The organism is Nonomuraea sp. NPDC001831 (genome assembly GCF_042892035.1).
Lineage (GTDB): Bacteria > Actinomycetota > Actinomycetes > Streptosporangiales > Streptosporangiaceae > Nonomuraea.
Genome location: NZ_JBIATU010000008.1, coordinates 55,411 through 425,633, shown reverse-complemented (window position 1 = coordinate 425,633; position 370,223 = coordinate 55,411). Strand labels below are relative to the sequence as shown.

346 protein-coding genes, 4 tRNA genes and 1 pseudogene (1 of these 351 running past the window's edge) are annotated in these 370,223 nt (G+C 72.0%); 140 read left to right on the top strand and 211 right to left on the bottom strand.

Translation table 11 applies throughout. The features are described from left to right. Positions 1 to 396: 396 nt before the first annotated feature. A complete protein-coding gene (locus tag ACFYYW_RS27295) occupies positions 397 to 816 on the top strand; it encodes a hypothetical protein (RefSeq protein ID WP_387652576.1) in 420 nt (139 codons plus the stop codon). Between the two features lie 115 nt (positions 817 to 931). Then, positions 932 to 1,126: a hypothetical protein gene (locus ACFYYW_RS27290; RefSeq protein WP_358010213.1), complete on the top strand. Its 195-nt coding sequence runs from the start codon at positions 932 to 934 to the stop codon at positions 1,124 to 1,126. On the opposite strand, the gene ACFYYW_RS27285 is transcribed toward ACFYYW_RS27290, so the two are convergent. The 9 genes from ACFYYW_RS27285 to ACFYYW_RS27245 all read right to left on the bottom strand — a co-directional run bounded on the left by ACFYYW_RS27285 (position 1,114) and on the right by ACFYYW_RS27245 (position 11,118). Continuing rightward, positions 1,114 to 1,785 carry a response regulator gene (locus ACFYYW_RS27285; RefSeq protein ID WP_352330137.1) on the bottom strand — a complete coding sequence of 224 codons (672 nt, stop codon included), beginning with the start codon at positions 1,783 to 1,785 and terminating at the stop codon, positions 1,114 to 1,116. The two genes, ACFYYW_RS27290 and ACFYYW_RS27285, sit on opposite strands and share 13 nt — an antisense overlap. Further along, positions 1,782 to 4,316, bottom strand: a complete 2,535-nt coding sequence (locus ACFYYW_RS27280; RefSeq protein WP_387652573.1) for a DUF4118 domain-containing protein — start codon at positions 4,314 to 4,316, stop codon at positions 1,782 to 1,784. Before ACFYYW_RS27280 ends, ACFYYW_RS27285 begins: the two co-directional genes overlap by 4 nt. Positions 4,317 to 4,325: 9 nt before the next feature. Beyond that, positions 4,326 to 4,793 (bottom strand): group II truncated hemoglobin, encoded by a 468-nt coding sequence (locus ACFYYW_RS27275; protein WP_387652571.1) that lies wholly within the window; start codon positions 4,791 to 4,793, stop codon positions 4,326 to 4,328. Positions 4,794 to 4,898: 105 nt separating this feature from the next. After that, positions 4,899 to 4,975, bottom strand: a tRNA-Met gene (locus tag ACFYYW_RS27270). A gap of 345 nt (positions 4,976 to 5,320) precedes the next feature. Further along, a tRNA-Met gene (locus tag ACFYYW_RS27265) sits at positions 5,321 to 5,397 on the bottom strand. 57 nt (positions 5,398 to 5,454) lie between these two features. Further along, on the bottom strand, positions 5,455 to 8,409 hold the full coding sequence (locus ACFYYW_RS27260; protein WP_387652569.1) for a UPF0182 family protein: 2,955 nt from the start codon (positions 8,407 to 8,409) through the stop codon (positions 5,455 to 5,457). Between the two features lie 129 nt (positions 8,410 to 8,538). After that, on the bottom strand, positions 8,539 to 9,585 hold the full coding sequence (locus ACFYYW_RS27255; protein WP_352319330.1) for a PDZ domain-containing protein: 1,047 nt from the start codon (positions 9,583 to 9,585) through the stop codon (positions 8,539 to 8,541). A 10-nt stretch (positions 9,586 to 9,595) separates the two neighbouring features. Continuing rightward, the gene (locus tag ACFYYW_RS27250; protein ID WP_352319328.1) at positions 9,596 to 10,021 is read right to left on the bottom strand and encodes a molybdenum cofactor biosynthesis protein MoaE; all 426 of its coding nucleotides are present in this window, start codon (positions 10,019 to 10,021) and stop codon (positions 9,596 to 9,598) included. A gap of 23 nt (positions 10,022 to 10,044) precedes the next feature. Continuing rightward, positions 10,045 to 11,118 (bottom strand): NAD-dependent epimerase/dehydratase family protein, encoded by a 1,074-nt coding sequence (locus ACFYYW_RS27245; protein WP_352319339.1) that lies wholly within the window; start codon positions 11,116 to 11,118, stop codon positions 10,045 to 10,047. Positions 11,119 to 11,248: 130 nt separating this feature from the next. Here ACFYYW_RS27245 and ACFYYW_RS27240 point away from each other — a divergent pair, with 130 nt between their 5' ends. Genes ACFYYW_RS27240 through ACFYYW_RS27230 form a run of 3 tightly spaced genes read left to right on the top strand, consistent with a single transcriptional unit; the run spans position 11,249 to position 14,052 of the window. Then, on the top strand, positions 11,249 to 12,478 hold the full coding sequence (locus tag ACFYYW_RS27240) for a zinc-dependent metalloprotease (protein ID WP_387652567.1): 1,230 nt from the start codon (positions 11,249 to 11,251) through the stop codon (positions 12,476 to 12,478). Next, entirely contained in the window at positions 12,475 to 13,035 is a 561-nt protein-coding gene (locus ACFYYW_RS27235; RefSeq protein WP_387652565.1) for an NUDIX hydrolase, read from the top strand. The genes ACFYYW_RS27240 and ACFYYW_RS27235 overlap by 4 nt, the downstream gene beginning before the upstream one ends. 30 nt (positions 13,036 to 13,065) lie before the next feature. Next, the gene (locus ACFYYW_RS27230) at positions 13,066 to 14,052 is read left to right on the top strand and encodes an endonuclease/exonuclease/phosphatase family protein (protein WP_387652563.1); all 987 of its coding nucleotides are present in this window, start codon (positions 13,066 to 13,068) and stop codon (positions 14,050 to 14,052) included. 7 nt (positions 14,053 to 14,059) lie between these two features. Here ACFYYW_RS27230 and ACFYYW_RS27225 read toward each other — a convergent pair whose 3' ends face one another. From ACFYYW_RS27225 to ACFYYW_RS27215, 3 genes are all read right to left on the bottom strand, one after another. Then, the gene (locus tag ACFYYW_RS27225) at positions 14,060 to 14,644 is read right to left on the bottom strand and encodes a DUF2064 domain-containing protein (RefSeq protein ID WP_387652561.1); all 585 of its coding nucleotides are present in this window, start codon (positions 14,642 to 14,644) and stop codon (positions 14,060 to 14,062) included. After that, a complete protein-coding gene (locus ACFYYW_RS27220) occupies positions 14,641 to 15,156 on the bottom strand; it encodes a M48 family metallopeptidase (protein ID WP_352319320.1) in 516 nt (171 codons plus the stop codon). The genes ACFYYW_RS27225 and ACFYYW_RS27220 overlap by 4 nt, the downstream gene beginning before the upstream one ends. Positions 15,157 to 15,223: 67 nt before the next feature. Further along, complete coding sequence (locus ACFYYW_RS27215) at positions 15,224 to 16,006, bottom strand: enoyl-CoA hydratase/isomerase family protein (RefSeq protein WP_387652559.1); 783 nt, start codon at positions 16,004 to 16,006, stop codon at positions 15,224 to 15,226. Between the two features lie 329 nt (positions 16,007 to 16,335). On the opposite strand from ACFYYW_RS27215, the gene ACFYYW_RS27210 reads away from it, so the two are divergent. Further along, positions 16,336 to 17,802, top strand: a complete 1,467-nt coding sequence (locus ACFYYW_RS27210; RefSeq protein ID WP_387652557.1) for a thiamine biosynthesis protein ThiF — start codon at positions 16,336 to 16,338, stop codon at positions 17,800 to 17,802. 63 nt (positions 17,803 to 17,865) lie between these two features. Further along, the gene (locus ACFYYW_RS27205; protein WP_352319338.1) at positions 17,866 to 19,200 is read left to right on the top strand and encodes an AarF/UbiB family protein; all 1,335 of its coding nucleotides are present in this window, start codon (positions 17,866 to 17,868) and stop codon (positions 19,198 to 19,200) included. A gap of 116 nt (positions 19,201 to 19,316) precedes the next feature. Here the strand turns inward: ACFYYW_RS27205 and ACFYYW_RS27200 are convergent, their stop codons facing one another. From ACFYYW_RS27200 to ACFYYW_RS27175, 6 genes are all read right to left on the bottom strand, one after another. Next, the gene (locus ACFYYW_RS27200; RefSeq protein ID WP_352352819.1) at positions 19,317 to 19,733 is read right to left on the bottom strand and encodes a VOC family protein; all 417 of its coding nucleotides are present in this window, start codon (positions 19,731 to 19,733) and stop codon (positions 19,317 to 19,319) included. A 20-nt stretch (positions 19,734 to 19,753) separates the two neighbouring features. Continuing rightward, a complete protein-coding gene (locus ACFYYW_RS27195; protein ID WP_352319313.1) occupies positions 19,754 to 20,197 on the bottom strand; it encodes a helix-turn-helix transcriptional regulator in 444 nt (147 codons plus the stop codon). A 609-nt stretch (positions 20,198 to 20,806) separates the two neighbouring features. Then, the gene (locus ACFYYW_RS27190) at positions 20,807 to 21,001 is read right to left on the bottom strand and encodes a hypothetical protein (RefSeq protein WP_352319311.1); all 195 of its coding nucleotides are present in this window, start codon (positions 20,999 to 21,001) and stop codon (positions 20,807 to 20,809) included. A 41-nt stretch (positions 21,002 to 21,042) separates the two neighbouring features. Further along, a complete protein-coding gene (locus tag ACFYYW_RS27185; RefSeq protein ID WP_352319337.1) occupies positions 21,043 to 21,312 on the bottom strand; it encodes a WhiB family transcriptional regulator in 270 nt (89 codons plus the stop codon). Positions 21,313 to 21,859: 547 nt separating this feature from the next. Further along, on the bottom strand, positions 21,860 to 22,729 hold the full coding sequence (locus ACFYYW_RS27180) for an acyl-CoA thioesterase II (RefSeq protein ID WP_189652464.1): 870 nt from the start codon (positions 22,727 to 22,729) through the stop codon (positions 21,860 to 21,862). A gap of 156 nt (positions 22,730 to 22,885) precedes the next feature. Then, positions 22,886 to 24,919, bottom strand: coding sequence for an ATP-dependent DNA helicase UvrD2 (locus tag ACFYYW_RS27175; protein ID WP_352319335.1), 2,034 nt, complete (start codon positions 24,917 to 24,919; stop codon positions 22,886 to 22,888). A gap of 154 nt (positions 24,920 to 25,073) precedes the next feature. Here ACFYYW_RS27175 and ACFYYW_RS27170 point away from each other — a divergent pair, with 154 nt between their 5' ends. Then, positions 25,074 to 25,970 carry an alpha/beta hydrolase gene (locus ACFYYW_RS27170; RefSeq protein WP_387652553.1) on the top strand — a complete coding sequence of 299 codons (897 nt, stop codon included), beginning with the start codon at positions 25,074 to 25,076 and terminating at the stop codon, positions 25,968 to 25,970. An 84-nt stretch (positions 25,971 to 26,054) separates the two neighbouring features. Then, positions 26,055 to 26,300, top strand: a complete 246-nt coding sequence (locus tag ACFYYW_RS27165; protein WP_352319307.1) for a mycoredoxin — start codon at positions 26,055 to 26,057, stop codon at positions 26,298 to 26,300. On the opposite strand, the gene nudC is transcribed toward ACFYYW_RS27165, so the two are convergent. Continuing rightward, entirely contained in the window at positions 26,301 to 27,275 is a 975-nt protein-coding gene (gene nudC / locus ACFYYW_RS27160) for an NAD(+) diphosphatase (protein WP_387652551.1), read from the bottom strand. A 146-nt stretch (positions 27,276 to 27,421) separates the two neighbouring features. On the opposite strand from nudC, the gene ACFYYW_RS27155 reads away from it, so the two are divergent. Genes ACFYYW_RS27155 through ACFYYW_RS27140 form a run of 4 tightly spaced genes read left to right on the top strand, consistent with a single transcriptional unit; the run spans position 27,422 to position 32,720 of the window. Then, entirely contained in the window at positions 27,422 to 28,555 is a 1,134-nt protein-coding gene (locus ACFYYW_RS27155) for a siderophore biosynthesis protein (RefSeq protein ID WP_387652549.1), read from the top strand. Beyond that, positions 28,552 to 30,033, top strand: coding sequence for an IucA/IucC family protein (locus ACFYYW_RS27150; protein ID WP_387652547.1), 1,482 nt, complete (start codon positions 28,552 to 28,554; stop codon positions 30,031 to 30,033). The genes ACFYYW_RS27155 and ACFYYW_RS27150 overlap by 4 nt, the downstream gene beginning before the upstream one ends. Beyond that, positions 30,034 to 31,611, top strand: coding sequence for an IucA/IucC family protein (locus ACFYYW_RS27145; protein WP_387652545.1), 1,578 nt, complete (start codon positions 30,034 to 30,036; stop codon positions 31,609 to 31,611). After that, the gene (locus tag ACFYYW_RS27140; protein WP_387652543.1) at positions 31,608 to 32,720 is read left to right on the top strand and encodes a type III PLP-dependent enzyme; all 1,113 of its coding nucleotides are present in this window, start codon (positions 31,608 to 31,610) and stop codon (positions 32,718 to 32,720) included. Before ACFYYW_RS27145 ends, ACFYYW_RS27140 begins: the two co-directional genes overlap by 4 nt. On the opposite strand, the gene ACFYYW_RS27135 is transcribed toward ACFYYW_RS27140, so the two are convergent. Continuing rightward, a complete protein-coding gene (locus tag ACFYYW_RS27135) occupies positions 32,709 to 35,969 on the bottom strand; it encodes an ATP-dependent helicase (RefSeq protein ID WP_387652541.1) in 3,261 nt (1,086 codons plus the stop codon). The genes ACFYYW_RS27140 and ACFYYW_RS27135 overlap by 12 nt on opposite strands. Then, entirely contained in the window at positions 35,963 to 39,325 is a 3,363-nt protein-coding gene (locus ACFYYW_RS27130; RefSeq protein WP_387652539.1) for an ATP-dependent helicase, read from the bottom strand. Before ACFYYW_RS27130 ends, ACFYYW_RS27135 begins: the two co-directional genes overlap by 7 nt. A gap of 301 nt (positions 39,326 to 39,626) precedes the next feature. Between ACFYYW_RS27130 and ACFYYW_RS27125 the strand changes: the two genes are divergently transcribed. Further along, positions 39,627 to 40,226: an NUDIX domain-containing protein gene (locus tag ACFYYW_RS27125; protein ID WP_352319294.1), complete on the top strand. Its 600-nt coding sequence runs from the start codon at positions 39,627 to 39,629 to the stop codon at positions 40,224 to 40,226. A 10-nt stretch (positions 40,227 to 40,236) separates the two neighbouring features. On the opposite strand, the gene ACFYYW_RS27120 is transcribed toward ACFYYW_RS27125, so the two are convergent. From ACFYYW_RS27120 to ACFYYW_RS27075, 10 genes are all read right to left on the bottom strand, one after another. After that, positions 40,237 to 43,089, bottom strand: a complete 2,853-nt coding sequence (locus ACFYYW_RS27120) for a CDP-glycerol glycerophosphotransferase family protein (protein WP_387652537.1) — start codon at positions 43,087 to 43,089, stop codon at positions 40,237 to 40,239. A 101-nt stretch (positions 43,090 to 43,190) separates the two neighbouring features. Next, positions 43,191 to 43,505: an MGMT family protein gene (locus tag ACFYYW_RS27115; protein ID WP_352319290.1), complete on the bottom strand. Its 315-nt coding sequence runs from the start codon at positions 43,503 to 43,505 to the stop codon at positions 43,191 to 43,193. Further along, the gene (locus ACFYYW_RS27110) at positions 43,493 to 43,852 is read right to left on the bottom strand and encodes a hypothetical protein (protein ID WP_352319288.1); all 360 of its coding nucleotides are present in this window, start codon (positions 43,850 to 43,852) and stop codon (positions 43,493 to 43,495) included. The genes ACFYYW_RS27115 and ACFYYW_RS27110 overlap by 13 nt, the downstream gene beginning before the upstream one ends. Before the next feature lie 56 nt (positions 43,853 to 43,908). After that, positions 43,909 to 45,078, bottom strand: a complete 1,170-nt coding sequence (locus ACFYYW_RS27105; RefSeq protein ID WP_387652534.1) for a S8 family serine peptidase — start codon at positions 45,076 to 45,078, stop codon at positions 43,909 to 43,911. Then, positions 45,054 to 45,854, bottom strand: a complete 801-nt coding sequence (locus ACFYYW_RS27100) for a hypothetical protein (protein WP_352319285.1) — start codon at positions 45,852 to 45,854, stop codon at positions 45,054 to 45,056. Before ACFYYW_RS27100 ends, ACFYYW_RS27105 begins: the two co-directional genes overlap by 25 nt. A gap of 158 nt (positions 45,855 to 46,012) precedes the next feature. Then, positions 46,013 to 47,242: a S8 family serine peptidase gene (locus ACFYYW_RS27095; RefSeq protein ID WP_387652532.1), complete on the bottom strand. Its 1,230-nt coding sequence runs from the start codon at positions 47,240 to 47,242 to the stop codon at positions 46,013 to 46,015. Beyond that, complete coding sequence (locus tag ACFYYW_RS27090) at positions 47,236 to 47,958, bottom strand: hypothetical protein (protein WP_352319281.1); 723 nt, start codon at positions 47,956 to 47,958, stop codon at positions 47,236 to 47,238. The genes ACFYYW_RS27095 and ACFYYW_RS27090 overlap by 7 nt, the downstream gene beginning before the upstream one ends. Positions 47,959 to 48,004: 46 nt before the next feature. Beyond that, positions 48,005 to 49,186, bottom strand: a complete 1,182-nt coding sequence (gene moeZ / locus ACFYYW_RS27085; protein WP_352319280.1) for an adenylyltransferase/sulfurtransferase MoeZ — start codon at positions 49,184 to 49,186, stop codon at positions 48,005 to 48,007. A gap of 43 nt (positions 49,187 to 49,229) precedes the next feature. After that, a complete protein-coding gene (locus tag ACFYYW_RS27080; protein WP_352319278.1) occupies positions 49,230 to 50,135 on the bottom strand; it encodes an alpha/beta hydrolase in 906 nt (301 codons plus the stop codon). 311 nt (positions 50,136 to 50,446) lie between these two features. Next, entirely contained in the window at positions 50,447 to 50,614 is a 168-nt protein-coding gene (locus ACFYYW_RS27075; RefSeq protein ID WP_387652529.1) for a hypothetical protein, read from the bottom strand. A gap of 280 nt (positions 50,615 to 50,894) precedes the next feature. Between ACFYYW_RS27075 and ACFYYW_RS27070 the strand changes: the two genes are divergently transcribed. Further along, a complete protein-coding gene (locus ACFYYW_RS27070) occupies positions 50,895 to 51,287 on the top strand; it encodes a hypothetical protein (RefSeq protein WP_387652527.1) in 393 nt (130 codons plus the stop codon). A 529-nt stretch (positions 51,288 to 51,816) separates the two neighbouring features. Next, on the top strand, positions 51,817 to 52,224 hold the full coding sequence (locus tag ACFYYW_RS27065) for a hypothetical protein (RefSeq protein WP_352319273.1): 408 nt from the start codon (positions 51,817 to 51,819) through the stop codon (positions 52,222 to 52,224). A 352-nt stretch (positions 52,225 to 52,576) separates the two neighbouring features. On the opposite strand, the gene ACFYYW_RS27060 is transcribed toward ACFYYW_RS27065, so the two are convergent. The 3 genes from ACFYYW_RS27060 to ACFYYW_RS27050 form a co-directional block, all read right to left on the bottom strand. Next, positions 52,577 to 52,897, bottom strand: coding sequence for a hypothetical protein (locus tag ACFYYW_RS27060; protein ID WP_387652524.1), 321 nt, complete (start codon positions 52,895 to 52,897; stop codon positions 52,577 to 52,579). Positions 52,898 to 53,263: 366 nt separating this feature from the next. Further along, positions 53,264 to 53,629 (bottom strand): hypothetical protein, encoded by a 366-nt coding sequence (locus ACFYYW_RS27055; protein ID WP_352319269.1) that lies wholly within the window; start codon positions 53,627 to 53,629, stop codon positions 53,264 to 53,266. 1,200 nt (positions 53,630 to 54,829) lie between these two features. Continuing rightward, positions 54,830 to 55,741, bottom strand: coding sequence for a Ku protein (locus ACFYYW_RS27050; RefSeq protein ID WP_387652522.1), 912 nt, complete (start codon positions 55,739 to 55,741; stop codon positions 54,830 to 54,832). Between the two features lie 81 nt (positions 55,742 to 55,822). Between ACFYYW_RS27050 and ligD (ACFYYW_RS27045) the strand changes: the two genes are divergently transcribed. The 5 genes from ligD (ACFYYW_RS27045) (at position 55,823) to ACFYYW_RS27025 (ending at position 58,880) form a co-directional block, all read left to right on the top strand. Beyond that, positions 55,823 to 56,704: a non-homologous end-joining DNA ligase gene (gene ligD / locus ACFYYW_RS27045; protein WP_387652520.1), complete on the top strand. Its 882-nt coding sequence runs from the start codon at positions 55,823 to 55,825 to the stop codon at positions 56,702 to 56,704. Beyond that, entirely contained in the window at positions 56,701 to 57,576 is an 876-nt protein-coding gene (gene ligD / locus ACFYYW_RS27040; protein ID WP_387652518.1) for a non-homologous end-joining DNA ligase, read from the top strand. Before ligD (ACFYYW_RS27045) ends, ligD (ACFYYW_RS27040) begins: the two co-directional genes overlap by 4 nt. Positions 57,577 to 57,619: 43 nt before the next feature. Beyond that, positions 57,620 to 57,829: a hypothetical protein gene (locus ACFYYW_RS27035; RefSeq protein WP_352319261.1), complete on the top strand. Its 210-nt coding sequence runs from the start codon at positions 57,620 to 57,622 to the stop codon at positions 57,827 to 57,829. 108 nt (positions 57,830 to 57,937) lie between these two features. Continuing rightward, on the top strand, positions 57,938 to 58,558 hold the full coding sequence (locus ACFYYW_RS27030) for a TetR/AcrR family transcriptional regulator (protein ID WP_352319259.1): 621 nt from the start codon (positions 57,938 to 57,940) through the stop codon (positions 58,556 to 58,558). A gap of 91 nt (positions 58,559 to 58,649) precedes the next feature. Beyond that, positions 58,650 to 58,880: a DUF3107 domain-containing protein gene (locus tag ACFYYW_RS27025; RefSeq protein ID WP_352319257.1), complete on the top strand. Its 231-nt coding sequence runs from the start codon at positions 58,650 to 58,652 to the stop codon at positions 58,878 to 58,880. Positions 58,881 to 59,403: 523 nt separating this feature from the next. On the opposite strand, the gene ACFYYW_RS27020 is transcribed toward ACFYYW_RS27025, so the two are convergent. Next, positions 59,404 to 60,057: a ferritin-like fold-containing protein gene (locus ACFYYW_RS27020; RefSeq protein ID WP_387652515.1), complete on the bottom strand. Its 654-nt coding sequence runs from the start codon at positions 60,055 to 60,057 to the stop codon at positions 59,404 to 59,406. A 350-nt stretch (positions 60,058 to 60,407) separates the two neighbouring features. On the opposite strand from ACFYYW_RS27020, the gene ACFYYW_RS27015 reads away from it, so the two are divergent. From ACFYYW_RS27015 to ACFYYW_RS27005, 3 genes are all read left to right on the top strand, one after another. After that, positions 60,408 to 62,249: a DEAD/DEAH box helicase gene (locus ACFYYW_RS27015; RefSeq protein WP_387652513.1), complete on the top strand. Its 1,842-nt coding sequence runs from the start codon at positions 60,408 to 60,410 to the stop codon at positions 62,247 to 62,249. Between the two features lie 310 nt (positions 62,250 to 62,559). Further along, positions 62,560 to 63,450, top strand: coding sequence for an alpha/beta fold hydrolase (locus ACFYYW_RS27010; protein WP_387652511.1), 891 nt, complete (start codon positions 62,560 to 62,562; stop codon positions 63,448 to 63,450). 13 nt (positions 63,451 to 63,463) lie between these two features. Beyond that, entirely contained in the window at positions 63,464 to 64,369 is a 906-nt protein-coding gene (locus tag ACFYYW_RS27005) for an oxygenase MpaB family protein (RefSeq protein ID WP_387652509.1), read from the top strand. Between the two features lie 14 nt (positions 64,370 to 64,383). Here ACFYYW_RS27005 and ACFYYW_RS27000 read toward each other — a convergent pair whose 3' ends face one another. From ACFYYW_RS27000 to ACFYYW_RS26985, 4 genes are all read right to left on the bottom strand, one after another. Next, positions 64,384 to 65,301, bottom strand: coding sequence for a RecB family exonuclease (locus ACFYYW_RS27000; RefSeq protein WP_387652507.1), 918 nt, complete (start codon positions 65,299 to 65,301; stop codon positions 64,384 to 64,386). Beyond that, on the bottom strand, positions 65,302 to 66,021 hold the full coding sequence (locus ACFYYW_RS26995) for an MBL fold metallo-hydrolase (protein ID WP_352319246.1): 720 nt from the start codon (positions 66,019 to 66,021) through the stop codon (positions 65,302 to 65,304). Positions 66,022 to 66,032: 11 nt separating this feature from the next. After that, the gene (locus ACFYYW_RS26990; RefSeq protein WP_352319244.1) at positions 66,033 to 66,647 is read right to left on the bottom strand and encodes a MarC family protein; all 615 of its coding nucleotides are present in this window, start codon (positions 66,645 to 66,647) and stop codon (positions 66,033 to 66,035) included. 81 nt (positions 66,648 to 66,728) lie between these two features. Further along, entirely contained in the window at positions 66,729 to 67,355 is a 627-nt protein-coding gene (locus ACFYYW_RS26985) for a DUF6758 family protein (RefSeq protein ID WP_352319242.1), read from the bottom strand. Positions 67,356 to 67,429: 74 nt separating this feature from the next. Between ACFYYW_RS26985 and ACFYYW_RS26980 the strand changes: the two genes are divergently transcribed. Next, positions 67,430 to 67,831, top strand: coding sequence for an NUDIX hydrolase (locus ACFYYW_RS26980; RefSeq protein ID WP_352319240.1), 402 nt, complete (start codon positions 67,430 to 67,432; stop codon positions 67,829 to 67,831). On the opposite strand, the gene ACFYYW_RS26975 is transcribed toward ACFYYW_RS26980, so the two are convergent. Further along, positions 67,815 to 70,694: a hypothetical protein gene (locus ACFYYW_RS26975; protein WP_387652504.1), complete on the bottom strand. Its 2,880-nt coding sequence runs from the start codon at positions 70,692 to 70,694 to the stop codon at positions 67,815 to 67,817. The two genes, ACFYYW_RS26980 and ACFYYW_RS26975, sit on opposite strands and share 17 nt — an antisense overlap. Positions 70,695 to 71,259: 565 nt before the next feature. Beyond that, positions 71,260 to 72,186 carry a CPBP family intramembrane glutamic endopeptidase gene (locus ACFYYW_RS26970; RefSeq protein ID WP_387652502.1) on the bottom strand — a complete coding sequence of 309 codons (927 nt, stop codon included), beginning with the start codon at positions 72,184 to 72,186 and terminating at the stop codon, positions 71,260 to 71,262. Positions 72,187 to 72,376: 190 nt separating this feature from the next. Between ACFYYW_RS26970 and ACFYYW_RS26965 the strand changes: the two genes are divergently transcribed. Together ACFYYW_RS26965 and ACFYYW_RS26960 are read left to right on the top strand one after the other, a co-directional pair. Then, positions 72,377 to 73,087, top strand: coding sequence for a hypothetical protein (locus ACFYYW_RS26965; protein WP_387652500.1), 711 nt, complete (start codon positions 72,377 to 72,379; stop codon positions 73,085 to 73,087). Then, the gene (locus ACFYYW_RS26960) at positions 73,084 to 73,641 is read left to right on the top strand and encodes a DUF6529 family protein (RefSeq protein ID WP_387652498.1); all 558 of its coding nucleotides are present in this window, start codon (positions 73,084 to 73,086) and stop codon (positions 73,639 to 73,641) included. Before ACFYYW_RS26965 ends, ACFYYW_RS26960 begins: the two co-directional genes overlap by 4 nt. On the opposite strand, the gene ACFYYW_RS26955 is transcribed toward ACFYYW_RS26960, so the two are convergent. Genes ACFYYW_RS26955 through ACFYYW_RS26930 form a run of 6 tightly spaced genes read right to left on the bottom strand, consistent with a single transcriptional unit; the run spans position 73,631 to position 77,506 of the window. Beyond that, positions 73,631 to 74,563: an HpcH/HpaI aldolase/citrate lyase family protein gene (locus ACFYYW_RS26955; protein ID WP_387652496.1), complete on the bottom strand. Its 933-nt coding sequence runs from the start codon at positions 74,561 to 74,563 to the stop codon at positions 73,631 to 73,633. The genes ACFYYW_RS26960 and ACFYYW_RS26955 overlap by 11 nt on opposite strands. A 60-nt stretch (positions 74,564 to 74,623) precedes the next feature. Further along, positions 74,624 to 75,220 carry a sulfite oxidase-like oxidoreductase gene (locus tag ACFYYW_RS26950; RefSeq protein WP_352319229.1) on the bottom strand — a complete coding sequence of 199 codons (597 nt, stop codon included), beginning with the start codon at positions 75,218 to 75,220 and terminating at the stop codon, positions 74,624 to 74,626. Between the two features lie 2 nt (positions 75,221 to 75,222). Further along, positions 75,223 to 75,492 carry a DUF6510 family protein gene (locus ACFYYW_RS26945; RefSeq protein ID WP_352319227.1) on the bottom strand — a complete coding sequence of 90 codons (270 nt, stop codon included), beginning with the start codon at positions 75,490 to 75,492 and terminating at the stop codon, positions 75,223 to 75,225. Between the two features lie 10 nt (positions 75,493 to 75,502). Then, positions 75,503 to 76,228, bottom strand: a complete 726-nt coding sequence (locus ACFYYW_RS26940) for a ferredoxin reductase (protein ID WP_352319225.1) — start codon at positions 76,226 to 76,228, stop codon at positions 75,503 to 75,505. Beyond that, positions 76,198 to 76,809, bottom strand: a complete 612-nt coding sequence (locus ACFYYW_RS26935; protein ID WP_352319223.1) for a molybdopterin-dependent oxidoreductase — start codon at positions 76,807 to 76,809, stop codon at positions 76,198 to 76,200. The genes ACFYYW_RS26940 and ACFYYW_RS26935 overlap by 31 nt, the downstream gene beginning before the upstream one ends. Positions 76,810 to 76,864: 55 nt before the next feature. Next, positions 76,865 to 77,506, bottom strand: a complete 642-nt coding sequence (locus ACFYYW_RS26930) for a hypothetical protein (protein ID WP_387652493.1) — start codon at positions 77,504 to 77,506, stop codon at positions 76,865 to 76,867. A 51-nt stretch (positions 77,507 to 77,557) separates the two neighbouring features. Here ACFYYW_RS26930 and ACFYYW_RS26925 point away from each other — a divergent pair, with 51 nt between their 5' ends. Beyond that, on the top strand, positions 77,558 to 77,926 hold the full coding sequence (locus tag ACFYYW_RS26925) for a hypothetical protein (RefSeq protein ID WP_352319219.1): 369 nt from the start codon (positions 77,558 to 77,560) through the stop codon (positions 77,924 to 77,926). 62 nt (positions 77,927 to 77,988) lie between these two features. Here the strand turns inward: ACFYYW_RS26925 and ACFYYW_RS26920 are convergent, their stop codons facing one another. Then, positions 77,989 to 78,939 (bottom strand): EamA family transporter, encoded by a 951-nt coding sequence (locus tag ACFYYW_RS26920; protein WP_352319217.1) that lies wholly within the window; start codon positions 78,937 to 78,939, stop codon positions 77,989 to 77,991. A gap of 99 nt (positions 78,940 to 79,038) precedes the next feature. Here ACFYYW_RS26920 and ACFYYW_RS26915 point away from each other — a divergent pair, with 99 nt between their 5' ends. Then, on the top strand, positions 79,039 to 80,247 hold the full coding sequence (locus ACFYYW_RS26915; protein WP_387652490.1) for a magnesium transporter MgtE N-terminal domain-containing protein: 1,209 nt from the start codon (positions 79,039 to 79,041) through the stop codon (positions 80,245 to 80,247). Next, a complete protein-coding gene (locus tag ACFYYW_RS26910; protein ID WP_352319215.1) occupies positions 80,237 to 80,704 on the top strand; it encodes a DUF1003 domain-containing protein in 468 nt (155 codons plus the stop codon). Before ACFYYW_RS26915 ends, ACFYYW_RS26910 begins: the two co-directional genes overlap by 11 nt. Here the strand turns inward: ACFYYW_RS26910 and ACFYYW_RS26905 are convergent. Next, positions 80,688 to 81,149, bottom strand: a complete 462-nt coding sequence (locus ACFYYW_RS26905) for a MarR family transcriptional regulator (RefSeq protein ID WP_352319213.1) — start codon at positions 81,147 to 81,149, stop codon at positions 80,688 to 80,690. The genes ACFYYW_RS26910 and ACFYYW_RS26905 overlap by 17 nt on opposite strands. A gap of 160 nt (positions 81,150 to 81,309) precedes the next feature. Between ACFYYW_RS26905 and ACFYYW_RS26900 the strand changes: the two genes are divergently transcribed. Continuing rightward, positions 81,310 to 82,449 carry an Mrp/NBP35 family ATP-binding protein gene (locus ACFYYW_RS26900; RefSeq protein WP_352319211.1) on the top strand — a complete coding sequence of 380 codons (1,140 nt, stop codon included), beginning with the start codon at positions 81,310 to 81,312 and terminating at the stop codon, positions 82,447 to 82,449. Positions 82,450 to 82,517: 68 nt separating this feature from the next. Here the strand turns inward: ACFYYW_RS26900 and ACFYYW_RS26895 are convergent, their stop codons facing one another. The 4 genes from ACFYYW_RS26895 to sigE form a co-directional block, all read right to left on the bottom strand. Then, a complete protein-coding gene (locus tag ACFYYW_RS26895; RefSeq protein WP_352325385.1) occupies positions 82,518 to 82,883 on the bottom strand; it encodes a sec-independent translocase in 366 nt (121 codons plus the stop codon). Positions 82,884 to 82,970: 87 nt separating this feature from the next. Continuing rightward, positions 82,971 to 84,644, bottom strand: a complete 1,674-nt coding sequence (locus ACFYYW_RS26890; RefSeq protein ID WP_387652487.1) for a trypsin-like peptidase domain-containing protein — start codon at positions 84,642 to 84,644, stop codon at positions 82,971 to 82,973. Between the two features lie 156 nt (positions 84,645 to 84,800). Beyond that, on the bottom strand, positions 84,801 to 85,325 hold the full coding sequence (locus tag ACFYYW_RS26885) for an anti-sigma factor (RefSeq protein ID WP_352325383.1): 525 nt from the start codon (positions 85,323 to 85,325) through the stop codon (positions 84,801 to 84,803). A 1-nt stretch (position 85,326) separates the two neighbouring features. Then, positions 85,327 to 85,959, bottom strand: a complete 633-nt coding sequence (gene sigE, locus ACFYYW_RS26880; RefSeq protein WP_352325382.1) for an RNA polymerase sigma factor SigE — start codon at positions 85,957 to 85,959, stop codon at positions 85,327 to 85,329. A gap of 161 nt (positions 85,960 to 86,120) precedes the next feature. On the opposite strand from sigE, the gene ACFYYW_RS26875 reads away from it, so the two are divergent. Continuing rightward, the gene (locus ACFYYW_RS26875; protein WP_352325381.1) at positions 86,121 to 86,759 is read left to right on the top strand and encodes an O-methyltransferase; all 639 of its coding nucleotides are present in this window, start codon (positions 86,121 to 86,123) and stop codon (positions 86,757 to 86,759) included. 26 nt (positions 86,760 to 86,785) lie between these two features. Here ACFYYW_RS26875 and ACFYYW_RS26870 read toward each other — a convergent pair whose 3' ends face one another. Further along, complete coding sequence (locus tag ACFYYW_RS26870; protein ID WP_387652484.1) at positions 86,786 to 88,201, bottom strand: leucyl aminopeptidase; 1,416 nt, start codon at positions 88,199 to 88,201, stop codon at positions 86,786 to 86,788. 75 nt (positions 88,202 to 88,276) lie between these two features. Continuing rightward, positions 88,277 to 88,444: a DUF3117 domain-containing protein gene (locus ACFYYW_RS26865; protein ID WP_020545024.1), complete on the bottom strand. Its 168-nt coding sequence runs from the start codon at positions 88,442 to 88,444 to the stop codon at positions 88,277 to 88,279. Between the two features lie 159 nt (positions 88,445 to 88,603). On the opposite strand from ACFYYW_RS26865, the gene ACFYYW_RS26860 reads away from it, so the two are divergent. Both ACFYYW_RS26860 and ACFYYW_RS26855 read left to right on the top strand, forming a co-directional pair. Continuing rightward, on the top strand, positions 88,604 to 89,401 hold the full coding sequence (locus tag ACFYYW_RS26860; RefSeq protein ID WP_387652482.1) for a PaaX family transcriptional regulator C-terminal domain-containing protein: 798 nt from the start codon (positions 88,604 to 88,606) through the stop codon (positions 89,399 to 89,401). An 11-nt stretch (positions 89,402 to 89,412) separates the two neighbouring features. Then, entirely contained in the window at positions 89,413 to 90,174 is a 762-nt protein-coding gene (locus tag ACFYYW_RS26855; RefSeq protein WP_352325386.1) for an enoyl-CoA hydratase-related protein, read from the top strand. A 22-nt stretch (positions 90,175 to 90,196) separates the two neighbouring features. Here the strand turns inward: ACFYYW_RS26855 and ACFYYW_RS26850 are convergent, their stop codons facing one another. The 6 genes from ACFYYW_RS26850 to ACFYYW_RS26825 form a co-directional block, all read right to left on the bottom strand. Then, entirely contained in the window at positions 90,197 to 90,742 is a 546-nt protein-coding gene (locus ACFYYW_RS26850; RefSeq protein WP_357974337.1) for a DNA-3-methyladenine glycosylase I, read from the bottom strand. Beyond that, positions 90,739 to 91,389, bottom strand: a complete 651-nt coding sequence (locus ACFYYW_RS26845) for a hypothetical protein (protein ID WP_387652480.1) — start codon at positions 91,387 to 91,389, stop codon at positions 90,739 to 90,741. The genes ACFYYW_RS26850 and ACFYYW_RS26845 overlap by 4 nt, the downstream gene beginning before the upstream one ends. Positions 91,390 to 91,461: 72 nt before the next feature. Then, positions 91,462 to 92,046: a TIGR00730 family Rossman fold protein gene (locus tag ACFYYW_RS26840; RefSeq protein ID WP_352325375.1), complete on the bottom strand. Its 585-nt coding sequence runs from the start codon at positions 92,044 to 92,046 to the stop codon at positions 91,462 to 91,464. Between the two features lie 11 nt (positions 92,047 to 92,057). Beyond that, on the bottom strand, positions 92,058 to 92,858 hold the full coding sequence (locus ACFYYW_RS26835) for a TIGR00730 family Rossman fold protein (protein ID WP_352352877.1): 801 nt from the start codon (positions 92,856 to 92,858) through the stop codon (positions 92,058 to 92,060). A 238-nt stretch (positions 92,859 to 93,096) separates the two neighbouring features. Continuing rightward, positions 93,097 to 94,152 (bottom strand): succinyl-diaminopimelate desuccinylase, encoded by a 1,056-nt coding sequence (gene dapE / locus ACFYYW_RS26830; protein ID WP_352325372.1) that lies wholly within the window; start codon positions 94,150 to 94,152, stop codon positions 93,097 to 93,099. Further along, on the bottom strand, positions 94,152 to 94,970 hold the full coding sequence (locus ACFYYW_RS26825) for a 2,3,4,5-tetrahydropyridine-2,6-dicarboxylate N-succinyltransferase (protein ID WP_352325370.1): 819 nt from the start codon (positions 94,968 to 94,970) through the stop codon (positions 94,152 to 94,154). Before ACFYYW_RS26825 ends, dapE begins: the two co-directional genes overlap by 1 nt. Between ACFYYW_RS26825 and ACFYYW_RS26820 the strand changes: the two genes are divergently transcribed. Next, a complete protein-coding gene (locus tag ACFYYW_RS26820; protein ID WP_352325369.1) occupies positions 94,969 to 95,826 on the top strand; it encodes a hypothetical protein in 858 nt (285 codons plus the stop codon). The two genes, ACFYYW_RS26825 and ACFYYW_RS26820, sit on opposite strands and share 2 nt — an antisense overlap. Before the next feature lie 28 nt (positions 95,827 to 95,854). Here the strand turns inward: ACFYYW_RS26820 and ACFYYW_RS26815 are convergent, their stop codons facing one another. From ACFYYW_RS26815 to fdxA, 3 genes are all read right to left on the bottom strand, one after another. Further along, positions 95,855 to 96,529 carry a DUF4178 domain-containing protein gene (locus tag ACFYYW_RS26815; RefSeq protein WP_387652476.1) on the bottom strand — a complete coding sequence of 225 codons (675 nt, stop codon included), beginning with the start codon at positions 96,527 to 96,529 and terminating at the stop codon, positions 95,855 to 95,857. Positions 96,530 to 96,605: 76 nt separating this feature from the next. Further along, the gene (gene dapC / locus ACFYYW_RS26810) at positions 96,606 to 97,676 is read right to left on the bottom strand and encodes a succinyldiaminopimelate transaminase (protein ID WP_352325367.1); all 1,071 of its coding nucleotides are present in this window, start codon (positions 97,674 to 97,676) and stop codon (positions 96,606 to 96,608) included. Positions 97,677 to 97,770: 94 nt separating this feature from the next. Beyond that, on the bottom strand, positions 97,771 to 98,097 hold the full coding sequence (gene fdxA, locus ACFYYW_RS26805) for a ferredoxin (protein ID WP_106240826.1): 327 nt from the start codon (positions 98,095 to 98,097) through the stop codon (positions 97,771 to 97,773). 105 nt (positions 98,098 to 98,202) lie between these two features. Here fdxA and ACFYYW_RS26800 point away from each other — a divergent pair, with 105 nt between their 5' ends. The 9 genes from ACFYYW_RS26800 (at position 98,203) to ACFYYW_RS26760 (ending at position 111,566) form a co-directional block, all read left to right on the top strand. Further along, a complete protein-coding gene (locus tag ACFYYW_RS26800; protein WP_352325366.1) occupies positions 98,203 to 98,433 on the top strand; it encodes a hypothetical protein in 231 nt (76 codons plus the stop codon). Positions 98,434 to 98,552: 119 nt separating this feature from the next. Continuing rightward, positions 98,553 to 99,524, top strand: coding sequence for an ABC transporter substrate-binding protein (locus ACFYYW_RS26795; protein WP_352325365.1), 972 nt, complete (start codon positions 98,553 to 98,555; stop codon positions 99,522 to 99,524). Between the two features lie 101 nt (positions 99,525 to 99,625). Continuing rightward, entirely contained in the window at positions 99,626 to 100,402 is a 777-nt protein-coding gene (locus ACFYYW_RS26790; RefSeq protein ID WP_352325364.1) for a methyltransferase domain-containing protein, read from the top strand. 226 nt (positions 100,403 to 100,628) lie between these two features. Beyond that, positions 100,629 to 102,818, top strand: coding sequence for a hypothetical protein (locus ACFYYW_RS26785; RefSeq protein ID WP_387652472.1), 2,190 nt, complete (start codon positions 100,629 to 100,631; stop codon positions 102,816 to 102,818). Between the two features lie 6 nt (positions 102,819 to 102,824). Continuing rightward, positions 102,825 to 104,645 carry a UvrD-helicase domain-containing protein gene (locus ACFYYW_RS26780; RefSeq protein ID WP_387652470.1) on the top strand — a complete coding sequence of 607 codons (1,821 nt, stop codon included), beginning with the start codon at positions 102,825 to 102,827 and terminating at the stop codon, positions 104,643 to 104,645. 48 nt (positions 104,646 to 104,693) lie between these two features. After that, positions 104,694 to 106,538, top strand: a complete 1,845-nt coding sequence (locus ACFYYW_RS26775; protein ID WP_387652468.1) for a sigma factor-like helix-turn-helix DNA-binding protein — start codon at positions 104,694 to 104,696, stop codon at positions 106,536 to 106,538. Between the two features lie 16 nt (positions 106,539 to 106,554). Beyond that, positions 106,555 to 107,868 carry a cysteine--tRNA ligase gene (locus ACFYYW_RS26770; RefSeq protein WP_387652466.1) on the top strand — a complete coding sequence of 438 codons (1,314 nt, stop codon included), beginning with the start codon at positions 106,555 to 106,557 and terminating at the stop codon, positions 107,866 to 107,868. 119 nt (positions 107,869 to 107,987) lie between these two features. After that, positions 107,988 to 110,474 carry a penicillin acylase family protein gene (locus ACFYYW_RS26765; protein ID WP_387652464.1) on the top strand — a complete coding sequence of 829 codons (2,487 nt, stop codon included), beginning with the start codon at positions 107,988 to 107,990 and terminating at the stop codon, positions 110,472 to 110,474. A gap of 240 nt (positions 110,475 to 110,714) precedes the next feature. Further along, positions 110,715 to 111,566, top strand: coding sequence for a hypothetical protein (locus ACFYYW_RS26760; protein WP_387652462.1), 852 nt, complete (start codon positions 110,715 to 110,717; stop codon positions 111,564 to 111,566). A 15-nt stretch (positions 111,567 to 111,581) separates the two neighbouring features. Here the strand turns inward: ACFYYW_RS26760 and ACFYYW_RS26755 are convergent, their stop codons facing one another. Continuing rightward, positions 111,582 to 112,004 (bottom strand): hypothetical protein, encoded by a 423-nt coding sequence (locus ACFYYW_RS26755; RefSeq protein WP_352325594.1) that lies wholly within the window; start codon positions 112,002 to 112,004, stop codon positions 111,582 to 111,584. Between the two features lie 75 nt (positions 112,005 to 112,079). On the opposite strand from ACFYYW_RS26755, the gene ACFYYW_RS26750 reads away from it, so the two are divergent. Next, positions 112,080 to 113,051: a hypothetical protein gene (locus ACFYYW_RS26750; RefSeq protein WP_387652460.1), complete on the top strand. Its 972-nt coding sequence runs from the start codon at positions 112,080 to 112,082 to the stop codon at positions 113,049 to 113,051. A 220-nt stretch (positions 113,052 to 113,271) separates the two neighbouring features. On the opposite strand, the gene ACFYYW_RS26745 is transcribed toward ACFYYW_RS26750, so the two are convergent. The 3 genes from ACFYYW_RS26745 to mshB are packed head-to-tail and all read right to left on the bottom strand — an operon-like array spanning position 113,272 to position 115,144. Next, positions 113,272 to 113,766 carry a flavin reductase family protein gene (locus ACFYYW_RS26745; protein WP_352325598.1) on the bottom strand — a complete coding sequence of 165 codons (495 nt, stop codon included), beginning with the start codon at positions 113,764 to 113,766 and terminating at the stop codon, positions 113,272 to 113,274. Between the two features lie 17 nt (positions 113,767 to 113,783). Then, a complete protein-coding gene (locus ACFYYW_RS26740; RefSeq protein WP_352325599.1) occupies positions 113,784 to 114,203 on the bottom strand; it encodes a DUF6113 family protein in 420 nt (139 codons plus the stop codon). 11 nt (positions 114,204 to 114,214) lie between these two features. Further along, a complete protein-coding gene (gene mshB / locus ACFYYW_RS26735) occupies positions 114,215 to 115,144 on the bottom strand; it encodes an N-acetyl-1-D-myo-inositol-2-amino-2-deoxy-alpha-D-glucopyranoside deacetylase (protein ID WP_387652457.1) in 930 nt (309 codons plus the stop codon). Between the two features lie 44 nt (positions 115,145 to 115,188). Between mshB and ACFYYW_RS26730 the strand changes: the two genes are divergently transcribed. Continuing rightward, entirely contained in the window at positions 115,189 to 117,255 is a 2,067-nt protein-coding gene (locus ACFYYW_RS26730; RefSeq protein WP_387652455.1) for a prolyl oligopeptidase family serine peptidase, read from the top strand. Here the strand turns inward: ACFYYW_RS26730 and ACFYYW_RS26725 are convergent. Together ACFYYW_RS26725 and ACFYYW_RS26720 are read right to left on the bottom strand one after the other, a co-directional pair. Then, positions 117,252 to 118,115: a hypothetical protein gene (locus ACFYYW_RS26725; protein WP_387652453.1), complete on the bottom strand. Its 864-nt coding sequence runs from the start codon at positions 118,113 to 118,115 to the stop codon at positions 117,252 to 117,254. The two genes, ACFYYW_RS26730 and ACFYYW_RS26725, sit on opposite strands and share 4 nt — an antisense overlap. Positions 118,116 to 118,163: 48 nt before the next feature. After that, positions 118,164 to 118,592 carry a MarR family winged helix-turn-helix transcriptional regulator gene (locus ACFYYW_RS26720; RefSeq protein WP_387652451.1) on the bottom strand — a complete coding sequence of 143 codons (429 nt, stop codon included), beginning with the start codon at positions 118,590 to 118,592 and terminating at the stop codon, positions 118,164 to 118,166. A gap of 64 nt (positions 118,593 to 118,656) precedes the next feature. On the opposite strand from ACFYYW_RS26720, the gene ACFYYW_RS26715 reads away from it, so the two are divergent. Then, positions 118,657 to 119,532, top strand: coding sequence for an MBL fold metallo-hydrolase (locus tag ACFYYW_RS26715; RefSeq protein ID WP_387652449.1), 876 nt, complete (start codon positions 118,657 to 118,659; stop codon positions 119,530 to 119,532). On the opposite strand, the gene ACFYYW_RS26710 is transcribed toward ACFYYW_RS26715, so the two are convergent. Genes ACFYYW_RS26710 through ACFYYW_RS26700 form a run of 3 tightly spaced genes read right to left on the bottom strand, consistent with a single transcriptional unit; the run spans position 119,529 to position 124,205 of the window. Continuing rightward, entirely contained in the window at positions 119,529 to 121,283 is a 1,755-nt protein-coding gene (locus ACFYYW_RS26710) for an ABC transporter ATP-binding protein (RefSeq protein WP_387652447.1), read from the bottom strand. The genes ACFYYW_RS26715 and ACFYYW_RS26710 overlap by 4 nt on opposite strands. A 2-nt stretch (positions 121,284 to 121,285) precedes the next feature. Then, positions 121,286 to 122,974, bottom strand: a complete 1,689-nt coding sequence (locus ACFYYW_RS26705) for an ABC transporter ATP-binding protein (protein WP_387652445.1) — start codon at positions 122,972 to 122,974, stop codon at positions 121,286 to 121,288. 55 nt (positions 122,975 to 123,029) lie between these two features. Continuing rightward, positions 123,030 to 124,205: a nitrate/nitrite transporter gene (locus ACFYYW_RS26700; RefSeq protein ID WP_387652443.1), complete on the bottom strand. Its 1,176-nt coding sequence runs from the start codon at positions 124,203 to 124,205 to the stop codon at positions 123,030 to 123,032. A 45-nt stretch (positions 124,206 to 124,250) separates the two neighbouring features. Here ACFYYW_RS26700 and ACFYYW_RS26695 point away from each other — a divergent pair, with 45 nt between their 5' ends. The 5 genes from ACFYYW_RS26695 to ACFYYW_RS26675 are packed head-to-tail and all read left to right on the top strand — an operon-like array spanning position 124,251 to position 131,261. Then, positions 124,251 to 127,763: a nitrate reductase subunit alpha gene (locus ACFYYW_RS26695; protein ID WP_387652441.1), complete on the top strand. Its 3,513-nt coding sequence runs from the start codon at positions 124,251 to 124,253 to the stop codon at positions 127,761 to 127,763. After that, positions 127,763 to 129,364, top strand: a complete 1,602-nt coding sequence (narH, locus tag ACFYYW_RS26690; RefSeq protein WP_387652439.1) for a nitrate reductase subunit beta — start codon at positions 127,763 to 127,765, stop codon at positions 129,362 to 129,364. Before ACFYYW_RS26695 ends, narH begins: the two co-directional genes overlap by 1 nt. Beyond that, on the top strand, positions 129,361 to 129,915 hold the full coding sequence (gene narJ / locus ACFYYW_RS26685; protein WP_387652437.1) for a nitrate reductase molybdenum cofactor assembly chaperone: 555 nt from the start codon (positions 129,361 to 129,363) through the stop codon (positions 129,913 to 129,915). Before narH ends, narJ begins: the two co-directional genes overlap by 4 nt. Next, positions 129,912 to 130,592: a respiratory nitrate reductase subunit gamma gene (gene narI / locus ACFYYW_RS26680; RefSeq protein ID WP_387652435.1), complete on the top strand. Its 681-nt coding sequence runs from the start codon at positions 129,912 to 129,914 to the stop codon at positions 130,590 to 130,592. The genes narJ and narI overlap by 4 nt, the downstream gene beginning before the upstream one ends. 48 nt (positions 130,593 to 130,640) lie before the next feature. Continuing rightward, entirely contained in the window at positions 130,641 to 131,261 is a 621-nt protein-coding gene (locus ACFYYW_RS26675) for a phosphotransferase (protein ID WP_387652433.1), read from the top strand. A gap of 56 nt (positions 131,262 to 131,317) precedes the next feature. Here ACFYYW_RS26675 and ACFYYW_RS26670 read toward each other — a convergent pair whose 3' ends face one another. Continuing rightward, positions 131,318 to 131,737, bottom strand: coding sequence for a spore-associated protein A (locus ACFYYW_RS26670; RefSeq protein WP_352324146.1), 420 nt, complete (start codon positions 131,735 to 131,737; stop codon positions 131,318 to 131,320). A 200-nt stretch (positions 131,738 to 131,937) separates the two neighbouring features. Between ACFYYW_RS26670 and ACFYYW_RS26665 the strand changes: the two genes are divergently transcribed. Then, a complete protein-coding gene (locus ACFYYW_RS26665) occupies positions 131,938 to 132,327 on the top strand; it encodes a VOC family protein (protein ID WP_387652431.1) in 390 nt (129 codons plus the stop codon). Between the two features lie 52 nt (positions 132,328 to 132,379). Here the strand turns inward: ACFYYW_RS26665 and ACFYYW_RS26660 are convergent, their stop codons facing one another. Beyond that, a complete protein-coding gene (locus ACFYYW_RS26660) occupies positions 132,380 to 133,567 on the bottom strand; it encodes an RtcB family protein (protein ID WP_387652429.1) in 1,188 nt (395 codons plus the stop codon). A 266-nt stretch (positions 133,568 to 133,833) separates the two neighbouring features. Here ACFYYW_RS26660 and ACFYYW_RS26655 point away from each other — a divergent pair, with 266 nt between their 5' ends. Continuing rightward, the gene (locus ACFYYW_RS26655; protein ID WP_387652427.1) at positions 133,834 to 134,772 is read left to right on the top strand and encodes an anti-sigma factor RsbA family regulatory protein; all 939 of its coding nucleotides are present in this window, start codon (positions 133,834 to 133,836) and stop codon (positions 134,770 to 134,772) included. 21 nt (positions 134,773 to 134,793) lie between these two features. Here ACFYYW_RS26655 and ACFYYW_RS26650 read toward each other — a convergent pair whose 3' ends face one another. From ACFYYW_RS26650 to ACFYYW_RS26630, 5 genes are all read right to left on the bottom strand, one after another. Next, positions 134,794 to 135,930 carry a CU044_5270 family protein gene (locus ACFYYW_RS26650; protein ID WP_387652425.1) on the bottom strand — a complete coding sequence of 379 codons (1,137 nt, stop codon included), beginning with the start codon at positions 135,928 to 135,930 and terminating at the stop codon, positions 134,794 to 134,796. Next, the gene (locus ACFYYW_RS26645; protein WP_352324151.1) at positions 135,927 to 136,457 is read right to left on the bottom strand and encodes an RNA polymerase sigma factor; all 531 of its coding nucleotides are present in this window, start codon (positions 136,455 to 136,457) and stop codon (positions 135,927 to 135,929) included. Before ACFYYW_RS26645 ends, ACFYYW_RS26650 begins: the two co-directional genes overlap by 4 nt. Before the next feature lie 162 nt (positions 136,458 to 136,619). Next, positions 136,620 to 137,360, bottom strand: coding sequence for a succinate dehydrogenase/fumarate reductase iron-sulfur subunit (locus ACFYYW_RS26640; protein ID WP_352324152.1), 741 nt, complete (start codon positions 137,358 to 137,360; stop codon positions 136,620 to 136,622). After that, entirely contained in the window at positions 137,357 to 139,282 is a 1,926-nt protein-coding gene (locus ACFYYW_RS26635) for a fumarate reductase/succinate dehydrogenase flavoprotein subunit (protein WP_352324153.1), read from the bottom strand. The genes ACFYYW_RS26640 and ACFYYW_RS26635 overlap by 4 nt, the downstream gene beginning before the upstream one ends. Then, positions 139,279 to 140,037: a succinate dehydrogenase cytochrome b subunit gene (locus tag ACFYYW_RS26630; RefSeq protein ID WP_352324154.1), complete on the bottom strand. Its 759-nt coding sequence runs from the start codon at positions 140,035 to 140,037 to the stop codon at positions 139,279 to 139,281. The genes ACFYYW_RS26635 and ACFYYW_RS26630 overlap by 4 nt, the downstream gene beginning before the upstream one ends. Before the next feature lie 132 nt (positions 140,038 to 140,169). On the opposite strand from ACFYYW_RS26630, the gene ACFYYW_RS26625 reads away from it, so the two are divergent. The 7 genes from ACFYYW_RS26625 to ACFYYW_RS26595 all read left to right on the top strand — a co-directional run bounded on the left by ACFYYW_RS26625 (position 140,170) and on the right by ACFYYW_RS26595 (position 147,486). Continuing rightward, on the top strand, positions 140,170 to 141,099 hold the full coding sequence (locus ACFYYW_RS26625; RefSeq protein WP_352324155.1) for a LysR substrate-binding domain-containing protein: 930 nt from the start codon (positions 140,170 to 140,172) through the stop codon (positions 141,097 to 141,099). Between the two features lie 35 nt (positions 141,100 to 141,134). Further along, the gene (locus ACFYYW_RS26620; protein ID WP_387652421.1) at positions 141,135 to 142,271 is read left to right on the top strand and encodes a PP2C family protein-serine/threonine phosphatase; all 1,137 of its coding nucleotides are present in this window, start codon (positions 141,135 to 141,137) and stop codon (positions 142,269 to 142,271) included. Further along, complete coding sequence (locus tag ACFYYW_RS26615) at positions 142,268 to 143,410, top strand: ATP-binding protein (protein ID WP_387652419.1); 1,143 nt, start codon at positions 142,268 to 142,270, stop codon at positions 143,408 to 143,410. Before ACFYYW_RS26620 ends, ACFYYW_RS26615 begins: the two co-directional genes overlap by 4 nt. Then, positions 143,407 to 143,856 (top strand): response regulator, encoded by a 450-nt coding sequence (locus ACFYYW_RS26610; protein WP_387652417.1) that lies wholly within the window; start codon positions 143,407 to 143,409, stop codon positions 143,854 to 143,856. Before ACFYYW_RS26615 ends, ACFYYW_RS26610 begins: the two co-directional genes overlap by 4 nt. A 195-nt stretch (positions 143,857 to 144,051) precedes the next feature. Continuing rightward, complete coding sequence (locus tag ACFYYW_RS26605) at positions 144,052 to 144,837, top strand: hypothetical protein (protein ID WP_352324159.1); 786 nt, start codon at positions 144,052 to 144,054, stop codon at positions 144,835 to 144,837. Positions 144,838 to 144,850: 13 nt separating this feature from the next. Continuing rightward, positions 144,851 to 146,737 (top strand): fumarate reductase/succinate dehydrogenase flavoprotein subunit, encoded by a 1,887-nt coding sequence (locus tag ACFYYW_RS26600; protein WP_364414599.1) that lies wholly within the window; start codon positions 144,851 to 144,853, stop codon positions 146,735 to 146,737. Continuing rightward, complete coding sequence (locus ACFYYW_RS26595) at positions 146,734 to 147,486, top strand: succinate dehydrogenase/fumarate reductase iron-sulfur subunit (RefSeq protein WP_352324162.1); 753 nt, start codon at positions 146,734 to 146,736, stop codon at positions 147,484 to 147,486. The genes ACFYYW_RS26600 and ACFYYW_RS26595 overlap by 4 nt, the downstream gene beginning before the upstream one ends. A 54-nt stretch (positions 147,487 to 147,540) precedes the next feature. On the opposite strand, the gene ACFYYW_RS26590 is transcribed toward ACFYYW_RS26595, so the two are convergent. After that, positions 147,541 to 148,500 carry a hypothetical protein gene (locus tag ACFYYW_RS26590; protein ID WP_364414597.1) on the bottom strand — a complete coding sequence of 320 codons (960 nt, stop codon included), beginning with the start codon at positions 148,498 to 148,500 and terminating at the stop codon, positions 147,541 to 147,543. On the opposite strand from ACFYYW_RS26590, the gene ACFYYW_RS26585 reads away from it, so the two are divergent. After that, positions 148,475 to 148,846, top strand: coding sequence for a hypothetical protein (locus tag ACFYYW_RS26585; RefSeq protein ID WP_387652414.1), 372 nt, complete (start codon positions 148,475 to 148,477; stop codon positions 148,844 to 148,846). The genes ACFYYW_RS26590 and ACFYYW_RS26585 overlap by 26 nt on opposite strands. A 1,400-nt stretch (positions 148,847 to 150,246) precedes the next feature. Beyond that, the gene (locus tag ACFYYW_RS26580; protein WP_387652412.1) at positions 150,247 to 150,384 is read left to right on the top strand and encodes a hypothetical protein; all 138 of its coding nucleotides are present in this window, start codon (positions 150,247 to 150,249) and stop codon (positions 150,382 to 150,384) included. A gap of 968 nt (positions 150,385 to 151,352) precedes the next feature. Here the strand turns inward: ACFYYW_RS26580 and ACFYYW_RS26575 are convergent. The 9 genes from ACFYYW_RS26575 to ACFYYW_RS26535 all read right to left on the bottom strand — a co-directional run bounded on the left by ACFYYW_RS26575 (position 151,353) and on the right by ACFYYW_RS26535 (position 163,331). Further along, on the bottom strand, positions 151,353 to 151,745 hold the full coding sequence (locus tag ACFYYW_RS26575) for a (deoxy)nucleoside triphosphate pyrophosphohydrolase (RefSeq protein ID WP_352327913.1): 393 nt from the start codon (positions 151,743 to 151,745) through the stop codon (positions 151,353 to 151,355). Between the two features lie 13 nt (positions 151,746 to 151,758). Next, positions 151,759 to 152,856, bottom strand: a complete 1,098-nt coding sequence (locus ACFYYW_RS26570) for an NlpC/P60 family protein (protein WP_387652410.1) — start codon at positions 152,854 to 152,856, stop codon at positions 151,759 to 151,761. 2 nt (positions 152,857 to 152,858) lie between these two features. After that, entirely contained in the window at positions 152,859 to 153,482 is a 624-nt protein-coding gene (locus ACFYYW_RS26565) for a hypothetical protein (protein ID WP_387652408.1), read from the bottom strand. A 2-nt stretch (positions 153,483 to 153,484) separates the two neighbouring features. Beyond that, on the bottom strand, positions 153,485 to 155,809 hold the full coding sequence (locus ACFYYW_RS26560) for a type IV secretion system protein (RefSeq protein ID WP_387652406.1): 2,325 nt from the start codon (positions 155,807 to 155,809) through the stop codon (positions 153,485 to 153,487). Continuing rightward, on the bottom strand, positions 155,806 to 158,283 hold the full coding sequence (locus ACFYYW_RS26555; RefSeq protein WP_352327917.1) for an ATP-binding protein: 2,478 nt from the start codon (positions 158,281 to 158,283) through the stop codon (positions 155,806 to 155,808). The genes ACFYYW_RS26560 and ACFYYW_RS26555 overlap by 4 nt, the downstream gene beginning before the upstream one ends. A 47-nt stretch (positions 158,284 to 158,330) precedes the next feature. After that, positions 158,331 to 161,273 carry a TcpE family conjugal transfer membrane protein gene (locus tag ACFYYW_RS26550; protein WP_387652404.1) on the bottom strand — a complete coding sequence of 981 codons (2,943 nt, stop codon included), beginning with the start codon at positions 161,271 to 161,273 and terminating at the stop codon, positions 158,331 to 158,333. Between the two features lie 55 nt (positions 161,274 to 161,328). After that, positions 161,329 to 161,574, bottom strand: coding sequence for a hypothetical protein (locus tag ACFYYW_RS26545; RefSeq protein WP_352325464.1), 246 nt, complete (start codon positions 161,572 to 161,574; stop codon positions 161,329 to 161,331). 81 nt (positions 161,575 to 161,655) lie between these two features. Further along, complete coding sequence (locus ACFYYW_RS26540) at positions 161,656 to 162,408, bottom strand: conjugal transfer protein (protein WP_352325460.1); 753 nt, start codon at positions 162,406 to 162,408, stop codon at positions 161,656 to 161,658. A 623-nt stretch (positions 162,409 to 163,031) separates the two neighbouring features. Then, positions 163,032 to 163,331 carry a hypothetical protein gene (locus tag ACFYYW_RS26535; protein WP_352325459.1) on the bottom strand — a complete coding sequence of 100 codons (300 nt, stop codon included), beginning with the start codon at positions 163,329 to 163,331 and terminating at the stop codon, positions 163,032 to 163,034. A gap of 197 nt (positions 163,332 to 163,528) precedes the next feature. On the opposite strand from ACFYYW_RS26535, the gene ACFYYW_RS26530 reads away from it, so the two are divergent. Beyond that, positions 163,529 to 163,825, top strand: a complete 297-nt coding sequence (locus tag ACFYYW_RS26530) for a hypothetical protein (protein WP_352325458.1) — start codon at positions 163,529 to 163,531, stop codon at positions 163,823 to 163,825. Between the two features lie 14 nt (positions 163,826 to 163,839). On the opposite strand, the gene ychF is transcribed toward ACFYYW_RS26530, so the two are convergent. Together ychF and ACFYYW_RS26520 are read right to left on the bottom strand one after the other, a co-directional pair. After that, positions 163,840 to 164,916 carry a redox-regulated ATPase YchF gene (gene ychF / locus ACFYYW_RS26525; RefSeq protein ID WP_352325457.1) on the bottom strand — a complete coding sequence of 359 codons (1,077 nt, stop codon included), beginning with the start codon at positions 164,914 to 164,916 and terminating at the stop codon, positions 163,840 to 163,842. An 11-nt stretch (positions 164,917 to 164,927) separates the two neighbouring features. Continuing rightward, entirely contained in the window at positions 164,928 to 165,653 is a 726-nt protein-coding gene (locus tag ACFYYW_RS26520) for a hypothetical protein (RefSeq protein ID WP_387652401.1), read from the bottom strand. 95 nt (positions 165,654 to 165,748) lie between these two features. On the opposite strand from ACFYYW_RS26520, the gene ACFYYW_RS26515 reads away from it, so the two are divergent. Both ACFYYW_RS26515 and ACFYYW_RS26510 read left to right on the top strand, forming a co-directional pair. Further along, entirely contained in the window at positions 165,749 to 167,005 is a 1,257-nt protein-coding gene (locus tag ACFYYW_RS26515) for a DNA recombination protein RmuC (protein WP_387652399.1), read from the top strand. 14 nt (positions 167,006 to 167,019) lie between these two features. Then, on the top strand, positions 167,020 to 167,529 hold the full coding sequence (locus ACFYYW_RS26510) for a DUF6542 domain-containing protein (RefSeq protein WP_352325454.1): 510 nt from the start codon (positions 167,020 to 167,022) through the stop codon (positions 167,527 to 167,529). On the opposite strand, the gene ACFYYW_RS26505 is transcribed toward ACFYYW_RS26510, so the two are convergent. Continuing rightward, positions 167,526 to 168,491, bottom strand: coding sequence for a 4-hydroxy-3-methylbut-2-enyl diphosphate reductase (locus ACFYYW_RS26505; protein ID WP_352325453.1), 966 nt, complete (start codon positions 168,489 to 168,491; stop codon positions 167,526 to 167,528). The genes ACFYYW_RS26510 and ACFYYW_RS26505 overlap by 4 nt on opposite strands. 100 nt (positions 168,492 to 168,591) lie before the next feature. On the opposite strand from ACFYYW_RS26505, the gene ACFYYW_RS26500 reads away from it, so the two are divergent. Then, positions 168,592 to 169,668: a hypothetical protein gene (locus ACFYYW_RS26500; protein WP_387652396.1), complete on the top strand. Its 1,077-nt coding sequence runs from the start codon at positions 168,592 to 168,594 to the stop codon at positions 169,666 to 169,668. Positions 169,669 to 169,694: 26 nt separating this feature from the next. After that, positions 169,695 to 170,897 (top strand): exodeoxyribonuclease VII large subunit, encoded by a 1,203-nt coding sequence (xseA, locus tag ACFYYW_RS26495; RefSeq protein ID WP_357974535.1) that lies wholly within the window; start codon positions 169,695 to 169,697, stop codon positions 170,895 to 170,897. Here xseA and ACFYYW_RS26490 read toward each other — a convergent pair. Beyond that, positions 170,894 to 171,499, bottom strand: coding sequence for a TetR/AcrR family transcriptional regulator (locus ACFYYW_RS26490; protein WP_387652394.1), 606 nt, complete (start codon positions 171,497 to 171,499; stop codon positions 170,894 to 170,896). The two genes, xseA and ACFYYW_RS26490, sit on opposite strands and share 4 nt — an antisense overlap. Positions 171,500 to 171,581: 82 nt before the next feature. On the opposite strand from ACFYYW_RS26490, the gene ACFYYW_RS26485 reads away from it, so the two are divergent. Beyond that, positions 171,582 to 171,995 (top strand): nitroreductase family deazaflavin-dependent oxidoreductase, encoded by a 414-nt coding sequence (locus ACFYYW_RS26485; RefSeq protein ID WP_352325449.1) that lies wholly within the window; start codon positions 171,582 to 171,584, stop codon positions 171,993 to 171,995. Between the two features lie 4 nt (positions 171,996 to 171,999). Here ACFYYW_RS26485 and ACFYYW_RS26480 read toward each other — a convergent pair whose 3' ends face one another. The 3 genes from ACFYYW_RS26480 to ACFYYW_RS26470 are packed head-to-tail and all read right to left on the bottom strand — an operon-like array spanning position 172,000 to position 173,414. Next, positions 172,000 to 172,227, bottom strand: coding sequence for an exodeoxyribonuclease VII small subunit (locus ACFYYW_RS26480; protein WP_352325447.1), 228 nt, complete (start codon positions 172,225 to 172,227; stop codon positions 172,000 to 172,002). 36 nt (positions 172,228 to 172,263) lie between these two features. Further along, the gene (locus ACFYYW_RS26475; RefSeq protein ID WP_352325446.1) at positions 172,264 to 172,794 is read right to left on the bottom strand and encodes a DUF4245 domain-containing protein; all 531 of its coding nucleotides are present in this window, start codon (positions 172,792 to 172,794) and stop codon (positions 172,264 to 172,266) included. An 11-nt stretch (positions 172,795 to 172,805) separates the two neighbouring features. Then, a complete protein-coding gene (locus ACFYYW_RS26470; protein WP_352325445.1) occupies positions 172,806 to 173,414 on the bottom strand; it encodes a TetR/AcrR family transcriptional regulator in 609 nt (202 codons plus the stop codon). A 248-nt stretch (positions 173,415 to 173,662) separates the two neighbouring features. Between ACFYYW_RS26470 and glpX the strand changes: the two genes are divergently transcribed. Next, a complete protein-coding gene (gene glpX, locus ACFYYW_RS26465) occupies positions 173,663 to 174,697 on the top strand; it encodes a class II fructose-bisphosphatase (protein ID WP_352325444.1) in 1,035 nt (344 codons plus the stop codon). A gap of 6 nt (positions 174,698 to 174,703) precedes the next feature. Here the strand turns inward: glpX and ACFYYW_RS26460 are convergent, their stop codons facing one another. Next, on the bottom strand, positions 174,704 to 175,354 hold the full coding sequence (locus ACFYYW_RS26460) for a DUF1707 domain-containing protein (protein ID WP_352325443.1): 651 nt from the start codon (positions 175,352 to 175,354) through the stop codon (positions 174,704 to 174,706). 214 nt (positions 175,355 to 175,568) lie between these two features. Here ACFYYW_RS26460 and ACFYYW_RS26455 point away from each other — a divergent pair, with 214 nt between their 5' ends. Continuing rightward, positions 175,569 to 176,231, top strand: a complete 663-nt coding sequence (locus ACFYYW_RS26455) for a DUF998 domain-containing protein (RefSeq protein WP_387652390.1) — start codon at positions 175,569 to 175,571, stop codon at positions 176,229 to 176,231. On the opposite strand, the gene ACFYYW_RS26450 is transcribed toward ACFYYW_RS26455, so the two are convergent. Further along, complete coding sequence (locus ACFYYW_RS26450; protein ID WP_387652388.1) at positions 176,206 to 176,823, bottom strand: TetR/AcrR family transcriptional regulator; 618 nt, start codon at positions 176,821 to 176,823, stop codon at positions 176,206 to 176,208. The genes ACFYYW_RS26455 and ACFYYW_RS26450 overlap by 26 nt on opposite strands. 105 nt (positions 176,824 to 176,928) lie before the next feature. Here ACFYYW_RS26450 and ACFYYW_RS26445 point away from each other — a divergent pair, with 105 nt between their 5' ends. Then, positions 176,929 to 178,092: an MFS transporter gene (locus tag ACFYYW_RS26445; RefSeq protein ID WP_387652386.1), complete on the top strand. Its 1,164-nt coding sequence runs from the start codon at positions 176,929 to 176,931 to the stop codon at positions 178,090 to 178,092. 13 nt (positions 178,093 to 178,105) lie between these two features. Here the strand turns inward: ACFYYW_RS26445 and ACFYYW_RS26440 are convergent, their stop codons facing one another. Then, entirely contained in the window at positions 178,106 to 179,044 is a 939-nt protein-coding gene (locus tag ACFYYW_RS26440; protein ID WP_387652384.1) for a Gfo/Idh/MocA family oxidoreductase, read from the bottom strand. Positions 179,045 to 179,069: 25 nt separating this feature from the next. Next, complete coding sequence (locus ACFYYW_RS26435; protein WP_387652382.1) at positions 179,070 to 180,446, bottom strand: PLP-dependent aminotransferase family protein; 1,377 nt, start codon at positions 180,444 to 180,446, stop codon at positions 179,070 to 179,072. A 68-nt stretch (positions 180,447 to 180,514) separates the two neighbouring features. Between ACFYYW_RS26435 and ACFYYW_RS26430 the strand changes: the two genes are divergently transcribed. Continuing rightward, the gene (locus ACFYYW_RS26430; RefSeq protein ID WP_387652380.1) at positions 180,515 to 181,381 is read left to right on the top strand and encodes a DMT family transporter; all 867 of its coding nucleotides are present in this window, start codon (positions 180,515 to 180,517) and stop codon (positions 181,379 to 181,381) included. Between the two features lie 31 nt (positions 181,382 to 181,412). Further along, positions 181,413 to 183,062 (top strand): fumarate hydratase, encoded by a 1,650-nt coding sequence (locus tag ACFYYW_RS26425; RefSeq protein WP_352327890.1) that lies wholly within the window; start codon positions 181,413 to 181,415, stop codon positions 183,060 to 183,062. A gap of 97 nt (positions 183,063 to 183,159) precedes the next feature. Here the strand turns inward: ACFYYW_RS26425 and ACFYYW_RS26420 are convergent, their stop codons facing one another. Both ACFYYW_RS26420 and ACFYYW_RS26415 read right to left on the bottom strand, forming a co-directional pair. After that, complete coding sequence (locus ACFYYW_RS26420; protein ID WP_352327892.1) at positions 183,160 to 183,348, bottom strand: DUF5999 family protein; 189 nt, start codon at positions 183,346 to 183,348, stop codon at positions 183,160 to 183,162. 463 nt (positions 183,349 to 183,811) lie between these two features. Continuing rightward, positions 183,812 to 184,483, bottom strand: coding sequence for a CHAP domain-containing protein (locus tag ACFYYW_RS26415; protein WP_364392561.1), 672 nt, complete (start codon positions 184,481 to 184,483; stop codon positions 183,812 to 183,814). Between the two features lie 340 nt (positions 184,484 to 184,823). Here ACFYYW_RS26415 and ACFYYW_RS26410 point away from each other — a divergent pair, with 340 nt between their 5' ends. The 9 genes from ACFYYW_RS26410 to ACFYYW_RS26370 all read left to right on the top strand — a co-directional run bounded on the left by ACFYYW_RS26410 (position 184,824) and on the right by ACFYYW_RS26370 (position 195,963). Further along, positions 184,824 to 185,432 carry a superoxide dismutase gene (locus ACFYYW_RS26410; RefSeq protein ID WP_352330694.1) on the top strand — a complete coding sequence of 203 codons (609 nt, stop codon included), beginning with the start codon at positions 184,824 to 184,826 and terminating at the stop codon, positions 185,430 to 185,432. 70 nt (positions 185,433 to 185,502) lie between these two features. After that, positions 185,503 to 186,612, top strand: coding sequence for a serine/threonine-protein kinase (locus ACFYYW_RS26405; protein WP_352330692.1), 1,110 nt, complete (start codon positions 185,503 to 185,505; stop codon positions 186,610 to 186,612). A 35-nt stretch (positions 186,613 to 186,647) separates the two neighbouring features. Next, positions 186,648 to 188,297 (top strand): protein kinase, encoded by a 1,650-nt coding sequence (locus tag ACFYYW_RS26400; protein ID WP_387652377.1) that lies wholly within the window; start codon positions 186,648 to 186,650, stop codon positions 188,295 to 188,297. Between the two features lie 87 nt (positions 188,298 to 188,384). Then, the gene (locus ACFYYW_RS26395) at positions 188,385 to 189,782 is read left to right on the top strand and encodes a class II fumarate hydratase (protein ID WP_387652375.1); all 1,398 of its coding nucleotides are present in this window, start codon (positions 188,385 to 188,387) and stop codon (positions 189,780 to 189,782) included. Between the two features lie 75 nt (positions 189,783 to 189,857). Then, positions 189,858 to 190,610, top strand: coding sequence for a 3-hydroxybutyrate dehydrogenase (locus ACFYYW_RS26390; RefSeq protein ID WP_387652373.1), 753 nt, complete (start codon positions 189,858 to 189,860; stop codon positions 190,608 to 190,610). Beyond that, complete coding sequence (locus ACFYYW_RS26385) at positions 190,610 to 192,508, top strand: helix-turn-helix domain-containing protein (protein WP_387652371.1); 1,899 nt, start codon at positions 190,610 to 190,612, stop codon at positions 192,506 to 192,508. The genes ACFYYW_RS26390 and ACFYYW_RS26385 overlap by 1 nt, the downstream gene beginning before the upstream one ends. Before the next feature lie 31 nt (positions 192,509 to 192,539). Continuing rightward, on the top strand, positions 192,540 to 193,814 hold the full coding sequence (locus tag ACFYYW_RS26380) for an MFS transporter (RefSeq protein WP_387652369.1): 1,275 nt from the start codon (positions 192,540 to 192,542) through the stop codon (positions 193,812 to 193,814). Beyond that, positions 193,811 to 194,812 carry an alpha/beta fold hydrolase gene (locus tag ACFYYW_RS26375; protein ID WP_387652367.1) on the top strand — a complete coding sequence of 334 codons (1,002 nt, stop codon included), beginning with the start codon at positions 193,811 to 193,813 and terminating at the stop codon, positions 194,810 to 194,812. The genes ACFYYW_RS26380 and ACFYYW_RS26375 overlap by 4 nt, the downstream gene beginning before the upstream one ends. Then, entirely contained in the window at positions 194,812 to 195,963 is a 1,152-nt protein-coding gene (locus tag ACFYYW_RS26370) for a tannase/feruloyl esterase family alpha/beta hydrolase (protein ID WP_352323273.1), read from the top strand. The genes ACFYYW_RS26375 and ACFYYW_RS26370 overlap by 1 nt, the downstream gene beginning before the upstream one ends. On the opposite strand, the gene ACFYYW_RS26365 is transcribed toward ACFYYW_RS26370, so the two are convergent. After that, entirely contained in the window at positions 195,953 to 197,953 is a 2,001-nt protein-coding gene (locus ACFYYW_RS26365) for a glycosyltransferase family 2 protein (RefSeq protein WP_387652365.1), read from the bottom strand. The two genes, ACFYYW_RS26370 and ACFYYW_RS26365, sit on opposite strands and share 11 nt — an antisense overlap. A gap of 72 nt (positions 197,954 to 198,025) precedes the next feature. Next, positions 198,026 to 198,628, bottom strand: a complete 603-nt coding sequence (locus ACFYYW_RS26360) for a lytic transglycosylase domain-containing protein (protein WP_352323279.1) — start codon at positions 198,626 to 198,628, stop codon at positions 198,026 to 198,028. A gap of 378 nt (positions 198,629 to 199,006) precedes the next feature. Between ACFYYW_RS26360 and ACFYYW_RS26355 the strand changes: the two genes are divergently transcribed. Genes ACFYYW_RS26355 through ACFYYW_RS26345 form a run of 3 tightly spaced genes read left to right on the top strand, consistent with a single transcriptional unit; the run spans position 199,007 to position 201,617 of the window. Next, positions 199,007 to 199,681, top strand: a complete 675-nt coding sequence (locus ACFYYW_RS26355) for a response regulator transcription factor (protein WP_125636689.1) — start codon at positions 199,007 to 199,009, stop codon at positions 199,679 to 199,681. Further along, positions 199,678 to 201,093, top strand: a complete 1,416-nt coding sequence (locus tag ACFYYW_RS26350; protein WP_352323271.1) for a HAMP domain-containing sensor histidine kinase — start codon at positions 199,678 to 199,680, stop codon at positions 201,091 to 201,093. Before ACFYYW_RS26355 ends, ACFYYW_RS26350 begins: the two co-directional genes overlap by 4 nt. Positions 201,094 to 201,101: 8 nt before the next feature. After that, positions 201,102 to 201,617, top strand: coding sequence for a hypothetical protein (locus ACFYYW_RS26345; RefSeq protein WP_352323270.1), 516 nt, complete (start codon positions 201,102 to 201,104; stop codon positions 201,615 to 201,617). Between the two features lie 12 nt (positions 201,618 to 201,629). On the opposite strand, the gene ACFYYW_RS26340 is transcribed toward ACFYYW_RS26345, so the two are convergent. From ACFYYW_RS26340 to ACFYYW_RS26280, 13 genes are all read right to left on the bottom strand, one after another. Next, positions 201,630 to 202,949: a PhoH family protein gene (locus tag ACFYYW_RS26340; protein ID WP_387652362.1), complete on the bottom strand. Its 1,320-nt coding sequence runs from the start codon at positions 202,947 to 202,949 to the stop codon at positions 201,630 to 201,632. 207 nt (positions 202,950 to 203,156) lie between these two features. Next, on the bottom strand, positions 203,157 to 203,918 hold the full coding sequence (locus ACFYYW_RS26335; protein ID WP_352323268.1) for an isoprenyl transferase: 762 nt from the start codon (positions 203,916 to 203,918) through the stop codon (positions 203,157 to 203,159). 55 nt (positions 203,919 to 203,973) lie between these two features. Beyond that, positions 203,974 to 204,522: a hypothetical protein gene (locus ACFYYW_RS26330; RefSeq protein ID WP_352323267.1), complete on the bottom strand. Its 549-nt coding sequence runs from the start codon at positions 204,520 to 204,522 to the stop codon at positions 203,974 to 203,976. 25 nt (positions 204,523 to 204,547) lie between these two features. After that, complete coding sequence (locus ACFYYW_RS26325) at positions 204,548 to 205,375, bottom strand: amidohydrolase family protein (protein WP_387652359.1); 828 nt, start codon at positions 205,373 to 205,375, stop codon at positions 204,548 to 204,550. A 27-nt stretch (positions 205,376 to 205,402) separates the two neighbouring features. Further along, complete coding sequence (locus ACFYYW_RS26320) at positions 205,403 to 206,281, bottom strand: hypothetical protein (RefSeq protein ID WP_387652357.1); 879 nt, start codon at positions 206,279 to 206,281, stop codon at positions 205,403 to 205,405. 36 nt (positions 206,282 to 206,317) lie between these two features. After that, positions 206,318 to 206,716, bottom strand: a complete 399-nt coding sequence (locus ACFYYW_RS26315; protein ID WP_387652355.1) for a hypothetical protein — start codon at positions 206,714 to 206,716, stop codon at positions 206,318 to 206,320. Between the two features lie 28 nt (positions 206,717 to 206,744). Further along, positions 206,745 to 207,626, bottom strand: a complete 882-nt coding sequence (locus ACFYYW_RS26310) for a DUF692 family multinuclear iron-containing protein (protein ID WP_387652353.1) — start codon at positions 207,624 to 207,626, stop codon at positions 206,745 to 206,747. Between the two features lies 1 nt (position 207,627). Continuing rightward, entirely contained in the window at positions 207,628 to 208,527 is a 900-nt protein-coding gene (locus ACFYYW_RS26305) for a TIGR04222 domain-containing membrane protein (RefSeq protein ID WP_387652351.1), read from the bottom strand. A gap of 130 nt (positions 208,528 to 208,657) precedes the next feature. Then, the gene (locus ACFYYW_RS26300; protein WP_387652349.1) at positions 208,658 to 210,451 is read right to left on the bottom strand and encodes a phosphoenolpyruvate carboxykinase (GTP); all 1,794 of its coding nucleotides are present in this window, start codon (positions 210,449 to 210,451) and stop codon (positions 208,658 to 208,660) included. A gap of 248 nt (positions 210,452 to 210,699) precedes the next feature. After that, positions 210,700 to 211,221, bottom strand: coding sequence for a hypothetical protein (locus tag ACFYYW_RS26295; RefSeq protein ID WP_364414557.1), 522 nt, complete (start codon positions 211,219 to 211,221; stop codon positions 210,700 to 210,702). Positions 211,222 to 211,287: 66 nt separating this feature from the next. Further along, positions 211,288 to 212,451 (bottom strand): C40 family peptidase, encoded by a 1,164-nt coding sequence (locus tag ACFYYW_RS26290; RefSeq protein ID WP_364414555.1) that lies wholly within the window; start codon positions 212,449 to 212,451, stop codon positions 211,288 to 211,290. 86 nt (positions 212,452 to 212,537) lie between these two features. Then, positions 212,538 to 213,038 (bottom strand): transcription elongation factor GreA, encoded by a 501-nt coding sequence (greA, locus tag ACFYYW_RS26285; RefSeq protein ID WP_352323258.1) that lies wholly within the window; start codon positions 213,036 to 213,038, stop codon positions 212,538 to 212,540. Between the two features lie 108 nt (positions 213,039 to 213,146). After that, positions 213,147 to 213,569 carry a DUF4307 domain-containing protein gene (locus ACFYYW_RS26280; RefSeq protein WP_352323257.1) on the bottom strand — a complete coding sequence of 141 codons (423 nt, stop codon included), beginning with the start codon at positions 213,567 to 213,569 and terminating at the stop codon, positions 213,147 to 213,149. 147 nt (positions 213,570 to 213,716) lie between these two features. Here ACFYYW_RS26280 and mca point away from each other — a divergent pair, with 147 nt between their 5' ends. The 3 genes from mca to ACFYYW_RS26265 are packed head-to-tail and all read left to right on the top strand — an operon-like array spanning position 213,717 to position 215,091. Next, the gene (gene mca / locus ACFYYW_RS26275; RefSeq protein WP_352323256.1) at positions 213,717 to 214,601 is read left to right on the top strand and encodes a mycothiol conjugate amidase Mca; all 885 of its coding nucleotides are present in this window, start codon (positions 213,717 to 213,719) and stop codon (positions 214,599 to 214,601) included. Positions 214,602 to 214,635: 34 nt separating this feature from the next. After that, positions 214,636 to 214,797, top strand: coding sequence for a hypothetical protein (locus tag ACFYYW_RS26270; protein ID WP_352323255.1), 162 nt, complete (start codon positions 214,636 to 214,638; stop codon positions 214,795 to 214,797). Then, positions 214,798 to 215,091: a GNAT family N-acetyltransferase gene (locus ACFYYW_RS26265; protein ID WP_352323254.1), complete on the top strand. Its 294-nt coding sequence runs from the start codon at positions 214,798 to 214,800 to the stop codon at positions 215,089 to 215,091. On the opposite strand, the gene ACFYYW_RS26260 is transcribed toward ACFYYW_RS26265, so the two are convergent. Continuing rightward, on the bottom strand, positions 215,077 to 216,228 hold the full coding sequence (locus ACFYYW_RS26260; protein ID WP_387652345.1) for a hypothetical protein: 1,152 nt from the start codon (positions 216,226 to 216,228) through the stop codon (positions 215,077 to 215,079). The genes ACFYYW_RS26265 and ACFYYW_RS26260 overlap by 15 nt on opposite strands. A 95-nt stretch (positions 216,229 to 216,323) precedes the next feature. Between ACFYYW_RS26260 and ACFYYW_RS26255 the strand changes: the two genes are divergently transcribed. After that, positions 216,324 to 218,288 carry a thioredoxin domain-containing protein gene (locus tag ACFYYW_RS26255; RefSeq protein ID WP_352323252.1) on the top strand — a complete coding sequence of 655 codons (1,965 nt, stop codon included), beginning with the start codon at positions 216,324 to 216,326 and terminating at the stop codon, positions 218,286 to 218,288. Here the strand turns inward: ACFYYW_RS26255 and ACFYYW_RS26250 are convergent. After that, positions 218,274 to 220,352, bottom strand: a complete 2,079-nt coding sequence (locus ACFYYW_RS26250) for a transglycosylase domain-containing protein (RefSeq protein ID WP_387652343.1) — start codon at positions 220,350 to 220,352, stop codon at positions 218,274 to 218,276. The two genes, ACFYYW_RS26255 and ACFYYW_RS26250, sit on opposite strands and share 15 nt — an antisense overlap. 217 nt (positions 220,353 to 220,569) lie before the next feature. Then, positions 220,570 to 221,049, bottom strand: a complete 480-nt coding sequence (locus tag ACFYYW_RS26245) for an Lrp/AsnC family transcriptional regulator (protein ID WP_352323250.1) — start codon at positions 221,047 to 221,049, stop codon at positions 220,570 to 220,572. A gap of 103 nt (positions 221,050 to 221,152) precedes the next feature. Between ACFYYW_RS26245 and hppD the strand changes: the two genes are divergently transcribed. From hppD to ACFYYW_RS26225, 4 genes are all read left to right on the top strand, one after another. Further along, positions 221,153 to 222,262 carry a 4-hydroxyphenylpyruvate dioxygenase gene (gene hppD, locus ACFYYW_RS26240; RefSeq protein ID WP_387652337.1) on the top strand — a complete coding sequence of 370 codons (1,110 nt, stop codon included), beginning with the start codon at positions 221,153 to 221,155 and terminating at the stop codon, positions 222,260 to 222,262. A 186-nt stretch (positions 222,263 to 222,448) separates the two neighbouring features. Beyond that, the gene (locus ACFYYW_RS26235) at positions 222,449 to 223,855 is read left to right on the top strand and encodes a M1 family metallopeptidase (RefSeq protein WP_352326132.1); all 1,407 of its coding nucleotides are present in this window, start codon (positions 222,449 to 222,451) and stop codon (positions 223,853 to 223,855) included. Between the two features lie 73 nt (positions 223,856 to 223,928). Then, a complete protein-coding gene (locus tag ACFYYW_RS26230) occupies positions 223,929 to 224,474 on the top strand; it encodes an RNA polymerase sigma factor (RefSeq protein ID WP_387652335.1) in 546 nt (181 codons plus the stop codon). Continuing rightward, positions 224,471 to 225,118, top strand: a complete 648-nt coding sequence (locus ACFYYW_RS26225) for a hypothetical protein (protein WP_387652333.1) — start codon at positions 224,471 to 224,473, stop codon at positions 225,116 to 225,118. The genes ACFYYW_RS26230 and ACFYYW_RS26225 overlap by 4 nt, the downstream gene beginning before the upstream one ends. A gap of 265 nt (positions 225,119 to 225,383) precedes the next feature. Here ACFYYW_RS26225 and ACFYYW_RS26220 read toward each other — a convergent pair whose 3' ends face one another. Both ACFYYW_RS26220 and ACFYYW_RS26215 read right to left on the bottom strand, forming a co-directional pair. Next, on the bottom strand, positions 225,384 to 226,379 hold the full coding sequence (locus ACFYYW_RS26220; protein ID WP_387652331.1) for an ROK family protein: 996 nt from the start codon (positions 226,377 to 226,379) through the stop codon (positions 225,384 to 225,386). Beyond that, positions 226,376 to 227,557: an FIST N-terminal domain-containing protein gene (locus tag ACFYYW_RS26215; RefSeq protein WP_352326134.1), complete on the bottom strand. Its 1,182-nt coding sequence runs from the start codon at positions 227,555 to 227,557 to the stop codon at positions 226,376 to 226,378. Before ACFYYW_RS26215 ends, ACFYYW_RS26220 begins: the two co-directional genes overlap by 4 nt. Before the next feature lie 172 nt (positions 227,558 to 227,729). Between ACFYYW_RS26215 and ACFYYW_RS26210 the strand changes: the two genes are divergently transcribed. The 3 genes from ACFYYW_RS26210 (at position 227,730) to ACFYYW_RS26200 (ending at position 231,947) form a co-directional block, all read left to right on the top strand. Continuing rightward, positions 227,730 to 229,121: a sigma 54-interacting transcriptional regulator gene (locus ACFYYW_RS26210; RefSeq protein WP_352326127.1), complete on the top strand. Its 1,392-nt coding sequence runs from the start codon at positions 227,730 to 227,732 to the stop codon at positions 229,119 to 229,121. Positions 229,122 to 229,183: 62 nt separating this feature from the next. Next, positions 229,184 to 229,942 (top strand): hypothetical protein, encoded by a 759-nt coding sequence (locus tag ACFYYW_RS26205; protein WP_387652328.1) that lies wholly within the window; start codon positions 229,184 to 229,186, stop codon positions 229,940 to 229,942. Between the two features lie 37 nt (positions 229,943 to 229,979). Further along, complete coding sequence (locus ACFYYW_RS26200) at positions 229,980 to 231,947, top strand: hypothetical protein (protein WP_352326133.1); 1,968 nt, start codon at positions 229,980 to 229,982, stop codon at positions 231,945 to 231,947. Between the two features lie 26 nt (positions 231,948 to 231,973). Here ACFYYW_RS26200 and ACFYYW_RS26195 read toward each other — a convergent pair whose 3' ends face one another. Continuing rightward, a complete protein-coding gene (locus tag ACFYYW_RS26195; RefSeq protein ID WP_387652326.1) occupies positions 231,974 to 233,116 on the bottom strand; it encodes a helix-turn-helix domain-containing protein in 1,143 nt (380 codons plus the stop codon). A gap of 336 nt (positions 233,117 to 233,452) precedes the next feature. On the opposite strand from ACFYYW_RS26195, the gene ACFYYW_RS26190 reads away from it, so the two are divergent. After that, complete coding sequence (locus ACFYYW_RS26190; RefSeq protein WP_387652324.1) at positions 233,453 to 233,659, top strand: hypothetical protein; 207 nt, start codon at positions 233,453 to 233,455, stop codon at positions 233,657 to 233,659. Continuing rightward, positions 233,656 to 233,916: a hypothetical protein gene (locus tag ACFYYW_RS26185; protein WP_387652322.1), complete on the top strand. Its 261-nt coding sequence runs from the start codon at positions 233,656 to 233,658 to the stop codon at positions 233,914 to 233,916. The genes ACFYYW_RS26190 and ACFYYW_RS26185 overlap by 4 nt, the downstream gene beginning before the upstream one ends. Before the next feature lie 282 nt (positions 233,917 to 234,198). Here the strand turns inward: ACFYYW_RS26185 and ACFYYW_RS26180 are convergent, their stop codons facing one another. Continuing rightward, positions 234,199 to 234,621, bottom strand: coding sequence for a DUF6292 family protein (locus ACFYYW_RS26180; protein WP_387652320.1), 423 nt, complete (start codon positions 234,619 to 234,621; stop codon positions 234,199 to 234,201). Positions 234,622 to 234,760: 139 nt separating this feature from the next. Here ACFYYW_RS26180 and ACFYYW_RS26175 point away from each other — a divergent pair, with 139 nt between their 5' ends. Together ACFYYW_RS26175 and ACFYYW_RS26170 are read left to right on the top strand one after the other, a co-directional pair. Next, complete coding sequence (locus ACFYYW_RS26175; RefSeq protein ID WP_352326121.1) at positions 234,761 to 234,886, top strand: hypothetical protein; 126 nt, start codon at positions 234,761 to 234,763, stop codon at positions 234,884 to 234,886. A 10-nt stretch (positions 234,887 to 234,896) separates the two neighbouring features. After that, on the top strand, positions 234,897 to 235,328 hold the full coding sequence (locus ACFYYW_RS26170; RefSeq protein ID WP_364392534.1) for a DUF2269 family protein: 432 nt from the start codon (positions 234,897 to 234,899) through the stop codon (positions 235,326 to 235,328). Here the strand turns inward: ACFYYW_RS26170 and ACFYYW_RS26165 are convergent. Together ACFYYW_RS26165 and ACFYYW_RS26160 are read right to left on the bottom strand one after the other, a co-directional pair. Then, entirely contained in the window at positions 235,325 to 236,464 is a 1,140-nt protein-coding gene (locus tag ACFYYW_RS26165; protein WP_352331437.1) for a cystathionine gamma-synthase, read from the bottom strand. The two genes, ACFYYW_RS26170 and ACFYYW_RS26165, sit on opposite strands and share 4 nt — an antisense overlap. A 133-nt stretch (positions 236,465 to 236,597) precedes the next feature. Then, a complete protein-coding gene (locus ACFYYW_RS26160) occupies positions 236,598 to 236,816 on the bottom strand; it encodes a hypothetical protein (protein WP_387652317.1) in 219 nt (72 codons plus the stop codon). A 192-nt stretch (positions 236,817 to 237,008) separates the two neighbouring features. Here ACFYYW_RS26160 and ACFYYW_RS26155 point away from each other — a divergent pair. Further along, positions 237,009 to 237,671: pseudogene (locus tag ACFYYW_RS26155) on the top strand (histidine kinase dimerization/phosphoacceptor domain-containing protein); the annotation flags it as partial. 285 nt (positions 237,672 to 237,956) lie between these two features. Here the strand turns inward: ACFYYW_RS26155 and ACFYYW_RS26150 are convergent. Continuing rightward, on the bottom strand, positions 237,957 to 241,172 hold the full coding sequence (locus ACFYYW_RS26150; RefSeq protein WP_387652315.1) for a BTAD domain-containing putative transcriptional regulator: 3,216 nt from the start codon (positions 241,170 to 241,172) through the stop codon (positions 237,957 to 237,959). A gap of 72 nt (positions 241,173 to 241,244) precedes the next feature. Here ACFYYW_RS26150 and ACFYYW_RS26145 point away from each other — a divergent pair, with 72 nt between their 5' ends. After that, positions 241,245 to 242,093 (top strand): NAD(P)-binding domain-containing protein, encoded by an 849-nt coding sequence (locus ACFYYW_RS26145; protein ID WP_364414539.1) that lies wholly within the window; start codon positions 241,245 to 241,247, stop codon positions 242,091 to 242,093. Here the strand turns inward: ACFYYW_RS26145 and ACFYYW_RS26140 are convergent, their stop codons facing one another. Continuing rightward, a complete protein-coding gene (locus tag ACFYYW_RS26140; RefSeq protein WP_387652313.1) occupies positions 242,094 to 243,464 on the bottom strand; it encodes a cystathionine beta-synthase in 1,371 nt (456 codons plus the stop codon). A 126-nt stretch (positions 243,465 to 243,590) separates the two neighbouring features. Between ACFYYW_RS26140 and ACFYYW_RS26135 the strand changes: the two genes are divergently transcribed. From ACFYYW_RS26135 to ACFYYW_RS26125, 3 genes are all read left to right on the top strand, one after another. After that, on the top strand, positions 243,591 to 244,574 hold the full coding sequence (locus ACFYYW_RS26135) for an SGNH/GDSL hydrolase family protein (RefSeq protein WP_352323552.1): 984 nt from the start codon (positions 243,591 to 243,593) through the stop codon (positions 244,572 to 244,574). Positions 244,575 to 244,721: 147 nt separating this feature from the next. Next, positions 244,722 to 246,050 carry a PQQ-binding-like beta-propeller repeat protein gene (locus tag ACFYYW_RS26130; protein WP_352323553.1) on the top strand — a complete coding sequence of 443 codons (1,329 nt, stop codon included), beginning with the start codon at positions 244,722 to 244,724 and terminating at the stop codon, positions 246,048 to 246,050. Positions 246,051 to 246,124: 74 nt separating this feature from the next. Continuing rightward, on the top strand, positions 246,125 to 247,342 hold the full coding sequence (locus tag ACFYYW_RS26125) for an acetyl-CoA C-acetyltransferase (protein ID WP_387652310.1): 1,218 nt from the start codon (positions 246,125 to 246,127) through the stop codon (positions 247,340 to 247,342). A 63-nt stretch (positions 247,343 to 247,405) separates the two neighbouring features. Here ACFYYW_RS26125 and ACFYYW_RS26120 read toward each other — a convergent pair whose 3' ends face one another. The 20 genes from ACFYYW_RS26120 to ACFYYW_RS26025 form a co-directional block, all read right to left on the bottom strand. Continuing rightward, the gene (locus ACFYYW_RS26120; protein WP_352323555.1) at positions 247,406 to 247,813 is read right to left on the bottom strand and encodes a PPOX class F420-dependent oxidoreductase; all 408 of its coding nucleotides are present in this window, start codon (positions 247,811 to 247,813) and stop codon (positions 247,406 to 247,408) included. Positions 247,814 to 247,869: 56 nt separating this feature from the next. Further along, positions 247,870 to 248,103: a DUF4287 domain-containing protein gene (locus tag ACFYYW_RS26115; protein ID WP_352323556.1), complete on the bottom strand. Its 234-nt coding sequence runs from the start codon at positions 248,101 to 248,103 to the stop codon at positions 247,870 to 247,872. A 159-nt stretch (positions 248,104 to 248,262) separates the two neighbouring features. Then, entirely contained in the window at positions 248,263 to 249,054 is a 792-nt protein-coding gene (locus tag ACFYYW_RS26110; RefSeq protein ID WP_387652308.1) for a Bax inhibitor-1/YccA family protein, read from the bottom strand. A gap of 366 nt (positions 249,055 to 249,420) precedes the next feature. Then, positions 249,421 to 249,496: transfer RNA gene (locus ACFYYW_RS26105), tRNA-Leu, on the bottom strand. A 49-nt stretch (positions 249,497 to 249,545) separates the two neighbouring features. Beyond that, positions 249,546 to 250,070 (bottom strand): peptide deformylase, encoded by a 525-nt coding sequence (locus ACFYYW_RS26100; RefSeq protein WP_387652306.1) that lies wholly within the window; start codon positions 250,068 to 250,070, stop codon positions 249,546 to 249,548. Next, on the bottom strand, positions 250,067 to 250,579 hold the full coding sequence (locus ACFYYW_RS26095) for an ACT domain-containing protein (protein ID WP_352323560.1): 513 nt from the start codon (positions 250,577 to 250,579) through the stop codon (positions 250,067 to 250,069). The genes ACFYYW_RS26100 and ACFYYW_RS26095 overlap by 4 nt, the downstream gene beginning before the upstream one ends. Before the next feature lie 80 nt (positions 250,580 to 250,659). Then, the gene (locus tag ACFYYW_RS26090) at positions 250,660 to 251,976 is read right to left on the bottom strand and encodes an NAD(P)/FAD-dependent oxidoreductase (protein ID WP_364414535.1); all 1,317 of its coding nucleotides are present in this window, start codon (positions 251,974 to 251,976) and stop codon (positions 250,660 to 250,662) included. 95 nt (positions 251,977 to 252,071) lie between these two features. Beyond that, positions 252,072 to 252,866: a uracil-DNA glycosylase gene (locus ACFYYW_RS26085; RefSeq protein ID WP_387652303.1), complete on the bottom strand. Its 795-nt coding sequence runs from the start codon at positions 252,864 to 252,866 to the stop codon at positions 252,072 to 252,074. An 18-nt stretch (positions 252,867 to 252,884) separates the two neighbouring features. Then, positions 252,885 to 253,829 carry a hypothetical protein gene (locus tag ACFYYW_RS26080; RefSeq protein WP_387652301.1) on the bottom strand — a complete coding sequence of 315 codons (945 nt, stop codon included), beginning with the start codon at positions 253,827 to 253,829 and terminating at the stop codon, positions 252,885 to 252,887. Beyond that, the gene (locus ACFYYW_RS26075) at positions 253,826 to 254,152 is read right to left on the bottom strand and encodes a PadR family transcriptional regulator (protein WP_352323564.1); all 327 of its coding nucleotides are present in this window, start codon (positions 254,150 to 254,152) and stop codon (positions 253,826 to 253,828) included. The genes ACFYYW_RS26080 and ACFYYW_RS26075 overlap by 4 nt, the downstream gene beginning before the upstream one ends. Positions 254,153 to 254,240: 88 nt before the next feature. Next, complete coding sequence (locus ACFYYW_RS26070) at positions 254,241 to 255,698, bottom strand: hypothetical protein (protein ID WP_387652299.1); 1,458 nt, start codon at positions 255,696 to 255,698, stop codon at positions 254,241 to 254,243. A gap of 188 nt (positions 255,699 to 255,886) precedes the next feature. After that, complete coding sequence (locus tag ACFYYW_RS26065; RefSeq protein ID WP_352323566.1) at positions 255,887 to 256,834, bottom strand: Ppx/GppA phosphatase family protein; 948 nt, start codon at positions 256,832 to 256,834, stop codon at positions 255,887 to 255,889. Continuing rightward, the gene (locus ACFYYW_RS26060) at positions 256,825 to 257,313 is read right to left on the bottom strand and encodes a DUF501 domain-containing protein (protein ID WP_352323567.1); all 489 of its coding nucleotides are present in this window, start codon (positions 257,311 to 257,313) and stop codon (positions 256,825 to 256,827) included. Before ACFYYW_RS26060 ends, ACFYYW_RS26065 begins: the two co-directional genes overlap by 10 nt. After that, positions 257,303 to 257,713, bottom strand: a complete 411-nt coding sequence (locus tag ACFYYW_RS26055; protein WP_352323568.1) for a septum formation initiator family protein — start codon at positions 257,711 to 257,713, stop codon at positions 257,303 to 257,305. The genes ACFYYW_RS26060 and ACFYYW_RS26055 overlap by 11 nt, the downstream gene beginning before the upstream one ends. Before the next feature lie 71 nt (positions 257,714 to 257,784). Further along, the gene (gene eno / locus ACFYYW_RS26050) at positions 257,785 to 259,062 is read right to left on the bottom strand and encodes a phosphopyruvate hydratase (RefSeq protein WP_387652296.1); all 1,278 of its coding nucleotides are present in this window, start codon (positions 259,060 to 259,062) and stop codon (positions 257,785 to 257,787) included. 211 nt (positions 259,063 to 259,273) lie between these two features. Continuing rightward, a complete protein-coding gene (locus ACFYYW_RS26045; protein WP_387652294.1) occupies positions 259,274 to 261,310 on the bottom strand; it encodes a WD40 repeat domain-containing serine/threonine protein kinase in 2,037 nt (678 codons plus the stop codon). A gap of 75 nt (positions 261,311 to 261,385) precedes the next feature. Continuing rightward, positions 261,386 to 262,318, bottom strand: coding sequence for a MazG family protein (locus tag ACFYYW_RS26040; protein ID WP_387652292.1), 933 nt, complete (start codon positions 262,316 to 262,318; stop codon positions 261,386 to 261,388). Between the two features lie 4 nt (positions 262,319 to 262,322). Further along, positions 262,323 to 262,946, bottom strand: coding sequence for a SurA N-terminal domain-containing protein (locus ACFYYW_RS26035; RefSeq protein ID WP_387652584.1), 624 nt, complete (start codon positions 262,944 to 262,946; stop codon positions 262,323 to 262,325). Then, positions 262,943 to 266,443, bottom strand: a complete 3,501-nt coding sequence (gene mfd, locus ACFYYW_RS26030; RefSeq protein WP_387652290.1) for a transcription-repair coupling factor — start codon at positions 266,441 to 266,443, stop codon at positions 262,943 to 262,945. Before mfd ends, ACFYYW_RS26035 begins: the two co-directional genes overlap by 4 nt. 75 nt (positions 266,444 to 266,518) lie before the next feature. After that, the gene (locus ACFYYW_RS26025; protein WP_352323573.1) at positions 266,519 to 266,890 is read right to left on the bottom strand and encodes a signal peptidase I; all 372 of its coding nucleotides are present in this window, start codon (positions 266,888 to 266,890) and stop codon (positions 266,519 to 266,521) included. Between the two features lie 62 nt (positions 266,891 to 266,952). On the opposite strand from ACFYYW_RS26025, the gene ACFYYW_RS26020 reads away from it, so the two are divergent. The 3 genes from ACFYYW_RS26020 (at position 266,953) to ACFYYW_RS26010 (ending at position 269,846) form a co-directional block, all read left to right on the top strand. After that, a complete protein-coding gene (locus tag ACFYYW_RS26020; protein ID WP_352323574.1) occupies positions 266,953 to 267,672 on the top strand; it encodes a methyltransferase domain-containing protein in 720 nt (239 codons plus the stop codon). 69 nt (positions 267,673 to 267,741) lie between these two features. Then, a complete protein-coding gene (gene cysC / locus ACFYYW_RS26015; RefSeq protein ID WP_364414523.1) occupies positions 267,742 to 268,956 on the top strand; it encodes an adenylyl-sulfate kinase in 1,215 nt (404 codons plus the stop codon). Continuing rightward, positions 268,953 to 269,846 (top strand): sulfite exporter TauE/SafE family protein, encoded by an 894-nt coding sequence (locus tag ACFYYW_RS26010; RefSeq protein WP_387652287.1) that lies wholly within the window; start codon positions 268,953 to 268,955, stop codon positions 269,844 to 269,846. Before cysC ends, ACFYYW_RS26010 begins: the two co-directional genes overlap by 4 nt. Here ACFYYW_RS26010 and ACFYYW_RS26005 read toward each other — a convergent pair. After that, on the bottom strand, positions 269,843 to 270,862 hold the full coding sequence (locus tag ACFYYW_RS26005) for a glycoside hydrolase family 26 protein (RefSeq protein ID WP_387652285.1): 1,020 nt from the start codon (positions 270,860 to 270,862) through the stop codon (positions 269,843 to 269,845). The two genes, ACFYYW_RS26010 and ACFYYW_RS26005, sit on opposite strands and share 4 nt — an antisense overlap. A gap of 385 nt (positions 270,863 to 271,247) precedes the next feature. Here ACFYYW_RS26005 and ACFYYW_RS26000 point away from each other — a divergent pair, with 385 nt between their 5' ends. The 6 genes from ACFYYW_RS26000 to ACFYYW_RS25975 are packed head-to-tail and all read left to right on the top strand — an operon-like array spanning position 271,248 to position 277,695. Then, positions 271,248 to 272,561 (top strand): Wzz/FepE/Etk N-terminal domain-containing protein, encoded by a 1,314-nt coding sequence (locus ACFYYW_RS26000; RefSeq protein WP_387652283.1) that lies wholly within the window; start codon positions 271,248 to 271,250, stop codon positions 272,559 to 272,561. Beyond that, positions 272,558 to 273,823: a hypothetical protein gene (locus ACFYYW_RS25995; protein ID WP_387652281.1), complete on the top strand. Its 1,266-nt coding sequence runs from the start codon at positions 272,558 to 272,560 to the stop codon at positions 273,821 to 273,823. Before ACFYYW_RS26000 ends, ACFYYW_RS25995 begins: the two co-directional genes overlap by 4 nt. Then, the gene (locus ACFYYW_RS25990; RefSeq protein ID WP_387652279.1) at positions 273,820 to 274,716 is read left to right on the top strand and encodes a hypothetical protein; all 897 of its coding nucleotides are present in this window, start codon (positions 273,820 to 273,822) and stop codon (positions 274,714 to 274,716) included. The genes ACFYYW_RS25995 and ACFYYW_RS25990 overlap by 4 nt, the downstream gene beginning before the upstream one ends. Next, positions 274,713 to 275,567 (top strand): sulfotransferase domain-containing protein, encoded by an 855-nt coding sequence (locus ACFYYW_RS25985; protein ID WP_387652277.1) that lies wholly within the window; start codon positions 274,713 to 274,715, stop codon positions 275,565 to 275,567. Before ACFYYW_RS25990 ends, ACFYYW_RS25985 begins: the two co-directional genes overlap by 4 nt. Beyond that, positions 275,555 to 276,808: a lipopolysaccharide biosynthesis protein gene (locus ACFYYW_RS25980; protein WP_387652275.1), complete on the top strand. Its 1,254-nt coding sequence runs from the start codon at positions 275,555 to 275,557 to the stop codon at positions 276,806 to 276,808. Before ACFYYW_RS25985 ends, ACFYYW_RS25980 begins: the two co-directional genes overlap by 13 nt. Further along, the gene (locus tag ACFYYW_RS25975) at positions 276,805 to 277,695 is read left to right on the top strand and encodes a sulfotransferase (protein WP_387652273.1); all 891 of its coding nucleotides are present in this window, start codon (positions 276,805 to 276,807) and stop codon (positions 277,693 to 277,695) included. The genes ACFYYW_RS25980 and ACFYYW_RS25975 overlap by 4 nt, the downstream gene beginning before the upstream one ends. Here the strand turns inward: ACFYYW_RS25975 and ACFYYW_RS25970 are convergent. From ACFYYW_RS25970 to ACFYYW_RS25915, 12 genes are all read right to left on the bottom strand, one after another. Next, the gene (locus ACFYYW_RS25970; RefSeq protein WP_387652271.1) at positions 277,685 to 278,728 is read right to left on the bottom strand and encodes a WecB/TagA/CpsF family glycosyltransferase; all 1,044 of its coding nucleotides are present in this window, start codon (positions 278,726 to 278,728) and stop codon (positions 277,685 to 277,687) included. The two genes, ACFYYW_RS25975 and ACFYYW_RS25970, sit on opposite strands and share 11 nt — an antisense overlap. Then, the gene (locus ACFYYW_RS25965) at positions 278,725 to 279,612 is read right to left on the bottom strand and encodes a glycosyltransferase family 2 protein (protein ID WP_387652269.1); all 888 of its coding nucleotides are present in this window, start codon (positions 279,610 to 279,612) and stop codon (positions 278,725 to 278,727) included. Before ACFYYW_RS25965 ends, ACFYYW_RS25970 begins: the two co-directional genes overlap by 4 nt. Continuing rightward, the gene (locus tag ACFYYW_RS25960; protein ID WP_387652267.1) at positions 279,609 to 280,508 is read right to left on the bottom strand and encodes a sulfotransferase; all 900 of its coding nucleotides are present in this window, start codon (positions 280,506 to 280,508) and stop codon (positions 279,609 to 279,611) included. The genes ACFYYW_RS25965 and ACFYYW_RS25960 overlap by 4 nt, the downstream gene beginning before the upstream one ends. A 139-nt stretch (positions 280,509 to 280,647) precedes the next feature. Beyond that, the gene (gene cysN, locus ACFYYW_RS25955) at positions 280,648 to 281,910 is read right to left on the bottom strand and encodes a sulfate adenylyltransferase subunit CysN (RefSeq protein WP_352321986.1); all 1,263 of its coding nucleotides are present in this window, start codon (positions 281,908 to 281,910) and stop codon (positions 280,648 to 280,650) included. After that, positions 281,910 to 282,824: a sulfate adenylyltransferase subunit CysD gene (cysD, locus tag ACFYYW_RS25950; protein WP_352321984.1), complete on the bottom strand. Its 915-nt coding sequence runs from the start codon at positions 282,822 to 282,824 to the stop codon at positions 281,910 to 281,912. Before cysD ends, cysN begins: the two co-directional genes overlap by 1 nt. A gap of 18 nt (positions 282,825 to 282,842) precedes the next feature. Next, positions 282,843 to 283,607, bottom strand: a complete 765-nt coding sequence (locus tag ACFYYW_RS25945) for a 3'(2'),5'-bisphosphate nucleotidase CysQ (RefSeq protein ID WP_364337696.1) — start codon at positions 283,605 to 283,607, stop codon at positions 282,843 to 282,845. Then, positions 283,607 to 284,983: a sugar transferase gene (locus tag ACFYYW_RS25940; protein WP_387652582.1), complete on the bottom strand. Its 1,377-nt coding sequence runs from the start codon at positions 284,981 to 284,983 to the stop codon at positions 283,607 to 283,609. The genes ACFYYW_RS25945 and ACFYYW_RS25940 overlap by 1 nt, the downstream gene beginning before the upstream one ends. Positions 284,984 to 285,215: 232 nt before the next feature. Beyond that, positions 285,216 to 285,800 (bottom strand): aminoacyl-tRNA hydrolase, encoded by a 585-nt coding sequence (pth, locus tag ACFYYW_RS25935; RefSeq protein WP_352321980.1) that lies wholly within the window; start codon positions 285,798 to 285,800, stop codon positions 285,216 to 285,218. A gap of 63 nt (positions 285,801 to 285,863) precedes the next feature. Further along, the gene (locus tag ACFYYW_RS25930; RefSeq protein WP_352321978.1) at positions 285,864 to 286,493 is read right to left on the bottom strand and encodes a 50S ribosomal protein L25/general stress protein Ctc; all 630 of its coding nucleotides are present in this window, start codon (positions 286,491 to 286,493) and stop codon (positions 285,864 to 285,866) included. Positions 286,494 to 286,590: 97 nt separating this feature from the next. Beyond that, the gene (locus tag ACFYYW_RS25925) at positions 286,591 to 287,568 is read right to left on the bottom strand and encodes a ribose-phosphate diphosphokinase (protein ID WP_352321976.1); all 978 of its coding nucleotides are present in this window, start codon (positions 287,566 to 287,568) and stop codon (positions 286,591 to 286,593) included. Next, positions 287,565 to 289,016 (bottom strand): bifunctional UDP-N-acetylglucosamine diphosphorylase/glucosamine-1-phosphate N-acetyltransferase GlmU, encoded by a 1,452-nt coding sequence (gene glmU / locus ACFYYW_RS25920; protein WP_387652263.1) that lies wholly within the window; start codon positions 289,014 to 289,016, stop codon positions 287,565 to 287,567. Before glmU ends, ACFYYW_RS25925 begins: the two co-directional genes overlap by 4 nt. Before the next feature lie 135 nt (positions 289,017 to 289,151). Then, positions 289,152 to 289,223, bottom strand: a tRNA-Gln gene (locus ACFYYW_RS25915). 303 nt (positions 289,224 to 289,526) lie between these two features. Between ACFYYW_RS25915 and ACFYYW_RS25910 the strand changes: the two genes are divergently transcribed. From ACFYYW_RS25910 to ACFYYW_RS25895, 4 genes are read left to right on the top strand one after another with little or no spacing between them, the layout of a single operon-like run. Next, positions 289,527 to 290,465 carry an acyl-CoA desaturase gene (locus ACFYYW_RS25910; protein ID WP_352321972.1) on the top strand — a complete coding sequence of 313 codons (939 nt, stop codon included), beginning with the start codon at positions 289,527 to 289,529 and terminating at the stop codon, positions 290,463 to 290,465. A 43-nt stretch (positions 290,466 to 290,508) separates the two neighbouring features. After that, on the top strand, positions 290,509 to 291,414 hold the full coding sequence (locus ACFYYW_RS25905; protein ID WP_387652580.1) for a TetR family transcriptional regulator: 906 nt from the start codon (positions 290,509 to 290,511) through the stop codon (positions 291,412 to 291,414). Between the two features lie 55 nt (positions 291,415 to 291,469). Further along, positions 291,470 to 293,530: an RNA degradosome polyphosphate kinase gene (locus tag ACFYYW_RS25900; RefSeq protein ID WP_352321968.1), complete on the top strand. Its 2,061-nt coding sequence runs from the start codon at positions 291,470 to 291,472 to the stop codon at positions 293,528 to 293,530. After that, a complete protein-coding gene (locus ACFYYW_RS25895) occupies positions 293,520 to 294,365 on the top strand; it encodes an NUDIX hydrolase (RefSeq protein WP_352321967.1) in 846 nt (281 codons plus the stop codon). Before ACFYYW_RS25900 ends, ACFYYW_RS25895 begins: the two co-directional genes overlap by 11 nt. Positions 294,366 to 294,401: 36 nt before the next feature. On the opposite strand, the gene ACFYYW_RS25890 is transcribed toward ACFYYW_RS25895, so the two are convergent. From ACFYYW_RS25890 to ACFYYW_RS25875, 4 genes are read right to left on the bottom strand one after another with little or no spacing between them, the layout of a single operon-like run. Further along, positions 294,402 to 295,577, bottom strand: a complete 1,176-nt coding sequence (locus ACFYYW_RS25890) for a cytochrome P450 (protein ID WP_387652260.1) — start codon at positions 295,575 to 295,577, stop codon at positions 294,402 to 294,404. Continuing rightward, on the bottom strand, positions 295,574 to 297,049 hold the full coding sequence (locus ACFYYW_RS25885) for a CHAD domain-containing protein (RefSeq protein ID WP_387652258.1): 1,476 nt from the start codon (positions 297,047 to 297,049) through the stop codon (positions 295,574 to 295,576). Before ACFYYW_RS25885 ends, ACFYYW_RS25890 begins: the two co-directional genes overlap by 4 nt. Positions 297,050 to 297,101: 52 nt before the next feature. Further along, positions 297,102 to 297,452 (bottom strand): VOC family protein, encoded by a 351-nt coding sequence (locus tag ACFYYW_RS25880; protein ID WP_387652256.1) that lies wholly within the window; start codon positions 297,450 to 297,452, stop codon positions 297,102 to 297,104. 36 nt (positions 297,453 to 297,488) lie between these two features. Continuing rightward, positions 297,489 to 298,259: a trans-aconitate 2-methyltransferase gene (locus ACFYYW_RS25875; protein ID WP_352321959.1), complete on the bottom strand. Its 771-nt coding sequence runs from the start codon at positions 298,257 to 298,259 to the stop codon at positions 297,489 to 297,491. Between the two features lie 56 nt (positions 298,260 to 298,315). On the opposite strand from ACFYYW_RS25875, the gene ACFYYW_RS25870 reads away from it, so the two are divergent. Continuing rightward, on the top strand, positions 298,316 to 298,819 hold the full coding sequence (locus ACFYYW_RS25870) for a MarR family transcriptional regulator (protein WP_357974843.1): 504 nt from the start codon (positions 298,316 to 298,318) through the stop codon (positions 298,817 to 298,819). A 411-nt stretch (positions 298,820 to 299,230) separates the two neighbouring features. Here the strand turns inward: ACFYYW_RS25870 and ACFYYW_RS25865 are convergent, their stop codons facing one another. Together ACFYYW_RS25865 and ACFYYW_RS25860 are read right to left on the bottom strand one after the other, a co-directional pair. Then, the gene (locus ACFYYW_RS25865) at positions 299,231 to 301,048 is read right to left on the bottom strand and encodes an ABC-F family ATP-binding cassette domain-containing protein (RefSeq protein ID WP_387652253.1); all 1,818 of its coding nucleotides are present in this window, start codon (positions 301,046 to 301,048) and stop codon (positions 299,231 to 299,233) included. Between the two features lie 562 nt (positions 301,049 to 301,610). Continuing rightward, complete coding sequence (locus ACFYYW_RS25860) at positions 301,611 to 302,513, bottom strand: 4-(cytidine 5'-diphospho)-2-C-methyl-D-erythritol kinase (protein ID WP_352321954.1); 903 nt, start codon at positions 302,511 to 302,513, stop codon at positions 301,611 to 301,613. A 264-nt stretch (positions 302,514 to 302,777) separates the two neighbouring features. Between ACFYYW_RS25860 and ACFYYW_RS25855 the strand changes: the two genes are divergently transcribed. Next, positions 302,778 to 303,584 carry an arginase family protein gene (locus ACFYYW_RS25855; RefSeq protein ID WP_387652251.1) on the top strand — a complete coding sequence of 269 codons (807 nt, stop codon included), beginning with the start codon at positions 302,778 to 302,780 and terminating at the stop codon, positions 303,582 to 303,584. Between the two features lie 217 nt (positions 303,585 to 303,801). Here the strand turns inward: ACFYYW_RS25855 and ACFYYW_RS25850 are convergent, their stop codons facing one another. Both ACFYYW_RS25850 and rsmA read right to left on the bottom strand, forming a co-directional pair. Then, a complete protein-coding gene (locus tag ACFYYW_RS25850; protein WP_387652249.1) occupies positions 303,802 to 304,434 on the bottom strand; it encodes an NlpC/P60 family protein in 633 nt (210 codons plus the stop codon). A 434-nt stretch (positions 304,435 to 304,868) separates the two neighbouring features. Beyond that, positions 304,869 to 305,729, bottom strand: a complete 861-nt coding sequence (gene rsmA, locus ACFYYW_RS25845) for a 16S rRNA (adenine(1518)-N(6)/adenine(1519)-N(6))-dimethyltransferase RsmA (protein WP_387652247.1) — start codon at positions 305,727 to 305,729, stop codon at positions 304,869 to 304,871. A 47-nt stretch (positions 305,730 to 305,776) separates the two neighbouring features. Between rsmA and ACFYYW_RS25840 the strand changes: the two genes are divergently transcribed. Together ACFYYW_RS25840 and ACFYYW_RS25835 are read left to right on the top strand one after the other, a co-directional pair. Continuing rightward, a complete protein-coding gene (locus ACFYYW_RS25840) occupies positions 305,777 to 308,056 on the top strand; it encodes a protein kinase (protein WP_387652245.1) in 2,280 nt (759 codons plus the stop codon). Continuing rightward, complete coding sequence (locus tag ACFYYW_RS25835) at positions 308,053 to 309,282, top strand: FG-GAP-like repeat-containing protein (RefSeq protein WP_387652243.1); 1,230 nt, start codon at positions 308,053 to 308,055, stop codon at positions 309,280 to 309,282. The genes ACFYYW_RS25840 and ACFYYW_RS25835 overlap by 4 nt, the downstream gene beginning before the upstream one ends. Before the next feature lie 145 nt (positions 309,283 to 309,427). Here ACFYYW_RS25835 and ACFYYW_RS25830 read toward each other — a convergent pair whose 3' ends face one another. Together ACFYYW_RS25830 and ACFYYW_RS25825 are read right to left on the bottom strand one after the other, a co-directional pair. Beyond that, complete coding sequence (locus ACFYYW_RS25830) at positions 309,428 to 310,264, bottom strand: ubiquitin-like domain-containing protein (protein ID WP_352321945.1); 837 nt, start codon at positions 310,262 to 310,264, stop codon at positions 309,428 to 309,430. Positions 310,265 to 310,441: 177 nt separating this feature from the next. Next, entirely contained in the window at positions 310,442 to 311,296 is an 855-nt protein-coding gene (locus ACFYYW_RS25825; protein ID WP_387652241.1) for a TatD family hydrolase, read from the bottom strand. An 18-nt stretch (positions 311,297 to 311,314) separates the two neighbouring features. Between ACFYYW_RS25825 and ACFYYW_RS25820 the strand changes: the two genes are divergently transcribed. Together ACFYYW_RS25820 and ACFYYW_RS25815 are read left to right on the top strand one after the other, a co-directional pair. Next, entirely contained in the window at positions 311,315 to 314,605 is a 3,291-nt protein-coding gene (locus ACFYYW_RS25820) for an ATP-binding protein (protein ID WP_387652239.1), read from the top strand. Between the two features lie 90 nt (positions 314,606 to 314,695). Further along, a complete protein-coding gene (locus ACFYYW_RS25815; RefSeq protein ID WP_387652237.1) occupies positions 314,696 to 315,925 on the top strand; it encodes an FAD-dependent monooxygenase in 1,230 nt (409 codons plus the stop codon). Here the strand turns inward: ACFYYW_RS25815 and metG are convergent. Next, positions 315,870 to 317,651 (bottom strand): methionine--tRNA ligase, encoded by a 1,782-nt coding sequence (gene metG / locus ACFYYW_RS25810; protein WP_387652235.1) that lies wholly within the window; start codon positions 317,649 to 317,651, stop codon positions 315,870 to 315,872. The two genes, ACFYYW_RS25815 and metG, sit on opposite strands and share 56 nt — an antisense overlap. Before the next feature lie 119 nt (positions 317,652 to 317,770). Beyond that, a complete protein-coding gene (locus ACFYYW_RS25805) occupies positions 317,771 to 318,991 on the bottom strand; it encodes a glycosyltransferase (RefSeq protein ID WP_352330688.1) in 1,221 nt (406 codons plus the stop codon). A 160-nt stretch (positions 318,992 to 319,151) separates the two neighbouring features. Here ACFYYW_RS25805 and ACFYYW_RS25800 point away from each other — a divergent pair, with 160 nt between their 5' ends. After that, entirely contained in the window at positions 319,152 to 320,639 is a 1,488-nt protein-coding gene (locus ACFYYW_RS25800; RefSeq protein WP_352330687.1) for a hypothetical protein, read from the top strand. Here the strand turns inward: ACFYYW_RS25800 and ACFYYW_RS25795 are convergent. Continuing rightward, a complete protein-coding gene (locus tag ACFYYW_RS25795; protein ID WP_387652232.1) occupies positions 320,575 to 322,152 on the bottom strand; it encodes a dolichyl-phosphate-mannose--protein mannosyltransferase in 1,578 nt (525 codons plus the stop codon). The genes ACFYYW_RS25800 and ACFYYW_RS25795 overlap by 65 nt on opposite strands. A 5-nt stretch (positions 322,153 to 322,157) precedes the next feature. Next, positions 322,158 to 323,000, bottom strand: a complete 843-nt coding sequence (gene rsmI, locus ACFYYW_RS25790) for a 16S rRNA (cytidine(1402)-2'-O)-methyltransferase (RefSeq protein ID WP_387652230.1) — start codon at positions 322,998 to 323,000, stop codon at positions 322,158 to 322,160. A gap of 79 nt (positions 323,001 to 323,079) precedes the next feature. On the opposite strand from rsmI, the gene ACFYYW_RS25785 reads away from it, so the two are divergent. Both ACFYYW_RS25785 and ACFYYW_RS25780 read left to right on the top strand, forming a co-directional pair. Continuing rightward, on the top strand, positions 323,080 to 324,711 hold the full coding sequence (locus ACFYYW_RS25785; RefSeq protein WP_387652228.1) for a dolichyl-phosphate-mannose--protein mannosyltransferase: 1,632 nt from the start codon (positions 323,080 to 323,082) through the stop codon (positions 324,709 to 324,711). 112 nt (positions 324,712 to 324,823) lie between these two features. Further along, the gene (locus ACFYYW_RS25780) at positions 324,824 to 326,023 is read left to right on the top strand and encodes a hypothetical protein (protein ID WP_352326259.1); all 1,200 of its coding nucleotides are present in this window, start codon (positions 324,824 to 324,826) and stop codon (positions 326,021 to 326,023) included. Here ACFYYW_RS25780 and ACFYYW_RS25775 read toward each other — a convergent pair. Next, positions 326,010 to 326,408 carry a MerR family transcriptional regulator gene (locus ACFYYW_RS25775; protein ID WP_352326258.1) on the bottom strand — a complete coding sequence of 133 codons (399 nt, stop codon included), beginning with the start codon at positions 326,406 to 326,408 and terminating at the stop codon, positions 326,010 to 326,012. The genes ACFYYW_RS25780 and ACFYYW_RS25775 overlap by 14 nt on opposite strands. A gap of 91 nt (positions 326,409 to 326,499) precedes the next feature. On the opposite strand from ACFYYW_RS25775, the gene ACFYYW_RS25770 reads away from it, so the two are divergent. Further along, positions 326,500 to 327,441, top strand: a complete 942-nt coding sequence (locus ACFYYW_RS25770) for a DUF5996 family protein (protein ID WP_387652225.1) — start codon at positions 326,500 to 326,502, stop codon at positions 327,439 to 327,441. Positions 327,442 to 327,655: 214 nt separating this feature from the next. Here ACFYYW_RS25770 and ACFYYW_RS25765 read toward each other — a convergent pair whose 3' ends face one another. Together ACFYYW_RS25765 and ACFYYW_RS25760 are read right to left on the bottom strand one after the other, a co-directional pair. After that, positions 327,656 to 329,074, bottom strand: coding sequence for an MFS transporter (locus ACFYYW_RS25765; protein ID WP_387652223.1), 1,419 nt, complete (start codon positions 329,072 to 329,074; stop codon positions 327,656 to 327,658). Further along, positions 329,071 to 329,748, bottom strand: a complete 678-nt coding sequence (locus ACFYYW_RS25760) for a TetR/AcrR family transcriptional regulator (RefSeq protein ID WP_387652221.1) — start codon at positions 329,746 to 329,748, stop codon at positions 329,071 to 329,073. Before ACFYYW_RS25760 ends, ACFYYW_RS25765 begins: the two co-directional genes overlap by 4 nt. A gap of 69 nt (positions 329,749 to 329,817) precedes the next feature. On the opposite strand from ACFYYW_RS25760, the gene ACFYYW_RS25755 reads away from it, so the two are divergent. Then, on the top strand, positions 329,818 to 330,603 hold the full coding sequence (locus tag ACFYYW_RS25755; RefSeq protein WP_387652219.1) for an alpha/beta fold hydrolase: 786 nt from the start codon (positions 329,818 to 329,820) through the stop codon (positions 330,601 to 330,603). Here ACFYYW_RS25755 and ACFYYW_RS25750 read toward each other — a convergent pair. Next, positions 330,512 to 331,519: a helix-turn-helix transcriptional regulator gene (locus tag ACFYYW_RS25750; RefSeq protein WP_387652217.1), complete on the bottom strand. Its 1,008-nt coding sequence runs from the start codon at positions 331,517 to 331,519 to the stop codon at positions 330,512 to 330,514. The genes ACFYYW_RS25755 and ACFYYW_RS25750 overlap by 92 nt on opposite strands. 86 nt (positions 331,520 to 331,605) lie before the next feature. Between ACFYYW_RS25750 and ACFYYW_RS25745 the strand changes: the two genes are divergently transcribed. Further along, on the top strand, positions 331,606 to 332,088 hold the full coding sequence (locus ACFYYW_RS25745) for a VOC family protein (RefSeq protein WP_387652215.1): 483 nt from the start codon (positions 331,606 to 331,608) through the stop codon (positions 332,086 to 332,088). Here the strand turns inward: ACFYYW_RS25745 and ACFYYW_RS25740 are convergent. Both ACFYYW_RS25740 and ACFYYW_RS25735 read right to left on the bottom strand, forming a co-directional pair. Continuing rightward, on the bottom strand, positions 332,039 to 332,458 hold the full coding sequence (locus ACFYYW_RS25740) for a DUF5360 family protein (protein WP_387652213.1): 420 nt from the start codon (positions 332,456 to 332,458) through the stop codon (positions 332,039 to 332,041). The two genes, ACFYYW_RS25745 and ACFYYW_RS25740, sit on opposite strands and share 50 nt — an antisense overlap. Next, positions 332,442 to 332,990 (bottom strand): TetR/AcrR family transcriptional regulator, encoded by a 549-nt coding sequence (locus ACFYYW_RS25735; protein ID WP_352326247.1) that lies wholly within the window; start codon positions 332,988 to 332,990, stop codon positions 332,442 to 332,444. The genes ACFYYW_RS25740 and ACFYYW_RS25735 overlap by 17 nt, the downstream gene beginning before the upstream one ends. A 99-nt stretch (positions 332,991 to 333,089) precedes the next feature. Between ACFYYW_RS25735 and ACFYYW_RS25730 the strand changes: the two genes are divergently transcribed. After that, positions 333,090 to 333,881, top strand: coding sequence for a maleylpyruvate isomerase family mycothiol-dependent enzyme (locus ACFYYW_RS25730; protein ID WP_387652210.1), 792 nt, complete (start codon positions 333,090 to 333,092; stop codon positions 333,879 to 333,881). A 13-nt stretch (positions 333,882 to 333,894) separates the two neighbouring features. Here the strand turns inward: ACFYYW_RS25730 and ACFYYW_RS25725 are convergent, their stop codons facing one another. Next, the gene (locus tag ACFYYW_RS25725) at positions 333,895 to 334,350 is read right to left on the bottom strand and encodes a pyridoxamine 5'-phosphate oxidase family protein (RefSeq protein ID WP_352326245.1); all 456 of its coding nucleotides are present in this window, start codon (positions 334,348 to 334,350) and stop codon (positions 333,895 to 333,897) included. A 4-nt stretch (positions 334,351 to 334,354) separates the two neighbouring features. Then, positions 334,355 to 334,738, bottom strand: a complete 384-nt coding sequence (locus tag ACFYYW_RS25720) for a MerR family transcriptional regulator (RefSeq protein WP_387652208.1) — start codon at positions 334,736 to 334,738, stop codon at positions 334,355 to 334,357. A gap of 89 nt (positions 334,739 to 334,827) precedes the next feature. Here ACFYYW_RS25720 and ACFYYW_RS25715 point away from each other — a divergent pair, with 89 nt between their 5' ends. After that, positions 334,828 to 335,469, top strand: coding sequence for an SDR family NAD(P)-dependent oxidoreductase (locus ACFYYW_RS25715; protein ID WP_387652206.1), 642 nt, complete (start codon positions 334,828 to 334,830; stop codon positions 335,467 to 335,469). Between the two features lie 4 nt (positions 335,470 to 335,473). Here ACFYYW_RS25715 and ACFYYW_RS25710 read toward each other — a convergent pair whose 3' ends face one another. From ACFYYW_RS25710 to ACFYYW_RS25625, 18 genes are all read right to left on the bottom strand, one after another. Beyond that, a complete protein-coding gene (locus tag ACFYYW_RS25710) occupies positions 335,474 to 336,652 on the bottom strand; it encodes a hypothetical protein (protein ID WP_387652204.1) in 1,179 nt (392 codons plus the stop codon). A gap of 37 nt (positions 336,653 to 336,689) precedes the next feature. Next, the gene (locus ACFYYW_RS25705) at positions 336,690 to 337,118 is read right to left on the bottom strand and encodes a carboxymuconolactone decarboxylase family protein (protein ID WP_387652202.1); all 429 of its coding nucleotides are present in this window, start codon (positions 337,116 to 337,118) and stop codon (positions 336,690 to 336,692) included. Next, positions 337,118 to 337,915: a class I SAM-dependent methyltransferase gene (locus ACFYYW_RS25700; RefSeq protein WP_387652200.1), complete on the bottom strand. Its 798-nt coding sequence runs from the start codon at positions 337,913 to 337,915 to the stop codon at positions 337,118 to 337,120. The genes ACFYYW_RS25705 and ACFYYW_RS25700 overlap by 1 nt, the downstream gene beginning before the upstream one ends. Further along, on the bottom strand, positions 337,912 to 339,573 hold the full coding sequence (locus tag ACFYYW_RS25695; protein WP_387652198.1) for a class I adenylate-forming enzyme family protein: 1,662 nt from the start codon (positions 339,571 to 339,573) through the stop codon (positions 337,912 to 337,914). Before ACFYYW_RS25695 ends, ACFYYW_RS25700 begins: the two co-directional genes overlap by 4 nt. Then, positions 339,574 to 341,436, bottom strand: coding sequence for a CoA transferase (locus ACFYYW_RS25690; RefSeq protein ID WP_387652196.1), 1,863 nt, complete (start codon positions 341,434 to 341,436; stop codon positions 339,574 to 339,576). Next, positions 341,427 to 343,034: a class I adenylate-forming enzyme family protein gene (locus tag ACFYYW_RS25685; RefSeq protein WP_387652194.1), complete on the bottom strand. Its 1,608-nt coding sequence runs from the start codon at positions 343,032 to 343,034 to the stop codon at positions 341,427 to 341,429. Before ACFYYW_RS25685 ends, ACFYYW_RS25690 begins: the two co-directional genes overlap by 10 nt. Positions 343,035 to 343,129: 95 nt before the next feature. Then, positions 343,130 to 344,407, bottom strand: coding sequence for a protoporphyrinogen/coproporphyrinogen oxidase (locus ACFYYW_RS25680; RefSeq protein WP_387652192.1), 1,278 nt, complete (start codon positions 344,405 to 344,407; stop codon positions 343,130 to 343,132). Continuing rightward, on the bottom strand, positions 344,404 to 345,330 hold the full coding sequence (locus tag ACFYYW_RS25675) for a UbiA family prenyltransferase (protein WP_352322158.1): 927 nt from the start codon (positions 345,328 to 345,330) through the stop codon (positions 344,404 to 344,406). Before ACFYYW_RS25675 ends, ACFYYW_RS25680 begins: the two co-directional genes overlap by 4 nt. Continuing rightward, positions 345,327 to 346,466 carry a DegT/DnrJ/EryC1/StrS family aminotransferase gene (locus ACFYYW_RS25670; protein WP_387652190.1) on the bottom strand — a complete coding sequence of 380 codons (1,140 nt, stop codon included), beginning with the start codon at positions 346,464 to 346,466 and terminating at the stop codon, positions 345,327 to 345,329. Before ACFYYW_RS25670 ends, ACFYYW_RS25675 begins: the two co-directional genes overlap by 4 nt. Beyond that, complete coding sequence (locus tag ACFYYW_RS25665; protein ID WP_387652188.1) at positions 346,463 to 347,665, bottom strand: DegT/DnrJ/EryC1/StrS family aminotransferase; 1,203 nt, start codon at positions 347,663 to 347,665, stop codon at positions 346,463 to 346,465. Before ACFYYW_RS25665 ends, ACFYYW_RS25670 begins: the two co-directional genes overlap by 4 nt. 169 nt (positions 347,666 to 347,834) lie before the next feature. Continuing rightward, positions 347,835 to 348,362 carry an EF-hand domain-containing protein gene (locus ACFYYW_RS25660; protein ID WP_364419783.1) on the bottom strand — a complete coding sequence of 176 codons (528 nt, stop codon included), beginning with the start codon at positions 348,360 to 348,362 and terminating at the stop codon, positions 347,835 to 347,837. A gap of 171 nt (positions 348,363 to 348,533) precedes the next feature. Continuing rightward, positions 348,534 to 348,992, bottom strand: coding sequence for a DUF6917 domain-containing protein (locus ACFYYW_RS25655; protein WP_352322150.1), 459 nt, complete (start codon positions 348,990 to 348,992; stop codon positions 348,534 to 348,536). Further along, positions 348,989 to 349,909 carry a Gfo/Idh/MocA family protein gene (locus ACFYYW_RS25650; RefSeq protein ID WP_387652185.1) on the bottom strand — a complete coding sequence of 307 codons (921 nt, stop codon included), beginning with the start codon at positions 349,907 to 349,909 and terminating at the stop codon, positions 348,989 to 348,991. Before ACFYYW_RS25650 ends, ACFYYW_RS25655 begins: the two co-directional genes overlap by 4 nt. Then, the gene (locus tag ACFYYW_RS25645) at positions 349,906 to 351,129 is read right to left on the bottom strand and encodes an Ldh family oxidoreductase (protein WP_387652183.1); all 1,224 of its coding nucleotides are present in this window, start codon (positions 351,127 to 351,129) and stop codon (positions 349,906 to 349,908) included. The genes ACFYYW_RS25650 and ACFYYW_RS25645 overlap by 4 nt, the downstream gene beginning before the upstream one ends. Then, the gene (locus tag ACFYYW_RS25640) at positions 351,126 to 352,412 is read right to left on the bottom strand and encodes a M20/M25/M40 family metallo-hydrolase (protein WP_387652181.1); all 1,287 of its coding nucleotides are present in this window, start codon (positions 352,410 to 352,412) and stop codon (positions 351,126 to 351,128) included. The genes ACFYYW_RS25645 and ACFYYW_RS25640 overlap by 4 nt, the downstream gene beginning before the upstream one ends. After that, the gene (locus tag ACFYYW_RS25635; protein ID WP_387652179.1) at positions 352,402 to 353,250 is read right to left on the bottom strand and encodes a sugar phosphate isomerase/epimerase family protein; all 849 of its coding nucleotides are present in this window, start codon (positions 353,248 to 353,250) and stop codon (positions 352,402 to 352,404) included. Before ACFYYW_RS25635 ends, ACFYYW_RS25640 begins: the two co-directional genes overlap by 11 nt. Beyond that, positions 353,231 to 354,253, bottom strand: a complete 1,023-nt coding sequence (locus ACFYYW_RS25630; protein WP_387652177.1) for an oxidoreductase — start codon at positions 354,251 to 354,253, stop codon at positions 353,231 to 353,233. The genes ACFYYW_RS25635 and ACFYYW_RS25630 overlap by 20 nt, the downstream gene beginning before the upstream one ends. A 156-nt stretch (positions 354,254 to 354,409) precedes the next feature. Then, positions 354,410 to 355,282 carry an alpha/beta fold hydrolase gene (locus ACFYYW_RS25625; protein WP_387652175.1) on the bottom strand — a complete coding sequence of 291 codons (873 nt, stop codon included), beginning with the start codon at positions 355,280 to 355,282 and terminating at the stop codon, positions 354,410 to 354,412. 78 nt (positions 355,283 to 355,360) lie between these two features. Between ACFYYW_RS25625 and ACFYYW_RS25620 the strand changes: the two genes are divergently transcribed. Both ACFYYW_RS25620 and ACFYYW_RS25615 read left to right on the top strand, forming a co-directional pair. Then, complete coding sequence (locus tag ACFYYW_RS25620; RefSeq protein ID WP_387652173.1) at positions 355,361 to 357,304, top strand: BTAD domain-containing putative transcriptional regulator; 1,944 nt, start codon at positions 355,361 to 355,363, stop codon at positions 357,302 to 357,304. 51 nt (positions 357,305 to 357,355) lie between these two features. Next, entirely contained in the window at positions 357,356 to 357,799 is a 444-nt protein-coding gene (locus ACFYYW_RS25615) for a PaaI family thioesterase (protein ID WP_387652171.1), read from the top strand. A 56-nt stretch (positions 357,800 to 357,855) separates the two neighbouring features. Here the strand turns inward: ACFYYW_RS25615 and ACFYYW_RS25610 are convergent, their stop codons facing one another. From ACFYYW_RS25610 to ACFYYW_RS25585, 6 genes are all read right to left on the bottom strand, one after another. Then, a complete protein-coding gene (locus ACFYYW_RS25610; RefSeq protein WP_352322135.1) occupies positions 357,856 to 357,987 on the bottom strand; it encodes a bacteriocin in 132 nt (43 codons plus the stop codon). A 168-nt stretch (positions 357,988 to 358,155) separates the two neighbouring features. Beyond that, a complete protein-coding gene (locus ACFYYW_RS25605) occupies positions 358,156 to 359,334 on the bottom strand; it encodes an SMI1/KNR4 family protein (RefSeq protein WP_387652168.1) in 1,179 nt (392 codons plus the stop codon). An 88-nt stretch (positions 359,335 to 359,422) separates the two neighbouring features. Beyond that, entirely contained in the window at positions 359,423 to 360,391 is a 969-nt protein-coding gene (locus ACFYYW_RS25600) for a TIGR04500 family putative peptide maturation system protein (RefSeq protein ID WP_387652166.1), read from the bottom strand. Then, positions 360,388 to 361,365, bottom strand: coding sequence for an MvdC/MvdD family ATP grasp protein (locus ACFYYW_RS25595; RefSeq protein WP_387652164.1), 978 nt, complete (start codon positions 361,363 to 361,365; stop codon positions 360,388 to 360,390). The genes ACFYYW_RS25600 and ACFYYW_RS25595 overlap by 4 nt, the downstream gene beginning before the upstream one ends. Before the next feature lie 64 nt (positions 361,366 to 361,429). Further along, a complete protein-coding gene (locus tag ACFYYW_RS25590; protein WP_352322127.1) occupies positions 361,430 to 361,582 on the bottom strand; it encodes a hypothetical protein in 153 nt (50 codons plus the stop codon). Positions 361,583 to 361,728: 146 nt separating this feature from the next. Then, on the bottom strand, positions 361,729 to 362,439 hold the full coding sequence (locus tag ACFYYW_RS25585; RefSeq protein ID WP_387652161.1) for an aspartate/glutamate racemase family protein: 711 nt from the start codon (positions 362,437 to 362,439) through the stop codon (positions 361,729 to 361,731). 110 nt (positions 362,440 to 362,549) lie between these two features. Here ACFYYW_RS25585 and ACFYYW_RS25580 point away from each other — a divergent pair, with 110 nt between their 5' ends. Further along, on the top strand, positions 362,550 to 363,590 hold the full coding sequence (locus ACFYYW_RS25580; protein WP_387652159.1) for an Lrp/AsnC family transcriptional regulator: 1,041 nt from the start codon (positions 362,550 to 362,552) through the stop codon (positions 363,588 to 363,590). An 82-nt stretch (positions 363,591 to 363,672) separates the two neighbouring features. Here the strand turns inward: ACFYYW_RS25580 and ACFYYW_RS25575 are convergent, their stop codons facing one another. Then, positions 363,673 to 364,848, bottom strand: a complete 1,176-nt coding sequence (locus ACFYYW_RS25575; RefSeq protein WP_387652157.1) for an amidase — start codon at positions 364,846 to 364,848, stop codon at positions 363,673 to 363,675. 113 nt (positions 364,849 to 364,961) lie between these two features. Beyond that, complete coding sequence (locus ACFYYW_RS25570; protein ID WP_352322122.1) at positions 364,962 to 365,837, bottom strand: LysR family transcriptional regulator; 876 nt, start codon at positions 365,835 to 365,837, stop codon at positions 364,962 to 364,964. A 117-nt stretch (positions 365,838 to 365,954) separates the two neighbouring features. On the opposite strand from ACFYYW_RS25570, the gene ACFYYW_RS25565 reads away from it, so the two are divergent. From ACFYYW_RS25565 to ACFYYW_RS25550, 4 genes are read left to right on the top strand one after another with little or no spacing between them, the layout of a single operon-like run. Continuing rightward, complete coding sequence (locus ACFYYW_RS25565) at positions 365,955 to 367,517, top strand: amidohydrolase (protein WP_387652155.1); 1,563 nt, start codon at positions 365,955 to 365,957, stop codon at positions 367,515 to 367,517. 14 nt (positions 367,518 to 367,531) lie between these two features. After that, the gene (locus ACFYYW_RS25560; RefSeq protein ID WP_387652153.1) at positions 367,532 to 368,494 is read left to right on the top strand and encodes an ABC transporter substrate-binding protein; all 963 of its coding nucleotides are present in this window, start codon (positions 367,532 to 367,534) and stop codon (positions 368,492 to 368,494) included. Positions 368,495 to 368,496: 2 nt separating this feature from the next. Beyond that, complete coding sequence (locus tag ACFYYW_RS25555) at positions 368,497 to 369,405, top strand: amino acid ABC transporter permease (protein WP_352322116.1); 909 nt, start codon at positions 368,497 to 368,499, stop codon at positions 369,403 to 369,405. Between the two features lie 29 nt (positions 369,406 to 369,434). Beyond that, positions 369,435 to 370,178, top strand: coding sequence for an amino acid ABC transporter ATP-binding protein (locus ACFYYW_RS25550; protein ID WP_387652578.1), 744 nt, complete (start codon positions 369,435 to 369,437; stop codon positions 370,176 to 370,178). Between the two features lie 39 nt (positions 370,179 to 370,217). Here the strand turns inward: ACFYYW_RS25550 and ACFYYW_RS25545 are convergent, their stop codons facing one another. Then, positions 370,218 to 370,223, bottom strand: the 3' portion of a protein-coding gene (locus ACFYYW_RS25545) for an MATE family efflux transporter (protein WP_387652150.1). 1,278 nt of this gene lie beyond the right edge of the window; only the last 6 of its 1,284 coding nucleotides appear in the window; its start codon lies beyond the right edge, outside the window; it ends in the stop codon at positions 370,218 to 370,220.

The window sequence follows — 370,223 nt, the reverse complement described above, 5'->3', positions numbered from 1 at the left end:
TTTCAGCCGTTCAAGTCTCTGTCAAATTGACCGGACTTGCTCGACCTGCTGGAATTAAGTCGCGCCCCGCTTCCGGGACAACCCCTCTAACTTACCAGCTCATTCAGACCGCTCTGAACCGTCTTGAATGAACCAGAAGGAAGTGGGATTTGCCGGGCTTCTGTTGAGGCTCTTGCGAGCCCCTCGGCCGCCCTGCGCGAAGCAACTCTAGCAGTCTCCCGCGCCTACTTCGCGCCACACAGGTAATCGTAGGGTCCTTCCCTCGCCACAAGATCGTCAAACCTTGGTCATCGCCGCCCGCACGACACCTGAAGTCAAGCCGTCAGCAAGTCATCCGCAATCGCCCCTCGGTACGAAGGTAGCCACGAGCAGACTGCGCTCTCGGAGGTGCCCGCCATGACCCGCTCGGAGTTCGACGACATCCGTGCCTTCCTCGCCGACCCGGCGACCCATGCGGGAGACCTCCTGCGCATCGCCCGGACCCTGATCGACGACCTCGAACAGGCACGGGTGCGCGAGGCCGTCCTGCGTACCCATTACCTGCGGCTGCTCACGGCGGCGCGGACGACCGTGGCCGCGGACATGGTCGACGCGCCCGACCCGCTCGCCTTCCTCACCCGCGAGCTGGCCGAGCGCGGTCAGCTGCCCGAGGACGAGGACGCCGTGCAGCAGATCCTGTCCGACGCCCGTACGGCTGAGACGCTGCTTGCCTGCATGCAGGAGGGGCAGCAGCCACCGCAACAGCCGCCGGTCGTGCGGATGCGCGGAATGCGCCTGCGTCGGTGCGTCGGTGCGCATCGGACCCTTCCCCGCTGAGCCGGCCGGCCCGGCCGCTGATCGCTCAAGGCTGATCCCCCAGGGGCTCAGGCTTCGACCGGATGACGACTGTGGCCATACCCGGCCTTGGCCACCCGACTGTAAGACTGCGCGTATGTGGCAACGTGGGCTGAACTGGTCGGCAATCATCCTGGTCGGGATATTTGGTCTGATGTGGATCGGTGTTGTGATCTATGCGGATCAGACGTCTTCCCTGTGGGTGCGTGCCGCTCAGGTGCTCTTCGGGGCCTTGCTGCTCGGGTGGGCCGTGCTCAAGGCGGTTGTCCTGGTCAGGGATCAGGAGGGCTGAAACCGGTATCCCATTCCGGGCTCGGTCAGCAGGTGCACGGGGTGGGCCGGGTCGCGTTCGAGCTTGCGGCGCAGTTGGGCCATGTACTGGCGCAGGTAGTGCGTCTCCTTCAGGTAGCCGGCGCCCCACACCTCCGTCAGCAGCTGCCGCTGGCTGATCAGTTTGCCGGGATTGCGAAGCAGGATCTCCAGGAAGTGCCACTCCGTCGGCGTCAGCCGTACGCCACCTGAGATCGTCTTGCCGGCTAGGTCGATCACGTGGTCGCCCAGCCGCACCGTCGCGGGTTCCTCTTCGTGCTGGTTCGTGCGGCGGGTCACCGCGCGGATGCGGGCCAGCAGCTCGTCGATGCCGAACGGCTTGGTGACGTAGTCGTCGGCTCCGGCGTCGAGCGCGTCCACCTTGTCCGTGCTGTCGGTACGCCCCGACAAGACGATGATCGGCACCTTCGTCCAGCCGCGCAGGCCCTGGATCACCTCGACGCCGTCGAGATCGGGCAGGCCGAGGTCGAGGACGACCAGGTCCGGGTGCCAGTCGGCGGCCTGGCGCAGCGCCGATGCGCCGTCGGGGGCGACCGCGACCTCGTAGTGCCTGGCCGCCAGGTTGATGCGCAGAGCACGCAGGATCTGGGGCTCATCGTCGACGACGAGCACGCGGGTCAAGGGGCCCTCCTCAGTGAGACCGTCATGGTGAGCCCTCCTCCGGGGGTGTCCTCAAGGAGCAGCGTGCCGCCCATCGCCTCGGTGAGGCCGCGCGAGAGTGCGAGGCCGAGGCCCACGCCGGTGTGGTTGTCGCGGTCGCCGAGTCGTTGGAAGGGCATGAACACCCTTTCATGCGCTTCCGTGGGGATTCCTGGTCCCCTGTCGATGACGCGCAGTTCGACGCGTTCGCCGTGCCAGCTCGCGGTGACGAGCACGGGCTCGCCTTCGGGGCTGTAGCGGACGGCGTTGGCCATCAGGTTCGCCAGGACGCGTTCGAGCAGCGCCGGATCGGCCTGGAACTCCGGCAGGTCGGCCGGGACGTCACTGCTGACCCGGTCACGCAGCGGGCCGAGGTCGTCGATGGCACGCGGCAGCACATCCTCGACGGCGACGGGCCGCAAGGTGACGCCCAGCACGCCGGCCTGGAGGCGGCTCATGTCGAGCAGGTTCGACACGAGCCGGTTCAGTCTGATCAGCGACTCGCCGGCGGTGGCCAGCAGTTCGGCACGGTCGTCGTCGGACCAGATGATGTCGGTGTTGCGCAGGCTCTCCACGGACGCCATGGCCGAGGCGAGCGGGGTGCGCAGGTCGTGGCCGACGGCGGCGAGCAGCGCGGTGCGCATGCGGTCGGCCTCGGCCAGCGGCTCGGCGCGCGCGGCCGCCTCGCGCAGGCGTTCCTGGCGCAGGGCGACGGCTGCCTCGGCGGCGAACGCCTCCAGGACGCGGCGGTCGCTGGCGTCGAGCAGCCGGCCGCGGGTCGCGAGCACCAGCCGGTCGTCGATGGTGACCACGTCGCTCCCGCCGTCCGGTCCGGGGTGGTTCGGGCTGGTGACGGGCGGGGTGGTGATCGGGGGGCCGCCGGACGTGGCGACGATGCGCCAGTCACCCGGCGGATCGTCCCTTTCGAGCAGGGTCACCGCGGTCAGCCCGAATGTCTCCCGCAACCGTCCGAGCAGGGAGGCCAGCGCGGACTCCCCGCGCAGCACGTGTCCGGCCAGTGTGGACAGGACCTCGGCGTCGGCCCTGGACCGGGCCGCTTCTCTGCTGCGCCGGGCGGCCAGGTCCACGACCGTGCTCACCATGACCGCGACCAGGACGAAGATGGCCAGCGACAACACGTTCTCGGGCTCGGCGATGGTCAGGGTGTGCACCGGCGGCGTGAAGAACCAGTTGAGCAGCCCGAACGCGAGCACCGCCGCCGTGAGCGCCGGCCACATCCCGCCCACGAGCGCGACGCCGACGACCAGCAGCAGGAAGAGCAGGATCTCGCTGGGCAGGCTCAGGTCGAGCGGCGCGATCACGGCGGTGAGCGCCGGCATGGCGGCCAGTGTCAGCGCCCATCCGGCCGACTTGCGCCGAGGCGTCAGCGCTCCCCCGGGCCGCGGCCGGCCGGAGCCTCGGGGGACGGCCTCGTGCGGGACCATGTGCACGTCGATCGAGCCGGACAGCGTGGCCGTCGTCACGCCCACGCCGCGGGTGAGCAGTTGCGCGAGCCGTCCCCGCCGGGAGGCGCCGAGGACGAGTTGGGTGGCGTTCACGCCGTCGGCGAACGCGATCAGCGCGCGTGGGATGTCGTCGCCCACGACCTGGTGGTAGGTGCCGCCGAGGTCCTCGACGAGTTTGCGCTGGCGTACCAGGTTGGCCGGGTCGCTCGTGGTGGACAGGGCGTCGGCCCGGGTGACGTGCACGGCGAGCAGGTCGGCGCCCTTGGTCCTGGCCGCGATGCGGGCGGCGCGGCGGACGAGGGTGTCGCCCTCGGAGCCGCCGGTGAGAGCGACGACGACGCGTTCGCGGGCTTCCCAGGTGCCTGCGATGTCATGGTCTGCCCGGTACGCGGTGAGCTGCCGGTCGACCCGGTCCGCCACCCAGAGCAGGGCAAGCTCCCGCAGAGCGGACAGGTTGCCGACGCGGAAGTAATTGGCGAGGGCGGCGTCGACGCGTTCCGGCGGGTAGACGTTGCCGTGGGCGAGGCGGCGGCGCAGCGCCTCGGGTGACATGTCGACGAGTTCGAGCCGGTCGGCCCGCCGGACCAGGTCGTCGGGGACGGTCTCGCGCTGCGGCAGGCCGGTGATCTGCTCGGCCACGTCGCGCAGGGACTCCAGGTGCTGGATGTTGAGCGTGGAGACGACGTCGATGCCGGCGTCGAGGATGTCCTGGACGTCCTGCCAGCGTTTGGCGTGCCGGGAGCCGGGCGTGTTGGTGTGGGCGAGCTCGTCGACCAGCACGGCCGTGGGACGGCGGGCGATGACCGCGTCGGCGTCCAGCTCGGTGAACGTGGCGCCGCGGTGGACGACGGTGCGGCCCGGCACGGTCTCCAGTCCGTCGAGCAGGCGGGCGACCTGGTCACGGCCGTGGGTCTCGACATGGCCCACGACCACGTCACGTCCGCGCTCCTTGGCCCGTCGCGCCTCGCTGAGCATGGCGTACGTCTTGCCGACGCCGGGCGCCGCGCCCAGGTAGACCCGCAGCCGCCCGCGCGACGTACTTCCCATTTCTCCAGGTTACGGCTGGTATGGCGGGGCGACTCCCCAGCCCCAGTGCGGAACCGGCGCCTTCGGGGGCGGGGTCGCGCCGGGCTGGGAGTTGTGCACGGCCAGCCGGGTGCCCCATTCGATGTAGCCGGCGAACGCGGCCCTGAACTCGGGGTCGTCGGGCAGGCCGACCTCGTCGGCGGCGTCCATGAGGAGGTTCACCCAGCGGCGGCGCTGCGGTTCGGTGATGGCCCGGCCCAGGTGGTGGGCCAGCATGTGGGGATATCCGCCGCGTTCGCGGGTGTACCGGTCAGGGCCGCCGAAGACCTCGCTGAGCCACATGGCGACGTATTTGGGGTGCTCGGGGTCCATGTGGGCGAACAGCGGCCCGATGAGGTCGTCCTTGAGGACGGTCCGGTAGAACGCCACGGTCAGCCGTTCGAACGCCTCGGTCCCGCCCGCCCACTCGTAGATCGTCGGGACGTCTTTTTCCGTCATGTAATCATGTAATCAGCACGTGAGTCGGTTCGACAAGGCCCGATAGGACGAGGTCCGGAAACGACGAAGTCCCCGGTCGCCGTGTGGCGACCGGGGACTTCGGCTTGGTAGCGGGGACAGGATTTGAACCTGCGACCTCTGGGTTATGAGCCCAGCGAGCTACCGAACTGCTCCACCCCGCGTCGGTGTGTCGTTATTAACTATACCGCCCTTCCGGACTCCTTCGACCCGGCCGGGCTTTGTCCGGGCGCGTCGGTGGCGTAATCACGGGCCTCACGCTGCTCGAACCCCCTCCACCACGGCGGCGAATCCTCCTGGCGTCACCCGGCGCGCCGGCCCCTGCACGTCATGGTGCCCGAATGGGCCGATGACCTTCGCTTGGCGGAAATGGAGGCAGGGGGTGCTTCCAGAACGGGGAGCCCGGGTTCCCGATGGTTTCGAGGTCCTGGAGACCGACAATGCGGATGGGACCTGCGGTGCCCGTGAAAAGCAACGAGGTCCTGGCCGTCGGCCAGGACCTCGAATCTTGGTAGCGGGGGCAGGATTTGAACCTGCGACCTCTGGGTTATGAGCCCAGCGAGCTACCGAACTGCTCCACCCCGCGTCGCTGTCTTGCTCCTCAAGACTATCGGCGACGGGGGGTGGGCGCAAACCGAAAGGGCTAGGTGGTGCCTCCCGCCTGTGTGCCCGAGGGTGTCGGCGTCGGTGTGGACGTGGCCGGCGGCGAGGCGGACGGCGTCGCCGACGGGGAGGCTGAAGGAGAGGCCGAGGGCGACGGGGTCGCCGCCGGCTTGGCGTTGGCGCTCTCGATCTGCTTCAGCGCCTCCTCCAGTCGCTTCTGGGCCTTGCCGTACTCGTCCCAGTTCGGGGGGCTGGCCTGGAGGGCCTTCTGGGCGTCCTCGTAGGCCTTCTGGGCGTTGGAGATGGCGGTGTTCATCGCCGACGTGTTCGCCTGGTTGGGCGTGGTCTGCTGGGGCTGGGTGTTCGGCTGTTGCTGCTCGCCGCCGAAGACCTGCTCCAGCGCCTGGTCGAGGGTGTCACCCGAGCCGACCTTGTTGCCGAACGCCACCAGCACCCGCCGCAGGATCGGGTACGGCTCCTGGCCGGTGCCGGCCTTGGTCTGCACGTAGACCGGCTCGATGTAGATCAGGCCGTTCGCGTAGGGCAGGGTCAGCAGGTTGCCGTACCTGACGTTGGCCTGGCCGAGGCCGAGGGGGCCCAGCTCGCCCGAGAACTTGTTCTGGAAGTTGTTCTGGGCCTGACCGGGACCGGGGACCGTGGTGTTGGACGGCATGCGCAGGATGCGCAGCTTGCCGTAGTCCTTGCCCACCGTGGAGCCCGCCGCCATGAAGGCCGCCAGGTTGGGCCCTTCCCGCGGGACGAAGGTCGTGGTCAGCGAGAACGACGGCTCGGACTCGTCGGGCATCGTCGCCGTCAGGTAGTACGGCGGCTGCTTGACCGACTGGTTGCCCTGCGAGGGGTCGCTGGGGATGTTCCAGAAGTCCTGGGCGCTGTAGAAGGCGGCCGCGTTGGTGACGTGGTAGCGCGACAACATGTAGCGCTGCACCTTGAACAGGTCCTCCGGGTAGCGGATGTGCGCCTGGAGGTCGGGGCTCATCTGCGAGGCGGGCTTGATCGTGCCGGGGAAGGCGGTGGACCACGTCTTCAGCACCGGGTCGTTGCCGTCCCAGGCGTAGAGCGTGACCGTGCCGTCGTAGGCGTCGACCGTGGCCTTGACCGAGTTGCGGATGTAGTTGATCTCGTCCTGCGGCTGCTGGGCGACCACTCGGCGGTCGGTGGCCAGGTCGCGGGTCATGTCGCCGAGGCTCTCGCTCTGCGAGTACGGGTACGCGTTGGACGTGGTGTACCCGTCGATGATCCAGGTGATGCGGCCGTCGATGATCGCCGGGTAGGCGTTGCCGTCGAGGGTCAGGAACGGCGCGACCTTCTCCACCCGCTCCCGCGGGTTGCGCACGTAGAGGATCTTGGAGTTGTCGTTGATGTCGCCCGACAGCAGGATGTTCATCTCGCCGTACTTGGCGGCGTAGACGAGCCGGTTGAGGGCCGAGCCGATCGGCACGCCGCCCTTGCCGGTGTAGGTGGTGTTCTGCTGGCCGGTCTGGCCGCCGGAGACCGGGTAGTCGAGCTCCTGCGGGGTCTTGGGGTTGCCGCCGGCGATGACGTACTCGGTGGAGCCGGGGTTCTCGCCGAAGTAGACGCGCGACTCCTTGAGCCCGGTCGAGGCCGCGAGGTCGCCGGTGACCGGCATGTCCTTGCTGTCGTAGGCGGGCAGGCCGCCCGCGTCGACCTCGTTGCCCGGCGCGGCGACGAAGCCGTAGCCGTGGGTGTAGACCAGCGCGCGGTTGATCCAGTTGTTCTGGGGCGCGGGCGGGCCGAGCAGCTCGCGGACGCCGACCACGTGGTCGACCAGCTTGCCGTCCTTGCCGGGGTAGCGGTCGACGTCGAGCTGGTCGGGGAAGCCGTAGAAGCCGCGGATGCGCTGGGTCTGCTCGAACGTGGACGACACCAGCGCCGGGTCGAGCAGACGCACGCCGGTCACCGACTCGTCGCCGCCGGCGCTGACCTTGGTCGGGTCGGCCTGGGCGTTGTAGTCGATCACTTCGGCGTTCTGCACGTCGTAGGCTGATCTGGTGGCTTGGATGTTCCGGTCGATGTAGACGGCTTCCTTGCCCTGCTGGTTGGGCTTGACCTGGAACTGCTCGACCAGCGCCGGGTAGACGCCGCCGATCAGGATGGCCGAGAGCACGAGCAGGCCGAACGAGACGCCGGGCAGCATGCCGCCAGGGCGCACGACGCCGGCGAAGAACAGCGCGGCGCAGATCAACGCGATGATCGCGAGGATGTTCTTGGCCGGGAGCACCGCGTTGACGTCGGTGTAGGACGCGCCGTGCACGTAGCCGCGGTCGGAGAAGACCAGACCGAACCGGTCGATGTAGTACGCGACGGCCTTGAGCAGGACGAACACGCCGAGCAGCACGGAAAGGTGGATCCGCGCGGCCCTGGAGGCGTGCACGCCCGGCGACTGCAGCCGGAAGCCGCCGTAGAGGTAGTGGGTGATCGTGGCCAGGACGATCGAGATGATCACGGCGGTGAACAGGAAGTTCAGCACCATCCTGATGAACGGGTAGTCGAACATGAAGAACGAGATGTCCATGCCGAACAGCTCGTCCTTCTTGTCGAAGGAGGCTCCGTTCACGAACTGCAGCCACGTCTTCCACTGCCCCGCGAACGAGGAGCCGGAGAAGAGCGCGAGCAGGCCCATGCCGACGATGAAGATCAGCTTGCGGTGGGGGTCGAGCGCCATGCGATAGCGGTCGGCCCCGCTGCCGCCGCCGAACACGGCGGGGCCGAACATCGGCCGGGTGCGGAAGGCCAGCAGCATGTTGCCGCCCGTGATGCCGACCATGAGCACCGCTCCGACGAGGAACAGCACGATCTCGGTCAGCAGCACCCCGGAGAAGACCGACGTGTAGTTGGTCGTGTCAAACCACAGGTAGTCGGTATAAATCCCAGAAAAGAGAAAAAACAGGGCCACGATCGCGACCAGCGCGATGGCCACAGGCAGAAGCAGCCGCGGCCGGCGTGGCAAGCGCATCGCCCTGCCGGCCCCTGGGGTCCGGAAGCTCAAGGCCAACCCCTCGTCGTGATGAAGAAACGGTCCGTGTCTGGCAACTTACACCGCAGCGCCAGCCGTACGGCTAACGCACGGCGCTCGCCGGAAGTTTCATCCGGCCTCACAAGCGGGCACATTGCCCTTTCCGGTGCGCAGCGCGTCGAGCGCGAGCACCGCGTCGTGCAACGTGTCGGCCTTGACCAGCCGCAAGCCGTCGGGCACGGCCTTCATGGCCTCCGCGCAGTTGTCCGCGGGGGTGAGGAAGATGGTCGCGCCGGAGTCGCGGGCCCCCACCATCTTCTGGGCGATGCCGCCGATGGGCCCGACCTGGCCCTCGGTGTCGATGGTGCCGGTGCCGGCGATGCGCTTGCCGCCGGTGATCTCGCCGGGGGTCAGCTTGTCGAGTATGCCGAGCGAGAACATCAGCCCGGCGCTCGGCCCGCCGACGTCGCCCACGTTGATCTCGACGTCGAAGGGGAACTTGAACTTCTCCTGCATGAGCACGCCGACGAGGGGCTTGCCGTCCTTGCTGGCGATCGGCTGCAGCGACACGTCGAGTTTCTGGCCGCCCCTGGTCACGTTGAAGGTCACGGTCTCGCCTGGCTTGTGCGCCTTGACGGTGTCCCCGACGAACTGCGAGTCGGTGGCCGGTTTGCCGTCGACCGCGTTGATCTGGTCGCCCTTCTGCAGCTTGCCGTCGGCGGGCTTGCCCTTCTCGGTGGACAACACCGTGACGACCCGGTCGTAGTGAATCTTGAGCTCGTTGAGCGCGGCGGCCTTGGCGGAGTCCTGGGAGTTGGTCATCTCGACCGCGTTCTCCTCGTCGACCTTCTTCGCGTCACGGCCGGGCGGGAAGATCGTCTCCTGCGGGACCACCGCGACGGTCGGGTCGAGCCAGCCGCGCAACGCCGTCAGCAGGTCGATCTGGGCGGCCGGGCCACCCTGGTAGGCCACCGTGACCAGGCTCAGCGCACCGCTCGTGGGATAGGTCTGCCGGCCGCTGATCGAGATTACCGGCTTCTTGTCGACCTCGCCGATGGTGTTCTCGGTGGGGCCGGGGCTCAGCACGACGTACGGGACCGGCCGGAACGCGCCCAGGACGCCCAGCGCGAGCACGAAGAACCCCGCGAGCAGCAGGGTGAGGACGCGTCGTGACATGGTGATGAGCTTATTCGCAGGCGCCGACCCACTCGGTCTCGCCATCGGCGAACACCTGGTGTTTCCAGATGGGGACCTCGGCCTTGAGATCGTCGATGAGCCTGCGCGAGGCCCTGAACGCCTCGTCGCGGTGTGGCGCGGCCACGGCGACGATCACCGCCGTGTCGCCGAGCCCCAGGTCGCCGACCCGGTGGACGGCGGCCATCGCGGTGACGGGGAAGTCGGCCGCGACCTTCTCGGCGACCCGGCGCAGCTCGTCCGGCGCCGAGGGATGGGCGGAGTAGGAGAGCCGGGTCACGGGTTTGCCGTGGTCCTGTTCGCGCACCGTGCCGATGAAGATCGCGGTGCCGCCCGCCGCGTGGTCTCCCACCGCGGCCAGCACCTCGTCCACGGACAACGGGGTGTCACGAATGCCGAGCAACCGGATGACGTCCACGGAAAGAGCCTAACCTCACGTTCCTACTGGCGACGCTTTTTGCGGACCTGCCGGACGATCGCCGCGGTGCCGATGACGGCCACCGTCGCGCCGGCCGCGGTGAGCGTGGCCTCCTTGACCGGCAACCGCCTGCCGACCACGGTGGTCCTGTTCTCACGGAGTTCGAGGAGCTGCCGGAAGGCGGCCTCGTTGGTCCACGCGGGCTTCCAGCCCGCCTCGCGCAGCGCCGAGCAGTCGACCACCCACGGATAGACGACATAGTGCAGGTCGGTGGCGGGCGCCGGGGTGATGCCGAGCCGGTGCAGACGCTGCGCGGTGCCGAACGTGAGCCCCGCCGGCAGCTCGAACCGCCGGATCCCGGACAGCTCCTCGACCTGTTCCTGCTCCAGCCAGCCGTCGGAGCCCACGGCCACCACGCCGGTGACGGCCCCCTTGGCGGCCAGCTCCAGCGCCGAGACGAGGTCGTCGATGTGGCAGAACTGCCAGTTGGGGTTGCAGCCCTTGACCGTGAGCAGCCGCGGCGACTCGAAGTGCCGGGTGATGACCGTGTCGACGCCCGGCCCGACGACCGCCGCCGGGCGCAGCACCGTGACGTCGAGGCCCGGGTGGCTGCGCAGCGACCTGCGGACCAGCGACTCGATCTCCAGGTAGTCGCCCACGACGCCGGTGTCGGGCTCGGCGGCCACCGGGGAGTCCTCCGGCAGGGGGACCTCGTTGTCGGGCGCGGCGCCGTAGACCATGGCGCTGGTGACCAGGATCACCCGCCGCACGCGGGCGGCGGCGCAGGCGGTGAGCACCGTCTGCGCGGCTCTGAGGTTGTACGCGCGCCGCTCCCCCGGGTCGGAGTCGACGGCGTAGTCACCGGCCAGATGGACCAGGACGTCGATGTCGGAGATCCGGTTCGCCAAGAGCGGATCCCGTACGTCGATCACTCTCCACGTGGCTTCCTGAACGTCGCCGCGCTCCTCGTCGATGGCCACCACTCTGCGGAAATCCGCGGCGGATGCGAGCCTCACGAGCAACTCGCGGCCGATGCCGGAGGCCGCGCCGGTGACGGCGACGACGGGTTGACGCGGGCGTTTCGAGGTAGGCACCAGGTCCTCACTTTGCACTGATCCGCCGTAGGACGACTAACGTGGCGGATGTGGACTCCTCCATCCTGCACGAGGTAGAGCGGTGACTGACCTGCCAGGTCGCGAAAACGACCCTAACGAGAACCCGTTCGCCATGTTCGGCAACCCTGAGCAAATGGCTCAGGCGATGCGCCAGTTCGCCGACATGTTGTCGGCGCCTCAGGGTTCAGGCCCTGTCAACTGGGACATGGCCAAGAACATCGCACGACACGCCGTGGTCGCCCAGGGCGATCCGAGCGTCATGGAAGGCGAGCGCCGCCAGATCGTCGAGGCGCTGAGCCTGGCCGACCTGTGGCTGAACGAGGCGACGACGCTGCCGAGCGGCGTGTCCAACCCGCAGGCCTGGAGCCGGTCGGAGTGGATCGAGAACACGGTCCCGGTCTGGCGCAAGCTTTGCGAGCCCGTTGCCGAACGCATGGTCGAGACCATGGGCGGCGCGCTCGGCGGCTCCGGGCTGCCGCCCGAGGCCCAGCAGATGGCCGGGCCGCTGATGGGCATGCTCAAGCAGATGGGCGGCATGATGGTCGGTCAGCAGATCGGCCAGGCGCTCGGCTCGCTGGCGCGCGAGGTCATCGGCACGACCGACATCGGCCTGCCGCTGTCCGGCACCGCGGCGCTGCTGCCCGGCGGCATCGCGTCCTTCAGCGAGGGCCTCGAGATCCCCGCCGACGAGATCCGGCTCTATCTGGCGCTGCGCGAGGCCGCGCACCACCGGCTGTTCCAGCACGTCCCGTGGTTGCGCTCGCACCTGCTCGGGGCCGTCGAGGAGTACGCCAGGGGCATCACCGTGGACACCTCCGCGCTGGAGGAGCAGATCCGCGGGCTCGACATCAACAACCCCGAGGCGATCCAGGAGGCGCTGAGCGGCGGCGCGCTGCTCAAGCCCGAGGAGACCGAGCGGCAGAAGGCCGCCCTGGCCCGCCTGGAGACGATGCTCGCCCTGGTCGAGGGGTGGGTGGCCACGGTGGTCGACCGGGCCGCCGACGGCAAGCTGCCCTCGGCGGTCGCGCTGGCCGAGACCGTACGGAGGCGCCGGGCGACCGGTGGGCCCGCGGAGCTGACGTTCGGCACGCTGGTCGGGCTGGAGCTGCGGCCCCGGCGGCTGCGCGAGGCCGCGGCGCTGTGGCGCGCGCTGGAGACCGAGCGCGGCGTCGACGGGCGCGACGCCCTGTGGGGTCACCCCGACCTCATGCCGACGGCCGAGGACCTCGACGACCCCGACGCGTTCGTACGCGGCGAGGCCGCCTGGGACATCTCCCAGCTGGAGGCCAAGCCCGCCGACGAGAACGCCGACGAGGACGGCGACCAGGACGGCGGCCGGTGACCCTGCACGACGACGCGGTGGCGGTGCTGTCCTCCTGGACCGCGCCGACCCCCGAGGAGGAGGCGCTGCGCGCCGAGTTCCTCGGCCACCTGCGGACGTACGACGACGCCATGTGGCGCGTGTGCGCACCCGGCCACCTGACGGCCACCACCGCCGTGCTCAGCCACGACGGCGCCCGGGTGCTGCTGACGCTGCATCCGAAGGCCGGGCAGTGGTTGCCCATGGGCGGCCACTGCGAGGACTTCGACGCCACGCTGGAGGCGGTGGCGCTGCGCGAGGCCACCGAGGAGTCGGGAATCTCCGGACTCGAGCTGCTGCCCGGCCCGCTGGCCGTGGACAAGCACAAGGTCTGGTGCCATCCGCCGTACAGCTGGCACCTCGACGTCGAGTACGCGGCCGTGGCGCCTCCCGGCGCCGAGGCCGTCATGAGCGACGAGTCGCTCGACCTGCGCTGGTTCCCCGTCGACGAGATCCCCGAGCTGTCCGACGAGGCCACGCGCCGGCTGGCCGCACGCGGACGCGCCGCGCTCAGCTCGCGCTCGCGTTCGCTGGGTTAGAGTCCTTCGCATCGTTCCAAGGGGGGCCGCGTGGAGACTTCTGCCGTTGGCGGCACGATCGTGACGCCTGCCCGCAAGCCGCGGAAGTTGCCCGGCAACGTCCTGACCTGGCTGGCCGTGACACCCTTCGCGGCCTGGGCCGTGGCCAGGGTGGCCGGGCTGGAACGAGGTTCGCTGCCCACGCAGCTGATGACGGCGACGCCGTACGCGGCGGCCGGGTCCCTGGTCCCCCTCCTGATCGCCGCGGTCGGGCGCAGGCGGGCCGCGACGGCCGTCGCGCTGCTCACCACGACCGCGCTCGGGTTCAGCGTCCTGCCTCGCGCGCTGGGCACGGCCGAGGCCACGACCGGCAGGCCGTTCAAGGTCATGACCATCAACATGTTGTTCGGCAGGGCCGACCCGCAGGTGATCGTGAACCTGGTGCGCGAGTTCCGGCCCGACGTGCTGAGCACGCAGGAGCTGACCCCCGGCGCCGTGGCCGACATGGACGCGGCCGGCCTGAAGGAGCTCATGCCCCACCGCGTGCTCGAGGACGAATGGGACGCCGGCGGAAGCGGCCTCTACTCCAGGCACCCGCTGCAGACGCTCGACGGCGTGGTGCCGCCGGTGGGGCACAAGATGCCCGCCGCCATGGTGGCGCTGCCGGGCGGGAAGCCGATCGAGTTCGTCGACGTCCACCCCTACCCGCCGCTCGGCCCTAACGTCGTCAACTGGAACGAGGCGCTCTCCAGCCTTCCTTCCGCCGGCGGCGAGACCGTGCGGATCCTCGCCGGCGACTTCAACGCCTCGCTCGACCACGCCTCGCTGCGCAGGCTGCTGGCCCGGGGGTACAAGGACGCGGCCGACCAGGTGGGCGCGGGGCTGATCCCCACGTGGCCGGCCAACAAACGGGTGCCGCCGATCATCACCATCGACCACGTGCTGGTGGACGAGCGGGTTGGCGTCAGGGAGGTCAGCGTGCGCGACGTGCCGGGCACCGACCACCGGGCCGTGCTGGCCGAGCTCACCGTGCCCTGACGCGGGGTCAGCGGCCAGCGATCAGGGCGCGGGTGTTGTCCCAGCCTTCGAGACCCGGGTCGAGGCGTTCGACGTCGTCGAGCGTGCGCAGGCGGTGCCATGCTGAGATGGTGGCGACCCTGCGCGGGCCCGGGGCCTGAGTTCGAAGGACGGCGACGACGTCGGGATGGTCGAGGTCGGGGTCGGCCCAGGCCGGCAGCGGCAGCGAGCAGGCCAGCGCCACCGCGCCGCCGTCCGCCGCGGGGCAGATCGTGATCTCGGCCCGGCCCAGCTCCCTGAACAGCTTGCCGACCAGCAGCGAGGGCAGGTCGGGCGCGTCGGCGTTGATCACCGCGACCTGGTCGCCGGACAGTCGGCCGAGGACGGCTCGCAGCGGCTCGTCCTCGTGGATGGTGACGATCTCCGTGCCGGGCCAGACGATGTCGTCGAGGCCGGGGACGGCCGTGATCAGAACCGGGGTGACGAACTCCAGGCCGGCGACCATCTCGTAGGTGTCCTCGGCCACGGCCTCCAGGAACTGCCGTGGATCGACGCCGGGGGGCGCCGCTTCGGCCATGCGGCCGCGTACCAGGACGGCGACAATGCGCGTCAACACTCCTCCGGTGCCGTGTGGGCCGCCGCGGAGAATCCTTCGAGGAACCCGCGCGCCCGCTCCGCCTTCGGATACTGTTCTACCAGCGCCCAGAACCCCGGGCCATGACTCGGCACGATCAGGTGCGCGAGCTCATGGATGATGACGTAGTTGATGACCCACTCGGGCAGGCCCTTGAGCCGGGTCGAGATCCTGATGGTGCCGTTCTCCGGGGTGCAGGAGCCCCAGCGATGCTGCTGGTTGTCGACCCATCGCACGCTCACCGGGTCGGGCCGGCCGTCGAGGTACTTCACCGACAGCTCCCTCGCCCGTTCGAGCAGGGCCTCGTCGGTCGGCCTTCGTCGTTCTTCCTTGGCGGCCAGCCGGTCGAGCATCCGGCTCACCCATTCATCCGCGTCTTCGCCGCTCAGCCAGGCGGGCAGGAGCACGATCGTCTTGTCGCCGTCGCGGTAGGCGGAGACCGTACGCCGGCGACGAGAACTGCGACGGACCTCGACTGTCTCGGGGGGCACATAAGCACGTTAGCCGAGACTGGCGAAATTCCACAGAGGGTGGACGTTGTTTTCGCTGGTCAGATGATTAAGAGCCGGTGAATTTGGGCATGCGCCTTTCCCGATGCGCCGCCAGGCCCTCCAGCAGGTCGGATGATGCCATGGTCACGGGCTGGGCCAAGGATTCCCACCTCAGAGCGGCTTCCAGGTCTTGATGGTCTTGGTTCAGCGCGACCTTTGTGAGGCGGGTGGCGACTGGAGCCATCTCCGCGATCTTCTTGGCGATGACCGAAACCTCGGAGAGAAGGTCATTCTTCGGGAAAGATTGATTTACCAAGCCTTTATCTGCGGCTTCCGTACCCGTAAGGAGACGGCCGGTCAGGAGCATCTCGCGGGCCAGTGCCGTACCGGCTCTTCTGGGCAGCAGGTAGGTGGCGGCCATGCCCGGGTGCAGCCCCAGCCGGGTGAAGGGGGCCAGCAGTTTGGCGTCGTCCGCGGCGTAGACGAGATCGCAGGCCAGGGCGACGCACAGGCCCGCGCCGACGGCGGGGCCGTTGACCGCGGCGACGGTGGGCACTTCCAGGTCGGCGATCATCAGCCAGGTGCGGTAGAAGGCGAGCATGCGGTCGCGCAGCGGCGGCACGGCCTCGGCGCCGCGCTCGCCGATCCATGACAGGTCACCGCCCGAGGAGAACGCGCTGCCCGCTCCGGTGACGACGACGCAGCGCAGGTCGCGGTCGGCGGCCAGGGTGGTCATGGTTTCGCGCCATTCGGCCGTCATGGTGTCGGTCATGGCGTTGCGCAGTTCCGGGCGGTTGAGGGTGAGGACGACTACTCCGTCGTCTGTGCGGTCGACCAAGAGCTCGCTCATGCGGCGAAGCGTAACGCTCTGCGGGACGCGGATGCGGATGCGGTTCCCGCTTGCCTCGGTGGTTCCCGCTTGCCTCGGTGGTTCCGGCTTGCCTCGGTGGTTCCCGGCTTGCCCCGGTGGTTCCGGCCTGCCCCGGTGGCTCCCGGCTCTCGTCGGTGGTTCCCCGCTCGCCTCAGGTGCGGATGTGGTCTCCGGCCTGTCTCGCGTGCGCTTCGCTGCGGGACGTTGTCCACAGGGTGGGCGTCGTGGTCGGAGGTTGTCCACAGGCGGCGCGGAACCGGCTCGGGATCTTGGTCGGACGTGCGAACCTTCCGGCCATGAGGCCACGTGTGAAGCCGGCCCTCCGGCGCATCCTCCGCGACGAGCACACCCTGCAGTACGGCGTGCATCCCCTCCGGGCCATCACGCTGACCGGCCTGACAAGATCGGTTCGTCAGTGGATCGAGGGGCTCGACGGCACCCGCGACCTGCGCCGGGTGATGCGCGACGCGGCGGCGGCCGGCCTCGACGAGCCGTGCGCCCAGGCTCTGCTCGACTACCTCGCCACGCGGGGCGCCCTGCAGGACGCCGGGCCGTTCCCGGCGCCGCTCCGGGAGCTCTCCCTCGCCGAGCGGGATCGGCTGAAACCCGATCTCGACGCGCTCGACCTGGCCTCGAACGGTCCCCAGGGCGGCGTCGAGCTGCTGCGGCGTCGGCGCGAGGCGAAGGTCAGGGTTTACGGAGCCGGACGCGTGGGGGCGCAGATCGTCGCCTTGCTCGCGGCCGGCGGGGTCGGCGACATCCGCGTGATCGATCCCGGGCCGGTCCGGCCTGGGGACATCACGCCGGGCGGCCTGACATGGGCCGAGGTGGGGCTGTCCCGGGAGGAGGGCGCGGCGGCGGTCGCCCGGCGGCTGCTTGCTCCCCCGCCGAAGAACGCGCCGGCCGTTCCGCCGCCGCGCGATCACGCCTCACCCCCTCGCCATGCGGGCCCGAACGCGACACCCGCTGGCGATGTCGCCGGCCGGCGCGCACGCGGGGCGCCGTCGCCGTCCGGCGGCACGACCGCACAACCCAGGCTGGCGGACATCACGCCGTCCCGCGGCACGACCGCACAACCCAGGCGAGGGGGCATCACGCCGTCCCGCGGCGCGACCGTACAACCCAGGCTGGCGGACATCACGCCGTCCCGCGGCACGACCGCACAGTCCAGGCGGCCAGGCGTCACGCCGTCCGGCATCGCCGCCGCGCAGGCCTCTCCTGATGTGCCACCTACTTCGGCGGAGGTGAGTCAGGACGTCGTTCCGTCGTCCAACGTCCTGGCCGGAGCTCCGCATCTGGGGGACGGCACGGCACGTCCCGACCTTGCCATCCTCGCGCCTGTAGGGCCTTTGGACGGGGTGCTGGTCAACGAGCTGGCCGACTTCGGCATTCCGCATCTGCTGGTGTCGGCCTTCGAGGGGCACGGGTCCGTCGGCCCACTGGTGATTCCCGGGGAGACGACGTGCCTGCACTGTCTCGACCTGACGCGCCGCGACCACGATCCCGCCTGGCCGATCGTCACCGCCAGGCTGGGCGGCTTTCCGCCCGGCGAGATCGCCTGCGACACGACTCTCGCCACGCTCGTCGCCGCCGCGGCGACCGGTCAGGCGCTTGCTCATCTCGAAGGCCGGGCGTCCTCTGTGACGAACGGCACAATGGACGTAATGCCTGATTGGTGCTGGAAAAGACGGTCGTGGAGCGGTCATCCGCAATGTCGTTGTATGCGAAACAATCCATATTCGCTAACAATGGACGTGTCACCTACCAGCGACTGACGTGCTCAGGGGACGACCACGAAGGGGGGAAGCGGCATCTCGGGCGAGGTTCCGCGCATGAGTGTGAGCGATCTTCCGCGCCGGGCAGTCACCCGCTCAGCCAAGTTGGCCACCCTTCCGCTCGGGTTCGCCGGGCGGGCCGCCCTCGGCCTCGGCAAGCGCATCGGCGGCAAATCAGCAGAAATCGTGGCCCAGGAGGTACAGCAGCGCACCGCCGAACAGATCTTCAAGGTGCTCGGCGAGCTCAAGGGCGGGGCGATGAAGCTCGGGCAGGCACTGTCGATCTTCGAGGCGGCGCTTCCGCCGGAGATCGTCGGCCCCTACCGGGCGACCTTGACGAAACTGCAGGACGCCGCTCCTCCGCTGCCGGTCGCCACCGTCCACAAGGTGCTCGCCGAGCAACTGGGGGACGATTGGCGCAAGCACTTCCTCTCGTTCGACGACCGGCCCACGGCCGCCGCCTCGATCGGCCAGGTGCACAAGGCCGTCTGGAACGACGGGCGCGAGGTGGCCGTCAAGATCCAGTATCCGGGGGCGGGCAAGGCGCTGCTCGGCGACTTCACCCAGCTGGCCCGGCTGGGGAAGATGTTCGGGGCGCTGCTGCCCGGCCTCGACATGAAGGCGCTGCTGGCCGAGTTGCGCGAGCGCATCGCCGAGGAGCTCGACTACCTGCGTGAGGCCGAGGCACAGCACGCCTTCGCGCTGGAGTTCAACGGCGATCCCGACTTCCACGTCCCTGATGTGGTGGCGGCCAACGAGATGGTGCTGGTCAGCGAGTGGATGGACGGCACTCCCCTGTCGCGGGTGATCACCGAGGGCAGCAAGGACGAGCGTGATCAGGCGGGGCTGCTGTTCGTCCGGTTCCTGTTCTGCTCGCCTGCCCGGGTCGGCATGCTGCACGCCGATCCCCATCCGGGCAACTTCCGCGTGCTGGCCAACGGCAAGCTGGGCGTCCTCGACTTCGGCGCGGTCAACCGCCTGCCCGGCGGCTATCCGAAGGTCTTCGGGCAGCTCACCCGCATCTTCAACCAGGGCGACATGGAGACCGTGATGACGGGTCTCCGTGACGAGGGCTTCATCCGTCAGGACATCGACATCGACCCCGACGCCCTGCGCGCTTTCCTGGCGCCGTACGTGGAGCCGACGGCCGTGGAGGAGTTCACCTTCAGCCGGGAGTGGCTGCAGGCCCAGGCGGCCAGTGTCGCCGACCTCCGCCCGACGAACGTGGTTCGCCAGCTCAACCTGCCGCCGTCGTACGTGCTCATCCATCGGGTGCACGCGGCCGGCGTCGGGGTCCTCTGCCAGCTCGGCACGACGGCGCGCTTCCGTGACGAGGTGATCCGCTGGGTTCCGGGCTTCGCCGACGACCCGAACGGCGAGGCGCTGGCTATCGGCTGATCGGGCCGGACGCGGGTCAAGGGACGGCCCGAAGGACGCATCCAGGGCGATGGATCCGAGCGCGGGTCAGAGGGCGTTCCTGAACGCGGGTCAGGGATGGCGTTCCCGGACGCCGGTCAGGGGTGGCGTTCCTGGATGCGGATCAGGTTGCCGGAAGGGTCGCGGACGGCGCAGTCGCGGACGCCGTACGGCTGGTCCATCGGCTCCTGGACGATTTCGGCGCCGCTGGCCTTCAGGCGTTCGAAGGTGGCGTCGAGGTCGGTGGTGGCGAGGTTCACGCCGGCGTAGGTGCCCTTGGCCATCATTTCGGTGATGGTGCGGCGTTCGTCGTCGGTGATGCCGTAGCCGTTCGCGACCGGTGGTTGCAGGACGATGGACGTGTCCGGCTGGCCGGCGGGGCCCACCGTGAGCCAGCGCATTCCCTTGTAGCCGACGTCGTTGCGTACCTCGAAGCCGAGGGCGTCACGGTAGAAGGCCAGGGAGGCTTCCGGGTCGGTATGCGGGAGGAAGCTGGAGTGGATGGTGATGTCCATGGAAGTCACGCTAATTGGGGTCAGGTAAGCGCGGTCTCTCGGTTCCTGATGGGTCTGGTCACCTGTTTCGACACGCACGACGGCATCCCCGCGGTCGCGCTCGCCGCGCGGCGACGATAGACGCTGGGCGGCACACCGACCAACTCGGTGAAGCGGGTGCTGAAGCTGCCCAGCGAGGAACAGCCAACCGCGAAGCAGACCTCGGTGACGCTCATGTCGCCGCGGCGCAGGAGCGCCATCGCGCGTTCGATGCGGCGGGTCATCAGGTAGCCGTACGGGGCCTCGCCGTACGCGCGGCGGAACTCGCGGCTGAGGTGGCCGGCTGACATGTTCACGCCGCGGGCCAGGGCTTCGACGTCGAGCGGCTGGGCGTAGTCGCGGTCGATACGGTCGCGGACGCGGCGCAGCAGGGCGAGGTCACGCAGGTGCTGCGCTTCGGCGGGTCTGCTGGTCACATGCGCCATCGTACGTCGGCCCATGGTCGGCCGGGACCGACGGCCACCCAGCTCACACCGCACCCTCCACCCCACGAACCCTTCCCGACCCGAGTCCGACATGCCGGAAAGAGCCAGGCACCGAAGACAAATGCATGGAAGGCCAGCTCCCTGGCCCCGCAAGAAGGCCACCCGAGGTCCGGATCGCGAATCACAGGAAGAGACAGACAGGCCAAGGCCCCCCGGTTGCAGGCTGCGCCGCGCCCCGAAGCGACCGGACCGCAGCTCATCCGGCAGAGCGCAGATGTCCCGCAACTCGCCAGACGCAGCGTAGAGGTCCCGCAGCTCAACTGGTCGAACGCAGAGGCCCGGCGACATACCCGGCAGGGCACAGACGTCCCGCTGCTCCCCAAACGCAGCACGCAGGTCCCACAGCTCACCGCGCCGAACGCAAGATCCCGCACGTCACCCGATCGAGCACAGCGACCCCGCGCTCCCCCGACAGAACGCAGATGTCCCGCATCTCGCCCACAGAGCGCAGAAGTCTGGGCATGGAAAGAGCCGGGCGCTGGGTGCGCCCGGCTCTTCAGATGCAGGTGGGGATCAGGAGATCCTGCGCCGGCGGCAGGACCTCCTTGATCACACCTGCCGGCTCAGCGCCTTCCGCAAGCGGTCGTTGGCCCGCTTGACCTCGCGTCGCGCCCGCTGTACGCGGCTTACGCGCAGGATGAGACGCTGCTCCTCCGCTTCGCGGTGGAGAGTTTGTATTCGGTCGTTGACCAAGTCATGAAACAGATACGGCACGGCCAGGCTCCTGGTGGAAGAAGTGCTCATCGGTGTTCTTGTTCTCTCTCGCTCGTCGGGCTGGTGGATGGTCAGGCAGCGACCGGGTGCTTGCGGGGACGCCCGCGCGGACGCTTGCGGGGAACAACCGTTCCCCTGAGGATCAGTTCGCCGCCCCAGACTCCCCAGGGCTCCTCGCGCTCCAGCGCGCGGGCCAGGCAGGCCTGCTGGATCGGGCAGCCGCTGCAGAGAGCCTTGGCGAACTCGACGTCCTCGGGTGACTCTGCGAACCACAGGTCAGGGTCGGTACGACAGGGGATCTTGGCTTCGTCGATCAGGTCCATGATCGTCTTGGCCCCCATCTGCTTCTCCTTTTGATCGAGCTTTTTGATCTTGGTCGGGCACCTCGGAGGTGGTCGGGGATCGCGGAAAAACAAAGAGGCCGCGGATCCTGTGTGCGGATCCGCGGCCTGGGGGCTGCTATGTGCCGGTCAGGTTATGACCGGAGCATCCCTCCAGGGTTGCGGACCGCACAGTCCACCCTTGGTGAGCTGGTTGGTCGGGGCAGCGATACCTGCGCCATAGACAGGAACGCCTTGCGGAGCGGCGACACCCGCGTGAGCCCTCGCACGGACGGCGGGGGCCTGGATACGGGCAGACTTCTCCTGCCGCAGCTTGGCCGGCCCATCGGCGAGCCTCACCGAGTCACGGCACGCGGAAGCGAGCCACTGCGTGGCCGACATCTGGATGCTCATCACCGGGGCTCACCTCCACTCATCAGATCGTCGGAAACAGGAGTGTCCGACTCGCTTGTCCATGACCCTAAACCGGGAAGCCGGGAAGGGGCAACATATTTTCTACCTGCGATTTTGTGACACAACCACGGTGTCACAACGTGCTGCGAACCGACTACTTCGCCACGCGGATCATCGCCTCCTGGACGACGGAGACCACGAGCTCGCCCGACGCGGTGAACATCTCGCCGCGCGCGAGCCCCCGAGCGCCCGCCGACCAGGGGGCCTCCTGGGCGTACAGGAGCCAGTCGTCGGCGCGGAACGGGCGGTGGAACCACATCGCGTGGTCCAGGGACGCGCCGATCACGTTCGAGGCTCCCCAGGCCATCCCGTGGGCCAGCAGGATCGTGTCCACGAGCGTGAAGTCCGAGGCGTACGCGGCCAGCACGACGTGCAGCAGCGGGTCGTCGGGCAGGTCGGCGTCGTAGCGGAACCACACGTTGGTCTGGGCGCTGCGCAGCTCGGGGTTCAGGTGCGCCTCCCACGTCAGGGGAGAGACGTAGCGGGCGTCCACGGGGCGCGGGCGCGAGAGCCACTCCCGCAGCTCGGGGTGGTCGCCCAGCACCTCCGACATCCTGTTCTGGAACGTCGGCAGCGTCTCGGGGGCGGGCACGACCGGCGCCACCGACGCCTGGTGCTCCACGCCCTCCTCGAAGATGTGGAACGAGGCCGACATCGTGAAGATCGCCTTGCCGTGCTGGACGGCGACGATCCGGCGGGTGGTGAACGACCGGCCGTCGCGCAGGCGCTCGACGTTGTAGACGATGGGGATGGACGGGTCGCCCGGCCTGATGAAGTAGGCGTGCAGCGAGTGGACGTGCCGGTCCTTGGGAACCGTGCGGCCGGCCGCCACGAGGGCCTGCGCGGCCACCTGGCCGCCGAAGACGCGCTGGATGCGCTCCTCCGGGCTTCTGCCCCGGAAGATGTCCAGCTCGATCTGCTCAAGGTCGAGCAGGTCGAGCAGCTCCTTCAGCGCCTCGTTCACAGGGCCCCCTCACGGACGAACATTCCACGGACAAGTCTGACGTGCCACGCCTGTTCCCCCAAACCCGCCCTGCCTTGCCGGGATGCGCCCGTCCTGCCGTTTCGCCCGGTGGGGAAGGGACTCACGCGCGAGGGGGCCGGCCGTACGTGAGGGATCTCACCCGCGGCACAGGCCGAGGACGGCCTCGCCGTAGCGGTCGACCTTGACCCGGCCGATGCCGGCGATCGACAGCAGCTCCTGCTCGGTGGCCGGCGCGCGTTCGGCGATGGCCTGGAGGGTGACGTCGGTGAAAACCACGTACGGCGGGATCTTGGCCTCCTTGGCGGTGGCCGTGCGCCAGACCTTGAGGCGTTCGAGCAGGGCCTCGTCGTAGTCGGCGGGGCAGGTCGCGCAGCGGCCGAGCTTCTGCTCGGCGGCGGCCACCAGCGTCTTGGCGCACACCCGGCAGCTCACCGGCGCGGCGACCGTGCGGCGTTCGCCCGCCGGGGTCGTCATGCGGGGCGGCGTCGAGGCGCGGCCGGTGAGCCCGTCGAGGAAGCGGGAGGGACGGCGGCTCTTGCGCCCGCCGGGCGCGCGGGCCAGCGCCCAGGACAGCGACAGGTGCTCGCGGGCGCGGGTGACGCCGACGTAGAGCAGCCGCCGTTCCTCCTCGATCTGCTCCGGGGTCTCGGCGTAGATGATCGGCAGCATGCCGTCGGTGAGGCCGACCAGGAAGACCGCGTCCCACTCCAGGCCCTTGGCGGCGTGCAGCGAGGCGAGCGTGACGCCCTCCACCGGCGGGGCGTGCTGCTCGGAGGCGCGGCGTTCCAGCTCGGCGACGTACGCGGGCAGGTCGGCGCCCTCGGCGGCCATGTCCTCGGCCAGGTCGGCCAGCGCCTTCAGCGACTCCCACTTCTCCCTGGCCTTGCCGCCGCCGGGCGGGGAGGGGGTCAGGCCGACGCCGGTCAGGATGTGGTGCACCTCCGAGGCCAGCGGCTCGCCGGCGGCCGACCGCGCGGCGCCGCGCAGCAGCACGACCGCCTGCCGCACCTCGGGACGCTCGAAGAACCGCTCGGCGCCGCGCAGCACGTACGGGATCTCGGCCTTGGACAGGGCCTCCTCGTAGGACTCCGACTGGGAGTTGACCCGGAACAGCACGGCGATCTCGCGCGAGGGCACCCCCTTGTCCAGCAGCTTCCTGATGGCCCGCGCGACGCCGGCGGCCTCGGCCGGCTCGTCGTCGTAGTCGGAGAAGACCGGTTTGGGGCCGTCGGGGCGCTGGGCGATGAGTTCGAGGCGGTTGGGGGTCCTGGACTTGGCGATGACCAGGTTGGCCAGGTTCACGACCTGCGGGGTGGAACGGTAGTCGCGGACCAGCCTGATGACGGCGGCCTTCGGGTGCTCGACGGCGAAGTTGGTGAGGTAGCGGGGGCTGGCGCCGGTGAACGAATAGATGGTCTGGTTGGGGTCGCCGACCACGCAGATGTCGTCGCGGCCGCCGAGCCAGGTGTCGAGCAGGAGTTTCTGGAGCGGGTTGACGTCCTGGAACTCGTCCACGACGAAGTAGCGGTACTGCTGGCGGATCTGGGCCGCGACCTCCTGGTGCTCGGTCATCACGGCCGCGGTCAGTTCGAGGATGGTCTCGAAGTCGACCAGGTGGCGTTCGCGGCGGATGCGCTCGTACGACTCGTAGAGCCGGGCCACCTCCTCCGGCGAGCCGGGCGGCGTGCGGTGGTGCTTGGCGGCGGCGGCCACGTAGTCTTCGGGGCCGATCTGGGAGACCTTGGCCCATTCGACCTCGGCCGCGATGTCCCGCAGCTCGGACCGGTCGGGATTTTTCCGGATCTGGCGGCAGGCTTCGACCAGCACCGGCAACTTCGACTCGATGACCGAAGGGGCCTCGCCGCCGATCACCCGCGGCCAGAAGTAGGTGAGCTGGCGCAGAGCGGCCGCGTGGAACGTACGGGCCTGTACGCCCGGCGCCCCCAGCGCCCGCAGCCGCTGCCGCAACTCCCCCGCCGCCCGGGTGGTGAACGTCACCGCGAGCACGCTGGGCGCGTCGACCACCCCGCTGCGCACGGCGTGGGCGATGCGATGGGTGATCGCCCTGGTCTTGCCCGTGCCGGCCCCGGCGAGCACGCACACCGGGCCGCGCACCGCCTCGGCGACCTCCCGCTGTTCCGGGTCGAGGCCGCTGAGGACGTCATCCACGCTGTTCACCCGATCTTCCTCCCCGCAAGTGGCGCCGAAGCACTTTATTCTGGCAACATGCGGCCCGACGTATGTTCATAGTCACCGAGATGCAAAGGAATGGTTGCTTCCCCCACAATGGGGCCGACCATGCCGCATGGGGGAAAGGAAGGCCGTGCGAACAGCGGTTTTCGCGGGCGCGCTGGTGCTCGCTGCCGTGGCGCTCACACCTGCCGTCGCGTTCGCGGCCGAGCCGCCCGTCCCCGTGGTGACCAATCCCACAGACCCCGACGGCCTCGGCGGGCTGGCCACGGAGACCCTTTCCTACGGTTCCCAGCGTCACCAGGACATGGACGTGTGGTGGACGCCCGACGGCCAGAAGCGCCCCGGCGTCTTCCTGATCCACGGCGGCTGGTGGTCCGGCGGCGACAAGAAGTACATGAAGGAGATCACCCGCAGCTACGCCGACCTCGGGTACACGGTCTTCAACCTGAACTACCGCCTCTCCGGCGAGGCTGCCTGGCCGGCGCAGCGCACCGACGCGCTGGCCGCCATCGCCCTGGCCCGCAAGCACGCCGACCGCTGGGCCTTCGACCCGAGCAAGTACGTCGTCGTCGGCTTCTCGGCGGGCGGGCACATCGCCGCCTCGGTCGGCACCTACGGCAACGGCATCGCCGGGCTGAAGGGCGTGGTCGGGCTGTCGCCGATCATCTCGCCGCTGCGCGCGTACGCCGACGGCGAGAAGACCGCGAACCCCGACAAGCGCAAGCTGCGCGAGGCCGCGATCCGGCTGGCCGGCGGCTGCGAGCCCAAGGGCAAGTGCTCGCGCGTGTGGGCGAGCATGGAGGTGGCCTGGCACGCCAGCGCCAAGGACGCCCCGATGCTCACGGTGCACTCCGAGGACGAGTTCGTGCCGCCGACGCAGAGCCAGCTGCTCAAGCAGATGCTCGGCCAGGTGGGCGTGCCGATGACGATCATGACGGCGCCGGGCACCAACCACAGCGCTCCCCTGTACCGGGAGCCCGGCGTGGCCGAGCGGGTGCAGGCCTGGATCGCCGAGCGCATCGGCTAGCGAGCCCCGGGCAGGGATTAAGCGGGCGCCTCCGCGTTGTTGCACCGAGCGCCTGATTTCCTGACCTTGGAGGGACAACCCGACATGGCGCTCACCGTCTACAGCACTACCTGGTGCGGCCCCTGCAAGCGGCTGAAGTCTCAACTCGCCCGCGAAGGCATCGCCTTCAAGGAGGTCGACATCGAGCGCGACCCGGCCGCCGCCGAATTCGTCATGAGCGTCAACAACGGCAACCAGACCGTGCCGACCGTGGTGATCGAGACCGACCACGGCCGGATCGTCCGGACCAACCCCTCCGCCCGGGAGGTCAAGGCCCTGCTCGGGGCCTGATCACCAGTCGCCGACGAGCTCGCCGCCGTACCACGTCTCGATCAGGCGGCGGGCTATCGACACCGGGGGCGGCAGGCGCACCTCGCCCGACCGGAGCGCGGCCACCAGCTCGTCGCGGGTGAACCAGCGCGCCTCGGCGATCTCGTCGGCGTCGGGGGTCAGCGCGGTCGTGGTGGCGTCGGCGAAGAAGCCGAGCATGAGGCTGCGCGGGAACGGCCAGGGCTGGCTGCCCAGGTAACGCGGGTTGACGACGTGGACGCCGACCTCTTCGGCGACCTCGCGGACCACCGCGTACTCCAGGGACTCGCCCGGCTCCACGAAGCCCGCCAGGATCGACAGGCGCCCCTCGGGCCACTGGGGGCCGCGGGCCAGCAGGCAGCGGTCGTCCTCGTCCCTGATCAGCATGATGACCGCGGGGTCGACGCGCGGGAAGTGCTGGCTCGCGTCCTGCGGGCACACCCGGACGTGACCGCCGGCCTGCACCGCCGTACGGGCGCCGCAGCGGGGGCAGAACTGATGGGTGGCGTGCCAGGCCTCCAGCGCCACCGCGTGGACCAGCAGGCCCGCGTCGCGGTCGCCGAGCAGCCCGCCCACCTGGCGCAGGCCCGCCGGCACCGGACTGCCCTCAGGCGTGTCGTTCAGGCTCATCGGCATCGTCACCCGGCCGTTGAGGTCGCCGGCCGACGTGCCGGGCAGCGGCGCGGCCACCGCGAAGTAGGCGGTGCCGCCCTCGACGCCGAGCAGGTAACGCTCGCCCGGCGGCGCCTGCGCGGGGGTGTAGAGCACCGCGTGCACCTCGTCGCCGGCCCGCCGCACCAGGGTGTGGCCGTTGTCGATCACCAGCACCCTGGTCCCGGGGTCGGCCCACGCCTTCTCCAGCCATCTGTCGTCGGCACGCAGCGCCGACGACCTGTCGATGGTCCCCCGTGCCAGGAGCAGTGGGCCGATGAGTTGCTCTTCCGCGGTCTTTTCCACTGGCCGCCCCTCCCCAAGTCGCTTGTCATCCTATGACCTCGCAGTTAGCCGCCGATTAGGGTGTGCGGGCCCCGGAACGATCACCCGCAGGCTAGGATCATCGAGTTAGGTTAGCCTTACCTGATCCTTTCGGGGGTGCCTTCGCGTTGCGGCTCTACCTGACCGCGCTCAAGCCGACGGACTCGGTGACGTACGGCTTCCTGCCCGCGGCGCGGGCCCTCGGGTGCGAGGTCACCGTCCTGACCGACCGGCCGGAGCGGCATCCCGGCTCGGTGCGTTGCGACGTACGCGACCCGCGCGCCCTGATCGACGCGATCGAGCACCTGGGCCGGCCCGACGCGATCTTCTCCAACTCCGACCACCTCCAGGCGGAGACCGCCCTCGCGGCGTCGTACTTCGGACTTCCGGGGAAGGACTGGCGGGCCTGCCTGGCCGCCAAGAACAAGTTCCTGATGCGACGCGGGCTCGCGGCGGCCGGCGTCGAGACGGTGCGTTCGCTGCGGCTCGCGCCCGCCGATCCGGTGCCCGAGCGACTGCCCCGGCCCGTGGTGCTGAAACCCCGCGAGGGGGTGGCCAGCGAGGACGTCGTGCTGGTCGAGGACGACCTTCCCCGGGCCGTGGCCGCGGCCAGGCGGCGGCGTCCGGGCGAGACGCTGGTCGTGGAGGAGTACCTCGAAGGGCCGCTGCGGACCCTGGAGACCCTCGGCGACGGCGCCGCGACGCGGGTGCTGGGCGGCTTCGCCACCACGCTGGGCCCGCTGCCGCACTTCGTGGAGGAGCGGCTCGACTGGGCGCCCGCCGCCGACGCCCACGTGCTGGCCGCGCTGCGGGCCCTCGGGGCGGGCTTCGGCGCCTGCCACACCGAGTACGTCCTGACGCCCGACGGCCCGCGGATCGTCGAGGTGAACTACCGGGCGATCGGCGACCACTGCGACTTCCTGCTGGCCGACGTGCTGGGCGTGCCGCTGTTCGAGTGGATCCTGCGCACCCATCTCGGGGACCCGGCGCCCGAGCCGCCGTCGGCGTCCCGGCACGGCTGCGCGGTCAGCGTGGTCGCCGACCGGCCGGGCGTCGTCAAGGACGGGCCGCCGGAGGAGGACGTCGAGGACGGCGGCGTACGGCTGTGGCACCGGCCGCTGCGGGCTGTTGGGGACGTCATAGAGCTGACCCACACGAACCGGGACTACCTGGGCGTCATCCGGGCCGTGGGACCGGACCGGGCCCGCGTGGACGCCGCCGTCGAGCGGTACCGGGCGGCCCGGCCGTGGGTGGTCGGGTGAGGTCCCGGGAGGCGTACCTGGCCGCCCGGGTGCTGGACGCGCTGGTCCGCGAGGACTACGGCGGGCTGGCCGCCCGGCTCGACCGGACCAGGTCCGGGGCCGGGCTGCTGCTGGCCGACGGGCGGTGGGTCCGGATGGTCGCCGGGTCGCCGTTCCAGGACTTCGTGGTGGCGCCGGACGAGCGGCTGGGCCTGGAGCAGGTGCTGGAGACGCTCGTGGAGGTGTCCGACGCGGCCGACGCCGAAGGGGTGGCGGCCTTCTTCGACGAGTGCCTGACCGCCCTGTCCGCGCTGGAGCTGCACGACGCGCACGCCGAGGAGGTGCTGCGGCGCGGGCCGTCGTACGAGTCGCTGGCGGCCTTCGCCGACCATCCTCTCTACCCCACCTCGCGGGCCAGGATCGGCGCCTCGGACCGCGACCTGCTGGCGTACGCGCCGGAGTTCGCGCCCTCGTTCGCGCTGCGGTGGGCGGTCGTCCCCCACACGGCGGTCGTCCCCCACGCGGCCGCGGAGCTTCCCGCGGACGTGCCGCGGCCGGCGGGCCACGGCGTGCTGTTCCCGGTGCACCCGATGACCGTGGGCGAGGTGCGGAAGATCGACGGGGTCCGGGTGCTGGACGAGGAGGCGGTCACCGTACGGCCCACCCTGTCCATGCGGACCGTCGAGGTGGGGCCGCGTACGCACCTCAAGCTGCCGCTGCCGGTGAGCACGCTCGGCGTGCGCAACCGGCGCTCGATCAGGGCGGGCACCCTGGAGGACGGCGCGCGGGCCGAGCTGCTGCTGCGCCGGCTCGCCGATCCCGGCGTGCTGCTGGCCGACGAGCAGACCTACGCGCACGCGGGCCACGAGTACCTGGCGTGGATGGTCCGGCGGCTGCCGGAGGGCCGGATCGTCCCGGTCGCGGCGCTGGCGGCGCCCGGGGTGCTGGACGGCCTCGGCCCGGACGTGCTGCCCCGCTACCTGCGCCTGCTGCTGCGCTGGAACGTGCGGCTGTTCGTCCGGTACGGCGTCGCGCTGGAGGCCCACCAGCAGAACCTGGCCCTCGTCCTGCGGGACGGCGACCTGCGGCTGCTGGTCAAGGACAACGACGGCCTGCTGGCCTCGCCGTCGCGGCTGGCGGCCGCCGGGTTCGACGTGCCGGCCTTCTCCGACGGGCGCATGCTCACCGACGACCCGCACGCGCTGGCCGACGTGTTCGTCACGATCACGCTGCACCTGGCCGCCGCGGCGGTGGCGTTCGCCGTGCTGCCGCCGGCGCGGGCGGCGGCCCTGGTGCGCGGCACGCTGGCCGAGGCGCTCGACGAGCACGGCGACCACCCCATGGCCCGGCTGCTGCGCGCCAGGACGCTCGACGCGGCCAGGCTCACCGGCAAGTCCATGGTCACCGCCGGGACGCTCGTGGCCAAGGAACGGTCCGGGGCGCGGGACGTGAACAAGTTCTACGGCATCACCGGGCCCAACTACCTGAGGAGAGCGTGAATGGACGTCCTGGCCATCGGGGCGCCGGCCGAGGAGGCGACGCTGGCGGCCCTGCTGCGGTGCTGCGTGCGCGAGGTGGCCGGGCCCAGGGGGCTGGTCTGGCCGGCGCCGCCGTACGTGCTGCTGCGGGTGGCCGGGACGCTGCTGCGCGCCCGTACGCACGGCGGGGCCGCGCTGCGCCTCGACGGGCCACCGGAGCGCCTGGAGGGCGGCTCCTGGCAGCCGCTGACGGTCGCCGAGCTGGTCCGGCTGGCCGAAACCGACCTGGCCGACCTGGCCGACCGGCCGGACGAGCCCGCGCGCCCAGGCAGGGGAGCGGCGCACCTCGGCGTCGAGCCCAACGGCGAGTTCGCCGGCCAGGTGGCCGCCAGCAGGGACGCCATCGCGGCGATCCGGGCGGCCAGGGCGCGGGCCGAGCCGCCCGCCGATCCCTGGCTGGCCTCGGAGCAGGCGCTCGTGTACGGGCACCCGTTCCACCCCACCCCCAAGGCCCGCGACGGCGCGGACTGGCTGCGCTACGCCCCCGAGGCCCATGCCGCCTTCCCGCTGCGGCTGCTCGCGGTACGCGACGACGCGCTGGCCGAGGAGGGCGACCTGACGGCCCTGGACGCGCTCGGCCCGGCGCCCGCCGGACACCGGCTGCTGCCCGCCCATCCGTGGCAGCTCGCCCTGCTGCGTCCCGTTCTCGGCGCCGAGCTGGCCGATCTCGGGCCGGGGCCGCTCGCGGTGCCGACCTCGTCGGTGCGGACCGTGTACGTGCCGGACGCCGAGGTGTGCCTGAAGTTCTCCCTGGACGTGCGGATCACGAACTGCGTGCGCAAGAACGCCTGGTACGAGCTGGCCGGGGCGGTCGAGCTCACCTCCCGGCTGGCCCCGCTGATCGCCGAGGTCGCGGCCCGGCACCCGGCCGTCCGCTGGCTCCCCGAACCGGGCTACCGCACGGCACTCGGGCAGCGCGAGGGCCTGGGCGTGATCGTCCGGGCGAGCCCGTGGACGGCCTGCGACCCCGGCGTCACCCCGGTCCTCGCCGCCGCCCTCGCCCTGGACGCCGCCCCCGCCGACCCCCTGGCCTGGTGGACGGCGTACGTGTCGGCGGTCGCGCTGCCGGTCGTGGACCTGTACGTCAGCCACGGCGTCGTCCTGGAAGCCCACCTGCAGAACGTGCTCGTCGGCCTGGACGCCGCCGGCCGGCCCGTCCAGGCGATCTTCCGCGACCTGGAGGGCGTCAAGCTCGTCGCGGGCCGCCACGACCTGGGCGGGCTGCACCCGGCCGTGGCCGCCGCGCTCACCCACGACCCGGCGCGCGGCTGGGCCCGCGTCGTCTACTGCCTGTTCGTCAACCACCTCACCGAGATCGCCGCCACCCTGGCGGGCCCCGACGACGAATTGCTGCGCGCGTTGTGGCGGGCCGCCCGCGACCTGCTCGCCCGACAGGCCGCCGAGCTCGGGCAGCCGCTCCCGCTGCGCGATCTGCTGGCCGGGGCGCCGCTGCCCGCCAAGGCGAACCTGCGCGTGCGGTGGGCCAGGGCGGCCGACCGCGACGCCGGTTACGTCCCGATCGCGAACCCGCTCGCATGAGCGGCGTGCTGAAGCGCGAACCGGCCCCCGCGCTGGAGCGCGAGCCCGCGGACCGCGTGCTGGAGGCCGCCGCGCGGCTGCCGGCGTTGCCCGCCTACCTCTACGACCTGCCCGCGCTCGACGAGCACGCCGCGTCGGTGCGCGCGGCGCTGGGCGAGGTCGAGCTGTACTACGCGGTCAAGGCCAACCCCGACGCCGAGCTGCTGCGGGTGCTGGCCCGGCACGTGGACGGGTTCGAGGTGTCGTCGGCGGGCGAGCACGCGCACGTCTCCGCGCTGCTCCCGGGCGCGCGGCTGGCGCTCGGCGGGCCCGGCAAGACCGACGCCGAGCTGCGCCTGCCGCACCACCGCCTGCACGTGGAGTCGCCGTACGAGCTGCGCCGCCTGCTCGCGACCGGGCTGGAGGCGGACGTGCTGCTGCGGGCCAACCCGGACCTGCCGGTCGAGGGGGCCGCGCTCACGATGGACGGCCCCTTCGGCATGGACGAGGCGGGGCTGGCCGAGTGCCTGCCGCTGTTCACCCGCCGCGTACGGCTGCGCGGCCTGCACGCCCACCTGGCCAGCGGCCTGGACGCCGCCCAGCTGCTCCGGCTGGCGGGGGCCCTGCTGAGGACCGGGCACCGGGAGGTCAACCTGGGCGGGGGCATGGCGGTGTCGTACACGTCGGGCGAACGCTTCGACTGGGCGGCCTACGGCGCGGGCCTGGCCGCGCTGCGGGCCGGGCGGCGGCTGCGGGTCGAGCCGGGCAGGTCGCTCACCGCCTACTGCGGCCACTACGTCACCGAGGTCGTGGACGTGAAGCGGGTGCGCGGCCGGGCGTACGCGATCGTGCTGGGCGGGACGCACCACCTGCGCACGCCGGTGACCAAGGGCCACGACCAGCCGTTCACGGTCCTGCCCACCGGCGGCGGGCCGGGGGTCGCCGGAGAGCCCGTGACGTTCGCGGGCCAGCTGTGCACCCCCAAGGACGTCTTCGCCCGGAACGTGGTGACCTCGGTGCGGGCAGGGGACCGGGTGGTGTTCGGCATGGCCGGCGCCTATGCCTGGAACATCTCCCACCACGACTTCCTCATGCACCCCCGCCCCGCCTTCCACCACCTAGGACTCTGACGCCGGCACCGCCTCGACGAGCGCGACCAGCCCGTCGGCGTCGAGCAGGTCGACCGGCCGCACGGTCTTGTTGGCCCGGACGTAGTGGAAGGCCGCGCTCACCTTCTCCAGCGGCACCCCGGCCAGGTGCGACCAGGCCAGCCGGTACGCGGCGAGCTGCACCGAGGCCGTGCGGGCCGCCTTCCCCCTGGGCGGGACGCCGGTCTTCCAGTCGACCACCTCGTAGCCGCCGTCGGGCAGCTCGAAGACGGCGTCCATCCGCCCGCGCACCAGCCGGTCGGCGATCATGGTCTCGAACGGCACCTCCAGGTCGACCGGCCGCCGGTCGGCCCACTCGCTCTCCTCGAACCGCTCCTGCAGCTCGGCCAGCCGCACGTCGGCCTCCTCCAGCTCCTCCAGCGGGTCGAGGTCGAAGTCGTCGATCAGCCGCTGCTGGTCCCACCGGCTCTCCAGCCACTTGTGGAACGACGTGCCCCGGCGGGCCAGCGGCGCGGGCTTGCGCGGCACCGGACGGCGGATCCTGCGGGCCAGCTCGGCCGGGTCGGTGGCCAGCGTGACCAGCGACGACACGGTCAGCTTGGCCGGCAGCTCGACGACGGTCGCCGGTCTGCGCCGGTTCAGCTCGCGCTCGCGCAGCAGCAGGTCGGTGTCGCGCTCCCAGGCGCGCAGGCGCTCCTCCTCGAACGGGCGCAGCGGCTCGTCGTCCTCGTCGGCCAGGTTGCCGGCCAGGGCGTCCTCGACCAGCCGGGCGCCGTCGAGCACCGACTCGTAGCGCAGGCCCTCGGGGGTGACCGGCCAGACGGCCTCGGCCGGCTCGGCGAGCAGCGGGTTCGTCGCGCCCTCGGCGAGGTCGCCGGCCCAGTAGGACACCCGGTCGGCCGTGTCGCGGATCTCCAGCAGGAACTCCGACGGCTCCAGCGGCTTGGTGGCGCTGCCCCAGCGGTAGCCGGAGGCGATGAGGTGGTAGTGGGCCCGGGTGACGGCGACGTACGCCAGCCGCCGCTCCTCCATCAGGTCGCGCTCCCGGCACTGCTCGTCGAAGGCGGCCAGCTCCTCCTTGCTCAGCCCGCCCAGCCGGGGCAGGTCGGCGGCGTCGCCGCGCAGCGGGTAGGGCAGCTTGCGCGGATTGTCGGTCCAGCGGCTGTTCATCACCGGCGTGGCCGGGAACACGCTGCCCGTCGCGATCGTGCCCTTCGAGCTGAGCAGCTGCGACAGGCCGGGCACGACCACGATCGGCCACTCCAGCCCCTTGGAGGCGTGCACGGTCATCAGCTTGACGCTGTTGCTCTCGCCGACCCGGCCCGCCTCCAGCCCGAATTCCTCGCTCTCGGCGGCCTGCAGGTAGGCCAGGAACGCGCCCAGCGTCGGGTCCTCGGCGTCGCCGGCGAACCTGGCGGCCGCGTCGATGAAGGCGTCGAGGTCGGCCCGCGCGGCGAACGCGCCGGCCGTGCCGCTGCGGGCGGCCACCTCGATGTCCAGGCCGAGCCGGCGTTCGATCTCGGTGACCAGGTCGGGCAGCGGCTGGGCGGTGTGGCCGCGCAGGTTGCGCAGCTCCTGGGCGAGCGCGACCAGCCGGGTGCGGGCCAGCGGCGAGAACGACTCCAGCCACTCGGGCCGGTCGGGCAGCTCGTCGAGCGCGTCGACCAGGCTGCCGCGCTCCTCGGCCAGGTCGGCGACCACCTGGTCGAGCGGGTCGTCGGCGCGGTGGCTCTCGCTCAGCTCGCGGGCCAGCTCCCTGGCGTGCTCCCCCAGCACCCGCAGGTCGGCCGGCCCGACCCGCCAGCGCGGCCCGGCCAGCAGCCTGGCCAGCGCGTCGCCGGCGGTGGCGTCGTAGAGCACGCGCAGGGTCGCCACGATGTCGCTGACCTCGGGCACGGTCAGCAGGCCGCCCAGCCCGACCACCTCGACCGGGATGTCGCGGTCCTCCAGCGCCTTGCGCAGCGCGGGGAACTGCGAGCGTTTGCGGGCCAGGATCGCGACGTCCTGGGGCTGGACGGCGAGCGTCTTCTTGCGTTCCTTCTCGCCCCAGGGCAGGCCGTCAGGGGCGGTCTCCTGGCCGAGGATCCTGGCCACGCCGTCGGCGATCCACTTCGCCTCGTCCTCGGCGGTCTCGTGGAAGGCGCAGGTGACGCGGCCCCGGTCGACCCGGTTGGGCCCCGGCACCAGCACGGGCACCTCGCGGGCCTCCATGCGCAGCGGTAGCTGGACGCGGGCGGCGACGTCGAGCACCCGGTCGCCGTTGCGGAAGCTGACGCTGAGCTGGCGGACCGGCGCCTCCTCGCCGGCGCGGGTGCGGAAGTCGCGGGGGAAGCGGCGCAGGTTGCCCGCCGAGGCGCCGCGCCAGCCGTAGATGGACTGGCAGGGGTCGCCGACGGCGGTGACCGGATGGCCGCCGCCGTAGAGCGAGCGCAGCAGGACGAGCTGGGCGTGGCTGGTGTCCTGGTATTCGTCGAGCAGGACCACGGAGTAGCGGGACCGTTCGATCTCGCCCACTTCCTTGTGGTTGGCGGCGATCCGGGCGGCCAGTGACATCTGGTCGCCGTAGTCGATGACCTCGCGGCGGCGCTTGAGCCGTTCGTACGCCTCCACCAGCGGCAGCAGCTGCTCCCTGGCCGCGTGCACGCCGACCGGCTTGCGCTGCGCCACGGTCGTGCGGCCGGGCAGCGCGGCCAGCCGGGCCTCCAGCCACTCCCCCACCCGCCGCACGTCGGCGGGCGCGCGCAGGTGCTCCGACAGCTCGCCGGCGAGTTCCAGCAGGGCGGCGGTGACCGAGGGCGGGCCCAGCTCGATCTTGTCCATCGGCCCGTCGTACAGGGCCACCACGCGCGAGGCGAGCTGCCACGACACCGCCGGGGTGACCAGGCGCATGGTGGGTTCGAGCGCCTCGCGCAGGGCGTGGTCGGTGACCAGGCGGGCGGCGTAGGCGTGGTAGGTGGAGACGGTCGGCTCGTTGTCGAGCGCGCCGGGCGCGACCAGGCCCGCCTCGGCGAGCCCGGCCAGGCGTTCCCTGACCCGGACGGCCAGCTCGGCCGCGGCCTTGCGGGTGAACGTCAGCCCCAGCACGTTCTCCGGTTTGACCAGGCCGTTGGCCACCAGCCAGACCACCCGTCCGGCCATCGTCTCGCTCTTGCCCGAGCCCGCGCCCGCCATGACGACCATCGGTTCGAGCGGCGCCTCGATGACCGCGGCCTGCTCGCTCGTCGGCGGCAGGATGCCGAGCTTGTCGGCCAGTTCGACCGGGTTCAGCACACCTGGCCCCCGTTGTCGTTGACCGGGCAGCTCGCCCGCGCCGCGCACGTGCGGCAGCCGTCGTTCACCTTGGCCTGGAAGAACGGGCCCGACATGCCCGTGGCGACGGTGTCGACCAGGTCGGCGGCCCAGCCGGGGTTCTTGTCGTCGGCCAGCGCGCCCTGCCGCTGCTCGGTGGCGGCGTTCTTGCCGGCCGCCTTGCCGAGCTGGACCAGCGCGGCGCCGCCGGGCTCGGTCATGCCGTGCCGGGCGAACGCGCCGAGCAGCGCGGCGAGCTGGTAGACGCCGAGCTGCGGATGGCGGTCGAGCTCGCCCGCCCTGGGCTTGGAGCCGCCGGTCTTCAGGTCGATGATCACCGCGCGGCCGTCGTCGTCGCGCTCGACCCGGTCGACCCGGCCCTTGATCTGCACGCCCTCGGAGACCGTGGCGACGAACGACTCCTCGATGGCGACCAGCTCGCGCGGGTTGTCCTTCTGCCAGCGCAGGAACTTGCCGATCATCTGCTCGGCGACCTGGCGCTGCTTGCGGTTGTACCAGACGCCGCCGAAGTCGAGCTCGTTCCAGACCTGGTCGAGCCGGTCGCCCAGGGCGTCCTCGCCGGGCAGGTCGGTGGCGGCCAGCATGGCCAGCGCGTGGATGACGTTGCCGAGGCCCTGGGCGGTGCTGGTGCCCGCGGCTCCGACCGCCGTCTCCAGGAGCCAGCGCAGGCCGCACTTGGTGAAGCTCTCGACCGCGGACGGGGAGATGTTGACGATGTTGTCCGGCCAGCTCAGCGGGCGGTCGTCGGTGATGGGGGTGAGGGCGTACCAGTCGTTGGGGTGGGCGCCCTGGACCCCGGCGGCGGCCAGGCGGGCGAGCTGCCGCGCGGCGCGCTGCCGGACCTTGGCCGGTTTGGTGGGGTCGGTCACCGCGCTGCGGAGGTCGGCCACCAGCGCCGACATGGTCAGCCAGCGCGCCCGGTCGTCGACCGTGGCCGACTCGACCTCGCCCGGCATCAGCTCCGACAGGAACCGGGAGGGCCGCTCGTCGGTGTCCTCGCCGCCGACCGCCGTGACCACCAGCCGCCGCCTGGCCCGCGTGGCCGCGACGTAGAACAGCCGCCGCTCCTCGGCCAGCAGCTTGGAGGCCAGGGACGCGGCGCTCGGCTCGGCGCCCTCGACCACCTCCACCAGGTCGTCGGCGCCCAGCAACGACCCGCGCAGCCGCAGGTCGGGCCAGACCCCCTCCTGGACGCCCGCCACGACCACGATGTCCCATTCCAGGCCCTTGGAGCGGTGGGCCGTCAGCACCCGCACGGCGTCGCCGTCGGGCGCGCGGTCGGCCAGCGTGTCGCCCGGGATCTCCTGGGCGGCCAGGTTGTCGAGGAACACCTCCGGGCCCGCCTTGGGCATGCGGTCGACGAACTTGGCGGCGTGGTCGAACAGCGCCACCACCGCGTCGAGGTCGCGGTCGGCCTGCGCGCCGCGGGAGCCGCCGGACAGGCTCTGCTCGGTCCAGCGCCCGCCCAGGCCGCTGGCGTGCCACACGGCCCACAGGAGGTCTTCGGCGGTGCCCTCCTGCGCGGCGGCCTCGCGGGCGGCGGCGAGCAGCTTGGCGACGCGTTCGGCGGGGAGGGCGACGTGCGGCTCGACGCGGGTGAGCTCGCGGGCGTCCTGGATCGCCGCCACCAGCAGCTCGCCGGACGACCGCGCCCCGGCCTTCCCGGCGACCGGCTCCTCCTCCGCGACCGGCTCCTCCCCGGGGGCCGGGCCCTCCTCCGCGACCGGATCCTCCCCGGAGGCCGGCCCCTCCTCCGCGACCGGATCCTTCTCGGCGGCCGGCTTCTCCGCGAGGGGTTCCTCCGCGGCCGGCTTCTCCTCCGCGGCCGGCTTCTCCTCGGCGGCGGGCTCCTTCTCGGTGGCCGGCTTCTCCTCGGCGGCGCGCTCCTTCTGGGTGGCCGGCCTCTCCTCGGCCGCGAGCGCCTCGTTCTCGGCTATCTTGAGCGCCCGGCGCAGGCGGCGTACGCCGATCATGTCCGTGCCGCCGAGCGGGCCGGTCAGCAGCTCCTCGGCCACCCCCTCGTCGAGCTGCGCCGGATCGAGCGCCACCCGCAACATCGTGAGCAGCGGCCGCACGCCCGGCTCCTGGGCGATCGGCACCTCGTCGCCGGCGATCATCGTCGGCACCCCGGCGTTGACCAGCGCCCGCCGCAGCAGCGGCACCTGGCGCTTGGCCGAACGCACCAGCACCGCCATGCGGTGCCAGGGCACCCCCTCGATCAGGTGCGCCCGCCGCAGCGTGTCGGCGACGATCGCGGCCTCCTGGCTGGTGCTGTCGGCCAGCAGGACGCGCACGTCGCCGGGCTCGGCGCCGGCCGCCGGGACCAGGTCGCGGTGGCCGTGCCGCTGGTCGTGGTCGGGGGCCGGGGCGATCGGCAGGCGGGCGGCGACCCGGCGCGAGGCCTCCAGCAGGTCGGCCCCGCTCCTGCGGCACACGCGCAGCGCCACCACCGGCGCCTCGCGCCCGTCGAGCGTCCTGAACCGCTCGGGGAACTTCATGATCCCCTGGACGTCGGCGCCCCGGAACCCGTAGATCGACTGGTCGGGGTCGCCCACCGCGACGAGGTCGCGCCCGTCGCCGGCGAGCTGGTCGAGCAGGTACTCCTGGGCCGGGTCGGTGTCCTGGTACTCGTCGACGAACACCACGTCGTGGGCGGCCCGCTCGCGCTCGCGCACCTCGGGCCGGGTCAGCAGCGCCGAGGCGGCCCCGATCAGCTCGGCGTAGTCGTAGGTCTCCTCGGGGTCGAGGTCGAACCGGTCCTGGTAGCGCTCGTAGAACCGGCCGGTGGCGATCCAGTCGCTCCTGCCGTGCAGCCGGCCGAGCGCGACCAGCCGCTCGCCGTCGAGGCCGCGCTCGGCGGCCCTGGACAGGAAGTCGCGCACCTCCTCGGCGAAGCCGCGGGTCTTGAGCGCCTCGCGCAGCGACGGCGGCCAGTCGAGCGCGCCGTTCTCCAGCTCGCCGTGGAGCAGCCGGCGGATCTCCAGAAGCTGCTCGGGGCCGGTCAGCAGGCGCGGCGGCGCCTTGCCCTCCAGCACGGACTCGCGGCGCAGGAGCGCGTAGGCGTAGGAGTGGAAGGTCAGCGCCAGGGGCGAGCGGGTGGTGCGCCGCAGCCGGCCGGTGACGCGCTGGCGCAGCTCCTCGGCGGCCTTGCGGCTGAAGGTGAGGATGAGCACCCGTTCGGGGTCGGCGCCGCGCCGTTCGATGCGCTCGACCACGCTCTCGACGATCGTCGTCGTCTTGCCCGTGCCGGGCCCCGCGAGGACGAGGAGCGGGCCGCTCCGGTGCTCGACCACGGCACGCTGGTGTTCATCCAGCACAGGAGGCTCGACAGGGCCTCCGCTGCCACGCCGCACCAACCGCCAGGTCTGACCACTCACAGCACTAGATTCCACCAGACCACACGGACAGATCGTGCCGACTTGCCCGCTCTCCCGCGCGATCCGCCTACGGTATCGAGGCAAATATCCGAATATCGTGCGACACGCCGAGGCCATGGTTTCGCCCTGGGCGTCGCGCTGCCTGCGGCGATGCGACGATCCGCACGATTGCCCCACACACGCAGCGTTGTCTCTTGTAACGTTGGGTTGATACCCGCGCCTTCGCTAGGGGGTTGGTCACATGCGCTGGCAGGTCCACTCCGAGACGTCGCTCTACGCCGACCAGTGGCTGGACATCCGGATCGCGGATGTGGAGCTGCCCGACGGGCGGCACCTCGATCACCGCCTGGTCCGCACCGCGCCGGCCGCGGGCGCGGTCGTCACCGACGACGCGGACCGGGTGTTGCTGATCTGGCGCCACCGCTTCATCACCGACAGCTGGGGCTGGGAGGTCCCGCTCGGCCAGGTCGACGAGGGCGAGATGCCGATGGCCGCGGCCGCCCGCGAGGTCGAGGAGGAGACCGGCTGGCGTCCGGGGCCGCTGCGCCCGCTGCTGTCGGTCCAGCCCACCAACGGCTTCACCGACAGCCTCAACCACATCTACCGGGCCGACGCGGCCACCCACATCGGCCCGCCCAGCGACCCGTGGGAGGCCGAGCGCATCGAGTGGGTGCACCTGTCGAGCGTCCGGCGCCTGATCGAGGCCGGCGAGATCGTGTGCGCCACCACCCTGTCGGCGCTGCTCCTCCTGCTCGTCGAGCGCCTTCCGGCCGCGCCGCGCCCTCTCGGTCACGCCCCCGGCAAGCCCTTCATGCTCTCGGACCTGCCGATCGACCTGTGAGGCCGCGCCCTCAGGAGAACAGGTGGTCGACCACGCGGGCCGTCGCCTTGCCGTCGTCCTTGGGCGCGTACGTGGCCCGGAAGGCCTCGTAGCGGTCGGCGTACGCGGCGGCCACCTCGTCGATGGAGCGCAGCGCGTCGATCACCTCGGCCGACGTCGGCAGCACCGGGCCGGGCGCCTGCTCGGGCAGGTCGAGGTAGAGCCCCCGCTTGGAGGAGTACTTCGCCAGGTCGTAGCCATAGAAGACGATGGGCCGGCCGGTGGCGGCGAAGTCGAACATGACCGAGGAGTAGTCGGTCACGAGGACGTCGGTGACCAGCAGCAGATCCGCCATGTCCGGATAAGTCGTGACGTCGTGGGCGATGTCGGGGACGGCGGGCATGGCCTGCATCGGATGGGCGCGTACCAGGATCTCGTGGTCGGCGCCCAGGGCCTCGCGGGCCTTGGCCAGGTCGAGCTTGACCATGGCGTTCTTGCGGTCGTAGTCGCGCCACGTCGGCGCGTAGAGCACCACCCGCTTGCCCTCGGCCAGCCCGAGCCGCTCGCGGACCGCGGCGGCCCTGACCTCGCGCTCGGCCGAGTTGAGCACGTCGTTCCTGGGCAGGCCGCTCTCCAGGATCTCGCCCTTGTAGCCGAAGGCCCGGCGCAGCACCGTGGTGGCCCACGGCGACTGCGACAGCAGCAGGTCCCAGCCGCGCACCTCGGCCGCCTGCCGGTACCAGATCGGCGGACGGGGGTCGCGGGCCATGTGCGGCTGGTCGTTGCCGATGCGCTTGGCCGGGGTGCCGTGCCAGGTCTGCAGCACGACCTGGTCCTCGCGGGCGCGGAACCAGGCGGGCAGGAACGAGTTGGTGACGATGTGGCTGGAGCGGGCCAGCGCGGCGTGGTGCTCGCGGCTGCCCGCCCGGACCGCCCGCGCGCCGCCCGGCGGCACGAACGCGGCGTCCTTGACGATCCAGATGTGCTCGCGGTCGTCGCCCCTGCGCAGCCGCTCCTCGTAGATGGCGCGCACGCTGTCGGCGTAGAGCCGGCCGTCGTTGACGACGTAGACGGTCGCGTCGTGCAGCGGCTCGGTGCGCTGGGCCGGGTAGAAGACGCGGCGCAGCACGTGGGTGCCGGCCACGCCCCGCTCGTCGTTGGGACGCCCCTCCTCGACCGTGATCACCGGCACGTCGAACCGGGTGGAGATCATCCGGTACGCCCGGCCGTCGACCGTACGCGGATCCTCGTCGAGCCCCGGCAGGGCGGCGTGGTCCATCCGGAACGGCACGATCTCGCCCGACGGATGCCGGAAGGACATGTTCCAGGTGCCCGAGGCCAGCGGCACGGACTCGCCGAAGCGGTCCATGGACGAGGGCGTCACCCGGACGGAGAAGTCGTCGCCCGACCGCTCCATGGGCAGCGAGTAGGACAGCCCCGACCGGTGGCGCAACGTCAGCACCCGGGGGCCGGGCGCGTCGGGGTAGTCGCCGCGCAGGACCAGCGTGGAGCCCTCCCAGACGGCGGAGGTGATCACCGGGCGGATGCGGTGGGCGGAGACCACGACGCGGTCGCGCCGGTCGCCGAGCACGGTGATCTCCCGGTCGCCCACCGGAGTGCGCGTCTCGACCAGGTCGGCGAGCATGACGGAGGCCGCCGGGTCGCCCTTGGGCTCGACCCACAGCCGCCGGCCGTCCTTCTCCTGGAGCAGCGCGGGCACGGCGAGCCCGATCGACACCTCGGTGCCGCCGCCGGACGGCGTGAAGTCGGCGGCGATGCGGTGGCCGCCCAGCCTGGCGTGGCCCTTGGTCACGCTGCGGCCGGGCAGGAAGATCTTGAGGTCGAGGCGTTCGTCCTGGACGGACACGCCGGTGAGCTCGGCCCTGTTGGGCTGGAGCACGACCTGCAGCGCGCGGTCGGACGTCCAGACCGGACGCACCCACCAGCCGGGCTTCAGCTTGAGGCCGGCAGGACGCTCGGGCCGGCCGATGGCCGAGCCGCGCAGCAGGCCGGTCGCCCGCGCGCCACGGCTCCAGAAGACGATCTCGGCCCGCCACGTCGTCGCGTCGGGCACCCCCGGACGGTGGCGCAACCGCCGCCGCACGGCGTGCACCATGCCGCGCACGGCCCCGCGCCAGCGCAGCGGCCACGGGCTCAGCTCGGCGGTGAAGCCGGACCAGTCGTAGTTGCAGCCGGGCTCGCGCGCGCCGTGGGTGGCCTCGGGGGCGAGCACCCGCTTGGTGCGCATGCGGATCGGCGGCAGCCAGCGCGGCCCGCGCAGCACCACGGTCGCCCAGTTGAACCTGCGGCTGCGCACCGACAGCCCGGCCAGGTAGGCGAAGCCGGTGACGCGCAGCCTGCCGTCGACCCACACGATGTCGTCGATGTGGGTCACCGGCACCATGTCGGCGCGGCGCAGCCGGTAGAGGCCGGGCGGCAGCTCGTCGCGGAAGGGCAGGTCGGCGTACCAGCTCAGGCCCTTGCGGATGCGCTTGGACGGCTCGGCCGCCGCGGTGACGACCTTGACCAGCGTCTCGCCGTCGACCAGCTCGTCGTCGGGACGGTGCTCGATCAGGTGGCAGATGACGCGGCGGGCGACGGGCAGGTCGCGCTTGACCTCCGCGGCCACGCCGGCCAGGTAGGGGCGGATCAGGGTGAGCAGCTCGCGGCGCCGGGCCGGGCCGCGCTTGACCGCGAGGTCGATGCGCGACCCCAGAGGCCCGCTGAGCACCTCGGTGTCGAACGCCGCGTCGCGGCCGCCGGGCCCGACGGCACGCATGACCGCCTCAAGAGGCTCGCCACGATCACAGAGATCCTGGACGACCTTGAGGCGGTCGGCGAGCGTGTCGCCGCTGTGGCGCTGGGCTGTGACGCCGGTGGCCATCGTGGAGGCACCGCCTTTCGGGCCTGTCAGTGTTCAGCCCATGGTAATGGGAGTCACATGTCACAGAATCGCCTCAACAGCGAAACCGCAGGTCAGGACCCTTACTGAAAATCGGCTGAACGCCCGTCCCAGCGCGCCCTGCTCATGTCCACCCGTTCGCCGCGCAGCGGGGTGCCCTCCTCGCGCCAGTGGGCCAGGCATCGTCGCAGGTGGTCGGGGGCGGCGCCGCTGCCGTCGGCGTGCACCACCCGCCACCACGGGACGCCGCCGCCCCAGGTGGACATCACCTTGCCCACCTGGCGGGGGCCGCCCTCGCCCAGGTATTCGGCGATGTCGCCGTAGGCCATGACCTTGCCGGGCGGGATGCGTTCGACCAGGTCGAGCACCCGCTCGGCGAAGGGGTTCAGGGGGTCCATGCGGCCGGGCCCGCGTCGATGATCTCGTCGAACTTGCCGATCTCCATCACCGTGCCGCCGGACAGGACCTCGATCACGCCGTCGCGCAGCGCGTAGAGCTCGCCGTCCTCGCCCACCAGGCGGGCGCCGAGTGCGGCCGACAGCCGCAGGAGCTGGGCCACCTGCCAGTCGGAGCCGGGCTCGCCCACGACCTGGCCCTGCCAGCGCGCCACCGCGTGCCGGCCGCCGTCGTGGCCGGCCACGATCTCCTCAGATCCGCGCAGCTCGAAACCGGCCGGCGCGATGGCCTTCGCGAGCTCCGCGAAGGCGAGTGGCGACTCGCGCACCACCCGCAGCTCGTATCCCATGACGCGCGACCATAGCGGATCTTTACCGTCCACGCGGGCGAAGTACGAGCGGTTCATCACTCCTTGCGCTGATTGAGAACGATGATCGCCCCGCAGAACGTCACCAGCGCGACCAGCACACCCCCTCCGTACAGCCACAACCGCCACGGATCGGCCCCCGGACGGGTCGGCACCGGGGAGTCCTCGCCCCGGCCGAAGTGCTCCTTTCCGGGCGTGGTCACGCTGCGCCGCTGACCGGCCAGGCGCTCGGCGGCGTTGAGCGCGGCCCCGGCGTCCACCACGCCGAACCCGGTGTTGTCGTCGTAGCCCGCGGCCGGACGGCCCCGCGCGCTGGAGGCCAGCGCCTGGGCCACCTGCTCGGGCGGCAGGCCGGGGAAGCGCGACTTGATCAGCGCGGCCACGCCGGCCACGAGCGCGGCGGCCGAGCTGGTGCCGTCGGACAGCTCGTACCCGCTGGGACGCTTGACCACGGGCACCTGCACGCCGGGCGCGCCGACGAGGACCGACAGGTTGTCGCTGCTGAACGTGGCCTTCCTGCCCTGCTTGTCGGTCGCGCCGACGCCGATCACGCCCGAGTAGCCGGCCGGGAAACTCCAGAACGAGGTGCCCTTCTCCTTGGCGTAGGGCGTCTGGCCGTCGTTGCCGACGGCGGCCACCAGCACCACGCCCTTGCTCAGCGCGTACGACACCGCCTCCCGCTCGGACCTGACCGGCCCGTAGGAGCCGATCGACATGCTGACGACCTGGGCGCCGTGGTTGGCGGCGTAGCGCAGGGCGCGGGCCAGGGAGCTCTCGGGCGACTGGAGGTCCGTGGGCGGCAGCAGGTCGAAGGCCGGCTCGTCGTCGGTGGCCAGGGGCAGCGACAGGATGCGCGCCGCGGGCGCGACGCCGATCAGCCCGCCGCCCGCGCCGGAACCGGCGATCAGCGCGGCCATGGCGGTGCCGTGCCGCCCCGGGCTGACCTCGCGGGCCACCGTGCCCGAGCTCATGTCCGGACCTATCGTGACGCGGCCCTTCAGCTCCTTGATCCCGGTGTCCACCGCGCTGTCCACGACGGCGACCGTGACGCCCTCGCCCTTGGTCACGTTCCACGCCTGCTCGACGTTGAGCGCGTCCAGCACCCATTGCTGCTGGTCCCTGACCGGGGCGGCCGTGGGCCCGACGAGGACGAGCAACGTGGCCGCGAGCGCGCGTACGGCGGTCAGCACACGTTCCCCTGGGTGCACGGCGGGACCTTGGGCGGGTCCGCCAGGAAGTAGGCGATCTGGTTGCCGACCGACTTGGCCGCCGGCCACAGCTCGCTGTGCAGGATCTCCTCCGGGGGGATGGCGGCCCTGGTGCGCCCGTCGGCGTACCCGGCGGTGGAGAAGACGATGTACGGCCCGGCGCCCACCCAGCCGGTGCGCTGGCGCTGCTCGGCGCCGAAACGTTCGGTCACGGTGCCGGGGAAGGCCACGGGCAGCACGCCCACCCGGTCGTCCTGGCCCAGCTGCTCGCCCGCCGACACCCTGGACTCCTCGTCCTTCAGCACGGCCACGCCGACGGTGATGACGAAGGTGGAGGTCTGGTCGACGTACGTGGCGCGCAGCAGCGTGACGCACCCGTGGCTGTCGAGGACCCCGGCGACGGAGGCGTCCACGCCCTTGCCGCACTCGGTCTCGGGGGCGATGCCGACCCGCCTGGCGTACTGCTGGGCGCGGTCGAGGCCGAGGTACTTGACCTCCTCGGGGAAGACGCCCGTGGCCGGCCACGCCTGCCAGCGCCGGGCGATCTCCTCCTGCTTGTACTGGTTCTGCTCGGCCGGGGTCAGCGGGCGCGAGCGCGTCTCGTTGAGCAGCCCGATCGTGCCCAGCAGCACCACGAGGGCCGACACGGCCACGACCGCGCCGACCAGCACGACGAAGATGCGCCGAAAGCGCACGCCCTGCTGGAGGGCCGCCAGCTCGGCGCGTTCCCTGGCCGCGGTGCGCGTGCGGGAGTTCGCCGCCGGCCAGGCGCGCACGCGTGAGCGGCGGCCGGTCGACGCCCCGAGCGGGTTGCTGCGTCCCGATGTGGCCTCGCCGGCGCGCGGTAGCCCTGAGGTCGACCTACGTGCCTTCACCACCCTGGCCTCGTTCCCGCGTTCGGTCGGTGTCTCTTTCGTCCCCGTTAGCAGGCGGATCATGCGTCGTGTGTGCCGTGGTCCCGTCGTACGCGTCTGACCAGGAAGAAGATGACCGCCAGCGAGGCCAGCGCCCCGCCGGCGGCGACGGTGGCGACGGCCGCGTAGATCGTCACGCGCCGGTGGTCCCTCGTGGTGACCCTGATGGGCCCGGCCGGGCCGCCCGCCAGGGGCCGGGCGGGGTCCTGGGCCTGCGGGCCGGTCGCGGTCTCGGTGTGGGTGGCCAGGCGGGCGGCCTCGGCCAGAGCCCTGCGGGCGTTGACGACGCCGAAGCCGGTGCCGGTGTCGTAGCCGCCGGGCGGGCGGTCGTCGGCGCTGTCGGCGAGCGCCTGGACGACCAACGGCGGCGACATCCGCGGATATCTCGCCTTGATGAGGGCGGCGACGCCCGAGACGAGCGCGGTCGCCTGCGAGGTGCCCCGGCCGACCCAGTACTCGTCGCCCGGCCCCGCGCCCATGATGTCCACGCCCGGCGCGGCCACCAGCACCGAGGAGTTCCAGTTGGAGAACGTGGCCCGCCGCAGCCGCCGGTCGGTCGCCCCCACCGACACCACGCCGGGGAAGGACGCCGGGTAGGAGTAGGGCGCGAAGTCGCCGGCGGTCTTCCTGTCGCCGTCGTTGCCGGCCGCGGCCACCAGCACGACGCCCCTGGAGATGGCGTACCGGATGGCCGCCCGTTCCTCCCGGGTCGCGAGCTCCTTGGAGATCGACATGTTGACGACGTCCGCGCCCTGGTCGACCGCGTAGCGGATGCCTCTGGCCACGACGTCCTCGAAGCGCTCGGCCGAGTTGAAGGCGCCGAACCCCGGCTCCTCGTCCTCCAGGATGACCCGTACCGACAGGACGCCCGCCTCGGGCGCGACGCCGATGACGCCCTTCCTGCCGCCCGGCCCGTGGCCGTGCCCGGCGATCAGGGAGGCCATGTACGTGCCGTGCAGCCGCGGCGGCGTGACGCCCGGCGGGTTGGCGCCCGCGGTGAAGTCGCGGCCCACGGTCACCGAGCCGGCCAGGTCGCGGTGGGCCGGATCGACCCCGGAGTCGAGCACGGCCACCGTGACCCCCGAGCCCTTGGTGACGCGCCAGGCCGCGGGCAGGTCGAGCGTCTGGATCACGGCCCGCTGGCCGTGGCGCACGTCGTCGTCGGCGTGGGCGGGCAGGGCTGCCGGAAGAATGGCGAGAAGGATCGCGGGGGCGGCGGACAGCGCCTTCGCGGCGCGCCGGCTCAGCACCGCCACCCCTCGGCCGCGCAGTCGGGCATGCGGGGCGTGCTGAGGTCGAGCAGCACGCGTTCGGACAGCTCGGCGGCGAAGGCGAAGATCGCCGGACGGGACTCGCCGGACGTGGTCGCGGGCCGCCCGTCCACCTGGCCCGCCGTGGTCAGCACGACGTACGGCCCCGCCTGGCGCACCGAACCGGCCTGCCGCATGGAAGGGGTGAAGCGTTCGGCGACCGTGCCCGTGAAGCTCAGCGGCCGCAGCCCCGGCACGGGCTTGCCGTTGTCGGCGAACGCGCTCCTGGCCCGGACCGCGCGTGCCTCATCGGGCAGCGCCACCACGCCCACGGTGACGAGCACGCCGCGCAGCGCGTCGATGTAGGTGGCCCGCAGCACGCCCCTGCATCCCGCCTCGCGCAACGTCCTGACCGCCTTCGCGTCGACGGACCCGGCGCCGCAGCCGGTGTGCGGCGAGATGCCGATGCGCTCGGCCCGCTCCTGCCCGCCCTGCTCGGCCGCGTACGGCAGAGCCGCGGGGAAGACGCGCCCGGCGGGCCAGGCGCGCCAGCGTTCGGCGACCTCGCGCGTGGCGGCGGCGCGCAGCTCGGCCGCGCTCGGGCCGCGGGTCAGCTCGGTGCCCGCCGCGCTCCCGGCCACCCCGGCGGCCACCGCGCAGACCAGGGTCAGCGCGGAGGACACCACCAGGGTGGGCCAGGGGCGGGCGTGGTTCACGACACCGACCTTAAGCGCCTCGGCGGGAGGTTCCCCGGAAAACGCCTCAGTAGCTGGGCAGGCTGGGGTCGACCGTCTTGACCCAGCTCAGCACCCCGCCGCCGACGTGCACCGCGTCGGCGAAGCCCGCGTTCTTGACGATCGCGAGGGCCTCGGCCGAGCGCGCGCCCGACTTGCAGTGGAGCACGATGCGCTTGTCCTGGGGCAGCTTCTCCAGGGCCGAGCCGTTGAGGAACTCGCCCTTGGGGATCAGCGTGGCGCCCGGGATGGAGACGATCTCGTACTCGTTGGGCTCGCGGACGTCGACCACGTAGATGTTGTCGCCCTTGTCCATCATGGACTTGAGCTCCTGCGCGGTGATCGTGGAGCCGCTGGCGGCCTGCGCGGCCTCGTCGGAGATCGCGCCGCAGAACGCCTCGTAGTCCTCCAGCAGCTCGGTGACCGTCGGGTTCTTGCCGCACAGCACGCACTCGGGGTCCTTGCGGACCTTGACGTCCCGGTACTTCATCTCCAGGGCGTCGTAGATCATCAGCCGGCCGACGAGCGGGTCGCCGATGCCCGTCAGCAGCTTGATGGCCTCGTTGACCTGGATCGAGCCGATCGACGCGCACAGCACGCCGAGCACGCCGCCCTCGGCGCACGACGGCACCATGCCGGGAGGCGGGGGCTCGGGGTAGAGGCAGCGGTAGCAGGGGCCGTGCTCGGCCCAGAACACGCTGGCCTGGCCGTCGAAGCGGTAGATCGAGCCCCAGACGTACGGCTTGCCGAGCAGCACCGCGGCGTCGTTCACCATGTAGCGGGTGGCGAAGTTGTCCGTGCCGTCGACGATGAGGTCGTAGCCGGAGAAGATCTCCATGACGTTCTCGGTGGTCAGGGCCGCGTTGTGGACGACGACCTCGACCAGGGGGTTGATCTCGCGGACCGACGCCGCGGCGCTCTCGGCCTTCAGCCTGCCCACGTCGGACTGGCCGTGGATGATCTGGCGCTGCAGGTTGGACTCATCGACGACGTCGAAGTCGATGATGCCGAGGGTGCCGACGCCCGCCGCGGCCAGGTACATCAGGGCGGGCGAGCCCAGGCCGCCGGCGCCCACGCACAGCACCTTGGCGTTCTTCAGCCGCTTCTGCCCGGCCATCCCGACATCGGGGATGATCAGGTGGCGCGAGTAGCGGCGCACTTCGTCTACGGTCAGCTCTGTGGCCGGCTCGACCAGCGGTGGCAACGACACGTTCTACGCTCCCGTTTCAGGGGGTCACATCTCTAGCTGAAACCTACTCGGCGAGTGGGGCATTCCCCAATCTCGTCTCACCGATCAGACGGCGCGCCTCCGCCGCCACCACGCGGGGCATCTCCATCATCGCCACGTGCCCCGCCGTCGGCAGCAGCACGAGCCTGACCTGCCGGAACGTACGGGCCGCCTTCGCCGCCATGGCCGGGCGCACCAGGCGGTCGTGCCGGCCGTGGACGATGAGCGTCGGGGCCTCCACCTTGGCCGCCTGGCGCCACAGGTTGTCCTCGCCCCGCCGGAAGTACTCGGCCACGATGCCCCGCGCCGAGCCGATCATGGCCTCCCCCGCGTACGGGACGTCGTCGCGCCGGCGCTGCTCCTCCACGGCGTCGGCCAGGCGTACCGGGTGGACGGCGTTCATGTTCGCCCAGACCATGGCGAAGGAGGCGTTGATGCGCTGCTCGGCGGGGAGCAGGCGCAGCTTGTCGGCGAACCACTCGCCCACCCTCGGGACGGCGGCGGCGGCCACGCGGACCGGGCCGTACCGGGGAAGCAGGTCGGGCAGGGCGGGCGAGACGAGGGTGAGCGAGCGGACCAGGTCGGGCCTGGTCGCGGCGACGCGCACCGCCACCGCGCCGCCCAGCGAGTTGCCGAACAGGTGGGCCGGGCCGGTGTGCTCCATCAGCCCGATCACCGCCGCGGCGTGGCCGGCCACCGTGTAGTCGCCGTCCGGCGGCGCCGGGGAGAAGCCCGCGCCGGGCAGGTCGAGGGCGTGGCCGGTGACGGTGTCCTTGAGCTCGTCCATGAGGTCGGTCCAGTTGGTGGCCGAACCCGCCAGCCCGTGGACGAACACGGCCTGCTCGGCCGGGCCGCCGTCGGGGGTGGATCGCACGTGCACCGGGCCGATCATGCGTCCCGGCCAGTGAGGGACCGGCTCCACCGCTGTCATACGTCCTCCTTGTCGCTCTTCCACGATAACCAGCGCGCTCAGGCCGGGTCTGCATTCCGTACAGACGCCACCTTCGCCGACCTATCAGAGCAGCAGTGGACATACGGGGCGCACAGGGGGGCGCACCGGCGGGCGGACATGGGACAGGCCCGACATTTCCGCTCATAGATGTCTAATGGATCTCTTGGCGGCTTAAGTGTGCGGCAAAAGCTGTCTGTCCCCGTTTACCAGGTTCGATACGGGTAACCATGAGGAACGGATACAGTGCGCAACCTACCGGACACTCCTGGTTAGCGGCCGGAAAGTCGTGGTCACTGGAAATCCATCGGGAAGGCGTAACGGCATTTCCCGAACGATCCCGACGACAGCATCGTCCAGCATTTCTCAGCCTGGCGCACAGGTGTGCCGGCGAGCATTTCCTGCGAGCCGTAAATACCCGCATGGCCGCCGCCTTCCGGCGCATACGGCCATGCCGTCATTTCCCGAGAAAAGCACGGCCGACGCTGTCGGAACCCGATGTGATGGGCACTCCGTCATATGTACATAATCGGACATATCATGGCATTTCATTCGATAGAGCTGTAATGCAAGCAATAAGATTGCTAATGCATAGCAAAATAGGGCCACTCCTGTTTGCTGTAGCTCTGTCTCGGAAATGACATTTCACGGATGGCTCATCAGCTAGTCGTTCAAGACCTGGTTCCCGGCCTCTCGGGAACGTCGAGAACGGGGCAACCAATCCTTTAGGGGGAAAACGCAATGCCCAAGCTCAAAAGTGTTATCGCAGGTCTGGCCGTCAGCACCGCGCTGACCGGCGGCGTGGTCAGCCTGGGCGCGACGACCACCGCCAACGCCAGCACCGCCAACAACGTCACCAGCCCGACGACCCTCAGCTGGGGCGATGGGGACGGCCACGGCTGGTGGCACCGTCGCCACCACCGCTGCAACCGCAACCGCCACGGCTGGGGCGGCGGCTGGGGCGGCGGCGGCTGGGGCTGGGGCGGCGGCTGGGGTGGCGGCTGGCGCCGGCACCACCGCGGCGGCGGCGTCTGCGTCAAGATCTTCAACGAGAACACGAACGACAACACCGAGACGAGGACCAGCAACGAGCTGCGCGAGGACCGCCGGGCGCGCGGCGACCGCGACGACTGATCGCGGGGGAATGGTGCCCGTAATCCATGGATGGTCGCTCTTCACGGCGAAGTGAATCCGACCGGCGAGTACTGGGCTCTCAGGAAGTGACCGCACCCGGACCTTGCGGTCCTGCCTGAGAATCCATTCTCCTCTGTCACCGCGGCAATTCCCGGTGAGGGCTCCACTGGCATTCTGCCAGTGGGGCCCTCACTGCGTTCCACCGGCATTCCGCCGGTGGGCCCTCACTGCATTCCACTGGCATTCTGCCGGTGGAGCCTTCACCGCGTTCTCCCTTGAATGCGGGATCCCTCTTCCCCTGACACCGGACCCATGACCCCTGACAGCCCGAAATGTCAGATTATGCACCATGATGCTCCATAGTGTCGGACAAGAGAGGACAATGTCCGTTTGTGGGGCATTCGGACGGATATATCCCTGGCATGGATGTTCGCTAGCGAGCATCCACGCCGCTCCGCAGAAATTCAGAAGGCTCGGATTACGCGGAGCGTCGAGTACGGGGCAATCAATCCTTTTAGGGGGAAACACAATGCCCAAGCTCAAAAGTGTTATCGCAGGGCTCGCCATGGGCACCGCGCTGACCGGCGGTGTGGTCAGCGCGGGCGCGGCGACCACCGTCACCGGCGCGAACGCCGCCAGCGTCACCGGCTCGGCCACCGCGGCCACCCTGGCCGGCTGCTTCCGGGAGGTCCGGTGCGGCTGGGGCGGCTGGGGCCGCAGCTGGGGCAACCGCTGGGGCGGCGGCTGCCACCGCCGCTGCGGCGGCGGCTGGGGCTGGGCCCGCGGCGGCTGGGGCTGGGGTCGCGGCGGCGGCTGGGGCTGGCGGCGTAACAACGCACCCCGGGTCCGCGTCGTCATCCACAACTCCAACCACAACAGCAACCACAACAACACCAACGTGCAGCGGCACGACGAGCGCGAGCACCACGACGACTAGGCTGCGGCCTCACCCGGGGAAGGCCCGCCCAGCGAGAGCCTGCCTGAGGAGTGAGACCACGCCGACGTAGAGGAGTGCCCGCATCCGGCCGACCGGCTCTCTTGATGGAGAGCGAGGATCGCCTCCCGGATGCGGGCACTCGACGTGTCCCACGTCCTTCCCGAGCCGGCCCGCCCTCTCGGCGCCGCACAGGACCGTCACCCCGCGCCAAGACCGTACGGACAAGAAGGTGAAACGAATGAGTGCCCGCATTCCCTGCCAGGAGCCCGTTCTCGACGAGAACGAGGGTCCGGCGGGATGCGGGCACTCAGTTGCGCGATCGCGGTTCGCGCCCCGGGTTCAGAACCTGCGGTCAGCTCCACTCACGCTCGTCGTCAGCGCGAACCCGCTGGCGAACGTCATGCGCGATCGCGTCGCGGTTCCGGTTCCTGTTGACGATGATGATCTTGATCCTGGGGAGCCGGTGGCGACGCCAGTTGTTGCGCCAGCCCCAGCCGCCGCCGCACCACGAGCGGCGGAAGCAGCCCGACAGAGTGGTGGTGGTCGCCCCGGTGGTGACGTTCGTGGCCGCTTCGGCGCTGGTGGTCGTGGTCGCCGCGCCGAGGGCGATCACTCCGCCGCTCAGGGCCGTGCTCATGGCGAGCCCTGCGACAATACTCTTGAGCTTGGGCATTGCGTTTCCTCCTAAAGGTTTGGATGCCCCGTTTCTCGACGCTTCCGGATTCCCAGGAAACGACGTGGACGGTATGGCTTGCCGGGCCTGCCATCCATGACCTTGATATATCCCCATGAATAGCCAGCAAACCGCAATTGTCCTCTTTTGCCGGTAGGCACAGATTCGCATGGCGACTCGCACGCAAACGCAAGTGAGGGCTCCCCGGCCGATGCCGGTGAAGCCCTCACCAGAATTTCCGAAGGCGCGGAGAGAATGCCCCCTCCGGCGCGCCGGGCCGTAATTCAGACCGTTTTCCGAGCCCGGTACCCGATGGTCGAATTCAGCGCGGCGCCGCCTTCACGAGGATGACGGATCCGTCCGCCGTCAACGCCAGTCGCGGTCGTGGTCGCGGTCGTGGTCGCGGACCGTCGGGCGCGTGGTTTCGTTGTCCGTCACCCGGTTGCGGTTGAAGTTGCGGTTGTGGATGGTGACCTTCACCTTGCCCACGCGGTTGTGGTGACGGCGCCAGCCCCAGCCGCCGCCCCAGCCGCCCCAGTTGTTGCCCCATCCCCAGCCACCGCACCGGGACCTGCGGAAGCAGCCGGCCTGGAAGCTGGTGGACGTGACGACACCGGCGCTGGTGGCGGCGTCGGCGCTGGTCGCGGTGGTCGCCGCACCGAGTGCCACGACACCGCCGCCCATGGCCGTGCTGACGGCGAGGCCTGCGAGAATACTCTTGAGCTTGGGCATTGCGTTTCCCCCTAAAGGATTGGTTGCCCCGTTCTCAACGCTCCCCGGTTGCCAGGGAACTGCCCTTGGACGACCTGTGACGAGCCATCCGTGAAATGTCATTTCCTGGACGCGGGCACGGCAACACAGAACCGCCGCCTTTTTGCTATGCATTAACAGCCTTATTGCTTGCATTAAACATTTATTGACTGATATGCCATGATATGTCCGAATCTATCATGATCGCCTGGCGGGGGCTTCCAGCAAGGATAGGTGGGCCCCGGAAACCCGGGCACCGGCTCTCGACCGACACAGTGTGTCGGTGATCGTCCGATTTACCCGGGGGCAGTTGACATGGCTTATTGTGATTTGAAGACAATGTCCGCTTTATGGCTAATGGCCGTTATGTGAGCCGGAACGCGGACGGCCGTCCCTGGCGCACCGTGAGAGGCCACACCTTCTGTGCCCCTCGGGCCAAGCAGGCAGTGCGACCTGTGCCACTCTCAGGCCGAGCGGAAAGTGCGACTCCTTTGCGACGCTGAGCCCGGCCGGCGGCCCGCGCACGCAGGTGTATACGTTCGCCCACTCCGGCACGTCGGCCCCGGGAACGCCCGTTCACCGCCAACGAGCGCGACCTGCTCGGCCTCACGCTCGCTGCGCCGCCCGGCTGTCGAGCGCGAACCTGACGTTGGCCATCTCACCCGACCAACCGCCTCGCCAACTCCCGCGCAGTGATGACCTCACGCCAGTGCACCTGGCTGGTCCGCCAGGCGTTGTACGCAACCCGATCGGTCACCTTGATCCGGAAGTGGCCAGGCCTCCGCAACGAGATCATCCGGGCCGGGATCGGTGGCTCGTCGCCCTCTCCACCACCGCAACGGTCGCCTTCACCAGCCTTCGTGCGTACCTCGGCGCCGTCCACAGCTGTATCCGGCCATGCGGTTCGTCACCGGCACGATGAGGGGTGCCCTACGTCGCCATGGCGGTCCAGGTCGCCGGTGAACGGCGTCTCCCCCTTGGGTGACGCCGGGCCTCAGCGTGGGGATGGCCGTCGGCACCCCGCTGGATACCCAGCACCAGGACGCACGGGCGCCTGACCGGCGGAGGTGGTCACGCGGGTCGGCGGGCAGCAGGTCTTCGCCACGGTGTCCGGTTCGAACGTCCTGGGAAAGTTCGAACGTCCTGGGTAAGTCGTCGCGCGAACCGCCGTGGCGGAGCGGTTCAGGCGGACTTGCGGGCCTTGCGCTTCGGCGGGGCCTTCTCCTCCTTGGCCTCCTCCTTGGCCTCCTCCGCCCCCTTCGACGCCTTGGCGGACTTGCCGCCGGCCGCCGCCTTCTTCGGTTTGGCCGGTTCCCCGGTCCGCTCCCGTTTCGCGGCCTCGACGCTGGCGCGCAGAGCGGCCATGAGGTCCACCGCCGGCCCCGCCTCTTCCTCCTCCGGCGCCGCGACGACCTCCTTGCCCGCCACCTTCGCCTCGATCACCTGCTGCAACGCCTCGCGGTACGTGTCGTGGTACTCGCTCGGGTCGAAGTCCGACTCCATGGTGGTGATCAGCGACTCGGCCATCTTGAGCTCCTGGGCCCGGACCTCGATGTCCTCCTCCAGGAACTCGAAGTCGGGGGCGCGGATCTCGTCCGGCCACAACATGGTCTCCAGGACGAACACCCCGTCCCGTACGCGCAGGGTGGCCAGCGACTCCCGCTGCCGCAGCGCCACCTTGACCACGGCCACCTGTCCCGAGCTCTCCAGGGCGTCCCGCAACAGCACGTACGGCTTCGCGCCCTGCGCGTCGGGCTCCAGGTAGTACGACTTGGCGAAGTAGATGGGGTCGATCTGCTCAGCCGGGGTGAACTGCAGGACGTCGATCCTGCGCGACGTGCTCAGCGGCAGGTCCTCGAAGTCCTCGTCGGTGAGCACCACCATCTCGCCCGTGGCCAGCTCGTACCCCTTGGCGATGTCCGCGTACGGGACCTCCTCGCCGTCGACCGTGCACACGCGCTTGTAGCGGATGCGGCCGCCGTCGTCCCGGTGGACCTGGTGGAAGCTGACGTCTTTCTGCTCGGTCGCCGAGTAGAGCTTCACGGGGATGGTGACCAGCCCGAAGGAGATCGCACCTTTCCAGATGCTGCGCATGGGCACTCCTCAGCAGTAGCGGGCTCACCATATGGGCACATACCCGTCATGGGGCAACCAATGCCATACCCGATTGAACCAATGCTGGCCGTACCTGGGGAACTACCCTCCGATCGCGACCGGTACGGCCTGGAGGTCAAGTGGGACGGCATCCGCGCGCTCGTGCACCTCGACGGCGTCCTGAGGGTGACGGGACGGCACGGCGTGGAGTACACCCGGCGTTACCCCGAAATTTCGGGATTCGGGGTCAAGAACGCCGTGCTCGACGGCGAGGTCGTGGCGCTGGACCGGCGCGGCAGGCCCAGTTTCGTCCGGCTCCAGCACCGTATGCACCTGACCGACCCGGAACCGGCCGTGCTGGAGCTCTACCCCGTCACGTACATGCCCTTCGACCTGCTCTGCCTGGACGGCCGGCCGCTGTTCGACCTGGCCTACCGCGACCGCCGCGCGCTCCTCGACGAGCTGGACGTCGGCGCGCCCCCGTACTTCCCCGGGGACTCCGACCTGCTCACCGCCACGCGCGAGCAGGGCCTGGAGGGCGTGGTGGCCAAGCGCCTCGACTCCCCGTACCGGCCGGGCGTGCGCTCGCCGTGGTGGATCAAGGTCAAGCACCTCAGCACGCGGGACGTCGTGATCGGCGGCTGGAAGCCCGGCAAAGGCCGCAGGGCCGGCGGGATCGGCTCGCTCGTCATGGGGGTCTTCACCGGTGAAGGACTGACGTACGTCGGCCACGTGGGAACCGGGTTCACCGACGCCATCCTGGACGACCTCCACCAGGCGCTCCGACCTCTGGAGATCCCGCGCAGCCCGTTCACGAACGCCGTCCCGTGGAGAAATCGGTGGGTTAGGCCCGATCTCGTCGGGGAGGTGGGCTACACGATGTGGACCGACGAGCTGCGGCTGAGACATCCGGTGTGGCGCGGGCTGCGCGCCGACAAGCTCCCCGCGGAGGTGACGCTGTGAAGAAGGTGCCGGTCAGGGTCGACGGGCGCGAGCTGACGCTGAGCAACCTGGACAAGGTGCTCTACCCGGAGATCGGCTTCACCAAGGCCGAGGTCATCGACTACTACAGCCGCGTGGCCCCCGTCCTGCTGCCGCACCTCGCCGGCCGGCCGCTGACCGTCAAGCGGTACCCCAACGGCGTCACCGGCCAGTTCTTCTTCGAGAAGAACGCGCCCGAGCACACGCCCGACTGGGTCAGGAAGGTCAACCTGCCCGCCCCCGGCAGCACCAAGAACCGTGAGAGCATCGACTTCGCCGTCGTGGAGGACCTGCCGACGCTCGCCTACTACGCCAACCTGGCCGCGCTCGAACTGCACGTGCCTCAGTGGCGCGTGGACGACGACGGCGCCGCGCTGCCGCCCGACACGCTCGTGTTCGACCTGGACCCGGGCGCGCCGGCGACCATCGTGGAGTGCTGCCGGGTGGCGCTCACGCTGCGCGAGGTGCTGAAGGGCGAGGGGCTCGACGCCAGGCCCAAGACCAGCGGCAACAAGGGCATGCAGCTCTACGCCGACTGGGACTGCCGCGAGGAGCCGTCCGCGTACGCCAAGAGGCTGGCCCAGGTCCTGGAGAAGGAGCACCCGAAGGAGATCGTCAGCGTCATGGCCAAGAAGGCCAGGCCAGGCAAGGTGTTCATCGACTGGAGCCAGAACAATCCGGCCAAGACGACCGTGGCGCCGTACTCGCTGCGGGCCAGGGAGCGGCCGACGGTCTCGACGCCGCTGCTGTGGAAGGAGGTCGAGGACTGTGCACACCCCGAGGATCTGGTGTTCACCGCCCCTGACGTACTCGCCAGAGTGGAGAAGCACGGTGACCTTTTCGGCCGGGCGTAGTCTGGACCCGTCCACACCAAGAGGGGGGCCGAAGATGTCGGAGATGGACACCCGCGGGGACGAGAACGTCTACGACGAGGAGGAGGAAGAGGAGTTGTCGCCGGAGACGCCCGAGGCCGACGCCGCCGAGCAGCATCGCGAGATCCGCCAGGAGACCGCCGGGGCGCGCCGCGAGGTTCCGCTCGACGCCGACCCCGCCGACGCGGCCGACCAGGACCGCGTCGTGGACTACGACGACGACGACTACCGCTGAGCAGGGGCCGCCCGCCAGACCGAGCGTGTATGACGATGACCGCCGAGGTGTCGGCTGCCCGCACGTAGGATGTCGGCACAGTTCGCTGAGAGACCAATGGAGACCCGCGTGACCGCAACCCCGGACGCGAAGCCCCGGGGCACCCGGCTGCCCCGACTGGCCCGACGCCGGCAACTGCTGAGCGCCGCGCAGGAAGTGTTCGTGGAGAACGGCTACCACGCGGCCGCCATGGACGAGATCGCCGATCGGGCCGGGGTCAGCAAGCCGGTGCTCTACCAGCACTTCCCCGGCAAGCTGGAGCTCTACCTCGCGCTGCTCGACCTGCACGTCGACGACATGGTCAACCGCTGCCGCGAGGCCCTTGCCTCCACCCACGAGAACAAGCTGCGGGTGCAGGCCACGTTCAGCGCGTTCTTCGACTTCGTCTCCACGCAGGGGGAGGCGTTCCGGCTGGTCTTCGAGTCCGACCTGCGCAACGTCGCGCCCGTGCGCCAGCGGGTGGAGCGGTCCCTGCAGGAGTGCGCCGAGATGGTCAGCGCGGTCATCCAGGAGGACACCGGCTGCACCAGCGACGAGGCCCACCTGCTCGGCGTCGGCCTGGTCGGCATGGCCGAGGTGAGCGCCCGCTACTGGGTCACCGCGCAGGGCTCGATCCCCAAGGACGCGGCCGAGCAGCTCATGGCGCGGCTCGCCTGGCGCGGGATCAGCGGTTTTCCGCGTACGGCATAACCCGTTCGCTGGGCGCGATCATTCACTGCCTGCGGGCCTTCGAGCGGCGACGATGGAACCGAGCGCTAACCCAGTCGACTAGGGAGCCACGATGGAAGTCAAGATCGGCGTACGCTCGGTACACCGCGAACTCGTTGTCGAGACCGACCTCTCCGCCGAGCAGGTCGAAGAGGAGATCAGGAACGCGCTGTCGGTAGATCGCGGCGTCTTCGCCATCACCGACGTCAAGGGCCGGCGCGTGGTCGTGCCGGTGGCCTCGCTCGGTTTCGTCGAGATCGGTGAGGACGAAGCCCGGCCGGTCGGCTTCGGCGGCACCCTCTAACCACCCTGAAGGCCCACAACGAGGGTACGGCCCAACCAGCCGTACCCTCACCGCCGTGCCCTCGCCAGCCGAGCCGTGCCCTCACCACCAGTGCCCTCACCAGCCGAGCCGTGCCCGCCGCCCAACGCCTCCGCCAGGTCACGCGAGGGAACGCACCACCAGCCGCAACGGCATCACGGGCCACATGGCTCGCGGTCGCCCGGCCGTCCGAGGCGGCAGCCCCGGACGTGGGGGCGGCGGTTCCCGCCGGGGTCTGCATACAGGTGGTCGGCGTGATCCCGTCGCCGGTCGTTCGTCGGGCATCCCGCGCTTCCCCTCCGCAACACGACGCGCGAGGTCCAGCGATTCGGCCCACATCTCGTCCAGGAACTGCCGTAGCGGCGCGAGCCCCTCATGTCTGGGACGGTACATCCGTTTCGTCCCCTCGCACCGCCCCACGGCCAGACCGGTCTCCTTTCAGTCCTGGCAAGATCCAGCCCCGGCAAGATCGCAGATGGCCCGGCTCCCCACGGTCGCGCCGGGGCTAGATGCCGAGGGTGGCCATGCGCTTGTTGTGGGCCTCCGTCAGCGTCGCGAACAGGCGTGAGATGTCAGGCGTCTCGCCCCCCGCCGCCCTGGCCGACTCCACCAGCAGCAACGCCAGCTCCGGCCGCGCCGTCGCCACCTGCTGCCCCTGGCTGAGCGCCTCGCCGACGAGCCGCCGGGCCCACAGCGCCAGCCGCCCGCCCGCCGTCGGGTCGGCCTCGATCCCGGCCCTGACCCGCTCGACGGCGAACTGCGAGCGGGCCTCGTCCACCAGCACCTCGTCCACCAGCTCGACGATCGACGGCTCCAGGTGCCGGGCGGCCTCCCGGTAGAAGTCGAGCGCGATCCCGTCGCCCACGTACGTCTTGACCAGGGCCTGCAGCCAGTCGGCCGGCCGGGTCTGGGCGTGCCAGGCGTCGAGGGCCGCCACGAACGGCGCCATCGCCTCCTCCGGATCGGCCCCCAGCTCGGCCAGGCGGTCGCGCAGCAGGCGGAAGTGGGCGTACTCGGCCACGGCCAGCTCGCTGAGCGCGGCGCGGTCGGCGAGCGAGGGCGCCAGGGTGGCGGCGTCCTCGGTCATCCGGGCGTAGGCGCTGAGCTCGGCGTAAGCTAGAACCCCGAGCAGGTCGACGACTCCAGGAGACTCGTTCATGGAGGCAGCGTACTTCCCGAAATATGCGGGAACATAAGCGAGCTCGGCCAGCGTTGTGGTATCGAGTACACTGCTCTGTGAAAGTGCGACCGCACTGTGTTAGTTCGGGGGATTCCCCCGATAACCCCCGATTCCCCGGGTGCGCGGTCGCTGATGACGCGAGAGGGCTGGCTCTACCGCGAGGACCCACGTAACGGGGGCTGTTTTCCGCCCGTCGGTCCCGGCAGGCCCGCCTTCATTTGAGACTGAGGCAGGCCACGCTGACGACTTTCCGAGACCTCGGAGTCACACCAGAGATCGCCGATGCCCTCGAGACCGAGGGTATCGTCACACCGTTCCCCATCCAGGAGATGGCGCTCCCGCTCGCCCTGAGCGGCCAGGACCTCATCGGCCAGGCGCGCACGGGCACGGGCAAGACCTACGCGTTCGGCATCGCGATGCTCCAGAGCATCGGCAAGCCGCGCAAGAACCGCAAGAAGCCCCGCGGGCTGGTCGTCGTGCCGACCCGCGAGCTGGCCGTCCAGGTCAGTGAGGACCTGGTCACCGCGGCCGGCAAGCTCGGCTCCCGAGTCCTGACCGTCTACGGCGGCCGGGCCTACGAGCCGCAGATCGAGGCGCTCAAGGCCGGGGTCGACGTCATCGTCGGCACCCCGGGCCGGCTGCTCGACCTGGTCAAGCAGAAGCACCTCGACCTGAGCCAGGTCACCTCCCTCGTGCTCGACGAGGCAGACCGGATGATGGACCTGGGCTTCCTGCCCGACATCGAGCGGATCTTCAAGCTGATCCCCGCGGAGCGGCAGACGATGTTGTTCTCGGCCACCATGCCGGGCGAGATCGTCTCGCTGTCCCGCAAATACCTCAACCGTCCCACCCACGTACGCGCGGAGATGGAGAGCGGCGAGGGCGAGACCACCCCGCAGGTGCGCCAGATCGTCTGGCGCGCCCACCGGATGGACAAGATCGAGATCGTCGCCCGGCTGCTCCAGGCCGAGGGCCGCGGGCTCACCATGGTCTTCTGCGAGACCAAGCGGGCCTGCGACATGGTCGCCGAACAGCTCGACACGCGTGGCTTCGCGGTCGCGGCCGTCCACGGCGACCTCGGTCAGGGCCAGCGCGAGCAGGCGCTGCGGGCCTTCCGGGCGGGCAAGATCGACGTGCTGGTGGCCACCGACGTGGCGGCCCGCGGCATCGACATCGACGACGTCACCCACGTGGTCAACTACGACTGCCCCTCCGACGACAAGACCTACGTGCACCGCATCGGCCGTACCGGCCGGGCCGGGCGCACGGGCATCTCGGTCACGTTCGTGGAGTGGGAGGAGCTGACCCGCTGGAAGATGATCAACCAGATGCTCGGGCTCGACTTCGCCGAACCCGAGGAGACCTACTCCACCTCGCCGCACGTCTACACCGAGCTGAACATCCCCGAAGGCACCAAGGGCGTCCTGCCGCACGCGAGCCGTTCGCGCGCCGGGCTGTCCGCGGAGCGCATCGAGGACCTCGGTGAGACCGGCCGCTCCCGCACCCGCGGCGGCAAGGGCCGGCGCGAGGAGCGCGAAGAGCGCGAGCGCCCGGCCCGCGCCCAGCGCCAGCGTCGCCGCACCCGCGGCGGCAGGGAACTGGCCGAAACCGCACCCGCCGAGACGCCGGAGGTCGAGATCGTGGCCGCCAAGACGGAGGAGACTCCCGCCATCTTCACGCCCGACGAGGTCCAGACGGCGGCCGCCGAGCCGAAGCGCACGCGCGTCCGCAGCAGGGGGGCCGCGTCGTCGGCCATCGAGCAGGCGCTGGCCGAGGCGCCGGAGACCCCGGTGAAGCGGACCCGCTCCCGCAAGGCCGACCAGCCCCAGGCCGCCGACCCGCGGCCGCGCGAGGAGGCCGCCGAGGCGCCCGCGCGCAGCCGTGCGGCCGAGGCCGCTCCGGTGGAGCAGCCGGTCCGGAGCGGGGCGGCCGAGGTCGCGCCCGAGCCGGTCGTGGAGTCCGTGCCGCAGCCGAGCTTCCTGGCCACGCCTCCGCCGCCGGCCCGCAAGGAGCCGGAGCGGATCATCCCGCCGAGCCCGTTCGCGGTGATCTTCCAGTCACCCGACCTGGCCACGGACGACGATGACATCGCGCCGTCCGCGGCGACCGAGCGCAAGCAGCAGCGCCGCCAGTCCCGTGGCGGTGGCGGCAACCGCCGTCGCGCGGGCTAGCGACGACGAGAAGAGGGCGCGCATCCCGTTCGCGGGGTGCGCGCCTTTTCGTCGGTACGGCACCGGCGCGCGGAGGGAGCCGTAGGCCCCCCTCACGGCCTCACGGCGGCACCGGCCGACATATGCGCCGTCCGGGCACCGCAGAACCCCAGAGGCCGCCTCAGGGCCCGCCACGGCCCACCGGGGACGAGGAGGCCGCCACCCGCCTCCGAAGCGCGAAAGCCGCAAACATCACAACTCGCCACAACTCGCATCAGGGTCGCAGCTTTGCCGGTGTCGAGGCGCTGACCTCTGGGTATTGTTGCCCCACGTGAGTACGCCGCGATTCCTCGACCTGCCACCCGGTGTGACGCCGCAGAAGCTCGAAACGCCCCATGGCGCGTTCGCGGCTCTGGAGGCGCTTCCGGTCAGCGGTGTGGTCGAGCGCTGGCCCGCCCTCCTGGTCCCCGGCCTGACCGGCAGCAAGGAGGACTTCATCGCGGTCCTGATGACCCTGGCGCAGTCCGGCCGCCGGGTGGTGGCCGTCGACCTGCGCGGCCAGTACGAGACGCCGGGCCCCGACGACCCCGCCGCCTACACCTGCGCCGCCCTCGGGGCCGACGTCGACCTGATGGCCCAGGCCATCGGCGGCGGCGACCCCGTCCACCTGGTGGGCCACTCCTTCGGCGGCCTGGTCGGGCGGGAGGCCGTGATCGACGGGCGCACCCGGTTCGCCTCGTTCACGCTGATGAGCTCGGGCCCGGCGGCCATCGAGGGCAGGCGGGCGCGCAACGGCCGGGAGATCATGGACGAGATCCCGGCCCTGGGGCTCGAACACCTCTGGCACCACCGGATGGAGCCCGAGGCGCTGGCCGCCGACGTCTCCGACGAGATCATGGCGTTCCTGCGCAAGCGGCTGCTGGCCAACTCCCCCACCGGCCTGGCCCGCATGGCCGAGCAGGTGCTGCACGCCCACGACCGCACCGACGAGTTGCGCCAGATCGAGATCCCCACCCTGGTCCTCTACGGCGAGCACGACGACGGCTGGTCGCCCGAGACCCAGTCGGAGACGGCCGCCCGGCTCGGCGCCGACTGCGTGGTCGTGCCCGGCGCGGTCCACTCCCCCGCCGTCGAGGCGCCGGAGACGACGGCCGCCGCGCTGGTCAGGTTCTGGAACGCGGCTGAGAAGCACTATTTGGACACAAGGTCCAATGCCATGTAATCATTCACTTACTATGACGGACGAACTCGTCGTCCAGGTGCCGCGGAGCGCGACCTGGCAGGTGCATCTCGACCGTTCGATGTGGGTGGGCGGCGTGCGCGGCCTCATGTTGCAGGCGTTGCACCCGCTGGCCATGCTCGGCGTCTGGCAGAACTCCACCTTCCAGGACGACCCTTTCGGCCGCCTGCGCCGCACTGCCGACTTCGTGGGCCGGGTGACGTTCGGCAGCCCGGCGGAGGCCGACGAGATCGGCCGGCGGGTGCGCGGCATCCACAAGGCGCTGCGCATCACCGACCCGCGCACCGGGCGCACGCACCGGGTGGACGACCCGGAGCTGCTGCTGTGGGTCCACTGCGCGGAGGTGTCGTCGTACCTGGAGGTGGCCAGGCGCGGCGGGCTCGGGCTGAACGAGCGGCAGGCCGACCGCTACCTGCGCGAGCAGCGCAGGAGCGCCTCCTACGTCGGGCTGCACCCCGAAGACGTCCCGGGCTCGTGCGCCGAGATGGACGCCTACTTCAAGCAGGCCCGGCCCGCCCTGCGGGTGACCGAGGAGGCGGCGGCGACCGTGCGGTTCCTGCTGTGGCCCCGGCTGCCGCGCGAGCTGCGCATGTTGTCGCCGGGCAAACCGGCCTACTTCCCCTTCGGCGCGCTCTGCTACTACACGCTCCCGGAGTGGGCCCGCCGCATGTACGGCGTGCTGCCCGAGGTGCCCCCGGCGACGGTCACCGCGGCGCTGAGGGCGTTCCGGCTGGGCATGAACGCGCTGCCGGAGCCGGTGCACGACCGGGCGTTCATGCCCTCGACGCGGGCGATGCTGGCGGCCGCGCGGGCCCGGCTCGGCGCGGCCGGCTACGACGTGAGCAAGGGGCTCAAGGGCCTGACCGACCCCCGTCGCTGGCCGGCGGCGCGGGCCGCCTGACCGCTTCGCGGGGGTCAGTCGGCCAGGCCGTCCCAGGGGTTGCGGTCGGAGCCGGCGGCCTGGCCCTCCGGGCAGTGGCGGCGGAAGTCGCACCACGAGCAGAGCGGGCCGGGGCTGGGGGCGAACACCGTGTCGAGCTCGGCGGGGACCTGGGCCGGGCCGACGACGGGACGCTCGCCCGCCCCCCGGCCCGCCGCGGAGCGCTTGGTCGCGGTGGGGGCGCCCATCACGGCGCGGTAGCGGTCGTCGGCGGCGGCGGCCTCGACCGCGATCTCCTCGGCGCGGCGCAGGTGCCGGCCCAGCGACTCGTCGGTGTGGCGCCACTCGACGACCTCGCCGGTGGGCAGGTGGTGCAGCTCGACCGCCCGGCACGGCGTGCGCATCATCGTGGAGGCCGCGATGGCGTACGTGGCCAGGGCGAGGGACGAGCGGGCGTCGTCCTGGGTCAGCGGGCGGCGGCCGGTCTTGTAGTCGACCACGACCAGCTCGTCGCCGCGCCGGTCGAGCCGGTCGATGCGCCCGGACAGCGCGACCACCTTGGTACGCGTGGCGACCGTGCGCTCGACGCCGACCGGATCGTCCGCGGGATCTAAGGTCGTGACATATCCGGACACGAGGTCGCGGGCCCGGCCCAGCCACTCGGCCGACTGCTCGGCGTCCCTGAACCCCTCGGTGATCCACCCGTTCGTGAGCAGGACGGCGGCCGTCAGCGGCGTGCGCCGCTCGTACGGCTCACGCCACCACGCCGCCAGCGCGTTGTGCACGCTGGCCCCGACGCTGTTGTGGGCCCAGGCGGGCCCCTTGGAGGGCTGCGGCCGGTCCAGGTAGGTGAACCGGTAGCGGCGGCGGCAGTCGAGCCAGGTGTTCAACCGCGACGGCGTGCACGCGTAGAGCCGCCGCGGCATCCCGTCCAGCGGAAGCTGGTCGTACACCTACTCGTCGCCGGGGCCGAGCTTGATGCCGGAGACCCTGGTGCCGTCGGTCAGCGGGCCCTCGTCGTCGCGGGGGGCGGCCGGGTCGCGGGTCAGCGAGCCCGACACCCAGTCGTCGAAGTGCGGCTCCAGGTCGCCGACGGTGACCTCGTCACCGTGGTTGGCCAGCACCCGCGTGTCGGGCGGCAGCGTGAACAGCCGGCCGCCGATCGAGGTGAGCTGGTCGGCCAGCGCCGGGTACTCGCCGCCGAGCTTGCCCGGCCCGTCGGCCTGCAGGGCCTTGCCGGTGAAGACGGCGCCCAGCGCCTCGCAGTAGAGCGAGATCCCGCCGGGCGTGACGCCGGGCGTCTCCATGACGTCGAGCTGGACGTCGGCGACGCCGAAGACGCCGTCGTCCTCCATGTCGATGTCGGGCCAGGTCTCCCGCCAGGTCTCCCGCCACAGCGGCTTGTCCTTGGGGTGCAGGGCGACGACCGCCTCGTCTCTGCTGGCCACCTCGATGGCCGCGCCGACGTGGTCGGGCAGGCCCGCGGTGCAGATGACGGCCAGCACCTCACGCTCGCCGACCTGCTCAAGGATCTTCTCGGCGTCACGCGCCGCGTCGATGACGATGACTTCGTCGTCGTCACCGATGATCCAGGTGTTGTTCTCGACCTTGTGCTCGGTGCCGTCGATGTCGACGACGCCCTCGGTCACCACTCGCTCGATACGCGCTGTCACGCTTCCGAACTTTAGCCCGTCTGCATGAGAGCGCGAATCGCGTTGATGATGAGTTGCACGGCGAGCGCCGACAGCAGCAGGCCGGCGATCCTGGTGACCAGCTCCACGCCGTTCTCCTTGATGACGCGGATGATGCTGACCGAGAAGCGCATGAACAGCCACAGCAGGATGTGCACGGCCGCGATGGCCAGCATCAGCGCGGCCAGCCCGTCGGCGCGTCCCTCGGCCTGCTGGGCGAAGACGATGGTCGCCACGATCGCGCCGGGCCCGGCCAGCAGCGGCGTGCCGAGCGGCACCAGGGCGACGTTGACGTTCGAGCGCACGGTGTCGGTGCGCGGCTCGGCCGTGCCGCGCAGCAGCTCCAGGGCCACCAGCAGGAGCAGCAGGCCGCCCGCGATCTGCATGGCGGGCACCTCGACGTGCAGGTACGACAGGATGGCCCGCCCGAACACCGCGAACACCACCACCAGGCAGAACGCCGTCACCGCGGCCTGCCAGGCGATGCGCCGCCGCTCGGCCGGGGTGCGGCCGAAGGTGTAGGCGAGGAAGAGCGGGATGACGCCCGGCGGGTCCATGATCACGAACATCGTCACGAACGCCTCGACGAAGAACCTGACCCCGGACACCGCTCCCCCAACCGGCCGCCCGGGGGAGGCGATCCTTGCTCAGCCCCGCGCCCGGCCCGCCGGGCGCTCGATTTCCGGCCCTCAGTCTTCCAGCAGCGGCGAGAACCCGCCGAACGGCACCTCGAACTCGCGGTCGCGGGCGTCCTGGAGGGACAGCTCGGCCAGCGCGATCATGCAGCCCGCCTCGGCGGGCCAGGCGATGGTCCACAACCAGTTGCCCAGCGCCTCACCGGCGTAGACGGCCCGGTCGTCGATGCCGGCCAGGCACCACATCGCCGTAGGATGCCCCAGCACCTCGATCTTCGCGTTGGGCGGCCCGGAGTCGAACCCCTCACCGGGGTCGGGCCCGTCGAGCCCCGCGAACGTCGCGCCGAGCCCGACGCCCGGCTCCTCGGCGATGACCAGCAGGTCGGCCGGCCCCTCGATGGGCGAGGGGCCGCTCAGCGCGACCACGCTGGCCCGCGAGCCGGTGCGTTCGTCGCCGACCTCACCGAACCCGGTCACCGTCCAGCCGGGCGGCAATGGCCAGGGCAGCCACACGGGCACCACCGAGCGTTTCCGCAGGGCCTCCAGCGATTCGCCCGTGGGCGGTCGCGGAGGCTGGTACGGCAGGACGTCGCCGTGCGTGTCGCAATGGAACGCACTGGACAGGGCGCTCGACCCGTGAAGCGGGCCGAAGCACCTTGGGCAGGTAGGAGCCGCTCTCACAGCTACCCACGGTGCTTCCTCCGGCACGGCCGCGTCAAGACCGGGACCCGTTATCCCGTCGTAATCTTGGTCATGTGCGCGTAAATTGTGTCGGCGCGATCATTTTCGACGCCTCTGACCGGCTTCTTCTCATCCGGCGCGGCCGCCCGCCGGGCATGGGCCTGTGGTCGCTCCCGGGCGGCCGGCTGGAGCCCGGCGAGAGCGACGCGGCCGGCCTGCGCCGCGAGGTCATGGAGGAGACCGGGCTGCGCGTCGAGGTGGGCCGCCTGGCCGGCACGGTGGAGCGTCCCGGGCCGGGCGGCGTCACGTACGTGATCCGCGACTACCTGGCCACCTGCGCCGGCGGCGTGCCCGTGGCCGGGGACGACGCCGCCGACGTGCGCTGGTGCGGCCCCGGCGAGCTGGCGCTGCTCCCGCTCACCGAGGGGCTGCTCGGCTGCCTGACCGAGTGGGGCGTGCTCACCGGTTGGCGGTGAGGCTGGAGGTCCACAGGATCAGGTGGTCGGTGTCGTACGTCGTGGACCGGCCGAGCGCCACCACCTCCGTGCCGCTGATCGCCACGGCCGTCAGGGCCTGCATGCCGAGGCCGGAGAGCCGGTCCCTGGTCAGGGCCATGCGGTTCCACGACAGGCCGTCCTGGGACACCCAGGCCGCGCTGTCGCCCTCGCCGGGGACGCCGTGCCAGCCGACCGCCACCAGGCCCTGGTCGCCCGCGGCCAGGTCGTGCACGGCCGCCGCCTGGTCCGCGGGCAGCCAGGCCGTCGTCCAGCTCTCGCCGTCGTCGTCGGAGACGGCGGAGAAGGCGCGGCGTGCGCCGTCCGTCACGGCCGTGCCGATGGCGACGAGCTTGTCGTGGTACGTCGTGACCTGCCGAAGCCCGGCCGACGTGGCGTCCGGCGGGGTGAGCCGTTTGCGGGCGCTCCAGTTGACGCCGTCGTCGGAGAACCAGACCACGCTGTTCTCCCGGTCGCCGCTCCCCGACCCGCCGACCGCGACGTAGCCGCCCTGGGTCGCGATCACGTCGTGGACGCGGACGCCCGAGCCGCCCTGGGGCAGCTTCCTGGACCGCGTGTACTTGCGCAGGTCGGGCGTGAACCACATGGCGGCGGCCACCGAGCCCGCCTGGTCGTGGGACTCGCCGGCCAGCACGTACCCCTTCTTGCCGGCCGCGACGGCGTGGGTGTCCAGGTAGGGCCGGTCGCGATCGCGGGCCAGGTCGCCGGAGACCGGCACCCGCCGCCAGTTCTCGCCGTCGTCGGAGGTGACGAGCAGGGGGTCGGTGACGGCCAGGTTCGTCTGGGTGCTGCCGGCCGCCAGCCAGCCGCGAGCGCCGTGGGCGACGTCCTCCAGGATCTGCCTGCCGGGGCCGCCGAGGCTCATCGACTTCCAGCGCTGCCAGTTGCTGATCGTCCACAGGCCGGCGTCGCCGGAGGCCGCGCCGACCGCGACGTACCGGCCGCCGGCGGCCGCGAGGCGGGTGGTCTCGCGCGACACCCTGGTCAGGCCCTCGACCTGGCCGAGCTGGACGCGGGAGGCGGCGCCGCGCGGCGGCGCGGTCATCAGCACGAGCTGGTTGTCGACGTCGGAGGCGGCCTGGTCGCCGCCGGCGAACAGGGTGCCGCCGTCGGAGATCGTGAAGCCGCGCAGCGTGGCGCCCGCCAGGTCGCCGAGGTCGGCCCGCTTGGTCCAGCCGCGCCCGTCGGCGCTGGTCAGGACCGAGTACTTGCCCAAGGTGGCCTGGCTGATCGCGGCCACGCCGGACCGGTAGGAGACCAGCGACTCCACCCCGGGGCTCTCGCCGCTCAGGCCGCCGATGGAACCGCACTGCGACCACTGGGCGCCCGTGGGCGAGCAGTAGACGCGCACGCCGCCGTCAACCGTACGCTGCCTGGTCGGCACCAGGACGAACCGTTTGGGCAGCACGGCCACCGTGCCCGTGCGCGGCTCGGCCTCGGGCAGCTGGAAGCCGGTCGCCTGCCAGTCGCGTCCGCCGTCGGACGAGCGCAGCACCCGTGAGCCGCTCCCGTCGGCCGGGCGGCCGACGGCCACGACCGTGTCGCCCTGGGCGACGACCGCCCTGATCTCCTGGACGTCCAGCCCCCTGGTCTCCACGCGCTCCCAGGCCCGGCCGTCGGACGAGCGCCAGGCCGCCGGGCCGGGGCCGCCGTCCCCCGGCGTGGCGCCGACGGCGACGAAGCCGGAGGCCGTCCTGGCGATGTCGTAGATCTGGTCGCCGGGCCGGAAGGCGGCCATGCCGGTCGCGTTGACCGTCGTCCAGCTGAAGCCGTCGACGCTGGTCCACAGGCCGCGCTCGCCGGACGGGCCGTCGCCGCCGCTGGCCAGCCAGCGGCCGTCGCCGCCGACCACGCGCTGGACGATGGGCGTGGAGGCGCCGCTCACCTGGCCGAGCTGCCAGTGCTTGCCGGCGTCGGGCGAGAACAGGAAGAGCGGGCGCGGGGTCGGGCTGGTGGTGTCGCTGCCCACCGCGACCACCGCGCGGCCGACGGAGACGATGTCGTTGAGCTTCTGGTTGGTGCCGACGCCGGCGGCCGGGACGGTGAACAGGTCGTCCCCCGAACGGCCGGTGCCGGCCTCCAGGCGCAGTCCGGGGGCGTCGGTGTCGCTCCAGCGCCAGACGAGCACCCCCGCGGCCACCAGGAGCGCCAGGGCCATGGTGAGGGCGATGGGGGCGGCCCTGCTGCCCCGGTGCACGGGGCTGGACCGGCGTACGGCGGCCGGGGCCGGGCCTCTGTGGTGCCTGCCGCCGGCGCCGCCGGGGCGCGGCGGGCCGGTGGCGACCAGCAGGTCCGGTCTCGTGGGACGCCCGCCGGGCGGCCGTCCGACCCGTCTGACCTCGGCGTCCTCCTCACCGGCCACCGCGGCCTCGGCATCCCGGGCCTCGGGGTCGCGGACCTCGGCGTCGCGGACCTCGGGGTCGTGCGGTCCGGAGGTCTGGGATCCGGGGTCGTGCGGTCCGCGGTCGTGCGGTCGGGGGGTTTCGGGCGGCGCGGGCGGGGGCTGGGTGGCGGGGGCCTCGTCGGCGGGGAGCGGCAGGTGGTAGGGCGGCTCGCGGTAGGGGACCGCGGGGGCCGTGCCCTCCTGGGGGCCGGCGGCGGGCGGGGCCGGGGGCTCGGACGGCGGCGCAGTGGGCGGGGGCGCGGCGGGCGGTTCCTGGCGGGGCGGGCCGCCGGCGACGAGCTTGTCCGGGCGGTTGACGATGCGCCGGGGACGGCGGCGCGGCTCGACCTCGGGCTCGGCCGTCGGCGAGCTGTACGGTCTGCGCCCCTTGGGCGGTTCCTGCGGCGACTCCTCCGGGATCGGGGACGCGAACGGCGGCATGCCCCAAGGGGAGGTCAAGGGTAAGCCCCGGGCCCGGTCGTCGGTGGGCCCGGGCGGTGAGTGGCGGATCCTGGGCTCCCCGGAAGAGGCCCTGGCCTCCCCGGAAGAGGGCCCGGACTCCCCGGAAGAGGCTCCGGGCTGCCCGGAAGAGGCCCTGGCCTGCTCGGACGCGGCCCTGGGCCCGGGAGAGGTGCCGGGCTCGTCGGGAGAGGGGGGTTCCGCGGCGTCCTCAGGACGCGGGTCGTCGTCGTCCGGCGGTCGCCGTGGCGGATCGCTGGGGCCGGAGGCCACGCGCCGCACCTCCTAGTCGAACTCGTCGTACAGGTGGAACCCGTCGAATCGGACCTGGTCAACCGGGTTGCGCGGGGAAACGGTGAGCGAACGGGCCGTTTCCTACGGACCGTTCCACAAATCCCGTCCCACCTTATGCGCCTATTTTCTACCCCGTCCCACCAAAACGATCACCTCCGTGACGCCCTCGCCTGTCCCACAGGAACCAGACCAGCATGCCTGAGCCGGATTGGCGAGACCTCTCTAGCGAGATTTCCGGAACCTCTCGCCTGATTTATCCAGAAATAGCACTAATTGCCCGCTTTTTGGATATATAGAACACACCAATCGCATACACCGCGAGCTGCACCACCGTTCCCGACAACGCCTGCCACGGGATGGGCGTCTTGCCCTGGTCCAGCGCGTCCTCCAGGCTGCCGGAGGCCGCGCTGAGCCCGAAGGCCAGCATGTTGTTCATCACGTGCAACGCGATCGGCGCCTCCAGCCCCCCGGTCCGTACGGCCAGCCAGCCCATCACCGCGCCGAAGGCGAACACGTCGAGCAGCCCCACCCACGAGTAGCCGTGCAGCGACGCAAACAGCAGGGACCCGATGAGGATGGCCCACACCGGATTGCGCACGTGCACGCCGACCGCCTGGACGAACCAGCCGCGGAAGATGTACTCCTCGGTCGCCGCCTGGAACGGCACCAGCAGCACGATCACCACGAGGGCGGGCAGGAACCGTCCCCAGCCGACCCAGCCGAACAGGTCGGAGTACCCCTCCCCCGACAACGACAGGGCCGTGACCTGCGCGATCTGGCCCAGCACCAGCGCCAGCACGGCCAGGCCGAGGCAGCGCAGCAACCAGGACCAGCGCAGCCGTCCGGCGACCGACGACAGCGTGCCGGGCCGGCGGCGCTGGACGAGCGCGGCGGTGCCGAAGACGAGCGGCAGCACGGCGGCGATCGACAGCAGCACCATCACCAGCCCGAACACCGGATCGCCGAAGATCTGCCCGGGGTCGGTCGGCGCGGGCAGGCCGAGGATCAACTCGGCGACCTTGCCCACGAGCAGCACACCGGTGCCGACGACGAAGAACCCGACGCCCACGAGGATCGTGCCGACGACGGCCCGCCACGGCTCGTTCGCCGCGGTGCGGGCGAGATGGTCGTAACGAGCCCCCCGCGGCGTCGGTAGGAACCAGGACCGCGGCTGCGGCACGGGCGGCGGCCCATAAGGATAGACGGGCGGCCCAGGCGGCTGACTGCCATATGGCGGATTCGGTCCAGGGTTCTCCTGCATCCATACATTCTGTCTGCCGGGTGAGCATTAGTTCACAGACGACCCACCCCTTTGGGCGGATGCTCGGAGTCGTACGGCATTTCGCCCCTTCGGAGTTCGGGAGCAGTCCATGTCAAGGCTGGGACCTTTCATCACCCTGGCGGCGGGCGCGGTCCTGGCCGCGGGGCTGGGCGTCGCCAGCGTCACCGCGGCACCGGCGGCCGACGATCCCACCGGCACCGTGGCAGCCGGGTCGCCGACCCAGGCCGCCGCCACACCGTCGCCGTCCGGGTCGTCGCCGTCGGTGTCGTCGTCGGCGTCGCCCGCGCCCACCGAGGCCGCGAAGATCCCCAAGGCCGACTACGGCGGGTACGTCAAGGGCAACGGCGGCCTGATAGCGATCTCCGTCCGCGACGGCAAGGCCGTCGGCTACTTCTGCGACGGCAGGTCGGAAGCCTGGTTCAAGGGCGGCGAGGCCGGCGGGAAGGCCGTGCTGAAGGGCCCGGGCACGGCCCGGCTGACCGCCACGCTCGGCGGCGGACGCGCCAGGGGCAGCCTGTCCGTCGGCGGCGGGAGGTGGACCTTCATCGCGCCCGCCGTGGTCCGGCCGTCCGGGCTGTACCGGGCGACCGCGCAGGTCAGAGGCGCGAGGCTGCGAGCGGGCTGGATCCGCGTCCCGCGCCCCGGCGGCGGCTACGACCAGGTCGGCGCCGCGTTCCTGGGCCAGGACCAGGTGGACATCCCCCGGCTGGACGCCGGCCGGCCCACCACCCCCGTCACCGTCGCCGGCGCCACGGTCCTTCCGAAGGACGTGGACGGCTTCATCGAGGAGATGCAATGACCGCCATCCACCGTCCCTCGCACCGGCCCGCCCACCGCACGGCCGCCGTGCTGCTGATCCCGCTGCTGGCCGGCGGCCTGGTGGCGCTGGGGCTCGGCGTGTACGGCCGGGCGCACACGCCCACGGGGTTCGCGATCGGCCCGGCCGGGTTCTCCGGCGCGCTGCCGATGAAGGCGTGGCTGACGACGGGAGCGTTCGCGCTGGCGATCGTCCAGGTGGTCTCGGCGCTGTCGATGTGGGGAAGGCTGGGGATCGAGCTCCCGGAGGGCGTCCACCGCTGGTCGGGGCGGCTGGCCTTCCTCCTCACGATCCCCGTCGCCTTCCACTGCCTGTACGCCCTGGGCCTGCAGTTCGACGTGCCGCGCGTGCTGGCCCACTCGCTGCTCGGCTGCTTCTTCTACGGCGTGTTCACGGCGAAGATGCTGGCGCTGCCCAAGCGCGACGCGCCGGGCTGGACGCTGCCGGTGCTCGGCGGGCTGGCGTTCACGGCGCTGGTCGGGCTCTGGCTGACCTCGTCGTTGTGGTTCTTCACCGCGGTGGGCGTCAAGGTGTGAACGTCTTCGTCCTCGCCAGACCGGCCGCCCTGCCCTTGGCGGCCACGACGAGCGCCATCTTGCGGGACGCCTCGTCGATCATCTCCTCGCCCAGCATGACCGCGCCGCGCCGCTCGACGGTGGTGTAGTGCTCGTACGCCTCCAGGATCAGCTCGGCGTGGTCGTAGTCCTCCTGGCTCGGCGAGAACACCTCGTTGGCCGCCTCCACCTGCAGGGGGTGCAGCACCCACTTGCCGTCGAACCCGAGCGCGGCGGCCCGGCGGGCGACCCGGCGGTAGCCCTCGACGTCCTTGATCTGGAGGTAGGGGCCGTCGATCACCTGGAGGTCGTGCATCCTGGCGGCCATCAGCAGGCGCATGAGGATGTAGTGGTAGGCGTCGCCCTCCTCGTAGCCGGGCGGCTGCTCGCCGACCACGAGGGTGCGCATGTTGATCGAGGCCATGAAGTCGGCCGGCCCGAACACCAGGGCCTCCAGCCTCCTGGACGACCCGGCGATGGCGTCGACGTTGACCAGGCCGCGGGCGTTCTCGATCTGGGCCTCGATGCCGATGCGGCCCACCTCGTAGCCCATCGACCGCTCGATCTGGGTCAGCAGCGTGTCGAGCCAGACGACCTCGGTCGGGTCCTGGACCTTGGGCAGGATCAGGCAGTCGAGGAACTGCCCGGCGCCCTCCACGACCTCGATGACGTCCCGGTACGTCCACATCGTGGTCAGGTCGTTGACCCTGACCGCGCGGGTCCTGCCGGTCCAGTCGCCCTCGCGCAGCGCGGTCACGACGTTCTTGCGGGCCTCGTCCTTGGCCAGCGGCGCGACGGAGTCCTCAAGGTCGAGGAAGACCTCGTCGGCGGGCAGGGTCTGGGCCTTCTCCAGGAAGCGGGGGTTGCTGCCCGGCACGGAGAGCACGGAACGACGTGAGCGCATGCGCCAACGCTAACGGCTGCCGGGCCGCCCGCGGCAGGCGTCCCCCGTCTATGGGCACGATCAGCTGTTCCAGTAGCGCTGCTCGCGCCAGGGGTCGCCGTAGTTGTGGTACCCGGCCCGTTCCCAGAAGCCGGGCCGGTCGCGGTCGAGCAGGCGCAGGCCCTTGACCCATTTGGCGGACTTCCAGAGGTACAGGTGCGGGACCAGCAGCCGGGCCGGGCCGCCGTGCTCGGCGGGCAGCGGGTCGCCGTCGAAGGTGTGGACGATCCACGCCCTGCCGCCGCGCAGGTCGGCCAGCGGCAGGTTGGTCGTGTAGCCGCCGTGGCAGTACGCCTCCGCGAACTCCGCCTGCGTGTCCACGTCGTCGAGCAGGACGTCGATCGACACGCCCTGCCAGTCGGTGTCGAACTTCGACCAGCCGGTGACGCAGTGGAGGTCGGTGTGCGGGGCGCTCTGGGGCAGGTCGAGCAACTCGTCCCAGGTCCAGACGCGTTCCCGGCCGGCCTCGGTGACCAGGGTGAACGTCCAGCCGGCGGTGTCCACCCGGGGTGTCGGGCCCGCGGACAGGACGGGGAAGCCGGGCGTGAGGTACTGGCCGGGCGGCAGACGGTCGTCGTGCCCGCCGCGCCCCTTGAAGCCCTTCGAGACGACGGCCACGGTCAGCCACCTCCCTGCACGGGCGTCTCCAGCAGGCCGAGGCCCGGCATCGCGGCCATCATCCGGCCCGGCGCCTCCACCAGGGTCATGAGCACGTTGTCGCAGTTCGGGCAGCGCAGCACGGTGCCGGGGGCGGGGCCGTACACGGTGGCCTCCCCCAGCGGGCCGTTCATGCCGCACTGCGCGCAGACGCCCTGGGCGGCCGTCATGTCCCGGCCGAAGAACTGGGCCAGCGGGCCTGCCGCGGCGTTGCCGTCCACGGGTTGTTGCATGGTGTCTCTCCTAGCCGTACCGCTCGGTGCGGACGTCGGTGGGCGGGTAGCCCAGGGCGGTGAGGATGGCGGCGACGTGCTCGACGAACGCGGTCGGGCCGCAGACGTAGGCCAGCGGCTCGTGGGCGGGCGGCCAGGCCAGCCGGACCAGTTGCGAGCGGTCCACCCGGCCCACGGGCTCGGGCCAGTCGGTGGGGGCCGAGCGGGTGTAGACGAAGGTCACCTCGGCGCCGGCGGACTCCAGCTCGTCGCGGTAGATCACCTGGCCGGGGTCGCGTACGGAGTAGACGAGCCGGACCGGGGTGCCGTCGCCCAGCCGGGCGCGGTGGCGCAGCATCGAGCGCAGCGGCACCACGCCCGACCCGCCCGCGACCAGCAGCAGCGGCCGCCGCTCCGGCATGGGCTCCCACACGAAGTAGCCGCCGATCGGGCCGCGCACCTCCAGTTGGTCGCCGGCCTCGGCCACCTCCACCAGGTACGGCGACACCTCGCCGCCCGCCACCCTGACCACGGTGATCGAGGGCCGCTCGCCGGGCGCGCCGGCCAGCGAGTACGCCCGGGTCGCCTGGTAGCCGTCGTCGGCCGTCAGCCGCACGTCCACGTGCTGGCCGGCGCGGTGTCCCGGCCAGCCGGGCACGTCGAGCAGCAGCGTACGCGTCTGGTCGGTCTCCGGGACGACCTCGGCGATCGTGGCCGGCTGCCAGGTCAGTCGTCGTAGTACCGCTGTTCCCGCCATGGGTCCCCGAAGTTGTGATAGCCGGACCGCTCCCAGAAGCCGGGGCGGTCTTCGTCCATGAGCCACAGCTCGTGGATCCACTTGGCGCTCTTCCACAGGTAGTGGGCGGGCACCAGCATCCGCACCGGGCCGCCGTGCTCGGGCGGGATCGGCGCGCCCTCGTAGGCGTAGACCAGCCACGCCTTGCCGTCCACGATCTCCTCGACCGGCAGGTTGGTGGCGTAGCCGCCGTAGCTGACGGCCAGGGCGTACCCGGCCGCCCGGTCGGCGCCGGTCAGCAGCCGGTCGAGGGACACGCCCGTCCAGGTGGTGTCGAGCTTGCTCCAGTGGGTGACGCAGTGGATGTCCACGGTGATCTGCTCGGCGGGCAGCGACAGCAGGTCCGTCCACGTCCAGGTGGGCTCGCCCGCGCCGCCCCTGACGGTGAACGACCACCGCTCGGTCCGGATGTGCTGCGTCGCCCCCGCAGTGAGCACCGGGAACCCCTCAGCCAGGTACTGGCCCGGCGGCACCCGCCCGGCCAGCTCCGGCCGCGGCCGCCGGAAGTGTTTCCCGGCGAAGCCGCGAGAGACGATCCCCATGAATGCGGTTCTCCCCGACAGAGCACCCGGCGGACACCAGAAAAGGGCAAAGTGTTCAGCCGGTGAATCCGTGGGCGCGCAGGCGGGCGATCAGGCCGTCGATGCCGCACGGCTGGTTCCAGCCGGTCGAGGAGAAGATCTCGTCCCTGCCGCCGACGGCCCGGCCGCCGGGGTCGTCGGTCACCTCGTGCAGGATCACGCCCTGCGGGGGCGTCGACCAGGCGACCGGGCGTCCCTCGACGACCTTGCCGGTCGCTCTGGCGCGGTTCATGAACAGCAGCACCCGGGTGCCCGGGGGCGCCGCGCGGGCGAAGTCGGCCACGCTGTGGACGGGCGTGCCCGCGTCGTCCACCGCCGCGCCTTGGTGGAACGCGACGTCCGCGACGTCCGCGGCGGCGCCCTTGAGCCGCTCTTCGACCTGGGCGCGCATGAGGACGTAATGGGTGCGGTCCCCCGGGATGCCCTCCTCGACCACGGGCCCGGCGACCCAGCCCGTCAGGTGGCCGGTGACGACGGCCTCCACCGTCCCGGCGAGCGCTTCAGGCGTCGGGGAGGCCGGGTAGTCGTACACGGTCTGCCGCAGGACGCGCGTGTCCAGCGGCCCCGTACGGGCGGAGGACCGGCACGCGGACGGCGGCTCAGGACCGGCGGCGCCGCAGCCCGCGACGAGGACGAGGACGAGGATGAACGACCGCATACCGGTGAAACGCGCGCGGGCCCCGAGCGGTTCGGGGGTTACAGTCTGAACGTGAGCGACGACATCGCGGCCATCGAGGAGGGCGCCAAGAAGTCCGGCATCCTCTGGCTCGCCCTCGACCGCCCGCGCCTGGCCTGGCACGCCTGGCACGACGGCGCCATCTACCTCGTGACCGGCGGCGGCGAGCAGGACCTGCCGGGCCTCGGCGCGCTCGACCGGGTGCGCGTGACGCTGCGCAGCAAGGACAACGGCGCGCGGCTGGTGGAGTTCGACGCGGCGGTCTCGGTCGTCGACCAGGCCGCGGCGGCCGACGCCGTGGCGGTGCTGGCCAAGGAGCGGCTCAACGCCCCCGACAGCGAGCACCTGACCGAGCGCTGGGCCCGCGACTCGACCGTCCTGCGCCTCACGCCGGAACGCTGACCCCCGGCGCGCCCGGCTCCGCGGCGGCCGGGCTCACACCTGAGCGGTGACCTCGGCCGGGCTCACACCTGGGCGGTGACCTCGGCCGGGCGGTCCGGGGCGGGGGCCGGCCCGCCGCCCGAGGTGGCGGTCTGGGCGAGCAGCGCGCCGCCGAGCACGATCAGCCCGCCGACGATCTGGAACACCCCCAGCGTCTCGCCGACCAGCGCCCACGCGACCACCGCGCCGCCGATGACCTCCAGCGAGGCGACCGTCGCCCCCACCGCCGCCGACAGCCGCCGCACCATGTTCATGCTGAGGATGTACGCCAACGCGGTCGCCACCAGCACCAGCCACAGGTACGCCCCCAGCACCGGCAGCGTCGTGCCGCCCTGCGGGGCGACGGAGAGCGTGAAGGCCTCCCAGGGGATGTCCCAGGGCTGCGCGAAGGGGATGAGCACGACGGCCGAGCCGACCATGCCCCAGGCGACCAGGCCGAGCAGGTCGATGTCGGGGCCCATGCTGTCGCCCATCAGGAAGTACCCGGCGCAGCACGCCCCGGCCAGCAGGCCGAGGAGCAGGCCGAGCGCGTCCAGGCGCATGCCCTGCCACGCCTCGACGACGATCGCCAGGCCGACGAACGCGATCACCGCGCCGACGTAGGCGGCCCCGGCCAGGCGTACCTTGCGGACGAGCCTGACCCAGGCCACCACCATCACCGGCGCCATGAACTCCAGCAGCAGCGCGATCCCCACCGGCAGCCGGGTGATGGCGACGAAGTAGAGCGACTGCACGCCCGCGACGGCCATCACGGTGTAGAGCCCGAGGAACGGCAGCCGGGCCCGCGGGATGCGCAGGGCCCGCGGCTTGACCACCGCCAGCACCGCGACCAGCAGCAGCCCGGCGCCCGCCATCCGGGTCCAGACGGCCTCGACCGGCGCGAGCCCGGCGGTGATGAGGTACTTGGCCATCGGCCCGGAGAACGCGAAACAACACGACGACACGAATGCCAGTGCGAGCCCCGCCAGCCTCATGGTGTACCCCTAGTGCCCAGTAATCAGCGTTAAATGCGTTTGATACTGACATGCCAGGCAACCGGGGCGCAACGGCGTCTCACTGTTAGCCTGGCCCACGTGCAGATCTTCGTGGCCCGGCTGGCGGGGACCCCCGTCTTCGACCCCACGGGCGATCAGATCGGCCGCGTCCGCGACGTCGTGGTGGGCCTGCGCATCACCGGCAACCCGCAGGTGCACGGCATGGTCGTCGAGGTGCAGCCGCGCCGCCGGGTGTTCCTCCCGATCACCCGCGTGCGCCGCATCGAGGCGGGCGCGGTCGTCTTCACCGGGCGGCTGAACATGCGCCGGTTCGAGCAGCGCGCCTCGGAGACCCTGGTCATCGGCGAGGTGCTCGACCTGTCCGTACGCGTCGGCGACGAGCCCATGACCGTCTACGACGTCGCCATGGAGGAGACCCTGCCGTCCCGGTGGGAGATCACCAAGGTCGCGCTCTTCAAGGGCCGCCGGCGCGAGCCCAGGACGGTCGGCTGGACCGAGGTGTCCGGCTTCGACACCCTGCAGAAGGACCAGGGCGCGGCCGGGCTGATCGCCGCGTTCGAGTCGCTGCGCGCCGCCGACATGGCCAGCGCCCTGCACGAGCTGCCCGCCAAGCGGCGCATCGAGATCGCCCGCCAGCTCGCCGACGACCGCCTGGCCGACGTGCTGGAGGAGCTGCCGCCCGACGACCAGATCGGCATCCTCGGCACCCTCGAACCCGAGCGGGCCGCCGACGTCCTGGAGGAGATGGGCCCCGACGACGCCGCCGACCTGCTGCACGACCTGCCCGAGGAGCAGGCGGCCAGGCTGCTGGCGCTCATGGAGCCCGGCGAGGCGGCCCCGGTGCGGCGGCTGCTGACCTACGCCGACGACACCGCGGGCGGCGTGATGACCAGCGAGCCGGTCGTCCTGCCGCCCAACGCGACGGTGGCCGAGGCGCTGGCCCACATCCGCCAGCAGGACCTGCCGCCCGCCGTCGCCGCCCAGGTCTACGTGACCAGGCCGCCCACCGAGACGCCGACCGGCACGTACCTGGGGGTCTCGCACTTCCAGCGGCTGCTGCGCGAGCCGCCCTCGACGCTGCTCGGCCGCGTGCTCGACCCCTCGCTCGACCCGATCAGGCCCGACTTCACCCTGCGCCAGGTGCACGCCTTCCTGGCCAACTACAACCTGGTCGCCGCCCCAGTCGTGGACGAGCTGGGCAGGCTGGTCGGCGCGGTGACCGTCGACGACGTCCTCGACCACCTGCTTCCCGACGACTGGCGCGAGGGGGACCACCGTGACCACTGACCGGCTCGACCAGCCGCGGGCGCTGCGCCGCTCGCTGCGCCCGCACTACGACCCCGAGGCGTTCGGCCGCCTGTCCGAGCAGATCGCCCGTTTCCTCGGCACGGCCCGGTTCATCGTCTACATGACGGTGTTCGTGGCGATCTGGGTGATCTGGAACGTCGCCGCTCCCCCGTCGCTCAAGTGGGACCCGTACCCGTTCATCTTCCTCACGCTGATGTTGTCGCTCCAGGCCAGCTACGCCGCGCCGCTCATCCTGCTCGCCCAGAACCGCCAGGACGACCGCGACCGCATCCAGTACGAGCAGGACCGCGAGGCCGCCGACCGCAACCAGGCCGAGATCGAGTACCTCACCCGCGAGATCGCCGGCCTGCGCCTGGCCCTCAACGAGGTCGCCACCCGCGACTACCTGCGCGCCGAGCTCGGCCGGCTGCTGGAGGAGCTCAACAAACGTCAGTGACGTCGAGCCTGGCCAGCAGCGCCCGCACCGCGCCGACGTCGCCCGCGCCCAGCAGGTCGAGGAACTGGTCCTTGACCCCGCGCAGGTAGGTCGGCGTGGCCTCGGCCAGCCGCGCGGCGCCCGGCTCGGTCAGCACCGCGAACAACCCGCGGGCGTCGTCGGAGCACGCCTCCCGCCCGACCAGCCCGTGCCGCTGCAACCGGTCGATCAGCCTGGTCAGCCCGCTGCGCGAGAGCAGCACGCGGTCGGCCAGGTCGTTCATGCGCAGCCGCCGCCCCGGCGCCTCGGCGAGCTGGGCCAGCACCTCGTACGAGGCCAGCGGCAGATCGTGGGCCACCAGCAGCTCGGCCTCCAGGCGGCGGGCGATGCGCACCTGGGCCCGCTGCAACATCCGCCAGACCGCCAGTTCCTCGGCGGTGAGCCCCTCGTCGCGCAGCAGAGTCACGCAGTAACCTTAGACGTTGTTGCACAGACACCTAACAGCGCGGATTAACCGAGCGGCCCCCCGGGTTCATACCATGGAGGGGCATTTCTCACTGGCTTTCAGCGCCTGTCACACATAGACCGACTAAGGAGGGACGGCACTCCCTCGTGCCGAGACTTCGATGGCACCAACCCAGGAACAGGTGACGGCCGCCCTCGCCACCGTCATCGACCCCGAGATCCGTCGCCCGATCACGGACCTCGACATGGTCAAGAACATCGAGATCGCCCCCGACGGCGCGGTCCGGGTGGGCGTCTACCTCACCGTGTCAGGCTGTCCGATGAAGGACACCATCACCCGCGACGTGAAGACGGCGGTCGGCAAGGTCGGCGGCGTGACGGACGTCCAGATCGAGCTCGACGTCATGAGCCCCGAGCAGCGCAAGACCCTGCAGACCAAGCTGCGGGGCGACCGGGGCCCGGAGAAGGAGATCCCCTTCAACCAGCCCGGCTCGCTGACCCGCGTCTTCGCCGTCGCGAGCGGCAAGGGCGGCGTGGGCAAGTCGTCGGTCACCGTCAACCTGGCCGCCGCGATGGCGTCCAACGGCCTGAAGGTCGGCATCGTCGACGCCGACATCTACGGTCACAGCATTCCTCGCATGCTGGGCGCCGCCGAGCGTCCCACCAAGGTCGAGGACATGATCATGCCGCCGTCGGCGCACGACATCAAGGTCATCTCCGTCGGCATGTTCAAGCCCGAGGGCAACACGCCGGTCGTGTGGCGCGGGCCGATGCTCGACCGGGCGCTCCACCAGTTCCTGGCCGACGTCTACTGGGGCGACCTCGACGTCCTGCTGCTCGACCTGCCGCCGGGCACCGGCGACATCGCCATCTCGGTGGCGCAGCGGCTGCCGTCGGCCGAGATCCTGGTCGTGACCACGCCCCAGCAGGCCGCCGCCGAGGTGGCCGAGCGGGCCGGCTCGATCGCCGCCCAGACCCACCAGCAGATCGCCGGCGTCATCGAGAACATGTCCTGGCTGCCCTGCCCCCACTGCGACGAGCGCGTGGCCGTGTTCGGCGAGGGCGGCGGCCAGACCGTCGCCGACGCCCTGACCCGCACGCTGGGCGCCCGCGTCCCGCTGCTCGGCCAGGTGCCGATCGACCTGCGCCTGCGCGAGGGCGGCGACGAGGGCAAGCCGCTGGTGCTGACCGACCCCGACTCGCCGGCCGCCGCGGAGCTGCGGAAGATCGCCGCCGGTCTGAGCAAGCGCTCCTCCAGCATCAAGGGCATGCAGCTCGGCCTGTCGCCCAACCGTTCCTGACCCTCCCACGCGAAGACGGGCCCGCCCAGCGAAAGCTGGGCGGGCCCGTCGCGCGTCTGCAGGGTGTGTCAGGTGGCCTCGGAGTCGTAGGGGGGCAACTCGCCATAGGCGAGCTCCGACGGCGGCTCAGCGGCGTCGTAGGACGCGACGGCGGCCGGCTCCAGACCTCCGGGACGGCCGTTCCAGTCGTCCTCCAGATCGTCGAGGAGGTGCTTGCGGACGAAGTTCTTCGGGTTGAGGTCGGCGGGGTCGAAGTTCTGGAACTCCGGCCCGAGGCCCGCCCGCAGGTCGTCGCGCGCGTTGTTGGCCATGCGCCGCAGGTTGCGCAGCGTCTTGCCCGCCTGCGAGGCGGCCTGCGGCAACTTGTCAGGACCGAAGACCAGGAGCGCGATGACGATCAGCGCTCCGACCTCCATCCACCCGAGTCCGAACACCGTACGCTCCTACCCGCAGTCCGCAATCCTCTCCACAGACTAAAGGCTCCAGCCCGTGGCTGAACCGTCCCCCATGGGTCATATCACTCAGGACGGGCTGGGAGCCGGCTGATCGTCCGCGACGACGGTGAGGGTGGCGGTGCGTTCCGCTCCGGCGCGCTGGTACTTGATGGTGATCTTGGCGCCCGGCGCCTTGCTGCGGATCAGGGCGATCAGCTCGTTGCCGTCCTGCAGCGCCAGCCCGTCGACCTCCAGGATGACGTCGCCCGCCTTCAGCCCGGCCTTGTCGGCGGGGCCGTTGGCGTCGACCGGCTGGCGGCCCTCGGCGGGCTCGGAGGCGATGCGCACGCCCTGGCCCTTGTAGTCCTTGTCCAGCACGATGCCGATCTTCGGACGCTTGGCCTTGCCCGTGGTGATCAGCTCCTCGGCCACGCGCCGCGTCTGGTTCACCGGGATCGCGAAGCCCAGGCCGATGCTGCCGCTCTGGCTGTTCACCGAACGGCTGAGGGTGGCGATGGCCGAGTTCACCCCGACGACCTCGCCCCTGCCGTTGACCAGCGGGCCGCCGGAGTTGCCCGGGTTGATGGCGGCGTCGGTCTGGATGGCGCTGATGTAGGCGGGCTCCTCGGTGGCCGCGCCCGTCTCGTCGCCGGCGATGACCGGACGGTTGAGCGAGCTGACGATGCCCGTGGTGACCGTGCCGCTGAGGCCGAGCGGCGAGCCGATGGCGATCACCGGGTCGCCCACCACGACCTGGTCGGAGTTGCCGAGGGTGATCTCCGGCGTGCCGAAGGTCTCCTCGGGCTTGACCACGGCCAGGTCGGAGCCCGGGTCGCGGCCGACGATGCGGCCCGCGGTGGTCTTGCGGTTGTTGAACATGATCTTGATCTCGCCGCCCTTGGCGGCCATGGCGACCACGTGGTTGTTGGTCACCACGTAGCCGTTCTTGATCAGGAATCCGGAGCCGGAGGCGCCCTCGGTGTTGGTGCCGTTGCCGACCTCCAGCGAGACCACGCTGGGCAGGACCCGCGCGGCCACGCCGGCCACCGAGTCGGGCGCCCTGTTGGTCGCGCCCGTCGGGGCCGGGCCGAGGCTGTAGGACGGGTCGGTGCCGCTGCTGCTCGACCTGGTCAGCAGGTACGTGCCGAGGCTGCCGAGCACGGAGGCCACCAGCGCGATGGCCACGGCGATCGCGATCAGCGCGCCGGCGTTGAGTCCGCGCCTGGGCAGCGCGCCCGCGCCGGGCCCGCCCTGCGGCGGCGGCGCCCATCCCGGGCCCATGCCCAGGGCCTGCCGCGGCGGCGGCGGGTGGTTGCCGCCGTACGCGCCCATGAAGGGCGGCGGCTGCATCGGCCGCGGCCCGGTCTCCGCCGGCCCGAAGGACGGGGTCTCGTACGCCCGCGTGCCGCCAGGGCTCTCGAAGGGGCTCTCGAACCCCCGTGGCCCGGCGGGGCTCTCGAACGACGGACCCTCGTACGCCCGCGTGCCCCCGTCGTGCGGCGGCACGCCGCCGGAACGGCCCGGCGGCTCGTACGGCGACGCCTGGCTCTCGGAACGGCCCGACGGGTCGTACGGCGACACGCCCGGACTGTCGGAGCGGCCCGACGGGTCGCCCCAGGACGCGCCGAACGAGGCGGGCGGGTCGGACCGGCGGTCCGCCTGCTCGCCCTGCTCGTCGGCGGGCAGGAACTCCGGCCGCCCCTGTGGCTCGGGGAAGTCCGACGTCGTGCGTCCTTCGCCCGGGCGCGTCTCGTCGGTCATCTACGTCTCACCACTCCTTGCTCGGCCACCGCAATCTTTGCTCTGGCGGCATACGAGGGTCATAAAAGGCTTTGTTTGCGACAAATCCCGAACCCAGATCGTATGCCCCTGGCATCGTCGACTACGCCACCCGAGTATCCCAGGCGAGCCCCCGGTTCAAGGCGTGGCGGTGGGCGGCGCGCTGGTGGCCGGTGAGTGCTGCACCCGCCAGAGCTCGACCGGCGGCGGCGAGGTCTGGGGTCCTGTGCCCGAGACCGCGAAGAAGGTGCCGAGTGCGACGGCGGCGGACACCACGCCCACCGCGACGTACGCGCCGCGCCGCCTACCGCCCCGCCCAGGGCCCGAGGCCCCAGCGGTGGCGTCCCTGCGCGGGCGGTTGTCCAGGGGCGCGATGCTGTGGGGCCCAGGGATGGGCACCCCCCCGAACGTACGGGTAGGGAAAGGGCGCTCCCTCGGCGGCAGCGGCCCACCCGGCTCCGCCATGCGCAGCAGCGACATGGTCAGATCGGCCGGCATCGCCGGGCCGTCGAGCGAGCGCAGGCGCGACTTCAGCGCCCGCATCGACTCGACCTCCCGCCGGCAGTCAGCACAGAAGGTCAGGTGGGCGAGCGCGCGATCGCGCTCGGTGTGGTTCAGCTCTCCGTCGACGAGCGCCGAAACGCGTTCTCCTAGATGAGCCATATCAGACTTCCTCCCCACTGATCACGGTCGGGGGGAGTTGGGTAGTACGGGGGGCTCGATGGTCGAGCGCCTCCCGCAACTGCGCCCGGCCACGGTGAATACGGCTTCGGACCGTACCCAGCTTGACGCCGAGCGTGGCCGCGATCTCCTCGTAGGACAGGCCCTCGATGTCACACAGCACGATCGCGGCCCGGAACTCCGGGGCGAGCGCGTCGAGGGCGGCTTGGATATCGGGCTCCAGGTGGGCGTCGTCGAACGCCTGCGCCGGCGACGGCTCACGACCGCGCAGCCGCTCGGCGGCGTCGTCGGCCAGCCCCTCGAACCGGATGCGCTGCTTGCGCCGCGCCATGTCGAGGAACAGGTTCGTCGTGATCCGGTGCAGCCAGCCCTCGAACGTGCCGGGGGTGTAGCTCGACAGCGACCTGAAGACCCTGACGAAGACCTCCTGCGTGAGGTCCTCGGCATCGTGGACATTGCCGGTAAGCCGGTACGCCAGCCGGTACACGCGTGCGGAATGAGTCCGCACCACTTCCTCCCACGTGGGAGGCGTCCAATCAGACGACACGGGAGTATCCGCCTGGTGGTCGCTTTCGTCCACCAGCACTCCTCTCTCTGGGACCACCGCTACCGTCATAGTGCCTGGTTTCGTCCCTTCGTGCGCACTGCCTGCCTTCCGGACCGGCAAAGCCCGTTTAAACCTGCAACGCCTTCGGACCGTCCTGAGTTCCCGTCCAGGCGTGACTCCCCTAGGCTGCGATCGGTGACCAATCGCACGAAAGTGGGGGGAGGAGGCCGATGACCAGTCCGGTGGAGGCCACTCTGGCCTATGCGGAGCAGTTCCATCACGAGGATGAGATCCTGCACGCGGCGCGTCAGCGCGGGCTGGAGATGGGTGCGGTGCCCATCCTTCCCGGGGGCGGGGCCGCGCTCTGCTTCCTCGCCACCGTCGTCAACGCCAAGTCGGTCGTCGAGATCGGCACCGGCTGCGGCGTCTCGGGCCTGTGGCTGCTGCGCGGCATGCGCGGCGACGGCACGCTGACCAGCGTCGACGTCGAGCCCGAGCACCAGCGGCTGGCCCGGCAGGCGTTCGCGGAGGCGGGCTTCTCCGGCGGGCGGGTGCGGCTGATCTCGGGCCGGGCGCTCGACGTGCTGCCCCGGCTCTCCGACGGCGGCTACGACATGGTCTTCGCCGACGGCGCCAAGCAGGAGTACGTCGACTACCTGGCCGAGGCGGTGCGCCTGCTGCGCGTCGGCGGCGTGGTGGCCTTCGACAACGCGCTGTGGCACGACCGGGTGGCCGACCCCACGCAGCGCGACCCCGACACGGTCTCGCTGCGCGAGCTGGGCAAGCTGGTGCAGGGCGACGACCGGCTGCGGTCGGTGCTCATGCCCCTGGGCGACGGCCTGCTGGCCGCCGTGAAGATCGCCGACTAGCCCGTCGACTCCGGGCCGGCCCGGTCTCAGCCCCGGGTCAGCCACTCCAGCAGCACGCGCACGCCGAACCCGGTCGCGCCCTTGGTCAGGGTGCCCTCGTCGACCGTGCTGCGGCCGACCCCGGCGATGTCGAGGTGCGCCCACGGGCGCTTGCCCGCGAACTCCCGCAGGAACAGCGCCGCCGTGATGGACCCGGCGCCGTAGCGGGAACCGCTCTCGACGTTGGCCAGGTCGGCGATCGACGACTCCAGGGCCGGGGCGTAGTCGTCGATCAGCGGCATGCGCCAGAGCCGGTCGTCGCTGGCCTGGCCGGCGGCCAGGAGCTGGGCGGCCAGGTCTTCGTCGGAGGCGTAGACGGCGCCGACGTTCCGGCCGAGCGCCACGGAGATGGCCCCGGTGAGGGTGGCGATGTCCACGACCGCGTCGGGGTCGAGCTCGGCGTCGGCGTAGGCCAGCGCGTCGGCCAGCACCAGCCGGCCCTCGGCGTCGGTGTTCAGCACCTCGACCGTGCGACCACCGTAGTGCCTGATGACGTCGCTGGGACGCTGGGCGGTGCCGGACGGCATGTTCTCGGCGGCGGCGATCAGGCCCGTCACGCGTACGGGGGCGCCGAGCCGGGCCAGCGCGGCCAGCACGGCGATCACCACCGCGCCGCCCGCCATGTCGGTCTTCTGCGTCTTCATGTTCTCGGTCGGCTTGAGCGACAGGCCGCCCGAGTCGAACGTGATGCCCTTGCCCACCAGCACGACGTGCCGCTCGGCCGGCTGCTCGGGGACGTAGGAGAGCTGGATCAGCCGGGGCGGCCGGACCGAGCCGCGCCCGACGGCCAGGATGCCGCCGAACCCCTCGGCCTGGAGCTGCTCCTCGTCCCACACCCGCACCGGCAGGCCCTGCTCGGCGGCGCGCTCGGCCAGCCAGGCGGGATGCTTGACCGAGGACGGCATGTTGGCCAGGTCGCGGGCCAGCGCGACGGCCTCCGCCACGACCTCGGCCCGGCGCACCGGCTCGGCGTCGGCGCCGGCCAGCTCGATCGCCCGCACGCCCTTGCGGCCCTCTTTGCCGATCTTGAAGGTGTATCCGGCCAGCAGCGCGGCCTCGGCGAACGCGGCGACGTCGCCCTCGGGCGGCACCACGGTCAGCGTGTCGCGGCCCTTGACCTTGCGCGCCAGCGCCGCGCCGGCCCTGCGCAACGCCCGCGGCGAGCCGTCGCCCACGCCGTACAGGAGCACGCGCCCGACCCCGCCCGCCCGCGCCACCGGGACCTCGACGATCTCGCCCGCCTCGCCCTTGGCCTCGTAGTGGGCCAGCAGGTCGGTGACCGGAAGGTGCAGCTCGACGTACGGCTCCACAGCGGGACGCAGGTCGGAGGCGTAGGGCAGAGCCAGCAGCTCGGCGCCCGCGGGCACCTCGGCGACCGCGGAGACGGTGGTCTCGATGGGCACGGAACCCTCCAAACGTCAGCGACCCTGGCGCCGGACTTACGCCAGGGTCGGAGGATCAGGTTGTCTCGGGAGCGCTCAGCCGACGACGTTCTTCAACGCCTCGCCGAGCGCCTTTGCCTCGTCGGCGGAGATCTCCACGACGAGCCGGCCGCCACCTTCGAGAGGGACCCGCATGACTATGCCGCGCCCTTCCTTGGTGACCTCGAGCGGACCATCGCCGGTCCGCGGCTTCATCGCCGCCATGCGTGCATCCCTTCCTGCCTTGGGCTCCCGCGGCCCGCGATTTCCGACCGCCCGAGGGGGTGGTCGGCGCATTCACGTCTTCTGTGATGTCCTATTCTCCCGCATCGAGAGCCCTCATGGGTAACGATCTCCTCCCAGAATGCGTTGTCGAGCCAGGCGATGGCGTCCAAACTGGACTTCGTGCACGCTCGCGCCGCTCTCTTCGACCTGTACGGAGACCACCTGCGTGCGCGCGGTGGGCAGGCGACCGTGGCCGCGCTCGTACGGCTCATGAACCCCCTGGAAATCGCCGCTCCGGCCGTCCGCACGGCGGTCTCGCGGATGGTCCGGCAGGGCTGGTTGCGCCCGGTGCGGCTGCCTCAGGGAGCCGGCTACGGGCTCACGCCGAAGTGTGTCAGGCGCCTTGATGAGGCAGCGCTGAGAATTTACCGATCAGGGACACTCGCCTGGCACGGCCGCTGGCACGTGATCGTCATCGAGCCGGTCAGGGAGCGCCAGCGCCGGGAGCGGATCAGGGCCGACCTGACCTTCCTCGGCTACGCCTGCCTGTCGGAGACCACGTGGATCGGGCCGCGCTCCTCCATCGAGCTGGACAACCTGCTGGACGGCGAGGGCGTGCGGGCCGACCGGTTCGACGCGGCGCTGGAGGGCGACCCGCGCGAGCTGGTGGCGCGGGCCTGGGACCTGGCGGCCATCGGCGAGGCGTACGAGCACTGGCACGCCGAAGCTGTCACGCTGATCAGCACCCTGCCCGAGGACGCCCCGCCCGACCAGGTGTTCGCCACCAGGAGCAGACTGGTGCACGGTTGGCGCAACTTCCTGTTCCGCGACCCCGGGCTGCCGGCCGAGCTGCTGCCCGCGGGCTGGCCGGGCGAGAAGGCCCGCACGTTCTTCGAGCAGGAGGCCACCAGGCTGCTGCCCGCAGCCGCCGCGTTCGTCGACAGGGAGCTCATGTGATCCGTTACGACATGTCCGACGCCGTCGCCACCGTCACCCTCGACCGGCCGGAGTCGATGAACTCGCTCACGGCCGAGGTCAAGGCCGCGCTGCTGGCGGCGGTCGGCAGGGCGGCGGCCGACCCCGAGGTCAGGGCGGTGCTGCTCACCGGCTCCGGCCGGGCCTTCTGCGCGGGCCAGGACCTGCGCGAGCACGCCGCCAACCTGGCCGCGGGCCGCGGGCTGGCCGACACCGTGCGCGAGCACTACAACCCGATCGTGGAGCTGATCGCGACCATGCCCAAGCCGGTCGTGGCGGCGGTCAACGGCGTCGCCGCGGGCGCGGGCGCGGCCCTCGCCTTCGCCTGCGACCTGCGCGTCGCCTCCGACAAGGCCAAGTTCGCGCTGGCGTTCGCGGGCATCGGGCTGGCCCCCGACTCCGGCGCGTCCTGGACGTTGCAGCGCCTGGTCGGCCGGGGCCGCGCGACCGAGCTGCTGCTGCTCGGCGAGCCGCTCGACGCGGCCGCCGCGCTCGACCTGGGGCTGGTCACGCGCGTGGTGCCCGCCGACGACCTGCCGAAGACCGCTCACGAGCTGGCCGTACGCCTGGCCGCCGGCCCGACCACGGCCTACGCCGCCACCAAGCGCGCGCTGGCCCACTCCGCCACGCACTCGCTGGCCGACTCGCTCGCGCTGGAGGCCGACCTGCAGGACGCGTGCGTGGCCACCGAGGACCACCAGGACGCCACCCGCGCCTTCCTGGCCAAGGAACGACCGGTGTTCAGGGGCCGCTGAACCGGCCGGCGCTGAGGGGCCCTCAGCGGGCCAGGCAGCCCTCGATGTGGTCGTTGACCAGCCCGATCGCCTGCATCAGCGCGTACGCGGTGGTCGGGCCGACGAACCTGAAGCCGTGCTTGCGCAGCTCCTTGGCCAGGGCCTTGGAGCCGGGGGTGATGGCGGGCACGTCGGCCATCGTCCGGGGCACCGGGGCGTCGGGGTCGGCGAACCGCCACACCAGCTCCGACAGGCCCTCGGGCAGGTCGAGCGCGGCCCTGGCGTTGCCGATCACCGCCTCGATCTTGGCCCGGTTGCGGACGATCCCGGCGTCGCCGAGCAGCCGTTCGACGTCGCGCTCGGTGTAGGCGGCCACCTTGACGGTGGAGAAGCCGTCGAAGGCGGCGCGGAAGTTCTCCCGCTTGCGCAGGATCGTCAGCCACGACAGGCCCGACTGGAACGCCTCCAGCGCCACGCGTTCGAAGACCTCGTCGTCGCCCTTGACCGGGCGGCCCCACTCCTCGTCGTGGTAGGTGATGTACAGCGGGTCGCCCATGCCCGGCCAGGTGCACCGGATGAGTTCGGTCACGGGCGCTCGTCCTTGTCCTCGTCCTTGTCCTCGTCCTTGTCCTGTTTGCCCAGGGACGCGCGCACGGAGTCGTCGTCCTTCTCGGGCTGGTCCTTCTCGGGCTGGTCCTGCTCGGGCTCGTCGGGCTTGGGCTCGTCGGGCTTGGGCTCGTCCTGCTCCGGGAGGCGCCAGTCCGGCTCCTCCGCCGGGTCGCGCAGCTCCGGCTCGCCCGCCCACTCCACCGTCGCGCCGCTCGACGTGACCGGGTCGCCGGACTCCGGCAGCTCCCTGGGCGCGGCGGGCGCCTCGGGCTCGTGGTCGGTGCGCAGCCCGGCCCCGGGCGCGGCGTAGATCTCCTGGCGCGCGTGCAGCCGGCTGGACAGCAGCTCCGACACCCGCTGCTCCAGGACGGCGATCCTGGTGTCGCGGGCGCTGATGGCCTGGGCGGCCCGGCGCAGGGTCTCGTCGACGCTCTGCGTGTGGTAGCCGACCAGGTTGACCGGCAGTTGCAGCGCCATGAAGTCGACCGCCGTGAGCTGTCCGGCCTCGGGCAGGTCGAGCGGCGGGACGTCCGGCGGGAACTCGGTCAGCTCCCCGCCTCTGCCGAGGGAGACCAGGACCACGCAGGCCAGGATGGCGATCGCGGCGATGGCGAGTATGACCAGCACATTGGCATCGTACTCATATGGACGAGCACGTTCAGCGATCTACCACAAGTGCGGGCAATCGGGGCAGCCTGCTCAGCCGGTGGCCTCACCCAGCTCGGCGACGCTCGGACGGACCGGCTGCGGACGCGCTTCGAGATGGGCGAACGCCTCCTCGACCGTGGTGGTCCAGGAGATCGCGTCGAAGACGTCGGCCCGGGTGAAGCCCTCGGCGTGCATGCCGGAGACGAGCTGCCGCAGCGGCTCGTACAGACCCCAGGGGTCGAGGATGACCAGCGGGCGGTCGTGGATGCCGAGCACCCGCGCCGTCCAGATCTCGAACAGCTCCTCCAGGGTGCCGATGCCGCCGGGCAGCACGAGGAAGGCGTCGGAGCGGGCGTCCATGACGGCCTTGCGCTCGCGCATGCCGTCGGTGACGATCAGCTCGTCGGACTCGGTGTCGGCCACCTCGATGTCCACCAGCACCTGCGGGATCACGCCGACCGTGAACCCGCCCGCGGCGCGGGCGGCGGAGGTGACCGCGCCCATGCACGAGACCGTGGCGCCGCCGCTCACCAGGGTGTGACCACGCCTGGCGAGCTCGGCGCCCACCTCGTGGGCCAGGTCGACGTACTTCCTGTCGATGCGGAGGCTGGAGGCGCAGAAGACGCAGATGTTCACGGGCCGACAGCCTATTGGGGCTCCGCGGTCTGGGCGGCGGCGGCCTCCAGCTCCTCCTCCCGCTGGCGGGAGCGGGCCCGGTCGGAGTCGGCGATGATCCGCACGGCCTCGTCGGGGTCGTCGGTGACGGAGATCAGGTCGAGGTCCTGGGCGGCGATCTTGCCGGTGCCGAGCAGGGTGTTCTTGATCCAGTCGAGCAGGCCGCCCCAGAACTCCGAGCCCATCAGCACGACCGGGAACGAGGTGACCTTGTGGGTCTGGACCAGCGTCAGGGCCTCGAAGAGCTCGTCGAGCGTGCCGAAACCGCCCGGAAGGGCGATGAAGCCGCGCGAGTACTTGACGAACATCGTCTTGCGCACGAAGAAGTAGCGGAACTCGATGCCGAGGTCGACGTAGTCGTTCATGCGCTGCTCGAAGGGCAGCTCGATGCCGAGCCCGACCGACACCGCGCCCTCGACCTCGGAGGCGCCCCGGTTGGCCGCCTCCATGACGCCGGGGCCGCCGCCGGTGATCACCGCGTAGCCGGACTCGGCCAGCGCCCGGCCGAGCCGCCGGCCCATCTGGTATTCGGGGGTGCCCTCGGGGGTGCGGGCCGAGCCGAAGACCGTGATCGCCGCGGGCAGCTCGGCGAGCTGGCCGAACCCCTCCACGAACTCGGCCTGGATGCGCAGCACCCGCCACGGGTCCATGTGCACCCAGTCGGACGGACCCTGCCGGTCGAGCAGCCGCTGGTCGTGGGTGGAGCTGGGGACGAGACTCCCGCGCACGACCGCCTGCCCCTGACGGCGTTCGGCTCGTTGCTTCTGTTCCATGGTGGTCACGCTAGTCCTCTCCGTACCGGCCCGCGGCGCCGTTCCCGACCGGGGCCGCGCCCGCCGAAGCGGGCACTTCGAGGATGAATGCCCAGGTCGAAGGCCAGATGAAGGCGCCGAAAAAATCTTGGGAAAAGCAGGGAACCGAATTTCGACCCCCCTGCGTCTAACTGCCGAGGGTGCTGCTCGGGACTGAAAGTGGCTTTCCCCGCCAAATGGCCGGCGAGGAAAGCCACTTTCATTTTGTCAGCCAGTTGAGCAGGGCCTGCTCGCTCTCCGTGATTTTCGGCAGCGACACGTACTCGCCCTGCTGGTGCGCCAGGTTGGGGTCGCCGGGGCCGTAGTTCACGGCCGGGACGCCTAGCGCGGAGAAGCGGGAGACGTCCGTCCAGCCCAGCTTGGCGCGCGGGGTGCCGCCGACCGCGGCGGCGAAGGCGGCGGCCACCGGATGCGTCAGGCCGGGCCGCGCCCCGGGCGCCGCGTCGAGGAAGCTCACCTCGTAGCCCTCGAACACCTCGCGCACGTGCTGCTCGGCCTGCTCGACCGTCAGGTCGGGGGCGAAGCGGTAGTTGACGGTGACCACGCACTCGTCGGGGATGACGTTGCCGGCCACGCCGCCGCTCACCGCGACCGCGTTGAGCCCCTCGTGGTACTCCAGGCCGTCGACCACCGGCAGCCGCGCCTCGTAGGCGTTGAGCCTGGCCAGCACCGGCTCGATGCCGTGGACGGCGTTGACCCCGAACCACGACCTCGCGCTGTGGGCCCGCTTGCCGGTCACGGTGACGTCGGCGCGCAGGGTGCCCTGGCAGCCGCCCTCGATCACGCCGTCGGTCGGCTCCATCAGCACCGCGAAGTCGGCCGCCAGCCACTCGGGGTGGTCCCTGGCGACCCTGGTCAGGCCGTTGCGCTCGGCCTCGATCTCCTCGCAGTCGTAGAAGACGTACGTGACGTCGCGGTTGGGGGCCGGGACGGTGGCCGCCAGCCTCAGCGCGACCGCCACGCCCGCCTTCATGTCGGAGGTGCCGCAGCCGTAGAGCAGGTCACCCTCCACCCGGCTGGGCAGGTTGGCCGCGACCGGCACCGTGTCGAGGTGGCCCGCGATCAGCACCCGCTCGGCCCGGCCGAGGTCGGTGCGGGCCACGATCGTCTCGCCGGAGCGGTCGACCTTCAGGTGCGGCAGCGCGGACAGCGCCTGCTCGACCGCGTCGGCCAGGCGCTTCTCGTCGCCGCTCACCGACTCGATGTCCACGATCGCGGCGGTCAGCGCGCGTACGTCCTGTGTCAGGTCCAGCATCAGGTGTTCACTCCATGTTCGCGCAGCACCTCGTTGAGTGCCGCCTTGTCGTGCCGCTGCTCCGGCTCCAGACGTTTGATCACCAGCACGCACGGCAGCCCGAACGTGCCGCCGGGGAACTCCTTCTGCCGCGTGCCGCCGACCGCCACGCACCAGTCGGGCACCCTGCCCCTGGCCAGCTCCTCGCCCGTCTGGACGTCGATCACGGGGATCGTGCCGGACAGGATCGTGCCCGCCCCGATCACCGCGCCCCGGCCGACCCGCGCGCCCTCGACGATCATCGAGCGGCTGCCGATGAACGCGTCGTCCTCCACGACGACCGGCACCGCGCCCGGCGGCTCCAGGACGCCGCCGATGCCCACTCCGCCGGACAGGTGCACGTTCTTCCCGATCTGGGCGCATGAGCCCACCGTGGCCCACGTGTCGACCATGGTGCCCGAGTCCACGTACGCGCCGATGTTCGTGAACGACGGCATCAGCACCACCCCCGGCGCCAGGTACGAGCCCCAGCGCGCGATGGCGCCCGGCACCACCCGCACCCCTTCGAAGGAGGTCTTGAGCGGCACCCTGTCGTGGTGCTGGAAGTCGCCCACCTGGGAACGTGCCATGCCCAGCAGCCGGAAGGCGAGCAGGATCGCGCGCTTGGCCCGCTCGTCCACCACGACCTCGCCGCCGACCAGGCGGGCGACCCTCGCCTCGCCCTTGTCCAGCAGGTCGACGGCGCCGACCACCTGGATGCGCGCCTCCACGTCGGCCGGGGACAGCTCCGCGCGTCGTTCCCACAGCTCGTCCACCACCGGGGACATCACGTGACTCATGGCCACGGAGCTTATCCGGCCGGGTAGGTTCTTCAGGGTGCGCCTGCGCTTCTCCCGTGGAGTCATCACCATCGCGATCATCGTCGTGGTGCTCGCCGTCGGCGTCTCCGTGGGGCTCTATCTCCTGCTCAAGCGGGCGACGCCGCTGGTCCTGCCGGAGGCCTACTGCATGGTGCGCACCCCCGAGGGCGTGCTGACCCTCGATCCGGAGCAGGCGCAGGTCTCCGCGACCATCGCCGCGGTCGCGGCCCGCCGCCGCCTGCCCGAGCGGGCGGTCGTCATCGCGTACGGCACCGCGTTGCAGGAGTCGAAGCTGCGCAACCTGTCCTGGGGCGACCGCGACTCGGTGGGCGTGTTCCAGCAGCGCGAGTCGCAGGGCTGGGGGCGCAAGAAGCAGCTGATGGACCCGGTCTACGCCAGCAACAAGTTCTTCGCCGCCCTGGTGAAGGTCAAGAACTACCGCAAGCTGCCGCTGGCCGAGGCGGCCCAGGAGGTGCAGCGGTCGGCGGGCGGCTACGCGTACGCGCAGCACGAGCAGGACGCCAAGATCCTGGCCGCCGCCTTCACCGGCCGGGTGCCCAAGTCCGTCCACTGCTGGTACCCGCCGCCCAAGCAGACGCCCGCGCCGCAGGCCAGGACCGCTGAGGCGCGCAAGCAGCTGGCCAGGGCGCTGGGCGACCCGGCGATCACGACGAAGAAGCGGGGCTGGCTGGTGGCGTCCTGGTGGGTGGCGTACGCGGAGAAGTACCAGCTGCGGCGCGTCGGCTACAGCGGCGCCACCTGGGTCAACGACGTGGACGCCGACGGCTGGAAGAAGGGCGGCCAGGCCGGCGACGGCGAGGTCGAGCTGTCCTGACCCCGGCGCGGCGCCGGCGGCGCGGACGTCAGGTGGCGCGGGTGACGATGGTGATCGAGCCGGGCGGCAGCGGCTGGGCGTAGCTGGCGCTCCAGGCGTGGCCCTGGATGCGGTCGAAGGAGAGCAGGCGGCCGTCGGAGGCGTGGTAGTCGGCGAAGTCGAGCAGGCCGCGTTCGGGGTTGCCGGTCTCGCCCTCGCTCCTGAAGGCCGCGGTGCCGCGCTGGATCGGGAAGAACTCCACGCCTTCCATGATCAGCATGCTCTTGGCCGGGACCATGCCCTGCGTCGGCACCTCGGTCCAGAGCAGCACCTCGAGATGGGACGCCTCGCCCGCGGCCTTGCCCTCGCGCACCTCGACCGAGAGCCACAGGCGGCGGCGGGCGACGTCGCGCAGCAGGTACTCGACCCACTGCCGGCCCTGCCAGGAGACGTGCATCGCGCCGAGCACCCGGTAGGGCGAGCCGTGCACCTCGATCCGGTCGGCGACCTGGATGGTGCGAGGGTCGGCGTAGTCGGTGCCGGCGTGCCCGGGGGCCTCGACCGGCGCCGGCAGCGGGGTCTCGACCGGAGCGACCTCGGCCGGTGGCGGCGGCGCGCTCGACCGGCCCCTCCTGTCCTGCCGCATGGTGGCCAGGAACGCCCCCAGCAACAACAGGACGGTGGCGATGCTCAGCCCGAGTACGACCATGGAGGTCATGCTCATCCGTCAGCTCGCTCCACTCGCGGTCTGTCTCGGCAGACGCCTTTTTCAATTTGTCCGTGCGCTACGACGGGCGATCCTACTGGAGGCGGCGCACGGCCGCACTGATGCGTTCGTCGGTGGCGGTCATCGCGACGCGGATGTGCCGTCCACCAGCCGATCCGTAGAAGTCTCCCGGCGCGACCAAAATCCCGATTTCGGAAAGCTTACTCACTTGATCCCACGCGTTCTGCCCGTTCGACGCCCATAGGTACAGACCGGCGGTCGAATGGTCGATCGTCCACCCCGCCCGCTCCAGCGCGGGACGCAGCACGGCGCGCCGCGCGGAGTACAGCTCGCGCTGGCGTTCGGCGTGCGCGTCGTCGCCGAGCGCGACCGTCATCGCGTCCTGGACCGGCTTCGGCATGAGCATGCCGGCGTGCTTGCGCGTCTCCAGCAGCCGCTTGACCAGGACGGGATCGCCCGTCACGAACCCGGCCCGGTAGCCGGCCAGGTTGGAGCGCTTGGAGAGCGAGTGGACGGCGAGCAGCCCCTCGTGGGAGCCCCCGCAGACGTCGGGATGGAGGACGGAGACCGGCTGCTCTTCCCAGCCGAGCTCGATGTAGCACTCGTCGGAGGCCACGACCGTGCCGCGCTCGCGCGCCCAGGAGACCACCTTGCGCAGGTGCTCGGCGGGCAGCACGCGCCCGGTCGGGTTGCCCGGGGAGTTGATCCAGAGCAGGTCGACGTGCTCGGGGCCGACCGACAGCGTGCTGTCGGAGGCGGTGGCGGTCGCGCCGGCGAGCCGGGCGCCCACGTCGTAGGTGGGGTAGGCCAGCTCGGGGAAGACCACCCGCCGGGCGCCGAGGTAGGTGGGCAGCCAGGCGACGAACTCCTTGGAGCCGATCAGCGGCAGGACGTCCTGCTGGTCGACGGTGACGCCGTGGCGGCGCCGCAGCCAGCCGGCGGCGGCCTCGCGCAGCGCCTTCGTGCCGTGGGTCAGCGGGTAGCCGGGGCTGTCCGCCGAGTCGCGCAGCGCCTGCTGGACGGCCTCGGGCACCGGGTCGACGGGCGTGCCGACCGAGAGGTCGACGATGCCGTCGGGATGCGCCAGGGCACGTTCCTTGTACGGTTCGAGCCGGTCCCAGGGGAAGTCGGGCAGCTTGTTCACGGTTCTCCAGGGTCGTTCGGGGCCGTACACGCCTGCCGCGGACACGGGCGCGCGGGGCCCGCCCGACGTGGACGGCCCCGGCGCACGCGACTCGCTAGTGGTCCTCGCCCTGCGGCGGCAGCGCGGCCACCACCGGGTGGTCCTTCTCGATCTTGCCGACCTTCGAGGCGCCTCCGGGCGAGCCCAGGTCCTCGAAGAAGTCCACGTTCGCCTTGTAGAAGTCCTTCCACTGCTCGGGAAGGTCGTCCTCGTAGAAGATGGCCTCGACGGGGCACACTGGCTCGCACGCGCCGCAGTCAACGCACTCGTCGGGGTGGATGTAAAGCATGCGCTCGCCCTCGTAGATGCAATCGACGGGGCACTCCTCGATGCACGCCTTGTCCAGGACGTCCACGCAAGGCTGCGCGATGACGTAGGTCACCTCGAGCTCCTTTTTCTCCGCACCATGGCATGACTCTGACCGCGGTTTGCTACGCCCTAGTATTGCCGTGCTTGCCAGCTGGCCGAAACGGAGGGTGGCAAACTCATGGCCGCACGCCTCGTCGTCGCGATCACAACTCAGGACATAGGCGCACGGATCACCACGCGAAGACGCGTCCCAGAAGGCTTCCGGGACGCCGTCGGCGTGCTCGAATCCTGGACGGACGGCGTGTTGCGCGTTCGCAAGCGGGACGGCACATTGGTGGAGATCGACGAGGAATCGCTGGTCGCGGCCAAGGTCGTTCCGGTCGCGCCTCCTCGACCTCGGGCGAAGTAACGGTAAGTATTCGTTGTGTGACCGTACGTATCTGCGCCGCCGTAGCAGCCGTTCTCGCCAGCGCCGGATGCGGCGCGTCAACGTCCCAGACCGCGTCCGAGGGGTCAAAGGACCTTCCGGTGCTCAACGTCCGGGCCGCCTCGCTGAAGCAGGGCTTCGGCACGATGGCGCGCCTGGCCGAGGCCGCCAAGCGCGAGGGCCAGCTCACCGTGATCGGCCTGCCGCACGACTGGGTGAACTACGGCGAGATCATCGACACCTTCGCCGACAAGTACGACATCAAGGTCAACGAGCTGGAACCGGGCGCCAGCAGCAAGCGTGAGCTCGACGCCGCCGCCCAGCTCAAGCCGGACGTGTTCGATCTCACTCTGGACATGGCCGTCTACGGGGCCGACAAGTTCGCGCCGTACAAGGTGACGGGCTGGCAGGACCTGCCCGACTACGTCAAGGACCCCAAGGGGGCCTGGTACGGCGCGTACGGCGGCTACATGTCGATCGGCTACGACCCGCGCGAGGTCAAGGCCCCGGCCTCCTTCGCCGACCTGCTCAAGCCCGGCTACCGCGTCGCCCTCGACGGCGACCCGCTGCGCTCGGCGGCGGCGTTCGGCGGCGTGATGGCGGCGTCCATGAAGGCCGGCGCCAAACCGGACGCCAGGCAGGGGGTGGAGCTGTTCGCCAAGCTCAAGCAGGCCGGGCAGCTCGTCGAGCCGGCCAAGGCGAACGTGATCATCGACTGGGACCACCTCAACGCGACCCGCAGCGCCGACCACGCCGACTCCTGGGAGGTGACGATCCCGCGCGACGCGCCGTTCGGCGCGTACCACGTCCAGGCGATCAGCAAGACCGCCCCGCATCCGGCCGCCGCCCGGCTGTGGCAGGAGTTCCTGTTCTCCGACGAGGGCCAGAACCTGCTGCAGAAGGGCTACGCCCGTCCGGCGCGCGGCGAGGCCATGCTCATGAAGGGCAAGCTCGACACCGAGCAGGCCGCCCGGCTGCCCAAGGCCGCCGGCCCGCCCGTGCTCATGACGATCCCGCAGACGGACGCGGCGAAGGCGTACCTCAGGCGGGAATGGAGCAAGAGCGTGGGATGAGTCCGTTGTGACTTGATATGTCGTAGAGACGATCAGGCTCTAAAGTGAACGGACAGCACGGCCACGGGGGCCCGATGTCTGACGAATGTGAGCTGATCGTCTTGCGATACGACGCACCGAGCTTGGAGCGGTGGAACAGTCGCGCCTACGACAGCAGTTTCGGGTACGTCTCCACCCAGGGCGCGCCGCTGGTCGACCTCCTCGACCCGCAGCCCGGGGAGCGCGTGCTCGACCTCGGGTGCGGCACCGGGGTGCTGACCGCGCAGATCGCCTTCAGGGGCGCGGACGTCCTGGGCATCGACGGTTCCGCCGCGATGATCGAGAAGGCGCTGGCCCAGTACCCGGGGATCGACTTCATCATCGGCGACGGCCACGACTTCACCGTGGTGGACCCGTACGACGCTGTCTTCTCCAACGCGGCGCTCCACTGGATGAGCCGCGACCCCGCCGCCGTGATCGCCAGCGTCCGCGAGGCGCTGAAGCCGGGCGGCCGGTTCGTCGCGGAGATGGGCGGCGCGGGCAACTGCGCCGAGCTGACCGCCGCGATGCTGACCGCCTGGCGCGAGTACGGCCTGCGCGAGCCCGATCTGCCGTGGTACTTCCCCACGCCCGCCGAGTACGCGCGCCGGCTGGAGCAGGAGGGCTTCGTGGTCCGGCTGCTGGAGTACTTCGACCGGCCGACGCCGCTCGACGAGTGCCCCGGCGGGGCCGCCGACTGGGTGCGCATGTTCGCCTCGTCCGTGCTCGAAGGACTGCCGCCGGAGATCGTGGAACCCCTGCTCGGACGGGTCAACGAGCTGGCCGCGCCCGCCCTGCGCAGGGAGACGGGCTGGATGGCCGACTACGTGCGTCTACGCTTTGCCGCTGTTCGGCGCTGATGCGTAGTGCATGATGCGTAGGGCTGTTTTGCCGGACTATGGTCTGTTCCGTGGGCGGCGAGATGTTGGCTGCGCCGCTGCGGCGGCGTGAGGGGCTGGTGAACGGAACGGGATGAACTTCTGCCTGAGCGACCTCGTGCCACCGTTGAGGTGGAGCGACGCGTCGACGATCACGCTACTGACCGGGCAGCCGGATCTGCCGGACGCGTGGTGGCGAAGCCTGCCCATGCCGCTGGTGCTCGCAGCCATCGGCCCGGAGTCGCTGGGCGAGCTGCTGACCGAGATCGCGCTGGAGCACTGGCCGGCCGCCGCCGTCGGTGACGTCCTGCCGGCTCTGCACGTCCTGGACCCGGACGAGGCCGACGAACCCGCCGTCGCCATCGCGCTCGACCGCGCCGGGTCGTGGACGGGGCTGCTCTCGCTGACCGGGCGGGAGCTGGTGGACCAGCCGTTCATCCAGGCCCGGCCGGTGCTCAACACGTTGTTCGGGGCGGTGCTCGTCCGGCTGGCGCATCCGTACGCGGGTGGGCGGCAGGTCGAGGCGCACGCACCGGCGGCTCTCGCGGCCCCCGCGGCCCCCGCGGACGCCGTCGTGGCGGCGGAGCTCGCCCCTGAGCCCGCCGCGTTCCCTGCGGGCGCGGCCGCTGCGGAGGCCGTCGAGGAGACGGCCGGCCGTGACGGCGAGCGGGTGCTGGACGCCGACTCCGAGCCGGTCGTCGAGGAGGTGCCGCGGCCCGAGGCCGAGCCCGTGCTCGACGCCGCCGAGGAGCCCGCGCCCGAACCCGCTGCCGCGGAGGCGTCCGCGCTGGAGGCCGAAGGGGTCGGCGGCGAGCCCTTCTCGCCGGACGACCACGACGAACAGGCTGAACGGCACGAACCCGCCGACGTGCCTGAGGTCCCTGAGGTCGTTGCGGGGCAGGACGAGGATGAGCCGGTCGAGGCCGCACCGCCCGCGGCATCCGCCGATCACGCCGATCACGCCGAGCCCGAGGCGCACGCCAAGCACCCCGAGCACGCCACCGAGCCCGAGCCCGAGGCCGACTTCGAGCACTCTCGGGCCGACGCCGAGCACGCCGAGCCCGACGCCGAGCAGCCCGAGCACGCCGAGCCCGACGCCGAGCAGCCCGAGCACGCCGAGCACCCTGAGCCCGAGCACGCCGCGCCCGACGCCGCGTACCCCGAGCCCGAGGCCGACGCCGGGTACGCTCAGCCTGAGGCCGGCGCCGCGCACGCCGAACCCGACGAGGCGGACGCCGAGCACGCCGAGTCCGCCGAGGCGGGCGGCGAGGAGTTGTCCGAGCTGATCGAGGCCGCGTTCGCCGGGCTCGACGACAAGAGCTGGGCCGTGGCGCAGAACCGGGTCTTCACCGACGAGCCCTCTGCGGTCGACCAGCTGGCCAAGCTGTTCGCCGTCCCCCCGGCCGACATCTCCGCCACCGAGCAGGAGCTGCGCGTCCGTCTCGACCAGTGGCTGGCCAGCGAGGAGGCCGCGCCGTACCGCGCCCACCTGGACGAGCTGCGCAGGACGCTGGGCCCGGCCGCGCCCAAGGAACAGCTGATCGGCGCGGCCGACTGGCACGCCAGGGAGATCCGCGCGCTGGAGGTGCCGGCCTGGCAGTTCGTGCTGGCCACGCTGCCGGCGCAGTCCGCGCAGCCGAATCCGCCGGTGGAGTTCCAGCAGCCGCACTCGGCGTTCGCCGCGATGCAGCCGCCGCCTCCCATGCCCCCACCGCCTGTGCCGTCACCGCCCGTGCCGTCACCGCCCACGCCGTCACCGCCACCGCCTCCCATGCCGCCGCCCCCGGCCGTTCCGGTCGGTCCGCCGCAGTTCCAGGCGTTCACGCCGGTCGCGCCGCCGCCCGCGGAGGGCAACGGCGGGGCGGAGCAGAACAAGCCGTACCAGCCGCTCAAGGACGTCTCCCAGACCAGGCGCTGCTTCCGCCAGCCGGACGGCCGCTGGTGGCTGCGGATCGACGTGACCGCCGAGCAGCTGGCCGGCGGCGAGTGCGCCCTCCCGACGGGCTTCGCGGCCTACCTGGGCCTGTCCCCCGGTGAGAGCCGGGCGGTCAGGAGCGCGGCGGGCGAGCTGACCATGACCTGGCACGGCAGGCCGGTGCTGGAGTCCATCGAGCGCCTGCTCGTGGACGTCGGCGCCAAGGAGGGCGGCCACCTGTTCCTCACGCTGTCGGACGAGGGCGTGCTGCGCGCCCGTCACCTGCCGGTCGCCGCCCAGAACGCCGAGAGCATCACCAAGGCGCTGCGCCTGGTCGGCTACACGGCGCCGGGCGGCACCCGGGACCAGGCGGCCAGGGTGATCGCGACGAGGATCGGGCTCACCGGCCCCGTCGGACTGCCCGACCTGCTCACCAGGCTCCGCGAACGCGGCGACCGCGACCTGCTCGCCCTCTTGGACTGACCTCCCGTGCCGCGGCTCGCGATCGGCCCTGACTTTCCAGGGGAGCTCGGCGCACTGGCTCAGCCGGTGCGCAGGGACGCCGTGGTCGCGCTGCGCCGGTTCCTGCTGAACGTGTCCGGAGCCCCGCACCCCGAGCGGGTGCGGGGCTGCCGGGACGCCAAGGTCGCCACGCTGCGCCTGGCCGACGGGCATCGCGGCGTGGTGGTCCGGCAGCGCGACGTCTACTGGCTGCTCGCCGTGCGGCCCGACCCGGAGGCGTGGTCGTACGCCCAGCGTCACCGGTACGGCGTCAACCCCGTGATCGGCGTCGTCGAGGAGTGGGACGCCGAGACCCTGGAACGGGTCGAGCCCGCCTTACGCAGGTCGGCCCGCCCCACGCGGCTGTTCGACCAGATCTGCGACGGCGACCTGCTCGCCCTCGGCATCGACGTGCACGTGCTGCCCCTGGTCAGGCTGATCTCCACCGAGGCCGACGTGGCCGCGCTCGAACCGCTGCTGCCGCCCACCCAGTACGCGCCGCTGGCCGTCCTGGCCAGGGGCGGCACGCTGTCGGAGGCGTGGCGCGAGCTGGACAACTGGCGCGCCCGCGACGAGGAGACGGGCGCGATCGACCCCGACGACCTGCACGCGGCGCTGCTGCGCAGCCCGGACCGCGCGGTGTTCGCCGCCGACAAGGTGGAGCTCGACCGGGTGCTCGGGGCCCCGGACTGGTGCACGTTCCTGCACCCGACGCAGCACCGGCTGGCCACGGCCGGACGGTACGAGCAGCCGGTCCTGGTCGTGGGCGGCGCGGGCACCGGCAAGACGATCATCGCCCTGCACCGGGCGGCCCACCTGGCGGCGCGGGGCAGCGGCCCGGTGCTGCTGGTGACGTTCTCGCAGAGCCTGGCCGAGGAGCTGGCCGGCCGGCTGGACGTGCTGATCGCCGACGAGAGCGTGCGCAAGCGCGTCGAGGTGGACAACGCCGAGCGCCTGGCCGTGCGGATCGTCGCCGACGCGGAGGGACGCCGTCCCGCCCTGGTCGGCCCGGGGGCCCGGACGCTGGCCCAGCTGACCGACGAGGCGATCAGGCTGCTGTCGATCACGACCGGCGACCTGCTGGACGACGTGGAGCCGGGCCGCAAGCCGTACCGGCACATCGTGGTGGACGAGGCGCAGGACGTCAGCCCGGCGCAGTGGCGGCTGCTGCGGGCGGCGGCGCCGCACGCGCACGACGACCTGTTCGTGGTGGGCGACCCGCACCAGCGGGTGACCGACACGCGGGTGGCGCTCGGCGCGGTGGGCATCCCGGCCGTCCAGCACGACCTGCGCATCTCCTACCGGCTGCCGCAGGAGATCCTGTCCTACGTGGTCCGGCTGCGCGGCGGCGGCCCGGCGAACGGCCTGGTCAAGGGCGTGGCCGAGCTGTTCGGCTACCGCGCCACGCACAACGGCCGGCGGCCCGTGGTCCGGGCGTACGACACCCCCGAGTCCGAACTGGCCGGGCTGCGGGCCACGGTCGGCGGCTGGCTGGCGGACGGCGTGCCGGAGGGCGAGATCGCCGTCGGCGCGCGCACCTCCACGCTGGCGCGCGCCGCCCGGGAGGCCCTGGACGGGCTGGACGTGCGCGTGGCGACCTTCCAGCACCTGAAGGGGCTGGAGTTCGACCGGGTGGCGCTCGTCGGCGTGGCGGAGGGCGTGGTGCCCGGATCGCTGCCCGAGGAGCCGGCCGCGCGGGCTCGAGCGCTGCAACGCGAGCGGAGCATACTGTTCGTCGCCTGCACACGGGCCCGAACGATGCTCTATATCTCGCATTCCGGAAGGGGGAGCCCATTTCTGTCCCCCTGATCACATAGTCTGAACTGCGGATATCTTCCCTTTGCCGGTTGGACCTCAATGAACCTCAGCCTGAGCGACCTCGCGCCACCCCTGCGCTGGACCTCCCCTGGTCAGATCGCGCCGATCGTGGAGGAGCCCCAGCTGCCCGAGGCCTGGTGGCAGGCGATCCCCCTCGACCGCGCGTGCGCGATCGTCGGGACGCAGACCGTGGCGGGTCACCTGGCCGAACTGGCCGTGGCCTGCTGGGGGCACCTGCTGCTCGGCGACATCCTGCCGCTGCTGCGTTTCTCCGACCCCGCCGAGGCCGAGCGCACGCCGGAGTCGCTGGGCAAGGACGTGGTGCAGAAGCTGTTCACCGGTGTGTTCGAGCGGCTGCTCGAACCCGCGCCCGCCGCCCTGCCCGTCCCGGCCCGGCCCGACAAACCCCTTCCCGAGCTGATCGACGCGGTGTTCGCCGCGCTCGACGACCGGCAGCGCGCCATCGCCCGCGACCGGCTCTACGCGGCGCAGCGCGCCACGCTCGACGAGCTGGCGCAGCGTTTCTCGGTCACCCGCGAGCGGATCAGGCAGATCGAACGGGACCTGCGCGACCACGTGGAGGCCTGGCTGGGCTCGCCGGAGGCGGCGGCGCTGGTGGCGCACGTGACGTGGCTGAGGGGCAGGCTGGGATCGGCGGTCCCGGCCGACGACCTCGCGGCCGCCGTGCCATGGCACCGCGGCGAGCTGCGCACGCTGGGCATCCCCGCGTGGCGGTTCGTCCGCACGCTGCTGACCGGCTACGAGCAGGCCGACGGGTGGCTGGTCTCCGGCGGGGCCGACGAGCTGCGGGAGAAGACGCGGCAGTTGTTCACCGACGGGCCGCGACCGCTCGGCGAGGCGGTGTCCATGGTGGCCCAGCTCGGCGTCCGCGAGGACGTCGCCGAGCGGTGGATCCTGGCCGTGCCGCAGCTCCGGGTGCTCGGCCGGCATGTGGTGCCCTGGCCGCGCAGCATCAACGAGAAGGCCGAGGCGGTGCTGGCGGTGGCGGGCACGCCGCTGTCGCCCGAGGAGATCCAGGAACGCATCGGCGAGGACTACAGCCTGGTCGGCATCCGCAACCAGCTCACCGCCGACGAGCGCTTCCGCCGGGTGGACCGGAACAAGTACGGGCTGACCAGGTGGGGCGGCGACGAGTACCTGGGCATCAGGGAGATGATCGCCCGGGAGATCGAGCGGGCCGGCGGCGAGGCCTCGGTGAGCACGATCGTGACGAACCTGACCTCCCGCTACGACGTGAGCGAGAGCTCGGTGCGCGCCTACTCGGGCGGCCCCGGGTTCGAGCGCACGCAGCGCGGCTGGATCAGGGTGGCCGGAACGTCGCCGACCGGCGAGTCGGAGCCGTACCAGCCGCGCAAGGACGTCTCGGAGACGCGGCGCAGCTTCCGCTCCCGCGACGGACGGTGGTGGCACCGCGTGGACGTCAACGCCGAGCACCTGCGCGGGTCGGGCTCGCCCCTGCCGACCGGGTTCGCCGCCTACCTGGGCATGGCCCCCGGCGGGTCGCTGACCGCCTCGACGCCCTCGGGCGACGTGGTGATCAGCTGGCACAACCAGCCGACCATGGGGTCGATCCGCAACGTGCTGGCCGACTTCAAGGCGAGCGAGGGCGACCACGTGTTCCTGACCGTCTCCGACGGCGGCGAGCTGCTGACCCGCTACCTGCCCGCGGCCGCCGTGGCGATGCCGCCGCTGAACCGGGCGCTCTACCTCATCGGCTACACCGCCCCGGTGCACTCCGAGATGGAGGGGCTGCGGCTGATCGGGGCCCGCATCGGGCTGCCCGACACGGCCACCCGCGAGGAGGTGCTGGCCAGGCTGCGCGAGCGCGGGGACCGGGACATCCTCGGCTTCCTCGGCGGGTGAGGGCTAGGCTCGGGTGATGTTGCGGATCCACGACACCCGGGCCAGACAGGTCGAGGAGATCTCGGGCGGGCGGGCGGTGCGCGTGTACACGTGCGGGCCGGCGCCGCACCGCCGCGTCCATCTGGGCGACCTGCGCACGTACGTGCTGTCCGACCTGGTCAGGAGGGTGCTGGAGGGGCGGCGTACCCGGGTGGTGGCCTGCCGGCACGTCGCCGACCTCGCAGGTCCCGGCGGGGAGGCCGGGGGGGCGGCCCGCGCCCACGAGGACGCGTTCGTCCACGACGCGGCCGCGCTCAACCTGCGGCCGCCGGAGCACGCCCCGCGCGCGGGCGAGACGGTCGACCTGATGATCGAGCTGATCGCCGGGCTCGTCGAGCGGGGGCACGCCTACGCGGCGCCGGACGGCTCGGTGTACTTCGACGTACGGACGTTCCCGGCGTACGGCGAGCTCTCCGGCGCCGGCCTGGACGACCTCAAGCCCGCCGGCCCGGCCGGCGCCGCCGATCCGTACAGACGTTTCCACGCCGACTGGGCCCTGTGGCGGCCCGCCGACGGCGACCAGGGCCGGGACGCGCCCTGGGGCCGGGGCCTGCCCGGCCCGCACGTGGCGTGCTCGGCGCTGTCGCTGCGTTTCCTCGGCGAACGGATCGACCTGCACCTCGGCGACGCCGCCCGGCGCTTTCCGCACCACGAGGCCGAGCGCGCCCAGTCGGACGCGGCCGCCGGCCACGAGGTGGTGCGCCACTGGGTGCACGGCGAGCGTCCGCTGTTCGACGGGCGCGAGATGGCGGAGTCCGCGGGCAACGCGGTGCTGCTGTCCGACGTGGTGGCGGCGGGGCTCGACCCGCTGGCGGCGCGCCTGGCCTTCCTCGGGCGCCGCTACCGGGAGCGGCTCGACCTCGGCTGGGACGTCCTGCGGGCGGCCGACCGCACGGTGCGGCGGTGGCGGGCGCGGGTGGCCGAGTGGTCGGAGTCGCCCAGCGCGCCCATGGCCGCGTCGTACGCCGAGCGCGTCGGGGCGGCCCTCGACGACGACCTCGACACCCCGGCGGCGCTGGCGATCCTGCGGGAGCTGGAGCTGGACGAGTCGGTCGCGCCCGGGTCGAAGTTCGAGACGTTCCTGCACCTGGACCAGGTGCTGGCGCTCGACCTGTCCACGGAGATCGGAAAGCCGCGGGTGCCGCCCGCCGGGGCCGCCGAGCTGCTGGCGCAGCGGGAGCGGGCGCTGGCGGCCAACGACTGGGCGGCGGCCGACCGGCTGCGGGACGAGCTGGCCGACCTGGGGGTTCGCGTCACCGACACCCCGGAGGGACAGAGCTGGTCCCTCTGACCGGGAGCCCTGCGCGCGAGGCCGCTCCGGCCACCTGAAACGGCCGGAGCAGTGAGCCGGTACTGCCAGACTTGTTCAAGTTCGGCAAGATGGAGGTATCGGTGAGACCCTTTGCGTGGATGCCGTGGCCTTTGCGGTGGTTCGCCCGGGTGTTGACCGTGCTTCTCGCGCTGGCGCTCGTGCTGGCCGGGGTCCTGGTGTACACGGTACGGAAGTCGTTCCCGCAGGTGGACGGGGCGCTGCGGCTGCCCGGCCTGACCGGGAAAGTCGAGATTTATCGCGATAAATCGGGGATTCCGCACATCTATGCCGACAGTGCGGCCGACCTGTTCATGGCGCAGGGCTTCGTCCACGCCCAGGACCGGTTCTTCGAGATGGACTTCCGCCGCCACACCACCGCCGGACGGCTCTCCGAGCTGTTCGGCAAGACCACGCTCGGCAACGACAAGGCACTGCGGACCATGGGCTGGCGCCGGGTGGCCGAGCAGGAGCTGCCCGGCCTCGACCGGCAGACCCAGGACTTCCTGGCCGCGTACGCCAAGGGCGTGAACGCCTGGCTGGAGGCCAACCCCAACGCCTCCGACCGCAGCCTCGAGTACTCGGTGCTCAAGCTGCAGAACGGCGAGTACCGGCCGGAGCCGTGGACCGCGGTCGACTCCGTCGCCTGGCTCAAGGCCATGGCGTGGGACCTGCGCTCCAACATGGAGGACGAGATCGACCGCGCCCTGGCGCTGACCAAGCTGCCCAAGGAGCGCGTCGAGCAGCTCTACCCCGGCTACCCCTACGACCGCCACACCCCGATCGTCGGCGAGGGCGCGCTCGCCCGGGGCCGCTACGACCAGCAGGCCGAGCCGCGGATCGGCGGCGTCCGCGCGCTCTCCCAGGCCGCCGCGACGCTCGACGCCGTGCCGAGCACGATGAGCAGCGAGGAGCGCGAGGGCATCGGCTCCAACTCGTGGGTGGTCTCCGGCGCGCACACCGCGAGCGGCAAGCCGCTGCTGGCCAACGACCCGCACCTGTCGCCGCAGATGCCGTCCGTCTGGTACCAGGCCGGGCTGCACTGCCGGACGCTGTCCGAGCAGTGCCCGTACGACGTCACCGGGTTCACCTTCTCCGGCGTGCCCGGCGTGATCATCGGGCACAACGACAAGATCGCGTGGGGGTTCACCAACCTCGGGCCGGACGTGGCCGACCTCTTCCTGGAGAAGGTGGACGGCGACACGTACCTGTACAAGGGCGAGCAGGTCAAGCTGGAGACGCGGCAGGAGCAGATCAAGGTCGCCGGCGGCGACCCCGTCACGATCACCGTGAAGAGCACCCGGCACGGCCCGCTGATCAACGAGGTGATGACGGACGCCCGCCCCAGCGGCGAGGCGAACGCCGTGGCCCTGCAATGGACCGCCCTCACCCCCGGCAGGACCGTGGACGCGATCTTCGCGCTCAACAAGGCGGGCGACTGGGCCGAGTTCCGCTCGGCGGCGGCGCTGTTCGAGGTGCCGTCCCAGAACCTGATCTACGCCGACACCAGCGGCAAGATCGGCTACCAGGCGCCCGGGCGCATCCCCGTACGGGAGAAGGGCGACGGCACCTGGCCGGTGCCCGGCTGGACCGGCGAGTACGACTGGAAGGCCGCGCCCATCCCCTACGACCAGCTCCCCACGATGGAGGACCCGGCCGAGGGGTTCATCGTCACGGCCAACAACGCCGTCATCGACCCCCGCCGCTACCAGCCGCTGCTGACCAAGGACTGGTCCTACGGTTACCGCTCCCAGCGCATCCGCGAGCTCGTCGAGTCCGCGATCGCCAAGGGCAAGGTCGACGCCGGGACGATGTCGGACATCCAGCAGGACACCTCCAACGAGTTCGCCGGCACGCTGGTGCCCGCGCTGCTGCGGGTGGACCTGGCCGGGCCCGCCCGCCAGGCCCGCGAGCTGCTGCGGACGTGGAACCACGCCCAGGGGCTCGACTCCGCCCCCGCCGCCTACTACAACGCGGTGTGGCGGCACCTGCTCATGCTCACGTTCGACGACGACCTGCCCGAGCAGGTGTGGCCCGGCGGCGGCGACCGCTGGTACGACGTCGTCGCCAACCTGCTCACCGCCCCCGACGACCCCTTCTGGGACGACGTGACCACCAAGAACCTCACCGAGACCCGCGACGACATGCTGCGGCAGGCGATGGCCTCGGCGTACCAGGAGCTGTCGGAGCTGTTCGGCGCCGACGTCAAGTCCTGGAAGTGGGGCGACCTGCACCAGCTCGAACTGGTCAACGGCACGCTCGGCACCTCGGGCCTCGCACCCGTGGAGGCGCTGTTCAACCGCGGCCCGTTCGCCGTGCCCGGCAACAAGGACGCGGTGAACGCGACCGGCTGGAACGTGCAGAAGGGGTACGGGGTCACGGCGGTGCCGTCGATGCGCATGGTCGTCGACCTGTCGGACCTGGACAAGTCCCGCTGGATCAACCTGACGGGCGCCTCGGGGCACGCCTTCCACGACAACTACTGGGACCAGGCCGAAGCCTGGGCGCGGGGCGATCTGCTCCCGATGTACTCCAAGCCCGAGGCCGTGAAGAACGCCGCCGTCCACACCCTCACCCTCACCCCCTGACCCCCACCCCTGCCCTCGTCCCCGACCCGCCCCCTCCCCTCGGGCCGGTTCGTGACGGAGGCACGGCCCTGCGCCCTCGCCCCCTCTGAGGGCGCCTCCTTGCCCTCTGAGGGCGGGTCCTGGCTGGAGGGTTGCCTGGCCGGGGGTAGGGCGGCGTGCCCGGTGTACGACCGTGGTTGTAGGCGAAGGCCAGACCGTGGTCCGACGCGCCGGGGCCCCGGCCGCTGTCAGCATGGCCGCATGACTCGCCTCCGGTACTCCGATCGCCTCTGGTACTCCGTCGGGATCTTCCTCCTGCTCGTGGGCCTGGCGCACCTGGGCGTGCTCGTCGTGGCCGGCGGCCCGTGGGAGGGGGCCGTGTCCTGGCGCAAGCCGTTCACGTTCGGGGTGTCGTTCGGGTTGAGCGTGCTGACCCTGACGTGGGTGTCCCAGTGGTTACGCCTGCGTGCCCGCGCGTTCGTCCTCGGGGCGTTCGCGGTGGCCTCCACGGTCGAGGTGGCGCTGATCACCCTTCAGGCGTGGCGCGGGGTGCCGTCCCACTTCAACATGGAGACCCCTCTCGACACGGCCATCGCCCGCACGCTGGCCGCGTTCGGCATCACGCTCATCGTCATCGCGATCATCATGACGATCGCCGCCTTCCGCCCGGCGCCGGAGGTCGCCCCGAGCACCCGTCTGGCCGTACGGGCGGGCTTCGCCACGCTGCTGGCGTCCATGGTCTTCGGCGGCGTGATGATCGCCCGTGGCGTCGTGGCGGTGATGACGGGCGACCAGCAGCTCGCCTACACGGTGGCCACCGCCCTCAAACCGGCCCATGCCGTGCTCATGCACGGGGTGCTCCTCCTGCCGGCCCTGTCCTGGCTGCTGTCCCGCACGCTCCCGTCCGAGGGCGCGCGGCTGCGCGCCGTACGCCTGGCCACCTGGGCGTACGTCGCGGTGGCCGCCCTGGTCTCCGGCCTGGCCGTGGCCGGGGTGGCGGTGGTGGGGCCGTCCACGGCTTCGGTGGTGTCGGCCGGGGTGATCTCGGCCCTGGCCATCGCGGCGGTCGTGCTGGGCCGGTTCAGCCCCCGCCTCGGCCAGGCGAAACATTGAGGCCGGGGTAATGGGTCAGCCGTTAAGCCGTCGCCGCCGCCACCACACGGGCGCGCGCGGATAACCACCGTCGTCCAGGTCGGCCAGCCGCTCGAACACGTTGTACGACGCCTGATGCCCGCACACGACCACCGACACGAGCATGGCCAGCAGGTAGAGCGGGAGCATCGGCAGCCCGGCGCAGCAGGCCCACTGGGTGGCGTGCCGTGCTTCGTGCCGGATGAGCCGGTCGTCGAGCGCGTCCTGCCTGGTCAGGACGACATTCCCCACCGTGAACGCGCCCGCGATGGGAAAGCGGTAACGGTAGCCGAAGGCGAGGATGAGCCCGTCGGGGCCGGGCCGGCGGGCCGCGCCGCCGACGATCGAGATGAGGAGGCCGAGCGGAGTGGCGAGGTTCACATAGTTCACCGCCCGCCGGAACCGATGGCGCCTGTTCATGCGTCTCAGTCTTGACCAATCTTGACAAGTCGGAATAATGATCTGCGTCCTGAAATCTCCCACAAGAGCAGGATTATGAGATTCTCCATCCTGGGCGCGCTGCTCGGCGCTGTTGCACTGGCCGGAGCCGGCGGAGTCGCGATCACCCAGACATCAGCCACCGATCCCCTACGTTCTACCGATTCTCCTTCCGGCGCGCAGGTGGCGTTACCCGTCGCCGACACCCCGACGGCGACGCCCACGGCAACGCCCTCGGTCGGGGATTACACCGCCACGACGAAGGTGGTCAAGAAGAAGGGCGTCTCGTACTTGAATGTGTCCGTCAAGTACGACGGAGCGGCCCGCTTCACCGTGAAGCAGAAGGTGTGCAGGAGCAAGTCCTGCAGGAGCGCCACCGCCCAGTTCCCCGTCACCACCGGAACCGGGCAGACCACGAAGAAGCTGGGCAAGGGCACGTACAAGGCGAGGGGCAAGCCGGCCGTCAAGGTCAAGCCGCTCCCCTGGCCGACCCGCACCGTGACGGTCTCGCCGACCGCCACGGCCGCGCCGAGCGCGACGGCGACCGTGACGTCCACGGTGACCGAGCAGGCCACGGTGACCGCCACGGTGACCCAGCCCGGTCCGACCGTGACCGTGCCCGGCCCGACGGTGACCGTGCCGGGGCCGACGGAGACGGTGACGTTCACCTGTCAGCCGGCCCCGCCGACGTCCCCGCTCCCGCCGTCCGAAACGCCGACCGCCACGCCGTCGACCTCGGTCTCGGAGTCCCCGGACGTCCCGGACGCCCCGGCCCAGGCCCCCGCCCCACCGGCGAGCGACACCCCGACCCCCACTCCGACGCCGACGCCGACGCCGACGCCGACCGCGACGGACGTCCCGACCGACAACCCCACCAGCGCCCCGACCGACGTCCCCACGGACGTCCCGACGTGCGCGCCCCCGACGGATGTCCCCTCCGAGACCCCGACCCCGACCCCGACCCCGACCTCCACGGACACCGGCGCCCCCACCGACACTCCCACCCCGCCGGAGCCCCCCACCCAGTAACCGCCGACCGACACCACGCATGACCAAGGGCCAGGCCCCCAACGCCTGGCCCTTGGTCATGCCCGCCTGCCCCCATGACCCACCGCGGCCGCCCTCTCACATCACGGCCCGCCGCCGCCCTCGACCGGCACGACCGCCGCGCCGGCGGCCGGGCATAGCCGCGGGGTCAGAGGTTGTCGCGGGGTCAGAGGTTGCCGCGGGGTCAGAGGTTGCCGCGGGGTCAGAGGTTCTTGTAGCGGCCGTCGTGGTAGAGCAGCGGCGAGCCGTCCGCGGGGGTGCCGAGGGCCGTCACCTGGCCGAGCACGATCGAGTGGTCGCCGCCGTCGTACACCGCCGTCGTGGCGACCTCGACCGTGGCCAGGGCGCCCGTGAACAGGGCCACGCCCGACTCCCCGCGATGGTGCTCCCACCGGGCCAGTTGCCCGTTCAGCGGACGGCCGCGGTGGGCGAAGAAGCGGGAGGCGTCCTCCATCGAGGCGTGCAGCACCGACACGCCCCACACCCCGGCCTCGATCACGGCGTCGTGGAAACGGGCCACCTTCTCGGCGCAGAAGAGCACGAGCAGGGGGTCGAGGGACACCGACGTGAAGGAGTTGACGGTCATCGCGTGGTCCACGCCGCCGAGCCGGGTCGTGACGATCGCGACTCCCGTGGCGAAGCGGCCGACGACCTTACGGTAGTTTCCCGGGTCCACATGCCGCTCTATGGAATGCACGACGTTACTTTATGCCTCTACGTCGGATTCTTTGGAGGTGGGTATCCCCGCAACAACCACGAACCCCCACCGGATGAGGGCGAGCACATGAACGCCACCACGAGAGCCAGCAAACCGCCATACAGGTAGACGTACCCCGCCGCACCCTGAGAGATCACCAGATCTCCGGCATTGAGTTCGAGCGTGAACGGCATCGTCACCAGCAGCCAGCCGAGCCCGACCGCGAACGCGGCGAGCTTCGTCCGCATGAGCCTGGCCGCCCCCAGCGGGAGGAGGAACAGCGCGAGCACCCACCCGATCGCCACCCACGGAACGCCGCCCTGCTGGTCGAGCGCATGCGTGAACCCGCCCACGACGCCGAGCACGACACCCAGCACGAACAGCATGCCGTACGCCGCCCCGCCCAGCGCCGACTCCGCCTGGCTGCGATGTTCCATGGGGAACGAGGTTAGTGGATGCCCGCGAAGAGATCGTTCTCGCGGTTGTGCGGCTCGCCGAGCCCCCCGGCGTCGACCGGCGGCCCGGGCACCGGCCGGCCGGGCACGCCGATGGCCAGAATGAAGTGCTCCACGCCGAGCACCTCCTGCCCGATGTTGTTGGACAGGGCGTACCACGGGCCGTCGACGGTGATCTGGGTGGCGTGGGCGCGCATGGCCTCCCGCTTGTTGCCGACCCAGGGGCGGGCGTCGATCTCGGTGGTGATGTCCTCGTCGGGGCTGCCGAAGGGGATGTCGTCGACGTCCTCGACGAGGAAGCCGGTGCCGGAGCCGGGCAGCGCCTCGGCCGTGCGCCGCATGACGGACCTGGGCACGGCCGTGTGGTAGAACTTCGCGATCTGCCACGGCTCGTCCTGGCGCGGGGCGGGCCGGCCGCCCGGGACGTAGTCGGGTTTGGCGGCCAGCTCGAAGGCCCGGCGGGCCACCCGGTGGGCCTGGATGTGGTCGGGGTGGCCGTAGAAGCCGTTGGCGTCGTAGGTCACCAGCACCTGTGGGCGCACCTCGCGGATGACCTTGACCAGCTCGCCGGCCGCCTCGTCGAGGTCGGCCTGCCAGAAGGCGTTGGGCCGGTCGTTGGTGGCGACGCCCATCATGCCGGAGTCGCGCCAGCGTCCGGGCGAGCCGAGGAAGCGGTGGTCCTCGACGCCGAGCGCCTGGCAGGCCGCCGCCAGCTCCCCGATCCGGTACGGCCCGAGCAGGTCGTCGCGGTCGGCCGCCAGGTGGGCGAGGTCGGCGGGGATGACCTCCCCCTCCTCTCCCAGCGTGCAGGTCACCAGCGTGACGTGGGCGCCTTCCGCGACGTATTTGGCCATGGTCGCGCCGGTGCCGATCGACTCGTCGTCCGGATGGGCGTGCACGAGCAGGAGGCGGCGATCAGTCATAGTCATGAGCGTAACAATGGCTGGATACTGGCAGGATTGAGCCCATGAGTGAGAGCTTCCCGCGACTGTCGGCACGGACCCGCCGGTTCACCCTGGGAGTGCCCAGGGGGTTCACGATCTCCCCCGACGGCGGACGAGTGGTCTTCCTGCGGACGAGGTCCGGCACCGACCCGGTCACCTGCCTGTGGGAGCTCGACACCGAAACCCACGTCGAACGCCTGGTGGTCGATCCCCGCACCCTCCACGCCGACGACGAGGACCTGCCGCCGGAGGAGCGCGCGCGGCGCGAGCGCAGCCGCGAGGCGGCCGGCGGCGTGGTGGCCTACGGCGCCGACGCCGCGCTGACCAGGGCGGCCTTCGCCCTGTCCGGCGCTCTCTACGTCGTCGAGCTGGGCAGCGGCGAGACCCGCAAGTTGGAGACGCCGGGCGCGGTCATCGACCCCCGGCTGTCCCCCGACGGGCGGCAGGTCGCCTACGTCACCGGCGGCGCCCTGCACGTCCAGGACCTCGACTCGGGGCGCGGCGAGGTGCTCGCCACGCCGGAGTCGCCGACCGTCACCTACGGCCTGGCCGAGTTCATCGCCGCCGAGGAGATGGACCGCATGCGCGGCTACTGGTGGTCGCCGTCGGGCGACGCGCTGCTGGTCGAGCGGGCCGACGAGGAGCCGGTCGGCACCTGGTACATCGCCGACCCGGCCAACCCCTCCCGTCCGGCCGTCGCCCAGCGTTACCCGGCGGCCGGCACGCCCAACGCCCGCACCGAGCTGTTCGTGCTCGGGCTCGACGGGTCGCGGGTGGCGGTGCCGTTCGAGGAGGAGTACCTCACGACGGCCGCCTGGGACGACCACGCGCTGTCGATCGTGACGATGACGCGCGACCAGAAGACGCTGCGGCTGTTCTCCGTCGATCCGGCGACCGGCGTGTCCACGCTGGTCCGCGAGGACACCGACCCGGCCTGGGTGGACATCGTCACCGGCGTGCCGGCGCACCTCGACGACGGCTCGCTGGTGTGGGTGGCCACGTCGGAGGGCGGCCACCGGCTGTTCGTCGGCGACCGCGCGGTCACGCCGCCCACCCTCCAGGTGCGGTCGGTGCTCGACGTCGACCACGACAGCGTGTTGTTCAGCGCCAGCGGCGGCGACCCGACCGACATCCACCTGTGGACCTGGGACGGCCACTCGCTGCTGCCGGTCTCGACCCGGTCCGGGGTGTTCTCGGGGCGGATGTCCGGCGGCGTCGGCGTGTTGTCGGAGCAGAGTCTCGACGCCGAGGGCGTCTCGACCACGGTGGTGCGGCGCGACGGCATGGCGGTCCCGATCCCGTCGTACGCCGAGCGTCCGGGGCTCGACCTGCGGGTGTCGCTGGGGCGTTCGGGCCGCCGGGAGCTGGCCACGGCCGTGGTGCTGCCGTCCTGGTACGAGCAGGGCTCGGGCCGGCTGCCGGTCCTGATGGACCCGTACGGCGGCCCGCACGCGCAGCGGGTGCTCAACCGGCGCGGCGCGTTCCTGGAGAGCCAGTGGTTCGCCGAGCAGGGCTTCGCCGTGATCGTGGCCGACGGCCGCGGCACGCCGGGCCGCGGTCCGGCGTTCGAGCGGGCGGTGCTGGGCGACCTGGCGACCCCGGCGCTGGAGGACCAGATCGACGCCCTGCAGGGCGTGGCCGAGCAGTACCCCGACGACCTCGACCTGTCGAGGGTGGCCATCCGCGGCTGGTCGTTCGGCGGCTTCCTGGCCGCGCTCGCCGTGTTGCGGCGTCCCGACGTCTTCCACGCGGCGGTGGCCGGCGCGCCGGTGACCGACTGGCGGCTGTACGACACCTGCTACACCGAGCGCTACCTGGGCCACCCCGACGAGCAGCCCGAGGTCTACGACAACTCCTCGCTGTTCGCCGACGCGCCCAAGCTCGAACGCCCGCTGCTCCTGGTCCACGGCCTGGCCGACGACAACGTGGTGGCCGCCCACACGCTGCGCCTGTCCTCGGCGCTGCTCGCGGCCGGCCGCCAGCACAGCGTGCTGCCGCTGTCGGGCGTGACGCACATGACGCCCCAGGAGGTCGTGGCCGAGAACCTGCTCCTGCTCCAGGTCGACTTCCTGAAGAAGGCGCTGGGCTAGGCGGTCCGCAGGGCGTCGAGCAGTCTCGACGCGCCCAGGCCGATCAGCACGACCAGCCCCATGACCAGCAGGAACACCCACAGGGGGGCGCCGAGGTAGGCGAGCAGGCCCTGCGCCACGGCCAGGATCAGCACGCCGAGCACGGTGCCCGCCACGCCGGCGCGCTCGCCGTACGGACTGGTGCCGCCCAGGAGGACGGCGGCGAGCGCGAACACGGTGCTGTAGAGCCCCTGGTCGCCCTGGGGCGCCGCGCCGAGGCGCAGGAGCAGCGCGATGCCGCCCGCGGCGGCAAGCATGCTCGACCCGGCGAGGCCGAGCACCGCGCCGGGCCATCCGGCGCCGAGCTCCTTGCGCACCTCCTGCCGGTTCCACAGCAGGCCGCCGGCGATCGAGACGACCGCGAACACGGCGAACCCCAGCGGGCCGGGATAGAGCGCGGCGGTCTCCAGCGGGATCGTCCCGTCGCCGAGCAGCGCGATGGCCACGGCCTCGCACACGACGGCGGCGCCGAGCGTGACGGCCCAGGCCGGGGCCGTCAGCAGCATCGTGAACATGCTCATGGCGGCCCCCAGGAGCCCGGCGAGCACGAGCGCGAGCAGCATCGCCAGCGGCAGCGGCAGCCCGGCGCCCGCCGTGGACGCCACGAAGGCGCCGCTCGCGGCGGCGACCGCGCCCACGGCGAGATTGGGCGTGCCGGTGCGCAGCGACAGGCCGAACCCCATGACGATCAGGCCGAGCTGCCCGGCGTGGGCGAGGATGTCGAGCAGGCGGTCACTGACCGTAGTGATCAGGACGAGTGCCAGGCCCAGCAGGGCGAGGAGTCCGAGCACGCCTTCCCAGGCGCGCTGCCAGGTGCTCACTCCGACGATGCTGACAGCGCCGGACGATCATCGCAACCCCCGCCGGCGCTACCGCGGCGCCGCCCGCTCCAGCAGGCCCTGGAGCACGGACTGCTCGTCGGGCGTGAGCGCGGCCAGCGGCGAGCCCTCGGTCAGCAGGCCCAGCAGGCGCTCCCGCAGGCCGGCGCCCTCCTGGGTGAGCATGAGCAGCTTGGCCCGCCGGTCGCTGGGATGCGGGCGGCGCTCCACGACGCCCTGCTGTTCCAGCCGGTCGATGACGAACGTGGCGTTGGAGGGCTCGCAGCCCATGCGCCCCGCCAGGTCGCTCATGGTCATCGGGCCGGTCAGCTCGCGCAGCGCCACCGCCTGGGCGGCGGTGAGGTCGAGCGCGGCCGCGCGTTCCCTGACGTGCCCCTCGATCTGCCTGGCGAGCGCGCCCACCAGGCCGCAGAGGTTCCGCTCGGCCGCGGCCCGCGCTTCGGCTTCGGACGTTGTCATACCGCAAAACTACCTCAAGCTTGGATGTTTGCAACTTGAAAGGTTCTAGCTATAAGTTTCCGCCATGAGCACATCTGAGAGCCTTCGCCTGCGCCGCCCGTCCACCCTTCGCTCGCTGCAGGTGGGCGACCTCAAGGTCACGTTCGTGCCCGACGGGAGCGTGCGGCTCAAGCCGTACGGCTGGCTGCCGGGCACGACCGAGCGCGACTGGGCCGAGCACGCCGACCACCTGGACGAGACCGGCAACCTCGTGGCCGGCATCGGCGGCCTGCTGGTGGAGGCGGGCGAGCGGGCCCTGCTGATCGACGCGGGGGTGGGCCCCGTGCACCAGCCGGACGACCCGGCCGACCCGCTGATCGGCGAGCTGCGCGGCGGCGACCTGCTGGACAACCTCGCCCGGCTGGGCCGCCGTCCCGAGGACGTCGAAGCGGTGGCCTTCACCCACCTGCACATCGACCACATCGGCTGGGCCTGGCACCCGGCCGCCGGCGGGCCCGCGTTCCCGTCCGCCGAGTACCTGTTCGCCGAGCCCGAATGGGCCGAGCGCCACCGGACGCTCGACTTCGGCACGCCGGAGGAGGCCCTGACGGCCATGGCCCCCCGGGTCAGGACGTTCGGCGACGGCGAGGAGATCTTCCCCGGCGTGCGGGCCACGTTCGCGCCCGGTCACACCGCCGGGCACACCGCCTACACGATCACCTCGGGGGGGCAGCGGCTGCTGGCCTTCGGCGACGCCCTGCACTCCCCCGTGCAGGTGCGCCGTCCCGAGTGGCCGGCCGGCTCCGACCTGGACCGCGTGGAGTCGACCGTGCACCGGCGGCGGCTGGTCGAGGAGCTGCTGCGGCCGGACACGATCGGCTTCGGCATCCACTTCGCCGACGTGGTCTTCGGCCGCGCGCGGGACACGGCCGAAGGACCGGTCTGGGAGCCCGTGGCCTAGGGAGTGGCGGCGGGGGTGCCGTGCCAGCTCGCCCACAGGGCCGCGTACGAGCCGCCCTCGGCGACCAGCTCCTCGTGCGGGCCCAGCTCGGTGATCCGGCCGTCCTCCACGACGGCCACCCGGTCGGCGTCGTGCGCGGTGTAGAGCCGGTGGGCGATGGCGATCACCGTACGGCCCTCCAGGACGGCGGCCAGCGAGCGTTCCAGGTGGCGCGCGGCCCGCGGATCGATCAGCGAGGTGGCCTCGTCGAGCACCAGCGTGTGCGGGTCGGCCAGGACCAGCCGGGCCAGCGCGAGCTGCTGGGCCTGCGCGGGCGGCACGGCGGTGCCGCCGGACCCGACCTCGGTCTCCAGCCCCTCGGGCAGCGTCTGCACCCAGTCGAGCGCGTCGACGGCGGCCAGCGCCGCGCGCACCGCCGCGTCGTCCGCGCCGGGGCGGGCGATCAGCAGGTTGTCGCGGACGGTGCCCTTGAACACGTGGTGCTCCTGGGTGACCAGCGCGACGTGCCCGCGCAGGTCGTCGAGCGGCAGGTCGACCAGCGGCACGCCGCCCACGCTGACCTCGCCGGTGCGCGGCCCGTGGATGCCGGCCAGCAGCCGCCCGAGCGTGGACTTGCCGGCCCCCGACGGGCCGACCATGGCCAGCCGCTCGCCCGGCTCGACGGTCAGCGACACGCCGTGCAGCACGTCGCGGCCCTCGCGGTAGGCGTACCTGACGTCGTCGGCGCGCAGCAGCTCGCCGGCCGGGCGGGCGGCGGTGGGCCGGCGGTCGTCGGGCACGTTGGCCACGCCGAGCAGCCGGGCCATGGCCGCGCCGCCCACCTGGAGCTCGTCGATCCACATGAGGAAGCGGTCGAGCGGGTCGATGAGCTGCTGGGCGTAGACCAGGGCGGCGGTGACCTGCTGGACCGTCACCCAGTCGTTGGTGTAGAACAGGCCGCCGACCAGGAGCGTGGAGACCACCGGGATGACGTAGCCGAGCTCGACCGCGGGGAACCAGAGCGTCCGCAGGCCCAGGGTGTAGCGCTCGGCGGCGTAGGAGCGGCGGATGTCGCCGTCGGTGCGCTCGCGCCGGCGTTCCTGGAGGCCGAGCGCCTCCACGGCCCGCGCGCCCTCGACGGTCTCGGCCAGGCCCTCGGTCATGTCGGCGTACGCGGCGTTCTCGCGCAGGTAGCCGTCGCGCGCCCGCTTGAGGTACCAGCGGGTCGCGAACCAGATCAGCGGGCCGGCGACCAGCATCGGCAGCATGAGCTGCGGGCTGACCAGCACCAGCGCGCCCATGGTGATCACGAAGGTGACCAGCGCGATGAGCGTCTCCGGCACGGCGTGCCGGACGGTCCTGGACAACGAGTCGACGTCGCGGGAGGTACGGGTGATCAGGTCGCCGGCGCCCGCCCGCTCGACCGTGGACAGCGGCAGGCCGAGCACCCGGTCGACGAACTCCTCGCGCAGCTCGGCCAGCACCTTCTCGCCCAGCCTGGCCGAGGCCAGCACGGCGAAGCGGACCAGCAGGCCCTGGAGGAACAGGAACGCCCCGATGACGACGGCCACGAGCAGCCCGTCGACCTCGCCGCCGTCCTGGACGGTCTGGACCAGGCTGCCGAGCTGCCACGGCACGACGAGCCCGGCGACGGCGGCCAGGCCGTGCAGGGCCAGGGCGACGATGAGCTGCCGCGGGTACTTCAGCGTCAGCCTGCGCGCGTAGGCGCGCACCTGTCTCCGGTCGGCGACCGGCAGGATCTCGCGGGCCACGGTCAGCCCTCCCCTCGGGTCACGGTCGCGGCGTACTCGGGGGACGCGTCCAGCAGGTGCCGGTGTGTCCCCTCGGCCAGCACCCGGCCGTCGGCCACGTAGACCACGTGGTCGGCCCGGTCGAGCACCAGCGGGCTGGTCGTGCAGATCATGGTGGTGCGGCCGGCGCGCGCCTTGGCCAGCCGCTCGGCGATGCGGGCCTCGCTGTGGGCGTCGACGGCGCTGGTGGGCTCGACCAGGATGAGCACCTCGGGGTCGGCGACCAGGGCCCGCGCCAGGCGCAGCCGCTGCTGCTGGCCGCCGGAGAACTCGCGCCCGGCCTCGGACACCTGGGCGTCGAGGCCGTCGGGCAGCGCCTCGACGATGTCCTCGGCGCAGGCGGCGTGCAGGGCCGCGCGCACGTCCTCGTCGGTGGCCGCGTCGCGGACGTCGAGCTCGTTCCTGAGCGTGCCGGTGAACAGGCGGGCGTCGTTGCCGGCGACCAGGATGCGCGCGCGGATCTCGGCCATGGGCAGCGCGGCCAGCTCGACGGCGCCGAAGGTGACGTCGCCCGGCGCGTACCGGCCGAGGCGGTCGGCGATGGCGGCGGCCTCCTCGGGCGCGTCGGCCGCGACCGCGGTGAGCGTGCCGGGCTGGAGGGTGACGCCGCTGTAGCAGTCGCGCAGCACGCCGCCGGCGCTGGTCTCGGTGCCGCCGGCGACCTCGGGCTCGATCGCCAGGATGCGGATGACGCGGCGGGCCGCGACGTGGCCCTTGGTGAGCTTGTCAGCGGCCTCGGTCAAGGTGCGCAGCGGGCCGATGAGGAAGGCGGCGTAGCCGTAGAGCGCGACGAGGTCGCCGGTGCTGATCTCGCCGCCGACCGCGAACGTGGCGCCGATGCCGGTGACGACCGCGATGAGCAGGCCGGGCAGCAGGATCTGGGCGCCTTCGAGCAGCGACTCGACCCGGGCCACGCCCACTCCGGCGTGCCGCACGCGCTGGGACTCCTCGCCGTAGCGGCCGGCGAACACCTGCTCGCCGCCGATGCCGCGGAGCACCCGCAGGCCGGCCACGATGTCGGCGGCCCTGGTGGACAGCTCGCCGGTCAGCTCGCGCTGCCGCTTCTGCCGCCGGTGCAGCGGCTTGAGCAGCGGCGAGACGGCGACCGCCATGAGCGGCACGCCGAACAGCACGAGCAGCCCGAGCGGGACCGACGTCGTCAGCAGGATGACGGTGACCGCGACGATGGCCACCACGGACCCGGTGCCGCGCAGCAGGATGTCCATGGAGCTGCCGATGTGGGCGATGTCGGAGTTGCCGACGCTGACGACCTCGCCGGTCGAGACCTTCTTGGGCAGCGTGGCCCCGAGCCTGGCGGCCTGCCGCGCGGTCACCTGGACGGTGCGGTAGGCCGCCGACAACCAGTTGAACACCGCCATCCGGTGCCGCATGATCCCGGTGAACGCCTGCAGCAGCCCCAGCCCGAGCAGGATCGACGCCCAGGTCAGCAGCGCGCGGGTGTCCTTGGCGGTGACCGCGTCGATGCCCTTGCCGAGCACCGCGGGCACGAGCGCCTGCACCAGCCACCACAGGGTGGCGAAGCCGATGCCCGCCAGCAGGGAACGCGACTGACGCCGCGCGTTCCACCACAGGTAGCGGAGCGGGCTGCGGATGTCGGGCAGGCCGGGATCGGCCTCAGGAAGGGAGCGCATGACCTGACAAGGTTGACAAGCCGGCGCCCGGCCCGGCAAACGGTTTTTCGCCTGGCTAACGATCGGGCACGTGCCGGAACGTGCGCACGGTGTAGAGCAACGTGACCAGGGCGGTCAGCGCGAGCAGCAGGTAGCCCACGGTGTACGACCCGGACGCGCCGTAGACGGCCCCCATCACCAGCGGCGGGAAGTACCCGCCGAGCCCGCCGGCCGCGCCCACGAGCCCCGTCACCGTCCCGACCTTCGACGCCTCGACGAGCTCGGCCACCAGGGCGAAGACGCCGCCCGTGCCGAGCCCGAGGAAGAAGGCGATGAGCACGAAGCAGGCCCCGGCGGGCACCTCGGCGGGCGGCCGGAACGACAGCGCGACCGCCATCACGACCGTCCCGGCCAGCGAGATGAGCAGCACCCTGACCGGCCCGATCCGGTCGGACAACGTGCCGCCGATCGGCCGGGCGGCGACGGCGGCGATCGAGAAGCCGGCCGTGCGCAGCCCGGCGCCCGTCTGGGCGAAGTGGTAGACGTTCTGCAGCAGGGTCGGCAGGTACGTCGAGAACGCCACGAACCCGCCGAAGGTGACGGCGTACAGGAAGGCGCACTGCCAGGTGGCCCTGAGCTTCGTCGCCTCGCGCATCCTGGGCAGGGCCGGGGCGGTGGCGGGCGACCAGGCGGGCGAGTCGCGGCTGCCGCCGATCATGATCACGCCCATCAGGGCGAGCACCGCGGCCATGAGGAGGTGGGTCGCGAACCGGCCGAACTCCTCCACCAGGCGGGGGGTGAAGAACGCCGACAGCGCGGTGCCGCCCATGCCGGCGCCGAACACGCCGGTGGCGAACCCTCTGCGGGCGGGCTCGTACCAGGCGTTGACGAACGGGATGCCGATGGCGAACGACGTGCCGGGGACGCCCAGCAGGAACCCCCAGAACAGCAGCCACCCGTACGACTCGGACCAGCCCACGAACAGGACGGGCACGATCGACACGAAGCAGATGACCGCGAACATGCGCCGCCCGCCGAGCCGGTCGGCCAGCACGCCCACCGGGATGCGCCCGAGCGAGCCGACCAGCACCGGGATCGCGACCAGCAGCGAGGTCTGTGTCGCGGACAGGTGCAGCTGCCTGCTGTAACTGCCCGACAGGGGGCCGATGAGGTTCCAGGCCCAGAACGTCACGGCGAAGGCCGCCGTGGCCAGCGCCAGGTTCCGCACCTGACCTTTACGAAGCACAGACATACACCCTGTGTAACAGAGGGTCACCTTCTGTGATGAAGTGGGGGTATGAGCGCCGAGGATCTCCTGCTGAAGACCGGTCGGTTCCTCCGCAGATCGGCCACCAGCGGTGACCTGCGGACTCTCTATCTGAAAGGCGGCACGGAAGGCGACGCCTTCTACCGCGACCGGTGGAGCCACGACAAGGTGGTGCGCTCGACGCACGGCGTGAACTGCACCGGTTCGTGCTCGTGGAAGGTGTTCGTCAAGGACGGCATCATCACCTGGGAGACGCAGGAGACCGACTATCCGGGCGTGGGCCCCGACCGGCCGGAGTACGAGCCGCGCGGCTGCCCGCGCGGGGCGGCGTTCTCCTGGTACACCTACTCGCCGACGCGGATCCGCTACCCGTACGCGCGGGGCGTGCTGGTGCAGCTCTACCTGGAGGCGCGGGAGCGGCTGGGCGACCCGGTGGCCGCCTGGGCCGAGGTCACCACCGATCCGGAGAAGCGGGCGAGCTACCAGGGCGCGCGCGGCCGGGGCGGGCTCGTCCGGGTGAGCTGGGACCTGGCCGTCGAGATGATCGCCGCGGCGCACGTGCACACCATCCAGGCGTACGGGCCGGACCGGGTCGCGGGGTTCTCCCCCATCCCGGCGATGTCGATGGTCTCCCACGCCGTCGGCTCCCGGTTCGTGTCGCTGATCGGCGGCACGATGCTCTCCTTCTACGACTGGTACGCCGACCTGCCGGTGGCCTCGCCGCAGGTGTTCGGCGACCAGACCGACGTCCCGGAGTCGGCCGACTGGTGGGACGCCGCGTACCTGATGATGTGGGGCTCCAACGTCCCGGTCACCCGCACGCCGGACGCCCACTGGATGGCCGAGGCGCGCTACCGGGGCCAGAAGGTCGTGGTGGTCTCGCCCGACTACAGCGACGCGGCCAAGTTCGCCGACGAGTTCCTGAGCGTGCGTCCCGGCACGGACGGCGCCCTGGCCATGGCCATGGGCCACGTGCTGCTCAAGGAGTTCTTCGTCGACCGCGAGGTGCCCTACTTCACCGGCTACGTCAAGCGCTGCACCGACCTGCCCTTCCTGGTCACGCTGCGCGAGCACGAGGACGCGTACGTGCCGGACAAGTTCCTCACGGCCAAGGACCTGGGCTCGGCGGAGGAGGCGGCCGAGTGGAAGACCGTGCTCATGGCCGCGTCCGGCGAGCCGGTGGTCCCGAACGGCTCGGTCGGCTTCCGCTGGACCGACTCCGGCGAGGGCCGCTGGAACCTCGACCTGGACGTCGACCCGAAGCTCACCCTGTACGGCGGCGAGTGCGTCCAGCTCCTGCTGCCGCGCTTCGACGGCGAGGGCGCCCTGCGCCGGGGCGTGCCGGTCGCCCGCGTCGGCGGACGGCTGGTGACGACGGTGTTCGACCTGCTGCTCGCCCAGTACGGCGTCCCCAGGCCGGGCCTGCCGGGCGTCTGGCCGGGCGGGTACGACGACGCGGCCGAGCCGTACACGCCGGGCTGGCAGGAGCCGGTCACCGGCGTCCCGGCCGAGCGGGTGGTCAAGATCACCCGCGAGTTCGCCAGGACGGCGGAGACCACCCGCGGCCGCTGCATGATCATCATGGGCGCGGGCGCCACCCAGTGGTTCCACGGCGACACCATCTACCGGGCGTTCCTGTCGCTGCTGCTGCTGACCGGCTGCCAGGGGCGCAACGGCGGCGGCTGGGCCCACTACGTCGGCCAGGAGAAGTGCCGCCCGCAGAGCGGCTGGGCGGTGCTGGCCGGCGCGCTCGACTGGTCGCGCCCGCCGCGGCAGGCGCCCGGCACGCCGTACTGGTACCTGCACACCGACCAGTGGCGGTACGACCGGTTCGACGCCGGCGCGCTGACCTCGCCGCTCGGCCCCGGCGCGTTCCGCGGCAGGCACACGGCCGACCTGGTGGCCGAGGCCGTGCGCAACGGCTGGATGCCGATGTCGCCCGCCTTCGACCGCAACCCGCTGGAGCTGGGCGAGCACGAGGACCCCGTGGCGTACACGCTGGAGGAGCTGCGGCAGGGCAGGCTCCGGCACGCCGCCGAGGACCCCGACGACCCGGCCAACTGGCCGCGGGTGCTGACCCTGTGGCGGTCGAACCTGCTCGGCTCGTCGGCCAAGGGCAACGAGTACTTCCTGCACCACCTGCTCGGCGCCACGTCCAACCTGGAACACCCCGACCCCGAGGCGCCGAGGGGCAAGCTGGATCTGCTGCTCACGCTCGACTTCCGGATGACGTCCTCGACGGTCTACTCCGACATCGTGCTGCCCGCCGCCACCTGGTACGAGAAGTACGACCTGTCCTCGACGGACATGCACCCGTTCGTGCACGCGTTCAACCCGGCCATCTCGCCGCCCTGGGAGACCAGGACGGACTTCGCCGCCTTCCACGCCATCGCCAGGGCCTTCAGCGCGCTGGCCAAGGAGCGGCTGGGGGTGCGCAGGGACGTCGTGGTGGTCCCGTACCAGCACGACACGCCGGGCGAGACCGGGCAGCCGGGCGGGCGCGCGCCCGGCGCGCCGGAGCCGACGCTGAAGGTGGTCGAGCGCGACTACGGCGCGGTCGCGGAGCAGCTGGCCGCGCTCGGCCCGCTCACCGAGCGGCTCGGCCTCCAGGTCAAGGGCGTGACCTTCATGCCGGACGAGGAGGTCGCCTGGCTCGGCCAGCGCTGCGGCCTGGTGCCGCGCGGCGTGGCGAAGGGCCGTCCCGAGCTGGACACCGACGCCAAGGCGTGCGAGACGATCCTCGCGCTGTCCGGGGTGAGCAACGGCAGGCTGGCCGCCCAGGGTTTCCGCCAGCTCGCCCGGCGCACCGGCCGCAGCTTCGACGACCTGATGGACGAGGGCCACCGCATCGTCTTCGCCGACACGCAGGCCCGGCCCACGCACGTCGCGGCCAGCCCGGAGTGGTCGGGCAAGGAGGCGCACGACCGCCGCTACTCGCCGTTCACGATCAACGTCGAGAACGGCAAGCCCTGGCACACGCTCACCGGCCGCATGCACTTCTTCCTCGACCACGACTGGATGCACGAGTACGGCGAGGCCCTGCCGGTCTACCGGCCGCCGCTGGACATGGCCGAGCTCTTCGGCGAGAGCGCCACCCTGCGCTACCTGACCCCGCACTCCAAATGGTCGATCCACTCCGAGTACCAGGACAACCTGCTCATGTTGTCGCTGTCGCGCGGCGGCCCGACCATCTGGATGTCCACCGAGGACGCGACCCGGCTCGGCATCGCCGACAACGACTGGATCGAGGCGGTCAACCGCAACGGCGTCGTGGTGGCCCGGGCCATCGTGTCCCACCGCATGCCGAAGGGCACGGTCTACATGTTCCACGCCCAGGACCGGCTGATCGACGTGCCGAAGTCGGAGGAGACCGGCCGCCGCGGCGGCATCCACAACGCACTGACCAGGGTACTGATCAAGCCTACGCACATGATCGGCGGCTACGCCCAGCTCTCGTACGCCTTCAACTACCTCGGCCCCACGGGCAACCAGCGGGACGAGGTCACCACCATTCGCCGCAGGTCGCAGGAGGTGCGCTACTGATGAAGATCATGGCTCAGATCGCCATGGTGATGAACCTGGACAAGTGCATCGGCTGTCACACCTGTTCCGTCACCTGCAAACAGACCTGGACGAACCGTCCCGGCGTCGAGTACGTCTGGTTCAACAACGTCGAGACCCGCCCCGGCCAGGGCTACCCCCGCCGGTACGAGGACCAGGAACGCTGGCGGGGCGGCTGGAAGCTCGACCGCAGGGGCCGCCTGACACTCCGCGCCGGAGGCCGCTTCCGCAAGCTGGCCACCATCTTCGCCAACCCGCTCATGCCCTCCATCCAGGACTACTACGAGCCCTGGACCTACGACTACGAGAACCTGACCCGCGCCCCGCTCTCCGACGACGTCCCGGTGGCGCCGCCGAGGTCGCTGATCAGCAACGAGCCCATGAAGATCCGCTGGAGCGCCAACTGGGACGACAACCTGGGCGGCGACCCGTCCCCCGACCCGGTGCTGGGCAAGGTGTCGGAGCAGGTCAGGCTGGACTTCGAGCAGGCGTTCATGTTCTACCTGCCGCGCATCTGCGAGCACTGCCTGAACCCGTCCTGCGTGGCCTCGTGCCCGTCGGGGGCCATGTACAAGCGGGCCGAGGACGGGATCGTCCTGGTGGACCAGGACAGCTGCCGGGGCTGGCGGATGTGCGTGACGGGGTGCCCGTACAAGAAGGTCTACTTCAACCACCGGACCGGCAAGGCCGAGAAGTGCACGTTCTGCTATCCGCGGGTCGAGGTGGGGCTGCCGACGGTGTGCTCGGAGACCTGCGTGGGCCGCCTGCGCTACCTCGGGGTGCTGCTCTACGACGCCGACCGGGTGAGCCAGGCCGCCTCGGTGGCCGACGAGCGTGACCTGTACGAGGCCCAGCTCGGCGTCTTCGTCGACCCCGACGATCCGGCCGTGGCCACGGCGGGGCTGCCGGCCGACTGGATCGAGGCGGCCCGCAGATCCCCGGTCTACGACCTGATCATGAAATATCGCATAGCGCTCCCCTTGCACCCGGAGTACCGGACGTTGCCGATGGTCTGGTACGTCCCGCCGCTCTCCCCCGTCGTGGACGCCCTGGCGAACACCGGGCACGACGGCGAGGACGCGGACAACCTGTTCGCCGCCATCGAGTCGCTGCGCATCCCCGTGGAGTACCTGGCCGAGCTGTTCACCGCGGGCGATCCCGTGCCGGTGACGGCCGCGCTGCGCCGGCTGGCCGCGATGCGCTCGTACATGCGGGGGGTCAACCTGGGGCAGGAGCCGGTCCTGCCGGACACCGGCCTGACCGAGGACGACATCAGGGCCATGTACCGCCTGCTGGCCCTGGCCAAGTACGAGGAGCGGTACGTGATCCCGACCGCGTACGGCAACGTGCCCGGCGTGGTCGAGGAGGCCGGCTGCAGCCTCGACTACTACGGCGGCCCCGGCATGCAGGCCCCCTTCGGGGAGGCGTCGGGCAGGCCGCTGCCGGTCTCCGTCGAGTCCTTCCACGGGCTCAAGGACCGCCAGACCAGCGACGAGATCACCCACGACCGGGTGAACCTCCTCAACTGGGACGGCCGGGGCGTCCCAGCAGGACTCTTCCCCCCGAAAAAGGGGAAATCATGAACAAGGCCGTGATCTGGCAGGCCGCCGCGCACCTGCTCGCCTACCCCGACGAACGTTTCCACCGCCGCCTGCCGCTGATCAGGCAGGCCGCCGAGCCGCACTTCGCGGCGTTCCTGGCGCGGATCGCGGACCTGGACGCGGGCGACCTGGCCGCGCACTACGTCGACACGTTCGACCTGCACCGGCGCTGCTGCCTCTACCTGACCTACTACACCGACGGCGACACCCGCCGCCGCGGCGCGTCCCTGGCCGCGCTCAAGCAGCGTTACCGCGTGGCCGGCTGGGAGCTGATGGACGACGAGCTGCCCGACTTCCTGCCGGTCGTGCTGGAGTTCGCGGCGCTCGACCCGTCCGGCGTGGCGCTGCTGAGGGAGCATCGCGTCGGGCTCGATCTGCTGCTGTCCGCCCTGACCGAGCTGGGCTCGCCGTACGCGGAGGTGATCGGGGTGGTGTGCGCGGCGCTGCCGCCGCCCACGGCCGCCGAACGCGCCGCCGCGCACCGCCTGGCCGCCGGGGGGCCGCCGGCCGAGACCGTGGGAGGGTACCGGTGAGCTGGGGCGAGAGCATGTTGTGGGTGGTCACGCCGTACGTCACCCTGGTGATCTTCATCGGCGGCCTGATCTGGCGGTACCGCTACGACAAGTTCGGCTGGACCACCCGGTCGTCGCAGCTCTACGAGAGCCCGCTGCTGCGCGTGGCCAGCCCGGTGTTCCACTACGGCCTGATCTTCGTGATCATCGGGCACGTGACCGGCCTGCTCGTCCCGCTCTCCTGGACGGACGCGATCGGCGTGTCGAACGAGGCGTACCACGCCAACGCCCTGATCTGGGGCGGCCTGGCCGGGCTGGCCACGCTGGTGGCGCTGGCCCTGCTGGTCTACCGCCGCCGCACGAACGGGCCCGTCTTCCTGGCCACGACGAAGAACGACAAGACCATGTACGTGGTGCTCGCCGCGGCGATCGCGGCCGGGGTGGTGACGACGGTGGCGGGGTTCGTGCCGAGCGAGGTGAGCTACCGCACGACCGTCGCCCCCTGGTTCCGCGGCATCTTCGTGCTCGCCCCGGACGCCACCGCGATGGGGCACGCGAGCGTCCTTTACAAGGTGCACACCGTGATCGGGATGGCGTTGTTCGTGCTTTTCCCGTTCAGCCGCCTCGTGCACGCCCTTTCGGCGCCGATCACCTATTTGTTCCGCCCTTACATCGTGTATCGGGCCCGGTCCCGATAGCGCGCCGCGCCGCCCGGAACGGGGGCGGGTGCGTCAGAATCGTTGGCTGTGGAGCACGGGTACACCAACAGCACGGTCGGCGACGGCGCTCTGGTCGTCAAGTGTTACCAGGGCCCGGAGGCCGCCTTCAGGCTGGGCACGGAGAGCAGATACCTGCGCCGGCTGCGCGGCCGGCTGCCGGTGCCGCGCGTGCACCAGATCACCGCCACGAGCCTGACCACCCGCTTCGTGGCCGGCGCCCACGGCCAGGACCTGCTGGACGAGGGCCGCGCCGCCGAGGTGCTGGCCGAGTGCGGCCGGGTCCTGGCCCGCATCCACCGCCTCGGCATCGTGCACGGCGACTACGGTCCCCAGAACCTGCTGTTCGACCCCGCCACGTTCGAGACCACCGCGATCCTCGACTGGGAGTGGGCCCATCCGGGCCGGCCGGTGGAGGACCTCGCCTGGTGCGAGTGGATCGTCCGCAGCCACCACCCCGAGCACGTGCCCCTGCTGCCGCGCTTCTTCGACGCCTACGGCGGGCCGGTGCCGTCCTGGGCCGAGCGGCAGGCGTCGATGGTGGCGCGCTGCCGCGACCTGCTGGAGTTCTGCGGCCGGTGGGAGCCGGGCGGGGGCGGCGAGAAGTTGTGGCGCGAACGCCTCGACCTCACCGCCGCCTGGAGCGCCTGACGCGTCGCGCGATGCCCGAGCCCCGGGGGGCGAGGCCCGGACGTCCTCGACCGGGATCAGCCGCAGTGGCTCCAGCCGCTGGTCCACACGTACGGCGACTCGTCCCAGGCGCCGCCCCACTTGACGCAGGTGTTCACGGCCGACAGGATCACCGGCCCCGCGTACGACTTGAACTCACCGGCGTCGGTCTTGGTCGCGCCGCCCTGCACGCTCAGCGTCGCCCGCATCCATCGCGTGTACGGCGTCTTGTTGACCGTCACCACGCAGTTCTTGCCGGTGCCGGAGTTGTAGGACAGGTAGATCGTGCCCAGCGCCGTGCTGCCGGACTTGAACGGGTGCGAGTCGATGACGCGGAACCCGGACCCGCACACGCCGGCCGGGTCCACGGCGGCGACGGCGGCCTGTGCGGGCAGGGCGCCGGCCAGACCGCAGGCGAGCACGCCCGCGGCGAAGAGCGTCTTGGTGATCGTGCGCATGTTCATCCTTACTGTCGCTCCTGAACGTCCGTCAGCTTCGCGCAGCAAGTGATCAAGAAGGCGAACGGCAGGCGAACAACACACAAATGCGATTTCGGTTCCCCGTAATACACGGCCTTCCGGCCCGGCCGGAGGACGGCCACCCCGGTGCGGGCGGGTCTCCGGCGACATGCGGGCTGCTTTGGGGCAGGATCCCAGCCATGGTGTCGGTATTGCAGAATGTCGCGATCGACTGCGCGGATCCGTACGAGCTCGCCCGGTTCTGGAGCGAGGTGACCGGCTGTCCCGTCCACCCGGAGGACCGCCCGGGCGACGAGGAGGTGCGGGTGATGCTGAAGGAGGGCCCGATCCTGCACTTCAACAAGGTGCCGGAGCCGAAGGCGGCCAAGAACCGGCTGCACCTGTGCCTGCGCCCCGACTCCACGCGCGACGAGGAGGTCGAGCGCCTGGTGCGCCGGGGCGCCACGCTGATCGCCGACCTGCGCGAGCCGGACGGCACGGGCTGGGCGGTGCTCGCCGACCCCGAGGGCAACGAGTTCTGCGTCCTGCGCAGCGCCGCCGAGCGCGCCGGGACGGCCCCGCACCCCTGAGCCGTCCCGCGTGACCGCGCCCCGCACGGCCCGTCCCGGGGCCGTGCGGGCCTCAGCCCTTGATGGAGATGAGCTGCCGCAGGTGCGCCACGACCTCCACCAGGTCCCGCTGCGCGGCCATCACCGACTCCAGGTCCTTGTACGCCCCCGGGATCTCGTCGATCACCCCGGGGTCCTTGCGGCACTCGACCCCGAACGTCTGCTCCTCCAGGTCCTTGACCGTGAACGTCTTCTTGGCCTTGGTCCTGCTCATCTTCCGCCCGGCCCCGTGCGAGGCCGAGTTGAACGCCCGCGGGTTCCCCAGCCCCTTCACGATGTACGTGCCGGTGGCCATCGAGCCCGGGATGATCCCCAGGTCCCCGCTGCCCGCCCGGATCGCCCCCTTACGGGTGACGAGCACGTCCACCCCGTCGTAGCGCTCCTCGGCCACGTAGTTGTGGTGGCAGGAGATGGGCTGGTCGAAGCCGATGCCCGGCAGGTGGCGGCGCAGGACGTCGCAGACCAGGCCCATCATCAGCGCCCGGTTGCGGCGCGCGTAGTCCTGGGCCCAGTACAGGTCGCGGCGGTAGGCGTCCATCTCCGGGGTGTGGCCGAGGAACACCGCCAGGTCCCGGTCCACCAGGCCCTGGTTGTGTGACAGGCCGCGGGCCACCCCGATGTGGTGCTCGGCCAGTTCCTTGCCGATGTTGCGCGACCCCGAGTGCAGGACCACCCACACCCAGCCCTCGTCGTCGGCGCACACCTCCAGGAAGTGGTTGCCGCCGCCCAGCGTGCCCATCTGCGCCTCGGCCCGCTCGCGGCGGGCGTGGACGGCCGGGGCAAGGTCGTCGAACTCGCGCCAGAACTCCGCCCACCCGGCCGTCCGCATCCCGTGCACCTTGGCGGGATCGACGGGCCGCTTGTGGTGCTGGAAGCCGACGGGGACCGCCTGCTCCAGCTTCCCCCGCAGGTAGGCCAGGTTGTCGGGAAGCTGCGAGGCCTTGTACGACGTCTTGACGGCGGTCATCCCGCAGCCGATGTCCACCCCGACGGCCGCCGGCGACACCGCGTCCTTCATCGCGATGACCGACCCGACCGTCGCCCCCTTGCCGTGGTGCACGTCGGGCATGACGGCGACGCCATGGACCCAGGGCAGGTTGGCCACGTTCCGCAGCTGCTGCATCGCCTGCGGGTCGACCGTCTCCGGCTCCGCCCACATCCGCAGCGGATGCCTGGTCCCGCTCACCTCGTTGTACGCCATGTCGCCTCCTCCCGTCCGCCTGAAAGAACATGATCTATCTGGCCAGACACGACATACCCCCTGCAACCGAATTAGCACGGCCACCGCGACCGGAGATCTTGGCAAGGCCGGGCCGGGTCCGCGCTTCATTGGCTATGGTGACCGTGGTGTGCCGACATACACCCTGTATGCGCGCACCCGGGAGATATACCGTTGAGAACGGCCCGACCCCTCCAACCGATCGTGGCCGGGCGCCAGCTCGCCGTCGCGGAGAAAACGGGGCGCACATGATCGCCGTCGCCGACCAGCCGGACGAGCAGCCGCTGGTCCACCAGGCGCTCGTCTACTCCAGCGACGCCGGCTTCCTGGCCGCCGCCGTGCCCTTCTGCCGCGACGGGCTGGCCGCGCGCGACAGGGTGCTCGTGGTGACCACGGCCGCCACCATCGACCTGCTCACGCGGGCCCTCGGCGGCGACGCGGGCGACGTCGAGTTCGCCGAGGCCGGCGGCTGGTACGACGCCCCCGGCCGCACCCTGGCCGCCTACGGCCGCTACCTCGACGCCCATCCCCGGGCCAGGGTGATCGGCGAGCCCGTCTGGCACGGCCGCACCCCGGCCGAGGAGGCCGAGTGGACCCGGTACGAGTCGGTGGTCAACGCCGCCTTCGCCGCCCGCGCGGCCTGGATGGTCTGCGCCTTCGACACGCGCGCGGTGCCGGACCGGGTCGTCGGCGGCGCCCGCCGGACCCATCCGGGGCTGCTGACCGGTGACGGCCCCCGTGCCAGCACCGATTACGTCGAGCCCGAGTCCTTCAGCTTCGCCTCCGACCACGACCCGCTGCCGCCTCCGCCGCCCGGGGTCACCGGGCTGCGCTTCGACGGCGACCTGCACCGCGTGCGCCGGCACGTGCGGGCGACCGCCGAACGGCTCGGCCTGTCCCGCGCCCTGACCGACCGCCTGCTGCTGACCGTCAACGAGGTCGCCGCCAACGCCGTCGAGCACGGCGGCGGGCACGGCGACCTCGCGATCTGGACCGACGGGAACGCCGTCGTGTGCGACGTGACCGACCCGGGCAAGCTGACGGCCGTCCTGCCCGGCTACCTGCCGCCCGCCCCGACCGCACTGCGCGGGCACGGCCTGTGGGTGGTGCGCCAGCTCTGCGACCTGCTCCAGGTGCGCTCGGAGCCGGCCGGGACCCGCTTCCGCCTGCACCTGCTGCGCGACTGACGGCGCGGGCCGCCGCAGGGCTCAGCGCTTGGGGCCGGCGTCCGTCCAGCCGGCCTCCAGGACGGCCTCCGAGCTCGACACCGTGCCCGGCTCGAAGCTCTTCCACAGGCCGCGCGGCTCGACCACGACGCTCTCGGTGCCCAGCGCCCGCCCGGTGGCCTCGTCGAAGAGCAGGCGGCTCTCCCGCACGCCGGTGCGCTCGTCGCTCTGCCGGATGGCCGCGGCCGTGCCGGTACGCCCCTCGGCGTCGGTGACGTTCTCGATGACCTTGACGGAGTCGAGCCCGGCCAGCATGCGGAAGGCGGCGCCGCGCACCTGCGGCGTCACCGGCATGGAGACGATCAGCCCCACGCTGACCGTGAACAGCCAGGTGTCGGCGGCCATCTCCACGCTGGACGACTCGGTCGAATGCCCGTCGTAGGAGTCGAGCAGCCACTTCTTCAGCTTCGCCGGCTCGTCCGGCAGGCCGCGCAGGTCCTTCATCGTGACGTTGCGGCCGAGCCAGAACACCTCGCCGTCGACCAGGGGGCTGTGCGAGGTCGTGGCCTTGTCCGGGGTGGTCCGCAGGGTCAGCGGGGCCACCTTCTTCACCGGCACGACCACCTCGACCCCGGCGGGCGAGCCCGCCTGCTCCCAGGCCAGCCGGTCGGCCTCGCTCGCGGGCAGCGCGCCGAGCCGGCGAGTGCGGCTCCACTGCTCGCCGCCGGTCGCGCGCGGCGTCCACTCCTCGTTGCGCTCCCGGTCCACCATCAGGTACCCGCCCTTGACGGCGGGGTAGGCGTACCTGCTCACCGTCACGGTGTACCACCAGTCGCCGGTACGGTCGGGCTGCCGGTCGGCCTTCTCCGCGGCGGCCAGCAGCACCTCCCTGGCCGACAGCGTGACCTTGCGCGGCGTCGCCGACGCGCTCTGCCCGGCCTGCGGAGCCTGCTTCCGGGGCGCCGGAGCCGCGTTGCCCGCCACCACGACGGCCACCGCGGTGGCCCCCGCCGCGAGGGCCGCGAGCCCCCACACCGGCCGTACGGCCGGGCGCCGGCGCCGGGACCCGCGCGGCCCGGACATGGCGTGCGCGAGCTCGGCGGCCCTGGTGCGCTCGTCCACCGGCCGGTCGCCGAGGTGCGCGGGCCGCGCGGCCCGGAGTTCGTCCATCGGGTTCATGACCACTCCTCGCTGAGGTTGCGCACGTAGGGACGGGACGGTTCGGCGGACTCCATGGCTCGCGCGAGCCGCTTGCGGGCCCGGTGCAGCCGGACGCGGAAGGCCGCCGACGAGCAGCCGACGACCCGGGCGCCCTCCTTGGGCGACAGCCCGTGCCAGGCGACCAGCATGAGCACCTCCCGGTCGTCCTCGTGCAGCTCGGCCAGCGCCCGCAGCACGCCCATGCGCTCGGTCACCTGCTCGGCCACGTCCGGGCGGCCGTCCTCGGTCCACGAGCTCAGCTCGGCGGCCAGCGCGTCCCTGCGCGCCTGCGAGCGGGCGTCGTCGCGCAGGAGGTTGCGCGCCACGCCGAGCAGCCACGGCAGCGGCGGCTCCGGCACGTCGTCCAGCCGCCGCCACGCGATGGCGAACGTCTCGCTCACCACCTCGTCGGCCACCTGCCGGCCCGCACGACTGACCGCGTAGGCCCACACCCGTTGTCGGCATTCGTCGTACATGCCGGTGAAACGGTGGGAATCATCCGTCACCGCGCAGCCCCTTCGTCCCTGATGCGTTCTTCTGACACCGGGAAGTGGGGCGAACGCCCCTGTTGTTACAGCTCGTCCTCCGCGTTGTTACAGCTCGTCCTCCGCGGAACGCGAAAAGCCCCGCCCCGGGTGGCGTTCCGGGACGGGGCTCCGCGACAGGCGCTACTTGGCGTTGGCCTTGAGGTAGTCGCTGTTCATCTGGGCGATCGTGTCCAGCGGGATGCCCTTGGGGCACACCGCCGTGCACTCGCCGGTGTTCGTGCAGCCGCCGAAGCCCTCGGCGTCCATCTGGTCCACCATGGCCTTCGCGCGGCTCAGGCGCTCGGGCTGGCCCTGCGGCAGCAGGCTGAGGTGGGTGATCTTGGCGGCGGTGAACAGGGAGGCCGAGCCGTTCGGGCAGGCGGCCACGCAGGCGCCGCAGCCGATGCAGGTCGCGGCGTCGAACGCGGCGTCGGCGTCCTCCTTGCGCACCGGGACGCTGTGCGCGTCCGGGGCCGAGCCGGCCGGGACCGAGACGAAGCCGCCCGCCTGGATGATGCGGTCGAACGCGCTGCGGTCCACGACCAGGTCCTTGACCACCGGGAACGGCGCGGCGCGCCACGGCTCGATGGTGATCTCGGCGCCGTCCTCGAAGTGGCGCATGTGCAGCTGGCAGGTCGTCGTGGCGCGCTGCTCGCCGTGCGCCACGCCGTTGATCACCATGCCGCACATGCCGCAGATGCCCTCGCGGCAGTCGTGGTCGAAGGCGATCGGGTCGTCGCCCTCCAGGATCAGCCGTTCGTTCAGCACGTCCAGCATCTCCAGGAACGACATGTCCGGGGACACGTCCTCCACCCGGTACGTCACCATGCGCCCGGCGTCCGAGGGGGCGCTCTGACGCCAGACCTTGAGGGTCAGGTTCACTTGTAGCTCCGCTGGGTCATCTTGACGTACTCGTACTCGAGCGGTTCCTTGTGCAGCACCGTCTCGCCGGAGGGCGTGCGCTCCCAGGCCGAGACGTGCGCGAAGTGCTCGTCGTCGCGCAGGGCCTCGCCGTCGGGGTCCTGCGACTCGGCGCGGAAGTGGCCGCCGCAGGACTCGGTGCGGACGAGGGCGTCCAGGCACATGAGCTCGGCCAGGTCGAAGAAGTCGGCGACGCGGCCGGCCTTCTCCAGGACCTGGTTCAGCTCCTCGGCGGTGCCGGACACCTTGACGTTCTTCCAGAACTCCTCGCGCAGCTCGGGGATGCGCTCCAGGGCCTTGCGCAGCGACTCCTCGGTGCGCTCCATGCCGCAGTAGTCCCACATGAGCTTGCCCAGCTCGCGGTGGAAGGAGTCGGGGGTGCGGGTGCCGTTCACCGACATCAGGCGGTCGATCCTGGTCCGGACCTTGATCTCCGCCTCGGCCACGGCCTCCTCGTCCACCTCGCCGTACGGGCCGTTGGCCAGGTAGTCGCCGATCGTGGTGGGCAGCACGAAGTACCCGTCGGCCAGGCCCTGCATCAGCGCCGAGGCGCCGAGCCGGTTCGCGCCGTGGTCGGAGAAGTTGGCCTCGCCGATCACGAACAGGCCGGGGATCGTGGACTGCAGGTCGTAGTCCACCCACAGGCCGCCCATCGTGTAGTGGACGGCGGGGTAGATGCGCATCGGCACGTCGTACGGGTTCTCGCCGGTGATGCGCTCGTACATCTCGAAGAGGTTGCCGTACTTCTTCTCCACGGCGTCGCGGCCGAGCCGGCCGATGGCGTCGCGGAAGTCGAGGTAGACGCCGAGCCCGCCGGGGCCCACGCCGCGGCCCTCGTCGCAGACGTTCTTGGCGGCGCGGGAGGCGATGTCACGCGGGACGAGGTTGCCGAAGGCCGGGTAGATGCGCTCCAGGTAGTAGTCGCGCTCCTCCTCCGGGATGTCGCCGGGGGCCCGGTCGTCGCCCTTGCGCAGCGGCACCCACACGCGGCCGTCGTTGCGCAGCGACTCCGACATCAGCGTCAGCTTCGACTGGTACTCGCCGGAGACCGGGATGCAGGTCGGGTGGATCTGCGTGTAGCACGGGTTCGCGAAGTACGCCCCGCGCTCGTGCGCCCGCCAGATGGCCGTCGTGTTGCAGCCCTTGGCGTTCGTGGACAGGAAGAACACGTTGCCGTAACCGCCGGTGGCCAGCACCACGGCGTCGGCCAGGTGCCGCTCGATCTCGCCGGTCACCATGTCGCGCACGATGACGCCGCGCGCCCGGCCGTCGGAGACGATCAGGTCGAGCATCTCGTGGCGGGTGTGCATCTCCACGGTCCCGGCCGCGATCTGCCGCTCCAGCGCCTGGTAGGCGCCCAGCAGGAGCTGCTGGCCCGTCTGGCCGCGGGCGTAGAACGTGCGGGAGACCTGGGCGCCGCCGAACGAGCGGGTGTCCAGCAGGCCGCCGTACTCGCGGGCGAACGGCACGCCCTGGGCCACGGCCTGGTCGATGATGTTCACCGACACCTGGGCCAGGCGGTAGACGTTCGACTCGCGGGCGCGGAAGTCGCCGCCCTTGACGGTGTCGTAGAACAGCCGGTAGATCGAGTCGCCGTCGCCGCGGTAGTTCTTGGCGGCGTTGATGCCGCCCTGGGCGGCGATGGAGTGGGCGCGCCGGGGCGTGTCCTGGTAGCAGAACGACTTGACGTTGTAGCCCAGCTCGCCCAGGGTCGCCGCGGCCGAGCCGCCCGCCAGCCCGGTGCCGACGACGATCACGTGGAGCTTGCGCTTGTTGGCCGGGTTGACCAGCTTGGCGCTGAACTTCCGCTTCTCCCACCGCTCCTCGATGGGACCGGCGGGCGCCTTGGTGTCCCGGATCTCCGAGCCTTCGGTGTACTTCACTTCACAACTCCGAACGTGATGGCGAGGGGCGGGGCCAGGAAGCCGACGACCAGGACCGCCGAGACGAGGGCGGCCGTCAGGCGCAGGCCCCGGTAGCGGCTGCGGTTGGCCCAGCCCAGCGTCTGGAACGCGCTCCAGATGCCGTGCCGCAGGTGCAGGCCGACCATGACGACGGCCACGAGGTAGATGAGGGTCACCCACCAGCGGGACGGGTCGAAGCCGGCGACCATGCGCTCGGCGGGCTCGGAGTCGAAGCCCTTGGGGTTGACGACGCCGAAGGTCAGGTCGAGCAGGTGCCAGATCACGAACAGCAGGATCGTCAGGCCGCCGAACCGCATGATGTGCGTGGCGTAGCCGTTGGCCTGCGACTTCTTGGCCACGTACTTGACCGGCCGGGCCTTGGCCGCCTTGCGCGCCAGCGAGATCGCGGCCCACATGTGCAGCACGACCGAGACGACGAGCCCGATCTCCAGGATCGTCAGCACCGTCCGGTACGGCGCGATGGGCTCGAGGAGCGTGCGCAGGGCGACGGCGTACTCGTTGAACGAGTCCTTGCCGAGGAAGATCTTGAGGTTGCCCAGCATGTGCAGGACGAGGAAGGACACCATCACGGCGCCCGTGACGGCCATGACGACTTTCTTGCCGTTCGACGAGCTCAGGAACCGGCTCGGCTTCTTGGACGTCGGTGCGGGCGAGGCACCCTTGGGGGCGTTAACAGGCGCGGTGGCGGCGCCGCGCTCTATCGTGGCAGTCACGTTTGAACGCTAGGTATCCAGCAATGATCCGTCCAAGTCATCGCGGATCTGGTTTCCATAGCTTCCGGCTATGATGCTTGGTTTATACGGTCGGCATAAGGAAAAATGCTCGGCCGGTGCGAGGAAAATCACATGCAGTTGCAGCAGCTCGCCTACTTCGTCGCGGTCGCGGAGACGAGGCACTTCACCCAGGCGGCCGAGCGCATGCGGGTCGCCCAGCCCTCGCTCAGCAAGCAGATCAAGGCCCTGGAGAACGACCTCGGCGCCCCGCTGTTCTCCCGCGCACGCGGCAACGTCACGCTGACGGCCGCCGGCGAGGCGCTGCTGCCGCTGGCCCGCCGGATGCTGGCCGACGCCGACACCGCCCGGCAGGAGGTGGCCGAGCTGGCCGGGCTGCGCCGGGGCCGGGTGCGGCTGGGGGCCACGCCGTCGTTGTGCGCGGGCCTGCTGGCCGACGCGCTGGCGCGCTTCCACCGGGCCTACCCGGGGGTGGAGCTGCTGGTGGAGGAGGGCGGCTCGCGTGACCTGGTCAGGGCGCTGGCCAGGGGGCAGCTCGACCTGTCGCTGATCATCATGCCGCTGCAGAGCGACGACCCCTCCCTGGTCACCGAGGAGATCCTGCGGGAGAACCTGGTCGTGGTCGCGCCCTCGCACGAGCGGGCGCGGGGGCCGTACCTGCGGATCGAGGACCTGCGCGGCCGGCAGATGGTGATGTTCCGGCGCGGTTACGACCTGCGCGAGGCCACCCTCGCCGCCTGCCGCCAGGCCGGGTTCGAGCCCAGGTTCTCGGTGCAGGGCGGCGAGATGGACGCCGTGCTGCGGTTCGTGGAGGCGGGGCTGGGCGTGGCCGTGGTGCCGTCGATGGTGCTCGACGGGCGGCCCGGCCTGTCCGGCACGCCGCTGGCCCCGCCCGGCCTGAGCCGGACGATCGCCCTGGCCCACCGCAAGGACGTCGAACCCACCAGGGCCGCGCAGGCGTTCCGGGAGACCCTGCTCGCCTTCGTGGTCGAGGCCGGCCAGGAGGGCACGCTTCCGCAAGGGGTCGAACTCATCGCAGAATGAGCAGCAACAGCCCGACTCCCCGGGAAGGCGTGTGTGTGACGGCAAACCTCAACGAGCCGCTGACACTGCTCCTCATAGAGGACGACGACGGCGACGCCTTCCTCGTCGAAGAACTGCTCAACCAGGCCGAGAGGCCACCGACGATCTTCTGGGCGCGCAGCCTCCAGGAGGCCAAGGCCAAGCTCGACCCGACGATCCAGTGCGTCCTCGTCGACCTCACCCTGCCCGACGCCAGCAGGCTGGAGGCCCTGGAGGAGGTGCTGGCGCTGGCGCCGCACGCGGCCGTGCTGGTCCTCACCGGCCTCAGGGACGTGCACGTCGGCGTGACCGCCGTGCAGGCGGGCGCCCAGGACTACCTGGTCAAGCAGGACATCGACGCCCGCCTGCTGGCCCGGTCGATCAGGTACGCCATGGAGCGCAAGCGCGCCGACCTGGCCCAGCTCAGGCTGTTCGAGGCCGAGCTGACCGCCAAGGAGAACGCCCGCCTGGAGAGCGGCCTGCTGCCCGTGCCCCTGCTGCGCACCGAGGCGATCACGCACCAGATCCGCTACCTGCCGGGCAACCAGGGAACCCTGCTGGGCGGCGACTTCCTCGACATGGTCCAGACCCCCGACGGCGCGGTGCACGTCGTGGTGGGCGACGTCTGCGGCCACGGGCCGGACGAGGCCGCGCTCGGCGTGGCGCTGCGCATCGCCTGGCGCACGCTCGTGCTGGCCGGGCAGACCGACGACACCCTGCTGCGCACGATGGACGCCCTCCTGCGCGCCGAGCGCAAGGCGCCGGAGATCTTCACCACGCTCTGCATGGCCACCCTCACGCCCGACCTGCGGCACGCCCGGATGCGCGTGGTCGGGCACCCGCCGCCGGTGCTGGTCCGCGACGGCGTGCCCGCGGTGGTGGACGGCACGCCCTCGGGGCCGCCGCTCGGCATCTTCCCCGACGCCGAGTGGACGGTCATCGACGTGCCCCTGGGCGAGGAGTGGTCGATCATGCTCTACACCGACGGCCTGATCGAGGCGGCCGTCGGCGGGCGGAGGCAGCTGCTCGGCGTCGAGGGCCTGATCGGGCTGGTGCGCGAGCACGGCGTGATCGACCTCGACCGGCTGATCCGGCACGCCGGCACGCTCAGCGACGATCTCGCGGTGGTCGTGGTGTCGAGGAGGAAGGCATGAGCATCCATCCGCTGCCGCCGCCGAAGCTGCCGACCGGGCTCGGCCGGCTGCCGGCGGCCCGCTGGTTCCTGGCCATCGGCGTGCTGGGCGCGTTCGCGTTCGCGGCCGGCGTGGTGGTCACCATGTCGATGATCGCGCACGCGCGGGCCCTGCGGCCGAGTCCCGAGCTGGCCGCCCAGCTCGACCGGCTCAACGTGGCGCTGATCGTGCTGTTCGGGGTGCTGCTGGCGGGCGGGGCGGGCCTGGCGTTCGTCATCAGGTACGCCGTGCTCAAGCCCATCGACCAGCTCACCGAGCAGGTCCGCACGGTCGCCGCCGGCGACTTCGACCACCGGCTCGGCGTCGACCGGCCGGCCGAGCTGAGCGAGCTGTCCAGCCACGTCGACTCCATGCGCCGCCGCATCGTCTCGGCCTGGCGCGGGGCCGCCGACCAGGCCGACGAGCTGCGCAGGTCCAACGGCGAGCTGGAGCAGTTCGCCTACGTCGCCAGCCACGACCTGCAGGAGCCGCTGCGCAAGGTCGCCAGCTTCACCCAGATGCTGGAGCAGCGGTACGGCCCGCAGCTCGACGACCGCGCCCGCCAGTACATCCACTACGCGGTCGACGGCGCCAAGCGCATGCAGCTCCTGATCAACGACCTGCTCGATTTCTCCCGGGTGGGCCGGGTGAGCGGCGAGCGGGTGCCCACCGACTCGGGCGCGGCCCTGGACCGGGCCCTGGAGAACCTGTCGGCCACGATCGAGGACACCGGCGCCACCGTCACCCGGGAGAGCCTGCCCGTGGTCGAGGGCAACCGGATGCAGCTCACCCAGCTCTTCCAGAACCTCGTCGAGAACGCGGTCAAGTTCCGCTCCGAGGCCCCGCCGCGCGTGCGCCTGACGGCCGAGCGGAAGGGCGACATGTGGGAGTTCAGCTGCTCCGACAACGGCATCGGCGTCGACCCCAAGTACGCCGACCGCATCTTCCTGATCTTCCAGCGGCTCCACCCCCGCGACGTGTACCCCGGCACCGGCATCGGCCTGGCGCTCTGCCGGAAGATCGTCGAGTACCACGGCGGGCAGCTGTGGCTCGACCCCGAACCGGCCGGCCAGGGCACGACGTTCCGCTGGACGCTGCCGGCGGCGGGAGGCGACGCATGACGGACTGGCGCCCGATCGACGTGCTGCTCGTGGAGGACGACCAGGGGGACGTCCTGCTCACCAGGGAGGCGTTCGACCTCAACAAGGTGCGCAACAGGCTCAACGTGGTCAACGACGGCGAGCAGGCGATGGCGTACCTGCGGCGGGAGGGCGCCTACGCCGGCGCGCCGCGGCCCGACCTGATCCTGCTCGACCTCAACCTGCCCCGGATGAACGGCCTGGAGGTGCTGAGCGAGGTCAAGGCCGACGCCGTCCTGCGGACGATCCCCGTGGTGATCCTGACGACGTCGGAGGCGGAGGAGGACATCCTGCACAGCTACCGGCTGCACGCCAACGCCTATGTCGCGAAGCCGGTGGATTTTGAGCAATTTATCCGTGTTGTCCGGCAAATAGATGATTTTTTCGTGACCGTAGTGAAGCTGCCGGCGCCCGGCCCGCGGCCCTGACGCGGATACGTGACAGGAATCACAGTAGGTCATCGAAAAAGTGAGTGACCCCGCTCACAAAATCGTATGCGGTCGTCGTAACGTATCCCCCACCAATACGCGCCCAGAGCGGTACCGCACCCGCCGTACGCGCGCCCAGTGAAACGACCCGGACCCCCCTGTGTGCAGGGTCCGCGGGAGGTGGAGAGGTCCGCGATGACCCAGACGACGCCCGAAGCCCCGCTCAGAAGGCAACGTGCCCAGGTGAGGGTGCGCACGCTGCGCACCGACAGGTGGTGGCTGGTCCCGCTGCTGACCTTCCTCGGGCTCAGCTCGTTCCTCGTCTACGGCGTGTGGGCGATCATCGACGGCAGTTACTTCGTCGATCCGTACATCGCCCCGTTCGCCTCGCCCTGTCTGACCACGGCGTGCCCCGAGGGCGCGCGGCTGTTCGGGTGGGCGCCGATCGGCGACTGGTTCACCCTGCCGCCGGGGCTGCTCATCCTCGGCCTGCCGGGCGGGTTCCGGCTCACGTGTTACTACTACCGCAAGTCGTACTACCGGTCGTTCTGGCTGTCGCCGGCCGCGTGCGCCGTCCAGGAGCCGCACGGCAAGTACACCGGTGAGACCCGGTTCCCGCTGATCCTGCAGAACATCCACCGGTACTTCTTCTACGCGGCCATCGTGATCGGCCTCGTCCTGGCCTACGACGCCGTCCTGGCGCTGGTGCACAAGCCGCAGGGCCTCGGCACCTGGATCCTGGTGGTCAACGCCGTGCTGATCAACACGTACACGTTGTCGTGCCACTCCTGCAGGCACATCACCGCGGGCCGGCTCAACCACTTCTCCCGTCACCCGCTGCGCTACAAGGCCTGGACGTTCGTCTCCAAGCTCAACGCCAAGCACCAGCAGCTTGCCTGGGCCTCGATGTTCTCGGTCATGATCGCCGACTTCTACGTCCGCATGGTCGCCAAGGGCGTCATCGCCTTCCCGTTCGCATAAAGGACTTCTTCCAGTGGAAATCGAGCGTCACGAATACGACGTCGTCGTCATCGGTGCGGGCGGCGCCGGGCTGCGGGCCGCCATCGAGGCCCGTCAGCAGGGCAAGCGCACGGCGATCGTCTGCAAGTCGCTGTTCGGCAAGGCCCACACCGTCATGGCCGAGGGCGGCGCGGCCGCCGCGATGGGGAACGTCAACCCCGACGACAACTGGATGGTGCACTTCCGTGACACCATGCGGGGCGGCAAGTTCCTCAACAACTGGCGCATGGCCGAGCTGCACGCCAAGGAGGCCCCCGACCGCGTCTGGGAGCTGGAGGCCTGGGGCGCGCTGTTCGACCGCACCAAGGACGGCAAGATCAGCCAGCGCAACTTCGGCGGTCACGAGTACCCGCGGCTCGCACACGTGGGCGACCGTACCGGCCTGGAGCTGATCCGCACCCTCCAGCAGCGGGTCGTCGCGCTGCAGCAGGAGGACTTCGAGACGCACGGCGACCACGAGGCCTACATCAAGGTCTTCGCCGAGTGCACGATCACCCGCCTGCTGAAGGACGGCGACCGCATCTCCGGCGCGTTCGGCTACTGGCGCGAGACCGGCAACTTCCTGCTGTTCGACGCCCCCGCCGTGGTCCTGGCCACCGGCGGCATCGGCAAGTCGTACGTCGTCACCTCCAACTCCTGGGAGTACACCGGCGACGGCCACGCCCTGGCCCTGCTGGCCGGCGCCAACCTGATCAACATGGAGTTCATCCAGTTCCACCCCACCGGGATGGTCTGGCCGCCGTCCGTGCGCGGCATCCTCGTCACCGAGTCCGTCCGGGGCGACGGCGGCGTGCTGCGCAACTCCGAGGGCAGGCGCTTCATGTTCGACTACATCCCCGAGGTGTTCAAGGACAAGTACGCCACCACCGAGGAGGAGGGCGACCGCTGGTACACCGACCAGGCCAACAACCGGCGGCCGCCGGAGCTGCTGCCGCGTGACGAGGTGGCCCGCGCGATCAACGCCGAGGTGAAGGCGGGCCGCGGATCCCCCCAGGGCGGCGTCTTCCTCGACGTCTCCACCCGCCTGCCGGCCGAGGAGATCAAGAAGCGGCTGCCGTCGATGCACCACCAGTTCAAGGAGCTGGCCGACGTCGACATCACCGCCGAGCCCATGCAGGTGGGCCCGACCTGCCACTACATCATGGGCGGCGTCGAGGTCGACGCCGACACCGGCGCGGCGGCCGTGCCCGGCCTGTTCGCGGCGGGCGAGGTGTCCGGCGGCATGCACGGGTCCAACCGGCTGGGCGGCAACTCGCTGTCCGACCTGCTGGTGTTCGGGCGGCGCGCGGGCGCGGGCGCGGCGGCCTACGTCGACGGGCTCAAGGCCCGTCCCAAGGTCGTCCAGGAGCTCGTGGACGCGGCCCGCGAGGAGGCCCTGGCGCCCCTCCAGCGCGACGGCGAGAACCCGTACGAGGTGCACCACGAGCTCCAGCGGACGATGAACGAGCTGGTCGGCATCATCCGCAAGGCCGAGGAGGTCTCCGAGGCCATGGAGGTCGTGGAGAAGCTCAAGGAGCGCGTCCGCCAGGTCGGCGCGGCCGGCTCGCGGATCTACAACCCCGGCTGGCACCTGGCCATCGACCTGCGGAACATGGTCCTGGTCTCCGAGTGCGTGGCCCGCGCCGCCCTCCTGCGCGAGGAGAGCCGCGGCGGCCACACCCGCGACGACTTCCCGGGGATGAACCCGGAATGGCGTCGCAAGCTGCTGGTGTGCTCCACCGCAGACGGAAACAGCGTCCAGGTCGTGGAGAAGGTGCAGCCGTCCATGCGCGACGACCTGATCACCCTGTTCGACCGGGACGAGCTGAAGAAGTACCTCACCGACGAAGAGATGGCCGAGTTCGACGGGATTGCCAAATGAGTTACAAGGCGAAGTTCAAGGTCTGGCGTGGTGAGGGCGGCGAGGGCAAGCTCGAGGACTTCACGGTCGAGGTGAACGAGGGCGAGGTCGTCCTCGACATCATCCACAGGCTGCAGGCGACGCAGGCCCCCGACCTGGCGGTGCGCTGGAACTGCAAGGCCGGCAAGTGCGGCTCGTGCAGCATGGAGATCAACGGCAAGCCGCGCCTGGGCTGCATGACCCGGATGTCCACCTTCTCCGAGGACGAGACCATCACGGTCACCCCGATGCGGACCTTCCCCGTCATCAAAGACCTGGTCACCGACGTGTCCTTCAACTACCAGAAGGCCCGCGAGATCCCCTCGTTCACCCCGCCGGCGGGCGTCCGGCCCGGCGAGTACCGCATGCAGCAGGTCGACGTCGAGCGCTCGCAGGAGTTCCGCAAGTGCATCGAGTGCTTCATGTGCAACAACGTCTGCCACGTGATCCGCGACCACGAGGAGAACAAGCCGGCCTTCGCCGGTCCGCGTTTCCTCATGCGGATCGCCGAGCTGGACATGCACCCGTACGACGTGGCCGACCGGCAGGAGTCCGCCCAGGAGGAGCACGGGCTCGGCTACTGCAACATCACCAAGTGCTGCACCGAGGTCTGCCCCGAGCACATCAAGATCACTGATAACGCGCTGATCCCGATGAAGGAGCGCGTGGCCGACCGCAAGTACGACCCGCTGGTCTGGCTGGGCAACAAGATCTTCAAGCGCGCCAAGTAGGCGGGGAAGCGGAAGCGGGGGCCGGATGGATCCGGCCCCCGCTTCCGCTTTGTGCTACTTGCGGCCCCAGCGCTTCTTCCGGTGCTTGGGGTCCTGCATCTCCTTGGTGGCGCCCTCCGGGGGCTGCGGCGGCAGCGGCTGGACGACCGTCGCGGCGTCCCCCTCCGGCGGCAGGTACGGCGACGGCTGGTACCCCTCCGGCGGCCCCGGCTGCTCGGCCTGCGGCTGCACCGGCGGGCGGGGCTGGACCGGCTGCTTCGGCTCGAACAGGGACGGGCCCTGCTGCCAGGGCTCGGAGTCGCCGCTCTCGGCCGCCGCCGCCGGGGCGAGCGGGAACTCGCGCTCGTCCTCGTACGGCTTCCCGCCGCCCGGCGGGATGTCGCCCGGCGGCTGCTCGGCCGGGATCAGCGGCTCGAACGGGTCACGGTAGTCCTGGGCGGGCTGCGGCGGCTCGTTGTAGGAGTCGAACTCGTCCGGGTGCAGGACGACGGGCTCGGGTGCGGTGGCGGGCATGGTGGCGGGCACGGTCGGCGCCGGCTCGTGCGGGTAGCCGCCCTGGGGCCCGTACGGGTCGTGGTAGGCCGGGTCGTGGTGGGCCGGGCCGTAGCCGGGCTGACCGGCCGGGTACGTCTGGATCGGGACGAAGCTGATGATCGGCGCGTACGCCGTGCCGCCGGGGTAGCCGGGGGCGGGGAAGGACGCCGTGGCGTAGCCGGGTCCGGCCGGGTAGCCGGGCGGCGGCGCGTCCGGGCGGCCCATCGGCGAGCCCATCGGGGGGCCCGCCTTGCGCACGGCCGCCGCGTGGGCCATGCGGCGCAGCCGTCCCTCGAAGATGAGCACCGCGAACAGCGCGAGCAGGACCAGCACCAGCGCCGGGATGCTGAGCTTCTGCGTCAGCGACTTCTGGTCGAACTCCGGCGCGGCCGCGCGCACCTCGAGCTGGACCGAGTCGGTGCTCGGGCCGGTGTCGGCCGTCAGCGGGGCGGCCGTGGTGGGCGGGTCCGTCGACGCCACGGACGGCATCTGGACGGACGGCTCCGTCGTCTGCTCCGTGGGCAGCGGCGCGGCCGTGGTCTGCGCGGTGGGCAGGGGCGCCAGCGGCTGCTGCGTCGTCTCCTGGACGGGCGGCGGAGGCGTGGGGGCCGTGGTGGTCTTGGGCGGCTTCGGGGCCTTCGTGGTCTTCGTCGGCTTCGCGGTGACGGTGTGGGTGATCGTCGTCTCCGGAGCCTCCTCCGGCGTGGGCGTGCCCAACGTCGTCGTGACCGTGACGGTGGTCTGCGGATCGCAGGTCTGGCCCGCGTCGCAGGGCTCCACCGCCGGGTCGAACGCCGCGCCACTGACCGAAGCGCTCGCGCTCTGACCGACGAAGGGAGCCACGCCGACGCCCGTGAGCCCGAGCGCTAGGACGATCGCGGACACGGCCGTCGCTCGCGTGCGTGCCACCGGAGCCCTCCGCATAGTCCCGGAACCATGGTCAAGGGAATACTAGTCGGGTCAAAGCAACAGTAAAGACGGAATTACTATACGTTTCGCGGCTTATGGCTGCGTTTTGCTCGCGTCACCAGCCACAAGGCTCCCAGCAGGACGCCGATCGCCCCGATGACCAGCGAGAAACCGCGCGGCCCGTCCAGCGGGCTGGCGTACGCGACCGGACGAACCGGTTTCCGCGCCTCCACGACCTGCACCGGCCACGGCGCCCCGGCCCCCGACTCCGGCGCCAGACTCACCACCCCGCCGCCGGGAACCACTCCCCCTTGCACCCCACCACCGACGCCCCCCGACGCCCCACCCCCGGCGACACCTCCTGGCCCCATGCCCCCGGCGACGCCTCCCGGGGCCACGCCTGCGGCGACACCTCCGGGCATCATGCCGCCGGCGACGCCCCCCGGAGCCACACTCCCGGCAGCGCTCCCCGGCGCCACACCTCCGGCCACACTTCCCGACGACACACCGCCGGGCAGGGTCCCCGACGTCATGCCGCCCGGCGAGCTCTGGTGCGTCATCCCCGGCCCCACGCCCTGCGCCGCCCCTGCCGCCCCGGACAGCCCCTTGTGCGCCGTACCACCGGGCACGCTTCCCGTCGTGCCACCCGGCAGACTCCCGCTCACACCGCCCGGCAGACCGCCCGCGGCACCCCCAGGCAGTCGCCCTGTCAGTCCGCTCGACAGGCTGCCCGCCGCGCCACCCGGCAGGCGTCCGGTCAGCCCGCTCGACAGGCTGCCCGCCGCGCCGCCGGGCAGGCTGCCCGCCGCCAGGCCGCCGGGGAGGCCGTTTCGGGCCGTCCCTCGAGCGCCGGCGGGCGCCCGGCCGGTCCTGCCGGGGGCGACGCCCTGGCCGACGCCTCCCGCACGCGGGAACGCCCCCAGAGTTCCGCCCGTGCCTCCCTGTCGCGGTGCCCGCGCCACGCCCCCGCCGCCGCTGACGCGCGGGAGCGCCCCTTGGGCTCCACCGGTGATCGGCAAGCCTGCGGCTCCTCCGGGGAGGCCGCCCCTTCCCGCCGTCGTACCGGTCAGGCCGGGGCGGCCGCCTCGCGCCTTTCCTCCGGCCCCGGGCACCAGCCCGGCGACACCTCCGCCCGTCCCGGGCACCAGCCCGGCGACGCGTCCGCCCGTCCCCGGCACCGGCCCGGCGGCACCTCTGCCCGTCCCCGCGAGGAGCCCGGCGGAGCCCGGCTGCTGCCCTTGTGCGCCTGCCACCTGCCGGCCCGGCCGCCTCCGCTTGTGGGGGGCCGTGGCCGGAACGGGCACCGCCTGACCGCTGATGGTGGCGGCCTCGCGCGGCATCTCCTCGGCGACCTGCATGGACGCGGTCCTGTTGATGGTGGTCAGCCCACCGGAGGGCGTCCGCATCCTGGCCACCGCCGCGAGCACCACCTCCTTGGCCCCCTCGGGCGCCTGAAAGGTCACGTCCAGCGCCCGCTCCCCGAAGATCGGCCCAAGAGCGCAGACCCGCGCGCCGGGAAACGTACCGCCACCGGAAGCCGTACCCTCCACGCCGGCCAGCGCCCGCGCGGCCAGCACCCCGGCCGCCTGCCGCCCCCCACCGACCTGCCCCCCACCCGGACCACCCTCAGCCGGAAACATCCCTCGACCACCTTCAGCCTGAGAGATCCCTTGACCACCCTCACCCCGAGGCACGCCCTGACCGCCCTCAACCCGGGACATCCCCCGACCGCCCTCAACCAGAGGCACGCCCTGACCGTCCTCGGCCCGTGACACTCCCCGACCGCCCGCAGCCCACGACGCGCCCTGACCGGCCTCAGCCCATGGCGCGCCCTGTCCCGCCTCGGCACGCGGCATCCTCCGGCCGGCCTCGGTCTGCGGGTCGCCGCGACCGGCCTCCGCGCGGGCCAGGCGCCGGCCCGGCGCCGGCCGCCACGTTTCGGATTCCTCCGGGAACGCCCCGGCATCCGGATCCGTCGCACGCCCGGCGCCCCACGACCCCGCCACGGGATCCTCTTCGGACGCCGGAACCCCACCAAAAGCCTCCGAAGCCTCCGAAGCCCCGAAAGCCTCGGAATCCTCAGCCCCGTCGGCCGACAGCCGGGAAGCCCCGGAGGGCGACGGGCAGGCCAACCCCGACAACGCCGCCGCCGGGCTGGTCGCCACCGCGACCTTGGCCCCCTTGCCCATCCCGTTCAGCCGGACCCTGAAACGCTGGACGTCACCCGTCCTGATCCACTGACCCACACCCTCGGGGCCGCTCACGCGTTCGAGCACGAGCGTCACCCCCGCCGCCGCCACGGGCACGGAGGGCAACGCCACCAGGATCAGCGCTCCAGAAAGGATCCAGCCACGCCGCATCACTCCACTCCCCCACTGCGACAAATCACGTGTAGTAATCGTTATGTCACAGAGAGAGACGGTCTAATCCTGCTGGAGCAGACTCTCCACGGTCTTCATGATCGGCAGGTCGGCGCCCAGCCACTCCACGTCGTAGTACTCCCCCGGCCCCAGCCAGCGAAGAGCCAGGTGCTCACGGGCCTCGGGCGTGCCGGAGGTGAGCGTGGCCAGCCAGACACGCATGACGTACCCCTCCGACAACGCCCAGTCCTCGCCCACGCGCGCGCCCACTGCGATCTCCACGCCGAGTTCCTCGCGGCACTCCCGGACCAGCGCGGCGACCTCGCTCTCCCCCGGGTCCACCTTGCCGCCCGGGAACTCCCAGCCCCCGGCCAGCGCGGCGGGCGCGGCGCGCTGCGCGGCCAGCACCCTGCCGCCGGGGGCGACGATCACCGCCGCGACCACGATCGTGCTCATGCGTTCGTCATCCTCATAGTGCGGGATTCTGCAGCTTCTTGAGCTGGTCGAGCACATCGGGGTTCTGCAGCGGACGGGTGAAGCCCACCTTGTTGTCGCGCGCCTGGTAGCTCGTGACCTTGATCGGCCCGCAGAGCGTGCACCGGGCCTCCAGCATCTTGCCCTTCGACACGACCAGCCCGACATGCCCCGGACTGTCGGCCGAGGTGCCCGGACCGGCGTTGAAGAACACCAGGTCACCGGGCTGTTCCTGGCCCGCTGACACCTTCACCCCGAACGGCCACTGCGTGAACGTGGTGCGCGGGATGCTCAGCCCGGCGGCCCGGTAGGCCGCGTAGATGACGCCCGAGCAGTCGAACGCGTCCGGCCCGGTGCCGCCCCACAGGTACGGCTTCCCGCGCTGCGCCAGCGCGTACTGCAGGATCTTGGCCACGACGTCGCTGGGCGCGGCCGCCACCAGGGGGTCGTCGCACTCCTCCGAGGCCTGCGGCGGCACCTCCACCGCACCCGACTTGGCGTACTTCCTGGCGATCTCCTCGACCTGGTCGACGTACCACCAGGCGCGGTTGTAGGTGAACAGGGCCCGCCGGACGTTCTCGGGGGCGCCGTTGCGCTTGAGCATCTTGGCGGCCCCGAGGATGGCGTCGGCGGGGTTGTAGACGTCGCCCACGCCGTCGCCGTCGCCGTCGGAGGCGTATCCGTTGAACGTCGAGGAGATCGGGATCTGCGCCTTGCCGCCCCAGGTCGAGATCAGGAACTGCATCGGGCCGGCCGCGCCCGCGTAGTTGGTGCCGCTCTTGACGCCGGGCAGGTCGGAACGGCCGTGGTCGGTCTCGCGCTTGCCCACGGCGGCCAGGATGGTCCACTGGACGCCGATCTTCTTGCCCCACTTCTTGTACAGGTCGAGGTAGTCGCCCGGGATGTCGGCGGCGCCCGAGTCGGACACCTCCTGCACCTGGGTGCCGCCCTCGCAGTCGACCGAGCCCTCGCCGCCGCCGTTCAGGAAGGACGGCATCGTGACCAGTAACATCGGCGAGACGATGATCGCGGCCAGGAGCAGGATCCCGGCGAGGCCGAGCAGCAGCGCCAGGCGGGTTCGGGAGGGCTTCACCGCTAGCTGTCCCCGTCCTGGCCCTCGGTGGCGGGCAGCACGTCGAAGATCCGCCAGTCGGCGCCGAGCTGGCTCACCGTGACCGCCAGGTCCTCGACGTCCTGCCGGTTGCCGCTCTTCGCGGTGACCTGCCTGGTCTCGGTCACGACGAAGACGATGGAGGTCTTCTCGATCTGCCTGATCTCCTTCAGCCTGGCCGTGGCCTGGGAGACGATCTGGTCGTCGCGGTTCTGCTGAACGGTGCCCGCCGAGGTGAGCGTCCGGGCGAGGATGTTGCCCAGCTCGGCGGTGGTGAACGTCTTGACCCTCGTGGCGTACGCCGCCGGGTCCTCGTCGTACCTGAAGGTGCCGTAGACGGCGGTGAAGCGCTCGGCGAGATCCGCCGCCGCGGCGAGCTGCTCCTTCTTCATCGGCAGGTACGAGTAGACGTCGAACGGCGCGGCGCTGGCGGTGGCCAGCGGCTTGCTCGCCGCCGTGGGCGCGGACGCGGACGTCGAGCCCGCGGCCGGGGCCTGCTCGGGCGGATCGTCCGAGCTCGGCCACATCGTGAGGTAGACGCCGACCGCGGCGATGACCACGACGATGGCGGCGAAGGCCAGCCCGCGCTTGTCACCGGACTGAGCCATGGTCAGTCCTTGCCTCGGTTGGGCTTGAGCCAGAACGGCACCGAAGGATCGTCACCCGACCCGCCGTTGCCGCTGCCGCGCAGCCACAGCGGCGGCGCCTCGGACGAGCGGGACGACGGCTCGTCCGAACCGAAGATCCTGGACCCCGACGACGCGCCGGACGGCCGCGGCGCGGACCCCCCGGACCGGGACCCGCCGCCGTTCCTGGACCCGCCGCCGTTCCCGGATCCGCCGCCGTTCCCGGATCCGCCACCGCCGAACAGCCCGCCGCCGGAGCCACGCGACCGCGACCCCGAGGACGGCGAGCCACCCGACCCGCCGGACGCGCCGAACCGGGAGCCCCGCGAGCCGCCCGACGACCCGTTGCGCGAGCCACCCGAACCACCACCACGCGAGGCCCATCCGCCGCCCGACCGCCCGCCGAACCAGCCACCACCGCCGCCACCGCCGCCGGAGCTCCCGCCGGAGCCGCCGGAGGTCGTGGCTCCGGCGGCCATGCCACCGGACGGGGTGCCGCCCGCCGCCGCGCCGCCGGTGCCGCCGCGGGCGCCGCCCGCCGCCGCGGGGCGCGTCCTGCCGGCCTGGCCGCCGAGGTTGAGCGGGGGCGCGGTGCCCCTGCGGGGTTCGAGCGGAGGCCGGGCGCCCGCCTTCCCGCCGTGCTGGTCGGTGTCGAGCGGCGCGGCCGCCACCGGCATCCGGGTGCCGGCCGAGACGCCCTCGCCCTCCTCGCCGCGCATCCGCGCCTGGGCGACGGCGGCGCCGGCCGCCGCGCCCGCGCCGCTGCCGGCCGCCGCCGCCCTGATGAGCGGCTCTGCCTTGCGCAGCCCCCACCGGCCGAGCTTGGCCCCGGCGACCGGCGGCAACACGTTCGCGGCCCGCTCCAGGACGGGCGAGCTCGCGGCGTCGCCGAGCATGCGGGTGGTGACCGTGTGGCCGCTCAAGGACGCGAACAGGTGCTGGAACGGACGCCGGTAGAAGAACACCGCGATCGTCAGCAGGGCCATGAACAGCACCTGGAGCCCCCAAGGCATGGCCGTGGAGATGATCAGCGCGTACCCGTAGACCAGGACGCTGAGCACGAGCGTCAGCACCGCCTGCCTGAGCAGCGTGCCGACGAGCATCTCCACCCACCGCATGGCGATGATGCGCCCGCTGCCCGGATGCACGCCGACCAGCAGGAACACCGGCCCGAGTATCAGCAGCAGCAGGAAGCCCACCTTGAGCACCAGCAGCGAGACCGCCACCAGGAAGATCAGCAACCCGGCCACCACCGCCGCGATGAGCGCGCCGACGGCCACGCCGAGCCTGCTCGACCAGTCGCGGCCGGAGAAGACGGTGTAGCGGGAGTCGTTCTTGAGCAGCTCGGCGACCTTGGCGTACTCGGCCTGGTGGGCGGCGATGTCGGGGGCGGGCTGGCCGGCCACGGCGGGGGCGATCGACTGGGTCTCCAGCATCTTGCGCCCGAAGTCGCGCACGATCGGCTGCTGCGGGTCGGCGGTGCCGAACATGCCCACCAGCCACGGCTTGCAGACCAGCGTGGACCACAGGGCGTCGGCGTTCTGGTCGACGCCGGCCGTGCCGACCTGGCCGTAACCGCCCGGTTTGACCTGCGGGTTCGTCTGGCCGGGTGGCGGCAGGCAGGACGCGCCGCCGGCGCCCGGCAGGCCGGAGAAGGCGGAGTTGACCACCTCGCCCGTCTTGTCGGTCACGACCTTGCCGAGCCCGGTGAAGTCGCCGGGCCTGCTGAAGAACCACACGGCCACGGTGACCGCGAGGACCATCCAGATCACGCCTTCGGCGGTGGTGGTGGCCCGCTTGCGGATCAGGCCGTACCAGGCGAGCCAGATCGCGCCGAGGATCACGATCGGCCGCAGGAACGGCCAGTACATGGCCTCCGACAGGTTCTGGACGATGTCGTCGACGACGTCCTTGATCGACTGGAGCGGTCCTTCCGTCGCCGCGGCCTGGTACGTCGTGATCGTCAGCCGGTCGATGGCCTTGGCCGCGGTGAAGACGCCGTTGGCCCACATGTTGCCGAGCACGGCGACGTAGTCGGAGCAGCCGAGCCCGTGGGTCTGCCAGAACTGGCCGGCCATGCCGAACTGGCCGTAGTTCGTCGTCGGGGCCTGGACGCCGCCCGCGGGAGGCGGCGGCTGGATCATGCCGTCGGTGCCGCCGCCGATCATCTCGGGGTTGAGCGGCCCCGACAGGTCACAGGGCGCCGCGGCGACGGGCGTGGAGAGACCGCCCACCACCAGCGGAATCACCAGGACGGCACTCACGAGCGCGAGCGCCAGCGCCAGTCGTCGGGATAGTCGGATCTTCATGACCGTACCTCCTGCGCCCTGCCCACGCCCCCTCGAAGATCATCATGCCCGCCACCGTCTGGTTTGTCGTGTGTCGGGTTCGTGTCGAGCCAGCGGAGCAGTTCTTCGGAGATCAGGTCTACTCCGATGCGCCCGGCTCTGCCATCCAGATCACGGAATACGCATTCGCCGTTGCCGAGCGAGCGGAGCACTGCCTTGTGCTCCTCCGACGGCTCCACGCCGAGCAGCGACATGACGTGGTCCACCTCCACCCTTTCGGTGGAACGGAACGCGAACACCGAGGACAGACAGTTGGTCACCTGCTCGTTCAGCAGGTCACCGGCGTTCTGGGAGACCAGGACGAGCGCGGTGTTCCTGGACCGGCCCATGCGGCTGACCTCGGGGACCAGCTTGGCGCCCTCCGGTGTGGAGGTGATCGCCCAGGCCTCGTCCAGGAAGATCGCTTTGGGGGCCCGCCGGTCGAGGCCGTTCATCAGCCTGCGGGCGAACTGCGAGACCAGGTAGAGCAGGGCCACCGACAGCCGCTGCTCGTAGGAGTAGTCGTCCCTGGTCGTGGCGACGTCGGGCAGCGTCAGGCCGCCCAGGGTGAACACGGTGGTCCAGCCCTCGCTGTCGATCTGGTCGCCGCCCGAGGGGTCGAAGCAGAGCCTGGCCAGGTGCATCTCCGACATCGAACGCAGCACCGCGCCCAGGTTCTTGGAGGCCGGGTCGTCGGCCTGCTCCAGGTAGTCGACCACCTTGCCCAGCGACGGGTCGGGACCGTTGGAGACCGCGGCCACGGCCTGGATCATGGCCGACTCGCGCTCCTCCGACATGCGGGGCAGCAGCAGCCGCAGCGTCTCGGTCGCCATGGTCTTCTTCGCCGCGATGTCGTCGCCGAAGGAGAACGGGTCGAGCAGCCCCGGCGCCGCCGAACCCAGCGGGATCACCCGGGCCTTGCGCCCGCGCTTCTCCAGGAGCTGGACCAGCGACTCGGCGTCGCCCTTCGGGTCGATCACCGCGACCGTGACCCCGCGCAACGCCATCTGGTAGATCATCAGCAGCGCGAGCGTGGTCTTGCCGCCGCCCGGCTCCCCGGTGATCGCGATGGCGGTCGGCCGGTTGCGGCTCGCGGCCAGCAGCGGGTCGAAGTGCACGATGCTGCGCGCCCTGCCGACCGTCTCCCCGATGTAGGGCCCGAGCCAGCCCTCGCTGCCGTCGTCGAGCCGGTCGCCGAGGTCGACGGTGGCCGTGGCCATGCCGCCCGCGATCGTCCGCAGCGGCTGGCGCTGGGCGTAGGCGTTGACGCGCACCTTCTCGCCCGGCAGCGCCTCGCAGAACAGCGAGAACTGGTCGCCGGTCGAGTTCACCACGTCGATGCCCATGTCGCGGTAGTGCTCGACGACTGCCTCGACCCGCTGCACGCAGATGTCCTCCGTGGGGGCCGAGACGATCAGGCGGTGCCAGCCGTACACGAAGGGCAGCCGTTCCTTGGTGATGCCGTGTTCGAGCATGCGGGCCGCGTCGATCTGCTCGGCCAGCGCGATCGGCGCCTCGGCGCCCGCCTCGCGGATGTGGTGGTCCATGTCGCGGGCGTGGGCCAGCTTGCGCGCGACGTCCTTCGACGCCTTGACCGGCGGGATCAGCCGCATCCTGGACGAGATCTCCACCGGGAAGGGCAGCTGGTCGGCGAAGTGCATCCACGGCTCGCCGTCGGGGAACGGCATGAGGTCGGGGAAGCGGGCGAACGACAGGTGGGCCACGTACGAGTCGCCCTGCGGCTGCACGATCCGCAGCAGCGACCTGCCGTTGTGGATCTCACCCTCGACCAGCGACTCGATCTCGCCCTTGCCCCAGCGCCGCTTCGGGCTGGCCGAGGGCGGCGGGTCGCCGACCGCTCCGGCGGCGGAGTGCTGGAACAGCCAGGCCACCTCGACGGACGTGGCGTGCCTGGCGTACAGGGCGCTGGAGGCCAGGGCCCGGCCCAGCCGTTCGGCCGACTCCGTCCAGCGGCTGATCTCGCTGTCCGGGACGTGGTCGTCCTCCATGCCGAGCGCCTTCTCGGTCTTCTGGTAGAAGCCGAGGAGCTGGGCGAGCACGCCGCTGCCGAGCTGCTTGCCGCGCGGCCCGAGCCGGACGCCCAGGTAGACCTCCTTCGACCAGAAGTCCTTCGCCCAGACGTGCCGGTACATCTCCTCCAGGTAGTCGCGCCAGCCCGGCCCCTCGTCGGAGGTGGCGTTGAGCGCCATCGCCCACTCGGCCGCCGGGTAGGTGCGGTGCGCGACCCGCAGGTGCACCTCGGCGTCGGGCATCCTGATCGCGGCCAGCGCGATCGTGACGTTGGTGGCCAGCGCCTCGCGCTCCTCCGGCGTGACGAACTCGTAGCTGACCGTCGGAAGCCGGAAGTACGCCCACGCGCAGGTGTCCGTGAGCAGGATGCGGTCGTCGAAGTAGCGGACCGCGAGACGCTGGTGCGCTCGGGACGCCCTGCTCATGCCGCCCCCTCGGCGCATGAACGGGCCAGACCTGCTCGCATGTTCACTTAACGCTCACCGATTCTCGTGCCCGGGGGGTCACTCGCCAACTCCTCTTCGCTCGGTCGGACGGCCTGTCCGTGTGCCTGTACCGCGAAGCCTGCAACCACGACGCCGGCGAGGGCGAGGTAGGCCCGCCGTCCGGCCGCGCGCAACTGACCGGGGTCGACGATCTCCGCGCCGCCGGGCGCCAGTCCGTCCTCCCACGGGACCCTGACGATGGCCCGGCATCTGCCTCTGGCCACCGCCTCCGCCTGCTCGACGTCGGCCATCGACCGCCTGCTCACGCCGTTGACGACCATCACCGCGCGCCTGCGCAGCTCGCCGCAGCCGTGCCCGTCGAGCCATTCGTACGTCATCGCCACCGCCTCGGCCGCCTCCTCGCTCGCCGGGACCACCAGCACGAGCTGGTCGGCGTACGGCAGGATGCGGGCCGCGAGCGCGGCGGCCGGGTCGATGACCGACAGCTTGTAGTGGCGGTCGAGCAGGCGCATCGACTCGCCCAGGCGGTGGTCGGAGAAGAAGCTGCGGTCGGCGAGCCGCTGCTCGGCGCCCGCGTCGGTGTCGGCCGAGATCACCTCAAGGCCGGAGGAGGTGCGGGTGGTGAAGCCCCGCATCGTCAGGTAGCCGCTGACCTGGTCGAGGCCGGACAGCAGCGACGTGAGGGTCTCCGGCGTCTCGGGCTCGATCCTGCTGGTCAGCGTGGTGCCGCCGGTGTTGGCGTCGACGGCGACGATCCGGTCGTCGCGGTAGGTGGCGAAGGTGTGGCCGAGCATGAGCGCCGTCGTGGACTGGCCCGCGCCGCCGGTGCAGCCGAGCACCACGATGCGCCGGCTGCCGCCGAACACGGCCCTGGCCCTGGCCTCGTCGATCTCGGACCCGTCGGTGCGCACGCCGCCGCCGCCCACCACGACCTGGGCGATCCGGCGCCATCCGCCGGAGTCCCGGCCCACCACGGACTCGACCCTGCGCACCCGCCCTTCGGCGGGCCTGCCGCCTTCACCGGGCCTGGGCACCGGCACGGGCGCCACGAACCCACCAACCCTGTCCCCTGGCCGGCCGCCGGACCTGTCCGCCGGCCTGCTGCCGGCCCCGTCCCCAGGCCGGCCGCCGGCGGGGCGCTGCCGCGCGTCACCGGAAACCTCCACGGCAGCCGCCCTCTGCTCGGTGGCGGCATCCTCATCCTCGGCGGGGACTTCGGCGGAGGCTTCGGCGGCGGCCTCATGTGCGGTTTCGAAGGGCCGTTCGGCGTCGGGAGCGGCGGGCGCCGGAGCGTCCGTGCCGGCGGCAGGAGCGGTCTCCTCGACGGGAACGCCTTCGCCTGCCGACTCGCCCTCGGCCTCGGCCGTCGGGACACCTGCGCCGGTCGGCCTCCCCGCGTCCGGAGGCGCGCTTTCTCCTACGTGCGTGCTTTCTTTCAGATGCACGCTTTCTCCCGCGTGCGTGCCCTCGCCCGCATGCCCGGCTTCGCCCCCGTGGCCGGGTTCGGCCGGGGGTGAGGTGTCGGTGGGGGGCTGAGAGGTGGGGATCTGGTCCTCAAGGCGGAGGGACGGGCCGGAGAAGGGCTTGGCGTCGGGGTCGACCGGGGGCCAGGAACGCTGCGCGCCCAGGATCACCGTCCCGGGCGCGACCCGCGGCGGCTGCCCCTTCCTGTGCTGGTCGCGGGCGATCGTGGTGTCGTCCTCGCGGCCCGCGCCTTCGGGACGCCCGGTGACGCCCTGGCGACGCTCGTCGGTGCTCTCACGACGTCCGGTGACGTCGTCGCGGCGCTCTGTGGCGCCGCGCTCGCCTTCCACGCGCGCCGCCTCACCGGGCGCGTCGGCGGTGGCGGCGAGCCGGCGCAGCCGGCGCAGCGCCTCGGTGTCGATCGGCTTGCCGGCCACGGGCTTGAGCCCCTCCGCCGACCGGCTCGGCACGACCGCCCCACGGCCACCCTGCACCTCGCCCACATCGGCGTCCGCACGCTCCCCCGACACCGTGCCGGAGTCCGCAAGCCCACCCGACACCGTGCCGGAGTCCGCACGCTCAGCCACCGCCCTGCTGGAGTCCGTACGCTCTCCCGACGCCCTGCTCGTGGAGCTACGGCGCTCGCTCGGGTGCGCCTCCTCCGAGGCGGCTCGCTCCTCCGGAACGGCGGGCTCGGGAACGGCGGCCTCGTGGCCGGGCGCGTCCCCTGGCTGGGCCGCGGCGTCGCGTTCGGGGCGGTGGTCAGGGGCGGCGCGGCGGGGACGGGCCGGGAGGGCGCCGCCGGTGAGCTCGCGGCTGGCCAGCTCTCCGGCGGCGACGTCGTGCTCGACCGGCGGCAGCGCCGGTCCGTTCTCATCCCCCGGGACCAGGACCATCGGCACGTCCCGGCCGAACGCGGGGGCGGTACGGCGGGCCTGCGGCGCCAGCGCGGGCGCCGTGCCTCGCCTGGTCCGCGACCCCCACCCGGTACGCGCCTCCGCCACCGGCGCCTGCTGGGCGGCCGCCGCCGCGGCGGCCACGGCCGGACGGACCTGGCGCGGACCGGTGATCCGCTGCCCCTCACGCTTGCGCTGCGGCTGGCGGGACTTGCGCGCCGCCTTGGCCTTGACCCGGACCGGAGTGGTACGCCAGATGCGCCCCGAGAACGTGACCGCCTCGGGCTCGGAGGTGGGGGCGAGCCGGTACCAGGCCTTGGGCTGGCCCAGGTAGCGCAGCTGGGACTCCAGAAGCTCGGTGAGCCGCTTCCCCTCGATGACGGGACGCGTGGACAACCACGTCACGATCCCCGGCGGGACCAGGAACAACACGTGCCACGGCATGGCCACCGGCACGCCCACCAGGATCAGCAGGAGCGACCACGGCACGAACACCCCGACGAACACGCCGATCCAGACGATGGGGAGCGGCATCGGGAGGCGAAGGTCGTAGAGCTTGTAGAGCCGCTTCTCGATGCGCCAGATGTTCGTATACGTGGGCAGGTCCACGCAGTCCTCCTCTCCACCCGCTCGTACATGACCGCCCTGGAGCGGTCTCAACCCTTTACTTGATGCCGAGAGCGCCCGCGATCGCCTTCGCCGTCACCTCGATGATGTTGGGAACGTAGAAGATCACTCCGATGGCCACAGCCAGGATGAGGAACTGGACGAAACGCGTGATCTCGCGGGTGAAGAGGAAGAAGAGCGCGACCACGGAGACGACTACCAGGAACAACGGGGCAAAGAAGGCACGCAGGAAGTTGGCGAGCCCTCCAGTGTCAATGCCGGTCGGCGACGGCGACGGCGACATTTCGATCAAGGTGAGCACTACGGTCTTCAACGTCACTTCTTGTCCTCCCGGGGGGTACCGAACAACAGCGCGGTCGTGCGTCTATCCAACGGCCCGACCAGCGCCGCGGATGTCGGCGACGTACCACTTGTCGCCCTGCTTCTCCACGGTGAGGCGGTAGGCCTGCTCCAGCCGCCCGCCGACGGCGGCCGGGTCGGTGGCGCTCGGCGTGGCCGGAGCGTCGCCGTTGGGCACGATCCACACCACGACCGCCTGGATCTCTCGGGTGGCACCCCCCACAGGCACCACGATGTCCTTCAGCTCCGCGAAGGTGAAGGCGCTGCCGAAGCTCGGCAGGTTCTTCCCGGCGGCCACGTAGCGCTGCAACCCGGCGGTGTCGCCGGAGGCGTAGTCCTTGAAGAAGCCCTCCAGTTGCGGCTTGAGCTCGGCCGCCGCCGCGTCGTCGGTCTCCGGCTTGGCCAGCTGCGGCAGGTCGGCGGGGGCCGGCGCGGGAAGGATCGCCGGACGGCCCGCGACGACGAACCGCCTGCCGTTGTCGTCGCCGGAGTAGTAGATCGGGACCGACAGCATGAGCCGGCGAGGCCCGGACTGGAAGGCCACGCTCACCACGGCGTTCTGGGCGTCGGTCGCCTCGATGTCGTACGGCTGGATCGCGACGGCGGCCATCTTGCCGAAGCCGTCCCACCACATCTGCGCGTCCATGCCCTCGGCCAGGAACGCGGCGAGCTTCCTGGTCCGGCTGGCCGCGTCTTCCGGGCTGAAATTCAGATAGACCCCCGCGAACTGGGCGGCGAAAGCCATGCCCTGGTCGGCGGGGAATCCCTTGTGCGCCACGGCGGCGCCATTCGTCGTCGTGGGCTCTTGCTGGGTAAACCGCTCAAATGGGGCACGAATCCCATTCACCACGATAACCACAATAAGCGCCCAGAGAATGATGCGGCCGGCCCAGACCAGCCACCGTCCGCCGCCACCGGACCAGCCGCCCCGACGCGGCCTGCGCGAGGGCGGCGCGTCGAAGTCAGCCATGTCCGGGCGCGCGGAAAGCTCGGGCTCGCCAGCGATCCGAGGATCGTGCTGGACGGTAGACCTACGAGCCATCACGCCTCCGCTCGCGCCGATCCCCCCGGTTGGCGCGGTGTCGTCCGTTGCCGATCCCCATCATCCGCGGTGAAGTAGTCACCCTATCCGGTCCCGCCATTCTTCCAGGAAAGCCACGCCCATGCTGCAGGCATGACCGCCCTGACGGCAAACCGGATCCGTATGGCAGACGTCAGCGCCGCTTCCCGTCACTTACTGGCGGAATCACCATTTGACCAGGCCAGACGCCCATTTCCGCCTAGCGCGGCAGACATGGATTCCTGTCCAAAACAGGCATAGATGCTCACGACCTGCGCATTTGGCATGAGAGGAGGACAGAGGGTGTTACGCACCACTTCTGGGGGTAGGACAGCCTCGGCTCAGGCGGGCTCGGGGTCCTGGCTCGCGCGTGCCCGGCGACGGCTGTGCAGGTCGACGACCGTGGGCGACACCGCGCGCTCCAGCGACCCCCGCAGGTCGGCGAGCATCGAGGCGGCGTCCCGCTCACGCATGCGGCTGGCCAGCTCGTTGCGTTCGTCGACCTTCCTGCGCAGGTACGCCTCACGGTTGACGCGCAGCCCGTACATGAGCTCGACCCTGATCAGGGCCAGCTCCTCCTCCAGGCTGATGCCCGCGAGGGTGGGCGCCGGACGTCGTTTCCGGATGATGCGTCGGATCATGAGGGCCTCCCGAGTCAGCGTGAACGCCGTGACGATTCGACGCGTAGGGACCCAAAGTGGTTGACGCGTCAGTTGTCCCGGAATCACATAATCCCGGCAGGGCCTGCGCGTTCGTCATCCGGACGATGGGCTTTCGACGGCGATCCGCCGGTAACCTAGCGTAGCGAAAGTTAGCCCACCGTGATTGGACTGATGTGATGCGTCGCCTCGCCGCCGCCCTCCTGCCCGCCGCCGCGCTCGCCGCGTTCGCCCTCTGCGCGCCCTCCCCGGCCACCGCCGCGCCCTCCTGGGTCACCGACAGCGAGTGCACCGAGGCGGGCGGCAAGGTCGCCCCCGTCGGCCGCGGCAAGGCCGTGTGCCAGGGCGGCACGTACGCGAACGAGATGATCCACTTCGACAAGAAGCCCGCCGTCAAGGGCGGCGGGGGCCCGCTCAGCGGTGGCGGCCCGCTCAGTGGCGGCCCCGCGGCCCTGCTCGGCGGGCTGCTCGGATAGCGCGGGCCGGCGGATCAGACGTTGAAGCGGAACTCCACCACGTCGCCGTCGCGCATGACGTAGTCCTTGCCCTCGATGCGGGCCTTGCCCGCGGACCGGGCGCTGGCGATGGAGCCCACTTCGACCAGGTCGTCGAAGGAGACCACCTCGGCCTTGATGAAGCCGCGCTGGAAGTCGGTGTGGATCACGCCGGCCGCCTCGGGCGCCGTGGCGCCCTTGCGGATCGTCCAGGCCCTGGTCTCCTTCGGGCCGGCGGTCAGGTAGGTCTGCAGGCCCAGCGTCTCGAAGCCGACCCGGGCGAGCTGACGCAGGCCCGACTCCTCCTGGCCGACCGACTGGAGCAGCTCCAGGGCCTCCTCCTCGTCGAGCTCGACCAGCTCGGACTCGATCTTGGCGTCGAGGAAGACGGCCTCGGCGGGCGCGACGAGGGCCGACAGCTGCTCCTTGAGCGCGGTGTCGGTCAGCTCGTCGGCGTCGAGGTTGAAGACGTAGAGGAAGGGCTTGGCGGTGAGCAGGTGGAGCTCGCGCAGCTCCTCCCGGTCGAGGCCGCTCTCGAAGATGGTCTTGCCGGTCTCCAGGACGGCCAGCGCGGCCTCGGCGGCCTCCAGCGCGGCCTTCTTGTCCTTGTTGTTGCGCGCCTCCTTCTGCAGGCGCGGCACGGCCTTCTCGACCGTCTGCAGGTCGGCCATGATCAGCTCGGTGTTGATGGTCTCGATGTCCCGCTTGGGGGAGATCTCACCGTCGACGTGCGTGACGTCGGGGTCGCCGAAGACGCGGATGACCTGGCAGATCGCGTCGGTGTCGCGGATGTTGGCGAGGAACTGGTTGCCCCTGCCCTGCCCCTCCGAGGCGCCCTTGACCAGGCCCGCGATGTCGACGAACTCCACCTTGGCGGGCAGGATGCGGGCTGAGCCGAAGATCTCGGCCAGCTTGGGCAGGCGGTCGTCGGGCACGCCCACGATCCCCACGTTGGGCTCGATGGTGGCGAACGGGTAGTTCGCCGCGAGTGCGTTGCCGGTCTTGGTCAGCGCGTTGAAGAGCGTGGACTTACCGACGTTGGGCAGGCCGACGATGCCGATGGAAAGGCTCACGGACAGCGAGTTTACTTGCTGAGCAGGTGCAGGCAGGTCACCGGACGATAGGTCCCGGGCGCCGCGCGCAGGTAACGCTGGACGCCGGCCGGGCAGGCCGCGGGCGTGGTCTCGAAGGAGACGACGCGGGCCCAGGCCGCGGACGAGTCGCAGGCGGCCCTGGTCACGGCCGATCTGGCGACGACGTCGGCGGCCGGTCTGGCCACGCACGCGCCCGCGGCGAGCACCTGACCGCCGGGCCCCAGGCAGACGACCTCCGCTCCGCTTTCGAGCGTGTCCAGGGTGGCCGAGGGGCATTCGCCGGCGGTCGAGGCGATCGCGATGGATCTGCCGTACCAGCCGGTGCCCGCGCACGGGCGTTCCCGGCCGTCGAGGGCCACGCAGTCGCCGGGCCTGAGCACGCCGCCGCCACCGCCGGGCACGCCGGCGTGCGGTCCCAGGAAGGTCCGTACGCAGGCGGTGCGGCCCAGGCCGATGCGCAGCACGTCGTCGGTGTCGTCGGGGCAGTCGGCGGGCCGCGGCGGGTCGTGGGCGATGGTCAGCACCTCGAAGTCGCCGCCGTTGCAGGGGATCAGCGCGTAGCGGTCGGTGACGCAGGCGCCGGGCGTCCAGCGCAGGGTCGGGCGGGTGGCCGCCGGCACCTCGGCCCCGGGACCGGTGATCACGGCTCCGGCCAGGGCGATCAGGGCGACCGACGCCGCGGACACGGCGACGGCGAGCCTCGTACCGGTAGCCATTCCAATACTGTGCGTGACGGATCGGTCGGCGCACAAGCGGATTCCGCAAGCGTGTCGGGAAGATCCAGACGCGATGTGCTGCAATCATCGTTGGAGTGGATGTCGTCTCGCTGCTCATCGGACTCGCCCTCGGACTCCTCGTCGGCTTCCTGGTCGCCAGGACCCGCGCGGCGGTGCGGGTGGCCGAGGCCGACGCGCGGGCCAGGTCGGCCGCCGAGAAGCTGGTCTACGTCGAGGAACAGCTCGCCGAACGGTTCCAGGCCCTGTCCACGCGCGCCCTCGACGTCAACAACGTGCGTTTCCTCGAACTGGCCGAGACCCGGCTGTCGGCCAGCCGCGCCGAGGCCGCCGGCGATCTCGACCAGCGCAGGCAGGCCGTCGAGCACCTGGTCGAGCCGCTGAAGGACGCGCTCGCGCGGGTCGAGTCGCAGCTTCGCGACACCGAGGCCGGGCAGCGGGCGGCGCGGGCGGAGCTGGTCAAGCAGATGGAGTTCGTGCAGCAGAGCAACGAGCAGCTGCGCTCGCAGACGACCGCGCTGGTCAGGGCCCTGCAACGGCCCGAGGCGCGCGGACGGTGGGGTGAGCTGCAGCTGCGCCGGGTGGCCGAGATCGCCGGGATGCAGCGCCACTGCGACTTCGAGGAGCAGGTCGTCGAGGGCGCGATGCGTCCCGACATGGTGATCAGGCTGGCCGGCGGCAAGAACATCGTGGTCGACTCCAAGGTCTCGCTCGCGGCCTACCTGGAGGCGGCCGAGGCGGGCGACGAGTCGCTGGCCACCGTCCGGCTCGACGCGCACGCCAGGCATGTGCGCGAGCACGTCGACCGGCTGGCGGCCAAGGCGTACTGGCAGGGGTTCAACCCCTCGCCGGAGTTCGTGGTGCTGTTCATCCCGGGCGAGGCGTTCCTCGCGCCCGCGCTCGAACGCGACCCCTCGCTGCTGGAGTACGCCATGGCGCGGCGGGTGCACATCGCCACCCCGACGACGCTGATCACGATGCTGCGCACCGCCCACTACGCCTGGCAGCAGGCCGCGCTGAGCGAGAACGCGCGGGCGGTGTTCGAGCTGGGCAAGGAGCTGTACGAGCGGCTGTCGTCCCTCGGCAGGAACGTGGAGTCGCTGGGCAAGGCGCTGACGCGGGCGGTGGAGGCGTACAACAAGTCGGTCGGTTCGCTCGAAAGCCGCGTCCTGGTCACCGCACGCAAACTTAACGATCTGGGCGTCGTGGACGGCGACCTGGACGCCCCGGACATGCTCGAAGGGCTGCCGAGACCCCTGGCCTCGCCCGAACTGCTCGAAACCACGTCTCTGATTTCGCACTCGAACGGTAAGTTGGCAGGCGGGTCGCCGTAAACGGGGGTGGGACAGTGGCAGAGAAGGGCAGGCGTTCTGGCGTCAGGCTGACCGCTCGCGGCGCCATCGCGCTCACCTTGGTCGCCACCCTGGCGGGCTATGTCCTGACCGCGGTGCTCGGCCTGTCCTACCTGGTGGGGGCCGCGTTCGTGGCGTCGAGCCTGCTCGGCGTGCTGCTGGTCAACAAGCGCGAGCTGCTGTCGCTGGTGGTCACGCCGCCGCTGGTGTTCTTCTGCGCGACGCTCTTCGTCGAGCTCGGGCGCGCCTTCGGCTCGGTGTCGATCATGCAGTCGCTGGCCCTCGGCCTGTACGGCTCGCTGACCCGCGGCGCCCCCTGGCTGTTCGCCGGCTCGGCGGTCGTGCTGGCCGTCGCCTGGCGGCGCGGCCTGCGCGACAACGTGCGGGAGCTGCGCGAGGAGCTGAAGGCGGGCGCGGAGATGCCGCGCCCGCGCCAGCCGTTCGTGCCCGAGCCGGAGGGCTACTTCGAGCCCAAGGTCTACGGCACCCCGCGCGGCGACGACTAGCCGACGCGAAGGTCCTTGCGCAGCTCGTGCGGGAGCGCGAAGCGCATGCTCTCCTGCACCGACTCGACCTCGCGCACGTCGCCGAAGCCGTGGCCGGCCAGCCGCGCGAGCACCTCGTCGACCAGTTCCTCCGGCACCGACGCGCCGCTGGTCACGCCGACCGTGGTGACGCCGTCGAGCCATTCGTCCTGGATGAAGCCGGCGTTGTCCACCAGGTACGCGGCCTCGGCGCCGTAGTCCTTGGCCACCTCGACCAGGCGCTTGGAGTTGGACGAGTTCTCCGACCCCACCACGATCACGAGCTGGGCCTCGGCGGCGATCTCCTTGACCGCGACCTGCCGGTTCTGGGTGGCGTAGCAGATGTCGTCGCTCGGCGGGTCGAGCAGGGTGGGGAAGCGCTCCTTGAGGCGGGCGACCGTCTCGGTGGTCTCGTCGACCGACAGGGTGGTCTGCGACAGCCACACGAGCTTGTCGGGGTCCTTCACCTGGACCTTCTCCACCGAGTCGAGGCCGTCGACGAGCTGGATGTGGTCGGGGGCCTCGCCCGAGGTGCCCTCGACCTCTTCGTGGCCTTCGTGCCCGATGAGCAGGATGTCGTAGTCCTGGGCGGCGAACCGCTTGGCCTCGTTGTGCACCTTGGTGACCAGCGGGCAGGTGGCGTCGATCGTGCGCAGGCCCCGCTGCCTGGCCTCCTCGTGCACGGCCGGCGAGACGCCGTGGGCCGAGAACACCACGATCTCGCCCTCGGGCACCTCCTCGGTCTCCTCGACGAAGATGGCGCCCCTGGCCTCCAGCGTCCTGACGACGTGGGTGTTGTGCACGATCTGCTTGCGGACGTAGACCGGCGCGCCGTACTGCTCCAAAGCCTTCTCGACCGCTACCACGGCTCGATCGACTCCGGCACAGTAGCCGCGCGGCTTGGCTACGAGTACTCGGCGGGAAGTGGGGGTCTGGGGCTCCATACTTCTTATGCTACGTGGAGCGGCCATCAGGGCTGCGCGTGCGTGGTCGCCCGCCGTTTGCCAGACTGGCCGTCCAATACAGACCTCCCAGGGAGACGTCATGTCCCTCAGCGACGTGATACGCAACATCGCCAGAACCGTTACCAACAAGGACGAACTCAAGGAGAAGGCCAAGGATCTGCCGCTGCTCGTCGTCCAGACCACGCTCAGCGCGGCCGGGCAGGCGCTGCTGGTGGTGGACCGGGTGAAGAACTCCATCAAGGGGCTCGGCACGAAGGAGGAGCAGGAGGAGGAGCAGGAGTCCCGTCCCTCCGCCGCCGCGCAGGTGGCCGCTCCCCCGGCCGAGGAGGAGAAGCCGGCGCGCAAGGAGCCGGTGATCTTCACGCCGCGTCCGGAGGCCGCGCCCAACGGATCGGCCAAGAGCAAGCCGGACCCGGTCATCTTCGCCCCCGCGGGCAAGACCGCCGCCAAGCCGGAGACCGAGCCGAAGACCGAGCCCAAGCCCGAGCCGAAGGCGACGACCGCGCCCGAGCCGTCGACCGGCTCCAAGGCGACGGCCGCGCCCGAGCCGGAAGCCACCGCCAAGACGGAGGCCCCGGCGCAGGCCGACGCGCCCGCCAAGGCCGAGGTCAAGACCGAGGCCCCGACGGAGGCCGAACCCGCCGCCGAGACCAAGGCCGCCGAGGTCGAGCCGGCCGTGGCTGAGGTCGCGCCCGCGGCCGAGCCCGCCGCCGAGCCCCAGCCCGCCGCGAAGCCCGCCAAGCCCGCGAAGGCCGCGAAGCCCGCCAAGAGCGCGAAGGCTGCCGCGACCACCACGGCCGCCAAGCCCGCGAAGGCGACGAAGGCGACGAAGGCCGCCGAGCCCGCCGCCGTCACCGAGGTCACCGAGGAGCCCGCGGCCGCCGCCGCGCCCCAGGACGGCGTGCTCAAGGCCGCCGCGGAGGCCGTCACCGAGCCGGCCGCCCCGGTGGCCGAGCCCAAGGCCGTCCCGGACGACCTGGCCGAGCCGCTGCCCGGCTACTCCGAGCTGACCGTGGCCTCGCTGCGGGCCAGGATGCGCGGCAAGTCCGCCGAGCAGATCGGCGACTACCTCGCCTACGAGCGCGCCACCCAGGCCCGCGACGAGGTCGTGCGCATGTTCGAGAACCGGCTGGCCAAGCTGCAGACCGGGGAGTAGTCGCAGCGAACCCGTAGTCTTCCGCCATGACCTCGAAGACCACACCCGAGTCTCCCTTGCCGATCCGCACGGTCCTGCAGATGGTGGGCGGCTGGATCGGCAGACTCGGCACGGTGTGGGTCGAGGGCCAGATCACCGATCTGAGCGCGCGCGGCGGCACGGTGTTCCTGACCCTGCGTGACCCGGTGGCCAACGTCTCGGCCCGGGTCACGGCTCCGCGCGGCGTCTACGAGGCCGCCGAGCCGCGTCCCTCCGACGGCGCGCGGGTCGTGGTGCACGTCAAGCCGGACTTCTGGGTCAACAAGGGCTCGTTCGCCTTCACGGCGATGGAGATCCGGCCGGTCGGCGTGGGCGAGCTGCTGGCCAGGCTGGAGCGGCTGCGCCGGCTGCTGGCCACCGAGGGGCTGTTCAACGCCGACAGGAAGCGGCGGCTGCCGTTCCTGCCGGGCACGATCGGGCTCGTCTGCGGGCGCGACTCGGCCGCCGAGCGCGACGTGCTGGAGAACGCCCGCCGCCGCTGGCCGGCCGTGCGGTTCAAGGTGGAGGAGGTGGCCGTCCAGGGGCCGTACGCGGTCGGGGAGGTCACCGAGGCGCTGCGCAAGCTCGACGCCGATCCCGAGGTCGAGGTGATCGTGGTGGCCCGGGGCGGGGGTTCGCTGGAGGACCTGCTGCCCTTCTCCGACGAGACGCTCGTGCGCGCCGTGGCCGCCTGCCGCACGCCCGTGGTCAGCGCGATCGGCCACGAGCAGGACAGCCCGCTGCTCGACCTGGTGGCCGACGTACGCGCCTCCACGCCCACCGACGCCGCCAAGAAGGTCGTCCCCGACGTGGGCGAGCAGCTCGCGCTGATCCGCCAGCTGCGCGACCGCGGGCGGCGGGTGCTCAACGGCTGGCTCGACCGCGAGATGTCCTGGCTGACGTCGGTGCGCTCGCGGCCGTCGCTGGCCGATCCGGTGCGCGAGCTCGAACGCCGGGCCGAGCAGGTCGACGCGCTGCGGGAGCGGGCCAGGCGGTCGCTGACCGGCTCGCTCGACCGGGCCGCCGATGACCTCACGCACCTGCGGGCCCGCCTGGTGGCGTTGTCGCCCGCGGCCACGCTGGAGCGCGGCTACGCGATCGTGCAACATCCGTCGGGCGAGGTCGTGCGCCTGGCCAAGGACGTGCCGCCGGGCACCCCGCTGACGATCAGGCTGAGCGACGACCGGCTCACGGTCCGTACGGAGGACTAGGGCCCCCGCACGACGGCGGCGGCCAGGTCGGCGAGGCCGGCCTTGACGCCCTCCACCGTCAGGCCGCGCTCCTCCCGCTGGAACTTGATCAGCCAGGCGGTGGCCGGCGCGAGCAGCGCGTCGGCCAGGTAGGCGGCGTCGGCCCCCGGCCGGGCCGCGGCGAGCAGGCTCGCCAGATGCACCTGGTGCACCTTGTACGGCCCGCTGTAGCGCGCCTTGCCCGGCCCGTTCTCCAGCAGCAGGAACAGGTCCTGCTGCTCGACGATGCGATCGACCAGCGCGTGCAGGAACGCCGTGATCCGCTCGGCCGGCGGCGCGCCGGGCCCGAGCGGCGGCGGGCCGCTCAGGAAGGCCGCCTGGAAACGCCGTTCCCGCTCGTCGATCAGCGCGAGGACGAGCCCCGCGCGGTCGCCGAAGCGCCGGTAGACGGTGCCCACCCCGACGCAGGCGGCCTTGGCCACCTCGTCGAGCGAGAGCTCCTCGGCGCCGCGCTCGGCGATCATCGTGGCGGCCACCTCGATGATCTTCCGGCGGTTGCGCGCGGCGTCGGCCCGCTCGGGCTGGGGCTGCCCGACGACGGGCAGCGATGGACGTGCGCACACGCCTGGAGCATAACTCCGCGGGAACGGAGAGCTCTCCGGTATTCTCCGAATCGGAGAACTCTCCGATTATGAGGAGCTGAGGATGACCAACTCGTTCAACCAGCAGGTCATTGACGAATTCCGGGCCAACGAGGGCCGGGTGGGTGGCCCGTTCGAGGGCGCGTCGCTGGTGCTGCTCACGACGACGGGCGCCAAGAGCGGCCGGCCGACGACCACGCCGGTGATGTACCTGGCCGACGGCGACCGCTACGTGATCATCGCCTCCAACGCGGGCGCCGACAACCACCCGGCCTGGTACCACAACCTGCGCGCCAACCCCACGGCGACCGCCGAGATCGGCACCGAGACGTTCGAGGTGAAGGCGGACTTCATCGAGGGCGACGAGCGCGACCGGCTCTACGCCCGCATGGTCGAGATCGCCCCCGGCTTCGCGGAGTACGAGGCCAAGACCAGCCGCCGCATCCCGGTGGTGGCGCTCAACCGCACCGCCTCCTGACGGATCAGAAGGGGGCGTCGTCGGCGCCCGGCTCCGAGCGCCTCGCCATGGCGGCGGCGAGCTTGACCCGGGCGCCCTGCAGCCACTCCTCGCAGACGGCCGCGAGCCGCTCGCCGCGCTCCCAGAGCTCGATCGACTGCTCCAGGGTGAGCCCGCCCGTCTCCAGGCGGCGCACCACCTCGGTCAGCTCCTCGCGGGCCTGCTCGTACGAAGGTGTCTTCTCGTCTGCCACGGCCACCACCCTAGACGCCGCCGCGCCCGCCCAGGGTCACCCCTTGGCGCGCTGCTGCAGGAGCCCGGCCAGCTCGGTCAGCTCGGGCCAGTCGGCCGTGCCGGTGATCACGAGGGTGACGTCGGGCAGCACCCGCACGAGCGAGCGCTGGTTCTTGTCCTCGCGGAACCGCTTCTCCCACGTCACCCCGCCCACCTGCTGGCTGCCGGACGGCTTCGCGATGCCGGTCATGCGGTTGGCGAACTCGGCGGCCGGCTTCTCGTCGCTCTGGGCGAACATGGCGTGCTGCCGCTTGGCGGTGGCGTAGCCCAGGTAGAGCACCTGCGCGCCGTTCTCGCCCTTGGCGATCCTGTTGCTGTTGGGCACCCAGCCCGCCGGGTCCTGCTGCGGGGACCACACCTGGTAGGGCACGCCGTGCCCGAAGTTGGCGACGGTGATGGAGTAGTCGAGCCGCGGGATGTGCTCCTCGCGGCTCTGCGGGGCGACGAGCATGAAGAGCCCCACGCCCGCCAGGCACACGAAGAGGGCTACCGCGTAGCCGTAGAAACTTTGGCTGAACCGTCGCACACTTGGCGAGGTTACCCGCTGGCGGGCGCGGTCGCCGAAGCGGCGGGCCTGATCTGGCCGATGATCGCCAGCACGTCGTCGACCATCGCGCGGTCGCCGGAGAAGACGATCTCGCTGACGGCCGCGGCCAGGGCGCCGGTGACCACGACGACGAGCGCGGGCTCGTCCTCGAACAGGGCGGCGTTGCGCTGGGCCCAGGTGCGCAGCCGGTCGCGCATGACCACCTCGAAGCCGGGCGGGCCGTCGCCGCGCAGGAACAGGGCGGCCAGCTCGCGTTCCTCCAGGCAGCCTTCGAGGTAGGCGCGGGCGGCGTCGATGAACACCCGCATGGGGTCGCCCTCGGCGGCGGCGCGGGCCGTACGGGCGGCCTGCTTGGTGCGCTGGGCCTGGCGGGCCTGCCATTCCTCCCACAACGTGAGGTAGAGGTCGGCCTTGCCGGAGAAATGGTGGTAGAGGCTGCCCACGCTGGCGTCGGCCCTGGCGACGACGTCCGTCACGCCGGCCTCGGCGAACCCCTTGGAGACGAAGACCTCCCGCGCGGCGGCCAGCAGCGAGCTCCGCGTCGCAGCCCCCCGCTCGGACGTGCGAGGCTGGGTCACCGCGTGTTCCACTTCGCTCATTCGATCTCCTCCACGGCGGGGGCGCATGTCCATGGTGGAGGCGAGATCTCCTACGCGCACGCGATATGGCGCAAAATCCGGTCTCCGTCATGCGGGGCACCCATATAGATATCCCTTTTCGCCGGTCCCTGACCATCGCGTGGCGGCCCTTGCGCAGAGGGCTGAGCCGGACTGGGCAGATTATCCCCCTCTGACCGGGAATAGACCGGCAACTACGATCGAGAGAGTTCTCAACGAGGAGGCTCATCATGTCCGATCAGACGTCGGTACCGGCAGCGCTCGCGACGGGCGAGCACGCCCCCGACCGCAACCTGGCGATGGAGCTGGTACGCGTGACGGAGGCGGCCGCCATGGCCGCGGCCCGCTGGGTGGGCCGCGGCGACAAGAACGGCGCCGACGGCGCGGCGGTCAACGCCATGCGCCAGCTGATCAACACGGTGTCGATGAACGGCGTGGTGGTCATCGGGGAGGGCGAGAAGGACCACGCCCCGATGTTGTACAACGGCGAGCGCGTCGGCGACGGCAGCGGCCCCGACTGCGACGTGGCGGTGGACCCGATCGACGGGACCAGGCTGACGGCGCTCGGCATGCCGGACGCGGTGTCGGTGATCGCGGTGAGCGAGCGCGGCTCGATGTACGACCCGTCCGCGGTGTTCTACATGGAGAAGCTGGTCACCGGGCCGGAGGCGGCCGACGTGGTGAACATCGAGGCGTCGGTGGCCGACAACATCAACGCCGTGGCCAGGGCCAAGCACTGCTCGCCGTCCGACGTCACGGTGGTCGTGCTGGACCGGCCGCGGCACGAGAAGCTGGTCAAGGAGATCAGGGAGACGGGCGCGCGGATCAAGTTCATCGTCGACGGCGACGTGGCCGGCGCGATCATGGCGGCCCGCGCGGGCACCGGCATCGACCTGATGCTGGGCATCGGCGGCACGCCCGAGGGCATCGTGGCCGCGTGCGCGCTCAAGTGCCTGGGCGGCGTGATCCAGGGCCGGCTGTGGCCGCGCGACGACGCCGAGCGCGCCAAGGCCGTCGACGCCGGGCACGACCTCAGCCAGGTGCTCACCACGAACGACCTGGTCAGGTCGGACGACGTGTTCTTCGCCGCGACCGGCATCACCCAGGGCGAGCTGATGCAGGGCGTGCGGTTCAGGTCGGGCGCGGCGGTGACCAGCTCGCTGGTGATGCGCGGCCGGTCGGGGACCATCAGGAAGATCGAGAGCGAGCACCAGCTCTGGAAGCTGCGCGCCTACAGCGCGATCAACTTCGACACGGCCGGCTGACCCGCCTCAGCGGCGGCGTCGGCGTCTGGGCGGTTCCTTGACCTTGATGTCGCCGGCGAAGTTCGTGGTGCGCACCTCGACCACGGGCCCGCCGGGCTCGACCGGCTGCCTGGTGAGGCGGACGGTCTCGCCCTTGGCGACCCTGATCACCTCAAGGTCCTCCGGCACGTGGATCTCCAGGCCGCCGAAGACCAGGGTGGCGTTGATGACGATCCGGCTGTTCTGCAGGATCGCGTCGCGGAAGTCCAGCTTGGTCGTGCCGAACATGGCCGTGACGTCGAGCTCGGCGGGCACCACCCAGCGCCCGCCGCGCTGCTCCTTCTTGAAGATGGCCGACACCGGCCGGCCGTCGAGGTTCAGCGGCTGCTCCTCGGCCGGGAGCAGGTCGGCGGTGAGCCCGGCGAGGTCGCCGAGCGTGCGCGCGGAGTAGACGACGCCGAGCCGCTCCTCCAGCTCGACGAGGTCGAGCCGGCCGTCGGCGTGGGCGTCCTGGAGCACCTGCGCGATGCGTTCGCGGTCGGCGTCGGAGGCGCGCAGCTCGTGCGGCTGCGGCAGGCCGGACGCGGCCGGTGCGCGCCGGGACGTCACGAACTCCTCAGCAAGCCGCTCTCCGACTTCCTGCAGCTTCGGCAACCACGATCCCGCGCGTTCGTTCACACTTCTGACGATATCCGGCGGCCCGGGTATTCGCTCGCCCAAGAACGGACCAACAGGGCGCACATCGGCGAATCCGCCCGAGCAACGCGCCGATCTCCCGACCTGGCTCTCCGTTCGCCTCGGCGTGCCGGTGGCGGTACGCCGGAATCGTCCGGCGTTTTCCGCCGTTGATCCACGCGACAGGCTTCTGACGGCTGATCCTCGGGAGGCGGGCGTGCATCAACCGGCGCGATGGGGGCTCGGGGCGGCGGGGGTGGGCATCGCCGTGATCGTGGGCCTGGAGCTGACCAGCCTCGACGGGACGAACCCGTTCAGGCGCACGATCAGCGAGCACGGTCTCGGCCCCGACGGGTGGATCTTCGGGCTCGCCGTGGGGCTGCTCGCGGCCGGGTCGGCGGCCATCGGCGTCTCGCTGGCGCGCAAGCGGCTGGCCGGGGCGGTCGGCACGGTCGCGCTCATGGCCTGGAGCGTGGGGCTGCTGCTGACGGCCTCGTTCCAGAAGCACGACTGGGCGGTCGGGCCGAGCACGAGCGGCAGCATCCACCGGGTCGGCAGCTTCGTGGCCTTCCTCAGCCTGCCGCTCGCCGCGCTGGTCATCGCCCGGCCCTGGCGGCAGCGGGAGCGCAGCAGGCCGGCGACGGTGGCGTTCGGGCTGGGGGTGTGCTCGGCGCTGTGGGTCGCGGGCATCGGCGCGGCGGTGCTGATCGGCGCCGGCCACGGGCTGCCGTGGTACCGGGTCGTGCCCCTCGGCCTGGTCGAACGGGGGCTGGCGGTGACCGAGGTGGCCGCGTTGCTGGCCCTCGGGGTGTGGGCGGCCGGGCGGCTGGCGGACGCCGAGCCCGTGCGGGCGGTCAGCCGGGCCGTAGAGCGGCGATGAGGTCCTCCACGTAACCGCGGAAGACGGCCGCCATGTCCACCTGGCCGGGGTCGATCAGCCACTGGGTCTGCAGGCCGTCCATCATCGCGATCAGGCGGTCGGCGTGGGCCTCGGCGTCGAGACCGGCCCGGAACTCGCCGCGTTCGGCGCCCGCGCGCAGCGCGGCGGCCACGTCGGCGCGCAGCCGCCGGTAGCGCCGCCTGGCCCACTCGTGGCCGGGGTGGCCCGGGGTCACCGCCTCGCCGCTGATCACCGAGAAGAGCTGGACGAGGCCCGGCACCCGCGCGTTGTGGTCGACGACGTCGGCCAGCGCGCGCAGCGCGGCGACGCCGCCGCCGCCGTCGTGGCCGTCGGGGCCGTCGCGCCCCGGCCCGAACCTGCGGCGGTCGAGCTCGTCGCGGTGGTCGAGCACCGCGAGGAGCAGACGTTCTTTGCTCCGGAAGTGGTGGAGCAGCCCGGCCTGGGAGAGCTCGACCCGCTCGGCGATGCGGGCCAGCGAGGCGCCGCGGTAGCCGTGCTCGGCGAACTCCAGCAGCGCGACCGCCAGGATGCGCTCCTTGCGCGCCTCGCCGGTCGCATAGCCCCGTTTCACCCAGGCACCCTATCCGGCGCCGGATCTGACGCTGGCGTACGGCCCTGACCAGCCGCTAACCTGACTCCGCCTCACGTTTGATTCCCCCCCGATCAGGAGGCCGTCGTGCCGTCCCCGCGTGATCGCCAGGCCCGTACCGCCACGTACGTCGTGTACGGCGTGCAGGGCCTCTCCTTCGCCACCCTGCTCGTCCAGGTGGCCAGCCTCCAGACCGAGCTGGAGCTCACCGACGGGGCGCTCACGCTCCTGCTGCTGATCGTGCCCGTCTTCGCCGGCGTGGGCAGCGTCGGCGCGGGCACGTTCGCCGCCCGGTACGGCAGCAAGCTGCTCCTGCGGGTCGCGCAGCCCGCGGTGGCGCTCGCCGTGGTGCTCACCGGCCTCGCGCCCTCGGTGCCGCTGGCCGTGCCCGCCCTGCTGCTGTTCGGCCTCGCGGTCGGCGCGGTGGACGCGGGCATGAACATGCAGGGCGTGGCCGTCGAACGCCGGTACGGCACCGCCGTGCTGAACGGCTTCCACAGCGTGTGGAGCGTCCTCAGCCTGGCGGGGGCCCTGTGGGCGGTGTTCCTGGCCGGCCGGGTCTCGCTGGCGGTCACGATGGCGATCCCCATGGTCCTGGCGGTGGCCGGCTCGCTCTACGCCGGGCCGAAGCTGTGCACGATCGCCGAGGAGAAGGTCGAGAACGTCGTCGAGGCCGCGACCGGCAAGTTCCCCTGGCGGCCGATCATCCCGCTGTGCCTGGCGATGGGCTTCCTCTACATCGGCGACGCGGCGGTGTCGAACTTCGCGACCGTCTTCATGGGCAAGGCCCTGCTGGCCCAGGACAGCGTGGCGAAGCTGGCCTACAGCGTCTACCAGGGCGCGACGCTGGCCGTGCGGCTCGGCGGCGACGTCGCGGTCCGCCGCTACGGCCCGGCCGCCATCGTCCGGCTCGGCGGCGCGCTGGCCACGCTGGGCTTCCTCGGCGTCGTGGTGGCCCCGAACCAGCCGCTGGCGATCGTCGCGTTCGGGCTGACCGGGCTGGGGTTGTCGGTGGTCGCGCCGCAGTCGTTCTCGGCGGCGGGCAAGCTGGACCCGGCGGGCACCGGGGTGGCCATCGCCCGGGTGAACCTCTTCAACTACGTGGGCTTCATCGTGGGGGCCGCGCTGATCGGCGGCATCGCCGACGCCGCGGACTGGCGGGTGGCGTTCGTCGCGCCGCTGCTGCTGGCGGGCGTGATCATCGCGCTCGCGCCGGGCTTCGCGCCCAGGCGGGCCGCCGCGCAGGCGTGACCCGCGAGCCTCCTCAGCCGCGCACCTCGGCGACCTGGACGGGACGCGACTCGCGCAGCGACAGGTCGGCGGCCTCGGCGACGTACAGGGCGGCCAGGGCGTCCTCGACCGAGCACAGGCCCTCGCCGTCGCGCAGGAAGGCGTCGAGCTCGGCCGCGTAGGCCGGGCCGAACCTGGCGACGAAGTCGGGCCAGGGCGGGCCGGGCGGCTGCAGGCCCTCGGCGCTGCGCAGCGGGGCGCGCGGGCCGAGCCCGGCCACCTGGGTGCCCTTCGTGCCGGCCAGCTCCATGCGCACGTCGTATCCGGCGCCGTTGTAGCGGGAGCCCTGGAGCGTGGCCAGCGTGCCGTCGTCGAGGGTGAGCAGCGCGGCGCTGTTGTCCACGTCGCCGGCCTCCCCGAAGAACGCCGCCCCCCGGTTCGCGCCGACGGCGTGGACGGACACGACCTCGCGCCCGGTCACCCACCGCAGGACGTCGAAGTCGTGGACGTGGCAGTCGCGGAACAGGCCGCCGGACAGCGGGACGTACGCGGCCGGCGGCGGCGCGGGATCGGCCGTCACCAGGTGGACGCGGTGCAGCTCGCCCAGCTCGCCGGCCCGCAGCGCGGCGCGGGCGGCCCGGTAGCCGGGGTCGAACCTGCGCTGGAACCCGACGAACACCCGCCGGCCCGCGCTCGCCTCCAGCACCTTGAGCGTCTCGGCCACCGTGCCCGCCACCGGCTTCTCGCACAGGACGGGGACGCCTCGCTCGCACGCCCTGATCAGCAGCTCGGCGTGCGTGCTCGTCGGCGTGGCGATGACCACGACGTCGGCCTCGAACGGATCCCCCGGCCTGCCGTACGGCGAGGTCCTGACCGGGTCGGCCACGATCAGCTCGTCGACCAGGGGATGCGCGGCCAGGTTCGCCGCGTGGAACGCGCCGATCCGGCCCAGGCCCAGCAGTCCTGCCCGCATGCCGCCTCCAGTGCCGCTTTCCGTCTCAGTGCATGATATGTCCAGACATACGGACTTTTAAGCCTTGTACGGCCTCCGCCGCCTGATGCACCGGCAGCCGGGCGAACCCCACCACGACCGCCGGCGGGCCGGGCGAGAACCGCATCGGCGCGACCGGCTCGGCGGCCAGTCCGACGCCCTCGGCCGCGCGGACGACCGCGAGCTCGTCCCAGCCGTCCGGCAGGTCGAGGTAGACGTGCAGCCCGGCCTGGATGCCCCGGACGCGGATCTCCGGCAGCTCCTCGGCCAGCGCCCTGACCAGGGCGTCCCGGCGGCGGCGGTACTCCCTGCGCATGCGCCGCAGGTGTTTGTCGTAGCCGCCGGTGCGCAGGAAGTGGGCCAGCGCGTACTGCTCGATGACCGGGGAGCCCAGGTCGAGCTCGCTCCGGGCGCGGCGGATCGCCTCGGCCAGGTGGGCGGGCGCGGCGACCCAGCCGAGCCGGAGGCCGGGGGCGAGCGACTTGCTGACGCTGCCGGTCAGGATCACCCGGTCGGGGGCCAGCCCCTGGAGGCAGCCGACCGGGTCGCGGTCGTAGCGGAACTCGGCGTCGTAGTCGTCCTCCAGGACCGTCCGGTCGCCCGCGCAGGCCCACTCCATGAGCGCGGCCCGCCTGGCCGGGGAGAGCACGACGCCCGTCGGGTACTGGTGTGCGGGCGTGACCAGCGCCGCGTCGCCGTCCATGGCCCCGGCGATCAGGCCCTCGCAGCCCACGGGCACCGGCACCAGGCGGGCCCCGGCCCGTTCCAGCAGCGGGACCTGGCGGCGGCTGGTGGGGTCCTCGACGATCAGGCGCAGGCCGCCGCGCCGGGCCAGGACGTGCAGCGCCAGGCTCAGCCCCTGCGCCACGCCGCCCACCACGACCAGGTTGTCGGGATGGACGTCGGCCGCCCTGACCCGCCGCAGGTAACCGGCCAGCTCCTCGCGCAGCTCCGGGACGCCGCCGGGATCGCCGTAGTCGAGCGCGTCGGACGGCACGGTGGCCAGCACGTGCCGCACGGCCGACGACCACCGCTCCCGGGGGAAGTGCCCCAGGTCGGGGGACGTGGCCCGATGCCCGTGGTACGGCCCGCAGACGCCGCCGTCGGCCACCGGCCAGGGACGCGCGGACCGGACGGCGCCCAGCGGGGCCACCTCGGTCCCGGCCCCCACCCGCGAGACCAGGAACCCCTCGGCCACGAGCTGCTCGTACGCCTCCACCACCACGCCCCTGGAGACCTGGAGGTCGGCGGCGAGGTCGCGGGTGGCGGGCAGGCGCGTGCCGGGCGCCAGCCGCCCGAGACGCACGCCCTCGCGCAGCTCGGCCGCGATCTGCCCAGCGATCCCTCCCGCATCCCGATTGATCTGGATGTGCAGGTCAGCCATATTGGTCCTGTCATATAGCGGCCCATTGGTCTGTTTATGCGAACCATTGTCTCCCTACGATCCTGCCCATGAGAAACGGAATCGCCGGAGCCGCCACCGCCATGTTCCTGGTGGGCACCCTGGCCGGAGTGTCCGGCCTGATCGGCTCCTATCCCGTGTACGGCGGCCAGGCCGTGCGCTACCTCGCCGCCGCGGTCATCCTGCTGGTCGTCACCAGGGCGCTCGGCCTGCGGTTCGTCCGGCTGACCGGGCGCGAGACCCTGTACCTGGGCGGGCTCACCCTGCTCGGGCTGGTGGTCTTCAACGTCTGCGTCGTCGAGTCCACCCGGGCCTCGGGGCCGGCGCTGGTGGGCACCGTGCTCGGCACCGTGCCGCTGGCGCTGGCGCTGGCCGGCGGGCGTCCGGCGCCGCGCCTGCTGGTGGGGGCGTCGGTGGTGGTGGCCGGCGCGACGCTGGCGACCGGCCTGGGCAGCGGGAACCCGACCGGCCTGCTGTGGGCGCTCGGGGCGCTGGCAGGCGAGGTGAGCTTCTCCATGCTGGCCATCCCCCTGCTGCCCAAGCTGGGGGCGATCCGGGTGTCGGCGTACTCGACGGCGCTGGCCGTGCCGATGCTGGCCGTGGTCGGCCTGGTCCAGGAGGGCTCCGCCATGTTCAGGACGCCGACCGCGGCCGAGACGCTGGGCTTCGCGTACCTGGCGGTCGTGGTCACGGTCATGGCCTTCTTCCTCTGGTACACCTCGCTGCCCAGGCTCGGCCCAGGGACGGCCGGGCTGTTCGCCGGGCTCATCCCGGTCGGCGCGATCGTGACGGGGCTCGTGCTCGGCATCGCGACGCCGAGCGTCTACGACCTGGCGGGGGCCGGGCTGGTGATCGTCGGCATCCTGGTGGGGCTCACCGCGCGGCGCTCGCCGGAGCCCGTGCCGGCCCCGGGATGACCACCTGACGGGGGGCGTACCCTCTATGGACATGGACTTCGACTACACCGATCTGCTTCCCCTGGGCGCCGATGAGACCGAGTACCGGCTGATCACGTCGGAGGGGGTGCGGAAGGTCGAAGCGGCCGGGCGTACGTTCCTTGAGGTCGACCCCGAGGCCCTGCGGCTGCTCACCGAGACCGCGGTCCACGACATCTCCCACTTCCTGCGCACGTCGCACCTGGCGCAGCTGCGCAAGATCGTCGACGACCCCGAGTCCAGCGGGAACGACCGGTTCGTCGCCCTCGACCTGCTGAAGAACGCCTCGATCTCGGCCGGCGGCGTGCTGCCGATGTGCCAGGACACCGGCACCGCCATCGTCATGGGCAAGCGCGGCCGCCACGTGCTGACCGACGGCCGCGACGCCGAGCACATCTCGAAGGGCGTCTACGACGCCTACACCAAGCTCAACCTGCGCTACTCCCAGATGGCCCCGCTGACCATGTGGGAGGAGAAGAACACCGGCAACAACCTGCCCGCCCAGATCGAGCTCTACGCCGAGGACCCCCACGGCCACGCCGACGAGTACAAGCTGCTGTTCATGGCCAAGGGCGGTGGCTCGGCCAACAAGTCGTTCCTCTACCAGGAGACCAAGGCGGTGCTCAACGAGAAGCGCATGCTGGCCTTCCTGGAGGAGAAGATCCGCTCGCTGGGCACCGCGGCCTGCCCGCCGTACCACCTGGCCGTGGTGGTGGGCGGCACCTCCGCCGAGTTCGCGCTCAAGACCGCCAAGTACGCCAGCGCCCGCTACCTCGACTCCATCCCCACCGAGGGCTCGCCCTCCGGGCACGGCTTCCGCGACCTGGAGCTGGAGGCCAAGGTCTTCGAGCTGACGCAGAAGCTCGGCATCGGCGCCCAGTTCGGCGGCAAGTACTTCTGCCACGACGTGCGCGTGATCCGCCTGCCCCGGCACGGCGCGTCCTGCCCGGTGGCCATCGCGGTGTCGTGCTCGGCCGACCGCCAGGCGCTGGCCAAGATCACGGCCGAGGGCGTGTTCCTGGAGAAGCTGGAGACCGACCCGGCCCGCTTCCTGCCGGAGACCACCGACGAGCACCTGTCCGACGACGTCGTCCGCATCGACCTCAACAGGCCGATGCCGGAGATCCTGGCCGAGCTGACGAAGTACCCCGTCAAGACGCGGCTCTCCCTCAGCGGCCCGCTCGTCGTCGCCCGCGACATCGCGCACGCCAAGATCGCCGAGCTGCTCGACGACGGCGGCGAGATGCCCCAGTACCTCAAGGACCACGCGGTCTACTACGCCGGCCCGGCCAAGACCCCCGAGGGTTACGCCTCCGGCTCGTTCGGCCCCACCACGGCCGGCCGCATGGACTCCTACGTCGAGCGCTTCCAGGCGGCGGGCGGCTCGATGGTCATGCTGGCCAAGGGCAACAGGTCCAGGCAGGTCACCGAGGCGTGCCAGAAGTACGGCGGCTTCTACCTGGGCTCCATCGGCGGCCCGGCCGCGCGGCTGGCCCAGGACTGCATCAGGAAGGTGGAGGTGCTCGAATACCCCGAGCTGGGCATGGAGGCGGTGTGGAAGATCGAGGTCGAGGACTTCCCCGCCTTCATCGTCGTCGACGACAAGGGCGACGACTTCTTCACCGACCGCACCGGGCCGGTGCTGAGCATCGGGCGCAGGTAGGGCCCGAGCGCGTCGAAGGGTGCCGGGCGGCGGTCGAAGCCCCTCGGCACCGGACGACGGGGGGTCGCCCTCGGGCGTCTCGGGCGTCTCGGGCGTCTCAGGCGGCGACGGGGGCTCGGTGGGGGGCGACGACGCTGCCGTCAGGCAGGAGCAGACCCGTGTCCTCGAACAGCACCACGCCGTTGCAGAGGAGGCTCCAGCCCTGGTCAGGATGGGCCGAGATCACGTGCGAACGCTCACGGTCGGGCGAGTCCGCACTGGGGCATACGGGAAAGTGACTGCACATCATCGCGCACCTCTCAGATGGCGCTCCTGCTTCCTGATGGTCAAAAGGGCAACTGTCGCCCCGACGGCGTGCGAAGGTCCAGGGTGGCGCCGACCGGCTTCCTCGGCCGGCGGCGAACCTGTGTCTGGCGCATCTCCATCACGTCCTTCAACTTCTGTCGTCAGTGGTGGAACGTCGGCGTCCTACCCAGTCTCGGGGCCGGCACCGACAGTTTCAGCTGCTCGCGGGTTCTCGCCTGGTCTCATGTCCTAACCATGCCCCCGTCCCCTTTCGGCACCCTTACAACTTGCTGACGGCGTGCCATGGTTCCTGTCAATCAGCCTGCCGTACGCGGGAAAGTGCCCTACTAGGCATCATGCACATTTATCGGGGAGAGAGGTGTGCCGAGCGTCACACTTGCTCTGACGTGCGGTAATACAACAAAGCGCGCATCCCGGACAGGAATGCGCGCTGTGTCGATGTGTCAGGCGGCGTAGGACGGGTAACCGTAGCCGACGACCTGCGAGGTCGGCCGGACGCGCTCCTCGACCTTGCCGTTGCCGGTGTTGCCCTCGATCGTGGAGATCGTGCCGTCGCCGTTGTCCTTGACGACGAAGCCGACGTGCTGGATGTCGTTCAGGCTCTTGCTGCCGCTCCAGGAGAAGAAGACGACGGCGCCCGGCCTGGCCTCGGTGCCCCAGCGGTCGTTGGCGGCGAACCACTTGGCGTGGGTCACGGTGTAGGCGTCCCAGCCGACCTGCGGGCGGGCGCCGGTCTGCTCGCCGACCCAGGAGACGAACATCGAGCACCAGGCGGCGTTCAGGTAGTCCTGGCGGCTGCCGCCGTCGCGGGCGACGGTCTCGGCGGCGCGCTGGGAGTCGGCGTACCACTTCTGGAACTTGGTGCCGCCGCCGTTGGCGTCCTCGGAGGTGCCGACCTGGGCGCGGGCCGTGGCCAGCACCTGGGCGGCGGTGACGTTCACCCGGCCCTGGGCCGAACCCTGCGCGGCCGACTGCTGCGCGGCGGCCTGGGCGTCGGTCCGGTGCGCGGTCGCGGCGCTGACGGCGGCAGTGGCGCCGAGTGCGCTCGCGGCGATGGTCGCGCCGAGGGCGAGCTTGGCGATGTGGGACGTGGTCATCATGGCGTGCTTGGCCATCGGGGGGTGCTCCTTTGCTCACCGTCCGCGCATGAGGCACGGCGGGTCACAGGTGTGAATCCTGCGATGGGTGATGACGACAGATCTGCGGGGGCGCCTCGACACGGCTGCCCTGCCGTCGCGTACAAACAGGTACAACAGCGCCCTGACCTGGGTAATTCCCACCCCAAGAAATCCCCACAGGACGCCTGTGCGCGGACGGCTCATGCCGTCCGCGCACAAACTGGACCTAACTGACTCCCGCCACGATGCCAAGGCGAGACCTAGGTCGCAAGTCTGATGCACTTGCGAACTACTTGCAATAGTGTCCTCCAGAGATCTACTTCGAGAGGACGGCCCCATGGGCGACTACACCCTTCCCGACATGCCGTACGACTACGGCGCGCTGGAGCCCGCCATCACCGGCGAGATCCTGGAGCTGCACCACGCCAAGCACCACGCGGCCTACGTCAAGGGCGCCAACGACACGCTCGACCGCCTGGCCGAGGCCCGCGACGGCGGCGACTTCGCCGGCCTGGTGGGCCTGGAGAAGACCTTCGCCTTCAACCTGTCCGGCCACGTGCTGCACTCGATCTTCTGGGAGAACCTCTCCCCCGACGGCGGCGACCGCCCCGACGGCGCGCTCAGGGCCGCCATCGACGAGCATTTCGGCACGTTCGAGGCGTTCCAGAAGCAGCTCACCACGGCCACGGCGTCGGTCCAGGGCTCGGGGTGGGGCGTGCTGGCCTGGGAGCCGCTGAGCCGCAGGCTGGTGGTCGAGCAGATCTACGACCACCACGGCAACGTCGGAATGAACACCACGCCGCTTCTCGTGTTCGACGCGTGGGAGCACGCTTACTATCTGCAGTACCGCAACGTGCGTCCGGACTACGTCGAGAAACTGTGGGGCCTCGTCAACTGGGCAGATGTGGCCCGGAGGTTCGCTGACGTAACGAGTCAGGCGGGTTGACTTAAGTTCGCAACAATTTATCGGCCCCGCCTCTACTGGTCGGTTTACACAAATAGGTAAGCTGCCTGGCATGCGTGCGCCCTCCGGTTACCTTCTCGCCGCGCGCTATCGGCTTGTGGAGCCGGTTGGTCGCGGCGGCATGGGCACCGTTTGGCGGGCGCATGACGAGTTGCTCGACCGCGACGTGGCGGTGAAGGAAGTACGGCTGCCCACCGTCCTCGACGAGGAGCTGCGCGCGGAGTTGTGCGCCCGCACCGAGCGCGAGGGCAGGGCGACCGCGATGGTGGCCCATCCGTCGGTCATCACCGTGTTCGACGTCGTGACCGAGGACGACCGTCCCTGGATCGTGATGGAGCTGCTCCGGGCCAAGTCCCTGGAGCAGCTCATCCAGGAGCACGGACCGCTCCCTCCGCGCCGGGCCGCCGAGATCGGCCGGCAGATCCTCGGCGCGCTGCGGGCCGTCCACGCCAAGGGCATCCTCCACCGCGACGTGAAGCCCAGCAACGTCCTGGTGACCGAGGACCGCGCGGTGCTCACCGACTTCGGCCTGGCCGCGCTCGAAGGCGACGTCTCCATCACCCAGGCCGGCATCGTGCTCGGCTCGGCCGGTTACATCGCCCCCGAACGGGTTCTCGGCTCCAAGGCCAGCCCCGCGGGCGATCTGTGGTCGCTCGGCGCGACCCTCTACACCGCCGTCGAGGGCCGGGGGCTGCACGGCCGCCGTACGGCCGCCGCCGCGCTGGCCGCGCTGACCAGCGGCGAGCCGATCCCGATGAGCAAGGCGGGCCCGCTGGCGCCCGTGCTCGACGCGCTGCTCAGGATCGATCCACAGACCCGGCTCGACTCCGTACGGGCCTCGCTCATGCTGGCCCGGGTGGCCGCGGGCGGCTCGGCGGAGGAGCCGCTGGCCCCGCGCCGGCCCGTACGCCCGGTTCCCGTGGTCACCTCGCCCCCTTTCGCGCGCAGGTCCGCGCACCGCGGGCTGCACAGGGCGGAGGCCGCCGCCGCCGCGCTGTCGGTCCCGCCGCCGCGCCAGGAGCGCAGGCCGGGTGAGGGCGTCCACCGCAAGCGGGTCGACCCACGTCCGAGCCCGTCTACTTATGTCCGTTTCAAGGCGGCGGTGATAAAGTTGTTCCTTCCTCGGCGGTTCTGGCCAAGAGAACTTCGCAAGCGAGGGTAAAGCACTTCCCAAGCGAGAATCGATATCTTCTTCTCATGCCGGAACAGCAGACACGCCTGCTCGCGGAGCGCTACGAGCTCATCGCCCCGCTCGGCCGGGGCACGATGGGGACCGTGTGGCGCGCCCGCGACCGCGCGCTCGGGCGCGAGGTGGCGGTCAAAGAGATCCGCCAGGACCAGGGGCTCACCGAGGACCAGCGGGCCGAGCTGCGCGAGCGCATGGTCCGCGAGGGCCGCCTCGCCTCGCGGATCAACCACCCGTCCGTCGCCGCCATCCACGACGTGCTCATCCAGGACGACAGCCCCTGGATCATCATGGAGCTCATCGAGGCGCGCTCCCTGGAGCAGGTGATCGAGGAGGAGGGCCCGCTGCCGCCCCGGCTCGTGGCCGAGATCGGCGTCGACCTGCTCGGCGCGCTGCGCGCCGCGCACTCCCAGGGCATCACGCACCGTGACGTCAAGCCGGGCAACGTGCTCATCACCGAGAGCGGCCGGGTGGTCCTGACGGACTTCGGCATCGCCAAGGCCGAGGGCGACTCCCGGCTCACCAAGACGGGCATGGTCATCGGCTCGCCCGGGTACACGGCGCCGGAACGCGCCAGGGGCGAGTACACCGGGCCCGAGTCCGACATCTGGTCGCTGGGCGCGACGCTGTACTTCGCGGTCGAGGGGCGGCCGGCGTACGAGCGGGCCACGATCGCCGAGACGCTGGCGGCGCTGCTCAGCGAGAGCGCCGACCCGCCCACGCAGGCCGGGCGGCTGCGGCCGGTGCTGAACGGGCTGCTCAACAAGGACTACCGGCAGCGGCTCAGCGCCGCCAAGGCGGAGACCCTCATGCGGATGGTCGCCGACACGCCCACGAGCGAGATGCCGGCGCTCACGGCGGAAGCCCTGATGGCCCAGGAGGCCGCGTTGCCCGACCCCTTCACCGACTCCGGCCCACGGCGTCCCGCCGGCCCTCAGGGGCGCCCCTCAGGGGCTCAGGAGGCGTACGGGGCCGGTGCGCCGCCCGTCCCGGGCCCGCAGCCGACGCGTCCCGCCGGGGCGCGGCCCTCAGAGCCGCAGGGGCCTTCCGGGCCGCAGGAGGCCGCGCGGAGCCCGCTGGGGGCGCCGACGATGCCGCAGAGCACCGCACCGGGCCGGCCGCCGCAGGCCGCGCGTCCCGCGCAGCCGCCGCAGGCGGCTGACGCCGGCGACGAGAGCGGCTTCGACCCCGACCAGACCGTCAGCGTCATGCGCCCCAAGGGGCCGTTCCCTCCGGCGCCCGAGCAGGGCGGCGGCCGTCCGCCGCAGCGCCCCGACGACGAGGGGACCGTCACGACCAGGCACATCGCCGCGCCGCGGAGCGGTTCCCCCGGCCACCAGGTCTACCCGCCGGCGCAGCAACCGCCGCACGCCGCGCGGCAGCAGGGCCCGGCACCGCAGGGCGCAGGACAGCAGGGCGCAGGACAGCAGGGCCCGGGACAGGGCGGCCCGCAGCAGGGCGGGCCTGGACAGGGCCGGCCGGTGCCGCCCGCCGGTGGCCCGCACCAGGGCCAGGGCCTCGGGACCGACCTGTTCGCCATCGCGGGGCCGCCCGAGAAGCCGCAGGCGGGCAACCGCAACGGCATGCTCGTGCTGATGGCCGTGGCGGCGGCGGCCGCGGTCGTGATCGCCGTCCTCATCGTGGCGCTCATCTCCAGCTGAGCGAGCCTTTCCCGGTACGACGGCCCGTCCCCGCCCGGGGCGGGCCGGCCCCGGACTGATCGCCCGGCCGTGGGACAGACTGGAGTCATGAGCGAGTTCAGAATCGAACATGACTCGATGGGCGAGGTCCGGGTGCCGGCGGGAGCGCGGTGGCGGGCCCAGACCCAGCGGGCGGTGGAGAACTTCCCGGTCTCGGGGCGGCCGCTCGAACCGTCCCACATCGCCGCGCTCGGCCTGATCAAGGCGGTCGCCGCCGAGGTCAACGGCGAGCTGGGCGTGATCGACAAGGATCTGGCCGAGGCGGTCGCGCAGGCCGCCGCGGACGTCGCCGACAACGAGCACGACGCCCACTTCCCCATCGACGTCTTCCAGACCGGCTCCGGCACCTCGTCCAACATGAACGCCAACGAGGTGATCGCGACGCTGGCCGAGGAGCGACTGGGACGGCCCGTGCACCCCAACGACCACGTGAACGCCTCCCAGTCCTCCAACGACGTCTTCCCGACCTCGATCCACGTGGCCGCCGCGATCGAGGTGACCTTCCACCTGCTGCCCTCGCTCACCCACCTGGCCGACACGCTGCACGCCAAGGAGGCCGAGTTCGCGCAGGTGGTCAAGTCGGGCCGGACCCACCTGATGGACGCCACGCCGGTGACTCTCGGGCAGGAGTTCGGCGGGTACGCCGCCCAGATCGACCACGGCGGCACCCGCGTGCGCACGGCGCTGAACCACGTACTGGAACTGCCCCTGGGCGGGACGGCGGTCGGCACGGGCATCAACACCCCGCCCGGCTTCGCGCAACGGGCGATCACGAAGCTGGCCGAGGCGACCGGCATCCCCTTCCGCGAGGCCGCCGACCACTTCGAGGCCCAGAGCGCCCAGGACTCCATCGTGGAGCTGTCCGGGCAGCTCAAGGTGGTGGCCGTGTCGCTCAACAAGATCGCGAACGACCTGCGCTGGATGGGCTCGGGCCCGCGCGCCGGGCTCGGCGAGATCAACCTGCCGGACCTGCAGCCGGGCTCGTCCATCATGCCGGGCAAGGTCAACCCGGTGGTCCCGGAGGCCACGGCCATGGTCGCGGCCCAGGTCATCGGCAACGACGCGGCGATCACCTTCGCCGGGGCGTCGGGCAGCTTCGAGCTGAACGTGCAGCTGCCGGTCATCGCCCGCAACATCCTGGAGTCGATCAGGCTGCTGGCGAACGTGTCCAGGCTGCTGGCCGACCGCTGCGTGGCCGGCATCACGGCCAACGTCGAGCGCCTGCGCGAGTACGCCGAGTCCTCCCCCTCGATCGTCACCCCGCTCAACAGGCACGTCGGCTACGAGGAGGCGGCCAAGATAGCCAAGCAGGCGCTGGCCGAGCGCAGGACCATTCGGGAGGTCGTCGTCGAACGCGGCCACGTCGCCGACGGCACGCTGACCGAGGAACAGCTCGACGCCGCCCTCGACGTGCTGTCCATGACCCGGCCGCCGGCGGAGGGGTGATCCACATAGGCGGGCTCGGATCTATGTCGGCCGCACCCATGCGTCCCGGCGCGGCCAGCGCCTAGGGTTTCGGGTATGGCGAAGGAGCTTACTGGGCGGACCGCGCTGGTGACGGGGGCTGGGGGCGGCATCGGCGCCGCCTGCGCCCGGCGACTGGCCGCCGCGGGGGCCAAGGTCCTGGTGGTCGACAGGCAGGGCGAGGCGGCCGGGAAGGTGGCCGCGGAGGTCGGCGGGGTCGCGGTGGTGGCCGATCTGAGCGATCCGGCCTTCGCGGCGTCGCTGCCTGACGAGCCGGTGGACATCGTGGTGAACAACGCCGGGTTCCAGCACGTGGCGCCGGTCGAGGACTTCCCGCCGGAGGTGTTCTCCACCATGATGCGGGTGATGGTGGAGGCGCCGTTCCTGATCGCGCGGCGGGTGCTGCCCGGCATGTACGCCCGGGGGTGGGGGCGGTTCGTGAACATGTCGTCGGTGCACGGGTTGCGGGCCTCGCCGTACAAGTCGGCGTACACGACGGCCAAGCACGCGCTGGAGGGGTTCTCCAAGGTGGTCGCGCTGGAGGGGGCGGCCCACGGGGTGACGTCCAACTGCGTGTGCCCGGCGTACGTGCGCACGGCGCTGGTCGAGGCGCAGATCGAGGACCAGGCCCGGGTGCACGGCATCGGCAGCGACGAGGTCGTCGAGAACGTCATGCTCCAGCCGGCCGCCATCAAGCGGCTGATCGAGCCGGAGGAGGTCGCCGAACTGGTCGCCTACCTCTGCGGCCCCCACGGCTCCTTCATCACCGGCACCTCCCTCCCCGTAGACGGCGGCTGGACGGCTCACTAGTGACCACCCACTTTCTGGAGCTTTTGGCGCGGGAGGCGTCGGCGGTCGAGTTCGAGGGGCCGATCGTGGAGGCCAGGGCGCAGGGCGCCGATCCGGCCACGATCGAGGAGCTGGAGCAGGCCAAGATCCAGGCGCTGAAGGTCAGGGCGCTGCTCAGGCGGCGGGCCAGGCGCGAGGCCGAGCTGTCGGCGCTCTACGACACCGCCGGCGACCTGGCCGCGCTGCGCGACCTCGACGCCGTGCTCGAAGCCATCGTCCACCGGGCCAGGCAGTTGCTGGCGACCGACATCGCGTACATGACGTTGCACGACCCCGAGCAGGGCGACACGTACATGCGGGTCACCGACGGGTCGATCTCGGCCAAGTTCCGGGCGCTCAGGCTGGCCATGGGCGCCGGGCTGGGCGGGCTGGTGGCGCAGACGGCCACCCCGTACGCGACCGCCGACTACTTCGCCGACGCCAGGTTCCGGCACAAGGGCCACATCGACGAGGCCGTCAAGGAGGAGGGCCTGGTCGCGATCCTGGGGGTGCCGCTGCGGCTGGGCCAGCGGGTGATCGGCGTGCTGATGGCGGCCAACCGCAGCGCCAGGCCCTTCCACCAGGAGGAGGTCTCGCTGCTGGCGAGCCTGGCCGCGCACGCCGCCGTCGCGATCGACAACGCCCGGCTGCTGCAGGAGACCAGGAACGCCCTGGAGGAGCTGTCCCAGGCCCACCGCACCGCCCGGGCGCACGGCGAGGCCGTCGAGCGGGCCGCGCTGGCCCACGACCGGATGACCTCGCTGGTGCTGCGCGGCGGCGGCATCGAGGACGTCGCCGCCGTGGTGACCGAGGTGCTCGGCGGGTCGCTGGCCGTGCTCGACGACCTGGGCCGCCCGATCACGGGCGACGTGGGCGAGCTGGACGCGGGGGTGTTCGAGGCGGCGCAGGCGTCCAGGGCGCTGGGGCGTACCGTGCGCAGGGGCGACCAGCTGATCGCGTCGGTGGACGTCGGCGGCGAGCCGTTGTGCACGCTCGTCCTGCGCAGCGACGACGCCGACGAGCGCATCCTGGAGCGGGCGGCGCTGGTGTGCGCGCTGCTGCTGCTGTTCAGGCGGAGCGTGGCCGAGGCCGAGGGCCGGGTCAGGGGCGAGCTGCTGGAGGACCTGATCTCGCGGCCGGACTCGCCCGGCCTGGCCGACCGGGCCCGGCGGCTGGGCGTGGACCTGCGGGCGCCGCACGTCGTGGTGGTGGCCAGGCACGGCGGCCAGCGGGAGCGGGCGGCGTTCTGGGCCTCCTCGCACGCCACGGTCCGGCACGGGCTGGCGGCGGGGCGCGGCGACGAGGTGGTGCTGCTGCTGCCGGGCGTGGACGCGGGCGGTCTGGCCCAGCGGGTGGCGGCCGAGCTGAGCGCGTCCCTGCACAGCCCGGCGACGGCGGGCGCCTCCCCGGCCCGCCTCCCCGAAGCCGCGCCCGGCGGCCCGCCGGGCGGCCGGGACGTCGCGGAGGCGTACCAGGAGGCGCGGCGGTGCGCCGAGGCGCTGCTCGCGCTCGGCCGGGCCGGTGACGGCGCGAGCCCCGCCGAGCTGGGCTTCGTCGGGCTGCTCGTGGGCGACGGCCGCGACGTGCGCGGCTTCGTCGGCCGCGTGGTCGGCGCGGTGATCGACTACGACGCCCGCCGCGGCACCGCGCTGACCGACACCCTGTCGGCCTACTTCGGCACGGGCGGCTCACCCTCCCGTACGGCCGAGGCCATGCACATCCACGTCAACACCGTCACCCAGCGCCTCGACCGGATCGGCAAGCTGCTGGGCGACGGCTGGCTGGAGCCCGAGCGCGCGCTGGAGATCCAGCTCGCCCTCCGCCTGCACCGGCTCGGCCACACATCCTCCCCGCAGACTGTGGGTCCCGGCCCCATATAAGTGACGCCGGTCACTCTTTACCGTGACCGGCATGGCCACTTCCATCAAGAGGATCGTCGCCGCGAGCCTGATCGGCACCACCATCGAGTGGTACGACTTCTTCCTGTACGGCTCGGCAGCCGCTCTCGTGTTCAACAAACTCTTCTTCCCCGAGTCCGATCCGCTGACCGGCACGCTGCTGTCGTTCCTCACCTACGCCGTCGGATTCGTCGCCCGCCCGCTCGGCGGCCTGATCTTCGGCCACTTCGGCGACCGGGTGGGCCGCAAGACCCTGCTGGTGGTCAGCCTGCTGATGATGGGCGCCGCCACGTTCCTGATCGGCTGCCTGCCGACGTACGCCACGCTCGGCTCGTCGGCGGCGCTGCTGCTGACCGCGCTGCGGCTCGTACAGGGCTTCGCGCTCGGCGGCGAGTGGGGCGGCGCGGTGCTGATCGTGTCCGAGCACGGCGACACGAAGCGCCGCGGGTTCTGGGCCTCCTGGCCGCAGGCGGGCGCGCCCGGCGGGAACCTGCTGGCCACCGGCGTGCTGGCGGCGCTGGCCGCCTGGCAGTCCGACGCGGCGTTCCTGTCGTGGGGCTGGCGCGTCCCGTTCCTGCTGTCGGGGGTGCTGGTGCTGATCGGGCTGTGGATCCGGCTGACGATCAGCGAGTCGCCGGTGTTCCAGCAGGCCGAGCCGGAGCCGACCGCGCCGATCGTGGGCGTGCTGCGGAACCACTGGAAGGACGTGCTCACCGCCATCGGCGCCCGGCTGGCCGAGAACATCTCGTTCTACCTGCTGACGGTGTTCGTCATCACGTACGCGAAGAACGCCAAGATCGACAACTCGACGGTGCTGACCGCGGTGCTGCTCGCCTCGGCGATCCACTTCGTCACGATCCCGATGTGGGGCGCGTTGTCGGACCGGGTCGGCCGCCGTCCGATCTACCTGGCCGGGGCCGCCGGGATCGGCGTGTGGATCTTCGCCTTCTTCCCGCTGGTGGACACCGGCAACTTCCTGGCGATCACCCTCGCGGTCACCGTCGGCCTGCTCTTCCACGGCATGATGTACGGCCCGCAGGCGGCCTTCTTCTCCGAGCTGTTCGGCACCAGGACGCGCTACACCGGCGTGTCGATCGGCGCCCAGCTCTCGGCGATCGTGGCCGGCGCGCTGGCCCCGCTGATCGCGGTGGCGCTGCTCAAGAGCTACTCCAGCAGCGTGCCCATCTCGGTCTACCTTGGCCTGGCGGCGGTGCTCACGCTGGTCGCCGTCTACACCGCCCGCGAGACCCAGGGACGCGACCTGGCCGAGAGGATCCACGCGCGATGAAGGTCACCACCCCCCGCCTCACGCAGCACGTCCTGACCGTCGAGGGCCGGACGTCCGGCGAGCCCGTGCTGTTCGTGCACGGCAACGTCTCCTCCGGCGCCTTCTGGCGCGACACCATGGCCGCGCTGCCCGCCGGCTACCGCCCGCTCGCCCCCGACCTGCGCGGCTTCGGCGACACCGACCCGGAGCCGGTGGACGCCACCAGGGGCCTGCGCGACTGGTCCGACGACCTGGCCGAGCTGGTCGAGGCGCTCGGGCTCGACGGCGTGCACCTGGTCGGCTGGAGCCTGGGCGGCGGCGTCGTCCTGCAGCTGCTGCGCGACCGTCCTGAGCTGGTCAGGAGCGTCACGCTGGTCAACCCGATCTCCCCGTACGGCTTCGGCGGCACCGAGGGCCCGGACGGCACGCTCACCCACCCCGACGGCGCGGGATCGGGCGCCGGGGCGGCGAACCCGGACTTCGTGGCCCGGCTCAAGGCGGGCGACATGTCCGACGAATCCCCCACGTCCCCCCGCAACGTGCTCCGCACCGGCTACGTCAAGCACCCGCGGATCCCCGACGAGGACTTCTACCTGCGGTCCATGCTCACCACCCGCGTGGGCGAGGCCAACTACCCGGGCGACGCCGCCGGCTCCCCCGCCTGGCCCGGCGTGGCCCCGGGCAAGCACGGCGTGCTCAACGCGTGCGCCCCCACCCACTTCCGCCTGGACGACCTGCACGAGATCGGCCCCAGGCCGCCCGTGCTCTGGATCAGGGGCGCCGACGACGTGATCGTCTCCGACACCTCGCTGTTCGACCTGGCCCATCTGGGCGCGATCGGCGTCGTGCCCGGCTCCCCCGGCACCCCGGCCCAGCCGATGGTGACCCAGACCAGGGCGGTCCTCGACCGCTACGGCCGCTACCGCGAGGTCGTGCTGGACGACTGCGGACACAGCCCGCACCTGGAGCGGCCCGCCGAGTTCGGCCGCCTGCTGGCCGAGCACCTGGAGGAGGTCTGATGCTCGTCGCCCTGACCCTGGTCGCGAGCCTGCTCACCGCCCCCGCCGCGGGCGAGCTGACCGTGCCCGGCGCGGAGAAGCTGATCAGCGCCACCCTCGACGACCTGACCACGGCCGGCACCACCCTGACCGGCCACACCGACCCGGCCGACTGGGCCGGCCTGCACTCCAAGGCCACCGTCAACCCGACCGGCGTGCCCGGCACCCAGCTCGACGGCTACTTCCCCGACACCTCCACCGGCAACGCCACGCACGGCTGGAACCACGACTCCCAGTTCGTGATCAGGCTGCCCGACCGCTGGAACGGCGGCCTGGTGGTCAGCGGCACCCCGGGCAACCGGGAGCAGTACGCCAACGACTACACGATCTCCGACTGGGTGCTGTCCAAGGGCTACGCCTTCGCCGCCACCGACAAGGGCAACGTCGGCGTGACCTTCCACGAGGACGGCCGCCGCCCCGGCGACGCCATCGCCGAGTGGAACGACCGCGTCACCCAGCTCGCCGTGGCCGCCAAGTCCGTGGTCAGGCAGCGGTACGGCCGCCCGCCGGCCCGTACGTTCATGGCCGGCCTGTCCAACGGCGGCTACCTGGTCAGGTGGCAGCTGGAGAACCGCGGCTGGCTCTACGACGGCGGCGTGGACTGGGAGGGCACCCTGTTCCGGGTCAAGGGCGACAACCTGCTGACCTTCCTGCCGCCCGCGCTGAAGGCGTACCCGGACGAGGCGGGCGTGCGGGCGGCCGGGTTCGCGCCGGGGTCGGAGTTCCTGTGGCCCTTCCACCGGCAGTACTACTGGGAGCTCACCCAGCAGCTCTACCAGAAGGAGCTGGACCCGTCGTACCAGGGTGCGGCGGCCGACTACGACTACGACGCGCGCCGGCCGTACGCCGCGATGGCCAGGATCGGGCTGACCGGCCGGATCACCAAGCCGCTGATCACGATCCACGGGACGCTCGACTCGCTGCTGCCGATCTCCCGCGACTCCGACGTCTACGCCAGGATGGTCGGCCCGCACCGCCCGTTCCGCTACCACCGGATCGAGGGCGGCAACCACCTCGACAGCCTCGTGGACGTCTATCCCGACCGCCTGCGGCCCATGCTCCCGGCCTTCAGGGACGCCTTCCAGGAGCTGGAGGGCTGGGTCACTCCTTGAGGTAGCGATGCCTGCCCGCGCGCGCCCAGCGCACGATGTGCCGCGCCCCGGGCAGGCGCCTGCCGAGGCGGTGGAGCGCGGTGTCGCGGCCCATGGGCGAGCGCCGCTGGGGGTTCACCGCGACGGCCGGGCGCGTCTCGACCCGGCCGCGGCGCACCTGGAGGCCGAACCGCAGCCCGATCTCCTCGTCGGCCGAGCGCAGCGACGACAGCCAGGCGCCCGGCCCGAGCTGCTCCTCGCTCGGCATGTGCCGCTTGACCGGGATCTTCGCCACGAGCTGGCCGGCGAGCTTGCCCGGCACGCCGGCCTCGACCAGCGCGGGCGCGCACACCTCGCGTTCCCTGCGGCCGGTGCTGCGCAGCACCAGCTCCAGGGGCGGCCCGCCGCTCGGCGGCACGTACGGGACCGGCAGCACGACGTACACGTGGCCGTCGGCCTGGCGGACGGTCACCCCCGGCGACACCAGCGCGATCGACTCCGGGAACGAGCGCGGCTCGACGGCCAGGCCCAGCTCCCCCTTGTCCGACCAGCACGGCACCACCAGCCGCATCCTGGGCCGCTGGGCCAGCACGCCCAGGCAGTTGAGCGGCCCCTCGGCCCGGCCGACCCGGCTCCTGGCCTGGTTGGCGCCGCTGAACATGCGGACGTGCACCTCCCACTGCCCGGGGCTGAGCGGCCGGCCCATCGCCGCGCTGGTCACGTCCAGGCGGGCCTCGCCCTTGATCTGCACGCGGATGCGGCGGCGGCCGTCGGGCCCGCGCTCGACGTGCTGGGTCATCGGCAGGAAGTGCACCACGCCGGTCTCGCTGTGCCGGACGTAGACGTCCACCCGGGCCCGCTCGACGTCGGCGGTGATGTCGGTGACGTCGTCGGACAGCAGCTTGGTGTCGACCGAGCGCGGCGGGATCCAGTGCAGGCGCTCGCCGTCCACGCGGTACCGGTCGGGCAGGCCGTCGCCGGACATGACCTCCACGGTCAGGCCGAGCACCAGGATGTGGGCGTCCCAGCGCATCTCGGTGAGCTCGGCGCGCAGGCCCGCGCGCCGGGTGGAGTTGGCGAACATGACGATCTGGTCCAGGCGTCCGCGCCGGACGAACGCGGCCACCGCCCGTAGCTGGACCGGCAGGTAGCGGTCGATCCGCTCGGGGAAACGCTCGCCGATGAGCTCCTGGACGACCCGGAAGTGCATGCCCCGGTCCACCGAGGAGTCGGCGAACCTGGCGGTCAGCAGCGGCCTGAGCACGGCGGAGCGGAACCAGTAGGCGTACATGCGATCGCGCTGGCGGCCGGCGCCCACGTAGGTGTCGATGTCGGCGAGCAGCGTCCTCAGCCCGGCCACGATCACCCGGGGGTCCTCCTCGGGCGCCTCGGGCCGCGGCCCGAGCCGGCAGCAGACCTCCTCGGCCAGGACGGCGATCACCTTGGCCTGCAGGTAGGCCCGCATCACGAACGCCTGCTCGGCCAGCCTGCCGCCGGGCATCGCGAAGCCCAGCTCGTTCTCCTCCAGGAAGGCCCGGCGGTAGAGCTGCTGCGGGACGAGCAGCGTCATCAGGCGCTCGCGCAGGATGTCGGCGCGGGCGCTGCTGCGCTCGAACGCCACCATGGGCGGCCCGTAGTCGCGGGCCAGCCGCCCGATCAGCACGTCGGCGTCGGTCTCGACCGCGCGCTCGTGCATGCGGGCCAGCGCGTCGCGGGCCAGCCGGTCGGTCTGGTCCAGGAAGTAGACGTAATCGCCCTCCGCCGCGGCCACGCCCATGTTGCGGCCGCGAGCGGGCGATCCGGTGTGCGGCAGGTGCAGCACGCGGACGTTCTCGCGGAGACCGGCGATGGTGTCCAGCCGTTCCGCGATGCCGTCCGTGGAGCCGTCGTCCACGAAGATCACTTCGTAGTCGGCGGCGGGCAGCGTCTGCTCCAGCGCGGAGCGGATGCACGCGTCCGCGGAGTCACCCGGGTTGTGGACATTGACGATCACACTGACCTTCACACCCATGCGGCCAGCGTGCGCCGCTCATACACGATCGGGTGAGACGGCTTGCCGATTACGGAAGAAGAGTTTGAGCTGTCAGTACCAACCTGTGGACTGCGAGTGCCCCCATGCGCCACAGGGCGTGCCGTAGCGGCCCTTGATGTAGCCGAGGCCCCACGCGATCTGGGTGGCGGCATTGGTCTGCCAGTCGCCGCCCGCGCTGGCCATCTTGCTGCCGGGCAGGGCCTGCGGGATGCCGTACGCGCCGGAGTAGCGGTTCATCGCCCGCTCGTTCCAGCCGCTCTCCTTCTGCCAGAGCAGCTCCAGGCAGCCCCACTGGTCGGCGCCCCAGCCCTTGGCGGCGAGCATCGACTTGGCGACGGCCTTGTTGCTGCCCGGCGAGGGGTTGCTGCCCGGCGGGAAGTTGGCGGGCGGGAAGCCGCTGCCGCCCGGCGCCTTCTTCGGCACGACCCAGTCGAGCTTCTTGGCGCCGCCGCCGCGGCCCTTCTTGAGCTGGTCGGCCCGGTACGCCTGCTCGGCGGCGTTCTTCAGCGCGTCGGTCTCGGGGTCGGGGGCGAACAGGTTGCCTCCGGCGAGCGCGCCGAGCTGCTCGGCCGTGAACGGGTCGACCGGCGGCTTGCTCGCGTTGTCGACGGCGCGGTAGGCGACGTAACCCCCGCCGCCCACGACCACCACCAAGGACACGACGGCGACGGCGATGCGCTTGGGGGTGAAACGCGAAGGCCGGCGACGCGCCGAGCGAAGGTCATCCTTCGGGGGGCGCTCACTCAACTGCGGACCGGGGCTCACGATCCATGAGCTTGCCCTGTCATGGGGGGTGGTCCGCAACCGGAACGCGGGATTCGGTTGACGTTCTCTTGGCCAACCAGCAGGTAACAACCTTTTTCACGAAAAATTGTGAATTTCGTCACAGGCTGTCTGGCGCCTCCCTTCGAGCGCCCGCACCGAAGGGAGGCCGCTTTCAGGCTTCCGCCCCATCTTCAGGATCTGATCCGCACCCGGTCACAGTTTGATGACACAACCCGGGTATAGGGGACATGGAATAATAATGTGCGCGTGGCCGGCATCCTCCTTGTAGAAGACGATCCCTCCGTCCGCACAGCCTTGGAGCTGGCGTTGACGCGGCAGGGACATTCCGTCACGTCCTACGCGACGGGCGAGGAGGCTCTGGACCACATCCGCGCCCGCCGCCCCGAGATCGCGATCCTCGACGTCATGCTGCCCGGCATCGACGGCGTCGAGGTCTGCCGCCGCATCCGCAAGCTCGACCAGCTCCCCGTCATCCTGCTCACCGCCCGCGGCGACGACCTGGACGTGGTGGTCGGCCTGGAGGCGGGCGCCGACGACTACGTGGTCAAACCGGTCGAGCCGCGGGTGCTCGACGCCCGCATCCGGGCCATCCTGCGCAGGGCCGAGTCCGCGACCTCCGACCGCATCACCTTCGGCGACCTCGTGATCGACCGGGGGGCGCTCAAGGTCACGCTGGCCAGCAAGGAGATCCACCTGACGCCGACCGAGCTGCGGCTGCTGCTGGAGCTGGTCCGGCATCCCGGCCAGGTGCTCAACCGCCGCTACCTGCTGCGGGTCGTCTGGGACCACACGCACGTCGCCGACTCGCGGCTGGTGGACGCCTGCGTCCAGCGCGTCCGCGCCAAGATCGAGCCGAGGCCGGCCGAGCCCGTCTTCATCCACACCGTGCGCGGGTTCGGCTACCGGTTCAGCCCTCCGTGATCCCGCTGCCCACCGGGCTGCGGGCGCGCCTGGTCATCACCTTCACCCTCGTCGCGGTCACCGCGTCGACGCTGGTCGCCACCATCGGCTTCGAGCTGGCCAAGACCGCGCTCGTGACCAGGGCCGAGACCACGTCCCTCGACCTGGTGACCCGCGAGCTCGGCCGGATCACCTTCCCCGTGGGCAAGCTCAGGCCGGGCGAGGCGGCGCCGTCCATGAAGGAGCTCGACCAGGTCGTCCGGACGCTGTCCAGCCCCGGCCGCAGCGTCCTGGTCGAGTACGGCAACCTGCTGTCCGCCGACGGCCCGATGACCATGAAGGACGTCCCCAACGAGCTGTACGGCCGGGCCAAGCAGAACGTCGTCACCCAGCGCAAGGTGATCGGCAACGAGCTGTGGCTCATCGTCGGCGCCGAGGTCCACCGCTACGAGCCCGGCGTCGCCCCCGAGGCCACCGGGCTGCGCGCGTTCGTGTTCTTCCCGCTGCACGACGAGGAGAGCCAGCTCACGACGCTGCGCAACACGCTCACCCAGGGCGGCGCGGTGATCGTGCTGATCGCGCTGGTGGTGGCGCTGCTGTCGGCCCGTCAGGTGCTGCTGCCCGTACGGCGGCTCAGCGCGGCGGCGCAGGCGCTCGGCCAGGGCCGGCTGGACACCCGCCTGCCGGTGCACGGCCAGGACGAGCTGGCCGAGCTGACCGCCAGGTTCAACGACGCGGCCGCGGCGCTGGAGCTCAGCGTGTCGGAGCTGCGCTCGCTGGAGGCCATGTCCCGCAGGTTCGTGGCCGACGTCTCGCACGAGCTGCGCACGCCGCTCACCGCCATGACGGCCGTGGCCGACATGCTCTCGGAGGAGGCCGGCCGGCTGCCCGACGCGCCCGCGGAGGCCGTACGGCTGGTGCTGCGCGAGATCGAGCGCCTGCGCGAGCTGGTCGAGCACCTGATCGAGGTCAGCAGGTTCGACGCCGGCACCGCGACGCTCAACGTGGAGCCCGTGAACGTCGCCGACGCCATCCTGGACTGCCTGGAGGTGCGCGGCTGGAGCGACAAGGTGGACGTGACCGCCTCCCAGGGCCTGACCGTCAATCTCGATCCGAGGAGGTTCGACGTCATCGTGGCCAACCTGGTCGGCAACGCGCTCAAGCACGGCCTGCCCCCGGTGGAGGTCACCGCGCGCGGCACCGAGAACGGCCTGGAGGTGAAGGTGCGCGACCACGGCAAGGGCATCCCGGCCGAGGCGCTGCCGCACGTCTTCGACCGGTTCTTCAAGGCGGGCGCGGGCCGGGCCCGCAGCCAGGGCAGCGGCCTCGGCCTGGCCATCGCCCGCGCCAACGTGCACCTGCACGGCGGCACGATCTCCGTACGCGCCCAGCAGCCGGGCACCCTGTTCACGGTCTGGCTGCCGCACCAATGACGGCACCGATGACAGCGCGCCGGGCCTTCGTGGCCGCCGCCGCCGCGGCCCTGCTGGCCGTGGCCGCCTGCGGCATCTCGCCGACCGACGTCCAGACCAAGGGCGCCGCCCCCACCATCAAGCTCCCGCCGCCCTCCAAGACCATCTACCTGATCAGGAACAAGCAGCTCACGCTCGAACCCGCCGACGTCGAGAACGGCACCGTGGGCAGCCTGCTCGGCGCCCTCTTCGCCGCCTCCGACCAGCCGCTCGGCGACCGCACCACCGAGCTGCACGGCCTGGAATACGTCGGCATGAAGGACTCGCTCGACCCCGTGCAGCGCGACGAGATGCAGCTCCCGCGCACCTCCACGCTGACCGTGTACTTCAAGGGCGACCGGCCGCTGAGCAGGCTCGGCAAGGCCCAGATCGTCTGCACCGCGCAGCAGGACGCCGCGTTCGAGCAGGTCAAGATCGTCCGGGAGAACGACGGCCGTCCCCCCAAGGCGGAGGGACGGCCGTACACCTGCCCGGAGCTCAAGTAGGCCCGCCGAGCCTCACATCGTGATGTCCTCCAGCATCTCCGTCACCAGGGCGGCGATCGGGGAACGCTCGGACCTGGTGAGCGTGACGTGCGCGAAGAGCGGGTGGCCCTTCAGCTTCTCCACCACCGCCACCACGCCGTCGTGCCGGCCGACCCGCAGGTTGTCGCGCTGGGCGACGTCGTGCGTGAGCACCACCCGGGAGTTGGCGCCGATCCGGCTCAGCACCGTGAGCAGCACCCCGCGCTCCAGCGACTGGGCCTCGTCCACGATCACGAACGCGTCGTGCAGCGACCGGCCGCGGATGTGCGTCAGCGGGAGCACCTCCAGCATGCCCCGGTCGAGCACCTCCTCGATCACCTCGGGCGAGGTGATCGCGCCGAGCGTGTCGTAGACCGCCTGCGCCCACGGGCCCATCTTCTCGCCCTCGGTGCCCGGCAGGTAGCCGAGCTCCTGGCCGCCGACGGCGTACAGAGGGCGGAAGACGACCACCTTGCGGTGCTGGCGGCGCTCCAGGACGGCCTCCAGGCCCGCGCAGAGCGCCAGCGCCGACTTGCCGGTGCCGGCCCGGCCGCCCAGCGACACGATGCCGATCTCCGGGTCCATCAGCAGGTCCAGCGCGATGCGCTGCTCGGCCGAGCGGCCGTGCAGGCCGAAGACCTCGCGGTCGCCGCGGACCAGGCGGACGGATTTGTCCGGCGCGACCCTGCCCAGCGCCGATCCCTTGGCCGACAGCAGCCGCAGGCCGGTGTGCGCGGGCAGCTGCCTGCCCTCCTCCAGGTCGACCGTGCCCTTGTCGAACAGCGTCTCGACGTCCTCGGCCGTCACCTGCAGCTCGGCCATCCCGGTCCAGCCGGACTCGACCACCAGCTCGGCGCGGTACTCCTCGGCCGCCAGGCCGATCGAGGCCGCCTTGACCCGCATGGGCAGGTCTTTGGAGACCAGCACGACGTCGCAGCCCTCGGCCGCGAGCGAGCGCGCGACGGTCAGGATGCGCGTGTCGTTGTCGCCCAGGCGGAACCCGACGGGCAGGATGGACGGATCGCTGTGGTTGAGCTCAACCCTGATCGTTCCATCCCCTGTCGGCATCGGCTCGTCTAGCCTGCCGTGCTGAACCCGCAGGTCGTCGAGGTAGCGCAGGGCCTTCCTCGCGAAGTAGCCGAGCTCGGGATGGTGCCGCTTACCTTCCAGCTCCGTGATGACCACGATGGGAAGGACGACGTCATGCTCGGCGAAGCGCGTCAATGCCGCCGGGTCGGCCAGCAGGACCGAGGTGTCGAGCACGTACGTGCGCTTGGCCGGCTGGTGAGTAGGGTTGCTCGAGGACACTGCCACACGTTCTCCCCCGGGCGCCCATAGGTGCGGGCACCCTGCAGACGAGGTGGGAACCGGACCGGACCCGCGTCCCCGACCGCAACCTGCCGGCGGAGCCGGACTCCGGCCCCCCTCGGCAGATGTCGGTGCAAAGGCGGGCCCTCTCCGGGATGCCCGGCCTGTGGCCGGACACTTTCAACGTTACGTCCTGGATACCCGAATGTCGCATCAAGAACCGTAACGCCGGTGTCTCGCAGCGTAATCGCGCAGCGCCCGCAGGAAATCGACCCTGCGGAAGTCCGGCCAGTAAGCCTCGTGGAAGTAGAACTCTGAGTGAGCGCTCTGCCACAACATGAATCCGGACAGACGCTGCTCGCCCGACGTACGGATGAGGAGGTCCGGGTCGGGTTGGCCGCGAGTGTAGAGATGCTCCGCGATGTGTTCGACATCGAGGACCTCGACGAGGTCCTCGATGCTGGCGCCCTTACTCGCATGCTCCTGGAGGAGTGAGCGCACCGCATCGGCAATCTCACGTCTTCCTCCATACCCAACTGCAACGTTCACAATCAGGCCCGGACGGTGTGATGACGCTTCTTTTGCATTTTTCAGGACATTGGCCGTGCGGTCGGGGAGGAGGTCGAGCGCGCCCACCGGGCTGATCCGCCAGCCCTCGGCCACGAGCTCCTGGACCACGTCCTCGATGATGCGCAGCAGCGGCTCCAGCTCCTCGCGCGGCCGGTTGAGGTTGTCGTTGGACAACATCCAGACGGTGACGACCTCGACACCCGTCTCCCGGCACCAGCCGAGCAGCTCCGATATCTTGTCCGCGCCCTTGCGGTGGCCGGTGGCCACGTCGCGCATGCCCATGGCGCGCGCCCAGCGGCGGTTGCCGTCGATGATGACCCCGACATGCCGGGGAACGCTGTCCTTGGACAGCTTGGTCTCCAGCCTGTGTTCGTACAGCCGGTAGACCAGGTCGCGCAGGCCCACGGAGTGCCTCCCCAGCGGTGCTGTGCCTTTGGTCGAATGACCCAACAGGCAATTATCACCGCGTTTCGCCCGTGCCTGCTCCCCCAATGGGATTCCTGGCGAGATCTCTTCCACCGAGGCACCCCTCGGCTTCATGGACCAGTTCGCGGACGAACTCGGACAACTCCGCGGACGTCAGGACGGCCCTCATGCCCACGCCGGTGGCCCCCCACGCCTCGACGTAGGCCCTGCGGGTCAGCCGCCACTGACCCGGCGCGGGCTGCCAGATGGGGATGGTGCGCAGCTGGCAGCGCAGCTCGCCGCCGCCCACCAGCCCCGAGCGGGTGCGGTAGCGGAAGGAGAACAGCTCGCTCTCCGGCTCCTCGTCGGGGAAGCGGTCGTCGGGGTCGTTCCACCGCCGGGCCGCCCCCCTTCCCTGCCGCGCCTCGTCGACCCCGCGCGCCAGGCGCGCGAGCAGCCAGCCGCACCGCTCCCCCACGCTGCCGTACGGCGTGCCGTCGCGATGAAGCTCAAGGGTGATCTCGTACGGCGTGCCGACGGTGTCCGTGCACGCGACGGGCGTGACGGTCAGGTACGATCCATCGACACAGCGTAGTCCCCCCACGCCCTTCCCCGTTTCCGGCCCCAAGTCAGCTAAACCCGTAGAAACCCCTGGCTGTGTCCCCGAGCACCCGGTCCCGGTCGGTTCCGCCGAGCAGCGCGCCGGTGACCTCCCAGACCGTCCGGTAGTCGGCCGCCTGCAGCGCCACCGGCCAGTCGCTGCCGGCCATCAGGCGGTCCGGGCCGAACAGCTCGACGGCGTGCTCCACGTACGGCCGCAGGTCCTCCACCGTCCAGTTCCGGTGGTCGGCCTCGGTGACCAGGCCGGAGACCTTGGCGTACACGTTGGGGAAGCGGGCGGCGCGGGCCAGCCCGCCGGCCCACGGCTCCCACTCGTGGTCCTTGATGCGCGGCTTGGACAGATGGTCGATGACGATCTTCAGGGACGGATGCCGCCCGGCCAGCGTGACCACGTGGTCGAGGTGCCTGGGCAGCAGCGAGACCACGTCGAACGTCAGCCCGGCCGCCGCGAGCAGGCCCAGCGACTCCAGCACCTCGTCGCGGACCAGCCAGTCGGGATCGGGCTCCTCGTGGATCAGGTGCCGGACGCCGCGGAACTTCGGACGGGCCGCGTACCGGGCGATCGCCTCGGCGGCCTCGGCCGGGCGCAGCAGCGGGATCCATCCGACCACCGCGCCGACGAAGTCGTGGGCGTCGGCCAGGGCCAGCAGGGCGTCGGTCTCGGCGCATGAGTCGGCGGCCTGCACCAGCACCGTCCGGTCCACGCCGGCCCGTACCAGCTCGGGGGCCAGGTCGTGCGGCGCGTAGGTCCGGTAGAGCACGCCCGCCTCGGGGGTGAGCCAGGGGTAGTCGCCGGTTTCGAGGTCCCAGAAGTGCTGGTGCGCGTCGACAATCACCCCACAAACCTAGGATGTCTCGATATTTCAGAGCAAGGGGTGCCAGCCATGCCGGCGCCAGCCCGGCGGCTGGTGCCACTCGGTCCAGCCGAAGCCGGTGCCGCCGTCGTCGGACTCCAGCTCGCACAGCGCCCTCGGGAACTCGGCCACCGCCCCGTCGGGCGAGACCAGCGTCACGGGGGCGAACGCGACCGGCCGCACGGTCACCGCGCGGCCCGGGAAGCTCAGCAGCGTCTCCGCCGGGCGGTCGCCGTCGAACCGGGTGCCGGCCGCGAAGCCGTCCGCGTGCTCGATCCCGCCGCCGGGCGGCACCGTGAACGCCGGCCACGGCAGCGGCATGCCCAGGTTGACCTGGGTGCCGTGCAGGTGGGTGCCGTCGGAGAGCCGGCCGCTGCTCCACGTCCAGGACAACGACCACCAGTCCCTGACGCCCCAGCTGTGGTCGCGCTCGCCGTGGCCGTGGAAGGGGCGGCCGTCGACCGTCCCGGTCACCTCGCAGGGGATCTCGTAGCGGGGGGTGAGCTGGTAGCCGTACACGCCGCCGCGGGTGTGCCATTCGAGGTCGAGCGACAGGCCGGGGGCGACCAGGCGCAGCCGCGCGGTGCGCAGGGGGCCGGGCGCGGCCAGGTCGGCCTCGTAGCCGTCGGCGGAGATCGTCAGGCCGGTCGGCGGGGCCTCGTGGTCGGTGATCTCCACCAGGCCGCCGCCGCGCCGGACGAGCCGGGCCCAGAACCAGGTGCGCTTCCAGTTCGGATAGAGCCCGATGCGGACGTATCCGCCCAGTTCGCCGTCGTCGGCGACGAAGTCGAGGTAGTAGGACTCGTTCCACAGCGGGTCGTCGCCCGGCGGGTGGAGCTGCTCGTCCTGCTCGCCGAGGGGCCAGTCGCCCATGTTGACGATGCGCATGCCAGACCGCCTCCCAAGCGCTTGCTACGGGCAAGCCTAGCGGCGATCACGGCGGAACACGAAGAGCAGCCGAGCCCACCCGCGCGGCCTGGCGGTCGGCATGAGACCGCGGGCGCGCAACCAGGCGGCGAAGTCCTCGGCGTCGGCCCGGTACCCGGGCGGCGGGACGGCACGGGCCGCCGCGTAGGCGGCGAACTCCGCGGCCAGGGCGGGCCCGGCGGCACGGGCGGCGTCCGGGCGGAGCCTGGCCACCACGCCGCGCCGCTTGGCGAGCAGGGCGGACGCCTGCACGCGCAGCCGTCCGGCGTCGAAGCCGGCCGGCGGGTCCGCCCCGGCCACCAGGCACGCGACGACCCGCCCCTGCGCCTCCGCCAGCCGCGCCCGCGCCTCCTCACTCACCGCGCCCCCGCGCCGCACCCGCGCCCCGTCACTCACCGCGCCCCCGCGACGCTCCCGCGCCTCCTCACTCACCGAGCCCGCCTACGGTCTCCCTGGGCGCGTCCACGGGCTCCCCGCGCCCGCCCACGGTCTGCGCGGCCGGGGACATGGCGGCCCGGATGCGGGCCAGTTCGCCGGCGAGCGCGGCGTCGCCCGGGTAGTCGTCGTCCCACTCCAGCAGCACCCCGGGCGGCCTGGTCCGGGCGCACAGCTCGGTCAGCAGGCCGAGGACGGCCGGCGGCACGGCGGCGGTGTGCGTGTCGTGCCAGATCCCGTGGTGCTCGTGCCCGCCGGCCACGTGCACGTACGCCAGGTGCTCCAGCGGCAGCGCGTCCAGCGCGTCCACGGCCGACAGGCCCAGGTTGACCTGGGCGGCGTACAGGTTGGCGACGTCCACCAGCAGCCCCACCCCGGTACGCTCCACGACCTCGGCCAGGAAGCCGGCCTCGGTCAGCTCGTCGTCCGGCCAGCCGAAGATCGCCGCCACGTTCTCCAGGGCCAGCGGCACGGGCAGCGCCTCCTGGGCCAGCCGCACGTTCTCCACGACGACCTCCAGCGACTCCCGCGTCCGCGGCACAGGAAGCAGGTGCCCCGCCTCCACGCCGCCGCCGCGGACGAACGCCAGGTGCTCGCTGACCAGCGGCGCGTCCAGGGCCCGCGCGCAGGCCGCGAGGTGGGCGAGCCGGGCTGGGTCCGGCGGCTCGGCGCCGCCGACGCCCAGCGAGACGCCGTGCGGGATCACCGGCACGCCCCTGGCCCGCAGCACGCACAACGACTCGGGCAGGTCGCCGGGGTCGATGTTCTCGGCCACCACCTCGACGAACCCGACGCCCGCCATCCGCTCGATCGTCAGGTCGAGCTCGGGCCGCCACCCGATGCCCACTCCCAGGTCCGGCAGGTCCGGCATGTCAGCTCCCCCCGCAACCGCCCCCGCAGCCGCCGCCTCCGCAGCCGCTTCCGCCGCCGCACCCCGCCGCGCCGCAACCACCGGCGCCGGCGCTGTGCGACTGGTCGCCGCCGCGCCGCCGCCGGGTGGCGACCGTACGGGCCGGGGAGCCGTCGAGGGCGAGGACCAGGTTGGCGTCGTTCAGCTCGCCGAGGCCGTACAGCGCGACGGCCACCGGGCCGGCGGACGTGCCCGGCGGGTGGTCCAGCTTGGCCCGGTCGAGCGCGGCCTGCCCGGAAGCGGTGAGATCGGTGGGGAACGTACGCCGGTGTCCGGCGATGGCGCCCGGCGCGCCCACGACCGTCCCGGCCAGGACGCCGAGCGCGGCCAAGGGGAGCGGCGACGTGCCCTCGACCGCCACCGACAGCGCCTCCACGGCCGCTCCGGCGAGCGCCAGCAGCGCCAGCACCCGTAACCGCACGATCAGCCGGTTCACCTGGGTGAAGGAGCCGGTGGGGTGGACGGCGCCGATCCTGCCCAGCCGGTGCCTGAGCCCGTCCAGGGTTTCACCCTGGCTCACGCGCTCCCTGATCGTGCTCGCCCACGCGCCGGGGTTGCGCTCGACCTCGTCCAGGACGGCGTCCTCGACCGGCTCGCCGGTGCGGCGGGCGCCGGCCACCTGGTGCACCCGCCCGTCGCGGGACACGCGTACGGCCCCTGAGGCCGCCAGCAGCCCGACGGCGGTGTCGGCGACGCGCCTGGCCCCGCCCGCCAGGAAGGCCAGCTCGTAGAGGCCGAGACCGTGCGGCCGGAGCTCGACGGCGGCCGCCCGGATGGCGGCGTGCTCACGCCGGACCGCGAGAGCGGTGACCCCGGCCGCCACGGCCAGCGCCACCGCGAGGATGAGAAGGAACAGATCCATACGCCCTCCCCTCGTGCGGCCCGTCGGGCCGCGTACCGGGAAGACGTATAAGCACGGCATAAAGGTTCCGGGCCATCAGAACGCCCCCGCGCGGTGCGGCGGCCAGCACCGTCGCACCGCGCGCGCCCGCTCAGCCGAGCCGGTCGAGCAGGGCGTCGTACTCGTCCCACAGTTCCTTCGGCAGGTGGTCGCCGAACTTCTCGAAGTGGGCCGGGATCAGGGCCGCCTCCTCGCGCCACACGTCGCGGTCGACCGACAGCAGCGTGCGCAGGTCCTCCTCGGACAGGTCGAGGCCGTCGGTGTCGAGCTCGGCGGGCAGCAGGCCGATCGCCGTGGGGTTCGCCTTGGCCTCGCCGTTGAGGCGGTCGACGATCCACTTGAGCACGCGGCTGTTCTCGCCGAAGCCGGGCCAGATGAACTTGCCCTCGTCGTTCTTCCTGAACCAGTTGACGTAGTAGATGCGCGGCAGCTTCGCGCCCTTGACCCGGCCGATCTCGAGCCAGTGGCCGAAGTAGTCGCCCATGTTGTAGCCGCAGAACGGCAGCATGGCGAACGGGTCGTAGCGCAGCTCGCCCACCTTGCCCTCGGCCGCGGCGGTCTTCTCGGAGGCGACGTTGGCTCCGAGGAAGACGCCGTGCTCCCAGCTCAGCGACTCCGTGACCAGAGGCACGGCGGTGGCGCGGCGGCCGCCGAAGAGGATCGCCGAGATGGGCACGCCCTTGGGGTCCTGCCACTCCGGTGCGATGGTCGGGCACTGGGAGGCGGGGGTGGTGAAGCGGGCGTTCGGGTGGGCGGCGGGCTCGTCGCTGTCGGGCGTCCAGGAGCGGCCCTTCCAGTCGGTCAGGTGCGCCGGGGGCTCCTCGGTGAGCCCCTCCCACCACACGTCGCCGTCGTCGGTCAGGGCGACGTTGGTGAAGATGCTGTTGCCCCAGAGGGTCTTGATCGCGTTGGCGTTGGTCACCTGGCCGGTGCCGGGCGCGACGCCGAAGAAGCCGGCCTCCGGGTTGATGGCGTACAGGCGGCCGTCGTCGCCGAAGCGCATCCAGGCGATGTCGTCGCCGATCGTCTCGACCTTCCAGCCCGGGATCGTGGGCTGGAGCATGGCCAGGTTCGTCTTGCCGCACGCGCTCGGGAAGGCGGCGGCGACGTAGCGGGTCTCGCCGTCGGGCGGCGTGAGCTTGAGGATGAGCATGTGCTCGGCCAGCCAGCCCTCGTCGCGGGCCATGACGCTGGCGATGCGCAGCGCGTAGCACTTCTTGCCGAGCAGCGCGTTGCCGCCGTAGCCCGAGCCGTAGGACCAGATCTCGCGGGTCTCAGGGAAGTGGCTGATGTACTTGGTGGAGCTGCACGGCCAGGCCACGTCGGGCTGGCCCGGCCGCAGCGGGGCCCCGACGGAGTGGACGGCCTTGACGAAGCCGCCGCGCTGCTCGATCAGGCGCAGGGCCCGGTCGCCCATGCGCGTCATGATCCGCATCGACACGGCCACGTACGCGGAGTCGGTGATCTCGACGCCGAGCTGCGAGATCTCGCCGCCGAGCGGCCCCATGCAGAACGGGACGACGTACATGGTGCGGCCGCGCATGCAGCCCGCGAAGAGCTTGGAGAAGGTCTCGCGCATCTGCGCCGGAGCGATCCAGTTGTTGGTCGGGCCCGCGTCCTCCTCGCGCTCCGAGCAGATGTAGGTACGGTCCTCGACCCGCGCCACGTCGCTGGGATCGGACTTGGCGTAGAAGCTGTTCGGGCGCGCGGCGAGCCGGGTGAGCGTGCCCTGCTCGACGAGGAGGTTGGTCAGGCGGGTCCACTCCTCCTCCGAGCCGTCGCACCACTCGATCCGGTCGGGCTGGGTCAGGGCTGCGATCTCGTTCACCCACGCGACCAATTCACGATTGCTCGTCGGCGCGGGCACTTCCACGGAAACGGACACGACTGCGACTCCTCCACTCTCTCAGGGCCCAGTCATCATTAACGACGAAGGCGCATGAAAGCCAATTGGCATAGACCTGTTGGCGCGACCGTCGCCGCAGGCAGCGGCCCTGACGATCCGGGGAGCCTACCCAGGTCTCCGAGATTTAAAAGAGGAATTCGCGGGGGTGGTCCAGGCCAATTCGCGTGGTCTAAACCAATTACCGCAGTGGTTTAGTCCAATTTCCCGAGCCGTTTCCGCCGGTGTTCTCAGGAATTGACGTCGGGGCCCGCGTTGCGCACTCTGTCGACGTGCTGGAGGGCGTCGCGCAGCTCGGCCAGCCAGGTGTCGGTGTTCTTGCCGACCAGGCGCACGCACCAGGCGAGCGCGTCGCTGCGACTCCTGGCCACCCCGGCGGCCACCAGCGTGTCGAGCACCTGACGCTCCGACTGACGCAGACGCGTCATCACGGGCACGGAGAGTGTGGTGAACATCACAGTCTCGCCCCCGCACCGCACGCCCCAGGAGACCTTCTGGCGGAACCGGCGCTCCGCCTCGCGGGCGATCTCGATGCGCCGCTCGCGGGTCTCCTCACGGAACCGGCGGGCCAGCCCCTCGATGAGGGCGAGCCGCTCGGCCTCGGGGGTGTCGGCGGGCGGGTCGGGCAGCGTGCCGAGCACCGCGATCTCCTCGCGGTCACGGACGATCTCGGGGGCCCCGGTGAACCACCCCTCGGGGAGCCGGCCGGTGAACCAGCCGCGGACCTGCGCGCTCACATCGTCTGTTGACATGTAATCACGATTACACAGTTGCGCGCGAAATGCACGAGCCGGACCCCGGATCGTGCAAAGGTTCGTTCAGCGGACGCGGGCGGCCGCGACGGGGCTGACCCGGACGACGCCGGCCAGGTTCCGCGTGCTCAGCGGAGAGATCTTGACGACGTCACCGGTGCGCGGCGCCTGCAGCACCTTCCCGTTGCCCCAGTAGATCGCCACGTGCGAGATGTAACCCGGGTTCGTCGGGTCGTTGCGCCAGAAGATCAGGTCGCCCGGCTGGGCCTGCGCCAGCGGCACCTGCGGCCCGGCCACCCACTGCTGGTGGGTCACCCGCGGCATCCGCACGCCCGCCTGCCCGTACGCCCACTGCACCAGCCCCGAGCAGTCGAACGTGTCGGGCCCCTCGGCCCCCCACACGTACGGCCGGCCCAGCTTGGACACCGCGGCCTTCAACGCCGTCGTGAGCTGTTCCACGGTCATGAACGACCCGGACGGCCAGTTCTTCGGGGTGTCGGCCCTGGGCCGCGGCTGGACGGGGTTGACGGTGGCCACCTGCGTGCCCTTGGGCAGCGCGGCCAGGATGGCCCGGCGCAGCGCGTCGGAGTTCGCGCCGGGGGCGCTGACGATGAGCGCGTTGTCGCGCGGGAGGCGCAGCCGGCGCCCGGTCTCCTTGGACACGACCGCGTCGACGGCGCCGAACCCGGTGGTGGCGTACGCGCCGATGCGCAGCGGCCCGGCCGGCCCGCTCACGCGGCTGTGCAGCGCGAGGCCGCCGTCGTTGCCCAGCACGAACGAGACCGCCACGTCGCCGGAGGCCACGTTCTGCCACAGGGCGTCCGACGACGCCGTCACCTTGGGGGTGTAGGCCCGGAACGTTGACGGGTTCACCGCGAGCGTCTGCACCCGCTTGCCGTCGAGCGAGATGGAGGCCGCGTCGGCCAGCTCGAGGGCCCGTACGCCGCGCAGCCCGGCCACCTTGCGCAGCAGGTCGTCGGTGAACGGCTTGCGGGTGAGCACGAAGAGGTTGGGCTTGCGCAGCTTGCCCAGCGGCGCCACGGGCTGGTCGGCACGGGACCGGGCCATGAGCGTCTGCTTCGGCACCGGCCGCGCTCGCACCACCTCGACCGGCGCCTGCTCCTCCCCCGTCTGGACCAGCACCAGCACGTCGGTGGTGAGCACGGCCACCAGCATGACCACGATGAAGGGGACGAGCCTGGATAAGTCTCGCCGTTTCCGCGTCTTCACCAGGAAGCTGAGATCCTGCGCGATTCCCGGCGAACGCGAAAACGCCGCCGGGCCGACGGGGGCCCGGCGGTCAGGATCTGCGGGGGTCAGTTGCCGATGTACGGCACAGCCTCGAGGATCTCGACGGTGTTCTGGCGGCCGTTGGGCATCGAGTACGTCGCCTTCTCACCGATCTTCTTGCCGTTGATCGCCGAGCCGAGCGGCGACTTGGGCGAGTAGACGTCGATCGGCGCTCCGCTCTCCTCGCGGGAGGCGAGCAGGAAGGTGACCTCGTCGTCGTCGCCGACGAACCGGATCGTCACGGTCATGCCGGGGCCGACCACGCCTTCGGTCTTGGGGGCCTCTCCCACCTTGGCGTTGTCGAGGATCTGGCGGAGGTGGAAGATCCGGGCCTCCATCTTGCCCTGCTCGTCCTTGGCGGCGTGGTAGCCGCCGTTCTCCTTCAGGTCGCCCTCCTCACGGGCGGCCTCGATCTTCTTGGCGATGTCGACGCGCCCGGGGCCAGAGAGATATTCGTACTCCGCCTTCAGGCGGTCGTACGCCTCCTGCGTCAGCCATGTGACGTTCTCATCGCGAGAGTCGGCCACGGGTTCTCCTTGCTTGCCTAGGGGGCCCTGAGATCACTTGAGGATGTGGACGGTTGAATTGCGACAGGCTAACAACTCAACCGACCGGACGCTTCCCCAAATGTCTCACTATACGAGATTGCAGTACTGGATGTGGACGGAAGTGGCCTGACCACTGGTGTCGAGGCTCTCCTTGAGCTGCTTACTACCCTCACCAGCCGGGATTCTTACTTCCTTGCTACCGACTTCCGCGTGGTAGACGTCCAGTGCCCTGATCCGGCAGACGGCCACTCTATCGTCGGGCTTGTACACCTCGAAGGTGATCTCCGCGCGCCCGGGCGCGTCGGCGCTGAACGAGACGACCTGCGCCGGGGCCTCCGAGCCGCCGCCGGCCGTCATCGACCACATCACCCATCCCCAGCCACCCGCGACGATGGCCACCAGCACGCCGATCACGACATGCACGACCAGCCGGCCGCCTCTCCTGGGACGGTCGGGGAAGTCGTCGGGTGTGCCGAGAACGGGTCCGTTCCCGACATCTTCGGTGACCATGGCGGAATCTCCCTGCACTCCCTGAGCGTTATCCGAGACAATTGTCGCCCGCGGGGGGCGTGCCCTCGCGACCGCCCAGCAGAAACTAACCTCTCTGGACGAGTGACCGGTCCTCCACCGAGGAGACCCTGTGAGGAGAACGCGCCCGTGAGTGCACCCCTGAGGTTGATGGCAGTCCACGCCCACCCCGACGACGAGTCGAGCAAGGGCGCCGCCACGATGGCGCGTTACGTGCGCGAAGGCGTGGAAGTGCTGGTCTGTACCCTCACGGGCGGTGAGCGGGGTTCCGTGCTCAACCCGAAGATGGACCGGCCCGAGATCGTGGCCAACATCGGCGAGGTGCGCAGGGCCGAGATGGAGCGGGCCCGCGAGATCCTCGGGGTCCAGCAGCGTTTCATGGGCTTTGTCGACTCCGGCCTGCCGGAGAGCGAGGAGGAGGAGCTGCCCGAGGGCTGCTTCGCGCTGCAGAAGCTTGAGGACGCCTCGGCCCCGCTGGTGGCCGCCGTGCGCGAGTTCCGCCCGCACGTGATCATCACGTACGACGACGACGGCGGCTACCCGCACCCCGACCACATCATGACCAACAAGGTCTCCGTCGAGGCGTTCGAGGCGGCCGGCGACCCCGACCGCTACCCCGGCACCGGCGACCCGTGGCAGCCGATGAAGCTCTACTACCAGATGGGCTTCACCAAGGAGCGCTTCGAGGCGCTGCACGAGGCCATGACCGAGCGCGGCCTCGGCTCCCCGTACTCCGACTGGATCTCCCGCTGGGAGGACCGGCCCGCCAAGTGGCCGGTGACGACGCGGGTGCCGTGCGGCGAGTACTTCCAGATCCGCGACGAGGCGCTGCTCGCGCACGCCACCCAGGTCGACCCCGACGGCTTCTGGTTCGTCTGCCCGCGCGAGCTGCAGCAGGAGATCTGGCCGACCGAGGACTACCACCTGGCGCGCTCGCTCGTCGACACCGAGCTGCCCGAGGACGACCTGTTCGCCGGCATCCACGCCGAGGACGTCTCACCCGCCTGCCACTGACCGGACCACGGCATACGGGTGGCAGACTGAAGGTGTGACAGTTCTCGCAGCTGGTGATGTCAGTCCGGGTCTGCTCGGCTTCACCGTCGTCGCCCTCATCGGGCTGGCCCTCTACATCCTCATCAAGTCGATGAACAAGCAGATGTCGAAGATCCAGGTTCCGCACGAGGGCGACACGGACAAGAAGGCCGAATAGATGCCGATCGAAGTAGTCGACAACTCGACGGAGTGCCGCTTCGAGGTCCTCGTCGACGGCAAGGTCGCCGGGTTCGCCGACTATCGACTGCTGCCCACGAAAGTCGTCTTCACGCACACCGAGGTGCTGCCCGCCTACGAGGGCCAGGGCCTGGCGAGCAGGCTGGTGGAGTACGCGCTGCGCACGAGCGTCGACACCGGGCTGCGCATCGTGCCGCTGTGCCCGTACGTGGCCCGCTACATCGAGCGTCACCCCGAGTTCAAGGAGTACAGCGACCCGTCAGTCGCGGGGTGACCAGGCGCGTTCCAGGGCCTTGGGCAGGCCCCACCAGCCGAGCGGGGTCAGCACCTCGTCGGCGTCCACGATGCCCAGGTAGGTCCACAGGCTGACCACCGAGGCGAACAGGCCCTCGGTGGCGTCGAGGTCGTCGTCGTCCTGCTCGCCCGACTCGATGTCGTCGGACTCGGCGATGAGCCTGGCCAGGCGTTCCGGCGAGGCCAGCACCCCGGGGCCCATGCGGGCCAGCGCCGCCACCGCGGCCAGCCAGTCGGCGTGCTGGATCGCGCACAGGTTGGCCAGGGCGGTGTCCTCGTGGCCGAGCTCCCCCTCCAGGTCGGCGAACTCCTCCGGCACGTCGTCGGCCTCCGGCAGGTCGGAGATCGGCCCGGCCACGCCCGCCGCCACCGCCAGCCACAACTCACGGTCGTCGTCCGGCATCGGCCGGTCGTCGAACCCGGCGCAGGCGCGCAGCACGTTCGCGGGGTAGCCGGGCAGGTCCAGCAGCACGCGCAGGCGCGCGGCGGCCAGCTCCAGCTCGACCAGGGGCAGCTCGGGCGCCTTGGGCAGCTCGCCGACGATGCGGCGCAGCTCCGACAGCGCGAACGCCTCCTCCTCGTCGAGGGCGGCGAACAGCTCCTCGTCCTGCTCGTCGCTGACCGCGAAGCCGGGCACCCGGCCGTCGGGCAGCGGCGTGGCCAGCCAGTGCTCCTGGAGCTCCTCGTACGCCCGGCGGGCGGCGTGGTCGCCCTGGGCCAGCGCGTCCGGGTCGATCTCGCCGGAGGCGACGCGCTCCTCCAGGAAGGAGACCATGCGCCCGAACATCTCGGCCGCGACCGGGCCGCGCTCGTCCTCCTCGGGCCAGACGAAGTAGCTGGGCGTCATGAGGATCGGCTCGGTGCCGGTGGACTCGACCCAGCGCTGCACGTCGCCGACGGTGGCCACCCCCGCCTCGATGGAGCTGAGCGTGGCCTTGGCGGAGTCCCAGAACGGCTGCGAGAGCGGGTTGCCCGCCGCCACCATGGCCCGCCGCAGATCGGGCAGCGCCACCAGCGCCACGCCCGAGGGCACGGCCAGCAGCGCGCGGGCGACGTCCCTGCGCGTGACGGCGGCGGGCGGGCGGCCGGCGTGGGCGCAGACGTAGTCGATGTCCACGCCCGTAACCTACGCCGTCCGACCTGCCCGAGTCAGCCGTGGGGGTGGCGGGCCGGCCCCGGCGGCGCGGTTTAGGGTGAGCGGGGGAGGTCCTGATGAACCGGTTGAACGACGCCACGAGCCCTTACCTGCTGCAGCACGCGGGCAATCCCGTCGACTGGCACCCGTGGGGCGAGGAGGCGTTCGCCGAGGCCCGGCGCCGGGACGTGCCGCTGCTGATCAGCGTGGGCTACTCGGCGTGCCACTGGTGCCACGTGATGGCCCACGAGAGCTTCGAGGACGCCGACACGGCCGCCCTCATGAACGAGCACTTCGTCAACGTCAAGGTCGACCGCGAGGAGCGGCCCGACGTCGACGCCGTCTACATGACCGCCACCCAGGCCATGACCCAGCAGGGCGGCTGGCCGATGACGGTGTTCGCCACGCCCGACGGCCATCCGTTCTACTGCGGCACGTACTTCCCGCGGCCCCACTTCCGGCGCCTGCTGGCCGAGATCCACCGGGTGTGGACCGGCGACCGGGAGTCGGTGCTGGCGCAGGGCGCCAAGGTGGTCGAGGCGCTCAACCAGAACACCGCGTTCCCGCGCGGCGGCACGCCGGAGGCGGAGACGCTGGAGCGGGCCGTCGCCAACCTGCGGGAGTCGTTCGACCCGGTCAACGGCGGGTTCGGCGGCGCGCCGAAGTTCCCGCCGTCGATGGTCCTGGAGTTCCTGCTGCGCTCCGGCGAGCGCGAGATGAGCGGCCGGACGCTCGCGGCCATGGCCCGCGGCGGCATCTACGACCAGCTCGGCGGCGGTTTCGCGCGGTACAGCGTCGACGCCGAGTGGGTGGTCCCGCACTTCGAGAAGATGCTCTACGACAACGCCCTGCTGCTGCGGGTGTACACCCACTGGTGGAAGGCGGGCGGCGGCGACCTGGCCCGCCGGGTGGCGCTGGAGACGGCCGGCTGGATGCTGCGCGAGCTGCGCACGCCCGAGGGCGGCTTCGCCTCGGCCCTCGACGCCGACAGCGAGGGCGTGGAGGGCAAGTTCTACGTCTGGACGCCCGAGGAGCTGCGCGAGGTCCTGGGCGACGACGACGGACGCTGGGCCGCCGGGCTGTTCGACGTCACCGGCACGTTCGAGCACGGCACGTCGGTGCTCCAGCTCCCGCGCGACCCCGAGGACCCGGTGCGGTACGCCGGCGTGCGCGGCAGGCTGCTGGCGGCCAGGGAGCTGCGGGTGCGGCCGGGCCGCGACGACAAGGTCGTGGCGTCCTGGAACGGCCTGGCCGTCGCGGCGCTCGCGGAGGCCGGCGTGGTGTTCGAGCGTCCCGACCTGGTCGAGGCCGCCACGGCGGCGGCCGAGCTGCTCGCGGACGTGCACACGACCGGCGGGCGGCTGCTGCGCACCTCCCGCGACGGGCGCGCGGGCGCCAACGCGGGGGTGCTGGAGGACTACGCGAACGTGGCCGAGGGCCTGATCTCCCTCTACGGCGTGACGGGCGCGACGAAATGGCTGCGGCTGGCCGGGACACTGCTCGACACGGTCCTCGACCGCTTCTCCGACGGCTCAGGCGGCTTCTACGACACCGCTGACGACGCCGAACGGCTGTTCCAGCGTCCACAGGACCCCACCGACAACGCGACGCCCTCCGGCCAGTACGCGGCCGCGGGGGCCCTGCTCTCCTACGGCGCGCTGACCGGCTCGGCCAGGCACCGGGAGGCCGCCGCGGCCGCGCTCGCCACGGTGTCGGTGCTGGCCGACCGGCACGCCAGGTTCGCCGGCTGGGGGCTGGCCGTGGCCCGCGCGGCGCTCGACGGGCCGGTGGAGGTGGCGGTCGTCGGCGACCCCGCCGACCCGCGCACGGCCGCCCTGCACCGGGAGGCGCTGCTGGCCGACGTGCCCGGCCTGGTGGTCGCGCCCGGCGACGGCGAGGCCGGCGGCGAGCCCTTCCCCGCGCTGCTGGAGGGGCGCGGGCCCGTCGACGGCGCGCCGGCCGCCTACGTGTGCAGGGGGTTCGCCTGCCGGCTGCCGGTCACCACGGTGGAGGAGCTGCGGGCCGAGCTAGCCGGTGCCTGACGGCCGGCCCAGGTTGTCGCGCTGGGTGTCGCGCTGGGTGTCGCGGCCCTCGTCCGGGGGGCCCTGAGGCTGGTCGGAGGGGGCCGTGGGCGCGTCCTGGGGGCGTTCGTCCTGGCGGTCGCGGCCGGTCCTGCCGTTGTCGCCGGAGCCGTCGTCGGTGGGTGCCTCGGTGACCGCCGGGTCGCCGAACGGCTGCTGGTCGGTGGGGCCCGAGTCGGGGTTGCCCCAGTCGTTCTGGTCGGCGGGCGGCGTCGACTGCTGGTCGCGGACGTCGCGGCCGCGGTCGGGCGGCGAGTAGGAGGACTCGTAGCCGTACTGGGAGGGCTCGGGGAACTCCTCGACCGGCTCGCCGGCCATGGCCTCGGTCATGAACGCCCGCCAGATCTGCGCCGGGAGCTGGCCGCCGAACTGCGTGCCGTAGCCGGGGATGGTGACGGTCTGGTCGTCGCTGCGGAACATGTTCACGGCGACGGCGAGCTGCGGGACGAACCCGTTGAACCAGACGTTCTTGGAGTCGTCGGTGGTGCCGGTCTTGCCGGCGACCGGGCGGTCGTAGAGGCGGGCGGCGGTGCCGGTGCCGTACTTGACGACCTGCTGCATCGCGTAGACGGTGTCGGCGGCGGCCTGCTCGCTGACCACCTTCGTGGCGACGGGCTTGACCGTCTTCTTCTCGCCCTTGCCGTCGGTGACCGACTTCACCACGTGGGCCTCCATGTGCACGCCCTTGTTGGCGAAGGTGGAGAAGCCCGAGGCGTTCTGGACGGCGCTGACCGAGGACACGCCGAGCGGGAAGGTGGCGTACGCCTGCTGCCCCTGCAACTGCTCCTTGGGGATGCCCGCGGCCTCGGCGACCTCCGCGACCTTGTCCAGGCCGACCTTCTGGCCGAGGTCGACGAAGGCCGTGTTGACGGAGTTCTGGGTGGCGCTGACCAGGTTGATCTGGCCGTAGGAGCGGCCGCTGTCGTTGGGGATGGGCTTGTCGGCCGAGGCCACGCGCAGCGGCGAGTTGCCGTCGACCCTGGTGGACAGGTCGAAGCCGTTGTCGAGCGCGGCGGCCAGCGTGTACGGCTTGAACGTCGACCCCGCCATGCGCTTGGCCGAGAACGCGTTGTCGTAGTCGCCGACCTGGTCGTGGCGGCCGCCGTAGAAGGCGACGACCTCGCCGGTGGCCGGATCGACGGCGGCCAGCCCGGTGCGCACCTTCTTCGGCGTCGAGTCCGGGAGCACGTCCTTGACCGCCTGCTCGGCCGCCGTCATGAGCTTCTTGTCGAACGTCGTGACGATCTTCAGGCCGCCGCTGTTGATGGTCTCGTCGGAGTAGCCGCGCCGGTTGAGCTCGGCGGTGACCTGGTCGAGCATGTACTGGCCCTGGCCCTTGAGCTCGAACGGCTTCTTGGGCGCCTTCAGCACCGGGAAACGCTCGGCGGCGACCTGCTGGCGCGACAGCGCGCCCGTCTGGCCCATGGCGTTGATCACGGCCTGCCAGCGGGAGCGGGCCGCGTCGAGGTCGGCGCCCTCGGGGTCGGCGAACCGGCTGGGCTGCTGGATGACCGCCGCCAGGTACGCGCCCTCGGCGACGGTGAGCTTGTCGACGTCCTTGCCGAAGTAGGCGCGCGCGGCCGACTGGACGCCGTTGGCGCCGCGGCCGAAGTAGATCGTGTTGAGGTACTGCTCCAGGACCCAGTCCTTGGACTTGGACTGGTCGACCTTCATCGCGATGAGGATCTCTTTGAACTTGCGGGTGACCGAGCGCTCCTGGCTGAGGCCGCTGTAGTAGTTGCGCACGAGCTGCTGGGTGATCGTGGAGCCGCCCTGGAGCTGCTGCCCGGTGACGGTGGACCAGACGGCCCGCGCGGTGCCCTTGAGCGAGACGCCGCCGTCGTTGTAGAACGAGCGGTTCTCGGCGGCGATGACCGCGTCGCGCACGTGCTTGGGCACCTTGGCCAGCTCGACGTTCCTGCGGTCGACGCCCTGCCGGGCGAGGACCGTCCTGCCGTCGCGGTAATAGATCACCGAGCCTTCGGCGGTGGCCGATTTCTGCGTGCTGTCGGGAATGGGAGTCATCGCCCACGCAATGGCGAAAAGACCGGCGAGCACGGCGATTCCGGCGCCGAAAGAGATCAACACTATTCGGAGTACGCGCCGTTTCCGCATGCCTTTTCCACCACCGCCCCGCATCCGAGACCCCCCTCTGAGACACCCTCGCCCAACCCCCGCAAGCTGGGCGAATGTCAAGGGTAAACGATCGATAACGGTGCCTCGTCCCTAAGCGATGGTACGTCTAGCGCCCGCCGCGGCGCGGAACATCGGCGACCAAAGGCAGCACTCGGTAAGGAACCGGTGTGTCGAGTGCGATGATCGAAGAAGTCCTGAGCACCCCCTGAACATCCACGATTTGGTCGATGACCCTTTGCAGATCGGCATTCGTCCGCGCGACCACCCGGCACAGCAGGTCCGCGCCGCCGGTGATGGTGTGCACCTCCAGCACCTCGGGGATGTGGGCCAGCCGGTGGGCGACCGGGTCGTGCCCGGAGACCTGCCTGATCTCCATGGTGACGAACGCCGTCACGTCGTAGCCGAGCGCCACGGGCGACACGTCGGGCCCGAACCCGGTGATCACCCCCCTGGCCACCAGCCGGTCGAGCCTGGCCTGGACGGTGCCGCGGGCGACGCCGAGCCGGCGGGAGCACTCCAGCACGCCCAGCCGGGGCTCGGCGGTCAGCAGCGAGATCAGGCGGGCGTCCAGTTCGTCGATCGTCATGCTGTACAAGTTCTCCGACTCTGACCCGAGATGGGTGGACAGATTGTGCACTCGTTCAAGTAACTGTTGCACAACTCGTCCAGCTAAATCGAGAGTTAGGGGTATGACTGATGTCTTTCCGGTTAACGGCATGGACGCCGTGGTGTTCGCCGTGGGCAACGCCCGGCAGGCCGCCCACTACTACTCGACCGCTTTCGGCATGCGACTGGTGGCCTACCGCGGGCCGGAGAACGGCAGCCGCGACGAGGTCGCCTACGTCCTGACCTCGGGCAGCGCCACCTTCGAGTTCAGGGCCTCGATCCGGCCCGGCACGGACATCGCCAGGCACGTCGCCGAGCACGGCGACGGGGTGATCGACCTGGCCATCCAGGTGCCCGACGTGGAGGCCGGGTACGCCTACGCGGTCGCCCACGGCGCCACGGGCCTGGTGGAGCCGTACACGCTGGAGGACGAGCACGGCAAGGTGGTGCTCGCGGCCATCGCCACCTACGGCGAGACCCGGCACACGCTCGTGGACAGGTCCAACTACGGGGGCGCGTACCTGCCCGGTTACGTGCCGGCCGAGCCGCTCGTCGCGCCGCCCGCGACGAAGACCGGACGCCTGTTCCAGGCGGTCGACCACTGCGTCGGCAACGTCGAGCTCGGCAAGATGGACGAGTGGGTGGAGTTCTACCGCAAGGTGATGGGCTTCACGAACATGGCCGAGTTCGTCGGCGACGACATCGCGACCGAGTACTCGGCGCTGATGTCCAAGGTCGTGGCCGACGGCACGCGGAAGGTCAAGTTCCCGCTGAACGAGCCGGCGATCAGCCGCAAGAAGTCGCAGATCGACGAGTACCTGGAGTTCTACGGCGGGCCCGGCGTGCAGCACATCGCCCTGGCCACCAACGACATCCTCACCACCGTCGACCACATGCGCGCGGCGGGCGTGCAGTTCCTCGACACGCCCGACTCCTACTACGACGACCCCGAGCTGCGCGAGCGCATCGGGCAGGTCAGGGCGCCGATCGAGGAGCTGAAGAAGCGCAAGATCCTGGTCGACCGCGACGAGGACGGCTACCTGCTGCAGATCTTCACCCAGCCCGTCCAGGACCGTCCCACGGTCTTCTTCGAGCTGATCGAGCGGCACGGCTCGCTCGGGTTCGGCAAGGGCAACTTCAAGGCCCTGTTCGAGGCGATCGAGCGCGAGCAGGAACGAAGGGGCAACCTTTAGTTTGTCCCGACTTAGTGGTGGTGATCTGGATTTTATGGGACCACCACCACTTTCTGGGCTGAAGAGGCGCCGGCGGCGGGAAGCCGCCGGCGCCTCCGGCTGTTCCCTGTCCACCGTGACGGGTCGTCGGGAGCGCGTGACCCAGCGTAAGATTCCGGTCACGGGCTGAAGGGGGCTGGTTCACCTATGCGGATCAGGAGACGCGGCGCGGCCGTGCTGGTGGCGCTGGTCAGCGTGCTCGCGTGCGCGCCCACCGACGGGTCGCCGCCCCGCCCGGCCGCCGGCCGCCACACGGGCGCGCCGGGCATCGGCGACGCCGACTTCCCCCAGGACGGCAACGGCGGCTACGACGTCGCCCACTACTCGCTGACCGTCGACTACACCCCGGCGACCAAGCGGCTCACCGGCCTGACGAAGATCAGCGCCAAGGCCACCCAAGACCTGTCGAGCTTCAACCTCGACCTCACCGGCCTCGACGTCGCCAAGGTCAGCGTCGACGGCTCGCCCGCGCGCTTCTCCCGCAAGGACGGCGAGCTGACCGTGACCCCGGCCGCGCGGCTCACCGCCGGCTCGCCGTTCACCGCCGAGATCTCCTACTCCGGCAGCCCCACGCCCGCCAAGGACACCGCCAACCTGGGCACGTACGGGTTCATCCCCACCGCCGACGGCGCGTTCGTGGCCTCCGAGCCCAACGGCTCCAAGACCTGGTTCCCCAGCAACGACCACCCGGCCGACAAGGCCACGTTCGACTTCACGGTCACCGTGCCCGCCGGCCTGACCGTCGTGGCCAACGGCGAGCAGAGCGCGTCGCCGTCCACCGCGGGCGGGCGCACCACCTACCGGTGGAGCGAGCGGCACCCGATGGCCACCTATCTCGCCACGGCCACGATCGGCAAGTTCGAGGTGCGGCAGGGCCGTTCGCCTGGCGGCATCCCGACGTACGCGGCCGTCGATCCGAAGTTCAAGACCGGCCTCGACCGCGTCTACAACGTCTCGGGCGAGATCACCGACTACTGGAGCACGGTCTTCGGCCCCTACCCGTTCTCCTCGACCGGCGCCATCGTCGACGACTACTCGGCCGGCTACGCCCTGGAGAACCAGACCAAGCCCCTCTACGGCGGCTTCGACCCCGACGAGGGCATCATCGCCCACGAGCTGGCCCACCAGTGGTTCGGCGACAGCCTGACCATCAAGCGGTGGAAGGACCTGTGGCTCAACGAGGGCTTCGCGACGTACGCGGAGTGGCTGTGGTCGGAGCACCGGGGCAAGAAGACCGCCGACACCATCTTCAAGGACTTCTACAACCGCGGCGCCAAAGACCCGATGTGGTCCTACCCGCCGGGCCGGGCCAAGCCCGCCGACCTGTTCAACGAGTCGGTCTACACCCGCGGCGGCATGGCGCTGCACGCCCTGCGCAAGGCGGTCGGCGACCCGACGTTCTTCAAGCTGCTCAAGACCTGGACCGCCGAACACCGCTACGGCAACGTCACCACGCGGCAGTTCGTCGACCTGTCCGAGCGGCTGTCCGGCAAGGACCTCGACCCGCTCTTCGACGCGTGGCTCTTCCAGCCGCGCCGTCCCACCCTCGCCTGACCTGCGCCGAAACGCTTTCCTTCGCCCGGTCCAAGTACAGGTGTAAGGGCGAACGACGAAGGGAGCGAGGCCAGTGCGCCTCAACGAGGATTCGGCGGCCTTCGAGGCCTTCTACCGCCGTCATGTCGACGTCGTCATGCGGTTCGTGGTCCGGCGGGTGAGCGATCCCCACCTGGCCGCCGACCTGACCGCCGACGTCTTCCTGGCGGCCCTCGACTCGGCCCACACCTACGTGCCGGGCCGGGGCAGCCAGACCGCGTGGTTGTACGGCGTGGCCCGCAACGTGGTGTCGGCCCAGCTCCGCAGGTCGGCCAGGGAAGCGCGGGCGGCCGGCCGGATCGCGGGGCGGCGGCTGATGGACGACGACGACCTCGTCCGGATGGAGGAGCGGATCGACGCCGAGCGCGGCATGCGCGGCGCCCTGGAGGCCATGGCGGGCCTGCCGGAGGGCGAACGCGCGGTGCTGGAGCTCGTGGCGATCGACCAGCTCACCGTCTCCGAGGCGGCCGCCGCCCTCGGCATCAGGCAGGTGACCGCGCGGGTCCGCCTGCACCGGGCCAGACGCGCCCTGGAGAACGTCGCTTCGCCGTCGGCCAGGTACGTGGAGGGACAGGCATGAACACTTTCGAGGAGCGGTTGCTCGGCGCGCTCAAGGCGGAGATGGCGGCCGGGACGCAGCCCGTCGCGGCTCCGGTCGTCCGGCGGCCGCGGCGCAGGGTCGTGGGGCTCGCCGCCGCGGCTGCGGGGGTCGCCGTGGTCGCCGCGGTGACGGCCACCGGCCTGTTCGGCGGCGGCCCCGCGTACGCGGTGACCGGCACGGCCGACGGCGGGGTGGCCGTGGAGATCAACGCCTTCCGGGACCCCGGCGGGCTGGCCGACGAGCTGGCGGCGGCAGGGGTCAAGGCGGTGGTGGACTACCTGCCGTACGGCCGGACCTGCAAGGAGCCGCGCGGCCGGAACGGGGGCGGCGAGGGGCGTTTCGAAGCGAGCATCGGCAGGAGCGGGGAGGGCATCTCGTTCCGGATCGCGAAGGGGCAGGTCCCGGCGGGGCAGACCCTGGTGCTGGCGGTCACCCTGGACAGGAGCGGGCCTGAGGCGCCTCCGGTGTCCACCTCGTTGCAGATCGTCCAGGGCGCGGTGGCCCGGTGCGAACCGGTCGCGATGCCCGTCCCGCCGGCGGGCGACCGGAACGACGACCGTTCCGGCACCCGTACGGGCACGGGCGACGACGAGGGCTTCAGCGAGCACACCCAGCAGGGCTGACCTCCGACGAGGACCCCCCTCGTGCACCCCGCGCAGGGCTGACCTCCGACGAGGGCCCCTCGTGAACCCCGCGCAGGGCCGTCCTCTGGCGAGGGCCCCCGTCGTGCACACCCAGCAGGGCCGGGCCTCCGGCGGGGGCGGCCCGGGCAGGACCCGGGCGGGTCGCGGCCTGCGCACCCTCGGCTCGCGCCCGCCCGGCGCCCCTCCCGCGGGGCCCCTTGCGACAGTCGGTCGCGAGGGCCGTTGCGACAGTCGGTCGCGGGGGTCAGTCGCGGGTGGAGGGCCAGTAGGCGCCGCCGGCCAGGAGGAGGGCGGCGGCGCCCACCAGGCCGGCCTCCTGGCCGAGGGCGGCGGGCACGACCTTGACGCGGCGGGCGAAGCCCATGCGGGCGTGGTCCCGCAGCGCCTCCTCCAGGGGGCCGAACAGGGGGTCGCCGGCCTGCGACAGGCCGCCGCCGATCGTCACCAGGTCCAGGTCGCACAGGTGGGTGGCGGAGGCGATCGCGATCCCGAGCGCCCGTCCGGCCCGCCGCATCGCCAGCACCGCCACGGGGTCCCCGGCACGCGCGTCGGCCGCCAGCGCCCGCCCGGTGACCGCCCGATCCTCCCGGTACGCCGCCCCGCCCTCGGACGCCGCCCCGCCCTCGGACGCCGCCAAGGGCTCCGGGCCGGCGCTGGGGGTCCAGCCGTGGGTGAGGGCCCAGGTGGTGAGGGCGGGGCCGCGGGCGACCGCTTCCAGGCAGCCGTGGCCGCCGCAGCCGCAGCGGGGGCCGCCGTCCGGTTCGACCACGACGTGCCCGATGTGGCCGGCGTTGCCCGTGCCGCCGTTGACCAGGCGTCCGCCCAGGATCAGGCCGCCGCCGACGCCGGTGGAGACCACCATGCCCAGCATGTCGGCGCTGCCCCGGCCGGCGCCCTGCCAGTGTTCGGCGATGGCCAGGCAGATGGCGTCGTTGTGGAGGCGTACCGGTAAGCCGGGGAACCGGCCGGCCAGCCGGGCGCGCAGCGGGAAGCCGCGCCAGCCGGGGATGTTGAGCGGCGAGACCTCGCCGTCGGGCCAGGTCATCGGCCCGCCGCAGCCCACGCCCACCCCTTCGGCGCGGGCCGACAAGGGGTCGATGAGGGTGGTGAGGGTGCGCCACAGCGTCTCGGCGTCGGCGTTCTGGGGGGTGGCGGCGCGCCGGGAGGTGATCACGGCGCCGTCAGGGGCCACCAGCCCGGCGGCCATCTTGGTGCCGCCGACGTCGATCGCCAGGATCACGACAGCTCCGGCTCCGCGGCGCTGGAGAAGACCAGCACGGAGGCCGTGAGCCCGTGCACGTGGTTGTGGCCGCCGACCGGCCCGACCTCGCCCGCGGCGAAGAAGCCCGCGACGCCGATCGGTCCCAGCGTGTCGCGCAGGGCGACCGGGTCGTGGTCGGCGGTGCCGAACATCGCCGAGCCCCGGCCGTTGCACGAGAACAGCAGCGCGCCGTCGACCTTGCCGAGCTCCTCGCGGTGGGCGTCGAGCAGGTCGTACAGGTCCTCGTCGGCGGTGGCCGCGTCCCTGACCTGGAAGCGCACGGTACGGCCGATCTCCACGATGTCCCCGATGGCCACGGCCTCGCGTTCGGGGTCGATGCCGATGACGCCTCGGATGAGGAAGTCGCCGCGTTCGTGGCGTTCGGCGTACTCGTCCATGGCCACGCCGATCTGCAGGCCGGCGGCGACCAGTTCGCGGTCGTCCTCGTCGAGCTCGCTGACGATGTCCTCCAGCCGGGCCAGCGCGGGCTGACCGGCCAGTTCGAGCAGCAGGTTCTCCTCCGAGGCCGTGACCACCATGCTGGGGCCGATCGGGCGGCAGCCCTGGCTGACCACCGTACTGATCTTGACCGGCCCGCTGAGCAGGACGCCGATCGCGCCCTCGGTGTAGATCTTGCCGTCCGCGAACAGCCGTACGGACCCCCTGCCCTGCAGCCCGTTGGCCAGGCCGCCGATCAGCGGCAGGTCGCCGAGCACGTCGACCGAACGCTCCACGAACGCGTCGGTCGGGAAGGTGTACGGGTCGGCCAGCAGGATCGCCACGTGGTCGTCGCCGGTGCGCTCGGGCAGCCCGACGACCACGAACCGGTCCTCGGCCGCCAGCGTCTCCAGGGCGAACGTGGTGAGCCCGGCCCCCTCCAGGGTGGCCGCCCACGCGCTCACCGCGGGCGTCAGCTCGACCCCCTGCCCGTCGCCGATCACCCCGGTGGCGCTGCATCCGATCACGTGCGCCTCGGGCGCCAGCTTCATCGCGGCCTGACCGGCTCTGGCGACGTCCTCGGGGTCCTCGCCGCAGATGAAGAAGCAGACCAGGTCGGCTTGGCCGCTGAGCCTCGACAGTGCCTGACCGACGGCGCTCTCCGCGGCCTCCACCAGGTCGGAACCCACGGCGAGGCCGTCGGCGAAGCGGCTTGTCATCAAGGCCACGCGTCTCGCCTCCCTCGACAGGTGTATGTTCCCTAGGCCCGATTCTCCCCACTAAAGGGACAAGCACGCGTACGAACCGTCACGCAATAGGTCAAGATCCGAAATCTCCGCCAGATGCGAAACTCTCTGCCGCATTTCTCGCGGGGGACGTAGTCTCGATCCCGTGCATCAGCCACGTATTCTCCGCGAGTTGCGGGAGAGCGGCCACGTTCATCGCAGCGTCAAGGCCGAGGTCCGGGAAAACCTGCTGGCCAGGCTGCGGGCCGGCGAGCCCCGGTTCCCCGGCATAGTGGGCTTCGACGACTCCGTCCTGCCACACCTGGAGCGGGCGCTGCTCGCCGGGCACGACCTGGTCCTGCTCGGTGAGCGAGGGCAGGGCAAGACGCGGCTCATCCGCACGATCACCGGCCTGCTCGACGAGTGGACCCCGGTGGTCGAGGGCTGCGAGATCAACGACCATCCGTACGCACCCGCCTGCACGCGCTGCAAGACCCTGGCGCGCGAGCTGGGCGACGAGCTGCCGGTGGCGTGGAAGCACCGCGACGAGCGTTACGGCGAGAAGCTCGCCACTCCCGACACCTCCGTCGGCGACCTCATCGGCGACGTCGACCCCATCAAGATCGCAGAGGGGCGCACCCTCGGCGACCCCGAGACCGTCCACTACGGCCTGGTCCCCCGCACCAACCGCGGCGTGTTCTCCGTCAACGAGCTGCCCGACCTGGCCGAGCGCATCCAGGTCTCGCTGCTCAACGTGCTGGAGGAGCGCGACATCCAGGTGCGCGGCTACAACCTGCGGCTGCCCCTCGACATCCTGCTCATCGCCAGCGCCAACCCCGAGGACTACACCAACAGGGGGCGCATCATCACGCCGCTGAAGGACCGCTTCGGCGCCGAGATCCGCACCCACTACCCGCTCACCGTCGAGGACGAGCTCACCCTCATCCGCCAGGAGTCGGTGCCCGACATCGGGGCCGACGTGCCCGAGCACCTGATCGAGGTGATCGCCAGGTTCACCCGGCTGGTCCGCGAGTCCACGGCCGTCGACGCCCGGTCCGGCGTGTCGGCGCGCTTCTCGATCGCCGCCGCCGAGACCGCCGCGGCCTCCGCCGTGCGCAGGTCGGCGATCAAGGGCGAGGACCAGGCCGTCACGCGCGTCTGCGACCTGGCCTGCGTCGTCCACAGCCTGCGCGGCAAGGTGGAGTTCGAGGTCAGCGAGGAGGGCAGGGAGACCGAGATCCTGGCCCACCTGCTGCGCCGGGCCACGGCCGAGACGTTCAGGAACAGGCTGGGCGGCATGGACCTGGCCCCGGTGACTGACAAGTTCGCCGAGGGCAACCAGGTGGAGTCCGGCGACATGGTGGCCGCGGCCGAGTTGCTGCACCGGATCGGTCCGGTCAGTGGCCTGGCCAAGATCATGTCCAGGCTCGGCATGGGCGCCGGCGAGGAGTCCCCGGGGCACGCCGCGGCGGCCCTGGAGTTCGCGCTGGAAGGTCTCTACCTGATGCGGCGGCTGTCAAAGGAAGACCTCGACGGGGTCACGATCTACAGGACGTGAACAAACGGGCGGTTTCCCGCGTCGTAGTGTTTGGTTGATCACGACTCCGGGGGGAACCGCCCATGCGCCTGCTCATCCATGCCACCGCCGTCGGCCTCGCCCTGGGCGGCCTCGCGCTGCCCGCGCAGGCGGCCCCCACGAGGGCAGCCGCCAAGACCGCCTACGGCTATGCCTGGGCCGACGGCAAGGGCAGCCTGCGGATCGTGCCCATGAAGCCGGCCAAGGTGCGGCGCGGCGGCAACGTGCTCTACAAGCTGACGGCGATCCCGGGGGCCGCGGAGCTCAAGCTCGACTACACCCGCGCGGCCTACAGCCGGGTGACGACGGCCTGCGACCTGAAGGAGACCGAGGGCCGCGTCGCGCTGGACCGCGACGGCCTGGGCCGTACGTCGTGCAAGCCCGCCCAGCTGACCGTCGGGCTCCGGGAGGGCGCGGTCCCGCTGCGCGTGGAGTACGAGGGCGGCAGGGCCGTCAAGGCTCAGGAGTTCCTGCTGAACGCCTGGCCGGAGCCGGTCACCGCGCGCGGCACGGTCAAGCGCGTCGACGACGCGACGGTCCTGTTCAGCACCGGCGGCAAGCAGCTCAAGCTGGGCTACACGTACCTGACGTCCTTCTACCGGGCCACCGCCCGCTGCGGCGACCGCTGGGTGTCCGGGAAGCCGGCCGGCGTCGACAAGCGCGGGCTCGGCACGCTGCCTTGCGAGTCGGCCGATCTGACCAGGGCGCTCAAGGGGGCCGGGCGCGCGGTGCAGGTGCAGGTGAGCTATACGCCCGACGCGAACAGCGCGGTCGAGGTGTGGGAAGTGGCCAGGCGTCCGTAGACGGGCGGGGGCGGGTTGGGGTTAGCGTGGAAGCGTGATGGCCTTCCGCTACGGCGAATACCACGACGGCCCCGACCCCCTGGCCCCTCCTTACGACGTACGCGCGGCCCTCGACGAGATGGGCGACGCGATCCTGTCCGGCTCGACGCCGGTCCACGCGCTGCGCGACCTGCTCAAGCGCGGGCTGCCCGGCAGCCAGGACCGGCGCGGGCTCGACGACATGCTCAAGGAGGTCCGCAGGCGGCGCAGGGACCTGCGCGAGCGCGGGCGGCTCGACGGCACCCTCGAACGCGCGCGGGCATTGCTGGACAAGGCGATCGGGCAGGAGCGGGCCGAGCTGTTCCCCGACCCGTCCGACGACGCGCGGCTGCGCGAGGCCGGGCTCGACGGGCTGCCCGAGGACACCGCGAGCGCCATCCAGGAGCTGAGCTCGTACGAGTGGCGTTCCGCGGCGGCCCGCCAGACGTTCGAGGAGCTGCGCGACCTGCTGCGGCGCGAGGTGCTCGACAGCCAGTTCAGAGGGCTGCGCGACGCGCTGGCCAACCCCGACCCCGAGGCCATGGCCCGCGTCCGGCAGATGATGTCCGATCTGAACGACATGCTGGACAGGGACACCCGGGGCGAGCACACCCCAGAAGACTTTGACGCCTTTATGGCGAAATATGGCGATTTGTTCCCAGAAACGCCCCGAAACCTTGAGGAGCTCGTCGACATCCTGGCCCGGCGGGCCGCCGCCACCCAGCGCATGCTGGCCTCGATGACCCCCCGCCAGCGCGAGGAGCTGTCCAGCCTCATCAACCAGACCCTCGACCAGGCCGGCCTGTCCGACCAGATGCGCCGCCTCGGCGAGGCCCTGCACGCCCGCCGTCCCGACCTGGCCTGGAACGCCCCCGAGCGCCTGACCGGCGAGGAGCCCCTGGCCATGGGCGACGCCGTCACCGCCCTGGAGGAGCTGGCCGACCTCACCCAGCTGGAGACCGCCCTGCGCCAGGACTACCCGGGCGCGCGGCTCGACGACATCGACGAGGCCGCCGTCCGCCGCGCCCTGGGCCGGGCGGCGGTCGACGACCTGGAGGCGCTCAAGCGCATCGAACGCGAGCTGGAGGAGCAGGGCTATCTGCTGCGCCGCCGCGGCAAGCTGGAGCTGACCCCGAAGGCGGTCCGGCGGCTCGGCGAGACCGCGCTGCGACGCGTGTTCTCCTCCCTCGACGCGGGCCGGCGCGGCGACCACGACCAGCACGACGCGGGCTCGGCCGGCGAGCTGACCGGCTCCACCCGGCCGTGGCGCTTCGGCGACGAGCAGCCGATCGACGTCGTCCGTACGCTGGTCAACGGCGTGCGCAGCGGCGGCGTGGCGACCGCCCCGCAGGACGGGCGGGCCCGGGTGCGGCTGTCCGTCGACGACTTCGAGGTCTCCGAGACCGAACGCCGCAGCGCGGCGGCGGTGTGCCTGCTGGTCGACCTGTCCTACTCGATGGCCCTGCGCGGCACGTGGGCCGCGGCCAAGCAGACGGCACTGGCCCTCCAGGCGCTGGTGGCCTCCAAGTTCCCGCAGGACGCCGTGCAGATCATCGGCTTCTCCAACTACGCCAGGGTCCTGCAGCCCGACGAGCTGGCCGGCCTCGACTGGGACATGGTCCAGGGCACCAACCTCCACCACGCCCTCCTGATCGCCGGCCGCCACCTCGACCGCCACCCCGACTTCGAGCCGGTGGTGCTGGTGGTCACCGACGGCGAGCCGACCGCCCACCTCATGCGCAACGGCAGATCGGCCTTCGAGTGGCCGCCGTCGCACGAGACGCTGGAGCTGACGCTGGCCGAGGTGGACAAGATGACGCGGCGGCGGGCCACGATCAACGTCTTCATGCTGGCGGCCGACGACCGGCTGAAGGAGTTCGTGGACGAGGTGGCCCGCAGGAACGGCGGCCGGGTGTTCTCACCGAGCGCCGACCGTCTCGGCGAATACGTCGTCAGCGACTTCCTCCGCCTCCGCCGCTCCCGCTGATTCGTGCAATATACGGCCGAGAAACGTCAAACAGAAGGGGATCCGGCCGACGACATCGACCGCAGATGTTCGCGCGCGGTACGCACCTCCGGAATACGGTCCCACTTGGCGGTCGCGGCGATGATTTGTTCCACCCGATTATTCACGCGCGCGCTGCCGACGAACGGCAGCGCGCGGGTGAGAATCTGCATGTGATGCACGGCGAGCGCCGGTTTGCCCGCGCGTACCGCTGTCTGCGCCTGCCTTCCGAGATATTGGGCGCGAAAAAGAGGGGACCATTGCGCCATGGCCTCCGCCGCCTCCCGCAGAAGCCGATCCGCCTGGTTGTAGTGGCCCAGCCTGCTCAGACCGATGGCCACGTCCCCGCCGAGAGCGGCCTCGGCGAACGGGCTCAGACCGGACGCGCCCAAGGCGCGGTCGAGAGCCTCGCGGGCCTCCCGCTGGTTGCCGTCTATGCAGGCCAGAGCCCGGCCTAGCCGCATGTGCAAACTCGCCAGGCGGCTCGGCGGAAGGTCCGGGACGCGCAGCCCCCGCTGGGCGTGCCGCACCGCGCGCAGCGGATCGCCGCGATAGAGGCTGACCCGGCTCAGGGCGTCGTACGCCCGAGCTCGCGCTGACGGGTCCTCGGCCTGGTGGGCGAGGTCGAGGGCCATCGTGCCCGCACGTTCGGACTGGGCGAGCCGGCCGGCGTCGTACAGCGCGATGCCTGCCTGGTACATCAGGTCGGACGCCGCATCTTGGAGCTCGTGGCCCGCAGAGTCCATCCGCAGGTGAGCGACGCGCTTCACGTGCCCGAGGGCGCGGGCCGTGAGAGGCAGTCCACCGAGTTCGTAGCGCCCGCGCGCCAGGCTGTCGGACAGAGCACGCACGTAGTCGGGGTCGAGGTAGGGATCAGAGTCGGCGGCGGACGCGACGAACACGACCGATGCGGCTGCCGACAAGAACTCCCGGCGTTCCACAGGCTCCTCCACGGAGGGTGTAAACCGTACCTCCCACCCCACACGCGCGAGCAGTTCCTTCGCCCGCGCCAGACCCGTGTCGGCGACACCGTTGCAGACGCGCGAGATCCACGCCTGCGACACTCCCAGCTCGCGGCCGAGCTGCTGCTGGGTCCAGCCGCGCTGTTTCATGATCGCCGTAAGGGCTTCGGGCAGTGACCGAACATCCACCAGCCGAGCGTATAGCGGAGAGGTATTGGCCAACAGGGCCTTATTCCTCTGAGGAATACCCCGCCTGGTCTGCCGAAAACGAATGGGGAAACATGGCCACGCACCCAGGGAGACACATCTGAACGGCGACGACCAATGATACGCAAGCTCTTGGAACGGATGCCCGAAAAGCCGGGCTGCGGAGACGTCCCCATCAATGACAGGACAGCAGGCAGGTACATCATCGCCTTGCACGAACTCCGTCGATTGCTGACTAAACGGGGAGTTCGCACTCTGGCCATCGACGAGCGATACAGGCTCACTCTCAAGTCCGCGGGCCGAGGCTGCGGCAGCCGGTTGGAACGGCACCCGCCCGAACTCGTGGTCTACGCCGCCCAAGGCGGGCGCGTCGCGACCGTCCGCATGGCCCCTCGGTCAGGGGAGTACGTGCTGGAACTGGACGTGGGCGGCCTTCCGCTCCCCAACGGACCTCTTCCGCGTCTGGCCGCGCTGCCGGAGGAGGCCGCCGAGCTGATCCTCGGACACATCGCAGGCCCGTCATGAACCTCGCGGACCTCCACCGCCGGTACGGGCACGATTGGCACATCGTGCCCCTGCCCTACGGCGGCGCCGCCTGGAGACGGCAACCGCCCACCCGCGAGCAGTTCAGGCAAGGGCTGCTGCACTCGCTCGTCGGCGTGGACCCTGACCACTTGGGCGGCCAACTCGCCCGTCAGGCGGAGCTCCAGACGCAACGCCCGGGGCCTCTTCCGTCGAGCACGCTCCCTCGTCCGGCGGGAGTCACCGACGACCGGCTGTGATTCGTCAGATTGCCGCGAGGAGCGCCGACAGTCTTCCCGCGGATAGGCGGAGGAGGTTGCCGCAGGCGTCTCGGGCGACGGTCAGAGAAGCCGTCTCAGAGGCGGCAGGAGCACCTTCTCCAACACATGACCAGGAAGGAGGCAGGTGACCTCCGGGGGTCCGGGGGTCGGGAGATCCCCGGACAGGGGGTTCGGGGGAGCTCGGCTCCCCCGATGAAGCAGAGCCCGGAGCCCTCCGGCGCGCAGCGCCCCCAGGGCGGAGGCCCTTGCCTTTGGGGTTGGTCAGGCTTCGATCAGGCGGGCGTAGAAGTCGAGGGCCACGTCGAACCCGTCGCGGCAGTTGCGGTGCGACCGGTAACAGGGCCGCCACGCCGAGCTGGCCCCCACCCCCGCCCGCGCGTCGACAAGAGCCGACGGCACGCGCTCCGGCCGGGGCAGCAGCCCATGGCCCAGGTAGCGGACGCCGGTCAGCTCGGTGTGCGTGCCCGCCCCGCCGGAGACGAAGCGCCCGAGCCGCCACCCGCTCTCCTCGTCCCACACCAGCGCGTAACCGTCGGTCAGCCTGACCGTGGCGTGACGCGGATCGCAGGGGCCTTCCCACCAGTCGGCCACCTCGGCTCCGAGCAGGTCGACGACGCGCTCCACATAGCCCACCGGCTGCTGCAGCCACTCGTCGGTGTACGGCTCGACATGCCTGATGGCCACGGACGGCACCCCCTTGTGCCCTGAAGGTAAGAAAAAAGCGACGGTGACCAACCATACCCGTGGCGAACTTATTCCGTTGCACGTCCGTCTAGTCATTACGGACGATATTTACGCGGGACACGGGGAAGGAGGAGAGCCCATGATTGCCACGATCCTGCTGATCACCCTGATGGCCGTAGCGGTGGCGGCCACGGAGCTCATCATGCGTTGCTCCTCGCAGGTTAAAGAGAGTGTCGAGCCGCCGACCGAGATCGTCGGGGACTAGTCTCAGGCGCATGTCCCTGCTTCTCTGGCTGCACATCGGCTTCGCCATCTTCACGATCGGCCCGCTGACCGCCGCGACGATGGCGGCTCCGCGGGCCATCCGCACCAACAACGTGCCCGTCCTGCGGAACATCCAGCGCACCACGAGGATCTACAGCCTGGCCAGCCTGGGTGTGCTGGTGTTCGGCGTGGCCCTGGGCGTCGTCGTCGGGAACGGCGTGCTCGGCCTGTGGTACATGACGGCGTCGATGACGCTGTTCATCGTGGCGATCGTGTTGCTGGTCATCATCGACCGCGACCTGCGCACCGCCCTCCGCGCGCTCGAGAGCGAGAACGCGGAGGACGACGCGAAGGTGCAGACCGGACGGGTCGCGGCGATCAGCGGCCTGCTGGCCGTGATCTGGCTGGTGATCCTCTTCCTGATGGTCGTCCCGACGCCTTAGCCGAGGGCCTGGGTGAGGTCGGCGAGCAGGTCGTCGACCGTCTCGATGCCGACCGACAGGCGCACCAGGTCGTTCGGCACCTCCAGGGGCGAGCCCGCCGCGGAGGCGTGCGTCATCCGGCCCGGGTGCTCGATGAGCGACTCGACGCCGCCCAGCGACTCGCCGAGCGTGAACAGCTTGGCCCGGTTGCACACCTCCACGGCCTCGGCCTCGCCGCCCGCCACGCGGAAGGACACCATGCCGCCGAAGCGCCGCATCTGCTTGGCGGCGACCTCGTGGCCGGAGTGCTCGGCCAGGCCCGGGTAGAGCACCTGGGTCACGCGCGGGTGCGCGAGCAGCAGGTCGACGACGCGCTCGGCGTTGTCGCAGTGGCGGTCCATGCGCACGCCGAGGGTCTTGAGCCCGCGCAGCGTCAGCCAGGCGTCGAACGGGCCGGCCACCGCGCCCATCGCGTTCTGGTGGTAGGTCAGCTCGTCGCCGAGGCCCTTGTCCCGCGCGATCAGCGCGCCGCCGACCACGTCGGAGTGGCCGCCGACGTACTTGGTGGTGGAGTGGACGACCACGTCGGCCCCGAGCGCCAGGGGCTGCTGCAGGTACGGCGAGGCGAAGGTGTTGTCCACGACCAGCAGCGCGCCGTTCTCGTGGGCCAGCTGCGCCAGGGCGGCGATGTCGGCGATGCCGAGCAGCGGGTTGGTGGGCGTCTCGACCCACACGATCTTGGTCTTCTGCGTCATGGCCGCCGCCACCGCGTCGAGGTCGTGCAGCGGGACCGGGTCGTAGTGCAGGCCCCAGCGCTCGTGCACCTTGGCGAACAGCCGGTACGTGCCCCCGTACGCGTCGTTGGGGATGATCACGTGATCCTGCGGCCGGCACACCGTGCGCAGCAGGGTGTCCTCGGCGGCCAGGCCCGAGGCGAACGCCAGCCCCCGCGCGCCGCCCTCCACGGCGGCCAGCGCCTCTTCCAGCGCCGTCCTCGTGGGGTTGGCCGAGCGGCTGTACTCATATCCCGAACGCAGGCCGCCCACGCCGTCCTGCTTGTAGGTGGACGTGGCGTAGATCGGCGGCACGACCGCGCCGGTCAGCGGGTCGGGCTCCTGACCTGCGTGGATCGCCAGGGTCTCAAAACCGTTGGTCATAGGCCCCACGTTAACGGAAAGCGGCCCGCGATCCGTTCCCCAGCGGATCGCGGGCCGGTGGCGGGGCCCGTCCCCCGACGGCGCCCGCCCGGACCCGCGCGGCCATGCCCGCGCGGGCCACGTTCTCGAAGGCTCAGGCCGCCCGGGGCTCGCGGGCCGTCGCGGCCGTCGCGGCCGTCACGGCCGGGACGGCCGGGGCGCTGAGCCGTACGACCTCCACGTCGATGTGGCGGCCGCTGGCGCCCTCCGCCTCCTCACCGTTGATGCGCGAGAGCAGCACGGGGTCGGCCAGCGCGAGCAGCGCCGTGACGACCAGTCCCAACCCCAGCAGAACGAACCCGATGACAACCATGTCCTGTCCCCCTTCCGACGTGTTCCAGCATCGCCGAGGGGCCGTCGCCGCCGCCTCCGCTGAAGGGCTGGTCCGGCGGCGACCGGGTCGGCCGATCGGTTGATACGAGTTGTCCGACTTCCGGCCTACGCTCGTGGCGTGGGGGATTCGAAAGGCATCGTGTACTGGGTCCGGCGGCTGAGCGAGATCGCGATGCTCGGCTGGCTCGGCCTGATGCTGATGCTCGACCTGGCCATCGCCGTCAGCACCGGGGGGTTGCAGTGGTTCGTGCCGTTCTGCGGCGCGGCCGGGATCGCGGCGGTCGTCCTGCGCCGCCGCCACCGTCTTGAGGGCTTCTGCGCGCTGCTGGGGCTGTCCTTCGCCGTGTCGCTGGTCATCGCGTCGGTCGACGCGCTGGGCGCGCCCGGCATGGCCGAGACGGGGTCGCTGCTGATCCTCCTCATCGGCGTGCTGCGGCACGTCGAGCCGGTACGGCGGGCGGCGGTGCTGTCGCTCGTGGGGCTGGGCGTGCTGATGGCCGAGTCGGCCAGGCGCGACTACCCCACCGCGGGGCTGGCGTTCGCGTTCCTGCTGTTCGCGGGGTGGTCGACGGCCGCGGGCATCGGCGGCTACCTGCGGTTCCAGCAGGAACGCCGGACCGAGGCGGTGCACTCCGTACGCCGGGCCGAACGTCTCGAACTGGCCAGGGAGCTGCACGACCTGGTCGCCCACCACATCACCGGCATCGTCGTCCAGGCCCAGGCCGCGCGTACGGTCGCCGAGCACAAGCCCGAGGCCGTGCTGCCCGCGCTCGACGCGATCGCCTCGGCCGGGTCGGAGGCGCTGACCTCGATGCGGCGCATGGTCACCGTCCTGCGCACCGAGGACGAGGCCGACCGCAGGCCCGGCACGACGCTGGCCGACCTGCGGCTGCTGACCGAGCGGTTCTCGGTCGAGGGGCCGAAGGTGGCGTTCGAGATCGGATCGGGCATCGACGACCGCACGCTGCCGCCCGAGGTGATGACGACGCTGCACCGGGTGCTGCTGGAGTCGCTCACCAACGTGCGCAAGCACGCCACCCGCGCCGCGTGGGTGGAGGCCGATCTGCGGCGGTACGAGCGGGTGGTCGTGCTGCGGGTGCGGAACTTCGGCTCGGTCGCCTCAGACCCGCGGGTGTCCCGGCTGGGCGGCGGGTTCGGGCTGGTCGGCATGGCCGAGCGGGTGGAGGCGCTGGGCGGCAGGCTCTACGCGGGCCCGTCCCCCGAGGGCCCCTGGGAAGTGATCGCCGAGTTCCCGCTCCCCTGACCCGCCCGACCGGCCGGCCGGGCCCTCGGCGGGTTCCCACTGGCCCGAGACCTCAGGATCCCGCTCCCCCGCGGCGAAGGACCCGGCGAACTCCGGCTCGCCCAGGGCGGCGCGCAGGCGGGCGGTGATCCGGTCCACGTCATGGCGTTCGCCGGCGGGAAGGGGCGCGCCGACGGACCGCCGGAGCGCCGCGGCCCGTCCCAGCTTCCGCGCCGCCTCCGCCAGGCGCCCGGGGCCCGCGATCGACAACGCGCCTGCCAGCCCCTCCAGGGCCAGCGCGACGGCCCGCGGGTCGCCCGTCGCGCGGGCGTTCGCGTAGCCCTCGCGCTGACGCGCCAGCGCCGTCTCGGCGTCGCCGCGCTGCTCGGCCACGAACCCCCACTCGGCCATGACGAACGCCGTCCCTGGCGTCCCGCGCACCTGCCGCAGCCAGTCGAGCGCGGACAGCAGGTACGACTCCGCCTCCTCGTACCGCCCCTGCCTGCGAGCGCTCATGGCCAGGCCGAGCAGCGCGTTCTCCTCCGCCGACCGGTACGACTGCGCCACCGCCAGCCGCCTCGCCCGCCCGTGGTAGTCGTCGGACCGCTCGTAGTCGCCCGTGAGCAGCGCGAGCCGGCCGAGCGCGGCCAGCTTGAACGACACGTCGAACCCCAGCCCCTCGGCCAGCCGCAGCGCCTCCTGGCGCAGCCGGGCCGCCCGCTCGTAGTCGCCGCGGATCTCGGCCAGCCGGTCGAGCACGTCCATGGCCTCGACCTGCCCCCATTCGTCCCCCAGCTCGCGGAAGAGGGCCAGGCCGCGCTCGCCGTCGCGTTCCATCGCCGCGAGGTCGCCGCGGCCCACCGCGAGCTTGGCCCGCAGGCACAGCGCCGCCGCCACCCCCCACCGGTCCCCCAGCTCCTCGTACGCCGCCAGCGCCCGGCCCACCGCGTCCCGGTGCGCCGCGTGGTCGCCGTACGCCCAGCGCACGAAGCTGAGGAACCAGTCGGCCAGCGCGGCCCCCGCACGGTCGAGCGCGGCCCGTCGTACCGGCGGGGTGGGCTCGCCGAGCAGCAGCCCGATGCCGGCCAGCCACACCGAGGCCAGGGCGGCGGCGCCGTCCTCGCCGCCCGCCGCCAGCGCCGCCTCGATCGACCGGCGGCCCTCGCGCAGCCTGCCGCGCAGGATCCAGTACCAGGCCAGCGCGTTGGCCAGGCGCAGCGGCTCCGGCCCTGACAGGGCCAGCCGCAGGTTGGCGCTCTCGGCGCCCAGCCGGTCCAGCCATTCGTGCTGGCGCGGGCCGCGCAGCTCGGCGCGGGCGGCCAGGTCGGTGTAGTAGCGGGCGTGCCGCTCCCGCAGCAGGTCGTGCTCACCGGCCTCGCGCAGCCGTTCGAGGCAGTAGGCGGTCACCGACTCCAGCAGCCGGTAGCGGGGTCCGAGGGGGCCGGGCGCCACGGCGACCAGCGACCGGTCCACGAGCCTGGCCAGCACGTCGAGCACGTCCACGCCGGGCTCGGCGCAGACCGCCTCGGCGGCCTCCAGGGTGCAGCCGTCGGCGTGCGCGGCCAGCCGCCGCAGCACCGCGCGTTCCTCGTCCGACAGCAGCTCCCAGCTCCAGTCGATGGTGGCCCGCAGCGTGCGCTGCCGGGCCGGGGCGTCCCGCATCCCGGCGCTGAGCAGCCTGAACCGGTCGTCCAGGCGGGCGGCCAGCTCCTGTACGCCGAGCGCGCGCACCCGCGTCGCCGCCAGCTCCAGGGCCAGCGGGATGCCGTCGAGCCGCCGGCAGATGACGGCCACGGTGGGGCCGGGCTCGACGTCCGCGCGGGCCGCGAAGAGCCGTACGGCGTCGGCCTCGGCCAGCGGGTGGACGACCCGGACCCGTTCGCCGGACACGCCCAGCGGCTCCTGGCTGGTGGCCAGCACGCGCAGGCCGGGCGCGGCCCGCAGCAGCGCCGAGACGAGCCCGGCGACCTGCTCGACCAGGTGCTCGCAGTTGTCCAGGACCAGCAGCGCGCTCCTGTCCGCCAGCACCCCGGCCAGCCTGGACGCCAGCGGCACGGAGTCGTCGTCGCGCACGCCGAGCACCGCCGCCACCGCCTCGGCCACGTCCGCGTCGCCGGCCCCGGCCAGCTCCACCAGCCACACCCCGTCGGCGAACCGAACCTGCCCCGGCTCGGCAGGCCCCTCGGGGAAGGCCAGGCGGCGGGCGGCGGCGAGGGCGAGGCGGGTCTTACCCACGCCGCCCGGCCCGGTCAGGGTCACCAGCCGCGAGTCCGCCAGCAGGGCGGCGACCTCGGCGAGGTCGGCGTCCCGGCCGACCAGCGGGGTGAGCGGCGCGGGCAGGTTGACGGCAGGTGCGGGGTCGGCGGCGGGCGGCGGGGCGGCCAGCGAGGGGTCGTGGCGCAGGATGGCCCGGTGCAGCGCGGCCAGTTCGGGCGAGGGGTCGAGCCCCAGTTCCTCGGCCAGCCTGACGCGCAGCTCCTCGTAGGCGGCCAGCGCCTCGCTCTGCCGGCCGCCCCGGTACAGGGCCTTCATGTGGGAGGCGCGCAGCCGTTCGCGCAGGGGGTGCCGGGCGACCAGGCCGGCGAGGTCGACGTCGTGGCCGAGCGCGAGGCGCACCTCGGCCTGCTCCTCCAGGGCCGACAGGCGCAGCTCGGTCAGCAGGGTGATCTCGGGACGGGCGAAGCCCTCGTCGGCGAAGTCGGCGTAGGCCGCCCCCCGCCACAGGGCGAGCGCCTGCTCCAGCTCGCGGGCGCGCTCACGCGGGGCGGCGCCGCGGCGGGCCACGAGCGCGCGGAACCGGACGGCGTCGCAGTCGTGGGCGGCCAGCCGGTAGCCGGCCGGGCCGTGGACGACCATGGCGGGGTCGCCGAGCGCGCGGCGGAGCTGGGAGACGCGGGCCTGGAGGGTGCCGAGCGGGTTGCGGCCGGGCCGGTCGCCCCACAGGTCGTCGATCAGCCGGTCGGCGGAGACCGGGCCGCCGTCGGCCGCCAGCAGGGCGGCGAGGAGCGCGCGGACCTTGGGCTCGGCGACGTGGATCTCCTCGCCGCCGTCCGTCCGGACGGCCAGCGGGCCGAGCACCCCGAATCGCACCATGCAGAGACTAACCCGTAGCCGGTCAGAAGGATTTCCGTAGCGCGGTGCCGCAGGCTCCCTGGCATGACTCAGGTGACAGTTGCAGGACTCGGCCCGATGGGGTCGAAGATGGCCGAGACGTTCCTCGGCGCGGGTTTCGACGTGGCCGTGTGGAACCGTACGGCGAGCAAGGCAGAACCGCTGGTCGCCCGGGGAGCCCGGCGCGCGGCCTCGGCCGCGGACGGCGACCTGCTGGTGTTCAGCCAGATCGGCTACCAGGCGATGTACGACAGCCTCGGCGAGGCGGGGCTCGACGGGAAGGTGCTGGTCAACCTCAGCTCGGGCACCCCCGAGGAGCTGCGCGCGGCGGCCCGCTGGGTGGCCGGACGCGGCGGCACGCTCATCACCGCCGGGATCATGGTCCCGCCCCCGGGCATCGGGCAGCCGGGCGCGTACTCCTTCTACAGCGGCCCCAAGGACGTGCTCGACCGGCACACGGCCACGCTCGGGGCCCTCGGCGACGTCGTCCACGTCGGCGCGGACGAGGGCCTGGCGATGATGTACTACCAGTCGCTGCTGCTGATCTTCTGGTCGAGCCTGACCAGCCAGATGCACGCCATGGCGATGCTGAGCACGGCCGGGGTCTCCCCGCTGGAGTTCCTGCCGTACGTGCGGGAGACCTTCACCCAGCTCGGCGGCGACGGCGTGATGGGGTTCGCGAAGATCCTGGCCGAGGAGTTCGCCGCCGGCAGCTACCCCGGCGAGCTGAACTCGCTGCACATGCAGGCCGTGGGCCTCGGCCACGTCGTGCACGCGCTGGCCGAGGCCGGCGTGGAGACCACGGTGCCGAACGCGCTGAAGGAGCTGTTCGAGCGCGCCGACGCCGAGGGACGCGGGCACGAGGGCCTCGGCACCGTGATCGAATCGATAAGGAAGCCCTGATCAGTGGTTGGCGAGGAAGGCGAGCAGGTCCTGCCGGGTGAGCAGCCCGGCGGGCTTGCCGTCCTCCAGGACGACGGCCGCGTCGGCCTTCTCCAGCGCCTCGACCGCGCGCGCGACGGGTTCGCCGCTGCCGATCGTGGGTAGCGGCGCCGACATGTGGTCGGAGATCGGGTCGTCGGAGGCGAGCCTGCCGTGGTAGAGCGCCTCCAGCAGGTCGCGCTCGACGATGGAGCCGACCACCTCGGCCGCCATGACCGGCGGCTCCTCCTTCATGACCGGAAGCTGGGACACCGAGTACTCGCGCATGATCGAGATGGCCGTGCCGACCGACTCGTGCGGGTGGGCGTGCACGAACTCCGGCAGGCCCGGCCCCTTGCGCGCCAGCACGTCGCCGACCAGGCCCTCGTCCGAGCTGGTGGTCAGGAAGCCGTAGTCGGCCATCCAGTCGTCGTTGAAGATCTTCGACAGGTAGCCGCGGCCGCCGTCGGGCAGCAGCACGACCACCACGTCGTCGGGCCCCGCCTTGGCCGCCACCTGCAGCGCCGCCACCACGGCCATGCCGCACGAGCCGCCGACCAGCAGCCCCTCCTCGCGAGCCAGGCGGCGGGTCATGGTGAAGGAGTCCTTGTCGGACACCGCGATGATCTCGTCGCAGATCCCGGTGTCGTACGTGGCCGGCCAGATGTCCTCACCCACGCCCTCCACCAGGTAGGGACGGCCGGAGCCGCCGGAGTACACCGAGCCCTCGGGGTCGGCCCCGATGATCTTCACCCGGCCCTCGGAGACCTCCCTGAGGTAGCGGCCGGTGCCGCTGATCGTGCCGCCGGTGCCGATGCCCGCCACGAAGTGCGTGATGCGGCCGTCGGTCTGCTCCCACAGCTCGGGACCGGTGGAGTGGTAGTGGGAGTCGGGGTTGTTGACGTTGGAGTACTGGTCGGGCTTCCAGGCGTTGGGGATCTCGCGGGCCAGCCGGTCGGAGACCGAGTAGTAGGACTCCGGGTGGTCGGGCGAGACGGCGGTCGGGCAGACCACGACCTCGGCCCCGTACGCGCGCAGCACTGCGATCTTGTCCTGGGCCACCTTGTCGGGCACCACGAACAGGCACCGGTAGCCCTTCTGCTGGGCCACGATGGCCAGGCCCACCCCGGTGTTGCCGGACGTCGGCTCGACGATGACGCCGCCCGGCCGCAGCGCGCCGGAGGCCTCGGCGGCCTCGATCATGCGCAGCGCGATGCGGTCCTTGACCGAGCCGCCCGGATTGAAATATTCGACCTTGGCCAGCACCTGGGCGGAGATCCCCGCCGTGACCTTGTGCAGGCGGACGAGCGGAGTGTTCCCCATGAGATCGACCAGGGAATCGTAAACGCGCACCGAGGTGTTCACCTTCTTTGCCGAAGCTTGATCAGCTTGCCCGAGGCCGAGATCCAGTGGGGGTGGCAGGCCCTCGGCTAGTTTTCAAGCAAACGCTACCGCCGAGTTCGACCGGGAGGACACTACGTGGTCTGGGCAGCAGGCATGGCACGCGCGGCCAGGCGGATCGCGATGGCGGCGGCGCTCGGAGGTGGCGGGCTCACGGCTCTGGGAGCCACGGCGTACGGCCTGCTGATCGCCGAGGGGCTGCTCGCGCGCAAGGCCATCGGCCGCCCCCACGGTCTGGACGGACCGCCCTCCGACGGCGTCTACGGCGATTTCCGCGGCAAACCCCTCAAGATGGCCATGCTGGGCGATTCCACTTCGGTGGGCCTGGGCATGACCGATCCCAGCCACACCCCCGCCGTCCTGCTGGCCAACGGCGTGGCGGCGGTGGCCGAGCGGCCGGTGCACCTGCTGGTGGCGGGCAAGTCGGGCGCCCCGTCCGCCGAGCTGCCCGAGCAGGTGGACGCCGCCCTCGCCATGCGCCCGGACGTGGCGGTCATCTTCGTGGGAGCCAACGACATCATCACCCAGACGCCGCCGGCCGTGGCGGTGCGCCACCTGGCCAAGGCGGTGCGGCGGCTGCGCGAGGCGGGCGTCGAGGTGGTCGTCGGCACCTGCCCCGACCTCGGCACGGTACGGCCCATCGCCCAGCCGCTGCGCTGGGTGACCCGGCGGTGGAGCCGTCAGCTCGCGGCGGCCCAGACCGTCGCCGTGGTCGACGCGGGCGGCCGCACGGTGGCGTTCGCCGACGTTTTGGGGCCGGAATTCGATACAAATCCGACAGAAATGTTCGGACCGGATCGTTTCCATCCATCTGACCGAGGTTACGCGCAGGCCGCTTACGCGGTGCTACCGTCGGTGTGCGCTGCGTTGGGGCTGTGGCCTGAGCCGCGGCCCGCGCGGGGCGAAGGACTGCAACCGATCTACCTTGCGGCGGCAACGGCCGCGGAGGAGCCCGGCACCGAGGTCACCGCGACCCGGGTCGACGGGCGGGCGACGGGGCTCCACGGCAAGTGGGCCACGCTGTTCCGCCGGCGGCTCGGCGAGACGCCTACCGACGCGTGAGCGCGCCCGGCGGGCGGCTCGACGATCCCACCGACGCGTGATCGTGCGCGCCGGGGGGCTTCGCGACGCCTGACCCGGTCACCCTCCGAGCCTTAGCCGTCACTCCTCGTCCTCTTTTGGAGTGAATTGCCTGTGCTCCGGCCCCTCATGAAACCTTCCCTGGCCCTCGCGGGGACCCTCGCCCTGACCGCCTGCTCCGGCAGCGACGCCGCCACGGCGAACTTCCCCTCCTGGCAGAACACCCAGGTCAACGCGGTCAGCCGGATCGTGTCCGCGGCCGGTGTGGTCACCACCACGTCCATGAAGCCCGACGGCACGCTGGAGACCGTGGCGCTCGGCCTCGAAGACGGCCGGCGCCTGTGGGCCTACCCGGCCACCATGGCGGGCCGGCTGCCCGGCATGGGCGTCTCCGCCCCCGCGATCGTGGAGACGGCCAAGGGCCAGGGGGTGGTCGTGGCCCTCGACCCGGCGAAGAAGGGCCGCTGGAACGCCACCCTCATCGCCCGCGACGCCCGCTCCGGGGCGCAGAAGTGGGCCAGGCCCATGCACTCCACGTTCGGGCCGCAGCGCTGCGGCCCCTACCTGTGCGTGTCGGAGCACACCGCCCTCACCCACGCCCGGATGGTCGTGCTCGACCCGGCGACCGGCCGGGTGATGTGGCGGCTGCCCGGCATCTCCGAGGTCGAGTGGTCCGACCCGGCCCGGGTGCTGCTGCTGCGGATGGCCGCCAACCCCATGATCGAGTCCTACGACGTCAAGACCGGCAAGCTGCAGTGGCAGCAGCCGATCGAGCAGGCGCTCGGGCCCGGCATCGACCTGTCGGGCGGGTGGGCGTTCGGCTCGACCGGCGACAACCTGGTCGGCTACGTCGCCCCCTACACCAACCCCCAGACGAAGAAGGTCTCCACCTTCGGGCTGTTCTCCATCAGGATCAGCGACGGCACGGTCAACTGGATGCGTCCTTCCGTCGTGCGCGTCTATCCCAGCGGCAGCCCCGGCTACGCGCCCGTGGTCCGTCCGGTCGACCGCCAGGGCGCCTACGGCGGTTTCGCCAGGCTCGACTCCGAGACCGGCCGGGTGGTCGGCCAGATCACCGCCTCCGACGTCCCCGGCTCGGGCTGGTGGCTGGCCTTCCCCGACCGCATGGACAAACTGGGCTTCCTCAAGCACGACGCCAAGGGCAGCGCCTTCGACCTGGTCTCGGGCAAGCCCGCGCCGGTGGGCGAGGAGCGGGGCTGGTCCTTCTGCGTCACCGACCCCAAGCCGCTGCCGCTGCGCGGCCAGGCCCCCGGCTTCTACTCCACGGCCGCCGTCTGCGAGTACGACCTCGGCACCGGCACCCGCGTCTCCCCCATGAACGCTCCGCCGCCCTGGTTCACCGGCAGCCAGGACGGCTGGCGCCTGTGGCGCGACGAGAAGGGCGCCGTGCACGCCGTCAACGACCACACCGCCACCGCCCCCGGCATGTACGGCTGACGCGGGGCCCCGGGGCGCTTGCGAGGAGGACTGGAATATAGTTCTAATATCAGCGCCGGACACAAGGAGGGGCCATGCCCGAGGCAGTCATCGTCGCAACCGCGCGTTCCCCGATCGGACGAGCCTTCAAGGGGTCGCTCAAGGACATCCGTCCCGACGATCTGACCGTACAGATGATCCAGGCGGCGCTGGCCAAGGTGCCCCAGCTCGACCCGAACACGATCGACGACATCATGCTCGGCTGTGGCCTGCCGGGCGGTGAGCAGGGCTTCAACATGGCCCGGGTGGTGGCGGTGCTGCTCGGGCTCGACACCGTGCCGGGCACGACCGTCACGCGCTACTGCTCCTCGTCGCTGCAGACGACACGGATGGCCTTCCACGCGATCAAGGCGGGCGAGGGCGACGTGTTCGTCTCGGCCGGCGTGGAGACCGTCTCGCGCTTCGCCAAGGGCAACTCCGACTCGCTGCCCGACACCCACAACCCGCTCTTCCTCGACGCGACGGCCCGCACCAAGAAGGCAGCCGAGGGCGGCCAGACCTGGCACGACCCCCGCCAGGACGGCGCCGTCCCCGACATCTACATCGCCATGGGGCAGACCGCCGAGAACCTGGCCCAGCTCAAGGGCGTCAGCCGCCGCGAGCAGGACGAGTTCGGCGTGCGCTCCCAGAACCTGGCCGAGAAGGCGCTGGCCGACGGGTTCTGGCAGAAGGACATCACCCCCGTCACGCTCCCCGACGGCACCGTGGTCAGCAAGGACGACGGCCCCCGGGCCGGCACCACGTACGAGGGGGTGGCCGGGCTCAAGCCGGTCTTCCGCCCCGACGGCACGGTCACCGCGGGCAACTGCTGCCCGCTCAACGACGGCGCGGCGGCCCTGGTCATCATGAGCGACGTCAAGGCGGCCGAGCTGGGCATCACGCCGCTGGCCCGGATCGTCAGCACCGGCGTCAGCGGGCTGTCGCCCGAGATCATGGGCCTCGGGCCGGTGGAGGCGTCCAAGCAGGCGCTGTCGCGGGCCGGGATGGCGATCGAGGACATCGACCTCGTGGAGATCAACGAGGCGTTCGCGGCGCAGGTGATCCCGTCGTACCAGGACCTCGGGATCGAGCTCGACCGGCTCAACGTCAACGGTGGCGCCATCGCCGTCGGGCACCCGTTCGGCATGACCGGGGCGCGCATCACCTCGACGCTGATCAACAGCCTGCGCCACCACGACAAGAGCCTCGGCCTCGAGACGATGTGCGTCGGCGGCGGCCAGGGCATGGCGATGGTGCTGGAGCGCCTGTCCTAGATCGTGCTCTGCGGCCCCGCGCCCGGCCTTCCCGGCCGCGCGGGGCCGTTCGCGTCCCGGGGGTCAGCCCTGACGGTCGGGGCCGGCCTGGAGCGGCGTCACGCGGACGATGACGCGCCGCTCCCTGACCATGGCCGCGCGGTAGTCGTCCCAGTCGGGGTGTTCGCCGGAGATGTCACGGTAGTAGGCGACGAGCTGGTCCATCGCCTCCGGCAGGGAGACGACCTCGGCCGTGCCGTCGACCTGGAGCCACTCGCCGAAGAAGCCGTCGGCGAGCACGCAGAGCGAGACGCGGGGATCGCGGCGGATGTTGTGCACCTTCATCGCCGTCTCGCGGGTGCTGATGACGATGTGCCCGTCCGCCACGCCCGCCAGCACCGGCGACATCTGCGGGTGCCCTCCGCGACGGCTGGTGAGCAGGACTGCGTGGTGGTGGGTCTCGATGAAGCCGAGCGCCTTGTCCAGATCCATGTCTTCATGATGACGCGCCCGTGCTCGGAGCACGGGCGCGGGGATGGGGAAGGGCTCTACATCAAGCCCATTCGGGTACGGCGGTGCCGCTCGTGCTCCAGCACGATCGCGGCGGCGTAGCCGTGGGTCAGCCCGTGCTCGTCGGCGAGCCAGTTGGCCCGCTCGTCGCACCTCAGGAAGGATGGGCCGTTGTCGATGGCTTGGAACCACTCGGGGAGTTCGCGTCCCGTTATCGTGGGGACCCTTGCGATGAGCTTCGTCTGCGTCTCCGGTGAGTGGTTCAAGGACATGGGCACCTCCGCGGATTAAGGTCCTTTGCTCGACACTGCAACACCGCGCTGCGAATGGCAACCCCCCGGCCCGGCATCATTGTGTGACGGCAGGTAGATTTCCGGTCGCACAAAGAGAGGGCCCCGCCGGTTACGGCGAGGCCCCCAGGAGATGAACGATCAGTCGTCGCCGGTGAAATAGCTGATGAGGCGGAGCACCTCAAGGTAGATCCACACCAGGCTCAGCATGAGGCCGAACGCGCACTGCCAGGCGAACTTCTCCGGGACGCCCTGGCGCACGCCCTGCTCGATCGAGTCGAAGTCGAGGAGCAGGAAGAAGCAGCCGATCAGGATCATGACGATGCTGAAGACGTAGCCGAGCGGGCTGTCGGTGCGCAGGCCGAGCCCGACGCCGTTGAAGATGCCGACCAGCAGGTTGACCAGCACCAGCCCGACCACCGCGATGGCGGCCGCCATGCCGTACTTGACCAGCTTGGGGGTGACGCGGACGACCCGCAGCGAGTAGACCGTCAGCACGGCGCCGAAGGCGAAGGCCGTGCCGAGCACCGCCTGGAAGACGATGCCGCTGATGGCGCCCTCGAACAGCTGGCTGATCTTGCCGAGGAAGACGCCCTCGAACACCGCGTAACCCAGGATGAGCGCCGGGTTGGTGCTCTGGGTGAACGAGGCGATCAGGCCGAGGATCAGGGCCACGACGGCGGCGACGACGGCCACCATCGGGGGGACGTCGAGCACCCACGTCGCGGCGGCGGCCACGACGAGCGCTCCGAGGGTGAGGAAACCCCGGACGACGACGTCGTCGAGGGTCATCGCCCGGTAGGCGGGCGGGGCCGGGGGTGCGTACGACGGGGCGTCGTACATGTTCCGCAGGGTGTCGGGTGAGGGGGCCGGGCCGGCCCAACCCGCGCGCTGCTGGCGCACCCTGCCGAATACGGGGTTCTTGCTCTCCATCGCTGCCTCCTGTGGCGCCGAGCCTACGGGGCCTGGCGGCACCTAGGTCAACTCACGCTCAGATCGAAGTTCGTCGGGGGACTTCGGCAGCGAGGACAACGAACGTGACCTCGCACGAGTTCCCGTGGCCGGGAGGGCCGTCCGGGGGGCCGGCGGCCGGGCGGCGAGTAACTGCGTCGCAACCAATGGAAACCGGGTTCTGTTGGGTTTCGTGATGAAAACGGAATCTTCCCGATGCCTCACCACACCGGGTCTTCCCGGCAAACGACTGGAAGCATTGTGTGACGGGTTGACAGCAGTAGTGAACCACCGGATGCGACAAGACGCTTCACTCGGAGAAAACCCCAGGTCGGGGACACTTAAGAATGGTGCCCCCGGCGGGATTCGAACCCGCACTACAACCCTTTTAAGGGGTTTGCCTCTGCCATTGGGCTACGGGGGCGCCGCAATCATACGAAACGGACCATGCTTCCGAGGAGCACAACTTCGCATCAGGCGTCACAAGTGTGAAGTCTGCGGTGAAGTGATAGCGCCCCTGGCACTCTGTCCAAGAAGAGTAGACCGTCCAGATGGTCCAGTTGGTGCTGAATGCAGCGGGCTTCGAAGGCGTCCGCCTCGATGACGACCGGCTCCCCTGTGCCCGGCAAATGCCCATGAACGGTGATACGCGTCGCCCGGCGTACGTCCGCCGTGAGCCCGGCGATGGACGCGCACCCCTCGCGCCCGCCGTCCCAGTGGGAGGCGCTCGTGAGCCGAGGGTTGACCAGGACGAGCTCCCCGGCCCACGACCGGGCCCGGGGGTGGGCCCAGGCGTTGAAGGCGATCAGCCGCCACCTCAGGCCGATCTGCGGGGCCGCCAGCCCCGTCATGGCCTTCTCACTGCGCAGGGTGGCGAGGAGGTCGGCCGCGGCCCGCACGGTCTCGGGGGCCGCCGGATCGACCGGCTCGGCCCTGGCCGACAGCGCCGGGTGCGGCGCGCCGAGCACCTGGCGCGGGGTGCCTCTGGCGCCCGTCACAGCAGGTCCGGCTCGACGGGACGGAAGGTGATCTCCGAGTCGAGCCCGGCCCCGACCGCCGCCAGCCGGCGCATGAGGGCGGCGACGTCGACGTCCTCGGGCAGCTCGACGTCGGCGATGAGCACGTACAGGCGGCCGGTGAGCCGGGTGCTCATGCCGGTGATGTTGCCGCCGTCGGCGGCCAGCACGGCGCTGACGGCCGAGATGATGCCGGGCCGGTCGGGGCCGTGCACGGTCAGGACGTAGCCGAGGCCGCCGCCGTCGTCGCAGAAGTGCCGCCGCGCCTCGATCGCCGAGGCGGAGACCACCAGCTCGGGCGCGCTGAGCCGCTTGGTCAGCTCGGCGGGGTCGAGATCGCCGGAGACCAGAAGCATCATCGCCACGTACCCGCCGAGCAGCGTCATGGTCGAGTCCTGGATGTTCGCGCCGCAGTCGGCCAGCGAACCGGTGACGGCGGCGATCACGCCGGGCCGGTCCACGCCGAGCACGGTCACCGCTGAGAGCCCCACCCGTGGTACCCCTTCCGCATTTCGTCCAGGGGTGCCGAAAACGCCCCGGCGATGCTCGCCGGGGCGCTGCCGTACCTGGGCTAGCGGCGGGTCGTCGCCACCGCGGCCCTGAATCCGTCGCGCGGATGCTCCATCTCACCCAGCGAGATGGTCTCTCGCTTGAAGAACAGGGCCAGGGTCCAGTCGACGACGACACGGACCTTGCGGTTCAGCGTCGGCACCCGCGACAGATGGTAGGTGCGGTGCATGAACCACGCAGGGAAACCGCGCAGCTTCACGCCGTAGACATTGGCGACGCCCTGATGCAGGCCCAATCCGGCGACCGATCCGACATACTTGTGGCGGTAATTGACCAGTTGCTCGCCGCGCAGGTGCCGGACGATGTTGTCGGCCAGCACCTTGGCCTGGCGCACGGCGTGCTGGGCGTTGGGGGCGCAGTACTGGCCCGGGTTCGTCACGTCGGGCACCCCGGCCGCGTCGCCGGCGGCGAAGGCGTCGCGGGTGCCGGCGACGGTCAGGGCGGCGGTGGTCTTGATCCGGCCCCGCTCGTCCAGGGGCAGGTCGCTGTCGTTGACGACCGGGCTCGGCTTGACGCCCGCCGTCCACACCAGGGTCTCGGCGTCGAACTCGGTGCCGTCGCTGAGCACGACGTGGCCGCCCTCGCACGACTCCAGCCTGGTGTCCAGCTTGACCTCGATGCCGCGTTCGCGCAGCTGCTCCAGCGTCCACTTGCCCATCTCGGGGCCGACCTCGGGCAGCACCCGGTTCGTCGCCTCCACGAGCACCCAGCGCAGGTCGGCCGGGGTGATGTTGCGGTAGTAGCGGGTGGAGTCCTTGGCCATGTCCTCCAGCTCGGCCAGCGCCTCCACGCCCGCGAAGCCGGCCCCGACCACGACGAACGTCAGCGCCCTGCGCCGCACCTCGGGATCGACGGTCGACTCGGCCACGTCGAGCAGGTGCAGCACGCGGTTGCGCAGCGCGATGGCCTCGCCGACGGTCTTGAACCCGATGCCGATGTCGGTCAGCCCGGGGATCGGCAGCGTGCGCGAGATCGACCCGGCGGCCATCACGATCACGTCGTAGGCCACCTGGCGCGGCTCGCCCTCGGCGGGCTGGAACGTGACGACGCGCTCGGCGTGGTCGACCTTGGTGACCGTGCCGTTGAGGATGCGCACCTTGGGCAGGATCCGGCGCAGCGGGGCCACCATGTGCCTGGGCGACAGGTTGCCCGCCGCCGCCTCCGGCAGGAACGGCTGGTAGGTCATGTAGGACTGGGGGTCGATGATCGTGATGCGCGCCTCGCCGCCGCGCAGCTCGCGGTGGAGCTTGCGCTGCAGTCTGAGCGCGGTGTACAGGCCGACGTACCCGCCGCCGACGATCAAGATGTGCTTGTTCATCCTGAGGCCCCATCCCTCGTGGAATGCTTGTGAAAGCATTCACAAGCTTACGTCGGGCACTTCCGGAGAGTCCAACCCGGGGATGGTGGGACGCGTCACACCGCTAGTGACCTGGCCCGGAGGAAGACGTCGTCCAGCATCTGGGCGGTGACGCGGCCGGTGAAGGTGTTCTGCTGGCTGGGGTGGTAGCAGCCGATCAACGTGACGGGGGCGGCGCCGTGCCGGACCTCGACCTCGACGCCGTGGCCGAACCTGGGGCGGGTGCGCGGCAGGTCGTAGCCGGCGTCCCTGAGCGCGGGCCACATGGCCTGCCAGGCGAACCCGCCGAGCGCCACCACCGCCCGTACGCTCTGCGCCACCATCGCCACCTCGCGCGCCATCCACGGGAAACAGGCGGCCTTCTCCTCCGGCGTGGGCTTGTTGGCCGGAGGCGCGCAGCGCACCGACGCCACCACCCTGGTGTCGATGAGCTCCTGGCCGTCGCCGGCGTACGTGCTGGTCTCCTTGGCCGCCAGGCCGCAGCGGTGGAGCGAGGCGAACAGCCAGTCGCCGCTGCGGTCGCCGGTGAAGATGCGGCCCGTCCTGTTGCCCCCGTGGGCCGCCGGCGCCAGGCCGACCAGCAGCACCTTCGGCCGCTCGGCCCCCCACCCGGGGACGGGACGGCCCCAGTACGTCTCGTCCGCGAACGCGCGCCGCCGCACGCGCGCCACCTCCTCGCGCCACTCCACCAGACGCGGGCAGGCACGGCAGACGGACTGCGCGGCCGTGAGCTCCGCGAGGGTGCCGCTGGTGGAGGCGAGGCGGCGCACGTCCGCGGGGTCATGGGCCACCGGGGTGTCAGGGGTGGCGGGGTCGCCGGGCCAGCCGGTGCCGGGTGGTACGAAGCTCATGACACCGATGGTGCCCGATCACCTCGTCCTCTCGGGCACGGGCGTGGCGGCAGTGGGGGTGGCAGTGGCAGTGGCGGTGGCGGCCGGCGCGGGCGTCGCCGACGGGGCGAGGGGCGCCGTGGAGGCCGTCGGGCACGCGGCGGGCGCGGCCGTGGGCATGCCGTTGTCGGCCATCATCTCCTGCTGCTGGACCAGCGGCAGCGGGTAGCGGTTGAGCACCGGCTCACCGCAGGACCGGTCGACCATGTACCCGTGCTCCTCGGGGCTGACCGTGATCGGTTTGCCGTCCTGGTCGTAGAGGTAGACGTCGGTCAGCGGGCTGCCGTCCTTGGCGTACGGCTTGATGTTGTAGACGTCGAGGCCGCCGCCGACCAGCATCACGTCGGCCGGCGCCGCCATCGCGACCGGCTGGTCGTCGCGGTCGGAGACCGTCGCCATGCCGGCCAGCAGCGCCAGCGCCGCCAGCACGTTGACGCCCGTGGCCAGCAGCGCGGCGAAGCGCCCGCCGCGGGCCCGGCCGAACCACACCGAGGTCCACACGGCCACCGCCACGAGCGCCCACTCCGCCAGGTTCCCCGGGACGACGCCGCCGCCCGCCGTGATCGCCAGCAGCAGCATGGCCAGCAGGTAGCCGCGCAGCACCCACCAGCCGGGCCGCAGCTCGGGCAGGAAGGCCACGAAGCTCCGGTACGGCCTGTGCCGCAGCAGCCCGGCATGCGCCCGCGCCGCCCACGCGCGCGGCCGCGGACGGCGACTCCGGCGGCTCTGGGGACGCCCCCCGTAGGCGGCCACCAGCTCCTCCGCGTACGCGGCGGGCGGCCCGAGCCGATCCTCCAGCGGCAGGTCGGACTCGGCCGCGATCTCGGCCAGATGGTCGTCGAGGTCCTCGATCAGCTCCTCGCGGTCGGGGTGACCGGCCAGGGCGTCGCGGACGGCCTGCGCGTACTGTTCCGGCGTGGTCATGCGTGGCCCTCCTTGAGCAGGGAATCCATGGTGGCCGCGAACGACGCCCACCGCTTGGCGGAGGTGGCGTACAGGGTGCGGCCGACCTCGTTGAGCCCGTAGTACTTGCGGTGGGGGCCCTCGTCGGAGGCGACGACGTAGGAGTTGAGCGCTCCGGCCTTGAACAGGCGGCGCAGCGTGCCGTACACGGAGGCGTCGCCCACCTCTTCCAGGCCCGCCTCCCTGAGCCGGCGCACGACGTCGTAGCCGTAGCCGTCGCGCTCGGCGAGCACGGCCAGGACGGCCAGGTCGAGCACGCCCTTGAGCAACTGGCTGCTATCCACGCGAAGCAGAGTACTGTGCAAAGCACAGTAGTGGCAACAAGAGAACCGGGCGGCTCCCGTGAGGGTGCCGCCCGGTCACATGATCAGCTTAGGCGTCGGTCTTGGGGCAGGTCGCCGAGTAGTTGGCGACGCCCGAAGAGGCGGCGTTCGGGCTGACGACGACGAGCTCGATGGTGCCCTTCGTCTCCTTGCTGTTCTGCGTGCCACCGACGCCCCAGGTCACGGCGAGGTCGCCGTTGACCTGACGCTCAAGGACGTTGACGTCCTTGACGCCGTTGACCACCCAGTAGTACTTGACGGTGGTCGGGCCGGTGCTGTGCAGGGTGGCCGAGAAGTCCACGCCGGGACCACGGTTGTCCTTGCACATGTCGGTGCGGGTGTTGGTGACCGACACGGACGACACGGACGCGGTGGGCTTGGGAGCCTCGCACGCCGCGTACGACTGCGTGATCGAGTCACTGTTGTTGCGGCCGGTGACCGTCAGGGTGATCTTGCCACCCTTGGCGGCGTTGCCGATCAGCGCCTGCTCGGAGAGCTCGACGGTCTTGGAGCCGCTGCCGGCGAAGAAGGTCTCGCCCTTGGACACCGACTCGCCGTTGACCGCCCAGGTGTACTGGACGCGCGCGGCGCCGGTCGCGCTGACCGTGGCGCGCGCGCCGACCTTGCAACCGTTGTGGTTGGTGGCCGTCACCAGGTTGGTGGCCGACACCTTGACAGCGGGAGCGGGGGTCGAGTCCTTGCACCACACCTTGTAGTAGGCGCGGTTGGACAGGGCGTCGTCGGGGCCGACGATCTCGAGCTGCGCCCAGCCACGCTGGCTGTGACGCGGGGAGATGCCGAAGCCGACCTTACGCTTGTTCCAGACCTTGACCTTGCCGTGGTCGGCGACCTCGCCGTTCAGGATCCAGCGGTAACGGACCCACGTCGGGTGGTTGACGCTGATCAGACCGGTGAAGTCGATCTTGTCACCCGGGGTGCAGACGCCCTCGTAGGACGACGGGTTGGCCCAGGCGCGAGCCGAGACCGACACGTCCTTGTCCGTACGGACGCCCGAGAAGTCGTCCCCGTCATTCTTGCCACCCTGGTCGGCACAGCTGACCGAGAAGTAGCCCTTCTTGGACGTGGCCTTCTTCGGACCGAGGACCTGGACGGCCTCCCAGCCCTTGACCTCACCCTTGAAGGTCACCGACTCCTTGACGGTGACCGTCTTGGTGCCGTGGCCCTTGAGCTTGACCACCTGGACCTTGCCCTTGGACCCGTCACCGTGGAGCCAACGGTAGGCGAGCTCGGTCTTGCCCTTGACCGGGACCGAGATCCTGGACGAGAAGCGGAGGTTGACCGGACAAGAACCCTGGTAGTTCTTCGACGAGACCTTCGGCGTGGTGACCGAGACCTTGCCGGACTTGGCGGACTTGGCCGCGGTGGCCGTGCCGGCCTTGCCGGCCGCGGCCGAGGTCGCCGCCTGAGCGGGGCTGGCTACCAGGCCCGCTGCCATGGCGGCCAGCACGGCGGCGGAGGCGCCGAACGCCGCCGCCTTACGTGCCAACCCAACAGACATCATGTGAGAGTGCTCCATTCCGTGAGGGAAAAGACGCGCTCGGGAACGGTCGCCACGCCGACACCTTCCGTGCACAGCAATATGGCAAAGCCCCCGTTTTGCGCCTTTACCTAATCACAATAGTGATTGCACGCTCAACACGGGTCATAGATCGGAAATGTCCGGATTTGGCTATCTCAGCCGGCGAGGGACCAGGCGATTCCGTCCAAGATGTCGTGTTCGCTGACGACGACCTGGGAAAACGCAAAACGACGCACGATCCGGTCAAGAATTAGCGCACCGGCACCAATCACGTCAACACGCCCAGGATGCATCACCGGGACCTGCGCGCGATCACCATGGGTCATCGCCAGCAGCCGCCGCGTCACCTCGTGCACCTCCTCGGCGGTGATCCTGGAGTGGTGGATGCGCTCGGAGTCGTAGGCCGGCAGGTCGAGCGCGATGCCCGCGATCGTGGTCACCGAGCCCGCCAGGCCGACCAGCGTGTGCGCCCGCTCGACGGGCACCGCCTCCTCGACCCGGTCGAGGGCCGCCTCGATGTCGGCGACGACCGCCTCCAGCGCGGGGGCCGAGGGCGGGTCGCCGGCGTCCCTCAGGTGGCGTTCGGTCAGCCGTACGCAGCCGATGTCCACCGACAGCGCGGCCTCGGCGTGCTCGGAGCCGACCACGAACTCCGTGGAGCCGCCGCCGATGTCCACCACCAGATAGGGCGGCAGCGGGCCCTGCGGCAGCTCGGTCTCCGGCGAGATGCGCAGCAGGCCCCTGGTCGCCCCCGTGAACGACAGCTCGGCCTCCTCCGCCCCCGTCACGACCTCGGGCGTCACGCCGAAGATCTCGCGCACGCCGTCGGCGAACTCCTGCCGGTTGCCCGCGTCGCGGGTGGCGCTCGTGGCGACCACCCTGGTCGCGACCGCGCCGTGCCGGTCGATCAGCTCCCGGTAGGAACGCATCGCCTTGAACGTGCGCTCCAGCGCGTCGGGCGCCAGCATGCCGGTGCGGTCCACCCCCTGCCCCAGCCGGACGATCTCCATCCGCCGCTCGACGTCGTGCAGCGTGTCGTCGCGGACGTCGGCGATGAGCAGGCGCACCGAGTTGGTGCCGCAGTCGATGGCGGCTACACGCATGGTCCGTCACTCCACCAGTCGGGGAGCGCGTCGAGCGCCTCCCTGCCGAACGGGTTGCTCCCCGGCACCGCCAGCTCGTGCGCCACCAGGGCGTGCAGGCACTTCACCCGCAGCGGCATGCCGCCGGTGCTCTGCATGTCGCGGGGCAGCGGCTCCATGCCCTCGTCGTGGGCCGCCTTGTCGCGCCTGGCGACGTAGTCGTCGTGCGCGGCCTGGTAGGCGGCCGCCAGGTCGGGGTCGCTCGCCAGCCTGGCCTGCATCTCGCGCATCAGGCCGGAGCCTTCGAGCGTGCCGATGGCCGAGGCGGCCTTGGGGCAGGTCAGGTAGTACAGGGTCGGGAACGGCGACCCGTCGGGCAGCCGCGGCGCGGTCTCCACCACGTCGGGATTGCCGCACGGGCAGCGGTGGGCCACCCCGCGCAGCCCTCTGGGCGGCCGGCCGAGCTGCCGCTGGACCGCCTCGACGTCGTCACTTTCCACTGCTGCTCTCCACCGCTCTGCGGCCCGTGCCCTTGTCGGCGGCCTCCACCGACTCCCACAGCGTCTGGTACCACGGCGGCACCTCGACGGGCTGCTTCACGGCCGTCTGCTCCTTGCCCTGCTCGGGCTCCATCACCACATAGCACTTCTCGCCGGGGCCGCAGAAGTGCAGCCGCTCCTTGGCGGTGCGCTTGATCCAGTTGGGATCGTCGCTCTGCCGGTCGCGGGCCAGCAGCGTCTGCCGCTCGGCCTCGACCCTGGCCTTCTCCGCCTGCAGCTCGGCGATGCTGCGGCGCAGGCTGATGTACTCGCGCACAGGGTAGGCCAGGCTCATCGCGATCGCGCACACCACGACCGCGAGGATGGCGGCCCGCCCGGTCAGCTGCGGCCTCTTCGCCAATGCTGCACACCCCCTTCGACGTACGGCCCGCGGCCGTCAGACCTTCCCAGGCCGCGGACCGTCAGTCGAAACTAGCGCCGGAACCGCGGAAAAGCCGCGCGACCCGCGTAGCGGGCGGCATCGTCGAGAAGCTCCTCGATGCGCAGCAACTGGTTGTACTTGGCCACGCGGTCGGACCGCGCCGGGGCGCCGGTCTTGATCTGGCCGCAGTTGACCGCCACCGCCAGGTCGGCGATCGTCGTGTCCTCGGTCTCGCCGGAACGGTGGCTCATCATGCACCGGTAGCCGTTGCGGTGGGCCAGGTCGACGGCGTCGAGGGTCTCCGACAGCGTGCCGATCTGGTTGACCTTGACCAGCAGGGCGTTGGCGGTGCCCTCGTCGATGCCGCGCGCCAGCCGCTCGGGGTTGGTGACGAACAGGTCGTCGCCGACGAGCTGCACCTTGTCGCCGAGGGCCTCGGTGATGGCCTTCCAGCCCTCCCAGTCCTCCTCGTCGAGGGGGTCCTCGATGGAGACGAGCGGGTAGTTGGCGACCAGGTCCGCGTAGAAGGCGATGAGTTCCTGCGCCGAGACGCCCTTGCCGTCGATCGTGTAGACGCCGTCCTTGTGGAACTCGGAGGCGGCCACGTCGAGGGCCAGCGCCACGTCTTCGCCCGGCACGTAGCCGGCCCGCTCGATCGCGACCAGGATCAGGTCGAGGGCGTCGCGGTTGGAGGGCAGGTTGGGGGCGAAGCCGCCCTCGTCGCCCAGGCCCGTCGCGTAGCCCTTCTCCTTCAGCACGCCCTTGAGCGCGTGGTAGACCTCGGTGCCCATGCGCACGGCCTCGCGGAACGTCTCCGCCCCGATCGGCGCGATCATGAACTCCTGGATGTCGACGTTGGTGTCGGCGTGCGCGCCGCCGTTGAGGATGTTCATCATCGGCACGGGCAGCACGTGGGCGTTGGGGCCGCCGACGTAGCGGAACAGGGGCAGGTCGGCGCTGTCGGCCGCGGCCTTGGCGACGGCGAGCGAGACGCCCAGGATGGCGTTGGCGCCCAGCTTGGCCTTGTTCGGCGTGCGGTCGAGGTCGATCATGATCTGGTCGATGATGCGCTGGTCCTCGGCCTCGATCCCGTTGATCTCCTCGAAGATCTCGTCGGTCACCGCCAGCACGGCCTTCTCCACGCCCTTGCCGCCATAGCGCTTGCCGCCGTCACGCAGCTCGACCGCCTCGAACTGGCCGGTGGACGCCCCGCTCGGCACGGCGGCGCGGCCGCTGCTGCCGTCGTCGAGCACGACCTCGACCTCGACCGTGGGGTTGCCCCGGGAGTCGAGGATCTCGCGAGCGTAAACGACCTCGATGGTAGCCACGGGTTGCGCTCCTAAATCGAAAGGCAATATGCCATCAGAGCCTATCGGTACCCAGGGCCACCGATACGGCACGGTCCGACTGCCGGACATCGGCCCCGTCATGGGCCGGCCGGTCGAAGGGAGGCGTCGGGAGCGGGCCGGCCGGTCGGGGACAGACTTCGGGGCCCGTCGTGGCCAGTCCGTCGGGGACAGGCATCGAGGCTGTCGTGGGTCAGCCGGTCGGGGACAGGCTCCATGCCTGGAGGCGGCCGCCTGTCGCGGCGACCAGCAGGCCGTCGCCCACCGCCAGGGCGGTGACCTTCCTGCCCGGCGCGAGGCCGCCCAGCCGCTCGCCGCGGTCGGCGTTCCACACGGTGACCCCGTCGCCGCCGCCGGCGATCATCCGGCGGCCACCCGCGGCCGTGACGCCGGCGCCCGCCGCGCCCGTGGTGAAGCCGCGCACGTAGGCGCCGCTGGCCAGGTCGTACACGGCGGTCGAGCGGCCCGTGGTGACGGCGGCGCGGCCGTCGCCGAACGCGGCGACCGAACGCACCTCGCCCTTGCCCTCGCCGAGCAGCCCGCCGGCCGCGTGCACCAGGCCCCGGCCGGTGCCGACGAGGGCCTTGCCGCTGGCCTCGTCCCAGGCCAGGGCGGTGACCGGGCCGGTGGCCGGCCTGGCGCGGGCGACGACGCGGTTGGCGGCCAGGTCGAGCGTCACGACCCGGCCGTCACGGCAGCCGATCATCACCGCGGGCTGCTTGCGCCACTGGCCGGGCGCCAGGCGGGCCTCCGACGGGCACACCGCGTGCCACGTGCCGGGGCGGGCGTCGCCGATGCGCCAGCGCCGCACGGCCCCGTCCGTGCCCGTCCAGACCGCCGTCTGCCGGCCGCCCACCGGGACCAGCAGCAGCGAGCGCACCGGCGTGGGGCCGGCGTTCGCGAGCCGGTCGAGCGGCTCGCCGGTACGCGGGTCCCACACCTCGATCGAGTTGCCCGCCCGCTCGGCGTAGACGACGACGGGCGCGCCCTTGTGGTGCCCGATGGCCATCGCCGCGACCTGGGCTCCCGACGCGGGCCCGAACCGGGGGCCGAGCTCGACGCCGAACGCCTCCGCCGGCCCGCCGTCCTGCCCGCCGGAGGGCAGACCGGCGTTGCGCCACAACACCCCGGCCACCACCCCCACGGCGACCAGCACGCCGACCCCGGCGGCGGCCCACCCCCGCCGCGTCACCCGCCGCGCGCCGAACCGCTCCGCCCGTGACTCACCAGCGCCGGACCGCTCCGCCCGCACCTCACCAGCGCCGGGCCGCTCCGCCCGCACCACGCCGGCGCCGGGCCGCGCCCGCCTGCGACCGTGCCCACGGGCTTGCCCACGGACCTCCTCGCGGACGGGCCCGCGGACGCGCCCGGGACCGTGCCCGCTGAGGGGCCCACTGAGGGGCCCGCTGAGGGGCCCGCGCGGCGCCGTGCGGCCCAGCAGCCGCGCCCGCACCTCCTCGGCCGACGGCCGCGCCCTCGGCTCCTTGGCCAGGCACGCCGCCAGCACCGCGCGCAGCGGCTCGGGCACCTCCCGCAGGTCCGGCTCGGCGTGCAGGATCCGGTTCATCACGGCCGGGATCGAGTCCCTGCCGAACAGCGGCTCCCCCGTGGCGGCGAACCCGACGGTGGCCGCCCAGCTGAAGACGTCGGAGGCGGCCGTCGCGCCCTCCCCCGCGATCTGCTCCGGTGACATGTACCCCGGCGTGCCGACGACGCTGCTCGCCGTGGTGGAGACGTCCACGTCCTTGGCGATGCCGAAGTCGATCACGCGGGGGCCGTCCTGGCCCATCAGCACGTTGCTCGGCTTGAAGTCGCGGTGCACGATGCCCGCGCCGTGGATGGCGGTCAGGGCCGTGATCGTGCCGGCCGCCAGCCGGTCCAGCTCGCCGCCGGTCAGCGGGCCGCCGTCCAGGACCAGGTCGTGCAGGGACGGCCCGTCGATGAACTCGCTGACGATGTACGGCCGCCCCTCGGCCAGCCCGCTGCCGTAGATCCGCGCCGTGCGCGCGCCGGCCACCTTGGCGGCGGTCGTGCTCTCCCGCAGGAACCGGCGGGTGGCCCGCTCGTCGCCCAGCAGGCGCGGATGCAGCACCTTGACGGCCGCGTGGCCGCCGCGCGCGTCGCGGCCGAGGAACACCGACCCCTGGCCGCCGTCGCCCAGCCGGCCGAGCAGGCGGTAGCCCGCCACCTCCCGCGGCTCCCCCGAGCGCAGCGGTCTCAGCTCCACCACCAGTCCCCCTCGGCTCGCCGGTTCAAGCCCCCGAGGATCCTGGCATTTGGTGACTTCTCCCGACAACCGGGACGGTCAGGCGTTGGACTCCCACGCGCGTACGCGGTCGCGGTAGGCACGGGCCGCGGCGCGCAGCTCGGCCTCGGGGTCCAGCCCGGCCTCCTGCGCCCGGCGTACGAGGTCGAACAGCTCGCGCGCCACCCCCTGGCCGATCGCGGCCGCCAGCGCCTCGGGCGCACCGGCCCGTTCGGCCCTGCGCAGCAGCTGGGCGGCCAGCGCGAGCGCGGGCTGGCCCAGGGGGACGCCGTCGAGCACCGACGACTCGCCGCCCTTGGCCGCCCGCTCGGCCGCCTTGATCGCCTCCCAGTTGTCGTTGACCTCGTCCGCGCTCTCGGCCCGCACCGATCCGAACACGTGCGGGTGCCGCCGGACGAGCTTCTCGACGATCCCCGCGGCGACGTCGTCCATGTCGAACGTCTCGGCCACGCGAGCGTGGAAGACCACCTGGAGCAGCAGGTCGCCGAGCTCCTCGCGGAGCGCCGGGTAGTCGCCCTGCTCGATCGTCTCCAGGACCTCGTACGACTCCTCCAGCAGGTACGGCACCAGCGACTCGTGCGTCTGCTTGCGGTCCCACGGGCACTCGGTGCGCAGCCGGTCCATCACCGCGACCAGGTCGAGCACCCGCGAGCCGGGCAGGTCGTACGAACCGGGCACGACCTCGATGAGCGGCGGCTCGTCGAGCGTGATGGCCGCGCGCCCGATCGCGCGCATGAAGTCCTCGTCGTCACCGGCGAGCCAGACCACCCGCTCGCGCACCGCCCGCCTGGACAGCGCGACCGCGTCGGGCACGACGACCTCCGCCTCGATCCCGGCGGCGGCCAGATAGGGAAGCTGCGGGTGGCCGGCCGAGCCGGTCAGCACGGGCCCCGAGCGCAGCGCCTGCCAGGCCTGGTCGCTCAGCAGGCCCGGCGCGACCCTGGGCGAGGTGGTGACGACGATCAGCGGCATCGGGCTAGCCCTGCTGTTGCTGCTGCGCCTGCTGGGAGGACTTGCCGAACCGGCCCGGATCGACGAAGCCCTGCTGGCTGAACTGGCCGTAACGGGGGCTGTAGACCGGCTTGATGCTCGTCAGCTCCTTGACGAACTTCTCCTGCGCGGCCTGGTCCTGGGCGCCGCCGAGCTGGTTGCGCACCTTGACCGCGCCCAGCTCCGCGCGCAGGTAGCCCCGCGCGTCGGCCGGGCTGACGCCCCTGGCGATCAGGTTGATCTCGGGCGACTGGTACTGGCCCGGGTCCTTGAGCGCGTTGTCCACCTCGCTCTCGCTGACCTGCACGTTGTGCTTGGCCGCGAGCTGCCTGAACGCGCTCTCGTTCGCCATCCGGTAGAGCACGAACTGGGTGACGGGCACCCCGAGCTGCTCGGCCGAGACGTTGGCGCGCTTGAGGGCGGCCTCGTACTCCTGAACGTTCCTGGTCAGGTCGCGGGCCGAGATGCGCTCGCTCCCGACCACGGCCGCTGCTCCGGCCTCCATGGGCGAAGAGCAGGCGGTCAGCGCGGCGAGTCCGACCGCACCGGCGGCCACAGCCACTCGAATCGACTTCACATGCGTCCCTTTCCGAACAAAAACCGCGCTCAGCTTACCCGCGCGGGCTCAAGAAACATCGCCTCGACCAGGTCGCCGCACCATTTGAGCAGATCCAGGTCGCGCAACGGCTGCCCGCCCAGCGGCTTGGTCTTGGGCACCGGCACGAGCAACGTCTCGGCCGCCTGCTTGTAGACCGCCTTCTTGTACAGCCGGTCGAGCCTGACCTGCTGCGACTCCCGCAGCCGGGCCGGGCCGAACTTGATGTTCTGCCCCTGCAGCGTGACGTCGGTGAGCCCGGCCGAGCGCGCCTTGATCCGGAAGCGGGCCACCTCCAGCAGGTTCTCCACCTCCACCGGCGGCTTGCCGTAGCGGTCGGTGAGCTCGTCGCGGACCTCGTCGATGTGGATCGGCGCGGTGATGGCCGCGATGCGCTTGTACGCCTCCAGCCGCAGCCGCTCGGAGGTGACGTAGTCGTGCGGGATGTGGGCGTTGATGGGCAGCTCGACCTTGACGTCCTGCTGCTCCTGCTGGACCTCGGCCCCGGACAGCTTGGCCTTCTGCTCCTGCACGGCCTCGGCCATCAGGCGCACGTAGAGGTCGAAGCCGACGCCCGCGATGAAGCCCGACTGCTCGGCGCCGAGCACGTTGCCCGCGCCGCGGATCTCCAGGTCCTTCATCGCGACGTACATGCCCGCGCCCATCTCGGTGTGCTGGGAGATGGTGGCCAGGCGCTCGTGCGCGGTCTCCGTCAGCGGCTTCTCCGGCGGGTAGAGGAAGTACGCGTAACCGCGTTCCCTGCCTCGCCCGACCCGGCCCCTGAGCTGGTGGAGCTGGGACAGGCCGTAGTTGTCGGCCCGGTCGACGATGAGCGTGTTGGCGTTGGGCACGTCGAGGCCGGACTCGACGATCGTGGTGGAGACGAGCAGGTCGTACTCGCGTTCCCAGAAGCCGACCATGATCTTCTCGAGCTGGTGCTCGTTCATCTGGCCGTGGGCGACCGCGATGCGCGCCTCGGGGACCAGCTCGCGCAGCCGCGCCGCCACCCGGTTGATGGAGGCCACCCGGTTGTGCACGAAGAAGATCTGGCCGTCGCGCATCAGCTCGCGCCGGATCGCCGCCGCGATCTGCTTCTCCTCGTACGGCCCCACGAACGTGAGAATCGGGTGCCGCTCCTCCGGCGGCGTCAGGATCGTGGACATCTCGCGGATGCCGGTCAGACCCATCTCCAGCGTGCGCGGGATCGGCGTGGCCGACATGGCCAGCACGTCGACCTGCGTGCGCAGGTGCTTCATGGCCTCCTTGTGCTCGACGCCGAACCGCTGCTCCTCGTCGATGATGATCAGCCCGAGGTCCTTGAACCTGACCTCCGGGCTGAGCAGCCGGTGGGTGCCGATGACGACGTCGACCGCGCCCGACCGCAGCCCCTCCATCGTGCCCTTGACCTCGCCGTCGGTCTGGAAGCGCGAGATCGGCCTGATCGCGATGGGGAAGCTGGAGAACCGCTCGGTGAAGGTGGACATGTGCTGCTGCACCAGCAGCGTGGTCGGCACCAGCACGGCCACCTGCTTGCCGTCCTGGACGGCCTTGAACGCCGCCCGCACCGCGATCTCGGTCTTGCCGTAGCCGACGTCGCCGCAGATCAGCCGGTCCATCGGGACGCCGCGTTCCATGTCGCGCTTGACCTCGTCGATGGCTTCGAGCTGGTCGCCGGTCTCGGCGTAGGGGAAGGCGTCCTCCATCTCGCGCTGCCACGGCGTGTCGGCGCCGAAGGCGTGGCCCGGCGAGGCCATGCGGGCCGAGTAGAGCCTGATCAGCTCGCCGGCGATCTCCTTGACCGCCTTCTTGGCCCTGGACTTGGCCTTGGCCCAGTCGGCGCCGCCCATGCGGTTGAGCGTGGGCGCCTCGCCGCCGACGTAGCGGGTGACCTCGTCGAGCTGGTCGGTGGGCACGTAGAGGCGGTCGCCCTTGGCGTACTCGATGACCAGGTACTCGCGGGTCGCGCCCTGGACCGTGCGCTGGACCATCTCGACGTAGCGGCCGACGCCGTGCTGCTCGTGCACGACGTGGTCGCCGACCTTGAGCTGGAGCGGGTCGACCATGTTGCGGCGGCGCGAGGGCAGCCGGCGCATGTCCTTGGTGGACGCCTTCTGGCCCACCAGGTCGAGGTGGGTGAGCACGGCCAGGCGCGGGGTGATGAACCCGTGCTCGATCAGGCCGGTCGAGACGTGCACGACCTTGGGCTCGGGCGCCTTGTCCAGGAAACTCTGCAACCGCGCGGGCACGTCGACGCCCTTGAGCAGCTCGACCATGCGCTCGGCCGGCCCGTGGCCCTCGCTGAGCAGCACGACCGCCTTGTCCTCGGCCAGCCAGCCCTTGATGTCGGCCAGCGCCTTGGCGGTGTCGCCCCGGTAGGCCTCGGAGTCCTGGGCGTCGAGCTCGACGCCGTTGCCGAACGGCGCCATCGTCCACCACGGCTGGCCCAGCGCGCCGGCGTGGTCGCGGATCTCCTCCAGCGTGCGGAAGGCCGCCGCGCCCAGGTCGATCGGCGCCTCGCCGCCGGCCGCCGCGTTGATCCAGGACGCCTCCAGGAACTCCTGCGAGGTGCGTACGAGCTCTTCGGCCCGGCCCCTGATGCGCTCGGGGTCGCACACGAACACCGCCGACCTGACCGGCAGGTGGTCGAGCAGCAGGTCCATCTCCCCCGCCAGCACCGGCGCGAACGCCTCCATGCCCTCGACCGGAATGCCGTCGGCGAGCTGGTCGAGCACCTCGGCGAGCGCCGGATGCTCCTGCGCCAGCTCCCGCGCCCGCGCCCGGACCTCGCCGGTCAGCAGCAGCTCGCGGCACGGCGGCGCGAACAGGCCGTCCTCGGCCGCCTCCAGCGAGCGCTGGTCGGCCACCTTGAACCAGCGGATCTCCTCGACCGTGTCGCCCCAGAACTCCAGCCGCAGCGGATGCTCCTCGGTGGGCGGGAACACGTCGAGCAGCCCGCCGCGCACGGCCACCTCGCCGCGCTTCTCCACCATGTCGACCCGGTGGTAGCCGTTGGTGACCAGGCGCTCGACCACCTCGTCGAGGTCGGCGTCGTCGCCCGCCCGCAGCCTGATCGGCTCCAGGTCGCCGAGCCCCTTGACGATCGGCTGGAGCAGCGCCCTGACCGGGGCGACCACCACGCCGAGCGGCCCGGCGGCGGTGTCGCCCTTGACCGGGTGCGCCAGCCTGCGCAGCACGGCCAGGCGCTGGCCCACGGTGTCGCTGCGCGGCGAGAGCCGCTCGTGCGGCAGCGTCTCCCAGGCCGGGAACACCGCGACCGAGCTCGGCTCGAGAAGGCTCGTCAACGCCGCCGCCAGGTCCTCGGCCTCCCGGCCGGTGGCGGTGACGGCCAGCACGGTGCGCTGGTCGTGCGCGGCCAGCGCGGCCACGCCGAACGGCCGCAACGCCGACGGCGCGATCAGTGAGACGTCGCCGCCCTCTTCGAGCGCGGCGGTCAGCTTCGGGTCGGCCCCGGCCCCCAGGGCCACAACGTCAAGCAATCCGGAAAGACTCATCAGATACGCCCACAGCCCCACGACGGCAACACAACTACCCCCGGCCGGGTCAGGTCGCGGGGGTCTCCACCCAGCCTACTCGGGGTGCGGCACCCGGTAACCGGGGACCGACGGCCAGCGTACGGTGAGCACCACCGACTCCGCCTCGGCGACCCACGAGTGGTCGACGCCCTTGCCCCAGACCACGTAGTCGCCGGGCTCGGTCAGCAGCACGCCGCGCCCCGGCAGCTCCACCCGGAACCGGCCGCTGATCAGGACGAGCAGGGCGGTGCGCTCCTCGCCCCGCACCCACTGCGCGCGCTCGTCGCCCGCCGGGTGCACGCCCCACTTGATCTCGACTTCCTCACTGTGTCTTGGGTCGCCGAAGGGTTTGAAGTGACCGAGCAGCCAGCCCCGGTCGCCGGCCGCGTCGATATTGGCGTTCCCCACGTAAACCTGCCCGTCCACGGGGCAGGACGCTAGCAGGGAAGTGCCTAACCGAGACGGCTCGATTGATTACTGTAGGTGACATGTCTGAGGTGCGATCAGTCGCCCAGCGAGGCGACCTCTTCGGTCAACGGATCCGCGAGCACTGGGCCGGGCGGTTCAGCCGGCGGCTCGACATACTCGTCGCCGGGTGCGCCCACGACGAGCCGCTCGACGTGGAGCCGCTGGAGGCCAGGGCCACGGGCGCCGACGTGGACCACCCGGTCATCAGGGACGTCGTGGAGGAGCGCGCCGACCTGGTGGCCTGGTCGCTCGGCGACCTGCGCTGCGTGCCGCTCCAGCACCGCGCCTACGACGTGATCCACCTGTCGTTCCTGCTCGAACGCGTCCAGCACGCCGAGCTGGTGTTCGACCGCCTGCTCCAGTCGCTGCGCCCGGGCGGCCTGGTGCTGCTGCGCATGCGCGACAGGAAGTCGGCCTACGGGCTGCTCGACCGCCTCACGCCGTCGTGGCTGCGCCGGGCGTTGTGGCGCACGCTGGTCACCCCCGGCACGCCGGGCCCGCTGCCCGTCGTCTACGAGCCGCTGGCCTCCAGCGACGGCATGCACGCCTTCTGTCTCAGCCGCGGCCTGATGATCACCGACGACGAGCGCCGGGTCAGCGGCCCGGCCCGCGCCGGCCGGCTCGGCTCCGCCGCCGTCGCGCTGGTCGACCGGCTGAGCGGCGGACGTTACCCCGCCTCCCACGACGAGATCACCATGGTGATCAGGAAGCCCCAGCATCACTTCGCCCGGCTGCTCTAGCGACAGGACGGTCCGAGCGATAGACTCCTTTCCTACCAATTCAATCGGAATAGTTGGGATGTCGGAACCGTGGAGTGGACCCCGGACGCGCACGAGCTGGCCGACCTTGAGCTGCTGCTGTCCGGGGCGTTCGAGCCGCTGACCGGCTTCCTCGGCCACGACGACCTGCACGCCGTGCAGGAGCGCGGCACGCTCGCCGACGGCACCCCCTGGCCCGCGCCGGTCACCCTCCACCTGCCCGCCGAGGTCTCGCCCGGCGACGAGGTGCGGCTGCTCGACCCCGAGGGCCTGCCGCTGGCCGTGCTCACCGTGACCGCGCGCGAGGCCGACGGCCTGACCTCGGGCCCGCTCAAGGCGCTCGGCGCGCCCGAGCACGGCCCGTTCGCCCGGCTGCGCCGCACGCCCGCGGAGGTCAGGGCCGAGCTCGGCGGCCGGCCCGCGCTGGCCGTCACGATGCGCGGGCCGCTCGACGACCTCACCGAGATCACCGCCACCGCGAAGGAGCTCGACGCGGTGATCGTGCTGCTCCCCCTCTCGTACGGCGAGGCGGGCCCCGGCGTCGTCCGCGCCGCGCTGCGCGCCAAGGCGCACCTGCCGGAGGGCACCCTCGTCGTCCCGGTCCCGCTGGCGCCGCGCGCGGAGCCGGAGATCGACCTCGAACTGCGCGAGCACGTCGCCACCGCCTACGGCGCCACCGAGCACTACGCGGGCCCCGAGCCGGTCACGCTCCCCGGCCCGCCCCACCGCCGCGGCCTGGTCGTCTTCTTCACCGGCCTGTCCGGCTCGGGCAAGTCCACCATCGCCCGCGGCCTGCGCGACGCCCTGCTGGAGCTCGGCACCCGCACCGTCACCTACCTCGACGGCGACGTCGTGCGCCACCTGCTGTCCAAGGGCCTGACCTTCTCCAAGGCCGACCGCGACCTGAACATCCGGCGCATCGGCTTCGTCGCGGCCGAGGCGGCCCGCCACGGCGGCCTGGCGATCTGCGCCCCCATCGCCCCCTACGCCGCCACCCGCGAGGAGGTGCGCGAGACGGTCGAGTCCGTCGGGGCCGACTTCCTGCTCGTGCACGTCGCCACGCCGCTGGCCGAGTGCGAGCGGCGCGACCGCAAGGGCCTGTACGCCAAGGCCCGCGCCGGCCTGATCCCCGAGTTCACCGGCGTCTCCGACCCCTACGAGGAGCCGGACGACGCCGACCTCGTGATCGACACCACGCACATCTCGATCGAGGCGGCCGTCTCCCAGGTCCTGGGGGCGCTGCAGTCCGGAGGATGGGTACGTTGATCGACTTCGCACTGGTCGCCGGGTCCTTCGTCGTCGCCGTCGTGGTCGGCCTGACCGGCATGGGCGGCGGGGCCCTGATGACCCCGATGATGATGTTGTTCTTCAACGTCCCGCCGCTGGCCGCGGTCTCCAGCGACCTGGTCGCCTCGGCGGTCATGAAGCCGGTCGGCAGCGTCGTCCACCTGCGGCGGGGCACGGTCAACCTGCGGCTGGTCGGCTGGTTGTGCGCCGGGTCGGTGCCGGCCGCGTTCTGCGGGGTGTTCCTGGCCCGCGCGTTCGCCGTGACCGACGCGGTCAAGTACGCGCTGGGCGTGGCGCTGCTGCTGGCCGTCGTCGGCATGGCGGTCAAGGGCTGGCTCGGCGCGCGGGGCGGCTCGTCGAGCGCCCACGAGATCGTCGTGCGCCCAATTCCGACCCTACTGGTCGGTACGGTAGGCGGGCTCGTGGTCGGCGTCTCCTCCGTGGGATCGGGGTCGCTGATCATCGTGGCCCTGCTCGTGCTCTATCCGGCGCTCAAGGCCAACCAGCTCGTCGGCACCGACCTGGTGCAGGCCGTGCCCCTGGTCGCGTCGGCCGCGCTCGGCCACCTGATGTTCGGCGACTTCAAGCTGGAGCTCACGCTCTCGCTGCTCGTCGGCTCGATCCCCGGCGTCTACCTCGGCGCGCGGATCTCCTCACGCGCCCCGGGCGGGCTGATCAGGGCTCTGCTGGCGATCGTCCTGCTCGCCTCGGCGCTCAAGCTCCTGGACGTCGGCAACGCCGTCACCGCCTGGCTGCTCGTCGCCGCCTGCGCGGTCACCTTCGCCGGCTGGCGGCTGCGCGCCGGCGGCCTGGCCCGGCGCGGCGACGTGGCCGCGGCCGTCGAGGTTCCCCAGGAAGCGCGGCGTTAGGGCCGCGGCACGCGGGTCGAGCGGAAGTAGCGGTCGCGGGCGAGCTGGGTGAAGGCGCGGGCCGCGCCCGGATCGGAGTCGAAGCTCGTGTTGCCGCGCGGCGCCTGCGGCGAGTCGAAGTACAACAACGCCTTGATCTGCGGATACCGCTTGATCTGTCTCAGCACCGACTCGAAGAAGCGCCGTTTGAAGGCCCGGTCGGCGGGCCGCTCGAACACCCCCCACTCGGCCACCATGACCGGCTTGCCGGGGAAGCGCGCCTGCATCCACCGGTAGAAACCCGGCCAGCTGCCGTACTCCTTGCGGGTCTTGTTCACCAGCCCGTCGAAGTCGTGCACCCGGTCGTCGGCGTACGGGTCCATGGCCACCCAGTCGACCACGTCGTCACCGGGGTAGAGATCCTCGAACCAGGGCTTGGCCGCCCAGTTGGGCGCCCCCATGTACGTCATGACCGTCACGGCGTTCTTCACCCCGCGCTCGCGCAGCCTGAGCACGACGTGCCGGAACATCGCCGCGTAGTCGCCGGCCTGCATGCCCGACCCCGAGCGGGCGTCGACGTCGTTCTCCGGCTCGTGGTGGAGGGTGAGGAAGAACCGTTCGGGGAAGGTGCGCCTGAGGTGGTCGGCCAGGCGGTCGATCCGCCGGTCGAGGGCGCCGTCGGCGATGTCGGCCCAGGTGCGGTCGAGCGACGGCTTCCAGTTGATCATGAGCAGCCGGGGACGGCCCGGATCGCGGGCCAGGCCGATCTCCTGGGGGGTGGGGAACAGCTCGCTGCCGCGATGGTAGACGTGCAGCACGTCGGCGGCGGCGCCCATGCGCGACTCGGCCCCGCGCAGCGCCTCGGCCACGGGAGCGCCGGTGAAGACCTCGGGCGCCACGCCCCACCAGGCGCCGCAGGAGGGGATGAGCCTGGCGGTGACCGCGCAGGAGGGCGCGCCGGCCAGCTCGGCCGTGCTGGTGTCGACCCGGGCGGGCGCGCCCTCGGCCGTCGAGCAGGCGGCCAGGAGGGCGAGCACCGCGCAGGTGATTGCGGTTTTCGTCGCGAAAGACGCGAAGTGACACTTCATCGCGCAAGACGCGACATGAGAAAAGCCCCGAAGCTGCAACGCCTTCCAACCCCCTTGTCGACGGACCCCCCGCCTATCAAACCTGAACCTTGCCATGCCATTCCTCGAACTTCAGCCAGTGTGCTCGTCTGCCCAGGTCACAGCCCCGAGCCCGCCACCCACATTTTCTGGAAATATCCATTTAAAAAGGGGCATCTTCGCGGCCGTACCGGAAAAAATCTTCAGTATTCGACTTGGGTAATATCCGTCCGGCCTATAGTGGGCGCACACTGCGCCGAGTGACGCAGCGTTGCCAATCCGCGACAGCGCGCATCCCCTCCAGGAGACCGTCCCCATGAGCCCGTCGCCGGACCTCCAGGCGCGCCGCCCGGGCGCCGACCTGGACGAGCACCTCTCCCTGCTGCGCAGGCGGTGGCTGCTGCTCGTCGGCTGCGTCGTGGTCGGCGGCACCGCCGGGCTCGCCCTGCTCCGGGCCACCCCGCCGGCCTACACCGCGGTCACCCAGGTCCTCGTCACGCCGGTCGACGGTCAGGACCAGGCCAACCAGGTGAGCAACCGCCAGCGCGAGCCGCTCAACCTCGACACCGAGGCCCAGATCGCCCAGTCGGCGGTCGTCTCGGCGCGGGTCGCCCAGGCCCTGCGGATCACCGCGCCGCAGCCGGTCGAGGTCTCCGTCCCGCCCAACTCGGCCGTGTTGTGGGTCTCGGTGACCGACGCCGATCCCGTGGCCGCCGCCGCGCAGTCCCGGGCCTACGCCGACGCCTACCTGGCCAACCGGCGCGAGAGCGCGCAGGCCGCGATGGCCGAGCGGCAGCAGGCGGTGCTGGCCAAGCTCAAGCAGGTCAACACCGGCCTCGACGCGGCCATCAAAGAGGTCGGCCGCCTGCCCAAGGGCAGCGCCGAGCACGCCATCGCCACCCAGCGCCAGAGCGTGCTCAACCGGCAGGCCGCCAGCCTGACGCTCAAGTACGACGCGCTGCGCACGGTCGCGGTGACCCCCGGCTCGGTCATCAGCGAGGCGCTGCCGCCGACCCGGCCGAGCTCCCCCAGCCTGCCCCTCTACCTCGGCACCGGCCTGATGGCCGGTTTGCTGCTCGGCGCGGCGGCGGCCTACGCCCGCGACCGGCTCGACACCCGGCTGCGCACGGCCGCCGACGTCGAGCGGCTGACCGGGCTGCCCGTGCTGACCGATCTGTCCACCTCCCGTGAGCACGGCGTGCTGCACGAGCTGGCCTGCGCCGTGGTCGCGGCCTGTCCCGGCAAGCGGCTGCTGGTCCGGTCGCTGCCCGCCGACCTCTACGCCTCCTCGCTGGCCGAGCCGCTGGCCATCAGCGCGCCGCTGTCGGTGCTCGACGGCTCCGACGTCCGCGACCTGGCGCGGGCCGACGCGGCCCTGCTGCTGGTCGGGCTGGGCCGGGTCACCTCGCCGGAGGTGACGGCGGCCGCGCGCCACCTGGAGCGGCACGACGTGCCGGTCGTGGGCGTGGTGACGGCGACCGACGCGGTGCCGGAGTTCGTCCCGCTGCTGGAGCCGCGCACCCACACCTCGCTCGGCAAGCTCGTCGCCACCGGCGAGCTGGAGGTGAGCCTGGCGGCCGAGACCACGCCCATGCCGTCGTTCCACCACCGGCAGCGCAAGCAGACGTGACACGACCAGCCTGGCCGATCGCGGCGCTCCTGCTCGGCTACCCGATCTGGTGGGCGCTGGGGTTCGGCGGCCTGTCCGTGGTCGTCCTGGCCGTGCCGATGGCGGTGATCCTGTGGCGGCGGCGGCCGATCCGGGTGCCCCACGGGTTCGGCCTGTGGCTGCTGCTGCTGGCCGGCTACCTGCTGAGCGCGATGATGCTGGACGAGCTGCCTCCCGGCACGTACGGCGAGTTCAGCGCCGGCCGCCTGATCGGCTGGGCCATGCGGCTGGCCCTGTACGTGTCCGTCCTGGTCATGGTGCTCTACCTGGGCAACCTGAGCGAGCGCGAGCTCCCGCAGCTGCGCCTGGTGCGCTGGCTCGGGGTGTTGTTCCTGACCACGGTCGCCGGCGGCCTGCTCGGCGTCCTGGTCCCGCACTTCGCCTTCACCTCGCCGGTCGAGCTGCTGCTGCCCGGCTGGATCAGCGAGAACTCCTTCGTCCAGAACCTCATCCATCCCACGGCCGCCCAGACCCAGAAGGTGCTCGGCTACTCCTCCCCCAGGCCGGAGGCGCCCTTCGAGTGGGCCAACGCGTGGGGCAGCAACGCGTCGGTGCTGCTGATCTGGTTCGTCGTCGGCTGGTGGACGTACGGCGGGCGGGGGCGCCGGGTGCTGGCGGTGCTGGTGATCGCCCTGGCCGCGATCCCGGTCGTGTACTCGCTCAACCGCGGCCTGTGGATCGGGCTCGGGCTGGCCGTGGCGTACCTGATCGTGCGGGTGGCGGGCCGGACCAGGGTCGTGCTGTGCGGGGCGGTGGCCGCCGGGCTGGTGATGTTCGCGCTCAGCCCGCTGGCCTCGGTGTTCGCCCAGCGGCTGGACAAACCGCACTCCAACGACGTCAGGGCCTTCACGATGACCGCCACGGTCGCCGCGGCCCGCCACTCGCCGGTCATCGGCTACGGCAACACCCGCAACTCGCTCGGCAACCACCGCTCGATCACCACGGGCAAGACGCAGTGGTGCGCGGCCTGCGGGCACCCGCCGCTCGGCAGCGACGGGCAGCTCTGGCTGCTGCTGATCACCCAGGGCTTCACCGGGGCCGCCCTCTACGTGGCCTTCTTCCTCGGCGCCATCCGCCGCCACTGGGCCGACCGCTCCCCGATCGGGCTGGCCGGGGTTCTGGTGATGGGCCTCGTGCTGCTCTACATGTTCGTCTACGACGGCCTGGTGACGCCGCTGAGCCTCTATCTCATCTCGTTCGCCCTGCTGTGGAGAAACGCATGAAGGACGCCTCCGCGCGGCTCGGATACCTCCGCGAGACCGTGCGCCTGCTGTTCCCGGGTACCGGGTCGCCGCGGCCGTACTCGGTGCTGCCGCACCGGGTGCTGCCCCGCCGGCTGGCGCCGCGGCGCTGGTGGCACGTGGGGGGCGCGGTCACCGTGCCGCTGGAGGGGTCCGTGGCGGCCTATCTGGGCGAGGTCTTCGACGCGCCCGTGGAGATCGTGCTGCACGTGCGTCCGGCGTTGCGGCCCAACCGCAAGCCCGTGCTGGAGGCCCGTACCGGGGGGCGGCTGCTGGCGTACGTGAAGGTCGGCGACAGCCCGCTCGCCCGCGAGCTGGTCGGCCGCGAGGCGGCCGCGCTGCGCGGGCTGGCCGCGGCGCCGCTGAAGACCGTCGTCGTGCCCGACGTGCTGCACCACGGCGAGTGGCGCGGCCTGCCCGTGCTGGCGCTGTCACCCCTGCCCGTACGGCGCGGCCGGGTGCCCCCGGCCCTGCTGCACGCCGCGATCATGGAGATCGCCGCCACCGGCGGTCCGGTGCCGGCCTGGCACGGCGACCTGTCCCCGTGGAACATCTGCCCCTCCGCCGACGGCCGGCTGCTCGTCTGGGACTGGGAGCGGTACGAGACCGGCGTCCCCTACGGCCTCGACGCCGCGCACCACCTGTTCCATCGGGCGCTGCGCAGGATGGACCCGGCCACGGCGGCCCGCGCCTGCCTGGCCAGGGCGCCCCGCGAGCTGGCCCCGCTCGGCCTGTCGTCGGCCGAGGCCAGGCGGACGGCGCTGCGCTACCTCATCGTGCTGGCCGACCGGCACGCCGCCGACGGCCACAGCCCGCTCGGGCCGCCCGAGACCTGGCTCAACCCGGCCGTCGACCACGAGGAGCTGCTGCCATGAGGACGATGAAGCGGCCGGTGTTGTCCTTCTCGCGGCTGGCGGGCCGGTTCACGTCGAGCGCCCGGGTGCTGCCGTCGTTCCTGATCGTGGGGGCGCAGCGGTGCGGCACGACCTCGCTCTACCGGGCGCTGGCCCAGCATCCGCTGCTGCTCAAGCCCGTCCTGCACAAGGGAGTTCACTACTTCGACGTCGGCTACCACCGGCCGATGGCCTGGTACCAGGCGCACTTCCCGCTGCGCGCGGGCGCGGCGCTGCTGTCCCACCGGTACGGCGGCCGCACCCACGCCTTCGAGTCGTCCCCCTACTACCTGTTCCATCCGCTGGCCGGTGAGCGGATCGCTGCCGACCTGCCCGGGGTCAAGCTGATCGTCCTGGTCCGCGACCCGGTCGAGCGGGCCTGTTCGGCCCACGCCCACGAGCTGGCCAGGGGCTTCGAGTCCGAGTCGCACCTCGAATCCGCCCTTGAGCTGGAGGCCGAGCGGCTGGCCGGGGCCGAGGAGAGCCTGCGCGTGTCGCCGTTCTCCGAGCACCACTCCCACCGCCACCACGCCTACCTGGCCCGCGGCCGGTACGCCGACCAGCTCGACCGCCTCGAACCGCTCTTCGGCCGCGACCGGATGCTGGTGCTCGACAGCCACCGGTTCTTCGCCGAGCCCGAGACCGCCTACGACCGCGTGCTGGAGTTCCTGACCGTGCCGCACCTGGGCTATCCGGCGTTCGAGCGGCACAACGGCCGGCCGCTGCCCCGGCCCGTGCCCCGGGTGCTGGAACAGGCGCTCCGGGACCACTTCGAGCCCTACGACGCGCGGCTGACGCGCTGGCTGGGCGGTGAGCCGTCGTGGCGCCGGTGATGGTCCGGCGCGGGATCGCCGGGCTGACCGGCGCCGGGGTGAGCGCGCTGGCGCAGTTCCTGGTGGCCGTGGTGGTGACCAGGGCGTTCAGCCCGGCGCAGGCGGGGGCGTTCTTCAGCGTGACGGCCCTGGCCCTGATGGCGGCCGGCATCGCCAAACTGGACGCCGGGAACGGTCTGGTGTACTTCATCGCGCGCGCCAGGACGTACGGCTATCGCGGTATCTCCGGATATTTCCGGGCGGCCATGGTGCCGTGCGCGCTGGCCGCCTGCGCGGCCGGGATGCTGCTGGAGCCGCGCATCGGGCTGCTGGCCTGGGCCCTGCCGGTGATCGTGCTCGGCGACATCGCGCTGGCCGCCACCCGCGGGTTCGGCTCGATGCGGCCCACCGTGCTGCTGGACGGCGTGCTGCTGCCCGCCGCGCAGCTCGTGCTCGTCACCTGGGCGGCGCTGGCCCACGCGCCGCAGTGGCTGCCGGCGGCCTGGGCGCTGCCCTTCCTGCCGCTGCTCGTCCTGGCCCTGGCCGACCTGCGCGGACGGGCGCCGCGCACGCCATACCTGCCGGGGACCGCGCGTGACCTGTGGCGGTACACCGCGCCCCGGTCCGCCGCGGGGGCCATCCAGGCGGTGTTCCAGCGGCTGGACATCGTCATCGTCGCCCTGCTCGGCGGGCCGGCCCAGGCCGCCGTCTACACGGCCGCCACCCGGTTCCGGGTCGTCGGGCAGCTCGCCAACCAGGGGCTGGCGCAGGCCGTGCAGGAGCGGCTGGTCCGGGCGCTCGCCGACGGGGAGCTCGGCCGGGCGCGCGAGCTGTACCAGGCCACCACGATCTGGCTGGTGCTGCTGACCTGGCCGGTGTGGCTGGGCTACGCCGTCCTCGCGCCGTGGCTGCTGCGCGTCTTCGGCCCCGCGTACGGCGCCGCCGCCCCCGTCGCCCTCGTCCTGGCCGGGACCATGCTGGTGGCCACCGCCTGCGGCATGGTCGACGTCGTCCTGACGGCCGCCGGCCACACCCTGGCCAGCCTGCTCAACCTGCTGGCCGCGGTGGCCGTCACGGTCGCGCTCGACCTGGCCCTGATCCCCTCCCACGGGGCGTTCGGCGCGGTCGTCGGCTGGTCGGCCGGGGTGATCGTGAAGAACCTGCTGCCGCTGTGGCAGCTGCACCACCGCTACGGCCTGCGCCCGTTCGGCCGCCACACCCTGCCCGCCCTGCGCCCGCGCACCTGGGCGGCTGCCGCGTGAACGCGCCCGTCCTGGTCACCGGCCTGCCGAGGAGCGGCACGAGCTGGGCCGGCAAGATGCTCACCGCCGGGGGCGGCCTGGTCTACGTCAACGAGCCGCTCAACCCGCAACACCCGCCCGGCCGCTGCCCCGGCGTGTTGCGGGCCGAGGTCGCCCACCGGTTCCAGTACATCTGCGACGACAACGCCGCCGACTTCCTGCCCGCCTTCCGCGACACGGTCGCCCTGCGCTACCACTGGCTCGCCGAGCTGCGCGCCAACCGCTCCCCCTACGACCTGGCGCGGCTGGCGCGCTACGGCACCGCGTTCGCGTTCGGCCGCCTGGCCGGGCGCCGGGCGCTGCTCGACGACCCGTTCGCGGTGTTGTCGGCCGGTTGGTTCGCCCGGCGGCTGGGGTGCGCGGTCATCGTCCTCGTGCGTGATCCGGTGTCGTTCGTGGCGAGCTGGCGCCGGCTCGGGTGGCGGTTCGACGTGGGCGACCTGCTCGGCCAGCCGCTGCTCGTCCGCGACCATCCCGGCCTGCTGCGGCTGTGCCCGCTGCTCGGCTCCGCCGACGACCTGGCCACGACGGCCGCCCTGTGGCGGGCCGCGCGGTCGGTGCTGGCCGCCACTACCGGCGTCCTGGTGGCGTCGTACGAGTCGCTGGCTCAGGATCCGGTGACCGGTTTCCGGCGGCTCTACGCCCACGCGGGCCTGCCGTGGTCGCCGGCCGCCGAACGCCGGATCGTCCGGGCCTGCACCACGCCGTCCCGCCGGTCGGCGGCGTTCGCCTGGTCGGGGTTGTCCCGTACGGCCTTCCGTCCGATGGACTCCCGTCACGCCCTGGCCACGGCGGCCCGGGGGCTCACCCCGGCCGAGGCGGCCCGGGTCCGGGCCCTCACCGCCTGAGCCTCGTCAGCAGGCAGCCGGCGAGCAGGCGTACGGCGAAGGGGAGGTCGTCCACGAGGTAGCGCCGCGCCAGCCGGCCGGGCTCGCTCATCAGCCGGAACGCCCACTCCAGCCCGGCCCGCCGCATCCAGCGCGGCGCCCGCCGGACGGTGCCGGCGGCGAAGGCGATGGCCGCCCCGCAGCCCACGAACCACGCCTGCGGCAGCTCCGCGCGCAGCTCGGCGATGAGCAGATCCTGCCGGGGGAAGCCCAGCCCGACGAACACCAGGCGGGGCCGCGCCGCGACCACCCGGCGCCGCACCCGCTCCCTGCCCTCCGCCGTGTCGTCGAAGCGGTACGGCGGCGCGTGCACCCCCGCCACCTTCAGCCCTGGACGGCAGCTCCTGAGCTCGTCGGCGGCCAGCTCGGCCACCCCCGGCGGCCCGCCGAGCAGGTACACCGGCCAGTTCCGGGCCGCGGCCGCCTCGCTGAGCGACCAGATCAGGTCGGCCCCGGTGACCCGTTCGGGCAGCGGGGTGCCGAGCAGCCTGGCCGCCCACACCAGCGGCATGCCGTCGGCCACCACGATCTCGGCCGAGCCCACGAGCTCCTGCAGGGCCGGGTCGCGGGCGACGGCCCGGCAGATGTCGACGTTGGGCGTCACGATGCGGCCGCCCCGGCCAGCCGCGGCCTCCGCAGCCACCCAGCGCACCACGTCGGCCTCGGTGACGACGTCCAGCCCGACCCCGCCCACCCGCACGCGCTCCGCCGCACGCCCCCGGCGCCCGGCCTCGGCGGGCCCGCGACCCGCCAGGCGCTCGGCCGGAAGGGTGCGGGCGACCTCCGGCTCGGCGCCACGGCCCCGGCCGGCCACGGTCGGCCCGGCCGCGCGGACCCGCGCGGACTCGGCGGCATGCCCGGCCCCCGACGCGGAGATCCGGGCGGACGCGGCCTCGGCGGCACGGCCGCGGGCGGGCGGGGAGTCGGAGGCGGGGTTCGGGGCGGGCGGGCGCTGGACGGGCACGGCGGGCACGCGGGTCCTGGGCGGGGTCATATGCCGTGCCCCCGTCCGTGCAGCAGCCCGAGCACGGTCGGGGCCGGGACGATCCCCGCCGCGACGGCCAGCGCGATCGGCGCCCGCGGCTCACCCGGCCGCGCCCCGAACGCGCGCACCGCCCACCGGACCGCCGCGCGCCGCCGCCCGAGCGCCGCGTACGCGAAGGCGAGCTGGCCGTAGACCCGCGCCGCGCCGCGCCGGTCGGCGGCCAGCTCGGGATGGCGGTCGAGCATCCAGTCGAGCCCCGCGATCCGGTCCGCCCAGCGGGCCGCGTAGTGGGACGAACCGCCCCACCGCACCCGGACGAGCGGCCGGTCGACGTGCGTGATCGGCCGCCGCCGGGCCGCGCGCAGGGCGAGGTCCCAGTCCTCGTTCTGGCCCCCTGGGGCGCTCTCGTCGGCCCACAGGGCCCCGCGCCGGAACAGGAACGTCGAGGAGTGCACCATCACCATGCGCGACCGCAGGAGGTCGGCCGCGGTCACCGTGTCGGCGCCCGCGAGCCTGGCCACCCGGCGCCGCCCGTGCTCGACCTCAATGGCGCAGCTCGCGAACTCGCCTCCGGTCACGGCCAGCGCCCGCGCCTGGGCGGCGAGCTTGCCCGGCAGCCACAGGTCGTCGTCGTCGCAGAAGGCGACGAGCTCGGTGTCGAGGGCCGCGATGCCGGTGTTGCGCGCCCCGGGAAGCCCCGGGGCACGCCGGTTGTCCAGGACGGGCACACCCAGCTCCGGCCCCGGGCAGCCACGCCCGCCGTCGTGGACCACGACCACGGCGAGCCGCCCCGGATAGTCCTGGGCCAGCACCGCCGCCACGGCCTCGCGCAGCAGCCCGGGCCGGTCGCCGCAGGTCGGGATCACCACCCCCACGGACGGCGGCGCGCTCACGCGGCGACCTCCCGGTAGCCGTACCGGACGCGGAGGGGCCAGGTGAGCGCGGTGACCAGCCGCCGGTCGCGGACGGGCAGCCCCGAACGCCACGAGTCGTCGCACCGCAGCCGGATGCCCCCGACCTGGAACCGCATCGGATTGCCGGACGCGGTGTGCGCGGGCCCGAGCCGCGCCGTCGTGCCCTCCAGGAACGGCAGGCCGGGAACGTCGAGGCCGAGGAAGCCGGCCAGCGAGGTCAGCGTGGGCTCCGGACGGGCGACCAGGTCTTCGTAGCGCACCCGGGTCACCAGGGCCCCCTGACGGGCGAGGAGCTCGAGACCGGCGTTCTGGGCCGTCCAGTGGAGGGACGTGCGCAGCGGCCCCCAGCGGGTCATGGGACGCCCGTCCTCGGGCCGCTCGACGGTCCTGCGCCAGGAGTGGGCCACCGCCCGCGGGTCGCGGACGACGTGCACGACGCGTACGTCCATGCCGGCCGCGACCAGGCAGTGGGCGAGGGAGGCGTGTTTGCTGGAGTCGATCACGACGGGCGCGCCGGTCGCCTCGTAGACCTTCCGGTACGCCCGCGCGTACTCGGCCAGGTCGGGATGCGCGATGCGTCCCATCCGGTGGGTGCGGTCGACCCGCTGCCGCAACATGAGCACCCGCTCGGCCACCGACGGCCGCCATCCGCCGAACGCCGCCCGGCCCACCTGCCGCCAGAAGTCGCAGGCGGCGAAGGCGGCGCCGCACCCGCACGGCTCTCCGGCCAGCACGCCCCTGGACCACAGATGGACCACCTCGCCGAGCGCCACGACGCCGGGCAGCTCGGCGAGCAGCCGTTCCAGCAGGGTGGTGCCACTACGGCCGAGGCCCCCGAGGAAGATCACTCGGGTGGCGGATGCGCGGTCGGTCACAGGGGAGGGCCTTCACGTCGCCAACACGGAACGCGACGACCCTAGCGCGGAGGGTAATCAGATGGTCAGGAAACCCCGCAAAGATCTACCGAAACGGCGAACGGCCCGGCGTGGGGTCGCCGGGCCGTTCGCATGACGCTCAGCTGGCGTCGATGATCATTCCGGCGCCGACCGTGCCGTTGGTGGCCTCGTCCACGAGGATGAAGCCGCCGGTCAGCCGGTTGCGGGCGTAGTCGTCGACGAACAGCGGCTGGGTGACCCGCAGCGAGACCCGGCCGATCTCGTTCAGGCCGAGGGCGGTGGCCTCCTCGTCCCGGTGCAGCGTGTTGACGTCAAGCCGGTAGTGCAGGTCGCGCACCAGCGCCCGCGCCGTACGGGTGGTGTGCTTGATCGTCAGCTTGGTGCGCGGGGTCAGCTTGAGGCCGTCGGCCATCCAGCAGACCATGGCCTCCAGCTCCTGGGCCGCGTGCGGCTGGTTGTTGGGCCTGGCGATCATGTCTCCGCGCGAGATGTCGAGGTCGTCCTCGAAGCGCAGCGTGACCGACATGGGCGGGAACGCCTCCTCCACCGGCCCGTCGAACGTGTCGATCGAGGCGATCCGCGTGCTCAGCCCGGACGGCAGGTGGGTCACCTCGTCGCCCGGCTTGAGCACCCCGCCCGCGACCTGCCCCGCGTAGCCGCGGTAGTCGTGGAAGGCGTGGTCGGTGGCCTTCTGCGGACGGATCACGTACTGGACGGGGAAGCGCACGTCGACCAGGTTGCGGTCGGAGGCGATGTGCACGTTCTCCAGGTGGTGGAGCAGGGACGTGCCGAGGTACCAGGGCATGTTCTCCGAGCGCGAGACGACGTTGTCGCCGTTGAGCGCGGAGATCGGGATGAACGTCAGGTCGCTCACGTTGAGCTTGGAGGCGAAGGAGGTGAACTCCTCCCGGATCTCCTCGAACCGCTCCTGCGAGTAGTCGACCAGGTCCATCTTGTTCACGGCCAGCACCAGGTGCGGCACCCGCAGCAGCGAGGTCAGGAACGCGTGCCGGCGCGACTGCTCCAGCACGCCCTTGCGCGCGTCGATGAGGATGATCGCCAGGTCGGCCGTGGAGGCGCCGGTGACCATGTTCCTGGTGTACTGGATGTGGCCGGGCGTGTCGGCGATGATGAACTTGCGCTTGGGCGTGGCGAAGTAGCGGTAGGCCACGTCGATCGTGATGCCCTGCTCGCGCTCGGCCCGCAGGCCGTCGGTCAGCAGCGACAGGTCGGTGTACTCGGTGCCGCGGTCGCGGGAGGTGCGCTCGACCGCTTCGAGCTGGTCCTCGAAGATGGCCTTGGAGTCGAAGAGCAACCGTCCGATGAGGGTGGACTTGCCGTCGTCGACGCTTCCCGCGGTGGCAAAGCGAAGAATGTCCATCAGAAGTAGCCCTCTCGCTTGCGGTCCTCCATGGCGGCCTCGGACGAGCGGTCGTCGGCCCTGGTGGCCCCCCGCTCGGTGATCCGGGTGGCCGCGATCTCCTCGATGATCTCCTCGACCGTGGCGGCCGTGGACTGCACGGCGCCGGTGCAGGTCATGTCACCGACCGTGCGGTAGCGCACGACGGCCTCGAACAGCGGCTCGTCGTCGCCACGGGACACGACGTCGGAGTCGGGCAGCAGCATGCCGTCGCGCTCGAACACCTTGCGGGTGTGCGAGAAGTAGATCGAGGGGATCTCGATGCCCTCACGCCGGATGTAGTCCCAGATGTCGAGCTCGGTCCAGTTGGACAGCGGGAAGACCCGGATGTGCTCACCCTTGCGGATGCGGGAGTTGTAGAGGTTCCACAGCTCGGGGCGCTGGTTCTTCGGGTCCCACTGGCCGAAGTCGTCGCGGAAGGAGAACACGCGCTCCTTGGCGCGGGCCTTCTCCTCGTCGCGCCGGGCGCCGCCGAAGACGGCGTCGAACTCGTGCTCCTCGATCGCGTCGAGCAGCGTGGTGGTCTGCAGGCGGTTGCGCGAGGCGCGCCGGCCGGTCTCCTCGACCACCCGGCCGCTGTCGATCGACTCCTGCACGCTGGCCACGATCAGGCGCGCGCCCAGCTCCTCGGAACGGCGGTCGCGGAACTCGATGACCTCGTCGAAGTTGTGCCCGGTGTCGACGTGCATCAGCGGGAACGGGATGGCCGCGGGCCAGAACGCCTTCTCCGCGATGCGCAGCATGACGATCGAGTCCTTGCCGCCGGAGAAGAGCAGACACGGCCGCTCGAACTCCGCCGCCACCTCGCGCATGATGTGAATGGCCTCGGCTTCGAGTACGTCGAGCTGCGACGTCGTGTAGTCGCGCTGGAGCATGGGCGCTTCCTCCGGCGGTTAGCGATGCAGGTCCCGAATTCCGGCGAGCAGGGATGTCGCCAGCTCCGGTAGGGAAACCAGGATATCCGGTAGTGACGGGTCCGCTTGGTTGTAGGTCAGCTCCGAGCCGTCGACGCGGCTGGCGAACGCCCCGGCCGCCTGCGCGACGGCGACGGGGGCCGCGGAGTCCCACTCGTACTGGCCGCCGGCGTGCACGTACGCCTCGACCTCGCCGGTGAGCACCGCGGAGATCTTGGCCCCCGCCGAGCCGATCGGCACCAGGTCGGCCCCCAGCAGGTAGGCCAGCTTCTGGACGAACTCCGGCGGCCGGGTGCGGCTCACCGCGATGCGGAAGCGGCCCTTCTCGAAGGCCGGCAGGGCGGGCGGCTCGGCGGTGGTCAGCGTACGGCCCTGCGCGGGCAGCGCCACCGCGCCCGCGGTCAGCTTGCCGCGCTCCCACAGCGCGACGTGCACGGCCCAGTCGGCCCGGCCCTCCTCGGAGAACTCGCGCGTGCCGTCGAGGGGGTCGACGATCCACACGCGCTCGGCGCCCAGCCTGCGCGGGTCGAGCCGCTCCTCGCGGGTAGCCTCCTCGGACAGCACACTGTCACTCGGACGCAACCGTGCCAGCGCCTCCATGAGGAACACGTGCGCGGCCCGGTCGCCCTCCGCGCGCAACGCGGCGGAGTCGCCGAACCCGGTGCGCTCGCGGACCTGCAGCAGCCTCTCGCCCGCCTCCGTCGCCAGGTCGCCGGCCACGGCGTGGTCGTCGCGAATCGTCATCAATATGCTCCTTGCCCGCGGGCGACGGCCGACCAAGTCTTCCACAGGATCTGCAGGTCCAGCGTGAGGGACCAGTTCTCCACGTAACGCAGGTCGAGACGGACGGATTCCTCCCACGATAGGTCAGATCGCCCGCTCACTTGCCACAGCCCGGTCAGCCCGGGACGCACCAGAAGCCGTCTGCGCACGTCGTCACCGTAGCGCGCCACCTCCTCCGGAAGCGGCGGGCGGGGGCCGACGAGCGACATGTGTCCGAGCAGCACGTTGATGAGCTGGGGCAGCTCGTCGAGGGAGTGGCGGCGCATCAGCGTGCCGAGCGGCGTCACGCGCGGATCGTTGCGGATCTTGAACAGCACGCCGTCGTGGTCGCTGACGAGGGTGATCTTCTGCTGCTCCGAGCCGCGCCGCATGGTACGGAACTTCAGGATCGTGAACGGCCTGCCGTCCTTCCCGACGCGGGTCTGGCGGAACAGCGCGGGCCCCGGGCTCGTGCCGCGCACGGCCACGGCCAGGGCCGCCAGCAGCGGCGACAGCAGCACCAGCAGACCGGCGGCGACCACGCGGTCGAAGACGTTCTTGACCAGTTGCCGGGCGCCGGTCAGCTCGGGGTGCTCGACGTGCAGCAGCGGCAGCCCGGCGGCCGGCCGGATCATCGTGCGCGGGCCGGCGACGTCCATCAGGGCGGGGGCGACCACCAGCTCGGTGTGGGTGCGCTCCAGCCGCCAGGCCAGCCGGCGCAGCGCGTCGCCGTCCATCTCGGGGCAGGCCAGCACCGCCACGGTGTCGGCGCGCACCTGGTCGACGACCAGCGGCACGTCGCCGAAGTCGCCCGCGACGGGCACCTCGGTCAGCACCCCGGGCGGCTCGCCGTAGGGCAGACAGGCGGCCACGACGTCCATGCCGTGGTGGCGTTCCCTGCGGAAGAGGTGGACCAGCTCGGCGACCGAGGCCGGGTGGCCGACCGCGACCACGCGGCGCATGCAGGCCCCCGCTGCCCTGCGCCGGTTGAGCGAGCGCCGCAGCAGGTAGCGGGCGACCAGCGTGAGCAGCGTGACCAGGGGCAGCGCGAGCACGACGTAGCCGCGGGCGACGTCGGTCTTGGTGACGTACGAGCCGATCGCGGTGGCCGCGGTCAGCGCCACGCCGGCGTGCACGACGCGGCGGAACTCCTCGGAGCCGACGCCGATCATGCGGGGCTCGTAGGCCCGGTTGAGCGCGACCGCGCAGATCCACACCCACGGCAGCGCCACGCTGACCAGCAGGTACGGCAGCACGTAGGGGGTGAACCCGCCGAACCTGCCGCAGAAGGCGGCGGCGGACCCGATGCCCGCCCCGCACAGATCGCCCACCACGGCACGGAACCGGTAGGAACGCATCCATGCCGGAGTCACCGGGCTGACCCGCCACGAGAGGGCCTCGCCGGACTTCACGGGCTCTCCTGCCTCACTCCGTGAGGCGGCCTCGGTCGCCAAATGCCGTCTTCCCCCGCTCCGCTCCCGCCGTCGCTCCGGGCGGTGGCACGCCTCTGTGTGCCCGTTCCCGAACGGACAGTCACCGATGCTAGCCGGGCGTGCGCCACGACAGGCGGCGAACGGTTCTATGCGGCGATCAGCGCGGAGGGCCGGAAATGTGGAGATCAGCCCGGTGGAAGTCGTTCTGGGTGGCTTCCAGGCCACGGGCCATGAGCGACTCGACGACGTCGGCGCCCCGGTCGACGAGGAAGGGCAGATCCTTGCGCTCGACGGTGGCGAAGTCTCGCAGCACGAAGGTGGCCGGGTCCATGCGGCCGGGCGGCCGGCCGATGCCGAAGCGCACCCTCAGGTAGTCGCGGGTGCCGAGGACCTTGGTGATGGACTTGAGCCCGTTGTGGCCGTTGTCGCCGCCGCCCAGCTTGGCGCGCAGCGCGCCGTAGGGGACGTCGAGCTCGTCGTGGACGACGATCAGCCGGTCGGGGCCGATCTTGTAGAAGTCGGCGAGCGCCTTGACCGGCCCGCCCGACAGGTTCATGTACGTCAGCGGCTTGGCCAGCACGGCCGCCCGCGTCTCCAGCACCTCGGACCTGCTCTTGTGCGCCTTGAAGCGCCCGCCGGCCCGCGCGGCCAGCTCGTCGAGCACCATGAAGCCCGCGTTGTGCCTGTTACCCGCGTATTCGGGCCCCGGATTGCCCAGTCCGACGATCAGCCAGCGGTCCATGTGCGCTCCCCTTACAGCGGAACGGGGGCGGCCTCGCGCCACCCCCGTTGTCGCGGTACGTGCTTACTCGGCGGCAGCCTCGGCGCTCTCGCCCTCGCCCTCGGCCTCGGCGGTCTCGCCCTCGGCGGCCTCCTCGGCCTCGGCGGCGGGCTCCTCGGTCGGCTTGGCGATGACGTGGAGGACCACGGCCTCGGGGTCGGCGGCCAGCGTGGCGCCCGACGGCAGGTCGAGCTGCGCGGCGGTGACCACGGTGCCGACCTCCATGCCCTCGACGTCGACCTCGACGCCGGTCGGGATGTGGGTGGCCTCGGCCTCGACGGCCACCGAGACGAGCTGCTGGTCGAGCAGGCCCTCGGAGTTGACGTCGCCGGTCGTGGTGACCGGGATCTCGACGGTGACCTTCTCGCCGCGCTTGACCAGGAGCAGGTCGACGTGCTCGACGAAGCCCTTGATCGGGTCGCGCTGCACGCCCTTGGGCAGGGCGAGCTCGTCGACGCCGTCACCCTGGAGGCGGATCAGCACGTTGGGCGTGCGGAGGGCGAGCAGCACCTCGTGACCGGGCAGGGTCAGGTGCTTGGGGTCGATGCCGTGCCCGTAGAGGACGGCGGGCACCTTGTCGGCGCGGCGGATCTTGCGGGCGGCGCCCTTGCCGAACACCGTGCGCGGCTCGGCGGCGATACGTACTTCAGACACGACATCTCCTAGGGATGCAGAGATCGGATTGTGGCGCGCTCCCCCTCACCCGCCCTAGCGGAAGGCGTTACGAGCGCAACCCGTACAGCTTACTCGCTCAGGTGTCGCCCTCGAACAGGCTCGTGACGGAGCCGTCGGTGAAGACCTCGGTGACGGCGCGGGCGATGAGCGGCGCGATCGAGAGCACGGTCAGCTTGTCGAACCGCTTGGCCTCCGACAGCGGCAGCGTGTTGGTCACGATGACCTCGGAGATGCGCGAGTTCTTCAGCCGGTCGACGGCGGGGTCGGAGAAGACCGCGTGGGTGGCGGCGACGATGACGTTGGTGGCGCCCTGCTCGTAGAGGGCGTCGGCGGCCTTGCAGATCGTGCCGGCGGTGTCGATCATGTCGTCGATCAGCACGCAGGTGCGCCCGCTGACCTTGCCGACGACCTCGCTGACCTTCACGGAGTTGGCCACGTCGAGGTCGCGGCGCTTGTGGATGAAGGCCAGGGGCGTGCCGAGGGTGTCGGCCCAGCGCTCGGACAGGCGGACGCGGCCGGTGTCGGGCGAGACGACGGTCGTGTTCTCCAGGTCGAGCTTGTTCTTCAGGTAGCTCTCCAGGACCGGCATCGCGAACAGGTGGTCGACGGGACCGTCGAAGAAGCCCTGGATCTGCGAGGTGTGCAGGTCGATCGACATGAGCCGGTCGGCGCCGGCGGTCTTGAACAGGTCGGCCATCAGCCGGGCCGTGATGGGCTCGCGGCCGCGGCCCTTCTTGTCCTGGCGGGCGTAGCCGAAGAACGGCATGACCACGGTGATGCGCTTGGCCGAGGCCCGCTTGAGCGCGTCGACCATGATGAGCTGTTCCATGATCCACTTGTTGATGGGACCGGTGTGGCTCTGGATCACGAACGCGTCGCAGCCGCGGACGGACTCCAGGTAGCGGGCGTAGATCTCGCCGTTGGCGAAGTCGATCAGTTTGGTGGGGGTGAGGGAGACGCCGACGTGCTCGGCAACCTCTTCGGCCAGCTCTGGATAGGCCCGGCCGGAGAAGAGCATGAGGTTCTTCTCGCCCGGCTGTTTGATGCTGGTCACTGTTCGTTCTCCTGCTGTGCTCGCTCGGCCAGCGCCCGTTCGGCGGCGGCGGCCGACTTGGTGCCCGCGCGCTTGCGCAGGACCCATTTCTCGATGTTGCGCTGTCGCGCCCTGGCCACGCCCATCGCCCCTGGGGGTACGTCGCTGACGATCACGGACCCGGCCGCGGTGTTGGCGCCTTCGCCGATCGTCACGGGGGCGATGAGCATGGTGTCGCAGCCGACGAACGCGCCGTCGCCCACGGTGGTGTGGTGTTTGTCGACCCCGTCGTAGTTGACGAAGACGGTGGAGGCGCCGATGTTGACGTCTTCCCCGATGGTGGCGTCGCCGGCGTAGGTGAGGTGGGGCACCTTGGAGCGCTCGCCGACCTTGGTGTTCTTCATCTCGACGAACGTGCCCGCCTTCGACCTGCGGCTGAGCACGGTGCCGGGGCGCAGGTAGGCGTAGGGGCCGACGTTGGCCTCGGGGCCGATCTCGGCGCCGTCGCAGACCGCGTTGCGCACGACGGCGCGCTCGCCGACGCGGGTGTCGGTCAGCGTGGTGGCCGGGCCGACCTCGGCGCCGGCGCCGATGACCGTGCGGCCGTGGAGCTGGGTGCCGGGGTGGACGACGGCGTCGGGCCCGATCTCGACGTCGACGTCGACCCACGTGGTGGCCGGGTCGACGACGGTGACGCCGGCCCGCATGTGCTGCTCCAGCAGCCGCTGGTTGAGCACCTTGCGGGCGAAGGCGAGCTGGACGCGGTCGTTGACGCCCTCGACCTCGACGTAGTCGGCGGCCACGCAGGCGCCGACCCGGTGGCCGTCGCCGCGCAGGATGCCGAGGACGTCGGTGAGGTACTCCTCGCCCTGGGCGTTGTCGGTGGACACGCGCTTGACGGCGTCGGCGAGCAGCAGGCCGTCGAAGGCGTAGATGCCGGAGTTCATCTCCTTGATCGCGCGCTGCTCGTCGTCGGCGTCCTTCTCCTCGACGATCTCCAGCACGGCGCCGGAGGGGTCGCGGACGATCCGGCCGTAGCCGGTCGGGTCGGGCACCTCGGCCGTCAGCACGGTGACCGCGTTGCCGTCGGCGGCGTGCTTGGCGAGCAGCGTGGCGAGCGTGCGGGCCTGCATGAGCGGCACGTCGCCGTAGGTGACCAGGATCGTGCCGGCGATCGTGCCGACCTCCTCCAGCACCGTGCGCACGGCGTGGCCGGTGCCGCGCTGCTCACGCTGGACGACGGCGCGGGCGTCGGGGCTGGTGGCGGCCAGATGACCGCCGACCTGTTCGAGCGCATGGCCGATGACCACGATGAGCCGCTCGGGATCGAGGTCGCGGGCGGCGGCGAGCATGTGGTCGACCAGCGCGCGGCCGCACAGCTCGTGGAGGACTTTCGGGGTCTGGCTCTTCATCCGGGTGCCCTCGCCCGCGGCGAGGACGATGACGGCTGCCGGGCGCGGCACACTCACGGACTGAGACTCCCTGTGACTGGACGGATCAGGGTCGTCGGCGCGGCTACCGCGCCGCAACCCTCCCGACACCGTGAGGATACCTGCCCGGTTCGGAACTCTTTCGCGCGGGGAGTCGCGGGATGGCTGTCAAGGCTCCCGGAAGAGGACTCGAACCCCTACAAAGTGGACCAAAACCACTTGTCCTGCCGATTAGACGATCCGGGACGGACCGGACGCCGTGGCGTCCGACACACAGCCCCTACGATACCGAGCCCGCACGGGCGTATGCGCCCTCAATTCTCTCGCACATCTCCAGTGCCGCGAATACCGGGGACACGCGGGGGTAGTCGGCGCGCTGGTCGTATAACAGAACACCCCAAAAGCCGCAAGGCACGAAACCCACTCACCTGGGCGCGCCGGCCGTCAGCTAAGTGACATCCACACTTAGGGCTTCCTTACTTACGATGGCGTAGGTTACGGTGGCGTAGCCTGGACATTCATCCTCATACATGTAGTTGGAGGTAGCCCATGACCGTTCTCGCCGAGCGTTCCTCCCCCGCCCCGAAGCCCGACTTCGAAGAAGAACCGAAGTCCAGGGCCGAGATCATCACGTTCGCACTCGTGGTCGGACTGCCCCTGGTCGCGCTCGCGGCGGCGGTCCCGCTGGCCTGGGGATGGGGACTCGGCTGGACGGACATCGTCATCGCCTTCGTCTTCTACGTCGTCTCCGGGCTCGGCGTCACCGTCGGGTTCCACCGCTACTTCACGCACGGCTCGTTCAAGGCCAAGCGGCCGCTGAAGATCGCGATGGGCATCGCGGGCAGCCTGTCGCTGGAGATGTCCGTGCTGGACTGGGTGGCCACGCACCGCAAGCACCACAAGTTCTCCGACAAGGACGGCGACCCGCACTCGCCGTGGCGCTTCGGCCCCGGCTTCAGGTCGATGTCCAAGGGCCTGCTGTACGCCCACATGGGCTGGCTGTTCGAGAGCGAGCGCACCAACCGCGAGAAGTACGCCCCCGACCTGTGCAAGGACGAGGACATCCAGAAGCTGCACAAGTGGTTCCCCACGCTGGCCCTCGTCTCGGTCCTGCTGCCCGGCGTGCTCGGCCTGCTGCTGACCTGGTCCTGGCAGGGCGGCCTGACCGCGCTGTTCTGGGGCTCGCTGATCCGCATCGGCCTGCTGCACCACGTGACCTGGTCGATCAACTCGATCTGCCACGTCTTCGGCGAGGAGTCCTTCCAGACGCGTGACAAGTCGCGCAACGTCTGGTGGCTGGCCATCCCGTCGTTCGGCGAGTCCTGGCACAACCTGCACCACTCCGACCCCACCTGCGCCCGGCACGGCGCGCTCAAGGGCCAGATCGACCTCAGCGCCGGCCTGATCCGCCTCTTCGAACGGGCGGGCTGGGTGTACGACGTGCGCTGGCCGACGCCAGAACGCCTGGCGGCGAAGCGCATTGCCTGACGAGAATCAGCCGATGAACGGCCATTCGTCCGTGGCCGTCATTATGGAACCCGTGACCGAACCCCGATCTCGCAGGCGCATGTCCGGTAGAGAGCGCAGAGAGCAGCTGATCCGGATCAGCCGCACGCTGTTCGCCGAGAAGGGGTTCGACGGGACCTCCATAGAGGAGATAGCCGCCACCGCGCAGGTGTCCAAACCCGTGGTGTACGAGCATTTCGGCGGCAAGGAAGGCGTCTACGCGGTCGTCGTCGACCGCGAGATGCAGAAGCTGCTCGGCATGATCACCTCGGCCCTCGCCGCCTCCCACTCCCTCATCAAGCTGGAGCGGGCCGCCCTGGCCCTGCTCCAGTACATCGAGGAGAGCAGCGAGGGCTTCCGCATCCTGGTGCGCGACTCGCACGCGGCCTCGGGCACGGGCACGTTCGCCAGCCTGATCAGCGAGATCGCCAGCCAGGTCGAGGACGTCCTGGCCGACGAGTTCGCCGGCCGGGGCTACGACCCCAAGCTCGCCCCGATGTACGCCCAGATGCTGGTCGGCATGGTCGCGCTGACCGGCCAGTGGTGGCTGGACGTGCGCAAGCCGGGCCGCGAGGAGGTCGCCGCGCACCTGGTGAACCTGGCCTGGAACGGCCTGACCGGGCTGAACCCGAGCCCGGTCATCTCGGTGGCCACCCGCAACCAGGCCGCCGCCGCCGCCAAGCCGCGCGTCAGCGACAAGGATCTGCGCGAATTCGAGAAGGCCCGGGAGAAGGAGCTCAAGGAAGCCGAGAAGCTCCGCCAGCGAGAGTTGCGTGACGCGGAGAAAGCCCGGGTACGAGAGTTGAAGGAGCGCGAGCGGCTGCTGAAGGAGGCGGAGAAGGCCCGCGAGCGCGAGGAGAAGATCCGTCAGCGGGAGGCCAGGCTCGCCGAGCGCGCCGCACGCCTGGAGCAGGCCGACCAGCCAGAGTGAGTTCGTTGCGGCTACGTTAACGTTCCGTTCAACCAATCGGGGCAATATAGGCCATATGTCCGCGGAACCGCTGCAATCGGGAAACGACCTGCCCCTGCCACAGGAGCGGTTCCTCAACCGCGAGGAAAGCTGGCTCCAGTTCAACGAGCGCGTCCTCGAACTGGCCGAGGACCCGTCGGTCCCGCTGCTCGAACGGGTGCGCTTCCTGGCCATCTTCGCCAGCAACCTGGACGAGTTCTTCCGCGTACGGGTGGCCGGCCTGAAGCGGCGCATGGCCACCGGGCTGCTGCTGCGCACCAAGAGCGGGCTGAAGCCGCGCGAGGAGCTGGCCCGGATCGCCACGATCGCCGACTCCCTGGCCAAGCGGCACGCCGCCGCCTTCCACGACCGTGTCTGCCCCCAGCTGGCGACCGAGGGCATCGAGATCGTCCGGTGGGACGACCTGGGCCGCGAGGAGCGCACGGAGCTGCGCAAGCTGTTCAGGGAGCGGATCAGGCCGGTGCTGACGCCGCTGGCGGTCGACCCGGCGCACCCGTTCCCCTACATCTCCGGGCTCAGCCTCAACCTGGCCGTGCTGGTGCGCAACCCGATCACCGACCACACCGTCTTCGCGCGGGTGAAGGTGCCCTCGCAGCTCCCCCGGTTCGTACCGGCGTCGAAGGACCGGTTCGTGCCGCTGGAGGACGTCATCGCGGCGCACCTCGGCCAGCTGTTCAAGGGCATGGAGATCCTCCAGCACCACGTCTTCCGCGTCACCAGGAACGAAGACCTCGACGTCGACGAGGACGTCACCGAGAACCTCATGCAGGCGCTGGAGAAGGAGCTGCTCAAGCGGCGGTTCGGGCCGCCCGTGCGGCTGGAGGTCGAGGAGACGATCACGCCCGAGGTGCTGGCCCCGCTCATCGAGGAGCTGGAGCTGGCCCCGCACGAGATCTACCGGCTGCCCGGACCGCTCGACCTGACCGGCCTGCACGCCATCGCCGACCTCGACCGCGGCGAGCTGAGCTATCGCCCGTTCGTGCCGGCCGAGGTGATCAACGCCGAGGACGACCTCTTCTCCACCCTGCGCGAGCGCGACGTGCTGCTGCACCACCCGTACGACTCGTTCGCGACCAGCGTCCAGCGGTTCATCGAGGTGGCCGCGGCCGACCCGCGGGTGCTGGCGATCAAGCAGACCCTCTACCGGACCAGCGGCGAGTCGCCCATCGTCGACGCGCTGATCGACGCGGCCGAGGCGGGCAAGCAGGTCGTCGTGGTCGTGGAGATCAAGGCCCGCTTCGACGAGCACGCCAACATCTCCTGGGCCAGGAAGCTGGAGCGGGCCGGCTGCCACGTGGTCTACGGCGTGGTCGGCCTGAAGACCCACTGCAAGCTGGCCCTCGTCGTCCGGCAGGAGCCCTCGGGCGAGCTGCGCCGCTACTGCCACATCGGCACCGGCAACTACAACCCCAAGACGGCCCGCCAGTACGAGGACTTCGGCCTGCTCACCGCCGACCCGCTGGTGGGCGAGGACGTCACCGACCTGTTCATCCACCTGACCGGCTACTCCAACCACTCGGCCTACCGCCGGCTGCTGGTCGCGCCGCACTCGATGCGCAGCGGCCTGCTGGCCAGGATCGACCGGGAGATCGCCCACCAGCAGGCGGGCCGTCCGGCGCGGATCAGGATCAAGACGAACTCGCTGGTGGACGAGCCGATCATCGACGCGCTCTACCGGGCGTCCAGGGCGGGGGTGCCGGTGGACCTGTGGGTGCGCGGTATCTGCATCCTTCGCCCCGGAATCCCCAATTTGTCAGAAAATATCCGCGTAAGGTCGGTTTTGGGGCGCTTTTTGGAGCACTCCCGCGTGTACGAGTTCGGCCTCGGCAGGCGTCCCGAGGTGTGGATCGGCAGCGCCGACCTGATGCGCAGGAACCTCGACCGCCGGGTCGAGGCCCTGGTCAAGGTGACCTCGCAGCAGCACAAGGCGTACCTGATCGAGCTGATGGACCTGGCCATGGCCGACACCACGAACGCGTGGTGGCTCAACTCCGACGGCACCTGGATCCGCCACGAGGGCGAGGATCTGCAGAGCCATCTCGTCGGCACCAGGCGATGGAGGACCGTTGACGACTGACCTGCTCCGGGCCGCCGGAGCCGTGGTCTGGCGGGGCGCGGAGAGCGGCCCCGAGGTGGCGGTGATCCACCGCCCGCGCTACGACGACTGGACCTTCCCCAAGGGCAAGCTGGAGAGCGGCGAGCACGTCATCGCCGCCGCCCTGCGCGAGGTCACCGAGGAGACCGGCCTGACGGTCGTCCTGGGCCGCGCCCTGCCGCCGATCCACTACCTCAGCGGCGGCCGGCTCAAGCGCGTCGACTACTGGACGGCGCGGGTCGCCTCCGACGCCGGCTTCGAACCGGGCGACGAGGTCGACGGGCTGCGCTGGCTGCCCGTCGACCGGGCTCGCGAGCTGCTGACCTACGAGTGGGACGCCGGGCTGCTGCGCGCCCTGGCCGCCGCGCCGCTCGCGACCGTGCCGCTGGTGCTCGTCCGGCACGCCACGGCCGGGTCCAGGAGCCGGTGGGACGGCGACGACGCGCTGCGCCCGCTGGACGACCACGGCGGCTCCCAGGCCGCCGCCCTGGCCACCGCGCTGCCCGCGTACCGGCCCGAGCTGCTGGTCAGCTCGCCCAGCCGGCGCTGTGTCCAGACGCTGGAGCCGTACGGGACCGGGATCGGGGCCGAGATCAGGACCGAGCCGCTGCTCAGCGAGGAGGGCCAGGACCCGCACAAGACGCCGGAGCTGGTCGGCGACCTCGCCGTGCCCGCGGCCGTGTGCAGCCACGGCAAGGTCCTGCCGCACCTGATCCACGCGCTGAGCGGCAAGGACGTGCACCTGCGCAAGGGCGCGTTCGCGGTGCTGCACCGGGTCGGCGGGCACGTCGTCGGCGTGGAGCGCTACGCGACCTGACGGCTCACCAGGTGAAGCGTTACGCGACCTGACGCCTCACCAGGTGACCGGCAGACGGGCGAAGCCCTGGGTGATCCTGCCCTCGTTGCGCGGCAGCTCGGCGACCGGGACGGCCAGCCGCAGGCCGGGAAGACGCTGGAAGAGCCGGCTGAAGACCGCCTCCAGCTCCACCCTGGCCAGGCTCGCGCCGATGCAGAACCGCGGGCCGTACCCGAAGGCGAGATGCGGGTCGGTCGCAGGACGGCCGATGACGAAGGTGTCGGGATCGGGATAGACCTGTTCGTCCCGGTTCGCCACGCCGGTGTTGAGGACGACCGCCTCGCCGCGGCGGATCGTGCGGCCGTCGATCTCGATGTCCTCGCGGGCGTACCTGGGCAGGCCGTGCAGGCTCGGCGCGGCCATGCGCAGGATCTCCTCGACCGCGGCGGGCGCGAGCCCGGGGTCCGACCGCAGCAGGTCGAGCTGGCCGGGGTTGGCCAGCAGCAGGAGCACGCCGTGGTCGATGCGGTTGACCGTGGTCTCGTGCCCGGCGAACAGCAGGCCGGCGGCCAGCTCGGCGATCTTGCCGTCGTCGTCCAGCTCGCCCGCGAGGTCCGACAGGACGTCCTCGGCCGGTTCGTGCCGTTTGCGGGCGATCAGCCCGGCCATGTAGGCGCTCAGCTCCGCCCGCGCCGCGACGCCGGCCGCCTCGTCCCGCAGGTCGGCCATGCGCGCGGACACGCCGCTGAAGTACTCCCTGTCCTCGTACGGGACGCCGAGCAGCCGGCAGATGACCAGCACCGGCAGCGGGAAGGAGAGCTCGGCGTGCAGGTCGGCCGGCGGCGTCAGCCCGGCCAGGCGGTCCAGCCGCTCCTCGACCAGGGCGCCGACCTCGCCGGCCAGCCGCCTCATCCGCCGGGCCGAGAAGGAGGGCGCGAAGAGCCTGCGCAGGCGCTCGTGGTCGGCCTTCTCGGTGGCGGCCTCGCCCTGCGGCCCGCCGAGCAGGGCCGAGTTCGACACGCGCGGCGCCCGTTCGGGCTCGGGGTGGGAGCGCCCCAGCCGGCTGTCGGTGAACAACCTGCGTGCCTGTTCGTAGCCGGTGACCAGCCAGACCTCGTCGCCCACCGGGGTGCGCACCCGCGCGATGCCCTCCTTCTCCCGCAGCTCCCGGTAGGCCGCCGGAACGTCGAGGGGGTCGCTGCGCGCGAAGGGTATTGCCGGAAGGTTCGTCATAGAACCTTCTTAACCGCCTTCACGGTTTCCGCCCAGACTCCGGGGAAATCGGCCTCGGCACGTTCGGCGGTGTTACGTTCGATCCCGATCAGCAGCCCGTACGTGAAGGTGTCCTCGCCTGCCTGCCGGGCGCCCTCGGCCTCCTTGGCCAGCGTCTCCTGGGCGACCACGCCGTCCCGGTGGGCCCCCAGCACCTCCTGGACGTTCTCGGCCAGCTCGGCCAGCCTGGCCATGCCCTTGCCGAGGGTCGGTTCGAGGGCTTCGGCGGTGTATCGAGCGCGTTTGGCCGCCTTGCGGACGTCGTGCAGGGCGATCTCGCGGCGTCCGGGGTCCTCGGTGGCCCGGGCTGCCTCGTACGCCCTGGTCACGCGGTCCCAGCCGGCCGAGGCGAGGGCGGTGAGCTTGTCCTTCGCCGGCTTGGCGGCGGCCTTGCCCAGCTCGGGGGTGGCGATCAGGGCGTCCAGGGCGTCCAGGAGGGTGTAGTAGCGGTCGCCGCTGAGTGCGTCCTTGATGCGCTCGTACGCCTCCTGCTCGCGTACGCGCAGGTCCGCGCCGAGACGGGTCCGGATGGGGCCGGTGACCAGCTCGGGGGCGAGGCCGGACAGCTCCCCGGCGAACCTGGCCCTGATCACCTCCAGGTCGCGGGCCTCGCCGAGCACCGTGCCGAGCCAGCGCAGCTCCTCCTGGACCTGTTCCGTGCCGGTCACCACCGACTTGAACGCCTTGAGCGCGCTGCGCAACCTGCGCGAGGCCACCCGCATCTGATGGACGGCGTCCTCCTCGGCCCTGCGCACCCGCGGATCCTGGCTGAGCAGGGCGGCGACCTGGCTCGACAGGTAGTCGATGACGGTCTCCCCCGCCGTGCCGGGCTCGGTGGCGGCCCTGGCGGGCGGGGCGGGTTCGAGGAGCCGGGCGAGCTTGCTGGCGCTGCCCGCCGGGGTCGCCCCCGCCTTGCGCAGCCGCTTGCCGACCTTGGCCAGCAGGTCCGGCCGGTCCTCGGCCAGCAGCTCGGCCTCGACCTCGCGCCACCGCAGCACCTTGCCGTCCCGGTGGACGGTGCCCTTCACCCGGTCGTCGGCGATCTCGACCAGCCGGGTGCCGCCGTCGTGCAGCAGGGTGACGCTGCGGCGGGTGTCGAGCTCGGCCACCACCTGGAGCTCGGCGCCCCTGGCGTAGGCCCGGACGAGTTCGGCCAGCTCCGGCGGCACGACCTTGGTGCTGCGGGTGAGCGGGCAGGTGATCTCCTGGCGCACGCCCCTGGCCTTGGGCAGCTTCAGGTGCCAGCCCGCGTCGTCGCCGCCGCGCCTGCGTCTGAGCGTGACGCCGCGCGCGGCCAGCCGCAGGTCGGCCGTGTCGTAGTAGAGCGCCACGAGCTGGTGACCGCGCGGGCCCGTGACCTGGGCCAAGCCGCTCAGGTCGGGGATCGTGTAGTCGGTCGGAACGTCGAACTTGTCCTCGATCTCGATGCCCACTGCACCTCACAAGTGTCCGATTTCGGACCATGATGCCACCTGGAGGTGAACATCACACGGCTTGCAGGAGCTCGATCCGGTTGCCCACGGGGTCCGTCACGTAGATCCGGCGGTAGCCGGGGAAGAGGTCGTCGGGCAGCGCGCCGGGGATCCTGGCGGCGTAGGCGTCGACGTCCTCGACCAGGAAGGCCGGGTGGGCCTTGCGGGCGGGCCTGAAGTCGTCCTCGATGCCGAGGTGGATCTCCACGCCGTCGCCGCGGAACCACGCGCCGCCGCGCTTGGCCAGCTCCGGCGGTTTGGGGACCTCGGTCAGGCCGAGCACGTCGCCGTAGAAGGCACGCAGCTCGGGTTCGCTGCCCTTGGGCGCGGCCAGTTGCACGTGGTGCAGGGCTTTGATCGTCATCTGCGGGGTCTCCTCAGCTTGTCTCCGGGCCATCAGTTATTTCTGGGCCACCACGAAGATTCGGCGGAAGGGGAAGGGGGTGCCGTAGCTTCTGGCCGGGTAGGCCTCGGCGAGCGGCCCGGCCAGGTCGGCCTTGAACCGCCGCTGCTCCTCCGGGTCGAGCCGGTCGAAGATCGGGCGCAGGGCCGTGCCGGACACCCAGTCGAGGACCGGGTTCTCGCCCTGGAGCAGGTGCACGTACGTGGTCTCCCAGGCGTCCACCTGGCAGCCGCCGTCGTTGAGGAAGTCGAGATACTGGATCGGGTCGTCCACCGGGTTGGCCCTGTTGAGGTCGCTGAGCCGGTCGGACCAGGCGCGGGAGGCGCACAGCTCGCGGATCGCGACGTGGCTCGGGGCGTCGAAGTTGCCCGGCACCTGGAAGGCCAGCCAGCCGCCGGGGGCGAGCTCCTCCAGCCAGTGTTCGAGCACGCCGTGGTGGGAGGGCACCCACTGCAGGACGGCGTTGGAGACGATCACGTCCATGGGGCGGTCGGGGTGCCAGGTGTCGACGTCGGCCACGGCGAAGTGCACCGAGCTGGTGAGCTTGCGGGCCTTGGCGATCATCGCGGGCGAGGCGTCGAAGCCCTCGACGGTGGCGCCGGGCCAGCGTTCGGCCAGCATGACGGTGAGTTCGCCGCTGCCGCAGCCGGCGTCCACGACATAATCGGGAGCCACCGCACCGACTCTGGACATCAGCTCGATGAACGGCCGCGACCGCTCGTCGGCGTAGACGGCGTAGGTCACCGGGTCCCAGATATCTCTTGACATAGAGATAATTGATATCGAGAGAGATATCTCGATGTCAAGACAGTAGACTCTGTGTCATGACGCCACAGGATGACGAGGTCGACCGGCTGGTCGCGGCATGGCGGATCGAGCGGCCCGATCTCGACGTCGAGCCCCTCCAGGTCCTCTCCAGGGTGTCACGGCTGGCCAAACATCTCGACCGCGCCAGGCGGGCGGCGTTCGCCGAACATGATCTGGAACCTTGGGAGTTCGACGTGCTCACCGCGTTGCGGCGGGCCGGGAAGCCGTACGAGCTGAGCCCCGGGGCCCTGTTGCGGGCCACACTGGTGACGTCCGGCACGATGACCAACCGCATCGACCGGCTCGCTCAGGCGGGGCTGGTGCGGCGACGGCCCGACCCCGAGGACCGGCGCGGCGTGCTGGTGTCGCTGACGGACACGGGGGTGGCGCGGGTGGACGCGGCGTTCGCCGACCTGCTCCGGCGTGAGCGCGACCTGCTCTCCGGCCTCCCACCCGCCGACCAGCGCTCCCTCGCCGCCCTCCTCCGCCTGCTCCTCGCCCCCTTCGACTCCCCCCAATAGCCCCTTTACGTACGCACGATCGTCCGGCGTGGGCGGCGGCGGGCGTCCCCCGTCCGGGGATGGTCTCAGAGCCCCGGCGTCGGGCGGCGGTTCCGGCAGGGGCGGCGGCGAGCGGTTGCGTGCGGCTCTGTTCTGCCAGGTGCTGCGGTTCCGCGGTTCCGCTCTTCTGCGGGGTTTGATGCGGTTTCGTGTTTGCGCGGGGTCCTGGCGTGCCGACGTCAGCGGGCGTTGGTCCGAGGTGGGTCGGCGGGACTGGCCCCCATGGACCTCGCCGGCCTGCGGCGGAGGCCGGCCCGTCGGCCACTGGCCTTGCGCGCCGCGCCCGCGACGGCTCCAGGCCGGTCCGCTGACGCCGCCTCTGCGGCAGCCGTCGAACCGGCGCGAACCCTCGCGTACGAGAGCGTGCGGGGGTCAGTCGCCGAGGCGGTCGGCCACTTCGAGCCATTCCGCCTCGACGGTGTCCTTCTGAGCCAGGACGTCGCGTAGCTGGGCATCAAGGGAGCCCAGCTTGGCGTAGTCGCTGGCGGCTTCGGCCATGGCGGCGTGGAGGCGGGCCTCCTGGTCGCCGAGCTTGTCGAGCTGACGTTCCAGGCGGTTGAGTTCCTTGCGGAGCTCGCGTTCCTCCTTGGCCGACAGCCCCGTCTCCGGCTGCGCGCCGGACGAAGCCGCGGCAGGGGCCGAAGCGCCGGACGCCGGGGCAGGCGCGCTGCCGATACGGGCGGTCACCGCCGTGCCGGCGCTGCGGCGTTCGAGGTATTCGTCGACCCCGCCCGGCAGCATCACCAGCTTGCCGTCACCCAGCAGGGCCACGCACCGGTCGGTCACCCGCTCCAGGAAGTAGCGGTCGTGGCTCACCAGGATCAGCGTGCCGGGCCAGCCGTCCAGCAGGTCTTCGAGCTCGTTGAGCGTCTCGATGTCGAGGTCGTTGGTGGGCTCGTCGAGGAGCAGCACATTGGGGTCGTCCATCAGCAGGCGCAGCAGTTGCAGCCGCCGTCGCTCGCCGCCGGACAGGTCGCCGATGACCTTCCACTGCGCATCGCCCTTGAAGCCCAGACGCTCCAGCAGCTGGGACGCCGTCCACTCCCGCTTGCCCAGCTGGAGGTACTTGCGGATCTCCTCCACCGACTCCAGCACCCGCCGCGACGGGTCGAGCTCGGTCAGCTCCTGGGACAGATGCGCCAGACGTACGGTCTTGCCCCGGATCACCCGGCCCGAGTCCGGTTGGACGCTGTCGGCGAGCAACCGCAGCACCGACGACTTGCCCGACCCGTTAACGCCGATCAGGCCGATCCGGTCGCCCGGCCCGAACTGCCACGTGCAGTGATCGAGCACCAGCGGCCCGTCGCCGGGGCCGCCCGCGTGCAGGGTGACGTCTTCCAGGTCGTAGACGGTCTTGCCGAGCCTGGCCGCGGCGAACCGCATCAGTTCGACGGTCTCCCGCGCCGGCGGCTCGTTCGCGATCAGGGCCTGCGCGGCCTCGATCCGGAACTTCGGCTTGGACGTGCGGGCGGGCGGACCGCGTCGCAGCCAGGCGATCTCCTTGCGCATGAGGTTCTGGCGGCGTTCCTCGGCCGCCTGGGCGATGCGCGCGCGCTCGGCCTTGGCCAGCACGTACGCGGCGTAGCCGCCCTCGTAGCGCTCGACCCGGCCGTCGACGACCTCCCACGTGCGGGTGGAGACGGCGTCGAGGAACCAGCGGTCGTGCGTCACGACCAGCAGGGCGCTCTTCCTGGCCGCCAGATGGGCGGCAAGCCAGGCGATCGCCTCGATGTCGAGGTGGTTGGTGGGCTCGTCGAGCATGACCAGGTCGTGGTCGTCGATGAGCAGACGGGCCAGCGCCGTACGCCGGCGCTCGCCGCCGGACAGCGCGGCGGCCTTGGCGCTGAGGTCGAGGTCGCCGATCAGGTTCGCCAGGATCTCGCGGACCTGCTGGTCACCTGCCCATTCGTGCTCAGCCCTGTCCCCCAGGACGAGCTGGCTCACGGTGGCCTCGGGGTCGAGGGTGTCCTGCTGGGACAGGAACCCGACCCGCAGCCCGCGCGTGTGGGTGACCCGGCCGCTGTCGGGACGCACATCACCGGCGATGACCGACATCAGGGTCGTCTTGCCGCCCCCGTTGCGGCCGACGACGCCGATGCGCTCCCCGGCCTCGATGCCCAGGGAGACGTCGCTGAGGAGCGGCTTGGGCCCGTAGGCGTGAGAGACCGACTCAAGGTTGACCAGATTCATGACGTGTCCAGGGTATCGGTCCCCTCAACCGCTTCCCGACGCCCTCGACGTCCCTTGATCGTCTACGGGCCGGGGATTGCCGGACCTGATGCCCGCCTTGAGTGCCCAGCTCACGTCCATCTGCTGTTCGCGTCGTCCCCGCCCGATGGAACGTCGGCCCTCACGCGATGTGAAGGTGCACGCGATGCCGGGCACCCCGCACCACCTCCCGCCGTGACCAGCAGATCCGTACGGGCCAGACCCCCGTACCCCACGGCTGTTCAGTACGGATGCCGGTGGCTGAAGCGCGGATGATGACGGCGTCAACCATCAGCCCTCGGCCCCTCAGCGACCGCCGCCGCCTCAACACGAACCGCAAACCAACGCCTGAAGCCGAGGTATTTGGCCGCAACGTCGGATCTCCGTGCCGCCCGCCATGCCGCCCGCCATGCCGCGCACCGTGCCGTCCGCCGTGCCGTCCGCCGTGCCGTCCGCCGTGGCGGGCCCAGCGGGGCGGCCCCGTGCGGGGCCGGCGTGGCGGTGGTCGTTGGGGCGCTGGAGGCGCGGGGGGTGTCGTCAGAGGTCAGAGCAGGGTGGCGCCGGTTACGGGGCCGTGGGCGGCGACCGTGGTGGTGGCGGCGCCTGTGGCGGTGAGGCTGTTGGCGAGGTCGCGGGCGTGGGTGGCGTCGATGGCCAGGAAGGCGCAGGTGGGGCCGGAGCCGGAGACGATCGCGCCCAGCGCGCCGTGCTGGCGCCCGCTGTCGAGGGTCGTGGCGAGCTCGGGACGGAGGGCCAGAGCGGCGGCCTGGAGGTCGTTGCTCAGATGGGCGCCCAGGGCGTACGCGTCGCCAGTGCCGAGGGCCTCGATGAGTGGGGCGTCGAGCTCGGGCCAGGGAACGCGGGCGTTCGAAGCCTCGCGCTGACGGTCGCATTCCGCGTAGACCTTGGCGGTCGAGAGGCCGCCGTCGGCCAGCGCGAACACCCAGTGGAACGTGCCGCCCGTGGGCAGCTCGCTGAGCTGCTCGCCGCGGCCGGTGCCGACCGCCGTGCCGCCGAGCAGCGAGAACGGTACGTCGCTGCCCAGGTCTCCGGCGATCTCCATGAGGTCCTCGAAGGGCAGGCCGAGCCCCCAGAGCTCGTTGCAGGCCACGAGGGCCCCCGCCGCGTCGGCACTGCCGCCCGCCATGCCGCCGGCGACCGGGATGGCCTTCTCGATGATCAGGTCGGCGCCGTACGAGCGGCCCGCGTGCTTGGCGAGGGCGCGGGCGGCGCGGATGGCGAGGTTGTCGTCGTCGACGGGCACCTGGTCGGACCATCTGCCGTTGACCGTGACGGTGATCGACTCGGCCTCCTTCGCGACCACCTCATCGAAGATCGACACTGCGTGGAAGACATTGACCAGGTCGTGGTAGCCATCTTCCCGGAGCGGGCCGACTGAAAGCTGCACGTTGACCTTCGCGGGCACACGTACGGTCACCGAACTCATCGATCTTCTGCCACTTTCATCGCTTGCCGGGGTCAAGGACACTCGATGTTATCGGGGTGGGGTGCGCTGACATGCGGTTCTCGGAATTAGACGTGTGAGATGGCCGACTGCGGGCCACGCAGAGTGAGGTTCGTCCTCCTTTCGGTCGGTCAGGTGGTCATACGCCGACATTGCCGTCTTTCCGCCACGCCTTTCTTCGCGCCGACCTTCTCCCCGGAACGGCGCCTTGGGATGCTGAGAGGACTACTTGATGGGGAGGTGCTCGTGTCCGAGGTGACGGTTGTCGAGGTGCCGCAGTGGCGGGGGTCCGGGGCTCGTACGGCTGAACGGCTGCGTGAGGGGGCTCGGCTGGTTGCGGAGATGGTGGACGCCGATCGTCGGATTCAGGTCGAGGTCGATGACGATGATCTGGTGGTCACTGCCTCCAGGGTTCGGGCGGCGGTCGCCGAGGCTGGGTGGGACGGGCTTCTGGTCACCGCGGGCGGGGACTGCGGGGTCGAACTGGAGCCGGTGGCGGCGGCGCGGCGGAGGTTCGGGGATGGGCTGGTCGTCGTCTGGTTCGATGCGCATGGGGATCTGAACACGCCGGAGTCGTCGCCGTCGGGGGCCTTTCATGGCATGGTCCTGAGGGCGTTGACCGGTGTAGGGCCCGATGGGCTGGTGGCCGGGCAGCCGGTCGGGGCCGGGCAGGTCGTGCTGGCGGGGGTGCGTGATCTGGATCCGGCTGAGGTCGCGTTCGTCGAGGCTCGGGGTGTGCGGTGGGTGCGGGCGGCGGATGTGGAGGCTCTGGTCGAGGCTGTTGGTGCTGCTGCAGCGGGGGGCGCGGAGCGGACGGCTGTCTATGTGCATGTCGACTTCGATGTGCTTGATCCGCAGATCTTCGGGAGCGTGGGGTCTCCTACGCCTGACGGGTTCCGGCCTGAGGAGCTTGTGGAGCTGGTGAGGGCCGTTGCGGAGCGGTTCGAGGTGGTGGGGTTGGGGCTCATGGAGTACGAGCCGGCGGGGGCTGAGGATCAGGCGTTGCTCGCGTCGGTGGTGAAGGAGTTGGTGGCGGTCTGCGCCGGGCGGTAGGTGGCGTTCACGGTGGCGTCCAGGGTGGATGGCCGCCTGCCGGGGGCGCGTCGTCAGCAGTTGGTGGCGCCCGGGATGGCGGGCGCCCTGGTTGACGGGCGGCCAGAGTTGGCTGGCGCCCATGGTTGTTGGACGTCCGGAGGTGGTGGACGTCTGGAGGTGGGTGGCCGGGGAGGACATTCCGGAGGGACGTCCGGAGGGGGCGGGCTTCCGGGGGTCAGGTGGGGCGGATGGTTCCTCGGTAGGCGGTTCGGTAGTAGGCGGAGTTCAGGAAGTTGGTTCTTCGGACTACGTCGCCGGTTCGGGGGGCGTGGATCATGATGTTGTCGCCCAGGTAGAGCGCTACGTGGGTGGGGTCGCCGGTGCCGCCGAAGAAGAGGAGGTCGCCCTTGCGCCTGGAGGCGAGGGGGACTCTGCGGCCCTGGCGGAACTGGGTGCCGGTGTAGTGGGCGAGCCTCACTCCGGCTTTCGACCAGGCGTAGAGGGTGAGGCCGCTGCAGTCGAAGCCTCTTGTGTTCGCGCCGGTGCCCACTCCGATGGTGGGGCCTCTTGAGGAGCCGCCGCCCCACGAGAACGAGACGCCCAACTGGGTGAGGGCTGCTGCGGCTGCGATTTCGCCCTTGTGCTTCGGGCGCTTTCTGGGTTTCTTCGGCTTCGGTTTCTTGGGGTGGTGGGGGGCCGGGCAGCGGGTGGTGGCGGTTGCCTTGGCGCCGGCGGCGGGGATGGTGATGGTGGCCCTGAGGCATGGAGTGGGGGTGGCTCTGGCGGGGGCGGGGTGGGCTCCTGTGGCGGTCAGGAGGCCGCTGCTGAGGATGATCGACAGTTGGGTGATGTGGTGGCGGGTGCTCATCGGTGGCTCCTTCGTCGTGATGAGGGACGGGAGCCAGGATCACGTGGGTGGCCCAGGAGCGGAGGGGCCGAACGGGGTTCTGTGGACAGGTGGGTATTGCGCGTCTTGGGGTTGTGGACAACCGGCTGGTGTCGGGGGGCTCGCTGCGAGGCACCTGAGAGGTGTGCGGGCCCAGGAGGGAGACTCTGTGGGCCGAGGTCGGACGCGGGCGGGCTCGCGGGCGGGCTCGCGGGCGTGACGCCTCGGGCTGTAGGAACCCTGAGGTTTCAGGTGGCGAGCCCCGAGCCGTGACGTGGTGAGGCTCTGACGTCGGTGCGGCGCTGGAGCGCTCGGGGTGAAGGGCCGTGAGGTGGCGGAGCCCCCAAGAGTCGCGGGACGCCAAAGCCCTGGGGGGTGAGGGGGTGCTCTGGTGGGCTTTGAGGGTGGGGGTTGGGTTAGGGCTTCTGTTCGGCTATTCGGGCGAAGGAGTCGATGGTGAGTTGTTCGCCTCTGGCCGAGGGGTCCACGCCGGCCGCTCTCAGTGCTGTTTCCGCCTGGGACGGGCTGCCGGCCCAGGACGCCAGCGCCGCCCTCAGGGTCTTGCGGCGCTGGGCGAATGCGGCGTCCACGACGGCGAAGACCTCTTCCCTGGTGGCCGTGGTGGCGGGGGGTTCGCGGCGGGTCAGGGAGACCAGGCCGGAGTCGACGTTGGGGACGGGCCAGAACACCGTACGGCCGACCGGGCCCGCCCGGCGTACGTCGGCGTACCAGGCGGCCTTGACCGACGGCACGCCGTACACCTTGGAGCCGGGACCGGCGGCGAGGCGGTCGGCCACCTCCAGTTGCACCATGACCAGGCCCTTGCGCAGCGAGGGCAGTGTCTCCAGGAGGTGGAGCACCACGGGGACGGCAACGTTGTACGGCAGGTTGGCCACCAGGGCCGTGGGGTCGTGACCGGCGAGGTCGTCGAGGGAGATCTTCATGGCGTCGGCGTTGACGACCGTGAGCCGGTCGGACGGGCCGCGCTCGGCGACGGTGAGGGGCAGTTGGGTGGCCAGGACCGGGTCGATCTCGACGGCCACCACGTGCGCGGCCTCGGGAAGGAGCGCCAGGGTGAGCGAGCCGAGGCCGGGCCCGACCTCGATGACCACGTCGTCGGCCGACAGGTCGGCCACGCGGACGATGCGCCGGACGGTCCCCGCGTCGATCACGAAGTTCTGGCCTAGCTTTTTCGTGGGGCGAAGATCTAGCTTGTTCGCCAAAATACGTATTTCTGCAGGGCCCAACAGCCTCATCATCCAACCAGTCTCCCGCATCGAAGAACCTGCGATGGCGGATGGGGGAGACCTAAGGAGAGGATGGCGTGGAACAGGAAGGGACGTCCCTGATGGAGCCAACGGGCGCCGCGCCGCTCCGTCCGACCGATCTGCGGGAGATCGGGCCCTACCGCCTGCTCGGACGGCTCGGCGAAGGCGGCATGGGGACCGTCTTCCTGGCCAGGGCCCCGACGGGGCGGTTCGTCGCGCTCAAGGTGGTGAAGGCGGAGTTCGCCAACCAGGAGGGGTTCGCCGCCCGCTTCCACGCCGAGGTGGACAACGCGCGCCGGGTGGCGTCGTTCTGCACGGCTCAGGTGCTCGACAACGGCAACACCGGGGACGGACGCCCGTACATGGTGACCGAGTACATCGCGGGCACTCCCCTTTCCGACCAGATCGTGACTTTCGGGGCGCTCGACCCGGGGCCGCTGCACGGCGTGGCGCTCGGGGTCGCCGCGGCGCTGGCGGCGATCCATGTGGCCGGGCTGGTGCATCGGGATCTGAAGCCGGCGAACGTCATCCTGTCGTTGTCCGGGCCGCGGGTGATCGACTTCGGGATCGCCAGGGCGCTGGACCGGGAGACCGGGTTCACGCTCTCCGGGGAACTGCTGGGCAGCCCCGGGTGGTGGGCTCCTGAGCAGGTGCGGGGTGAGCTGGTGTCCCCGGCGGCGGACATCTTCGCCTGGGGGTGCCTGGTGGCGTACGCGGGCAACGGGCGGCATCCGTTCGGGCGGGGCGATCCCATCACGATGGCGACCCGCGTGCTGAACACGCCGCCCGAGCTGGGCGCGCTTCCCGCGCCGCTCAACGAGCTGGTACGCCGTGCCACCGCCATGGATCCCGCCCATCGGCCCACGGCCCAGGAGCTCCTGATCGCGCTGGTGGGCGGGAGCACTCCGTCGATCGCCGACAATCCGCCCACGTTGGTCGCCACCGAGATGCTGACCGACTGGGAGCCGCCGCAGAACGTCGTGGACGAGCCGGACATCACGGCCACGTTCACCACCCCGCCGCCGAGCGACGCCACGGGCGCGCGCAACCCCGGCCCCGGGAGTGCCGCGGGTTCGGGAAGGGTTTCAGGGCCCGGAGCGGGCTCGGGGCCCGGAGGAGGCTCGGGGCCCGGAGGCGGGGCAAGAGGCGGGGCAGGAGCGGGCTCAGAGCCCGGAGCAGGGCCAGGGCCCGGAGCAGGTGCAGGTCCCGGAGCGGGGGCGGCGCGGCCAGGAGCGGGGGCGGGGCGGCCCAAGGTGCCCGGGGCGTTCGGGGCGGGTGCCGGGTCCGATGTTCGGAACGCTTCTGGAGGGGCCGCCGACTTAGCGGGCGGGCAGGCGGGGGCGCGGCAGGCGTCCCCGGAGGAGCTGGCGCGGCGCGAGGAGCAGGCCGCCCGCGAGGAGCTGGCGCGCTGGGAGGCCGAGGCGCAGGCCCGCCGCCAGGAGCAGGAGCGCCAGCTTGAGCAGGCCCGCCAACTGGCACGCAGGCAGGCCGCCTCGGGCGGCCAACCGGCACGGCCCCGACCGACCGCCGAGTCCCGGCCCCCCACCGAGTCGCAGCCTCCCACCGATTCCCGGCCCCCCAACCAGTACCGGCCAACCGCCGACGCCCCCGGGGCCCGGCCGACCCCCGAGACCCGACCCGCCACCGATACCCGGCCCGCCACCGAGTCCCGGCCCTTCACCGGCTCCCGATCCGCCGCCGAGCATCGATCCGCTGCCGGCTCCCGGTCGGTTGACGGGTCCTGGAGCGGCGGGGGCACGGACCCGGGCGCCCTGACGTACGCCCCCGACGAACCGGACACGCTGGGCGGCACCCGTACGAAGGGCACCCGCTGGCTGATCGCCGCCGCGGCCGCCGTCCTGGCGATCGTGGTCACCGTCACCGTCCTGATCGTGAACTCCGGCCGCGACTCCTCCTCCGTCGCCACCTCCAACACCCCCTCCAAGGCCGTGACGAACCCGCGTGCGGGCGACGTGGGCCGCAGGTTCGCGCTGGGCGGGAACTTCGACGACCCGGTCGTGGTCGTGCCGGAGGCGCCGGAGTGCGGGCTGAAGGAGTTCGAGGGGCAAACCACCACGAAGGGGCAGCTCTGCGTGGTCCACTGGACCGTGATCAATCCAGGCGGTGAACCCCGCCGGCTCGTCCGGCCGGTCGTCACCATGGTCGACGACAAGGGCGGCGAGCACGCCCCCGCCCCGGTCACCCTGCCCCCGGCCCTCCAGCCGGGCGGACGGGTGGACGGCGCCTTCGTGTTCGACCTGGCGCCTTATCGCAGGCCCGTGAAGATGTCCGCGACCGTGCTGGAGAACGGCCGACAGATCGAGGTCGCCCTGTGAGCCCCGTCCGAACGCTCCCCGCCGGCGCATTCAAGGCGGTGGCGATGGCCGTCCTGCTCGCCGCCGGCGGCGTCCTGGCACCGGCGCCCGCCGCCGCGTCGGCGGCGGCCTGCGCCGGAGCGGCCGACTTCGACGGTGACGGCGCGGACGACGTGGCCGTGGGCGACCCGTTCGGCGACGGGCAGAAGGGGTCGGTCCACCTGCTGTCGGGGGCCAAGGTGACCCCTGTCGCCGTGCCGGGGCCGGTCAAGGGGGACGGGCTGGGCTGGGCCGTACGGATGGCCGACGTCAACGGCGACTCCTGCGCCGACCTGCTGATCGGCGCCCCCTTCGCGGACGTGGACGGCGAGCAGGACGCGGGCAGCGTCTACGTCGTCTACGGCGGCAAGGCGGCGCCCCCGCAACGCCTGACCGCCCCGCAGCCGCAGCGGTTCGCGCACTTCGGCTGGTCGCTGGCGGCCAGGGGCGGACTGACGGCGATCGGCGCGCCCTACGAGGACGACGGCCAGATCGAGGACGCCGGAGCCGTCTACGTGCGCCAGGGCTCGGGCGCGTTGCGCCGGATCAGCCAGGAGACCGTGGACGTGCGCGGCAACAGCGAGGTCGGCGACCAGTTCGGCTGGTCGCTGGCGATCGGACCGCGCAACGGCCTGGTCGTGGGCGTCCCGTACGAGAACGACGACGGCGCGGGACGGCAGGTCCAGGCCGGCAAGATCGACTCGGGGTCGGTGGTCTTCATCGACGACGTGCTGGCTCCCCGGATCGTGAGCCTGAAGCTCGACTCGCCCACCAAGGCCTCCGGCGACCGGTACGGCTACGCGGTCGCCTACGCCGAGGGCAACGGTTACGCGGTCAGCGCGCCCGGCCCCGGTTACGTGCAGCTCCTCGACCCGGCCAGGAAGCAGACCAGGATGCTGAAGCAGGGCGGCAGGCAGGCGTTCGGCTTCTCCATGGCGGCCTCGTCGGACGGCAGGCTGGCCGTCGGCGCGCCCTACGGCGGCGGCGTCCAGGTGTTCTCGTGGAAGAACCCGGCCGACGACCGGAAGCTCGCCACGGCCGAAGGGCTGTTCGGCTGGTCGGTGGCCTTCAGCGGGAACAAGCTCTTCGTGGGCCAGCCGGACGGGCCGCCGTACGGGAAGGTCGCGGTGGCGCCGCGCAACGCCGACGACGTGCAGTCGGTGCAACCCCCCAAGGGCACCGACTTCGGCACCTCACTGGCCGGGTGAGCGGGCCGGCGAGCGGGCCCCGCTGAACGAGCCGGGCCCCCGGCACGGCCCCGGCGTGGGCGGCACGGCCCCGGCGTGGGCGGCACGGCCCCGGCGTGGGCGGCAGGGGCCCGGCGTGGGCGGCAGGGGCCCGGACACAGTGGCGTCAGGTGAACAGGCGGTCGCCGCAGTTGGGCCACTGGGTCTGCCACCGGCCGCCGACCCGCTGGTAGAGCAGCTGCGCCCGGTAGGTCTGCTCCTCCTCCGGCCAGGCGCTCGGCAGGCCGACGCCGCCGACCGCCTGCCAACTGGGCAGGCTGAACTGGTACATCCCGTAGTAGGGGCCGTCGGGGTTGTACGCCTGGGGGTCGCCACGCGCCACACAGTCGGCCAGCGCCCGCCAGTCGAGCCGGGTCACCTCCCACGGGATCTGTACGGCTCGCGGCGGCATGACCGTGATGACCGTCCCGTCCTCGGGGAAGCTGCCGAGCGGCGGACGCACCATGGACCCGCGCCGGACGACGACGCGCTCCTGCCTGAGCACCTGCCGGACGGTACGCGCCGTGGTACGCGCGGCGAGCCGGGTGGCGCCCGCGACCACGTAGACCCTGCGCTCGGTGTAGGCCGTGAGCGACATGCCCGACAGCGGCACCGGGCGGCCGGGCGGCGCGGACAGGCTGCCGGCCGCCGCCTCGACGTCGAGCTCGGCCAGGACGTCCCGGACGTTGGTGGCGGTGACCAGGTGGGTCGTGGTGTGGCCGTCGAGGGTCAGCGTGACCAGGCGGGCGTGGCGCACCTCGATGGTGGAGCCGTCGGCGACGGCCTCGCTCAGCGCGGGACGCACGACGTCGCCCTGCCCCACGGACACGCCCGCCTCGCCGAGCGCGTCGGCCACCCGCGCGGCGAAGCCGCGGATCGCGACCGGCGTGCCGTCGACGACCACGACGACGTCCTTGACCAGGTACGAAGCCGCGACCAGCAGGCCGGCGGCCAGCGTACCCACGACGCACACCACCGGCGTCCACGGAGAACGCCAGGGGATCCGCGGACGCGGCGCACGCCTCCTGCCTCGCACGAACCACCTCCGGAAACGGCCAGGGACCGCCCGAACGCTAGCGGCGGCCGCGCGCCCGCCTCCGCCGCTTCACGAAAACCAGCGAAAAGCAGCACCGAAAGATGGTCACCACTCGCCGAAGACCGTGACTCCGTTGGTGCTGATCGCCGCGCACAACTCGTCCGGATGGACACCCTTGACCTCGGCGAGGCAGCGCAGCGTGAGCGGGATGAGGTAGGGGGCGTTGGGCTTGCCCCGGTACGGGACCGGCGGCAGGTACGGGGCGTCGGTCTCGACGAGCATGAGCTCCATCGGGGCGACGGCGGCGGCCTCGCGCAGGTAGCCGGCGTTCTTGTAGGTGACGGGACCGGAGAAAGACATGAAATATCCGGCTTCCGCGCACTTTTTCGCCATTTCGGCGTCGCCTGAGTAGCTGTGGAACACCACCCTGTCCGGCGCCCCCTGCTCGGCCAGCACCTTCAGGACGTCGTCGTGCGCGTCCCGGTCGTGGATGACCAGTGCCTTGCCGGTGCGCTTGGCGATCTCGATGTGCGCGCGGAAGCTCGCGTGCTGGTCGTCCTTGCCGGCCCAGTCGCGGAAGTAGTCGAGGCCCGTCTCCCCCACCGCCCGGACGTCGGCCCGCCCGGCCAGCGCCTCGATCTCGGCCAGCACCTCGGGGGTCGCCTCGTGGGCCTCGTTGGGGTGGATGGCGACCCCGGCGTACACGCCTTCCTGCTCGGCCGCCACCTCGGCGTTCCACCGCGAGGAGGGCAGGTCGTACCCGATGGTGACGAGCCTGGTCACGCCGACCTCGCGCGCGTCGCGCAGGATGGACCGTACGGTGGCCGACGCCGCCTGGGCGGCCTGGGCCACCGGGTCGCCCGAGGACGCCTGCCTGTTGCCGACCATGATGTCCAGGTGGCAGTGGCTGTCGAACACCGGTGCGGAAAGCGGCTCGGGCGCGGCGGGAATCTTGCTCACGCATCTAAAGTAGCCTCCATGCGCTTCGGCATTCTCGGCAGCACCCGGGCATGGGACGCGGCCGGCGTCGACGTACCCCTGGGTGGTCCGGCCAGGCGCGCGCTGCTGGCGTTGCTGCTCGTCCGGCCGGGCGAGATCGTCAGCCAGGACCGCCTCGTCGACCTCCTGTACGGCGACCGCTCGCCGAAGAACGCCCAGCACGCCCTGCACTCCCAGGTCTCCCGCCTGCGGGGCGACGGGATCCCGGTCGAGCTGACCCCCGCCGGCTACCGGCTGCCGGTGGCCCCCGACGACCTCGACGCCGGCCGTTTCCTGCACCTCGCCGACACCGGCCGCGCCGCCCTCCTCGGCCACCACCCCGCCGACCGGGCGAACGCCGCCAGAGCCGACACCGTCAGAGCCGACACCGTCAGAGCCGACACCGACCGGGCCGACACCGACCGGGCCGACGCCGGCCCGGCCGAGATCGACAGAGCCCACGCCGTGCTGGCCGGGAAGTTGTTGCGGGAGGCGCTGGCCCTCTGGCGGGGGCCCGCCTTCGCCGACCTCGACCCCGTGCACGGCGCGCCGCTGGAGGAACGCCGTCTGGCCGCGCTGGAGGACCGCATCGAGGCCGACCTGCGCTGCGGCGGCCACCAGGGCGTCATCCCCGAGCTGGGCGAGCTCGTCCAGCGCCACCCCCTGCGCGAACGGCTGCGCGGCCAGCTCATGCGGGCGCTGCGCGCCGACGGCAGGCCGGCCGAGGCGCTGGTGCTCTACGAGGAGACCCGGCGGCTGCTGGCCGAGGAACTCGGCGCCGACCCCTCCCCCGAACTCGCCGCCCTGCACCGATCTCTCCTGCGCGGCGCGACCAGCCCGCCCCCGTCCCTGCCCCCGCCCCCGCCCCCGGCTCCGGCTCCGGCTCCGGCGTCGGCGTCCCGGGTCGTGACGGGCACAGCGGCGGTGCCGCTGCCCGGCAGGCTCACCAGCTTCGTCGGCCGCGACGGCGACCTGGCCGAGGTCCGGGCGCTGCTGGCCGCCGCCCGTCTCGTCACGCTGCTCGGCCCCGGCGGCGCGGGCAAGAGCCGGCTGGCGGTCGAGCTCGCCAGGGACCACCGCGACGCCGTCCTGGTCGAGCTGGCTCCGCTCGGCCCTGGGGCCGACCTCGCGCGAGCGGTCCTCGCCGCGCTGGGCGTACGCGACGGCGCGCTGCTGGGGGCCGCGGCGCTGGGCGCGTCCGGTGAGCCGGATCCGCTGGCCCGCCTGGTCGCGGTGCTCGCCGATCGGCCGGCCCTGCTGGTCCTGGACAACTGCGAGCACGTCGTCGGCGAGGCGGCGGCCCTGGCCGAGCGGCTGCTGTCGGCGTGCCCGGCGTTACGCGTGCTGGCCACGAGCCGCGAGCCGCTGGCGATCACCCCCGAACACCTGTGGCCGGTACGCCCCCTCACCCCCTCCGACGCCCGCACGCTCTTCACCGACCGGGCCAAAGCCGTACGTCCCGGTTTCACCCCCGGTGAGCCGGTCGAACGCATCTGCGCCGCGCTCGACGGCCTCCCGCTGGCCATCGAGCTGGCGGCCGCCCGCATGCGTACGCACGAGGCCGCCGAGCTGGCCGAACGCCTGGCCGGTCAGGGCCGGTTCAGCCTGCGCGGCAGCCGTACGGCCGACGCCCGGCACCAGACGTTGCGCGCGGTCGTCGCCTGGAGCTGGGAGCTGCTCACCGAGCCCGAACAGGCCATGGCCATGCGCCTGACCGTCTTCTCCGGCGGGGCCACCGCGGCCGCCGCCGCGGCCGTCTGCGGCCTGCCCGAGCACCTGCTCGACTCGCTGGCCGACAAGTCGCTCCTGGAGGTGTCGGGCGGCCGCTACCGCATGCTGGAGACGATCCGGGCGTTCTGCGCCGACCGGCTCGGCGAGGAGGCCGCGACCTTCCGGCGGGCGCACGCCGCGTATTTCCTGGCCCTGGCCGAGGAGGGCGACCCTCGCCTGCGGGGCGCGGAGCAGTTGCCGTGGCTGGCCCGGTTCGCGGCCGACCACGACAACCTCCAGGCGGCGCTGCGCTGGACGGTGGAGCAGGGCGAGGTGGCGCTCGGGATGCGACTGCTGGCCGCGCAGACGTTCTCGCTGTGGATGCGCGGCATGCGCACGGTTCCCGCCAAGGCCGCGGCGGCCCTGCTGGAGGCGGCCGGTCCACGGCCCGATCCCGCGCTGGGGGACGCGTACCTGCTGACCCTGCTCACCGCGGCGAGCGGGCGGCGCGAGCTGTGGGAGCGCCACAAGGACGTCGCCGAGACCATGATCGCGGCGGACGGCCTGCGGAACCCGGTCGTCACCTGCCTGTGGCCGATGGTCACCTCGGCGTCGGTCGACCCCGCCGTCACGATCGCGCTGATCCGGCGCGGCGAGCGCGGCCCCGACGCGTGGGAGACGGCGGCCACCCGGCTGATCTGGGCCTATCCGCGGATGGCGGCGGGCGAGTTCGCCGCCGCCGAGGCGGACCTCAAGGCGGCCCTCCAGGGCTTCCGCGGCCTCGGCGAGCGCTGGGGCTCGGCGATGACGCTCGACGCCCTGGCCTGGCTGGCCAGTACGTGCGGCGACGAGGTCACCGCGCTGGCCCGCACCGAGGAGGCCATCACGCTGGCCGAGCAGCTCGGCGCGGAGGAGGACCTGGCCGACCACTACTGCAACCGGGGCGACTACCGCATCCGGCACGACCTGGCCGGCGCGCGGGCCGACTACGAGCGCGCGGCGGAGCTGGCCGGGCGTACCGGCGGCGCGATCCTGCCGGCGGCCCTGCGCGGCATGGGCGACGTGGCGGTACGCGAGGGCGACCTGGCCCGGGCGCGGGAGCTCTACGAGGATGCGTTGCGCCGGTCCGACCCGGTCTGGGTGAAGACGTCCGGCAACATGGCCCGGCTGCTCGTCGGGCTCGGACGGCTGGCCGCGGCCGAGGGCGACACCGCCGGGGCGCGGGCCTCCTACCTGCGGGCGATGGAGAGCACGGTCACGTCGGGCGCGCTGTCGGAGAGCGTCAGGGCGATCGAGGCGCTGGCGGTGCTGGCCTTCGACGACGATCCGGCGGCCGCGGCCACGCTGCTCGGCGCCGCCGTCGCGATCCGCGGCATCGACGTGCCCGAGGACGAGCACGTCGCCGGGTTGTCGCGGCGGCTGCGCGAGGCGCTGGGCGAGCAGGCGTACGCGGGGGCGCGGCGCGCGGGCGTGCGGCTCTCCCACCGGGAGGCACTCATGCTGGCCGGCGTCCCGGCGGCGGTCATCGACGCCTCCCCCCTGCACTCCCTCGACGACTTCCCGCTCCACGACCCGGCCTGAGCCCCGGGCAAAGAAGGCGGTGAGCGGGGCCGGGGTGGCGGTGAGCGTGGGGTGAGGGGGCGGTGAGCGGGGCCCGGCAGGCTCTCGGGCATGGACATCCTGATCTCCGGCGCGAGCGTCGCCGGCCCCGCCCTCGCCCTCCACCTCCTCCGCTCCGGCCACCGCGTCACCGTCGTCGAGCGCGCCCCCACCCTGCGTGAGGGCGGCTACTCCGTCGACTTCCGCGGCGAGGCGCACATGACCGCGCTGCGCGCCCTCGGCATCCTCGCCGACGTCGAGCGCCTCCAGACGCACATGGGCGACATGTCGTACGTCAACGAGTCCGGCAAGAAGCTCGCCTCCGTGCCCGGCGACCTGTTCTCCGGCGACGTCGAGATCCTCCGCGGCGACCTGGCCCGCATCCTGTACGACGCCACCAAGGACCGCGCCGAGTACGTCTTCGGCGACTCCATCACCTCCCTCGCCCAGGACGCGGACGAGGTGACGGTGACGTTCGAGCGCGGCGCGACGCGCAGGTTCGACCTCGTGGTCGGCGCGGACGGCCTGCACTCCAACGTGCGCTCGCTGGCCTTCGACGCGCCGGAAGAGGCCGTCACCAGCCACCTCGGGCTCTACTGCGCGGTGTTCACCCTCGACAACTACCTGGGCCTCGACCACACGGGCCTGCTCCACAGCACGCCCGGCAAGACGGTCGGCCTCTACAGCGCCAGGAACAACACCGAGGCCAAGGCCATGTTCTACTTCGGCTCACCGCCGCTGGAGCACGACCGCAGGGACGTGACCCGGCAGAAGGAGCTGCTGGCCGAGGCGTACCGGGGGGTCGGCTGGGAGACGCCGAAGCTGCTGCGCAGGATGTGGGACGCGGACGACTTCTACTTCGACTCGACCAGCCAGGTGCACCTGGACTCGTGGTCGCGCGGCCGGGTGGTGCTGATCGGCGACGCCGCCTGCTGCCCGTCGCCGCTGTCGGGCATGGGCACGGGCCTCGCGCTGGTCGGCGCGCACGTGCTGGCGGGCGAGCTGGCCGCGGCCGGCGGCGACCACCGCACCGCGTTCGCCCGCTACGAGCAGGAGGTGCGCGCCTACGCCACCGGTTGCCAGAAGTCGGCCGTGGGCGTCAGCAAGTTCATGGTGCCGGAGAACCGGCTGATGGCCTGGTTCATGAACCAGAACTACAAGATCATGCCGTATCTGCCGTGGAAGGGCGTGATAGCGAAGTCGGTCAGGAAGACCGCCTCCGCCATCACGCTCAAGGACTACGGCCTCAGTCGGCCAGCCGGCCCAGCTCCTCTTCGACGACCTTCTGGTCGAGCTTCTTGAACAGCGGCACGGGCGGCGCGAGCGGGGTGCCCGGCTTGATCGGCCGGTGCTCCCAGCGCGCGGCGCCGTCGTACTCGCCGGTGATGACGGGGTAGGGGGTGCCGCCGTCTTCGTCGACCTCGCGGATCTCCGGCATGCCCGACCAGACGCCCTGGCCGCCGAGCATCGAGAAGACCTTGTTGGACGAGCTCGGCAGGAACGGCGTGAGCATCGTCTTGGCGTCGTCGACGACCTGGAGGGCGACGTGGAGGATCGACTTCTGCCGCTCGGTGTCGTCCTTGAGCTTCCAGGGCTCCTGCTCGGCCAGGTATTTGTTGGCCTCGCGGACGACGTCGAACGCCTCGGTGATCGCGTTCTTGAACCGCGACCTGCCCAGCTCGGCGCCCACCGGGGCGAACGCGTTGCGCGAGCGCTCCAGCATGGCCCGGTCGGCGTCGGTCAGGTCGCCGGCCTCGGGCACGACGCCGAAGTTCTTGGACGCCATCGAGATCGACCGGTTGACCAGGTTGCCCCAGGCGGCGACGAGCTCGCCGTTGTTGCGGTTGACGAACTCCTGCCAGGTGAAGTCGGTGTCCTGGTTCTCGGGGCCGGCCACGGCGATGTAGTAGCGAAGGGCGTCGGCGTCGTAACGCGCCAGGAAGTCGCGCACGTAAATTACTACTTGCCTGGAGGAGGAGAACTTCTTGCCCTCCATCGTCAGGAACTCGCTGGAGACCACCTCGGACGGCACGTCGAGCGCGCCCAGCTCGCCGGGCGAGCCGCCGCGTGCGCCGATGCCGCTGTAGCCGAACAACATCGCCGGCCAGATCTCGGCGTGGAAGACGATGTTGTCCTTGCCCATGAAGTAGTAGCCGCGGGCGTCGGGGTTCTGCCACCACTGGCGCCAGGCGTCGGGGTCGCCGGAGCGCCTGGCCCACTCGATGGAGGCCGACAGGTAGCCGATGACCGCGTCGAACCACACGTACAGGCGCTTGTTGGGCTGGTCGCGCCACCCCTCCAGCGGGATCGGCACACCCCAGTCGAGGTCGCGGCTGATCGCGCGGGGCTGGAGGTCGCCGAGCAGGTTGAGGGCGAACTTCAGCACGTTGGGCCGCCACTCGCCCTGCTTGGACTGCAGGTAGGAGCCCAGGACCTCGGCGAAGGCGGGCAGGTCGAGCATGAAGTGCTCGGTCTCGACGAAGACGGGGGTCTCGCCGTTGATGCGGCTCTTGGGGTTGATGAGCTGGATCGGGTCGAGCTGGTTGCCGCAGTTGTCGCACTGGTCGCCGCGCGCGCCGTCGTAGCCGCAGATGGGGCAGGTGCCCTCGATGTAGCGGTCGGGCAGGGTACGGCCGGTCGAGGGCGAGATCGCGCCCATCGTGGTCTTGGGGAAGATGTAGCCGTTGTCGTAGAGGCCCTTGAAGATCTGCTGCGTGACGGCGTAGTGGTTCTTCGTCGTGGTCCGGGTGAACAGGTCGTAGGAGAGCCCGAGACCGGTCAGGTCTTCGGCGATCACCCTGTTGTACCGGTCGGCCAGCTCGCGGGCGCTGACGCCCTCCTTGTCGGCCTGCACCTGGATCGGAGTGCCGTGCTCGTCGGTGCCGGACACCATCAGCACCTTGTTGCCCGCCATCCGCTGGTAGCGGCTGAAGACGTCGGACGGCACGCCGAAACCCGAGACGTGCCCGATGTGGCGGGGGCCGTTAGCGTACGGCCACGCGACGGCGGTCAAGATGTGCTGGGACATGTGCTTAGCCTACGGGGCCCGGCCCCGCTCCTCGTCCAAACCCCCAACCCCCACGCGGAAAGACGGAAGCCGGCGCCGGCACATGGCCGGCGCCGGCTCCCACCGGGACGCGGAGGACCCTAGCTCTTGGACTTCTCCAGGGAGACCGCCTCAGCGGCCTCCTCGGCCGCCTTGGCGGCCACGTCGATCGAGCTCTCCTTGGTACGGCGGATGCCGAGGATGCTGATGAACAGCGAGGCGAAGATCGTCTGGAAGCTCATGACGAGCGCCGTGGCGGCCGGGACCACCATGCGCAGCGACTCGCGCGGGTCGAGCGCGCCGAAGCTGCGCACCTGCCAGTGGACCAGCGACATCACCAGGCCGACCAGACCGGCCAGCGCCAGCAGGCCGCCGACCACGAGGCCCTTCTCCAGGGTGACGATGTCGATGATCTTCCGGATCCGCCGCGACTCGGGCAGGAAGCCCTCCTCGGCCGCGTAGACCTTCGTGAACACCGCGAACAGCGCCGCCTGGAAGCCGATCACGACCAGCGCCGACGACCCGACCAGGGTGTCGACGTCGAAGGCCAGCTCGCCGATCTCCACCGGCCCGAACGTCAGCGCCGTGCCCGCGACCAGGCCGAGGACCATCAGGAACACGCCGGGGTAGAAGAACAGCCACTTGGGGCTGTAGAGCAGCAGGAAGCGCAGGTGGCGCCAGCCGTCGCGCCAGGAGCGCAGGTGGGGCGGGCGGGAGCGGCCGTCGGGCGAGAGCGTGGTGGGCACCTCGCGCACGTCGAGGCCGGACAGCGTGGAGCGGACGACCATCTCGGAGGCGAACTCCATGCCGCCGGTCTGGAGGTGGAGGCGCAGGATCGAGTCGCGCCGGAAACCGCGCAGGCCGCAGTGGAAGTCGCCGATGGCCGACGGGAAGAACAGCCGGCCGATGAACGACAGCACCGGGTTGCCCAGGTAGCGGTGGAGCGGGGGCATGGCCCCGGGGGCGATGCCGCCCTTGAAGCGGTTGCCCATCACGAGGTCGGCGCCGTCGCGGAGCTGCTCGACGAACGGGAGCAACGAGGTGAAGTCGTAGGAGTCGTCGGCGTCGCCCATGATCACGTACTTGCCGCGGGCGGCGCGGATGCCGCCCATGAGGGCGTTGCCGTAGCCCTTCTCGTCGACGTGGACGACACGGGCACCGGCATCACGCGCGAGCTGCTGCGAGCCGTCCGTGCTGCCGTTGTCGGCGATCAGGACTTCCCCTTCGATTCCGTGCTCCTCCATGCACGCCAATGCCTTGCGCACACAGACTTCCACGGTCTCCGCCTCGTTGAGGCAGGGCATGACCACCGTCAGTTCCACGTCTCAACCCTTCAGTAATAAGGCTCTTCCAGTGAACCATCATGCCCTGTGCCCGGCGTGCTCGGGTCAAGACCTAAAAACGACTGGCATTCTTTACAGCATGGTGAGCGTCGCGGAGATTACCCCTGTGGACCACTCCGCTCCTGGCCGGGCAGCTCGCGTGCTGTCCTTCGTGCGCCGTCATCGCGTGTTCGCCGTGGCCTTCGGCGTCGGCGCCGTGCTGCGGCTGATCACCATGCTCGGTTACGGCCCGGCGATGTGGTTCAACGACTCCTACGAGTACGTCAACGTGGCGCTGCACCCCAGGCCCCACCCGATCAGGCCCGACGGCTACAGCTTCTGGCTGATGCTGCTCAAGCCGTTCCACAGCTTCACGCTGGCCATCTTCACGCAACACCTGATGGGCCTGGCCGCGGCCGCGCTCATCTACGCCCTGCTGCGCTGCAAGTTCGCGCTGCCCAAGTGGGGGGCGACGCTGGCGGCGGCGCCGGTGCTGTTCGACGCCTACCAGATCCAGCTCGAGCAGATGGTCATGTCCGACACCCTGTTCACGCTGCTGGTCGTGGGCGTGGTGACGCTGGTGCTGTGGAAGCGGCGGCTGTCGTGGCGGGCCGGGATCGTGGTCGGGCTGCTGCTCGCGCTGACCTGGCTGACCCGGTCGATCGGCATGCCGATCCTCGGGCTCGTGGTGCTCTACCTGATCGTCCAGCGCACGGGGTGGCGGCCCATCGTGGCGGTCATCGCGGCGTGCGCGGTTCCCGTTCTCAGCTATATGGGGTGGTTTTCTACAAATTACGGCAAATTCGCGATGACCAACAGCGACGGGCTCATCCTCTACATGCGTACCGCGATCTTCGCCGACTGCAACGAGATGAAGATCGACAAGTACAAGGAGGTCCAGCTCCTCCTGCTGTGCATCAACGACCCGGTCAACCAGCGCAAAGACTACGCACAGTGGTATCTGTGGGGCCAGGGCAACGGCGACGGCACGGGCACCGGCGAGGTCCTCCACCGGTGGGGCATCAACAAGAAGTTCAGCGGCATCACCAACGACGCGGCCAGCGCGTTCGCCACGCGGGCGATCCTGTCCCAGCCGGGCGACTACCTGAAGGTGGTCGCGCGCGACTTCTTCCGCTCCTTCCACTGGGGACGGCCGCGCTTCCCGGACGAGTCGACGTACAACATGTACCAGTTCAGGCCCTATTACGAGGTGGACGACACCGGGCGGCCCAAGCGCCTGCCGAAGTGGTCCTCCTACGGGGGCGGCCACACCGACACCGACGCGTTCAGCTACGAGCAGGGCCCGCCCGAGACCAGGATCGTCCACCCGTGGGCGGACATCATGAGCGGCTACCAGAAGATCTTCTACCTGCGCGGCATCATGCTCGGCGGCATCATGCTGATCGGCCTGTACGGCATCGTCGTCCGCTGGCGCCGGTTCGGCGGCCCGGTGGCGCTGCCCTGGCTGGGGGCGTTCGGGCTGTTGCTGGCCCCGGCGGCGACGGCCGAGTTCGACTACCGCTACGTGCTGCCGGCCGTCCCGCTGGCCTGCATCGCGGCGGCCATCACGCTGCGCAAGGGCGTCACTTGGGGGCGGCGGTCACCCAAGAGCGCATCAGCATCCGAGCCCACCACTGTGTCTGCGTGAGCGTCTCGGCCGTGAGCACCGGCTGCAGCCACCAGAAGTTGATCAGCACGATCATCGCGAACGCGCCCACGAACGCCGCCCCGACGGCCCTGCGCGTGGGCGGCGCGTCGGCCCGGCCGAGCACGAGCCCGGCCATCAGCACGACCGCCAGCACCATGAACGGCACCACCGGCAGCATGTAGAACAGGTACATCGTGCGGTCGTCGGCCAGGGCGTAGTAGAACCAGGGCAGCCAGCCCATCGCGTACGCCAGCAGCACCGCCCCGGCCCGCCAGTCGCGTCTCCTGGCGTACAGGACGGCCGTGCCCGCCAGCGCGAGCAGCGCGCCGAACCACAGGGCGGGGGTGCCGGCCCCGTGGATCGCCTGCGCGCACGCCGAGGCCCCGCACGCCGACGGCGGCACGTCGGCGGGGTAGTAGAACGACACCGGCCGCACGAGCAGCGGCCAGGTCCAGGGGTCGGACATGTACTGGTGGTACTCGTGCACCCCGCTGTGGAAGGTGAAGACCTGCCACTGGTACTGGATCCATGAGCGCATGGAGTCGAACAGGAAGAAGAAGGGGCCGGAGGAGGTGGCCTGGTCCCAGTTGCGGCCGTAGCCGTTGGCGGAGGCGAACCAGCCGGTCCAGGTGGCCATGTAGGCCACGAAGGGGATGACGGTGAAGGAGAGCAGGGCGTGGGGGAGGTCTTTGTTCCAGGCTCCGGCGTAGGGGCGTTTGAGTCCGATGGCTCGGCGGGCGCCGAAGTCCCACATGAGGGACATGATGGCGAAGGCGACGGCGAAGGCGAGTCCGGACCATTTGACGGACATGGCGAAGGCGAGGCAGACGCCGGCGGCCAGGCGCCAGGGCCGGGCTCCGAGCCAGGGGCCGTGGGGTGAGACGGGTGAGTTCTCGTACCAGGCGACCAGCCGTTCACGGGCACGGTCGCGGTCGACCACCAGGCAGGCGAACGCCGCCAGCACCCAGAACATCAGGAACACGTCGAGCAGCGCCGTACGGGACAGCACCAGATGCAGGCCGTCGAGCGCCAGCAGCAGCCCCGCCAGGCACCCCAGCAGCGTCGAACGGGTCATCCGGCGCGCCACCCGCGCCAGCACGAGGATCGACAACGTGCCGATCAGCGCCGCCGCGAACCGCCAGCCGAACGGGTTCATCCCGAACAGCCACTCCCCCGAGGCGATCATCCACTTGCCCAGCGGCGGATGCGCGACGAACGAGGCGCAGTCGGACGACTGAGGGCACTGGCGGAAGATGTCCAGGTTCCCGGCGATGAGCCGCCGGTCGGCGATCGGGTTCTTGGCGTCGCCCAGCATCGCCCGCTCGACGCCGTACCTGAGCAGGGACCAGGCGTCCTTGGCGTAGTAGGTCTCGTCGAAGACGACGGCCTTCGGCTCACCGAGGCGGACGAACCGCAGCAGCCCGCCGAAGAGGGCGACCAGCAGCGGCCCCGCCCAGCCTAAGAGGGGCCGCCCCTGGAACGGCGGGACCAGCCGTCGTGCCGTCTCCCCCATGTCGATCACCCTATGCGTTTGTGCACCAGGTCATAAAGTTCGCGTCTCGGCACACCCGCGCCCTTGGCCACGTCGGCGATGGCGATCTTCCGCTGCTCGCCCTCGGCCACCCGGCGGTCGACCTCGGCGACCAGCTCGTCCATGTCGGGCTCGCCCGCCCCCGGCACGCGGCCCGCGACGACCACGGTGATCTCGCCCCTGACGCCGCCCGCGGCCCACTCGGCCAGCTCGCCGAGACCGCCGCGGCGCACCTCCTCGTACGTCTTGGTCAGCTCGCGGCAGACGGCGGCGGGCCGGTCGGGCCCGAACGCCTCGGCCATCGCGCCCAGCGACTCGGCCAGCCGGTGGGGGGCCTCGAAGAAGACCATCGTCCGCTCCTCGGCCGCCAGCGCGGACAGCCGCCGCGCCCGGTCGCCGGTCTTGCGCGGCGGGAAGCCCTCGAAGCAGAACCTGTCGCTGGCCAGCCCCGACACGGCGAGGGCCGTGGTGACGGCGCTCGGCCCCGGCAGCGCGGTCACCGTGATGCCCGCCTCGACCGCCAGGTGGGTCAGGCGGTAGCCGGGGTCGGACACCCCGGGCATGCCGGCGTCGGTGATGACCACGACCGTGCGGCCCTGTCTCAGCGCCTCGACGAGCTCCTGGGCGCGGCCCGCCTCGTTCTGGTCGTAGTAGGACACCACCCGGCCGCTGATCTCCACGCCCAGCTCGGTGGCGAGCCTGCGCAGCCGTCTGGTGTCCTCGGCGGCCACCACGTCGGCGCCGGCGAGCACCTCCCGCAGCCGCGGCGAGACGTCACCCGCCTGACCGATGGGGGCTCCGGCCAGCACCAACCTGCCTTCTCCAGTCACCCGACCATTGTGGCAGGGCATACCAATTAGACCGTGATTCTTGCAGTACCTAACGGCTTGGGGCCCGTACGATGTCCGAATGGCGGTGACCGATTCCCCGTACCAGGCCTACGACAACCCGGAGGTCGGCGAGAGCCAATCGCAGACGCGGTCCCTGCGTGACCGGGTGATCCCCCCCATGCGTGGCAGCGTCCTGTGGGGGTGGGTCGGCCCGCTGCTGGTCACGCTCTTCGGCGGCATCCTGCGCTTCGTCAACCTGGGCCACCCGCGGGCCGTGGTCTTCGACGAGACCTACTACATGAAGGACGCCTTCTCCCTGATCAACTGGGGTGTCGAGCGCGTCACGATCAAGGACGCGGACAAGGCGATCCTGGCCGGGAAGACCGGCATCTGGCAGTCGTGCACGCAGGAGACGCTCGACAAGTGCGCCTCGTACGTGGTGCACCCGCCGCTCGGCAAGTGGATGATCGGCGCCGGTGAGTGGCTGTTCGGGCTCAACCCGTTCGGCTGGCGGTTCGCCGCGGCGCTGATCGGCACGTTGTCGATCCTCGTGCTGGCGCGGGTGGCGCGCCGGATGACCCGTTCCACGCTGCTGGGCTGCTTCGCCGGCCTGCTGCTGGCCCTCGACGGCCTCCACTACGTGCTCTCGCGCACGGCGCTGCTCGACGTGTTCCTCATGTTCTGGGTGCTGGCGGCGTTCGCCTGCCTGGTGGTCGACCGCGACCGTGCCCGCGAACGGCTGGTCGCCTGGTACGAGAACTCACCCGTCTCACCCCACGGCCCCTGGCTCGGAGCCCGGCCCTGGCGCCTGGCCGCCGGCGTCTGCCTCGCCTTCGCCATGTCCGTCAAATGGTCCGGACTCGCCTTCGCCGTCGCCTTCGCCATCATGTCCCTCATGTGGGACTTCGGCGCCCGCCGAGCCATCGGACTCAAACGCCCCTACGCCGGAGCCTGGAACAAAGACCTCCCCCACGCCCTGCTCTCCTTCACCGTCATCCCCTTCGTGGCCTACATGGCCACCTGGACCGGCTGGTTCGCCTCCGCCAACGGCTACGGCCGCAACTGGGACCAGGCCACCTCCTCCGGCCCCTTCTTCTTCCTGTTCGACTCCATGCGCTCATGGATCCAGTACCAGTGGCAGGTCTTCTCCTTCCACAACGGGCTGGAGACGTCCCATCCGTACATGTCCGAGCCGTGGCAGTGGCCGCTGCTGCTGCGTCCGGTGGCCTTCTTCTACGAGGGCAAGCAGAACGTGTGCGGGGCCAAGGACTGCTCGGAGGCGGTGCTCGGCGTGGGCACGCCGGTGATCTGGTTCGGCGCGCTGGCCGCGCTGGTGGCCCTGATCGCCTGGTACGTCTCCTCGCGCGACTGGCGGGCGGGGGCGGTGCTGCTGGCGTACGCGATGGGCTGGCTGCCCTGGTTCTACTTCGCCATCTCCGAGAACCGCACGATGTTCCTGTTCTACGCGATCCCCATGGTGCCGTTCATGATCCTGGCGCTGACGTTGTGCGCCGGGTTGCTCATCGGGCCCGCCACGCCGACGGAGAGCGGGGCCATGCCGATGCGCCGTACGCTGGGGGCCGCGGTGGTCGGCGCGTACGCGCTGCTCGCACTGATCAACTTCTGGTGGTTGCACCCGATCCTGTCCGCCGAAGTGATCCCCTACACCGAGTGGAAGGCCCGGATGTTGTTCGACAAACGATGGATCTGACCCGCTCACTGTAGGTAAACATCGGTTTCGTAGGGTAGTCGCTGTGCAAGACCCAATACGCACCGCATTCGGTCATCGTCATAGCTGGGTGCGATACGGCAAACTTCGAGGCATGAGTGCACCGGATGTCACCGCCCTTCTCGCCGAGTTGGAGCGATCTCAGCCGGACCTGGCCGAGGAGGCCAGGACCGCCGTCGAATGGTTGACGGGTGGGGAACCGCTGGAGACGGTGACCCAGCTCGACGTCTGCGAGTTCCTCTGGTACACGCTTCCGATCAAGGTGGGCCCGCTCCGGCCCGGAGGCGACCACGAACGCCTGTCCCGCTCGCTCGGGCGGCTGCTGCAACTGGGCGGCATGGAACGTTACGCCGCCCTGTGCGTGTCCCCCACCACCGCGCAGATCCTGCGCACCTACGCCCAGGAGGGCGAGGACGCCGGCACCAGCGCCTACCAGAAGGCCCTCGAGGCCACGGGCGTGCTCCCGCCCGACGTGCCCGAGCTGCAGTGGAGCATGATCATGGGCCCGGAGGAGCTGGGCGCGCACGTGGCCTGCTCCGCGGCGCTCGAACTGGCGATCGTCGCCGGCGACGACCTCGACCGCACCGCGCTCACCCGCCGCTGGCTCACCGAGCCCCGCGCCGAGCTGGGCGGCGACAGCTGGCTCAACCGCGTGCACGGCGAACGGCTCAACCGCTGGGTGCTCGGCCGCGGCCCGGCCAGGCGGGAGCTGGCGCAGCCGTTCGAGGTGCGCCTGTACGCGCCGGTGACGCCGCAGCCCCTGCCCGCCCTGCGCAAGTTGTTGTCCCTGGCCGCCTCCGAGGGCAGCCTGCCGCTGCGGCTGGCCCCCTCGCCCGCGGCGCTGCGGCTGCGTGAGCTGGCCGAGCGCGAGCTCGGCGCGATCAGCCGCGACGGCGTCCGGCTGACCATCACCGACTACGGCCGGCACCTGCTGGGCTCGCCGGAGGCCATGTGGGAGGCGGTGACCCGGCTGCTGCTGGCCAGGGGCGAGCACGAGTTCGAGGTCTCGGCCCGCGAGGCCACGCTCATGCTGCTGGCCGACGGCGTCCTGATGTCCCCCGTCCAGCTGCGCGAACGGGTGGCCGAGGTGGTGGGGGGCGAGGGCTGGCACCCGGCCACGAGCCTCGACGACGTCACCGCGCCGGTCGCCGACCTGGTCTCCCAGCTCACCGCGCTGGGCCTGGCCTACAGCGACGACCTGGTCGTCCGGATGGACCGGCCCGGCCAGTACGCGGCCCTGGCCGCGCTGCGCGCCCACGCCCTGCGCCCGCGCAAGTACGTCAGCTCTGGCTGACGGCCTTCACGGCCTGCTTGAACTCGGGGCACTCGACCAGCGGGTCGTGCTCGCACACGGCCGCGTGGCGCAGGCTGTCGCGCAGCCGGGTGAGCTGCCGCACCCGCTGGTCGACCTCGCGTTCCTTGGCGGCCATGCGCTCGCGCAGCCGCGTGTCCGCCGGCCGGGCGCGCAGGAACTCGGCGATCTCCGACAGCGTGAACCCGGCGTCGCGGGCGCAGGTGATCAGCGCCAGCCGGTCGAGCGTCTCGGGCAGGTAGACGCGGCGCAGGCCGTTGCGGCCCTCGGCCTCGATGAGCCCCTTGCGCTCGTAGAAGCGCAGCGCGGACGCGGCCAGCCCGGTACGCCTGGCCACCTCGCCAATGTCGATCAACGTGTCCCGCATGCCCCGGCTCCTCGGCTTGAACCACCCTTCGAGCCGGATATTAGCGGAGACCCACTGAAGAATCGTTACGCAGCGTAGTTACGATGGACACATGGAGCTCTTTCCGGCCATGCCACTCGAAGAGTGGGCCGACACCAAGGAGACCTTCCACCGCTTCGCGCAGATCGTCGGGAAGATCCGGCTGACGGTGAGTAACCGGCGTAACCATTGGTGGCAGGTGCCGTTCCATCTGACCGGGCGTGGCCTGACGACGCGTCCCATGGGCGGGCTCGGCGAGCAGCCGCTGTTCTGCGTGGACTTCGACCTCGTCCGCCACCGCCTGGTGATCGACGTGCTGGACGGCCGCAGCGCGGAGTTCAGCATGATCGGGCTGTCGGTGGCCGCGTTCCAGTCCCGGCTCTTCCAGACGCTGGCCGACCTGGGCATCCGGCCGGAGATCTGGGCCGTGCCGTACGACCTGGACGACGAGACGCCGTTCGCCGAGGACACCCGCCACGCGCATTACGACCCGGTCCTGATCAACCGCTACTGGCGGATCCTGTCGCAGGTGGCGCAGCTGCTCGACCGGTTCGCCGCGGACTTCGGCGGCAAGGTCAGCCCGGTGCACCACTTCTGGCACACGTTCGACATCGCGGTCACCCTCTTCACCGGACGCCCGGCCGAGGTGCCGGAGGAGGCCGACCCGGTCACGCGCGAGGCGTACAGCCGGGAGGTGATCAGCGCGGGGTTCTGGTTCGGCGACAAGGAACGGCCCTGGCCGGCGTTCTACTCCTACACCGCGCCCGAGCCGGCGGGGCTGGAGCGCGAGCCGCTGCTGCCCGAGCAGGCCGAGTGGCTGCCCGCGCGCGGCAGCCATCTGGCCGTGCTGCGCTACGACGACGTGCGGGCCATGGGCGATCCGGTGGCAAGCGTGCTGGAGTTCCTGCAGAGCGCCTACCAGGCCGGGGCCAAGCTGACCCACCTGGACGTCGAGGAGCTGGCCTGCCCAGGCGGCATCACCGACCCGTACTACGTGAAGAACCGCCCGGCCTGAACGACGCGAAAGCCCGCCCTCCGGAGAGGGCGGGCTTCCACGTGTGCGTGTACCGGTGTGCAGGTCGCCTCTCGGCGAAAGGCACAACGCGGCTCCAGCCGAACGGTAGTCCGCGAAGGCAATAGGTGAGGCCCGGGGACACTGGACACACCGGCCACGGTCTATGTAACGGGCGGTCCCCCAGGAACATTCCCCGCGTTTCCCCAGAATCCGTTCAGGCCCGGACGGCGGCCGGCTGCCGGGCCGGCAGCCCGCTCTCGCGGACCAGCAGCAGGACGGCGAAGGCCAGCAGGCCCGCGACCCCGCCGGTCCAGGCGACGGTGGAGCCCACGGCCGCCGCACTGACCTGCGCGCCGATGAGCGACTGGGCACAGGCCAGGCCGAAGGAGCCGCCGAGCTGCTTGGACAACGCCGAACCGGCGGTGGCCGTGCCCATGTCGGCGGGCGGGACGCTGCCCTGCGTGGCGATGGTGAGCCCGCCCATGGCCGGGCCCGTGCCGAGCCCCACGAGCAACAACCAGACCCCCACCAGGTACGGCGAGGTGCGCGGCCCGAGCGTGGCGAAGGCCAGCGTGCCGGCGGTGAGCAGCGCGGCCCCGGTCAGCAGCACCGGCCTGGTGCGCCCGGAACGCAGCACGAGGACGGCCGTCAGCCGGTTCCCGGCGATCATGCCCACCAGCATCGGGAGCAGCAGCAGGCCGGACACCGTGGCCGAGTAGGCGCGTACGTGCTGGAGGTACAGCGGCAGCAGCACGCCCGCGGGCAGCCCCGCCACCTGGAAGAAGAACCCGCCCGCGAGCAGCGCCGCGTACGTGCGGCGGCGCATCAGCCGCGGCGGCAGCACCGGCGTGTCCGCCCGCCGCTCGACGGGGACGAGCGCGGCCAGCAGCGCCGCCCCGCCGAGCAGCGAGCCGAGCACGGCCGGGTCGCTCCAGCCGCGGCCGGTGTTGCCCTTCAGGCTCAGGCCGATCAGCACCAAAGACAGGCCCGCGGTGAGCAGCGCGATCCCGGCCGCGTCGAGCCTGCCCGAGGTGCGCGGCGGACGCCGGTCGGGCAGCAGCAGCGCGATCAGCGCGGCCGCGAGCACCCCGGCGGGCAGGTTGACCAGGAACGCCCAGCGCCAGCCCGCGTGGTCGGCGAGCAGGCCCCCGAGCAGCGGCCCGCCGACCATGCCGACGATCATCATGGTGGCCAGCAGGGTCTGCATGCGGATCAGGCCCTCGCTGCGGTGCGGCGGATGGAGGTCGCGGATCAGGGCCATGCCCAGCGTGAGCAGCGCGCCCGCGCCGACCCCCTGGACGGCCCTGCTGACGATCAGGACCTCCATCGAGCCGGCGAGCCCGCAGGCCAGGGAGCCGGCCAGGAAGATCGCGAGGCCGGAGAGGAGGAGACGGCGGCGGCCGTACAGGTCGGAGAAACGGCCGTAGATCGGGACGCTCACCGACGAGGTGAGCAGGTAGGCGGTGATCAGCCAGACGTACCAGGAGGTGGTGCCGCCGACCTGCGCGACGATGCGCGGGAGCGCGGTGCCGACGACGGTGCCGTCGAGCATGCCCAGGAAGGCGCAGCCGAGTAAGGCGTAGGTGACCGCCGTGCGGCGGCCGGGCGCGAGGTCCTCGTAGAGGTCGGTCAAGGGCGTTCGCCCGCCGCGAGCGCGCCGTTCAGGAACAGCTCCACCAGCTCTTCCGAGCTCAGCGGGGACGGGCCGCGGCCGGCCGCCATCACCAGGAACTGGAACGCCTCGGCCAGGCGCTCGGGGGCCAGCCTGAGCCGGTCGCGCTCGGGCTCGAACAGCCCGGCCAGGGCCTCGCGGGAGGCCGCCATCGACTCCTCCCGCCCGGACCCGGGCCGCTCGCCCCCCTCGGCGGCGCGGGGCTCGCCTCCTGAGGCGGGGCCGGCCTCGTCTCCGGGTGCCGGGCGGTCGCCTCCGGGGGCGGGGCGGCGCAGGCCGCCCGTGGTGGCCAGGGCGCCCGCTACCGCGCCCATCCTGGCCAGGTAGCCACGCAGCGCCTCGGCGGCCTCCACCAGCCGGTCGGCCAGCGGCAGGTCGAGGGAGATCGCGGACACGTGGGCGAGGGTGTCGTCGGGGCGCAGCGCCTCGGCCATGCAGGCGGCGAGCAGCGCCTCCTTGTCGCCGAAGGCGCGGAAGATCGTGCCCTCGCCGATGCCGGCCGCGCGGGCGACCTGGGCGGTGGTCACGGAGGTGCCGTACTCCACCACCAGGGGGAGGGCGGCCTTCACGATCATCTCGCGGCGTCGTTCCGGGCTCATCGCCGGCGCTCTCCGCCGGCTCGTCTCGTTGGTCATGCTTCAACGGTACGGAGTGAGTACTCACTCCGTCAAGGGCACGGACGTCGCCGTGGCACCATCGAAGGCGTGCCTTTCGCCATGACGACGGGCGGCGTCAAGCTGTCCTACCAGGTCCGCGGCAGCGGCCCCGCGCTCGTGCTGCTCCAGGGCCAGGCCAACGACCACCGCTGGTGGGACCCGGTCCGCGACGACTTCGACCGCGCCCACCGCACGATCACCTTCGACTACCGCGGCACCGGCGACAGCGACAAGCCCGACGAGCCCTACACCACCCGCGGGTTCGCCGAAGACGTGCTGGCCGTGCTCGACGAGCTGGGCGTCGCCCGCGCCGACGTCTACGGCACGTCGATGGGCGGCCGGGTGGCCCAGTGGCTGGCCGCCGACCACCCCGGCCGGGTGGGGGCGCTGGTGCTCGGCTGCACCTCCCCCGGCGGCGTCCACGGCTTCGAACGCGGCGCCGACGTGCGCAGGGCGCTCGCGCAACCCGACCGGGCCGCCGCCGGACGGGCGCTGCTGGAGCTGATGTACACGCCGGGCTGGCTGGCCACGCATCCGGGGCCGTACCGGACGGTGGGCGATCCGGGCATGCCCGCCCACGCGCGCCGCCGCCACCTGGCCGCCAGCGCCGGGCACGACGCCTGGGCCGTGCTGCCCGCCATCGCCGCGCCGACCCTGGTCGTGCACGGCACCGACGACGTGTTCAACCCGGCCGCCAACGCCCCGCTGCTGGCCGGGCGCATCCCGGGGGCGGAGCTGCGGCTCATCGAGGGGGCGCGGCACGCCTACTTCGAGGAGTTCCGCGAGGTGGCGAGCCCGCTGGTGCTGGAGTTCCTGGCGCGCTCGCGCGGGTGAGCCGGGCGGCCAGCCCCTGAAGGTGGGCGACGAGCTCGGGCGGCTCGTGCGCCTCGAACTCGCAGCCGAGCGTGATCAGCCGGAAGGCCAGCCAGTCCAGGGTGTCGGCGGAGGCGCGCAGCAGGCAGGTGTCCGCGTCCAGCGGGGTGAGCTCGCCGGGGATCGCGCGGGCCACGACCTCGGCGGGCGCGTGCAGGGTCACCACCGCCTCGTACGTGGGCGCGCCCGAGTAGAGCTTGGCGGCGACGTACGCGGCGGGGTCGGCCGGCTCGGTCGTGGTGACGCGGGCGCCGGTGGCCCGTACGTCGTCCATGCGGTCGACGCGGAACAGCCGCCGGTCGTCCCGGTCGTGGTCGTGGGCCAGCAGGTACCAGCGCCGCCCGGCGGCCACCAGCCGGTACGGGTCCACCAGCCGGGCGCTTCGCGCGCCGTCGGCCGCCAGGTACCGGAAGCGCACCCGTTCGCGGTTGGCGACGGCCATGGCCAGCGTCGTGAGCCGGCCCGGATCGACGTCGAACCCCTCGGCGCCGGGCAGCGGGACGGTCGCGGCGCCGAGCGAGGCCACCCGATGGCGCAGCCGGGACGGCAGCACCTGCTCCAGCTTGGCCAGCGCGCGCACCGACGCCTCCTCGATGCCCTGCACCGGATGCCGGGCCGCGGTCACCAGGCCCACGGCGATGGCGACGGCCTCCTCGTCGTCCAGCAGCAGCGGCGGCATGGCCGCGCCCGCGACCAGCCGGTAGCCGCCGTCCGCGCCCATGGTGGCCACGACCGGGTAACCCAGGTCGCGCAGCCGCTCGACGTCGCGCCGGACCGTGCGGCGGCTGACCCCGAGCCGCTCGGCCAGCTCGCCGCCCGGCCATTCGCGCGGGGTCTGGAGCAGTGACAGCAGGCTCAGCAACCGCAAGGACGTCATGGTCCAAGGATGCCGCCGATGTAGGACAGAAGTTGACCTACTGGCGTCCTAATGTCGTCTCGACGCACCGATCGAGGAGGCACATCATGACCGTCAACCCCATCCCCGAGGGCTACACCACCGTGACGCCGTGGATCATCTCGCGGGACACGGCCGGGCTGATCGACTGGCTCGAGGCCGCCTTCGACGCCGTCGAGCTGGGCCGGATGACGGGCCCGGACGGCGACGTCCAGCACGCCGAGGTGCGGATCGGGAACGCCGTGGTGATGATGTTCGACGCCCGGCCCGAATGGCCTGACACGCCCGGTTTCCTGCGCCTGTACGTGCCCGACGCGGAAGCCGTCCACCGCCGCGCGGTCGAGGCGGGCGGCACGTCCGTCACCGAGGTCACGCACCTGTTCTTCGGCGACCTGGTCGGCCGGGTGCGCGACCCCTGGGGCAACCTGTGGTGGATCCAGACCCACATCGAGGACGTCTCCGCCGAGGAGGCGGGCCGCCGCCTGAGCGACCCCGGGTTCGTCAAGGCGATGGAATACGTCCAGGGCGCGGAGTTCTTCCCCGGGCGGTGAGCGCGGCGATCGCCGGCAGCGGGAAGAGCAGCAGGTAGAGGTTGGGGATCCACCAGGCGGGCGAGAAGTCGCCGCGCAGCGTCCAGAACGCGATCGCCATCAGCCCCGAGGCCGCCGTCAGCACCAGCGAGACCAGCATCAGCGGCTCGCCCGCGGGCGAACGCCGGCGCAGCAGCCACAGGCTGGTCAGTCCGGTGGCGCTGGCCGGCAGGTCGATCCAGAGGAACGACCAGTTCCAGTCGGCCATCAGCGGATCGGCGTAGTCGGCGAAGGCCCACTCGGGCGGGATCAGGCCGAGCCCGGTGATCGTGAAGTAGGCCACGAAGCCGAGATCCGTCAGCACCATCAACGCCTTAGTCGCGCGCAGCACGGTCGATGGCCTCCATCAGGTAGCGGCGGGTGGGTTCGTGCAGGCCGGGGCCGGGTTCGCCGAGGCCGAGCAGGCGGGCGGCCCACCAGCCGTCCACCGCCAGCCGGACGGCGGTCGCGGCGGCCGGGTCGATGCCGTCGTCGGCCAGCCGGGCCTGCCAGGCGGCGAACCGCTCGCGCAGCGGCTCCAGCCCGGCCGGATCGACCAGCACGCCCGCCAGAAGCGCGACGGTGACCCGGTCGGCCGGGACGGAGGCGGTGTGGCGTTCGGGGATCGTGGCCCGGACGTAGGCCCGCAGGAAGTCGCCCGGACGCCCGCCCGCCGCCGCCAGCGCCTGGTCGAAGGCGTCGGTCAGCCGCGCGACCATGGCGGCGACGAGGGCCTGCTTGGTCGGGAAGTGGTAGAACAGGCCGCCCTTGGAGACGCCCGCCCGCCGGGCGACCGCCTCCAGCGTGAGCGACTCCGCGCCTTCCGTCAGCAGCACGTCGGCGGCGGCGTCGAGCAGCCGGTCCTTGGAACTGGGTCGTGGCATGGCCATTACTGTACCGGCTGACCGGTACAGTTTCGAGCCGTTCCCGTCTGCGCATAACCTCATCCGACCTTGCGCACCCGGCCCGATCGGAGCGAGCCCATGGATCACGTCGCGCACTTCCACCGCGAGGTACAGGCGTTCGAGGCGGCCGCGCGGCAGGCGACCGCGTCGGGCGGCGCGCCCCTCGTGCCGTCCTGCCCCGGCTGGTCGGTCGCCGACCTGGTCATCCACCTGGGCGCGGTGCACCGGCACGTGCACGCGGTCATCGACGAGCGCCTTCCCGGGTTGCCCGACCCCGCCGACGTCGCCGTCCTGGGCCTGCCGGCGGACTTCGGCGACTGGCCCCATCCGGACCGCGCGCCCAACACCGGGCCGGTGCCCCCGGCCGTGCTCGACTGGTTCGCCGAGGGCGCCGCGCGGCTCGGCGCGCGGTTCTCCACCGCCTCCCCCGACGACCCCGCCTGGACGTGGTCCGCCGAGCAGACCGTCGGGTTCTGGCAGCGGATGCAGGCCATCGAGGCCGCCGTCCACCGCTGGGACGCCGAGAACGCGCTCGGCACGGCCGCCCCGATCGACGCCGCGTTCGCCGCCGACGCCGTCACCCAGGTCTTCGAGGTGATGGCCCCGGCCCGCCGGTCCTGGACGCAGGCTCCGCCCGGCGCGGGCGAGCGCTACCTGTTCCGCCAGAGCGACGGGCCCGGAAGGTGGGCGGTGCGCTTCGACGGCGACGACGTCCGGCTCACCGGCGACTCCGAGGGCGCGGTCGAGCTCACCGGAACGGCCTCCGACCTGCTGCTGCACCTGTGGCACCGGCTGCCCGCCGACCGGCTCGACGTACGCGGCGACCGGACCCTGCTGGACCGCTGGTTCACGCTCGTCCCGCCGGTGTGAGCCTGCCTCGGCCTCACGCCTCCCCGCCGAGGCGCTCGACCACCACCCCGCCCGGATGCAGCGGCAGGCGACGCCCGGACATGCGGTGCAACGGCAGCCGCACGAGCACGGGGTCGGTCAGCTCCGGCCAGGGCGCGCCGGTCAGCCGCTCCAGCCGCCCGGCCTCCTCCCGATCCCGGACGACCTCCGCGACGCCGGTCACCAGCACGCTCCACCCGGTGCGCATGGCCGGCTCCATGTCGTCGATCTCGAACGCCATCGGCACCCGGTGCTCGATCGCCTCCAGGATGCGGCCGGGCGGGATCCGGAACACGACGGTGTCGGCGTCGAGCGTGAAGTTCACCGGCAGCACGATGATCGTGCCGCCCGGCCGCGCCCACGCCACCCGGCCCACGGGGACCGTGGACAGCAGCGTCAGGCACTCCTCGCGACTCATCGCCCGGATGGCCCCCAGATCCATGCCGTCCATCCTCTCACCTGGGCGGACGCTCCCCTTCTGCAGGCTCGCGGGCGGTGGCGAGCATGGAGTCGAGCGCGTTCCGCGAGGCCGCCAGGCGGCTGATCTCGCCGCTGATGCGGGCGCGCTCGCGGTTGAGGTTGTCCATCATCTCGGGGCAGGAGGAGGGCACCATGTCGGCGCCGTCGTCGTGCACGCAGTGCAGCACCCTGGTGATGACCGACGTGGGCAGGCCGGCTTCGAGCAGCGCGCGGATGTGGCGCACCTCCGCGACGTCGGTCTCGGCGTACTCGCGGTAGCCGTTCGGCAGGCGCAGCGGTTTGAGCAGGCCCTGGTCCTCGTAGTAGCGCAGCAGCCTGCGGCTCACTCCGGTCTGCCGGGCGAGATCGCCGATTCGCATGGAACCTCCGGGTTGACCCTCACATGGATGTGACCCTTTATCGTCCCCATTGTCGCCAATACAGATGGGAGATGAAGGTGTCCGGAGCAGTGATCATCGCAGCGGGGCCGGGGATCGGGCAGGCGGTGGCGCGCCGGTTCGCCGCCGAGGGGCTGCCGGTCGGCCTTATCGCGCGCACCGCGCGGACGGTGGAGTCGGCGGCGGCGTCCCTGTCCTCCTACGGCGTGCCGGTCGCCACGGCGGTCGCCGACAGCACCGACGAGGACGCGTTGCGCGCCGCGCTCGACAAGACGGCCGCCGAGCTGGGGCCGCCCGACGTCGTGGTCTACAACGCCGCGATCGTCCAGGCCGACCGGCCCGGGGAGCTGCCCGCGAAGGCCCAGCTCGACGCGTACGCGGTCAACGTCGTCGGGGCGCTCACCGCCGCGGCCCACGTGGCGCCGGGGATGGCCGGGCGCGGCGGCGGCACGTTCATCGTCACCGGCGGCATGCCGCATCCCAAGCCGGGCTACGTGAGCCTGTCACTGGGCAAGGCCGGCGTACGGACCCTGGTGACCCTGCTCGACCAGGAGTACGGCGCGGACGGCGTGCACGTGGCCAGCGTCACGGTGGCCGGCGTGGTCGCCCCCGGCACCGCCTTCGACCCCGACGACATCGCCGAGCACTACTGGCGCCTGCACACCCAGCCCCGCGACCAGTGGGAACACCAGGCCCAGCACCTCGGCACCTGACCCCTCACCAGGCGGCGACCGGCGACTCGCCCTCGCCCGATCGTTTGCCCGCGTCGATCCGGACCGACGTGGTGGACCCGTCGGCGAGGTCGACCCGGTGCGCCCGCCATCCGTCCGTGTACAGCAGCTGCCTGCCGGTCCCGTCGATGCTGAAACGAAGGCCCAGCGAGGCTCCCCGCGGCAGGGTCAGCCGGGCCACCACCTGGGGCCGGCCGCCCGCGACCGGCACCCGCTCGACGTCGTGACCGGCGGAGTAGAGCAGGGCGCCCCCGTCGGGGGTGAAGGCCACCGACTGGGGGATCCGCACCGCCTTGTCCGGCCTGTCCGGCCTGACCGGCCGCGACGCGGCGATCAGATCGGAGCCCTTGTTCCCCAGGTCGAGCACCTTGACGCCGCTGGGGAGCATCGCCATGGCCAGCCGCCGCCCGTCGGGCGCCCAGGCCAGGCCCATGACGGCGGTGCTCTCCCGGGTGACCCAGTCCCGCCGCCGCCCGGTGGCCAGGTCGAGGACCGCCACCTTGGTCCCGCCGCCGACGAGCGTGACGGTGTAGGCGAGCCTGGTGGCGTCCTGGCTGAGTGCCATCGCGGTCACCTGGTCGGGCTCGGGTTCGAGGTCGGGCACGAGCTCCGGCTCGCCGGGCCGTCCCTGCTCGTCGAGACGGATGCGGAAGAGCCGGAGCGGCGTGTCCAGCCCCGTCCATCCGGCCAGCACGAACGTGCGGTTGTCGGGGGCGGCGGCGACGAGGTGCCAGGACGAGCGCACCCCGGGCGGCAGCGGCACGGCCGCCACGAAGGCGCCCGTCACGGCGTCGTTCACGGCGGGCGGCACCGGCGTGGCGTGCGCCGTCTTGGACGAGTCCGTGAAGGAGAAGATCGGCGTCCGGGCGGTGACGAAGAAGCGCGGCGGCCCGGTCGCCGTCAGGGGCCTGCCCGTCGCCATGGGCTCGGCCAGCGAGGTCGCCGGCACCAGCGGCGGCGGCCGGAAGGCCGACGGCGAAGGAGTCCCGCCCGGCATCGTCGGCGCGTCCGTGGCGACGCGGGGCATGGCCGGCGCCAGGCTGGACGACGGCGGCGCGGACGGGTCGTTCATCAGGGAGACCCGCTGGGTCGCCGGGTCGGCGCAGGCGCCGGTCAGCGTGAGCACGATCAGGCCCGCTAAGGCCACCTCCGTACGGGATCGCATGCCTCGATCGTGCCACAGCCACCGCCACGATCACCGCCTATCCGGCGGGCGGACCGGCCGCGATCGCCATCCGGTTCCAGACGTTGATGGCGGCGATCGTCCACAGCAGGTGGGCCAGCGCGGTCTCGTCGAAGTGCTCGCGGGCCGCGTCGAACACCTCCTCCGGCACCCCGGCCTCGGCGATCCTGGTCATCGACTCGGTGAGCGCCAGCGCCGCGCGTTCTGGCCCGGTGAACAGGGTGCTGTCGCGCCAGAGGGCGAGGGCGTGCAGGCGTCCGGCGTCCTCGCCCGCCTCCAGGGCGGCGCGGGTGTGCCTGCCGAGGCAGACCGCGCAGCCGTTGAGCTGCGAGGCCCGCAGCCGGACGAGCTCGGCGAGCGCGGGATCGAGCTCCCGGCTCGCGGCGGCGTCGAGGCGGGCCATCGCGGAGTGCACGCCCGGCGCGGCGCCGTACAGGTCGATGCGCATCACGCCACCTCCAGGGGACGGCGGCCCTGCACGGAGTAGGTCACGCACGAGGTGGCGCGGAAGTCCGGATGGGCCAGCAGCGCGCGCACGTCGGCGAGCTGCCGGTCGGTCAGGCCCTCCTCGGCGAACCGGTCGCGCAGGTGCCTGGTGTGGTGGGCGACCAGCCGCGCCCCCGGCGAGCGGGCGTCCCACAACTCCACCCGGGGCCGGGGGTCGACGCCGGTCAGCCCGGCCCGCAGCATCGCCGCAGCCGCGTGACGGCCCCAGGCCACGTCCACCCCGGCGCGCGTCATCACGCGGATCTTGGCCTGCATGAACGTCTCGTAGAGCTCGGCCGAGGCCGGGTCGGGCATCAGCAGCCCGGGGCCGTAGGTGATGTCGAACTCGTCGAGCTGCAGCACGCCGCCCGGCTTCAGCGCCCGGACGAGCCGGTCCAGCACGGCCAGCCGCTCCGGCAGGAGCAGCAGCACCAGCCGCGCGTGCACCACGTCGAACGCGGCCTCCGGCAGCGGGTCGCGGACGATGTCGTGCCTGACCACCTCCAGCCGGGGGGCCACGGGCGCGAAGGCGGGCTCGATGTCGGTGGCCAGCACGCTCCCGGCCGATCCGACGCGGCGGGCCAGCCACTCCGCCACGCTGCCGCCGCCCGCGCCCACCTCCAGGCACCGCATGCCGGGCCCGACGCCCGCCTCGGCCAGGCGCTCGACGGTCATCGGGTCGTAGGCCAGCTCCAGGCAGCGGTGCTGCTCGGCGACGTGGTCGCGGCGCTCGCCGAACACGTAGGCGGTCCGGCTCATCGGCCGCTCCTCATCGGGCTGCGCGGGACGGGCACCGCCGACCGCGCGGCCAGCCGGGTGAGGGTGGCGGCGCAGACCTTGCCGGTCGGGCCGAGCGGCAGTTCGGGCAGCCAGAGGAACCGTTCGGGGAGTTTGCGCCGGTCCAGGCCGCGTTCCTCGCGCAGGTAGACGATCAGCTCGGCCGGGGACGGCGGTCTCGCGCCGGGCCGCGGCGACACGCAGGCGCACATGCGCTCCCCCAGGTCGTCGTCCGGCACCGGGACGCAGAAGGCGTCGGCGACGTCGGGATGGGTGCTGAGCTCGCGTTCGACCTCGGCCGGGGAGATGCTGAGGCCGCCGCGCATCACGACGCGCTTGATCCGGTCGAGGACCCACAACGTGCCGTCGGGGTCGAGGCGGCCCAGGTCGCCGGTGCGGACCCAGCCGCCGGGGGCGCGGTAGCGGTCGTCCAGGTCGGGGGCGGCGACGTAGCACAGGGGGGTCATCGGGCCGAGGGCCCAGATCTCGCCCGGCTCGCCCGGCGGCACCGGCTCGCCCTCGGCGTCCCGGATGGTGATCTCGGCGACGGCGGGGTCCGGGGTTCCGGCCAGGCCGGGGGCCCACCGGTCGGGGGTGCGGCCGGTGTGGCAGTTGACGCCGTCGGTGGAGCCGTACACGTTGACGAGCGGCACGCCGAACCGGCGGGCGCACGCCTGCCTGGCCTCGCCGTGCAGGGGCTGGGCGCTGCTGACGACGCGGCGCAGCGACGACAGGTCGGCCTCGGCCGCCGAGTCGGCCATGCGGCGCAACATCGTCGGGACGCCGTACAGGTGGGTGGGGCGGTGCCGCTCGACGGCGCGCAACGCGTCGGCGGCGTCGAAGCGGGCGCGCAGGATCAGCGTGCCGCCGTGCCGGGCCAGCAGGACGGACGTGCCGCAGGAGCCGTAGGAGGAGGCCAGCGAGACCAGCAGCAGGTTGCGCGTGGGCCCGTCCTCGCCCAGCACGGCCCGCAGGTAGGCGCCCCGGCCGCCGGCCATGGCGTTGTGGGAGTAGGCGACCATCTTCGGCTCGGACTCGGTGCCGGAGGAGAGCAGGATCCGGGCGGGCCACTCGGCGGCCGGGCACGCGGGCCGCCACCCGCGGACGTCGTGCTCGGCCACGTCGTCGAGCGATCGGGTGCCCGGCGTGGGCGGGCCGAACGTCCACGTCTGCGCCAGGTACGGCAGCCCGGCCCGCAGCCCCAGGGCCAGTTCCGGCACGGTGATCAGCGCGGCCGCCCGGGAGCGGTTCAGCAGGCCCGCGATGTCGCGCTGCCCCCGCGTGTGCGGGATGGGCAGGGCCACCGCGCCGATGGCGGCCACCGCCAGCTCGGCCACCACCGCGTCACGCCCGTTGGGCAGCAGGACGGCGATGATGTCGGCCGTTCCCCGCCCGGCGGCGGCCAGCGCGGCGGCGGCCCGGCGCACGCGGGCGTCCAGGCCGGCGAAGTCGAGCGAGCCGGTCTCGTCGGCGACCGCCTCACGCTCCGGCGTGCGGCGCACGTGCCGGCTGAACAGGCTGTACAGGTCCAGGCCGGGGCACAGGCCGCGGGCGGTCCATGCCGCGCGCACGTCCGCGGGCACGCGGTCGGCCAGGACGATCCCGTTGGCCGACGTCCAGGGCAGGGGGTCGGTACGCATTCAGAGGGCCTCCTCGTGGTGGGGGGCTGGCACGAACGTCCAGGGGGCACGGCTGTAGGCGGCTTGCGGGGTACGGTCGAGCACCTGGTCGAAGGCGGGGTCGTCGGCCATGGCGGCCAGGTCCGTCACGGCGGCGGCCGCCCGGCTCGCCGGCGGGGTGGCGGGCGGGATGGCGGACGGGGTGGCGCGCAGCAGGCGGGCCGCGTCGATGAGCGCCGTCCCCGCGCGTACGCCGGCGCCCGTGCGGGCGCGGGCCACCAGCGCCGCGACGACGGCTTCCGCGCTGATCAGCGCGCCCAGCACGTCGGTCAGCGTCATCAGGGACGGCGTGGGCTGCTCGCCGGGTCCGGCCAGCCGCGCCGCCACCCCGCTGTAGGCCTGCACCAGGTAGTCGGTGCCCATGGGCTGCGGCGGGGGCAGCGCCTCGGCCCACCCCCCGGCCTGCGCGTACACCAGGGACGGCCGGACGGGCGCGAGGTCGTCGTGGTCCAGCCCGTACGAGCAGGCCCGGCCGGGCGGCCAGTTGTGCAGGAACACGTGGGCGCAGGCGATCAGGCGCAGGGCGGCCCGGCGTCCGGCGGCGGACTTGAGGTCGGCTTCGAGGGCGCGTTTGCCCCGGTTGAGTGCGAGGAACCGGGCCGACGTCGGCCCCGCCATCGGCGGCACCCCGCGCAGCGGGTCCCCGCCGGGCGGCTCAAGGCGGACGACGTCCGCGCCGAGCAGGCCGAGCACGTGCCCGGCCAGCGGCCCCTGCACCCGGTTGGTGGACTCCACGACGAGCAGCCCGGCCAGCGGGCTCCGGGCGTCCCGGGCGAGCGGCGGCAGACCGACCGCCCCCCCGGCGGCGGCCTTGGTGGCGGCCTTGGTGGCAGCCCCGGTGGCAGCCCCGGTGGCAGCCCCGGCGGCGGCCCCGGTGGCAGCCCCGGCGGCGGCCCCGGTGGCAGCCCCGGTGGCGGTCTCGGTCAGTGCGCGCAGCCGCCACGGCGAGGCGGGCGGGGGCGCCAGCGGCGCGTCCGCGTCCCGTACCGGGAGCACGCTGACGCCGGCGTCCGCGGCGGCCGCCACGACGTCCCGGTAGCAGGCGGCGGCGGCCGTCCGGCCCAGCCCGGCCGGCAGCGCGCAGGTCGCCGTCGCGAACCGCTGCTGGAACGGCGGCCAGCCCGCCGCCACCGCCATCGGCTCGGCGCCGAGCAGGTCCCAGAACCGCCGCCAGCACTCCGCGTCGAACGTCTCGATCTCGAACCGCACGCCGTCCGCCGACCGGAACGGCGGCACCCGCCCCTCGCCCGGGGCCGGCACGCGTCCGGCGGAGAGGGGCGGGTCGAAGCGTTCACAGGTGGCGACGGCGATGTACTGGGTGAGCGCGAGCAGCGCCGCCTGCGCGACGGACGTGCGCGCCGCCAGCGTAGGCCCGCCCCGCAGCAGGGCGAGCAGGACCGCCGTGAGCGCCTGGGCGGTGAGCACCCCGGCGCACACCGACGCGTAGTCCAGGCGCAGCGCCCTCGGCCCGCCGGCGGCCCGCCCGTGCACGTGGGCGATCCCGCAGGCCGCCTGCACGTCGTGCTCGCCCGCCATCGGCACGCCGACCGGCCCCGACCAGCCGATCCCGCACTCCGGCAGCGCCTCCCCCGGCCTGCCGAACGGCGCGGAGGCGACCCCCAGCCACCCGGCGGGCGACCCGTCGGGCGGCGGCGCGCCGTCGAACCGGACCTCGCAGCCCAGCGCGCACAGCCGCTGGACGGCCACCCGCAACGCGACCGACTCGCCGCGCGCCCGCACGACCACGCCCGCCAGCGGCCAGGCGACCGCCTCCCGCTCGGCGACGGACCGGCCGGCGGCCCGCGACCCCGGCGTCACGTCCACCGCCCGGTGCCGTACGTGTCGGGGGTCTCGCCCAGCAGCTCGCGCAGCGCCGTCCTGCGGACCTTGCCCGTGCCGGTGCGGGGGACCTGGTCCCAGGTGATCACCACGGGGTCGGCCAGTTCGGGCAGGTCGGCGACGGCCCGCCGCCACGCGTCGCGGTCGAGGCCGCCGTCCTCGGTGACCACGACCGGCACGGAAGGCCGCCCGGGGACGCCCAGGATCACGCACTCCAGCACTTCGGGCAGCCGGTCGTCGATCACGTCCTCCAGCTCCACGCAGCTCTCGCCGGGGATCGTGTCGGTCTCCCGGTCCACGAACCGCACCCGGCCGGTACGGCTGAGCGTCCCGACGTCCCCGGTGTGCCACCATCCGCCGAGTCGTTTGCCCAGCCACCGTTCCTGCTCGCCGACGTACCCGAGGCACAGGGCCTTGGTGCGGCAGACCATGAGCCCGCTCGCGCCGCGCGGCAGCGGACGCAACGTCTCGCGGTCCACCACCCGCAGCCGGGTCCGCGTGGGCACCGGGCGTCCGAGGTCGCGCGTGGTGGGGTGGCGGCCGTCGTCGCCCGCCATGGACCGGCGGGTGAGCAGGCGGAAGGTCAGCGGGCCGGTCTCGCTCTGTCCCCAGCCCTGCATCCACACCGGCCGCCGGTGCCGGGTGGCGTTCAGGAAGGCGCGCACGGTCGGCGGGTGCACGGCGTCGAACGTGCTGATGTACAGGCGTACCCGCGCGAACGGGCCGGCCTCCCCGAGCGTGCGCCGCTGCCACCGCACGTACGTGGCCGGCAGCGCCTCCAGCGTCGTGGGCCGGTGCCGGGCCAGGAACGGGCCGGCCTCCTCCCAGCCGGGCGCGGAGACGGCCAGCACCTTGGCGGGGCCGAGCCACAACACGCTCGCGGTCCAGGCCAGCGCCCGCCCGTGGGCGAAGGAGATGGCGCTCGCCACGACGTCGTCGGGACGGCTGCCCAGCACCGGCCACCGGTGGGCCTCGAACCCGGCCAGGCGGCGCAGCAGCGTACGGGTGGAGTGCACGACGAGTTTGGGCACCCCGGTCGTCCCCGAGGTGTGCATGACGGCCAGCGGGTCGTCCAGCGCGGGCCGGTGCGCCGGCGGCACGGCCCAGCCGCGGACGTCGTCCAGCGACAGCAGCCCCTTCGCCGGGCCGTCCAGGACCAGGGTGCGCGGCGCCTGGAACGCCACGCCGGGCCGGGCGGCGAGGGCGGAGTCGGTGACGAGCAGCGCGGGCTCCAGCCGTTTGAGCAGGATCTCCAGCACGTCGGGCGGCAGGTCGGCGGACAGTGTGGCGGGCACCGCCCCGATGCGCGCGGCGGCGCAGGACAGCAGCACGTAGTCCCAGTGGTTGCGCTTGACGACGGCGACCCGGTCACCCCGGCGCGCGCCGGCCGCGGCCAGCCAGCCGGCCGCCTCCCTGACCAGCTCGGCCAGGTCCGGCAGGTCGAGGTCGGTGCCGAGGTGGGGGGCGATGTCCAGGGGACGGCTCACGTGCACGCCGGTCCTGCGTCCGCGATCGGCGAGGTCGTCGAAAAGGGTGCCCAACTCGATGGGCCGGGTGAAGAAGGCCATCTGCTTTCTCTCCATGCGCGTACGTCATTGACAGGCGGGCGGCCACAACAGGCGGGTGGCTACGACAGGCGGGCGGCCACAACAGGCGGGTGGCTACGACAGGCGGGCGGCTACGACAGGCGGGCGAGCACCCGCGCGGCGGCCTGCTCCCCCGCCGCGACCGCGCCCTCGCTGCACGGCCGCAGGGCGACCCAGTCGCCCGCGTAGTCGACCGCCGCCCCGGGACGCCCCTCGAACGCCGCCCGCAGCGCCAGCGCCCGCGGCGTCGCCTCCGGCAGCCCGTGCGGGAAGCGGTGCACGTGGAAGCGGGCCACCCGGCCGGCCAGGCCGGGCACGAACCGCTCGGCGCGCCCGACGAGCTGGTCGGCGACCTTCTCGTCGCTCTCCCCCATGAGCGCGGCGGTGCCCTGCGGCGAGGTGATGAGCGAGATGAGCCCGGTACCGGCGGGGGCCCGGCCCGGGTGCTTGTGGTGGTCGACGGTGATCACGTTGAGCACGGGGTCCTCGGCCGCGGGCACGAGCGTGGCGAACCCGCGCCAGCCGGGCGCCGCCGGCCGGGACAGGACGAGACTGAGCCGGAGCATGGGCGCGTACGTGCACGCCTCCAGGTACGCCCGCTCCTCCGGCGGGGCGCCGGGGTGCAGCCGGGCCGCCACGGGCGCGGGCACGGCCAGGACCGCCGCCCGCGCGCTCACGCTCCCCCGCGGCGACTCCAGCCGCACCCCTCCCGGGCACGGGACCACCCCTGTCACTTCGTGCCCGGTGACCACGTCGAGCCCGGCGGCGAGCACCCTGGCCAGGGTGTCCATGCCGTCGCGGTAGGTGTGCCAGGTGCTGGTGCTGCCGGTGCTCGTCAGGTGCTCGGCGAACACCGCCGCGGACGAACGCCCGGCGTCCCAGCCGAAGAACCCCGCGACCAGCGGCTCGACGAGAAACGCGCGCAGGTCGGGATGGTACTTCCCGACCAGGTCGGCGACGGTGGTCTCCGGCCCTGGACGGCCGCGGGCCAGGCGGAGGCGCAGGCGTACCAGGTCGAGGCGGGCGCGCGGCGGCAGGCCCGCGCCGGTGAGCAGCCCGAGCGGGCGGCCGACGTGCGGATGGACGCGCCCGTCGCGCCACACGCCGACGGCGTCGGGCACCCTCGGCACGGCCGCCGCGTCGAGGCCGACCGCCCTGATCAGCCGCCAGGTGGCCGGGTAGCCGTCGGCGGACGGCAACATCTCGGCGCCGGTGTCGATCAGGCAGCCCCGCGCCCGCAGGGTGCGCATCCGCCCGCCCACCGCCTCGGCCGCCTCCAGGACGCGGACCGCGAGCCCGGCCCGGTCCAGCGCGTACGCCGCCGCCAGGCCCGCCGGCCCGGCGCCCACCACCGCGACGTCCACGTTCATGCCAGGACCAGGTTGGCCAGGATCAGCACGCCGACGGTGACGCGGTGGGTGCGGATCGCCACCCGCCGGGCCCGCAGCACGTCTCCCCGTACGAACCCGATCACGAGCTGGGTGACGCGGAGGGAGACCAGCGGGACGAGCACGCCCAGGAACCACCGGGGCGCGACCCCGGCGGCCACGGCCCACACCACGACCAGGCTCTCGGCCGCGCTCACCGCGGTGACGAAGGCGGCGTTGGCCCGCGGGGACGTCCGCGCCGCGACGGTGAAGCGCCCGGCCTCCCGGTCACCGCGGGCGTCGTTGGTGTTGGAGTACAGGCCGAAGATCATCGGGCCGAGCCCGAAGAGCACCGCCTGCACCGCCACGAACCCGCTCGCCTGCCCGGTCAGCAGCCCGTACGGCACCAGCACCCACCCCACGCCGAGCCCGACGAGGAACAGCTCCTGGAACCCCCGGTAGCTGAGCTTGAGCCCCCACGAGTACTGCACGGCCGCGACCACGCACGCCGCCGCCGTCACGACGACCCAGGCGGGCCGGTGGGGGGCGGCGGCCACGACGGCGGCCCACAGCACGGCGCTGATCGCGGTGGCCGTCCAGGCGAAGCGCAGCGCCTGCCGCTCGGTGAGCGTGCCGGCGACCAGCGGTTTGCGGGCCAGTCTGCGGCGGGCGGCGTCGGAGGAGTAGTTGGCCGCGTCGCTGCCGTCGCGGTGGCCGGTGATGTCGTCGAAGCCGACCATCGCGGCCACCACGGCCGCCTCGGCGATCAGCACGGACAGCAGCAGGCCGACCGCGTACGGCTGCCATCGCCCGGCCGGTGGCAGCAGCGACCACACCAGCGGCAGGCCTAGGTAGTAGTCGTAGATGTCGAGCTTGGCCAGCCGCGCGTAGGGGCCGAGGCCGCGGGTGACCACCTGGTCGGTCATGGGTTCTCCTGCGGGGAGCCGTGAGCGAACGCGCAGACCGCGTCGGCGATCCGTTCGACCTCGGCGTCGGCGAGCCGCGGGTGCAGCGGCAGCGACAGGTTGCGCCGGGCGGCCGACTCGGCCACCGGCCACGACGCGCCGGGCGGCGCGAAGCGGGCGAAGGCCGGCTGGGCGGGCAGCGTGCGCGGGTAGTAGACGTGGGTGGCGATGTCGTGGGCGGCCAGGTGGGCCGCCAGCTCGGCCCGGTGCTCGGTGAGCACGGTGTAGACGTAGTGGAACCGCCCGTCCCCTCCGACGGGCGGTGCCACGATCCCGCGTTCCGCCAGGGGTTCGAAACGCCGGGAGTAGTAGGAGGCGATCTCGGCCCGGCGCGACAGGCGGTCGTCCAGGCCGGCCAGCCGGTGGAGCTGGAAGGCCGCCATCACCTCGTCGAAGCGGCTGTTGTGGCCGACGCGGCGGTGGTGGAAGCGCCGGGCGCCGTCCTGGCCGTGGTTGCGCAGCATCCGTACGTGCGCCGCCAGGGCCGGGTCGTCGGTGATCACCACCCCGCCCTCCCCCGGCATGCCGAACGTCTTGACCTGCACGAACGAGTACACGCCCGCGTCACCCCACCGACCGGCGGGCCGCCCGCCCAGCGTGCCGCCCTGGGCCAGCGCGGAGTCCTCGACCAGCCGCAGGCCGTGCCGGTCGGCCAGCTCGCGGAAGCGCGGCATGTCGGCCATCACGGAGAACATGTGAGCCGGCATCACCGCCTTGGTCCGCCCGGTGACCAGCGACTCGGCGGCGGCGGGATCGGCGGCGAGCGTCACGGGGTCGACGTCGGCGAACACCGGCCGCGCCCCCGCGCCGACGACGGTGGCGGCCAGCGGGGCGCAGCCGAAGGCGGGCACCACGACCTCGTCGCCGGGGCCCACGTCCATGGCGGCCAGCACCAGGGTGAGCGCGGAAGTGCCGCTGGAGCAGGCCACGACGTCGGCCGCGCCGAGCCGGTGGCGCAGCTCGCGTTCGAACCGGGCGGTGTGCTCGCCCAGGATGAACTTCTGGGCCTCGCCGGTGCCGATGGCGTAGACCGTGCGCAGCAGCGTCGCCCGGTCGGCCTCGAACAGGTCGGCGGCGAAGAACGGCACCCGGCTCATCCGCGCCGCCCTCGGTAGAAGCCCTCGATCTCGTCGCACACCCGGTCGGCCGCGGCGTCGGACAGGTCGGGGTAGAGCGGCAGGGCGAGGGCCCGCTCGCAGGCCGCCTCCGCCTTCGGGAAGTCGCCCCGGACGTGGCCGAGGTGGGCGAAGCAGGGCTGGAGGTGCAGCGGGACCGGGTAGTAGACCTCGGTGCCGATGCCCGCCGCGGCCAGGTGCGCCGCCAGCGCGTCGCGCGACTCGACCTCGACGAGGTAGACGTAGCAGACCCGGTTGCCGCCCGGGTGCGGCGGCGCCGCGCCCGGCACGGCCAGCACGCCGGGCACGTCGCGCAGCCGCGCGTCGTAGCGGGTGGCCAGCTCGGACCTGCGGGCGATGTCGGCGTCGAGCCGGGCGAGCTTGGCCAGCAGGACGGCGGCCTGGAGGTCGTCCATCTTGCTGTTGCAGCCGGGCAGGATCGTGGGGTTGGCGATGCCGGGGAAATGGTCGAGGGTACGGCCGCCGCGGCCGTGGTGGCGCAGCGCCCGCGCGGTCTCGGCGATGCCGTCGTCGTCGGTGAGCAGCGCTCCGGCGTCGCCGATGGCCCCGAGCGTCTTGGACGGGAAGAACGACAACACGCCGCCCGCGCCGACGAGCCCGGCGTGCGTGCCGTCGAGGCGCATGCCGATGGCCTCGGCGCTGTCCTCCAGCACGGTCAGGCCGCGCCGCCGGGCCACCTCGCACACGCCCCGCAGGTCGGCCAGGCGGTCGAACAGGTGCGCCGGCATGACCATCGTGGTGCGCGGCCCGGCCACGGCGTCGACGGAGGCCGGGTCGATGCCGTAGCCGTGCTCCTCGATGTCGGCGAAGACCGGCACGCCGCCGGCCAGCACGACGGAGCTGGCGGTCGCGATGAAGCTGTAGGCGGGCACCACGACCTGGTCGCCCGGTCGCAGGCCGGCCGCGCGCAGCAGCAGCACCAGCGCGTCGGTGCCGGAGTTGACGCCGACGACGTGCGCGGCGCCGGTCCACAGGGCGAGCCGGCGTTCGAGCTCGGCGACCTTCGCGCCGTGGGAGAACTTGCCGCGGTCCAGCACGTCGACGCACCCGGCGCGGATCTCCTTCCACAGCCGGTCGAACGTGGCCGCCTGGGAGAAGAAGGGGATGGGAGCGGCGGCGCGGGGCGGCGATCCCCCGGGCGGAGAGAGTGTTTTCTCCAAGGTTCCCGTCCTGGTGCGATGGTGGCGGCGGGGCCGCCCGGGGATGCGGCCCGGACGGCCCCTTCTTCGGGCGGAGCCGCCCGGGGACAAGGCCCCCGGACGGCTCCCTCGGCGGAGCCGCCCCGGAGACAGCGGCTCTGGGCGACCCTTCGGCCTGCTCGGGCCTAGGTCACCTGCCGAGCAGAGGGATGTCGTTCTTGCCGAGGTGGTAGTCGCGGACGGCGGCGACCAGCTCGTCGACGGAGAGTCTGCCGGTGCCGTCGGTGTCCATCTGCCGGAAGGCCTCGGCGGCGACCTCGCCGTCGAGCCCGATGGCCGCGAACCACTTGGCCATCTCGGAGGAGTCGACCTCGCCGTCGTTGTCACGGTCGAGGACGTTGACGATGGCCTGGATGGTCGGGCCGACGACCTGGGCGAACCCGTCGTCGCCCCTGCTGATGATCTCGCGCTCGGCGGCCTGGAGGAACTGCGCCTGGTCGAGCCGCGACGCGCCCACCGCCCCCGCGAGGTGGTCGAACATCGCCAGGTACGCCTGCTTCAGCTGGTGCGCCTGCGGCGTCCCCTGCACGCCCAGGCCCTCGATGATGCCGTCGGCCTCGTTCTCGAAGTCGGAGCGCTCGATCGCGCCGGAGCCGTCGTTGTCCCAGAGCCGGAAGCGCTCTTCCAGCCGGCTGGTCGTCTTGGTGCCCGCAGCCATTGTCTGTCCTTTCGTGACACGCGCCCGCCCGCCGTCGTGGGGATCATCGGGGGGAGGGACGCGACCTCTAGTGGGCTCGAAAACGAGTGATTCCCACTACTGTGCGCAATCAACACATTACCCTGAGTGACTGAAGGTAAACCAGAGGTCACGGAAAGTAATCGAAAGCTTCTACAGCAGAGGCCAGCGGAGGACGCGGGCGCCGCCCTCTTCGGGGCCCTCCGGGAGGGCCTGGCTGAACACCAGCGGCTCGCCCGGCATGAGTCCCAGCTCCCGTCCGGTGACCGCGGGATCGCTGTGGATCAGCACGTTGTAGTGGTTGGGCAGGTGGCAGCCGTCGAAGCCGAGCAGCACCCCGACCCGGCGCCCGCCGATCCACACCTCGTCGCCCCGGTCCAGCACGCCGGCCGCGACGATCTCGGCGAAGCCCAGGAAGGCGACCCGGTCGATCCGGGCGCCCGCGTCGGTCTCGGTGTGGTCGGTGGCGACCAGCTCGTGCACCTCGCCGGCGCGCACGCACCGGCTGGCGTACGGTTCGAGCCGCATGCCGCGGTCCTGCCTGCGGTGCACCAGCACCTTGAGCAGGGTCCCGGTGACCGCGGTCTTGGGGCCGTCCTCGTCGGGGTTCACGCGGCACCCCGTCCGGCGCCGGCCTTCTCCAGGCGGTAGACGTCCTCGACGAAGCGCAGGGCGGGCAGGCCGCCCTCGCCGTCGGGGGTGCCGTAGCGCACCGAGCGTTCGAACGCGGCCAGCACGCCCTCGTACTCGTGCCACAGGGAGTTCTTGAAGCCGGAGTGGCCGGCCAGCATGTCGGCGTACAGGGAGCGGCCGTCGGCCAGGCGCACCTCCAGGTCCTTGCGCTCGCCCGGGTAGGACCAGTCGAGCAGGACCCGCGCGCGGGCCGTGCCGGCGCGCAGCTCGACGTCCGCCTGCCGGTCGGCTCCCGCCGCGTCCCGGTCGACGTGCGCGGAGACGACGTGCGCCGGGCCGAGCAGCAGGTCCACCAGGTCGTAGGCGTTGGGGCCGTTGTCGGCGACGCAGCCGCCGCCGCAGCGCCGTGCGTCCAGGTACCAGGAGTCGTCGCCGGCGTGCTCCTCGATGCGTTCCAGGTAGCGCACGGTCAGCTCCTCGACGCGGGCGCCCGCGCACGCCGCGCGCAGCCGTCCGACGGCGGAGTTGTAGCGCCGGTGGAAGGCGGTGAACAGCGGCACGCCCGAGCTCGCGGCCAGGTCCGCGAGCCGCCTGCCCTGCGCGGCGTCGAGGGCGAGCGGCTTCTCCACGCAGACCGGGACGCGCCGCTCCAGCGCGTCGGCGCAGACCCGGGCGTGCAGGTCGTTGGGGACGGTGACCACGACGGCGTCGGGCCGTTCCTCCTCCAGCAGCCGGACGTGGTCGCGGTAGCCGGGGACACGATGCCCCTCCAGGACGCGCGGATCGGTGTCGCACACCGCGGCCAGCCGCAGCCCGGGCGAGCTGTGCAGGGCCGCCAGGTAGAACCGCGAGATCACGCCGAGCCCGATGACCGCGACGCGCAGCCGGGCGCTCACCGCGCCACCACCGGGGCGGGGGCGTCGAGCCCTGTGGCGGCGGCGAGGGCGGCCAGCTCGTCGTACAGGTCCGGGCCGAGCGGGACGCCCGAGCGCCGGTGTTCCTCGGCCCGGCGATGCTCGTGCCAGCCGGGATAGCTCACCGGCGAGGCGGGGTCGGCGGGCGGGCAGCCGAGCAGCGCGCCGAACATCGTGGCCGCGTCGCCCTCCACGCCCTCGCGCAGCGCCCCCGGCGCGACGGCCAGGGCCAGGAAGCCGATGTCGTCGTCGCGCCCGCTCGGGCCGCCGTCGCCGTCGTGGGCGTCGGGGTGGGCGCCGAGACCCGCGCCGGACACCAGCGCGGCCAGCACCTCGACCGCCACCCCCAGCCCGAAGCCCTTGTACTGCCCCGCCTGGCCGCCCAGCCAGAGCAGGTGCGCCCGCCCCTCGTCGAACGCCGCCGCGTCGGTCACGGGAGCGCCGTCGTCGCCGGCCAGCACCCCTTCGGGCAGCTCGGCGCCGTGCCGCGCGGCCTGCCTGACCCGTCCGGTGGGCATGGCGGTGGTGCTCATGTCCAGCACGAACGGCGGATGCCCGCCGGCGGGGGCCGCGACGCTGATCGGGTTGGTGCCCAGCATCGCCACCGCGCCGCCGGGCGGCCTGGCGATGCGCTGGCGGCCGCAGTTGCCGGCGATGACGCCGACCATGCCGTACTCGACCGCGCGCAGCGCGTGGTGCCCGGCGCAGCCGAAATGGGTGCCCCCGCGCACGGAGACCATGCCGACGCCGTACGTCGAGGCCCGGCCCGCGGCGATCTCCATGGCCAGGCCGGCGGCCCACAGGCCCAGGGCGCGATCGGCGTCGAGCAGCACGGCCGCGCCCCGGTCGGCCAGCACGGACGGCTCGGCCAGCGGATCGGCCCGCCCCTCGTCGAACAGCGGCAGGTAGAGCCGGGTCAGGTTGGCCAGGCCGTGCGAGGTCATGCCGACGAGGTCGCCGTAACACAATGCGGCGGCGGCCTCGCGGGCGCGTTCCGGGGCCAGGCCGCGGGTGGTGAACACGGCGGCGACGAAGTCCAGCAGGTCGTCGTGGCGCACCCGTACGGCGGCCCGCGCCGGCCGGGCGGCTGCCGGGACTGCCGGGACCGGCGGGTACGGCTGCGCGGGCGGTGCGCCTGCCGGGACCGGCGGGTACGGTTGCGCGGGCGGTGCGTCCGTCGCGGGTGAGGCGGTGGGGTTCATGCTCCTCGTCCAATCCTGTCGTCGGTGAAGGCGATCATCAGCCGGGCCACGGCGGCGGCGAACCCGGCGAGTTCGGCGGCCCGCGCGAACTCCCCTTCGGCATGGGCGTTGTTGCCGGCCAGGTCGCCCGGCCCCAGGACGACCGTGCACGCGCCCCCGACGCCCGCCATCCAGATGGCGTCGCAGGTGAACGCCGGTTCTCCGGCGGGCCAGGGCGGGATCCCGGCCCGGTCGCGCAGGAGCGCGTGCCCCCAGGCGTCGCGGTCGTCGAGCACGGGCAGGCCGCGCTTGCGCCACTCCAGCCGGGTGACCGCCCTGGCGTCGCGGGCGGTTCTGGCGAACAGGGCGGTGCCGCCGAAGGCTGCCGCGAAGGCCGCGAGCCCGTCGTCCAGAGCGCGCGCGAGGTCCCGTTCCAGGCGGCGGCCGGTGGCGGGGGTGGCGTAGGGCAGGTTGAGCAGGAGGGAGCCGCGGCCGTACACCTGGTTGTGGCGGGTGCCGGTGTGCAGGCCCGCCACGCACACGGTGTCCGGGTCGAGCGCCCTGGCCAGGTGCTGGGCCAGGAAGCCGAGCAGGACCGTGGCGTTGTGCCCGGCGGCCGGGCGGTCGTCCACGGCGTGGTCGCCGTCCACCACGATCCGCGCGGTCGCGGCGGCCGTGCTGCGCGTCAGGAACCGTACGCCGGTGGGCTCGCAGAAGACGTTGAGCCGCCCGACGTAGCCGCGTTCGACGAGCGGACGGGTGCCGAGCACGCCCATGGCCCCGCCCTCCTCGCCCGCCACGGCCTGGATCAGCACCCCGACCTCGCGCCCGATGGCCGGCCGGCACGCGCGGGCCGCCCGCAGCCCGGCCAGCAGCGCGACGGCCGGGCCCTTGGCGTCGATCGCGCCGCGGCCGTGGAACCGCTCGCCGTCGAAGCCGGCCGGTCCGCCGCCGGCGACCGTGTCGAGATGCACGTTGAACATCACCGTGCGGGACGCCGGGAGGCCGGGGCCCAGCCGCAGCACCAGACTGGGCTGGGCGTCCAGGAAGCCGGGCAGGCCGAGGGCCTCGCGCACGGGCGCGGGGACGTCGGCGCGGTCCAGCTCGGCCGGGCGCACCGAGGTGTGCCGCACGGTGCGGAAGCCGAGCGGCGCGGCGGCCCGCGCGTACTGCTCCTGGGCCTCGCGCAGCCGCGGCGGCGGCCCGGCCGGTCCGGTCTCCAGCGGGCCGGCCGTGGGCAGCCGCAGCAGCCTCAGCAGCAGGTCGTGCTCCGCCGCGTCGAGGGGCACGGCGTCAATGTCCATCGACCTGCCCCACCAGCCGTTCCAGCGCCCGCCCGTACCGGACGAAGGCGGCCCGGTCGCCGGCGCCCGGGTCGTCGAGGTGGGGGCGCAGCCGCAGGTGCGGCTCGATGGACAGGGCGCCGGCGTAACCGTGGGCGGCCAGCAGGCGCAGGCACTCGGCGACGCCCGCCCGCCCCTCGCCGGGCAGCACGTAGACGACCTCGCCGCCGGGCCCGGTGACGGCGTCCTTGACGTGGACGTGCGCGACGTACGGGACGACCTCGCGCAGCATCGGGGCCGCCGGGTAGCCGTGGGCGACGCCGTTGCCGATGTCGAACAGCAGCCGCAGCGCCGGGCTGCCGATCCCGGTGACCAGGTCCAGCATGCGGTCGGCGCGGTCGCCCGCCCAGCCGGCGCAGTTCTCGTGGACCAGCAGCAGGCCGGCGTCCTCGGCCCGGCGGGCCAGCTCGCGCAGCCGGTGGCGGACCCTTCGCCCCCACTCGGGCTCGGGCAGGCCGCCCGAGGGGAAGGACATGATCCGCACCAGCCGCGTCCCCAGCAGCGGGCAGCGGCGGGCCAGCACGTCGAGCTCGGCGAGGTCGAGCGCGAAGTCGCCGGTCACCGGCCGCGACCAGTCGCCGATCTTCGAGGCGATCGCGACGACCTCGACCCGCGCCTCGCGCAACCGCCGCGCCGCGCGCCGGAACGCCCGCTCGCCGAGCGCGGCGACCGGCACGCCGTCGACCGTGCGCAGCTCCAGCCGGTTCCAGCCCAGCTCCCCCACGGCGGCGAGCTGGCCGTCGAGGTCGGGGGCGGCCTCGTCGCCGATGCCGGCCAGCTCAGGAGGTGGTGCCTGCACGCGGCGCCTCCTCACGCCCCGGCTCGTGCGCCGCGCACAGGTGTTTGGCCTCGGTGAGCAGCCGCACGGCGTCGACCTGGACGGGCAGCGCGCCGGGCGAGCGGCGGGCGCGGGCGTAGCGGCGGTAGGCGGCCAGCAGGAAGGCGGGCAGGGCGTCGTCGGTGAACACCGTGCGCCGTTCGCCCTCGGCCGTGGCCACCCTGAGCTGGGCGGTGTGGTCGGCGTCGCTGCACGGGTAGTGGCCGGTGAGCGTGCCGCGTTCGAAGTGCAGGGTGATGCGCCGCTCCCGGACGGGCGAGGTCAGGTCGGAGTCGATCTCCGTGCGCACGCCGGAGTAGTGGTCGAGCCGCAGCCTGGCCCGGCCGAGCCGGGGCAGCCGCAGGCGTTCGGTGACCATGTCCTCCCAGGACGCCGCCGAGATCCGGGCGCCGCCGGCCAGGCTGAGCACCACGGCGAGCGCGTGCGGCATCTCGATGTCGAAGGCCGTGGTGGCGTCGGGACGCGCCGCGCTGCGGGTGAACCTGGGCTTGTTCTGCACGACCCGGATCTGCCGCAGCGGGCCGAACTCCTCGGCGCGCATCGCCGCCCGCAGCCGGCCGGTGAGCGTGCTGTCGAGCCAGTGGGTGGCGACCGTGAGGTCGAGGCCCCAGCGCCGGCGCACCCGGGCCACGGCGGCCAGCCCGACCAGGTCGAGCGCGAGCGGCTTCTCCACGATGAACTTGCGGTAGCCGAGCGGCGCCAGCCGGGCCAGCATCCCGGCCCTGACGTGCGGCGGGGTGCACAGGTGCACGACGGTCCGGTCGGGCGGAGCCAGCGCGGCGGCCTCCTCGGGCGACCCGGCCGTCACCGCTCCCCGCACGCCGCCGGGCGGCAGGAGGGGATCGAGGACGACGACCGGGTCGGGCGCCAGCAGCCCGGGGGCCGCCTCGCGCACCTTGGCCAGGGACGGCAGATGCAGCCCTGCGCCGGATCTGCCCATCCCGACGATGAATGCGTGCAACATGCTGGCGAGCGCCTCTACTCCGTCGCGTGCTCGGCTTTCCGGCCCGTACTTTTCCCGCCGGAAGGACGACCTCATTTGGCGCTGCCATTGTCGAATAACTTACCGTGACATGTCAATTACTTTAAGTTACGAGACGGCCCCTGACCAGGAGGGCGGCTACCGGGCCACGAGCTCGCGGAGCGCGCGGGCGATCTCGGCGGGAGACTCCTCGGCCATGAAATGTCCGCTCGTGACCGTGTTGTGCCGCAGGTCGGGCGCCCAGGCCCGCCACACCGCCGCGGCGTCGTACCCGAGGGCGGCGCCCCAGTCCTGCTGGAGCACGGTCACCGGCATGCCCAGCCGGTTGCCCGCGGCCAGGTCGGCGCGGTCGTGCTCGACGTCGATCCCGGCCGAGGCGCGGTAGTCCGCCACGATCGACGGCACGGCGGCCCGGCAGGCGTCCAGGTACGCGGCCCGGACGTCGGCCGGGATCGCCGCCGGGTCGTTGGTCCACAGGTCGAGGAAGTGGCCGAAGAAGGCGTCCGGGCTCGCGCCGATCAGCTGCTCGGGCAGGCCGGGCGGCTGGGCCATGAGGTAGAGGTGGAAGCCGACGGCGGCGGTGACGCCGCGCATGACGTCCCACATGTCGAGGGTCGGCAGCACGTCGAGGCAGGCCAGGTGGGTGATCGCCGCCGGGTGGTCGAGACCGGCGCGGAAGGCGACCAGCGCGCCGCGGTCATGCCCGGCCAGGGCGAAGCGCTCGTGGCCGAGAGCCGCGGCCAGGGCCACCACGTCGGCGGCCATGGTCCGCTTGGAGTAGACGTCCGGGCCGGTCTCGGCCGGTTTGTCGCTGGCGCCGTAACCGCGCAGGTCGGGGCAGATGACGGTGTGGTCCGCGGCCAGGTCGGCGGCGACGTGCCGCCACATCAGGTGGGTCTGCGGGAAGCCGTGCAGCAGCACAATGGGGCTGCCCGAGCCGCCGACGGCGGCGTGCAGCGTGACGCCGTCGGCGACGGTCACGCGGCGGTGGTCGAATCCGGGGATGGTCATGAGGTGCCCTCCTTCGATGGGTGACCGGTTCGGTTCCCAGCGTGCCGGGGGCGGATGAGCATCCGGTGAGCAGGAAGGATGGGGAGTGTGTTCGGGGTGCTGGGGCCGGTGGTGGCCTGGGACGACGAGGGCGAGCCGATCCCGCTGAAGGGGCCGCGGCACCGCGCCGTGCTGGCCCGTCTGATCGTCGCCCGGCGCCGGGTCGTCCCGGTGACGCGGCTGGTGGCTGACCTGTGGGACGATCCGCCGCCGGACGCGGTGGGCGCGGTGCGCACGTTCGTGGCCGCCCTGCGCCGGGCGCTGGAGCCCGCGCGCCCGCCGCGCGCCCCCGCCCGGCTGCTGGTCACCGAGGGCCCCGGGTACGCCCTGCGCGCCGCGCCCGACGCCGTCGACGCCTGGCGCTTCGAGCAGGCCGTGACCGCCGGCCCGCCGGAACCGGCCCGGCTGACGGAGGCGCTCGGCTGGTGGCGCGGCCCGGCCTACGCCGAGTTCGCCGACGAGCATTGGGCCCGCGCCGAACGTGCCCGCCTGACCGAGCTGCGGCTGCACGCCGTCGAACGCCGGGCCGAGGCGCAACTGGCACTCGGCCGGGCCGCCGAAGCCGTCCCCGACCTGGACTCGCACGTCGCCGAGCACCCCTGGCGGGAGGACGCCTGGCGGCTGCTCGCCCTCGCCCTCTACCGCACCGGACGCCAGGGCGACGCCCTGGCGGTGCTGCGCCGGGCGCGGACGCTGCTGGCCGAGCATCTCGGCGTGGACCCCGGGCCCCGGCTGCGCCGCCTGGAGTCGGACATCCTGCACCAGGACCGCGGCCTCGCCGCGCCCGCCGACGCCACGGCCCAGGTGTGGGCGCAGGCGGCCGAGGCGTACGACCGCACGGTGGGGGCCGGGGCCCGGGCGCGGCTGGAGTCGACGGTCGGCCTGCTGCGCAACCTCGCGGTGACCGGCGGCGGCGGCCTGGAGGCGGCGCGCGGCCACCGTACGGCGGCCATCGCGGCGGCCGAGGAGCTGGGCGACCCGGAGCTGACGGCCCGGGTGATCGGCGCCTACGACGTCCCGGCGATCTGGACCCGGTCGGACGATCCCGAGCAGGCGGCCCAGGTCGTCGCCGCGGCGGAACGGGCCCTGGCCGGCCTGCCGCCCGCCGCGCCCGAGGCGGCGCGGGCGCGGCTGCTGGCCACGATCGCCGTCGAGTCGCGCGGCACCCGGTCGGCCCGCGGCCCGGTGGCCGCCGCCGAGGCCGAGCGCATCGCCCGTCATCTCGACGACCCGGCGCTGCTGGCGTTCGCCCTCAACGGGGTGTTCATGCAGGCGTTCGAGCGGGCGGGGCTGGCCTCCTACCGGGCCCGGATCGGGGCCGAGCTGGTGGCGTTGTCGTCGCGGCACGGGCTGGTGACGTACGAGGTGCTCGGGCATCTCGTGCGCGTCCAGGCGCTGGGGGCGCTCGGCGACTTCGAGGGCGCCGACCGGCACGCGGCCGCCGCCGACCGGCTGGCGGAACGGAACGAGCTGCCGCTGGTCAGCGTGTTCACCGACTGGTACCGGGTGGTGCGGAAGGCGGCCGGCGGGCAGGTGCCGGCGGCCGAGGAGGAGGCGGCCTACCGGGCGGCCGCGGCCCGGCTGGACGACGTCGGCATGCCGGGGCTGGCGCGGGGGCTGCTGCCGCTCGCCCTGCTGTCCGTACGGGTGCGGCACGGCCTGCCGGTCCTGGGCGAGGCCGATCGGGGCGACGTGGAGTGGGGGCCGTACGAGCCGTGGGTGCGGCCGCTCGTCCTGCTGGCGGAGGGGCGGGACGCGGAGGCCGCCGAGGCGGTCGGCCGGATCCCGGAGCCACCCCCCGACCTGCTGCTGGAGGCCATGTGGTGCCTGGCCGCGAGGGCCGCCGTCGCGGTCGGCGACCGGCGGGCGGCGGCCCGCGCCCGCCAGGCGCTCGCACCCGCCGCGGCGGAGCTGGCCGGGGCGGGCAGCGGGCTGATCACGCTGGGCCCGGTCGCCGCCTTCCTCGCCGAGCTCGGGGACTAGCCACGCCTCGGGGCCGCCGGACTGTCGGTGGCGGGCTGTTCAATGGCGGGCATGACCACGCACGCGGACAGGCGCGGAATGTTCTGGGACATGGTCGCGGGAAAGGCTCCGCCACCGCCGGCGGCGGCGCTGCTCGGCTGGGAGCTGGTCGAGGTCGATCCGGAGACGGGCACGATCGAGGTGGCGTTCCGGGCGGGCGAGCAGTTCGCCAACCCGGTCGGCGTGGTCCAGGGCGGCTTCCTGGCCGCGATGCTCGACGACACGCTGGGGCCCGCGCTGGTGGCGACGCTGCCGGAGGGTCAGTTCGCGCCGACCCTCGACCTCCATGTGCAGTTCCTGCGTCCGGCGCGGCCCGGGCGGCTCGTCGGGCGGGGGCGCGTGGTCAGGCGCGGCAAGGACGTCTGCTTCCTCGCCGGCGAACTCCTCGGCCCCGGGGGCGACGTCGTGGCCACGGCGACCGCGACCGTCGTGATCCGGACGATGCGCCGGCCCTGATCGCGGCGCGTGGCCGGGGCCCCTGCGTGAGGCGGCCCCGGCGGTGTGCGGCGTGGTTACGGCAGGGCGTCGATGACGGCGTCGCGCCAGTCGTAGTTCATCCAGTCGTAGTTGGCCCACATGCCGCCGGTGACGGCGGCGAGCTCGTTGTCGTCGAGCTCGCGGGCGCCGGTCTCGAAGCCGTTCATCTGGGAACGTCCCCCTCTGTCGTGGTGAATGTCGCGCACTCACGGTCGCAGGAGGCACTTGGGGACGTCTTGGCGATCACTAGGCGCGGGCGGCGTGCCCGCTTGCGCGTCACTGAACGAGCGGCCAGGCGGCGGCCACCGCCACTGCGGGCGGGGCAGGTGGGTGGGTCAGGGGATGTGCCACTCCAGTTCGCCGGCGACCGCCTCGGGCTTCCAGTAGCCGACGGTTCCGCCGGTCTCCAGGGCGTCGGCGGTCGCCTTCAGCAGGGCGTGGTAGGAGCGGATGCGGATCCCGCCGGGGGTGAAGCTCATGTCGCCCTCGTGGTCGGTCTCGCCGACGTCACGGCGTACGGAGTCGATCACCAGGCTGTTGCCCATGCCGTCGAAGCCGACGGGGATCATGCGTCCGTCCCACCATTCGGTGCGGGGGTCGTCCGAGTCGTCGGTGGCGTCGATCTTGCACAGGCCGCGCCATGCGTCCCGGATCTGGCGGACGGTCCCGTTCACGTTGCCCAGGAACCCGAAGGGCCAGGTCGCCTCGGTGACGGCGGCCCCGTCGTGGCGCAGCAGCGAGGCCCGCAGGTCGTCGGGGAAGGACAGGCCCGTCTGGGCCTCGGCGACCGCGATGGTCCTGGCCCTTCCCGGCCTGCCGAGCGTGCGGTGGCTCTTGGGGGCGTTGGCCTTGAGCCAGGTCTCGATCCGCCGCCACTGCCGGTTCACCGCGCGGGTGACCTTGGGGTTGATCGCGCGTACGTGCGGCTCGGCCGTCCGTGGACGGCAGTCGGCGTCCACGGCCTCCTGGGCGAGAGGCGGATCCTGGGACTCGGCGGGCTGCTGCTCGCCTGTGACCGCCTCCGCGGCCGGTCCCCCTTCGATGTCCGTGTCCACCACGCAGCGGACGCCGGCGTTCGCGTAGGCCGGGGCGCAGCTGCCGAAGTGTTCCTCGGTCGAGTGGTCGCCCTTGGAGAACACCGCCGACTCCAGGACCTGCGCGCCCCCGGCCAGCAGGACGACCGCCAGTGCCACCATGGCCCAGCGGTTCAGGCGTCGCCGGGTGGGGCCGTCGAGCGGCTGGGCCTGGGCGAAGAAGGCGGCGACGGCCGGTCTGTCGAAGAAGCCGGCCGGTCTGGTGGCGTAGCGCTCGATGTCCGCCTTCGTCGGCGTGCCGAGGATGGGGACGGGCGGCCACGGCGGCGGGGCGTCCCGCTCGGGAGGCGGTCCGTCCGGAGCAGGACGCTCGTCGGGCAGGGCGGGGTACGGCGTTCGCGAGCGGCGGAGGAACACGGCCGCCGCCACCGCCACGGCCGCCGCCGCGAGCGCCCACCACAAACCCCGAGAGGTGATCATCCGCCGCACGTGCGGCACAGTACCCGAAGGCACCGACATGCCCGGAGAAATCACTCCAAATGGCCCGGCGCGGAGGGCGCCGGACGCGTCAGAGCCAGTGCCAGGTGATCCGGGCCTCCCGGGCGGCGTCGGCGACCCATTCGTCGAAGGCGGCCTCGCCGGCGGCCTTCAGCGTGGCCTCGTCCGCCACGGCCTCCTGCCGTTCGACGACCTGGCCGGTCAGGAAGCCCCCCTCGTAGGGGACCGGGCCGGCGGCGCCGCCGGCCGGCACCTCCCGCAGCGGTACGGGCAGCTCGCCCGCCCACGTCCGGGCCCTGGTCAGCCGCAGGTCCCAGCGGCCGGCGAGCGGCCCGTCGAGCTCGGCGGGCTCGACCGGGTCGTCCGCCAGCACCCAGGCCGCCCGTACCCGGGCGAACCGGTCACGATGGCGGTCGAGGTACGCCGGAGCCAGCTCGGCCCGCTTCCGGGCGCGGAACCGCTGGTCCTTGGCGGTCATCGTCATGTGGTCGTGGAACGCCTCGGCGCTCATGCCCATCCGGTCCAGCCATTCCGCCATCGTGTCGTGGCCGAGCAGGCCGCGCCGCCTGCGGAACCCGTCCGCGGCGGCCTGGACGTCGGCCAGGCCGACCTCCTCCTGCTGGGCGGCGTTGCGCAGCACGCAGAACCGGACCAGCTCCTCCTGCGGCGACATCCCGGGACGCGCCAGCGAACGCAGCATGAGCATCGCCTCGGACACCGACACGTGCGTCCCGTCCACGGTCAGCACGTAGCCGGCGGCCCAGTGGGTCGAGTGGTCGACCAGCCAGGACGTGCCGTCCTCGGCCTGCACGCCGAGCATGATGGTGCCGCCCGACGGGTGGTCGAGCAGCAGGTCGTAGTCGACGACCGGCGAGCCGGGACGCGGGCTCGTCACGAGCTGCGCGCCGAGCCGCGGGTGCGCCTGGGCCCAGGCGGCGGCGGTGCGGCGGGCCTCCTCCACGGCCGAACGCCGGCGGGTCAGCCCCCGCAGCAGGTTCACGCCGCTTTCGAGGGCCGGCCCGAGGGAGAGCTGAGTCATTGCGCGTCCGTTTCTCCGGTGGTGAGCCAGTCGGCGACGGCGTCGCTGATGGGCAGGCCGGTCAGGTCTTCGATCCAGGCCCACTGGCCGTTGGGGTTGATCTCCAGGAAGACGTACTCCCCGTCGGGGGTGAGGATGAGGTCGATCGCCCCGAAGGACAGGCCGAGCGCGGCGACCAGGTCGACGCAGCGGCGGGCGACGTCGTCGGGCAGGCGGTGCACGCTGTGGCGGGCGCGGGCGAAGTCGTAGTGACGCCAGTCGTCGCGGGTGCGCGGCGAGTCCTGGGAGGCGATCTCGGCGGTGAACACCTGCCGTCCGACCACGGTGACCCGCAGCTCCACCGCCTTGGGCACGTACGGCTGCAGGATGACCGGCTCGTGGACGATCCGCCCCCGGCCGCCGAGCGACCGCCGGGTGACCACGGTCGTGTAGACCGCGTGCGCGCCGCCGTCGATCTCGAACAGGGTGTGCTCCATCGCCTTGGCGATCAGCCGCCCGTCCGCGTGTTCGTAGGCGGGCACCAGCTCGGACGGGTCGTTGGTGATCACCGTCCGCGGCACGGCGAAGCCCAGCCGCCGGGCCAGGGCCAGGTGGACCAGTTTGTTGTGCGCCCTGCGCAGCACCGGTTGGCGGGCCGGCAGCCAGCGCGCGTCCAGCAGGTCCCAGAAGCCGTCGGTGAACCACTCCGACAACTCGCCCACCCGCGCCCGGAGGTCATCGGCGGTGACGTCGTCCGCGGCGCGCGGGCGTCCGGGGCGCCGGGTCCAGACGGCCGTCGTGCCGGAGAGGTCGAAGACCTGCCCGTCCCTGGTCAGGACCAGTTCCTCACCGTCGGCGCCGAAGCGCGCGGTCAGCCGGGCGGCGGACGGGTACTCGCCCGGATCCCACCACAGGACGTCCGCGCCCCGGGCCTTCAGCTTGGGCAGGACCAGGTCGACGGTCGCGTCGCCGGGCTCGCTCAGAATCAGTAGCACGTGTCCCCCCAGCCGCGTGGGAGGGAAGCGGGCTCCCCTCCCACGCGACCGCGAATCGTCTTTATCAGTAGTCGGAGACCCAGTCGGTGGGCGGGTTTCCGTTGGTGCCGTAGCAGCGCTGCATCGGCATGCCGCCCGCGACAAGGCCGAGATCGGCCTCCTCGATCACCGCCAGTTCGTCACCCAGATCGTCCAGACTCACGATCTTCTTGCTCATGGTCGTAACCTCCCTTCGCATCGAGCTGCGAGCCCCCCGGCTCGCGGACGTGCGGGCACGTCCTCAGCTCATGCGCCAAGCCCACCATCCGGAGATTGGAAGTGGCTTGGATGTGACTTGAGAGGCGGAAGTGAAAGAAGTCCGGTTCAGCCGCGCGCGGCCAGCGCCACGCGGACGACCTCGCGGGCCAGCAGCCGCGCGGGGTCCACGACGGGGACCGGGACCGTGGCCGGGTCCAGGGCGAGCAGCACCTCCGTGCACGCGGCCACCACGCGCCGGGCGCCGCGCGCGGCCATCGACCGGGCCTGCGCGGCCAGCGCGTCGGCGTGCTCGCGGCCCGCGTGACCGCCCTTGACGGCGGCGATGGCGGCCATGACCTCGCGCTGGCCTGGCTCGTCCGGCTCGATCGGGGTCACGCCGTGCCGGCGCAGCGCGGGGCCGTACAGGTCGGCGCGGAGCGTGCCGGTGGTGGCCAGCAGCCCGGCGGCGGGGACGCCGTCGGCGGCGAGGGCGGCGGCGGTGACCTCGACGATGCTGACCAGCTCCAGCCCGGCCTCCTCGGCCAGGCGCGGCACGAACGCGTGCGCGGTGTTGCACGGCACGGCCAGCAGCTCGCACCCGGCCCCTCTGAGCGCCCCGATGCCGCGCCGCAACTGCGGGGTCGGGTCCTCCCCCTGCCCGAGCAGGCTCGTCGACCGGTCGGGGACGCGCGGGTCGCCCCAGATGACGACCGGCACGTGCTCCTGGTCGCTGGTGGCGGCGGTCTCCGCCACGAGCTTGCCGTAGAAGTCGACGGTGGCGGCCGGGCCCATGCCGCCCAGCACGCCGACCATCCTGGCCCGGCCGAGCGAGGTCATCCGCGGGTCTCCCTTCCGGTGGCTGCGCCTGACGGCGGTCGGGGCCCAGGATCCCGGTATAGGGTGTCCCGACCGCTGGAACGCAGCAATCAGACATCAAGGGAGGATCAGTGCAGGATTCCGGCATCGAGCCGCCGTCGTTGCTGGCCGAGTCCGACCTTGAGCTCATCGACGCCCTGCAGATCAGCCCGCGGGCGAGCTGGGTGGAGGTGGGGGCGGCCGTCGGGGCCGACCCAGTGACGGCGGCGCGGCGCTGGCAGCGGCTCACGAGCACCGGCGAGGCGTGGACCACGGTCGCCCTCGGCCCCCGCCAGATGCACGCGCTGAGCATGGCGTTCCTGGAGATCGACTGCGCGGCCGGCGCGGCGGCCGAGGTCGCGGCGGCGCTGGCGCGCGAGCGCCATCTGATCACCGTCCAGCACGTCGCCGCCGGGCACGACCTGTTCGTGATCGCCGTGGCCCCGTCGATGGCGGCCCTGGCCGATCACGTGCTCACCGCGCTGCCCCGGGTGCCGGGGGTGGCCAAGGTCCGCACGCACGTCGCCACGCGGGTGTTCGAGGCGTCGTGCCGGTGGCGGCTGCGGGTGCTGCCGCCGCGCACCGCCGCCGCCCTGGCCAGACGGCCGGCCGCGCCGGAGTCGACCAGGGAGATGGACGAGATCGACCGGCGGCTGTTCACCGCCCTGCTGCCCGACGGCCGCGCGCCCTACGCCGAGCTGGCCAGGGCGGTGGGCACGTCCGAGCGCACGGTGCAGCGCCGGCTGACCAGGCTGGTGGCCACCGGCGACCTCGACTTCCGCTGCGACCTGGCACGGTCGCACGCGGGCTGGCACTCGGCCGCGCTGTTGTGGCTGCGGATGCCCGACGCGCTGCTGGAGGAGACCGGCCGGGCGCTGCTCGGCTGGCCGGAGACGCGTACGTGCGCGGCGCTCGCCGGGCCGCGGAACATGCTGCTGACGGTGGGCCTGCACGGCGTGGCCGACCTGCATCCGCTGGTGGTGCGGCTGGAGGAGCGTTTCCCGCACGTGACCGTGGCCGACCGGCAGATCGTGCTGCGCCAGTCGAAGCTGTACGGGCGGCTGCTCGACCCGTACGGGCGGTGCGCCGAGGTCGTGCCGGTGGACCCGTGGAGCCTGCCCAGCGCGGCCTGACCGGCGGATCCTTGAGGCTCGGCGCGGCCTGACCGGCGGATCCTTCAAGCTCGCAGCGGCCTGACCGGCGGATCCTTGAGGGTCAGCGCGGCTCGGGGATCGTCCCGCCGCGGGCCTCCCTGCACATCCCCGCCCGCAGCACGGCGGCCTCGCTCGTGGCGACGAGCTGCAGGTCGCCGACGGCCAGGGCGGGCAGGCCGAGCGCCGACACCGTCGCGGTGATCCGGCCGACCTCGCCGCGCACCCGGGCCTCGTCGCAGCCGACCCTGGGCGCGGGGGCGCCGAGCGTCGGCATGACCAGCAGGTCGATGCCCTCGATGCGGGCGGCGAACGCGGCCCGCAGCGCCGCCAGCCGCTCGACGGCCCGCCGGTAGTCGTCGTGCCCCATTCCGCCGGCGGCCGCCAGCTTGGCCCGTACCCCGGGGCTGTAGCGGGCGGCGCACTCGGGGAAGGTGCCCTCGTGCGTCCGGCGCGCCTGCGCGCTCACGATCGTCCAGTACGGTTCCAGCACCTCGGCGGGCAGGGCCACCTCGCGCAGCCGCGCGCCCAGCTCGGCGAAGTCCCCGGCCTGGGCGCAGCCCTCCACGACGCCCACGACCAGCCCGGCCAGCGACTCGGGCGGCTCGACGTCCTCGCCGGTCAGCGCCTGCCAGACGCGGGCGCAGTCGGCGACCGAGGTGGTCATCGGGCCGACCACGTCGAAGGCGGGGGCGAGCGGCGCCACCCCGGCGGCGGGCACGGCCCCCGCACGCGGGCGCAGCCCGACCACGCCGCAGCAGGCCGCGGGCATGCGCACCGAGCCGCCGGTGTCGGTGCCGAGCCCGAACCGGGCGATCCCGGCCGCGAGCGCCGCGGCGGTGCCGCCGCTGGAACCGCCGGGGGTCAGGTGCGGGTGGCGCGGGTTGCCCACGTCGCCCCAGTGCGGGTTCTCGCTGGTCACGCCCCAGGCGAACTCGTGCTGGTTCGCCTTGCCGACCAGCAGCGCGCCGGCCGCGTCCAGCAGCTCGACGCAGCGGGCGTCGGCCAGGGCCGGTTCGGCGCCGTACAGGGCGGAGCCGCGGGTGGTGGGCAGGCCGGCCACGTCGATCATGTCCTTGACGACGTACGTCCAGTTCCGCAGGGGGCCGTCCGGCGTGCGGCGGTCGTCGCGCCCGAGGCGGCCGAGGACGGGTTCCTGGCCGGCCTCGATGAGGATGTGCTGCCCGCTGTGGAGGCGGATCGCCTCGACGGACCGGGCCATCGCCGCCTCGCGTTCCACGGTGAAAGATCTCCTTAGCCTTGCGCGGGCACGGCGACGCCAGGTGGCGCGCGGCCCGGGGGGATGATCCGGCACATGCTGGCAGATGGGCCCCGGCCGCGTCGAGAGGCGGTTCAGACGGTCAGCTCGTCCAGCAGCCACTGCAGGCGGGCGGTCTCGCGGTCGGGGTGGACCAGCGTGAAGATGCTGCGGCTGATGTTGAGCCACGGCACGTCGACCACCACGACGTCCTCGCCGTGGCCGCGCAGCGCGAGGTCGGGGATGAGGGCCGCGCCGACGCCGGCGCCGATCAGCGACAGGGTGATCTTGAAGTCGTCGGAGTGGCAGACCACCCGCGGGTGCAGGCTCCAGTGGGCGAACAGGGCCTCGAAGAGCGTGGCGTCGCTGCTGGCCGGGTGGTGCATGATCCACGGCAGGTCCACGAGCTGCTCGGCCCGGTACGGCGACAGGTCCGGCCAGAGCCTGGGCAGCACGAGCCGGTACCGGTCCTCGGCGATCCACCGCCTGGTCAGCACCGACGGCCACGACAACCCGGTGTTGCCGACCTGGTAGACCACCGCGGCGTCCATCTCGCCGCCGCTGCCCAGACGGGCGATGAGCTGCGAGGACTCGGCGACCGACAGCCGGATCCCGGCCCGGTCCTCCGGTTCCATCCGCCGCATGACGTCGGCCAGCACGCCGGTGAAGCTGGGGAACAGCCCGAGCCGGATCTGCGGCTCGCTGTTGCGGTGCACCGCCTGGACGGTGGCCACCATGCGCTCGATGTCGGCCAGCACGGTCTCGGCCTGCCTGGCCAGCACCTCCGCCGCGCTGGTCGGCAGCACGCTGTGGGCGAAGCGGTCGAACAGCCGCACGCCGGTCTCCCGCTCCAGCGCGGCCATCTGCTGGGAGACGGCCGAGGAGGTGTAACCGAGCCGGTTCGCCGCCGCCGCGAACGACCCCAGACGCACGACCTCACGCAGTGTGCGCAGATGTTCCGGCTTGAGCATAAGCGTTCCTTGCTCTCAGCGCTGCTAAATGTCGTGTTTATATCGCTTCCTACTTCTTTCCGCCACTTCTACAGTGAGCCGCACCACCCCACCCGAAACCCCTGAGAGATCCATGACATGCGCGTATACCGCAACGCCACCATTCGCACCGGCACCAACGGCGCCCCCGCCGCCCAGGCCATGGCCGTGGACGGCGAGCTGATCGTCGCCGTCGGAACCGAGGCCGACGTGCGCGCGGCGGCGGGCCCGGGAGCCGAGCTGATGGACCTCGACGGCGCCGCCGTCCTGCCCGGCCTGTACGACGCCCACATCCACACGGCCCAGTACGCCCAGAGCCTCGGCGCGGTCGACCTGCGCGACGTGCGCTCCCTGGACGAGGCCCTGGCCAAGGTGGCCGAGCACGCGGCGACCCTGCGGCCGGGCGCCTGGCTGTTCGGCGGCCGGTGGAACAGCAACATCTGGAACCCGCCGGTCCAGCCCGACCGCAAGGCCCTCGACTCGGTCTGCCCCGACCTGCCGGTGGCGCTGCCCAACGTCGACGGCCACACCGTCTGGGCCAACTCCGCCGCCCTGCGGATGGCCGGGATCGACGCCTCCACCCCCGACCCGGTCGGCGGCGAGATCGTCAGGGACGCGTACGGGGAGCCCACCGGCATCCTGCGCGAGTCCGCCTCCTACCCGCTGCGCGCCCTCATGGTCTCCGGCGACCTGCGCGACCGGCTGCGCGCCGGCCAGGAGGAGCTGCTGTCGTTCGGGCTGACCAGCGTGCACGACATCGACGGCGAGGACTGCCGGGCCGCCTACCTGGAGCTGCGCGACGCCGGCGAGCTGAAGATCCGCGTGCACAAGGCGGTCCCCACGGTCGCCCTGGAGGCCGCCATCGCCGAGGGCCGCCGTACCGGCCAGGGCGACGACTGGGTCCGGACCGGGCCGGTCAAGGTGTTCAGCGACGGCGCGCTCGGCTCGCACACCTGCCACATGCACGAGGCGTTCGCCGGTGAGCACGACAACACCGGCATCGCGGTCACCCCGTACGAAGACCTCGTACGGATCTTCAGCAAGGCGGCGGCGGCCGGCATCGCGGTCGCCACGCACGCCATCGGCGACCGCGCCAACCGGCTGGTCCTCGACGCCTACGAGGCGATCGGGCCCACCGCCGGCCTGCGGCACCGCATCGAGCACGCCCAGCACCTGCGCCCCCAGGACCTGACCAGGATGGCCCGGCTGGGCGTCGTCGCCTCGATGCAGCCGGTGCACTGCACCACCGACATCGCGCTGGTGGACTCGCTGCTCGCCGGCCACGACCTGGCCTCCTACGCCTGGCGAGGCATGCTCAACGCCGGGGTCGCGCTGGCCTTCGGCTCCGACGCGCCGGTGGAGAGCCCCGACCCGTGGGCCGCACTGTACGCCGCGGTCACCCGTACCCGGCAGGACGGCACGCCCGCCGGCGGCTGGCAGCCCGAGCAGCGGCTGAGCATGGCCGAGGCGATCACCGCGCACACCCTCGGCGCCGCGTACGCGGCCGGCGAGCAGGACCGCAAGGGCGTGCTCGCGCCCGGCATGCTCGCCGACTTCATCGCCGTGGACACCGACCCGTACCTGGAGCCGCCGGAGGCGGTGCTGCGCACCCAGGTCCTCACCACCGTCGTCGGCGGCGAAGTCCGCTGGCAGCGATCCTGAAGGAGCACCCCCTCGTGAACATCCGCACTCTCTCCGCCCTCGCCGCCGGCGCGCTGCTGGCCGCCACCACCGCCTGCGGCGCCCAGTCCCTGGACGACGGCGGCGCCGCCGCGGCCCCCACGGACGGCGGCGCGGCGGCGGTCACGCTCGACCAGGCCCCCACCGAGGAGAAGGCGGCCGACGTGATCAACGCCATCACCCCGGACCAGGCTCTCGCCGCCAAGGCGCCGGCCCGCCTGAAGACGCAGGGCCTGAAGGTCGTCACGTCCGTCGGCTACCCGCCCATGGAGCTGTACGCGAGCGACGGCAAGACGGCGATCGGCTTCGACCCGGCGCTGGCCAGAGCCATCGCCAGGAAGCTCGGCGCCAAGGTGACCATCTCCGACGAGGAGTTCAACTCCCAGATCCCCGGCGTGCTCACCGGCCGCTACGACTTCGTCATCTCCTCGATGAGCGACACGCCGGAGCGGCAGAAGCAGGTCACCTTCGTGGACTACGTGCAGGCCGGCGCCGGTCTGCTGGTCAAGAAGGGCAACCCGGCCAAGATCAGCGGCCCGGCCGAACTGTGCGGCAAGACGGTGTCCGTCGTCGACAACGGCTCGTCCATGGAGCTGGCCGAGCAGTACGACGCCGACTGCAAGAAGGCCGGCAAGGCGGCCGTGAACATCCTGAAGTTCCCCGGCGACCAGGAGGCCCTGATCCAGGTCACCGGCGGGCGGGCGCAGGCCACCATCACCGACTACGTGGTGGCCGCCAGCAAGGCCGCCGACCCCAAGCTGGACGTCGAGGCGATGGCCCTGGACGGCACCGAGAGCCCGTGGGGCATCGGCATGAAGCCCGACGACAAGGAGCTCGTCGACGCGGTGAAGGGCGCGCTCGACTCCCTCATCACCGGCGGCGAGTACGCCAAGCTGCTGAAGGCGTGGAACCTGGACAAGCTGGCCGTCCAGTCCGCTGTCGTCAACGGCGGTAAGTGACCATGCGCACGGAACCCTTCACCGGGCCGTCCGGGGAGCACGTCCCGGTCGCCAGGACCCGCCACTGGGGCCGTCTGCTGGCCGCGGCGGTCGTGACGGCGATCGCCGGCTGGCTGGTCTACCTGGTCGTGGTGAACCCGCGCCTCGACTGGGGCAAGGTCGCCGAATACCTGTTCAACGACCGCATCCTCGCCGGGGTCTGGGTCACCATCGAGATCTCGGTGCTGGCGACCGTGCTGGGGCTGGTGCTCGGCGTCGCCGTGGCGATCATGCGGCTGTCGCACAACCCGGTGCTCAGCGGGCTGGCCACGCTCTACATCTGGTTCTTCCGCGGCACGCCGGTGCTGGTGCAGCTCATCTTCTGGTACAACCTGGCCTTCCTGTTCCCCGAGCTGGTGCTCAAGGTGCCGTTCACCATGATCGGCGTCAAGTGGGACACCAACGAGGTGATGACCGGTTTCACCTCGGCCATGCTGGGGCTCGGGCTGAACCTGGCGGCGTACTTCGCCGAGACCGTGCGGGCCGGGATCCAGGCCGTCGACCACGGCCAGACCGAGGCCGCGTACGCGCTGGGCATGACCCCGGCCAAGCGCATGCGCGTGATCGTGCTGCCGCAGGCGCTGCGGATCATCATCCCGCCCACCGGCAACGAGTTCATCTCCATGCTGAAGACCACGTCGCTGGTCTACGTGGTGGCCGGGCACGACCTGATGACCAACGCCAGCCAGATCTACAAGGCCAACAACCTGATCATGGAGCTGCTCATCGTGGCGAGCCTGTGGTACATGCTGATGACCGCCGTCGCGACCTTCCTCCAGGGCCGCCTGGAACGCCGGTTCGGCTCCGAGGCCGTACGGCTGGTCCGCGGCGGCGGGCTCGCGGCCCGGATCCTGCCGAAGGCGGCGGCGTGAGCCCCGTCGTGCACGCCACGGGCGTGCGCATGGGCTTCGGCGACACGCAGGTGCTCAACGGCGTCGACTTCACCGTCGCGCCGGGCGAGGTGAGCTGCGTGATCGGGCCGTCCGGATCGGGCAAGTCGACCTTCCTGCGCTGCGTCAACGGGCTGGAGCCGGTGCTCGGCGGCAGCCTGCGGGTGCTCGGCGAGGAGGTCGGGCACAGCCTGCGCGAGGGCCGCTACCGGCCGTGGACGCCCAAGGAGTTCGCCGTCTTCCGCCGCCGGATCGGCATGGTGTTCCAGCGGTTCAACCTGTTCGCCCACCAGAGCGCGCTGGAGAACGTGGCCTGCGCCCCCGTCCACGTCCTCGGCGTCTCCGCCGAGCGGGCCCGGGCGACCGCGATGGAGCACCTGGAGCGCGTCGGCCTGGCCGCCCACGCGCACAAGCGGCCCCACCAGCTCTCCGGCGGCCAGCAGCAGCGGGTCGCCATCGCCAGGGCGCTGGCGATGAGCCCGGAGCTGATGCTGTTCGACGAGCCCACGTCCGCGCTCGACCCCGAGCTGGTGGACGAGGTGCTGGAGGTCATGCGCGGCCTGGCCGCCGACGGCATGACGATGGTCGTGGTCACCCACGAGATCGCCTTCGCCAGGGAGGTCGGCGACCGGCTGGCCTTCTTCGCCGACGGGGTCGTGGTCGAGAGCGGCCCGCCGGCCGAACTGCTGGCCAACCCCGGGCACGAGCGGACCAGGGCGTTCCTGTCCAGCGTCCTGACCCAGGACCGCCCCTGAGGCGAGGGGGCTCCGCCCGCCGGAGCCCCCTTCCCCCTTCTAGGG

Excerpts from the sequence above, each read along its gene's own strand:
- ACFYYW_RS26405 (WP_352330692.1), top strand. The coding sequence starts at position 185,503 with ATGCGTGCGCCCTCCGGTTACCTTCTCGCCGCGCGCTATCGGCTTGTG.
- ACFYYW_RS26610 (WP_387652417.1), top strand. The coding sequence starts at position 143,407 with ATGACGGACTGGCGCCCGATCGACGTGCTGCTCGTGGAGGACGACCAG.
- ACFYYW_RS26440 (WP_387652384.1), bottom strand. The coding sequence starts at position 179,044 with ATGCGGGCAGGACTGCTGGGCCTGGGCCGGATCGGCGCGTTCCACGCG.
- narJ (WP_387652437.1), top strand. The coding sequence starts at position 129,361 with ATGAACAAGGCCGTGATCTGGCAGGCCGCCGCGCACCTGCTCGCCTAC.
- dapE (WP_352325372.1), bottom strand. The coding sequence starts at position 94,152 with ATGCTGGACCTGACACAGGACGTACGCGCGCTGACCGCCGCGATCGTG.
- ACFYYW_RS26885 (WP_352325383.1), bottom strand. The coding sequence starts at position 85,325 with ATGGCTCATCTAGGAGAACGCGTTTCGGCGCTCGTCGACGGAGAGCTG.
- ACFYYW_RS26080 (WP_387652301.1), bottom strand. The coding sequence starts at position 253,829 with ATGACCACGCCGGAACAGTACGCGCAGGCCGTCCGCGACGCCCTGGCC.
- ACFYYW_RS25910 (WP_352321972.1), top strand. The coding sequence starts at position 289,527 with ATGACCGTTCTCGCCGAGCGTTCCTCCCCCGCCCCGAAGCCCGACTTC.
- ACFYYW_RS26605 (WP_352324159.1), top strand. The coding sequence starts at position 144,052 with ATGACCCAGACGACGCCCGAAGCCCCGCTCAGAAGGCAACGTGCCCAG.
- ACFYYW_RS26860 (WP_387652482.1), top strand. The coding sequence starts at position 88,604 with ATGGCGTCCAAACTGGACTTCGTGCACGCTCGCGCCGCTCTCTTCGAC.
- ACFYYW_RS25815 (WP_387652237.1), top strand. The coding sequence starts at position 314,696 with ATGGACATCCTGATCTCCGGCGCGAGCGTCGCCGGCCCCGCCCTCGCC.
- ACFYYW_RS25550 (WP_387652578.1), top strand. The coding sequence starts at position 369,435 with ATGGGCTTCGGCGACACGCAGGTGCTCAACGGCGTCGACTTCACCGTC.
- ACFYYW_RS26785 (WP_387652472.1), top strand. The coding sequence starts at position 100,629 with ATGCCGCTGGTGCTCGCAGCCATCGGCCCGGAGTCGCTGGGCGAGCTG.
- ACFYYW_RS25630 (WP_387652177.1), bottom strand. The coding sequence starts at position 354,253 with ATGTTGCACGCATTCATCGTCGGGATGGGCAGATCCGGCGCAGGGCTG.
- ACFYYW_RS26430 (WP_387652380.1), top strand. The coding sequence starts at position 180,515 with ATGAGAAACGGAATCGCCGGAGCCGCCACCGCCATGTTCCTGGTGGGC.
- ACFYYW_RS26235 (WP_352326132.1), top strand. The coding sequence starts at position 222,449 with ATGCGGATCAGGAGACGCGGCGCGGCCGTGCTGGTGGCGCTGGTCAGC.
- ACFYYW_RS25725 (WP_352326245.1), bottom strand. The coding sequence starts at position 334,350 with ATGGACGGCATGGATCTGGGGGCCATCCGGGCGATGAGTCGCGAGGAG.
- ACFYYW_RS25890 (WP_387652260.1), bottom strand. The coding sequence starts at position 295,577 with ATGACGAACCTTCCGGCAATACCCTTCGCGCGCAGCGACCCCCTCGAC.
- ACFYYW_RS26865 (WP_020545024.1), bottom strand. The coding sequence starts at position 88,444 with ATGGCGGCGATGAAGCCGCGGACCGGCGATGGTCCGCTCGAGGTCACC.
- ACFYYW_RS26720 (WP_387652451.1), bottom strand. The coding sequence starts at position 118,592 with ATGACAACGTCCGAAGCCGAAGCGCGGGCCGCGGCCGAGCGGAACCTC.
- ACFYYW_RS25610 (WP_352322135.1), bottom strand. The coding sequence starts at position 357,987 with ATGAACGGCTTCGAGACCGGCGCCCGCGAGCTCGACGACAACGAGCTC.
- ACFYYW_RS26420 (WP_352327892.1), bottom strand. The coding sequence starts at position 183,348 with ATGTGCAGTCACTTTCCCGTATGCCCCAGTGCGGACTCGCCCGACCGT.
- ACFYYW_RS26425 (WP_352327890.1), top strand. The coding sequence starts at position 181,413 with ATGGACTTCGACTACACCGATCTGCTTCCCCTGGGCGCCGATGAGACC.
- ACFYYW_RS25720 (WP_387652208.1), bottom strand. The coding sequence starts at position 334,738 with ATGCGAATCGGCGATCTCGCCCGGCAGACCGGAGTGAGCCGCAGGCTG.
- ACFYYW_RS25585 (WP_387652161.1), bottom strand. The coding sequence starts at position 362,439 with ATGACCTCGCTCGGCCGGGCCAGGATGGTCGGCGTGCTGGGCGGCATG.
- ACFYYW_RS26040 (WP_387652292.1), bottom strand. The coding sequence starts at position 262,318 with ATGCCGCTGATCGTCGTCACCACCTCGCCCAGGGTCGCGCCGGGCCTG.
- ACFYYW_RS27275 (WP_387652571.1), bottom strand. The coding sequence starts at position 4,793 with ATGACGGAAAAAGACGTCCCGACGATCTACGAGTGGGCGGGCGGGACC.
- ACFYYW_RS26755 (WP_352325594.1), bottom strand. The coding sequence starts at position 112,004 with ATGAACAGGCGCCATCGGTTCCGGCGGGCGGTGAACTATGTGAACCTC.
- ACFYYW_RS25605 (WP_387652168.1), bottom strand. The coding sequence starts at position 359,334 with ATGATCACCTCTCGGGGTTTGTGGTGGGCGCTCGCGGCGGCGGCCGTG.
- ACFYYW_RS26920 (WP_352319217.1), bottom strand. The coding sequence starts at position 78,939 with ATGAGGCTGGCGGGGCTCGCACTGGCATTCGTGTCGTCGTGTTGTTTC.
- ACFYYW_RS26435 (WP_387652382.1), bottom strand. The coding sequence starts at position 180,446 with ATGGCTGACCTGCACATCCAGATCAATCGGGATGCGGGAGGGATCGCT.
- ACFYYW_RS26565 (WP_387652408.1), bottom strand. The coding sequence starts at position 153,482 with ATGGCTCAGTCCGGTGACAAGCGCGGGCTGGCCTTCGCCGCCATCGTC.
- ACFYYW_RS26660 (WP_387652429.1), bottom strand. The coding sequence starts at position 133,567 with ATGGCGTACAACGAGGTGAGCGGGACCAGGCATCCGCTGCGGATGTGG.
- cysD (WP_352321984.1), bottom strand. The coding sequence starts at position 282,824 with ATGCTCCAGCGCGACTACACGACGTCGCAGCTCGACGTACTCGAAGCC.
- ACFYYW_RS25775 (WP_352326258.1), bottom strand. The coding sequence starts at position 326,408 with ATGCGGGACACGTTGATCGACATTGGCGAGGTGGCCAGGCGTACCGGG.
- ACFYYW_RS26400 (WP_387652377.1), top strand. The coding sequence starts at position 186,648 with ATGCCGGAACAGCAGACACGCCTGCTCGCGGAGCGCTACGAGCTCATC.
- ACFYYW_RS26505 (WP_352325453.1), bottom strand. The coding sequence starts at position 168,491 with ATGGAGCCCCAGACCCCCACTTCCCGCCGAGTACTCGTAGCCAAGCCG.
- ACFYYW_RS27080 (WP_352319278.1), bottom strand. The coding sequence starts at position 50,135 with ATGACAGCGGTGGAGCCGGTCCCTCACTGGCCGGGACGCATGATCGGC.
- ACFYYW_RS26280 (WP_352323257.1), bottom strand. The coding sequence starts at position 213,569 with ATGGTCACCGAAGATGTCGGGAACGGACCCGTTCTCGGCACACCCGAC.
- ACFYYW_RS26695 (WP_387652441.1), top strand. The coding sequence starts at position 124,251 with ATGAGCGCCGAGGATCTCCTGCTGAAGACCGGTCGGTTCCTCCGCAGA.
- ACFYYW_RS25875 (WP_352321959.1), bottom strand. The coding sequence starts at position 298,259 with ATGTCAAGAGATATCTGGGACCCGGTGACCTACGCCGTCTACGCCGAC.
- ACFYYW_RS25970 (WP_387652271.1), bottom strand. The coding sequence starts at position 278,728 with ATGACCCCGCCCAGGACCCGCGTGCCCGCCGTGCCCGTCCAGCGCCCG.
- ACFYYW_RS25555 (WP_352322116.1), top strand. The coding sequence starts at position 368,497 with ATGCGCACGGAACCCTTCACCGGGCCGTCCGGGGAGCACGTCCCGGTC.
- ACFYYW_RS25785 (WP_387652228.1), top strand. The coding sequence starts at position 323,080 with ATGGCGGTGACCGATTCCCCGTACCAGGCCTACGACAACCCGGAGGTC.
- ACFYYW_RS27165 (WP_352319307.1), top strand. The coding sequence starts at position 26,055 with ATGGCGCTCACCGTCTACAGCACTACCTGGTGCGGCCCCTGCAAGCGG.
- ACFYYW_RS26470 (WP_352325445.1), bottom strand. The coding sequence starts at position 173,414 with ATGAGCGAAGTGGAACACGCGGTGACCCAGCCTCGCACGTCCGAGCGG.
- ACFYYW_RS27260 (WP_387652569.1), bottom strand. The coding sequence starts at position 8,409 with ATGCGCTTGCCACGCCGGCCGCGGCTGCTTCTGCCTGTGGCCATCGCG.
- narH (WP_387652439.1), top strand. The coding sequence starts at position 127,763 with ATGAAGATCATGGCTCAGATCGCCATGGTGATGAACCTGGACAAGTGC.
- ACFYYW_RS26500 (WP_387652396.1), top strand. The coding sequence starts at position 168,592 with ATGTCCCTCAGCGACGTGATACGCAACATCGCCAGAACCGTTACCAAC.
- mfd (WP_387652290.1), bottom strand. The coding sequence starts at position 266,443 with ATGAGTCTTTCCGGATTGCTTGACGTTGTGGCCCTGGGGGCCGGGGCC.
- ACFYYW_RS25985 (WP_387652277.1), top strand. The coding sequence starts at position 274,713 with ATGAGGACGATGAAGCGGCCGGTGTTGTCCTTCTCGCGGCTGGCGGGC.
- glpX (WP_352325444.1), top strand. The coding sequence starts at position 173,663 with ATGTCCGATCAGACGTCGGTACCGGCAGCGCTCGCGACGGGCGAGCAC.
- xseA (WP_357974535.1), top strand. The coding sequence starts at position 169,695 with ATGACCTCGAAGACCACACCCGAGTCTCCCTTGCCGATCCGCACGGTC.
- ACFYYW_RS25870 (WP_357974843.1), top strand. The coding sequence starts at position 298,316 with ATGACGCCACAGGATGACGAGGTCGACCGGCTGGTCGCGGCATGGCGG.
- ACFYYW_RS25640 (WP_387652181.1), bottom strand. The coding sequence starts at position 352,412 with ATGGACATTGACGCCGTGCCCCTCGACGCGGCGGAGCACGACCTGCTG.
- ACFYYW_RS27185 (WP_352319337.1), bottom strand. The coding sequence starts at position 21,312 with ATGGGGGCCAAGACGATCATGGACCTGATCGACGAAGCCAAGATCCCC.
- ACFYYW_RS25680 (WP_387652192.1), bottom strand. The coding sequence starts at position 344,407 with ATGAACGTGGACGTCGCGGTGGTGGGCGCCGGGCCGGCGGGCCTGGCG.
- ligD (WP_387652520.1), top strand. The coding sequence starts at position 55,823 with ATGCTGGCCGTACCTGGGGAACTACCCTCCGATCGCGACCGGTACGGC.
- ACFYYW_RS27190 (WP_352319311.1), bottom strand. The coding sequence starts at position 21,001 with ATGAGCACTTCTTCCACCAGGAGCCTGGCCGTGCCGTATCTGTTTCAT.
- ACFYYW_RS25600 (WP_387652166.1), bottom strand. The coding sequence starts at position 360,391 with ATGACTCAGCTCTCCCTCGGGCCGGCCCTCGAAAGCGGCGTGAACCTG.
- ACFYYW_RS26380 (WP_387652369.1), top strand. The coding sequence starts at position 192,540 with ATGGCCACTTCCATCAAGAGGATCGTCGCCGCGAGCCTGATCGGCACC.
- ACFYYW_RS27065 (WP_352319273.1), top strand. The coding sequence starts at position 51,817 with ATGCCCAAGCTCAAAAGTGTTATCGCAGGGCTCGCCATGGGCACCGCG.
- ACFYYW_RS27290 (WP_358010213.1), top strand. The coding sequence starts at position 932 with ATGTGGCAACGTGGGCTGAACTGGTCGGCAATCATCCTGGTCGGGATA.
- ACFYYW_RS25905 (WP_387652580.1), top strand. The coding sequence starts at position 290,509 with ATGGAACCCGTGACCGAACCCCGATCTCGCAGGCGCATGTCCGGTAGA.
- ACFYYW_RS27025 (WP_352319257.1), top strand. The coding sequence starts at position 58,650 with ATGGAAGTCAAGATCGGCGTACGCTCGGTACACCGCGAACTCGTTGTC.
- ACFYYW_RS26750 (WP_387652460.1), top strand. The coding sequence starts at position 112,080 with ATGAGATTCTCCATCCTGGGCGCGCTGCTCGGCGCTGTTGCACTGGCC.
- ACFYYW_RS26215 (WP_352326134.1), bottom strand. The coding sequence starts at position 227,557 with ATGACAAGCCGCTTCGCCGACGGCCTCGCCGTGGGTTCCGACCTGGTG.
- ACFYYW_RS25865 (WP_387652253.1), bottom strand. The coding sequence starts at position 301,048 with ATGAATCTGGTCAACCTTGAGTCGGTCTCTCACGCCTACGGGCCCAAG.
- ACFYYW_RS26390 (WP_387652373.1), top strand. The coding sequence starts at position 189,858 with ATGGCGAAGGAGCTTACTGGGCGGACCGCGCTGGTGACGGGGGCTGGG.
- ACFYYW_RS26825 (WP_352325370.1), bottom strand. The coding sequence starts at position 94,970 with ATGAGTCACGTGATGTCCCCGGTGGTGGACGAGCTGTGGGAACGACGC.
- hppD (WP_387652337.1), top strand. The coding sequence starts at position 221,153 with ATGACTGATGTCTTTCCGGTTAACGGCATGGACGCCGTGGTGTTCGCC.
- ACFYYW_RS26130 (WP_352323553.1), top strand. The coding sequence starts at position 244,722 with ATGAAACCTTCCCTGGCCCTCGCGGGGACCCTCGCCCTGACCGCCTGC.
- ACFYYW_RS27145 (WP_387652545.1), top strand. The coding sequence starts at position 30,034 with ATGGACGTCCTGGCCATCGGGGCGCCGGCCGAGGAGGCGACGCTGGCG.
- ACFYYW_RS26705 (WP_387652445.1), bottom strand. The coding sequence starts at position 122,974 with ATGCGCTCCCTTCCTGAGGCCGATCCCGGCCTGCCCGACATCCGCAGC.
- ACFYYW_RS26185 (WP_387652322.1), top strand. The coding sequence starts at position 233,656 with ATGAACCTCGCGGACCTCCACCGCCGGTACGGGCACGATTGGCACATC.
- ACFYYW_RS26320 (WP_387652357.1), bottom strand. The coding sequence starts at position 206,281 with ATGCGCATCGTCAACATGGGCGACTGGCCCCTCGGCGAGCAGGACGAG.
- ACFYYW_RS26410 (WP_352330694.1), top strand. The coding sequence starts at position 184,824 with ATGGGCGACTACACCCTTCCCGACATGCCGTACGACTACGGCGCGCTG.
- ACFYYW_RS27035 (WP_352319261.1), top strand. The coding sequence starts at position 57,620 with ATGGACACCCGCGGGGACGAGAACGTCTACGACGAGGAGGAGGAAGAG.
- ACFYYW_RS26555 (WP_352327917.1), bottom strand. The coding sequence starts at position 158,283 with ATGAGCAGGGCGTCCCGAGCGCACCAGCGTCTCGCGGTCCGCTACTTC.
- ACFYYW_RS26165 (WP_352331437.1), bottom strand. The coding sequence starts at position 236,464 with ATGACCAACGGTTTTGAGACCCTGGCGATCCACGCAGGTCAGGAGCCC.
- ACFYYW_RS27280 (WP_387652573.1), bottom strand. The coding sequence starts at position 4,316 with ATGGGAAGTACGTCGCGCGGGCGGCTGCGGGTCTACCTGGGCGCGGCG.
- ACFYYW_RS25745 (WP_387652215.1), top strand. The coding sequence starts at position 331,606 with ATGACCGTCAACCCCATCCCCGAGGGCTACACCACCGTGACGCCGTGG.
- ACFYYW_RS26730 (WP_387652455.1), top strand. The coding sequence starts at position 115,189 with ATGAGTGAGAGCTTCCCGCGACTGTCGGCACGGACCCGCCGGTTCACC.
- ACFYYW_RS26115 (WP_352323556.1), bottom strand. The coding sequence starts at position 248,103 with ATGTCCTTGAACCACTCACCGGAGACGCAGACGAAGCTCATCGCAAGG.
- ACFYYW_RS25735 (WP_352326247.1), bottom strand. The coding sequence starts at position 332,990 with ATGCCACGACCCAGTTCCAAGGACCGGCTGCTCGACGCCGCCGCCGAC.
- ACFYYW_RS26225 (WP_387652333.1), top strand. The coding sequence starts at position 224,471 with ATGAACACTTTCGAGGAGCGGTTGCTCGGCGCGCTCAAGGCGGAGATG.
- ACFYYW_RS27125 (WP_352319294.1), top strand. The coding sequence starts at position 39,627 with ATGCGCTGGCAGGTCCACTCCGAGACGTCGCTCTACGCCGACCAGTGG.
- ACFYYW_RS26955 (WP_387652496.1), bottom strand. The coding sequence starts at position 74,563 with ATGCGCTCACGTCGTTCCGTGCTCTCCGTGCCGGGCAGCAACCCCCGC.
- ACFYYW_RS26200 (WP_352326133.1), top strand. The coding sequence starts at position 229,980 with ATGGCCTTCCGCTACGGCGAATACCACGACGGCCCCGACCCCCTGGCC.
- ACFYYW_RS25615 (WP_387652171.1), top strand. The coding sequence starts at position 357,356 with ATGACCACGCACGCGGACAGGCGCGGAATGTTCTGGGACATGGTCGCG.
- ACFYYW_RS26375 (WP_387652367.1), top strand. The coding sequence starts at position 193,811 with ATGAAGGTCACCACCCCCCGCCTCACGCAGCACGTCCTGACCGTCGAG.
- ACFYYW_RS26085 (WP_387652303.1), bottom strand. The coding sequence starts at position 252,866 with ATGAGCTTCGTACCACCCGGCACCGGCTGGCCCGGCGACCCCGCCACC.
- ACFYYW_RS26665 (WP_387652431.1), top strand. The coding sequence starts at position 131,938 with ATGGTGTCGGTATTGCAGAATGTCGCGATCGACTGCGCGGATCCGTAC.
- ACFYYW_RS25795 (WP_387652232.1), bottom strand. The coding sequence starts at position 322,152 with ATGGGGGAGACGGCACGACGGCTGGTCCCGCCGTTCCAGGGGCGGCCC.
- ACFYYW_RS26580 (WP_387652412.1), top strand. The coding sequence starts at position 150,247 with ATGGTGGCGGCCTCGCGCGGCATCTCCTCGGCGACCTGCATGGACGCG.
- ACFYYW_RS25590 (WP_352322127.1), bottom strand. The coding sequence starts at position 361,582 with ATGAGCAAGAAGATCGTGAGTCTGGACGATCTGGGTGACGAACTGGCG.
- ACFYYW_RS27215 (WP_387652559.1), bottom strand. The coding sequence starts at position 16,006 with ATGAGCGAGCTCTTGGTCGACCGCACAGACGACGGAGTAGTCGTCCTC.
- ACFYYW_RS26545 (WP_352325464.1), bottom strand. The coding sequence starts at position 161,574 with ATGTCGCCGTCGCCGTCGCCGACCGGCATTGACACTGGAGGGCTCGCC.
- ACFYYW_RS26175 (WP_352326121.1), top strand. The coding sequence starts at position 234,761 with ATGATTGCCACGATCCTGCTGATCACCCTGATGGCCGTAGCGGTGGCG.
- ACFYYW_RS25940 (WP_387652582.1), bottom strand. The coding sequence starts at position 284,983 with ATGCGTTCCTACCGGTTCCGTGCCGTGGTGGGCGATCTGTGCGGGGCG.
- cysN (WP_352321986.1), bottom strand. The coding sequence starts at position 281,910 with ATGGACATTCTTCGCTTTGCCACCGCGGGAAGCGTCGACGACGGCAAG.
- ACFYYW_RS25670 (WP_387652190.1), bottom strand. The coding sequence starts at position 346,466 with ATGAGCCGGGTGCCGTTCTTCGCCGCCGACCTGTTCGAGGCCGACCGG.
- ACFYYW_RS27055 (WP_352319269.1), bottom strand. The coding sequence starts at position 53,629 with ATGCCCAAGCTCAAGAGTATTCTCGCAGGCCTCGCCGTCAGCACGGCC.
- rsmA (WP_387652247.1), bottom strand. The coding sequence starts at position 305,729 with ATGCGGGAGACTGGTTGGATGATGAGGCTGTTGGGCCCTGCAGAAATA.
- ACFYYW_RS25750 (WP_387652217.1), bottom strand. The coding sequence starts at position 331,519 with ATGACGTCCTTGCGGTTGCTGAGCCTGCTGTCACTGCTCCAGACCCCG.
- ACFYYW_RS25760 (WP_387652221.1), bottom strand. The coding sequence starts at position 329,748 with ATGACCAACGAGACGAGCCGGCGGAGAGCGCCGGCGATGAGCCCGGAA.
- ACFYYW_RS26835 (WP_352352877.1), bottom strand. The coding sequence starts at position 92,858 with ATGGAACAGAAGCAACGAGCCGAACGCCGTCAGGGGCAGGCGGTCGTG.
- ACFYYW_RS26265 (WP_352323254.1), top strand. The coding sequence starts at position 214,798 with ATGCCGATCGAAGTAGTCGACAACTCGACGGAGTGCCGCTTCGAGGTC.
- ACFYYW_RS26940 (WP_352319225.1), bottom strand. The coding sequence starts at position 76,228 with ATGGCGGGAACAGCGGTACTACGACGACTGACCTGGCAGCCGGCCACG.
- ACFYYW_RS26965 (WP_387652500.1), top strand. The coding sequence starts at position 72,377 with ATGTCAAGGCTGGGACCTTTCATCACCCTGGCGGCGGGCGCGGTCCTG.
- ACFYYW_RS26090 (WP_364414535.1), bottom strand. The coding sequence starts at position 251,976 with ATGAACAAGCACATCTTGATCGTCGGCGGCGGGTACGTCGGCCTGTAC.
- ACFYYW_RS25710 (WP_387652204.1), bottom strand. The coding sequence starts at position 336,652 with ATGCGATCCCGTACGGAGGTGGCCTTAGCGGGCCTGATCGTGCTCACG.
- ACFYYW_RS26250 (WP_387652343.1), bottom strand. The coding sequence starts at position 220,352 with ATGACTCCCATTCCCGACAGCACGCAGAAATCGGCCACCGCCGAAGGC.
- ACFYYW_RS25685 (WP_387652194.1), bottom strand. The coding sequence starts at position 343,034 with ATGGAGAGAAAGCAGATGGCCTTCTTCACCCGGCCCATCGAGTTGGGC.
- ACFYYW_RS27015 (WP_387652513.1), top strand. The coding sequence starts at position 60,408 with ATGGCGCTCCCGCTCGCCCTGAGCGGCCAGGACCTCATCGGCCAGGCG.
- ACFYYW_RS25700 (WP_387652200.1), bottom strand. The coding sequence starts at position 337,915 with ATGAGCCGGACCGCCTACGTGTTCGGCGAGCGCCGCGACCACGTCGCC.
- ACFYYW_RS26945 (WP_352319227.1), bottom strand. The coding sequence starts at position 75,492 with ATGCAACAACCCGTGGACGGCAACGCCGCGGCAGGCCCGCTGGCCCAG.
- ACFYYW_RS26160 (WP_387652317.1), bottom strand. The coding sequence starts at position 236,816 with ATGGTTGTCATCGGGTTCGTTCTGCTGGGGTTGGGACTGGTCGTCACG.
- ACFYYW_RS26150 (WP_387652315.1), bottom strand. The coding sequence starts at position 241,172 with ATGGTGCGATTCGGGGTGCTCGGCCCGCTGGCCGTCCGGACGGACGGC.
- ACFYYW_RS26295 (WP_364414557.1), bottom strand. The coding sequence starts at position 211,221 with ATGTCAACAGACGATGTGAGCGCGCAGGTCCGCGGCTGGTTCACCGGC.
- ACFYYW_RS26670 (WP_352324146.1), bottom strand. The coding sequence starts at position 131,737 with ATGCGCACGATCACCAAGACGCTCTTCGCCGCGGGCGTGCTCGCCTGC.
- sigE (WP_352325382.1), bottom strand. The coding sequence starts at position 85,959 with ATGACGGTAGCGGTGGTCCCAGAGAGAGGAGTGCTGGTGGACGAAAGC.
- ACFYYW_RS26245 (WP_352323250.1), bottom strand. The coding sequence starts at position 221,049 with ATGACGATCGACGAACTGGACGCCCGCCTGATCTCGCTGCTGACCGCC.
- ACFYYW_RS26700 (WP_387652443.1), bottom strand. The coding sequence starts at position 124,205 with ATGTCTGTGCTTCGTAAAGGTCAGGTGCGGAACCTGGCGCTGGCCACG.
- ACFYYW_RS26305 (WP_387652351.1), bottom strand. The coding sequence starts at position 208,527 with ATGGATCTGTTCCTTCTCATCCTCGCGGTGGCGCTGGCCGTGGCGGCC.
- ACFYYW_RS25900 (WP_352321968.1), top strand. The coding sequence starts at position 291,470 with ATGTCCGCGGAACCGCTGCAATCGGGAAACGACCTGCCCCTGCCACAG.
- ACFYYW_RS25860 (WP_352321954.1), bottom strand. The coding sequence starts at position 302,513 with ATGAGTTCGGTGACCGTACGTGTGCCCGCGAAGGTCAACGTGCAGCTT.
- ACFYYW_RS26395 (WP_387652375.1), top strand. The coding sequence starts at position 188,385 with ATGAGCGAGTTCAGAATCGAACATGACTCGATGGGCGAGGTCCGGGTG.
- ACFYYW_RS27120 (WP_387652537.1), bottom strand. The coding sequence starts at position 43,089 with ATGGCCACCGGCGTCACAGCCCAGCGCCACAGCGGCGACACGCTCGCC.
- metG (WP_387652235.1), bottom strand. The coding sequence starts at position 317,651 with ATGTCCCAGCACATCTTGACCGCCGTCGCGTGGCCGTACGCTAACGGC.
- ACFYYW_RS27050 (WP_387652522.1), bottom strand. The coding sequence starts at position 55,741 with ATGCGCAGCATCTGGAAAGGTGCGATCTCCTTCGGGCTGGTCACCATC.
- ACFYYW_RS26415 (WP_364392561.1), bottom strand. The coding sequence starts at position 184,483 with ATGGCCAAGCACGCCATGATGACCACGTCCCACATCGCCAAGCTCGCC.
- ACFYYW_RS27195 (WP_352319313.1), bottom strand. The coding sequence starts at position 20,197 with ATGGCGCATGTGACCAGCAGACCCGCCGAAGCGCAGCACCTGCGTGAC.
- ACFYYW_RS25820 (WP_387652239.1), top strand. The coding sequence starts at position 311,315 with ATGCGCTTCGGCATTCTCGGCAGCACCCGGGCATGGGACGCGGCCGGC.
- ACFYYW_RS25780 (WP_352326259.1), top strand. The coding sequence starts at position 324,824 with ATGAGTGCACCGGATGTCACCGCCCTTCTCGCCGAGTTGGAGCGATCT.
- ACFYYW_RS25990 (WP_387652279.1), top strand. The coding sequence starts at position 273,820 with ATGAAGGACGCCTCCGCGCGGCTCGGATACCTCCGCGAGACCGTGCGC.
- ACFYYW_RS25645 (WP_387652183.1), bottom strand. The coding sequence starts at position 351,129 with ATGAACCCCACCGCCTCACCCGCGACGGACGCACCGCCCGCGCAACCG.
- ACFYYW_RS27295 (WP_387652576.1), top strand. The coding sequence starts at position 397 with ATGACCCGCTCGGAGTTCGACGACATCCGTGCCTTCCTCGCCGACCCG.
- ACFYYW_RS26560 (WP_387652406.1), bottom strand. The coding sequence starts at position 155,809 with ATGAAGATCCGACTATCCCGACGACTGGCGCTGGCGCTCGCGCTCGTG.
- pth (WP_352321980.1), bottom strand. The coding sequence starts at position 285,800 with ATGGACCGCTGGCTGATCGTCGGACTGGGCAATCCGGGGCCCGAATAC.
- ACFYYW_RS26960 (WP_387652498.1), top strand. The coding sequence starts at position 73,084 with ATGACCGCCATCCACCGTCCCTCGCACCGGCCCGCCCACCGCACGGCC.
- ACFYYW_RS27005 (WP_387652509.1), top strand. The coding sequence starts at position 63,464 with ATGACGGACGAACTCGTCGTCCAGGTGCCGCGGAGCGCGACCTGGCAG.
- ACFYYW_RS25625 (WP_387652175.1), bottom strand. The coding sequence starts at position 355,282 with ATGACCATCCCCGGATTCGACCACCGCCGCGTGACCGTCGCCGACGGC.
- ACFYYW_RS25565 (WP_387652155.1), top strand. The coding sequence starts at position 365,955 with ATGCGCGTATACCGCAACGCCACCATTCGCACCGGCACCAACGGCGCC.
- ACFYYW_RS26205 (WP_387652328.1), top strand. The coding sequence starts at position 229,184 with ATGCGCCTGCTCATCCATGCCACCGCCGTCGGCCTCGCCCTGGGCGGC.
- ACFYYW_RS26255 (WP_352323252.1), top strand. The coding sequence starts at position 216,324 with ATGAACCGGTTGAACGACGCCACGAGCCCTTACCTGCTGCAGCACGCG.
- ACFYYW_RS26890 (WP_387652487.1), bottom strand. The coding sequence starts at position 84,644 with ATGACCGACGAGACGCGCCCGGGCGAAGGACGCACGACGTCGGACTTC.
- ACFYYW_RS26715 (WP_387652449.1), top strand. The coding sequence starts at position 118,657 with ATGAGCACATCTGAGAGCCTTCGCCTGCGCCGCCCGTCCACCCTTCGC.
- ACFYYW_RS26110 (WP_387652308.1), bottom strand. The coding sequence starts at position 249,054 with ATGGAGAGCAAGAACCCCGTATTCGGCAGGGTGCGCCAGCAGCGCGCG.
- ACFYYW_RS26930 (WP_387652493.1), bottom strand. The coding sequence starts at position 77,506 with ATGCGGTCGTTCATCCTCGTCCTCGTCCTCGTCGCGGGCTGCGGCGCC.
- ACFYYW_RS26775 (WP_387652468.1), top strand. The coding sequence starts at position 104,694 with ATGAACCTCAGCCTGAGCGACCTCGCGCCACCCCTGCGCTGGACCTCC.
- ACFYYW_RS27255 (WP_352319330.1), bottom strand. The coding sequence starts at position 9,585 with ATGTCACGACGCGTCCTCACCCTGCTGCTCGCGGGGTTCTTCGTGCTC.
- ACFYYW_RS27070 (WP_387652527.1), top strand. The coding sequence starts at position 50,895 with ATGCCCAAGCTCAAAAGTGTTATCGCAGGTCTGGCCGTCAGCACCGCG.
- ACFYYW_RS25695 (WP_387652198.1), bottom strand. The coding sequence starts at position 339,573 with ATGCGTACCGACCCCCTGCCCTGGACGTCGGCCAACGGGATCGTCCTG.
- ACFYYW_RS26900 (WP_352319211.1), top strand. The coding sequence starts at position 81,310 with ATGGCACCAACCCAGGAACAGGTGACGGCCGCCCTCGCCACCGTCATC.
- ACFYYW_RS26065 (WP_352323566.1), bottom strand. The coding sequence starts at position 256,834 with ATGCGTGTAGCCGCCATCGACTGCGGCACCAACTCGGTGCGCCTGCTC.
- mshB (WP_387652457.1), bottom strand. The coding sequence starts at position 115,144 with ATGACTGATCGCCGCCTCCTGCTCGTGCACGCCCATCCGGACGACGAG.
- ACFYYW_RS26765 (WP_387652464.1), top strand. The coding sequence starts at position 107,988 with ATGCCGTGGCCTTTGCGGTGGTTCGCCCGGGTGTTGACCGTGCTTCTC.
- ACFYYW_RS26650 (WP_387652425.1), bottom strand. The coding sequence starts at position 135,930 with ATGAACCCGATGGACGAACTCCGGGCCGCGCGGCCCGCGCACCTCGGC.
- ACFYYW_RS26820 (WP_352325369.1), top strand. The coding sequence starts at position 94,969 with ATGGCCACGGAGCTTATCCGGCCGGGTAGGTTCTTCAGGGTGCGCCTG.
- ACFYYW_RS25660 (WP_364419783.1), bottom strand. The coding sequence starts at position 348,362 with ATGGCTGCGGGCACCAAGACGACCAGCCGGCTGGAAGAGCGCTTCCGG.
- ACFYYW_RS26370 (WP_352323273.1), top strand. The coding sequence starts at position 194,812 with ATGCTCGTCGCCCTGACCCTGGTCGCGAGCCTGCTCACCGCCCCCGCC.
- ACFYYW_RS26310 (WP_387652353.1), bottom strand. The coding sequence starts at position 207,626 with ATGCCGGACCTGCCGGACCTGGGAGTGGGCATCGGGTGGCGGCCCGAG.
- ACFYYW_RS26120 (WP_352323555.1), bottom strand. The coding sequence starts at position 247,813 with ATGGATCTGGACAAGGCGCTCGGCTTCATCGAGACCCACCACCACGCA.
- ACFYYW_RS26800 (WP_352325366.1), top strand. The coding sequence starts at position 98,203 with ATGGCCGCACGCCTCGTCGTCGCGATCACAACTCAGGACATAGGCGCA.
- ACFYYW_RS26020 (WP_352323574.1), top strand. The coding sequence starts at position 266,953 with ATGTCTGAGGTGCGATCAGTCGCCCAGCGAGGCGACCTCTTCGGTCAA.
- ACFYYW_RS26170 (WP_364392534.1), top strand. The coding sequence starts at position 234,897 with ATGTCCCTGCTTCTCTGGCTGCACATCGGCTTCGCCATCTTCACGATC.
- ACFYYW_RS26855 (WP_352325386.1), top strand. The coding sequence starts at position 89,413 with ATGTCCGACGCCGTCGCCACCGTCACCCTCGACCGGCCGGAGTCGATG.
- ACFYYW_RS27200 (WP_352352819.1), bottom strand. The coding sequence starts at position 19,733 with ATGGACATCACCATCCACTCCAGCTTCCTCCCGCATACCGACCCGGAA.
- ACFYYW_RS26345 (WP_352323270.1), top strand. The coding sequence starts at position 201,102 with ATGACAGCGCGCCGGGCCTTCGTGGCCGCCGCCGCCGCGGCCCTGCTG.
- ACFYYW_RS25880 (WP_387652256.1), bottom strand. The coding sequence starts at position 297,452 with ATGACGATCAAAGCCCTGCACCACGTGCAACTGGCCGCGCCCAAGGGC.
- ACFYYW_RS25705 (WP_387652202.1), bottom strand. The coding sequence starts at position 337,118 with ATGCGCATCGACCTGTACGGCGCCGCGCCGGGCGTGCACTCCGCGATG.
- ACFYYW_RS26975 (WP_387652504.1), bottom strand. The coding sequence starts at position 70,694 with ATGCCGCCGTTCGCGTCCCCGATCCCGGAGGAGTCGCCGCAGGAACCG.
- ACFYYW_RS27060 (WP_387652524.1), bottom strand. The coding sequence starts at position 52,897 with ATGCCCAAGCTCAAGAGTATTGTCGCAGGGCTCGCCATGAGCACGGCC.
- ACFYYW_RS26655 (WP_387652427.1), top strand. The coding sequence starts at position 133,834 with ATGATCGCCGTCGCCGACCAGCCGGACGAGCAGCCGCTGGTCCACCAG.
- ACFYYW_RS25850 (WP_387652249.1), bottom strand. The coding sequence starts at position 304,434 with ATGAGCACCCGCCACCACATCACCCAACTGTCGATCATCCTCAGCAGC.
- ACFYYW_RS27240 (WP_387652567.1), top strand. The coding sequence starts at position 11,249 with ATGTTCGGCAACCCTGAGCAAATGGCTCAGGCGATGCGCCAGTTCGCC.
- ACFYYW_RS26625 (WP_352324155.1), top strand. The coding sequence starts at position 140,170 with ATGCAGTTGCAGCAGCTCGCCTACTTCGTCGCGGTCGCGGAGACGAGG.
- ACFYYW_RS26935 (WP_352319223.1), bottom strand. The coding sequence starts at position 76,809 with ATGGGGATCGTCTCTCGCGGCTTCGCCGGGAAACACTTCCGGCGGCCG.
- ACFYYW_RS26875 (WP_352325381.1), top strand. The coding sequence starts at position 86,121 with ATGACCAGTCCGGTGGAGGCCACTCTGGCCTATGCGGAGCAGTTCCAT.
- ACFYYW_RS26125 (WP_387652310.1), top strand. The coding sequence starts at position 246,125 with ATGCCCGAGGCAGTCATCGTCGCAACCGCGCGTTCCCCGATCGGACGA.
- ACFYYW_RS27115 (WP_352319290.1), bottom strand. The coding sequence starts at position 43,505 with ATGGACCCCCTGAACCCCTTCGCCGAGCGGGTGCTCGACCTGGTCGAA.
- ACFYYW_RS26815 (WP_387652476.1), bottom strand. The coding sequence starts at position 96,529 with ATGAGCATGACCTCCATGGTCGTACTCGGGCTGAGCATCGCCACCGTC.
- ACFYYW_RS25730 (WP_387652210.1), top strand. The coding sequence starts at position 333,090 with ATGGATCACGTCGCGCACTTCCACCGCGAGGTACAGGCGTTCGAGGCG.
- ACFYYW_RS25620 (WP_387652173.1), top strand. The coding sequence starts at position 355,361 with ATGGGGAGTGTGTTCGGGGTGCTGGGGCCGGTGGTGGCCTGGGACGAC.
- ACFYYW_RS27075 (WP_387652529.1), bottom strand. The coding sequence starts at position 50,614 with ATGACGGCATGGCCGTATGCGCCGGAAGGCGGCGGCCATGCGGGTATT.
- ACFYYW_RS25945 (WP_364337696.1), bottom strand. The coding sequence starts at position 283,607 with ATGACGATTCGCGACGACCACGCCGTGGCCGGCGACCTGGCGACGGAG.
- ACFYYW_RS26485 (WP_352325449.1), top strand. The coding sequence starts at position 171,582 with ATGACCAACTCGTTCAACCAGCAGGTCATTGACGAATTCCGGGCCAAC.
- ACFYYW_RS27020 (WP_387652515.1), bottom strand. The coding sequence starts at position 60,057 with ATGAACGAGTCTCCTGGAGTCGTCGACCTGCTCGGGGTTCTAGCTTAC.
- ACFYYW_RS26530 (WP_352325458.1), top strand. The coding sequence starts at position 163,529 with ATGCGTCGCCTCGCCGCCGCCCTCCTGCCCGCCGCCGCGCTCGCCGCG.
- ACFYYW_RS25770 (WP_387652225.1), top strand. The coding sequence starts at position 326,500 with ATGGAGCTCTTTCCGGCCATGCCACTCGAAGAGTGGGCCGACACCAAG.
- ACFYYW_RS25570 (WP_352322122.1), bottom strand. The coding sequence starts at position 365,837 with ATGCTCAAGCCGGAACATCTGCGCACACTGCGTGAGGTCGTGCGTCTG.
- ACFYYW_RS27140 (WP_387652543.1), top strand. The coding sequence starts at position 31,608 with ATGAGCGGCGTGCTGAAGCGCGAACCGGCCCCCGCGCTGGAGCGCGAG.
- ACFYYW_RS26000 (WP_387652283.1), top strand. The coding sequence starts at position 271,248 with ATGAGCCCGTCGCCGGACCTCCAGGCGCGCCGCCCGGGCGCCGACCTG.
- ACFYYW_RS26760 (WP_387652462.1), top strand. The coding sequence starts at position 110,715 with ATGACTCGCCTCCGGTACTCCGATCGCCTCTGGTACTCCGTCGGGATC.
- ACFYYW_RS26595 (WP_352324162.1), top strand. The coding sequence starts at position 146,734 with ATGAGTTACAAGGCGAAGTTCAAGGTCTGGCGTGGTGAGGGCGGCGAG.
- ACFYYW_RS26520 (WP_387652401.1), bottom strand. The coding sequence starts at position 165,653 with ATGGCTACCGGTACGAGGCTCGCCGTCGCCGTGTCCGCGGCGTCGGTC.
- ACFYYW_RS26575 (WP_352327913.1), bottom strand. The coding sequence starts at position 151,745 with ATGAGCACGATCGTGGTCGCGGCGGTGATCGTCGCCCCCGGCGGCAGG.
- ACFYYW_RS26365 (WP_387652365.1), bottom strand. The coding sequence starts at position 197,953 with ATGGGTGTGAAGGTCAGTGTGATCGTCAATGTCCACAACCCGGGTGAC.
- ACFYYW_RS26740 (WP_352325599.1), bottom strand. The coding sequence starts at position 114,203 with ATGGAACATCGCAGCCAGGCGGAGTCGGCGCTGGGCGGGGCGGCGTAC.
- ACFYYW_RS26770 (WP_387652466.1), top strand. The coding sequence starts at position 106,555 with ATGTTGCGGATCCACGACACCCGGGCCAGACAGGTCGAGGAGATCTCG.
- ACFYYW_RS27110 (WP_352319288.1), bottom strand. The coding sequence starts at position 43,852 with ATGGGATACGAGCTGCGGGTGGTGCGCGAGTCGCCACTCGCCTTCGCG.
- ACFYYW_RS25675 (WP_352322158.1), bottom strand. The coding sequence starts at position 345,330 with ATGACCGACCAGGTGGTCACCCGCGGCCTCGGCCCCTACGCGCGGCTG.
- ACFYYW_RS26615 (WP_387652419.1), top strand. The coding sequence starts at position 142,268 with ATGAGCATCCATCCGCTGCCGCCGCCGAAGCTGCCGACCGGGCTCGGC.
- ACFYYW_RS26535 (WP_352325459.1), bottom strand. The coding sequence starts at position 163,331 with ATGATCCGACGCATCATCCGGAAACGACGTCCGGCGCCCACCCTCGCG.